Source organism: Streptomyces sp. BA2, assembly GCF_009769735.1.
GTDB lineage: Bacteria > Actinomycetota > Actinomycetes > Streptomycetales > Streptomycetaceae > Streptomyces.
This window is the reverse complement of the sequence record NZ_WSRO01000002.1, coordinates 2,654,654-3,112,970: the sequence shown is the minus strand read 5'-3', so window position 1 is coordinate 3,112,970 and position 458,317 is coordinate 2,654,654. Positions and strand designations below refer to the sequence as shown.

At 70.4% G+C, this 458,317-nt stretch carries 424 protein-coding genes, 1 tRNA gene, 1 other RNA gene, 1 pseudogene and 3 riboswitches (2 of these 430 cut by a window edge); of the genes and pseudogenes, 246 read left to right on the top strand and 181 right to left on the bottom strand.

Going from position 1 to position 458,317, the window contains the following annotated elements; translation table 11 throughout:
• The 3 genes in view from E5671_RS16780 to E5671_RS16770 are tightly spaced (each overlapping or abutting the next) and all read left to right on the top strand, a layout consistent with a single transcriptional unit that may run on beyond the window.
• Positions 1-639, top strand: partial view of a glycosyltransferase family 4 protein gene (locus tag E5671_RS16780; protein ID WP_336605771.1) — the 3' end only. The gene continues 735 nt to the left of window position 1, outside the view; the window shows 639 of its 1,374 coding nt (coding positions 736-1,374); its start codon lies off the left edge, out of view; the stop codon is at positions 637-639.
• Entirely contained in the window at positions 639-1,382 is a 744-nt protein-coding gene (locus tag E5671_RS16775) for a class I SAM-dependent methyltransferase (protein ID WP_160504786.1), read from the top strand. Before E5671_RS16780 ends, E5671_RS16775 begins: the two co-directional genes overlap by 1 nt.
• Positions 1,379-2,470 (top strand): prenyltransferase, encoded by a 1,092-nt coding sequence (locus tag E5671_RS16770; RefSeq protein ID WP_160504785.1) that lies wholly within the window; start codon positions 1,379-1,381, stop codon positions 2,468-2,470. The genes E5671_RS16775 and E5671_RS16770 overlap by 4 nt, the downstream gene beginning before the upstream one ends.
• 33 nt (positions 2,471-2,503) lie before the next feature.
• Here E5671_RS16770 and E5671_RS16765 read toward each other — a convergent pair whose 3' ends face one another.
• The gene (locus E5671_RS16765) at positions 2,504-2,794 is read right to left on the bottom strand and encodes a hypothetical protein (RefSeq protein WP_160504784.1); all 291 of its coding nucleotides are present in this window, start codon (positions 2,792-2,794) and stop codon (positions 2,504-2,506) included.
• A gap of 124 nt (positions 2,795-2,918) precedes the next feature.
• Here E5671_RS16765 and E5671_RS16760 point away from each other — a divergent pair, with 124 nt between their 5' ends.
• Positions 2,919-3,470 carry a hypothetical protein gene (locus tag E5671_RS16760; protein ID WP_336605770.1) on the top strand — a complete coding sequence of 184 codons (552 nt, stop codon included), beginning with the start codon at positions 2,919-2,921 and terminating at the stop codon, positions 3,468-3,470.
• A 78-nt stretch (positions 3,471-3,548) separates the two neighbouring features.
• Here E5671_RS16760 and E5671_RS16755 read toward each other — a convergent pair whose 3' ends face one another.
• The 5 genes from E5671_RS16755 to E5671_RS16735 all read right to left on the bottom strand — a co-directional run bounded on the left by E5671_RS16755 (position 3,549) and on the right by E5671_RS16735 (position 9,330).
• Positions 3,549-4,559 (bottom strand): LLM class F420-dependent oxidoreductase, encoded by a 1,011-nt coding sequence (locus tag E5671_RS16755; protein WP_160504783.1) that lies wholly within the window; start codon positions 4,557-4,559, stop codon positions 3,549-3,551.
• A gap of 115 nt (positions 4,560-4,674) precedes the next feature.
• A complete protein-coding gene (locus E5671_RS16750; RefSeq protein ID WP_160504782.1) occupies positions 4,675-5,541 on the bottom strand; it encodes a DUF5336 domain-containing protein in 867 nt (288 codons plus the stop codon).
• Between the two features lie 168 nt (positions 5,542-5,709).
• On the bottom strand, positions 5,710-6,720 hold the full coding sequence (locus E5671_RS16745) for an N-acetylmuramoyl-L-alanine amidase (protein WP_160504781.1): 1,011 nt from the start codon (positions 6,718-6,720) through the stop codon (positions 5,710-5,712).
• A 22-nt stretch (positions 6,721-6,742) separates the two neighbouring features.
• Positions 6,743-7,396 carry a class I SAM-dependent methyltransferase gene (locus E5671_RS16740; RefSeq protein ID WP_160504780.1) on the bottom strand — a complete coding sequence of 218 codons (654 nt, stop codon included), beginning with the start codon at positions 7,394-7,396 and terminating at the stop codon, positions 6,743-6,745.
• Positions 7,397-7,596: 200 nt separating this feature from the next.
• Positions 7,597-9,330 (bottom strand): MFS transporter, encoded by a 1,734-nt coding sequence (locus E5671_RS16735; protein ID WP_160504779.1) that lies wholly within the window; start codon positions 9,328-9,330, stop codon positions 7,597-7,599.
• Between the two features lie 283 nt (positions 9,331-9,613).
• Between E5671_RS16735 and E5671_RS16730 the strand changes: the two genes are divergently transcribed.
• From E5671_RS16730 to E5671_RS16720, 3 genes are all read left to right on the top strand, one after another.
• A complete protein-coding gene (locus tag E5671_RS16730; RefSeq protein WP_160504778.1) occupies positions 9,614-11,803 on the top strand; it encodes an acyl-CoA dehydrogenase in 2,190 nt (729 codons plus the stop codon).
• Between the two features lie 20 nt (positions 11,804-11,823).
• Positions 11,824-13,014: a thiolase C-terminal domain-containing protein gene (locus E5671_RS16725; protein ID WP_160504777.1), complete on the top strand. Its 1,191-nt coding sequence runs from the start codon at positions 11,824-11,826 to the stop codon at positions 13,012-13,014.
• A gap of 105 nt (positions 13,015-13,119) precedes the next feature.
• Positions 13,120-14,544, top strand: coding sequence for an MFS transporter (locus E5671_RS16720; RefSeq protein WP_160504776.1), 1,425 nt, complete (start codon positions 13,120-13,122; stop codon positions 14,542-14,544).
• A gap of 120 nt (positions 14,545-14,664) precedes the next feature.
• On the opposite strand, the gene E5671_RS16715 is transcribed toward E5671_RS16720, so the two are convergent.
• Both E5671_RS16715 and E5671_RS16710 read right to left on the bottom strand, forming a co-directional pair.
• On the bottom strand, positions 14,665-15,270 hold the full coding sequence (locus tag E5671_RS16715; RefSeq protein ID WP_160504775.1) for a response regulator transcription factor: 606 nt from the start codon (positions 15,268-15,270) through the stop codon (positions 14,665-14,667).
• Positions 15,267-16,442, bottom strand: coding sequence for a sensor histidine kinase (locus tag E5671_RS16710; RefSeq protein ID WP_160510229.1), 1,176 nt, complete (start codon positions 16,440-16,442; stop codon positions 15,267-15,269). The genes E5671_RS16715 and E5671_RS16710 overlap by 4 nt, the downstream gene beginning before the upstream one ends.
• A gap of 367 nt (positions 16,443-16,809) precedes the next feature.
• Here E5671_RS16710 and E5671_RS16705 point away from each other — a divergent pair, with 367 nt between their 5' ends.
• Genes E5671_RS16705 through E5671_RS16695 form a run of 3 tightly spaced genes read left to right on the top strand, consistent with a single transcriptional unit; the run spans position 16,810 to position 19,766 of the window.
• The gene (locus tag E5671_RS16705; RefSeq protein WP_160504774.1) at positions 16,810-17,664 is read left to right on the top strand and encodes a MaoC/PaaZ C-terminal domain-containing protein; all 855 of its coding nucleotides are present in this window, start codon (positions 16,810-16,812) and stop codon (positions 17,662-17,664) included.
• Between the two features lie 43 nt (positions 17,665-17,707).
• Entirely contained in the window at positions 17,708-18,784 is a 1,077-nt protein-coding gene (locus tag E5671_RS16700) for a Zn-dependent alcohol dehydrogenase (RefSeq protein ID WP_160504773.1), read from the top strand.
• Positions 18,785-18,812: 28 nt separating this feature from the next.
• Entirely contained in the window at positions 18,813-19,766 is a 954-nt protein-coding gene (locus E5671_RS16695; RefSeq protein ID WP_160504772.1) for a 3-oxoacyl-ACP reductase, read from the top strand.
• A gap of 420 nt (positions 19,767-20,186) precedes the next feature.
• Here the strand turns inward: E5671_RS16695 and E5671_RS16690 are convergent, their stop codons facing one another.
• Positions 20,187-21,287, bottom strand: coding sequence for a hypothetical protein (locus E5671_RS16690; protein ID WP_160504771.1), 1,101 nt, complete (start codon positions 21,285-21,287; stop codon positions 20,187-20,189).
• Positions 21,288-21,506: 219 nt separating this feature from the next.
• Here E5671_RS16690 and E5671_RS16685 point away from each other — a divergent pair, with 219 nt between their 5' ends.
• The 4 genes from E5671_RS16685 to E5671_RS16670 all read left to right on the top strand — a co-directional run bounded on the left by E5671_RS16685 (position 21,507) and on the right by E5671_RS16670 (position 25,532).
• Positions 21,507-22,574 (top strand): ABC transporter substrate-binding protein, encoded by a 1,068-nt coding sequence (locus E5671_RS16685; protein ID WP_160504770.1) that lies wholly within the window; start codon positions 21,507-21,509, stop codon positions 22,572-22,574.
• A gap of 85 nt (positions 22,575-22,659) precedes the next feature.
• The gene (locus E5671_RS16680) at positions 22,660-23,511 is read left to right on the top strand and encodes a Nif3-like dinuclear metal center hexameric protein (RefSeq protein WP_160504769.1); all 852 of its coding nucleotides are present in this window, start codon (positions 22,660-22,662) and stop codon (positions 23,509-23,511) included.
• Positions 23,508-24,251 (top strand): zinc ribbon domain-containing protein, encoded by a 744-nt coding sequence (locus tag E5671_RS16675; RefSeq protein WP_202121992.1) that lies wholly within the window; start codon positions 23,508-23,510, stop codon positions 24,249-24,251. Before E5671_RS16680 ends, E5671_RS16675 begins: the two co-directional genes overlap by 4 nt.
• Before the next feature lie 12 nt (positions 24,252-24,263).
• Positions 24,264-25,532, top strand: coding sequence for a bifunctional RNase H/acid phosphatase (locus tag E5671_RS16670; protein ID WP_160504767.1), 1,269 nt, complete (start codon positions 24,264-24,266; stop codon positions 25,530-25,532).
• A gap of 195 nt (positions 25,533-25,727) precedes the next feature.
• Here E5671_RS16670 and eda read toward each other — a convergent pair whose 3' ends face one another.
• The gene (gene eda / locus E5671_RS16665; protein WP_160504766.1) at positions 25,728-26,390 is read right to left on the bottom strand and encodes a bifunctional 4-hydroxy-2-oxoglutarate aldolase/2-dehydro-3-deoxy-phosphogluconate aldolase; all 663 of its coding nucleotides are present in this window, start codon (positions 26,388-26,390) and stop codon (positions 25,728-25,730) included.
• A 74-nt stretch (positions 26,391-26,464) separates the two neighbouring features.
• Positions 26,465-27,265, bottom strand: a complete 801-nt coding sequence (gene yaaA, locus E5671_RS16660; protein ID WP_160504765.1) for a peroxide stress protein YaaA — start codon at positions 27,263-27,265, stop codon at positions 26,465-26,467.
• 125 nt (positions 27,266-27,390) lie between these two features.
• Here yaaA and E5671_RS16655 point away from each other — a divergent pair, with 125 nt between their 5' ends.
• Entirely contained in the window at positions 27,391-28,836 is a 1,446-nt protein-coding gene (locus tag E5671_RS16655) for an RNB domain-containing ribonuclease (RefSeq protein ID WP_160504764.1), read from the top strand.
• On the opposite strand, the gene E5671_RS16650 is transcribed toward E5671_RS16655, so the two are convergent.
• A complete protein-coding gene (locus tag E5671_RS16650) occupies positions 28,787-29,623 on the bottom strand; it encodes a hypothetical protein (RefSeq protein ID WP_336605769.1) in 837 nt (278 codons plus the stop codon). The two genes, E5671_RS16655 and E5671_RS16650, sit on opposite strands and share 50 nt — an antisense overlap.
• Positions 29,620-30,444 (bottom strand): MerR family transcriptional regulator, encoded by an 825-nt coding sequence (locus E5671_RS16645; RefSeq protein WP_160510227.1) that lies wholly within the window; start codon positions 30,442-30,444, stop codon positions 29,620-29,622. The genes E5671_RS16650 and E5671_RS16645 overlap by 4 nt, the downstream gene beginning before the upstream one ends.
• Positions 30,445-30,668: 224 nt before the next feature.
• Here E5671_RS16645 and E5671_RS16640 point away from each other — a divergent pair, with 224 nt between their 5' ends.
• The 5 genes and pseudogenes from E5671_RS16640 to E5671_RS16620 all read left to right on the top strand — a co-directional run bounded on the left by E5671_RS16640 (position 30,669) and on the right by E5671_RS16620 (position 34,625).
• On the top strand, positions 30,669-31,238 hold the full coding sequence (locus E5671_RS16640) for a Uma2 family endonuclease (protein WP_160510226.1): 570 nt from the start codon (positions 30,669-30,671) through the stop codon (positions 31,236-31,238).
• A gap of 63 nt (positions 31,239-31,301) precedes the next feature.
• On the top strand, positions 31,302-32,201 hold the full coding sequence (locus tag E5671_RS16635; RefSeq protein WP_237330176.1) for a helix-turn-helix transcriptional regulator: 900 nt from the start codon (positions 31,302-31,304) through the stop codon (positions 32,199-32,201).
• Between the two features lie 19 nt (positions 32,202-32,220).
• Positions 32,221-33,000, top strand: a pseudogene (locus E5671_RS47770) (DMT family transporter); the annotation flags it as partial.
• A gap of 124 nt (positions 33,001-33,124) precedes the next feature.
• An RNA gene (gene rnpB, locus E5671_RS16625) (RNase P RNA component class A) lies at positions 33,125-33,534 on the top strand.
• A 239-nt stretch (positions 33,535-33,773) separates the two neighbouring features.
• Positions 33,774-34,625, top strand: a complete 852-nt coding sequence (locus E5671_RS16620) for a hypothetical protein (RefSeq protein ID WP_160504763.1) — start codon at positions 33,774-33,776, stop codon at positions 34,623-34,625.
• 257 nt (positions 34,626-34,882) lie between these two features.
• Here the strand turns inward: E5671_RS16620 and E5671_RS16615 are convergent, their stop codons facing one another.
• A complete protein-coding gene (locus E5671_RS16615; RefSeq protein ID WP_160504762.1) occupies positions 34,883-35,842 on the bottom strand; it encodes a glutaminase in 960 nt (319 codons plus the stop codon).
• 216 nt (positions 35,843-36,058) lie between these two features.
• On the opposite strand from E5671_RS16615, the gene E5671_RS16610 reads away from it, so the two are divergent.
• Positions 36,059-36,553 (top strand): hypothetical protein, encoded by a 495-nt coding sequence (locus tag E5671_RS16610; RefSeq protein ID WP_160504761.1) that lies wholly within the window; start codon positions 36,059-36,061, stop codon positions 36,551-36,553.
• Between the two features lie 61 nt (positions 36,554-36,614).
• On the opposite strand, the gene E5671_RS16605 is transcribed toward E5671_RS16610, so the two are convergent.
• Positions 36,615-37,364, bottom strand: coding sequence for a YqeB family protein (locus E5671_RS16605; protein ID WP_160504760.1), 750 nt, complete (start codon positions 37,362-37,364; stop codon positions 36,615-36,617).
• A 153-nt stretch (positions 37,365-37,517) separates the two neighbouring features.
• Between E5671_RS16605 and E5671_RS16600 the strand changes: the two genes are divergently transcribed.
• Entirely contained in the window at positions 37,518-38,567 is a 1,050-nt protein-coding gene (locus E5671_RS16600) for an aminoglycoside phosphotransferase family protein (RefSeq protein ID WP_160504759.1), read from the top strand.
• Here E5671_RS16600 and E5671_RS16595 read toward each other — a convergent pair.
• Genes E5671_RS16595 through E5671_RS16585 form a run of 3 tightly spaced genes read right to left on the bottom strand, consistent with a single transcriptional unit; the run spans position 38,540 to position 40,445 of the window.
• The gene (locus E5671_RS16595) at positions 38,540-39,310 is read right to left on the bottom strand and encodes an SAM-dependent methyltransferase (RefSeq protein ID WP_160504758.1); all 771 of its coding nucleotides are present in this window, start codon (positions 39,308-39,310) and stop codon (positions 38,540-38,542) included. The two genes, E5671_RS16600 and E5671_RS16595, sit on opposite strands and share 28 nt — an antisense overlap.
• Positions 39,311-39,329: 19 nt before the next feature.
• Entirely contained in the window at positions 39,330-39,857 is a 528-nt protein-coding gene (locus tag E5671_RS16590) for an AAA family ATPase (protein WP_160504757.1), read from the bottom strand.
• Between the two features lie 36 nt (positions 39,858-39,893).
• Positions 39,894-40,445 (bottom strand): DoxX family protein, encoded by a 552-nt coding sequence (locus E5671_RS16585; protein WP_160504756.1) that lies wholly within the window; start codon positions 40,443-40,445, stop codon positions 39,894-39,896.
• Positions 40,446-40,612: 167 nt separating this feature from the next.
• Between E5671_RS16585 and E5671_RS16580 the strand changes: the two genes are divergently transcribed.
• Positions 40,613-40,936 carry a nuclear transport factor 2 family protein gene (locus E5671_RS16580; RefSeq protein WP_160504755.1) on the top strand — a complete coding sequence of 108 codons (324 nt, stop codon included), beginning with the start codon at positions 40,613-40,615 and terminating at the stop codon, positions 40,934-40,936.
• Positions 40,937-41,071: 135 nt separating this feature from the next.
• On the opposite strand, the gene E5671_RS16575 is transcribed toward E5671_RS16580, so the two are convergent.
• The 3 genes from E5671_RS16575 to E5671_RS16565 form a co-directional block, all read right to left on the bottom strand.
• Positions 41,072-41,971 (bottom strand): PhzF family phenazine biosynthesis protein, encoded by a 900-nt coding sequence (locus E5671_RS16575; RefSeq protein WP_160504754.1) that lies wholly within the window; start codon positions 41,969-41,971, stop codon positions 41,072-41,074.
• Positions 41,972-42,089: 118 nt separating this feature from the next.
• A complete protein-coding gene (locus E5671_RS16570) occupies positions 42,090-42,560 on the bottom strand; it encodes a lamin tail domain-containing protein (protein WP_160504753.1) in 471 nt (156 codons plus the stop codon).
• A 163-nt stretch (positions 42,561-42,723) separates the two neighbouring features.
• A complete protein-coding gene (locus E5671_RS16565; protein ID WP_160504752.1) occupies positions 42,724-43,575 on the bottom strand; it encodes an SDR family oxidoreductase in 852 nt (283 codons plus the stop codon).
• 134 nt (positions 43,576-43,709) lie between these two features.
• Here E5671_RS16565 and E5671_RS16560 point away from each other — a divergent pair, with 134 nt between their 5' ends.
• Positions 43,710-45,344 (top strand): alkaline phosphatase D family protein, encoded by a 1,635-nt coding sequence (locus E5671_RS16560; RefSeq protein ID WP_160504751.1) that lies wholly within the window; start codon positions 43,710-43,712, stop codon positions 45,342-45,344.
• Positions 45,345-45,365: 21 nt separating this feature from the next.
• Here the strand turns inward: E5671_RS16560 and E5671_RS16555 are convergent, their stop codons facing one another.
• The gene (locus E5671_RS16555; RefSeq protein WP_336605768.1) at positions 45,366-46,367 is read right to left on the bottom strand and encodes a Gfo/Idh/MocA family protein; all 1,002 of its coding nucleotides are present in this window, start codon (positions 46,365-46,367) and stop codon (positions 45,366-45,368) included.
• A gap of 127 nt (positions 46,368-46,494) precedes the next feature.
• Between E5671_RS16555 and E5671_RS16550 the strand changes: the two genes are divergently transcribed.
• From E5671_RS16550 to E5671_RS16540, 3 genes are all read left to right on the top strand, one after another.
• Complete coding sequence (locus tag E5671_RS16550) at positions 46,495-47,844, top strand: Bcr/CflA family multidrug efflux MFS transporter (RefSeq protein WP_160504750.1); 1,350 nt, start codon at positions 46,495-46,497, stop codon at positions 47,842-47,844.
• Positions 47,845-47,903: 59 nt separating this feature from the next.
• Entirely contained in the window at positions 47,904-48,968 is a 1,065-nt protein-coding gene (locus E5671_RS16545; protein WP_443032788.1) for a serine hydrolase domain-containing protein, read from the top strand.
• Positions 48,969-49,095: 127 nt separating this feature from the next.
• The gene (locus tag E5671_RS16540; protein WP_160504749.1) at positions 49,096-50,115 is read left to right on the top strand and encodes a small ribosomal subunit Rsm22 family protein; all 1,020 of its coding nucleotides are present in this window, start codon (positions 49,096-49,098) and stop codon (positions 50,113-50,115) included.
• Here the strand turns inward: E5671_RS16540 and ddaH are convergent.
• Together ddaH and E5671_RS16530 are read right to left on the bottom strand one after the other, a co-directional pair.
• Entirely contained in the window at positions 50,104-50,928 is an 825-nt protein-coding gene (gene ddaH / locus E5671_RS16535) for a dimethylargininase (RefSeq protein ID WP_336605767.1), read from the bottom strand. The genes E5671_RS16540 and ddaH overlap by 12 nt on opposite strands.
• Before the next feature lie 175 nt (positions 50,929-51,103).
• Positions 51,104-51,286: a DUF6243 family protein gene (locus E5671_RS16530; RefSeq protein ID WP_160504748.1), complete on the bottom strand. Its 183-nt coding sequence runs from the start codon at positions 51,284-51,286 to the stop codon at positions 51,104-51,106.
• Positions 51,287-51,442: 156 nt separating this feature from the next.
• On the opposite strand from E5671_RS16530, the gene E5671_RS16525 reads away from it, so the two are divergent.
• Complete coding sequence (locus tag E5671_RS16525; RefSeq protein WP_160504747.1) at positions 51,443-52,075, top strand: TetR/AcrR family transcriptional regulator; 633 nt, start codon at positions 51,443-51,445, stop codon at positions 52,073-52,075.
• Here the strand turns inward: E5671_RS16525 and E5671_RS16520 are convergent.
• Complete coding sequence (locus E5671_RS16520; RefSeq protein WP_160504746.1) at positions 52,054-52,941, bottom strand: glycerophosphodiester phosphodiesterase; 888 nt, start codon at positions 52,939-52,941, stop codon at positions 52,054-52,056. The two genes, E5671_RS16525 and E5671_RS16520, sit on opposite strands and share 22 nt — an antisense overlap.
• A gap of 170 nt (positions 52,942-53,111) precedes the next feature.
• On the opposite strand from E5671_RS16520, the gene E5671_RS16515 reads away from it, so the two are divergent.
• The gene (locus E5671_RS16515) at positions 53,112-53,855 is read left to right on the top strand and encodes a bifunctional DNA primase/polymerase (RefSeq protein WP_160504745.1); all 744 of its coding nucleotides are present in this window, start codon (positions 53,112-53,114) and stop codon (positions 53,853-53,855) included.
• Positions 53,856-53,870: 15 nt separating this feature from the next.
• Here E5671_RS16515 and E5671_RS16510 read toward each other — a convergent pair whose 3' ends face one another.
• The 7 genes from E5671_RS16510 to E5671_RS16480 form a co-directional block, all read right to left on the bottom strand.
• Positions 53,871-54,809 carry a hypothetical protein gene (locus tag E5671_RS16510; protein WP_160510221.1) on the bottom strand — a complete coding sequence of 313 codons (939 nt, stop codon included), beginning with the start codon at positions 54,807-54,809 and terminating at the stop codon, positions 53,871-53,873.
• Positions 54,712-55,710, bottom strand: coding sequence for an iron uptake transporter permease EfeU (gene efeU / locus E5671_RS16505; RefSeq protein ID WP_160504744.1), 999 nt, complete (start codon positions 55,708-55,710; stop codon positions 54,712-54,714). The genes E5671_RS16510 and efeU overlap by 98 nt, the downstream gene beginning before the upstream one ends.
• A 15-nt stretch (positions 55,711-55,725) precedes the next feature.
• Positions 55,726-57,057, bottom strand: a complete 1,332-nt coding sequence (gene efeB / locus E5671_RS16500) for an iron uptake transporter deferrochelatase/peroxidase subunit (RefSeq protein WP_443032787.1) — start codon at positions 57,055-57,057, stop codon at positions 55,726-55,728.
• Between the two features lie 39 nt (positions 57,058-57,096).
• Positions 57,097-58,260 carry an iron uptake system protein EfeO gene (gene efeO, locus E5671_RS16495; protein WP_160504742.1) on the bottom strand — a complete coding sequence of 388 codons (1,164 nt, stop codon included), beginning with the start codon at positions 58,258-58,260 and terminating at the stop codon, positions 57,097-57,099.
• Positions 58,261-58,565: 305 nt separating this feature from the next.
• Positions 58,566-59,411 carry a heme ABC transporter ATP-binding protein gene (locus E5671_RS16490; RefSeq protein WP_160504741.1) on the bottom strand — a complete coding sequence of 282 codons (846 nt, stop codon included), beginning with the start codon at positions 59,409-59,411 and terminating at the stop codon, positions 58,566-58,568.
• Positions 59,408-60,496 (bottom strand): FecCD family ABC transporter permease, encoded by a 1,089-nt coding sequence (locus E5671_RS16485; protein WP_202121986.1) that lies wholly within the window; start codon positions 60,494-60,496, stop codon positions 59,408-59,410. The genes E5671_RS16490 and E5671_RS16485 overlap by 4 nt, the downstream gene beginning before the upstream one ends.
• Before the next feature lie 5 nt (positions 60,497-60,501).
• Positions 60,502-61,524, bottom strand: coding sequence for an ABC transporter substrate-binding protein (locus E5671_RS16480; protein ID WP_160504739.1), 1,023 nt, complete (start codon positions 61,522-61,524; stop codon positions 60,502-60,504).
• Positions 61,525-61,674: 150 nt separating this feature from the next.
• On the opposite strand from E5671_RS16480, the gene E5671_RS16475 reads away from it, so the two are divergent.
• The 3 genes from E5671_RS16475 to E5671_RS16465 all read left to right on the top strand — a co-directional run bounded on the left by E5671_RS16475 (position 61,675) and on the right by E5671_RS16465 (position 65,401).
• Positions 61,675-63,144, top strand: a complete 1,470-nt coding sequence (locus tag E5671_RS16475) for an HtaA domain-containing protein (protein WP_160504738.1) — start codon at positions 61,675-61,677, stop codon at positions 63,142-63,144.
• Between the two features lie 93 nt (positions 63,145-63,237).
• A complete protein-coding gene (locus E5671_RS16470) occupies positions 63,238-64,716 on the top strand; it encodes an HtaA domain-containing protein (RefSeq protein ID WP_160504737.1) in 1,479 nt (492 codons plus the stop codon).
• Between the two features lie 25 nt (positions 64,717-64,741).
• Positions 64,742-65,401 carry a PhzF family phenazine biosynthesis protein gene (locus E5671_RS16465; protein WP_160504736.1) on the top strand — a complete coding sequence of 220 codons (660 nt, stop codon included), beginning with the start codon at positions 64,742-64,744 and terminating at the stop codon, positions 65,399-65,401.
• A 234-nt stretch (positions 65,402-65,635) separates the two neighbouring features.
• Here the strand turns inward: E5671_RS16465 and E5671_RS16460 are convergent, their stop codons facing one another.
• A complete protein-coding gene (locus tag E5671_RS16460) occupies positions 65,636-66,292 on the bottom strand; it encodes a biliverdin-producing heme oxygenase (RefSeq protein WP_160504735.1) in 657 nt (218 codons plus the stop codon).
• Between the two features lie 150 nt (positions 66,293-66,442).
• The gene (map, locus tag E5671_RS16455; protein ID WP_160504734.1) at positions 66,443-67,300 is read right to left on the bottom strand and encodes a type I methionyl aminopeptidase; all 858 of its coding nucleotides are present in this window, start codon (positions 67,298-67,300) and stop codon (positions 66,443-66,445) included.
• A 57-nt stretch (positions 67,301-67,357) separates the two neighbouring features.
• Between map and E5671_RS16450 the strand changes: the two genes are divergently transcribed.
• The gene (locus E5671_RS16450; protein ID WP_160504733.1) at positions 67,358-67,591 is read left to right on the top strand and encodes a hypothetical protein; all 234 of its coding nucleotides are present in this window, start codon (positions 67,358-67,360) and stop codon (positions 67,589-67,591) included.
• Between the two features lie 262 nt (positions 67,592-67,853).
• Here the strand turns inward: E5671_RS16450 and E5671_RS16445 are convergent, their stop codons facing one another.
• Entirely contained in the window at positions 67,854-68,468 is a 615-nt protein-coding gene (locus E5671_RS16445) for a hypothetical protein (RefSeq protein WP_160504732.1), read from the bottom strand.
• 78 nt (positions 68,469-68,546) lie between these two features.
• Between E5671_RS16445 and E5671_RS16440 the strand changes: the two genes are divergently transcribed.
• From E5671_RS16440 to E5671_RS16430, 3 genes are all read left to right on the top strand, one after another.
• Positions 68,547-69,623 (top strand): sialidase family protein, encoded by a 1,077-nt coding sequence (locus E5671_RS16440; RefSeq protein WP_160504731.1) that lies wholly within the window; start codon positions 68,547-68,549, stop codon positions 69,621-69,623.
• A gap of 37 nt (positions 69,624-69,660) precedes the next feature.
• Entirely contained in the window at positions 69,661-70,365 is a 705-nt protein-coding gene (npdG, locus tag E5671_RS16435; RefSeq protein ID WP_160504730.1) for an NADPH-dependent F420 reductase, read from the top strand.
• A 115-nt stretch (positions 70,366-70,480) separates the two neighbouring features.
• A complete protein-coding gene (locus E5671_RS16430; RefSeq protein ID WP_160504729.1) occupies positions 70,481-70,672 on the top strand; it encodes a hypothetical protein in 192 nt (63 codons plus the stop codon).
• On the opposite strand, the gene E5671_RS16425 is transcribed toward E5671_RS16430, so the two are convergent.
• Positions 70,662-71,465 (bottom strand): site-2 protease family protein, encoded by an 804-nt coding sequence (locus E5671_RS16425; RefSeq protein WP_160504728.1) that lies wholly within the window; start codon positions 71,463-71,465, stop codon positions 70,662-70,664. The genes E5671_RS16430 and E5671_RS16425 overlap by 11 nt on opposite strands.
• Positions 71,466-71,572: 107 nt before the next feature.
• Between E5671_RS16425 and E5671_RS16420 the strand changes: the two genes are divergently transcribed.
• Together E5671_RS16420 and E5671_RS16415 are read left to right on the top strand one after the other, a co-directional pair.
• Positions 71,573-71,938: a DUF6578 domain-containing protein gene (locus E5671_RS16420; RefSeq protein WP_160504727.1), complete on the top strand. Its 366-nt coding sequence runs from the start codon at positions 71,573-71,575 to the stop codon at positions 71,936-71,938.
• A 205-nt stretch (positions 71,939-72,143) separates the two neighbouring features.
• Positions 72,144-75,458 (top strand): AfsR/SARP family transcriptional regulator, encoded by a 3,315-nt coding sequence (locus tag E5671_RS16415; RefSeq protein WP_160504726.1) that lies wholly within the window; start codon positions 72,144-72,146, stop codon positions 75,456-75,458.
• Between the two features lie 41 nt (positions 75,459-75,499).
• Here E5671_RS16415 and E5671_RS16410 read toward each other — a convergent pair whose 3' ends face one another.
• From E5671_RS16410 to panB, 3 genes are all read right to left on the bottom strand, one after another.
• Positions 75,500-76,327 (bottom strand): ABC transporter permease, encoded by an 828-nt coding sequence (locus tag E5671_RS16410; RefSeq protein ID WP_160504725.1) that lies wholly within the window; start codon positions 76,325-76,327, stop codon positions 75,500-75,502.
• Positions 76,324-77,343, bottom strand: a complete 1,020-nt coding sequence (locus E5671_RS16405; RefSeq protein ID WP_160504724.1) for an ATP-binding cassette domain-containing protein — start codon at positions 77,341-77,343, stop codon at positions 76,324-76,326. The genes E5671_RS16410 and E5671_RS16405 overlap by 4 nt, the downstream gene beginning before the upstream one ends.
• 215 nt (positions 77,344-77,558) lie before the next feature.
• Positions 77,559-78,449, bottom strand: coding sequence for a 3-methyl-2-oxobutanoate hydroxymethyltransferase (panB, locus tag E5671_RS16400; protein ID WP_160504723.1), 891 nt, complete (start codon positions 78,447-78,449; stop codon positions 77,559-77,561).
• Positions 78,450-78,605: 156 nt separating this feature from the next.
• On the opposite strand from panB, the gene E5671_RS16395 reads away from it, so the two are divergent.
• The 4 genes from E5671_RS16395 to E5671_RS16380 all read left to right on the top strand — a co-directional run bounded on the left by E5671_RS16395 (position 78,606) and on the right by E5671_RS16380 (position 83,497).
• Positions 78,606-80,198, top strand: coding sequence for an MFS transporter (locus E5671_RS16395; protein WP_160504722.1), 1,593 nt, complete (start codon positions 78,606-78,608; stop codon positions 80,196-80,198).
• Between the two features lie 88 nt (positions 80,199-80,286).
• Positions 80,287-80,898 (top strand): TetR/AcrR family transcriptional regulator, encoded by a 612-nt coding sequence (locus E5671_RS16390; protein WP_443032631.1) that lies wholly within the window; start codon positions 80,287-80,289, stop codon positions 80,896-80,898.
• A gap of 172 nt (positions 80,899-81,070) precedes the next feature.
• Positions 81,071-82,093 (top strand): endonuclease/exonuclease/phosphatase family protein, encoded by a 1,023-nt coding sequence (locus E5671_RS16385; protein ID WP_160504721.1) that lies wholly within the window; start codon positions 81,071-81,073, stop codon positions 82,091-82,093.
• 189 nt (positions 82,094-82,282) lie between these two features.
• Entirely contained in the window at positions 82,283-83,497 is a 1,215-nt protein-coding gene (locus tag E5671_RS16380) for an MFS transporter (protein ID WP_160504720.1), read from the top strand.
• 68 nt (positions 83,498-83,565) lie between these two features.
• Here the strand turns inward: E5671_RS16380 and E5671_RS16375 are convergent, their stop codons facing one another.
• The 3 genes from E5671_RS16375 to E5671_RS16365 form a co-directional block, all read right to left on the bottom strand.
• Positions 83,566-85,320, bottom strand: coding sequence for an NAD+ synthase (locus E5671_RS16375; protein WP_160504719.1), 1,755 nt, complete (start codon positions 85,318-85,320; stop codon positions 83,566-83,568).
• A gap of 112 nt (positions 85,321-85,432) precedes the next feature.
• On the bottom strand, positions 85,433-87,076 hold the full coding sequence (locus E5671_RS16370) for a multicopper oxidase family protein (protein WP_237330174.1): 1,644 nt from the start codon (positions 87,074-87,076) through the stop codon (positions 85,433-85,435).
• Positions 87,077-87,210: 134 nt separating this feature from the next.
• Entirely contained in the window at positions 87,211-87,690 is a 480-nt protein-coding gene (locus E5671_RS16365; RefSeq protein ID WP_160504718.1) for a DUF6153 family protein, read from the bottom strand.
• Between the two features lie 188 nt (positions 87,691-87,878).
• Between E5671_RS16365 and E5671_RS16360 the strand changes: the two genes are divergently transcribed.
• Together E5671_RS16360 and E5671_RS16355 are read left to right on the top strand one after the other, a co-directional pair.
• The gene (locus tag E5671_RS16360; RefSeq protein ID WP_160504717.1) at positions 87,879-88,568 is read left to right on the top strand and encodes a DUF998 domain-containing protein; all 690 of its coding nucleotides are present in this window, start codon (positions 87,879-87,881) and stop codon (positions 88,566-88,568) included.
• A complete protein-coding gene (locus E5671_RS16355; RefSeq protein ID WP_160504716.1) occupies positions 88,565-89,386 on the top strand; it encodes an alpha/beta fold hydrolase in 822 nt (273 codons plus the stop codon). The genes E5671_RS16360 and E5671_RS16355 overlap by 4 nt, the downstream gene beginning before the upstream one ends.
• Positions 89,387-89,762: 376 nt before the next feature.
• Here E5671_RS16355 and E5671_RS16350 read toward each other — a convergent pair whose 3' ends face one another.
• The 4 genes from E5671_RS16350 to E5671_RS16335 form a co-directional block, all read right to left on the bottom strand.
• Complete coding sequence (locus E5671_RS16350; RefSeq protein ID WP_160504715.1) at positions 89,763-90,827, bottom strand: substrate-binding domain-containing protein; 1,065 nt, start codon at positions 90,825-90,827, stop codon at positions 89,763-89,765.
• Between the two features lie 117 nt (positions 90,828-90,944).
• Positions 90,945-92,582 (bottom strand): extracellular solute-binding protein, encoded by a 1,638-nt coding sequence (locus tag E5671_RS16345; RefSeq protein WP_160504714.1) that lies wholly within the window; start codon positions 92,580-92,582, stop codon positions 90,945-90,947.
• Between the two features lie 49 nt (positions 92,583-92,631).
• Positions 92,632-93,495 (bottom strand): carbohydrate ABC transporter permease, encoded by an 864-nt coding sequence (locus E5671_RS16340; RefSeq protein WP_160510218.1) that lies wholly within the window; start codon positions 93,493-93,495, stop codon positions 92,632-92,634.
• 83 nt (positions 93,496-93,578) lie between these two features.
• Positions 93,579-94,433, bottom strand: a complete 855-nt coding sequence (locus E5671_RS16335; RefSeq protein ID WP_160504713.1) for an ABC transporter permease — start codon at positions 94,431-94,433, stop codon at positions 93,579-93,581.
• A gap of 347 nt (positions 94,434-94,780) precedes the next feature.
• On the opposite strand from E5671_RS16335, the gene E5671_RS16330 reads away from it, so the two are divergent.
• Positions 94,781-95,752 carry a hydroxyacid dehydrogenase gene (locus tag E5671_RS16330; RefSeq protein WP_160510217.1) on the top strand — a complete coding sequence of 324 codons (972 nt, stop codon included), beginning with the start codon at positions 94,781-94,783 and terminating at the stop codon, positions 95,750-95,752.
• A 135-nt stretch (positions 95,753-95,887) separates the two neighbouring features.
• On the opposite strand, the gene E5671_RS16325 is transcribed toward E5671_RS16330, so the two are convergent.
• Together E5671_RS16325 and E5671_RS16320 are read right to left on the bottom strand one after the other, a co-directional pair.
• Positions 95,888-96,511, bottom strand: a complete 624-nt coding sequence (locus E5671_RS16325) for a DUF305 domain-containing protein (protein WP_160504712.1) — start codon at positions 96,509-96,511, stop codon at positions 95,888-95,890.
• Entirely contained in the window at positions 96,508-97,173 is a 666-nt protein-coding gene (locus tag E5671_RS16320) for a DUF3105 domain-containing protein (protein ID WP_160504711.1), read from the bottom strand. The genes E5671_RS16325 and E5671_RS16320 overlap by 4 nt, the downstream gene beginning before the upstream one ends.
• Positions 97,174-97,478: 305 nt before the next feature.
• Here E5671_RS16320 and E5671_RS16315 point away from each other — a divergent pair, with 305 nt between their 5' ends.
• Positions 97,479-98,840, top strand: coding sequence for a glutamine synthetase family protein (locus E5671_RS16315; RefSeq protein ID WP_160504710.1), 1,362 nt, complete (start codon positions 97,479-97,481; stop codon positions 98,838-98,840).
• Between the two features lie 126 nt (positions 98,841-98,966).
• On the opposite strand, the gene E5671_RS16310 is transcribed toward E5671_RS16315, so the two are convergent.
• From E5671_RS16310 to E5671_RS16300, 3 genes are all read right to left on the bottom strand, one after another.
• A complete protein-coding gene (locus tag E5671_RS16310) occupies positions 98,967-99,401 on the bottom strand; it encodes a VOC family protein (RefSeq protein WP_160504709.1) in 435 nt (144 codons plus the stop codon).
• A gap of 54 nt (positions 99,402-99,455) precedes the next feature.
• Complete coding sequence (locus E5671_RS16305; RefSeq protein ID WP_160504708.1) at positions 99,456-99,887, bottom strand: VOC family protein; 432 nt, start codon at positions 99,885-99,887, stop codon at positions 99,456-99,458.
• A 78-nt stretch (positions 99,888-99,965) separates the two neighbouring features.
• Positions 99,966-100,478 (bottom strand): pyridoxamine 5'-phosphate oxidase family protein, encoded by a 513-nt coding sequence (locus E5671_RS16300; protein WP_160504707.1) that lies wholly within the window; start codon positions 100,476-100,478, stop codon positions 99,966-99,968.
• Positions 100,479-100,597: 119 nt separating this feature from the next.
• Here E5671_RS16300 and E5671_RS16295 point away from each other — a divergent pair, with 119 nt between their 5' ends.
• Complete coding sequence (locus tag E5671_RS16295) at positions 100,598-103,600, top strand: bifunctional [glutamine synthetase] adenylyltransferase/[glutamine synthetase]-adenylyl-L-tyrosine phosphorylase (RefSeq protein WP_160504706.1); 3,003 nt, start codon at positions 100,598-100,600, stop codon at positions 103,598-103,600.
• A 15-nt stretch (positions 103,601-103,615) separates the two neighbouring features.
• Here E5671_RS16295 and E5671_RS16290 read toward each other — a convergent pair whose 3' ends face one another.
• Positions 103,616-104,218: a TetR/AcrR family transcriptional regulator gene (locus E5671_RS16290; RefSeq protein ID WP_160504705.1), complete on the bottom strand. Its 603-nt coding sequence runs from the start codon at positions 104,216-104,218 to the stop codon at positions 103,616-103,618.
• A 209-nt stretch (positions 104,219-104,427) separates the two neighbouring features.
• Between E5671_RS16290 and E5671_RS16285 the strand changes: the two genes are divergently transcribed.
• On the top strand, positions 104,428-105,876 hold the full coding sequence (locus tag E5671_RS16285) for an APC family permease (RefSeq protein WP_160504704.1): 1,449 nt from the start codon (positions 104,428-104,430) through the stop codon (positions 105,874-105,876).
• A 270-nt stretch (positions 105,877-106,146) separates the two neighbouring features.
• Positions 106,147-107,727, top strand: coding sequence for an amidohydrolase family protein (locus E5671_RS16280; RefSeq protein ID WP_160504703.1), 1,581 nt, complete (start codon positions 106,147-106,149; stop codon positions 107,725-107,727).
• Positions 107,728-107,748: 21 nt separating this feature from the next.
• On the opposite strand, the gene E5671_RS16275 is transcribed toward E5671_RS16280, so the two are convergent.
• The 3 genes from E5671_RS16275 to E5671_RS16265 all read right to left on the bottom strand — a co-directional run bounded on the left by E5671_RS16275 (position 107,749) and on the right by E5671_RS16265 (position 111,448).
• Positions 107,749-108,639, bottom strand: a complete 891-nt coding sequence (locus E5671_RS16275) for a phosphatase PAP2 family protein (protein ID WP_160504702.1) — start codon at positions 108,637-108,639, stop codon at positions 107,749-107,751.
• Positions 108,640-108,714: 75 nt separating this feature from the next.
• Positions 108,715-109,773 carry a substrate-binding domain-containing protein gene (locus E5671_RS16270; RefSeq protein ID WP_160504701.1) on the bottom strand — a complete coding sequence of 353 codons (1,059 nt, stop codon included), beginning with the start codon at positions 109,771-109,773 and terminating at the stop codon, positions 108,715-108,717.
• A 25-nt stretch (positions 109,774-109,798) separates the two neighbouring features.
• On the bottom strand, positions 109,799-111,448 hold the full coding sequence (locus tag E5671_RS16265) for a glycoside hydrolase family 13 protein (RefSeq protein ID WP_160510216.1): 1,650 nt from the start codon (positions 111,446-111,448) through the stop codon (positions 109,799-109,801).
• Positions 111,449-111,740: 292 nt separating this feature from the next.
• On the opposite strand from E5671_RS16265, the gene E5671_RS16260 reads away from it, so the two are divergent.
• The 5 genes from E5671_RS16260 to E5671_RS16240 all read left to right on the top strand — a co-directional run bounded on the left by E5671_RS16260 (position 111,741) and on the right by E5671_RS16240 (position 116,638).
• The gene (locus E5671_RS16260; RefSeq protein ID WP_336605765.1) at positions 111,741-113,366 is read left to right on the top strand and encodes a fused response regulator/phosphatase; all 1,626 of its coding nucleotides are present in this window, start codon (positions 111,741-111,743) and stop codon (positions 113,364-113,366) included.
• 93 nt (positions 113,367-113,459) lie between these two features.
• Positions 113,460-114,386 carry a metal-dependent hydrolase gene (locus E5671_RS16255; RefSeq protein ID WP_160504699.1) on the top strand — a complete coding sequence of 309 codons (927 nt, stop codon included), beginning with the start codon at positions 113,460-113,462 and terminating at the stop codon, positions 114,384-114,386.
• Position 114,387: 1 nt separating this feature from the next.
• Entirely contained in the window at positions 114,388-115,458 is a 1,071-nt protein-coding gene (locus E5671_RS16250) for a PDR/VanB family oxidoreductase (RefSeq protein ID WP_160504698.1), read from the top strand.
• A gap of 77 nt (positions 115,459-115,535) precedes the next feature.
• Positions 115,536-116,240 carry a TetR/AcrR family transcriptional regulator gene (locus E5671_RS16245; protein WP_160504697.1) on the top strand — a complete coding sequence of 235 codons (705 nt, stop codon included), beginning with the start codon at positions 115,536-115,538 and terminating at the stop codon, positions 116,238-116,240.
• The gene (locus tag E5671_RS16240; RefSeq protein WP_160504696.1) at positions 116,237-116,638 is read left to right on the top strand and encodes a GNAT family N-acetyltransferase; all 402 of its coding nucleotides are present in this window, start codon (positions 116,237-116,239) and stop codon (positions 116,636-116,638) included. The genes E5671_RS16245 and E5671_RS16240 overlap by 4 nt, the downstream gene beginning before the upstream one ends.
• Before the next feature lie 4 nt (positions 116,639-116,642).
• Here the strand turns inward: E5671_RS16240 and E5671_RS16235 are convergent, their stop codons facing one another.
• The 3 genes from E5671_RS16235 to E5671_RS16225 form a co-directional block, all read right to left on the bottom strand.
• Complete coding sequence (locus E5671_RS16235) at positions 116,643-118,559, bottom strand: hypothetical protein (RefSeq protein ID WP_443032630.1); 1,917 nt, start codon at positions 118,557-118,559, stop codon at positions 116,643-116,645.
• 21 nt (positions 118,560-118,580) lie between these two features.
• Positions 118,581-119,075 carry a tetratricopeptide repeat protein gene (locus tag E5671_RS16230; protein ID WP_160504695.1) on the bottom strand — a complete coding sequence of 165 codons (495 nt, stop codon included), beginning with the start codon at positions 119,073-119,075 and terminating at the stop codon, positions 118,581-118,583.
• Between the two features lie 184 nt (positions 119,076-119,259).
• Positions 119,260-122,385 (bottom strand): alpha-N-acetylglucosaminidase, encoded by a 3,126-nt coding sequence (locus E5671_RS16225; RefSeq protein ID WP_160504694.1) that lies wholly within the window; start codon positions 122,383-122,385, stop codon positions 119,260-119,262.
• Between the two features lie 111 nt (positions 122,386-122,496).
• Between E5671_RS16225 and E5671_RS16220 the strand changes: the two genes are divergently transcribed.
• Entirely contained in the window at positions 122,497-122,991 is a 495-nt protein-coding gene (locus E5671_RS16220; RefSeq protein ID WP_443032629.1) for a hypothetical protein, read from the top strand.
• A gap of 30 nt (positions 122,992-123,021) precedes the next feature.
• Here E5671_RS16220 and E5671_RS16215 read toward each other — a convergent pair whose 3' ends face one another.
• From E5671_RS16215 to E5671_RS16205, 3 genes are all read right to left on the bottom strand, one after another.
• Entirely contained in the window at positions 123,022-124,533 is a 1,512-nt protein-coding gene (locus E5671_RS16215; protein ID WP_160504693.1) for a DUF1996 domain-containing protein, read from the bottom strand.
• Positions 124,534-124,619: 86 nt separating this feature from the next.
• On the bottom strand, positions 124,620-125,270 hold the full coding sequence (locus E5671_RS16210) for a LuxR C-terminal-related transcriptional regulator (RefSeq protein WP_160504692.1): 651 nt from the start codon (positions 125,268-125,270) through the stop codon (positions 124,620-124,622).
• Positions 125,255-126,526, bottom strand: a complete 1,272-nt coding sequence (locus E5671_RS16205) for a sensor histidine kinase (protein WP_160504691.1) — start codon at positions 126,524-126,526, stop codon at positions 125,255-125,257. The genes E5671_RS16210 and E5671_RS16205 overlap by 16 nt, the downstream gene beginning before the upstream one ends.
• 230 nt (positions 126,527-126,756) lie before the next feature.
• Here E5671_RS16205 and E5671_RS16200 point away from each other — a divergent pair, with 230 nt between their 5' ends.
• Complete coding sequence (locus E5671_RS16200) at positions 126,757-128,946, top strand: MMPL family transporter (protein WP_202121141.1); 2,190 nt, start codon at positions 126,757-126,759, stop codon at positions 128,944-128,946.
• A 143-nt stretch (positions 128,947-129,089) separates the two neighbouring features.
• Here the strand turns inward: E5671_RS16200 and E5671_RS16195 are convergent, their stop codons facing one another.
• The 5 genes from E5671_RS16195 to E5671_RS16175 all read right to left on the bottom strand — a co-directional run bounded on the left by E5671_RS16195 (position 129,090) and on the right by E5671_RS16175 (position 133,292).
• Complete coding sequence (locus E5671_RS16195; protein WP_160504690.1) at positions 129,090-130,085, bottom strand: NAD-dependent epimerase/dehydratase family protein; 996 nt, start codon at positions 130,083-130,085, stop codon at positions 129,090-129,092.
• A gap of 102 nt (positions 130,086-130,187) precedes the next feature.
• Complete coding sequence (locus tag E5671_RS16190; RefSeq protein ID WP_160504689.1) at positions 130,188-130,766, bottom strand: winged helix-turn-helix domain-containing protein; 579 nt, start codon at positions 130,764-130,766, stop codon at positions 130,188-130,190.
• A gap of 330 nt (positions 130,767-131,096) precedes the next feature.
• On the bottom strand, positions 131,097-132,116 hold the full coding sequence (glnII, locus tag E5671_RS16185) for a glutamine synthetase (RefSeq protein ID WP_160504688.1): 1,020 nt from the start codon (positions 132,114-132,116) through the stop codon (positions 131,097-131,099).
• Between the two features lie 181 nt (positions 132,117-132,297).
• Entirely contained in the window at positions 132,298-132,768 is a 471-nt protein-coding gene (locus E5671_RS16180) for a hypothetical protein (RefSeq protein WP_160504687.1), read from the bottom strand.
• Positions 132,769-132,923: 155 nt separating this feature from the next.
• On the bottom strand, positions 132,924-133,292 hold the full coding sequence (locus tag E5671_RS16175) for an arsenate reductase family protein (protein ID WP_202121140.1): 369 nt from the start codon (positions 133,290-133,292) through the stop codon (positions 132,924-132,926).
• A gap of 250 nt (positions 133,293-133,542) precedes the next feature.
• On the opposite strand from E5671_RS16175, the gene E5671_RS16170 reads away from it, so the two are divergent.
• The 3 genes from E5671_RS16170 (at position 133,543) to E5671_RS16160 (ending at position 136,339) form a co-directional block, all read left to right on the top strand.
• On the top strand, positions 133,543-133,848 hold the full coding sequence (locus tag E5671_RS16170) for a hypothetical protein (protein WP_160504685.1): 306 nt from the start codon (positions 133,543-133,545) through the stop codon (positions 133,846-133,848).
• A 69-nt stretch (positions 133,849-133,917) separates the two neighbouring features.
• Positions 133,918-134,838: an alpha/beta hydrolase family protein gene (locus tag E5671_RS16165; protein WP_160504684.1), complete on the top strand. Its 921-nt coding sequence runs from the start codon at positions 133,918-133,920 to the stop codon at positions 134,836-134,838.
• Positions 134,839-134,995: 157 nt separating this feature from the next.
• Positions 134,996-136,339, top strand: a complete 1,344-nt coding sequence (locus tag E5671_RS16160) for a DUF2252 domain-containing protein (RefSeq protein WP_160504683.1) — start codon at positions 134,996-134,998, stop codon at positions 136,337-136,339.
• 7 nt (positions 136,340-136,346) lie between these two features.
• On the opposite strand, the gene E5671_RS16155 is transcribed toward E5671_RS16160, so the two are convergent.
• On the bottom strand, positions 136,347-137,486 hold the full coding sequence (locus E5671_RS16155; protein ID WP_160504682.1) for a haloacid dehalogenase-like hydrolase: 1,140 nt from the start codon (positions 137,484-137,486) through the stop codon (positions 136,347-136,349).
• 183 nt (positions 137,487-137,669) lie between these two features.
• Between E5671_RS16155 and E5671_RS16150 the strand changes: the two genes are divergently transcribed.
• The 7 genes from E5671_RS16150 (at position 137,670) to E5671_RS16120 (ending at position 143,724) form a co-directional block, all read left to right on the top strand.
• On the top strand, positions 137,670-138,536 hold the full coding sequence (locus E5671_RS16150; RefSeq protein ID WP_160504681.1) for a helix-turn-helix transcriptional regulator: 867 nt from the start codon (positions 137,670-137,672) through the stop codon (positions 138,534-138,536).
• A gap of 5 nt (positions 138,537-138,541) precedes the next feature.
• A complete protein-coding gene (locus tag E5671_RS16145) occupies positions 138,542-138,994 on the top strand; it encodes a VOC family protein (protein WP_160504680.1) in 453 nt (150 codons plus the stop codon).
• Positions 138,995-139,026: 32 nt separating this feature from the next.
• A riboswitch (cobalamin riboswitch) is annotated at positions 139,027-139,212 on the top strand.
• A gap of 99 nt (positions 139,213-139,311) precedes the next feature.
• Positions 139,312-140,331 (top strand): ABC transporter substrate-binding protein, encoded by a 1,020-nt coding sequence (locus tag E5671_RS16140; RefSeq protein ID WP_160504679.1) that lies wholly within the window; start codon positions 139,312-139,314, stop codon positions 140,329-140,331.
• Positions 140,328-141,359 (top strand): iron chelate uptake ABC transporter family permease subunit, encoded by a 1,032-nt coding sequence (locus tag E5671_RS16135; RefSeq protein ID WP_160504678.1) that lies wholly within the window; start codon positions 140,328-140,330, stop codon positions 141,357-141,359. The genes E5671_RS16140 and E5671_RS16135 overlap by 4 nt, the downstream gene beginning before the upstream one ends.
• Complete coding sequence (locus E5671_RS16130; RefSeq protein WP_160504677.1) at positions 141,356-142,150, top strand: ABC transporter ATP-binding protein; 795 nt, start codon at positions 141,356-141,358, stop codon at positions 142,148-142,150. The genes E5671_RS16135 and E5671_RS16130 overlap by 4 nt, the downstream gene beginning before the upstream one ends.
• A 411-nt stretch (positions 142,151-142,561) precedes the next feature.
• The gene (locus tag E5671_RS16125) at positions 142,562-143,488 is read left to right on the top strand and encodes a hypothetical protein (protein ID WP_160504676.1); all 927 of its coding nucleotides are present in this window, start codon (positions 142,562-142,564) and stop codon (positions 143,486-143,488) included.
• A gap of 89 nt (positions 143,489-143,577) precedes the next feature.
• Positions 143,578-143,724, top strand: coding sequence for a hypothetical protein (locus tag E5671_RS16120; protein WP_160504675.1), 147 nt, complete (start codon positions 143,578-143,580; stop codon positions 143,722-143,724).
• 189 nt (positions 143,725-143,913) lie between these two features.
• Here the strand turns inward: E5671_RS16120 and E5671_RS16115 are convergent, their stop codons facing one another.
• Positions 143,914-144,732, bottom strand: coding sequence for a DUF4231 domain-containing protein (locus E5671_RS16115; protein WP_160504674.1), 819 nt, complete (start codon positions 144,730-144,732; stop codon positions 143,914-143,916).
• A gap of 511 nt (positions 144,733-145,243) precedes the next feature.
• On the opposite strand from E5671_RS16115, the gene E5671_RS16110 reads away from it, so the two are divergent.
• The gene (locus tag E5671_RS16110; protein WP_160504673.1) at positions 145,244-146,479 is read left to right on the top strand and encodes a helix-turn-helix domain-containing protein; all 1,236 of its coding nucleotides are present in this window, start codon (positions 145,244-145,246) and stop codon (positions 146,477-146,479) included.
• The gene (locus E5671_RS16105; RefSeq protein ID WP_336605763.1) at positions 146,476-147,039 is read left to right on the top strand and encodes a flavoprotein; all 564 of its coding nucleotides are present in this window, start codon (positions 146,476-146,478) and stop codon (positions 147,037-147,039) included. Before E5671_RS16110 ends, E5671_RS16105 begins: the two co-directional genes overlap by 4 nt.
• 216 nt (positions 147,040-147,255) lie before the next feature.
• Here E5671_RS16105 and E5671_RS16100 read toward each other — a convergent pair whose 3' ends face one another.
• Positions 147,256-147,648 (bottom strand): GntR family transcriptional regulator, encoded by a 393-nt coding sequence (locus E5671_RS16100; RefSeq protein WP_160504671.1) that lies wholly within the window; start codon positions 147,646-147,648, stop codon positions 147,256-147,258.
• Positions 147,649-148,087: 439 nt separating this feature from the next.
• On the opposite strand from E5671_RS16100, the gene E5671_RS47025 reads away from it, so the two are divergent.
• The 20 genes from E5671_RS47025 (at position 148,088) to E5671_RS16005 (ending at position 160,748) form a co-directional block, all read left to right on the top strand.
• Positions 148,088-148,210, top strand: coding sequence for a hypothetical protein (locus E5671_RS47025; RefSeq protein WP_272902829.1), 123 nt, complete (start codon positions 148,088-148,090; stop codon positions 148,208-148,210).
• Positions 148,211-148,293: 83 nt separating this feature from the next.
• The gene (locus E5671_RS16095; protein WP_160504670.1) at positions 148,294-148,524 is read left to right on the top strand and encodes a hypothetical protein; all 231 of its coding nucleotides are present in this window, start codon (positions 148,294-148,296) and stop codon (positions 148,522-148,524) included.
• A 41-nt stretch (positions 148,525-148,565) separates the two neighbouring features.
• Entirely contained in the window at positions 148,566-149,012 is a 447-nt protein-coding gene (locus E5671_RS16090; RefSeq protein ID WP_160504669.1) for a DUF3307 domain-containing protein, read from the top strand.
• An 88-nt stretch (positions 149,013-149,100) separates the two neighbouring features.
• Positions 149,101-149,394 (top strand): hypothetical protein, encoded by a 294-nt coding sequence (locus tag E5671_RS16085; protein ID WP_160504668.1) that lies wholly within the window; start codon positions 149,101-149,103, stop codon positions 149,392-149,394.
• Entirely contained in the window at positions 149,391-149,990 is a 600-nt protein-coding gene (locus E5671_RS16080) for a hypothetical protein (protein ID WP_160504667.1), read from the top strand. Before E5671_RS16085 ends, E5671_RS16080 begins: the two co-directional genes overlap by 4 nt.
• Entirely contained in the window at positions 149,987-150,991 is a 1,005-nt protein-coding gene (locus tag E5671_RS16075; protein WP_160504666.1) for a DUF2637 domain-containing protein, read from the top strand. The genes E5671_RS16080 and E5671_RS16075 overlap by 4 nt, the downstream gene beginning before the upstream one ends.
• Positions 150,988-151,329, top strand: coding sequence for a hypothetical protein (locus E5671_RS16070; RefSeq protein WP_160504665.1), 342 nt, complete (start codon positions 150,988-150,990; stop codon positions 151,327-151,329). Before E5671_RS16075 ends, E5671_RS16070 begins: the two co-directional genes overlap by 4 nt.
• Positions 151,330-151,478: 149 nt before the next feature.
• The gene (locus E5671_RS16065) at positions 151,479-153,749 is read left to right on the top strand and encodes a cell division protein FtsK (RefSeq protein WP_160504664.1); all 2,271 of its coding nucleotides are present in this window, start codon (positions 151,479-151,481) and stop codon (positions 153,747-153,749) included.
• Between the two features lie 141 nt (positions 153,750-153,890).
• A complete protein-coding gene (locus E5671_RS16060; protein ID WP_160504663.1) occupies positions 153,891-154,142 on the top strand; it encodes a hypothetical protein in 252 nt (83 codons plus the stop codon).
• 161 nt (positions 154,143-154,303) lie between these two features.
• Positions 154,304-154,492, top strand: coding sequence for a hypothetical protein (locus tag E5671_RS16055; protein ID WP_160504662.1), 189 nt, complete (start codon positions 154,304-154,306; stop codon positions 154,490-154,492).
• A 14-nt stretch (positions 154,493-154,506) separates the two neighbouring features.
• Complete coding sequence (locus E5671_RS16050; RefSeq protein ID WP_160504661.1) at positions 154,507-154,710, top strand: hypothetical protein; 204 nt, start codon at positions 154,507-154,509, stop codon at positions 154,708-154,710.
• Positions 154,707-154,997, top strand: coding sequence for a hypothetical protein (locus tag E5671_RS16045; RefSeq protein ID WP_160504660.1), 291 nt, complete (start codon positions 154,707-154,709; stop codon positions 154,995-154,997). Before E5671_RS16050 ends, E5671_RS16045 begins: the two co-directional genes overlap by 4 nt.
• Positions 154,994-155,341: a MazG-like family protein gene (locus E5671_RS16040; protein ID WP_160504659.1), complete on the top strand. Its 348-nt coding sequence runs from the start codon at positions 154,994-154,996 to the stop codon at positions 155,339-155,341. Before E5671_RS16045 ends, E5671_RS16040 begins: the two co-directional genes overlap by 4 nt.
• Positions 155,338-155,538, top strand: a complete 201-nt coding sequence (locus E5671_RS16035; RefSeq protein WP_160504658.1) for a hypothetical protein — start codon at positions 155,338-155,340, stop codon at positions 155,536-155,538. The genes E5671_RS16040 and E5671_RS16035 overlap by 4 nt, the downstream gene beginning before the upstream one ends.
• Positions 155,539-155,552: 14 nt before the next feature.
• Entirely contained in the window at positions 155,553-155,966 is a 414-nt protein-coding gene (locus E5671_RS16030; RefSeq protein WP_160504657.1) for a hypothetical protein, read from the top strand.
• 3 nt (positions 155,967-155,969) lie between these two features.
• Positions 155,970-156,467, top strand: a complete 498-nt coding sequence (locus E5671_RS16025) for a single-stranded DNA-binding protein (RefSeq protein WP_160504656.1) — start codon at positions 155,970-155,972, stop codon at positions 156,465-156,467.
• 88 nt (positions 156,468-156,555) lie between these two features.
• On the top strand, positions 156,556-157,470 hold the full coding sequence (locus E5671_RS16020; RefSeq protein WP_160504655.1) for a DNA primase: 915 nt from the start codon (positions 156,556-156,558) through the stop codon (positions 157,468-157,470).
• Positions 157,471-157,510: 40 nt separating this feature from the next.
• Positions 157,511-158,905, top strand: a complete 1,395-nt coding sequence (locus E5671_RS16015; RefSeq protein ID WP_237330173.1) for a DNA primase family protein — start codon at positions 157,511-157,513, stop codon at positions 158,903-158,905.
• Positions 158,906-159,149: 244 nt separating this feature from the next.
• Positions 159,150-159,416 carry a helix-turn-helix transcriptional regulator gene (locus tag E5671_RS16010; protein ID WP_160504654.1) on the top strand — a complete coding sequence of 89 codons (267 nt, stop codon included), beginning with the start codon at positions 159,150-159,152 and terminating at the stop codon, positions 159,414-159,416.
• Positions 159,417-159,497: 81 nt separating this feature from the next.
• On the top strand, positions 159,498-160,748 hold the full coding sequence (locus E5671_RS16005; protein ID WP_160504653.1) for a tyrosine-type recombinase/integrase: 1,251 nt from the start codon (positions 159,498-159,500) through the stop codon (positions 160,746-160,748).
• A 378-nt stretch (positions 160,749-161,126) separates the two neighbouring features.
• Here the strand turns inward: E5671_RS16005 and E5671_RS16000 are convergent, their stop codons facing one another.
• On the bottom strand, positions 161,127-162,041 hold the full coding sequence (locus E5671_RS16000; protein WP_160504652.1) for a restriction endonuclease: 915 nt from the start codon (positions 162,039-162,041) through the stop codon (positions 161,127-161,129).
• A gap of 214 nt (positions 162,042-162,255) precedes the next feature.
• Positions 162,256-163,665: a type I glutamate--ammonia ligase gene (gene glnA / locus E5671_RS15995; RefSeq protein WP_160504651.1), complete on the bottom strand. Its 1,410-nt coding sequence runs from the start codon at positions 163,663-163,665 to the stop codon at positions 162,256-162,258.
• 218 nt (positions 163,666-163,883) lie between these two features.
• On the opposite strand from glnA, the gene E5671_RS15990 reads away from it, so the two are divergent.
• A complete protein-coding gene (locus E5671_RS15990; RefSeq protein ID WP_160504650.1) occupies positions 163,884-164,351 on the top strand; it encodes an RDD family protein in 468 nt (155 codons plus the stop codon).
• A gap of 123 nt (positions 164,352-164,474) precedes the next feature.
• On the opposite strand, the gene E5671_RS15985 is transcribed toward E5671_RS15990, so the two are convergent.
• The 4 genes from E5671_RS15985 to lipB all read right to left on the bottom strand — a co-directional run bounded on the left by E5671_RS15985 (position 164,475) and on the right by lipB (position 167,594).
• Positions 164,475-165,179, bottom strand: coding sequence for a DUF4191 domain-containing protein (locus E5671_RS15985; protein ID WP_160504649.1), 705 nt, complete (start codon positions 165,177-165,179; stop codon positions 164,475-164,477).
• 30 nt (positions 165,180-165,209) lie between these two features.
• Positions 165,210-165,413, bottom strand: a complete 204-nt coding sequence (locus tag E5671_RS15980; RefSeq protein ID WP_160504648.1) for an SCO2195 family GlnR-regulated protein — start codon at positions 165,411-165,413, stop codon at positions 165,210-165,212.
• A gap of 261 nt (positions 165,414-165,674) precedes the next feature.
• A complete protein-coding gene (locus E5671_RS15975; protein ID WP_160504647.1) occupies positions 165,675-166,640 on the bottom strand; it encodes a lipoyl synthase in 966 nt (321 codons plus the stop codon).
• A gap of 117 nt (positions 166,641-166,757) precedes the next feature.
• Positions 166,758-167,594 (bottom strand): lipoyl(octanoyl) transferase LipB, encoded by an 837-nt coding sequence (gene lipB / locus E5671_RS15970; protein WP_160504646.1) that lies wholly within the window; start codon positions 167,592-167,594, stop codon positions 166,758-166,760.
• Positions 167,595-167,825: 231 nt separating this feature from the next.
• Between lipB and E5671_RS15965 the strand changes: the two genes are divergently transcribed.
• Positions 167,826-169,271, top strand: coding sequence for a regulator (locus E5671_RS15965; RefSeq protein ID WP_160504645.1), 1,446 nt, complete (start codon positions 167,826-167,828; stop codon positions 169,269-169,271).
• 103 nt (positions 169,272-169,374) lie between these two features.
• On the opposite strand, the gene E5671_RS15960 is transcribed toward E5671_RS15965, so the two are convergent.
• The 3 genes from E5671_RS15960 to E5671_RS15950 all read right to left on the bottom strand — a co-directional run bounded on the left by E5671_RS15960 (position 169,375) and on the right by E5671_RS15950 (position 174,273).
• Complete coding sequence (locus E5671_RS15960; RefSeq protein ID WP_237330172.1) at positions 169,375-171,501, bottom strand: family 20 glycosylhydrolase; 2,127 nt, start codon at positions 171,499-171,501, stop codon at positions 169,375-169,377.
• 278 nt (positions 171,502-171,779) lie between these two features.
• Positions 171,780-173,120: an FAD-dependent oxidoreductase gene (locus E5671_RS15955; RefSeq protein ID WP_160504643.1), complete on the bottom strand. Its 1,341-nt coding sequence runs from the start codon at positions 173,118-173,120 to the stop codon at positions 171,780-171,782.
• 217 nt (positions 173,121-173,337) lie between these two features.
• Complete coding sequence (locus E5671_RS15950; RefSeq protein WP_160504642.1) at positions 173,338-174,273, bottom strand: TIGR01777 family oxidoreductase; 936 nt, start codon at positions 174,271-174,273, stop codon at positions 173,338-173,340.
• A gap of 62 nt (positions 174,274-174,335) precedes the next feature.
• On the opposite strand from E5671_RS15950, the gene E5671_RS15945 reads away from it, so the two are divergent.
• Positions 174,336-174,824, top strand: coding sequence for a GNAT family N-acetyltransferase (locus tag E5671_RS15945; RefSeq protein ID WP_202121137.1), 489 nt, complete (start codon positions 174,336-174,338; stop codon positions 174,822-174,824).
• 117 nt (positions 174,825-174,941) lie between these two features.
• Positions 174,942-176,075: a PP2C family protein-serine/threonine phosphatase gene (locus E5671_RS15940; protein ID WP_160504640.1), complete on the top strand. Its 1,134-nt coding sequence runs from the start codon at positions 174,942-174,944 to the stop codon at positions 176,073-176,075.
• Between the two features lie 27 nt (positions 176,076-176,102).
• Here E5671_RS15940 and E5671_RS15935 read toward each other — a convergent pair whose 3' ends face one another.
• The gene (locus tag E5671_RS15935; protein ID WP_160510211.1) at positions 176,103-176,762 is read right to left on the bottom strand and encodes a TetR family transcriptional regulator; all 660 of its coding nucleotides are present in this window, start codon (positions 176,760-176,762) and stop codon (positions 176,103-176,105) included.
• A gap of 172 nt (positions 176,763-176,934) precedes the next feature.
• On the opposite strand from E5671_RS15935, the gene E5671_RS15930 reads away from it, so the two are divergent.
• From E5671_RS15930 to E5671_RS15920, 3 genes are all read left to right on the top strand, one after another.
• A complete protein-coding gene (locus tag E5671_RS15930) occupies positions 176,935-177,720 on the top strand; it encodes an SDR family NAD(P)-dependent oxidoreductase (protein ID WP_160504639.1) in 786 nt (261 codons plus the stop codon).
• A gap of 14 nt (positions 177,721-177,734) precedes the next feature.
• Positions 177,735-178,667, top strand: a complete 933-nt coding sequence (locus E5671_RS15925) for an SDR family NAD(P)-dependent oxidoreductase (RefSeq protein WP_160504638.1) — start codon at positions 177,735-177,737, stop codon at positions 178,665-178,667.
• Between the two features lie 115 nt (positions 178,668-178,782).
• Positions 178,783-179,649, top strand: coding sequence for a peptidoglycan recognition protein family protein (locus tag E5671_RS15920; RefSeq protein ID WP_160504637.1), 867 nt, complete (start codon positions 178,783-178,785; stop codon positions 179,647-179,649).
• Between the two features lie 38 nt (positions 179,650-179,687).
• On the opposite strand, the gene E5671_RS15915 is transcribed toward E5671_RS15920, so the two are convergent.
• On the bottom strand, positions 179,688-180,212 hold the full coding sequence (locus E5671_RS15915; RefSeq protein ID WP_160510210.1) for a DUF4240 domain-containing protein: 525 nt from the start codon (positions 180,210-180,212) through the stop codon (positions 179,688-179,690).
• Positions 180,213-180,345: 133 nt separating this feature from the next.
• On the opposite strand from E5671_RS15915, the gene E5671_RS15910 reads away from it, so the two are divergent.
• Complete coding sequence (locus E5671_RS15910; RefSeq protein ID WP_160504636.1) at positions 180,346-181,290, top strand: SDR family oxidoreductase; 945 nt, start codon at positions 180,346-180,348, stop codon at positions 181,288-181,290.
• A gap of 48 nt (positions 181,291-181,338) precedes the next feature.
• Complete coding sequence (locus E5671_RS15905) at positions 181,339-182,310, top strand: helix-turn-helix transcriptional regulator (RefSeq protein WP_160504635.1); 972 nt, start codon at positions 181,339-181,341, stop codon at positions 182,308-182,310.
• Between the two features lie 116 nt (positions 182,311-182,426).
• Here the strand turns inward: E5671_RS15905 and aceE are convergent, their stop codons facing one another.
• From aceE to E5671_RS15875, 6 genes are all read right to left on the bottom strand, one after another.
• On the bottom strand, positions 182,427-185,132 hold the full coding sequence (aceE, locus tag E5671_RS15900) for a pyruvate dehydrogenase (acetyl-transferring), homodimeric type (RefSeq protein WP_160504634.1): 2,706 nt from the start codon (positions 185,130-185,132) through the stop codon (positions 182,427-182,429).
• Between the two features lie 268 nt (positions 185,133-185,400).
• On the bottom strand, positions 185,401-186,024 hold the full coding sequence (locus E5671_RS15895; RefSeq protein ID WP_160504633.1) for a GntR family transcriptional regulator: 624 nt from the start codon (positions 186,022-186,024) through the stop codon (positions 185,401-185,403).
• 148 nt (positions 186,025-186,172) lie between these two features.
• On the bottom strand, positions 186,173-187,945 hold the full coding sequence (gene sucB, locus E5671_RS15890) for a 2-oxoglutarate dehydrogenase, E2 component, dihydrolipoamide succinyltransferase (protein WP_160504632.1): 1,773 nt from the start codon (positions 187,943-187,945) through the stop codon (positions 186,173-186,175).
• Between the two features lie 63 nt (positions 187,946-188,008).
• Positions 188,009-189,397 carry a dihydrolipoyl dehydrogenase gene (gene lpdA, locus E5671_RS15885; RefSeq protein WP_160504631.1) on the bottom strand — a complete coding sequence of 463 codons (1,389 nt, stop codon included), beginning with the start codon at positions 189,395-189,397 and terminating at the stop codon, positions 188,009-188,011.
• A gap of 301 nt (positions 189,398-189,698) precedes the next feature.
• Positions 189,699-191,240: a leucyl aminopeptidase gene (locus E5671_RS15880; RefSeq protein ID WP_160504630.1), complete on the bottom strand. Its 1,542-nt coding sequence runs from the start codon at positions 191,238-191,240 to the stop codon at positions 189,699-189,701.
• A 188-nt stretch (positions 191,241-191,428) separates the two neighbouring features.
• Positions 191,429-192,211, bottom strand: coding sequence for an adenosylcobinamide-GDP ribazoletransferase (locus E5671_RS15875; protein ID WP_160504629.1), 783 nt, complete (start codon positions 192,209-192,211; stop codon positions 191,429-191,431).
• Between the two features lie 67 nt (positions 192,212-192,278).
• Here E5671_RS15875 and E5671_RS15870 point away from each other — a divergent pair, with 67 nt between their 5' ends.
• Positions 192,279-193,043 (top strand): hypothetical protein, encoded by a 765-nt coding sequence (locus E5671_RS15870; protein WP_160504628.1) that lies wholly within the window; start codon positions 192,279-192,281, stop codon positions 193,041-193,043.
• On the opposite strand, the gene E5671_RS15865 is transcribed toward E5671_RS15870, so the two are convergent.
• From E5671_RS15865 to cobT, 3 genes are all read right to left on the bottom strand, one after another.
• The gene (locus tag E5671_RS15865) at positions 192,983-193,732 is read right to left on the bottom strand and encodes a hypothetical protein (protein ID WP_160504627.1); all 750 of its coding nucleotides are present in this window, start codon (positions 193,730-193,732) and stop codon (positions 192,983-192,985) included. The genes E5671_RS15870 and E5671_RS15865 overlap by 61 nt on opposite strands.
• Positions 193,729-195,492, bottom strand: a complete 1,764-nt coding sequence (locus tag E5671_RS15860; protein WP_160504626.1) for a phosphatidylglycerol lysyltransferase domain-containing protein — start codon at positions 195,490-195,492, stop codon at positions 193,729-193,731. Before E5671_RS15860 ends, E5671_RS15865 begins: the two co-directional genes overlap by 4 nt.
• Positions 195,493-195,559: 67 nt before the next feature.
• A complete protein-coding gene (gene cobT / locus E5671_RS15855) occupies positions 195,560-196,699 on the bottom strand; it encodes a nicotinate-nucleotide--dimethylbenzimidazole phosphoribosyltransferase (RefSeq protein WP_160504625.1) in 1,140 nt (379 codons plus the stop codon).
• A 183-nt stretch (positions 196,700-196,882) separates the two neighbouring features.
• On the opposite strand from cobT, the gene E5671_RS15850 reads away from it, so the two are divergent.
• Positions 196,883-197,620 carry a class I SAM-dependent methyltransferase gene (locus tag E5671_RS15850; protein ID WP_237330171.1) on the top strand — a complete coding sequence of 246 codons (738 nt, stop codon included), beginning with the start codon at positions 196,883-196,885 and terminating at the stop codon, positions 197,618-197,620.
• 9 nt (positions 197,621-197,629) lie between these two features.
• On the opposite strand, the gene E5671_RS15845 is transcribed toward E5671_RS15850, so the two are convergent.
• On the bottom strand, positions 197,630-198,829 hold the full coding sequence (locus E5671_RS15845; RefSeq protein WP_160504623.1) for a bifunctional adenosylcobinamide kinase/adenosylcobinamide-phosphate guanylyltransferase: 1,200 nt from the start codon (positions 198,827-198,829) through the stop codon (positions 197,630-197,632).
• A 90-nt stretch (positions 198,830-198,919) separates the two neighbouring features.
• Between E5671_RS15845 and E5671_RS15840 the strand changes: the two genes are divergently transcribed.
• Positions 198,920-199,141, top strand: a complete 222-nt coding sequence (locus E5671_RS15840; protein WP_160504622.1) for a hypothetical protein — start codon at positions 198,920-198,922, stop codon at positions 199,139-199,141.
• Positions 199,142-199,206: 65 nt separating this feature from the next.
• On the opposite strand, the gene E5671_RS15835 is transcribed toward E5671_RS15840, so the two are convergent.
• From E5671_RS15835 to E5671_RS15825, 3 genes are all read right to left on the bottom strand, one after another.
• Entirely contained in the window at positions 199,207-200,259 is a 1,053-nt protein-coding gene (locus E5671_RS15835) for a S1C family serine protease (RefSeq protein ID WP_160504621.1), read from the bottom strand.
• 124 nt (positions 200,260-200,383) lie between these two features.
• Positions 200,384-201,091 (bottom strand): methyltransferase domain-containing protein, encoded by a 708-nt coding sequence (locus E5671_RS15830; RefSeq protein ID WP_160504620.1) that lies wholly within the window; start codon positions 201,089-201,091, stop codon positions 200,384-200,386.
• A 74-nt stretch (positions 201,092-201,165) separates the two neighbouring features.
• A complete protein-coding gene (locus E5671_RS15825; protein WP_160504619.1) occupies positions 201,166-201,792 on the bottom strand; it encodes a DUF3043 domain-containing protein in 627 nt (208 codons plus the stop codon).
• 267 nt (positions 201,793-202,059) lie between these two features.
• Here E5671_RS15825 and E5671_RS15820 point away from each other — a divergent pair, with 267 nt between their 5' ends.
• From E5671_RS15820 to E5671_RS15800, 5 genes are all read left to right on the top strand, one after another.
• Entirely contained in the window at positions 202,060-202,860 is an 801-nt protein-coding gene (locus E5671_RS15820; protein ID WP_160504618.1) for a PspA/IM30 family protein, read from the top strand.
• Positions 202,861-202,900: 40 nt separating this feature from the next.
• Positions 202,901-203,179, top strand: a complete 279-nt coding sequence (pspAA, locus tag E5671_RS15815) for a PspA-associated protein PspAA (protein WP_160504617.1) — start codon at positions 202,901-202,903, stop codon at positions 203,177-203,179.
• A 335-nt stretch (positions 203,180-203,514) separates the two neighbouring features.
• Positions 203,515-204,756, top strand: a complete 1,242-nt coding sequence (locus E5671_RS15810) for a histidine kinase (protein ID WP_160504616.1) — start codon at positions 203,515-203,517, stop codon at positions 204,754-204,756.
• On the top strand, positions 204,753-205,433 hold the full coding sequence (locus tag E5671_RS15805) for a response regulator (RefSeq protein ID WP_160504615.1): 681 nt from the start codon (positions 204,753-204,755) through the stop codon (positions 205,431-205,433). Before E5671_RS15810 ends, E5671_RS15805 begins: the two co-directional genes overlap by 4 nt.
• Positions 205,434-205,584: 151 nt before the next feature.
• Positions 205,585-208,719, top strand: a complete 3,135-nt coding sequence (locus E5671_RS15800; protein WP_160504614.1) for an efflux RND transporter permease subunit — start codon at positions 205,585-205,587, stop codon at positions 208,717-208,719.
• An 80-nt stretch (positions 208,720-208,799) separates the two neighbouring features.
• Here E5671_RS15800 and E5671_RS15795 read toward each other — a convergent pair whose 3' ends face one another.
• Complete coding sequence (locus E5671_RS15795) at positions 208,800-210,020, bottom strand: multidrug effflux MFS transporter (protein ID WP_160504613.1); 1,221 nt, start codon at positions 210,018-210,020, stop codon at positions 208,800-208,802.
• A 76-nt stretch (positions 210,021-210,096) separates the two neighbouring features.
• Here E5671_RS15795 and E5671_RS15790 point away from each other — a divergent pair, with 76 nt between their 5' ends.
• Positions 210,097-210,603, top strand: coding sequence for a MarR family transcriptional regulator (locus E5671_RS15790; RefSeq protein WP_160504612.1), 507 nt, complete (start codon positions 210,097-210,099; stop codon positions 210,601-210,603).
• A gap of 59 nt (positions 210,604-210,662) precedes the next feature.
• Here the strand turns inward: E5671_RS15790 and nadA are convergent, their stop codons facing one another.
• A complete protein-coding gene (gene nadA, locus E5671_RS15785; RefSeq protein ID WP_443032625.1) occupies positions 210,663-211,880 on the bottom strand; it encodes a quinolinate synthase NadA in 1,218 nt (405 codons plus the stop codon).
• Between the two features lie 265 nt (positions 211,881-212,145).
• Between nadA and E5671_RS15780 the strand changes: the two genes are divergently transcribed.
• Positions 212,146-212,502 carry a HesB/IscA family protein gene (locus tag E5671_RS15780; RefSeq protein ID WP_030933606.1) on the top strand — a complete coding sequence of 119 codons (357 nt, stop codon included), beginning with the start codon at positions 212,146-212,148 and terminating at the stop codon, positions 212,500-212,502.
• A 92-nt stretch (positions 212,503-212,594) separates the two neighbouring features.
• Here E5671_RS15780 and E5671_RS15775 read toward each other — a convergent pair whose 3' ends face one another.
• Together E5671_RS15775 and E5671_RS15770 are read right to left on the bottom strand one after the other, a co-directional pair.
• Entirely contained in the window at positions 212,595-214,115 is a 1,521-nt protein-coding gene (locus E5671_RS15775; RefSeq protein ID WP_160504610.1) for a hypothetical protein, read from the bottom strand.
• 144 nt (positions 214,116-214,259) lie between these two features.
• Positions 214,260-214,478 (bottom strand): hypothetical protein, encoded by a 219-nt coding sequence (locus tag E5671_RS15770; RefSeq protein WP_160504609.1) that lies wholly within the window; start codon positions 214,476-214,478, stop codon positions 214,260-214,262.
• Between the two features lie 135 nt (positions 214,479-214,613).
• Between E5671_RS15770 and E5671_RS15765 the strand changes: the two genes are divergently transcribed.
• Entirely contained in the window at positions 214,614-215,588 is a 975-nt protein-coding gene (locus E5671_RS15765; RefSeq protein WP_160504608.1) for a PfkB family carbohydrate kinase, read from the top strand.
• Here E5671_RS15765 and E5671_RS15760 read toward each other — a convergent pair whose 3' ends face one another.
• Positions 215,589-216,968, bottom strand: a complete 1,380-nt coding sequence (locus E5671_RS15760; RefSeq protein ID WP_160504607.1) for an aminotransferase class V-fold PLP-dependent enzyme — start codon at positions 216,966-216,968, stop codon at positions 215,589-215,591.
• Positions 216,969-217,314: 346 nt separating this feature from the next.
• Here E5671_RS15760 and ctaC point away from each other — a divergent pair, with 346 nt between their 5' ends.
• The 4 genes from ctaC (at position 217,315) to E5671_RS15740 (ending at position 221,785) form a co-directional block, all read left to right on the top strand.
• Entirely contained in the window at positions 217,315-218,277 is a 963-nt protein-coding gene (gene ctaC / locus E5671_RS15755) for an aa3-type cytochrome oxidase subunit II (protein WP_160504606.1), read from the top strand.
• Complete coding sequence (ctaD, locus tag E5671_RS15750) at positions 218,274-220,010, top strand: aa3-type cytochrome oxidase subunit I (RefSeq protein ID WP_160504605.1); 1,737 nt, start codon at positions 218,274-218,276, stop codon at positions 220,008-220,010. The genes ctaC and ctaD overlap by 4 nt, the downstream gene beginning before the upstream one ends.
• Positions 220,007-220,405 carry an aa3-type cytochrome oxidase subunit IV gene (locus E5671_RS15745; RefSeq protein ID WP_160504604.1) on the top strand — a complete coding sequence of 133 codons (399 nt, stop codon included), beginning with the start codon at positions 220,007-220,009 and terminating at the stop codon, positions 220,403-220,405. Before ctaD ends, E5671_RS15745 begins: the two co-directional genes overlap by 4 nt.
• 132 nt (positions 220,406-220,537) lie before the next feature.
• On the top strand, positions 220,538-221,785 hold the full coding sequence (locus E5671_RS15740; RefSeq protein ID WP_160504603.1) for a L,D-transpeptidase: 1,248 nt from the start codon (positions 220,538-220,540) through the stop codon (positions 221,783-221,785).
• A gap of 70 nt (positions 221,786-221,855) precedes the next feature.
• Here the strand turns inward: E5671_RS15740 and E5671_RS15735 are convergent, their stop codons facing one another.
• Positions 221,856-222,257, bottom strand: a complete 402-nt coding sequence (locus tag E5671_RS15735; RefSeq protein ID WP_160504602.1) for a hypothetical protein — start codon at positions 222,255-222,257, stop codon at positions 221,856-221,858.
• Positions 222,258-222,436: 179 nt separating this feature from the next.
• Here E5671_RS15735 and ctaE point away from each other — a divergent pair, with 179 nt between their 5' ends.
• The 6 genes from ctaE (at position 222,437) to E5671_RS15705 (ending at position 229,569) form a co-directional block, all read left to right on the top strand.
• On the top strand, positions 222,437-223,057 hold the full coding sequence (gene ctaE / locus E5671_RS15730; RefSeq protein ID WP_160504601.1) for an aa3-type cytochrome oxidase subunit III: 621 nt from the start codon (positions 222,437-222,439) through the stop codon (positions 223,055-223,057).
• Between the two features lie 83 nt (positions 223,058-223,140).
• The gene (qcrC, locus tag E5671_RS15725) at positions 223,141-223,950 is read left to right on the top strand and encodes a cytochrome bc1 complex diheme cytochrome c subunit (protein ID WP_160504600.1); all 810 of its coding nucleotides are present in this window, start codon (positions 223,141-223,143) and stop codon (positions 223,948-223,950) included.
• The gene (gene qcrA / locus E5671_RS15720; RefSeq protein WP_160504599.1) at positions 223,947-225,005 is read left to right on the top strand and encodes a cytochrome bc1 complex Rieske iron-sulfur subunit; all 1,059 of its coding nucleotides are present in this window, start codon (positions 223,947-223,949) and stop codon (positions 225,003-225,005) included. The genes qcrC and qcrA overlap by 4 nt, the downstream gene beginning before the upstream one ends.
• Positions 225,002-226,633: a cytochrome bc1 complex cytochrome b subunit gene (gene qcrB, locus E5671_RS15715; RefSeq protein ID WP_160504598.1), complete on the top strand. Its 1,632-nt coding sequence runs from the start codon at positions 225,002-225,004 to the stop codon at positions 226,631-226,633. Before qcrA ends, qcrB begins: the two co-directional genes overlap by 4 nt.
• A 139-nt stretch (positions 226,634-226,772) precedes the next feature.
• Positions 226,773-227,837, top strand: coding sequence for an anthranilate phosphoribosyltransferase (gene trpD, locus E5671_RS15710; protein ID WP_160504597.1), 1,065 nt, complete (start codon positions 226,773-226,775; stop codon positions 227,835-227,837).
• A 74-nt stretch (positions 227,838-227,911) separates the two neighbouring features.
• A riboswitch (SAM riboswitch) is annotated at positions 227,912-228,028 on the top strand.
• Between the two features lie 167 nt (positions 228,029-228,195).
• Positions 228,196-229,569 (top strand): aminotransferase class V-fold PLP-dependent enzyme, encoded by a 1,374-nt coding sequence (locus E5671_RS15705; RefSeq protein WP_160504596.1) that lies wholly within the window; start codon positions 228,196-228,198, stop codon positions 229,567-229,569.
• Here the strand turns inward: E5671_RS15705 and E5671_RS15700 are convergent.
• The 7 genes from E5671_RS15700 to E5671_RS15670 all read right to left on the bottom strand — a co-directional run bounded on the left by E5671_RS15700 (position 229,521) and on the right by E5671_RS15670 (position 235,807).
• Complete coding sequence (locus E5671_RS15700) at positions 229,521-230,729, bottom strand: glycerate kinase (RefSeq protein ID WP_160504595.1); 1,209 nt, start codon at positions 230,727-230,729, stop codon at positions 229,521-229,523. The genes E5671_RS15705 and E5671_RS15700 overlap by 49 nt on opposite strands.
• 43 nt (positions 230,730-230,772) lie before the next feature.
• Positions 230,773-232,185: an SLC13 family permease gene (locus E5671_RS15695; protein ID WP_160504594.1), complete on the bottom strand. Its 1,413-nt coding sequence runs from the start codon at positions 232,183-232,185 to the stop codon at positions 230,773-230,775.
• A 75-nt stretch (positions 232,186-232,260) separates the two neighbouring features.
• The gene (locus E5671_RS15690) at positions 232,261-232,926 is read right to left on the bottom strand and encodes a response regulator transcription factor (protein WP_160504593.1); all 666 of its coding nucleotides are present in this window, start codon (positions 232,924-232,926) and stop codon (positions 232,261-232,263) included.
• A complete protein-coding gene (locus E5671_RS15685; protein ID WP_237330593.1) occupies positions 232,923-234,302 on the bottom strand; it encodes a sensor histidine kinase in 1,380 nt (459 codons plus the stop codon). Before E5671_RS15685 ends, E5671_RS15690 begins: the two co-directional genes overlap by 4 nt.
• A 58-nt stretch (positions 234,303-234,360) precedes the next feature.
• Positions 234,361-234,708, bottom strand: a complete 348-nt coding sequence (locus tag E5671_RS15680; protein ID WP_160504591.1) for a small secreted hydrophilic protein — start codon at positions 234,706-234,708, stop codon at positions 234,361-234,363.
• Between the two features lie 83 nt (positions 234,709-234,791).
• Positions 234,792-235,073, bottom strand: coding sequence for an Lrp/AsnC ligand binding domain-containing protein (locus tag E5671_RS15675; RefSeq protein ID WP_160504590.1), 282 nt, complete (start codon positions 235,071-235,073; stop codon positions 234,792-234,794).
• Positions 235,070-235,807 (bottom strand): rhomboid family intramembrane serine protease, encoded by a 738-nt coding sequence (locus E5671_RS15670; RefSeq protein WP_160504589.1) that lies wholly within the window; start codon positions 235,805-235,807, stop codon positions 235,070-235,072. The genes E5671_RS15675 and E5671_RS15670 overlap by 4 nt, the downstream gene beginning before the upstream one ends.
• A gap of 138 nt (positions 235,808-235,945) precedes the next feature.
• On the opposite strand from E5671_RS15670, the gene E5671_RS15665 reads away from it, so the two are divergent.
• The 5 genes from E5671_RS15665 to E5671_RS15645 all read left to right on the top strand — a co-directional run bounded on the left by E5671_RS15665 (position 235,946) and on the right by E5671_RS15645 (position 241,418).
• Entirely contained in the window at positions 235,946-236,185 is a 240-nt protein-coding gene (locus tag E5671_RS15665) for a hypothetical protein (protein ID WP_160504588.1), read from the top strand.
• A gap of 34 nt (positions 236,186-236,219) precedes the next feature.
• Positions 236,220-237,569: an NYN domain-containing protein gene (locus E5671_RS15660; protein WP_160504587.1), complete on the top strand. Its 1,350-nt coding sequence runs from the start codon at positions 236,220-236,222 to the stop codon at positions 237,567-237,569.
• 293 nt (positions 237,570-237,862) lie between these two features.
• Positions 237,863-238,894, top strand: a complete 1,032-nt coding sequence (locus E5671_RS15655) for an NlpC/P60 family protein (RefSeq protein ID WP_160504586.1) — start codon at positions 237,863-237,865, stop codon at positions 238,892-238,894.
• A 260-nt stretch (positions 238,895-239,154) separates the two neighbouring features.
• Positions 239,155-240,183: an NlpC/P60 family protein gene (locus E5671_RS15650; protein ID WP_160504585.1), complete on the top strand. Its 1,029-nt coding sequence runs from the start codon at positions 239,155-239,157 to the stop codon at positions 240,181-240,183.
• A gap of 38 nt (positions 240,184-240,221) precedes the next feature.
• On the top strand, positions 240,222-241,418 hold the full coding sequence (locus tag E5671_RS15645) for a hypothetical protein (protein ID WP_160504584.1): 1,197 nt from the start codon (positions 240,222-240,224) through the stop codon (positions 241,416-241,418).
• Here the strand turns inward: E5671_RS15645 and E5671_RS15640 are convergent.
• On the bottom strand, positions 241,375-242,643 hold the full coding sequence (locus E5671_RS15640; RefSeq protein ID WP_160504583.1) for a glycosyltransferase family 87 protein: 1,269 nt from the start codon (positions 242,641-242,643) through the stop codon (positions 241,375-241,377). The two genes, E5671_RS15645 and E5671_RS15640, sit on opposite strands and share 44 nt — an antisense overlap.
• Positions 242,644-242,757: 114 nt before the next feature.
• Here E5671_RS15640 and E5671_RS15635 point away from each other — a divergent pair, with 114 nt between their 5' ends.
• Complete coding sequence (locus tag E5671_RS15635) at positions 242,758-243,900, top strand: glycosyltransferase family 4 protein (RefSeq protein WP_160504582.1); 1,143 nt, start codon at positions 242,758-242,760, stop codon at positions 243,898-243,900.
• A 126-nt stretch (positions 243,901-244,026) separates the two neighbouring features.
• Here the strand turns inward: E5671_RS15635 and E5671_RS15630 are convergent, their stop codons facing one another.
• Positions 244,027-245,823: an AMP-dependent synthetase/ligase gene (locus E5671_RS15630; RefSeq protein WP_160504581.1), complete on the bottom strand. Its 1,797-nt coding sequence runs from the start codon at positions 245,821-245,823 to the stop codon at positions 244,027-244,029.
• Positions 245,824-246,153: 330 nt separating this feature from the next.
• On the opposite strand from E5671_RS15630, the gene E5671_RS15625 reads away from it, so the two are divergent.
• The 6 genes from E5671_RS15625 (at position 246,154) to E5671_RS15600 (ending at position 250,989) form a co-directional block, all read left to right on the top strand.
• Positions 246,154-246,903: a metallophosphoesterase gene (locus E5671_RS15625; protein ID WP_160510209.1), complete on the top strand. Its 750-nt coding sequence runs from the start codon at positions 246,154-246,156 to the stop codon at positions 246,901-246,903.
• Between the two features lie 90 nt (positions 246,904-246,993).
• Complete coding sequence (locus E5671_RS15620; RefSeq protein WP_160504580.1) at positions 246,994-247,437, top strand: SRPBCC family protein; 444 nt, start codon at positions 246,994-246,996, stop codon at positions 247,435-247,437.
• A gap of 27 nt (positions 247,438-247,464) precedes the next feature.
• A complete protein-coding gene (locus E5671_RS15615; RefSeq protein WP_160504579.1) occupies positions 247,465-248,595 on the top strand; it encodes an ArsA family ATPase in 1,131 nt (376 codons plus the stop codon).
• A 72-nt stretch (positions 248,596-248,667) separates the two neighbouring features.
• A complete protein-coding gene (locus tag E5671_RS15610) occupies positions 248,668-249,138 on the top strand; it encodes a DUF5304 domain-containing protein (protein WP_160504578.1) in 471 nt (156 codons plus the stop codon).
• A gap of 54 nt (positions 249,139-249,192) precedes the next feature.
• The gene (locus E5671_RS15605; RefSeq protein WP_160504577.1) at positions 249,193-250,134 is read left to right on the top strand and encodes an ROK family glucokinase; all 942 of its coding nucleotides are present in this window, start codon (positions 249,193-249,195) and stop codon (positions 250,132-250,134) included.
• Between the two features lie 99 nt (positions 250,135-250,233).
• On the top strand, positions 250,234-250,989 hold the full coding sequence (locus tag E5671_RS15600) for an endonuclease/exonuclease/phosphatase family protein (protein ID WP_160504576.1): 756 nt from the start codon (positions 250,234-250,236) through the stop codon (positions 250,987-250,989).
• A gap of 5 nt (positions 250,990-250,994) precedes the next feature.
• Here E5671_RS15600 and E5671_RS15595 read toward each other — a convergent pair whose 3' ends face one another.
• Entirely contained in the window at positions 250,995-251,633 is a 639-nt protein-coding gene (locus tag E5671_RS15595; protein WP_160504575.1) for a hypothetical protein, read from the bottom strand.
• Positions 251,626-252,405, bottom strand: coding sequence for an alpha/beta fold hydrolase (locus E5671_RS15590; RefSeq protein ID WP_160504574.1), 780 nt, complete (start codon positions 252,403-252,405; stop codon positions 251,626-251,628). Before E5671_RS15590 ends, E5671_RS15595 begins: the two co-directional genes overlap by 8 nt.
• Positions 252,406-252,561: 156 nt before the next feature.
• On the opposite strand from E5671_RS15590, the gene E5671_RS15585 reads away from it, so the two are divergent.
• The 5 genes from E5671_RS15585 to E5671_RS15565 all read left to right on the top strand — a co-directional run bounded on the left by E5671_RS15585 (position 252,562) and on the right by E5671_RS15565 (position 257,650).
• Complete coding sequence (locus tag E5671_RS15585; RefSeq protein WP_160510208.1) at positions 252,562-253,308, top strand: lysophospholipid acyltransferase family protein; 747 nt, start codon at positions 252,562-252,564, stop codon at positions 253,306-253,308.
• A 66-nt stretch (positions 253,309-253,374) separates the two neighbouring features.
• Positions 253,375-254,595 carry a MacS family sensor histidine kinase gene (macS, locus tag E5671_RS15580; protein WP_160504573.1) on the top strand — a complete coding sequence of 407 codons (1,221 nt, stop codon included), beginning with the start codon at positions 253,375-253,377 and terminating at the stop codon, positions 254,593-254,595.
• Positions 254,592-255,290 carry a response regulator gene (locus tag E5671_RS15575; protein WP_160504572.1) on the top strand — a complete coding sequence of 233 codons (699 nt, stop codon included), beginning with the start codon at positions 254,592-254,594 and terminating at the stop codon, positions 255,288-255,290. Before macS ends, E5671_RS15575 begins: the two co-directional genes overlap by 4 nt.
• A 159-nt stretch (positions 255,291-255,449) precedes the next feature.
• On the top strand, positions 255,450-256,487 hold the full coding sequence (locus E5671_RS15570) for a 6-phosphofructokinase (protein WP_160504571.1): 1,038 nt from the start codon (positions 255,450-255,452) through the stop codon (positions 256,485-256,487).
• Between the two features lie 158 nt (positions 256,488-256,645).
• The gene (locus E5671_RS15565) at positions 256,646-257,650 is read left to right on the top strand and encodes a 2-hydroxyacid dehydrogenase (RefSeq protein ID WP_160504570.1); all 1,005 of its coding nucleotides are present in this window, start codon (positions 256,646-256,648) and stop codon (positions 257,648-257,650) included.
• 7 nt (positions 257,651-257,657) lie between these two features.
• Here the strand turns inward: E5671_RS15565 and E5671_RS15560 are convergent, their stop codons facing one another.
• The 3 genes from E5671_RS15560 to E5671_RS15550 all read right to left on the bottom strand — a co-directional run bounded on the left by E5671_RS15560 (position 257,658) and on the right by E5671_RS15550 (position 260,294).
• Positions 257,658-259,520, bottom strand: a complete 1,863-nt coding sequence (locus tag E5671_RS15560) for an anthranilate synthase family protein (RefSeq protein ID WP_160504569.1) — start codon at positions 259,518-259,520, stop codon at positions 257,658-257,660.
• Positions 259,521-259,633: 113 nt separating this feature from the next.
• Entirely contained in the window at positions 259,634-259,690 is a 57-nt protein-coding gene (locus E5671_RS47765; protein ID WP_160510207.1) for a trp operon leader peptide, read from the bottom strand.
• Between the two features lie 10 nt (positions 259,691-259,700).
• Positions 259,701-260,294, bottom strand: coding sequence for a TetR/AcrR family transcriptional regulator (locus E5671_RS15550; RefSeq protein WP_202121131.1), 594 nt, complete (start codon positions 260,292-260,294; stop codon positions 259,701-259,703).
• A gap of 45 nt (positions 260,295-260,339) precedes the next feature.
• Here E5671_RS15550 and E5671_RS15545 point away from each other — a divergent pair, with 45 nt between their 5' ends.
• The 3 genes from E5671_RS15545 (at position 260,340) to E5671_RS46265 (ending at position 263,080) form a co-directional block, all read left to right on the top strand.
• Entirely contained in the window at positions 260,340-261,269 is a 930-nt protein-coding gene (locus E5671_RS15545; RefSeq protein WP_160504567.1) for a DUF2867 domain-containing protein, read from the top strand.
• Positions 261,270-261,304: 35 nt separating this feature from the next.
• Complete coding sequence (locus tag E5671_RS15540; protein WP_160504566.1) at positions 261,305-262,657, top strand: class II 3-deoxy-7-phosphoheptulonate synthase; 1,353 nt, start codon at positions 261,305-261,307, stop codon at positions 262,655-262,657.
• 162 nt (positions 262,658-262,819) lie between these two features.
• The gene (locus tag E5671_RS46265; protein WP_443032624.1) at positions 262,820-263,080 is read left to right on the top strand and encodes a (2Fe-2S)-binding protein; all 261 of its coding nucleotides are present in this window, start codon (positions 262,820-262,822) and stop codon (positions 263,078-263,080) included.
• Between the two features lie 15 nt (positions 263,081-263,095).
• On the opposite strand, the gene bfr is transcribed toward E5671_RS46265, so the two are convergent.
• Positions 263,096-263,575 (bottom strand): bacterioferritin, encoded by a 480-nt coding sequence (gene bfr / locus E5671_RS15530; RefSeq protein ID WP_160504564.1) that lies wholly within the window; start codon positions 263,573-263,575, stop codon positions 263,096-263,098.
• A gap of 174 nt (positions 263,576-263,749) precedes the next feature.
• On the opposite strand from bfr, the gene E5671_RS15525 reads away from it, so the two are divergent.
• Positions 263,750-264,382, top strand: coding sequence for a sulfite oxidase-like oxidoreductase (locus tag E5671_RS15525; RefSeq protein ID WP_160504563.1), 633 nt, complete (start codon positions 263,750-263,752; stop codon positions 264,380-264,382).
• Between the two features lie 36 nt (positions 264,383-264,418).
• Here E5671_RS15525 and E5671_RS15520 read toward each other — a convergent pair whose 3' ends face one another.
• From E5671_RS15520 to thiO, 6 genes are all read right to left on the bottom strand, one after another.
• Positions 264,419-264,943: a DUF4396 domain-containing protein gene (locus E5671_RS15520; protein WP_160504562.1), complete on the bottom strand. Its 525-nt coding sequence runs from the start codon at positions 264,941-264,943 to the stop codon at positions 264,419-264,421.
• 89 nt (positions 264,944-265,032) lie between these two features.
• Positions 265,033-265,932: a deoxyribonuclease IV gene (locus tag E5671_RS15515; RefSeq protein WP_160504561.1), complete on the bottom strand. Its 900-nt coding sequence runs from the start codon at positions 265,930-265,932 to the stop codon at positions 265,033-265,035.
• A 189-nt stretch (positions 265,933-266,121) separates the two neighbouring features.
• Positions 266,122-268,086, bottom strand: a complete 1,965-nt coding sequence (gene pknB / locus E5671_RS15510) for a Stk1 family PASTA domain-containing Ser/Thr kinase (protein ID WP_160504560.1) — start codon at positions 268,084-268,086, stop codon at positions 266,122-266,124.
• A gap of 91 nt (positions 268,087-268,177) precedes the next feature.
• Positions 268,178-268,972 carry a thiazole synthase gene (locus tag E5671_RS15505; protein WP_160504559.1) on the bottom strand — a complete coding sequence of 265 codons (795 nt, stop codon included), beginning with the start codon at positions 268,970-268,972 and terminating at the stop codon, positions 268,178-268,180.
• Between the two features lie 6 nt (positions 268,973-268,978).
• Complete coding sequence (gene thiS, locus E5671_RS15500) at positions 268,979-269,197, bottom strand: sulfur carrier protein ThiS (protein WP_160504558.1); 219 nt, start codon at positions 269,195-269,197, stop codon at positions 268,979-268,981.
• Positions 269,194-270,393 (bottom strand): glycine oxidase ThiO, encoded by a 1,200-nt coding sequence (thiO, locus tag E5671_RS15495; RefSeq protein WP_160504557.1) that lies wholly within the window; start codon positions 270,391-270,393, stop codon positions 269,194-269,196. The genes thiS and thiO overlap by 4 nt, the downstream gene beginning before the upstream one ends.
• Positions 270,391-270,503: riboswitch (TPP riboswitch) on the bottom strand. Its footprint overlaps the gene before it by 3 nt.
• Positions 270,504-270,687: 184 nt before the next feature.
• Between thiO and E5671_RS15490 the strand changes: the two genes are divergently transcribed.
• The 5 genes from E5671_RS15490 to E5671_RS15470 all read left to right on the top strand — a co-directional run bounded on the left by E5671_RS15490 (position 270,688) and on the right by E5671_RS15470 (position 274,971).
• Positions 270,688-271,854 carry an NAD(P)/FAD-dependent oxidoreductase gene (locus tag E5671_RS15490; protein WP_202121953.1) on the top strand — a complete coding sequence of 389 codons (1,167 nt, stop codon included), beginning with the start codon at positions 270,688-270,690 and terminating at the stop codon, positions 271,852-271,854.
• A gap of 51 nt (positions 271,855-271,905) precedes the next feature.
• A complete protein-coding gene (locus E5671_RS15485) occupies positions 271,906-272,271 on the top strand; it encodes an Rv2175c family DNA-binding protein (RefSeq protein WP_160504555.1) in 366 nt (121 codons plus the stop codon).
• Positions 272,272-272,387: 116 nt separating this feature from the next.
• A complete protein-coding gene (thiE, locus tag E5671_RS15480; protein ID WP_160504554.1) occupies positions 272,388-273,044 on the top strand; it encodes a thiamine phosphate synthase in 657 nt (218 codons plus the stop codon).
• Positions 273,045-273,133: 89 nt separating this feature from the next.
• Positions 273,134-274,054 (top strand): methylenetetrahydrofolate reductase [NAD(P)H], encoded by a 921-nt coding sequence (gene metF / locus E5671_RS15475; protein ID WP_160504553.1) that lies wholly within the window; start codon positions 273,134-273,136, stop codon positions 274,052-274,054.
• A 44-nt stretch (positions 274,055-274,098) separates the two neighbouring features.
• The gene (locus E5671_RS15470) at positions 274,099-274,971 is read left to right on the top strand and encodes a hypothetical protein (RefSeq protein ID WP_160504552.1); all 873 of its coding nucleotides are present in this window, start codon (positions 274,099-274,101) and stop codon (positions 274,969-274,971) included.
• Between the two features lie 43 nt (positions 274,972-275,014).
• Here the strand turns inward: E5671_RS15470 and E5671_RS15465 are convergent, their stop codons facing one another.
• From E5671_RS15465 to E5671_RS15445, 5 genes are all read right to left on the bottom strand, one after another.
• The gene (locus tag E5671_RS15465) at positions 275,015-276,541 is read right to left on the bottom strand and encodes a phytoene desaturase family protein (RefSeq protein WP_160504551.1); all 1,527 of its coding nucleotides are present in this window, start codon (positions 276,539-276,541) and stop codon (positions 275,015-275,017) included.
• Positions 276,542-276,586: 45 nt separating this feature from the next.
• Complete coding sequence (locus tag E5671_RS15460; protein ID WP_160504550.1) at positions 276,587-277,201, bottom strand: DUF4126 family protein; 615 nt, start codon at positions 277,199-277,201, stop codon at positions 276,587-276,589.
• 380 nt (positions 277,202-277,581) lie between these two features.
• Entirely contained in the window at positions 277,582-278,199 is a 618-nt protein-coding gene (locus E5671_RS15455; RefSeq protein WP_160504549.1) for a TetR/AcrR family transcriptional regulator, read from the bottom strand.
• Between the two features lie 50 nt (positions 278,200-278,249).
• On the bottom strand, positions 278,250-280,334 hold the full coding sequence (locus E5671_RS15450; protein WP_160504548.1) for a YhgE/Pip domain-containing protein: 2,085 nt from the start codon (positions 280,332-280,334) through the stop codon (positions 278,250-278,252).
• Complete coding sequence (locus E5671_RS15445; protein WP_336605762.1) at positions 280,306-281,067, bottom strand: ATP-binding cassette domain-containing protein; 762 nt, start codon at positions 281,065-281,067, stop codon at positions 280,306-280,308. Before E5671_RS15445 ends, E5671_RS15450 begins: the two co-directional genes overlap by 29 nt.
• 163 nt (positions 281,068-281,230) lie before the next feature.
• On the opposite strand from E5671_RS15445, the gene E5671_RS15440 reads away from it, so the two are divergent.
• From E5671_RS15440 to E5671_RS15430, 3 genes are all read left to right on the top strand, one after another.
• Positions 281,231-281,767 (top strand): SAV_6107 family HEPN domain-containing protein, encoded by a 537-nt coding sequence (locus tag E5671_RS15440; RefSeq protein ID WP_160504546.1) that lies wholly within the window; start codon positions 281,231-281,233, stop codon positions 281,765-281,767.
• 127 nt (positions 281,768-281,894) lie between these two features.
• Complete coding sequence (locus E5671_RS15435; protein WP_160504545.1) at positions 281,895-282,671, top strand: methyltransferase; 777 nt, start codon at positions 281,895-281,897, stop codon at positions 282,669-282,671.
• A 273-nt stretch (positions 282,672-282,944) separates the two neighbouring features.
• Entirely contained in the window at positions 282,945-283,355 is a 411-nt protein-coding gene (locus E5671_RS15430) for a DUF3040 domain-containing protein (RefSeq protein WP_160504544.1), read from the top strand.
• An 81-nt stretch (positions 283,356-283,436) separates the two neighbouring features.
• Here E5671_RS15430 and E5671_RS15425 read toward each other — a convergent pair whose 3' ends face one another.
• The 4 genes from E5671_RS15425 to E5671_RS15410 form a co-directional block, all read right to left on the bottom strand.
• Positions 283,437-285,878 (bottom strand): transglutaminase TgpA family protein, encoded by a 2,442-nt coding sequence (locus E5671_RS15425; protein ID WP_160504543.1) that lies wholly within the window; start codon positions 285,876-285,878, stop codon positions 283,437-283,439.
• Positions 285,879-285,927: 49 nt separating this feature from the next.
• On the bottom strand, positions 285,928-287,295 hold the full coding sequence (locus E5671_RS15420) for a DUF58 domain-containing protein (RefSeq protein WP_160504542.1): 1,368 nt from the start codon (positions 287,293-287,295) through the stop codon (positions 285,928-285,930).
• Positions 287,295-288,314, bottom strand: a complete 1,020-nt coding sequence (locus E5671_RS15415; RefSeq protein ID WP_160504541.1) for an AAA family ATPase — start codon at positions 288,312-288,314, stop codon at positions 287,295-287,297. Before E5671_RS15415 ends, E5671_RS15420 begins: the two co-directional genes overlap by 1 nt.
• Positions 288,315-288,540: 226 nt before the next feature.
• On the bottom strand, positions 288,541-289,164 hold the full coding sequence (locus E5671_RS15410) for a beta-class carbonic anhydrase (protein ID WP_160504540.1): 624 nt from the start codon (positions 289,162-289,164) through the stop codon (positions 288,541-288,543).
• Positions 289,165-289,521: 357 nt separating this feature from the next.
• Between E5671_RS15410 and rsmH the strand changes: the two genes are divergently transcribed.
• The 16 genes from rsmH to E5671_RS15330 all read left to right on the top strand — a co-directional run bounded on the left by rsmH (position 289,522) and on the right by E5671_RS15330 (position 307,165).
• Positions 289,522-290,478, top strand: coding sequence for a 16S rRNA (cytosine(1402)-N(4))-methyltransferase RsmH (gene rsmH / locus E5671_RS15405; RefSeq protein ID WP_160504539.1), 957 nt, complete (start codon positions 289,522-289,524; stop codon positions 290,476-290,478).
• A gap of 48 nt (positions 290,479-290,526) precedes the next feature.
• Positions 290,527-291,078 (top strand): cell division protein FtsL, encoded by a 552-nt coding sequence (locus E5671_RS15400; protein ID WP_160504538.1) that lies wholly within the window; start codon positions 290,527-290,529, stop codon positions 291,076-291,078.
• A gap of 5 nt (positions 291,079-291,083) precedes the next feature.
• Positions 291,084-293,042: a penicillin-binding transpeptidase domain-containing protein gene (locus E5671_RS15395; RefSeq protein ID WP_160504537.1), complete on the top strand. Its 1,959-nt coding sequence runs from the start codon at positions 291,084-291,086 to the stop codon at positions 293,040-293,042.
• 19 nt (positions 293,043-293,061) lie between these two features.
• Entirely contained in the window at positions 293,062-294,714 is a 1,653-nt protein-coding gene (locus E5671_RS15390; RefSeq protein ID WP_160504536.1) for a UDP-N-acetylmuramoyl-L-alanyl-D-glutamate--2,6-diaminopimelate ligase, read from the top strand.
• 4 nt (positions 294,715-294,718) lie between these two features.
• Positions 294,719-296,131: a UDP-N-acetylmuramoyl-tripeptide--D-alanyl-D-alanine ligase gene (locus E5671_RS15385; protein WP_160504535.1), complete on the top strand. Its 1,413-nt coding sequence runs from the start codon at positions 294,719-294,721 to the stop codon at positions 296,129-296,131.
• A complete protein-coding gene (mraY, locus tag E5671_RS15380) occupies positions 296,128-297,198 on the top strand; it encodes a phospho-N-acetylmuramoyl-pentapeptide-transferase (RefSeq protein ID WP_160504534.1) in 1,071 nt (356 codons plus the stop codon). Before E5671_RS15385 ends, mraY begins: the two co-directional genes overlap by 4 nt.
• The gene (gene murD, locus E5671_RS15375; protein ID WP_160504533.1) at positions 297,180-298,604 is read left to right on the top strand and encodes a UDP-N-acetylmuramoyl-L-alanine--D-glutamate ligase; all 1,425 of its coding nucleotides are present in this window, start codon (positions 297,180-297,182) and stop codon (positions 298,602-298,604) included. The genes mraY and murD overlap by 19 nt, the downstream gene beginning before the upstream one ends.
• Before the next feature lie 81 nt (positions 298,605-298,685).
• On the top strand, positions 298,686-300,008 hold the full coding sequence (ftsW, locus tag E5671_RS15370; protein WP_160504532.1) for a putative lipid II flippase FtsW: 1,323 nt from the start codon (positions 298,686-298,688) through the stop codon (positions 300,006-300,008).
• Between the two features lie 6 nt (positions 300,009-300,014).
• Positions 300,015-301,109 carry an undecaprenyldiphospho-muramoylpentapeptide beta-N-acetylglucosaminyltransferase gene (gene murG / locus E5671_RS15365; protein ID WP_160504531.1) on the top strand — a complete coding sequence of 365 codons (1,095 nt, stop codon included), beginning with the start codon at positions 300,015-300,017 and terminating at the stop codon, positions 301,107-301,109.
• 32 nt (positions 301,110-301,141) lie between these two features.
• On the top strand, positions 301,142-301,930 hold the full coding sequence (locus E5671_RS15360) for an FtsQ-type POTRA domain-containing protein (protein ID WP_160504530.1): 789 nt from the start codon (positions 301,142-301,144) through the stop codon (positions 301,928-301,930).
• Positions 301,931-302,204: 274 nt separating this feature from the next.
• A complete protein-coding gene (gene ftsZ, locus E5671_RS15355) occupies positions 302,205-303,431 on the top strand; it encodes a cell division protein FtsZ (protein WP_160504529.1) in 1,227 nt (408 codons plus the stop codon).
• Positions 303,428-304,159, top strand: coding sequence for a peptidoglycan editing factor PgeF (gene pgeF, locus E5671_RS15350; protein ID WP_160504528.1), 732 nt, complete (start codon positions 303,428-303,430; stop codon positions 304,157-304,159). The genes ftsZ and pgeF overlap by 4 nt, the downstream gene beginning before the upstream one ends.
• A 6-nt stretch (positions 304,160-304,165) precedes the next feature.
• Complete coding sequence (locus tag E5671_RS15345) at positions 304,166-304,885, top strand: YggS family pyridoxal phosphate-dependent enzyme (RefSeq protein WP_160504527.1); 720 nt, start codon at positions 304,166-304,168, stop codon at positions 304,883-304,885.
• Between the two features lie 124 nt (positions 304,886-305,009).
• Positions 305,010-305,654: a cell division protein SepF gene (locus E5671_RS15340; protein ID WP_160504526.1), complete on the top strand. Its 645-nt coding sequence runs from the start codon at positions 305,010-305,012 to the stop codon at positions 305,652-305,654.
• 70 nt (positions 305,655-305,724) lie between these two features.
• Positions 305,725-306,015: a YggT family protein gene (locus tag E5671_RS15335; RefSeq protein WP_160504525.1), complete on the top strand. Its 291-nt coding sequence runs from the start codon at positions 305,725-305,727 to the stop codon at positions 306,013-306,015.
• Positions 306,016-306,061: 46 nt separating this feature from the next.
• Entirely contained in the window at positions 306,062-307,165 is a 1,104-nt protein-coding gene (locus tag E5671_RS15330) for a DivIVA domain-containing protein (RefSeq protein ID WP_160504524.1), read from the top strand.
• 221 nt (positions 307,166-307,386) lie between these two features.
• On the opposite strand, the gene ileS is transcribed toward E5671_RS15330, so the two are convergent.
• Positions 307,387-310,527, bottom strand: a complete 3,141-nt coding sequence (ileS, locus tag E5671_RS15325; protein WP_160504523.1) for an isoleucine--tRNA ligase — start codon at positions 310,525-310,527, stop codon at positions 307,387-307,389.
• 353 nt (positions 310,528-310,880) lie between these two features.
• Entirely contained in the window at positions 310,881-311,072 is a 192-nt protein-coding gene (locus E5671_RS15320; RefSeq protein ID WP_160504522.1) for a DUF1059 domain-containing protein, read from the bottom strand.
• A 306-nt stretch (positions 311,073-311,378) separates the two neighbouring features.
• Here E5671_RS15320 and E5671_RS15310 point away from each other — a divergent pair, with 306 nt between their 5' ends.
• The 5 genes from E5671_RS15310 (at position 311,379) to E5671_RS15290 (ending at position 316,085) form a co-directional block, all read left to right on the top strand.
• Positions 311,379-312,239 carry a TraR/DksA family transcriptional regulator gene (locus tag E5671_RS15310; RefSeq protein ID WP_160504521.1) on the top strand — a complete coding sequence of 287 codons (861 nt, stop codon included), beginning with the start codon at positions 311,379-311,381 and terminating at the stop codon, positions 312,237-312,239.
• Positions 312,240-312,317: 78 nt separating this feature from the next.
• Positions 312,318-312,908, top strand: a complete 591-nt coding sequence (gene lspA, locus E5671_RS15305) for a signal peptidase II (RefSeq protein WP_160504520.1) — start codon at positions 312,318-312,320, stop codon at positions 312,906-312,908.
• A 76-nt stretch (positions 312,909-312,984) separates the two neighbouring features.
• Complete coding sequence (locus tag E5671_RS15300) at positions 312,985-313,926, top strand: RluA family pseudouridine synthase (protein ID WP_160504519.1); 942 nt, start codon at positions 312,985-312,987, stop codon at positions 313,924-313,926.
• Entirely contained in the window at positions 313,923-314,393 is a 471-nt protein-coding gene (locus E5671_RS15295) for a GNAT family N-acetyltransferase (RefSeq protein ID WP_160504518.1), read from the top strand. Before E5671_RS15300 ends, E5671_RS15295 begins: the two co-directional genes overlap by 4 nt.
• Positions 314,394-314,495: 102 nt before the next feature.
• A complete protein-coding gene (locus tag E5671_RS15290; RefSeq protein ID WP_160510206.1) occupies positions 314,496-316,085 on the top strand; it encodes a Na+/H+ antiporter in 1,590 nt (529 codons plus the stop codon).
• A 15-nt stretch (positions 316,086-316,100) separates the two neighbouring features.
• Here E5671_RS15290 and E5671_RS15285 read toward each other — a convergent pair whose 3' ends face one another.
• Positions 316,101-317,192 (bottom strand): mechanosensitive ion channel family protein, encoded by a 1,092-nt coding sequence (locus tag E5671_RS15285; RefSeq protein ID WP_160504517.1) that lies wholly within the window; start codon positions 317,190-317,192, stop codon positions 316,101-316,103.
• 30 nt (positions 317,193-317,222) lie between these two features.
• Here E5671_RS15285 and E5671_RS15280 point away from each other — a divergent pair, with 30 nt between their 5' ends.
• Entirely contained in the window at positions 317,223-317,798 is a 576-nt protein-coding gene (locus E5671_RS15280; protein ID WP_160504516.1) for a dienelactone hydrolase family protein, read from the top strand.
• Between the two features lie 3 nt (positions 317,799-317,801).
• Here the strand turns inward: E5671_RS15280 and E5671_RS15275 are convergent, their stop codons facing one another.
• From E5671_RS15275 to E5671_RS15255, 5 genes are all read right to left on the bottom strand, one after another.
• Positions 317,802-319,337, bottom strand: coding sequence for a serine/threonine-protein kinase (locus E5671_RS15275; protein WP_160504515.1), 1,536 nt, complete (start codon positions 319,335-319,337; stop codon positions 317,802-317,804).
• A gap of 40 nt (positions 319,338-319,377) precedes the next feature.
• On the bottom strand, positions 319,378-321,036 hold the full coding sequence (locus E5671_RS15270; RefSeq protein WP_160504514.1) for an alkaline phosphatase D family protein: 1,659 nt from the start codon (positions 321,034-321,036) through the stop codon (positions 319,378-319,380).
• 104 nt (positions 321,037-321,140) lie between these two features.
• Positions 321,141-321,959 carry a thioredoxin domain-containing protein gene (locus E5671_RS15265; protein WP_160504513.1) on the bottom strand — a complete coding sequence of 273 codons (819 nt, stop codon included), beginning with the start codon at positions 321,957-321,959 and terminating at the stop codon, positions 321,141-321,143.
• A 43-nt stretch (positions 321,960-322,002) separates the two neighbouring features.
• On the bottom strand, positions 322,003-322,686 hold the full coding sequence (locus E5671_RS15260) for a hypothetical protein (RefSeq protein ID WP_160504512.1): 684 nt from the start codon (positions 322,684-322,686) through the stop codon (positions 322,003-322,005).
• 79 nt (positions 322,687-322,765) lie between these two features.
• The gene (locus tag E5671_RS15255) at positions 322,766-324,094 is read right to left on the bottom strand and encodes a DUF2252 domain-containing protein (protein WP_160504511.1); all 1,329 of its coding nucleotides are present in this window, start codon (positions 324,092-324,094) and stop codon (positions 322,766-322,768) included.
• A gap of 190 nt (positions 324,095-324,284) precedes the next feature.
• On the opposite strand from E5671_RS15255, the gene dnaE reads away from it, so the two are divergent.
• Positions 324,285-327,827 (top strand): DNA polymerase III subunit alpha, encoded by a 3,543-nt coding sequence (gene dnaE, locus E5671_RS15250; protein WP_160504510.1) that lies wholly within the window; start codon positions 324,285-324,287, stop codon positions 327,825-327,827.
• A 79-nt stretch (positions 327,828-327,906) separates the two neighbouring features.
• On the opposite strand, the gene E5671_RS15245 is transcribed toward dnaE, so the two are convergent.
• Positions 327,907-328,092, bottom strand: a complete 186-nt coding sequence (locus tag E5671_RS15245; protein ID WP_160504509.1) for a hypothetical protein — start codon at positions 328,090-328,092, stop codon at positions 327,907-327,909.
• Positions 328,093-328,328: 236 nt separating this feature from the next.
• On the opposite strand from E5671_RS15245, the gene E5671_RS15240 reads away from it, so the two are divergent.
• The 4 genes from E5671_RS15240 to E5671_RS15225 all read left to right on the top strand — a co-directional run bounded on the left by E5671_RS15240 (position 328,329) and on the right by E5671_RS15225 (position 332,328).
• Positions 328,329-329,615 (top strand): NYN domain-containing protein, encoded by a 1,287-nt coding sequence (locus E5671_RS15240; protein ID WP_160504508.1) that lies wholly within the window; start codon positions 328,329-328,331, stop codon positions 329,613-329,615.
• 75 nt (positions 329,616-329,690) lie between these two features.
• Positions 329,691-330,725 carry an ABC transporter ATP-binding protein gene (locus tag E5671_RS15235; RefSeq protein ID WP_443032621.1) on the top strand — a complete coding sequence of 345 codons (1,035 nt, stop codon included), beginning with the start codon at positions 329,691-329,693 and terminating at the stop codon, positions 330,723-330,725.
• Positions 330,726-330,765: 40 nt separating this feature from the next.
• Positions 330,766-331,584 (top strand): ABC transporter permease, encoded by an 819-nt coding sequence (locus E5671_RS15230; protein ID WP_160504506.1) that lies wholly within the window; start codon positions 330,766-330,768, stop codon positions 331,582-331,584.
• A gap of 78 nt (positions 331,585-331,662) precedes the next feature.
• The gene (locus tag E5671_RS15225) at positions 331,663-332,328 is read left to right on the top strand and encodes a DUF2567 domain-containing protein (protein WP_160504505.1); all 666 of its coding nucleotides are present in this window, start codon (positions 331,663-331,665) and stop codon (positions 332,326-332,328) included.
• Positions 332,329-332,449: 121 nt separating this feature from the next.
• On the opposite strand, the gene ybaK is transcribed toward E5671_RS15225, so the two are convergent.
• From ybaK to E5671_RS15205, 4 genes are all read right to left on the bottom strand, one after another.
• A complete protein-coding gene (gene ybaK / locus E5671_RS15220) occupies positions 332,450-332,956 on the bottom strand; it encodes a Cys-tRNA(Pro) deacylase (protein ID WP_160504504.1) in 507 nt (168 codons plus the stop codon).
• 17 nt (positions 332,957-332,973) lie between these two features.
• Positions 332,974-333,714 carry an LON peptidase substrate-binding domain-containing protein gene (locus E5671_RS15215; RefSeq protein ID WP_160504503.1) on the bottom strand — a complete coding sequence of 247 codons (741 nt, stop codon included), beginning with the start codon at positions 333,712-333,714 and terminating at the stop codon, positions 332,974-332,976.
• An 11-nt stretch (positions 333,715-333,725) separates the two neighbouring features.
• The gene (locus E5671_RS15210; RefSeq protein ID WP_160504502.1) at positions 333,726-334,733 is read right to left on the bottom strand and encodes a hypothetical protein; all 1,008 of its coding nucleotides are present in this window, start codon (positions 334,731-334,733) and stop codon (positions 333,726-333,728) included.
• Between the two features lie 137 nt (positions 334,734-334,870).
• Entirely contained in the window at positions 334,871-336,385 is a 1,515-nt protein-coding gene (locus tag E5671_RS15205; RefSeq protein ID WP_237330590.1) for an oxidoreductase, read from the bottom strand.
• A 225-nt stretch (positions 336,386-336,610) separates the two neighbouring features.
• Here E5671_RS15205 and hisD point away from each other — a divergent pair, with 225 nt between their 5' ends.
• From hisD to E5671_RS15160, 10 genes are all read left to right on the top strand, one after another.
• The gene (gene hisD / locus E5671_RS15200; RefSeq protein WP_160504500.1) at positions 336,611-337,936 is read left to right on the top strand and encodes a histidinol dehydrogenase; all 1,326 of its coding nucleotides are present in this window, start codon (positions 336,611-336,613) and stop codon (positions 337,934-337,936) included.
• The gene (locus E5671_RS15195) at positions 337,933-339,048 is read left to right on the top strand and encodes a histidinol-phosphate transaminase (protein WP_160504499.1); all 1,116 of its coding nucleotides are present in this window, start codon (positions 337,933-337,935) and stop codon (positions 339,046-339,048) included. The genes hisD and E5671_RS15195 overlap by 4 nt, the downstream gene beginning before the upstream one ends.
• Positions 339,045-339,638, top strand: coding sequence for an imidazoleglycerol-phosphate dehydratase HisB (gene hisB, locus E5671_RS15190; RefSeq protein ID WP_135330188.1), 594 nt, complete (start codon positions 339,045-339,047; stop codon positions 339,636-339,638). Before E5671_RS15195 ends, hisB begins: the two co-directional genes overlap by 4 nt.
• Before the next feature lie 4 nt (positions 339,639-339,642).
• The gene (locus E5671_RS45405; RefSeq protein WP_202121127.1) at positions 339,643-339,807 is read left to right on the top strand and encodes a hypothetical protein; all 165 of its coding nucleotides are present in this window, start codon (positions 339,643-339,645) and stop codon (positions 339,805-339,807) included.
• Between the two features lie 16 nt (positions 339,808-339,823).
• Complete coding sequence (hisH, locus tag E5671_RS15185; protein ID WP_160504498.1) at positions 339,824-340,465, top strand: imidazole glycerol phosphate synthase subunit HisH; 642 nt, start codon at positions 339,824-339,826, stop codon at positions 340,463-340,465.
• A 17-nt stretch (positions 340,466-340,482) separates the two neighbouring features.
• Positions 340,483-341,211: a bifunctional 1-(5-phosphoribosyl)-5-((5-phosphoribosylamino)methylideneamino)imidazole-4-carboxamide isomerase/phosphoribosylanthranilate isomerase PriA gene (gene priA, locus E5671_RS15180; protein WP_160510205.1), complete on the top strand. Its 729-nt coding sequence runs from the start codon at positions 340,483-340,485 to the stop codon at positions 341,209-341,211.
• On the top strand, positions 341,208-341,615 hold the full coding sequence (locus E5671_RS15175) for a RidA family protein (RefSeq protein ID WP_160504497.1): 408 nt from the start codon (positions 341,208-341,210) through the stop codon (positions 341,613-341,615). The genes priA and E5671_RS15175 overlap by 4 nt, the downstream gene beginning before the upstream one ends.
• Positions 341,612-342,367, top strand: a complete 756-nt coding sequence (hisF, locus tag E5671_RS15170) for an imidazole glycerol phosphate synthase subunit HisF (RefSeq protein WP_160504496.1) — start codon at positions 341,612-341,614, stop codon at positions 342,365-342,367. The genes E5671_RS15175 and hisF overlap by 4 nt, the downstream gene beginning before the upstream one ends.
• A gap of 128 nt (positions 342,368-342,495) precedes the next feature.
• A complete protein-coding gene (locus E5671_RS15165) occupies positions 342,496-343,101 on the top strand; it encodes an ArsR/SmtB family transcription factor (RefSeq protein WP_160504495.1) in 606 nt (201 codons plus the stop codon).
• A gap of 14 nt (positions 343,102-343,115) precedes the next feature.
• Positions 343,116-344,363 (top strand): MFS transporter, encoded by a 1,248-nt coding sequence (locus E5671_RS15160; RefSeq protein WP_336605761.1) that lies wholly within the window; start codon positions 343,116-343,118, stop codon positions 344,361-344,363.
• Positions 344,364-344,368: 5 nt separating this feature from the next.
• Here the strand turns inward: E5671_RS15160 and E5671_RS15155 are convergent, their stop codons facing one another.
• Together E5671_RS15155 and E5671_RS15150 are read right to left on the bottom strand one after the other, a co-directional pair.
• Positions 344,369-344,773, bottom strand: coding sequence for a VOC family protein (locus E5671_RS15155; protein WP_160504494.1), 405 nt, complete (start codon positions 344,771-344,773; stop codon positions 344,369-344,371).
• A complete protein-coding gene (locus E5671_RS15150) occupies positions 344,773-345,408 on the bottom strand; it encodes a TIGR03085 family metal-binding protein (RefSeq protein ID WP_160504493.1) in 636 nt (211 codons plus the stop codon). Before E5671_RS15150 ends, E5671_RS15155 begins: the two co-directional genes overlap by 1 nt.
• Before the next feature lie 81 nt (positions 345,409-345,489).
• Here E5671_RS15150 and hisI point away from each other — a divergent pair, with 81 nt between their 5' ends.
• On the top strand, positions 345,490-345,870 hold the full coding sequence (hisI, locus tag E5671_RS15145; protein ID WP_160504492.1) for a phosphoribosyl-AMP cyclohydrolase: 381 nt from the start codon (positions 345,490-345,492) through the stop codon (positions 345,868-345,870).
• Here hisI and E5671_RS15140 read toward each other — a convergent pair.
• Positions 345,851-346,318, bottom strand: a complete 468-nt coding sequence (locus E5671_RS15140) for a hypothetical protein (protein WP_160504491.1) — start codon at positions 346,316-346,318, stop codon at positions 345,851-345,853. The two genes, hisI and E5671_RS15140, sit on opposite strands and share 20 nt — an antisense overlap.
• A gap of 78 nt (positions 346,319-346,396) precedes the next feature.
• On the opposite strand from E5671_RS15140, the gene E5671_RS15135 reads away from it, so the two are divergent.
• The 10 genes from E5671_RS15135 (at position 346,397) to lgt (ending at position 354,768) form a co-directional block, all read left to right on the top strand.
• A complete protein-coding gene (locus tag E5671_RS15135; RefSeq protein WP_160504490.1) occupies positions 346,397-347,899 on the top strand; it encodes an anthranilate synthase component I in 1,503 nt (500 codons plus the stop codon).
• A gap of 7 nt (positions 347,900-347,906) precedes the next feature.
• Positions 347,907-348,578 carry a TIGR02234 family membrane protein gene (locus E5671_RS15130; RefSeq protein WP_336605760.1) on the top strand — a complete coding sequence of 224 codons (672 nt, stop codon included), beginning with the start codon at positions 347,907-347,909 and terminating at the stop codon, positions 348,576-348,578.
• Between the two features lie 104 nt (positions 348,579-348,682).
• Complete coding sequence (locus E5671_RS15125) at positions 348,683-348,922, top strand: HGxxPAAW family protein (RefSeq protein ID WP_160504488.1); 240 nt, start codon at positions 348,683-348,685, stop codon at positions 348,920-348,922.
• 96 nt (positions 348,923-349,018) lie between these two features.
• Entirely contained in the window at positions 349,019-349,462 is a 444-nt protein-coding gene (locus E5671_RS15120; protein WP_160504487.1) for a DUF2752 domain-containing protein, read from the top strand.
• Positions 349,463-349,646: 184 nt separating this feature from the next.
• Complete coding sequence (trpC, locus tag E5671_RS15115; protein WP_160504486.1) at positions 349,647-350,456, top strand: indole-3-glycerol phosphate synthase TrpC; 810 nt, start codon at positions 349,647-349,649, stop codon at positions 350,454-350,456.
• Positions 350,457-350,465: 9 nt separating this feature from the next.
• Positions 350,466-350,612: a tryptophan biosynthesis modulator TrpM gene (gene trpM / locus E5671_RS47760; protein WP_199843006.1), complete on the top strand. Its 147-nt coding sequence runs from the start codon at positions 350,466-350,468 to the stop codon at positions 350,610-350,612.
• Between the two features lie 152 nt (positions 350,613-350,764).
• Positions 350,765-352,051, top strand: a complete 1,287-nt coding sequence (gene trpB / locus E5671_RS15110; RefSeq protein WP_160504485.1) for a tryptophan synthase subunit beta — start codon at positions 350,765-350,767, stop codon at positions 352,049-352,051.
• Positions 352,048-352,863 carry a tryptophan synthase subunit alpha gene (trpA, locus tag E5671_RS15105; protein ID WP_160504484.1) on the top strand — a complete coding sequence of 272 codons (816 nt, stop codon included), beginning with the start codon at positions 352,048-352,050 and terminating at the stop codon, positions 352,861-352,863. The genes trpB and trpA overlap by 4 nt, the downstream gene beginning before the upstream one ends.
• Positions 352,864-352,926: 63 nt before the next feature.
• Positions 352,927-353,703 (top strand): thioredoxin domain-containing protein, encoded by a 777-nt coding sequence (locus E5671_RS15100; protein WP_160504483.1) that lies wholly within the window; start codon positions 352,927-352,929, stop codon positions 353,701-353,703.
• 111 nt (positions 353,704-353,814) lie between these two features.
• A complete protein-coding gene (lgt, locus tag E5671_RS15095) occupies positions 353,815-354,768 on the top strand; it encodes a prolipoprotein diacylglyceryl transferase (protein ID WP_160504482.1) in 954 nt (317 codons plus the stop codon).
• A 91-nt stretch (positions 354,769-354,859) separates the two neighbouring features.
• On the opposite strand, the gene E5671_RS15090 is transcribed toward lgt, so the two are convergent.
• The 7 genes from E5671_RS15090 to E5671_RS15060 all read right to left on the bottom strand — a co-directional run bounded on the left by E5671_RS15090 (position 354,860) and on the right by E5671_RS15060 (position 362,643).
• Positions 354,860-355,693 carry an aldolase/citrate lyase family protein gene (locus E5671_RS15090; protein ID WP_160504481.1) on the bottom strand — a complete coding sequence of 278 codons (834 nt, stop codon included), beginning with the start codon at positions 355,691-355,693 and terminating at the stop codon, positions 354,860-354,862.
• Positions 355,690-356,877, bottom strand: a complete 1,188-nt coding sequence (locus E5671_RS15085) for a CaiB/BaiF CoA transferase family protein (RefSeq protein WP_160504480.1) — start codon at positions 356,875-356,877, stop codon at positions 355,690-355,692. Before E5671_RS15085 ends, E5671_RS15090 begins: the two co-directional genes overlap by 4 nt.
• Positions 356,874-357,797, bottom strand: coding sequence for a ribokinase (gene rbsK / locus E5671_RS15080; RefSeq protein ID WP_160504479.1), 924 nt, complete (start codon positions 357,795-357,797; stop codon positions 356,874-356,876). The genes E5671_RS15085 and rbsK overlap by 4 nt, the downstream gene beginning before the upstream one ends.
• Positions 357,794-359,197, bottom strand: a complete 1,404-nt coding sequence (locus E5671_RS15075) for an ADP-ribosylglycohydrolase family protein (RefSeq protein WP_160504478.1) — start codon at positions 359,195-359,197, stop codon at positions 357,794-357,796. Before E5671_RS15075 ends, rbsK begins: the two co-directional genes overlap by 4 nt.
• Positions 359,194-360,357, bottom strand: coding sequence for an ADP-ribosylglycohydrolase family protein (locus E5671_RS15070; protein WP_160504477.1), 1,164 nt, complete (start codon positions 360,355-360,357; stop codon positions 359,194-359,196). Before E5671_RS15070 ends, E5671_RS15075 begins: the two co-directional genes overlap by 4 nt.
• The gene (locus tag E5671_RS15065) at positions 360,317-361,534 is read right to left on the bottom strand and encodes an ADP-ribosylglycohydrolase family protein (RefSeq protein WP_160504476.1); all 1,218 of its coding nucleotides are present in this window, start codon (positions 361,532-361,534) and stop codon (positions 360,317-360,319) included. Before E5671_RS15065 ends, E5671_RS15070 begins: the two co-directional genes overlap by 41 nt.
• Positions 361,535-361,653: 119 nt before the next feature.
• Positions 361,654-362,643, bottom strand: coding sequence for an ADP-ribosylglycohydrolase family protein (locus tag E5671_RS15060; protein ID WP_160504475.1), 990 nt, complete (start codon positions 362,641-362,643; stop codon positions 361,654-361,656).
• A 212-nt stretch (positions 362,644-362,855) separates the two neighbouring features.
• Here E5671_RS15060 and E5671_RS15055 point away from each other — a divergent pair, with 212 nt between their 5' ends.
• The 6 genes from E5671_RS15055 to E5671_RS15030 all read left to right on the top strand — a co-directional run bounded on the left by E5671_RS15055 (position 362,856) and on the right by E5671_RS15030 (position 373,501).
• Positions 362,856-363,587, top strand: coding sequence for a VIT1/CCC1 transporter family protein (locus E5671_RS15055; protein ID WP_160504474.1), 732 nt, complete (start codon positions 362,856-362,858; stop codon positions 363,585-363,587).
• 305 nt (positions 363,588-363,892) lie between these two features.
• Positions 363,893-368,470, top strand: coding sequence for a glutamate synthase large subunit (gltB, locus tag E5671_RS15050; protein WP_160504473.1), 4,578 nt, complete (start codon positions 363,893-363,895; stop codon positions 368,468-368,470).
• Positions 368,463-369,923 carry a glutamate synthase subunit beta gene (locus tag E5671_RS15045; RefSeq protein ID WP_160504472.1) on the top strand — a complete coding sequence of 487 codons (1,461 nt, stop codon included), beginning with the start codon at positions 368,463-368,465 and terminating at the stop codon, positions 369,921-369,923. Before gltB ends, E5671_RS15045 begins: the two co-directional genes overlap by 8 nt.
• A 431-nt stretch (positions 369,924-370,354) precedes the next feature.
• Positions 370,355-371,656, top strand: coding sequence for a sugar ABC transporter substrate-binding protein (locus E5671_RS15040; RefSeq protein WP_160504471.1), 1,302 nt, complete (start codon positions 370,355-370,357; stop codon positions 371,654-371,656).
• A 19-nt stretch (positions 371,657-371,675) separates the two neighbouring features.
• Positions 371,676-372,671: an ABC transporter permease subunit gene (locus E5671_RS15035; protein WP_160504470.1), complete on the top strand. Its 996-nt coding sequence runs from the start codon at positions 371,676-371,678 to the stop codon at positions 372,669-372,671.
• Complete coding sequence (locus E5671_RS15030) at positions 372,668-373,501, top strand: ABC transporter permease subunit (protein ID WP_160504469.1); 834 nt, start codon at positions 372,668-372,670, stop codon at positions 373,499-373,501. Before E5671_RS15035 ends, E5671_RS15030 begins: the two co-directional genes overlap by 4 nt.
• Positions 373,502-373,522: 21 nt before the next feature.
• On the opposite strand, the gene E5671_RS15025 is transcribed toward E5671_RS15030, so the two are convergent.
• Positions 373,523-374,422, bottom strand: coding sequence for a chitosanase (locus tag E5671_RS15025; RefSeq protein ID WP_160504468.1), 900 nt, complete (start codon positions 374,420-374,422; stop codon positions 373,523-373,525).
• 123 nt (positions 374,423-374,545) lie between these two features.
• Here E5671_RS15025 and E5671_RS15020 point away from each other — a divergent pair, with 123 nt between their 5' ends.
• Both E5671_RS15020 and E5671_RS15015 read left to right on the top strand, forming a co-directional pair.
• Positions 374,546-374,764 (top strand): hypothetical protein, encoded by a 219-nt coding sequence (locus E5671_RS15020; RefSeq protein WP_160504467.1) that lies wholly within the window; start codon positions 374,546-374,548, stop codon positions 374,762-374,764.
• Between the two features lie 57 nt (positions 374,765-374,821).
• Positions 374,822-375,922, top strand: a complete 1,101-nt coding sequence (locus tag E5671_RS15015) for a hypothetical protein (protein ID WP_160504466.1) — start codon at positions 374,822-374,824, stop codon at positions 375,920-375,922.
• Positions 375,923-376,156: 234 nt separating this feature from the next.
• On the opposite strand, the gene E5671_RS15010 is transcribed toward E5671_RS15015, so the two are convergent.
• Positions 376,157-376,888: a glucose 1-dehydrogenase gene (locus E5671_RS15010; protein WP_160510203.1), complete on the bottom strand. Its 732-nt coding sequence runs from the start codon at positions 376,886-376,888 to the stop codon at positions 376,157-376,159.
• 35 nt (positions 376,889-376,923) lie between these two features.
• Here E5671_RS15010 and E5671_RS15005 point away from each other — a divergent pair, with 35 nt between their 5' ends.
• The gene (locus tag E5671_RS15005) at positions 376,924-377,661 is read left to right on the top strand and encodes a vWA domain-containing protein (protein WP_160504465.1); all 738 of its coding nucleotides are present in this window, start codon (positions 376,924-376,926) and stop codon (positions 377,659-377,661) included.
• A gap of 1 nt (position 377,662) precedes the next feature.
• Here the strand turns inward: E5671_RS15005 and E5671_RS15000 are convergent, their stop codons facing one another.
• Complete coding sequence (locus E5671_RS15000; protein WP_160504464.1) at positions 377,663-378,613, bottom strand: tyrosine-protein phosphatase; 951 nt, start codon at positions 378,611-378,613, stop codon at positions 377,663-377,665.
• Positions 378,614-379,049: 436 nt separating this feature from the next.
• On the opposite strand from E5671_RS15000, the gene E5671_RS14995 reads away from it, so the two are divergent.
• From E5671_RS14995 to E5671_RS14985, 3 genes are all read left to right on the top strand, one after another.
• On the top strand, positions 379,050-379,253 hold the full coding sequence (locus E5671_RS14995; protein WP_160504463.1) for a cold-shock protein: 204 nt from the start codon (positions 379,050-379,052) through the stop codon (positions 379,251-379,253).
• Between the two features lie 94 nt (positions 379,254-379,347).
• On the top strand, positions 379,348-380,964 hold the full coding sequence (locus E5671_RS14990) for a DEAD/DEAH box helicase (protein WP_160504462.1): 1,617 nt from the start codon (positions 379,348-379,350) through the stop codon (positions 380,962-380,964).
• 110 nt (positions 380,965-381,074) lie between these two features.
• The gene (locus E5671_RS14985; protein WP_160504461.1) at positions 381,075-381,923 is read left to right on the top strand and encodes a pentapeptide repeat-containing protein; all 849 of its coding nucleotides are present in this window, start codon (positions 381,075-381,077) and stop codon (positions 381,921-381,923) included.
• Positions 381,924-381,949: 26 nt separating this feature from the next.
• On the opposite strand, the gene E5671_RS14980 is transcribed toward E5671_RS14985, so the two are convergent.
• On the bottom strand, positions 381,950-382,894 hold the full coding sequence (locus E5671_RS14980) for a hypothetical protein (protein WP_160504460.1): 945 nt from the start codon (positions 382,892-382,894) through the stop codon (positions 381,950-381,952).
• Between the two features lie 260 nt (positions 382,895-383,154).
• On the opposite strand from E5671_RS14980, the gene E5671_RS14975 reads away from it, so the two are divergent.
• Both E5671_RS14975 and E5671_RS14970 read left to right on the top strand, forming a co-directional pair.
• Positions 383,155-383,952 carry a S1 family peptidase gene (locus tag E5671_RS14975; protein WP_160504459.1) on the top strand — a complete coding sequence of 266 codons (798 nt, stop codon included), beginning with the start codon at positions 383,155-383,157 and terminating at the stop codon, positions 383,950-383,952.
• 217 nt (positions 383,953-384,169) lie between these two features.
• Positions 384,170-387,253, top strand: a complete 3,084-nt coding sequence (locus E5671_RS14970; protein ID WP_160504458.1) for an endo-alpha-N-acetylgalactosaminidase family protein — start codon at positions 384,170-384,172, stop codon at positions 387,251-387,253.
• Between the two features lie 42 nt (positions 387,254-387,295).
• Here the strand turns inward: E5671_RS14970 and E5671_RS14965 are convergent, their stop codons facing one another.
• Positions 387,296-389,062: a glycoside hydrolase family 35 protein gene (locus E5671_RS14965; RefSeq protein ID WP_160504457.1), complete on the bottom strand. Its 1,767-nt coding sequence runs from the start codon at positions 389,060-389,062 to the stop codon at positions 387,296-387,298.
• A gap of 138 nt (positions 389,063-389,200) precedes the next feature.
• Here E5671_RS14965 and E5671_RS14960 point away from each other — a divergent pair, with 138 nt between their 5' ends.
• From E5671_RS14960 to E5671_RS14935, 6 genes are all read left to right on the top strand, one after another.
• On the top strand, positions 389,201-390,109 hold the full coding sequence (locus E5671_RS14960) for a helix-turn-helix domain-containing protein (protein ID WP_160504456.1): 909 nt from the start codon (positions 389,201-389,203) through the stop codon (positions 390,107-390,109).
• A gap of 11 nt (positions 390,110-390,120) precedes the next feature.
• Positions 390,121-390,456: a chorismate mutase gene (locus tag E5671_RS14955; RefSeq protein WP_160504455.1), complete on the top strand. Its 336-nt coding sequence runs from the start codon at positions 390,121-390,123 to the stop codon at positions 390,454-390,456.
• Between the two features lie 48 nt (positions 390,457-390,504).
• Entirely contained in the window at positions 390,505-393,069 is a 2,565-nt protein-coding gene (pepN, locus tag E5671_RS14950) for an aminopeptidase N (RefSeq protein ID WP_160504454.1), read from the top strand.
• Positions 393,070-393,201: 132 nt separating this feature from the next.
• Positions 393,202-394,047, top strand: coding sequence for an NAD(P)H-binding protein (locus E5671_RS14945; RefSeq protein WP_160504453.1), 846 nt, complete (start codon positions 393,202-393,204; stop codon positions 394,045-394,047).
• 239 nt (positions 394,048-394,286) lie between these two features.
• The gene (locus tag E5671_RS14940) at positions 394,287-395,678 is read left to right on the top strand and encodes a pyridoxal phosphate-dependent decarboxylase family protein (RefSeq protein ID WP_160504452.1); all 1,392 of its coding nucleotides are present in this window, start codon (positions 394,287-394,289) and stop codon (positions 395,676-395,678) included.
• A complete protein-coding gene (locus E5671_RS14935; RefSeq protein ID WP_160504451.1) occupies positions 395,675-397,120 on the top strand; it encodes a lysine N(6)-hydroxylase/L-ornithine N(5)-oxygenase family protein in 1,446 nt (481 codons plus the stop codon). Before E5671_RS14940 ends, E5671_RS14935 begins: the two co-directional genes overlap by 4 nt.
• Before the next feature lie 16 nt (positions 397,121-397,136).
• Here the strand turns inward: E5671_RS14935 and E5671_RS14930 are convergent, their stop codons facing one another.
• A complete protein-coding gene (locus tag E5671_RS14930) occupies positions 397,137-397,523 on the bottom strand; it encodes a hypothetical protein (RefSeq protein WP_160504450.1) in 387 nt (128 codons plus the stop codon).
• Positions 397,524-397,627: 104 nt separating this feature from the next.
• On the opposite strand from E5671_RS14930, the gene E5671_RS14925 reads away from it, so the two are divergent.
• Positions 397,628-398,809 carry a GDSL-type esterase/lipase family protein gene (locus tag E5671_RS14925; RefSeq protein WP_160504449.1) on the top strand — a complete coding sequence of 394 codons (1,182 nt, stop codon included), beginning with the start codon at positions 397,628-397,630 and terminating at the stop codon, positions 398,807-398,809.
• A gap of 9 nt (positions 398,810-398,818) precedes the next feature.
• Here E5671_RS14925 and E5671_RS14920 read toward each other — a convergent pair whose 3' ends face one another.
• The gene (locus E5671_RS14920) at positions 398,819-400,624 is read right to left on the bottom strand and encodes a bifunctional metallophosphatase/5'-nucleotidase (RefSeq protein WP_160504448.1); all 1,806 of its coding nucleotides are present in this window, start codon (positions 400,622-400,624) and stop codon (positions 398,819-398,821) included.
• Positions 400,625-400,797: 173 nt separating this feature from the next.
• On the opposite strand from E5671_RS14920, the gene E5671_RS14915 reads away from it, so the two are divergent.
• Both E5671_RS14915 and pyk read left to right on the top strand, forming a co-directional pair.
• On the top strand, positions 400,798-401,523 hold the full coding sequence (locus E5671_RS14915) for an SIMPL domain-containing protein (protein ID WP_160504447.1): 726 nt from the start codon (positions 400,798-400,800) through the stop codon (positions 401,521-401,523).
• Between the two features lie 165 nt (positions 401,524-401,688).
• Positions 401,689-403,125: a pyruvate kinase gene (gene pyk / locus E5671_RS14910; RefSeq protein WP_160504446.1), complete on the top strand. Its 1,437-nt coding sequence runs from the start codon at positions 401,689-401,691 to the stop codon at positions 403,123-403,125.
• A 3-nt stretch (positions 403,126-403,128) separates the two neighbouring features.
• Here the strand turns inward: pyk and E5671_RS14905 are convergent, their stop codons facing one another.
• The 3 genes from E5671_RS14905 to E5671_RS14895 all read right to left on the bottom strand — a co-directional run bounded on the left by E5671_RS14905 (position 403,129) and on the right by E5671_RS14895 (position 406,122).
• On the bottom strand, positions 403,129-405,033 hold the full coding sequence (locus tag E5671_RS14905) for an alkyl/aryl-sulfatase (protein WP_160504445.1): 1,905 nt from the start codon (positions 405,031-405,033) through the stop codon (positions 403,129-403,131).
• A 119-nt stretch (positions 405,034-405,152) separates the two neighbouring features.
• Positions 405,153-405,941, bottom strand: coding sequence for a helix-turn-helix domain-containing protein (locus tag E5671_RS14900; protein ID WP_160504444.1), 789 nt, complete (start codon positions 405,939-405,941; stop codon positions 405,153-405,155).
• 106 nt (positions 405,942-406,047) lie between these two features.
• A tRNA-Leu gene (locus tag E5671_RS14895) sits at positions 406,048-406,122 on the bottom strand.
• Positions 406,123-406,222: 100 nt separating this feature from the next.
• Here E5671_RS14895 and E5671_RS14890 point away from each other — a divergent pair.
• On the top strand, positions 406,223-406,879 hold the full coding sequence (locus E5671_RS14890; RefSeq protein ID WP_160504443.1) for a response regulator: 657 nt from the start codon (positions 406,223-406,225) through the stop codon (positions 406,877-406,879).
• An 87-nt stretch (positions 406,880-406,966) separates the two neighbouring features.
• Here E5671_RS14890 and E5671_RS14885 read toward each other — a convergent pair whose 3' ends face one another.
• From E5671_RS14885 to E5671_RS14845, 9 genes are all read right to left on the bottom strand, one after another.
• Positions 406,967-407,683: an ABC transporter ATP-binding protein gene (locus E5671_RS14885; protein WP_160504442.1), complete on the bottom strand. Its 717-nt coding sequence runs from the start codon at positions 407,681-407,683 to the stop codon at positions 406,967-406,969.
• Positions 407,680-408,549 carry an ABC transporter ATP-binding protein gene (locus tag E5671_RS14880; protein ID WP_160504441.1) on the bottom strand — a complete coding sequence of 290 codons (870 nt, stop codon included), beginning with the start codon at positions 408,547-408,549 and terminating at the stop codon, positions 407,680-407,682. Before E5671_RS14880 ends, E5671_RS14885 begins: the two co-directional genes overlap by 4 nt.
• A 3-nt stretch (positions 408,550-408,552) precedes the next feature.
• Complete coding sequence (locus tag E5671_RS14875) at positions 408,553-410,397, bottom strand: branched-chain amino acid ABC transporter permease (RefSeq protein WP_160504440.1); 1,845 nt, start codon at positions 410,395-410,397, stop codon at positions 408,553-408,555.
• A gap of 5 nt (positions 410,398-410,402) precedes the next feature.
• A complete protein-coding gene (locus tag E5671_RS14870) occupies positions 410,403-411,332 on the bottom strand; it encodes an ABC transporter permease subunit (RefSeq protein ID WP_160504439.1) in 930 nt (309 codons plus the stop codon).
• A 149-nt stretch (positions 411,333-411,481) separates the two neighbouring features.
• A complete protein-coding gene (locus E5671_RS14865; RefSeq protein WP_160504438.1) occupies positions 411,482-412,729 on the bottom strand; it encodes an ABC transporter substrate-binding protein in 1,248 nt (415 codons plus the stop codon).
• A gap of 255 nt (positions 412,730-412,984) precedes the next feature.
• The gene (locus tag E5671_RS14860) at positions 412,985-413,623 is read right to left on the bottom strand and encodes a Tat pathway signal sequence domain protein (protein ID WP_202121125.1); all 639 of its coding nucleotides are present in this window, start codon (positions 413,621-413,623) and stop codon (positions 412,985-412,987) included.
• Positions 413,614-414,015 carry a hypothetical protein gene (locus E5671_RS14855; RefSeq protein ID WP_160504437.1) on the bottom strand — a complete coding sequence of 134 codons (402 nt, stop codon included), beginning with the start codon at positions 414,013-414,015 and terminating at the stop codon, positions 413,614-413,616. The genes E5671_RS14860 and E5671_RS14855 overlap by 10 nt, the downstream gene beginning before the upstream one ends.
• 83 nt (positions 414,016-414,098) lie before the next feature.
• Positions 414,099-414,572: a PaaI family thioesterase gene (locus tag E5671_RS14850; RefSeq protein ID WP_160504436.1), complete on the bottom strand. Its 474-nt coding sequence runs from the start codon at positions 414,570-414,572 to the stop codon at positions 414,099-414,101.
• Between the two features lie 45 nt (positions 414,573-414,617).
• Entirely contained in the window at positions 414,618-416,897 is a 2,280-nt protein-coding gene (locus E5671_RS14845; protein ID WP_160504435.1) for an FdhF/YdeP family oxidoreductase, read from the bottom strand.
• Between the two features lie 122 nt (positions 416,898-417,019).
• On the opposite strand from E5671_RS14845, the gene polA reads away from it, so the two are divergent.
• The 5 genes from polA to E5671_RS14820 all read left to right on the top strand — a co-directional run bounded on the left by polA (position 417,020) and on the right by E5671_RS14820 (position 423,645).
• Positions 417,020-419,761 (top strand): DNA polymerase I, encoded by a 2,742-nt coding sequence (gene polA / locus E5671_RS14840; RefSeq protein WP_160504434.1) that lies wholly within the window; start codon positions 417,020-417,022, stop codon positions 419,759-419,761.
• 196 nt (positions 419,762-419,957) lie between these two features.
• Positions 419,958-420,470, top strand: a complete 513-nt coding sequence (locus E5671_RS14835) for a hypothetical protein (RefSeq protein ID WP_160504433.1) — start codon at positions 419,958-419,960, stop codon at positions 420,468-420,470.
• 93 nt (positions 420,471-420,563) lie between these two features.
• Positions 420,564-422,276, top strand: coding sequence for a lytic transglycosylase domain-containing protein (locus E5671_RS14830; protein WP_160504432.1), 1,713 nt, complete (start codon positions 420,564-420,566; stop codon positions 422,274-422,276).
• 184 nt (positions 422,277-422,460) lie between these two features.
• Positions 422,461-422,595 (top strand): SPW_0924 family protein, encoded by a 135-nt coding sequence (locus E5671_RS14825; protein WP_160504431.1) that lies wholly within the window; start codon positions 422,461-422,463, stop codon positions 422,593-422,595.
• A 57-nt stretch (positions 422,596-422,652) separates the two neighbouring features.
• A complete protein-coding gene (locus E5671_RS14820; protein WP_160504430.1) occupies positions 422,653-423,645 on the top strand; it encodes a DUF3068 domain-containing protein in 993 nt (330 codons plus the stop codon).
• Here the strand turns inward: E5671_RS14820 and hrpB are convergent.
• Both hrpB and E5671_RS14810 read right to left on the bottom strand, forming a co-directional pair.
• Positions 423,635-426,154: an ATP-dependent helicase HrpB gene (hrpB, locus tag E5671_RS14815; protein WP_160504429.1), complete on the bottom strand. Its 2,520-nt coding sequence runs from the start codon at positions 426,152-426,154 to the stop codon at positions 423,635-423,637. The genes E5671_RS14820 and hrpB overlap by 11 nt on opposite strands.
• 4 nt (positions 426,155-426,158) lie before the next feature.
• Positions 426,159-426,989 carry a class I SAM-dependent methyltransferase gene (locus tag E5671_RS14810; protein ID WP_160504428.1) on the bottom strand — a complete coding sequence of 277 codons (831 nt, stop codon included), beginning with the start codon at positions 426,987-426,989 and terminating at the stop codon, positions 426,159-426,161.
• Positions 426,990-427,385: 396 nt separating this feature from the next.
• Between E5671_RS14810 and rpsA the strand changes: the two genes are divergently transcribed.
• The 5 genes from rpsA to E5671_RS14785 all read left to right on the top strand — a co-directional run bounded on the left by rpsA (position 427,386) and on the right by E5671_RS14785 (position 431,634).
• Positions 427,386-428,909: a 30S ribosomal protein S1 gene (gene rpsA, locus E5671_RS14805; RefSeq protein WP_160504427.1), complete on the top strand. Its 1,524-nt coding sequence runs from the start codon at positions 427,386-427,388 to the stop codon at positions 428,907-428,909.
• Positions 428,910-429,186: 277 nt separating this feature from the next.
• Complete coding sequence (locus tag E5671_RS14800; RefSeq protein WP_160504426.1) at positions 429,187-430,125, top strand: PAC2 family protein; 939 nt, start codon at positions 429,187-429,189, stop codon at positions 430,123-430,125.
• 53 nt (positions 430,126-430,178) lie between these two features.
• Positions 430,179-430,781 carry a dephospho-CoA kinase gene (gene coaE, locus E5671_RS14795; protein ID WP_160504425.1) on the top strand — a complete coding sequence of 201 codons (603 nt, stop codon included), beginning with the start codon at positions 430,179-430,181 and terminating at the stop codon, positions 430,779-430,781.
• Positions 430,782-430,794: 13 nt separating this feature from the next.
• On the top strand, positions 430,795-431,178 hold the full coding sequence (locus tag E5671_RS14790) for a DUF3592 domain-containing protein (protein ID WP_160504424.1): 384 nt from the start codon (positions 430,795-430,797) through the stop codon (positions 431,176-431,178).
• Positions 431,179-431,262: 84 nt separating this feature from the next.
• Positions 431,263-431,634 (top strand): tetratricopeptide repeat protein, encoded by a 372-nt coding sequence (locus E5671_RS14785; protein ID WP_160504423.1) that lies wholly within the window; start codon positions 431,263-431,265, stop codon positions 431,632-431,634.
• Between the two features lie 18 nt (positions 431,635-431,652).
• On the opposite strand, the gene E5671_RS14780 is transcribed toward E5671_RS14785, so the two are convergent.
• Entirely contained in the window at positions 431,653-431,913 is a 261-nt protein-coding gene (locus E5671_RS14780) for a DUF6343 family protein (RefSeq protein ID WP_160510201.1), read from the bottom strand.
• A 250-nt stretch (positions 431,914-432,163) separates the two neighbouring features.
• Between E5671_RS14780 and E5671_RS14775 the strand changes: the two genes are divergently transcribed.
• Together E5671_RS14775 and E5671_RS14770 are read left to right on the top strand one after the other, a co-directional pair.
• On the top strand, positions 432,164-433,066 hold the full coding sequence (locus tag E5671_RS14775) for an acyltransferase domain-containing protein (RefSeq protein WP_160510200.1): 903 nt from the start codon (positions 432,164-432,166) through the stop codon (positions 433,064-433,066).
• A gap of 58 nt (positions 433,067-433,124) precedes the next feature.
• Positions 433,125-433,829: a class I SAM-dependent methyltransferase gene (locus E5671_RS14770; protein ID WP_160504422.1), complete on the top strand. Its 705-nt coding sequence runs from the start codon at positions 433,125-433,127 to the stop codon at positions 433,827-433,829.
• Positions 433,830-433,840: 11 nt separating this feature from the next.
• Here E5671_RS14770 and E5671_RS14765 read toward each other — a convergent pair whose 3' ends face one another.
• The gene (locus E5671_RS14765; protein ID WP_160504421.1) at positions 433,841-434,275 is read right to left on the bottom strand and encodes an RNA-binding S4 domain-containing protein; all 435 of its coding nucleotides are present in this window, start codon (positions 434,273-434,275) and stop codon (positions 433,841-433,843) included.
• Between the two features lie 184 nt (positions 434,276-434,459).
• Here E5671_RS14765 and E5671_RS14760 point away from each other — a divergent pair, with 184 nt between their 5' ends.
• The 4 genes from E5671_RS14760 (at position 434,460) to pip (ending at position 439,599) form a co-directional block, all read left to right on the top strand.
• On the top strand, positions 434,460-435,845 hold the full coding sequence (locus tag E5671_RS14760) for a M20/M25/M40 family metallo-hydrolase (protein ID WP_160504420.1): 1,386 nt from the start codon (positions 434,460-434,462) through the stop codon (positions 435,843-435,845).
• Positions 435,842-437,368, top strand: a complete 1,527-nt coding sequence (locus tag E5671_RS14755) for a YfcC family protein (RefSeq protein WP_160504419.1) — start codon at positions 435,842-435,844, stop codon at positions 437,366-437,368. The genes E5671_RS14760 and E5671_RS14755 overlap by 4 nt, the downstream gene beginning before the upstream one ends.
• Positions 437,365-438,576, top strand: a complete 1,212-nt coding sequence (locus tag E5671_RS14750; protein ID WP_160504418.1) for an MFS transporter — start codon at positions 437,365-437,367, stop codon at positions 438,574-438,576. Before E5671_RS14755 ends, E5671_RS14750 begins: the two co-directional genes overlap by 4 nt.
• A 69-nt stretch (positions 438,577-438,645) precedes the next feature.
• The gene (pip, locus tag E5671_RS14745) at positions 438,646-439,599 is read left to right on the top strand and encodes a prolyl aminopeptidase (protein ID WP_160504417.1); all 954 of its coding nucleotides are present in this window, start codon (positions 438,646-438,648) and stop codon (positions 439,597-439,599) included.
• Between the two features lie 227 nt (positions 439,600-439,826).
• Here pip and E5671_RS14740 read toward each other — a convergent pair whose 3' ends face one another.
• On the bottom strand, positions 439,827-440,483 hold the full coding sequence (locus E5671_RS14740; RefSeq protein WP_160504416.1) for a GntR family transcriptional regulator: 657 nt from the start codon (positions 440,481-440,483) through the stop codon (positions 439,827-439,829).
• A 171-nt stretch (positions 440,484-440,654) separates the two neighbouring features.
• On the opposite strand from E5671_RS14740, the gene E5671_RS14735 reads away from it, so the two are divergent.
• From E5671_RS14735 to E5671_RS14725, 3 genes are all read left to right on the top strand, one after another.
• Entirely contained in the window at positions 440,655-442,124 is a 1,470-nt protein-coding gene (locus E5671_RS14735; protein ID WP_160504415.1) for a cytosine permease, read from the top strand.
• Entirely contained in the window at positions 442,124-442,840 is a 717-nt protein-coding gene (locus tag E5671_RS14730) for an aspartate/glutamate racemase family protein (RefSeq protein WP_160504414.1), read from the top strand. The genes E5671_RS14735 and E5671_RS14730 overlap by 1 nt, the downstream gene beginning before the upstream one ends.
• A 211-nt stretch (positions 442,841-443,051) precedes the next feature.
• Positions 443,052-444,104, top strand: coding sequence for a glycoside hydrolase family 6 protein (locus E5671_RS14725; protein WP_336605759.1), 1,053 nt, complete (start codon positions 443,052-443,054; stop codon positions 444,102-444,104).
• Between the two features lie 31 nt (positions 444,105-444,135).
• On the opposite strand, the gene E5671_RS14720 is transcribed toward E5671_RS14725, so the two are convergent.
• Together E5671_RS14720 and E5671_RS14715 are read right to left on the bottom strand one after the other, a co-directional pair.
• Positions 444,136-444,555, bottom strand: coding sequence for a RidA family protein (locus tag E5671_RS14720; RefSeq protein ID WP_160504413.1), 420 nt, complete (start codon positions 444,553-444,555; stop codon positions 444,136-444,138).
• Between the two features lie 71 nt (positions 444,556-444,626).
• Positions 444,627-444,833: a hypothetical protein gene (locus E5671_RS14715; protein ID WP_237330169.1), complete on the bottom strand. Its 207-nt coding sequence runs from the start codon at positions 444,831-444,833 to the stop codon at positions 444,627-444,629.
• A 344-nt stretch (positions 444,834-445,177) separates the two neighbouring features.
• Here E5671_RS14715 and E5671_RS14710 point away from each other — a divergent pair, with 344 nt between their 5' ends.
• The 5 genes from E5671_RS14710 (at position 445,178) to E5671_RS14695 (ending at position 452,263) form a co-directional block, all read left to right on the top strand.
• Entirely contained in the window at positions 445,178-448,249 is a 3,072-nt protein-coding gene (locus E5671_RS14710) for a DEAD/DEAH box helicase (RefSeq protein WP_160510198.1), read from the top strand.
• Between the two features lie 78 nt (positions 448,250-448,327).
• The gene (locus E5671_RS46260) at positions 448,328-448,483 is read left to right on the top strand and encodes a hypothetical protein (protein ID WP_237330168.1); all 156 of its coding nucleotides are present in this window, start codon (positions 448,328-448,330) and stop codon (positions 448,481-448,483) included.
• 107 nt (positions 448,484-448,590) lie between these two features.
• Entirely contained in the window at positions 448,591-450,108 is a 1,518-nt protein-coding gene (locus tag E5671_RS14705; RefSeq protein ID WP_237330167.1) for an SWIM zinc finger family protein, read from the top strand.
• Positions 450,109-450,476: 368 nt separating this feature from the next.
• Positions 450,477-451,307 (top strand): hypothetical protein, encoded by an 831-nt coding sequence (locus E5671_RS14700; protein ID WP_160504412.1) that lies wholly within the window; start codon positions 450,477-450,479, stop codon positions 451,305-451,307.
• Between the two features lie 140 nt (positions 451,308-451,447).
• Positions 451,448-452,263 (top strand): nucleotidyltransferase domain-containing protein, encoded by an 816-nt coding sequence (locus tag E5671_RS14695; RefSeq protein WP_160510196.1) that lies wholly within the window; start codon positions 451,448-451,450, stop codon positions 452,261-452,263.
• Positions 452,264-452,275: 12 nt separating this feature from the next.
• On the opposite strand, the gene E5671_RS14690 is transcribed toward E5671_RS14695, so the two are convergent.
• On the bottom strand, positions 452,276-452,611 hold the full coding sequence (locus E5671_RS14690) for a winged helix-turn-helix transcriptional regulator (protein WP_160504411.1): 336 nt from the start codon (positions 452,609-452,611) through the stop codon (positions 452,276-452,278).
• A gap of 154 nt (positions 452,612-452,765) precedes the next feature.
• Here E5671_RS14690 and E5671_RS14685 point away from each other — a divergent pair, with 154 nt between their 5' ends.
• A complete protein-coding gene (locus E5671_RS14685) occupies positions 452,766-453,695 on the top strand; it encodes an NAD(P)-dependent oxidoreductase (RefSeq protein ID WP_160504410.1) in 930 nt (309 codons plus the stop codon).
• 27 nt (positions 453,696-453,722) lie between these two features.
• On the opposite strand, the gene E5671_RS14680 is transcribed toward E5671_RS14685, so the two are convergent.
• Positions 453,723-455,042 (bottom strand): hypothetical protein, encoded by a 1,320-nt coding sequence (locus tag E5671_RS14680; protein WP_160504409.1) that lies wholly within the window; start codon positions 455,040-455,042, stop codon positions 453,723-453,725.
• 334 nt (positions 455,043-455,376) lie between these two features.
• Between E5671_RS14680 and E5671_RS14675 the strand changes: the two genes are divergently transcribed.
• Positions 455,377-457,287 (top strand): FUSC family protein, encoded by a 1,911-nt coding sequence (locus tag E5671_RS14675; RefSeq protein ID WP_443032619.1) that lies wholly within the window; start codon positions 455,377-455,379, stop codon positions 457,285-457,287.
• Between the two features lie 24 nt (positions 457,288-457,311).
• Here the strand turns inward: E5671_RS14675 and E5671_RS14670 are convergent, their stop codons facing one another.
• Positions 457,312-457,797, bottom strand: a complete 486-nt coding sequence (locus E5671_RS14670) for a DUF3574 domain-containing protein (RefSeq protein WP_160504408.1) — start codon at positions 457,795-457,797, stop codon at positions 457,312-457,314.
• A gap of 222 nt (positions 457,798-458,019) precedes the next feature.
• On the opposite strand from E5671_RS14670, the gene E5671_RS14665 reads away from it, so the two are divergent.
• Positions 458,020-458,317, top strand: the beginning of a protein-coding gene (locus E5671_RS14665) for a phosphatidylinositol-specific phospholipase C domain-containing protein (protein WP_237330166.1). It continues 773 nt past the right edge of the window; 298 of the gene's 1,071 nt are visible here — the first part of the coding sequence; its start codon is at positions 458,020-458,022; its stop codon lies beyond the right edge, outside the window.

Genomic DNA, 458,317 nt, shown 5'->3' with positions numbered 1-458,317 from the left:
CCGGACCCCTCGGTCCCCGAGGTGCCGGGCCGGATCGTCACGACATCCAGCGCGGACGTCCCGCTCAAGGGCCTCATCTACCTCGTCGAGGCGCTGGCCAAGGTCCGCGCCGAGAACCCCGCCGCCCACCTCGTCGTCGTCGGCAAGCGTGCCGAGGACGGCCCTGTCGCGCAGGCGATCGAGAAGTACGGCCTCGAAGGCGCCATCGAGTTCGTCAAGGGCATCACCGACGCGGAGCTGGTGGACCTCGTCCGCTCGGCCGAGGTCGCCTGCGTCCCTTCGCTGTACGAGGGCTTCTCGCTCCCCGCGGCGGAGGCGATGGCGACCGGGACGCCGCTCCTCGCCACGACCGGCGGCGCGATCCCGGAGGTCGCGGGGCCGGACGGCGAGACGTGCATCGCGGTGCGGCCCGCCGACCCCGGCGCCCTCGCCGCGGGCCTGATCCGGCTCCTCGGCGACCGCGAACTGCGGGCCCGCCTCGGCGCGGCAGGCCGCGAGCGGGTTCTCGCCAAATTCACCTGGGCCCGCGCCGCCCAGGGCACCGCAGAGCTGTACCGCGCGGCGATCGCCGGAACCGCGGGTTCGCAATCCGGCCGCCCCGCGGCCACCACCCCGACGTACTCCGGGAGCCATCGCTGATGCTGACCGTCGACTTCACCCGCTTCCCGCTCGCCGCGGGCGACCGCGTCCTGGACCTGGGCTGCGGCGCGGGCCGGCACGCCTTCGAGTGTTACCGGCGGGGGGCCCAGGTGGTGGCCCTCGACCAGAACGGCGAGGAGATCCGCGAGGTCGCCAAGTGGTTCGCCGCGATGAAGGAGGCGGGCGAGGCGCCCGCGGGCGCGACCGCCACCGCGATGGAGGGCGACGCGCTCAACCTCCCCTTCCCCGACGCCTCGTTCGACGTCGTGATCATCTCCGAGGTGATGGAGCACATCCCCGACGACAAGGGCGTACTCGCGGAGATGGTCCGCGTGTTGAAGCCGGGCGGCCGCATCGCGGTGACGGTCCCGCGCTACGGCCCGGAGAAGATCTGCTGGGCCCTGTCGGACGCCTACCACGAGGTCGAGGGCGGTCACATCCGCATCTACAAGGCCGACGAGCTGCTCGGCAGGATGCGGGAGGCGGGCCTGAAGCCGTACGGCACGCATCACGCGCACGCGCTGCACGCGCCGTACTGGTGGCTGAAGTGCGCGTTCGGCGTCGACAACGACAAGGCACTGCCGGTGCGGGCGTACCACAAGCTCCTGGTCTGGGACATCATGAAGAAACCGCTGGCCACGAAGGTGGCGGAGCAGCTGCTCAACCCGGTCGTGGGCAAGAGTTTCGTGGCGTACGCGACGAAGCCGCACCTGCCGAAGGCCGACGCGAAGACCGACGCGTGACGAGCCCGGAGCGGACGGAACACCTGGTCCTGCCGGGCGTCCTGACGGCGGATCAGGCCACGCGAACAGTCCGCGGGATTCTGGCGGTCCAGCGCGAGGACGGCGCGATCCCGTGGTTCCGCGGCCACCACCTCGACCCCTGGGACCACACCGAGGCCGCCATGGCCCTGGACGCGGCGGGCGAGCACGCGGCCGCGGCCCGTGCCTACGACTGGCTGGCACGGCACCAGAATCCGGACGGTTCCTGGTACGCGGCGTACGCCGACGGGGATCCGCACGACGTGACGGACCGGGGCCGCGAGACGAACTTCTGCGCGTACATCGCCGTGGGTGTCTGGCACCACTACCTCTCGACCGGCGACGACACGTTCCTGGACCGCCTGTGGCCGACGGTGGTGGGCGCGGTGGAGTTCGTCCTGGCGCTGCAGCAGCAGGGCGGCCAGATCGGCTGGAAGCGGGAGCAGGACGGGACGCCGGTCAACGACGCGCTGCTGACCGGCAGTTCGTCCATCCACCAGGCGCTGCGCTGCGCCCTGGCGATCGCCGAGCAGCGCGAGGAACCGCAGCCGGACTGGGAGTTGGCGACGGGCGCCCTTGCCCACGCGATACGCAGCCACCCCGAGCGCTTCCTGGACAAGGACCGCTACTCGATGGACTGGTACTACCCGGTCCTCGGCGGCGCGCTGACGGGCGCGGAGGCCAAGTCCCGCATGGAGGAGGGCTGGGACCGCTTCGTGGTGCCGGACCTGGGCGTGCGCTGCGTCATCCCCAACAACTGGGTGACGGGCGGCGAGAGTGCCGAACTCGCCCTGTCCCTCTGGGTGTTGGGCGAATCGGACCGCGCCCTGGAGATCCTCCAGTCGATCCAGCACCTGCGCGACCCGGAGACCGGCCTCTACTGGACGGGCTACGTCTTCGACGACAAGGCGATCTGGCCTGAGGAACTGACGACGTGGACGGCGGGCTCCCTGCTGCTGGCGGTGGCGGCACTCGGCGGCGACGAGGCCACCTGCGCGGTGTTCTCGGGAGAACGCCTGCCGATGGGCCTCGCGCCGGAGTGCTGCGGGGCGGCCGCGGGGGGCCAGTAGCGCCAGGTCGGGGGGCGTGGTGGCTCCGGTTGCTCAGTAGCGGCGGAGCCGTCCCGCGATGGCGTGGCCGACGAAGACGTAGACGAGGGCCGCCAGGCCGTAGCCGCAGACGACTCGGGCCCATGCCTCGTCGAACGTGAACAGGTCATGGGACCAGCCGGCCAGCCAGCGGGCCACGTCATGGATGAACTGGACGAGGTCGTTGGCGCGGTTCGCGTCCAACAGATACATGAGGATCCACAGGCCGAGGATGATGGCCATCACGTCCGCGACGATGACGACGACCCTCGCTGCGCTGCTGCCACGTGCTTGTCGGGTGGACATGGGAGGACGGGTACCAGGCTCGGCCTGGCCGAAACCCGTACGGGCTCGCCCGAGTGGCGGCTCCCGCCGGGCGGGGTGAGGCTGCCGGGAGAGCTGTCCGCCCCTGGAGGCCCTGGAGGTCCCCGTGTCGCTGTCCGCCGCGGCCGTACGCCGGTCTTTCGTCGCCCCTGTGCTGTGCGGAACCCTGCTCGCGGGGACGACCGCGTGCGGCGGTGACGATACCGCTGACGCTTCGTCCACGCCGTCGGGCACCAGCTCCGCCCAGAAGCAGAAGTTCGCGAAGACCCGGTTCGTGGCGAACGCGGGGATCGCCGCGGGGGCGACGTACCAGTGGATCGTGAAGCCCTTTCGCGCGGGGAAGTTCAAGAAGGGCGCGGACGGGCGGAAGTTCGCCCTGATCAAGGCGGGGCTCGCCGGAACCCTCGCCTACAACCGTCTGAAGGCGGCGACGAAGAACGCCAAGGGCGACCCGACGCTGGCGAAGGCGGTGGCTCCCCTGACCGCGGGGATCGACGCCCTCAAGGACCTCCCCTCGAAGCTCCGCAAGGGGGAGTCGACGGACTCGGTCGTGAACTCCTTCGACGACGTCATCAAGTCGGTCAAGGATGCGGGGAAGGGGGCGGGGGCGGAGGTGAAGGATCGGGTGCCGTCGGCCGGGGAGCTTGCGAAGGGCTGAGTCCGGCTCCGGAGCCTTGGGCGCCGTCGATCACCGGCTTCGCCGAGTTCGTCCTCAAACGCCGGACGGGCTGATTTCTCAGCCGTTCAGCTCCGCCAGCACCCGCAGCGTATGAGCGTCCGGCGCCAGCACCAGCAGATCCGTGACCGGACCCTTGCGCCACAGCTCCAACCGTTCCGCGATCCGTTCCCGAGGCCCCACCAGCGAGATCTCATCGGCGAAGGCATCAGGAACGGCAAGGACCGCCTCCTCCCGGCGCCCCGCCAGAAACAGCTCCTGGATCCTCCGCGCCTCCGCCTCGAACCCCATCCGCGCCATCAGATCCGCATGAAAGTTTCGCGCGGAGTGCCCCATTCCGCCGATATAGAACCCCAGCATCGCCTTGACCGGAAGCAAGCCCTCCGCAACGTCGTCGCAGACCTTCGCCCGCGCCATGGGGGCGACCACGAAGCCGTCCCGCGCGCCCTCCAGCGACGCCTCGTACACGTCGGCCCGCATCGGCGACCAGTAGAGCGGCAGCCAGCCGTCCGCGATCCGCACCGTCTGCGCGATGTTCTTCGGGCCCTCCGCGCCGAGCAGCACCGGCAGATCGGCCCGCAGCGGATGCGTGATCGGCTTCAGGGGCTTGCCGAGCCCGCTCCCGTCCTGCCCTCGGTAGGGGTGCGAGTGGAAGCGCCCCTCCAGAGCCACCGGCCCGTCCCGCCGCAGCACCTGGCGGATCACGTCGACGTACTCCCGCGTGGCGGTCAGGGGCGACTTGGGGAACGGTCGCCCGTACCACCCCTCCACCACCTGTGGCCCGGAGAGCCCGAGCCCGAGCATCATCCGCCCGCCGGACAGGTGGTCCAGGGTCAGCGCGTGCATCGCGGTCGTCACCGGCGAGCGCGCCGCCATCTGTGCGACCGCCGTGCCCAGCTTGATCCTTGAGGTCTGTGCCGCGATCCAGGTCAGGGGAGTGAAGGCGTCGGAGCCCCACGCCTCCGCCGTCCACACGGAGTCGTATCCGAGCCGCTCGGCCTCCTGGGCGAGTGCCACGTGCCCGGGGTCGGGGCCGCGCCCCCAGTAGCCGAGTGCGAGTCCCAGGCGCATACGCGATCCCCGATCCTTTCTGACGGCCCGTCAGTTCAGTGCAGGGTGGCGACTGTACGACAACGGCCCCCCGCCCGGAAGGGCGAGGGGCCGCGGTGCTGCCTGTGGCAGGGACTCAGCCGCGCTGGATCCCCGTGGTGTCCTGCAGCACGCCACGACGGCCGTCCTGCGTCTGGGCCACCAGGCCGGGACCGCGCTGCTCGACGGCCAAGTACCAGGTGCCGGGCGCCAGTTCGGCGATCGGCGTCGGCGAACCGTCCTCCGCGTACAGCGGACGCGGCACCGGCACGGCGAACCAGAACGGCGAGAAGTCGCCGGTGGCCTGCGCCTGTCCGGGAGGCGGCGTCTGCTGCCCCGGCTGCGGCTGACCCGGCTGGGCGCCGTAGGGCTGACCCTGCTGCGGCTGACCGGGCTGGGCGCCGTAGGGCTGACCCTGCTGCGGCTGGCCCTGCGCACCGGGGTAGCCGTACCCACCCTGCGGCTGACCGCCGTAGGGCTGGGGGGCGGCGGGGCGCGGGGCACCGACGAGGGGGGCCTTGAAGGCGGGGACCGTCAGGGCGAGGATCGCACCGGCGGCCAGGATGAGCGTGGCGATCAGGGAGAGGATGATGCCGATGCCGGCGTCGACACCGGTATCGCCCCCGCCCGAGCCCACGTTGTCGTAGCCGCTGGAGGGGTCGAAGACCTGCCCGAGGGCGCTCCAGGCGGCGGCGATGGCGAAGGCGACACCGAAGTGTCCGAGGTCGAGGCCGAGTACCTTCGGAGGCGTCGGCAGACCGCGGGAGACGACGATGCAGACGGCACCGATGATCCCGGCCAGGGTGACGCCCATGAGGATCGGGCCACTGCTCCAGGAGTTCGGCATGTCCAGCGAGTCCGAGGCGCCTTCGACATCGAAGATGTCCAGGAACGAGGCGATGAACAGCAAAACCGCTGCCCCGATCACCACGCCGTCGCCTCGAGTGAGAGAGCGGATATTCACTTCAGGTCCTTCGTAAGTCGTCTCGTCGGTGGAGGCGTCGCTCGCCCCAAGGTCGTGGTGCGGAGCGCGGGGATGGCCCCCCATCGTACGGAGGACATTATCGTTCACGCGGGTGGGGTGTCTGCTCGGGATAAAGACCTGAAGCCCTACCGACCCGCTACCGACCCGTTATCCCCGCAGGAAGCTCACGATTCCGTCGGAGATCCCCTGAGCCGCCTTCTGCCGCCAGGTGCCGCTGGTGAGCAACGCCTCGTCCTTCGCGTCCCGCATGTTGCCGCACTCGATGAACACCTTGGGGACGGTGGACAGGTTGAGGCCACCCAGGTCCTTGCGTACGTCGAGTCCGGTGCCGTCGCCGACGTAGTTGGAGGGGGCGCTGCCCGTCGCGCGCAGGAACGTGCCCGCGACGCGCTCGCCCAAGTCGCGCGAAGGGGCGACGATCTTGGAGGTGTCCGCGGCGCCGGACTTCACGGATGCGGGCAGGATCACGTGGAAGCCGCGGTTGCCGGCCGCGGAGCCGTCGGCGTGGACGGAGACGACGGCGTCCGCGCGGGCGTTGTTGCCGATGCGGGCACGCTCGTCGACGCAGGGGCCCCAGGGGCGGTCGCCGTCCTGGGTGAACTTGACCGTGGCGCCCTGCTTCTCCAGGAGAGTGCGCAGGCGGCGCGAGACGTCGAGGGTGAATTGGGCCTCGGTGTAACCGTTGTTCGTGGAGGTGCCCGTGGTGTCGCACTCCTTGCGGTGCGTGCCGACGTTCACCAGCTTGTTGATCTCGGCCGTGTGCCTGCCGTTGCCCGTGTTGTGACCGGGGTCGACCACGACGACCTTGCCCTTGAGGGGGCCGGAGGCGGCGGGGCGGCTCGAAGACTTCGGGGGCTTGGTCGTGCTCGGCTCATCACTCGCTTTGCCGTCGCCCTCGTCACCCTCGTCGCCCTTGCCGTCGTCCTTCTCGGAGGCCGACGGGGAGGGTTTCGCGGAGGACGCCGAACCCTGCGCGGACTGGCTTGTGGAGGGGAGCGTTCTGGATGGCTCGTTGCCACCGGGGCCGCTCGTCGCCTCGTAGATGAGCCACCCCGCGAGGCACGTCGGCACCAGCGCGGCGAGCGTCACCGTGAGGGGGCCGCCGCTGAAACGGCGGGGCGGGCGTGGGGGCTGGCTGTCCGGACCTACGTACGACACGAGAGCGACTCTAACCGCGAGGTCAGATCCCCGCTCCCGTTCGCCGCAGGACGCGCAGGGAGTCGGTTGCCGAGACCTCGGTGAACGCGCCGGACTCCAGGGCCCTGAGGTAGACGCGGTACGGGGCCTGGCCCGTCATGATGTCGGTGGGGTTCGGGAAGACGTCGTGGATCAGGAGCAGGCCGCCCTCCGCGATGTGCGGGGCCCAGCCCTCGTAGTCGCCCGTCGCGTGCTCGTCCGTGTGGCCGCCGTCGATGAAGACCAGGCCCAGCGGTCCGCCCCACGCCTTCGCCACCTGCGGCGAGCGCCCGACGATCGCGATCACGTGGTCCTCAAGGCCCGCGTGGTGCAGCGTGCGGCGGAAGGTGGGGAGGGTGTCCATCTGCCCCACCTCCGGGTCGACCGTCGCCGGATCGTGATACTCCCAGCCCGGCTGCTGCTCCTCGCTGCCGCGGTGGTGGTCCACGGTGATGGCCGTGACGCCGGCCTCGCGGGCGGCGTCCGCGAGCAGGATCGTGGAGCGGCCGCAGTACGTCCCGACCTCCAGGAGCGGAAGCCCGAGCGCTGCGGCTTCCGCCGCCGCGGCGTACAGGGCGAGGCCTTCACCGGCGGGCATGAAGCCCTTGGCCGCTTCGAAGGCGGCGAGAATCTCCGGCTTGGGCTGGGGGGCGGCCATGGGGTCCTCACGGTCGTCAATGCGATGGGTGCGTCTCGGGCCGACCTATGCTGCCGCATGGCCTGGGCAGTCCGGGAGGCGGGGCCTTGGTTGCCCTTATCACCGGCTTCGCCGAGTTCGTCCTCAAACGCCGGACGGGCTGAAACCAATCAGCCCGGCCGGCGTTCGAGGCCATCTTGTTGTGCCCCGCAGGCCCCGCCCTACGCCCGCACATCACTCCCGCCCGGCAGCAGCAGATCCAGCTCCACCGCCCGGTCGTCCCCACGATGCGCCGCCGCCGAGGCAAGCGGCGCATGCCCCGCGGCCGTCGCGGCGAGGACGTACGAGCCGTCGCCCGGGACGGAGAGCGAGTAGCGCCCGCCCTCATCCGTGAGCGCCGCCCCCGCCTGCCGTCCACGCCGGTCGATCAGCGTCACCTTGGCGCGCGCGACCGGCGCCCCGGAGGGGCTCAGTACCCGGCCGTGGAAACCGGCGAGCGCCTCCGTCGCGGCCCGCAGGTTCGCGTCCTCCTCGCTGCTGGCCCGCAGTTGAGTCCTGGCCGAGCGGCGGGCGGAGGGCAGGAACAGGGCGAAGACCAGGCCCAGGGCCACCGCGCCCGTGGCGATCAGGAACGACGTGCGGAAGCCCGTCATGGTGGGGATCGCGACGCCGCCCACGTGGTCCGCCGTGTTGGCGAGGACCATGCCGATCACGGCGCTCGACACCGACGTACCGATCGAGCGCATCAGGGTGTTCAAGCCGTTCGCCGCGCCCGTCTCCGACGGGTCCACCGCGCCGATGATCAGCGCCGGGAGCGAGGAGTAGGCGAGGCCGATGCCCGCGCCGACGACCACCGCGATGATGATCGTCTGCCAGGCGGCGCTCATCAGGCCGAGGCCCGCTCCGTAGCCGATCGCGATGATCAGCATGCCGAGGATGAGGGTGACCTTCGGGCCGTACTTCGCCGAGAGGCGGGCGTAGACCGGGGCCGTGAACATCATCGTCAGGCCCAGCGGCGCCACGCACAGACCCGCGACGACCATGGACTGGCCGAGGCCGTAGCCGGTGGCGGTCGGCAGCTGGAGCAGTTGCGGGAGGACGAGCGAGATCGCGTAGAACGCCACGCCGACCATGATCGAGGCCAGGTTGGTGAACAGGACCGCGGGGCGTGCCGTGGTGCGCAGGTCCACCAGCGGTGCCTTGAGGCGCAGCTCCATCACGCCCCACAGGACCAGGACGACCGCCGCCGCGCCGAACAGGCCGAGCGTCATGCCCGAGGTCCAGCCCCAGTCGCTGCCCTTGGTGATGGGCAGGAGGAAGAGGACCAGGCCCGCGGAGAGGCCGAGCGCGCCGGCCACGTCGAACGTGCCCTGCGCCTTCACCGTGCTCTCGGGTACGAAGAGGACGGTCAGGAGCATCGAGATGACGCCGAGGCCCGCCGCGCCGAAGAACAGGGCGTGCCAGTCGGCGTTCTGCGCGGTCAGTGCCGCGAGCGGCAGCGCGAGGCCGCCGCCGACGCCGATGGACGAGCTCATCAGGGCCATCGCGGAGCCGAGCTTCTCGCGGGGCAGCCCGTCGCGCATCAGGCCGATGCCGAGCGGGATGGCGCCCATCGCGAAGCCCTGGAGTGCGCGGCCGACGATCATCACGACGAGGTCGTCGGTGAAACCGCAGATCAGGGAGCCCACGACCATCACGGCCAGGCTCATCAGAAGCATGCGGCGCTTGCCGTAGAGGTCCCCGAGGCGGCCCATGATCGGGGTCGAGACGGCGCCGGCGAGCAGCGTCGCCGTCATGACCCAGGTGGCGTTCGACGGCGTGGTGCTCAGAAGCGCCGGCAGGTCCTTGATGACCGGCACCAGGAGCGTCTGCATCACCGCGACGACGATGCCGGCGAAGGCGAGTACGGGGACGACTCCGCGGGTGCCGCGTTGGTGGGTCGTCGACTGCGTCATTACGTGGGGCCTCCGGGGGCGGTGCAAAAGGTGGCAGGGGTACGTGCAGTGCGAACCTGTTTCCCCGGGCGACTATTCCGACGGACGTCGTACGAGGGGAATTCTTGACCTGTTGTTAACCGGGCAGCCAGGTGAGGCCCGCGGCCACCGCTGAAGCGGACCCGAAGGAGAGTCGAAGCGGACCCGAAGCGGACCCGTATCTGACCTTCCGTCAGACTTCCATCGAACTGAAACGTGTTCTAGCCTGTCGCCGTCCCGGAAGCTGCTACCGGCGAGGACGCGCATGGGCATCGGAATCACGCAGGAACAGCGGGAGTTGGCGGCGGCCGTGCGCGGCTGGGCCGCCCGCGCCGTACCGCCCGAGGAGATACGCAAGCTGCTCGACGACGCGCCACCCGGAGAGGGCGCCAGGCCCGCCTACTGGGACGGGCTCGCCGAGCAGGGGCTGCTCGCGGTGCACCTGCCCGAGGAGTGCGGCGGCGGGGGCGGTGACCTCGTGGACCTCGCCGTCGTCCTGGAGGAGGCCGGGCGGGCCGCGCTCCCGGGGCCGTACCTGGCGAGCTCCCTCGCCTCGGCCGTGCTGCACCGGGCGGGCGCCCGCGAGCTCGCCGCAGGCCTGGCGTCCGGGGCGCGCATCGGTGCCGTCGCGCTCGGTGCGGGCACGCTGACCGCGGTGTCCGTGGCGGACGGCTACATCCTCGACGGCACCGCGCCGCCCGTGCTCTCCGGAGCCGACGCCGACCTGCTGATCCTGGCCGCGGAGTCCGCGCGCGGAACCGAGTGGCTGGCCGTCGACGCCGCCGAGCTGACCGTACGTACGCAGGAGAGCGCCGATCCGACGCGGCCCACCGCCGAGGTGACGGCGGACGGGGTGGAGGTCCCGGCCGGGCGGGTGCTCGGCGTCGACGCCGCGCTCGTACGGGATCTCGCGTGTGCCGTGTACGCCGCCGACGCGTGCGGCGTCGCGGGATGGGCGCTGGAGACCGCCACCGAGTACGCGAAGGTGCGGGAGCAGTTCGGGCGGCCGATCGGGCAGTTCCAGGCGGTCAAGCACCTCTGCGCGGACATGCTGGTGCGGCTCGAACAGGCACGGGCCCTCGCGTGGGACGCGGCGCGGGCGGCGGACGAGCCGTCGCAGGAGGTGCGGGGCCTGGTCTGCGCGCTCGCCGCCGGGGCCGCACTCGACGCCGCGTACTCCTGCGCCAAGGACTCCATCCAGATCCTCGGCGGCATCGGCTTCACCTGGGAGCACGACGCGCACCTGTATCTGCGCAGATCACTGGTTGCCCGGCAGCTGCTCGGCACCGGTGACGGGCATCGGCTGCGGGCGGTGCGGCTCGCGGAGAGCGGGGCGCGCCGCGAGCTGCGGATGGAGCTGCCCGAGGAGGCGGACGCGTACCGGGAGCAGGCGCGCGAGGCCGTCGAAGCGGCCCGGGGGCTCGACCCGGCGGCCGCGCGCAAGGCACTCGCACCCACCGGCTACGCCGCGCCGCACCTGCCCGAGCCGTACGGCCTGGGCGCGGGCCCCGTCCAACAGCTCGTCGTACAGGAGGAGTTGGCGGCCGCCGGGGTGCGCGTCAGCGATCTCGGGATCGCCACCTGGGTGGTGCCCTCGCTCATCGCGTACGGGACGGGTGAGCAGCAGGAGCGGTTTCTGGCGCCGACGCTCAGGGGCGAGGTGCTGTGGTGCCAGTTGTTCAGCGAGCCCGGGGCCGGTTCGGATCTGGCCGCGCTGCGGACGCGGGCGGAGCGGGTCGACGGCGGCTGGCTCATCAACGGCCAGAAGGTGTGGACGAGCGCGGCGCAATGGGCCGACCACGGGATCCTGCTGGCCCGTACGGACCCCGACGCCCCCAAGCACAAGGGGCTCACGTACTTCGTCATCGACATGAAGCGGGCTTCGGGCATCGACATCCGCCCGCTGAAGGAGATCACCGGAGACTCCCTCTTCAACGAGGTCTACTTCGACGACGTCCTGCTGCCCGCCGACGCGGTCGTCGGCGAGGTGAACGACGGCTGGCGGGTCGCACGCCACACGCTCGGCAACGAACGCGTCCACATGGCCGACCAGCTGACCTTCGACACCGGCCTGGAGGCGCTCATCGGACGCGCCGGTGAGCTCGACGGCGCCGGCCGCGCGCGGATCGGCACGCTCGCCGCCGAGGCGCACGCGCTCGCCTGCATCGGCCTGCGGACGACGATGCGGCAGGTGGCGGGCGCGGAGCCGGGGGCCGGGGCCTCCGTCCGCAAGCTCGTGCAGACCCCGCATCAGCAGAAGGTCGCCGAGCTCGCCCTCGAACTGCTCGGGCCTGCGGGCGCGGTGCGCGAGGGCGCCGGGGAGCGGGCGCTGCACGGCTTCCTGATGTCGCGCTGCCTGACCATCGCGGGCGGGACCACGCAGGTGCAGCTGAACGTCGTCGCGGAGCGGCTCCTCGGCCTGCCGAGGGACCCCGAGCCGCGCCCCATCATCTGATCCATCGAAGGAGACGGGTTGTGAAGGCGTACATAGTCGGCGTCGGAATGACGAAGTTCGAGAAGCCAGAGACGCGGGACTGGCAGTACTGGGACATGGCGAAGGAGGCGGGCACCAAGGCGCTCGACGACGCCGGAATCTCGTACGAGCAGGTGGAGCAGGTCCCGGTCGGCTACTGCTTCCAGGCCTCGACGGCGGGCCAGCGGGCCGTGTACGAACTGGGCCTGACCGGCGTCCCCGTCTACAACGTGAACAACAACTGCGCGACGGCGTCGACCGCGCTGATGATGGCCCGGCAGTTCGTCGAGGGCGGCATCAACGACTGCGTGCTCGCGCTGGGCTTCGAGAAGATGGCGCGGGGCGCGCTGGGCGGCGGGTCCGACGGAGGTGACTTCAAGACGTCCCCCGTGGCCCGGCACTACGGCGTGATGGCGGCCCGGCACGGCTTCGAGATGACCCCGCCCACCGCCCAGATCTTCGGCGACGCGGCACGCGAGCACATGGAGATGTACGGCACGACGGAGGCGCAGCTGGCGGCCGTGGGCGCCAAGAACCACCGGCACTCGGTGAACAATCCGTACGCCCAGTTCCAGGACGAGTACACCGTCGACGAGATCCTCGCCGCCAAGACCATCCACCGTCCGCTCACCAAACTGCAGTGCTCGCCGACGTCGGACGGGTCGGCCGCCGCGGTGGTGGTGTCGGAGCGGTTCGTGGAGCGGCACGGCCTCCAGGAGCGCGCCGTGGAGATCGCCGCGCAGGCGATGACCACGGACACCGGGGAGTCCTTCGACTCGGGCTCGTGCATCGACGTCGTGGGGCAGCCCATGTCGAGGGCTGCGGCGCGGCAGGTGTACGAGAGGTCGGGACTCGGCATCGAGGACGTCGACGTCGTCGAGCTGCACGACTGCTTCTCCATCAACGAGCTCCTCACCTACGAGGCCCTCGGCATGTGCGCGGCGGGGGAGTCCGGAAAGCTCGTCGAGAGCGGGGCGACCACCTACGGCGGGCGGTGGGTGGTGAACCCGTCGGGCGGCCTGATCTCCAAGGGGCACCCGCTCGGCGCGACGGGCATCGCCCAAGTTGCCGAGCTCACCTGGCAGTTGAGGGGCCAGGCGGACGCGCGGCAGGTGGCCGGGGCCCGAGTGGGGCTCGCGCACAACATCGGCCTCGGGGGAGCGGCGGTGGTGACGCTGCTGCGCAAGGGCTGAACGGCGGGAAACGGAGAGGACCTCGGGTCCTAGGACCCGAGGCCGAGGTCCTCTGCGTCGATACCCCGATGCATGCGGAGCCCGGACCCTGGCACCATTCCTGTCATGGTCCAAACGCCCCCCGACACTTACATAGCCGCACCGTCGCGGAAGTCCGCGCCCGTGTGGGCGGTGCTGCTCGCCGCCTGCGCAGGTCAGTTCCTGGTCGTCCTCGACGTGTCGGTGGTGAACACCGCCCTGCCCTCGATGCGCTCCGACCTGGGCATGAGCGCCGTAGGACTGCAATGGGTGGTCAACGCGTACTCGATCGCCTTCGCGGGCTTCATGCTGCTCGGCGGTCGGGCCGGGGACCTCTTCGGGCGCAAGCGGATGTTCCTGGTGGGTCTCGGGCTCTTCACGGTGGCCTCGCTCGCGGGCGGGCTCGCGCAGGCCGAGTGGCAGCTGCTCCTGGCGCGGGCCGTGCAGGGGCTCGGCGCGGCGGTCCTCGCCCCTTCGACCCTGACGATCCTCACCTCGGCGGTGCCCGAGGGTCCTGCCCGGATACGGGCGATCGGGACCTGGGCGGCGGTGGGCGCGGGAGGAGGCGCCGCGGGCGGCCTCGTCGGCGGGGTCCTCACCGACCTGCTCTCCTGGCGCTGGGTGCTCCTCATCAACGTGCCGATCGGCGCGCTCGTCGTCGTCGCGGGCGTGGCCTGGCTCACCGAGAGCAAGGCCGGCCAGGCGCGCCGCCTCGACGTGCCGGGCGCGGTGCTGGTGACGGCGGGGCTCGCCACGCTCGCGTACGGGATCGTGCAGACGGAGGAGAAGGGCTGGACGGCGACGGCGACCCTGGTGCCGCTGGCCGCCGGGCTCCTGCTGCTCGGCCTCTTCCTCCTGGTCGAGGCGCGTACGAAGGTCCCGCTGATGCCGCTGAAGCTGTTCCGGGTGCGGTCGGTGTCGGCGGCGAACGCGGCGATGTTCGTGTGCGGCGGCGGCATGTTCGCCATGTGGTTCTTCATGACGCTGTACGCGCAGAACGTCCTCGGCTACTCGGCGCTCAAGGCGGGCCTCGCCCTGATCCCCTCTTCGCTGACGATCGTCTTCGGCTCCAAGCTGGCGCCGCGCCTGATGCGGGTGCTCGGCGCGAAGAACGTGTCCGTGCTGGGGATCCTGGTGGCGGCGGCGGGCTTCGGCTGGCAGTCCCTGATGACCGCCGACGGCGGCTACGTCACCTCGATCATGCTGCCCGGCATCGTGATGATGCTCGGCGCGGGTCTCGCCACGACGCCGCTGGCTTCGCTCGGCACTTCGGGGGCGGACCCGGAGGACGCGGGCCTTGTCTCCGGGCTCATCAACACGTCGCGGACGATGGGCGGGGCGCTGGGGCTCGCGGTGCTCTCGACGGTTTCGGCGTCGCGGATGGGCGGTTCCACGACGCCGGAGGCGCTTACCGCGGGGTACGCGATGGCGTTCCGGACCAGTGGGTGCATCTTGCTGGCCGGGGTCCTTGTGCTGCTGCTTTGGATGCCGCGGGACGGGGCCAAGCACTGACTCTTCCCCTGGCGCGGGGGCCTTGGTTGCCGTCATCACCGGCTTCGCCGAGTTCGTCCTCAATCGCCGGACGGGCTGAGAAATCGCAGCCCGTCCGGCGATCGAGGACCCCTGAGTCGGCTAAAGCCAGCCCCGCTGTCTCGCTTCCCGTACCGCCTCCATGCGATTCCGCGTCCCCGTTTTCCCGATCGCCCCCGAGAGATAGTTCCGCACCGTCGACTCCGAGAGGTGCAGCTTCGACGCGATGTCGGCGACCGTCGCTCCGTCCACGGAGGCCCGCAGGACATCCGCCTCCCGCGAGGTGAGGGGACTGGGCCCCGCGCTCAGGGCGGCCGCCGCGAGCGCGGGGTCGATCACCGTCTCGCCCCGCAGCGCCTGCCGGATCGCCTCCGCCAGGTCCTCCACCGGGCCGTCCTTGACGAGGAAGCCCACCGCGCCCGCCTCCATGGCCCGGCGCAGATAGCCGGGCCTGCCGAAGGTCGTGAGGATGAGGACCCGGCACTCGGGGCACTCGTCGCGCAGGTCCGCCGCCGCGTCGAGCCCGCTGCGGCCCGGCAGTTCGATGTCGAGGAGCGCCACGTCGGGGCGGGCGTTCAGCGCCGCGTCCACGATCTGGTCGCCCGCGCCGACCTGTGCGACGACCTCGATGTCCTGCTCCATGCCGAGCAGCAGCGCGAGCGCGCTCCGCATCATGCCCTGATCCTCGGCGAGCAGGACTCTGATCATGGGGTGCGCTCCTCCGCGACGGGGCCGGAACCGGAAGCGGGACCGGGTCCGGGGCTTGGCTCGGTGACCGGCAGCTCCGCTGTGACCCAGAATCCGCCGCGCGGCGCGGGGCCGGACTCCAGGGAGCCGCCCGCCGCCGCGAGGCGCTCGGCCAGGCCCTTCAGCCCGCTGCCGGGCTTTCCCGAGCCTACGCCGCGGCCGTCGTCGGTGATCAGCAGCCGAGTCCGTTCGGCGGTGCCCGCCACCTCGATCTCGCAGCGGGTCGCCCTTGAATGGCGTACGACATTCGTGGCGGACTCCCGGACGACCCAGCCGAGCAGCGCCGCCGTCTGCGGAGCCAGCGGCGGCCCCGACTGGCGTACGACCGCCTCGATGCCCGCCGCGTCCAGGAGATCCCGGGCCCGGTCGAGCTCCGTGGCCAGGCTGCCCTCGCGGTAGCCGGTGACCGCCTCGCGGATCTCGGTCAGGGCCTGGCGGCCGACGGACTCGATGTCGGAGACCTGGCCGAGCGCGGCGTCCAGGTCACGGGGCGCAAGCCGGCGCGTCGCCTCCGCCTTCACGACGATCACCGAGAGCGTGTGGCCGAGCAGATCGTGCAGGTCCCGGGAGAAGCGCAGCCGCTCCTTCTCGACCGCGCCGCGGGCCAGCTCCTCACGTGTGGCGCGTAGTTCCTTCACCGTCTCGGAGAGGGCGAGGATCGCCGCCGTCACCATGACGGAGATGAACGTGCCGTACGCGATGCCCGCCGCGTCCCAGCCGTCCTTCAGCCCGCCGACCACCGCCGCCGCGATGCTCAGGGCGAACCCCGCGGGAGCGAGCTGCCTGCCCCGCAGCGCCGCGCCCGTGGCGAGGCCCAGGAGCGGGAAGAACATCAGCCAGCTGTCGCCGTAGCCGATGGTGAGGGCCAAGGTGACCGCGGTCAGCGCAAGGAGCAGCTGCTTGGTGACGCGCGCCTCCCGCGCCCTCTTGTCGAAGGCGCGGAACACCACGGCGATGTAGAGGGAGTTGAAAGCCAGCAGGCCGAGGCCGCCGAGCCAGGGGTTCCCCGTCTTTCCCTGGAGGAGGTTGGAGAAGGAGCCCATGCCCATCAGGAGCCAGGGCAGCATCGCGAAGCCGTTGGGCGGGCCCAGGTCCTCGGGCCTGCTCCGGCCGGACTTCTCCCGCTCCCGCATCTCGGCGAGCTGCGCCCTGCTGCCGTGTTTCCAGGCCGCGAGGCGGGTGTGCCTCTGCCAGAAGCCCTTCACCGCGGTCCCTCGTAGAGCTCGTTCGTCATGGCGGTGACGCTACGGACCCGAGGCGGCCGTGCGGCAGATGTGGGTGTACGGACATGGCCGGTACAAATGTCACACGCCTGATCAGGGGTGAATCTGACGTGACGTCAGGAGTCTTCACAACTGCCGGACGCTCGGCTATACATGGGTTCGCCGGACTGGAACGCGTTCTAGAACGGGCTCGTCCGGCCCTGTTGCGACCTCGGTGCGACCGACGGTGCGGACGGCCGCACCGAGGTCTTCAGACCGGCCAAGGAGCTGCCACCACATGCCCATCGATGCCGCGAAAGCACTGGCCGCGGAGCCCAGGTCGGCCGAGATCACCTGGGATCACAAGGACATCCAGCTCTACCACCTGGGCCTCGGCGCGGGCGTCCCCGCCACCGACCCCGACGAACTGCGCTACACCCTGGAGTCCAAGCTGCACGTCCTGCCCAGCTTCGCGACCGTCGCGGGCGCAGGGATGGGCATGCTCGGCGGGCTCTCGTCCCCCGGCATCGAGGTGAACCTGGCCGCGGTCCTGCACGGCGGCCAGAGCATCACGCTGCACCGCCCGATCCCGGTCAAGGGCAAGGCCGTCACCACCTCCAAGGTGGCTGCCGTGTACGACAAGACCAAGGCCGCGATCCTCGTCCTGCGCACCGAAGTGGCCGACGCCGAGGGCCCGTTGTGGACGAGCGACGCCCAGATCTTCGTACGCGGCGAAGGCGGATTCGGCGGTGAACGCGGCCCCTCCACCCGCCTCCCGGCCCCCGAGGGCGAGCCGCACACGACCGTCGAGCGCCCCGTCCGCGAGGAGCAGGCGCTGCTCTACCGCCTCTCCGGGGACTGGAACCCGCTGCACGCCGACCCCGAGTTCGCCAAGCTCGCCGGCTTCGACCGCCCCATCCTGCACGGCCTGTGCACCTACGGGATGACGCTCAAGGCCGTCGTCGACACGCTGCTCGGCGGCGACGTGTCGCGGGTGCGGAGCTACAGCACGCGCTTCACCGGGACCGTCTTCCCCGGAGAGACCCTGCGGATCCGGATGTGGCGCTCCGAGGGCCGGGTCCAAGTGGCGGTGACGGCGGTCGAACGGGACGACGCGCCGGTCCTCGCCGACACGATCGTCGAACACGTCTGAAGCTTCGGACACGCCTGCATCTTCGTACGAGGGGAGCCGCACCATGCGCGCAGCCGTACTGCACGAGATAGGCCAGGACAAGCTCGAGGTCCTCGACGACGTCGAGGCGATGGGCTTCGGTCCTGGCAAGGTCAAGATCCGGGTGCGGGCCACCGGCCTGTGCCACTCCGACGTCTCCGCGATGAACGGCGTACTGCCGCAGCCCGCGCCGTTCATCCCCGGCCACGAGGGCGCGGGCGAGATCGCCGACGTCGGCGACGGCGTGAGCGGGATCAGCCAGGGCGACAGGGTCCTGGTGTGCTGGCTGCCCGCCTGCGGCACGTGTCCGGCGTGCAAGCGCGGGCAGAGCCAGCTCTGCCTGGCCGGATTCATGAACGCGGGCACCCCCAACTTCAAGCGCCCCAGCGGCGATGTCTTCGGCTTCGCGGGTACGGGCACCTTCACCGAGGAGGTCGTGGTCGACGCCGGCTGCGCCGTGCCGATCCCGGACGACGTGCCCTTCGACATCGCGGCGCTGATCGGCTGCGGAGTGACGACGGGGCTCGGCGCGGCCATCAACACCGCGAAGGTCGAAGCCGGTTCGTCGGTCGCCGTCATCGGCTGCGGTGGCGTCGGCATCTCCGCGATCCAGGGCGCCCGGCTCAAAGGCGCGGCGCAGATCATCGCCGTCGACCCGGTGGCATCGCGGCGCGAGGCCGCGCTGCGGTTCGGCGCGACGGAGGCGGTCGCACCGGATGCGCTGGGGGACGCCAAGCAACGGGTGACCGCGGGCGAGGGCTTCGACTACGTCTTCGAGGTCGTCGGGAAGTCCGCCACCGCCCGCACCGCGTACGAGACGACGCGGCGCGGCGGCACGCTCGTCATCGTCGGCGCGGGCGCCATGGACGACAACCTCCAGCTGAACATGTTCGAGCTGTTCTTCGACGAGAAGAAGATCCTGCCGTCCATGTACGGCGGCGGCGACGTCCTGCAGTCCTACGAGCGGGCCATAGCGCTGTGGCGCGCGGGCCGGATCGACCTGGAGAGCATGATCACCCACCGGGTGCCGCTCTCCGAGATCAACGAAGCGCTTGACCAGATGCGTACGGGCGTCGCGCTGCGTACGTGCATCGAGATCTGAGAGGACTTCGATCCTGATGTCACAGCCAATGCCATCGCCATCGCCACGGCCACTCGAAGGTCTGGCCGCGATCGTGACAGGAGCGGGCCGGGGCCTGGGGCGTGCGGAAGCTCTCGAACTCGCCCGGCTCGGCGCGAGCGTCGTCGTCAACGACTTCGGACAGCCGGGCCGTGACGGCTCGGGCGAGGCGTCGGCGACGCCCGCCGAGGAGGTCGCGGCGGAGATCCGGGCGGCGGGCGGGCAGGCGGTCGCGCACCTGGGTGACGTCGCGGACCACGAACAGGCGCGCGGGCTCGTCCAGTTGGTGATCGACACGTACGGCAAGCTCGACATCCTGGTCAACAACGCGGGGATCCTGCGGGACCGGATGATCTTCTCGATGAGCGAGGGCGAATGGGACTCGGTCATCCACGTCCATCTCAAGGGCCACTTCAACACGACGCACTTCGCGTCCGTGCACTGGCGTGAGCGGTCCAAGGCGGCGGGCGAGCCGGTGTACGGCCGGATCGTCAACACGTCCTCGGAGGCGTTCCTCGCGGGCTCCGCGGGTCAGCCGAACTACGCGGCGGCGAAGGGCGGCATCGTCGGCCTGACGACGTCGAGCGCGCTGGCCCTCGGCAAGTACGGCGTGACGTCGAACGTCATCTGCCCCCGGGCGCGGACCCGGATGACGGAGGACGTCTTCACGGGGTTCCAGGAGCCGGGCGCGGGCGAACTGGACGCGCTCGCTCCCGAGCATGTGGCGCCCCTGGTCGGCTACTTGGCGTCGCCTGCGGCTGCCGGGGTCAACGGTCAGCTGCTGGTGGTGCACGGCGGCATGGTCGCCGTGGTCGAACGCCCCAAGGTGGCGGCGAAGTTCGACACGGCGAAGGAGGCCTTCACGTACGAGGAGCTGGACGGGGTCCTGTCGCCTTATTACGCGGGGCGGCCTGCGAATGAGACCTTCGCGGCGTCCGAGGTGCTGGGGCTGAAGCGGGGTTGATTTTCCCCAACCCCGCCCCTTCCCGAAAACCGTGCCTGCGCCCCGGGCCTACCTGGGGCTCCGCCCCAGACCCCGCTCCTCAAACGCCGGAGGGGCTGATTCTCAGCCCGTCCGGCGTTTGAGGACGAACTCGGCGAAGCCGGTGATCAGCGGCAACCAAGGCCCCCGCGCCGAGCGGGTTTTCGGGAAGGGGCGGGGTTGGGGACAAGTCAGTTCTTGTCGCCCTGCCGACGATGCCGGCCCCGCGGCGCCGCAGGGCCATCATGCTCAGCCACAGGCCCCCGATGCCTACCGGCGCCGGAACTGCCCGCCGCCTCCCGCGGCTCGGGATTCCGCTCGGATTCCGTACTGATCTCGGTCGTCATCAACACACTCACCCCGTAAACCGGTAAAGAAGATCGTTCGTACAGCCGGGCGAGTCTAACCAACCCCCGCACGCCCGGTGAGAGGCGCCTGCTGCAACGGAACGGGCCGCGCGGCGACCGGCGCGGGAGCCGCCGCCGGAGGGGGCGGTTCCACCTCCGCGACCCCGCACGGAACCGCCGCCGTCACGTACGGCAGACGCAGCGCACCCTCCCGCGTCCACCACCCCGCTCCCGCCAACCACCCTTCCGGAGCAGCCAGTTGATGCAGGCGCCGCTCGGCGGGACGCCATACGCCGAGCCAGCTCCCTGCCGCCCCGTCGATCCGCAGCGCCACCGCACAGCTCTCCGGCGTCAGCGTCTGACCGGGCTGGATGGCGAACGGCGTCACCGCGAGGTCGGGCAGGCGCAGGCACTCGGGGAAGCGCACCGGGCGCGTACCCCCGAGGACCCCCCAGCCGAGCCTGTCGTGGCCCGGCGCGTCCGAGCGGATCAGGAGCAGCCCGCTGTCCGGGTCCGCGAGCAGCAGCCGGTCGTCGCTCTCGTCGGCGATCTGGAGGAGCGGCGACACCTCGCCACCCCGCTCCAGATCCACCGCCACCGCCTTGACCTGGCCGTCCAACTCCCGGTCCAGGGCCAGCATCCGCCCTTCCCCGTCCAGCCAGACCCCGCCCGAGCAGTGCCCGGGGATCTCCGCGACGTGCTCGGGCCCGAAGGCGCCGCCCGCCACCAGCCACAGGGCCGTCGACCCCGCGCCCACCGCGAGCGCGTACGCATGGCTGCCGACCGGCGACGGCGGCAGCAGCGTAAGACGGGACGCGCCGCACTCCACCGCGCCGAGGGGCACCTCGCCGGTCCCGGGGCCCGTCGGGTACAGGAGCGCGAACGCGTGGCGTCCGTCGACGACGCGGTGGATCAGGACCCGTCCGTCGGCCATCGGGAGCACCTCCGTGCCGGGCTCCTCGGGCTGGTTGCCGGGCAGCGGCACCGCGTACGGCTCGGGGGAGTCGAGGGTCCAGCGCTCGGGGAACCAGGAACCGCCTTCGTGGGCGAGACGAGCGGCGTACGCGCCGTCGGCGGTTATCACTGGGGGTGTCGCGGGCGCCGGGGGAGACGTCGGCGCGGTCATGGGCTCGGGCTCAAGCGTGGGCGCTGTCATGGGGGAACCTCCGGGCCACGAAGCTAGTTTTCGCACGCACTGCCGTGGCACCTGTGGCCGCCCGCTTCACACAGAAGGGTGGCGATGTACCGATTCGCCTGAGGGGGCGGGGGTGGTTGTGCTGGGTGGGGAGGGCGCGCTTAAAGTAAGGCGAACCTAAGTGGCTGCGGGCCCGCGGAAGCGGCAGCCCCGGCACACCCCCTGGAGCCTGGAGCACCGATGGCACCGCTTTCCCCGTCCCCACGGTCCGTACGACCCCGCCGCCACCGGGCCACCGCCGCGGTCGCCATCGCCGTGGCCGGCGCGCTCTCCCTCGCGGCCTGCGGCTCCGGTGACGGCGAAGGCTCCGGCAAGTCCGACAACGGCAGCGGCAGCAAGGCCGTCGCCCAGGGCGGCGAGGACTTCACGAAGGCCGCCGAGCAGACCGCGAAGATGGGCACCACGGCGAAGCCGGGCGAGTTCCCGCGCACCATCACGCACGCCCGCGGCAAGACGAAGCTCAAGGCGCAGCCCAAGCGGGTCGTGGTCCTGGACGTCGGCGAGCTCGACAACGTCGTCTCGCTCGGCATCAAGCCCGTCGGCTACGCCCCCACCGAGGGCGACGACGGCGTCCCCGGCTACCTCAAGAAGGACGCGGGCAGCCCCAAGGACGTGGGCACGATCAACGCCCTCAACCTGGAGGCGATCGCGAACCTCAAGCCGGACCTGATCCTCGGCAGCGAGCTGCGCGCCGCCAAGCTCTACCCGCAGCTCTCCAAGATCGCCCCGACGGTCTTCTCCATCCGCCCCGGCTTCACGTGGAAGGAGAACTACCTCCTGAACGCGGCCGCGCTCGACAAGACAGCCAAGGCGAAGACGGAGCTCGCCGCGTACGAGGAGAAGGCGAGGTCCCTGGGCCGGGACCTCGGCGACGACAAGCCGACGATCACGATGCTCCGCTACATGCCGGACCGCGTCCGCCTCTACGCGAAGGCGTCCTTCATCGGCACGATCCTCGCCGACACCGGCCTGCCCCGCCCCAAGAACCAGCAGGTCAACGACCTCGCCACGGAGATCAGTACCGAGAAGATCGACGAGGCCGACGCCGACTGGATCTTCACCGGCGTCTACGGCGACGCGAAGAAGACGGGCCGCTCCGAGGCCGAGAAGAACCCCCTGTGGAAGAAGCTCGACGCGGTCAAGGACGGGCAGGCCAAGAACGTCCCGGACGAGACGTGGTACCTGGGGCTTGGCGTGACGGCGGCGAACGAGGTCCTGGGCGACCTCAGGGGCTTCCTCGTCAAGTAGCGCCCCTTGCGGGGCGCTCTGTAGCAGCCCGTAGCCGTGCGTAACGTACGACATGCCGGGCGCACCGGGAAGGTAGCCTTTCCCCGTGCCCCGTCTGTCTGAAGTCATCGCCGCCCTCGACGTCCTGTGGCCCGCCGAACTGGCCGAGAGCTGGGATGCGGTCGGCACCGTCTGCGGCGACCCCGACGCGGAGATCTCCCGGGTCCTCTTCGCCGTCGACCCCGTACAGGAAATCGTCGACGAAGCGGTGAAGCTGGGCGCGCAGCTCCTGGTCACGCACCACCCGCTCTATCTGCGCGGCACGACGACGGTCGCGGCGTCCACCTTCAAGGGCCGCGTCGTCCACGACCTCATCAAGAACGACGTCGCGCTGCACGTCGCGCACACGAACGCGGACCGCGCCGACCCGGGCGTCTCCGACGCCCTCGCCGGTGCGCTCGACATCCGGATCGTCCGCCCCCTCGTACCGGACCCGGCAGACGCCCACGGCCGCCGCGGCCTCGGCCGGATCTGCGAACTCGAACACCCCCTGAAACTCCGCGAACTCGCCGCCCGCGCGGCCGAGCGTCTTCCCGCCACCGCGCAGGGCATCCGGGTCGCGGGCGACCCCGAGCAGCTGATCCGCACCCTCGCGGTCAGCGGCGGCTCCGGCGACAGCCTCTTCGACGACGTACGCGCGTCGGGCGTGGACGCCTTCCTCACCGCGGACCTGCGTCACCACCCGGTGTCCGAGGCCCGCGCACAGACTCCGCTCGCGCTGCTCGACGCCGCGCACTGGGCCACCGAGTGGCCGTGGTGCGAGCTGGCCGCCGCGCAGCTCGATCAGATCTCCGACCGTCACGGATGGGGACTCCGCGTCCACGTCTCCAAGACGGTCACCGACCCCTGGACCGCCCACGCGGCCTCGAATACCGACACAACAGGAGCCCCCAACTGAACGCCGCGCCCGCCGACCAGATCCGACTCCTCGACGTCCAGGCACTCGACGTACGCCTCCAGCAGCTGGCGCACCGGAAGAAGTCCCTGCCCGAGCACGCCGAGATCGAGTCGCTGAACAAGGACATCGCGCAGCTGCGCGACCTGCACGTCGCATCGACCACCGAGGAGAGCGACTGCGCCCGCGAGCAGATCAAGGCGGAGCAGGACGTCGACCAGGTGCGCCAGCGCGCCAATCGCGACCAGCAGCGCCTGGACTCGGGCGCCGTGACGTCCCCCAAGGACCTGGAGAACCTCCAGCGCGAGATCGTGTCCCTCGCCAAGCGCCAGGGTGACCTGGAGGACGTCGTCCTTGAGGTCATGGAGCGCCGCGAGTCCGCCCAGGAGCGGGTGTCCGAGCTGGCGGAACGTGTCTCCTCGGTCCAGTCGAAGATCGACGACGCGACGGCCCGCCGTGACGCGGCCTTCGAGGAGATCGACGGCGAGGCCGCCACGGTCACCAAGGAGCGCGAGGTCGTGGCGGGTTCGGTCCCCGCCGACCTGCTCAAGCTCTACGACAAGCTCCGCGTCAAGGAGGGCGGTGTCGGCGCGGCCAGGCTCTACCAGCGGCGCTGCGAGGGCTGCCGCATCGAGCTGGACATCACCGGGGTCAACGAGGTGAAGGCGGCGTCCCCCGACACGGTCGTGCGGTGCGAGAACTGCAGCCGCATCCTGGTCCGCACGTCCGAGTCGGGTCTGTAAGGGGCCGTGTCCGTGCGGGAGTTCATCGTCGAGGCGGACGGCGGGTCGCGCGGCAACCCGGGGCCCGCGGGCTACGGCTCGGTCGTCATCGACGCGGCCACCGGGGAGACCCTGCGGGAGGCCGCGGAGTACATCGGCGTCGCGACGAACAACGTCGCCGAGTACAAGGGGCTCGTGGCCGGTCTGAAGGCGGCGCACGAACTCGACCCGGCCGCCTCGGTCCACGTCCGCATGGACTCCAAGCTGGTCGTCGAGCAGATGTCGGGCCGCTGGAAGATCAAGCACCCGGACATGAAGCCGCTCGCCGCCGAGGCGGCGCGGATCTTCCCGCCTGCCCAGGTGACGTACGAGTGGATCCCGCGCGAGAAGAACAAGCACGCGGACCGTCTCGCCAACGAGGCGATGGACGCGGGCAAGCGGGGCGAGCGGTGGGAGCCGGCGGACTCGACGGCGGAACTGGACGCGGGCGCCTCGCGGGCGGGCGCGGACGTGCGCTCGGGCCCGCCGGGTGACGCGGCCGCGGGCGCGGCCAAGTCGCGCGCGGCGCTCGCCGAACGCCGGGAGTCCGACCCGCTGGCCGACGCGGGCGCCGATGTACGCGCCGCGGGGAACGTGGCGGCGCAGGCCCCGCTCGTCGGCTGGGCGGCACCGGCCGACCTGGGCACCCCCGCCACCTTCGTACTGCTGCGGCACGGCGAGACCGCGCTGACGCCCCAGAAGCGGTTCTCCGGCAGCGGCGGGACGGACCCGTCCCTCTCCGACGTGGGCCGTGAGCAGGCCGAGCGCGCGGCGACCGCTTTCGCCGCTCGCGGCACGATCCAGGCGATCGTCTCCTCGCCGCTGAAGCGCTGCCAGGAGACCGCGCAGGCCGTGGCCGCCCGCCTCGGCCTCGACGTACGCATCGACGAGGGGCTGCGCGAGACGGACTTCGGGGCCTGGGAGGGCCTCACCTTCGGCGAGGTGCGTTCGCGCCAGCCCGAGGAGCTGAACGCGTGGCTCGCCTCGCCCGATGCCGCGCCGCCGGGCGGCGAGTCCTTCGCCGCGGTGGCCGACAGGGTGTCGGCGGCGCGGGACCGTCTCGCCGCCGAGTACGCGGGCCGCACGGTCCTCCTGGTCACGCACGTCACGCCGATCAAGACCCTGGTCCGCCTGGCACTGGGCGCGCCCCCGGAGTCCCTGTTCCGCATGGAACTCTCGGCGGCGTCGGTGTCGGCGGTGGCGTACTACGGGGACGGCAACGCATCGGTACGCCTACTGAACGACACGTCGCACTTGCGGTAGAGGCTCGACCTCAGGCCGGTGGTGGCTGGCCGCGCAGTTCCCCGCGCCCCTTCGGGCGCTGGGGCCCCGTAAGGGGCGCGGGGAACTGCGCGCTCAGCCACGACGCACCGGCAGGTAAGAACGCAGGGGGGCAGCCCCGTAAGGGGCGCGGGGAACGGCGCGAGCAACCACGACGCACCCGCAGAGAAGTACGAGTCAGGCCCAGGGGCCCGTCAACGCCGCCGCCTCGCGGGCCAAAGCCTCAATGCGGGGCCAGTCCTTCGCCGCCACCGCGTCAGCAGGAAGCATCCAACTGCCGCCCACGCAACCGACGTTCTTCAGAGCGAGGTACGACGGCGCCGACGCGAGGCCGATGCCGCCCGTCGGGCAGAAGCGGGCCTGCGGCAGCGGTCCCCCGAGCGACTTGAGGTAGGCGGTGCCGCCGGCGGCCTCCGCCGGGAAGAACTTCATCTCGTGCACCCCGCGCTCCAGGAGCGCCACGACCTCGGACGTCGTCGAGACCCCCGGCAGGAACGGCACCCCGGACGCCTTCATCGCGGCCAGCAGCGTGTCGGTCCACCCCGGGCTGACCAGGAAGCGGGCCCCGGCGTCCACGGAGTCCGCTACGCCCTGGGGCGAGATGACAGTGCCGGCCCCGACCACCGCGTCCGGCACCTGGTCCGCGATGGCCCGGATCGCGTCGAGCGCGGCGGGTGTCCGCAGCGTCACCTCGATCGCGGGCAGCCCGCCCGCGACCAGCGCACGCGCCAGCGGCACGGCGTCGGCGAGGTCCTCCACGACGACTACGGGTACGACGGGGGCGAGATCGAGCACGGAGGCGGAGTCGGAGGTGGGGGCCGCGGCGGAGGGGGGAGTCATGGGAGCATCCTGCCCCGGCGTACGCAGCATGCGCAAAGGGTGTTGCGCATGCTGCAACCGCAGGTGGGGCGGGATCAGTGGATCTCCCGCACCACCACATCCAACGCCCACGCCTTGCCCGCCTTCACGGGCGCCTGCGCCTCCACCACATGCCCGAGGTCCCGCAGCGCCTCGACCAGCTCGGCGGGCTTCTTCGGCTGGGCGCCGGTCTCGAGCAGAGACCGTACGATCCGCCCCTTCGTCGCCTTGTTGAAGTGCGAGACGACGGACCGCTTCTCGACCCCGTCGACCATCTGCGCGTGCAGCACCCGCACCGTCGCCGTCCTGTCCGCGACCTCGCCCTTCGGCTTCCACGCGGCCGTGTACGCGGAGGACCGCAGGTCGAGCACGAGCCCGTCACCCGCGGCCTCGGGCATGGCCGAGGCCATCGGGGCGCGCCAGTAGGCGCCGAGTGCGCCGAGGCCCGGCAGCTTCACGCCCATCGAGCAGCGGTAGGAGGGGATGCGGTCGGTGACGCCGACGGCGCCCCACAGTCCGGAGAAGACCAGGAGCGAGCGGGCCGCGCGGCGCTTGGCGGCGGCGTCCAGCGTGGCGAGGCCAAGGGCGTCGTACAGAACGCCCGTGTAGATCTCGCCCGCGGGGCGCGCGCCCGCCGTCCGGAGCTCGGCGTTCTTCGCGACCTCGCCGCGCAGGCCCTCGCTCAGACCGAGTACGTCACGGGCCTTCTCCTCGTCCGCCACGCAGAGGTCGACCAGCTCGTCGAGCACAGCCTGCCGCGCGTTCGCGAGCGCCGGCAGGGAGAGCGACTCCGGCTTCAGGGGGGTGCCACGGCCGGAGGGCGCCTTGCCTTCGGAGGGCGGCAGCAGGACGAGCATGGGTCTCCTTCGGAGGGTTACGGGAGGGGGTGCGGCCCCGCGCCAGGGTAATCGCCTCCGGGGGCGGGGGTCGGTACGTCTGCTTCCGCCGTGCCGCCCCGCCCCCGGCGGCCTACGCTCGTCCCATGCCCCGTCGCCATCTCCGCGTGACCGGCGCAGCCGAAGCTCCGTTGCGGGGCGTGCTGCGTGAGCTGCGTACGAAGTTGGAGGTTCCTGAGGGCTTCCCCCGGGACGTCCTCGCCGATGCGGAGCGGGCCGTCGCCGCCCCCCGGCTGCCCGCGTACGACGCGACCGGCATTCCCCTCTTCACCATCGATCCGCCCGCCTCCGTCGACCTCGACCAGGCGATGCACCTGTCCCGGCGTGACGGCGGCGGATTCCGGGTGCGGTACGCCATCGCCGACGTCGCCGCGTACGTCACGCCGGGCGCGCCGCTCGACACCGAAGCTCATCGGCGCGTCACCACCCTCTACTTCCCGGACGAGAAGGTGCCGCTGCACCCCACCTCGCTGAGCGAGGGCGCGGCCAGTCTGCTGCCGGGCCAGGACTGCCCGGCGGTGCTCTGGACGATCGACCTCGACGGGGAGGGACGGACCGTTTCCACCGACGTGCGCCGTGCCCTCGTACGCAGCCGCGCGAAGCTCGACTACGACGGCGTGCAGCAGGCCATCGACGCCGGCACCGCCGAGGAGGCCCTCGCGCTGCTCGCCGACATCGGGCGGCTGCGTGAGCAGCTGGAGGTCGAGCGGGGAGGCATCTCCCTCAACGTGCCCGAGCAGGAGATCGTCCAGCGGAACGGCGCGTACGAACTCGACTTCCGCGCCCCGCTGCCCGCGGACGGGTGGAACGCCCAGATCTCCCTCCTCACCGGCATGGCCGCCGCCGAGCTCATGATCCAGTCGGGGGCGGGGATCCTGCGGACCCTCCCCACGGCCCCCGACGGCGCCGTCGGCCGGCTCCGCCGCACCGCGAAAGCCCTGCGGGTCGACTGGCCGCACCACGTCCCGTACGCCGAGCTCGTCCGCTCCCTCGACCCCCGCCGGCCCCACCACGCGGCGTTCCTCCAGGAGTGCACCACGCTGCTTCGCGGCGCCGGATACACCGCGTTCAGCGGCGGCGACGTCCCTGACCTCACCACGCACGCCGCCGTCGCCGCCCCCTACGCCCACTGCACCGCCCCGCTCCGCCGCCTCGTCGACCGCTACGCCTCCGAGCTCTGCCTCGCGGCGGTCGCCGGGGCCGAGCCGCCTCAGTGGGTGCTCGCCGCGCTGCCCGAGCTGCCCAAGGAGATGGCGGACGGGACGCGGCGCGGCAACACCGTGGAGCGCGAGTGCGTGGACCTCGTCGAGGCCGCGCTGCTCAAGGACCGGGTCGGCGAGGTCTTCGACGGGGTGGTGGTGGACGTCCAGGAGCGTGAACCGGCCGTCGGCACCGTCCAGTTGACCGACCCCGCGATCGTCGCCCGCATCGAGGGCGGCGGCACGGGCGGTCTTCCGCTGGGGGAGCGGCTGCGGGTGAGGCTCACGCAGGCAGACCCTGGTGCGGCGAAGGTGCGGTTCGCGCCTGCGTGAGGGCGCTCAGCAGCCGCTCCGGCTCGTCCGCGTGCAGCCGTACGGTCGTCACCGGGCGCTGCCCGCCGAGGAAGCCGACCGCCGTGACGGGCTCCGTCAGCTCCAGCGTGAGGGAGGTCTGCGCGCCGACGGGCAGGTCGAGCACACCCTCGGCGGCCTCGTGCGTGAAGCGCCGCTCGCCGCGTACGGCGGCGATCCGCTCCAGCGGTATCAGCAGGTCCCGGTGGGCGCCTTGGCGCACGCGGAACGCGTCGGCGGACAGCACGTGCGGCCGGGTCACGGAAGCCGCGTGAATGCCGAGCATCAGGATGACGCCGTAGACGTCGATGAACAGGGTGATCGCGTGGAGCGTGGGCCAGTTGCGCAGCAGCACGGCCACCCCGATGGTCTCCACGACGCTGACGAAGACGAAGCCGTAGAGCATCGCGGCCTGATCGCGGGCGTGTCCGAACGCGAGATCCCCCTCCCGCACGCCGTGCCGCCGCCGTGCCACCCACAGCACCAGGCTGGAGAACGCCCGCACCTCATGCCCGACGATCCGCCACACCGGCACCGGCACGACTTCCCTGACCGCCGCGCGCCCGCCCCGCCGGTACACGAGCGCGAACCCCACGCCCCCGACGGCGAGCAGCGCCGCGGCGGCGGTCTCCGCGCCGAGGAGTACGCCGGCGGGGAGCGAGGCCCCCGCCGACAGGCAGACGACAAGGACGAGTTCGAGGGGTACGACGATCCAGGCGACGCACCGGAGCAGTGCGGCCGGACGGAAGCCCCGCGCGGGCCCCTTCACCGCGCGCCCCGCTCGATGAGCAGCCGCATGGCGCGGCGCACGGCCTCCGCCTGGGCGGGGGCGAAGTCGGAGAAGAACGCTTCGAGGAACCGGTCGTCGCCGCTGCCGATCCCGTCGGCCACAGCCCGTACGCCCTCGGTGCCCAGCTCCTCCAGGAGGGAGTCGGGCAGCGCTCCGGCGAGCGCCCCGGCGGCCTCGTCCACGGCCGCCTCCGTACGCGGATCGGCGAGGTCGGCGTCCGCGAGCGCGTCGAGCAGGGCGTACACCTCGTGCGCGCGCTCCACCGCCCCCGGAGTGGTCAGGGCCGGGCGCATCGCGGCAAGGAGCCTGTCCCGGTCCTCCGGGGTCGCTGTCGTGTCGATCAGGGCGAGCAGCTCCCGGTCCTTCGCGGCCATCGCGGACTCCGGCCCCTCGCGGTCCGCGGTGGAGCGGGCCATCTCGGCGAAGAACGCGCCCAGTTCGGGCGAGACGGGCCCCTCGGCGGACAGCTGCCCGCGCTCCGCGTCCCCCAGCAGGACCCGCAGCCGCTCCCGCCGTTCGCGGATCGCGTCCTCCTGGCGTGCGAGGTCCGCGTCCAGCTCGGCGAGCACCTCGGCGAGCTCGCGCCCCGCGTCGTCCGCGAGGACGTCCCGCACCTCGGCGAGGCCGAGCCCCAGCTCGGTGAGCCGCCGGATCCGCGCGAGCACGACGGCGTGCCGCAGCCCGTACTCCCGGTAGCCGTTGGCCCGCCGCTCGGGCTCGGGCAGCAGCCCGAGGTGGTGATAGTGCCTGATGGCCCGAGTGGTGACACCGACGATCCCGGCGAGCTCGCCGATCCGCATCCCGTTCATGAGGCCGTACGCATCCCGTTCATGAGGCCAGTAGAAACGTTGACGCTGCGGCAAGGTCAAGCGACGACGGGCGGGGACCCGCCGGGCGGGCGAAGCCTGACGGCCACCCGTGATCCTGTGCCACGATCGAGGGAACAACTCCCGATCTCTGGACGGCGGATCAAGCGATGTCCCAGTCTGGCGAGCGACCGAGGAAGGGGCGTGACATGGCCGCCATGGCACACGAGTCGCTCACCCAGGCAGAGGTCCTCCTGGAGGGCTTCCTGGCCCTGGACACCCCGGAGGGTTTCCGGGCGGAACTGATCGAGGGGGAGATCGTCGTGACGCCGCCGCCGGACGGGGACCACGAGGACTGCCTCAGCCTGATCCTGAGCCAGGTGATCAGGCGTTCCAGGACCGACATGCAGTTCTCGGGGAACAAGGGCCTGAAGCTGAAGGGCGGGGGCAGCTGCCCGGAGAACCACGCCATCCCGGACTGTACGTTCGCTCCCAGGGAGCTGCAGCTCTTCCGAGGAGCCGATCCCTGGATGCCCTGCGAGGGTGTCGCTCTGGTCGTCGAGGTCACCTCCACCAAGCCGCAGAGGGACCGCGAGGCCAAGCGGCGCTGCTACGCACGCGGCGGTATCCCCCTCTACCTGCTCATCGACCGTGAGGGCTCCTCGATGACGCTGTTCCGCGACCCGGAAGGCGACGACTACCGCGAGCACTGCACGCTCCCCTTCGGCAAGGCGGTGGCTCTCCCCGAACCGTTCGGCTTCGAGCTGGAGACCGCGGAGTTCGACTGACCACGGAAGGTTCCCGGGCGTCCCCGGCGTTGCACCCCTGAGAGGCGACGACGGGGGAGCGGCATGAGCGCGGGAACGATGCACGGCAGCGGTGGCGGTGGCGGTGGCGGGGAGCACGCCGTGTGGACCCGCGCCTCCCTCGGCCCGGGGGGCGGCCCGCCCCTGGACCTCCTCACTGCCCGCTTCGACCGCCACCGCTACGCCCCGCACTACCACGAGGAGTTCACCGTGGGCGTCTGCGTCGGCGGCTCCGAGGTCATCGACTACCGGGGCGGACGGCTCGACGTGGGACCGGGGAGCATCGTCGTGCTCGCCCCGGGCGAGGTGCACACCGGCGGCCCGGGGCGCCAGGGCGGATACGCGTACCGGGCGATGTACCCGGCGCCGCACCTCCTGGCCGACGGCACCCTGACCGCACCGAACTTCCGTGACCCGGTCCTGAACGACCCCGAGCTGGCCGCAGCCCTGCGCAGGGCGCACACCGAACTCAGCGGCGGCCCCGGCCCGTTGGACTCGTTGAACCCCTTGAACCCCTTGGACCCGTTGGAGACAGAGTCGCGTCTGCCCTGGCTGCTCACCGCCCTCGCCCGCAGACACGGCGGCGCCCGGCTCCTGTGCGACACGGTGCCCGGCGCCGACCGCATCGCCCGCGCCGTACGCGACCGGCTGGCCGACGAACTCCTCGCCCCGCCGTCCCTCGCCGAACTGGCGGCGCCCCTCGGCCTCTCCCGCTACCAACTCCTGCGCGCCTTCCGTACGTCGACGGGGATGCCGCCGTACGCCTGGCTCGCCCAGCACCGCGTGACCCGGGCGCGCGGACTCCTCGACGCGGGGCTGCGGCCCGCGGAGGCGGCTTCCCTGGTGGGCTTCGCCGATCAGGCGCACCTGACCCGGTGGTTCCGCCGCGTCCTAGGGGTGACCCCGGCCGCGTACCGCAACAGCGTTCAAGACGGCGGGCGCTGAACGGCCGGAAACTGCCCGCATGACTGCACGCGGCTGGTTCCTCTTCTCCCTGATGGGCGTCCTCTGGGGCATCCCGTACCTGATGATCAAAGTGGCGGTCGAAGACCTCTCACCCTCGATGGTGGTCTTCACCCGCTGCGCGCTCGGCGCCGCGCTGCTGCTGCCGTTCGCCCTGCGGCAAGGGGGCCTCACCCGCGTCCTGCGCACCCACTGGAAGCCGATGCTGGCCTTCGCCTGCATCGAGATCCTGGGCCCCTGGTGGACCCTGACGGATGCGGAGCGCCGCCTCTCCAGCTCCACGGCGGGCCTGCTGATCGCGGCCGTACCGATCATCGGCGCCGTCCTGGCCCGCTTCTTCGGCGACGCGGAGCGGCTCGGCGCGCGCCGCCTGGCGGGTCTCGGCCTCGGTCTCGGCGGAGTCGCGGTCCTGACCATCCCGCACCTCACCGGCGGGGACGCCTGGTCCCTCACGGAGGTCCTGCTCACGGCGCTCGGCTACGCGATCGCGCCCCTGATCGTGGCCCGCCACCTCAAGGCGGTCCCCACGCTCCAACTGATCGCACCCTGCCTGACCCTGGCGGCCGTGGTGTACGCCGTACCGGCGGCGCTGACCTGGCCCACCGCCGTCCCGGACGCCCCGACGCTGGCCTCCCTCGCGGGCCTCGGCGTCATCTGCACGGCCCTGGCCTTCGTGGTCTTCCTGGAACTCATCCGCGAGGCGGGCCCGACGCGAGCGGTGGTCTTCACCTACGTGAACCCGGCGGTGGCGGTGGCGGCAGGCGTCGCTTTCCTCTCCGAACCCCTGACGGCGGGCATCGCGGCGGCCTTCACGCTCATCCTGGCGGGCTCGTTCCTGGCGACGTCGTCCTCCGCTCCGGGCCGGAGGTCGGGCACACGCCGGGTAGCATGGTCGACACGGCAGACGAGCCGGGCGGACGGCCGCGTGAAGCTCCCCTCACCAGGGGCTCTTCCCGAGGAACGTCCGGGCTCCACAGGGCAAGGTGGTGGCTAACGGCCACCCGGGGTGACCCGCGGGACAGTGCCACAGAAAACAGACCGCCGGAGGCTTCGGTCTCCGGTAAGGGTGAAACGGTGGTGTAAGAGACCACCAGCGCCTGAGGTGACTCAGGCGGCTAGGTAAACCCCACCTGGAGCAAGGTCAAGAGGGGCCCTGGAGACAGGACCCTGCGCGGACGATCGAGGGCTGCCCGCCCGAGTCCGCGGGTAGACCGCACGAGGCCCGCAGCAATGCGGACCCTAGATGGATGGCCGTCTCCCCGGCCGCCGCGAGGCGACCGGGCGACAGAACCCGGCGTACAGCCCGACTCGTCTGCCGCTTCCCTTCCCTCCCCCTTCGGGGCTTCTCGCGCCTGGCCGCAAATTTTGCGGTTAAACGTTTCCAGAAGTGCGTATTTTGCGATCGATGCGCCTGGTGTCCGTTACATCACCTATGGGGTTCTTTGATGTGAGATCCGTAACTTCGTAGATGTCGCCGCGAGCGATCCCACCGGGACCGAGCGGACGACGCGCATCTCGACACACATCCTGGAATCGACCCGAGAGGGCCCCATCATGCGTACCGCCCGCACCCTGCGCACCACCGCCATCGCCGTCGTCGCCACCGCAGGCATCAGCCTCGGAGCCGCCTCCGGGGCGATGGCCGCCACCGGGCCGCAGGCGCCGGCCGGCGTGAGTGTCAGTGCCGAGTCCGTCGCGTTCTCCAAGGCCAAGAAGCCGAAGAAGGCCAAGACGGTCAAGCTGCGCGACGGCTCCACCGCCAAGGTGTACAAGCTCGGCAAGAACAAGGCCAAGGCCGTCGTCCTCGGCCCCAAGGGCGGCACCCTCATCGCCAACGGCAAGAACGCCTACGCCAACCACAACGGTCTGCACATCAAGCTCACCCCGGGCGGCTCGCTCACCTCCTGGATGGACAAGGCCAAGCCGAAGCCCAACCCGAAGCCGACCCCGAACAAGCGGGTCCTCATCGCATCGCCGACCCTCGCCGACGGTTCCACCGCGAAGATCTACAAGCTGTCCGCCAGCCACTACCAGGCCGACTTCTTCGGCGCCGGCGCCAAGCTCGGCTCCCTCGACGCGAACGGGCGCGCCGCCTACGGGCAGAACAACGGCCTGCACGTCGCCCTCCAGCCCGACGGCCAGCTCAAGTCCTGGCTCGACGACGCCGGACAGGGCGCACCGGACCCGCAGCCCCAGCCGGACGACGACGTGCGGCCCGACCCCGAGCCCACCCCGGACACCGACGACATCAAGCCGGACCCGCAGCCCCGGCCCGACGAGGACACCGGCACCGACACGGTGAAGCCCGACGAGCAGAAGCCCAAGCCCAAGCCGGATGTCGACCCGGTCAAGCCCGGTAGTGATGCCGTCCCGGCCCCCGTCCCCGCTCCCCTCCCGGCCGCCTGACCCAGGGCCGAGCACGCCGAGGAAAAGATCATGCCCACCCGCGTCCGCCTGAGGGCCCTCGCGATCGTGGTCGCAGCGCTTGCCGCCGTCGCTCTGCCGACGGCGGCGGCGTTCGCCGACACGGCCGAACTCCCTCCCCGGCCCCCCGACGCCCCGCACCTCACCCCGCGCGAGTCGATCCAGCCCGCCGCCCACATCGTCGGCGAGATCGCCCTGAAGGGCGTCGAGCGCACGTCGGGGCAGTCGGGGCAGTCGTTTCAGAACACCGATAGGCCCGTCAGTGTCGTGAAGCGGTCGAGCGCCACCACCCCCGACACCGAGTTGCCCCGTTCGTCCAGACCCGGGCTCCAGACGCAGAGCGTGCAGTGGCCGGGTACGACGGCGATGATGCCGCCGCCCACGCCGCTCTTGCCGGGCAGCCCCACGCGGTAGGCGAAGTCGCCCGCCGCGTCGTACGTCCCGCAGGTCAGCATGATCGCGTTGACCTGCTTGGCCTGGCTGCGGCTGAGCAGGCGGGTGCCGTCGGCTCGGATGCCGTGGCGGGCGAGGAAGCCGGTGGCCAGGGCGAGGTCGGCGCACGAGGCTTCTACGGAGCACTGGCGGAAGTACTGGTTCAGGAGTACCGGCACCGGGTTGCCGATGTTTCCGTACGACGCCATGAAGTGCCCGAGCGCGGCGTTGCGGTCCCCGTGCGCGGACTCGGAGGCGGCGACGGCTTCGTTGATGGCGAGCCGGTCGTTGCCGCTCTCCGCGCGCAGGAAGCCGAGGAGTGCCCCCGCCGCGTCTCCCGTCTGGGTCTGGAGGCGGTCGGTGACGACGAGCGCGCCCGCGTTGATGAAGGGATTGCGCGGGATGCCGTTCTCGTACTCCAGCTGCACGAGCGAGTTGAAGGGGTTGCCGGACGGCTCGCGGCCCACGTGGTCCCACAGGGCGTCGCCCTCGCGTGCCAGGTCGAGCGCGAGGGTGAACACCTTGGTGATGGACTGCGCGGAGAACGGCTGCCGCCAGTCGCCCACTCCGTAGACCGTGCCGTCCGGCTCCGCGACGGCCATGCCGAACCTGCGCGGGTCGCACGCGGCGAGCGCCGGAATGTAGTCGGCGGGCCTGCCGCGCTCCGGCGTCTCCTCGATCTCGGCCGCGATGCGGTCGAGGACCGGCTGATAGGTCTGCGGCGAGGTCGGTTGGGTCGGCGGGGTCGGTTGGGTCGGCGGGGTCATGATCGCCATTTTGCACCCGGGTGTCCGTGAGCGCGGGCGGCCACGGCCGGAATTGGCCGTAGCATGTCAACAATCATGGGGGTGGCTCTTGTCGTCTCCAGGGGGTCATGCCTCAATGCGGTACAGGGCGCTGACTGGCCGTCAGGTCGCGCGATCTGGTTGTCGGTTCGCCCGACTCCCCCCCCCGCAATCCCCCCACTCGAAGGCAGGACCCCCATGAGGCATGGCATTCGCTCAATAGGCAGGCAGCAGCGCAGACTTGGCGCCGGGTCGGCGATGGGCGTCGGACTGGTCGCCGTGGGCGCCATGGTGATGGCACCCGCCGCCACCGCGGTCACCCCGGACACCGCGACCATCTCGTTCGACTGCGGGTCGTACGGCTCGGGCACGGCGACACTCAAGGCCACTCAGGACGGCACCGCCGCGACGATCAGCGTCTCCACGTCGGCGATCACCGCCCCCATCGACATCGCCGCCAACTCCGTCGACTCGACGCTCACGCTCACCAAGAACGGATCGGGCACCACCACCTTCACCGGCAGCTCCAACCCGGCCATTCCGGCCGGCGGCGAGGTGTCCACCGGACCGCTCGACGGGACCGTCGCCATCGGCGACAGCCTGGAGGGCAAGTCGCTGCAGGTCGTGGTCCTCGGGATCAGCGTGACCTGCAACGCCACATCGGCGCAGGCACCCGGGCCGTTCGTCTTCTGACGGGCGGGCAGGCCCCGGGCGGCGGGCAGGCCCCGGGCCGGACCTTCGGGGGCGGTGGCGCTCAGTCCCGGGCGGCGCCGCCCCTCTCGTCCGTCCCCACCGCAAGCGGGCGCCAGTACTGGTCCTTGCCCTCGTCCCGTACGACGTACCCCAGACCCTGCATCGTCTCGGCGAGGTCCCGGACGTCATCCGCTGCCTTGTTCTTCAGGGCGGCCTTCCGCGCCACGAGGACCGCGTGCGCCTCGGCGGGCAGACCGGGAGCCCCGGGGATCCAGCGGTGGAACAGGGCCGCGTGCGGGTCGGCCTCCTGCCACGGGTAGCCGTGCGAGCGAAGTGCCCTGGCCAGGGCCCGAGCCGCCGTCTTGTGGACGCCGCGGGTGAACTCGCGTGACGACTCGTCCAGGACCACCAGTTCCTTGCCGTCCAGGAACACCGCCGAGACGCGGGCGCGTTCGATGCTCCGCTTCCGTTCGTGCAGGTCGGCCACCAACTCCTGGTCGGTCAGCGTCACCTTGAGGGTCTCGTCGTAGTCCGTGCCCGCGATGAGCAGCCCGACGACCAGGCCGAGGCCCACCGCGATCGCCGTATGCCACGGCCTGTCCAGTGAGCCGACGAGCGCGATGCCGTCCCGCCAGGGCAGCACCGGCAGATCACCCAGCCACCGGGCAAGGGGCGGCAGGGCGATGCCGAGCAGGAGACCGAGGATCGGCATGCCGATGAGTACGGTCAGCAGGTCACCGCGCGGGTAACCGAGGACCGTTGTCCTGTCCTTGCGGAGCGGGACGGGGCCGAGGCTCTCTTCGCTGGTCATGGCCTCGACGCTAGGCGAGCGGGTACCCGCGGGGGAGCGGCCGAAAGTCGATGGGCGGCAGACTTCGGTCGGTATCGCGGGCGCCGCGGGCCGGCCGCCGGGCCCGTATAAATGCGTTGCCGTCGCCCGTGTCCCCCTCCTACTGTGCCGATCATGCTGCCCCCTGTGGACACCGACGAACAATGGGACGTCGTCGTCCCCGACGAGGCCGTCATGCGGCCCGGAGTCGAGGACCTCTGCGGCAGGCTGGGCCTCGCGGGGGCGCCGCTCCACCGGTTCACGGAGGGGTCGCAGCCCGTCTACGCAGTCGGGGACGATCTCGTGCTCAAGCTCTTCCCCGGCGCCGCGGCCGACGACGCCCTGGCCGAGGCGCGGGTGTTGAGCCATCTTCAGGGTCGGCTGCCCGTCCCCACACCGCGGGTGCGGGCGTCCGGGTCGTACGAGAACGGCTGGCGGTACGTACTGATGTCCCGGCTGCCCGGCGAAGACCTCGCCTCCGCCTGGCCGCGCATTCCGCGTGCCGACCGGGAGCGCCTGGTCACCGAGGCCGGTGAGGCGCTCGCCGCGCTGCATGCCCTGGATCCCGGGCCGCTCGCCGATGTGCTCGGGCCCGGTGACTGGGGAGCCTTCCTCGGCAGGCAGCGCGCCGGGGTCGTCGCGCGGCAGCGGAAATGCGGGCTGCCGGAGAGCTGGTTGGAGCAGATCCCCGACTTCCTGGACGCGGTGCCGCTGCCGCTGCGGGCCGACGCGCCGCCTGTCCTCCTGCACACCGAGTTCATGCGCCAGCATCTGCTGGTCGGCTCTGTCGGTCCCGGAGGCTCTGTCGGTCCCGGAGGCTCTGTCGGTCCCGGCGGTTCCGGCGGTTCCGGCGGCTCCGGCGGCGGGGCGGGGCGGCTCGGGCTCACCGGGCTCTTCGACTTCGAGCCCGCCATGATCGGGGACAGGGCGTACGACTTCGTGGGCGTCGGCCTCTTCGTCACGCGCGCGGAGCCGGGCCTCCTCGGCCGCTTCATGCGGGCCTACGGCCGCACCTTCGAGCCGCGCGAACTCCTCGCCCACACCCTGCTCCACGTCTACAGCAACCTGCCCTGGTATCTGCGGGAGCTGCCGGCCCCGCCGGAGCCGACGCTCGACGCGCTGGCCCAGGCGTGGTTCGACACCGGGTACGACCGCCCTCAGGCCACCGGCATCAAGGTCAGATAGGCCAGACCGAGCACCTGGCGGTAGCCCCGCAGCCAGGTGTCGCGCTGGCGGTCCGTCTTCTCGCGGGTCTCGGCGGCCAGCGGATGGCCGGGGTGCGTGGCAAGCCATTCCTCCACGTCGGTGCGGTAGCCGGACTCGAACTCCTCCCACTCCTCCGCGCTCGCCGTCTCCACCCACACGGGGCGGAAGCCCGCGGCGATCGCCGCGTCCACGAGGTCGCCCAGGAAGAGGTGTTCGCCGGTGTGGGCGCCCGGCCACATCGCGGCGAGCTCGTCGGAGGTGGGGGTGCGCTGCCAGAAACCCTCGCCGAGCACGACGCGGCCGCCGGGATTCACCAGGCGGCGCAGTTCGCGCAGGGCCGCTTCGGTGTGGCCGGGCGGTTCGGCGGAGCTGAGCGCCTGACTCGCGCCCAGGCACAGGACGAGGTCGGCGGGGCCGCGGGCGGTGTCCGTCGCCGACTCCTCGACGAAGGAGACGCGCTCGGCCAGACCGCGCTCCTTGGCGGCGGCGCGGCCCCTGGCCAGGTCCTCGGCCGACAGATCGACGCCCACGCCGGTTGCGTCCGGGGCGGCTTCGAGGACGCGGAGCAGCAACTCGCCCCAGCCGCAGCCGAGATCGAGGACGGAGCCGGTGCCCGGCGCGACGCGCTCGACGAGGCGGGTGGCCCGCGCCTCGGAGAGCGGGCCGTGGAAGGTGAGGCGGGTGAGGCGGGGCGGCAGGCTCTGCACGGTGGTCTCGGTCATGAGCGAGGACGTTATCCGGTCAACTCTCCTCCCTACCAGCCACTTTCGCCGCGATGCGCCGTGCGACCTCGTCCGGCGGAGTGTCCGTCGTATCGATCACCTCGCCCGCCCGCCGCAGCCATGGCAGTGCCTCCTGGTAGGGGACGACGTGGTCGAGGCGCCAGGGGATGATCGCCGGGATGTCGGCCTCGATGCGCCGGGTCAGCGTCCCGGGATCGGCGTGCAGCACGAAATGGCGTACGGGAACGCCGAGTTGGCCGAGGCCCTCGCGCAGCTCCGTCCAGTACTCCTCCACGAGCACCGTCTGCGGGATGACCAACGTTCCGCCCGTGTACGCGAGCAGCTGGCGCGCCGTCTCGACGACGAGGGCTCGCCACGGCGGCCAGTGCTGGAAGTCGGCCTCCTCCTGGAGGGGGCCGAGGACGTGATGCAGCATGTAGCCGACCTCTTCGGCGTCGAAGAGCCGGGCGGCCGGGAGCAGACCGACCAGTTCCTCGGACGTGGTGGTCTTGCCCGCGCCGTAACTTCCGTTGATCCAGACAATCACGGGGATCAGGCAACCACGTACGCCGTCAAGCGGCCGTCAGGCGCCGTCGTCCTCCGACTCCGACGCGCTCTCCTGCGCCCGTACGTTCTTTGTCCGCGAGCCCACCGAGACGAGCACCCCGAGCGCCGTGCCCGCCAGCGCCGCGGGCACCATCCAGTTGCGGTTGAAGGAGTGGCCGAGCGCGTCGTCGACGGAGTAGGCGCCGGGGCCCGCGACGGCCAGGGTGGCGGCGACCATGCCGAGGAACGCCGGGTACTCGTAGCCGCCTCCCTGGCTGAAGAAGCCGTTGGGGGCGTGCACCGCGGTCGCCCCGGCCATGGCGCCGGCCGCCGCGGAACCGGCGGCGGGGGTCGCGAGGCCGAGCGCGAGCAGCGTGCCGCCGCCCGCCTCGGCGAGCCCGGCGACGACGGCGTTCGCCTTGCCGGGCGCGAAGCCGATGGACTCCATGAAGGCGCCGGTGCCCTCGATGCCGTGGCCGCCGAACCAGCCGAAGAGCTTCTGGGTGCCGTGGGCGACGAGGACGCCGCCGGTGGTGACACGGAGCAGCAGAAGGCCCAGGTCATGTCGGTCGAAGCAGGAACTGGTCATGGCGCTGTCTCCTGGAGTGGGGGCCGGTGGGGGGCGGTGAGGGTCGGCGGGGCCTGTGGGTGTCACCCCCACCGTCCGTCAGAGGCTCGCCGCGCACCCCGCTCAATCGGCCGTACGAGTGACCGCGCCCGGTGGCGGGACGCGGCTGCCGGTGTGACCGTGGGCGCATGAGCATTCAGGTAAATCGGCTCGCCGACCCGACGGTCCGGGCCTTCGTCATCGCCGTGAACTCCAACGACCGGGCCGCCTTCCAGGCCGTCCTGACGCCCGACGCGACCATGTCCGACGACGGTTCCGACCGGAACGTCGCCGAATGGGCGGACCGCGAGATCTTCTCCTCGAACGGCCACATGGACGTGGAGAACGAGTCGGACGGCGGGCGCGCGCTGATCGTCAATTACCGCAACGACACGTGGGGGGAGATGCGGACGAAGTGGCGGTTCACCGTCGAGGACGGGAAGGTCTCCCGGTTCGAGACGGGCCAGGCCTGACGGGCCAGGGTTTACGGGTCAGGCCTGACGGGCCAGGGTTTACGGGTCAGGCCTGACGGGCCAGGGTTTACGGGTCAGGCCTGACGGGCCAGGCATCACAGCCCTGCCCCCGGATCCGTCGCAGGGCAGCGGAACCTACCCCTCGATCCGCACCGCCGCCCCACTCACCCGCACCCTCTCGTCCCCTTCCTGCAGGCTCACCGTGAGCAGCCCGGGGCGCCCCATGTCCGCGCCCTGGTGAAGGGTGAGCTCCGACTCCGCGGGGACCAGGGCCAGTTCGCGTGCGTACGCGCCGAACGCGGCGGCCGCCGCGCCCGTCGCGGGGTCCTCCACGACGCCGCCCACCGGGAACGGGTCGCGCACGTGGAAGGTCAAGTCCGACTCCCGCCACACCAGTTGGACCGTGGTCAGATCCAGGCGGCGCATCAGGGTCGCGAGGCGTTCGAAGTCGTACGACAGGTCGGCGAGGCGTTCGCGGGTCGCGGCGGCCAGGATCAGGTGGCGGGCGCCCGCGTAGGCGATGCGGGGCGGCAGGGATGGGTCCAGGTCGTCCGCGGGCCAGTCGAGCGCGGCCAGGGCCTCGGTCAGGTCGGCCGCCGCGACCTCGTCGACGTGCGGCTCGACGCTGGTGAGCGTGGCCCGCAGGGTGCCGTCCACGTCGGTCACGGTCACCGGCACCGTGCCCGCCCGCGTGGAGAAGACGAAGTCGCCCGCGCCCTCGCCCCGTTCGGCCAGCGCGACCGCCGCCGCCACCGTCGCGTGCCCGCAGAAGGGCACCTCGGCCCGCGGGCTGAAGTAGCGCACGTCGAAGGCGCGGCCAGGGGAGCCGGAGCCGGAGGCGGAGTCCGGGGCGCCGGGGACCAGGAACGCCGATTCGCTGTAGCCCACCTCCGCCGCGATCCCCAGCATCGCCGCATCGTCGAGACCGGCGGCGTCGAGCACGATCCCGGCGGGGTTGCCGCCCGCCGGGTCGGTCGCGAAGGCGGTGTAGCGCAGCACGTCGGGAGAGGCGGCGTCCGCTGAGTTCGTCGTCATGTCGCAGGGCAACCGTTCCGCGGCCCCGGCCATTCCCGCGGCCCCCCGGCGCGGGTCCCCGCCGGCCGCCACGGAGCGGCTGCCCTGCCCCCTCCCCTTCACGGTGGCGTGTGGGCCGTCAGTGGCAGTTCTTGTAGCCGGGGTTGCTGTTCGTCCAGGAGCAGGAGTCCTTGAGCGAGCCGCTCGGCTTGATGAGGCGGGCCTTGTCGCTGGTGTTGTTCCAGACGTACGAGCCGCGGCCCCAGTAGCGGACGCCGGAGGCGTTGGTGCCCTTGCCGGTGCGGACCTTGACGGTCTTGCCGGCGCCGATCTTGTAGCTGCCGAAGGTGTACGTGTAGCCGGTGTTGTCCTTCAGCTTGTAGCCCTTGAGCTGGATCGCCGAGCCGGAGTTGTTGTGGATGTTCACCCACTCCGCGTTCAGCGATGAGTTGGAACGGCTGTCCCGGCCCGGGCTGTCGAACTGGATGTACCCGAGGTGCAGCCCGCCCTGGTGAGCGGCCGCGGCCGCGGTAGCGGGGGACGCGGCGAGCAGCGGTGCCGCGAGTGCGGCGGCGGCGAGGACGGCCGGGGCCGCGGAACGTATGCGCAAGGTGTGCTCCGAGTGTGCTCTGAATGTGGAGTTCTCGTGGAGGGCACGCTGAGCATACGGGGTGTGATGCGCGTAATTGACGCAGTGTCTTCCATTCCGCTTGTGAAGATATAGGCCGACCGTGAGGGCGGGGTCACGGTCGGCCACGAGTGGGTGTCTGTGGCTAACCCCGCCCGATGAAGGGCATGTTCGTCGCGAGCACCGTCGCGAACTGCACGTTCGCCTCCAGCGGCAGCTCCGCCATATGGCGCACCGTCCGCGCCACGTCCGACACGTCCATCACCGGCTCGGGTGCCAGTTCCCCGTTGGCCTGGAGGATTCCGGTCTGCATCCGCTCCGTCATGTCCGTCGCCGCGTTGCCGATGTCGATCTGGCCGCAGGCGATCCGGTAGGGGCGGCCGTCCAGGGAGAGGGACTTCGTCAGGCCGGTCAGCGCGTGCTTCGTCGCCGTGTACGCGATGGAGAGCGGGCGCGGGACGTGCGCGGAGATGGAGCCGTTGTTGATGATGCGGCCGCCCTGCGGGTCCTGCTCCTTCATCTGCCGGAAGGCAGCCTGCGCGCACAGGAACGCGCCGTTGAGGTTCGTGTCGACGACGTGCCGCCACGCGTCGTACTCCAGTTCGTCGACCGGCACACCGCCGGGGCCGAACGTACCGGCGTTGTTGAAGAGGAGGTCGAGCCGGCCGAAGCGGTCGCGCACGGCCGAGAAGAGCGCGGCCACGTCCTCGGGCCGCGAGACGTCGGTGCGCACGCACAGGGCGTCGGTCTCGGCCGGGGCGTTCACCTCGGTGGATTCCTCGGCGTGCGGGACGGGCCGCACCGCGGCGCCCTCCGACACCCCCGCCGCGATCGCCGCCGTCTCCTCCAGCGTCTCCTTCCGGCGCCCCGCGAGCGCCACGGACCATCCGGCCCGCAGCAGTTCCACCGCCACGGACCTGCCGATTCCGGAGCCCGCGCCGGTCACCACGGCGGTCCTAGCTTGCCCGGTTGGATGCCCAGTTAGCTCTGCGTTCATGGCCCCGCAGCGTACGGGAGTGGCGTCCATATGGTCATCATCAGCCCGCCATGCGGGTGTTGTGTACGCGACAGTCGCGCGTCGTCCCCCACCACTTGCATGCCCGTGACACCAAATCGTCAGGGGAGGGCCACATGACACCCGCAGGCCAGCAGGACACAGCCGAAATCCGAGCCGCCGCGAGCCGCTTGGGCCGCCGTCGTTTCCTCAGCGTCACCGGCGCCGCCGCCGCGCTCGCCTTCGCCACCAACCTGCCGGCGGCGGGCGCGGCGAGCGCCGCCGAGCTGGACGCACGGAAGATCGCCGACGATCCCTTCACGCTCGGCGTGGCATCCGGCGACCCGCAGCCCGGCTCCATCCTGCTCTGGACCCGCCTCGCCCCGGCCCCGTACGAACCGGGCAACGGTCTGCCGAACATGCGGGTCGTCGTCCAGTGGGAGGTCGCCCACGACGCCGCGTTCCGGCGCGTCGCCAGAAGCGGCGTGGCCATCGCCCACCCCGAGTTCAACCACACCGTGCACGTCGAGGTGGACTTCCTTGAGGCAGGGCGTGCCTACTACTTCCGCTTCAAGACCGGGACATGGATCAGCGAGACGGGCCGCACCCGCACCGCCCCCGCGGCGGGCAGCAAGGTGAGCTCCCTGACGCTGGCCGCGGTGTCCTGCCAGGCCTACCACGACGGTTACTACAACGCGTACAAACACCTGGCCAAGGACGACGTCGACGTCGTCTTCCACCTCGGCGACTACCTCTACGAGTACGCGGTGAACTCGGCCGGCGGCGCCCGCAACTACACCGACCGCACGCTGCCCGCCCTCTACAACCGTGAGACGCAGACGCTGGAGGACTACCGCCTGCGGTACGCCCTCTACAAGACCGACCCGGATCTGCGCGCCGCGCACGCCGCGCACCCCTTCGTCGTCACCTGGGACGACCACGAGACCGAGAACAACTACGCGGACGACCTCGACGAGAACGGCAACCCGCCCGCCGAGTTCCTGGTGCGCCGCGCCGCCGCCTACCGCGCGTACTGGGAGAACCTGCCGCTGCGCAGCCCCCAGCAGCCCGTGGGTCCGGACCTGCAGCTCTACCGCCGCTTGCAGTGGGGCAACCTCGCGCAGTTCGACATCCTGGACACCCGGCAGTACCGCTCCAACCAGGCCTACGGCGACGGCCAGGACATCCCGGGACCTGAGTCCACGGACCCCAAGCGCACCATCACCGGGGCCACCCAGGAGCGCTGGCTCATCGACGGCTGGCGGAGCTCGTCGGCGGTGTGGAACGTCATGCCGCAGCAGGTCAACTTCTCCCAGCGCAAGCTGGACCTCAACGCGGTGGCGAAGGTCAGCATGGACGCCTGGGACGGCTATCCGGCCTCCCGCGACCGTGTCCTCGCGGGCGCGGCGTCGGCCGGGATCGAGAACCTGATGGTGCTCACGGGCGACGTGCACGTCGGGTACGCCTACGACATCAAGGCCGACTTCGACAACCAGGCGTCCAAGACGGTCGGCACGGAGATCGTCGCCACGTCCATCGCGAGCGGTAGGGACGGCGCCGACAAGCCCGTGAACTGGGACACCTACACCAAGGCCAACCCGCACATGAAGTTCTACAACGGGCGGCGCGGGTACGTGACCGTCGCACTTGGGCAGGAATCCGCGCGCGCCGACTTCAAGACGGTGTCGGCGGTGACGACGCCGGGGGCGCCGATCACGACGGCTGCGTCCTTCGTGACGGAGGCGGGGAACCCGGGGCTGAAGCCCGCGTGACCCCGGTGGGCCGGGGTGCGCTCACTCGCCCGGGTAGCGCACCCCGATCCGCTCCCGCACCGCGTCCAGGGTCCGCATCACCGCGAGGGTGCCGTCCAGGGGGACGAGGGGGGACTCGGTGTCGCCCGCGCGCAGGCGGTGCATGACCTCGGCGGCCTCGTGCTTGAGGCTGTCGCGGGGGCCGTACTCGGGGGAGGCGGCGAACTCCTCGGGGTCGCGGCCTTCGCGGTGCAGCACGAAGCGGTCCGGGAAGAAGAACCCGTTCGAGACGTCTATGCGGCCCCGCGAACCGGTGACCGAGGCGGTGACGGGGGTGCCCGCGTTGATGGAGCAGTGCAACACAGCGTGAGCACCGCTCTCGTACGAGAGCAGCATTCCCGTCTGGAGATCAACGCCCTCATCCGAGAGCGTTGCTCTCGCGCTCACCCCCGAAGGCTCCCCGAGCAGCAACTGCGCGAACGACACCGGGTACACGCCGAGATCGAGCAGCGAGCCGCCGCCCTGCGCCGGGTCACGGAGCCGGTGCGCCGGAGGGAAGGGCCCGGCGAGGCCGAAGTCCGCCTGCACGGTCCGCACCTCACCGATCGCCCCGTCGTCGACCAGCGCCTTCATCCGCCTGATCAGCGGATGGCAGTACATCCACATGGCCTCCATCAGGAAGAGGCCCCGCCGCCGGGCGAGCGTCACCAGCTCCCGCGCCTCGCGCGCGTTCAGCGTGAACGCCTTCTCGCACAGCACCGCGCGCCCCGCGTCCAGGCACAGCCCCGCCGCCGCCCGGTGCGAGGCGTGCGGCGTCGCCACGTACACGACGTCTATATCCTCGTCCTCGGCGAGCGCGCCCCACTCCCCGTACGCGCGCGGTATCCCGAACCGCTCCGCGAACGCCTTCGCCGACGCGTCGGTTCGCGAGGCCACGGCGACCACTTCCGCGTCCGGCATGTCGAGGAGGTTCGCCGTGAACGACGCGGCGATCCCGCCCGTCGCGAGGATGCCCCAGCGCACGGGTTCACGGTTGTCTTCCACCACTGGGGCCCCTGTTCGTACAGCCGGAGTACCGCGGAGTCCCGCGGACTACCGGGGAAATGGTCTCAACCAGCACAGCTGAGCTGAGAGCATAGGTAATCGCACGCCTAATCGGGAGGGAATCCGCATGCCGGAGCACGGCAGCCGCACCACGAGTGGGCCCGAAGGCCCCCTCGTACGGCAGTCCCGGACGGTGGAGAAGGCACCGGCCCCCGCGGCCCCCGCTTCCGCGGCCCCCGCCCTCACCGCCCAGCGCCGCACCGGCCTCCTCGTCACCCTCGTGCTCGGCGGCCTCACCGCGGTGCCGCCGCTCTCCATGGACATGTACCTCCCGGCGCTCCCGGAGGTCACCCGCTCGCTGCACACGTCCGCCGCGACCGCGCAGCTGACCCTCACCGCCTGCCTCACCGGCATGGCGCTCGGGCAGCTCGTCGTCGGGCCGATGAGCGACAAGTGGGGGCGGCGCAGGCCGCTGCTCATCGGGCTCTTCATCTACATCCTCGCCACCGCGATCTGCGCGTTCGCGCCCACCGCCGAACTCCTCATCGCCTTCCGCCTGTTGCAGGGCCTCGCGGGCGCCGCGGGCATCGTCATCGCCCGCGCCGTCGTCCGTGACCTCTACGACGGCGTGGAGATGGCCCGCTTCTTCTCCACCCTCATGCTGATCTCCGGGGTCGCCCCGGTCATCGCGCCCCTCATCGGCGGCCAGGTCCTGCGCTTCACCGACTGGCGCGGCATCTTCGCCGTCCTCACGGTCGTCGGCATCGCCCTGACGGCGGTGGTCTGGCGGCGCCTGCCCGAGACGCTCGCCCCCGAGAACCGGCACAGCGGCGGCACCGCCGAGGCGCTGCGCACCATGAGGTCGCTCCTCGCCGACCGCGTCTTCACCGGGTACATGCTCGCGGGCGGCTTCGCGTTCGCCGCGCTGTTCGCGTACGTCTCCGCGTCGCCGTTCGTCGTCCAGGAGATCTACGGGGCGTCCCCGCAGACCTTCAGCCTGCTCTTCGGCGTGAACTCCATCGGCCTGATCACCGTCGGCCAGATCAACGGCAAGATCCTCGTCGGCCGGGTCAGCCTCGACAAGGTGCTCGCCTTCGGCCTGAGCGTCATCGTCCTCGCCGCGGGCGCGCTGCTCCTCATGACGTCGGGCGTCTTCGGTGACGTCGGTCTGTTCCCCGTCGCGGCCGGGCTCTTCGTCCTGATGTCGGCGATGGGCCTCGGTACGCCCAACACCAACGCCCTCGCCCTGATGCGCACCCCGCACGCCGCGGGCTCAGCGTCGGCGCTGCTCGGCACGTCCTCGTTCCTCGTCGGCGCGATCGCATCCCCGCTCGTGGGCATCGCGGGCGAGGCCACGGCCGTGCCGATGGCCCTCGTCCAGCTCGTCTGCGGTCTTGCGGCCATCGGCTGCTTCTTGGGACTGTGCCGCCCCTGGCAGCACTCGGCCAGGCCGAATCGGGAGGGGAAGGACCACTGACCGCGCCACGCCTCCTGCGCGCCGGGACGCCGGACCGTGCGGGGCTCGACACGGATGAGATGGCCCACCTCGTACGCGAGGTGCGCGCGCTGACGCGCGGCGAGCGGCCCTGGTGCGCGGGCGCCGTCGTGCTCGCCGGACGCGGCCCGGTGATCGCCGTCCATGAGGCGGTGGGCCGTGCGGTGCGCTATGCCGCGTACGACCCGGAGAAGGACGCGGGCGTCGAACTGCCGCCCGCGGAACAGGTGTTGACCCGCACGGGGACTCCCTTCGACCTGGCCTCGCTCACCAAATTGTTCACCACGGTCGCCGCGATGCAGCAGCTTGAGCGCGGCACGCTCGGCATCGACGCGCTGGTCTCCGCGTACGTCCCCGAGTTCACGGCGGCCGCCGAGCACGGCATCACGGTGCGCCAGCTGCTCACGCACACCTCGGGTCTGCGCCCCGAACTCCCGCTGTACGACTGCCCGGACGGCGCCGCTCGTCTCGCCGCCCTGCGTGCGGAGGCCCCGTCGAGCCTGCCGGGCGACTATGTCTACTCCGACCTGAACATGCTGCTCCTCCAGCACGTCCTGGAGCGCCTCACGCGCCGCCCGCTCGACGCCCTCATCCGTGAGGGCATCACGCGGCCGCTGGGCATGGCGGCCACCGGCTTCGGGCCGCGTCCCGACGCCGCCGCCACCGAGGACCAGCGCGGGCCCTGGGCGAAGGCCGACCGGGGGATGCTGCGGGGCGAGGTGCACGACGAGAACGCCTGGGCGCTCGGCGGCGTCGCGGGCCACGCCGGGCTCTTCTCCACCGCGCGCGACCTCGCGGTGTTCTGCCGTGCGCTGCTCTGCGGCGGCTCGTACGGTACGGCGCGCATCCTCGGCCCGGATTTCGTGGAGCTGATGCTGACGCCGCCGGGGCTCGGCTTCGGCCTTGACCAGGCGTGGTTCATGGGGGAGCTCGCGGGGCGCGGTGCGGCGGGGCATACGGGGTTCACGGGGACGTCCTTGGTCATCGACCCGGCCACGGACACGTTCCTGATCCTTCTGGCGAACACGGTCCACCCGCGGCGGGGGCGCGCCGACAGCGGGCCCCGGGCCCGGGCGGCTACACGGCTGGCCCGCGCGGCGCGCTGAGGCTTTGCTGAGGGGGGAATTTACCTGCGGGCCGGTGGGGGCTTGTCGCGCAGTTCCCCGCGCCCCTTGCGGGGCCCGGTCCCGCGCCCCTTACGGGGCGCTCCTCGGCGCACCCTAGAATCACCGGGTGAACGCCCCGACCTCCCCCGTCTCTCCGGCCGAGACCCTGCGCACCGCCCTCGCCGGGCTTCTCGACGGGCTTCCGGCCAAGCAGGCCGCGCAAGCTGTTGACCGGCTGATCGCCAACTACCGGGGGCGTACCCCGACCGACGCCCCGATTCTGCGTGACCGTGCCGATGTCGCCGCGTACGCCGCTTACCGCATGCCCGCGACCTTCGAGGCGGTGCGTGCCGCGCTCGGCGCCCTCGCGGACGCGGCGCCCGCAGGGTGGGCGCCCGGCAGTCATGTGGACGTCGGCGGTGGGACCGGCGCCGCGACCTGGGCGGTGAGCGCGACCTGGGAGGGCGAGCGGCCCGTCACGGTTCTCGACTGGGCCGAGCCCGCCCTCGCCCTGGGCCGTGAACTGGCCGCGGCGAACCCGTGGTTGAAGGCCGCGCAGTGGCAGCGCTCTCGTATCGGATCGGCGCTCAGCATCGAGAGCACCGATCTCGTCACGGTGTCGTACGTCCTCAAGGAGCTGACGGAGGACGACCGCCGGTCCCTGGTGGACGTGGCGGCGGCAGCCGCACAGCAGGCCGTCGTCATCGTCGAACCCGGCACCCCCGACGGCTACGCCCGCGTCATCGAGGCCCGCGACCGGCTGATCGCCGCCGGCTTCCGCGTCGCCGCGCCCTGTCCGCACAGCGCCGCCTGCCCGATCGTGCCCGGCGACGACTGGTGCCACTTCTCCGCCCGCGTCAGCCGCTCCTCCCTGCACCGGAAGGTCAAGGGCGGCTCCCTGGCGTACGAGGACGAGAAGTTCAGTTACGTGGCCGCGGTCCGCTTCGACGCCGGCCCCGCGCCCAAGCGTGTCGTACGCAAGCCGCAGATCCGCAAGGGCCAGGTCCTGCTCGACCTGTGCGCGGCGGACGAGACACTGCACCGCGAGACCGTGACCAAGCGCCACGGTCCGCTGTACCGCGCGGCCCGCGACGCGGAGTGGGGCGACGCCTGGCCGCCCCATGACGGCGACGCGCTAGACGCGTAGCTCCTGCGTGCAGCACTTCACGCTGCCGCCGCCCTTGAGCAGCTCGCCCAGATCCATGCCGACGGGTTCGTAGCCACGCTCCCGCAGCGGCGCGAAGAGGCCCACCGCGGCCTGCGGGAGCAGCACGTGCAGACCGTCCGACACCGCGTTGAGCCCAAGGGCCACCGCGTCCGGCTCCTCGGCGATCAGCGCGTCGGGGAAGAGCCGCCGCAGGACCGCCTGACTGCCCGGCGAGAACGCGGGCGGGTAGTACATGACGTCGTCCGTCGCGTCGTCGAGCACCGCGAGCGCCGTGTCCAGGTGGTAGTAGCGGGGATCGACGAGATCGAGCCCGAGCACCGGGCGGCCGAAGAACTCCTGCGCCTCCCCGTGCGACAGGGGGCTGGCCCGGAAGCCGCGCCCGGCAAGGACGTACGAGGACGTGACGGCGAAGTCGCCCTCGCCCTCGTTGATGTGCGTGGGTTCGTGGAGGTCAGTGAAGCCGTGCTCCCGGAACCACTCCAGGTGGGCGACGGCTTCGGCACCGCGCTCCGGATAGGCGAACCGCGCGCCGAGCACACGGCCCCCGATGACGGTCGCGCCGTTCGCGGCGAAGACCATGTCCGGCAGGCCCGGACGCGGCGTGAGCTCCTCGACGGTGTGGCCGAGCGAGCGGTAGCGGTCGCGCAGATCCTCCCATTGGGCGATGGCCAGGGGGACGTCGACCGGTTTCGAGGGATCCATCCAGGGGTTGATGGAGTACGTGACCTTGAAGTGTGCCGGTGAGCACATCAGATAGCGCCGGGGTGTGGCGCGACGAGGAAAACGACTCAACGAGGGCTCCTCACGTACCGCGGAGGTCAGTTACTGCCCAGAATGGGGCAGTTGCTGCCCATGGTGCGGTCTGAGGAGCCCTCGCGCTGTGATCTGAACGGGTGGTTCAGCGAGTGGTCCACTCGGGGAGGTGGATGGTCAAGACGCCGTCCACCTCCCCGTCTCCTGCCCCGTTTCACGACTGGCCGCGCGCCGAGCGGCCTTCCTGCAGCTTGCGCAGCAGCTCGCGCTTCTGCGCCTGCGGGCTGAGCCCGCCGCCGACCTGGCCGCCGCGGCCCCCGCCGCGCAGCGCCTTGCGGGAGAGGTTGGTGCGCGTACCGCCCACGCCCAGCATGTTTCCTGCTCCACCTCGCGACATGTGCGTACCTCCGGTTGATGACTTTGTGATGGCTTTCGACGAGCTTCCGCGAGACGTACCGTCTCGCTTCTTCGGTTACTTTGAACGAGACGGTTCGTCTTGTCAAGCGTTTACGAGACGGTACGTCTCGGCTCGTCCGCTGCTACATTCGACGGCATGGCCACGAAATCCGCCCCTGACTCCAAGCGCCGCAGCGAACGCTCGCGCCGCGCGATCTATGACGCCGCCCTCGACCTGGTCTCCGAGGTCGGGTACGGCAAGCTCACGATCGAGGCGATCGCCGCCCGCGCGGGCGTGGGCAAGCAGACGATCTACCGCTGGTGGCCGTCGAAGGGCGCCGTCCTGCTCGACGCCTTCCTGGACCTCGGCGAGCAGGCCCACCAGGAGGCGAGCGACAACGCGGGCGGCGACCTGCCCCCGACCGAGATCCCGGACTCCGGAGACCTGGAGGCGGACCTCAAACTCGTCATGAGGGCCACCATCGACGAGTTCAACAACCCCAAGTACGACGCCCCTTGGCGGGCGCTCGCCGCCGAGGGCATCCTCAACACGGAGCTCGGCGCCGAGTACGTGGAGAAGCTCCTTGAGCCCGGACTCCGGATGTACGTGAGGCGCATCGAGATCGCCCAGGAAGCCGGCCAGGTCGCGCCCCACGTGGACCCCCGCATCGCCCTGGAACTGTGGACGGGTCCGCTCGCCCAGCGCTGGATGCAGCGGACAGGACCGCTCACGCACGAGTACGCCGACAAGCTCGTCGAGTACGCCCTCTACGGCATCGCGCCGCGCTGACCCCGCCAGAAGGTCTTCGCTCCCTTCACCGGCGTCCGCGCGAGCAGCCCCGGCGTGTCCGTGATCACTCCGTTGCAGCCGAGCCGCAGTGCACGGTCGCGCTGGCGCGGTGTGGTCACCGTGTGCGCCCACACCCGGGGGACCCCGGAGCCGACCGCGCGCAGGAGATCCACGTCCCGCGCCTTGTGATCCACGTCCAGGACGTCCACGAACCCCGCCCACCGCTCGGGCCGGTCCGTGCGCATCTGCGCCTTGGAGCGCCACAGCTGCGCGAGCAGGCCCATCCGGTGGGCGCGCGCGGCGACGCGGGGCTCGTTGGAGTTCACGAACACCGAGCGCGTCAGGCCGCGGGAGCGGATCAGCGAGCCGAGCCTGCGCAGGCTGCGCGGATCCTTCGCCTCCAGCATCAGCACGATCCGCCCGCCGAAGCGGTCCAGGACCTCGGCGACCGTCGGCGGCCGCTCGGAGCGCCAGTTGCCGGGCAGGCCGGGGCCCGGCCGCAGCCTCACCTTCCGCCACTCGCGCAGGGTCAGCGAGCGCACCGGGCCCTTCGACGTCGTCGTACGGTCCAGGGTCGCGTCGTGCATGGCCACGAGGGTGCCGTCGCGCAGTATCCGCGTATCGACGTCGATGACCTGGGACGTGCCGCGTTTGTACGCCGCCACCAGGCCGGACATGCTGTTCTCCGGTACTTCCAGGGCACCCCCGCGGTGCGCGGTGTAGGTGATGCGGGGGAGGGCCTCCACCGTCAGAGGGCCGCCGCGGCCCCATTCGATCGGGGCGAGCGGTCCCGTGGGCGCCGCGAGGGTCAGTGTGGTGAGGCTCATGAGCCCCGAGAGTCCCGTGAGCACAGTCCTGGTGACCATGGCGAATACGGTAGGGGGGTAAATCCCCTGTTAGTACGCAATGACGCGCGATGTCACCCTGCGCCTTGCATCACCCCAGCTACCCCGGATGTGGGCTCTGGCCCCCCGAGGAGCAGGATGGTGCGACCATGGGAGATGCTTCTCGGCACACATGCGAGGTGAGGGGATTGATGGGCGCGGAGTTCGGCCGCCGGTCCGGCGGACAGAGCAGGATTTCCCAGTGGCTTCGCCGGCGTCCCCGACCGGAGGACACGGCAGGTGAAGAGGCGAGCCGCGAGGCCCTGCTCGTCGCCGCGGCGGCAGCGGGTCTGCCGCTCTCACCGGCGGCGCACCCCTCCGCGTACCGATGTTCCTGTGACCGCATCGGCTGTCCCACCCCCGCCAGGCACCCCATCTCCTTCGCCTGGCAGACGCAGTCCACCACCGACCGCGGGCAGATCGAGCGCTGGGCAAGGCATCAGCCGCAGGCCAACTTCATCACCGCGACCGGCATGGTCCACGACGTCCTTGACGTGCCGCTTGCCGCCGGGCGCGAGGCACTCGCCAGGCTGCTCGCCGACGGCATCGACGTGGGCCCCGTCGCCGAGTCCGAGGGCATCATGGACGAGGGGCGGATGCTCTTCTTCACGCTCACCCGCGGCACCCCCGAGGACGAGGACGAGTGGTGGCCCTGCGAGCTCGACTGCCACCCCGAGACCACGAACGAACACCCCGGCCTGCGCTGGCACTGCCGCGGCTCGTACGTCCTCGTGCCGCCCGCGCGGCTGCCCGGTGACCTGACCGTCCACTGGATCCGCGGCCCCGAGCACGCGCTCCCGGACCCGCTGACGCTCCTCGAGACGCTCACCGACGAATGCGCTCGCGTCGCGGGCGAGCCCCAGCACGACGTCGCAGCCTGGCCGTTGAGAGGCTGACGCCCTGCCGCGGGGCTACTCGCCCTTCGCGCCCGTCAGCCCCTGGATGCGGCTCAGGAACGTCACCTTGCCCGACCCCGCCGGGTCGAGAACGACCTGGTTGGAGACGCGCTCCAGCATCACCGACTGCCTGACCTCGCCCTTCAGGAGAGGCTTCACCTCGGGCTCGACGGTGAGGTTCACGCCCTTCGCGGCGGTCTGCTTCTCGTAGTGGTGCGTCGAGAAGAAGACCATCGCCCCGCCGTCCTGGGTGCGCAGGCCCACCGGCGCGAACGTCCCCTCGTTCTGCGGCTCGTCGATGTACTGGACGGCGATGCCGCGGCGCTTGGTGTTCTTGTCGCGGAACGACTTCCACGTGGACGTGTGGTCGCCCGGCGCGAACGTGTCGCCGCCCGACTTCAGATACGTCGTGTACTCCTTGCCGAGGTTCTTCGGCGCCACCGCGAGGGACGGGGAGTTCAGCTCGACCGGCTCCGCCCAGCCGTCCTTGTCCTTCTTCAGCTCGGGCATCTTGTCGGGCGACACCAGGTTCAGGTAGGACGCCTCCCACAGCTGGTCCTTGCTGCCCTTGGTGAAGACCAGGACCCAGCGCAGGTCGCCCCGCCGGTTGGACTTCGTGTCGGCCACGAACCACCGGGGCCAGCCGGCCTTCTTCGGGATCGAGAACTTCGCGTCCGTCAGCTCAAGCGGCACATGCTTGGGGTTGCCGCCCGGATTCTGCGCGCCCCGCACCTTCAGGCCCGCCTGGTTGATGGCGCTCAGCGGGCCCGTGACCCTGGCCGCGTCCAGGGCCGGGTCATAGGCCTTCTCGGCCTTGTTGTACGCGGTGAGGAAGTCCCGCAGCGCGCGGTCGGCCTCAGCCTTCGTCGCCGACGGGACGACTTCCCGCTCCCCGTGCACCGTCACGCAGCCGCTCGCCGTCACCGTCAGTACGGTCACCGTCGACGCCACCATCGCGTACCGGACCGGCCGTCGCGACCGGCCGTCCCGCATCGGAGTGCGCTGCCTTGGAAGCCTGCTCATGCGTTGCGTTCACCTTCCCCTTCCCGGGCCCGAACCCTACCGGGGCGAAGAAGAACGCGAGCGTCGGGATCAGGTACAGCAGCCACACCGTGACCTGGACAACCGTCGGATCGGGCTGGAAGTTGAAGATGCCCTTCAGAAGGGTGCCGTACCAGCTGTCCGGCGGGATCGTCGCGCTGATGTCGAACGCCTTGTTCCGCAGCCCGCCGAGGAACTCCGCCTCCTGCAGGTCATGGACGCCGTACGCGAGCACGCCCGCCGCCACGACCACCAGCATGGCGCCGGTCCAGGTGAAGAACTTCGCCAGGTTGATGCGGACCGTGCCCTTGTAGAACAGCCAGCCCAGCGCGATCGCGGTGAGCAGCCCCAGGAGCACGCCGATCAGCGGTCCCGGCGTCCCGTCGTTCGAGGCCCGCACCGACGCCCACACGAACAGCGCGGTCTCCAGGCCCTCCCGGCCCACGGCGAGGAACGCGGTGGCGACCAGGGCGCCCGTGCCCATCTGCAGCGCCGCGTCCAGCCTGCCGTGCAGCTCCGCCTTGAGATGACGGGCCGTACGCCGCATCCAGAAGACCATCCACGTCACGAGCGCCACGGCGACGATCGACAGCGAACCGCCCAGCGCCTCCTGCGCCTTGAACGTCAGCTCCTGAGAACCGAAGGTGAGCACGCAGCCGAAGCCGAGCGCGAGCGCGCACGCGACGCCGATGCCGAGCCAGATGGGTTTGAGGGCATCGCGCCGCTCCGTCTTCACCAGATAGGCGATGAGGATGCAGACGACCAGGCTGGCCTCAAGGCCCTCGCGCAAGCCGATCAGATAGTTACCGAACATGTCTGTCAGATCCCCTCAGCTGAACAGTGCCCGGCCCCACCAGTCGTCCTTGTCGCGGACGCCCGGCGGGATCGCGAAGACCGCGGAACCCACGTGCTGGATGTACTCGTTGAGAACGTCGGCGCGCGCCAGGCTGCGCTGCACCGGAATGAAGCCTGTGCGGACGTCCCGCTGGTAGGCGAGGAAGAAGAGCCCCGCGTCCAGGCGGCCCAGGCCGTCGGTGCCGTCCGTGAAGGAGTAGCCGCGGCGCAGGATCGTCGCACCGTCGTTGGTGTCCGGGTGCGCGAGCCGGACGTGCGAGTCGGGCTTCATCGCCTTCAGGAACGGCTCGTCGTGCTCCTTGGCCTTGCCGACCGGGGCGCCCTCGCCCTTGTCGCGCCCGAAGATGTCCTCCTGCTCACCGAGCGGAGTCCGGTCCCAGGTCTCGACGTTCATACGGATGCGACGCGCGACGAGATACGAACCGCCCGCCATCCAGTCCGGCCCGTCCTTCTCACCCACCCACACATGCTTGGCGAGCGCGGAGTTGTCCTCGCCCGAGATGTTGCGGGTGCCGTCCTTGAACCCGAAGAGGTTACGAGGCGTCTGCGCCCCCGGCGTGGTCGACGAGGTCTTCCCGAAGCCGAGCTGCGACCAGCGCACCGCGACCTTGCCGAAGCCGATGCGGGCGAGGTTGCGGATGGCGTGCACGGCGACCTGCGGGTCGTCCGCGCAAGCCTGCACGCAGAGGCCGCCGCCGCCGCGGGTCTTGTCGAGATTGTCGCCGGGAAACCTGGGCAGATCGACGAGGGCTTCGGGCCGGTCGTCCTTGAGCCCGAACTTCTCGAAGAGGCTGGGCCCGAAGCCGATCGTGAGGGTGAGCCGCGACGGCTTGAGGCCGAGCGCCTCGCCGGTGTCGTCCGGCGGCGCCTCCACGAGCCCGCCGAAGGCACCCTCACCGACCTCGTGCCCCGCGGTCATCCGCGCGGCGGCCTTCGTCCAGTCCTTCAGGAGCTGCACGAACTGCTCGCGGTCGTCCGTCTTCACGTCGAACGCGGCGAAGTGCAGCCGGTCCTGGACGGGCGTCGTGATGCCCGCCTGGTGCTTGCCGAGGAAGGCGACGGCACCGCCCGCCGACGAGGCGGGCACGGCCTCTTCCCCTTCCCCGGACCGGGCCACCGCGACCGCGCCCCCGGTGACGGCGGCGCCGAGCGCGAGCCCGGCACCGCCCCAGCCGAGGAGCGAACGCCGGGAAGGGGAAGCGGAGTTGCCTTTGCCGGAGCCCGCTTCCTCCGGTTCGGTCCCGGAGGTCCCGGAGGTCCCGGAGGTCCCGGTAGCCCCGGCGGTCCCGGCGGTGTCGTGCGTGATCTCAGCCATGGTTGTGGCCCCCTTACCGCTACTTGCCCGCTACTTGCTGCTCACGACAGCTGCGGCCAGCTTCGACAGCGGCTCGGCGAGCGCGTTGACGCCGTCCTGGAGTCCCTTGCGGTCCGCCTTGCCGACCTTGTCGTACGACGTGAACTCGTACGAGTCCTTGCCGCCGCCCTCGCGGTACTTGCCGAGCAGCTTGTCCAGGGCCGCGAACTGCTTGTCGAGCTCCTTGGTGAGCGCCGGGTCGTTCTCCGACGCGACCGACTTCAGCAGGCCGTACGCCTTCTCGGCGCCCTCGACGTTCGCCTTGAAGTCGACGAGGTCGGTGTGCGAGTAGCGCTCCTCCTCGCCGGTGACCTTGCCGGTGGCGACCTCGTCGAGGAGCTCCTTGGCGCCGTTGGCCATCGAGGTCGGGGTGATCTCGGCCTTGCCGACGCGCTTCTGCCAGTCCTTGAGGTCCTTGTCCAGCAGAGTGGCGAGCTCCTTGTCACGCTCACCGAGCTTCTTGTCCTGCCACAGGGAGCGCTCCAGGCGGTGCCAGCCCGTCCAGTCCTTCTCCAGGTCCTGGTCCTCCTCCAGGCCGTCCTCGCGCAGGTCGACCTTCGGGTCGATGTCACCGAAGGACTCGGCGACCGGCTCGGTGCGCTCCCAGCCGATGCGGGAGTTGGCGTACGTCTTCTTGGCGGCCTCGATGTCGCCCTTGCGGACGGCGTCGGTGAAGAGCTTCACCTTGGGGAGCGTCGCGTCGGCCTGCTCCTGCGCGTAGGCGCGGTAGTCGGCGACGGCCTTGTCCAGGCGCGGGTCGCGCTTGACGGCCTTGCCGCCGCTGACGCTGATCTTCTGGCGGATGCCGTCGCCCTTCATGCCGGGCTTGCAGGCGATCTGGTACGAACCGGACTTCACCTCGGCGGTGAGCTTCTGCTTCGTGCCGGGGCCGATGTTCTCGCGCTCGCTGACGATGCGGTCGTCGGGGAAGAGGAGGTAGACCTCGGTGACCTTGGAGCCCTTGTTCTCGATGGCCAGCTCGACGTGCCCCGAGCTGAGCTTCGTCTTCGAGACCTCGCACTTGTCGTCGGTGGCGGTCACCTCGACGGTGTTGCCGCCGCCCTTGGCGTCGCTCTTCTCGGTGCAGCCCGTGACGGCGGTGAGAGCTGCCACTGCGGCTATGGCGGTGGCGGCGGGGAGGCGGGCGGGGCGCATAGGGGCTCCAAGAGGGGTCACGGACGATTCCGGCATGCTGGTGACGATTCCGGCACGCCGGTGAGGCGGACCTAACTTAACCGACCCTTACCTGGTCGATACCCGGCCGTTCCGTGATTCACCTCTCAACGGTCGGGGGGCGGATTCTTTCCCCAACCCCGCCCCTTCCCGAAAACCCGCTCTGGCGCGGGGGCCTTGGTGACCGTCATCACCGGCTCCGCCGAGTTCGTCCTCAAACGCCGGACGGGCTGAAATACCTGCGGACGGGGTGGGTGGGCGGGAAAGATCCGCCGCGAAGCGGCGGTTCAGGCACGGACCGGCGTGACCAGCGGAGCCCCCGTGCGGGGATGCGGAAACACCTCCACCGGTTGCCGGTAGACCTCGCTGAGGAGAGGGCCCGTGAAGACCCCGGCCGGAGCCCCCTCCGCGGCCACACCCCCGCCCCGCAACACCGCCACCCGATCCGCATACGCCGCCGCCAACCCCAGGTCATGCAGCACCACCACCACCGCGTCCCCCGCAGCGGCCCGCTCCCGGCAGATCCGCAGGACCAGCTCCTGGTGGCGGAGGTCGAGCGCCGCGGTCGGCTCGTCGAGCAGCAGAAGCGGCGTCCGCTGAGCCAGCACCCGCGCCAGCGCGACCCGCGCCCGCTCACCCCCGCTCAGCGCCGAGAAGGACCGGGCGGCGAACTCGCCGACCTCCGTCGCGGCCATCGCCTCCCGCACGACACGGTCGTCGTCCTCCTCCAGCGCCGTCCCGGCCCAGGGCGCACGCCCCATCCGTACGACATCCTCGACCGCGAAGGGGAAGGAGAGCGCCGCGGACTGGGGCAACACCGCCCGCCGCAGGGCGAGTTCACGGGCGGGCCACTCCGCGGCAGGGCGCCCGCAGACCCGCACGGCCCCCGCCTCCAACGGAACATCGGCGGCCAGCGCAGCCAGCAACGTCGACTTCCCCGCCCCGTTGGGCCCCACAAGAGCGAGCACCTCACCCGCCCGCGCGGTGAGGGACACCCCCGCAAGCACCTCGCGCCCACCCAGCCGCACCCGCAGCCCCGACGCCTCGGCGAGCACCTCGCCGGGAGAGACGGGACCCGGCAGGACGCGCCCGCCCCCGGAGGAGAACAGCCGCTCCGCAATCCGCCCGATCATGCCCAACCCCCTTGCTTACGACGAGTCCTGCGCAGCAGCCAGAAGAAGAACGGGCTCCCGAAGAGCGCGGTGAGCACCCCCAGCGGCAGCTCCGCGGGAGCCGCCACCGTCCGCGCCGCGAGATCCGCGCCGACAAGCACGACCGCCCCGCCCAGCGCACTGCCCGGCACGAGGAAGCGGTGGCCGGGGCCCGCCGCCATCCGCAGCAGGTGAGGGACGAGCAGGCCGACGAACGTGATGATCCCGGCGACGGCCACGGCGGCGGCGGTCAGCAGCGCCACCACAAGGACAAGCACGAGCCGCAGCCGCTCGACGTCGACCCCGAGGTGCCGCGCGGGCCGCTCGCCGAGCGCGAGCAGGTCCAACTTGCGTGCGTACAGCGGCGCCACGGCAAGACCGGCCACCGCGCATGGCACCACGGCGAGCACCTTCGGCCATGTCGCCCCCGCGAGCGAGCCGAGCTGCCAGAACGTGATCTGGGTGATCTGCGCGTTGTCCGCGAAGAAGATGCAGAGCCCGATCAGCGCCCCCGCGAACGCGTTCACGGCGATCCCGGTGAGGATGAGCGTGACGACCTCCGTACGCCCGCCGTTGCGCGAAAGGACGTACACGAGAAGGACGGTGGCGAGCCCTGCGACGAACGCGCAGACCGTCACGGTCCAGTTCCCGAAGAAGCTGAGACCGAGCGCGATCGACGCCACCGCGCCGACGGCCGCGCCCGCGGAGATCCCGATGACGCCGGGCTCGGCGAGCGGATTGCCGAACACCCCCTGCATGAGCGCCCCCGCGCAGCCGAGCGACCCGCCGACGAGCAGCGCGAGCGTCACGCGCGGCAGCCGCACGTTCCACAGGACGCTCTCGCCGACGCGGTCGAGCGCGCTCCCGCCGAGCCCGATCCGGTGCCGCACGGAACTGAGGACGTCCCCGAGCGGGATGTCGTACGCGCCGACGCCCGCGGAGAGGAGACACAGGAGGACGAGGGCGGCGGTGAGCCCGATGGTCAGGGTGGCGGCCGTGCCCCGCCTGCGTCTCCGGGAGGCCGGCGGCTCTGAGGCGGCTGGTCCGGCGTCCGCCGCCTTGGTCAGGACGGTCACTTCTGAGCGCCCCCGTACAACTGCTCCACCAGGGACTTCAGGACCTGGTCCGTACGCGGCCCGTAGTTCAGGAGCACTCCGTCGTCGATCGAGACGATGCGGCGGTCGAGCCCGGCCGGGGTCTCGGCGACCCCCGGGATCTTGAGAAGACCGTCCACGCCGTCCACGGATTCGAGCCCCTTGGACATGACCAGGATCGCGTCGGGCGCCGCCTTGGCGAGCGCCTCGCTGGTGATCGCCGTGAAGTCCTTCTTCAGCCCCGATGCCTTGCCCGCGTCGACCGCGCCCGCCGCCTCCAGGAGCGAACCGGCGCCGGACTCGCGACCGCCGAGCAGATAGACGGACGCGGAGCCGCGCAGGTAGAGGAAGGCGACACGGGGCTTCTCGGCGCGGGCGGCCGCCGGGAGGGACCCCCGCACCTTCGCGATGCGTTCCCGCGTACGGGACTTGAGCTCGTCGCCCGACTTCTCGACCCCCAGCGTCCTGGCCACCGCGTCGATCCGGGGGCCCACGTCGTCGAGGCCCTTCGCCGGGTCGAACACGACCAGCGGGATGCCCGCGTCACGTATCTGATCGATGGCCTCCGCGGGCCCCGTCGTGGTGTCCGCGAGGACGACCGTCGGCTTCAGGGAGAGGACGCTCTCCGCCGAGACGTCGTGCGCACGTGTCACCACCGGCAGCTTCTTCGCCTGCTCGAAGGTGGCGGTGATGTCGCGGGCCACGACGTTCTTGCCGAGGCCGAGCGTGAAGACGATCTCGTTCAGGCTGCCGGTGAGCGGCATGATCCGGCTGGTGTCCTCGACGGTGACCTTCTTGCCGTCGGCCGATGTGACGGTGGCGGGGAGCGCGGGGGAGGGGCGGGACTTCAGCGGTTCGACCCGGTCGGGCGCTGAGGCTGCTGCCTTCGTCTTCGGCGATGTGTCGCCACCGCCGTCCGACGATGATCCACAGCCCGTGAGGGCCAGGGCGAGGACGGCGGTCCACGCGCCGGCGATACGGAGTGAGCGCGGCCTATGCACCGAAGTCCACCGTCCTGTCGTGCTGTTGAAGGTCTGCTGTCGAAGGTGCTGTGAGGTACCTGGTGCCCGGGTGGCCGGGATGGGGGTTCCAGCCCGAGTGATCGTAGTTTAGGTTAGCCTTACCTCATTAGCCACACCCGGAGGGGTCCCATGTCGTCGTCAAGACAGGCGCGAGCCATCGCCCGCGCCGGAGCCGTGGCCGTGCTCACCGCACTCGTCGGAGCACTGCTTCCCGCGGCCGCCGCGCACGCCGATGACCGCACGGTCCAGGGCGGACGGCTCGACTGGGGCATCAAATCCTCCTTCCAGAGCTACGTCACCGGGCCCATCGCCCAGGGGAGTTCGACGCTGCGGGGCGGCGCCGCCACGGTCGGCGGCAGCCAGTTCCGCTTCCACTCGGCGAAGGGCTCGTACGACCCGGACAGCGGGGCCTTCAGCGCCGGGTTCTCCGGCGGGGTGCACTTCCTCGGCCACAAGAAGGGCGGCTCGTACGAGCTCGACCTCACCATCAGCCGCCCCACCGTCAAGATCTCCGGCGGCTCCGGCACGCTCTACGCCGACATGGTCAGCAAGGAGAAGGGCACGGGCAAGGTCACATCCACCGCCCAGGTGCCGCTCGCGACCCTCGGCATGTCCGGCATCGACATGAAGGGCGGCTCAGGACCGATCGCCCTCAACAACCTCCCCGCCACGCTCACTTCCCAGGGAGCGAAGGCCTTCGCCGGGTACTACACGGCGGGCACCGAGCTCGACCGGGTGAGCCTGTCCACGGACCTCGCGGCGAAGCCCGGCTCCGGCAAGCCGTCGAAGAAGCCCTCGCCGAAGCCCTCGGAGTCCGGGAAGAAGGCGGAGGTGAAGACCGGCCGGATCGAGGACGCCGCCGTCGACTGGGGCGTGCGCCGCACCTTCCGCGAGTACGTCACCGGCTCCATCGCCAAGGGTGAATGGAAACTGTCCGCCGGGGCCCAGGACGGCGGCGCGCTCTTCCGCTTCCCGCAGGGCGAGGGGACGTACGACAAGAAGAAGCAGACCCTCGACGCGGACTTCGCGGGCACGGTGCGCTTCACCGGCGAGCACGGCCTCGACCTCGCCCTGAGCAAGGTCGCCGTCGAGGTGAAGGAGGACGGCAAGGGCACGCTCTTCGCCGACGTCGACAGCAAGGGCTCGAAAAGCAAGGGCTCGAAAAGCAAGGGCTCGAAAAGCAAGGGCGACAAGGGCGTCACGCTGAAGAAGGCCCCGCTGATCACCTTCGCGGCCAAGGAGCTGAAGCCGAAGGACGGGCTCGTCTCCCTCACCGAAGTGCCGTCGAAGCTCACCGCTGACGGTGCCAAGGCGTTCGGCGGCATGTACAAGGCGGGCTCCGAGATGGACCCGCTCTCTCTCGCCGTCGCCCTCGACGCCGAGGCGAAGCTGCCCGCCCTGCCGGACCTCGGCTCGTCCGCGAGCCCGACACCGCAGGCGAAGAAGCCCGCCGAGCCGAAGACCGAGAACGCCGCCGACTCGTCCGACTCCTCGTCGCCCGCCGTGCCGATCGGTGTCGGGGCGGGCGTGGCGGTGCTGCTCGCAGCGGCGGTCACGTTCGGAGTCGTACGCAAACGGCGCGGCGCCGACCAGACCTGACGTCGCCGCACAGCACTACTGCACTGCACAGCACAGCATCGCACTGCTCTGCACAGCACTTCACTTCGCCTCAGTTCAAGGAGACCACTGACCATGGCAGCCATTCGCCGCCCGATAGCCCTCGCCGCAGCAGCCGCCACCGCTGTGGCGCTCGGTGCCACCGTCCTGGCGGCCGTCCCCGCGTCCGCGGCCGAAGTGCCGCTGAAGGACTACCGGCTGACGTGGGGCGTCAAGGAGAGCTACCGCAGCTACGTGACCGGTATGGCGGCAGGGAAGATCACTGTCGCTGACGGTGCCGAACAGGCCGCGGACAACGGCCCGTTGAGCTTCGTCGATGGTGCGGGGACCTACGATTCCGAGAAGCACACCGTAGACCTGGCCTTCAAGGGGAGCGTGAACTTCACCTCCAAGCTGCACGGCTTCGACGTCAAGCTCGCGGACGTCCGCTTCGACAGCGCGAAGGCGAAGATCACCGCCGACGTCACCAGAGACGGCGGTACGCCCAAGGACGACGTGCCCCTCGCCGATGTCACCGTCACACGCACCATGACCGACATGAAGACCAAACTGACGAAGGAGGCGGACGAGGCGCTCGGCGGCGGTGGCCGCTATACCGGCGCGGACGGCGACCCGCTGACGGTCGCGCAGAAGACGCCTCCGACGGGCACCCCGTCGCCGACGCCCACCCCGACGCCCACGGGTAAGCCGACCTCGACCCCGACGCCGAAGCCGACGGCGACTCCCACGCCGTCCGGTTCGACGACGGCCTCGCCCACTCCCGCTCCCACGTCGTCCACCTCGAAGCCCGCGCCTTCGGAGGAGGCGGGCAAGGTCCACGACGGCTCGCTCGCCTGGGGCGTGAAGGAGAGCTTCCGCCGCTACATCGAGTCCGGCGGCGGCGCCACGCTCTCCGGCGGCGCCGAGAAGAACGACAACGGCTACGACTTCCCGTACGCCAAGGGCGACGTGGACAGCGACGCGAAGAAGCTGAACGCGTCCTTCGGCGGCGCCGTCCGCTTCCAGTACAAGGCGCACGGCATCGACATGAAGTTCAGCGACATCAAGGTGGCGGCTGACGGCACCAAGGGCACGCTGACCGTGGACGTCACCACGCCCAAGGGCACCAACAGCGACGTGAAGTTCGCGACGCTCGACCTCTCCAAGGCGTCGTACGCGGCGAAGGACGACGTCGTCGTCCTCGACAAGGTGCCGGCGGCGTTCACCGCGGCGGGCGCGAAGCAGTTCGAGAGCGAGGACGCGCCGTCCGGCTACAAGGAGGGCGACGCGATCGACCCCGTGACGGTGGCGCTCTCCGTCGCCGAAGGCGCGGAACTGCCGGGTGGCAGCGGCGGATCGACGGGCGGCTCGACGGGCGGCTCGACCGACTCCGGTTCCACCGGCGGGGGTTCTTCCGACCTCGGCGGAGGCGGCTCGGTCGGCGGCGGTACGGGGGGCTCGCTGGCGTCCACCGGTTCGTCGGTGCCGACGGGTGCGCTGCTCGGGGCCGCGGGGGCGATCGCCGCAGCGGGCGCCGGGGCGGTGTACGTGGCTCGCCGCCGGGCCTCCTCCTGAAACCCCGGGGTGCTTGAATGCCGGGATGACGCAACTGCCTGACGGTCTCGATGTACTCCGGGTGTTCTGCGGGCCCGACGGTCGGCACGGCAATGAGCTGGGTGTCGTGCGGGACGGGGCCCGCGTCCCTGGGCGTGGTGAGCGGCAGGAGGTCGCGGCGAAGCTCGGCTTCAGCGAGACGGTGTTCGTGGATGACCCCGAGCGCGGGGTCATCGACATCTACACCCCTACGCTGCGGCTGCCCTTCGCCGGGCACCCCTGCGTAGGTACGTCCTGGCTCCTCGACGTCCCTGAACTGGTCACGCCCGCGGGGGTCGTGGAGGCCCGCCAGGACGGGGAGTTCAGCTGGATCGCTGCGCGGGCGGATTGGGCGCCGGGTCGCGTCCTTCGTCCGTACGGAACCCCGGCCGAGGTGGACGCCCTCGCGGTGCCCCCGCCAGGGGAGTGGGTGTACGCGTGGGCGTGGGAGGACGAGGCGGCGGGGCGGGTCCGTGCGCGGGGCTTTCCTGGGCGGGACGACGGCATCCGGGAGGACGAGGCCACGGGGGCGGCGGCGCTGCTCCTGACGGAGCGTCTTGGCCGTGCGCTCAACATCACGCAGGGGCGTGGCTCGCAGATCCTTACGGCGCCGGCGCCGGGTGGGGTGATTGAGGTGGGGGGACGGGTGCGGCTCGCGAGGGGCTGAGGTTGCCTCCGGCGGTCTTTTCCCCAACCCCGCCCCTTCCCGAAAACTCGCTGGCGCGAGGGCCTTGGTTGCCGTCATCACCGGCTCCGCCGAGTTCGTCCTCAAACGCCGGACGGGCTGGAAAATCAGCTGCGGGGCAATCGGGTGGGTGGGCGGGAAAAATAGCCCCTCCGGCGTTTGAGGAGCGGGGGTCTGGGGGCGGAGCCCCCAGTTTCGGGGGCCCGCAGGGACGCCCTACGCCGACAGCGGGAACTCCTCCCCCAGCTCACGGAAAACCCCCGTATTCAAAGCGAAAGCGCGCTTGCACTCGTCCACGATCCGCTGCCTCTCCAGCTCATCCGGGACCACTTCCCCCAGCCCGTCCAGCAGCTCCCGATAGCCCCGCTTGAACGCGGCCGGGTTGGCGATGCCCTCGAAGACGTAGAACCGGACACCGTCGCCCTTCCGGGCGAACCCCCACGTCTGCTCCGCCTTGCCGCGGATGATCTGGCCGCCGGAGAGATCGCCGAGGTAGCGGGTGTAGTGGTGGGCGACATAACCGCCGGGCCACTCCCGCGCGCACTCCGCGACCCGCGCCGCGTACGCCGCCGTGGCCGGCAGGGGAGCGGCGGAAGACTTCCAGCCCGCGCCCCGCAGATGCGTGAGGTCCCGCTCCAGCTCCGCGACGCGCAGCAGCTCGGGCTGTATGAACGGTCCCGCGACCGGATCGCCCTTCAGGGCCTCCGCGCCCTCCTCCAGGGCGCGGTACACGAACCACAGCTGTTCCGTGTAGCGCGCGTACGCGTCGACGCCGAGCCTGCCGCCGAGCAGGTCGCTCATGAACGTCGAGGTCTCCGCCTCCGTGTGCTGCTCGTGCGACGCGGTGCGGATGACCGTGGAGAACGGATCCATGAGGGACCTCCGAAGCCGAAGAAAGCGAGGAACGCGAAGAGCCGACGAAAGGCGGGAACCAGTGCGACCGCTACCGATCATCCAAGTTAGGCTTACCTAAGTCAACTGGTTCCCGACGTCCTGTCGGTAAAAACGCTACCCGCTCAGAGCTCAGGGAAGCGTAAGGATCTCCGCCCCGCTGTCCGTCACCACGAGCGTGTGCTCGAACTGCGCGGTCCGCTTGCGGTCCTTCGTCACCACGGTCCAGCCGTCCTCCCACATGTCGTACTCGTACGTGCCGAGGGTCAGCATCGGCTCGATCGTGAACGTCATGCCGGGCTGGATGGTGGTCGTCGCGTGCGGGCTGTCGTAGTGCGGGACGATCAGGCCGGAGTGGAAGGACGTGTTGATGCCGTGGCCGGTGAAGTCGCGGACGACGCCGTAGCCGAAGCGCTTGGCGTACGACTCGATGACGCGGCCGATGATGTTGATCTGGCGGCCGGGCTTGACCGCCTTGATGGCGCGGTCGAGGGACTCGCGGGTCCGCTCCACGAGCAGGGTGGACTCCTCGTCGACGTCCCCGACCAGGTACGTGGCGTTGTTGTCGCCGTGCACCCCGCCGATGTACGCGGTCACGTCGAGGTTGATGATGTCGCCGTCGCCCAGGACGGTGGAGTCCGGGATGCCGTGGCAGATGACCTCGTTGACGGAGGTGCACAGCGACTTCTTGAAGCCGCGGTAGCCGAGCGTGGAGGGGTAGGCGCCGTGGTCGCACATGTACTCGTGGGCGACGCGGTCCAGCTCGTCGGTGGTCACCCCGGGCGCGATGTGCTTGGCGGCCTCGGCCATCGCGCGGGCAGCGATACGGCCCGCGGTGCGCATCAGCTCGATGGTCTCGGGGGTCTGCACCTCGGGCCCGGTGTACGGGGTGGGCGCGGGTTTCCCCACGTACTCCGGGCGCCTGATGTTTCCCGGAACGGGGCGGATGGGAGAGAGCTCCCCTGGTACGAGCAGTGACTGGCCAGACATGCAAGCGAGTCTAACCAGCGGTGGTGGGGCAGCATGGCGGAGAGAGAGGAGCAGACCATGCCACTGTTCAAGAAGCGGACCGTCGGTAAACCGGGCGAGTGGTTCTACTGCCTGGAGCACAAGAAGGTCGAGGAGGGCCCCGACTGTCCGGGCAAGGACCGCTTCGGGCCGTACGCCTCCCGGGAGGAGGCCCAGCGGGCGATGGAGACCGCCGCCGAGCGGAACCTGGAGTGGGAGACCGACCCGAAGTGGCATGACAAGGACGCCCGGGGCGAGGGGGGCAAGGCCTGACCCCGCCGCCGGGACGGCCCGTCACCCCGCGGTGGACAGCAGCTTCGGCAGTACCGCCGTCAGAGCGGCGACCGAGGCCACGCGCGCGAGGCCGCCCGACGCCCGCCGCCAGCACCGTGGGAACTGAGCCGCCGCTGCGCGGCGGATCTTTCCCGCCCACCCACCCGATTACCCCGCAGGGCAAACGGGTGGGTGGGCGGGAGACATCCGCCGCGCAGCGGCGGCTCAGGGTTCACCGCAGAAGGCGCCCCCGCCAGAAGCCTCACCACCGCGCCGGTGGCGGCGCCGTCAGCTGGTCGGCCAGGCGGGACAACCGGTCACGAAGCCGTCGGCGACCTCGCGCCGCCGGGAGCGAGTTCTCGCCCGCCGCCGCGCTCACCAGGTGCTGGACCATGTCCAGGTCGATGTCGGGCGACTCCGGCACCGGCAGGGCTTCGTGGGCCATGGCCCGCAGATCACCGTGCCCCGGACCCAGGGACAGTACCGTCGCGCCCGCCGCGCGGGCGTCGTGGACCCGCTCAAGGAGGTCCGCCCCCGGCGGCGGAGCGGGCGTGTCCGGCGCCACCACCAGCAGGGTCTCTCCCCGCCTCGCCGCCTCGATCCGGCCGAGCCCGGTCGAAAGGTGCACGGGATCGCCGTCCCGCACCCGGTGGCGTACGAGCGTCGGCGTCAGTTCCGGCGTCCCGGACCACGCCGCCTCGTCCACGAGATGCGCGGCCAGATGCCACGGCTCGTACTCCTGAGTGCCCACGAGGAGGAGACCCCCGCCGTGCGGCACGACCGAGGAACGCAGCGTCCCCGCGAAGCGGCGCGTCGCGCCCACCCACTCGGTTCCCGCGAGCACTTCGCGCAGCAGCGCTACCCGTACGGCGTCCATGGGGTCGCATCCTGCCTCAACGGGCGAGTCGTCAGGCGGAGTTCACCGGGAATTCGCCCGGGGTGGGACTGACCGGGGATGGCTGATGAGACAACTGTTCCCTTCCGCGCCGGACGCGAGGGCTACGCGAGCTTCCGGATCCCCGCCGTCGTCCGCACCGCCTCCGGCACCCTGCTGGCCTTCTGCGAGGGGAGGGTCGGCTCGCAGGAGGACTTCGGCAACATCGACGTCGTACTGAAGCGGTCCAGCGACGGCGGCCGCACCTGGGGCCCGCTCCAGGTCGTCGTCCAGAACGGCGCCGACCTCGCGGGCAACCCCGCCCCCGTCGTCCTCACCACCGGACGGATCCTCCTCGTCCACGTCCGCAACGCCGCCGCCGCGACCGAGGACGCCATCCGCCGCGGCAAGGTGTCCGCCGCGAACGGGCGGCGGATCTGGGTGCGGCACAGCGACGACGACGGGCTGACCTGGTCGGCCGCCAGGGAGATCACCTCGCAGGTGAAGAAGACGAGTTGGCGGTGGTACGCCACCACCCCCGGGCACGCCGTGCAGACCGCATCGGGCCGGGTCGTCGTACCCGCCAACCACTCCCTGCCGCCCACCGGGACGGACAACGGCACCGAGGGCAAGTACAACGGCGGCCACTGCCTGCTCAGCGACGACCTCGGCCAGACCTGGCGCATCGGCTACGTCGACGACAACACCAACGGCTACGTGAACGTGAACGAGACCACCGCGGCCGAACTCCCCGACGGGCGGCTCTACTTCAACACCCGCAACGACTCCCCGGCCCCCGGCACCCGCGCCGACGCCCACTCCCTCGACGGCGGCCGGAGTCTCGTCAAGCCCTTCCGGCCGCAGGCCGGTCTCGTCGGTCCCGTCGTCGAGTGCAGCGTGCTGCAGCTGCGTACGCCGGACGTGCTGCTGTTCTCCGGGCCCGCCGACCCCGGCTTCCGCGCCCTGATGACGGTGCGCCGCAGCCGGGACTCAGGCACCACGTGGCAGGACGCGTACACCGTGGACGGGCTGCCCGCCGCGTACTCCGACCTCGTCCGCGTCGACGACGAGACCGTCGGACTCCTCTACGAGACGGGAGACTTCAGCGCGTACGAGACCATCACGTTCCGGCGGATACCGGTGGCCGCGCTGGCCTGACTCGGGCGCGGGACGGGCGGTGAGTAAGGTCGGCCGCATGACCTCTAACGACAGTGTGCAGAAGGCTCCCGCCAAGGATCCCTGGGAGCTGCCCGACGTCTCCGGGCTCGTCGTCGGCGTGCTCGGCGGCACCGGTGACCAGGGCCGCGGCCTCGCCTACCGCCTGGCCCGCGCCGGCCAGAAGGTGATCATCGGCTCCCGTGCCGCCGAGCGCGCGCGGACCGCCGCCGACGAGCTCGGCCTCGGCGTCGAGGGCGCCGAGAACGCGGAGTGCGCGCGGCGCAGCGACATCGTGATCGTCGCCGTGCCGTGGGACGGGCACGGCAAGACTCTGGAGGCGCTGCGTGAGGAACTGAGCGGCAAGCTCGTCATCGACTGCGTGAACCCGCTCGGCTTCGACAAGAAGGGCGCCTACGCCCTGAAGCCCGAGGAGGGCAGCGCCGCCGAGCAGGCCGCCGCCCTCCTTCCGGACTCCCGGGTCACGGCCGCCTTCCACCACCTGTCGGCGGTCCTGCTCCAGGACCCGGCCGTCGAGGAGATCGACACCGACGTGATGGTGCTCGGCGAGGTCCGCGCCGACACGGACCTCGTCCAGGCGCTCGCCGCGCGGATCCCCGGCATGCGGGGCGTCTTCGCCGGACGGCTGCGCAACGCGCACCAGGTCGAGTCCCTCGTGGCCAACCTGATCTCCGTGAACCGGCGCTACAAGGCGCACGCGGGACTGCGCGTGACCGACGTCTAGGGCGTAGCGGGCATGGGGGACACTGGGTGCGGGCGCCGTTTCGTACGGAGGCCCGCTCAGCATCCGGACCGACAGCCGAACCACCCGGACCGACCCCCGACAGGAGCCGACCCCCATGCCCCGCCTCGCTCTCTACGCCCTCACGGTCTGCGCCCTCGCCGTCGTCGCGGCCGTGGTCTCCTTCGTCCAGGGCTACTGGATCGGCGCCATCTGGGTGCTGCTGGCCGGACTCTCCTCGAACATGGCGTGGTACTACCTGCGTCGCGCGAAGGCCGAGCGGGACGCCGCGCGCACCGCTACGGGTTGAGCGTGCAGTACTGGCTCGTGTCGCCGTCCCAGAAGCGGTAGAAGTCCTGGCCGCAGTACGTCTCCAGATCGGTGACTCCGAGGCCGCGCAGGATCGCGTCGATCGCGTCGAAGAAGGCGCCGTTGACCTCGGGGATCCACAGGATGCCGAAGACGGCGATCAGGCCGAACGGCGCGAACGGCTCCACCTGGCGGCGGATCTTGTGCGACAGCCAGGGCTCGATGACGCCGTACCCGTCCAGGCCCGGGATGGGCAACGAGTTCAGGATCGCGGCCGTCACCTGGAGCAGGGCAAGGAACGCGAGCGCGAACCGGAAGGTGTCCGGGACGCCGGAGAGCGAGTCGAGCCAGAAAGGCGCGGTGCAGACGACCGCGAAGAGCACGTTCGTGAGCGGCCCCGCAGCCGAGATCAGACTGTGCTTCCACTTGCCCCTGATGCGGCCCCGCTCGATGAAGACGGCGCCGCCGGGCAGGCCGATGCCGCCCAGGATCACGAAGAGCACCGGAAGCACGATGCTGAGCAGCGCGTGCGTGTACTTCAGCGGGTTGAGGGTCAGATAGCCCTTCGCGCCGACGGAGATGTCGCCGCTGTGCAGGGCGGTGCGCGCGTGCGCGTACTCGTGCAGACAGAGCGAGACGATCCAGGCCGCCGTCACGAAGAGGAAGACCGCCAGCCCCGGATTGTCCGCGAATCCGGTCCATGCGGCCCAGCCGGAGACCGCGGTGACGGCGGCGATCCCGAGGAAGACGGGGCTGATCCGCCGGTCGCTGCGTCGGGTGGGAGCGGTGGTCATGGGGCGGGGCTCCTGGAGGTGGCGGGCCGGTTGTCGTACGGGACCGTACCCCGGCGTACGGAGAAAACGTCTCGCACTCCGTGGGGAGTTCCGGGGAGGGTGGGGGCATGGCGCTGTGGAACGTGATGTACGAGGACTGGCAGATGGAGTGCTGCGGGACACCGTTCTCCGTGGGGGACGAGGTGGCGTGGCAGCTGGGCGGCGGGCCGCAGCTGTACTCCGTGGAGCGGCACGGGGAGGAAGGGCCGGACACCGTGGGGCGGGTGCGGTCGGTCCAGATGGTGACGTGGGGCTTCGCGCGGGCGGCCGGCACGGACACCTTCGAGCCGGTGAAGGGCGAGGAGTGGCTCCGCCCGGTGGAGAGCTGCCCGAAGTGGTTCGTGGACCCGGTGGAGGGGAGCCGGGAGCAGGGGTACTTCCGGCGGGAGGTGGGGGTGCTGGTTTCGCTCGACGTACCGGATGATGCCGAGTGACCGGCGTCTTTCCTGATCCGCGGACCGGGAGGACAGCGGCCTGCCCAGCGATCGAAGCCGGGACCGGCAGTTTCCTTCTTCGTGGGCACAGGCACACCGGAACGCAGCCCGATGACGCCGAAGAGCGCCCCCGGCACCGGACGGTGATCGAGGTGCGCCTGCCCAGGGCAGCGCCCTGCACCGCTCCTCACCGCCACCAGAGACAATGGACCCCGTGCGCTACCGCATTCTCGGCACCACCCAGGCAGTCCACGCCGACGGCACCCTCATCGCCGTCGGCGGCCCGAGGCTGCGCGCCCTCCTGACGATCCTCGCCCTCCGCGTCCCCCGGACCGTCCCGGCCCAGGCGCTCGTCGACGAGGTGTGGCACGGCGATCCGCCCGCCGACGCGACCGGCGCGCTGCAGGCCCTGGTGGGCCGCCTGCGCCGGGCCATCGGCGCCGGGGCGATCACCTCCACCGACGGCGGCTACCAGCTGTGCGCCGCGCCGGACGACATCGACCTCTACCGCTTCGACCGCCTCGCCACCGAGGGGACGAACGCCCTCGCCGACAGCGACGCCGCCAAGGCGGCGGCCATCCTGGACGACGCGCTGGCCCTCTGGCAGGGCCCCGCGCTCGCCGACCTCCCGGACCGCACGGCGGAGGCGGCCCGGTGGGAGTCCCGCCGCCTCGAAGCCCGCCGCGCCAGGCTGGCCGCGGCCCTCGCCCTCGGCCGGGCCGAGCAGGTGCTGCCCGAGCTCGCCGCCCTGTGCGAAAGCCACCCCCTCGACGAGCCGCTCCAGGCCCTGCGGCTGCGGGCGCTGCGCGACGCGGGCCGCCCGGCGCAGGCGCTCGCCGCGTACGACGGAGTACGCCGCCTCATCGCGGACCGCATCGGCGCCGACCCAGGACCCGAACTCCGCGCCCTCCACGAGGAGTTGCTGCACGCCGACGCCCCGAAGGCGCCTCCCGCAAGGACCCGCACGGCACAGAGACCGCAGGGCAACCTGCGGGCCAGGCTCACCTCCTTCGTCGGCCGCGAGGACGACATCGACGCCATCCGGGGCGACCTGGCGCGGGCCCGCCTCGTCACGCTGCTCGGGCCCGGCGGCGCCGGGAAGACGCGGCTCTCGCAGGAGGCCGCCGAGGCCCACGCCGGTGGCGTGCCCGACGGCGTATGGCTGGCCGAGCTCGCGCCGGTCGAGGACCCGGACGCCGTGCCCGAGGCGGTCCTCACCGCGCTCGGCGCCCGCGAGACGGTGCTGCGCGGCGCGGGCGCCGAAGAGCTGCGGGCGGTGTCGGAATGGCACGGCGACGACCCCGTCGTCCGCCTCACCGAGCACTGCGCGCCACGCCGCATGCTCCTGATCCTCGACAACTGCGAGCATGTCATCGACGCCGCGGCCCGCCTCGCGGACCGGCTGCTCGCCCACTGCCCCGGCCTCACGGTCCTCGCCACGAGCCGTGAACCCCTCGGCGTACCGGGGGAGTTGCTGCACCCCGTGGAGCCGTTGCCGGAGCCGATCGCGCTGCGCCTGCTCGCGGACCGCGGCGCGGCGGCGCGGCCTGACTTCCGTATCGAGGACGACCGGGCGGCTGCAGCGGAGATTTGCCGGCGCCTCGACGGCCTGCCGCTGGCCATCGAACTGGCCGCGGCCCGCCTGCGCATGCTCACCCCCCGTCAGATCGCCGACCGCCTCGACGACCGCTTCCGCCTCCTGACGAACGGCGCCCGCACGGTCCTGCCCCGCCAGCAGACGCTGCGCGCGGTCGTCGACTGGTCCTGGGACCTCCTCGACACCCCCGAACGCACCGTCCTGCGCCGCCTCTCCGTCTTCGCGGGCGGCTGCGACCTGGCCGCCGCCGAAGCGGTGTGCGGGGCGCCTGCCGAGTCGCCCGACGTCGCCGACGTGCTCGGCTCCCTCGTCGACAAGTCCCTTGTCGTCGCCGCCCCTTCGCCGCAAGGCGTCATGCGCTACCGACAGCTCGAAACCGTCGGCGAGTACGCGAGGGAGCGGCTCGACGAGGCCGGTGACCGCGCCGCCGCCGAACGGGCCCACCTGGTGTACTTCCGTGAGCTGGCCCGGCTGACCGAACCACGGCTGCGGGGCGGCGGACAGCGGGAGGCCGTCGAACGGCTCGAGGTCGAGTACGAGAATCTGCGCACCGCCCTGCGGCACGCCGTCGCCGCCGGGGAGGAGCAGGAGGCGCTCTGCCTCGTCCTCTCGCTCTCCTGGTTCTGGACGATCCGTGACCTGCGCATCGAGATCCGCAACTGGTCGCGCGATGTCGTCGCCCTCGGCCCCGACCCCTTCGTGCGCCCCGTCACCCCGGTGGAACCGCTCTACGAACGCTGCACGGACAACCCGCCGCCCATGCGCCCCGAGGTGCTTGAAGAGGCGCGGCGCGGTGTCCACCTCATCCAGCTCTCCTGCATGGACATGAACCTGGAGGTCTGGCAGACACCCGAGGCCGCCGAGAAACTCGCGGGCATCAGGGAGGCCTACCGGCCGGGTCTTCCGCAGACCTGCTGGTCGCCGGGGAGCCTGTGGTTCTTCGCTGTGCTGCTCGACGGGGACATCGACCAGCTGCACGTCATCATCGACGCGACCATCGCCACCTGCCGCGAGCGGGGGTACGACTGGGAGCTCGCCGCGTCCTTGCAGCAGCGCGCCAACATCCTCGCCAACCGCGCCGACCGGGCGGGCGACGCCCGCCGTGACGCCGACGAGTCCCTGGAGATCTTCACCCGGCTCGGCGATGTGTGGGGCATGGCCGAGGCGCTCTCCTCGCGCGGCGAGGCCCATGAGCGGCGCGGCCGGTTCACCCTGGCCGCCGAGGACTTCGGCGCCGCCATCGAGCACGCGGAGCGGCTCGGCGCCCCCGCGCAGGTGAGCGTGCTCACGGCGCGGCTCGGCGCGGTGCTCGCCGAGGCGGGCGAACTGGCCCGGGGCGAGGAACTGCTCTGGTCGGTCATGGAGCGCGACGGCAAGGCCGCCGCGAACTCCAGCGAGTCCCTGCCCGCCGCCCGCTTCTTCCTCGTCGACCTGCTCACCCGCACCGGCCGCACCGTCGAGGCGCGGGAACAACTCCGGCTGCTCCGGGAAGAGTTCAAGGCCGTCGACTTCGTCATCTTCGAGGGCTTCATGCTGGGCGCGGAGGCCTGGATCAGCGCCGTGGAGGGCCGTCATGCCGAGGCCCTCGCCACGTCGCGCGCCGCGCTCGACAAGTCCCTCGACCCGCTCAGCAAGATGATGGCCCCGCAGATGACCTCGGTCCACCTCACCACAGCCGCCCGCGCCCTGGCCGCCCTCGACGGTGGCCGGTACGCCCATGACGCGGCGCGGCTGATCGCGGTCGCCGACCGTGAGCTGCCGCCCGGCCACTTCGCGCCCGCCGCTGAGCGCGAAATCCGCACGGCCGCCGAGGAGTCGGCACGCGGGGCACTGGGCGACACCGCGTACGAGGCCGCGTACGCGGAAGGCGGCAGCCTCTCCGTGGAGGAGGCCGCCGCCCTCTGTGACACGTACATCGGCTAGCCCGCTGTCCGTTGGATCCGCGCTCAGCACTCCGTGCGGAATCAGCTCTTCGTGCGGAACTTGTGAATCGCGATCGGCGCCATCACCAGGGTGAGCACCGCCGACCAGCCGACCGTCACCCAGATGTCGTGGGCGACCGGGCCGCCCACCATCAGGCCACGCGCGGAGTCCGCGAGCGACGACAGCGGGTTGTAGTCGGTGAAGGCCTGCAGCCAGCCCGGCATCGACTGCGTCGGCGCGAAGATCGACGAACCGAACTGCAGCGGCATCAGGACCAGGAAGCCCATCGCCTGCACGGACTGGGCGCTCTTCATCGCGACGCCGAGGACCAGGAAGATCCACATGATGGACGTGCCGAAGAGCGCGGACAGGCCCACGGCGGCAAGCAGGCCGCCCCAGTTGGTGATGTCGAATCCCACCAGGACACCGACGATCATCATGACCGTCGTCGCGAGGAGCAGCCGCATCAGCTCCACCACGATCTTGGCGAAGAGCACCGAGCCCTGGCCGATCGGCAGGGTGCGGAAGCGGTCCATGATGCCGTTCTGGAAGTCCTGGTTGAAGCCGGTGCCGACGGCCATGGCGATGTTCATGCTCATCATCGCCATCATGCCCGGCACCACGTACTGCACGTACGCGTCCTGACCGCCGCCGAGCGCCTGCCCGATGGAGCCGCCGAAGACGTACACGAACAGGAGCGTGAAGATGATCGGCATCAGGATCGCGTCGAGCATCGACTCCGGGTCCTGGCGGATCCAGAGCAGATTGCGGCGGACCAGGGCGCTGGTGTGGCGCACGTGGTCGCGAAGGCCTATGCGGGCGTCGGCCTCTCCCTCGTGGAGGGGCGGCGTGAGAGTGGTGCTGCTCATACGGCAACCTCCTCGAGTTCGGGGCGGGCGTCCTGCGGGGCGCTGGCCTTCTGGCCGGTGATGGAGAGGAACACCTCGTCCAGGCTGGGCAGTTCGGTGGCTATCGAGCCGATCGTGATGCCGCGCGCGGTGACCGCGCCGACCACGGCGGTGAGCTGCTCGTCGCTGAGGATCGGCACGAGGACCGTGCCGGACTCGGCGTCCACCGTCGAACTCGCGAGGCCGGTCAGGCCCATGTCGTCGAGCGCGCCGGCCAGCGGGCGCAGCTCCAGCGGGTCGGCCGGGCGGATGCGCAGGGTGCGGCCGCCGACCTTCGCCTTCAGCTCGTCGATGCCGCCGTTGGCGATGACCTTGCCGCGGTCGATGACGGTCAGCTCGGATGCGAGCTGCTCGGCCTCCTCCATGTACTGCGTGGTGAGCAGCACGGTGACGCCGTCGGTGACCATCCGCTTGACCTCGGCCCACACCTCGTTGCGGGTGCGGGGGTCGAGGCCGGTGGTCGGCTCGTCCAGGTAGAGGACCGAGGGGCTGCCGATCATCGACGCCGCGAGGTCGAGGCGGCGGCGCATGCCGCCGGAGTACGTCTTGGCGGGCCGGCCCGCCGCGTCGGTGAGGGAGAACCGCTCAAGGAGGGCGTCGGCCCTCGACCTGGCCTCCTTGCGGGAGAGGTCGAGGAGCCGCCCGATCATGTAGAGGTTCTCGCGCCCGGAGAGCTTCTCGTCCACGGAGGCGTACTGGCCGGTGAGGCCTATGACCCGGCGGAGCTGGCGGGGCTGCTTCACGACGTCGTACCCGGCCACGAAGGCCGAGCCCGAGTCCGGGACGACGAGGGTGGAGAGGCAGCGTACGAGGGTGGTCTTGCCGGCGCCGTTCGGGCCGAGCACGCCGAGGACGGTGCCCTCGCGTACGTCGACGTCCACGCCGTCCAGTGCTTTGGTCTCGCCGTAGTGCTTGACCAGTCCCCTCACGGTGACGGCGCTTCCGGCGCCGCCGGGGGTGTTGTTGATTCGCGTCATGCCGCAAGAGTGTCAGCCCCCACCGACAAACCACCGACAGCCTTCCTACACGCGGGGTAACGGGTGGGTGGGCGAGAGACATCGCCGCGAAGCGGCGGACAAAAAAGCCCGCGCCGGCCCGCAGGGAAACGGACAGCCCGTCGACGGGGGAAGTTCGACGGGCTGCCGGTGGTGCCGCTATGGCTCATACGGCGGTGAGGAACCGCCTCGCGGTACTAGTGGACCGCATGCTCCCCGGAGGGAAACGCGCCGCCCACCACATCCTCCGCGAACGCCTTGGCCGCGCCACTCATCACGCCCCGCAGGTCCGCGTACTGCTTCACGAAGCGCGGCATCTTGCCGCCGGTCAGGCCCAGCATGTCCGTCCAGACAAGGACCTGCGCGTCGCACGCCGCGCCCGCTCCGATCCCGACCGTCGGGATGTGCAGGGAGCGGGTGACCTCGGCCGCCAGCTCCGCGGGAACCAGTTCGAGGACCACCGCGAACGCGCCCGCGTCCTGCGCGGCCTTGGCATCGCTCAGAAGGCGGTGCGCCGCCTCGTCGCCGCGGCCCTGGACGCGGTAGCCCATGGTGTTCACGGACTGCGGCGTGAGGCCGAGGTGGGACATGACGGGGATGCCGGAGGAGACGAGCAGCTCGGTCTGGGGGAGCGAGCGTTCGCCGCCCTCCAGCTTCACCGCGCCGACCCCGGCCTCCTTCACCAGGCGCGTCGCCGAGCGAAGGGCCTGGACCGGGCCTTCCTGGTACGACCCGAAGGGCAGGTCGCCGACGATCAGGGCACGCGACGTGCCCCGTACGACGGCCGCGGAGAGCATGGTCATCTCGTCGAGGGTGACGGGCACGGTCGTCTCGTACCCGAGGTGGCAGTTGCCCGCCGAGTCGCCGACCAGCATCACGGGGATGCCGGCCTCGTCGAAGACGGACGCGGTCATCGCGTCGTACGCGGTGAGCATGGGCCACTTCTCGCCCCGCTCCTTGGCGGCGGCGATGTCCCGCACGGTGATGCGGCGGGTGCTCTTGCCTCCGTACAGCGCCTTGCTGCTGTCGGTGGACTGGCTCGCGGCGGGACCCGCAGGCTGGTTCTGGGCAGCCGAAAGTTGCGTCATCGCAACGGCTCCTTCTCTTATCTCGAGGCGCCCTGACGGCGTCCCCGGATCACTTCCATGGTGGCACCGCGCGCCGCCCGTCGGCTAGTGGGCTCTTCGGTAAAGTCTTTACAATACGAGACGGTGTCGTATCGAAATGCCTTTAGTGTGGGAGCCATGTCTACTCCCGCCGTCACCACCCCACGCATACCGGAAGCCGTCCACCGGCGCCGGTGGGCGATCCTCGGCGTCCTGATGCTGAGCCTGCTGATCGTGGTGCTCGACAACTCGATCCTGAACGTCGCCATCAAGACGATCTCGACCCCGGAGCCCACGGGCCTCGGCGCCACCCAGGGCGACCTGGAGTGGGCCATCAACTCCTACACCCTGGTCTTCGCCGGGCTGCTCTTCACGGCGGGCCTGCTCGGCGACCGGCTCGGCCGCAAGAAGATACTGATCGCGGGCCTCGCCGTCTTCGGCATCGGCTCCGCCCTCGCCGCCGAATCCGGCTCACCCGTCCAACTCATCCTGTTCCGCGCGGTGATGGGCCTCGGCGCCGCCTTCGTGATGCCCGCCACCCTCGCCGTCCTGATGAACGTCTTCGAGCGCGACGAACAGCCCAAGGCCATCGGCATCTGGGCGGGCGGCGTCGGCCTCGCCATCGCGATCGGGCCCATCACCGGCGGCGTACTCCTCGACCACTTCTGGTGGGGCTCGGTCTTCCTGGTGAACGTGCCGATCGTGATCGTCGCGATCGGCCTGATGATCTGGCTCGTGCCCGAATCCCGCGACCCGAAGCCGGGCCGGATCGACCTGGTCGGCGTGGCCCTGTCCGTCGTCGGCCTCGTCCTGCTCGTCTACGGCATCATCAAGGGCGGCCAGCTGGCCGACTTCACCGACCCCGCCGTCCTCGGGACCGTCGCCCTGGGCCTCGCCGTACTCGTCGGCTTCGTGCTGTACGAGAAGCGCAGCGACCATCCGTCCATCGACATCTCGTACTTCAAGAACCGCGTCTTCTCGGCGGCTATCAGCTCCCTCGCGCTCGTCTTCTTCGCGCTGATGGGCGTGACGTTCTTCGCGGTCTTCTACACGCAGAGCGTGCGCGGCTACTCACCGCTGCAGACCGGCCTGTTGATGCTGCCGCTCGCCGCGGCGCAGCTCATCTTCGCGCCGCGCGCCCGTCTCGTCGTGGACCGTTTCGGTGTACGCGCCGTGTGCACGGGCGGGCTGCTGCTCCTGGCCGCGATGCTCGCCGCCTTCACGACCCTGGAGGCCGATACGCCGATCTGGATCCTGGAGGTCATCTTCTTCCTGATGGGCACCGGCATGGCGCACATCATGACGCCCGCCAGCGTCGTCATCATGCAGGCGCTGCCCCGCGAGAAGGCGGGCTCCGCCTCCGCCCTGAGCAACACCTTCCGGCAGGTCGGCGGCGCCCTGGGCATCGCGGTGCTCGGCTCCGTGCTCTCCGCGGCCTACCGCAGCGGCGTCGAGGACAAGCTCACGGTGCTGCCCGCCGACGTACGGCACACCGCGGGCGAGTCCATCGAGGCCACCCTCGGCGTCGCCGCCGAGCTCGGCCCGCGCGGCGAACCGCTGGTGACCGCGGCCCACGACTCCTTCCTGCACGCCATGCACATCACCGCGCTCTGCGGCGCGGGCGTAGCCCTGATCGGCGTCGTGGTCGTCGCCCTGTTCCTGCCGGGCCGCGCGCCCCAGGAGCCGGAGGCACAGCGGCCGGAGGTCGACCCCGTGGGCGCGGGGCACTGACCGGGGCGTGGGGTGTCGGCCGCGCCGCGAGTCCCGGCAGGGACAATCGGGCCTGGCAGAGCGCCGGACGACGAGAGACGGAGTTGATGTGGCCAGCATCGCCAAAGGCGTCCGGGGGCGCCCCCGCAGCGAGGCCGTGGAGCGGTCGATCGTCGAGGGCGTCCTGAAGATGATCGAGGACGGTGTGCCCCTCACCGATCTCTCCATCGAGCGGATCGCCCGCACGGCGGGCGTGGGCAAGGCCACCATCTACCGCCGCTGGAGCGGCAAGGAGGAACTCTTCGTCGACGTCATGCGCAGCCTGGACGACCCACCGCCCGAGCTGGCCGGGGAATCCATGCGCGGCGATCTCACCACTCTCCTCGACCACGTGCGCAGACGCGGCGTGAACCTGCGGTCATCCGCGCTGCTGCACAACGTCTTCGCGCAGGCGAAGAGCCTGCCGAAGCTGTGGGACGCCTACCAGCAGATCGTCATCGAGCCGCAGCGCCGCGTCATGCTCGACGTGCTGCGCCGGGGCGTCGAGAACGGCGAACTGCGCGCGGACGTCGACCTGCTGCTGGCCAACGACCTCATCGTCGGACCCATGCTCGCGCGTACCGTCCTGCGCTCCGACGCGCCGCTCGACGACGACCTCGCCGAGCGGATCGTGGACACCGTGCTCGCGGGGCTGCGGCCCCCGCTGCGGCCCACGGGGTGAATGTGCGCGTTTCGTCACAGCGGCCCGTTGTGCGGGGAGATGCGGAACCCGCCGCGTCGCCCCGCTCGTCCTCGTCCCGTACGGCCGTCACGGACGGCGGGGAGACACCGGATCATCGCCTAGGGTTTCAGGGGCGAGGACGGTTGCACGGCACCAGTGAGGCGACGAGCGTATGGCGCAGGCGTATGTGACGGAGACGGGCAGCGGCGGCTCGGAACCTGACCGCCAGGGGTCTCGGTTCCGGCGCCTGGCCGACGGATGGCGGGGCGACCGGGGCATCTGGAGGCGTGGGCTCGTCACGGCCGGTGTCGCGGTGCTGCTCGCCCTGGTGATGCTCTTCCACGCGCAGATCCCGAACGGCGTCGGCAACCTCGGCAGCCTCATCGAGACGTTCCTGCCCTGGCTCGGCGTCCTGATCCCGGTGCTGCTCGTCATCGGCTTCGTCCGCAAGTCCGCCACGGCGCTGATCGCCGTGCTGCTGCCCGCGGTCATCTGGGTCAGCTCCTTCGGCGGTCTGATCACCGGCAAGTCCGCCGCCGGCGGCGATCTGACGGTCGCCACCCACAACGTGAACGCGGAGAACGCCGACCCGGCGGGCACCGCCCGTGACGTCGCCGCTTCCGGCGCCGACGTCGTGGCGCTCGAGGAGCTCACGGCGGACGCCGTGCCGACGTACGAGAAGGCGCTTGCCGGCACGTACAAGTACCACTCGGTGCAGGGCACGGTCGGTCTGTGGAGCAAGTACCCCCTGACCGGCACCAAGCCCGTCGACATCAAGCTGGGCTGGACGCGCGCGATGCGGACGACGGTCAACAGCCCCAAGGGCGAGGTCGCCGTCTACGTCGCCCACCTGCCGTCGGTGCGGGTCAAGCTGGACGCGGGCTTCACCGCCAACCAGCGTGACGACAGCGCGGACGCGCTGGGCGAGGCGATCGCCGACGAGCAGGTCTCCAAGGTCGTGCTGCTCGGGGATCTGAACGGCACGATGAACGACCGGGCCCTGAACGCGGTCACCTCGCAGATGCGCTCCACGCAGGGCGCGGCGGGCGACGGCTTCGGCTTCAGCTGGCCCGCGTCGTTCCCGATGGCGCGGATCGACCAGATCATGGTGAAGGGCGTCGAGCCGCTGTCGTCGTGGACGCTCCCGGAGACGGGCAGCGATCACTTGCCGATCGCGGCGCGCGTCGAGCTCTAGGGAGTTTGACGACAGGGCCAGCCCCGGGCCGGATGTGACCGCTGGGCTGGATGTGGCCGCTGGGGCGGCTGTTCTTGGCGCGCGGCACATCCGCTCGTAACCTCACGGAATACTGGGCCTGAGAGACTTTGTTCCGTACGTAAACTTACGGAACTCCACTCCCTCATGCGCTCCCCCGGAAGGTTCTTCATGCCCCTGGCCCTGCTCGCCCTCGCCGTGGGCGCCTTCGGCATCGGCACGACCGAGTTCGTGATGATGGGCCTGCTGCCCAACGTCGCGGACGACCTGCACATATCCATCCCCACCGCAGGACACCTGGTCTCGGCGTACGCCCTGGGTGTCGTCATCGGCGCCCCGCTGCTCGCCGCGGTCACCGCGCGCATGCCGCGCCGCCGGGTCCTCATCGGCCTGATGGTGCTCTTCGTCACGGGCAACGCGCTGTCGGCCGCGGCGCCCGACTACCACTGGCTGATGGCCGCCCGCTTCCTGAGCGGCCTCCCGCACGGCGCGTTCTTCGGCGTCGGCGCCGTGGTCGCGACCGGCCTCGTGGCCCCCGAGCGCAAGGCACGCTCGGTCTCGCTCATGTTCCTCGGCCTGACCGTCGCCAACATCGTGGGCGTGCCCGTCGCCACGGCGATGGGACAGCAGCTCGGCTGGCGCGCGACGTTCCTCGCGGTCAGCGCGATCGGCCTCGCGGCGATCGCCGCGCTTGCCCTCCTCGTCCCCGCCGACCACGGCCACGGCGAGAGCGGCGGTCTGCGCGGGGAGCTCCGGGCCCTGCGCAGCGTTCCGGTCTGGCTCGCACTCGGCACGACCGTGGCGGGCTTCGGAGCGCTGTTCTCCGCGTACAGCTATGTGACGCCGATGCTGACCGACGCCGCGGGCTACGCCGAATCCAGCGTTACGTTGCTGCTCGCGCTGTTCGGTGTCGGCGCGACCGCGGGCAACCTTCTCGGCGGCCGCCTCGCCGACCACTCCCTGCGGGGCACGCTCTTCGGCGGGCTCACGGCCCTCGTCGTGGTCCTCGCCCTGTTCCCGGTCCTGATGGGGACGGCGTGGAGCGCGGCGCTCGCGGTGACGCTGCTCGGCATGGCCGCGTTCACGACGGGGTCGCCCCTGCAGCTGATGGTCATGGAGAAGGCGTCGGCGGCCCCGTCCCTGGCCTCCTCCGCCAACCAGGCCGCGTTCAACCTCGCCAACGCGGGAGGCGCGTGGGTCGGCGGTCTCGCGCTCGCCGCGGGCTTCGGGGTCACCTCTCCGGCGGTGGTGGGCGCGGGTCTTGCCGTGCTCGGCCTCGGGGTGGCCGCGGTGGCGTATCTGGTGGACCTGCGGTCGCCCGCGGTTGGCAGTGAGCGGCTCGTGGCTTCGGGCGAGCCCCTTCGAGAGACGTCTCACGCCGGGTAATCGGGTGGGTGGGCGGGAAAGATCCGCCGCGAAGCGGCGGTACAGGATCAGCCCGCCCACCCCGGGGGTCAGACAGACTCCCGCCAACGATTGGTGATCGGAAGGCGCCGGTCCTTGCCGAACCCCTTCGCGGAGATCTTCGTGCCCGGCGGGTACTGCCGCCGCTTGTACTCGGCGGTGTCGACCATCCGCAGCGTCTTCACGACGAGCTCCCGGTCGTACCCGGCGGCGACGATCGCGTCCGCGCCCTGGTCGCGGTCGACGTAGAGCGCCAGGATCCCGTCGAGCACCGGATAGTCCGGCAGCGAGTCCGTGTCCACCTGGTCGGGGCGCAGCTCCGCGCTCGGCGGCTTGCTGATGGAGTTCTCGGGGATCGGCGGCGTCTGGCCGCGGTCGACGGCCGCGCGGTTGCGCCACTCGGCGAGCCGGAAGATCAGGGACTTGTAGACGTCCTTGATCGGCCCGTACGCCCCGACCGAGTCGCCGTAGAGCGTCGAATACCCCACCGCGAGCTCGGACTTGTTGCCCGGCGCGAGGACGATGTGGCCCTCCTGGTTGGAGATGGCCATCAGCATCGTGCCGCGCAGCCGCGACTGGAGGTTCTCCTCGGCGAGCCCGGTGAGGCCGAGCGACCCCATGTACGCGTCGAACATCGGGGCGATCGGCACGGTACGGAAGTTCAGCCCCGTACGCCGGGCAAGCTCCTCCGCGTCACTGATGGAGTGGTCCGAGGAGTAGCGCGACGGCATGGCGACGCCGTACACGTTCTGCGCGCCGAGCGCGTCGCAGGCGATCGCGGCGGTGATGGCGGAGTCGATGCCTCCGGAGAGGCCGATCAGGACGCTGCTGAAGCCGTTCTTCGCGGCGTACGCACGCAGCCCCACGACCAGCGCCGAGTACACCTCTTCGTCGTCGTCGAGCCGCTCGGCGTACCCGCCGGTGAGTTCCGGCTCGTACGCGGCCAGGGGCTCCTCGGAGACGGTGACGTGCTCGATGCGCAGCCCGTCGTCCACGATGCCCGACGGCGGCTGGGGGGCGGCGGCCGGCAGATCCAGGTCGAGGACCACGCAGCCCTCGGCGAACTGCGGGGCCCGCGCGATGACTTCGCCGTCCCGGTCCACGACGACCGAGTCACCGTCGAAGACGATCTCGTCCTGGCCGCCGATCATGGCGAGGTAGGCGGTGGTGCAGCCGGCCTCCTGCGCACGCTTGCGCACCAGCTCGAGCCGTACGTCGTCCTTGTTCTGCTCGTACGGCGAGGCGTTGATGGAGAGCAGAAGACCCGCGCCCGCGGTGCGCGTCGCGGGGACGCGGCCGCCGTCCTGCCAGAGGTCCTCGCAGATGGCGAGCGCGACGTCGACGCCGTGCACGCGCAGGATCGGCAGGGTCTCGCCCGGCACGAAGTAGCGGAACTCGTCGAAGACGCCGTAGTTCGGCAGGTGGTGCTTGGAGTACGTCAGGATGGCCTCGCCGCGGTGCAGCACGGCGGCGGCGTCACGCGGGGCGCCCGCGGGCTGGCCGTACTTCGGCTTGGCCTCCTCCGTGCGGTCGAGATAGCCGACGACGACCGGCAGCTCGCCGTACCCCTCGTCGTCAAGACGCACGGCGAGCGCGCGCAGCGCCTCCCGTGAGGCGTCGACGAAGGACGACCGCAGGGCCAGGTCCTCGACGGGATAGCCGGTCAGCGCCATCTCGGGGAACGCGACGAGGTGCGCTCCCTGCTCGGCGGAGTGCCGGGTCCAATGGACGATCGCCTCGACGTTCCCGGCGAGATCGCCGACGGTCGAGTCGATCTGATTCAGGGCGAGGCGTAGTTGAGGCACGGAGCCCAGTGTAATCGTCAGAGCGACGCGATGCCCTGCAGGGAGGGTGTGGGGCGCCCCACTGGGACGCCCCACGGGCCGGCCGCCGGTCAGCTGCGACAGCTGGGGGTGGTCAGCTGCGGTAGCCCAGGACCGTCATCATTCCTGCCTCCGAGTGGTACACGTTGTGGCAGTGGATCATCCACAGGCCCGGGTTGTCGGCTTCGAAGTCCACCGTCAGGGTGCCGTTCGGCAAGATGATCGCGGTGTCCTTGCGGGGGCCGTTCGGTGTGTTCGCCAGGGTGAAGGTGTGGCCGTGCAGGTGGATCGGGTGCCACATCGTCGTCGAGTTGGCGAAGACCAGGCGGACCCGTTCGCCCGCGCGGATCGGGTGGCGGCGGTCGGGGGAGTACGGCTTCTTGTCGAAGGCCCAGTCGTACTTCGCCATTCCGCCGGTCAGCCGGAGCCTGATCGTGCGGTCCGGCTCACGGGACGGGAGTGCCACCGACCGTGCCGCCCGCAGCTTGTCCGCCGTCAGGAGGCGGCCCTTCAGCTCCTTGGGGCGGGTCGAGGGAGCGGGGGTCGCGCCGCCGCCCGTGCGGAGGACTGCCAGGGCTGCTGCCTTCTTGCCCTCGGCCGCCGCCGTCAGCGGGAACGCGCCGTCCTTGGCGGTGACCAGGACGTCATAGCGCTCGCCCATGCCGAGCAGCAGCGCGTCCGTCTTCGCGTGCTCCACCGGGAAGCCGTCCGTGTGCGTCACCGTCATCTCGTGGCCGCCGAGCGCCACCCGGAAGGCCGTGTCACCGCCCGCGTTGATGATGCGCAGGCGGATGCGGTCGCCGGGGCGGGCCTTGAAGGAGGAAGGGGCGTCCGGTGTGCGGCCGTTGATCAAGTAGTGCGGGTAGGCGACGTCGCCCGCGTCGCCGCCCAGCAGGTCGCTCTTGGCGCCCATCATCATGCGGGAGGGGCCGGAGGAGCCCGGGGTGGGCTTCGGCTTGGGGGACGCGTCGGTGCGCAGCGACATGTTCGACATGGAGTGGCCGCTGTGGTCCATGCCGCCGCCCATGTCGTGGCCGCTCATGCCCTTGCCGAGCTCCGCGAGCACGGCGTCCGGTGTCGAGCCGTCCACGCCGTCGACCCAGTCGTCCAGGACGACGACCCACTCCTTGTCGTACTTCAAGGGCTCCTTGGGGTCCTCGACGATCAGTGGTGCGTACAGACCGCGGTCCTGCTGTGTGCCCGAGTGGGGATGGAACCAGTACGTCCCCGGGTGCGGCACCGCGAACCGGTAGGTGAAGTCGGCGCCCGGCTTGATGCTCTTCTGGGTGAGGCCGGGGACGCCGTCCATGTCGTTGCGCAGGGCCAGGCCGTGCCAGTGCAGGGACGTGGCCTGGGGGAGGTGGTTGGCGAGCGTGAGGGCGAGGGTGTCGCCCGCGGTGACGCGGACTTCCTTGCCGGGCAGCCGGTCGCCGTACGCCCAGGTGTTGACCGTGCGGCCGCCGAGGTCGAGCTTGGCCTTCATGGCCATGAGCTTCACCTCACGGACCGTGCCGCCGCCGGCTCGCTTCTTCTCCGAGGTGGCTACTTCCTCGCCTGCGGGGTCGACATAGCCCTCGGGCTTGTCCTTGGGTGCGGAGCCGCTGCCGTGTCCGGCGTGGCCGGAGTCCGAACCGGAGCCGGAGCCGGAACAGGCCGTCAGGATTCCCGAACCGGCGACTGCGGTCGCGGCGCCGAGCAGGGCGCGGCGCGAAGGGGTGCGCAGGGGTTGATTGCGCATGGCTGAGTACACCTCGTCGTAGTGGTGCGTGCAGATGGGCGCATCTGCTGCTTCTGGTACACCGCTCGACGCCCGGAGGTTCCCATCAAGGGCCCACCAGGACGCGGGCAGCGTGAAGCAGCCGGTGCGTCGGCCTAAATGCGCAGCACTGAGAGGTGGGAGAGGAGTATGCGAGGCGGCGGCGGATTGGGCCGCAGCCCGTCGAGCAGCCGGGCGAGCGCACGCGCGGGGACGGCGAAGCCGCCGGGCCGCAGCAGGCCCGCCTTCAGCAGCAGGACGAGGGTGAGTGCGGCGAGGACGGCCAGGCAGACGGACAGCGGGTCCATCCCGTCCATGCCGAGCCCTTCGCCCACGGCTGTCGCCACGCGCGCGTGGCCGGTGACTTCGGGCATCTCCGGTGGCGCCGATTCGCCCGAGCTCATCTCATGCCGGGCGGCGGCCTGTTCGGGCCCGCTCGGGTGGCTCGGCACGTGGCTCGACGAGTGGCCTGGCGTGGGGCTCGACGAGTGGCTGGTCGGATGGCCCAGCGTATGCATCGTCACGATGCCGAAGAGCAGCGCCGCGAGCAGCACGAGCTGCCTGCCGCCGTTCGCTGATCTCTTCAGGGCCGCCATGGGCGAAAGCTTACCCCCGGCGGGTATCCCGCGACATGCGGGCCCCCGGCACTCCACTGATCATGAGCCCATGACGACTACGTACAAACCGGCGCAGACCACATCACCTGTTGAGGGCCTGCGTCCCTCGCCGGGGACCACGCGTGCTGCCGCCGACTAGCGCCGTCCTCCCAGCCGAGTCCACTGCCGTGCCCCCCACACCGACGGAGCCCCGCCCCGCCCGCGCCATCGCCGTCTCGGCGCTCCTGGCACTCGGCGCGGTCGCTTACAGCACGTGGATCCTCGAAGCCTTCCTCGGCACGGGGCTCTCGCCGCTGAGTTCGTACGTCAGTGAACTCGCCGCCCAGGACCAGCCGTACGGCACGCTGTTCCGCACGGCCGACCTGACCGCCGGGCTGCTGATCCTCGCGGGCGCGGTGGGCGCGCTGCTGTGGCTGCCGCGACGGTGGAGCACGGTCGTGGGGTGGGCGGGGCTCGGCCTGTTCGGGGCGGCCACCGCCGTGGACTCCCGGCTGCCGCTGAGCTGCGCGCCGACCGCCGACGCGGCCTGCGTGGCCAGGGAGGGCGCGGGGCTCGTGCCCGCGGCGCACGAGGCGCACGCGGTGAGCAGCAGTGTCGCGGTGACGGGGGCGCTGGTGGGGATGGTGGCGCTGACGCTCACGGCCCGGAGGTACGGATTCCCGCCCTCCCTCGCGGGCTCCCTCGCCCTCCTCCTCGTACTCCTCGAACTGGCCGCCACCGCCTGGACGTTGGCCGCTGTCGCCGCCTTCGACGCGGGGCACGGCACGTGGGGTCTTGGGGTGGGGCAGCGGCTCCAGGTGCTGCTGATCGCGGTCTGGCTGGGCCTGCTCGCGCGTGCGGTGGTGCGGCGCGGGTGAGTTTCGTACGGATCGGGGGAGTGCCGCACCACGTACGGGTGACGGGGAGCGGGCCGGTGTGCGTGCTGAGTTCGGGGCTCGGTCTCGCGTGGTTCGACTGGGACCCGGTGGTGGAACTGCTCGCCCCGTGGCGGACGATCGTCCGCTTCGACCGGCCGGGGGCGGGGCTGAGCGGGCACGCGCGCGTGGCGCCCACGTTGGTGGGCGAGGCCGAGCGGATTGCGCGGGTCCTGGGCGCGGTGGGCTTCGGCGGCTGTCCCGCCACGGTGGTCGGCCACTCGCTCGCGGGCTTCCACTGCGAGGCCTTCGCCCGCCTCTTCCCGGAGCGGACGTCGGGCCTGGTCCTGGTCGACTCCAGCGTCGAGGAACGACCGCGGGTGCGGGTGCCGCGTGGGGTGCGGGTGGGGGCGGCGCGGATGGTGGGGGCGGTGCTGAGCGGGGCGGGGCTGCCGCGGGCGGTGGGTCCGCTCCTTCGGAGGGTGGCGGTGCGGGGTGACGTGGCGTCGGCGGCTGCGGTGGGGCAGGTCTACGGGTCGAGCCGTGTGCTGCGGGGGTCGCTTCTGGAGTACGCCACCTACGGCGACGCCGCGCTGCAACTCACAGCTCTGCGGCGGGAGTTCCCTCTCCGGGGGCTGCCCGTGACGGTGCTTGCTGCGTACTCCGGGGGTGCGGGGGTGAGGTGGCTGGCCCGGCAGCGGGCCCTGGCCGCCTCCCTGGACGCGACCTTCCGCGTCGCGGAACCTTCGGGCCATCTGGTGATGCGGGACGCCCCGGGGGGCGTGGCGGAGGCGGTCCTTGCCCCCGGCGACGCCCCCTGACCCAGCGCTCCGCGCCGGTTTTTCCCACCCACCTACCCGTTACCCGGCAGCGCACATTGGCCACGTGGGTGCGGGTGCGGTGCGTGCTGTTCGTGCGGCTCCCGGCCCTGGGTCGCCGCTTCGCGGCGTTCTTCCCACCCACCCACCTGATCACCCGGCAGTGGAAACGGGCTGCCAGGCGCCGTGGCCCACGACCCGCGACCGGGCAATCGGGTGGGTGGGCGGGAAAGGCTTGTTCGGGCGGAGGCGGCTGCGGGGGGTCGGGCGGGTGGGTGGGAGACACCCGCCGCGCAGCGGCGGTTCAGGGGATACCGCCGGGCCACCCAGACAAGCGCCCCCCGAAGCCCCCGCCCCCGGAAGAGATACCGCAGGGCCACTAGGAAGTGGCCCCCCGGCTCCCCCGGAGCCCCCGCACACTCTCCCGGATCACAATGTGCGTCCCCAGCAGATGCCTCTCCTGGCCCGCCCGAGGCGCCCCCGCCAGAGCGAGGCGGACCGCCGTTCTGCCCATCTCCTCCGCGGGGATGTGCACCGTCGTCAGGCCGGGGGTGATGTCCGCCGCCACGGGGTCGTCGTTGTAGCCGACCACCGAGATGTCCTCCGGCACCCGCAGCCCGTGCTCCCGCAGCGCGATCACCGTGGCCGCCGCCACCCTGTCGTCGCCCGCGAACACCGCCGTGAAGTCCGGCCTGCCGTCCGCCTTCTTGAGGAGGTCCATGATCGCCTCGTACCCGTGGTTCTGTCCGAAGCCGATGCCGTGCAGGATCGCCTCATCGCGCGGCACCCCGTGGTCGGCCAGCGCCCGCAGGTAGCCGGCGACACGGTCCTCGCCCGTGGTGTGGCCTGGCTGGTAGCCGATCAGGGCTATCTTGCGGTGGCCCGCGCCCAGCAGGTGGCTCGTGATCGCGTACGCGCCCGCCTCGTTGTCGTACTCGACGACCAGCGCGGGGACATCCGGCGCCGGCGCCGGACGCCCGCACAGCACAAGCCGGGAGCCCGCCGCGGCGAGGGCCTCCGCGTACCGCGCCATCCGCTCGCGGTACTCGTCGTCCTCGATGACGCCGCCGACCAACACCACGGCCTCTGCGGCCTGTTCGCGCATCATCTGCACCAGAGCGAGCTCGCGGGCCGGATCGCTGCCCGTCGACGCGACCAGGGTGAGCCTGCCCCGCTGGGCGGCCTCCATCTCGACCCCGTGTGCGACATGCGCGTAGAAGGAGCTCACCAACTCGAACATGAGCACCGCGATCGTCTTGCGGCCCGCGCCCGCCAAAGCGCGCGCATGCGCGTTGGCGACGTAGTCGAGGTCCTTGACGGCCCTCAACACCTTCGCCCGCGACGCCGTCGACGTCGGGTAGTTGCCCGCGAGGACCCGCGAGACGGTCGCGACCGAGACGCCCGCCCGCGCCGCCACATCGCGGATGGTGACTCGCTCACCCACACTGTCTCCTCAAGTAGCAGTATCCGGGGCGGTGTTGCCCCCATCGGGGTTGTCCTCACAGCAGCTGCCCCCACGGCGGCCTCCCGCCCCGGACCATCATCCCGCGCCCCCGCCGGATCAGTGCGCGGCTTCGTACTCCTTCGCGAACTCCTCGCGCGCCTTCTCGCCGCCCTGCGTCTGCCACTTCTTGTAGACGGCGTCCCAGTCGGACAGCTTCTTGCGGCCGGAGACGATCGCCGTGACACCGTCCTCGACGACCTGCTGCATGGACGCGCCCTGCCGGTTGTACGTGTCCGACATCAGGCCCCAGTGGTCGTCACGGACGAGGTTCGGCACGACTGCCTTCTCCCACGTGTGCAGCCGCTTGGTGAGATCGGCGAACCCGGGGAAGTACAGCGGCTGCGGCGCGTCCATGAGGTAGGCGAAGGGGAGGTTCGTCCGGTTCTCCACCAGGCCGAGCGAGGTGGGGATCGGGTCACCGCTCTTGTCGTACTCGAAGTGTGTGCCCTCGACGCCCGAGTGCATCAGCTCGTACTCCTTGGAGCCGAACGGCGACGCCAGCCAGTCGAGGACCCGCAGCATCAGCTTGACGCGGTCCTTGGAGGCCTTCTTGATGACGGTGTAGCCGAAACAGCCGCGGTTCTGCTGGTAGACGGGCGTCACGCCGTCGACCACGTACGGCACGGCGGCGTCCAGCGTGAACTCGTCCTTGATGCCTTGCGCGTTGGAGATCGCCGCGCCCCAGCCGTCCGTCATCGAGCGGACCGTGCCGTTGTAGAACTGCGTCTTGAGGTCGACCTGGGAGATCGAGGTGGCGTCGGAGTTGTACGAGCCCGCCTTGCGCAGCTTGGACATGTACTCCAGGGCGGCCCTGAACTCGTCGGTCCCGTACATGTCGGTGACCTTGCCGTTCTTGATCTGCCACTGGTTCGGCGCGCCGTGCCACATCGCGTGGTAGAGGTAGCCGAAGAAGCCGACCGACGAGGCGCCGAGCGCGGACTTCTTGTTCCGCGAGGCCTCGCGAGCCATCGCCTGGAAGTCGGCCGCCGCCATGCCCGGCTTGTAACCCGCCCTGTCGAAGGCCTCGCGGTTGATGAACATCGCGCCCTGCACCTTGGCACGCTCGACGGGGAGGCCGTAGATGCGCCCGGCGACGCGGCCCATGCCCTCCCAGGCGTACGTGGGGATGTTGGCGAGGTTCGGGTAGTCCTTGACCGCGTCCCCGGACAGGTGCTCCGAGAGGTCCGCGCACCGCGACTTCACGAACTGCGACTCGCGCGGCAGGACGTAGCCGCCACCGAAGTTGATCATGTCGGGCAGGTCGTCACCGGACATCAGGGTGGACATCTTGGAGCGGAAGTCCGCGTCGGGCACCACGGAGAACTCGACCTCGACGCCGAGGGCCTCGTTCATCGCCTGCCAGTACTTGTTCGATCCGACCGGCTTCGGCGGGGTGCCGTAGGTGATGGTCATGACCTTGATCTTCTGCTTGCCGGTGCCCGGCTTCTCGGCCGTCGCGGCGACCAGCTTCTGGGGGTACTTGGTGAACCCGGGCTGTACGCCATCGGCGCTGGGCGCGAGGTCGGGCGTCGGGCCCTTGGCCGGCGTGTACGTCGGCCAGGGCGCCGCCTTCTTGTTGGCGTTACTGACCGAACCGCCGCCGCCCGAGTCGGTGGAGCAGGCGGTGAGCAGGGAGGGGGCCGCGACCGCGGCGCCGCCGACGGCTATGGAGCGCAGCAGCGTACGGCGCGACATCGAGGAACCGGACACAGTGTCAACCTTTCGGAGATGCGGGGGAGTTGGCTCAGCTCTTGATGGCGCCTGTGAGCACGCCCTTGGTGAAGTACTTCTGCAGGAAGGGGTAGACGATCAGGATCGGCACGGTGGCGATCACCAGAACGGCCATCTGCATCGTCTGCGGGGCCGAGACGTTCGCCGCGTCGCTCAGCCCGGTGTCCGCGATCTGCGATCCGCCCATGACGTACGTACGCAGGACCTGCTGGAGCGGCCAGTGGTCGGACTCCAGGTAGATCGAGGCATGGAACCAGGCGTTCCAGTAGCTCACCGCGTAGAAGAGGCCGACGACGGCGAGAGCCGCCTTGGAGAGCGGCAGCACGACCCGCCACAGGATCTGCCAGTCGTTCGCGCCGTCGAGCCGCGCCGCCTCGTACAGCTCCTCGGGCACGCCCTGGAAGAAGCCGCGCAGGACGACCAGATTGAAGACGTTGATGAGGACGGGGACGATCAGGGCGCTGTAACTCTCCAGCATCCCCATGCCCTTGACCAGCAGGAACGCGGGGATCATGCCGGGCGGGAAGAGGAAGGTGAACAGGACGATCAGCAGGATCGGCTTGCCGCCGTACACCTTGGGGCGGCTCAGCGCGTACGCGAGGAACGTCGTGCACGCGAGCGAGGCGAGGGTCCCGATGACGGTGATGCCGGCGCTGACGCCGAGCGCCTTGGTGACGATGCCGCCCGCGAAGACCTGCTCGTAGGCGCGCAGGGTCGGGTGCGTCGGCCACAGGACCCAGCCGCCGTTGGCGATGACCTCGCGGTTGGAGGCGAACGACGTCGAGACGATGACCAGGAACGGCACGAAGACCATGACCAGGATGGTGACGATGGCGAGGGCCTTGGCCACCTGGGTGACGGGCTTCGGCTTCTCCATCCAGGAGGGGCGCGGGGGGCGTGCGGGGCGTGCGCGACGCGCAGGACGTCCGGGGCGTATCGCGGCGGTTTTCGTGCTCGTGCTCACTTGTAGACCCCCTGCTCGCCGAGGCGATGGGCGACCTTGTTGGCCGCGAAGACGAGAATCGCGCCGACCACGCCCTTGAACAGGCCCGCCGCCGCGGCGTATCCGGTGTCGCCGCCGACGATGCCCTGCCAGAAGACGAAGGTGTCGAGCACCTCACCGGCCTCGGGCCCGACCGACTGCCGTTGCAGCAGCATCTGTTCGAAGCCGACGGAGAGGATGTCGCCGAGCCGCATGATCAGGAGCAGGATGACGACCGGCCGGATCGACGGCAGCGTCACGTGCCAGAAGCGGCGCAAGGGGCCGGCCCCGTCGATCGCGGCGGCCTCGTACTGCTGCTCGTCCACCTGCATCAGCGCGGCGAGGAAGATGATCGTGCCCCAGCCGGCGTCCTTCCAGACGACTTGCGCGACGACGAGCGCCGGGTACGCGTCAGGGTTGCCGATGATGTCGACGGAAGTCAGACCCGCCTGCCCCAGGACGGAGTTGAGCAGCCCGGTGTCGGCGAGCACCTGCTGGAACAGGGCGACGACGATGACCCACGACAGGAAGTGCGGCAGGTAGACCACCGACTGCACGAAGCGCCGCGTCAGGTCCGAGGTCAGGCTGTGCAGGAGCAGGGCCAGGCCGAGCGGGACCGGGAAGAAGAAGACCAGCTGGAGTACCGCGAGGAAGAGCGTGTTCCAGGTCGCGTGCCAGAAGTCCGGGTCGCCGAACATCCGGTCGAAGTTCTCGAAGCCGACCCAGGGGCTGGCCCAGAGGCCGTCGAAGGGGACGTACTCCTTGAAGGCGACGGCGTTCCCGATGAACGCGCCGTAGTGGAACACCAGGAAGTACGCGACCCCCGGCACCATGAGCAGCAGCAGGACTCGCGAGGAGCGAAACCGTTTCCATCGCTCATCACGCTTGATTTTGTTGCCATTTGGCCTGTTACTGCGCTTGCCGGGCGGCTTCACCGCCTCGGTTTCCGTCCGTTCCTTCGTCACCGCTGACACGGCAGCCCCTCCGTTGTCGGAACAAGGTGACCGGAATCTAAAGCGGTTACTAACCCCGGTCAACCCCCTTGGCCCGGCGATCTCTTGACCGCTGTCCCGACTTCGGCCTAGCCTCCAGGCGCTGTTGGGTAACCGGTTACTACGAGGGATGGTCACGCGTGGCAGACCAGGCAGAGTTGAAAGGCCGACTGAACGCGGTGCTCGCCATGAGCGCGGACGTGGCGGACCGGGTGTTCGCGCCCGACATCCGCGAACGCCTCGCGCGCAGCGTGGAGTTGGCGCCCGCCCTGCTCACCGGGTCGCTCACCGGGACCGGGGCGCTCGCGGTGCTCGCCGACGCGGAGATCCTGGTCACCGGCTGGAACTGCCCGCCCATCACGGCGGATGTCCTCGCAGGCGCCCCTCGGCTCCGGGCCCTCGTGCACGCCGCCGGATCCGTGAAACCCGTGGTGACGGACGCGCTGTGGGACCGGGGCGTGGTCGTCTCATCGGCGGCCGACGCCAACGCGGGGCCCGTCGTGGCCTACACGCTCGCCGCGATCACCTTCGCGGCGAAGGGCGCGCTGCCGACCGCGGCGGGCTACGCCGCCGGGTGGCCATCGTTCACCGAGCGGACGGGCGCCGACGCCCGCACCATCGGCATCATCGGCGCGTCCCGCATCGGGAGGGGTGTGATCGCGGCGCTGCGCGCGTCCGACGTGGGCTGGCGCGTACTGCTGACCGACCCCTACGTCACGGGGGAGGAGGCCGCCGGACTCGGCGTGGAACTGGTCGACCTCTCGGAGCTGTGCAGGCGCAGCTCGATCGTCAGCGTCCACGCGCCCCAACTGCCCGAGACGCGGGGCATGGTGAGCGAGGAGATGCTCAAGCTGATCCCCGACGGGGGCACCGTCATCAACACGGCGCGCGGCTCACTTCTCGACACGGAGGCACTGGCCAGGGAGTGCGGGGCGGGGCGCCTGGACGCGTTCCTGGACGTGACGGACCCCGAGCCGCTGCCCGTGGGGCATCCCTTGCTGGTGCTGCCGAATGTGCTGGTCACTCCGCATGTCGCGGGGGCGCAGGGGAGTGAGGTGCGGCGGCTCGGGGAGTTCGCGGTGGGGGAGGTGGAGAGGTTCGTGCGGGGGGAGGAGCTGCGGGGGCGGTTGTTGCGGGAGGAGTTGCCGCGGATGGCGTGAGCGGTTTCTTTTCCCCAACCCCGCCCCTTCCCGACAGTGACATTTGCGGCTCCGCCGCGTGGCGTGCCTGCACCCCGGGCCTACCTGGGGCTCCGCGCCAAGCAGGTTTTCGGGAAGGGGCGGGGTTGGGGAGAATTACGGCTTTGCTCCCCGCGCCTTCAGCAAGTCCGCCATCAGCTCCATCTCCGACTCCTGCGACTCCACCATCCCCCGAGCAAGCCGCACCTCCGCCCCCACCTCGCACCGCTCCACACACCCCTGGGCCATATGGACCCCGCCCTTGTGGTGCTCGGTCATCAGCTGGAGGTACCGCACCTCAGCAGCCCGCCCCCGCAGCTTCCCGAGCTCCTTGAGCTCGGTGTTCGTCGCCATCCCCGGCATCAGCGCGCCGTCCTTGCCCGGCGGCATGTCCCCCATCCCCATCCACTCCATCGGCGCCCGCTCGGGCACCTTCGGCAGCTCCCACAGGTCGAGCCAGCCGAGCAGCATGCCCCGCTGGTTCGCCTGCGTCTGGGCGATGTCGTACGCGAGGCGACGGATCTCCTCGTCCTTCGTGCGGTCGCGCACGATGTACGACATCTCCACGGCCTGCTGGTGATGCGTCGCCATGTCCCGGGCGAAGCCCGCGTCGGCCGACTCCGTGGCGGGGGACGACGTGCCGGACGAGCCGTCCGACGAGGCGACCGCGACGGTGATCCCGCCGCCGGCCACGGCCACCGCCGCGAGGGCCCCGACCACCCAGCAGGTGCGCCGCCTCACTGGGACTTGCCACCCGTGCAGGCGGCCCCCGGCTCAGGGGTCTGCTTGCCCTGCACGTACGTGGAGAAGAAGGAGGCGACCTTCGGGTCGGACGCGCCGGTCACCGTGCGCTGGTGGCCCCAGGCCGTCAGCGTGACCGGGTCCTTCTGGTCCTTGACGGGACTCATCAGCGAGTACGGCGTCTGCTTGACCTTCTGCTCCAGCTTCTTCAGGTCCGCGGCCTTCGCCTTGTCGTTGTACGTCACCCAGACGGCCCCGTGCTCCAGGGAGTGCACGGCGTGGCGCTCCGGGATCTCGTCCTTGTAGACGTCGCCGTTGCAGTTCATCCACGCCTGGTCGTGGTCGCCGCCCACCGGCGGGGTCATCGAGTAGCTGACGTCCTTGGTGACGTGCGTACGGCCCAGCTTCTTCGCGTCCCAGACCTTCTCGCCGTCCGCGGTCGTCTTGAACTTCGGCGCGGCGTTCCCGTCGGCGACCGTGCCGGAGTCGTCGTCGGCCTGCTGGAAGAGGACCACACCGCCCACGGCGAGCGCGGCGACCACCACCGCGCTGAGAGTGATCGTGATGGCGCGGCCACGGCGATCGCGTGCGCGCTCTGCCCGGCGCATCTCCTCTATCCGGGCCTTGCGGGAAGCGGCGCTCGTGTTCTTGGCGGAACCCATGATGTGTCCTTCGGCGATACGGCGATACGACGGAAAGGGCGGGACGCGCTGGCGGAACATGGTGGTGCGGTTCGCTGATCGTAATGGGCGAGCGTCGCGGGCTGTAGGGGCAGTCTGAGCCGCCCGCTGTTACGGGCGCGCCGATCAGCAGGCACTATGGGCACAGGGCGGCACATGGCCCGCAACGCGCCCGAAACGGTGTGGTGGGATGCTCATGTGCCCCGATGCGTCCCCAGACGAGGAGACAGCTCGAACACGGCGCGGACGCAGGCGGCCTGACCAGCAATGATGGGTGGAAGCGGAAGATGGACAAGCAGCAGGAATTCGTGCTCCGGACACTGGAGGAGCGCGACATCCGGTTCGTACGCCTGTGGTTCACGGATGTCCTCGGCTTCCTGAAATCGGTCGCGGTGGCTCCCGCCGAGCTGGAGCAGGCCTTCGACGAGGGCATCGGCTTCGACGGCTCGGCAATCGAGGGATTCGCCCGGGTGTACGAGTCGGACATGATCGCCAAGCCGGACCCGTCGACGTTCCAGGTCCTGCCCTGGCGCGCGGAGGCCCCCGGCACCGCCCGCATGTTCTGCGACATCCTCATGCCGGACGGCTCCCCGTCCTTCGCCGACCCGCGTTACGTCCTGAAGCGGGCCCTGGCGAAGACCTCCGACCTCGGGTTCACCTTTTACACCCACCCCGAGATCGAGTTCTTCCTCCTGAAGGACAAGCCGCTGGACGGCTCGCGGCCCACCCCCGCCGACAACTCCGGCTACTTCGACCACACCCCGCAGAACGTCGGGATGGACTTCCGCCGCCAGGCCATCACGATGCTCGAATCCATGGGCATCTCGGTCGAGTTCAGCCACCACGAGGGCGCGCCAGGCCAGCAGGAGATCGACCTCCGTTACGCGGACGCGCTCTCCACGGCCGACAACATCATGACGTTCCGCCTGGTCATGAAGCAGGTCGCGCTGGAGCAGGGCGTGAACGCGACGTTCATGCCGAAACCGTTCTCCGAGCACCCCGGCTCGGGCATGCACACGCACCTCTCCCTCTTCGAGGGCGACCGCAACGCCTTCTACGAGTCCGGCTCCGAGTACCAGCTCTCCAAGGTCGGCCGCTCCTTCATCGCGGGCCTCCTGAAGCACGCGGCCGAGATCTCCGCGGTCACCAACCAGTGGGTGAACTCCTACAAGCGCATCTGGGGCGGCTCGGAGCGCACGGCGGGCGCGGGCGGCGAGGCACCCTCGTACATCTGCTGGGGCCACAACAACCGCTCGGCGCTGATCCGCGTCCCGATGTACAAGCCCGGCAAGACCGGCTCGGCACGGGTGGAGGTCCGCTCGATCGACTCGGGCGCGAACCCGTACCTGACGTACGCGGTGCTGCTCGCCGCGGGCCTCAAGGGCATCGAGGAGGGCTACGAGCTCCCGCCGGGCGCCGACGACGACGTCTGGGCCCTCTCGGACGCCGAACGCCGCGCGATGGGCATCGAGCCGCTGCCGCAGAACCTGGGCGAGGCGATTGCTCTGATGGAGCGGTCGGAACTGGTCGCCGAGACGCTCGGCGAGCACGTGTACGACTTTTTCCTCCGGAACAAGAAGCAGGAGTGGGAGGAGTACAGGTCAGAGGTGACGGCCTTCGAGCTGAGGAAGAACCTCCCGGTGCTGTAAAGCCCCTGGAAGGGGCGCGGGGAACTGCGCGAGCAACCACAGAAAAGCCGCAGTCGCATCTGCTCGGTGTCCCGGCAGACGCGACTGCGGCTTTTCGTTGGCTGAGCGCGCAGTTCCCCGCGCCCCTTACGGGGCGCTGACGATCGCCTCCCGCAGTGGCGTAGTCCCGCGGACCCGGTACTCCTGGATCGCCCAGCCATTGCCGTCCGGGTCCTTGAAGTACATGAACGTGCCGCCGTCCTGCGGCGCGTGAGCCACCGGCTCCGTGACGTCCAGGCCGCGCGCCGTCAGCTCGGCGTGCGCCGCCTTCGCGTCGGCGACGCACAGTTGAAGGCCCTGGTAGGAACCGGGGGCCGGGGTCGGTCCGTCCATCGTGTCCCAGAGGGTGTCGGCGAGGGCGATGGAACAGCCGGACCCCGGCGGGGTCAGCTGGACGATGCGCATGCCCGGCATGACCTCCTGGTCGATGTCCACGTGGAAGCCGAGCTTGTCGCGGTAGAACTCCATGGCCCGGTCGACGTCACTGACAGGGAGCGGGATCACCTCGAGTGTGTATTCCATGCGCCGAGTACATCAGGGCGCGATGGCCCTGTCAGCGCGACGCCGCACCCCATGTCACCGCTCCGAAAGCGGACTCGGAGCCTCCTGCACCGCCCAGCCGTTTCCGTCCGGATCCTTGAAGAAACAGAAGCCGTTCCACGTCCCGCCCGTCCCCTCGGCCCAGCCTTCGGCGCCCACGTGCAGGACGGGCGTGACGTCCACGCCGCGCTCCGCGAGCTCGGCCCGCGCGGCCACGATGTCCGTGACGCACAGCTGCAGGCCGTGCAGCGAGCCCGGCGTCATCTCCGAGACGCCGGGAGCGGGCGGCATGCCGGTCATCATGGCGAACGAGCAGCGCGAGCCGGGCGGGGTGAACTGCATGACGCGCACGCCCGGGGCGATCGCCGTGTCCAGGTCCGCCTTGAAGCCGCACTTGTGCTCGTAGAAGTCCTTGGCGCGGTCCATGTCGGCGACAGGGACCATCACCACTTCGAGTGTCCAGTCCATCAGGTGGTTCTCCTCGGCTGTCTTCTCGGGTCGGCTGTTTTCTCGGGTCGGCTGTCTTCTCAGGTCTCTTCTCGTGCGTCACGTGAAGCGCCAGCGCGTCTGGCTGAACGGCTCCCCCTTGCCGAAGCCGAACGCGGTGCGGGGGGCCACCTCGAAGACGTACGCGTGGCCGGCCCCGTGGTGGAAGCAGCCGTCCCGCACCTCGTAGTGCCAGAAGCTGCCGTACTTCTCCTCCCATGCCGCCGCGAGGCGCCGCAGCCTGTCCTCGTCGGTGATCCGGACCGCGGAGCCCTCGACGACCAGATCGTGGCCCTTGTCCCAGAGGTTGACGCCCGTGGTCAGCACGACCTCGGGGTTGGCCGCCACGTTCCGCGCCTTGCGCTCATCGGGGCCCGTGCAGAAGTGCAGCGCCCCGTCCAGCCAGACCGCGGGCAGCGGTGTGACGTGCGGGCGCCCGTCGGGGCGTACGGACGAGATCCAGAAGAGCTCGGCGGCCTTCAGCTGCCGCACGGCGTCGGCCCACGGGGTCGCTACCGCTCCCGTGCTGCTGTACCGGGAATCCAGTTCCGTACGGGGTTCCTTGCTCGGCATGGTCCGCCTCCTGAACGCCGACACCAATGCTCCTGTCCAAGGACGGACTCCGCACGCGGGCAGAACTCATCGGTCAGGCCGTAGGCTCGGGCCAGGAATGATCGAACGGAGGCGCGAGGATGACGGTGCCGCAAGGGCGCAGAAGCAGTACGTTCACGCGGCTGCTGCGGCACGGCTTCACCGATCCGTCCGCGGCCGAGCGGCTGCTCGGCGCTCCCGAGCTGTCCGCGGTGCGCACTGACCCGGTGCTCCTCGACGCCCTCGGCGCCGCCGCCGACCCGGACCTGGCGCTCCTGGGCCTCGTACGCCTGGTCGAGGGGCAGCCCGACGACACCAGCCGCCGGGAGCTGCTCGACACCCTGGTCAGCGCCAAGCCGCTGCGTGACCGGCTGCTCGGCGTGCTCGGCGCGTCCGAGGCCCTCGCCGACCACCTGGCCCGGCATCCCCGCGACTGGCGCGCCCTGGTCACGTACGAACTCGCCGACCTGCACCCCGGCGTCGAGGAGTTCGAGCGCGGCCTGGCCGACGCCACCGACCCGGTCTCGCTGCGCGTCTCCTACCGGCGCTGCCTCCTTGCCATTGCGGCCCGTGACGTCTGCGGCACGACGGACCTGGCCGAGGCGGCCGCCGAGCTCGCGGACCTCGCGACGGCGACCCTGCGCGCCGCGCTCACCATGGCCGAGCAGGCGGCCCCCGCGGACGCCGCGCAGTGCAGGCTCGCCGTCATCGCGATGGGCAAGTGCGGTGGCCACGAGCTGAATTACGTGTCGGACGTCGACGTCATCTTCGTCGGCGAGGCGGCGGACGGCACGGACCCCGCCGACGAGGGCAAGGCGCTGCAGGCCGCCACCCGGCTCGCCTCGCACATGATGCGGATCTGCTCGGAGACCACGGTCGAGGGCACGATCTGGCCGGTCGACGCCAACCTCCGCCCCGAGGGCCGCAACGGCCCCCTGGTGCGCACCCTCAGCAGCCATCTCGCCTACTACCAGCGCTGGGCCAAGACCTGGGAGTTCCAGGCGCTGCTCAAGGCCCGCCCGGTGGCCGGTGACCTGGAGCTCGGCAAGGAGTACGTCGACACCCTCGCGCCCCTCGTCTGGCACGCGGCCGAGCGCGACAACTTCGTGCCCGACGTGCAGAAGATGCGCCGCCGGGTCGTGGAGAACATCCCGGCGGGCGAGGTCGACCGCGAGCTGAAGCTGGGTCCCGGCGGCCTGCGGGACGTCGAATTCGCCGTACAGCTCCTCCAGTTGGTGCACGGCCGCGGCGACACCTCGATCCGCAGCGGCTCGACCCTGGCGGCCCTGGAGGCGCTCGCGGCCGGCGGCTACGTGGGGCGCGTGGACGCGGTCCAGCTCGACGACGCCTACCGCTTCCTTCGCTCCCTGGAGCACCGCATCCAGCTGTTCAAGATGCGGCGCACCCACCTGGTCCCCGAGGACGACGCGGACCTGCGGCGCATCGGCCGCTCCCTGGGCATGCGCACGGAGCCGATCACCGAGCTGAACCGCGCGCTGAAGCGGCACACCTCGGTCGTGCGCCGCCTGCACGAGAAGCTCTTCTACCGCCCGCTCCTGGACGCCGTGGCCCAACTCGCCCCCGTAGAGACCCGGTTGAGCACCGAAGCCGCCCGCGAACGCCTGGTCGCCCTCGGCTATCACGACCCCGCGGCCGCCCTGCGCCACCTGGAGGCCCTCGCGTCCGGCGTCACCCGCAAGGCGGCGATCCAGCGCACCCTGCTCCCCGTGCTCCTCGGCTGGTTCGCCGACTCGGCGGACCCCGACGCGGGCCTCTTCAACTTCCGCAAGGTGTCGGACGCGCTGGGCAAGACCCCCTGGTATCTGAGGCTCCTGCGCGACGAGGGCGCCGCGGCCGAGAACCTCGCCCGCGTCCTGTCCGCCGGGCGCCTGGCCCCCGACCTCCTCCTGCGAGCCCCCGAAGCGGTGGCCCTGCTCGGCGACCAGCGCGGCCTCGAACCGCGCGACCACGCCCACCTGGAGCAGGAGGTCCTGGCCGCGGTGGGCCGCGCGGACGGCGCCGAACAGGCGGTGACGGCGGCGCGAGGCGTCCGCCGCCGCGAGCTGTTCCGCACGACGGCCGCGGACATCATCGGCTCGTACGGCACGGAGGAGAGCCCCGCGGCGGCCGACCCCGGGGCGCTGCTCGACCGGGTGGGCGACGCGGTCTCCGACCTCACGGCGGCCACGATCGCGGGGACGCTGCGCGCGGTGGTCCGCGAAGGCTGGGGCGACACGCTGCCGGTGCGGTTCGCGGTGATCGGCATGGGCCGCTTCGGCGGCCACGAACTGGGCTACGGCTCGGACGCGGACGTCCTCTTCGTCCACGAGCCGCGCGAGGGCGTCGGCGACCACGAGGCGGCGAAGGCGGCCTCGCAGGTGGTCTCCGAGATGCGCAGACTCCTCCAACTCCCCAGCTCCGACCCGCCGTTGCTGATCGACACGGACCTGCGCCCGGAGGGCAAGAGCGGCCCGCTGGTGCGCACTCTCGGCTCGTACGAGGCCTACTACCGCCGCTGGTCACTCGTCTGGGAGTCCCAGGCGCTGCTGAGGGCCGAACCGGTCGCGGGTGACGTCGAGTTGGGCCGCGCCTTCATCGACCTCATCGACCCACTGCGTTACCCGGCGGAGGGCCTCGGCGACGACGCCGTCCGCGAGATCCGCCGCCTGAAGGCCCGCATGGAGGCGGAACGCATGCCGCGCGGCGCCGACCCCACCCTGCACGCCAAGCTGGGCCGCGGCGGTCTCTCGGACGTCGAATGGACCGTGCAGCTCATGCAGTTGACCCATGGATGGGTCGAACCGGGCCTGCGCACGACCCGCACCCGTGAAGCGCTCGCCGCGGCCTGCGCGGCCGAGCTGATCCCGACCGAGGAGGCGGCGATCCTGGACGAGGCGTGGGTCCTTGCCGCCCGGGTGCGCAACGCGGTGATGCTGGTACGCGGCAGGGCCGGGGACACCTTCCCCTCGGACGGGCGTGAACTCGCCGCGGTGGGACGGTACTTGGGCTACGACCCCGGGCACGTGGGGGACATGCTGGACGACTACCGGCGGACCACGCGCAGGGCGCGGGCCGTGATGGAGGAGAGGTTCTACGGGGCGTAAGGGCTCTCCTGGGTCCTACAGCAGGGTCCGCGCGTGCGCGAGGAACCCGGTGAGGGCCAGCTCGAAGGCGCGGTCGGCCCGCCCCCGGGGTGCCGCGTCAAGAGCCCGCGCGAGGGCGGGCGTCGACGTCTCGTCCGGCAGCTCCCACATGGCCTCCGGCGCCGCCAGGTCGAGCGCCGAGCCGAGCACCAGGTTCTCCAGGGCGATGATCACCGGCATGACGTCGGCGAGGGCGAACCCGGCGTCGATCAGCAGCGTCACCGCGCACTCGTACTGATCGAGTACGCGCGGCGCACGCACCGGTGAGGTCATGAGGAGCGGGATGACCCGGGGGTGGGCGGCGAAGGCGGCGCGGTAGGAGCGGGCCCAGGCGGACAGGGACGCGTCCCAGGGGCGGCGCGGATCGAGGGTGCCGGTGTCGATCGCCTCGCACACCCGCTCGCGCAGCAGCTCCACGATGCCGTCGCGGCCGTCCACGTGGTGGTAGACCGACCCGGTCTGCGCGCCGAGGCGCTTGGCGATCTGCGGGACGCTGAAGTCGCCCTTCTCGTCGATGAGGGCGAGCGCGGTCGTCGTGATGCGGTCCCTGTCGAGCAGGGGTGTGCGCGGCCGTCCCATGAATCCGATCTCCTCACCAAGTCTCCCCGGAGCCAGGGCCTCCCCGGAGCCAGGCCCTTCCCGAAGCCAGAGTCTTCCCGTACGCCCATGCCGGAGGCTACATTGCGCCAACCGAAAGCCTTTAGGTTTCGGGGCCCGGCGGCCACTCCCCCCCTCCGCGGCCCCTGCCCCCGCCTGCCCAGTCCGCCGCAGAAGGGCTTCTCCTCCGCATGTCCGTGACCACCCCGACCCCACCCGCCGAACCCGAGCCCACGCTCCGCAGCGGCTCCCTCGGCACCTCCGACATCGCCTTCTTCGTCGTCTCCGCCGCCGCACCGCTCACCGTCATGGCGGGCGTCGCCCCCATCGCCATCTCCCTGGGCGGCATCGGCGCGCCCGTCGGCTACCTCCTCGCCGGGATCACGCTCGCCGTGTTCGCCGTCGGGTTCACCGCGATGAGCCGCCACGTCCGCAGCGGCGGCGCCTTCTACGCGTACATCACGCGCGGCCTCGGCCGCCCCGCCGGCATCGCCGCGGCCCTGCTCGCCATGCTGGGCTACAACGGCATGGAGATAGGCGTCTACGGACTCCTGGGCACCGCCACGCAGGACACCGCCCTCGCCCTGTTCGGCGTGGACATCCCCTGGCTCCCGGTGTCCCTCGCCGGGCTGCTCCTGATCTGGTACGCCGGATACCGCTCGATCGACTTCGGCGCGAAGCTGCTCGGTGTGCTCCTCGTCGCCGAGACCGGAATCCTGGTGCTGCTCGCGGGCGGCGTCCTCATCAAGGGAGGCGGCACGGAGGGACTCAGCCTGGACGGCTTCGCCCCGGGGAACGTCTTCGTCCCCGGCACGGCCGCCGTACTCGCCTTCGCCTTCGCGGCGTTCACCGGATTCGAGTCGACCGTCATCTACCGCCGCGAGGCGCGCGATCCCGACCGGACGGTGCCGCGCGCGACGTACATCGCGGTGGCGTTCCTCGGGCTCTTCTACGCCTTCGTCGTCTGGACGGTGATCCAGGCCTTCGGCGACGAAGCGGTGGTGAAGGCCGCGGGATCGGACCCGGCGGGCCTCTTCTTCTCGGCCATCACGACCTATGTGGGCGGCTGGGCCGCCGACTTGATGCACGTGCTGATCGTGACGAGCGTGCTGGCGTCGTTGCTGGCCTTCCACAACGCGATCAACCGGTACGGGCTCGGGCTCGCGGAGGAAGGGGTGCTGCCGAAGTCTCTCGGGCGGGTGCATGGGCGGCATCGGTCGCCGTATCTGGCGGGGGCGGCGCAGACGGTGCTTGGAGCGGTGGTGGTGATCGCCTTCGCGGTGGCGGGCGCGGATCCTTACGATCAGCTGCTGCTGTGGGTCAACACCCCCGGGATGATCGGCCTGTTGGCGCTCCAGCTGATCGCGGCGGTCGCGGTTCCCTTCTACTTCCGTCGGATACGTCACCAGGAGGGTGTGCTGCGGACGGTGGTGGCGCCTGTGATGGCGGCGGTGCTGTTGAGCGCGGCCCTCGTGCTGGTCGCCACGCACATAGACGTCTTCACCGGGGCGAGCCCCTTCGTGAACGCCGTCCTGGTGGGGGTTGCTCCTGCCGTGTTCGTCCTCGGTCTTGCTCTTGCTGCGCGACTGCGCCGCCGCAGACCAGAGGTGTACGAGGGCTTCGCCAGCGAGCCGAACTGACTTGTCCCCAACCCCGCCCCTTCCCGAAAACCCGCTCTGGCGCGGGGGCCCTGGTGGCCGTCATCACCGGCTTCGCCGAGTTCGTCCTCAAACGCCGGACGGGCTGAGATTTCCCGCCGGTCCGGACATGCCTTTCAGCCCCTCCGGCGTTTGAGGAGCGGGGTCTGGGGCGGAGCCCCAGTTTCGGGAAGGGGCGGGATTGGGGAGAGCCCCGCAGGGCCGCTTTGACCGCAACCAAGCAACAACCCACCCCCCCGAACGGAGTCCCCCGTGCCCCCCGCCGACCTCATCCTCACCGGCGCCAACATCCGCACCCTCGACCCCACCAGCCCCCACGCCACCGCCCTCGCCGTCCACGAAGGACACATCGCGGCAGTGGGCCACGAGGCAGACGTACGCGACTGGCGCGGCCCCCGGACCGAAACCGTTCACCTCGGCGGAGCCACCCTCACCCCAGGCCTCGTCGACTCCCACAGTCACCCCGTCTGGGGCCTGGAGATGGCCACCGGGCTCGACCTCTCCGCCGTGGCCGACCTGGACCAGCTCCGCGCCGCCCTGCGCACAGCGGCCCGCGTCGAAGGGTGGGTCATCGCCTGGGGGCTCGACCACAACGCCTTCGGCGGGCGGCCGGTCCACCGCGAGCTCATCGATGACGTACTCGACGGCGCCCCCGCCTTCATCCGCCTCTACGACGGCCACTCCGCCCTGGCCAGCGGCGCCGCCCTCCGCGCGGCGGGCGTCGAGGGGCCCCGTACCTTCGCCCAGCGCGCCACCGTCGTCTGCGACGACGAAGGGCGCCCCACCGGCCACCTCGTCGAGCACGCCGCCATGGATCTCCTCACCCCCGTCCTGCCCCGCCCCTCCCACGCCCAGCGCCGCACCCGCCTGGTCGAGCTGCTCTCCGCGATGGCGGCCACCGGCCTCACCGGCGCCCATGTCATGGACCTCGGCGGCGATGACGTACCCGGACTGCTCGCCGGGGTCGAGAGCGAGGCGCACCTTCCCCTCCGCCTGCGGCTCGCACCCTGGTGCATGCCGGGCGTCGACGAGGAAGGCCTGGCCGAGCTGATCGCCCTGCAGTCGCGCGCGGGCAGGCACTGGCGCGTCGGCGGGGCCAAGTTCTTCATGGACGGCACCGTCGAGGGCGGCACCGCCTGGCTGGAGCACGCGGACTGCCACGGGCAGGGCACCGACGCCTTCTGGCCGGACCCGGAGGCCTACACCGCCGCCGTACGGCACCTGCACGCGGCCGGAGTGCGCACGGCGACCCACGCCATCGGGGACGCCGCCGTGCGCCACGTGCTCGACACCGTCGCGTCGCTGGGCCCCGGCGGGCGCCTCGCACACCGCATCGAGCACATCGAGACCGTCCCGGACGACACGGTCCCGCGCTTCGCGGAGCTTGGGGTGATCGCCTCGATGCAGCCGCCGCACACCGCGTACACGCGCGCCGACCACACCGACGAGTGGTCCAGGCGTCTTGGTGACGAGCGGGCCGCACGGGCCTGGCGCATCCGGGATCTGCGGGACGCGGGGGCCGTCGTGGCCCTGGGTTCGGACTGGCCCATCGCGCACTACGACGCGCGCGAGGTCCTGGCCACCGCGCGAGCGCCTCGTGGAGCCGCGGGGCGCGCTCAAGGGCTCACCGGGCTCCAGGCGCTGGAGGGCTGCACCTCGCACGCCGCGATCGCCGCCGGAGACGCGGACGTCGCGGGGCGGATCGCACCGGGGTTCAGGGCGGACCTCACGGCCTTCGGTATCGACCCGGTGGAGGCGCCCGCCGACGAGGTGGCGCAGGCCCCGGTCCGGCTCACCGTGTCCGGCGGCCACATCACCCACCGTCACCCGTGACAGCGGGGGGCGGGGCTCCGCTCAGGCCTTGAACCTGGCCCTGACCTTGGCCGGCAGGAGCGGAGCCCGGTCCTCACGCAGCGCCACCTCGCGCGGCAGCGCGTAAGGCATCGCCCCGTACCACGCCCAGGCCACCGCGAAGCCGAACGCCAGGCAGATCATGCCGCCCACCGCGTCGAGCCAGAAGTGGTTGGCCGTGGCCACGATGACGATCAGGGTCGCCGTGGGGTAGAGCAGGCCGAGCACCTTCGCCCACGGCACCGAGGCCAGAGCGAAGATCGTCAGGCCGCACCACAGGGACCAGCCGATGTGCATCGACGGCATCGCCGCGTACTGGTTCGACATGTGCTTGAGGTCGCCGGAGGCCATGGAACCCCAGGTCTGGTGGACCAGGACCGTGTCGATGAAGTCGTGGCCGTTCATCAGGCGCGGGGGAGCCAGCGGATACAGGTAGTAGCCGAGCAGGGCCACCGCCGTCGTCGCGAAGAGAACCATGCGCGTGGCCGCATAACGTCCCGGATGCCACCGGAACAGCCAGACCAGGACACCGAGCGTCACCACGAAGTGCAGCGTCGCGTAGTAGTAGTTCATGCCGACGATGAGCCATGTCACCGAGTTCACCGCGTGGTTGACGCTCTGTTCCACGGCGATCCCCAGGTGCTGCTCCGCCTGCCAGATCCAGTCGGCGTTGCGCAGGGCCTGGGACTTCTGTTCCGGTACGGCGTTGCGGATCAGGGAGTACGTCCAGTAACTCACCGCGATCAGCAGGATCTCGAACCAGAGCCGAGGGCGGCGGGGCGTGCGGAGGCGGCGCAGGAATGTCCGCCCATTGCGGTCTTCTCGCTCGCCCGCGATGGGTGATGTGGTGGGCCGCTGCTGGCCTTCCAGTGTCGTCACAGTCATCTCACCCATAGGCACAGAGTCTGCCAGATACCGACCCTCCGACCGATCATCCCAAGGTCTGGTTCAGGTCGCATTCTCTACGCCCTATGGACGAGTGCTTCCCTGAGTGCTTCCCCGGGTGTTTCCCCGAGGGGCAGAAGCGGTTGAACCCCGAACGACCAGCTCCGGCATGAAGACGAACTCGCTGTGCGGGGCGGGAGTGCCGCCGATCTCCTCGAGGAGTGTACGCACCGCCGCCTGCCCCATCGACGGCACGGGCTTACGCACCGTGGTCAGGGGCGGATCGGTGAACGCGATCAGCGGGGAATCGTCGAATCCCACCACCGAGATGTCGTCCGGGACCTCGAATCCGCGCTGCCGCGCCGTCCGTATCGCCCCGAGGGCCATCATGTCGCTCGCACACACCACGGCCGTGCAGCCGCGGTCAAGCAGTGCGGACGCCGCGGCCTGACCGCCCTCCAGCGTGTACAGCGAGTGCTGGACCAGCTCCGACTCGATCTCCTCCGGGGACAGTGCGAGCTGGTCCTGCACCGTGCGTACGAAGCCCTCGATCTTCCGCTGTACGGGCACGAACCGCTTGGGGCCCAGGGCGAGTCCGATCCGTGTATGACCCAGGGAGACGAGGTGGGTGACCGCGAGGCGCATCGCGGCCCGGTCGTCCGGCGAGATGAAGGGTGCCTGCACCTTGGGGGAGAAGCCGTCGACGAGCACGAACGGCACGCCCTGCGCGCGCAGCTGGTCGTAGCGCTGCATGTCGGCGGAGGTGTCCGCGTGCAGGCCCGAGACGAAGATGATGCCGCAGACGCCGCGGTCCACGAGCATCTCCGTCAGCTCGTCCTCCGTGGAGCCGCCCGGCGTCTGGGTGGCGAGGACCGGCGTATAACCCTGCCGGGTCAGGGCCTGCCCGATGACCTGGGCGAGCGCGGGGAATATCGGGTTCTCCAGCTCCGGCGTGATCAGCCCGATCAGGCCCGCGCTGCGTTGGCGCAGCCGCACCGGGCGTTCGTAGCCGAGCACGTCGAGTGCGGCAAGCACTGACTGACGGGTGGCCCCGGCGACGCCGGGCTTGCCGTTGAGCACCCGGCTGACCGTCGCCTCGCTGACCCCCGCCTGCGCTGCGATGTCGGCCAGTCGCGCGGTCACAGGATTGGACTGTACCGGTCACATCTCAGGCTGCCCACCAGACCGTTGAATCCGCGGGGACGACCGTCCCGTCCGCGCCGGGCGTCGTCCCGGCGCTCGACAGGAGCACGGCGCCGGGGGTGGGGACCGTGACAGGACCGGCGGTGAGGTTCACCGTGCAGACCATCGAACCGCGCGGCGTCGTGCGGCGGAAGGACAGGACGCCCTCGGGGGCGTCGAGCCACTCCACGTCGCGGCCGGCGCCGAGCGCCGGGTGTTCGCGGCGCACGGCGAGCGCCCCGCGGTAGAACTCCAGGGTCGACGCGGGGTCGCCCTCCTGCGCCTGGACCGTGAGGTCCTTCCAGCCGGCGGGCTGCGGCAGCCAGCTCGGGCCGCCCTCGACAGGGCCGAAGCCGAACGGCGCCCGCTCCCCGGACCACGGCAGCGGAACCCGGCACCCGTCCCGCGTCCCGTCCTGCCCCGTGCTGCGGAAGAACGCCGGGTCCTGGCGCACCTCGTCCGGCAGTTCGGTCACCTCGGGCAGGCCGAGCTCCTCGCCCTGGTAGATGTACGCCGAGCCGGGCAGCGCCAGCATCAGCAGCGTGGCGGCCTTCGCCCGGCGCAGGCCGCGTGCCGCGTCGCCGTCGGCGAAGCGGGTGGAGTGGCGCACGACGTCGTGGTTGGAGAGCACCCAGGTGGCGGGCGCCCCCACGGCGTTCATCGCGTCGAGGGAGCGGTCGATGACGGCGCGCAGCGCGGGCGCGTCCCAATCGGTCGTCAGATACTCGAAGTTGAAGGCCTGGTGCAGCTCGCCCGGGCGCAGATACCGCGCGCTGCGTTCCACCGTCGGTGTCCACGCCTCGGCGACGGCGATGCGGTCGCCCGCGTACTCGTCGAGGATCCGCCGCCAGTCGCGGTAGATCTCGTGCACGCCGTCCTGGTCGAAGTAGGGGACGGCCTGCTTGCCGAGCAGCTTCACCTGCTCCTCGTGGCCGATGTCGGGCAGGCCCGCCGCCTTGACCAGGCCGTGGGCCACGTCGATGCGGAAACCGTCGATGCCGAGGTCGAGCCAGTAGCGCAGGATGGAGCGGAACTCGTCGTGCACCGCCGGGTGGTCCCAGTTGAAGTCGGGCTGCTCGGGCGCGAAGAGGTGGAGGTACCACTCGCCGTCCGCGACGCGCGTCCAGGCGGGCCCGCCGAAGACGGACTCCCAGTCGTTGGGCGGCAGTTGGCCTTCCTCGCCCTTGCCGGGCCGGAAGTGGAAGCGTTCGCGCGCCGACGAACCCCTGCCCTCGCGCAGCGCCTGCCTGAACCACTCGTGCTGGTCCGAGCAGTGGTTGGGCACCACGTCGACGATCACACGAAGGCCGAGCGCGTGCGCTTCCCGTACGAGGTCGTCGGCGTCCGGCAGGGTGCCGAACATGGGGTCGACCGCGCGGTAGTCGGCCACGTCGTACCCGGCGTCGGCCTGCGGGGACGCGTAGAAGGGGGAGAGCCAGACGGCGTCCACGCCGAGCCGCTTCAGATGGGGGAGGCGGGCCGTGACGCCCGGCAGATCGCCCATGCCGTCGCCGTTTCCGTCGGCGAAGCTGCGCGGATACACCTGGTAGATGACGGCGTCGCGCCACCACTCGCGGGGCGCCGAGCCGTCGTCCGGTGCGTCTGCGGGAAGGGCGGCGGTCACGTGCTGGGTCATGAAGTCCCTCAGGAGTACGGGGGCGGGCGGCACTCCGTTGAACGTCCCGCGGAAGGCGAAGGTCACGAGGGTGTCCTCCTCGCCCGTTCCCCAAACAGGCCGAAGTCGAAAATTCTACTGTCAGGCACGTCGCACGTGAGGCGAGTTCGATGGCCTCCACCGATCCGGGTCGTGCTGACGCCGTCTTTCCCCGAGGTGGGCGGCGGCACGCTAACTTGATGAGGCAGGCACGAGTCGGCCTGCCCCGTCCCGCGCTGAGGGGCTGTCCCGCGTGAGCGTCAAGGACAAGGCAGTGAGCACGGCCAGTACGGTCCTGGTGGTCGACGACGCGCCCGCCAGCAGGTACGCGCTGAGCGCCGTCCTGCGCAGGGACGGCCATCGCGTCCTGCTCGCCGCGAGCGCGAGCGAGGCCCTGATCGAACTCGACGTGCGGATGCGGGCAGGGGACCTGCCGGACGTGGCGCTGGTCGACGTCGGCCTGCCGGACATGAGCGGCTATGAACTCTGCCGCCGCATGAAGCAGTTGCCGCCCATCGCCAGCCTGCCCGTCGTCCACTTCTCGGCGGCGGCACGCCCGCCCGCCGACCGGTGCCGTGGCCTCGACGCGGGCGGCGAGTCCTATCTGACGGTGCCCGCCGAACCCGAGGAGATCCAGGCGGTCGTGCGGGCCGCCGCGCGCGGGGCCCGCACCCGCTGCGACGCCCAACTACGGGCGGGGCGCCTCGCGTTGCTCGCCGGGACGATCCTGTCCGTGCAGTCCGCGCGCTGCCTCGGCGAGCTCGCGGACGCGGCGGCCACCGGCACGGAGCGGCTGACCGACTGCCCCGCGACGGTGTTCGTGCTCGGTGCGGACGGGGAGATCCACCGGGGTCTCTCCCGGCGCAGAGCCGCCGCTTCGCTGCCGGACCCCGGGGCGCACGAGGCGGTGGCCCGGCTGATGCGGCGCGTCATGTCGGGGCGTACGGGCGTGCGCCATACGGTCGTGCCCGCTCCGCTGTGGCCCGCGGGGTTCTTCCGCTCGGTGGGGGGCGCCGGGCAGTGGTGCGACGGGACGCCTGAGGAGGCCGACCTCGTCCTGGCCCGCCTGCGCGATGGGCGCACACTCGTATGCCTCGCGACCCCCGCGTACCGGGAGGGGCTCTCCGACGAGACGGGCCACCTCGTCGAGCGGCTCGCCCACGCGACCGCGCTGGCCGCGGAACCGCTGCTGATGTACGAGGAGGAGCGCCACGTCGCGCTGACCCTGCAACGCAGCTTCCTGCCGTCGAAGCTGCCGGAACTGCCCGGCACGGACGTCGTCGTCCGCTACGAACCCGCGTCGCGCCAGACGGAGATCGGCGGCGACTTCTACGCGGCGCTTCCGGTGCCCGGCGGCGTCCTGACCGGCATCGGTGACGTCGTCGGGCACTCGCTGGAGGCGGCCACCGTGATGGTCGAGATCCGGCACGCACTGCGCGCGTACTGCGTCGAGGACCCCGACCCCGGCGCGCTCGCCCGGCGCCTCGACCGGATGCTGCAGCACTACCACCCGGGCGTGACGGCCACGATGTGCCTGAGCCTGGTCGATCCGGCCACCGGACGCACCCGGATCGCCAACGCGGGCCACATCCCGCCGCTCGTGGTGCGGGACGAGGGCACGGCCACGTACGCCGACGTGCGGGGGCCGCTCCTCGGCCTTGGCCTCGACCGGCCGCAGCCGAGCGAGCTGACCCTGGAACGGACCGAGCGCCTGCTGATGGTCACGGACGGCCTCATCGAGACGCGGGGCATGGACCTCGCGGTGTCGATGGAGCAGTTGCGGATCGCGGCGGCGGGCGCGCCGCGAGGCGTCGCCGACCTGTGCGACACGCTCCTCGCGTGCTTCGGGCACGAACGCGAGGACGACATCGCGCTCCTCGCGCTGCGCAGGACCAACTGACCTCGCGCGGCGCGGGTCGGCTTGCGGTGAACCGCCGAATTAACCGCCGCACGGGCCTGTACCCACACGCTTACCCGTCAGTACATTGACGCCATGTCTAATACGCAGAGCCGGGAGCCGAAGCCCGTCGCGTCCGAGCACATACCGCTCAAGGCACGCAAAGTCTCCTTCTCCTGGGAGGACACCCCGCTGCACTGGGTGCCTGGCGACCCCTTCGCCACGCACACGATCAACGTGCTGCATCTGCTTCTCCCGGCGGGCGAACGCTGGTTCGTCCACGTCTACAAGCAGGTCCTGCCGTACATCCGTGACGACAGGCTCCGCGAGGACGTGATCGGCTTCATCGGCCAGGAAGCCATGCACGCGCAGGCCCACGACGAGGTCCTGCCGCACCTCAAGGAGCAGGGCCTTGACCCCACGCCCTACACCGCCCAGGTCGACTGGCTCTTCGAGAAGATGCTCGGCGACAGGACGCTGCCGCCCGGCAAGGCCCGCAAGTGGTGGCTGATGGAGCGCGTCGCGATGATCGCGGCCATCGAGCACTACACCGCCTTCCTCGGCAACTGGGTCCTGAACGCGGACGAGCTGGACCGCAGGGGCGCCGACCCGACGATGCTGGACCTGCTGCGCTGGCACGGCGCGGAAGAGGTCGAGCACCGCTCCGTCGCCTTCGAGCTCTTCATGCACGTCGACGGCAGCTACCGCCGCCGCGCGCGCACCTGGGCCACCGCCTTCACCGCCCTGGTCTTCCTCTGGCAGCGCGGCGCACGCTTCTTCATGGAGAACGACCCGACACTCATCGGCGGCAAGGCGTCGTTCAAGGACTTCTACCAGGGCGGAAAGAAGGGCACGCTGCCCACGACGCAGGACATGATCCGCTCCATCCCCCGCTATCTCAGCCGCGCCTACCACCCCTCCCACGAGGGCAGCACCGCGCAGGCCGTCGCCTATCTGGCCTCGTCCCCGGCGGCCACCGCAGCCGGGACCGCGACGGAATCGCTGCCGAAGGGAGCCCGCTGACATGCCCCGCATCCGCACTGTCCTGCTCGTCACGGGCGCCGCCCTGCTCGCCAAGCGGGCCATGCGGCGGCGCATCGACGCCTCCCCGCTGTGGCCGCTGCCCGCCCTTCAGGAGCCGGTCTCGGGGCGGCCGCGCTCCCGAGCGCTGCGCCTGACCGTCACCCGGCACGAGACGATCGCCGACGGAGTCGTACAACTGCGGCTGGAGGGCGACCACTTGCCCGCCTGGAAGCCGGGCGCCCACCTGGACCTGGTCCTCCCCTCCGGCCTCGTCCGCCAGTACTCGCTGTGCGGGGACCCGGAGGACACCTCCTCGTACACCGTCGCGACCCGCCTCATCGGCGAGGAGCAGGGCGGCCGCGGCGGCTCGCGCGAGGTGCACGAGCAGCTCCAGGAGGGGACGGAGGTCGAGGTGCGCGGCCCGCGCAACCGTTTCCCGCTGGCCGACGCCGAGACGTACGTCTTCGTGGCGGGCGGCATCGGCATCACCCCGATCCTCCCCATGCTGAGGGAAGTCGAGGCCGCGGGCCGTGCGTGGCGGCTGCTGTACGGGGGGCGCTCCCGGGCCTCGATGCCGTTCCTGGAGGACGTGGAGAAACTGGCGGGCACGACGGCGGGCCGGCTCACGGTCGTCGCGGATGACGAGGGCGGCCGCCCCGACCTCGCCGCATTCCTCGCGGACCTCGCGCCCTCCACCGCGGTCCACGTCTGCGGCCCCGAGGGCCTGATGGAGGCGGTGGCGGCGACGCTGCCCGAGGGCGCCGAGCTGCACCTGGAGCGCTTCACGCCCCACACCTCCACGGAGGGCAACGCCACCTTCGAGGTGGAACTGCGCCGCAGCGGACGGACTCTCTCCGTGGCCGCGGACACCACGGTGTTGACCGCGGTGCGCGCGGAGCTGCCCAACACCGCGTACTCCTGCGAGCAGGGCTTCTGCGGAACCTGCCAACAGCGGGTCCTGGAAGGGGAGATCGACCACAGGGACGAACTGCTCACGGACGCCGAGCGCGCCGACTCGATGCTGATCTGTGTGTCGAGGGCGAGCGGTGGCCGAATCGTCCTGGACATGTGAGACATCGCCGCCGAGATGTGAACGGTTGGGGCGCACCGGCCCCTTGGACGGCCGGATCTGCTCGGTAAGGTGTTCGCATGACTACCGGGGTGCGCCGCAGAATGGGTGTCGAGGAGCGGCGGCAGCAGTTGATCGGGGTCGCGCTCGACCTGTTCAGCCACCGCTCGCCCGACGATGTGTCCATCGACGAGATAGCAGCGGCCGCGGGCATATCGCGACCGCTGGTCTACCACTACTTCCCGGGCAAACTCAGCCTGTACGAAGCGGCGTTGCAGCGCGCGGCCGACGATCTCGCCGAGCGCTTCGTGGAACCGAGGGAAGGCCCGCTCGGCGCGCGCCTGCTGCGCGTGATGGGACGCTTCCTGGACTTCGTGGACGGCCACGGCCCCGGCTTCTCCGCGCTGATGCGCGGCGGCCCCGCCGTCGGCTCTTCCACCACCAACGCGCTGATCGATTCGGTGCGGCAGGCGGCGTACGTCCAGATCCTCACGCACCTGGGCATCACGGACCCGTCCGCCAGGCTCGAACTGGTGGTCCGCTCCTGGATCTCGCTCGCCGAGTCCACGGCACTCATCTGGCTCGACGGACGCCGCATCCCGCGCGCCGAGCTGGAGCTGCAGCTGGTGCACGACTTCGCGGCGCTCGCCGCGGTGAGCGCCGCCTACGACGACGGGATGGCCGCGATCCTGCGCCGCATCCTCGTCGAGGAGCCCCCGGACGGACCGTTCGCCGAGCTCATCACCCGCCTGGTCGGCCTCGCCCCGCAGGAGCAGAGCAGTTGACCCACCGCCTGGCCGGCGAAGAGGACATCCCCACCCTCGTCGCCCTCTACGACGGCGAGATGGTCACCGGTGCGTACGAGGTGTGGTGGGCGGACGAGCCCGCCTGGGGCGAACAGCCGCCCGTCGCGGGCTACGTGCACCGCCTGATGACCCGGCGCGGTGCCCCGGCGGGAACGGGCCGCGCGATGCTGGCGCGCGCGGAACGGCGGATCGCGGAGGCGGGCAGGGAGCGCTGCCGCCTGGACTGCGTGTCGGCCAACCCGCGGTTGCGGGAGTACTACGAGGCGGCGGGTTATGCCGTGCTGGGGGAGCTGCCGGGGAAGGTGGCGGCGGACGGGAGCACGTACGGCGTGATGCTCCTGGAGAAGGATCTGCGGGGCCCGGTCCCGTCCGCCTGACGGCTCAACGCAGCGTCGACACCTTCGTGCCGTCCGCGAGCCGCCCGGTGAGCCCGGCGCGAGCGCCCTGCTTCAGGGGCGCGGCCACGGTGTTGCCGGGGGTCTGCGAACCGCCGGACGCCCTGAGCGAGACGACGTCCTTGCTGCCGCCTCCCAGCAGGTACCAGTTCCCGCCCCGGGACTTCCACCGCACTCCCGCGAGCACCGAAGGCTCCCGCGCACCGCACGCCGCGGAGTCCTCCGCCTTCGCCGCGACCGCGGCCGCGCCCGCCGCCTGGAACTGCGCGAGTGCCCGGCCTCCGTCGCCCCGCCACGTGTCGGCCCGGGTGCAGAGCCAGGCCGCGGAGCCGTTCGCCTCGGGCAGTGCCTGACGCGCGTACTGCCAGGAGTTCACGGACCGCACGCCGTTCGAGCGTGCGTCGGCGAGCGAGCAGGCGGCCGACGACCAGTTCGCGGCCGTGGCCTCGCGCGGAGCCTGCGGGCGGCCCGCGGTGAGATGGGCGGGGACGAGTTCGCCGAGGTCGGTGGAGAGACGGTTCACCCCGCTCTCGTCCCGCAGCTGCAGGGCGTTCCACGAGGTGCACGCGCGGGCCTGCGCCGGACTGGCGAGGGGCTCCGTGACACCGTCGCCGTCCCGCTTCAGGGCGTCGGCTTTCCCCTCGGGTTTCAGCAGGTCGCGTACGGCGACTCCGCCGACCCAAGGCGCGGTCAGGTACCGGACGTTGCCGTCGACGCGGCTGACGATCAGGGCTCCCGCCTCGGCGCTGGTCGCACCGTCCACACGCGCGAAGTCGAGCGCGGCTCCGCCGGTGCCCTCCTTGGGCTCGGCGTACCGCACGATGCGCAGTCCGTCGTACAGCAGCACGACCCGTGCCGCGTCGACCTCGCCGGCGAAGAGCAGTTGCGCGGGCCCGGGAGGCGCGCCCGCCGCTGTGCCCGGCGTCGCGGAGACCTGGACCGATCCGCCGGGGCGTGCCCAGACGGCCAGGGCCCGCCGCAGCAGGGCGTCGTCGTCGATGAGCGCGCCCCTTGCGGGCCACACGGAGAAGTCGGCGCGGGCGGACTTCTTCCACGTACTGGCCGCGACCTTCGTCAACTGGTCTGGATCCAGGGCGGCTTGGCCCGCGGGATTCATCGCGTACGCGGGCGCGGCGGCCCCGTCGGGACCCCACCCGTCGCCGGGCAGGCCGAGCAGCGCCCCGCAGACCAGGGCCGCGGCGAGCGCGACGCCCGCGGCCTTCATGTGCTGCCTGCGGCGCATCAGATCGGTGGGCCGCGCCTGGAGCGAGCAGGGGTCGAACTCGGGGGACCTGAGCAGTTCGTACGCCGCGTCCACGCCGTCGGCCTCGGCCAGCGCTGCCGCGGGCTCGTCGACTCCGGCGGCGGCGAGCACCTTGCGTACGTCGCCGTCGGGGAGGCGTTCGAGGCCGCGCAGCACGAAGGCGGCCCGAGCGGCGCCCGAGAGCGCGGACAGCTCCTGGTCGAGGGCGAGTTCGTCGGCGCCTCCCGACCGCGGGAAGAGCCTCAGGCCCCAGACCTGCGGCAGCAGCGGCGGCAGCTGCGCGCGCTTGGGCCAGGCCTTCCGCCGGAGCGGAAGCCCCGCGTCGAGCGCCGTGCCGACGACGCGCAGCCGTACGTACGCGTACCCGGGGTCGCTGCCCCGCCCGTTCCCCGAGCGCTGCTCCGGGACGACCTCCGCATCGCCCGACCTGCGACTGCGGGGCAGCGCGCGCTGGGTCAGGGCGTGGGCGGTCAGGACTCGCCGGTTGCGCCCGAGGCTGGGCGGCAACACCAGGTAGGCGAGCCGCACCAGGCGGGGGTAGTGCTCGACGAGGGCGGCCTCGGCCTGCTCGACATCGACGACGCCGGAGAGATCATGGGGCGGGGAGGGGGACTTCACATTCGACGACACGTTCAGCAAAACGAGCGAATCGTCGGATGGTCACCCGTCTGTGAGCTCTCGAGCATAGTTGCCCATCGACCGCTGGTACCGCGGGAGATGGGGCGCGAGGGCGCCGAGAACGAGGGCGAGACCTTCACGCTCGCGGCCGAGGCCGGCGAGGCAGAGGGCGAGGACGGCGCGTACGGCATCGTCCAACTCGTCGCTCGGGCCGTCGAGTTCGGCTTCGAGTAGTGCTACGCCTTCCTCCGGGTGCCCGGTGTTCCGCAGCGAACTGGAGAGTTGGATCACGGTGCGGCGCCGCCGGTATCCGTCGAGACCCCGCTCCAGCGCCTCGCGGTACAGGGGAACGGCGCGGTCGGAGTGCCCCGTGGAGTCGAAGGCGCAGGCGCGCTCGAAGGGGGCGACGGGACTGCCGTCCGGCAACTCCTCGACCAACGCGTCGATGACCTTCCGGAACTCCTCGCCCCGGTCGTCGTCGTACTCCTCGACCGTGGCCCACGCCTCGGCCAACCGCTGCTCCCACGCAATATCCATGGCCACACTTTCGCACGGGGTTACCGTGCCGGGCGGTGACTCCACCGAACAGGCCTTTCCCGCCCACCCACTCGATTGCCCCGCAGCGACCAGCGAACAGCCGCAGCCGGCAGCGCGCGCGAGGGGGCGGGTGCCGGTATGTCTGCCCGGCACCCGCCCCTCGCCAAAGCCCCGCAGGGGACCCTCAGGCAACCCTCCACCCGCTGAACTCCACCGTCCCCCGCTCCCCGTCGCCGCCATTGGTCGCGCTCATGAACAGGCCCACGTCCTGCGCCGCCGCAACCCCCGGCACCGGCACACTCGCCACCACCCGCCAGCCGGCCCCGTCGTCCGTCGAGCACGAGCCCGTCACCGCGTTGCCCGCGCGCTCCAGGCGCAGCAGCATCGGTGCCTTGATCCCCGTGATGCGCTTGTACGTGTCCAGGGTTCCGTCGCCGTTCGTGTCGTACGACATGACCACCCCGTTCGCCGGAGTGACCGCGAGGTTGAGGAAGCCCGGGGAGCCCGGCACCTCCATCGCGTTGCGTGCGATCAGGCCCGCTCTGGCCCAGGGGCCCGTGACCGCCTGGGCGTCGACCCGGACCGTCACCGAGACGCCGCCGCGCAGCGCGCCCTCCCGGTACAGCGTGCCGAACTCCGTCGTGCCCTTCCACAGGTCCGCGCCCGCTCCGTTGATGGCGTAGCGGCCGTTCAACTCCCCGAAGACCGCCGCGTTGTTGGAGTACTTCTTCCAGCCCGCGCCCACCGGCCCCGCCTCGAACAGCACGCCCTCGTGGACGGCCTCGACCCGCCGCTCGCCCGCAGGCCCGTACCGCACCTCGATCTCGTACGGATGCGGCCGCAACGGACGGTCCAGTGGCGTTCCCGGCGCGTTCGCCCGCCACGCCACCTTGCCCGTGCCCCCGGGGGCGACCCGGGGCAGCGACACCGGGCCGGAGGGCTCCGCGTCGATGCCGGTCAGCCGGAAGTCGACGCGGCCCGTGGCCCGCAGCCCGTTGACGTTGCGGAAGACCGCCTCCAGGCGTGCGTGCCCGCCGGGCGGCAGCGACGGCGGGTCGGCGACGACCTCCAGGGACCCCTGGTAGGGCGCTCGGGCCAGCACGTCATGTACGCGTGAAGCGGTCCGGTACGGGTCGCCGATTCCCCGCAGGGGATAGTCCTTGCGCTCCCGGGTCCACGGCTCCTCCACCGCGAACCAGTCCACCGCCCGCGGCTCACGCCCCGCGGCCAACGCGTCGGCCAGCTCGTCGAGCCACCTCTGCCAGCGGGGCACGTAGAAGTCGGCCATCAGTCCTGACCACTCACGGTTCCCGTACTCGTGCAGCTTCCCGCCGTCGGACGTCGCCCGGTCGCCCCACACCGTGATCAGCACCTTGGCGGTCCGCTCGAACTCCGCCCGCTCGGCGTCGTTCGTCCCCATCCTCCGCGCCGATTCCACCCAAGGGCCGAGCAGGAAAGCCGAGTTGGTTCCCGTCAGCTCGTCGGACAGCCGCATCAGCCGCAGCCACAGCGTCGACAGCGCACGGAAGGTGTCCGCGTCCTTGCGGCGGTACGCGGTCCGAAGCTGCGGCAGCAACTGCCGGCTCCGGTGTGCGAGCGCCTGCCGGGCCACGTCCACCAGGTCGTACCGGTACGCGGCACTGCCCCGCAGCCCTCCACGTACCCCGAGGAGCCCGGCGAACGCCGCGTCGAACCGGGCCGGGTCGTACGTCAGCGCACTCGGCGCGTACTCGGCGGCGCGGTTCGCCGCCAGGTCGGGACGGGCTGCGAACAGTGAGTCGTGCGGGTCGCTCCGCTCGATGGCGGTGTGCCGGTAGGCGGTGTCGTGCAACGCCCGCCAGGCGCGCAGCGCGTCGGAGTCACGGCCGCCGTAGCGGAACCCCGCGTATCCGTCGAACCACGACTTCAGGTCCAACTTGTCCTTGGACCAGGCGAGTTCGGAGAAGAGCTCGAAGGCGGCCGGGTCCCGGTCCGTCGCCTCCGGCATGAACGCCGTGCCCACGAGCGCGCTGCCGCCCTTGTCCCGCCACGCGAAGAACTTCTCGTTCCAGATGTGGGCGCGGGCGCCGATCGTCGTACGGCCCCCGAAGTTCGGGATGGTCCCGAACGCGTAGGGCGTGCCGCCCCAGTCCTTCTCGCGGTCGGTGACGCTAGTGAACCGGTCGGAGACCCCGTCCACGATCAGCATCCGCCGCCGGTCGATCGCGTCGAGCAGCTCGGGCAGCGGATTGGCCTGCCAGCCGAGGATCACCCAGGTCGCACCGGGGCGCGCCTTGCGCAGGGCCGCTTCCACGCCGCGCGCCGCGTCCGGCACCGGCACGTCCCCCGCGGTGCCGCCCTCGTGCAGCAGGTCCATCTTGAAGTTCTCGGCGGCCCCGAAGAGCTGCTCCTGGTGCCGGTAGAAGGAAGCGGCGACCTTCGCGAAGGACGAGGTCCTCGGGTCGAGCCAGTCGGGCCGCTTGAACCCGTGCCAGGTGCCCTGCGGCACCACCCGCGCGTCCCCGCCGTTGCGTGCCGCGAACCCGTCGGGGACGTGCCCGTAGTAGCCGGGAAGCACCGGCGCCATCCCCAGCGAGCGCAGCCGGTCCACGATCTTGCGACCGAGCTCGGCCCGGTCCGCGATGACTTCGGGCGACAGCGGCCCTCCGTACCCCGAAAGGTTCTGCAGCAGCCACCACGCCTGGTGCGAAGGCGCGGGCAGCCACGCGCGCGCCTCCGCGTCGCTGTAGCCGAAGTCCTGGAGAACCCGGTGGTAGACGGCCTCCGCCCCCGCGATCACCAGGACCTCGTTGCAGCCGTGCAGCGCGAGCACGTCGATCATCCGCTCCCAGTACGCCCAGTCGGCGTGCGGCGCGGTGTACCCGTCGTTCGTGTCGTTGAGGGCGAACCGGTGCGGCAGCGATGTGGACCGCTCCAGCGGGCGCGAGGGCGCGGGCAGCCCGCGCGGCAGGTCAAGCTGGCTGCCGTTCCACGCGACATGGGCTCCGCAGACGTACTTCAGATACCAGTGGACCCCGGTGAGCAGCACGGCGGGCGTCGTACCGGACACATCGATGCGCCCGGTCGTGCCCGAAACCCGGAAACGGTCCGCGCCGCCCTTCGCGGGGACGAGTCTGAGACGGAACTGTTCCGCGTGATGCGGCAGGAGTCTGTTGAGCGCTGAGCGCGCGGAATCCGTATCGAGGGCGAGGACGGGGCCCTGGACGGGCCCGTCGGCGGCGTGGGATGGAACCGCCACCCCGCCGATGGCGGCACCGAGGCCGATGGCCCCGGCTGTGCCGAGCACGGAACGTCGGGATGGAACGGACATGTGTACCCCCTGGGTCGAATGGTGCGGCGCACGGTATCCGCGTGGCGTCGTGCGCTCAACGGTGCATACGGAGATGGCGAGTTCACCTCGCCTGAAGGGACTGGTGGGACGATGAAGGCAGCGCGAAAGCCGCTTGCGGGCGCAGGCAGGGGCATGCGGGGGCGCATGCGTACGGGCATGGGTGTGGGACTGCTGATGATCCTTGTGGCATGCGGCTCCGACGGCGACGACGCGCCGCCGGACACGGCGAGCGGAAGCCTGGAGCAGCTGGCGGCCAAGGCGCGATGCAAGCCGGACATCCAGACGGACGCGGCCGAACTGCGGCAGGCCACCTGTGACAAAGGTGCCCGCCGCTACGTCCTAGTAACCTTTACAAATGCCCGTGGCCAGGCCGAATGGTTCGACGAGGCGGCAGATTACGGCGGCACGTACCTCGTCGGCGAGAAGTGGATCGCGGTCGGCGACGAGAAGGTGGTCATGCGGCTGCGCGGCCGGCTCGGTGGGACGGTGGAGAAGTCCTCGCACCACTCGGGGAGTAGCGGTGGTGGGGATCACGAGGACTCGGGCCCGGGGCACTCGGGCCACTCCGGTCACCAGTCGAGCTGACCGCGCAGCGGTACGGGGGGTCAGCGCGGCTCAGTTGCAGCGCTGACCGCTGTTGATGCATTTGGCCATGCGGTTCATCAGTCCCTCGTCGAAGACGTTGATGAAGTCACCGTGATCGGTGATCGGCTTGTGCAGCTGCTCGGGGAACGAGTCGACGGCGAATCCCGGCCCTGGCGGCACGTCGTACACGATGCGCTGCACCAGCTGCGGAATGGCCTTGAACCCCTGCGGGCACGCGCCGCTCTCCGCGTCGGCGAAGGCCACATGCGTACGGTGGTTGGCGCTGTCGGTGTTCTGGCCGTCCCAGCAGCTCTGGAAATTGAACGTCCGGACGACCTGGCTGCCCTCGGGGCAGATCGGATACTTGTCCTTCAGCTGACGGTTCTCGAAGCCGGTGCAGCTCCAGGACGCGTTGGCGTTCGCGTCACCGTTGGTCAGCGCCTTGGCGTCACCGGTGATGATGCGCAGGAAGCGCGGCATCGCGACGACCTTGCCCGTCGGATTACCGGCGAATTTCAGCGTGACCGAGGTCGGTGTCTGGATCTGGCCGACATTCTGGTCCTTGCCGCCGCCGTCCGCGTCGGCGTCGTTCTCGTCCTCTCCGTTCTGCAGCCTCAGGACCGGCCAGTAATAGGTGGACTTGTCCCCCTGGTTCCGGCACGTGGTGTCGCCGTTCGCGAGATCGTCGTCACCGGAGAAAGCGTCCGTGGCCTGATTTCCGACGTAATCGTGCATATGGTGAGCGCCATTGCTCACACCGGGCGCGGCGATGACATTGTCCGGATTGAACTTGCCGTTCTCGTTCGTCCCGCATTTCGTGGTGAAGGTGCCGCGCGACGCGCCGCGCTGTTTGTCGGGGCGGTTGACGTTGGGCTGGATGGATTCGATGTCGACGAAGTCGCCGGCCTCGGGGCCGTTGCCGTTCTGCTGGCCCGGAGGCTGCTGGGCACCGTCGCCGGGCGGCTGCTCGCCCCCGTCGCCGTCACCGGGCGGCTGTTCGCCGTCCTGCCCAGGCTGCTGCCCGCCGTCCCCGTCCTGCCCAGGCTGCTGCCCGGCCGAGTCGTCGGCCCGCATGGTGCACGGCGCCATGCCGTCGATCCCCTGGGGCGGCTGTCCGCCCGCCTGGTCGATGGAGGAGCCGATGCCCTCGATGGTCGGCCGCCGCTGCTCCTCGAGCGGCCCGAGCACTGCCTCGGCCTGCTCGGTGTTCTCCGCGTCGGCGAACTTCTCGTAGGCGGCGGTGATCTGGGTGTCCAGCTCCGCGAGCCGCCGGTCCACGTCCTCGCGGGCGCCGTCCGGCACGTCCGACAGCTGGGTGCCCACGTCCGGGCAGCTGATGGTGGCCATCCCCACCCCCGGACCGCCGCCCTGCTCGCCGGCCTGGGTTCTGGCGGACGGCGAACCGGAGCTTTCCCCGGCGTTCGCGTAGACATTCACCGCGACCATTCCGCCGCCGCCCAGGATGAGAGCCACCGAGGCGGCGATCGCGCGCCCGGCGAGTTTTGATCGTTTTCGTGATGTGCGTCGTGGTGTGCGTCCCATGGGACTACGTACGCAACAGGCGTCCGCCCCGTTCAATCACGCGCGGAATTCCCCGCCAATTCCTCCGCCGGTCCTCTGTGCTGCGCTCAGCGCCCTTGATCCAGATAGGCGAGTACGGCGAGAACGCGCCGGTTGTCGTCGTCCGAGACCGAAAGGTCCAGTTTCCCGAAGATATTCGACGTGTGCTTGGCGATCGCCCGCTCCGTCACGACGAGCTCGCCCGCGATCGCCGCGTTCGACCGTCCCTGCGCCATGAGTTCGAGCACCTCGCGCTCGCGCGGCGTCAGCTTGCCGAGCGGCTGGTCCGCCGAACGCCGCGACAGGAGCTGCTGGATCACCTGCGGGTCCATCGCGGTGCCGCCGGCCGCGACCCGGCGTACGGCGTCGATGAACTGTTCGGCGTCGAAGACCCGGTCCTTCAGGAGATAGCCGACCCCGCCGTTCCCGTCGGCGAGCAGCTCGCGCGCGTACAGCTGCTCCACGTGCTGGGAGAGCACGAGCACGGGCAGTCCAGGCCGTGCCCGCCGCGCGGCGAGCGCGCACTGCAGTCCCTCGTCCGTGTGGGACGGCGGAAGCCGGACGTCGACGACAGCGACGTCCGGCTCCAACTCGGCCAGGGCCTTGGTGAGTTCGGGCCCGGTCTCGACCGCGGCGGCGATCTCGAAGTCGAATGCCTCCAGCATCCGGACCAGGCCGTCACGCAGCAGGAAGAGATCTTCGGCTAGGACAACTCGCAAGGGATCTCCATGGTCACCATGGTCGGGCCGCCCGCGGGACTGCTGACGGCCAGTACGCCGTCGAATGTACCGAGCCGGCGTTCGATCCCGCTCAGCCCGGACCCCGCCCCGATGGCCGCGCCGCCCTTGCCGTTGTCGGTGACCGCGATGCGCAGCATGCCCTCCGCGTGGTGGATGTCCACCCAGACGCGGTCCGCGCCCGCGTGCTTGATGGTGTTGGTCAGGGCCTCGCTCACCGCGAAGTACGCCGCCGACTCCACCGGTTCGTCGGCCCGGCCGAACAACTCCACGTCCACATCGGTCGGTACCGGAAGCCGCAGCGCGAGGGCCTTCACCGCGTCGCCGAGGCCGCGCTCGGCGAGCACCGGCGGGTGGATGCCGCGGACCAGGTCGCGCAGCTCGGTCAGCGCCTCGCCGGAGTTCTGCCGGGCCTTGGCGATCATTTCCTTGGCCTTCGCCGGATCCTTCTCGATCATCGCCTCGATGGTGCCGAGGTCCATACCCATCGCGACCAGGCGGGCCTGCGCCCCGTCGTGCAGGTCGCGCTCGATGCGGCGCAGTTCGGCGGCGGATGAGTCCACGGCGTCGTGCCGGGTCTCGGTCAACCGGTCGACGCGCCGGGCCAGTTCACGCTCCCGCATGGACGTCGTGGGCGCGAGCAGCGTCCGGGCGAGGAGGAAGTGGCCGCGCACGATCGAAGGGTTGGCGAAGATGCCGGTGATGCCGAGCGCGGTGCCGAGCAGGGCCGCCATGTTGGCGGTGGACTGCGAGGTGACGTGGATGAAGCCGTACCACTCGCCGCCGCCCGCGTTGTAGATCGGCTCCCAGACGCCGAGGGCGAGGACGTAGCCGTACACCATGTAGAGCAGCAGCGCGGGCGCGAAGATCACCGTGACGAAACCGGCGGTCATGTCGACGAGCAGCCACTGGAGATCCCGCCAGGTCGCCGGGTCCTTGAGCATCAGCGAGGTGCGCTCCACCTGCCCGGTGACTCCCCTGCGCAGGTCAGCGGGGAAGGGGCGGTACGGGGACGGGATGCGTACGTCCGACCAGGCGCCGGCCTGGGCGCGGCGCAGGTCCGCCCACTTGCGTACGGCGGTCAGGACCACCGGAGTCGTGAAGACGCCGATGCCGAGCAGGATGAAGGCGATCGAAAGGACCGACAGCACGAAGAGAGTGATCGAACCGGCGAGCGTGACGACCGCCAGGTAGAGCCCACGGGCTCCCGCGATCACGGATTCACGGACCCTCGTCATTTTCTGATCCCCATCTCTTCAAGCGTCATGAACACATTCTCGCCGCCGGGATCGGCGCGGGTCATTGGGCCCGGCACCCGAGCGGGGGTGTACCTGACGACACCCCCGTACCTCGCCCTGTGCTTCGGGCAGTGGGGGCTTCGGCGGCTGGGTGGGCGGGCCCCGGATTTCTAGCGTTGTCCACGTCATCAACCGGCTTATCCAATGCTTACTTATGGGGGCGAAACGCCATGAGGCCAAACCTCGCGGCACGACTCGGTGTGTGGAGCGCACACCACCGAAAGACGGCCATCCTCGGCTGGCTGCTCTTCGTCGTGCTCGCCACGACCATCGGCGGGGCCTCGGGCATGGTCACCGCGTCCGACGACGAAATGGGGGTCGGCGACTCGGGCCGGGCCGCGACGATCCTTCAGGACGCGGGCGTCGAGGAGCCCGCGGGTGAGCTCGTCATGGTCAGTTCCAAGTCGGCGGACGGCTGGCGGGACGCGGCGAGTGACCTCTCCAAGGCGCTGACCGCGACCGGCGAGACTCGCGAGATGCAGGCGCCGCTGCCCTCCGAGAACGGCAAGGACGCGCTGCTCCGATTCGAGATGAAGGGCGCGTCCGACGACGCGGCCGACCGCGTGCAGCCGGTGCTCGACGCGGTGCAGAAGGCGAAGGACGAGGGTGCGGGGAAGGGCATCTCCGTCTACCAGTTCGGGGACGCCAGCTCCGAGAAGCACCTCAGCGACCTGCTCTCGGACGACCTCACCAGGGCCGAGTTCACCGCTGTGCCGCTGGCCCTCGGCATTCTCCTGGTCGCCTTCGGCGCCGTGGTCGCGGCGCTCCTTCCGGTCGGGCTCGCGCTGACCGCGTGCGTGGCGGCCTTCGGCCTGCTCTCGCTCGCCAGCCACCAGCTGCACCTCTTCGAGACGACGTACTCGGTGATGTTCCTGATGGGGCTCGCGGTCGGCGTCGACTACTGCCTGTTCTACCTGCGGCGCGAACGGGACGAGCGGGCGGCGGGACGCGACGCCGAGACCGCGCTGCGGATCGCGGCCGCCACCAGCGGGCGGGCGGTCCTCGTCTCCGGCCTGACGGTGATGGTCGCCATGGCGGGCATGTTCCTGTCCGGGCTTCTGCTCTTCAAGGGCTTCGCGGTCGCCACGATCCTGGTGGTGTGCGTGGCGATGCTGGGCTCGGTGACGGTGCTTCCCGCGCTGCTCTCCGCGCTCGGCGACCGGATCGACGCGGGGCGCATCCCGTTCCTGAACCGCAAGGGCAAGAAGGGCGCGCACGCGAGCGGCGGCATCGCGGGCAAGCTCCTTCGCCCCGTCCTCGCCAAGCCGAAGCTCTTCGCCGTCGGCTCGGCGGTCCTGCTCCTCGCGCTCGCGGCGCCCGCGCTCGGCATGAAGACCGAACAGCTGGGCCTGGAGAAGCAGTTCGGCTCGGACGCCCCGCTGTCGGTCTCGTTCCGCGAGATCACCGAGGAGTTCCCGGGCGGCCCCGCCCCTGCCCAGGTGGTCGTCAAGACGGACGACGCGGACGGCATCGAGTCGAAGCAGATGCGCGACGCGCTGGCCGCGGTGGTGCGGGACGCGGGCAAGGGCGCCGAACTCACCGTCCACAAGAGCGCGGGCGTGGCCCAGATCGACGTACCGCTGCCCGGTGACGGCAGTGACGCGAAGTCCAAGGAGGCGCTGGGCGAGCTGCGGGACGAGGTGGTCCCCGCGGCCTTCGACGGCCTGGCCGCGGATGCGTACGTCGGCGGCGACCTCGCATCGTCCGAGGACTTCAGCGACCAGCTCAGCAAGGGCATCGTGCCGGTGTTCGCCTTCATCGCCGCGGTGACCTTCCTGCTGATGCTCTTCAGCTTCCGCTCGGTGGTCATCGCCGTGACCTCCATCGCCCTCAACCTCCTTTCGGTGGGCGCTGCCTACGGCGTGATGACCGCGGTCTTCCAGCACGGCTGGGGCGCGGAGCTGATCGGCTCGGAGCAGGTGGGGGCGATCGAGAACTGGATGCCGCTGTTCGTCCTCGTGGTCCTCTTCGGCCTGTCGATGGACTACCACGTGTTCGTGGTCTCGCGGATCAGTGAGGCGCGGGACCGCGGCCTGGACAACCGCGCGGCGATCCGCGAGGGCATCACGCGGACCGCGGGTGCGGTGACGGGTGCGGCCGTGATCATGGTGGCGGTCTTCGCGGTCTTCGGCACCCTGTCCATGCAGGACATGCAGCAGATGGGCGTGGGCCTCGGCGTGGCGGTCCTGCTGGACGCGACGGTCGTACGGATGGTGCTGCTGCCGTCCCTGATGACGCTCTTGGGCGAGCGGAACTGGCGTACGCCGGGCTGGCTTTCCTGGCTGCCGGAGATCTCGCACGGGGAGCCGGTGGCACCTGAGCAGTCGGCCCCCCGGCCGGTTCCGTCGGCCACGATGTAGGTGCTGCGTTGGGAGGTGGGGTCGCCTGCGGGCAGGTGGGGGCTGGTCGCGCCCGCGCGGCGGAGCCGCATATGTAACAGCCCCGCGCCCCTTGCGGGGCGGCCGGGCTGGAGATACCCAGCCCGGCCGCCTCGCATTTCCCGCTACAGGCCCAGCGCCTTCGCCTCCACCTCGGGGTCGAGCCCCTGCGCCCCCCGCTCGGGCCGCTGCGGGAGCACCCCGCCCAGTGACTGGATCCAGGCCCACGTGTCCGCGACCGTCTCCGCGACGGGCCGCGCCCTGAGCCCCGCGGCCACCGCCTTCTCCGTCGACGTGCGGTGCATGGTGTCGTGCAGTTCGCCCGGCGGGAGCCATACGGGGAGCTGCGACCACGGCTCGATGCCGTGCTCGGCGATCACCGAGGGATCGGTCCACCGCAGCTCCGCGTCGGGCGCGCCCGCCACGGCCACGCATGCCTTGAGGAACTCCTCCATCGTGGTGTGCGCGATGGGGGAGATGATGTTGTACGGGCCGTGGAGACCCGCGAAGGCGGCGTCTAGGACCCACTCCGCGAGGTCCCGCACGTCGATGTACTGAAGGTCCAACTCCTTCGGCCCCGGGGCCAGTACGGGACCACCCCGCGCGACCCGGTTCAGCCACCACGGCAGCCGCCCGACGTTCTCGTACGGGCCGAGGATCAGCCCCGCGCGGGCGAGCACCGTGCGCTCGGCCCCGAACTCCGCCACGGCCGCGAGCTCCCCGCCACGCTTGTTCTCCGCGTACGCCACCGAATCCGCGTCGGGGTCCCCCTCGACCAGGGGGTAGTCCTCGTCCGAACCCGCCACCCCCGGATACCGGTAGACGGACCCGCTCGACACATACACAAAGCGCCCGGCCCGCCCCGCGAGCAGCCGCGCCGACTCGCGCACGACGTGCGGCGCCCCCGACCAGGTGTCGACGACGACGTCCCACTCGCCGTCGAAGGAGGCGAGCGCGTCGAGGCCGCCCTCCGCCGTACGGTCACCGAGCAGCGACACCGTGCCCGCGGGTGCCTCGCGGTTCCCGCGATGGAAGACCGTCACCTCCCAGCCACGCGCGAGCGCCGCCTCGACGACACCCCGTCCCACGAACTGCGTACCACCCAGCATCAGAAGTCTCATGCCCAAGACTCTGCACGCCATGAGCCGCCGGGGGAACCGGGTTCTGCTACCGGCAGACGCCGGCCCCGCCCGGGAACCCTCAGGTCAGCGGGGCGTCATGGGTCAACGGGACGCCGGCGGTGCGTACTTGTAGCCCACGCGTCGCACCGTCTGGATCGTCTGGCGGTGCTCGGCCCCCAGCTTGCGCCTGAGCCGCGCGATGTGGACGTCCACGGTGCGCCCGTCGCCCACGTGCCCGTACCCCCACACCGTCGTCACCAACTGGTCGCGCGTGTGCACCCGGTGGGGATGGGCGACGAGATGCGCGAGCAGCTCGAACTCCAGGTACGTGAGGTCGAGCGGGCGGCCGTCGACCTGCGCCGCGCGCTGCACCGGGTCGATCCACACGGGCCCGCCGGAGGCCCGCACAGGCTCGGGCTCGGGTGCGGCGGCGGCCACCGGCTCCTGCCCGGCCGGTACGAGGACGAGGTAGCCGATCATCGGCGGCTGGCCCGGCAGCGTGGGCAGCGTGTGCTGGGGCGCGGGCAGCCAGGTCGCGCCCGGCGGCAGGAAGTCGGTGATCTGCGCCACCTCGTCCGGGGCGACGGCTCGCAGCCGCCCCCGGCCGGGGCTGGTCAGCGGCGCGGCGGTGGCGGTTGCAGTGGAAGCGGTGGAGGCCGAGAAGGAACGGGAGTTCGCCATGAAAGTCAGCTCTTTCGCGCGGAGGAGTCGTCAGTCGTCTCAGTCGTCGAGGACGTACGTACGTCGTGCGCGTCAGGCGAAGGCCGGGTGAACGGCTTTAGAGGGCCTGCGCGTTCATCGCGCGGCAACACACCCGGTCGAAATCATGGTGCTGACGGGAAGGCCAGAACGGCTCGAGGTCGTGGTGACGACCTGTCGCGGTGTTCTCGTAGCTGCCCATGACCATGACCCCATTGAAGCAGATGGAAGGGCCCTCCGGGCTCCCAAGCCGAAGGGGGCGCCCACCGGTTCGGCGGGCGCCCCCTCCGGGGACGTCATGGATGCGCGGGATCAGACCTGGCCGGCCTTCTCCAGGGCGGTGCAGCACGTGTCGACGAGCAGCCGCGTCACGACGTACGGGTCGACGTTCGCGTTCGGGCGGCGGTCCTCGATGTAGCCCTTCTGCTCCACCTCGACCTGCCACGGGATGCGGACCGAGGCGCCGCGGTCGGAGACGCCGTAGCTGTACTCGTTCCACGGGGCGGTCTCGTGCAGGCCGGTGAGGCGGTCGTCGATGCCCGCGCCGTAGTTCTTGACGTGGTCCATCGGCTTCGAGCCCTCACCGAGGGACTCGGCGGCGGTGATGATCGCGTCGTAGCCCTCGCGCATCGCCTTGGTGGAGAAGTTCGTGTGCGCGCCGGCGCCGTTCCAGTCGCCCTTGACCGGCTTCGGGTCGAGGGTCGCGGAGACGTTGAAGTCCTCGGCGGTGCGGTAGAGCAGCCAGCGGGCGATCCACAGCTGGTCGGAGACCTCGAGCGGCGCGAGCGGGCCGACCTGGAACTCCCACTGGCCGGGCATGACCTCGGCGTTGATGCCGGAGATCCCGAGGCCCGCCTTGAGGCAGTTCTCCAGGTGCGCCTCGACGACGTCACGGCCGAAGATCTCGTCCGCGCCGACGCCGCAGTAGTAGCCGCCCTGCGCGGCGGGGAAGCCGCCGACGGGGAAGCCGAGCGGGCGGTCGCCCTCGAAGAAGGTGTACTCCTGCTCGATGCCGAAGATCGGCTCCTGCGAGCCGAAGCGCTCCTCGATCTCGGCGAGCGCGGCACGCGTGTTGGACTCGTGCGGCGTCATGTCCGTGTTGAGGACCTCGCACAGGACGAGTACGTCGTCGCCGCCGCGGATCGGGTCCGGGCAGGTGAAGACCGGCTTGAGCACGCGGTCGGATGCGTGACCCTTGGCCTGGTTGGTGCTGGATCCGTCGAAGCCCCAGTTCGGGAGCTCGGCGCCGTCCGTCATGATCTTCGTCTTCGAACGGAGCTTGGCGGTCGGCTCGGTGCCGTCGATCCAGATGTACTCAGCCTTGAAGGTCACGGGGCCATCCTTTAAATGCTCGGTACGGCGCAGAACGTGCGGGTGCTGCGGTGCCGTGGTGATGCCGCGCAGCTTGCCAACACGCGATTTCCCGTCCATTGCTCGAATGTGAACCCCGTGTTACCTGGGATGGATGTGGCTCACTTCACGCCCCTTCGCGTCCCTTCGCGCCCAGGGGACCTCACTTGATGACGGCGTTGGCCGCCGCGATCAGCAGCCCGATCGTCGCGTCCGCCGCGCCGAGCAGCACGGCTGAGCGCCGCCGGTAGCCCGCCCGGAGCGCGGCGAAGGTGCCCCAGCCGAGGAGGAGGGCCGCGTTCAGGAGGAGCGCGGAGTAGGTGACGGGGGCCTCGGGCCAGCCGAAGGCCCCGGCGAGCACGAGCAGCCCCACGGTGGGCCAGCAGGCGACGACCACCGGCCACTCGTCCATGAGCTCCCATGCCAGCTGCCGCCAACGGTGCAGGCCCGATCCTGGCCGGTGCGTGGACATGTGGTGCGCGTATCCGTGCGCGAGGGCGGCCGTGCCCGCGGTCACCATGATCCAGGCCGCGTCGTAGTAGGGCGTGTAGGCCTGCTTCCCCGAGTGCAGCGCCGCGACCAGCGCGCTCGCCAGGATGGTGCCGTATACACCTCCGAACATCAGGTTCCGCAAGGGAGCACTCCTTGTCCGTTCCCGGATCCGCCGTCCGGCCGGCGGCGTGTGGAGTGCCCAACGCTATGGAGGCATATGTAACGGTTCGCCGGAGATGACTCATCGTTCGGCAGTCATCTCCGGTCGTCCGCGGCCAGCTGCGCCGCGCCCGGCGGCTACCGGGACAGCGCGTCCCGTACCGCCTCCTCCGTGCGCGCCACCACCGCAGTGCCGTCGTCGGCGGTGATGATCGGCCGCTGGATGAGCTTGGGATGCTCGGCGAGCGCGGTGATCCAGCGGTCGCGTCCTGAGGCATCGCGCGGCCAGGCCTCGCGATCCTTGAGACCCAGCTCCTTGGCGGCGTCCTCCTGGGTCCGCGTGATGTCCCACGGCTCAAGCCCGAGCCGCTCCAGGACGGCCCGGATCTCGTCCTCGGAGGGGACGTCGTCGAGGTAGCGACGAACGGTGTAGTCGGCGCCCTCCGCATCGAGCAGCGTGAGCGCGCTACGACACTTCGAACAGGCGGGATTGATCCAGATCTCCATACCGCACACGCTACCCGCGACCCACCGGTGAACGCGTCTGGTCGTCCCCGCTCCCGGGGAGCGGCTGTTCGAATATGTCGGCGCCCCACACGCACCTCGCGGACCTGGCGTGTCACGGCAGTAAATCCCCTGCTCACCTGGCCATTTGGCCAGGGTTGTGGACTCCCTGGATGTCAGTGCCGGGCAGTAAACTAGAAGCAGTGTTCGAGGGTTCCCGACGGGGGTTCCTGACCGCGACAGGAGGATGCCTGTGCCCGCTGCCGCACTCACATCGAAGTCGAAGCGCAACGCTTCCCGGCCCGTGTTCATCGACGCGACGTACGCACCACTGGAGAAGCGACCGCTCCCGGCCGGACGGCCGCGCGAGTGGTACATCACGCACAACCGGCGCCTGAAGGCCATGCGCCTGGCGATAGCCCTGCTCGACTCGGGCGTCTATCTGCCGAACCAAGCCAACAACACCAGGATCCGGAGCATGGCGGAGGACGTGGGAATCCATCCGCCGTCGGACATCACCTGCCATATGGTGCGCGCCCTGATGAGGTACAGCCGCTGAGCTGCCGCGCGGACGCGTGCGGGTGGGGGCCCAACGCCCCTGCCCGTACGCGTGGTTCATGCTGGGCGCATGACTCAGCCGGAATCCGCCCCCGCCCAGCAGGAGCCCGCGGACGAGCTGCCGCTGCTCGTCACCGCCCAACTCCCGGACGGGGCGAGGTTTCCCGTTCGCGGGATGAGAGGCAGCGACGCCTCGCCCCGCCCCGCGCCAACCGTCCTGATCCTCCCCGCCATGGGTACCCCCGCCCGCTACTACCGCGCGTTCGCACGCCAGTTGCACGCCGAAGGGCTCACCGCCCTGACCGTGGACATGCGGGGCCAGGGGGAGAGCACCCCGCGGGTGACGGACGCGGACGCCGTCGACCACGGCTACCGCACCATCGTGGAGCAGGACCTCGCCGCGGTCATCGAGGCGATACGCGCCGAACTGGGCCCGGAGCCCCCGCTGTACCTCCTCGGTCACAGCATGGGCGGCCAACTCGGTCTCGTGCACGCCTCGTTGGGCGTCGGGCCCGGCGTCGACGGAGTAGTCCTCGTCGCCTCGGGCTCCGTCTGGTTCCGGGCGTACGGCCCCCTGCGCGGGCCCCTGCTGCTCATCGGCGAGCTGTTCGCCGCGGCCACGTCGACGCTGCTCGGCCGGTGGCCCGGGACCCGGCTCGGCTTCGGCGGCAACCAGCCCAAGGGAGTCATGCGGGACTGGGCACGGCAGGGGCGGACGGGCCGCTACTCGTCCCCCGGCTCCCCGCACGACTACGAGGCGGCCCTGCGCACCCTCACCCTGCCCGTCCTCGCGGTCTCCGTCGAGGGCGACACCTGGGCCCCGGCAGCCGCCCTCGACCACCTCGTCGGCAAGGTGCCGGCGGCCCGCGTCACCCGCCTGCGGTACTCCGTGCGGGAAGCGGGCGCACGCCTCGACCACTTCGTGTGGACGCGGGCGGGCGGAGCGCTGGCCAAGAGGGTGGCGGCGTGGGCGGTGGCGGGCGGAAGCTGAGATCCCGGCACAACCGGCACCACCGGTACGCCTCGTGCCGGGTCACCAAGAGTCACCCGTTCGGCGTACCCGGCATGCGTACGCGCCAGTGGCGGCATTGGCTGCTCCTGAGGGGGAGGCTGTTGCCGGGAGCCGCCGACGGAGAGGGGCGAGGGCGATGACCACTCCGGACGAGCGCGCCCGCCAGGGCAAGGCCGCCCGCAAGCGTGCCTCCCGCTCCTCGCACGGGGCGTGGATACCCTCCGCGGACCGCGCCGACCCGGTGGCCGTCCTGGAGCGGCAGGGCGAGGGACGCGTCCAGGAGTTGCTGCCCATCCGGTACGCCCGTATGGCAGCCTCACCCTTCGCCTTCCTGCGGGGCGCCGCCGCCGTCATGGCGGGAGACCTCGCCGTCCAGTGGCCCACCGGCCTCACCGTCCAACTCTGCGGCGACGCCCACCTGTTGAACTTCGGCCTGTTCGCCTCCCCGGAACGCGCCCTGCTCTTCGACCTGAACGACTTCGACGAGACCTGCCCCGGGCCCTTCGAATGGGACGTCAAACGCCTGGCCGCGAGCATCGCCGTGGCGTCCCGCGACAACGGCCACCCGGAGCGCGGGACACGCGAGGCGTGCCTCGCGGCGGTGGCGGCGTACCGCGCGTCGATGAGACGTCTTGCCGGACTCGGCGAACTGGCGGTCTGGTACGAACGGACCGACGCACACGACCTGTTGCCCCTCATCCGCTCCACCCGCCACCGCGAGCGCGCGTCGACCACCCTCGACCGGGCCCGCCGCCGCACGAGCCTCCAGGCGCTCGGCAAGCTGACCGAAGAGGTGAACGGCGTCCGCCGCATCATCCACGACCCCCCGCTCCTCGAACCCGTCGGCGCCCCGGACCTCGCGGCGGTGCGCAAGATCTTCGGCGACTACCGCTCCACGCTCTCCGAGGAACGCCGGCTCCTCCTGGACCGCTACCACTTCGTGGACGCGGCGCGGAAGGTGGTGGGAGTGGGCAGCGTCGGCACCCGCTGCTTCATCGTGCTCCTCGCCGGGCGCGACGCCGGGGACCCGCTCTTCCTCCAGATCAAGGAGGCGGTCCGCTCGGTCGTCGAGGAGCACCTCCCGGCAGGGCCGTACGTCCACCCCGGCCACCGCGTGGTCGCGGGCCAGCGCCTCCTCCAGGCGGCGAGCGACATCTTCCTCGGCTGGATGACGGGCCCCCAGGGCCGCGCCTTCTACTGGCGTCAGCTGCGCGACATGAAGGGCTCCGCGGACGTGGAGGCCATGTCCCCCGCGGAACTGCGCTCCTACGCCCGCCTCTGCGGCACGGCCCTGGCCCGCGCCCACGCCCGCTCCGGCGACCGCATAGCCATCGCCGCCTACCTGGGCGGCTCCGACACGTTCGACCGGGCGGTCGCGGACTTCGCCCTGCGTTACACCGCGCAGAACGCCGAGGACCACGCGGCGCTGACCGAGGCGATCGCCTCCGGCCTGGTCAACGCCGCCACCGGGACCGACTAGCGACCGACTAGCGGATCTCGTCCGGGACCACCGTCAGCCACTGCTTGTCCGCGGTCACCTGCTGGCCGAGCTCCCGCTGCCGGTCGGCGTTCTTGCGCTTCATCCCGTCCAGTTCCTTCATGTAGTCGTCCTTGCGGTTGACCCAGACCCGCGCCCCGCCGTGCTTCACGTCCGCCGAGTGGAACAGCATCGGGCCGTCGCTCTTCGGGGTGTCGCCCGCCACCAGGACGGGCTTCTTCCACTCGTCGATGTACGTGCTGATGGCCGCGGGCTTGCCCTGGTACCAGGTCAGCGGCGCCCACAGGTTCGGCGTCAGCTCACGCCCCGCGAGCTTCTTCTCGTCGAAGCGGCCCTCCGCGATCTCCTTGCGGGAGCTGGTGACCTCGCCCGTCTTGCGGTCCTTGAGCTGCAGGCCGACACCGATGACGTTCTCGGGCTTCACGTCGTAGCCGTACTTGGGGTCGGAGAGGACCATGCGTACGAGGTCCTCGCTGGCCGCGCTGACGACGTAGACCTCGATGCCGTGGCTCCGCAGCGACTTGTAGAGCTCCTGCATGCCGGTGAAGAACTCGGGCGTCTTGACCTCGGTCTTCGTCAGCTTCCCGTCCTCGTAGTACTCGGCGGGAATCGGCTTGTCGTGGGCGAGGAGCTCGTCGACGTACCCCTTGAGCTCCTTCAGCGTGAAGCCGGAGAAGATCTGCGCGGCCCACGGGTAGCAGACCTGGTCGTCGACCTCGCAGAGCCGGTTGTAGTAGCTGTAGAGGCTCTCCTTGTGCTTCGCCGTGTCCTTGAAGGGGATGATCTTCAGCGACGGGTCCATCGACTTGCGGGTCAGCACCCCCTTCATCTCCAGGAAGGGCAGGAGGGACTCCTCCAGATCGTTGCGGTACGTCGTGTTGTCCGCGTCGAAGACGGCGTACGCGCCCTTGTCCTCGTTCTTCGCGATGACCTTGCCCAGCTTCTTCGCGACCGGCTTCGGCCAGTGCTTCAGCTCGGCCGAGGCCTTGGCGGCGTGCGCCGTCTTCGCGGAGGCGTCCGCCGCCGTCGCGTCCGTGCTCGGCCAGAGCGCCGTCCCCGCGAGTACGGCCGCGGTGAGCGCGCCCGCCGTGCCGATGACGGCCAGCTTGCCCTTTGCCTTTACTGCCATGGTTCTGTGCCCCCTGAGAGCGGTCTGCGCCCCGTCCGGAGCGGCGGGTCATCGTATGAGGTCAGGCGGCAGATTCCCATGATCGACATCACCGGACGGAACGGGCATGGGACCTCTGCGCGCGGGTAGCAGAGACGGACGCCCACCACGCCTCGGAGCCCCGCCCATCGCATACTGGAAGGCATGGAGACCGTCTCCCGGGAGTTCGTGCGGGCCGCCCCGCGGCTCGACGGCATGGTGGTGTCCGCGGTCGGCTACCGCACGGAGGGTGAGCGGCCCGGCCTGCACCGCGGCCTGCCGTCCCCGTACCTGACGCTGATCTTCTCGCTCGACGGCCCCGTCGTCAGCGGCCTCACCCCCGAGCAGGCGGGCGGCCGCGACGCCACCCGCACGGACATCGTCCTCGGCGGCCTGCACCAGTCCCCGGCGTACGTCGTCCGGCCCGAGCACGAGGCGGGCATCCAGCTCGCCGTGCACCCGCTCGCCGCCCGCGCCCTGTTCGGCGTACCGGCCGCGGAACTGGCCGGTGAGCTGGTGACGCCCGGCGCGGAGGTGATGGGGCGCCGCGCCGCCGACGTACGGGAGATGCTGTGCGAGCAGGGCTGCTGGGCGGAGCGGTTCGCCTCCGTGTCCGCCTACTTGAGGCAGCGCGCGGCCGACGACGCCTCCGGCGGATCCGTACGGCCAGAGGTCGCCGAGGCCTGGGCCTGGCTCGCCCGGCACCGGGGCGTCGGCACCCTGCGCGGCCTCTCCCGGCACGTCGCCCTCAGCGAACGCCGCCTCACCACGCTCTTCCGCGCCGAGACGGGCCTGAGCCCCAAGCAGGCAGGACGCCTGATGCGCTTCCAGCGCGCACGGAACGCCCTCGTACGCCCGGTCGCGACGGGCGGCGCCCCCGACCTGGCCCGCGTCGCCGCCGACTGCGGCTACTACGACCACTCCCACCTGGTACGGGACTTCCAGCAGTACACCGGGGTGAGCCCCAGCGGCTGGCTGGCCGAAGAGTGCCGGAATATCCAAGCCGGGAGCCATGGCGGGGGCGAAGAGTAGGAGCCATGAACACCACCGAGAAGCAGCAGCCCCAGTCCACCTCCGCCTCAGCCGGACGCGCCCCCGACGTCTGGCCGACCCTCCAGGCGCACGACGCCCCCGCCCTGATCGACTTCCTGGTCGGCACGGTCGGCTTCCTGCGCACCGCCGTCTACGAGGACGGCGACCGCGTGGCCCACGCCGAGCTCGACTGGCCCGAAGGCGGGGCCATCATGCTCGGCTCGTACGACGAGAAGTCCCAGGAGTGGTGCCTGAAGCCGGGCACCTTCGGCGCGTACGTCGTCACCGACCACGTGGACGACCTCTACGAGCGGCTCACCGCCGCGGGGGTCGAGATCATCCGGGAGATCGAGGACCAGCCGTACGGCAGCCGGGAGTTCGGGATCGCCGACCCCGAGGGCAACAAGTGGTCCTTCGGTACCTACCGCGGAGCTCCAAGGCCCGAGCAGCCGGCCTGACCTCGCGTGAGGGCAGGCGTCCTGACCCCGCGTGATAGCTTGCGCACGCCAGTCAACCCACACCAGGGCCAGGGAATCCGGTGCGAATCCGGAACTGACGCGCAGCGGTGAGGGGGAACGGGCGGGGCCACGGCCACTGGGCGTCCACGGACGCCTGGGAAGGCGCCCCGCCCGGCCGATCCCCGAGTCCGAAGACCTGCTGGCACCTTCGCCCCCGCACCGGGCGGCGGAGGTGACGAAGCAGGCCAGGCTCCGCGTATGAGCCGTGAGACTCAAGGGATCGTGTGTCCTCCACAGCCCGTCGTGTACGTGTCCCCATGCTCCTCAGCACGGCCCTCGCCGTCACGCTGACCTCGTGCGGAGGCGGCTCGTCGGCCACCTCCAGCGGGGGCGGGAAGGCAGCGGGATACCCACTGACCCTCACCTCCTGCGGCAAGAAGGCGGAGATCAAGGCGCCGCCGCAGCGGGCGGTCTCCCTCGATCAGGGCTCCACGGAGATCCTGCTCTCCCTCGGCCTCGCGGACCGCATGGCAGGCACCGGCACCTGGACGGATCCGGTGCTCAAGGGTCTGGAGAAGGACAACGCCAAGGTCGACCGGCTCGCCGACAGCTACCCCTCCTTCGAGAAGGTCCTCGCCCAGGAGCCGGACTTCGTCACCGCCTCCTTCCTGGCGACGGTCAGCAAGGGCGGCGTCGCCGACCGCTCCAAGTTCGCCGAACTCGGCGTACCCGCCTATGTCTCGCCCTCCGACTGCGCGGGCAAGGACAACAGCGGCGACGGCGACGGCCGCCGCGACAAGACGCTGACGATGGACACGGTGTACGGCGAAGTGCGGGACCTGGCCAAGGCGTTCGGGGTCGAGAAGCGCGGCGAGCGGCTGATCGCCGACCTCAAGGGCCGGGTGGCGAAGGCCACGAAGACGATCAAGAAGGCCGACGCGTCCGGCACGACGCTCCTCTACTGGTTCGCCAACTCCGACGCGCCCTACATCGCGGGCTGCTGCGGAGCACCGGGCATCATCACGCGCGAACTGGGCGTGAAGAACGTCTTCGACGACACCCGTGAGGAGTGGCCCCAGATCAACTGGGAGACGGTGGCGGACCGCGACCCGGACGTGCTGGTCATCGGCGACCTCACGCGCAAGTCACAGACGGCCGAGAGCGCGAAGAAGAAGATCGAGTTCCTGGAGTCCAACCCGGTCACCAAGAACCTGACCGCCGTGAAGAAGAAGCGGTACGTGCTGCTGAGCGGCCAGGCCATGAACCCGACGATCCGCACGGTGGACGGCGTGGAACAAGTCGCCGACGCGTTGCGCGAGTTCGGGCTCGCCAAGTGAGGAAGGCCGCCCCGGGCGGCATACGTTCCGCCCTGCTCTGGACGACGGGCCTGGCCGCCCTCGCCCTCTCCGTGGCGGTGGCCGTCACCATCGGGCCAGCGGACATCTCCGTACCGGACGTGTGGTCCGCGGTGGCGTCCCACCTCGGCTGGGGAGAGGCGACGCTGACGCCGATCAGGGACGGCATCGTCTGGAACCTGCGCATGCCGCGCACGCTCCTCGCGGCCGTCTGCGGCGCCGGCCTCGCGGTCTGCGGAACGGTCCTCCAGTCCCTCCTGCGCAACCCGCTCGCCGACCCCTTCGTGCTCGGCGTCTCTTCGGGGGCGTCCACGGGCGCGGTCGCGATCGTCGTCCTGGGGGTCGGCGGGGGAGTGGTGTCGGTCTCGGCGGGAGCCTTCGTAGGGGCCGTCACCTCCTTCGCACTGGTCCTCTTCCTGAGCCACACCCTGGGCGGAAGCGCCGACAGGGTGGTGCTGTCAGGCGTGGCGGCGATGCAACTGTTCTCCGCCCTCACCTCGTTCGTGATCCTGACGTCGGGCGACGCGGAGACGACGCGGAGTGTCCTGTTCTGGCTGCTCGGCTCGTTGAGCGGGGTGGGCTGGACGGACGTCTGGCTGTGCGCGGCGGTGCTCTTCGTGGCCCTCGCGATCTGCCTGACGCAGGCCCGCACGCTGGACGCGTTCGTGTTCGGCCAGGACGCGGCGGCGACGCTGGGCGTACACGTGGCCCGCACCCGCCTGCTGCTGCTCTCCATCACGGCCCTCCTCACGGCAGCCCTGGTCAGCAGCGCGGGCGCCATCGGCTTCGTGGGCCTGGTCCTGCCGCACGCGGCCCGTGCGTTTGTCGGCGCCGGGCACGCACGTCTGCTCCCGGTCACGGCGCTCGCGGGCGCGGTGTTCCTGGTGTGGGTGGACACGCTGGCCCGCACGGTCCTGGACCCCCAGGAGGTGCCCGTGGGGGTGGTGACGTCCCTGATCGGCGTCCCGGCGTTCGTCCTGGTCCTCTACCGCACGAGGAAGACGACATGACCCCGCACACCGAATCCGGCCTACGGGCGGACCGGGTCACCAGAACAACCGCGGGCCACCTCATCATCGACGGGGTGACCCTGGCGCCACCCCCAGGAGCCACGGTCGGCCTGCTGGGCCCGAACGGCTCGGGCAAGTCAACTCTCCTGCGCATCCTGGCGGGCGTCCTGGCTCCGACATCCGGGGTGGTCACCCTGGATGGCGACCCGCTGCGGGATGTGGGCCGCCGCACGGTGGCGCGAAGGCTGGCGATGGTGGACCAGGAGGCCACGACGCAGGTCGAGCTGTCGGTCGAGGAGGTCGTACGCCTGGGCCGCATCCCGCACCGCAGGCCTTGGTCGCCGCCTTCGCCCGAGGACGAGGAGGCGGTAAGGGAGGCCCTGACCCGCACAGGCCTGACGGACCGAGCCACCCAGTCCTGGCACACCCTTTCGGGGGGCGAACGCCAACGGGTCCAGATAGCAAGGGCGTTGGCCCAAACCCCTCAAGAGCTCCTCCTGGACGAACCGACCAACCACCTGGACATCCACCACCAACTGGACCTCCTGTCCCTGGTGGCGGACCTCCCCCTGACCAGCGTGATAGCCCTGCACGACCTGAACCTGGCGGCCATGTTCTGCGACCAGATCCTGGTCCTACGAGAGGGAGCGGCCCACGCATCGGGCACACCGACCGAGGTGATCACGGAGGAACTGATCGCGAAGGTGTACGGGGTGCGGGCGGTGGTGACGACGACGGAAGACACCCAGAACGCACGCCGCCACCCGTCGATCCGGTTCCTGCGCCGATGAGCCGGACATCGAAGGGACGACGAAACGGCGAGGGCCGCTGCTTCCCACGGGAAGCAGCGGCCCTCGCCGCTGTGTCAGGCCTGGTGGCCTAGATGTCGAAGAACTGATGCGCCGGATCTGCCATCTCGAAGGAGAGAATCGATTGCTGCCCTGACCAGCGGGGGAGCGGTCGTCAACGGTCGTTGTGGGTCGCCGTGGGGTGCCGTCCGACGGCCCAGATACGGCCCAAGGGCGTACCGACCGGGGGACCGATGAGGGACCGCGGTCGATGAGTCGAGCGATGGATCATTCGACAGAGCGCCAGCCATGTTCGCGGTACACGGTGTTGCCCTATCCGCTAGAAGTGGGTGAAGTCGACAAGCAGCGTCAAATCAGTATGTTTCGTTGGCGCGTTACCCGTACGGTGCTCCCATGTCATCCGACCCATGGGGCGACCTGGCCGCCTCGCTTGACGCAGTGCGCGAGCCGTTCGTGCGAGATCGCGATACTCATTCAGGCTTCCTCCCGGGGTCGCCGGCGGCTCTAGAAGGTGCCAACGAGCCCTTCGCTGATGACTGGGCTCCGGCGCCATCGCGCAACGCGAACATTGCTGGATTGCACCTAGCGACTGTGGCTATGGATCATTTCGCTGGCCTCGCCACCTTGCTGCGTACTCACGAGCCCGTATGTATTTACGGGCTCTCATCATTGGCGCGCAGCGCGATCGAAGTTGCGGCTCGCTGCTACTACCTTATGGAACCTGAAATCTCGCCACTGGAACGTATTCGGCGGCAGCAAAGTGAGCGTCTGGCGGGGTTGTGGGAGCAGGAAAAGCTGGCAGCAATAATCTCACAAGGAAAGCAGTCTGTCGAATTTCAAGAAGCCACTGCCAGTCTAGACCTTCGCATGAAGACAATTACTGACTCGGCTCGGCGCCACGGATTGTTTCCCCGAGTTAAGGACAAAAAGCGCCCTCCCTTCCTTGCTGGGCCCGGAGTGCCGAGAGCATTCAGCTCAACTGACCTAGTGGAGGCATTGGTCGGCCAAGGGAACGGACTGGGAGTAGTTTCCTACCAAACCCTGTCTGCTGTTGGCCACGGCCGAGAGCAAGGCGTGATCCAGTATTTCACCCGTCAAGGCGTGCTCCTCGACCGCACTCATGGCGATCTCTTTGGCACTATCGAGGCCAGTGCCCAGCAGGTGGCGGTAAATCTTGCCGGTACGCCCATTGCAATGGTCGGGATGCTGGATCGTTTTTATGGCCATTTCGGGTGGCCAAGCGGTGGCGTGCGGCCTTCCATAAACCGCCTACTTGAGGTCTGGGGGCGAATCGCAGAAATCCCAATTCAGCGCGGGTGATAGGGGGTACCGGAATTTCACGTAGCGTCTTGACCTTTTGGGGGCAAGCCCCAATCTGTAACTTGGAGACCTGCGCGCACGATGAACTGATGGCTGATCCCGAGCAACTGGAACGGAGACTGGCCATGCTGCTTGATCCAAGAGAGGCGTCGGGTCTTCTCGTCATCCGGCAGCGTGGTCCAGTCATCGAAATGAACGCCTGGAGCATCGCTCGCACGGGCCCGACCTTCCGTTAGGGCGTATTCGGCCTCCGCCGGGTTTCGCCTCAACCGCACCAGTATCCAAGCCGTTTCGACGGACATTCCCGCCCTCTGGTTGGTAGCGAACCTGTGCGCGCGCCATTGCGTGGTAGGGGAGAGAAGCCAGCGCTTTGTGCTCAGCTGCATCAGATCGTGCCCCGATCGTAGCGATCTTTCTGCAAATCGTTAAACCGTTCCTTCGCGACCTTCATGAGGTTGGTCGAGTTGCTGCTCCCGCTTTCGCTGTTCGATGCGGAGTGCTTCAACTTCCTTGGTTAGCTTGGAAAGGTTTTCATTCTCTTCGCCTACGTAGGGCGGAATGCCTAACTCAAAAGCGGTGGCGTGCTGTTCGATTGCATCTGCGGTCTGCTGAAGGTAGAAGCTGCGCTCGCGGTACTTGAAGTAGCCGGTGAACCCGGCAGAAACGCCTACGGCGAAACTGAGGCCGACCGTTACCCACTTAAGGTATGAGGGCGTATCGGCCAAGCTGGCAGCCGTAGTTGTACCGAGCGAGCCAATTATGATGATGGACTGAAAGGTGTTGTGAATCCGGCGGTAGTGCTGACCCTCCTCGCGCAGCTGGTCGAGCTCTCTGGGTAGGGAGTCCTTGTAGGTGAACTGCCGTTGCTCAACGGGGAAGTCGAGCTGCGCTGCTTGGAGCAGCCTCCTTTCCTCTGCGATCTCAAGTTCTAGTTCAAGCTGCCGTACGGATTTTGGGTCGGCGCGCTCAGACTCTGTATAGGCAAGGCTCCAGAATATGCCCCCGCAAATAAGTGTCAGGGGGATTGCGATTCCGTTGACTTTTCCTATATCCACGGTTCGCCATGTGGCTATTGTTGCCACGAAGATGGCGATAAGTGCGAGCGCGGTGATTAATCCGGTGCCGTAGAGGGTTCGAAGTTGAATCTTCCTTGTTCGGATCTCAACTTGCAGCTTAAGGATTGCGGTCTTATGAGCAAGGAGTTGTTCCGTGGGGCCGCTTACGGAATGAACGGGACGTGCCATACCCCACTCCCCCTAGTGGTCGGCGATCGACTCAGTGAAGCGTACAAGTCAGTTTCCGAGCCTGGATCTCCATTTCAGGGAATTCGGGGCGCTCTCGCAAAGTATGGCCAGATGTGATCTCTGTTGACATTTGATCCGGCCGGTGTATGTCGAGGCTCCGCTCCGGCGGGTGATGCTGGAATCAGCCAACATGTGCAATAGCCTTGGTGTTCGATTTGGGTGCTGGTGGTTATCTAACCTCGATTAACTCGGAGTGCTCTGGGGCAGAGCTATCGAATTGATCACTAAGGCAATGGCTGATTCTCTCCGCGATGAGGGGCGACTCTTGCAGCCTCTGAGCAAACGAAGCCGCCATAGGGAAGAGCGCTACCCGGACAGTCTGTCCGGCATGACCTGTTGTCCCTGCCCCACTCTTACAAGTGGCGGCCGGACCTCGTAGGCCATATGCCCGCGGAGCCCGCACGTCGGTACGGTGAAGTCCGCCCCTACCACCAGCAGGAGGCATCACCCCATGCGTGGTCTTGGAGATCACCTCAGCATCGGCGAACGCATCGCGTTCTATCGGAAGCGTCGCGGCTACACGCAGGAGGTGCTGGCCGGACTGGTCGGCCGCAGTACTGACTGGCTCGCGAAGGCGGAGACTGGCCGCAGGAAGCCGCCGCGAATCGACATGCTCGCGGAACTGGCGCGCATCCTGCGCGTGCCGCTTGGTGACTTGCTCGGTCAGAGTCTTCTGGTGGAGGACGAGAAACACCAGGACGACGTACCGGCCGTGCGAGACGCGCTCATGAGTCCCCGGCGGCTGTCGCGCCTACTCTTCGGACCAGAGGTAGACGTTCAACTCCCCACCCCCGCGCCCGTGGCCGTGCGTGTGGAGCACGCCTGGAACGACTACCAGGGCGGGCGGCTCGGCAGCGTGATCGCAGCCCTTCCCGCGCTTCTTCAGACCGCGCAGGAGCTGGAGGATCGCGCGTCACGCCGCGGCGAGGACCGGCGCGACTGCTGGGCAGTCTCTGCTCGCACGCATCACCTGGCGGCTACGACGCTCGCCAAGGTTGGCGAGTCCGACGTCTCATGGCTGGCCGCAGAGCGCGCGATGCGCGCTGCAGACGAGTCCGACGATCCCCTGGTGCTCGCTTCGGCCGCGCGGTCCGGCACACACGCACTGCTCGCCAACGGCCGATATGAAGCTGCGATGGAGCTGGGTGACACCACGGCGACGTGGCTGGCCTCCCACGTAGCGGAGAGCGACCCATCCGCGCTGAGCTTGCTCGGCATGATCCATCTCCGGGCCGCTGTCGCAGCGGCTCGGCATCAGGACCGCCCGACCGCGACCCGACTGTTGAACCGTGCCGAGGAACTTGCCGACGATCTCGGTTCAGACGAGAACTACTGGCAGACCGGCTTCGGTCCCACGAACGTCGTCCTCCACCGGCTGTCTATTGAGCTGGACCTGGACAACGTGTCGTACGTGGTGGAGAACGGCCGGATCGACGTGGACCACATGCCGCAGGAGCGCAGCGTCTCGCACCGCATCGACTACGGCCGCGCCCTCTCGCTCGCCGGACATGGCGATGAGGCATTTGCCGCGCTGCGTACCGCCGAACGCACGGCTCCGCAGCTCGTGCGGAACAATCCCAGGGTGCGCGAGACGCTGCGGGACCTGATCAAGCAGTCACCCGTGAGTGGCGGCTCGCGCTCATCCGAGGTGTTCGTGATGGCCCAACGGTGCAGGGCGGTGCAGTGAGTTCGAGCAAGCGCGGGGTACTGGGAGTCGTTGGTTCAGCGGCCGGCGGTGTGGAGTCACTCCGCACCGGCCTGGTAGAGCCCGCGATGGAACGTGGGTGGCAGACGGCCGTGACGCTGACGCCGACTGCGGGAATCTGGCTCCGGATGAGTGGCGAGGTCGAACGGCTGGAGAAGCTGACCGGCCTGCCCGTCCGTGATGAGCCGCGCCTCCCCGGCGACGCACGACCTCACCCGGCAGTTGACTGCTACGTCGTGGCTCCAGCGTCGGCCAACATGGTCGCGAAGCTCGCAAGCGGCCTCATGGACAATCAAGCCTTGACGCAGGTGTGCGAGGCTATCGGGACCATCGGCTTGCCAGTCGTCGTCTTCCCGCGCGTAAACGCGGCACATGCTCGCCACCCTGCGTGGCAGCGCCACATCGACGCACTGCGGGAGGCCGGGGTCAGGCTGGTCTACGGCCCGGACGTATGGCCGCTGTACGAGCCCCGTGACGCGCCGCCAGGGCGGGCGCTTCCATGGACTGCGGTGCTGGATGCTGTGGATGAAGTATCCCGATGACGGATCGTCAACACCCCTGACCTGCAAGGAAAGAGGACCCGGACACTCTGTCCGGGTCCTCTGTCGTTCGCGGTCTCATGCTCATTTGCATGCCAGGGATCAATGAGCGAAAGAACGAGCTAGCGGGCCTCACTTCCGCCGAACTCGCGCTGATCAAAGCGAGTTTGCGCGAGGCGCGCGCCACGGCCGAAGGGCTGCTGAGGCGCGCCGATGCGGTCACTGCGAAGGTGGCCTCTCGCTACTCACGATCTCCTCAAGCCGGTCCAGACGCTCGCCGAGAAGTCGGAGAGCGTCATGGATCGAGCTGAGCTCTCCCGCCAGGGCGGTAAAGGCGGGACTACTACCCGGCTCGGTGCCGAGAGGCGCCGATGGGTCGCGTACGAACGTCCCGCGCCCCTGCTGGGTGAGTACCAAGCCCTCATTACGGAGTTGGTTGTACGCGCTCTGCACAGTCATGAGCTGCACGCCAAGTTTCTTGGCGAGTGGGCGGGCGGCTGGCAGCTGCTTCCCCGGCGAGTAGTCCTCGTTGTCTGGGTCCGTGATCTTCGCGCGGTACTCAGCAGCGATCTCCTTGGCCGTTTGCTTGGGCGCTTCGGGGCTCAGATCCATGGCTCCGAGGGTAGCCGGACCTAGGTCAATCTCTGATTCTTCGGCGAACCTTCTTGAGCCAGATTGACCTAGGTCAATCTGAAGTCAGCCCAGAGAGCTTCGGCTCGAAGGGAGTGAACAGCAGTACCCGCACCAGCCGGAAGAACCGGGAAGGCGACGCAGTCGCACGCCGACGGGCTGGGAGCGGAACCGCCTTGAGAACTCAACAGCGTGCCGACCCAGCCACCTGCACACGGGTGGTCGATGGGTTGCGGAGGTCAGTCCGCCCCACCTCGCCAAGCAAGAGGGCGGATGCGCACGGGTCCTGTCTCCGTGCGTGGAACAGCGCACTTCAACTTCCTCGCGGCCTGCTGGCCGCGCCGGTTGCCTCCCTTGCTCGTCTCGTACGAGTGGGGCTGAGGGGAGCCGGGAGAGTCCCGAGTCCACCAAGGAGCCCGCTATGTCGAAGGACATCTACCACTGCCCGGAGTGTGAGCAGCACGCCCAACTGCACCGCGGAGGCGCGCAACTGCCCTGTGAGTGGTGCGAGCAGCACGCCAAAACGGTCCCCTTCTGGCGCTGACCGGCTGTCTGTGGTCCCGGACTCGGTGCCGGGGCCGCGGAGAGCCGGGAAAGCCCCGAGCCCGTTTCGAGAGGACGCTCACAGTGGATCAGAACCAGGTTGATGAGATCGGCCGCCGTATCGGTGCCGCCGCGGCGCAGTTCGCCCCGGACTACCGGCCGACCCCCTTCCAGACGGCGGATGCAGCGGCGGTCCTGCACGGGATGCTCCAAGCGATCGAGACCTACGGCGTAACGTTCGCCGATTTCGACGCCGTGGCCGACTTCCCCCGCATGGCCATTCAGCTGGTGCAGCACCGCGACGCCCAGAACTGACGCCCGCACCGCCCCCCTTCTTCCCTTCGAGGAGTTCCCCGATGGCTGCTGTCTTCGCTGCTGTGTTCGTCGCCCTGTACGTCGCTCACAGCGTGGGCGACCACTGGGTGCAAACCTCCTGCCAGTCCGCCCACAAGGGCCGTCCCGGCTGGGTCGGCCGCCTCGCCGGCGCCCGCCACGTCGCCACCCTGACCGCCACCAAGCTCGTGCTGCTGCTGCCGGTCCTGTGGCTGATGAACCTCTCCGTGAGCGTGTTGGGCCTGCTCCTGGGCCTGGGCATCGACGCCGTCACCCACTGGTGGGCCGACCGCCGCAGCACCCTCGCATGGCTGGCCAGGGTGACCGGCAAGGCCGAGTTCTACCGACTCGGTGCCCCGCGCCAAGGCCGCGACGACAACCCGCACATCGGGACCGGCGCCTACGCCCTTGACCAGTCCTTCCACCGCCTGTGGCTATTGGTCGCCGCGCTCATCATCGCCGCCCTCTGACCTTCCCGCCCTGCCCGGGGCGTGCGCCGTCTCGCCAAAGCCTGCGCCCGCCCCGGCTTCCTCCCGTCCCTCCACTTCAGGAGTCATCATGCGTAGCTTCATCGGCGGCCATGAGGCCGTCAGTGACACCGATTTCGTCGAACTCGCCCTGGGGACCCCGCTCGAGCTGTGGCTCGGGGAGGACGGCGAGAGCGCGACGGACCGCGCGGCCCGGCTGGACGCGGCCCGCGACATCCTCGCCGACAACCCGACCATGCCTGACGACGCGATCCGTATCGCCGCTCAGGCGATCGAGGCGCACGCGCCGGAGCTGTTCAACATCGTCCCGATGACCCGGCTGACCGCCCGCCGCGAGCGGGCCCGCGGGGCGGTGGCGGCGTGAACACCACCGCTCCCGCGCCCGAACTGCTCGCGGACCACACCGGCCGCCCCAAGCCGCTCCAGCCCATGTCGCTCGCCTATGAGCAGGCCCGCTTGGGCATGGCCTTCCACGAGGCAGGGCACGCCGTGCTCAGCCTGGCCTATGGCATGCGGGTGGTGACCAGCGAGGTCATCGCCTGGACGCCGGAGGAAGGCGGCTGGTGCCTGACCGGCGGCACCGCGTTCGAGACGCACAACGTGCACGCCTGGCGCTTCGCTGCACAGGCTGCCGCCGGGACTATCGCGCAGGTCAACTACCTGATGACGAACGGGTTGTGGACGCCGGAACGAGCGCTGGCCTGCGCGGCCCTGCATGACCGTGAGCAGGCCATCGACATCCTCGCGCAGCACGGCTTCCGGATCGGCCGTGGCCACGTCCCGGCCGGCGGCAAGTCGTGGGCCATGGTGCAGGGCATGGCCCGCCGCAAGGTCGGTCACCTGTGGGGCGAGATCCGCACCGTGGCGCACGCCATGGACGAGAACACGGTGCTGACCGGCGACGAGATCGCCGACCTGACCGGCCTGCCCAACCCGCAGTTCCAGCAGGGGGCGGCATGACGGCCATCGAGAATGCGGAGCGTGCGGTGGTGCCGCCGCTGACGCGCCCGGAGTTGGGGCTTGCCGGGATCGGTGCCGCGGCTGCGGCAGGGGTCGGCTCGCTGGGGTTCATCGCCTCGTTCGACGCTGTGTCTGCCGCCGCGCTGCGTTGGGGTTTCGCCACGCCGTGGATGCTGCCGGTCGGTATCGACGTGGCGATCCCGGTGTTCACCGTCGCTAACCTGCTGCTGATCCGGATGGACATGGCCCTCGCCTGGGTGCGGTTCGTGCCTTGGGCCCTCACCCTGATCACGTGCGGGCTAAACGTCGCCGCGGGCGACAGCCTGTGGGCCAAGCTCGCGCATGGCACGATGCCGCTGCTTTGGGTGGTGTTCTCCGAGATCGGCGCGCACATCTACGCCGTGCGCATCGGCGCGGTGACCGGACGCCGGATGGACAAGATCCGCTTCAGTCGGTGGCTGCTCGCCCCGTTGACCACGTTCGCACTGTGGCGGCGCATGACGCTGTGGGAGATCACCTCCTACGCCGACGCACTCACCCGAGAGCGGGAGCGACTGTTGGCCCGCGCGGACCTGCGCGAGGAGCACGGCCGGCGCTGGCGCTCGAAGACACCACGCCGCGCCCGCGTACTGCTCAAGCTCGGAGAGCGCGCTCCCGCCGGGGAGTGGGACGTGCAGGACGAGCAGCCGGACCCGCACCAGGACAACAAGCCCGCCCCCAAGCCGCGACGGAAGCCGCCGGCCAACCCGCGCCGCCGTACGGGCAAGACGACACGGCGGGGCCTGGATGAACTGCTCGCTGAAGCCCGCGAGTTGACCGCCACCTGGTCAGATGCGGAAGTCGACAACGGTGAAGCGCTGCGCAAGGCGCTGCACTGCGGTGCCAAGCCCGCGAGGCACATCCGGGACGTGCTGACCGCCGAGCGCGCCAAGAAGCCACTGCACGCCGTCGACACCCCCGAGACCACATCGGGCGCGGGTGATGAGGGGGCGGCGGCATGAAGTCACAGCCCATCGTCGGCGCCGCGGTCTTCGCCACCGTGATGCAGGCCAGCGGCCACCGCTGCCAGTGCACCGGAGCCTGCGGCAACCCCCACGCCAAGGGCGGCGGGCGCTGTCCGCACGAGCACGACGGCTACACCAGCAAGCACGGCCGACGGGTCCGCCTCATCGCGGCCCCTGCCGACCCGCTCGCCTCCACCGTGACGGCGGCCAGCCTCCCGCCCGCCGAACTGCGGGCCTGGTGCCCGGACTGTCACACCGCCGCCGCCCGCGCGGCCAAGCGGCAACTCCCCGACCCCCTTGCGGATCAGTGCGGCTTGTTCGACCTGGAGCACTGAAGACGGCCTGCGTGATGGGGCCGGGCTGTCACTGAGGAGTGACAGTTACGGCCTTTTCACGAGGCCACGATGCATCGACGGGGCCCGGTCTCAACCGACCAAAGCAGCGACCGGGCCCCGCCACCCTCCATCCCTGGAAGGAAGCCCAAGTGAAGCACCCCGACGACGAGAACGAACTGTTCAACCGACTCGAAGCCGAGATGGCCGATGGCCCCGACGCCGACCCGGTCGGCAAGGTGGTCGACCTGAAGTCGGCCCGCGCCGCGCGCACCGGATCGACCGACCCGGCACCCGACTCGGATGCCGACCGGTCGCCCGACTCGGCAACGCCTAAGTCGGGCGACTCCACACGCGACCCCGGCGACGATGAGTCGGGGGGCGAGTCGGTCGTGATGGTCGACAGCCCGGCCCCTGCCGGTCCCGGCCTGATGGATAAGATCCGGGCCGCGAAGCGTCAGGACGTTATCCCGGCGTGGGCGCGCTCCAAGCCGGAGTTCGTCACCGCCGCCGGATGGCTGGGCGGCTACGTGGGTCACTCGGCCGCCTACCACGCGGTGCGTCTGCCCTGGTACAGCCTGCGCCTGGCCTGCCAAGCCCCCGCCGGAGCCGCGAAGTTCATCGGCAGCGCACTGCGCTGGGTCTCCGATGCTGAGGGCGACCCGCTGCGGCGGGCGGCGGCCAGCCGCGAGAACGTCATGGAGTACATGACCCTCTCGCGTCAGCGCGACCGGCGGGTCAAGCTCCGCATGACCCTGATGACGGCCGGGCTCATCCTGGGCCCGATCCTCGCCCTCGTCCTGTACGTGCTCGCCCCCGCCTGGCTCACCGTCCTTTCGGTGGCCGCGCTGACAGCCGGGCTCGGCTTCCTCGGTGCCCCCTCCGACAAGCCGGTCATCTCCCGCGCGGTCGTGACCACCGAAGTCGAGAAGCTCACCTCCGGGATCGTCGAACGGGCCCTGGGGGCGCTTGGCATCTCCGAGATCAACAAGGCGCTCGCCAAGGGCGGCGAGGGCATCAAGTTCCCCGCCCCGATCACCCGCGACGGCCCCGGATGGCGCGCGGACGTCGACCTGCCGTACGGCGTGACGGTGCCGGACATCCTGGACCGCCGCGAGAAGCTCGCCTCCGGCCTGCGCCGCCCGCTGGGGTGTGTATGGCCCGAGCCGGTCGCCGACGAGCACGCCGGCCGGATGATGCTGTGGGTGGGCGACCGGGCGCTGAACAAGGTGCCCAAGCCCGCCTGGCCGCTGGCTAGGTCCGGTGCGGCGTCGCTGTTCAAGGCGCTGCCGTTCGGCACGGACCAGCGCGGGCGGCGCGTCGACCTGACGCTGATGTACGACAACGTGCTGATCGGCGCCATGCCCGGCATGGGCAAGACCTTCGCCCTGCGCACCCTGCTGCTCGCCGCGGCCCTCGACCCCGGCACGGAGCTGCTGACCTGGGAGCTGAAGGGCACCGGCGACCTGGACCCGCTCAAGACGGTCTCGGCCGACTACGGCTCCGGCGCGGACGACGAGACCGCCGCGGCGGCGCTGGACTCGATCCGCTACGTCTACAAGGACTTGGAGCGGCGGGCCAAGGTCATCAGCTCCCTGCCCAAGGACAAGTGCCCGGAGAACAAGGTCACCCCGTCCCTGGCCGCCAACCGCTCCCTGGGCCTGCACCCCCTGGTGCTCGCCATCGACGAGTGCCAGGAACTGTTCTCCCACGAGAAGTACGGCAAGGAAGCCGGGTCCCTGTGCACCGGCATCATCAAGCGCGGCCGGGCCCTTGGGGTGATCCTGCTGCTCGCCACGCAGCGTCCCGACAAGGACTCGCTGCCCACCGCCATCAGCGCGAACGTGGGCACCCGCTTCTGCCTGCGGGTCATGGGCCAGATGGAGAATGACATGGTCCTGGGCACCTCGCTGTACAAGAACGGCATCCGCGCCACCTCGTTCACCAAGTCCGACAAGGGCATCGGTTACCTGGTGGGCGCCGCCGATGACCCGCAGATCGTGCGGGGCTACTACCTCGACAACACCGAGGCGGAAGCCATCTGTGCCCGCGCCCGCCAGGCACGCATCGACGCGGGCACGCTGCGCGGCATCGCCGCGGGCCAGGCGCCGGAGCGCCGCGAGGTGGCGGAGCCGCTGCTGGAAGACATCCTCGCCGTGGTCCCGGCCGATGAGGACAAGCCGTGGAACGACGCCACCGTCGACCGGCTCGCCGAACTGCGGCCGGAGAAGTACGGCGTCTGGGCGGCGCTGAAGGACTCAGACAAGGCCCGCCAGCTCACCACGGCGCTCAAGCCGTACGGCGTCGCTACCGGACAGGTCGCCCGACGGGTCAACGGCAAGCAGATCAACCGGACCGGGTTCGAGCGCGCCCACATCATCACCGCGATTGCGGAGCGTGACCGAAACCGGGACGCGGGCTGACCGTCAGGGGCCTCTACCGGTAGGGGCCCGACCCTCTACCGGTAGAGGTCTCGCTAGCGCCCCATATGGGGTGTGATCAGGCCGCTAGACGATAGCGGCCCACCTGCGCAAACCCCTGAAACCCGCCTGTGGAGGCCTCTGATGCCCTCGATCACGCTCGCTATCGCCTGCCTGCTCATCGTCACACTCGGTTACGCGTCGGTGTGTGCGGTGTCGCCGTTCGGCAACTGCCGCAGGTGCTCCGGCGTGGGCTTCGCGACCAAGACCGACCGCCAGGGCCGCATCAAGCGCGGCAAGCGCTGCCGCCGCTGCAAGGGCTACGGCAAGCGCATACGGGTGGGCCGCCATCTCTACAACCTCTGCGCCCGCACGCACCGCGAAGGCACCCGCTGACCCCGAATACGTGAAGTGGCCGACGGTGCCCGTCATGAGACGTACCCCGCTCCGTGCAAGAGCTAGGCGGGCGCACCGTCGGCCGCGCCCCGAGCTTGCCAGCACCCGGGCGCATGCCCGCATCCAACCGGCCTCCCGGCCCGACGTCAAAGGAGTTTCCCGTGGCCGTGACCGTCTCCATGGTCGCCCTGTTCGGCCTGGTCCTGTTCTTCCTGCTGCGCTCCAAGTCTCTTGGATATGGCGCCGCGTTCATCGCCGTGATGTTCGGGTTCTTCCTCGCCTCCACCGGCGCTTCGGGACCCATCACCGACCTGACCCGCGCCGTCATCGGCGCCATCCCCGACCTGTAATCGGAGGCCACGCCGTGACCGATTCCATCTCCCTGATGGCCGCGGGCGAGATCCGCGACGCCCTCGCGGCCGTCGCCCGCGGTGACCTGCCCACCGTCGCCCACGCGTTGATGAGCATCGACCCCGACTCCTGGCGGGCCGTCGAACGCCGCCTCGCCACGCTCGGCAGCTCCCTGCCCGACCTCGTCCGCGCCGCACAAGGAGAGCAGGCGGAATGAACGCCGAACTCATCGCGATCGCAGCACTCATGGCCCCGGGCGCGTTCTTCGGCGCGGTGACCCTCACCGGCCACGCCCTCGCCCGCCGCCGGGATGCCGCGCTCGCCGCCGCCCTGGCGGCCGGCCGCGCGGGTGGTCCGAAGCCACCCGGCGACCCGCAGCCCGCCCCCGAAGACGTCGAGACGAAAGAGTCCCTGGCCGCCGTCGTCGACCTTGACCGGCACCGCCGCCCACCGCCACCCACCGCCCACAACATCCCGAACCTTCCCCAGGAGGAAGCCTCATGAGCGCAGCCCTGTGGCCCGTCACCGCCCGCATCGTGGAACACCTGGACGTCGCCAACGGCACGGACGCGCACGAGATCACCACGCGCCTGCTGAAGGTCGTTGAGGAGGCTGGCGAAGCGTCCGCCGCGTACATCGGCGCGATGGGCCAGAACCCCCGCAAGGGCACCACCCACACCTACCGCGACGTGGCCGACGAACTGTGCGACGTCATCATCGCCGCCACCGTCGCCCTGCACTCCTTCACCACCGCACCGCCCGCCGTCCTGGAAGCCAAGCTGCACGCCGCCGCCCGCCGCCCGGACCCCGCCGCAGTGCAGGGCCGATCGGACGGAGGCGCGCCGTGACCTGCCGGGAGTGCACCGGCCACCACCCGGTGCGCCTGGACGCCTTCCCCGCCGGAAACCCCCGCTCCTCCCTGCGCGCCGCACACCGCGCTACCGAAGCCCGCGCGGAAGCCCCCGCACCCGTCCACATCCACTACGACGCCATCCATGACGCCTTCGCCGTCGTCCGCACCGACACCATCCCCGCCACCACCTGAGGAGGCCAACTCCCATGCCCCGCCAGCACGTCGACCCGGTCGACCTCCCGCGTGATGCCGCTGAGGCCATCCGGGAGTTCAACCACCTGACCTTCCCCACCCGCGAGAACCCCAGCGGCCTGGCCTACCCGCCGGAGGCCTACCGCGCCATCGGCGCGCTCAAGGCGCTCTCCCAGCGCCTCCCGCAGGCCTTCGAGCAGTTCGACCGTGCCCTGTCCGTCCTCAACGGGCGCGGACACGTCAGCGCCGACTACGGCACCCCCCAGAACCACATCGTCACAGCGAGCGCCGCACTACAGGACGCGCAAGACCACGCGCACGCCCTCGCCGCCGCCCTGGAACGCGCCCACACCGCGACAAGCCCGCTGGGCTACAGCGGTCCGATCACCCACACCGACACCGGCATCGACGACCCGGAAGGCGAGTAACCCATGTCCGCAGGAGAGACCCCACTGACCGTCGTCGGCAACCTCACCGATGACCCCGAGATCCGCTTCACCCCCAGCGGCGCGGCGATGGCGAAGTTCACCGTCGCCTCGACCCCGCGCACCTACGACAAGACCACCAACCAGTGGCGCGACGGAACCGCGATGTTCCTGCGTTGCACCGCCTGGCGCGACCTGGCCGAGCACGTCGGGGACAGCCTCACCAAGGGCACGCGCGTGATCGTGACCGGCCGCCTGCGTCAGCACGACTGGCAGACCCCCGAGAACGAGAACCGCTCCATGCTCGGCCTGGAAGTCGACGAGGTCGGTCCCTCGCTGCGCTTCGCCACCGCCAAGGTCACCCGCATCCGGAGCGGCGCCCCCGCGTCGTCCCCGGGCGCCGACGCCTGGAACACGAGCGCCCCGGCCAACGGCGGATGGGGCACCCACGCCGCGACCCCTCCGGCGACCGACTCGAAGTACAGCGACGAGCCGCCCTTCTAGATACGCCCGGGGCGGGGTGCCGTCTCGCCAAAGCCTGCACCCCGCCCCGGTACTCCCGTCCCTCCAAGAGAGCAGGAGAACTCCCAGCATGACCCATTCCACCCCGCCCCGACGAGACCAGCTCAGGACACAGCCGACCACCCCCCTGGCCACCGCGCTGGCGCTCGCGTCCAGGGGCGTGCCCGTGCTGCCGCTGCGTGTGGGCAAAGCCCCCTTGGGGAACTGCCCGTCCTGCACCAAGAACGCGTGCGGCGGCCGACCGAACATGAAGCAGGCCGGTCCCTGCACCTGCCCGCGCCCCTGCCACGCATGGGCTGCGGCGACCACCGACCCCCACACGCTCACCTCGAAAGCCTGGGCCACCGCTTGGAAGCAGGCCACCGCCGTCGCCTACCATCCCGCCGGCGTCCGCCTCACCGTCGTCGACATCGACCACGCCGACGCCATCGCCTGGGCCCACGCGCACCTGCCGCCCACCCGCACCGTGCCCACGACCCGCGGCCAGCACTGGATCTACGTGGGCACCATGCCCTCCGCACACGGCGTACGGCCCGGCGTGGACATCAAGTCCCGCATGGCCTACGCCCGCTGGCTCGGCCCCGGCACCGGCCGCATGGCACCTCTGCCCGACGCGGTGCGCGCACTGGCCGTACGACAAGAGGCCACCCCGCCCCCCGGGGCGGTGGCCTCTTCTCCCCATGCCCGAGCAGCCTGGGATCGGTCTGTGGCCACGGGATGCCGCCACACCGAGCGCTACGTGCGCACCGGCCTGGAACGAGGCCTCGCCCTGGTGGCTGCGCATCCCGAGTCCGGCGCCGGATCACAGGCCTTTCAGGTCGCCCGCTTCCTCGCCAAGCAGCACCGCCAATGTCCCGGCCCCTGTGGCGTGGACGCCCTCGCCGAGGACATCGTGGCCGCCGCCGTCGCGGTCGGCGTGCCCGAAACCTACGCACGCCGCGCCGTCACCAACGGCATGAACCTCACTGCCCACACGGCCGCATGAACCACCTGCCCAGCACCCCCACGGAAGGGAGGGGCCTTGCATGAACACCGAGGAACTGCCCGCGCCCTCCAACCCCATGGCCGTCGCCCGCCGCATCCTGCCCGCCTGGCAAGACGCGGACGGAGCCCTGGTGTGCCGCCGCTGGCGCGGCTCTTGGATGCGCTGGAACGGCACCCACTGGCGCGAGATCGACGAAGCCCAGATCCGCAAAGGCATGTACGAGCGGCTGGAACACGCCGTCTTCCCAGTACCGGGAAGGGATGGCCAGGCGGAGGAGCGGGACTGGGCCCCGACGAAACAGAAGATCAGCAACCTGTTGGACGCGCTCGGCTCGATCGCGCTGCTTCCCTCCGACGTGGACGCCCCCGCCTGGCTCGACAGCGGCGGCGCCGACACCAGCGGATGGGGGCCGATCGTGGCCTGCGTGAACGGACTGCTCCGTATCCGCGACCGCGAACTCCTGCCGCACACCCCCGGGTTCTTCAACCACGTCTCCGTCCCCTTCTCCTACGATCCGGACGCCACCGCGCCGGAATGGGAATGCTTCCTGGCGCAGGTCTGGCCCGACGCTCCCGACGCCGTCATCGCGCTCCAGGAGTGGTTCGGCTATGTCCTGTCCGGCCGCACGGACCAGCAGAAGATCCTGCTCATGGTTGGTCCGTCCCGCTCCGGAAAGGGCACCATCGCCCGCGTCATGAAGGAGCTGGTCGGCAAGAACAACCTCGCCGGCCCCACCCTCGCCGGACTCGGCACCAACTTCGGACTGGCCACGCTCATCGGTAAGCCGCTCGCGGTCATCTCCGATGCCCGCCTGTCCGGCAACGACAGCAGTCAGGTCGTTGAACGGCTGCTGACCATCTCCGGCGAGGACACCATCGACATCGACCGCAAGTACCGCGAGCAGTGGACCGGCAAGCTGCCCACCCGGCTGATGATGCTGTCCAACGAACTGCCGCACTTCGGCGACTCCTCCGGTGTCATCGCCCGTCGGTTCATCGTCCTCAACTTCACGGTCTCCTGGCTCGGCAGGGAAGACACCACTCTTCTCGACCGGCTCGTTGCCGAGATGCCCGGCATCCTCAACTGGGCCCTGGACGGGCTCGCCCGCCTCCAGCGCACCGGCCGGATCGCCGAACCGGCCGCCAGCCGCGAGGCCGTCACCACCATGCAGGACACCGCGTCCCCCACCTCAGCGTTCATCCGCGAACGCTGCGCCACCGGACCGGCCTGCACGATCCCCGTCGACAACCTGTGGGCCATCTGGCGTGAGTGGGCCGAAGACAACGGCGTCCGCCCCGGCACCAAACAGGTCTTCGGCCGCAACCTCCAGTCCGCGATCCCCCAACTCACCCTCACCCGCCCCCGCGACGGAGAAGGCCGCGTACGGACCTACACCGGCATCACCGTGCGGCCCGCACCCGACGCCGCCGACTGAAGTTGCGCCCACAATCCGCTGGGTCGCGGACCATCGCGGACCACCCCCGCTGACCTGCACGTTCACCACACCCCGATCGCGGACCATTGCGGACCGCCCACCACCACGGGTGGTCCGCGATGGTCCGCACAACACTCCCCACAAAACCGCAGGTCAAACAGGGTGGTCCGCGATGGTCCGCGACCCACAGGAATGTAGCTCTAACCTCCCCGCCAATCCCGACGCTTCCCCGAGGAGCCACGGAATGTCTCGCCAACACATGCTCAAGGGCTCGGAAGCCGCCCCTCAGACGGACCCGCGAGCCACGCTCCGCGGTGGTCTGCCCGACCGGTATCTGACCCCCACCGACATCGCCGCCATGTTCGGCGTCCCCCTCGAAACCGTCTACCAGTGGCGCAAGAAGCGCACCGGCCCGCCCGGCTTCCGCATCGGCAAACACGTGCGTTACGACCCCGCCGACGTACGCGCCTACGTCACGGAACGCCAGCACGCCGACGCCGGCGCTGCCTGACGTTCGCGCGCAACCACTCAACTCCGCAGGGAGGGCCACGCCGTGGCTCTCCCTGCGTGCGTCAGAAGGGACCACCGCCGCATGGCAGGCCACATCCAAGACCGCTGGTACAAGACCGAAGCGGACGACAACGGCAGGAATCGACGGGTCAAGACTGATCGTTTCGGCAGCGGGATGCGCTACCGCGCCCGCTACGTGGCACCTGACGGAACGGAGCGCAGCCGCTCGTTTCCTGACAAGCAAAAGCGTCTTGCCGAAGCGTGGCTGAACGAGATCGCGGCCGACATGAACCGAGGTCAGTACGTTGACCCATCGGCGGGGAAGGTGACGTTCCAGCAGTACGCCACACAATGGCTCGCGTCGCAGACGACGGACCCGGCCACCATCGTGGCGATGGAGCTGCGGTTTCGCCTGCATGCCTTTCCGCACATCGGCTCGCGCTCCCTCAGCGCTTTCCAACCGGGGCACATTCGCACGCTGGCCCGAGCTCTGAAGGACTCCGGGATCGCGTCGTCGTACCAACGCGTCATCTTCGCCAACGTCTCCGCCGTATTCACCGCGGCTGTTGATGACGGCATCATCGCCCGGAATCCCTGCCGGGCTGGCTCCGTGAAAGCGCCCAAGCTGGACGCCCGGAAGCTCAAGCCGTGGACTCATGAGCGTGTTCTCACGGTCCGGGCCGGCCTCCCCGCTCAGTACGCCACACTCGTGGACGCCGGCGCCGGATGTGGCCTGCGGCAGGGTGAGATCTTTGGGCTCGCGGTCGACGAAGTCGATTTCCTCGGGGGCACCGTCCACATCGTGCGGCAGGTCAAGATGATCGGCTCACACCTCGTGTTCGCTCCGCCCAAGGGCGGCAAGCTCCGAGACGTGCCGCTGCCTGATGCTGTTTCTTACGCACTTGCTGCGCACATCACCGAGCGTCCGCCCATCGAGGTCACGTTGCCGTGGAAGGCACCGGACGGACCGCCCGTTACGGCAACGCTGATGTTCTACTCGCGAGAGCACAAGGCGCTGAACCGCAACTACTTCAACATGTACCTGTGGAAGCCGGCGCTGGTCTCTGCTGGCGTCATCCCTGAGCGTCTGCCGGGGGAGCGGTTCAAGCAGTCCCGCGAGCACGGCATGCATGCGCTGCGGCACTACTACGCGTCTGTTCTCCTGGACGCGGGAGAGAACATTAAGGCCCTCGCTGAGTACCTCGGTCACGCGGACCCGGGCTTCACCCTCCGGACATACACGCATCTGATGCCCAACAGTCAGGACCGTGCCCGACAAGCCATCGATAACGCCTTCAAGGTGTCAGCAGGCTCCAGACAGGAAGCAGCCTAGGGGGCCGCCCGACGTCGGGCGGCCCCCTAGGGATGAGCTCAGCTACTTCCGAGCCGCCCTGCGACTCGTCGATGCAGCCTTGCGCCTCTCAAGAGGCAAAACTGCATTGCCCCGCGGGAGGAACATCAGGAAAGGGGAAACGTACGCGGTGGCCTCGTAGGGCGTGGCTTTGCCGAACAGCACGAGGACCACGCCTGCTGTAAGTGCACAGGCGTATATCACCGCTCGCGCGAGCAGAGGTTCTCGCCCCTCCGGGGTTTCGGACATACTTGATTTGCTCCTGTCTCTTCGAGGGGCTGTGAGTAGGGGCCACCCGCTTCGTTTCCAGGCGCGCGGGTGGCCTGCTCCATGTTTGGAGGCATCGGGTGATGCCCGCGGTCAGGCCGCGTCAGTGAACGCGTAGTCGTCTCCTTCCGGCCAGACTGCAACGATCTGTAGCTGCCTGCACAGATCGAGTAGGTCGTCCTCGGGCCGTGAAGGAACGAGCAGCGCGAGCTCAGGCTGAGGAAGGAATCGGGCGTAGTCGAGGAGCTGGCCGATGGCCATGCGAATCGAGGTCCGTGCCACGGACCCCTTGGCCTCGTAGAGCCGGTTCTGGGTGACGTCGTAGAGGTCAGTAAGGAGAAACTTCGCGACGCCGGACGGTGCGATCCGTTGCCGATGTACAGCGTGGCCCTTCAAGCGCAGGTACTCAGCGAACGCCAGCAACAGCTTGGCTTCGGCTCGTTCTGCCTCGTACGGCTCCCGAGAGGGTTCAACGAGCATGCGCTCCGTGTACTGAGCCTCGACATCCAGCTCCGAGACCGTTGTCTCGGAGGCCGGCGTATGCGGGAGCTGTGACCGCATGTCGGGCACGGCGGTCACGGGCCGCAGCCGGAACATGATGACGCTGCGAACCGGGCCTCCGTTGGTCTCTGGAGCCTCGGTCAGGTAGTAGGGGTGCTCCTCGGGGAGGGTGAACTCTCCGACGTACTCGCACATGCCTGAGGACACGCCGCGGAACAGTCTGAGAGCGCGGCCATCTTCCTGGTGTCGAAGGATCGACAGGTTGCCCTGTGTCATCTTCTGATCGCCGATCTGGCCCTCACCGGCGTAGTGGAAGCAGCCGTCCTCACCCCATCCGTCGAAGTAGCCGTGACGGTGGCCCTTGGCCGGGTCAGTGAACGCGAACACATTGCTCGACACCCGTGAGGGTCCGATGCCGCCTTGTCGGCGCCCCCCGTACCGCTGGTGAAGGTCGACGCGCTTGATGACGTCGCCAACCTTGATGTCCCACTCATCGTTCGCTGCCACGAGGCTCGTCGACTCCCAGGTCTGTTTAGGTCTGATTCACTACCTAAAACTCTACCCTAGATGCGCGCGGGCGGGAACCGAGATCCCAATTGCCGTCGAAAGCTGCCGAGCCAAATTGAAAAGGCCGTCGACCGTGTTCCCCGAGGGGGAAAACACGGCCGACGGCCCAGAGACGGCCCAGGCGAGCGGAAACCCGCTCTGACCTGCGGCGTTCTTAAATGTCGAAGTACAGCTCGAACTCGTGCGGGTGCGGCCGCAGCTGGATCGGGGCGATTTCGTTCGTGCGCTTGTAGTCGATCCACGTCTCGATCAGGTCGGACGTGAAGACGCCGCCCGCCTGGAGGTACTCGTTGTCCGCCTCGAGGGCGTCGAGGACCGCCGGGAGGGAGGTCGGGACCTGGGCGACGCCCGCGTGCTCCTCGGGGGCCAGCTCGTAGAGGTCCTTGTCGATCGGCTCCGGCGGCTCGATCTTGTTCTTGACGCCGTCCAGGCCGGCCATCAGGAGCGCCGAGAACGCCAGGTACGGGTTCGAGGACGGGTCCGGCGCGCGGAACTCGACGCGCTTGGCCTTCGGGTTCGAGCCGGTGATCGGGATACGCATCGCCGCCGAGCGGTTGCGCTGCGAGTACACCATGTTGACCGGAGCCTCGAAGCCCGGGACCAGGCGGTGGTAGGAGTTCACCGTCGGGTTCGTGAAGGCGAGCAGCGACGGGGCGTGCTTGAGGATGCCGCCGATGTAGTAGCGGGCGGTGTCCGAGAGGCCCGCGTAGCCCTGCTCGTCGTAGAAGAGCGGGTCGCCGTTGGCCCACAGCGACTGGTGGACGTGCATGCCCGAGCCGTTGTCACCGAAGATCGGCTTCGGCATGAAGGTCGCGGTCTTCCCGTTGCGCCAGGCGACGTTCTTCACGATGTACTTGAAGAGCATCAGGTCGTCGGCCGCGGCGAGCAGCGTGTTGAACTTGTAGTTGATCTCCGCCTGGCCGGCCGTGCCGACCTCGTGGTGCTGGCGCTCGACCTGGAGGCCGTTCTTGTCCAGCTCCAGGGAGATCTCCGCGCGGAGGTCCGCGAAGTGGTCGACCGGCGGGGCGGGGAAGTAGCCGCCCTTGTAGCGGACCTTGTAGCCACGGTTGTTCTCGACCGCACCGGTGTTCCAGGCGCCGGCCTCGGAGTCGATGTGGTAGAAGCTCTCGTTCGCCGACGTCTGGAAGCGGACGTTGTCGAAGACGTAGAACTCCGCCTCGGGACCGAAGTACGCGGTGTCCGCGATGCCGGTGGACGCGAGGTAGGCCTCGGCCTTCTTGGCGATGTTCCGCGGGTCACGGCTGTACTGCTCGCCCGTGATCGGGTCGTGGATGAAGAAGTTGATGTTGACGGTCTTGTCGCGGCGGAAGGGGTCGACCCGGGCGGTCGACAGGTCCGCGCGCAGCGCCATGTCGGACTCGTGGATGGCCTGGAAGCCGCGGATCGACGAACCGTCGAAGGCGAGCTCCTCGTTCGGGTCGAACGCCGCTGCCGGGATCGTGAAGTGCTGCATCACTCCGGGCAGGTCGCAGAACCGGACATCTACGAACTTCACGTCCTCGTCCGCGATGAACTTCTTTGCGTCGTCGGCGTTCTGGAACATCCAACTCCTCCTACTCCCGACTCCCAGGCGGGGACGGGGTTGCAGCTCGTTGTGCGGCCAGTGCGGTGGCACACGCTGGGACCCGACCATAGGGACGGGGGATTTCTCAAGCATGACCCATTTGTTTCGCCGAAGTTAACCGAGCCGGGTTCGAGTCAGGTGTCATTCGCCCTACCCCGCCCGTCCTCGTACGAAATCGGGCGCAGTACCGTGGACGGGTGGACAACAGGCAAGCAATCGGATCGTGGCTCTCCGGCCCTCGTGCGGCGGCAGAGGAAGCGGGCGTCGACTTCGGGTACCGGGGCGAGCAGCTCGGGCTGCCCGAGGAGGGGCCGGGTTCGATCGCACGGCCCGGGCGGCGCATGGGCGCCATCGCCGTCGACTGGGCCCTGTGCATGCTCATCGCATACGGCCTGTTCGCTCGCGGTGACCAGCAGGCGATGGGCAACTGGGCCCTCGGCATCTTCTTCGTCATGACCGTCCTGACGGTCGGCACGGTCGGCTGCACCCCCGGCAAGGCCCTCTTCAGGCTCCGCGTCGTCGCCGAGGGCGGCGGGCGGCTCGGCATCGGCCGTGTCCTCATCCGCAGCGTGCTGCTCTGCGTCGCCGTCCCGGCCCTGATCTGGGACCGCGACGGCCGCGGCCTCCACGACCGCCTCGGCCGCGCCGTCCAGGTGCGGATCTGAATCCTGCACGACGACGAAGTCCGACGGTGAAGTACGACGACGAAGGCCCCGGAACCGATCGGTTCCGGGGCCTTCATCCACGTAGAAAAGTTCGCTCGGCGTAGGAACGCTCGGCGTAGGAACTCAGCCCCGCGGCATGCGCGGCGTGCGACCGCGTCCCGCACCCTTCGGCATCGGGCCCTTCGGCAGCGGCATGTTGCTCATCAGGTCGCCCATCGCGCGCAGCCGGTCGTTCGTCGTCGTGACCTGCGGGCCCTGGAGGACGCGGGGCAGCTTCAGAAGCGTCGTACGCAGCTTCTTCAGCGGGACCTGGCCCTCGCCGGTGCCGACGATGACGTCATGCACGGGGACGTCCGAGACGACGCGCGCCATCCGCCTCTTCTCGGCGGCCAGCAGGCTCTTCACCCGGTTCGGGTTGCCCTCGGCCACGAGCACGATGCCGGCCTTGCCGACCGTGCGGTGCACGACGTCCTGGCTGCGGTTCATCGCCACCGCCGGAGTCGTCGTCCAGCCGCGGCCGATCTTGTCGAGCACCGCGGCCGCCGCACCGGGCTGGCCCTCCATCTGCCCGAAGGCGGCACGCTCGGCCCTGCGCCCGAAGACGATCGCCATCGCGAGGAAGGCGAGCACGAAGCCGAGAATGCCGAGATAGATCGGGTGACCGATCAAGAAGCCGATCGCGAGGAAGACACCAAAGGTGACGATTCCCACAGCCGCGATGATGAGACCGATCCGCGGATCGGCCCTGCGGGTCATCTTGTAGGTCTGAGCGATCTGCTTGAGTCGCCCGGGGTTCGCGGCGTCCGCCGCGGTTTCCTTCCTCGCCATGTCGTGAAGTCTACGTGTCCCTGGAGGTGACTACGACGTGCGGGTTGTCATCGCCTCTTCGAGCACGCGCAGCGCCTCGGCCCGGTCCTTGGCGCGACGCCGGTCGTCGAGCACGGACGTCCAGGCGTTGCGGCGAGCGGTGCGCTGGCCGCTGCTCATGAGAAGCGACTCGACGGCGCGCAGTGCGTCGGTGACGGACGGGATGGCGGTGGCGCGTACGGGCGCGGCCTGCATGGTGGGGCCCTCCTGAGCGGCTATGGGTAGGGCTGTACGTGGGGTAATTCCAGGGTCACTGATTGGTGTTACCAGGGCGTGACCGACCGGTCAAACACGGATGAAGCCTTGACGCCGGCCCGCAAAACATTGACGCGGCCTCTACGGTCCCCCTCACCTGCGGGGACCGTAGAGGCCGCGTCATCTCGGCCACTACTCGTCAGTAGTCGCTTGTGCGCCGATTCACACAGTCGGCTCCCGGTCGGGCTCTCCGGGGAGGGATCAGACCGCCTGCGAGGCGACGTACGCCCCGCGCTTCTCGATCGCCATCTGGTAGAGACGCCCGGCACGGTACGAGGAGCGGACCAGCGGACCGGACATGACGCCGGAGAAGCCGATCTCCTCGGCCTCCTCCTTCAGCTCCACGAACTCCTGCGGCTTGGCCCAGCGCTCCACGGGGTGGTGGCGCGGCGTCGGGCGCAGGTACTGCGTGATCGTGATGAGCTCGCAGCCCGCGTCGTGCAGCGCGTGCAGCGCCTCGCTGATCTCCTCGCGCTCCTCGCCCATGCCGAGGATGAGGTTCGACTTGGTGACAAGACCGGCCTCGCGGGCGCGGGTGATGACCTCGAGCGAGCGCTCGAAACGGAAGCCGGGGCGGATCCGCTTGAAGATGCGCGGCACCGTCTCCACGTTGTGCCCGAGGACCTCGGGGCGCGAGGAGAAGACCTCGGCCAGCTGGTCGGGGTCGGCGTTGAAATCGGGGATGAGCAGCTCGACCTTGGTCTTGCCCTCCGCGCGCTCCGCCGTCATCGCGTGGATCTGGCGCACGGTCTCCGCGTACAGCCAGGCGCCGCCGTCGTCCAGGTCGTCGCGGGCGACGCCGGTGATCGTGGCGTAGTTCAGGTCCATCGTGACGACGGACTCACCGACGCGCCGCGGCTCGTCGCGGTCGAGTGCCTGCGGCTTGCCCGTGTCGATCTGGCAGAAGTCGCAGCGCCGGGTGCACTGGTCACCGCCGATGAGGAAGGTGGCCTCGCGGTCTTCCCAGCACTCGTAGATGTTGGGACAGCCCGCCTCCTGGCAGACCGTGTGCAGGCCCTCGCTCTTCACGAGGTTCTGCATCTTCGTGTACTCGGGGCCCATTTTCGCCCGGGTCTTGATCCACTCGGGCTTGCGCTCGATCGGGGTCTGGGCGTTCCGGACCTCAAGGCGCAGCATCTTGCGTCCGTCGGGTGCGACTGCGGACACATCGGCTCCCTGTAGCTTCGATTCTTCGGCGCACACCAGGGTACGCCCGTGATGTCGTGGGGCTTACGTTCGGCCAACCTCTGGCCCGTGGGGTGCATTCCCCCAAGCCCCGGATCTCTAGGCGGTCGCCTTCTCCGCCTGCGGCTGCTCAACCGTCTCCGCGGCCGTCTTCTCCACGGCCCGCGGCTTGAGTTCCGCGTTCTCCAGGACGTCCCGCAGGTGCTTCTCGGCGACGGGCAGGACGTCGGCGATCGTGACCTCGCGGCCCAGTTCGTACGAGAGCGACGTCACGCCCGCGTCGCGGATGCCGCACGGGATGATCTTGTCGAACCAGGTGTTGTCCGGGTTCACGTTCAGCGCGAAGCCGTGCATCGTCACGCCCTTGGCGACGCGGATGCCGATGGCCGCGATCTTGCGGTCCTCGCGGCGCTGGCCCGCGTTGGACGGGGCGTACTCCGGGCCGTTGAACCGGGCGTCGAACTCGTCGTCCTGCGTCCGGGGATCGAAGTCCAGGGTCAGGCCACCGAGCGCCGGACGCCGCTCCACCGGGTCACCCAGGACCCATACGCCACTGCGGCCCTCGACGCGGGACGTCTCCAGGCCGAATTCCGCACACGTACGGATAAGCGCCTCTTCCAGACGGCGCACATGTGCTACGACGTCCACCGGGCGCGGCAGCTTCTGGATCGGGTAGCCCACGAGCTGTCCGGGGCCGTGCCAGGTGATCTTGCCGCCGCGGTCCACGTCGACGACGGGGGTGCCGTCCAGCGGGCGCTCACTGTCCTCGGTGCGGCGGCCCGCGGTGTAGACCGGCAGGTGCTCAAGCAGCAGACACGTGTCCGGGAGTTCGTCGGCGAAGCGGGCGGCGTGCACGCGGCGCTGCTCGTCCCAGGCCTCCTGGTACTCGACCGAATCCGGGCCGAAGCCAAGTCGGACGAACTGAAACTCACTCACGGCAAGTGCCTCCCTAGAACCTGCACCAGAACCTGCACCGTGCACATATCGCGCCCCAGCCACTGTACGGGCAGCGGATCCTCGTCAGTCGTCCGGTCAATCCTCACACGATCGGATGAATGCGGGTCGAAGGCCGCTGGGAGGGCGGTGCGGGCCGCTACATTCACGCCGTTCACAGAGCCATAAGGGCTGCTCAAGGCAACGCCCGAAAGGCAGGAGACCGCACAGCTGATGACGGAACGACCTCCGCAGCGCACGCCCAACCGCCAGCTAGCCGCGCTCATCTCAGAAGCCGGGTTCTCCAATGCGGGGCTCGCGCGCCGCGTCGATCAGCTGGGCCTCGAGCACGGTCTCGATCTGCGGTACGACAAGACATCGGTGACCCGCTGGCTGCGCGGGCAGCAGCCGCGCGGCACCACCCCCGCCCTCATCGCCGAGGTCTTCACCCGGCGGTTAGGCCGCCGCCTCTCCGCGCAGGATCTCGGGCTCGACGCGTGCGCTCCGGTGTACGCCGGGCTCGAGTTCGCGGCGAGCCCGGAGGAGGCGATCGACATCGTCGGCGGGCTCTGGCGCAAGGACTCCGGGAGCCACGCCGAGCTTCGGAAGATCGCGTTCACCCCGGCGGGCCTCGTCGTCCCCAGCAGAGACTGGCTGATCGGCCGCGCCGACGACAGGGTGAGCCGCGGCGACTACGCGTCGAGCGGCGCCCGCGTACCCACGCAGGGCCGGCCCGCCATACCGCGCCAGCGCAAGGAGCCCGAGCGCGGCGTCGGGGCGAAGGTGACCAGCGGCGACATCTCGGCCCTGCGCTCCGTCGGCGAACTCTTCCGGGCGCTCGACCACGCGTACGGCGGCGGGCACGCCCGGCAGGCACTCGTGCGCTACCTGGAGCACGAGGCCGAGCCGATGCTGCGGGGGTCGTACGGCGAACAGGCCGGGCGGCGGCTCTTCGCGGCCGCCGCCGACCTGACCCGGCTCGCGGGCTGGACCTCGTACGACATCGCGGCGCACGGCCTCGCCCAGCGCTACTACGTCCAGGCGCTGCGGCTCTCGCAGGCGGCGGGCGACCGCGCGTACGGCTCGTACGTCCTGGTCACCATGAGCCGCCAGGCCGTGTACCTCGGGCACGGCAGAGAGGCCGTACAGCTCGCGCGGGTGGCCCAGCAGGGCGTCGGGTCATCGGCGCCGCCCGTCGTACAGGCCCTGCTGCACTCGGTCGAGGCGCGCGGGCACGGTGTGCTCGGCGAGGTGCGGGCGTGCACGGCGTCGATGGTGCGGGCCGAGCGCGCCCTGGAGACGGCGCGGCCGGGGGACGAAGTCCCTTACTGGGCACGGTTCTTCGACGAGGCGCAGCTCGCGGACGAGTTCGGGCACTGCCACCGGGACCTCCAGCAGTACCGCGTCGCCGCCCAGCACGCGGAGCGCTCGCTCCAGCTGCGCGCCCCCGGGTACGCCCGCAGCCGGCTGTTCTGCCGGATCGTGCTCGCCACGTCGCGCCTGGGCCTCGGCGAGCTGGAGCAGGCCTGCCAGCTGGGCGCCGAGGCGGCGCAGGCGGCGGGTGAGATGCGGTCGGTGCGGGCGGTTGAGTACGTACGCGACTTCGAGCGGCGGCTCGAGCCGTACCGCGACGCGGCGGCGGTGCGGGGGTATCGCGACCGGGTGGCGGCGTTGGGCTGACCTCCGAGGCGGTGGGCTGACCTCCGAGGCGGTGTGTAAGGGGCGGGGCTGCGCAGCCCCGCCCCTTACACACCCACCCCTTACACATGCGCTCGACCGGGGCTCAGCGCAGCCGTGCGACCTTCTCGGGGGACAACGCCTCGTCCCACGTGGTGAGTTCGTCGAGGTCGCCCCGCAGGCTCGCCTTCTCCGTCCCGATGGACCGCAGCGGCAGCGGGATCGACGCCGCGACGGACCCGACCCACTGACCGTCGGCGTACAGGGTGGTGTGCCCCGGAGCCGTCACCCACGTCAGTCGCGTCCAGCGGTCGAGCGGCACCGTGTAGTCGAAGCTGAAGTCGGCCGTGCCGTACCGCGTGAAGCCGACCTTCCCGGTGCCGTGCTGCATCAGCTTCAGGGCGCCCGCCTTGGAACTGAGAAGCACCTGGTCCCCGGTTCGGGCCGTCGGGCGGACCTGCACCGACACGGTCCACGGCTCGGTGACGTCGAGACCGCCGAAGCCCACGCCGTCCCGGTCGGAGTCGAAGCGCCATGCCTGGCCACTCACGCCCTCCACCGGCGTGGGGTTGTTGATGATGTACGAGGTGCCGGGGAGGCCGCCCGCCACGTCCTCGGCGAAGATCGTGTTGCCGGGACTGCCCGCGTACGTCCAGCCGCTGGGGTAGGAGGCGTCGTCGAACGTCCAGTGGTGGCTCGGCCGCCCCTCCACGCGGGGCGGCACCGGCGCGGGCGTCGTGCCGGGAGGATCGCCGATGCGGGCGGTGCGGGCCTTGAAGTCTGCGAGGGCATCCGGGGTCGCGGACTTGTTCCAGGCGCGGTCGGCGAGGATCGCGCGGGGGGCCGCCATGTGCTGTTCGAAGTAGCCGTCGTCGGCCCAGAAGTTGTAGTCGGCCCAGTTGGTGACCCCGGAGCCGAGCATGTCGGGGTCGGTGTTCGGCGTCCAGCTGTCGTACATCCAGGGCTCGTCCGGATACAGGTGGTGGTAGTTGTTCGGGGTGTCGTAGAACGGGCCGATGGCGATCTCGTCGTGGCCGGGGATCTCGGGCTCGGCGCCCGTGCCTTCCCAGGTGAGGAAGACGACCGGGGCGTGGACCTTCTGTTGCGGCGCGTCGAGGTGCTCGGAGCCGTTGTATACGGCCGTGCGCTTGCCGTGCGAAGTGACCACGTCGTCAAGGGTGTTGATGTAGCGGTTGAGAAGGTCGCCGAGCGTGGCCACGTCGGGCTCGCTCGCCAGGTGGTTCTTCACGCGCGGGCACCGGGCGAGCTGTCCGGGGACCTCCTCCGCGCCGATCGAGAACAGGGGCGCGTCGAACCAGCCCGCGAACTCGTCCACGATCTCCTTCGACTTCGCGACCGCCTTCTCGCTGGTCATGTCGATGATCCAGTCGGGCGTGAGGTGCGAGTGCGTGTGCTCGCCCGTGCACGCGCCGGCGCCGGACCCGAAGCCGATGCCGAAGGTCTCGCTGATCACGGTGGCGTGGCCGGGGAGTTCGAGGCCGGGCATCAGCTGGACGTGATGGCGGGCCGCGAAGGCCTTCAGACGCTCGATGTCGGCTCGGCTGTAGCTGTGGTCCGGGTCGGCGAGGCCCGGGAACTTCGGGCTGTTCAGGCGGAAGCCCTCGGATTCGGAGAGGTGCAGGAAGAGGGTGTTGAGCTTCTGGTCGCCCATCCTGCGGATCAGGTTCTCCAGGTAGGAGATCTTCCAGTACTTGCGTCCCGCGTCGAGGTGGACCATGCGGATCGCCTGAGCGGGGCGGTCGGTGGAGCGGGCGCGGGGGACGGCGCGGTGGTCGTCGGCCGTGGAGCGCAGGAGCTGGAGGAGCGTGCGAGTGCCGTAGTAGAGGCCGTGGGTGGACGCGGCTTCGATGCGGATCGGCCCCGCGCTGTCGAAGGCGTAGCCCTCGGCGCCGAGGTTCCCCTTGGCGGTGAGGCCGAGCGTGATGTCGCCGTCGGCGGGACGGCCGCTGCCGATCCGGGGCGTGATGCCGGTGACTTGCTTGATCTCCGTACGCAGCTGGTGGGCGAGCTTGCGTACGGACTGGTGTGCGGGGCCCGGGAATTCACTGCGGCCCGAGGGCAGCGCGGTGGTGGATCCGGCGCGCGGGTCGATGAGGATGCGGGTGCGCTCGGTGAGCTTCGTGCGGCCGTCGAGTGCGGTCCAGTCGGTGGGGCGAGGGACGACGGAGGGTACTTCGACTTCGACTTCTGTGCTTGCTGCGGCGGTCGGCAACGATAGACCTCCCATGAATAGGCCGAGGATGAGCGATATCACCGGGATGGTGCGACGCACGTGAGCCTCCCGCGACTTGGCGATCCGGTGGGGACCGTAGCCGTGGGGTACCTGTGTGGCAAGGGGAGTTGCGGGGGCGTGTGAGGTTCGGTGGGTCGTACGAAGAGGGGGCGCGGGAAGGGGGAAGCCCTCGCGTGGGGGCGCGAGGGCTTCCAGGGGGTGTGGCTGATAGGTCGGATGGATCGGCCCCGGGGTGGGCGATCGGTGCCGGTAGGGATTCAGGCCGCCACCGGCAGCTGCCCCGTCCCGTACGCGGGGTCCACGCCGAAGTCCGCGAGTGCGGCCCGCGCCGCGCGGCGGCCCGAGTGCAGGGCGCCCTGCACCGTGCTGGTGTCCCGGTGGTCCCCGCACACGTAGAGCCCCGAGAGCAGCCGCACCGGGCGGCGCAGATCGTGCGGCGGCGGCATCGCGGGCACCGCCTGGCGGGTGTGGTGGACGGCGAGGGATTCCCAGCGGGCGGTCGATGTGCCGTACAGATCGGCGAGATGGGCGAGGACGGCCCGCTCGTCAGGCGGCGGCCCGAGGACCGTCGACGAGACGAGCGCCCGGCCCGCGGGCGCGCGCGACGGGTCGACGCGGCTGATCACGGCCGTGTGCGCGACCGGGCCCGAACGGTCGGCGTCGAGCAGCAGCGCGGGCTCGGCGAGCGGCGCCTCGGGCGCCGCGTGGTGCAGCACCGTCACCTGGTGGAAGGACGGCACGCGCAAGCCGGGCAGCAGTTCGGCGGCGGCGCGTGCGTCGGTGGCCAACAGGGCGGCGCGGCAGCTCATTTCGCCGTGTTCAGCGGTCGTGACGGAGGTCGTGGATACGGCGGTGACGCGTACGCCGGTGCGGACCGTCCCCGGGGGCAGCGCGGCCGACAGGAGCTCGGGCAGTACTTCGGCGCCGCCCTCGGGCAGGCACAGGCGGCCGCGCGCGAAGGAGTGCAGGGCGAGGTCGGCGCACCGGCTCGATGTCGTCAGGTCCGGGTCGCACAGGAGCGCCGAGAGCAGCGGGCGCAGGAAGCCGGTGACGGTGCGTGCGGGCAGGCCGCGGGCGAAGAGGGCTTCCGACGCGGGGAGTTCGGGGCGCGAGAGGAGGCGCTTCGGGTCCGTCGCCGCGAGCCTGGCGAGTGCCGTGCCGAGGCGGGCCTGGTCGAGTGCGCCGCCGATGGGGGCGGTGCGGGGCGCGGTCCGTGCCGTTCGTGAACCCCTGGGGGCGCTTGCGAGGGCGCGCGCGGCGGTGAGTGCGCCCCTTGCGCGCCGGGCGCTCGTGGGCTCGACGGCTCGGTGGTGCCGGCCGTCGCTGTGTACCAGGACGCCGGGTACGAAGGGCCGCAGTACGAGTGCGTCGAGGCCGGGTGTGTGGCGCAACTCGGGGTACGACGTGGTGAGCAGCTGCCCGATCCTGTCGAGCCGGAACCCGTCGACCTTCTCCGTCGACATGCGCCCGCCGACGTAAGGGGCGGCTTCCAGGACGACGGTCGTTACACCGGCCCTGGTCAGCTGGTGGGCGGCCGACAGTCCCGCGACCCCGGCTCCCACGATGACGACATCCGCATGGTGCGCAGGCTCTAGCACGTGCCCCTCCCCGAGGTTGCGCGGCTGCTGGGGACGTCATGCCCTCAACAGGGCTCCGGAATCACCGAGTTCCGCATGAGGGTAGGAGCACGAACGGTCAGGGGCAGTCGCGCATCGACCGAGCACGGTCGCACGCCGGTCGCACGCGATCGCAGAAGCGAAGAACACGATCCCGAGGCGTGCCGCCCCCACCGGAGTGCCGTCTGCCGCAGACCTACTACCGCAACGCCGCGCGGATCGTCTCCTCGATGCCCGGGAACGCGAACGAGAAGCCCGACTCCAGGAGCCGGGTCGGCAGGACCCGCTGGCTGCCGAGCACGTCACCTGCCATCTCTCCGAGCACGACGCGCAGCGCGGGCTTGGGCGCCGTGAAGAGCGTGGGACGGTGCAGCACCCGGCCCATCGCGGCCGTGATCTCGCGGTTGGTCAGGGGGTCGGGCGCCGTCAGATTGACCGGGCCCGCAAGCGACTCCGTGTCGAGCAGGTGCCGCAGCGCGGCCACAGCGTCGTGCAGCGAGATGTAGCTCCAGTACTGCCGGCCATCGCCGAGGCGCCCGCCGAGCCCCGCCTTGAAGAGCGGGAACATCCGCTGCCAGGCCCCGCCTTCGCGCGCCACCACGAGGCCGTTGCGCGAGAAGACCGTGCGGATGCCCGCCGCGTGCGCCGCGGCGGCCGCGCCCTCCCACTCCACGCACAGGGACGGCAGGAAGCCCTCTCCGGAGGGCGCGCTTTCGTCCACCGCGCGCTGACCGGTGTCTCCGTAGTAGCCGATCGCACTCGCGCACAGGAACACCCGGGGCGGCTCGTCCAGCGAGGCCGCCGCCTCGGCGAGCGTCGCGGTGCCGAGCACCCTGCTGTCGCGGATCTCCTGCTTGTAGGCGGCCGTCCAGCGGCGGTCGCCGATCCCGGCTCCCGCCAGGTTGACCAGCGCGTCGCAGCCCGCGAGCCCCGCCGTGTCGACGTACCCCCCTTTGGGATCCCATCGCACCTCGTACTTCGTACGAGGTGCCCGACGCACCAGCCGCACCACCTCGCGACCGTCGTCGGTGAGGGCGCGTGTCAGCGCTGTTCCGATGAGGCCGGACGCACCGGCCACTGCGATACGCGACAGCCGTGACGAGGGGGCGGGCTGCTCGGACTCGGTGGGCTCCATGAAGCCATCCTGCCCCGGAAAGGCGGCGAGAGGCGTCAGGCGGCCGTCGTACAGTGACGCCCATGCCGGACACGCACATACGTACCGCCCTGCCGGACGACGAAGAAGCCCTCGGCCGCATCGACCGCGCCACCTGGTCCACCCTGCACGCGGTGCAACCGGCTCCGCAGCCTCCGTACCCGCCGTTCTTCAGTGAACGCTTCGGGCCTCACGACCACTTGGTCGCCGAGCTGCGCGGCGTGGTCGTCGGCTACATACGGCTCGGTTATCCCACCTCCCTGCTCGCCAACGCCCACGTGCGCCAGATCCTGGGCTTCGCCGTCGCCGACGAGGTGCGCGGCAGGGGAGTGGGCCGGGGTCTCGTCAGGGCCGCGGTGGAGGAGGCCCGCCGCCAGGGCGCGCGGCGCATCACGCTGCGGGTGCTCGGCCACAACACTCCGGCCCGGACGCTCTACGCGTCCGAGGGCTTCGTGGTCGAGGGGGTGCTGCCGGGCGAGTTCTTCCTCGACGGGTCGTACGTGGACGACGTGCTGATGGGGCGCGTGCTCTGACACTCCGGGGGCCTCACATCACCCCCGCCCGGGGTTCGCCACCCGACGGACCGGCCCGGCGTGCGGCGGGCACGCGCGCGTAGGAGCGTGGGGAGGCCGACCGGAAGGAGCGAACCGATGTTCAGGGTCGCTGCTGCCAGCCGGCGTGACAGGGAGGAACCCGGCTGGCTGCGCGGCGCGCCGCCACCCCCCTGGGTGCGCTGGCCTCCGCCCGTGCTCCTGGTCGTCATCTGCGTCATCCAACTGGCCACTCCGGAGGCGGTCGACCTCAGCTTCCTGCTCGCCGCCGTGCCACCGCTGGCCGCCCTGTCGTACGGCGCCTCGATCACGGCGCTCTTCGGCGGCACCGTGGTGCTGTTGCTCTATGTGCCCGGCTTCGGGCTCGGCCGCCCCGGGGACAGCGATGTGCTGACGGTCGCCTTCGTGGCGCTCCTGAGCATCATGTTCGCCTGGGTACGCAGCCGGCGCGACGCCCAGCTCGTCACCGTCCGCACCGTCGCGGAGGCCGCCCAGTTCGCCGTCCTGCCGCCACTGCCGGAGCGCGTGGGCCCGGTGCGCTGCGCGGGCCTCTACCGCGCGGCACAGGGCGGAACGCTGGTCGGCGGTGATCTCTTCGACGTGCGCAAGGTCCCCAGTGGCGTACGGGCGCTGGTCGGCGACGTGCAAGGGCACGGCCTGGCTGCCGTCGGCACGGTCGCCGCGCTGCTCGGCGCCTTCCGGGAGGCGGTGCTCGACAAGCCCGACCTGGAGGGGGTCGCCGCCCGGCTCGACCGGCGCCTGGTGGTCGACTCCGAAGAGGCCGAACACGCCGAACTCTTCGCCACCGCCGTGCTCCTCGAATTCCGGGTCGACGCCCCAGAGCTGCGGATCGTCTCCTGCGGCCATCCGCCCCCGCTGCTGCTGCGCGGCGGGGCCGTCGAGGAGCTCGCCGTGGCACCGGGGGCTCCGCTCGGCCTGGGAATCGCGGGTGTCGCACCGCCCGAAGAGGTGACCGTGGGCCTGAAGCCCGGCGACCGGCTGCTCGTGGTGACCGACGGGGTGACCGAGGCGCGGGACGGGTCCGGCGCCTTCTACCCGCTGGCCGAGCGTCTTGCGGTGCTCAGCGCCGACCTGCGCGACGATCCGGCGGCGCTGACGTCCGCGGTCTGGAGGGACCTGGTGCGGTTCTCCGGCGGGGTCGGGGACGACGTGGCCCTGCTGGCGTTCTCGCTGGAGCTGGGGCCGGACGCGCCGCTGGATCCGGAGCCGTAGCCCGGGCGCCGCTCGGGGCGCCCGGCCTCAGGCATCGCCCTGCCTGGCGGCCAGGAGCCGCAGCCCACCCGTCAGTTCGCGCAGGCAGCGCACCGCGAGGACGGCGGGGGAGCCGGGCCCCTCGGTGGGCGCGTCCGTGGCGGCCCAGGACTCCAGGGCCAGGCGGATGGCGTCCGTGGCGGCCGCGGCCGCGAGGCGTACGTCCAGTTCGTCGGCGTCGTCCCCGGCCAGGCGGGCGAGCACGGGCACGAGCTGCTCCTCGGACTCCTGGTTCACGCGGTACCAGACGGCGCGCAGCGCCGGGTCGCCCTGCGCGGCGCGCAGCAGGCCGCGGGTCCACTCCAAGGACTCGGCCGCGCGGTCGTCCGCCGCGGTCAGCGCGTCTGCGATGGACCGCTCCAGGGCAGTGGGCATCCCGGCGGCCGGGTCGAGATCCGCCAGGTGGGCCCGCCACTCGGCGGCGCCTCCCGCGAGCAGCGGGGCGACCGCGTCCTGCTTGTTGCGGAAGTACCGGTAGAAGGTGCGCAGCGCCACTCCGGCCCGGCCCGCGATCTCCTCGGCCGTGGTGCCGTCCGGGCCGCGCTCGGCGAAGAGCTCGGCCGCGGCGCGGGCGATGTCGAGCTGCGTGGCCGCTTTGCGGCGCTCGGTCAGCGACGGGTGCGGTGACTGCGGTGACTGCGAGGGCATCGATGGCTGCGACGGGTGTGTGCTCACCCTCGCAGCCTACGCGCGATTCTCACCCTGATACATGAATTGTCGGCATGGCAAAACGTGCCAGAGGGGCGTACATTGAAATCAGATCGGGAAAGGCCGGGTCCATGGACGGATCCGGGAGCCCGGAGTTGATCGGAGGCATTTCATGAACCGCTACGCAGGCCGTCGCGCACTCGTCACCGGCGGTGGCTCGGGCATCGGGCAGGCCACCGTCCTGCGGATCCTCGACGAGGGCGGCAGCGTCGTGGCCGCCGACGTCAGCGAGGCGGGCCTGACGGACACCTCCGAGAAGGCGGGCGCCGCGGCCGACCGCCTCACCACCCTCGTGGTGGACATCGCGGACGAGACTTCGGTGCGCGAGGGCGTCGCCGCCGCCGTCACCGCACTCGGCGGCCTTGACGTGCTGGTGAACGCGGCGGGCGTGCTCCGCTCCTCGCACACGCACAAGACCAGCCTGGATTCCTTCAACCGCGTCATCCAGATCAACCTGGTGGGCACGTTCCTGGTGACCCGCGAAGCGATCCCGGCGCTGCTCGACGGCGAGGACGCGGCCGTCATCAACTTCAGCTCCACATCAGCGATGTTCGCCCACCCGTACATGGCGGCGTACGCGGCGAGCAAGGGCGGCGTCCAGTCCATGACGCACGCGCTGGCCAGTGAGTACGGCAAGCAGGGAATCCGCTTCAACTCCGTTCAGCCCGGCTCCATATCCAGCGGCATGACCGACGGCAGCGGCGCCAGCAAGCAGAGCGTGGGCCCCGGGCTGCCCGAGGACGCCGACATGAGCCTGTTCATGAAGCTGGCCCCGGCCATCGGCCAGGGCTTCGCGGGACCGGAATCCGTGGCCTCGGTCGTCGCCCTGCTCGGCTCGGAGGACGGCAAGTTCATCACCGGCACCGAGGTCCGGGTCGACGGCGGCACCCACTTCTGACGGAGGAGAGAAACATGAGCGACGCAGGCGGGCCGTACGCAGGCGGGCCCTACGCAGGCGAGCCGTACGCAGGCCTGCCCTATGCGGGCCAGCCCTTCGTGGGCCAGCCCCTCGCGTGCGAGACCTTCGCGGGCAAGGTCGTCGTCATCACCGGTGCGTCCGCCGGTATCGGGTCCGGCCTCGCCCGGCATGCGGCGGACCTCGGCATGCGGCTCGTCCTGGCCGACATAGCCGCCGAGCGCCTCGCGGGCCTGGCCGAAGAGCTGCGCGCCTCCGGAGCCGAGGTCGAGTCGGTCGTGACGGACGTGTCGGAGCCGGCCTCCGTCGACGCCCTCGCGGACCGCGCGTACGACCGCTTCGGCGCGGTCGACATGCTGATCAACAACGCGGGGATCATGGCGATGGGCTACTCCTGGGAGATCCCCGCCGAGCGCTGGGACGCCGCCCTGCGGATCAACATCGGCGGCTGTGTGAACGGCATACGCTCCTTCGTGCCGCGCCTGCTCGAGCAGTCCACGCAGAGCTGGGTGCTCAATGTGTCCTCGGTCGGCGGACTGCTGCCGAGCCCGCTGATGGCGCCGTACAGCGTCACCAAGTTCGGGACGCTCGCGCTCACCGAATCCCTCGCCTACGAAATGCAGATGAAGCAGGCGCCGGTGCGGGTCTCCGTCGTGCTGCCGGACTCGGTCAAGAGCGAGATATTCAAGGCCGCGCGGCCGGGGGGCGGCACACCGCCCGAGATAGCGGGGTTCGACGAACAGCTCCAGGAGCGCGCCGACACCCAGGGCATCACGCCTGCGGAGCACGCCCGCCGTGTCTTCGAGCAGGCCGCCGAGGGCCGTTACTGGATCACTCCGCAGCCCGAGATGATCGACGCGGCACTCCAGCCGCGCACGGACATGATCCTTTCCCGGACGAATCCGGGACTTGACCTGGGCGGGGTCTGAGCGCGGCGCGAGACCGGGCCGAGGTCGGCGCGAGATCGGGCCGGGGCAGGGGCAGGTTCATTCGGATGGCGGAGCGTGGATCGCGGGGGGAGCGGGTGGGCCGGAGAGTCGGACCATGCGTGTCTTCCGTGGGGTGTCCGCGGCGCGCGTGCCGCCGGTGGTGCGCGCGGTGCTGGGTTGCGTGCCGGGGGCCGCTGCCGTGGGGCTTCTGCTGTTGTGTGCGTTGTTCGTGGGGCCAGGGGTGTCGGGGGCGTCGGGGCAGGCGAGTGACGGTCCGGTGGCGTTCGCCGGGCTCGGGGAGCGGGCAGGCGTGACCGGGCGGCACTCCGTGATGCCGGCGGCCGCGGCGCCGGTGCGCAGGGCGGTGGAGCATCCGGCGGCGCAGCCTCACGTGGTGCCGCGCGCCGAGTGGCTGGCAGGTGCGGTGCGGGAGCCGCCGCCCGCCCGGTACGCCGACCGGGTCCAGGCGGTGTTCGTGCACCACACGGACACACCGAACAGCTACGACTGCGCCGACGCCCCGCGCACCATCCGCTATCTGTACGCCGGTCAGACCGGGGGGAGGCAGTGGGACGACATCGGTTACAACTTCCTCGTCGACCGGTGCGGGACCGTCTACGAGGGGCGTGCAGGCGGCATCGAGAGGGCCGTCGTCGGGGCGCACACACAGGGCTTCAACCAGGGGTCGGTGGGGATCGCGGCGATCGGGACGTTCACGGCGGGGAGTCCTGTTCCCCGGGCGATGACCGATGCCGTGGCGGCGCTGGTCGCGTGGAAGCTCGGCCTTTCGGACGTGGACCCGCGTTCCACGGTGCGGCTGGTCTCCTCGAACAGCCTCAGCAAGTACCCGGCGGGGGCGAGGGTGCTGTTCAGCTCGGTGTCCGGGCACAACGACGGTTACTCCACGTCCTGCCCGGGAGCGGCGCTGACGGCCGCTCTCCCCGCGATCAGGGAGACGGCCGCACGGTTGCAGAACCGGTGAGCAGGCAGGACCCCCGGGAGCCCTCGGGCCCTCGCACCTCAGTCGACCTCGCCGAAGCGTTCCCACAGTTTCGGATAGCGCTGGGCCATCGCCGCTTCGTTCTCGAAGTCGAGCGGCGTCCCCTGTGGCTCCGTAGGGGCGGGAGCGATGCCGAGGTCGGGGGTGACGACGCCGGTGAGCTGCTCGTACGCCTCGTCCGCGGCGTAGCCGAGCTCCTCGCCGTCACCGTCGATGTCCTCGTCGAAGTCGTCGAGGAGATCCGCGAGGGAGTCCGGGTCGTGCAGGGCTCCCTCGAAGACCTCGCGCCCCTGGCCGATCAGCCAGCAGCGGAAGTAGTCGAAGGCGTCGTCACTGGCGCCGCCGAGGAGGACCCAGGAAGCTCCCCACAGATCCCAGCGGTACGCGCGGTTGTAGCGCGCCTCGAAGTGACGGGCGAAGTCGAGCACCATGTCCGGCTCAAGCTCAAGGAGCTTCTCGGTGAGCAGGTCGGCGTGGTCCTCGGGGTCGCCCTCGGCGGCCACGCGGGTGCGGTCCACGATCTCCCAGAACTCCGTCTCGTCCATCACGGGACAAGCATCGGTCCTGGGGAGTGGGTACGCACGTGGAGTGCGGCGGATGCGACTGTGTCGTTATGCGTGCACATGCCCGTGGAAAACCCGACAGCAGGTGTCGGCATTGGGTGACAGCCTCGAAGACATGGACAACACGCAGTCACTGACCGGAAAGATCGCTCTCGTCGCCGGTGCCACCCGCGGCGCGGGCCGGGCCATGGCCGTGGAGCTCGGCCGCGCCGGAGCCACCGTGTACGCGACGGGGCGCACGACCCGCGAGCACACCAGCGAGGTCGGCCGCACCGCGGAGACCATCGAGGAGACCGCGGAGCTGATCACCGCCGCGGGCCGGGAGGCGGACGGACCCGGCACCGGGATCGCCGTACCCACCGATCATCTGGAGCCCGAGCAGGTCGAGGCACTCGTCGACCGGATCGACCGTGAGCAGGGCCGTCTGGACATCCTGGTGAACGACATCTGGGGCGGCGACGTCCACGTCGAGTGGGACAAGAAGATGTGGGAGCACGATCTCGGCAAGGGGCTGCGCCTGATGCGCCTCGGCATCGAGACCCACGTCGTCACCAGCCGGTACGCGCTGCCGCTGCTCGTCAGGAACCCCGGCGGCCTGGTCGTCGAGGTCACCGACGGGACAGAGGAGTACAACGGCCCCAACTACCGCAAGCCCTTCTACTACGACCTCGCCAAGGCGGCCCCGCTGCGGATGGCGTTCGGCCTCGCCGAGGAACTCGAGGAGTACGGCTGCACGGCCCTCTGCCTGACCCCCGGCTGGCTGCGCTCCGAGGCGATGCTCGACACCCACTTCAAGGTGACCGAGGAGAACTGGCTCGACGGCCGCAAGCAGAACCCGCACTTCGCGATCTCCGAGACCCCGACCTTCGTCGGCCGGGCCCTGGTCGCGCTCGCCGCCGACCCCGAAGTGGCCCGCTGGAACGGCACGTCGCTCTCCAGCGGAGGTCTCGCCAAGGAATACGGCTTCACGGACGTCGACGGCTCGGCGCCCGACGCCTGGCGCTACATCACAGAGGTCGACCAGGAGAGCAAGGAGGCGGACGTCACCGGTTACCGCTAGTCGCCCGGGATCGCGTGGATGCCCTCCGGCTGACGGCATCATGGGGGCATGCGCGCTGCACGCCTCATCAAGATGGTGCTTCTGCTCCAGGCCCGCCCCTCCATGACCGCCGCCGAGCTCGCGGGTGAGCTCGAAGTGTCCGAGCGGACCATCACGCGGGACGCCCAGGCCCTTTCGGAGGCGGGCGTCCCGGTGTACGCGGACCGGGGGCGGGCCGGCGGCTACCGCCTCATCGGCGGCTACCGCACCCGTCTCACCGGCCTCGGACGCAGCGAGGCGGAGGCCCTGTTCCTCTCCGGAGTGCCGGGCGCGCTGCGGGAGATGGGCCTGGAGGACGCGGCATCGGCGGCCCGCCTGAAGGTGTCGGCGGCGCTGATGCCTTCCCTCCGGGACGCTTCGCAGAACGCCTCGCAGCGGTTCCATCTGGACGCGCCGGGCTGGTTCAAGGAGACACCGGCGCCCGAACTGCTGCCCCCGCTGGCGGACGCGGTGTGGGACGACCGGCGCGTCACCGCCCGCTACCGGCGCCAGGACGCCGAGGTGGAACGGGAGTTGGAGCCCTACGGCCTCGTGCTCAAGGCCGGGGTCTGGTATCTGTGCGCGCGGGTGCCCGACACGGGTTCGTTCCGGGTCTACCGCATCGACCGGTTCACCGCGATCGCTGCCGGTGAGGACCGCTTCGTACGCGACGAGGAATTCGACCTGCCGGGCTTCTGGGAGGAACGGGCCGAGCAGTTCGCGCGGGCGATCCTGCGCTCCGAGGTCGTGCTCCGGCTCTCCGAGGCGGGCGTACGACAGCTTCCGTACGCCACGGATTCCGCGTCCACGCGGGAAGCACTGGAAACAGCGAGCGCCCCGGACGAGGAGGGCTGGGTGACGCTGACCCTCCCCGTGGAGAACGAGATGGTGGCGTACACCCAGCTCATGTCCCTGGGGCCGGAGGTGGAGGTCCTAGCCCCGGCGGCTCTGAGGAAACGCTTCGCGGAAGCGGCCCAACAAATGGCGAACCGCTACGGGTAATCGGGTGGGCGGGCGGGAAAGAATCCGCCGCGAAGCGGCGGGCCCACAAACGCACCCGCACACGGGAACGGGCCCCCGCCACCCAGGCAGGGACCCGCACCGCATCAGGCCGAAGGCTACAGACCGTACTTGGCCCGAGCCTCCTTCACCGCGGAGGCCGGCACCTCGCCACGACGGGCAAGCTGCGCGAGCGAGGCCACGACGATCGACTCCGCGTCGATGCCGAAGTGGCGACGAGCCGCGTCACGCGTGTCGGAGAGGCCGAAGCCGTCCGCGCCGAGCGACGAGTAGTCCTGCTCGACCCACTGCGCGATCTGGTCGGGAACCTGCCGCATGTAGTCCGAGACGGCGAGCACGGGACCCTGCGCACCCTCAAGTGCCGTACGCACGTACGGAGTCCGCTCCTCGCCGCGCAGGATCGCCTCGTCCGCCTCCAGGGCGTCGCGGCGCAGCTCGGTCCAGGAGGTCGCGGACCACACGTCGGCGGCCACACCCCACTCCTCGGCGAGCATCTTCTGCGCGGAGAGAGTCCAGTGGATGGCGGTACCCGAACCGATCAGCTGGATGCGCGCCGCGTTGGCGGCCGCCGAAAGACCGGCCGTCTCGGCGGTGTTGAAGCGGTACAGACCGCGCACGATGCCCTCGTCGACACCCGCGGGCTTCGCGGGCTGCGGCATCGGCTCGTTGTAGACGGTGAGGTAGTAGAAGACGTTCTGGTCCTCACCGGGGGCGGCCTCGCCGTACATCCGGCGCAGACCGTCCTTGACGATCGCCGCGACCTCGTAGGCGAACGCCGGGTCGTACGACATGGCGGCGGGGTTCGTCGCGGCGATCACCGGCGAGTGGCCGTCCGCGTGCTGCAGACCCTCACCCGTCAGCGTCGTACGACCGGCGGTGGCGCCGACGAGGAAGCCGCGGCCGAGCTGGTCGCCGAGCTGCCACATCTGGTCGGCGGTCCGCTGCCAGCCGAACATCGAGTAGAAGATGTAGAACGGGATCATGGCTTCGCCGTGCGTCGCGTACGACGACGACGCGGCGATGAAGTCCGCCATCGAACCGGCCTCGGTGATCCCCTCGTTGAGGATCTGCCCGTCCTTGGCCTCGCGGTAGTACATCAGCTGGTCGCGGTCGACCGGCTCGTAGTTCTGGCCCTTCGGCGAGTAGATGCCGAGCGAGGGGAAGAGCGACTCCATGCCGAAGGTGCGCGCCTCGTCGGGGACGATCGGCACCCAGCGCTTGCCGGTCTCCTTGTCACGGATCAGGTCCTTGACGAGGCGTACGAAGGCCATGGTCGTCGCCATCGACTGCGAGCCCGAGCCCTTGTCGAACGACGCGAACGACTTGTCGGCCGGGGCGGGCAGCGGCGCGAGCGGCTGCGTGCGGCGGGCCGGGGCAGGACCGCCGAGCGCGGCACGGCGCTCCTGGAGGTAACGGACCTCGGGGGAGTCGGCGCCGGGGTGGCCGTAGGGCACCACGCCGTCGACGAAGTCACTGTCCGAGATCGGCAGCTCAAGGAGGTCACGCATGTCCTTGAACTCGTCCACCGTGAGCTTCTTCATCTGGTGGTTGGCGTTCTTGGACTCGAAGCCCTTGCCGAGCGTGAAGCCCTTGACCGTCTGCGCGAGGATCACGGTCGGCGCGCCCTTGTGGGTGAGCGCCGCGCGGTAGGCCGCGTAGACCTTGCGGGCCTCGTGGCCGCCGCGCGAGAGGTGGAAGCACTCGCTGATCTTGTCGTCGCTGAGCAGTTTGCCGAGCTCGACGAGCGCGGGCTCGGAGCCGAAGAAGTGCTCGCGGATGTAGGCGGCGTCGCGCGTCGCGTACGTCTGGAACTGCGCGTCCGGCACCTCGCGGAGGCGGCGGACCAGGGCGCCCGTGGTGTCGAGCTGGAACAGCTCGTCCCAGGCGTTGCCCCACAGGACCTTGATGACGTTCCAGCCGGCGCCGCGGAACTGGGCCTCCAGCTCCTGGACCACGCGGAAGTTGGCGCGGACCGGGCCGTCGAGGCGCTGCAGGTTGCAGTTGATGACGTACGTGAGGTTGTCGAGCTCCTCACGCGCGGCGAGCGCGAGGGCCGCCGTCGACTCGGGCTCGTCCATCTCGCCGTCACCGAGGAACGCCCACACGTGCGAGGCGGAGACGTCCTTGATGCCGCGGTTGGAGAGGTACCGGTTGAAGCGCGCCTGGTAGATCGCGGAGAGCGGACCCAGACCCATCGATACGGTCGGGAACTCCCACAGCCAGGGCAGCCGGCGCGGGTGCGGGTAGGACGGCAGGCCGTCGCCGCCCGACTCGCGGCGGAAGTTGTCGAGCTGCGCCTCGTTCAGACGGCCGTCGAGGAAGGCGCGGGCGTAGATGCCGGGGGAGGCGTGGCCCTGGATGTAGAGCTGGTCGCCGGAGCCGGGAGACTCCTGGGATTCCTTGCCCTTGAAGAAGTGGTTGAAGCCGGTCTCGTACAGCCAGGCGGCGGAGGCGAAGGTGGCGATGTGGCCGCCGACGCCGTATTTGCTGCCCCGGGTCACCATCGCGGCCGCGTTCCAGCGGTTCCACGCGGCGATCCGCTGCTCCATCGCCTCGTCGCCCTCGATCGCCGGCTCGGCGGAGGTGGGGATGGTGTTGACGTAGTCGGTCTCAAGGAGCTTGGGCAGCGCCAGGCCCGCGCCCTCGGCGCGCTCCAGCGTGCGCCGCATCAGGTATGCGGCTCGGTGCGGCCCGGCCGCCTGGGTAACGGCGTCCAGGGAGGCCTGCCATTCGGCGGTCTCCTCGGGGTCGCGGTCCGGGAGCTGGTCGAGCTCGCTCGGCTGGATTGCGGAGGGGTCGGTCATGTCGCCGCCTTCCTGAGTCGGAGGGGGTCCCCTGTTCGGTAAGGGGTGGGGGTGCCCTAGGTCTTTGGCAGGACAGGGCGTGAGGCTCTGGTGTGAGCCCGTCGGAGACTGTAACTCCGTGATCGATGATCGATCAAAGGGTTGAAGGCGAAAACTCCTTCATATTCAGAAAGTAGGCATCCGGTGCCATTAATGAGGGCACGCGGTGCCTTCGATTTGAAGGATCACCGCAGGTGAGAGCACGTATGAGCGCTCCCGTGCTCCTACGTCAGGGACGCGGCGCACAGCCCAGGACGTGGGCCTTCACCAGCTCCGCGATCGCGGGATCCCGCCGCTGGAACGCCGAGACGAGGGCCTCGTGCTCCTCCGCGTACGACTGCTGCACCGTCCCGAGCCACCGGATCGACAGCGCCGTGAAGACCTCGATGCCGAGACCCTCCCAGGTGTGCAGCAGAACGGAGTTGTCCGCGGCCCGCACCAACTCCCGGTGGAAACCGACCGTGTGGCGCACCTGAGCCGTGCCGTCGGAGGCCCGGTCCGCCTCGTAGAGGGCGGCGACATGGGGTTCGAGGGCCGAGCAGTCCTCCGCCAGGCTCTCCGCCGCGAGTTCGGCCGCGATGGCCTCAAGGCCAGCACGGACGGGGTAGCTCTCCTCCAGGTCCGCCGCGGTCAAGTTCCGTACGCGTACGCCCTTGTTGGGCGCCGACTCGATGAGCCGCAGTGTCTCAAGCTCCCGCAGCGCCTCCCGTACGGGGGTCTGCGAGACCTCCAGCTCCACGGCGATGCGCCGCTCCACGATCCGCTCGCCCGGCTGCCAGCGCCCGCTGACGATCCCCTCCACGATGTGCTCGCGGATCTGTTCGCGCAGCGAGTGAACGACGGGCGCGGTCATGTGGGCTCCTCCGGCGGGGGCAGCGCCCCAGGGCGTGGTGACCCCTAGACAATACGGCGACGCCCCCGCTCGGAAACCTCCGAACGGGGGCGTACGCGCTGATGAGACGAGTGTTACAGCCCTGGGGGCCGCAGCACCAGCGGCGGAACTACAGGCCGAGCTCGACCTCGAACTCGCCGGCCTCAAGGATCGCCTTGACCGTGGTCAGGTAGCGGGCGGCGTCCGCGCCGTCCACCAGACGGTGGTCGTAGGAGAGCGAGAGGTACGTCATGTCACGGACGGCGATGGTCTCGCCGAGATCCGGGTGGTTGATGACGACCGGACGCTTCACCGTGGCACCGATGCCGAGGATCGCGGCCTGGTTCGGCGGCACGATGACCGTGTCGAACAGGGCACCGCGCGAACCGGTGTTGGAGACCGTGAAGGTGGCACCGGACATGTCGTCCGGGGTGAGGCCACCGCCACGGGCCTTGCCGGCGAGCTCGGCGGTCTTCTTGGAGATACCGGCGATGTTCAGGTCGCCCGCCCCCTTGATGACCGGCGTCATCAGACCCTTCTCGGCGTCCACGGCGATGCCGATGTTCTCCGAGTCGAAGTACGTGATGGTGCCTTCGTCGTCGTTGATCCGGGCGTTGACGACCGGGTGGGCCTTCAGCGCCTGGGCGGCGGCCTTGACGAAGAACGGCATCGGGGAGAGCTTGACGCCCTCACGAGCCGCGAACGCGTCCTTCGCCTTGGCGCGCAGCTTCATCAGCTTCGTGATGTCGACCTCGACGACCGAGGTCAGCTGGGCCTGCGAGTGCAGCGCCTTCATCATGTTGTCGCCGATGACCTTGCGCATGCGGGTCATCTTGACCGTCTGACCGCGCAGCGGGGACGCCTCGAGGGCCGGGGCCTTCGAAGCTGCCGGAGCGGCGGCGGCCGGAGCCGGGGCCGACTTCTTGGCCTCGGCGGCCGCGACGACGTCCTGCTTGCGGATGCGGCCACCGACGCCGGTGCCCTTGACGTCCGACAGGCTCACGCCGTGCTCGTTCGCGAGCTTGCGGACCAGCGGCGTGACGTACGCGCCGTCGTCGGACGGGGAGGCCGGGGCGGCAGGCGCGGACGGAGCCGGAGCGGCGGGCTGAGCCGGGGCGGGCGCGGCCGGAGCGGCCGGAGCCGCGGGCTGTGCCGGAGCCGGAGCGGCAGCGGCGGGCGCGGCCGGGGCTGCGGGAGCCGCGGGGGCGGCCGGGGCAGCAGGCGCCGCCGGAGCAGCGGCCGGAGCGGCCGGGGCAGCCGGAGCGGCAGCGGCGGGCGCGGCACCGGGAGCGCCGATGACGGCGAGCTTGGCGCCGACCTCAGCGGTCTCGTCCTCGCCCACGACGATCTCGAGCAGCACGCCCGCGGCCGGGGAGGGGATCTCGGTGTCGACCTTGTCCGTGGAGACCTCGAGCAGGGGCTCGTCCTCCGCGACCTCCTCGCCGACCTCCTTCAGCCAACGGGTGACGGTGCCTTCGGTGACCGACTCGCCCAGGGCGGGCAGCGTGACGTCGGTGCCGGAGGCGCCACCGGCCGGGGCGGCCGGAGCGGCAGGGGCCTCGGCGGCGGGAGCCGGAGCCGCGGGGGCCTCGGCGGCAGGGGCCGGAGCCTCGGCCTGAGCGGGCTGCTCGGCGGCCGGAGCGGACTCGGCAGCGGGCGCACCGCTGCCGTCGTCGATGACGGCCAGCTCGGCGCCGACCTCGACGGTCTCGTCCTCGGCGACCTTGATGGAGGCCAGGATGCCTGCGGCCGGGGAGGGGATCTCGGTGTCGACCTTGTCGGTCGAGACCTCGAGCAGCGGCTCGTCGGCCTCGACGCGCTCGCCCTCGGCCTTCAGCCAACGGGTGACAGTGCCCTCGGTGACGCTCTCGCCGAGCGCCGGAAGGGATACGGAAACCGCCATGGTTTCAGTTGCTCCTTATGAATTGCGGAAGTCTGTGGTCGTCGCGCCCGTGTGACTGAGAGATCAGTCGTGGGAGTGCAGCGGCTTGCCCGCGAGGGCCAAGTGGGCCTCGCCCATCGCCTCGTTCTGCGTCGGGTGGGCGTGGATGAGCTGGGCGACCTCGGCGGGCAGCGCCTCCCAGTTGTAGATCAGCTGGGCTTCGCCGACCTGCTCGCCCATGCGGTCGCCGACCATGTGGACGCCGACCACGGCACCGTCCTTGACCTGGACGAGCTTGATCTCGCCCGCGGTCTTGAGGATCTTGCTCTTGCCGTTGCCCGCCAGGCTGTACTTGAGGGCGACGACCTTGTCCGCGCCGTAGATCTCCTTGGCCTTGGCCTCGGTGATGCCCACGGAGGCGACCTCGGGGTGGCAGTACGTCACCTTCGGCACGCCGTCGTAGTCGATCGGGACGGTCTTGAGACCGGCCAGGCGCTCCGCGACCAGGATGCCCTCGGCGAAGCCGACGTGCGCGAGCTGGAGCGTCGGCACCAGGTCGCCCACGGCCGAGATGGTCGGGACGTTGGTCTGCATGTACTCGTCGACCAGGACGTACCCGCGGTCCATCGCGACGCCCTGCTCCTCGTAGCCGAGGCCCTGGGAGACCGGGCCGCGGCCGATGGCGACCAGGAGAACCTCGGCCTCGAAGGTCTTGCCGTCGGCGAGGGTCACGCGGACGCCGTCCTGCGTGTACTCGGCCTTCTCGAAGAAGGTGCCGAGGTTGAACTTGATGCCGCGCTTGCGGAACGCGCGCTCAAGAAGCTTCGAGGAGTTCTCGTCCTCGACGGGCACGAGGTGCTTGAGGCCCTCGACCACGGTGACCTCGGAACCGAAGGACTTCCACGCCGAGGCGAACTCGACGCCGATGACGCCGCCGCCCAGGATGATCGCGGACTTCGGTACTCGGTCCATGACCAGGGCGTGGTCCGAGGAGATGATGCGGTTGCCGTCGATCTCGAGGCCCGGCAGCGACTTCGGCACGGAGCCGGTCGCGAGAAGCACGTGGCGGCCCTGGACGGTCTGGCCGTTCACGTCCACGGAGGTCGGGGAGGAAAGCTTGCCCTCGCCCTCGATGTACGTCACCTTGCGCGAGGCGATGAGTCCCTGCAGGCCCTTGTAGAGGCCGGAGATCACGTCGTCCTTGTACTTGTGGACGGCCGCCATGTCGATGCCCTCGAAGGTGGCCTTCACGCCGAACTGGTCGGCTTCGCGTGCCTGGTCGGCGATCTCGCCGGCGTGCAGCAGCGCCTTCGTCGGGATGCAGCCGTTGTGCAGGCAGGTGCCGCCGACCTTGCCCTTCTCGATCAGGGCGACGTCCAGGCCCAGCTGCGACGCGCGCAGTGCCGCGGCGTAACCGCCGCTACCGCCGCCGAGGATCACTAGGTCGAAAACGGTGCTGGCGTCGTTCGCCACGTCACGTCCTCCATGCATGTGCGCCGTACGCCGGACCCCTTTTCTCGGGGGACGACCGGTCTGTCGGCTGGTATCGGCCGCTCTTGTTTCGGCCCTGTGGTGGGGGCCCTGTCCTGCCGAGAACCCATCTTCGCACTTGTCGGCGAGAGGTGGGACGGCGGGCCGGGCTGTGAGACGTCTGATTCGCCACGTCCAGGCGTTACCGAGGTGTATGAACGTACGGATTTCGTTGAGGGCGAAATCGGGCAGGGCCCGGACATCTGGACGTCCGGGCCCTGCCCGCGTACGACAGATCAGCCGGTCAGCCGAGGTCGCCCGCGGCCGTGCGCTCGGCGAGGCGGACCAGGGTGCGGACCGCGGTGCCGGTGCCGCCCTTGGGCGTGTAGCCGAACGGGCCGCCCTCGTTGAAGGCCGGGCCCGCGATGTCCAGGTGCGCCCAGGTGATGCCCTCGCCGACGAACTCCTGGAGGAAGAGACCGGCCACCAGGCCGCCGCCCATGCGCTCGCCCATGTTGGCGATGTCGGCGGTGGGGGAGTCCATGCCCTTCTTCAGGTGCTCGGGCAGCGGCATCGGCCAGGAGGGCTCGCCCGCCTCCTCGGAGGCGTCGTGGATCGCGGCGCGGAACGCGTCGTCGTTGGCCATGATGCCGAAGGTGCGGCTGCCGAGCGCCATCATCATCGCGCCGGTCAGCGTGGCCACGTCGACGATCGCGTCGGGGTTGTCCTCGGAGGCCTTGGCGATCGCGTCGGCCAGGACCAGACGGCCCTCGGCGTCGGTGTTGAGCACCTCGACGGTCTTGCCGCTGTACATCCGCAGGACGTCGCCGGGGCGGGTCGCGGAGCCGGACGGCATGTTCTCGGCGAGCGCCAGCCAGCCGGTGATGTTCACTTCGAGGCCCAGGCGCGCGGCGGAGACGACGGCCGCGAAGACGGCGGCGGCGCCGGCCATGTCGCACTTCATGGTTTCGTTGTGACCGGCGGGCTTCAGCGAGATGCCGCCCGAGTCGTACGTGATGCCCTTGCCGACGAAGGCGAGGTGCTTCTTCGCCTTCGACGACGTGTACGAGAGCTTGACCAGGCGCGGCGGGGCGTCCGAGCCGACGCCGACACCGAGGATGCCGCCGAAGCCGCCCTTGCTGAGCGCCTTCTCGTCCAGGACCTGGACCTTGATGCCGTGCTCCTTCGCGGCCGCGGTGGCGACCGCGGCGAAGGCCTCGGGGTTCAGGTCGTTCGGCGGGGTGTTGATGAGGTCGCGGGCGCGGTTGAGCTCCTCGGACAGGGCGGTGGCGCGCTCGACGGCCGCCTTGTACGCCTTGTCGCGGGGCTTGGCGCCGAGCAGGGCGATCTCGGCGAGCGGACCCTTGGCGTCCTTGCCGTTCTTGCCCTCCTTCGCCTTGGCGGAACCGTTCTCCTTGTACGCGTCGAAGGAGTACGCGCCGAGCAGCGCGCCCTCGGCGATCGCACCGGTGTCCTCGGCATCCTCGGCGGGCAGCGCGAACGCGGCCTTCTTCGAGCCGGACAGGGCGCGCGCCGCGGTACCCGCGGCGCGGCGAAGGGCGTCGGTGCCGTACGTCTCGTCCTTCTCCGGCACCGTGCCGAGGCCGACCGCGAGGACGACCGGAGCCTTGAAGCCGGAGGGCGCGGGCAGCTTGGTCACCTCGCCCTCGGCGCCCGAGGCGCCGAGGGTCTCAAGGACGGACGCGAGCTTGCCGTCGTACGCCTTGTCCACGGCCTCGGCGCCCGGCGCGACGACCGGACCCTTGGCGCCCTTCGCGACGCCGACGACGATCGCGTCGGCACGGAGGCCGGACGCGGCGGCAGTGCTGAGAGTCAGAGCAGTCACGGTGGTGAATTCTCGCTTCCGTTGAGTTCCTTGGCCGATGGGGTGGGTCGACCCGCCCGGCGCCAGCCTAGAACGGGCCGGAAAGGCACCGAACATGAGCCTACGCGCGTCGCGCCCATTCGATCGTGTCGGCGCAGATTCATCCGTACGTGGCGCCGCATTTATGTTTCGGCGGAAGCATCCGCGAATCAGCCAAGGGCCAGGACGACCAGGGCCGTCGTGGCCGCGGTCTCGGCGAGCGCGCCGAAGACGTCGCCGGTGATGCCGCCGAAACGGCGGACGCAATGCCGCAGGAGGAGTTCGGCGGCGCACACCGCGAGGAGGACGGCTGCCGCGTACCGCACTGTCTCGTACGTCCCGAAGGGCACGGCGGCGAGCGCGGCCAGGGCGGTGACGAGTGCCGTCGCGAGCAGGGCCGCACCCCGGGGAACCGTTCCTGCCACCGCCGCCCCGAGCCCTTCGGGGCGAGCCGGCGGGACGCCCTCGCGGGCGGCCAGGGTCAGGGCGAGGCGGGCCGTGGCCGCCGAGACGACCGCGGCGAGTGCGCCCCGGGTCCACGAGGCCTCGTAGAGCTGGAAGAGGACGGCCACTTGGGCGAGCAGGACGAAGAGCAGCGTGATGACGCCGAAGGGACCGACGTCGGACTGCTTCATGATGCGCAGCGCCTCGTCGGCAGGCTTCGCGCTGCCGAGACCGTCGGCGGTGTCGGCGAGGCCGTCGAGGTGGAGGCCGCGGGTGAGCGTCGCCGGGACGGCGGCGGTGGCTACGGCCGCCAGCAGTGGCCCCGAGCCGAGCGCCATGAGCACGCCGCCGAGCGCGGCGGCGCAGAGGCCGACCACGAGCCCGGCGAGCGGGGCGCAGAGCATCCCGGCGCGGGCGGCTTCGCGGTCCCACTTGGTGACGGCGACCGGAAGCGCGGTGAGGGTGCCGAAGGCGAAGCGGAGACCGTCGGCGGGGGAGGTTCGGGGCACCGCGGAAGGGTACCCCCCAGGCTCTTCTCGCCCTGCGGAACGCAGGGCGGCCCCTCAAGATGGCCCCATGGCCGACTGGTGGTACCGGAACATCACGGAGCCGGGAAAGCTCCCGCTCCTCCTGGCCCTGCTCTCCTTCGTGGCCACGTTCCTGATCACCCGAACCATCACCCGCCTGATCCGCGCGGGCAAAGGCCCCTTCCGGAACATCAGCTCGGGCGACGTCCACATCCACCACGTCGTACCGGGCATCTTCCTCATGCTCGTAGGAGGGTTCTGGGCGGTCGCGGCCGGCAGGCACAGCCTCGCCTCGATGTTCGCGGCCGTCATCTTCGGCATCGGCGCCGGTCTCGTACTCGACGAGTTCGCGCTGATCCTCTACCTCGACGACGTCTACTGGAGCGAACAGGGCCGCAAGAGCGTCGAGGTCGTGATGCTGACCGCGGCCCTGGTGGTGCTCATCCTCACCGGCTTCACCCCGTTCGGCGTGAACGACCTGACGCCCGAGGAGCGGAGCAACCGGGCGGGCCTCGCCCTGAACGTCGCCGTCAACTGCTGCTTCGCCCTGATCGCCCTGGCCAAGGGCAAACTGCAGACGGCCGTGATCGGCATGGTGGTCCCGCTGGTCGCGCTGGTGGGCGCGATCCGCCTCGCCCGCCCGGGATCGGCATGGGCCAGGCGCTTCTACCGCAACCGGCACCGCGCCCGTGCCCGAGCGGGCCTGCGTGCCTACCACCACGACCGCCGCTGGGCGGGCCCGCGCCGCAAGGTTCAGGACTGGATCGGCGGCAAACCCGACCCGGAACTGGCACGTCCACGCCCCCGCCGCTGACGCCGTCGAAGCGCCTCCGAGCAAACGCACAGCACCAACACCGCCGCGATCGCCGCCAGATGCTCCTTGCCCGCGAGGTTGTTCTTGACGAACACCTCGGCGACCATCACGGCGGTCACGAGCCCCGCCGTGAACCACGCCCGGTAGCGCCAGCACACGTAGACCGCGAGCCCGACCACCGCGGCGGAAGGGCCCGTGTCGATGACCTGGGCGTCGGACGCGGGCAGCCCCAGCGGGTTGCCGGGACCCCACTCGATGCCCACGCGCGCGTAGAGCGTGCCCGCGAGGGTGGCCGCGTAGCCGATGAGGAGCGTGCGCCACCAGCCGATGCAGATCTCCGCGATGCCGAACACCAGCAGGATCTGCGCGAGCGCGCCCCAGACGGGCAGGTCGAGCGCGGGCACGAAGAGCGAGAGCGGGGTGCGCAGCAGGGCGAGCCACAGCGGGTCATCGGCCCGTACGGAGCCGATGTTCTGCACGAACTGGTAGCCCCAGGGCTGGTTCTGCACGAACTGGAACAGGGCGGTGAGGCACACGGCGGCCAGCGTCATGGGCGCCGCCCGCCACCGCCGCTCGGCGATGCCGAATCGCACGGCGGCGTACAGCGGCCCCCACTCGGCTCGGGCCAGGCGGGCCAAGCGGCCGGGCAGGGCCGGCGGCCGGGCGGGGGCCGGGGCGGGGGCGCTCATCGTCGGGACTCCAGATGCTTGCGGTGCAGCCACTTCGGCAGGCCCGGCGCTTCCAGGAAGCCCTCCGCGCGGGCCGACGCGATGCCGATGCGGGGCAGGTCCCCGCTCTTCTCGAAGAGAAGGAAGCGGGGCTCCCAGATCGGGCGGTACTTCGCGTTGGCGCGGTACAGCGACTCGATCTGCCACCACCGTGAGAAGAAGGTGAGCAGCGAGCGCCACAACCGCAGGACCGGGCCCGCGCCGAGCCGCGAGCCACGTTCGAAGACCGACCTGAACATCGCGAAGTTCAGCGAGACCTGAGTGATCTTGATCTCGGCGGCGCGCTGGAGCAGCTCGATGACCATGAACTCCATCAGGCCGTTCTCGGAGTCGCGGTCGCGCCGCATCAGGTCGAGGGAGAGCCCGCGCGGCCCCCACGGCACGAAGGAGAGCAGTGCTCTCAACTCCCCGTCACGGTCGGCGCATTCGAGCATCACGCACCGCCCGTCCTCGGGGTCGCCGAGCCTGCCGAGCGCCATCGAGAAGCCGCGCTCGGTGGCCCCGTCACGCCAGTCGTCGGCGCGCTCGAGCAGATACGCCATCTCGTCGGCCGGGATGTCCTCGTGACGCCGGATCCGCACCTCGTAACCGGCCCGCTCGACCCGGTTGTACGCCTGACGGACCGTCCGCATGGCCCGCCCCTCCAGAGTGAACTCTCCGGTCTCGACGATGGCTTCGTCGCCCAGCTCAAGCGCGTCGAGGCCGTGCCGGGCGTAGATCGTCCCCGCCTCCTCGCTCGCGCCCATGACGGCGGGGATCCAGCCGTGCTCGCGGGCGTCGGCGAGCCAGGGCTCGATGGCGCCGGGCCAGGCTTCCGGATCTCCGATCGGATCCCCGGAAGCCAGCGACACACCCCCGATGACCCGGTAGGCGACCGCCGCCTTGGCGCTGGGCGACCACACGACGCTCTTCTCGCGGCGCAGCGCGAAGTAGCCGAGCGAGTCGCGCTCGCCGTACTTGTCGAGCAGCTCGTGCAGCCCCCGCTCGTCGTCCACGGTGAGCGGGTCGACCGCCTTGCGCGAGCGGAACGCGGCGTACAGGACGGCCAGGAGGAGAAGCGTGCTGAGCACGTTGATGCTGACGTTGACCCAGCCGGGCGTGGTGACGCCCTCGAACCGCCGGTCGTCGGCGGCCAGCGAGACCAGGCGCATCGTGCCGTAGCGCCAGCGGTCGAGGAACGTCGAACGGCTTTCGTCGTGCGCTTGGTTGGTGACCGTGACCAGGAGCGCGGCGACCAGCGAGGCCGCGAGAAGCCCGCCGACGGCGACGGCCGCGGCGAGCTTCGGATTGGAGCGGTCCCCCTTGGCGTAGAACTCCCGCCGCCCGACGATCAGCGAGGCGACGAAGGCGGCGGTCAGGACGAGGGAGATCCAGTTCTGCGCGTACCGGCGGATCTCCGGGAAGACCATCGCGAACGCGAAGAGCAGCAGAAAGAGCCCGCTGAGTACGAGGTTGAGAATCCAGGCGGCGCGTTTGCGGCGGCGCATCGTGATGGCCAGGAACAGCGTGAACGCGCCGGAGGCGAAGCCTGCGGTGAGCAGATACGGCGTGAAGTAGTTCTCGGTGTTGTGCCGCCGCAGATCCTGCCCGAGGGAGACCCAGACCGCGCTCAGGAAGTTGATGAAGGTGACGGCGCGGAGGTACCAGACGCTGAAGGCCGCGGCGAGCCGCCGCCTACGCAGATCGCGACGGCGCCCGGCAGCAGATTGCTCATCTCCCATGAAAAGGGATCATATGGGGCACGCCGGGCCGCCTTCGGCTGTGACCAGCCGCGCCTTCGGGTGCGGTCTACTCCGTTTCCGGGGCCCCGGCCTCGGTACTGGGCTTGGGGTCGGCCTCGGACTCCGTCTCGGGCTCAGGCTTCCGCTCGGGCTCGGGCTCAGGCTTCCGCTCAGGCAGCTCCGCGGAGAGCGCCGCCGCGGCCCGCACCAGCGGCAGCGCGAGCAGCGCCCCCACGCCCTCGCCGACCTGCACGCCCTGTTCGAGCACGGGGTCGAGCGCCATCCGGTCAAGGGCCTTGGCCTGCGCGGGCTCCCCGCTGTTGTGCCCCGCGAGCCACCAGTCCGGCGCCCGGAAGGCGACCCGCTGGGCCACGAGTGCCGCGGCCGATGCCACCACGCCGTCCAGAATGACCGGCGTACGCCGCACCGCGCACTGCAACAGGAACCCGGTCATGGCGGCGATGTCGGCCCCGCCCACCGTCGCGAGCAGCTCCAGCTGATCCCCGAGGACGGGCCGCGCCCGCCGCAGCGCGTCCCGGACCGCCGCGCACTTGCGCATCCACGCGAGGTCGTCGATCGGCGCGCCGCCCCGCCCGGTCACCACGGACGCGTCGGTCCCGCACAGCGCGGCGACCAGCGTCGCCGCGGGCGTCGTCCCGCCGACGCTCACATCGCCGAGCACGACCAGGTCGGTCCCGGAGTCCGCCTCCTCGTCGGCGACGGCCATCCCGGCCCGCACCGCGGCCTCGGCCTCCTCCGCCGTCAGCGCGTCCTCGATGTCGACGCGCCCCGAGCCGCGCCGCACCCGGTGCCCCGCCACCTCCGCGGGCAGCTCGGCCGGGTCGCAGTCCAGGGCCAGGTCGACGACCCGTACGGGCACGTCGAGGCGGCGCGCGAGGACGGACACCGGGCTCGCGCCGGAGAGCACGGCGCGGACGAGTTCGGCCGCACCGCCCGCGGGCCTCGCGGACACATCGAGGCCCGCGACCCCGTGGTCACCGGCGAAGAGGATCACGCGCGGTCGCTCGATCGGCTTGACCGGCACCGAGGACTGGGCCGCGGACAGCCACTCGCCGAGTTCGTCCAGGCGGCCGAGCGCCCCGGGCGGCACGCTCTGCCGTTCCCTGCGCTCCTCGGCGTCGCGGCGGACCCCGCCGTCGGGCCGCTCGATCAGGTCGGTGAAGTCGTCGAGATTCAGCGAGCTCATTCGCCGAACAGTACCGGCAGGGCCTGGCGTCGGGTCAGACGGCCCGGCGGCCGGCATGCGCGCGCGGGCGCCGCTGCCGGACGCGCCACCTCCACGGTGTCGCTGCGCCGGTGTCGATCATCCCTTACGTACCGTTTGATGAGATTTGTCGTGCACCGCCCGACAGAGGAGCCTGCCACGCCCATGGACGCCGCCCAGGCCGCCGCCGCCCAGGCGGAGAAGATCTTCGCCGTCCCGCACTCCACCCGCCGCCATCAGGCACGGGCCCGCGCGATGGGCCGGTTCATCGAGCCCGAGAGCTGGCTGGACATCGAAACCGGGCACGGGCACTTCCCCGCCGTCGCCCAACAGGTGCACCCGTACACCGCCTTCGACGGACTCGACCTCACCGGACGCGTGGAGGAGGGCCGCAGGGCCGGCCGCGTGGAGGAGGCCCACCGCGGGCTGCTCGCCGACCTGGCGCCGAAGCTCGCGGGGCGCTACGACGCGCTGAGCATGTTCCACTACCTGGAGCGCAGCGCCGACCCGCGCATCGAACTCATCGCCGCCCGCACGGTGTTGCGGCCCGGCGGCCATCTGATGATCGAGGTCCCCGTCCCGCAGAGCCGGTACGCCAGGGTCCTCGACAAGGGGTGGATCAGGCCCGAGCCCTACCACCGCATCCCGCTCGCCGCCCTCCGCCGCGAGCTCGAAAGCCTCGGCTACACCGTCGTGGCCACCGACCGGCGCGAGCCGCACATCCCCTTCGACCTGACCGCGCGCCTGGCCATCACCCTCGGCCGCATCCGTGCCGCCGCCCGCCTCGCCGTCCCGCTGCTCGCCGCCGCGGCCCTGCTCGACCGGATCCTCGCCCCCCTGGTCAGCCGCACCCGGTTCTCCAACGCCTACCGGGTCATCGCCCGCCGCGACCCCGCCGCCTGAACGGCCGTCTCAGCCGCGCAGCGTGAGCGCCTGGCCCGCCACGACAAGCAGCACGTGCTCGCACTCGGACGCGAACGCCGCGTTCAGACGGCCCAGTTCATCGCGGTAGCGGCGGCCCGACGCGGTCGCGGGGACGATGCCGGAGCCGACCTCGTTCGACACGGCGACAACCGTGCGCCGGGTCGCGCGCACCGCCCCCGTGAGCTCCGAGACCCGCTTGCGCAGCGCCCGCTCGCCACCGCCCGCCCATTCGTCGTCGTCCCACGCGTTCACCTCGTCCATGGCGTACGTCAGCCACAGCGACAGGCAGTCGATGAGCAGGGGAGGGCCGTTCTCGGCGAGCAGCGGCACGAGGTCGCAGGTCTCGGCGGTGCTCCACGACCCGGGCCGCCGCTCCCGGTGGGCGCTCACCCGGTCCGCCCACTCGGAGTCGCCGTTCCTGGTCCCGCCCGTGGCCACGTACAGCACCTCGGGGAAGGCTTCGAGGCGGCGCTCCGCCTCCACCGACTTCCCGGACCGGGCGCCGCCGAGGACGAGGGTGCGGCGCGGCACGTCCGGTACGTCCTCATAGGCGCCGACCACCAGCGTCGTCCCGTCCGGCACGGCCCGCGCACCGGCGGCGGCCAGCCTGCGGGTCAGCTCCGTGCCCGGCGGCACCTCGTGACCCAGATGGACGGCGACGACGTCCGTGGTCGGCCCGATCGCCCCCGCGGCCCGCAGCCGCGCGAGCCCGTCGGGACGCCCGACGACATCGGCGACGACCATCTCGTACGGAGCCTGCTCGTCCGGCAGCCCCGCGGGCGCGCCGCCCGGCGGCAGATACAGCAGCCGCTCCCCGTCCGGGCCCGCGACCTCGTACCCCGTGCCCGGGTGGTCCATCGCCACCGCGCGCACCCGGTGCCCGGTGAGCAGCGCGAGCTCCCGCCCGTCGGGCACCCGGCCCGGCTGCGGCAGTCCCGCAGGCACCTCCACCGAGGGGCCGTCGTGCGGATGGGAGAGCAGAATCTGGCGTACACCGCCGAGCGAGTGCCCGGAGCGGGCGGCCGCGAAGGCGGCGCCAGGGGTGAGGTCGAGCAGCAGGACGCCGTCCACCAGGAGTGCGGTGGCGCCGCGCGCCGAGCCGCCGAGCGCGGTCGCGCAGGCCGCACAGGGGCAGCCGGGTCGGGGCAGGCCTTCGGGGGCGCCGGTGCCGAGCAGAGTCAGTTCCACAGGAAGATCCTCCCGCGTCACCGCGAGCGCCGCTCGCCCGGCTAGGCTTCAAGCGGCTTCACACAGCTGTCGGACCATCGGGAGGCTGGCATGGCGGCATGGACGTGGCGGTTCGAGAAGGCGGACGGGACGGAGGTCCAGCCCGCTCTGACGCCCGAGGAGTTCACGACTCAGGGGGACGCGGAGTCGTGGGTCGGCGAGTACTGGAAAGAGCTCGCCGAAGGCGGCGCCGACCAGGTGTCGCTCTTCGAGGACGCGAACAAGATCTATGGGCCGATGAGCCTGCACGCGCAGGACGCGACGCAGGAGTGAGTGACGCCTGAACGTGAGGGGGTGACCGCGGGTGCGGCCACCCCCTCACGTGTCCCGTCCCTTCCCTACATCTCGCCCAGCGTGACCTCGGCGGTCTTCTCGGAGCCGTCTCGTACGTACGTCACCTGCGTCTTGTCACCCGGCTTCTCCCCGGCGAGCGCCTCGGAGAGCGAGGTGATCGTGGTGATGTCGGAGTTGCCGAGCTTGGTGATGATGTCGCCGTCCTCCAGACCGGCCTTGGCCGCGCCGCCGTCCTTCTGCGCGTCGACGATGGCGACGCCCGCGGGCCTGTAGTTGTCGCCGAGGACCGTGCGTCCCGTGATGCCGAGGGCGGCCCGGCCCGAGTCGGTGACCCTGCCGTCCTTGATGATCTGGTCGGCGATGGTCTTCACCATCGAGGACGGGATCGCGAACCCGATCCCCGGCGCCGCGCTGTCGCCCATCTGCGGGTCCGTCGCGGCGAGCGTCGGAATGCCGATGACCTGGCCGTCCAGGTTGACCAGGGCGCCGCCGCTGTTGCCCGGGTTGATCGCGGCGGACGTCTGGAGCATGTTCGCGATGGTGGCCCCGGGGGCGCCCTCCGTGCGGGGCTCGCTGACGGTCCGGCCGGTCGCCGAGACGATGCCCTGCGTGACGCTGGACGAGAGACCGAGCGGCGAACCCATGGCGAGCACGATCTGCCCGACCTCGGCCTTCGTGGAGTCCCCGAACTTCGCGGCCTTGAGCCCGCTCGGCGGGTTGTCGAGCTTGATGACGGCGAGATCCTGCTCGGGGTAGGAGGCGACGAGCTTCGCGGTGAGAGCCTGCTCCCCGGTGGCCGTCGTGACCTTGAAGGTCTGCTCCTTGCCCACGACGTGGGCGTTGGTGACGACGTGGCCCTTGTCGTCGTAGACGACACCGGAGCCGAGGCTGTCGGAGGCGTCGATCTGGACGACCGACGGCAGGACGTCCTCGATCACCTGCTGGTAGGCGCCCTCCAGATCGCTCTCCGCCATGGGCGCGGCCTGGGTGGTGGACTCACCGGAGTCCCCGGAACCGGAGCTTGAGCAGCCGGCGACGAGGAGCGCTGAGGCAAGGGAGGCGGTCACGGTGATGGCACGGATACGCGAGGCATTCATGCCCCGAGTGTCGCGTTGGCCCCGATATGCCGCCCTGAAATAGACCGCCGATCAGGGGGTGCGGTTCGCTGCGGGGTGCTCGGGTGGGTGGGCGGGAAACATCCGCCGCGAAGCGGCGGTTCAGTCAGTCCCGCACACCGCAGACGTGCAACAGAGCCGCGACCCGGCGATACGGGTCAGTACGCCCGGCCCGCTCCTCGGCGGCGAGCAGCGCCGCCAACTCCGCGTCCTCCGGCGGAACAGTGTCGTCCGAGGCCTGATCGGTGAAGACCCGCACGCCATACCAGGCGTGCAACGGCGCAGCGATCCCCGAGAGCGAAGCGGAAACGGCATCGAGCCGATCGGCCCGCGCCTCAAGGCCGAGCCGATTGCGGTACACGGTGGAGTCGAACGCGGCCATCGCCCCCGCCCAGTCCCCGGCGAGCCCCGGCCGCATGGCCAGCGCGTCAGCGTTCCGTACGAGAAGGGAGAGCAGCCCGCCGGGGGCAAGCATCCGGGCCAGACCCGCGAGCAGCGCGTCCGGCTCCTCGACGTACATCAGGACGCCGTGGCACAGCACGACGTCGAAGCTGCCCGGCAGGAAATGCACCCCGGTCTCGCGCCCGTCGCCCTCGACGATCCGCACCCGCCCCTGGATACCCTCCGGCTCGGCGCCGAGCGCGGCACGCGCCGCGGCCACCATCGCCGGATCCTGCTCGACGCCCGTCACCTTGTGCCCGGCGCGGGCGAGCCGCAGCGCCTGCGTGCCCTGGCCCATGCCCACGTCGAGCACGCGCAGCCGCTGCCCCACGGGGAAGCGCCCGGCTATCTGCTCGTCGAGCTGCCGGGTCACCAGCTCCTGGCGTACGGCGTTACGAAGGCCGCCCAGCTTCTGAAGCCACGCGGCGGCCCCGCCGGCGAATCCGCTCAGGGCCGTTCTCCGCGCTTGACCTGCGGCTTCGGCAGCCGCAGACGGCGCATCTGGAGCGTACGCATCAGGGCGTACGCGACGGCGCCCTTCTTGCTCTCGCTCGGGAAGCGCTCGTTCAGGCGCTTCTTCAGGCGGACCGCCGTCGTCACCGAGTCCACGATGATCAGGACGATCACGAAGAGCCAGAGCAGCAGCGCGATGTTCTGCAGCTGCGGGATACGGACCATGCTCAGTACGAGGATGATCACGGCCAGCGGCAGGAAGAACTCGGCGATGCAGAACCGCGAGTCGACGAAGTCGCGCGCGAACTTGCGCACGGGGCCCTTGTCGCGGGCGGGCAGATAGCGCTCGTCACCGCTGGCGAGCGCCTGGCGCTGCTTGTCCATCTGGACGCGGCGTGCGTCGCGCTGCCGCTTCGCCGCCTCCTTGCGCGTCACAGGCGTGTTGGCCACGCTGCGGCGCTGGGTCTGGGCCTCACTGCGCTTGGGCGTGGGGCGGCCCTTCGGGGCCTCGGGGTCACGGGGCTGCTGGGAGTCGGTCACCGGGGCCTTGCTCGCCGGGGCCTTCTCGTCCTTGGATCGGCTACGGAACACAAAACCCAAGGGTACGGGGTGCCGACGCATGGACCCCCGCCCGACGGGGAACGATCCGGCAACACCGGGCGTCTTGATTGTGTGGCTAAGGGGACGTTCCGTGTGGTTTACAAGCGGTTTTCGGGCGGTTCCCGGGGGTGCACCTACTCCCTACGCCTGAGCCCGGCCGGACACAGTCGTCCTTGGGGATGAGCGCATCCGCACGCGAACAGTGCGGTAATGGATGCAGGGCCCGTACTGTGGGTTCTGAGCAGTACCTGGAGCTGGAAGTCCGTCAGAAGGGGGCGCGCGAAGCCCATGAGCGGTGTCATGAAGCGTATGGGGATGATCTTCCGCGCGAAGGCGAACAAGGCCCTTGACCGGGCCGAGGACCCGCGCGAAACCCTCGATTACTCGTACCAGAAGCAGCTCGAGCTGCTGCAGAAGGTGCGTCGCGGTGTCGCCGATGTGGCGACCTCGCGCAAGCGCCTGGAGCTGCAGCTGAGCCAGCTCCAGAAGCAGTCCTCCACCCTTGAGGACCAGGGCCGCAAGGCCCTCGCCCTCGGCCGTGAGGACCTGGCCCGCGAGGCGCTCTCGCGCCGTGCGGCCCTGCAGCAGCAGGTGACCGACCTGGAGACGCAGCACCAGACGCTCCAGGGCGAGGAGGAGAAGCTCACCCTCGCGGCGCAGCGCCTCCAGGCCAAGGTCGACGCCTTCCGTACGAAGAAGGAGACGATCAAGGCCACGTACACCGCCGCCCAGGCGCAGACCCGGATCGGCGAGGCCTTCTCGGGCATCTCCGAGGAGATGGGCGACGTCGGCATGGCGATCCAGCGCGCCGAGGACAAGACCGCGCAGCTCCAGGCGCGGGCGGGCGCGATCGACGAACTCCTCGCTTCCGGTGCTCTCGACGACTCCTCCGGCCTCGCCAAGGACGACATCCAGTCCGAGCTGGATCGCCTCTCCGGTGGTACTGATGTAGAGCTGGAACTGCAGCGGATGAAGGCGGAACTGGCGGGTGGCTCGTCGGCGTCGCCGAAGCAGGCCATCGAGCCGGGTCAGGGCCAGCCCCAGACCCAGCAGCAGCCGCAGGACACCCCGCGCTTCGACAAGCAGTAGAGCCTTTCGCAGCACACCGCTCACGTCCGAGGAGGGCGACATGATCGTACGGATCATGGGGGAGGGGCAGGTGAAGCTGGCCGACAGCCACTTCACCGAACTGAACAAGCTGGACGACGAGTTGCTGGAAGAGATGGAGAGCGGCGACGAGTCCGGCTTCCGCAGGACGCTGGGCGCGCTCCTCGACAAGGTCCGGGAGCTGGGCACCCCCCTCCCGGACGACGCCCTGGAACCCTCCGAGCTGATCCTCCCGGGCCCGGACGCGACCCTGGACGAGGTCCGCGAAATGCTGAGCGACGACGGCTTGATCCCGGGCTAGTCCTGGCCGGGGGCCCCAGCTGACCTGGCCCGGCGCTTCGCGCCGGATGTCTCCCACCCACCCGCCCATTACCCAGCGGTGCCGGGCGAGAAGGAGAACTCGACGCGGGGCAATCGGGTGGGTGGGCGGGAAAGATCCGGCGCGAAGCGCCGGGACAGGTCGGCCAGGCAGACGGAGCTCAGCCAGGACCGACCCCGGGGCGTCGCCAGCCGCAGGCCAAGCGGTCAGACGGTCCCAGCAGCCCGCAGGCCAAGCGGTCAGACGGTCCCAGCAGCCCGCAGGCCAAGCGGTCAGACCGGTCCCAGCAGCCCGCAGGGCCCCGTACCGTTTAAGGCGTGACCACTCTCGTGCGAGGCCGCTGTTGGGCCAAGGCGCACCCCCTGGCTGTGGACGCCGCCCTCGCGGCAGCCGTCCTCATATGCATGGTCATCGGCTCCTTCGTCGAGCCGTACGGCCACGACGGCGGCCCCACGTGGGGCACCCGCACCCCGGGCGCGCTCAGCCTGGTCCTGATGCTGCTCGGCGCCACCGCCCTGGTCTTCCGCCGCCGCGCCCCCTGGGTGGTGCTCGCGGCGACCTGCACCGTCTCCGTCGTCGACCTGATCACCGGAGAGTTCCGCGGCGCCGTCGTCATGAGCGCGGTCGTCGCCCTCTACACCGTCGCCGCCACCACCAACCGCCCCACCACCTGGCGCGTCGGCGTCGTCACCATCACCGGCCTCACCGGCGTCGCGATGCTGGCGGGACCGCTGCCCTGGTACGCCCAGGAGAACCTCGGCATCTTCGCCTGGACCGGCATGGCCGCGGCCGCCGGTGACGCAGTCCGCAGCCGCCGCGCCTTCGTGGACGCCATACGCGAGCGTGCCGAACGCGCGGAACGCACCCGCGAAGAGGAGGCCCGGCGCCGCGTCGCCGAGGAGCGGCTGCGCATCGCCCGCGATCTGCACGACGTGGTCGCCCACCACATCGCCCTGGTCAATGTGCAGGCAGGCGTGGCCGCGCACGTCATGGACAAGCGGCCCGACCAGGCCAAGGAAGCCCTCTCCCACGTACGCGACGCAAGCCGCTCCGCGCTCAACGAACTGCGCGCCACTGTCGGCCTGTTGCGGCAGACCGGCGACCCCGAGGCCCCCACCGAGCCCGCCCCCGGCCTGGCCCGCCTCCACGACCTCGTCGAGACCTTCCGCCATGCGGGCCTCCCCGTGGAGGTCGCCCTCGGCGACGCGGTGGCCGGTCTGCCCGCCGGAGTCGACCTGGCCGCCTACCGGATCATCCAGGAGGCCCTCACGAACGTGCAGAAGCACGCGGGAGTGGGCGCCAAGGCCGAGGTCAGCGTCGTCCGCGTAGGACCGAACGTCGAGGTCACGATCCTGGACGACGGAGGCGGCGAGAGGAGGGAACACAGCGGCGAGAACGATGGCGGCGGGCACGGCCTCATCGGCATGCGCGAGCGCGTCAGCGCCCTGGGCGGCCGCTGCACGGCAGGACCCCGCTACGGCGGCGGCTTCCGCGTCCATGCGATCCTGCCCGTCACGGCAAAGCCGGTCAGTCCGGCAGAGGGAGGGACCACCGCGTGACGATCCGGGTGCTGCTCGCCGACGATCAGGCCTTGCTGCGCAGCGCGTTCAAGGTGCTCGTCGACTCCGAGCCCGACATGGAGGTCGTCGCAGAGGCGTCGGACGGCGCGGAGGCCGTCGAGCTGGCGAAGTCGCAGGCTGTCGACGTCGTCCTGATGGACATCCGCATGCCCGGTACGGACGGTCTCGCCGCCACCCGTCTGATCAGCTCCGACCCCACCCTGTCCCACGTACGCGTGGTCATGCTGACGACTTTCGAGGTCGACGAGTACGTGGTGCAGTCGCTGCGCGCCGGTGCCTCCGGCTTCCTCGGCAAGGGCGCGGAGCCGGACGAACTGCTCGGCGCGATCCGGATCGCGGCCGCGGGCGACGCCCTGCTCTCCCCGGTGGCGACGAAGGGCCTGATCGCCAAGTTCCTCGCGCAGGGCGACAGTTCGGACGGTGACGGCGGGGCGCGCGGCGAGCGGCTCGACGCGCTCACCGGGCGTGAGCGCGAGGTCCTCGTCCAGGTCGCGGGCGGGCACTCGAACGACGAGATCGCCGAGCGTCTCGAGGTCAGCCCGCTCACCGTGAAGACCCACGTGAACCGTGCGATGGCGAAGCTGGGCGCCCGTGACCGGGCGCAACTCGTCGTCATTGCCTACGAATCGGGCCTGGTACGTCCAAGGGTGGAGTGATTGCGGACGCGACGTACTGCACCCGCAGTATGCGCCGCATAAGAACGGGTCCTCGGAGTGACGAATCCTGCCCTGGACATGGCAGATCGTGTAGGGGGCACCGGCCTGCCGGTGCCTGTTCCTGCGCAGTACGCCACAGAGAGAGACCACCATGTCCTGGCTGTCCCGCTTCAGCCTCGCCCAACGGGCCCTAGTCGGGCTGATATCCATCATCGCGCTGGTCTTCGGCGCGATCGCGATCCCTCAGCTCAAGCAGCAGCTGCTGCCCTCCATCGAACTCCCGATGGTGTCCGTCCTGGCCCCGTACCAGGGCGCGTCCCCCGATGTGGTCGAAAAGCAGGTCGTCGAACCTCTCGAGTCCTCGATCGACGCGGTCGACGGCATCACCGGCATCACCTCCACGGCGAGCGAGGGCAACGCCGTGATCATGGCCCAGTTCGACTACGGCAGCGGCTCCAAGCAGCTCGTCGCCGATGTCCAGCAGGCCGTGAACCGCGCCGGGGCCGAGCTCCCCGACGATGTCGACCCGCAGGTCATCGCGGGCTCCACGGACGACATCCCGACCGTGGTCCTCTCCGTCACCTCCGACAAGGACCAGCAGGCGCTCTCCGACCGGCTCGACCGCACCGTCGTCCCCGCCCTGGAGGACATCGACGGCGTCGGCCAGGTCACCGTCGACGGCGTGCGGGACCTCCAGGTCGACGTCACCCCCGACGACAAGAAGCTGGCGAAGGCGGGCCTGACCCCGGCCGCGCTCGGCCAGGCGCTCCAGGCCGGCGGCGCCACGCTCCCCGCGGGCTCCTTCGACGAGGACGGCAAGAACCGCACGGTCCAGGTCGGCGGCGGCTACAGCTCCCTGAAGCAGATCCAGGACCTGATGGTCACCCCCGAGGCGAAGCCGGGGGAGCGCCCGGGCAAGCCGGTGCGCCTCGGTGACCTCGCCACGGTGAAGCAGCAGCCGTCGGACGCCACGTCCATCACGCGCACGAACGGCAGGCCCAGCCTCGCCGTCGCGATCACGATGGACCAGGACGGCAGCGCCGTCGCCATCTCCGACGCGGTCAAGGACAAGCTGCCCGACCTGCGCAAGGACCTGGGCAAGGGCTCCGACCTGACGGTCGCGAGCGACCAGGGCCCCGCGGTCTCCAAGTCCATCGACGGCCTCACCACCGAGGGCGCACTCGGCCTGGTCTTCGCGGTCCTGGTCATCCTGGTCTTCCTGGCGTCGATCCGCTCGACGCTGGTCACCGCGGTCTCCATCCCGCTCTCGGTCGTCCTCGCCCTGATCGTGCTGTGGACGCGGGACCTCTCCCTCAACATGCTCACGCTCGGCGCCCTGACCATCGCCATCGGCCGCGTCGTCGACGACTCGATCGTGGTCCTGGAGAACATCAAGCGCCACCTCGGATACGGCGAGGAGCGCGAGGCCGCGATCATCACCGCCGTCAAGGAGGTCGCGGGCGCGGTCACGTCCTCGACCCTGACCACGGTCGCGGTGTTCCTGCCGATCGGCCTGGTCGGCGGCATGGTGGGCGAGCTCTTCGGCTCCTTCTCGCTGACGGTCACGGCGGCGCTTCTCGCCTCCCTGCTCGTCTCGCTGACGGTCGTGCCGGTCCTCTCGTACTGGTTCCTGCGTCCCCCCAAGGACGTCCGCGGCGCCGACCCGGACGAGGCCCGCCGCAAGGCCGAGGAGAAGGAGGCGAAGAGCAGGCTCCAGCGCTTCTACGTCCCCGTCCTGCGCTTCGCGACGCGTCGCCGCTTCACCAGCCTCGTCATCGCGATCGTGGTCCTCGTGGGCACGTTCGGCATGGCACCGCTCCTGAAGACCAACTTCTTCGACCAGGGTGAGCAGGAAGTCCTGACCATCAAGCAGGAGTTGAAGCCGGGCACCAGCCTGGCGGCGTCCAACGCCTCGGCCAAGAAGGTCGAGAAGATGCTGGACGGCCTGGACGAGATCAAGGACTACCAGGTCACGGTCGGCTCTTCCGGCTTCATGGCGGCCTTCGGCGGCAGCACGGACACCAACCAGGCGTCCTACACCCTGACGCTCAAGGACAAGGCGGCGTACGACACGACGCAGGACAAGGTCGAGGAGGAGCTCGGCAAGCTCTCCGGCATCGGCCAGACGTCCATCGCGGCCGGTGACGGCTTCGGCAGCCAGGACCTGAGCGTGGTCGTCAAGGCCGCCGACGGCGACGTGCTGCGCAAGGCGTCCGACGAGGTGCGCGACGAGGTCGCGAAGATCGACGACGTCACGGACGTCCAGAGCGACCTGTCGCAGAGCATCCCGCGCATCTCGGTCAAGGCCAACGCCAAGGCCGCGGCGGCCGGTTTCAACGACACCGCCCTCGGTCAGGCCGTCGCCCAGGCGGTGCGCGGCACCCAGAGCGGCAAGGCGATCCTGGACGACACCGAGCGCGACGTGGTGGTGAAGTCGGCGCAGCCCGCGAAGACGCTCGCCGAACTGCGCAAGCTGAACCTGGGCTCGGTGCAGCTCGGCGACATCGCCGACGTGAAGCTGGTCGACGGCCCGGTCTCGATGACCCGCATCGACGGCGCCCGCGCCGCGACGATCACCGCGAAGCCGACCGGTGAGAACACGGGCGCGGTCAGCGCCGACCTCACCAAGAAGCTCGACGCGCTGAAGCTGCCGGACGGCGCCACGGCGTCCATCGGCGGTGTCTCCGAGGACCAGGACGAGGCGTTCGCCTCGCTCGGCCTCGCGATGCTCGCGGCGATCGCGATCGTCTTCATGCTGCTCGTGGCGACGTTCCGCTCGCTGGTGCAGCCGCTGATCCTGCTGGTCTCGATCCCGTTCGCGGCCACGGGCGCGATCGGCCTCCTCATCGCGACGGACACCCCGATGGGCGTCCCGGCGATGATCGGCATGCTGATGCTGATCGGCATCGTGGTGACGAACGCGATCGTCCTGATCGACCTGATCAACCAGTACCGCAGGCAGGGCCACGGCGTGGTCGAGGCGGTCATCGAGGGCGGCCGCCACCGCCTCCGCCCGATCCTCATGACGGCACTCGCGACCATCTTCGCCCTGCTCCCGATGGCCCTCGGCATCACGGGCGAGGGCGGCTTCATCGCCCAGCCGCTCGCGGTGGTGGTCATCGGCGGCCTGATCACGTCGACGCTCCTCACCCTCCTCCTCGTCCCGACGCTGTACGCGATGGTGGAACTCCGCAAGGAGAAGAGGCGCACGAAGCGCGAGACAAAGCGGGCGAAGAAGGCGCAGCCTGAGCAAGCGTCCGACGTCACGGAGCCCGCCAAGGTCTAAGAGCGGCAGCCGCCCCGTTGTGGGCAATCGTTCCGCAGGGCGGAACGGCTGGGCACAACGCCGAAGCTGCCGGGTAAGCGTCAACCAAGGCGCCCAGCACCACCACCGACGGGGTGCCCCTCACTCAGAGGGGCACCCCGTCCGCGTACGCCCACCGCAAGTGCAAGCACCGCAGCCCCGCTGCAAAGCGTCATCCCCACAAACAGCGGCACGGCAGTGGAGCCCCCGCCGAGCCCCACCAGCGGCGCCACCACCGCGCCCAGCGCGCTCTGGGCGGTACCGAGCAAGGCGGACCCCACCCCGGAGGCGTAAGGGACCCGCGCGAGAGCCAGCGCCGCCGAGTTCGCCACCACCAGGCCGAGCCCGCCGCACACCACGGCCAGGAGCACCAGGCAGAGCACCGTCGTGAGCAGCCCCGCCGTCGTGGCGGCCAGCAGCACCGCCGACCCGGAGAGCATCGCCAACAGCCCACCCCGCAGCAACGCTTCGGGAGCGACCCGCCCGACAAGGCGGGCCCCTACCGCACTGGAGAGCGTCGCGACCACGGCCCCGCCCGAGAACGCGACGGACGACGCCCCCACCCCCATGCCCAGCACGTTCTGCAGCAGGAACGGCGACCCGGCGATGTAGCAGAACAGCATCCCGAACCCGAAGGTGAAGGCGAGCGTGTAGCCCACGTACGCCCGGTCGCCCACGACCTCGCGGGCCGAGGCCACCACCTGCCGCACCCCGCCCTCGTGCCGCCGCTCCTTCGGCAGGCTCTCCGGTACGCCGACCACCACCGCCAGGGTCACGAGGAACGACACCCCGGCGAGCACCCAGAACACGCCTCGCCACCCCGCGCCCCCGATCACCGCGCCGCCGGCCAGCGGGGCGATGATCGGCGCGATCCCGGCCAGCGTCATGAGCACCCCGAACAGCCGTGCTGCCGCGGCCCCTTGGACCCGGTCCGCGACCACGGCCCGGCTGATCACGACCCCCGCGGCCCCGCTGAACCCGGTCACGAACCGCAGCGCGACCAGCCATCCCAGTGACGGCGCCACGGCACACAGCGCGGTCCCCGCGGTGCACACGGCCGCGCCCGCGAGCAGAGGTGCCCGTCTGCCGTACCGGTCGGAGAGCGGCCCGAAGACGAGATGCCCGAGCGTCATCCCGACCAGGAACGCGGTCAGCGTGAGCTGCACCCCGGAGGCGTCGGCGTGCAGTTCGTCGGCCATCCGCGGAAAGGCAGGGAGGTACATGTCGGTCGAGAGCGGACCGATGAACGAGAGCAGCGCGAGCGCGGCGGTGAGCAAGGGCATGGCAGAGGAACCCCCGGATGCGTGAAGTGGAAAATGCAGATACTTATATAACTATCTAGAACGCTAGCATGGGAGCGTGACCGAGCAGAGGAACGTGAAGAACGACGAGGCCGACCGCAGGCTCTTCCAGCACGCCAGGGAGCTGACCCCCGCGCTGTACGCGCTCTCGCGGGTCCTGCGCTTCCAGGGCATGGAGGAGGCGGGGCTGTGGCGACTGCCGCCGTCGGAGCTGGAGTTGATGCGCTACGTCCACGCGGAACCGGGCGTGACCGTGAGCGTCCTGGCCCGCGAGCTCGGCCTGCACGCCAGCAATGTGAGCGCCACGGTCCGCGGCCTGGTCAACGCGGGACACCTGGAGCGCGAGAAGGACCCGAACGACGGCCGGGTGGTGCGCCTGAAGCCGACCCTCAAGGCGGAGCAGGGAATGGCCCTGATCGAGAACGCCTGGGCGGAGATCTTCGCCGACGCGCTCGCCACGCTCTCCGACGAGCAGCTCGCGGCGCTTGTCGCGTCCGTGCCGGCGCTGGAGGCGCTGGGGGGCGCGCTCAGGGAGCGTAGAACGAACGCGGCAGGAAGAGCGTAGAACGCGGTAAGGGGCACCCGCAATGGCGGGTGCCCCTTACCTATGAGATCAGGACAGGACTACGGCAGCGCGAGCATCCGCTCAAGCGCCAGCTTCGCGAACTGCTCGGTCTCGCGGTCGACCTCGATCTGGTTGACCAGCTTGCCCTCGGCCAGGGACTCCAGCGCCCAGACCAGGTGCGGCAGGTCGATCCGGTTCATGGTCGAGCAGAAGCAGACCGTCTTGTCGAGGAAGACGATCTCCTTGTCCTCGGCGGCGAAACGGTTCGCCAGGCGGCGTACGAGGTTCAGCTCGGTGCCGATCGCCCACTTGGAACCGGCGGGAGCCGCCTCCAGGGTCTTGATGATGTGCTCGGTCGAGCCCACGTAGTCCGCGGCGGCCACGACCTCGTGCTTGCACTCGGGGTGCACCAGGACGTTCACGCCGGGTATCCGCGCGCGCACGTCCTCCACGGACTCCAGCGAGAAGCGCCCGTGCACCGAGCAGTGCCCGCGCCACAGGATCATCTTCGCGTCACGCAGCTGCTCGACGGTCAGGCCGCCGTTCGGCTTGTGCGGGTTGTAGAGGACGCAGTCGTCGAGCGAGAGGCCCATGTCGCGGACGGCGGTGTTGCGCCCGAGGTGCTGGTCGGGCAGGAACAGCACCTTTGTTGAATTGGGCTCCCCCTGCCCATAGGCCCACTCCAGGGCCCGCTTGGCGTTGGACGAGGTGCAGATCGTCCCGCCGTGCTTGCCGGTGAAGGCCTTGATGTCCGCCGAGGAGTTCATGTACGAGACGGGCACGACCTGCTCGGCTATCCCGGCCTCGGTCAGCACGTCCCAGCACTCCGCGACCTGCTCGGCGGTGGCCATGTCGGCCATCGAGCAGCCGGCGGCCAGGTCGGGCAGGACGACCTTCTGGTCATCGGTGGTCAGGATGTCCGCGGACTCGGCCATGAAGTGCACGCCGCAGAAGACGATGTACTCAGCCTCCGGCTTGGCGGCCGCGTCCTTGGCCAGCTTGAAGGAGTCGCCGGTGACATCCGCGAACTGGATGACCTCGTCGCGCTGGTAGTGGTGGCCGAGCACGAAGACCTTGTCGCCGAGCTTCTCCTTGGCGGCGCGTGCGCGCTCCACCAGGTCGGGGTCGGAGGGCGACGGCAGATCGCCGGGGCACTCCACACCGCGCTCGCTCTTGGGGTCGGCCTCGCGGCCGAGCAGCAGGAGGGCGAGCGGTGTGGGCTGAACATCGAGGTCCACGAGGTCCGCGGGGGACTGGGCGGTGGTCACGACACGCACCCTTTCTGTTCTGCAGACGAGCCTTTTCGTCTAATTGACGTTATCTATCATAACCGCTTCACGTCAGTTTGACGATGGCCATAGTGTCGATGTGACGCGTTCGCCTTCGACGGGCCGCTGCTCCTCGCGGCGGCATGTGCGAGCATGAAGGGGAAGACAGTCGCAAGACAGCCGAAAGACAGAGCACTCGGCCCGGAATGAATCCGCGGCCCCGCCGGTTGCAACCGTCGGCAAGCAGTCTCCGTACAACCCGGGAGAGAAGCAGATGTCCGTATCGGACGAGACCACCACCGTGAGCGACGGCATCCTCCTGTCCGACGCCGCCGCGGCCAAGGTCAAGGGCCTTCTTGAGCAGGAGGGCCGTGACGACCTTGCCCTGCGCGTCGCCGTTCAGCCCGGCGGCTGCTCGGGCCTTCGCTACCAGCTGTTCTTCGACGAGCGCTCGCTCGACGGCGACGTGGTCAAGGACTTCGACGGCGTGAAGGTCGTCACCGACCGGATGAGCGCTCCTTACCTGGGCGGCGCCTCCATCGACTTCGTCGACACCATCGAGAAGCAGGGCTTCACGATCGACAACCCGAACGCCACGGGCTCCTGCGCCTGCGGCGACTCGTTCAGCTAAATCTCAGACGTACGAATAAATCTGAGACGTACGAAGGCGGCGGCCCCGAAGCACTCCGGGGCCGCCGCCTTCGTATGTCCTGGCGCGGACCGCTACTTCCGCGGCACCGTCTCGCCGCCCGCCGCGTCCACGACCTTGCGCTCGCCCAGCGGCTGGTCGAGCGTCACGGTCTTGGTGAACTCCTTGGCCATCATCACGCAGACCTCGCCCTTCTTGTGGGTCTCGGTCACCTTCACGCGCACGCTGTCCTTGCTCTCGTCGGCCGATGCCGAGTAGTCACTGCAGACGCCGCCCCAGAAGTGCAGCGTCAGGGACCTGCCGTCCGCGCGGTAGGACTCGACGCGCGTGGTCGGGTCCTGTTGACCCGTGCCCGTGCCCGGCTTCTCGGTGGGCGTCGGGGTGGGCGACGGCGTGCTCGGCGAGGTGAGGAACTTCGGCTCCACGGCCGGATGCGTCACCGTGAAGCTGTCCTTCGCGCCCTGCGGCTTCACGTCGAACAGCCAGGAGGGTACGAGCGTCTGGCGCCCGTCCACGAAGTGCGTCGCGAGCCCGAACGTGGCGCCCTTCACCGTGATCGGCTGCGGCTTCGGAGGCGCGGACGAGGGCTCCTCGCACGGCGCCTTCGTCCCCGCCTCCACCGCGGGGCCGCCGCCGTCCGAGCTGTCCGCCGTGTCGCCCTTGGCGTTCGGCACCGCCGACGCGCAGCCGCCGATGCCGACGCGGCCGTCGCCGCCGCCCGACTTGTTGAGCTGGGCCAGGGTCTCATCGGCGCTGATCACCGGGTACGTCGCGCCCTTCTCCGGCGTCTTCAACTGGCCGCTGCCGCCGACCACTTGGCCGTCCGAGCCGACCTGGATGCCGGTCGACCAGCCGTACGTCGGGAGGCCGCCCACCTTCGGGTCGGCGTTCACCACCCGTACGCCGCCCATGAGTTGGCGGGCGTCCAGCTTCGCGTCGTCCTGGCCCACCGCCTTCAGGACCGGCGCCGCGGCCTTCTTCGCCGCGCTCTCGCCGACCGCTTCGCCCTCGCCGTTCGGCGCGGTGGACGTCTCCGAACAGGGCTTGCCCTTCTGGCAGTTGTCGCCACCGCCGGTGGCGTACCGCGTGAACGTCCAGGTGCCCGGCGCCTGCTTGCTCACCTGGAGCGAGGGACCGGAACCGTCCTTGGCGGGGCCGATCTTCCAGGCGCCGTCCTGCGAGGTGGGCTTGCCCGTGACGCCGAGGGCCTTGGCGAGTTCGGCGACCTGGCCCTGGCTGACCGTGCCCCGTGCGTGGTGCACGGCCGCCGCGTCGGGGCCGCCGGGCAGCTTGCCATCGGCGCGGTAGGCGGCGCCGTTCGGGTCGGGCTCTCCCGGGGCGATGCCGTCGGTGCCGTCGGTGCCGCCTTCCTGCCGGTGGCCGTCCGTGTGGCCGTCGAGGGCGAGGGGCGGGGGCGTGCCGCCGTCGGCGGCGGGAGAACTGCCGTTGCCGTCGCTGCCGCCTGACGCGGTCGCGGCGAAGTAGGCGCCGCCGCCACCGACGAGCAGCACCGTGGCCGCCACCGACGCGACGGCAAGGCGGGAACGCCGCCCGTGCTGCTCGGCCCCGTCATGAACGGATCGCTCGGTGCTCACCGCATCGCTCCTTCGACTGCACTGCTGTCCCTGGAGGCCCGTGTGCGGGCCTCGTTCGTATGCCGCGTCCCCTTTACGGGGGACAGCGGTGGGACGCAGCGGGGGAGCGCGCGGTTCCCTCGGCGCGCTCCGGTGCCTCTGTGCTCAGTCGCCGTACTCGGACATGCCGTCGATCAGCCGCGCGGAGGCGGGCGGGACGTCGATGCCGTGGATCAGCGCGGGTGACACCGGGGCGGTCGCGGCGGCCGCGGGGGACACCCAGTGCGGGGCCATGCGGGCGCAGTCGCCGCGCAACGTCTCCAGGGTCTCGGAGGGCAGCTCGACGGGACGCGCGGTGACGACATGCTTCGAGATAACGGCCATAACCGCACCGTACGCATCGCACACCTCGCGAAAAAAGACCTACTAACGGGTAGTTTGGCCTCTTCAGTGTCACTGTCCCCACCCGGTAGCGTGAGGTGTCAACCCCTTGCCTCTCCTCCACAGGAGCATGCCGTCGTGCGTATCGCAGTCACCGGCTCCATCGCCACCGACCACCTGATGACCTTCCCCGGCCGCTTCGCCGACCAACTGGTCGCGGATCAGCTGCACACGGTTTCTCTCTCTTTCCTGGTCGACGCCCTAGACGTACGCAGGGGAGGCGTCGCCGCCAACATCAGCTACGGCATGGGCCAGCTCGGCACCAAGCCGATCCTGGTCGGCGCCGCGGGCTCGGACTTCGGCGAGTACCGCGCCTGGCTCGACCGGCACGGCGTGGACACGGCGTCGGTCCGCATCTCCGAGACGCTGCACACGGCCCGCTTCGTGTGCACCACGGACGCCGACCACAACCAGATCGGCTCGTTCTACACGGGCGCGATGAGCGAGGCCCGCCTCATCGAACTGAAGACCGTCGCCGACCGCGTGGGCGGTCTCGACCTGGTCCTCATCGGTGCGGACGACCCCGAGGCGATGATGCGCCACACCGAGGAGTGCCGGACGCGCGAGATCCCCTTCGCCGCCGACTTCTCCCAGCAGATCGCGCGCATGGAGGGCGGCGAGATCCGTAACCTCCTCGACGGCGCCACGTACCTCTTCTCGAACGAGTACGAGAAGGGGCTCATCGAGTCCAAGACCGGCTGGAGCGACGCCGAGATCCTCTCCAAGGTCGGCCACCGCGTGACGACCCTCGGCTCGCGCGGCGTGCGCATCGAGTCCACCGGCCAGGACCCGATCGAGGTCGGCGTCCCCGAGGAGGAGGCGAAGGTCGAGCCGACCGGCGTCGGCGACGCCTTCCGCGCGGGCTTCCTGTCGGGCCTCGCCTGGGGCGTCTCCCACGAGCGCGCGGCACAGGTCGGCTGCATGCTCGCCACCCTGGTCATCGAGACCGTCGGCACGCAGGAGTACGAGCTGCAGCGCAGCAACTTCATGGACCGCTTCACCAAGGCGTACGGCCATGAGGCGGCGTCCGACGTCCAGACCCACCTGGCCTAGTCAGGAGCTCCGGCGGACCACATAGGCAGAGCCGTGGTCCGCCGGCTCCTCGCCCACGTACTCCTGCCCCCGCATCTCGCACCACGCCGGGATGTCGAGCCGCGCCGCCTCGTCGTCGGCCAGGACCGTGACGGTGCCGCCCACCGGGACGTCCCCGATGACCTTCGCGAGCTCGATGACGGGGAGCGGGCAGCGCTTGCCGAGCGCGTCCACGACCAGGGACGCCGATTCCGCACGCGACGCGGGCGCCACCGGAGCACCCAGCTGTTCGCGTACGCCGGCCACCACGCCCGGCAGCACCTCCAGAAAACGCTCGACGTCCGCCTCCTGGGTCCCCCGTGGGAGTGACACCCTGACGTTGCCCTCGCTCAGGACGCCCATCGCCTTCAGGACATGGCTCGGGGTCAGCGTCGAGCTGGTGCAGGACGAGCCGGAGGAGACCGAGAAGCCCGCCCGGTCCAGCTCGTGCAGCACGGTCTCTCCGTCGACATAGAGACACGAGAAGGTCACCAGATGGGGGAGGCGCCGCTCCGGATCGCCCACCACCTCCACGTCCGGCACAAGACCCGGCACCCGCGCCCTGATCCGCTCCGTCAACTCCCGCAGCCGGGCGCCCTCATCGGCGGCCTCGGCCTGCACGGCACGGAGCGAGGCGGCGGCCGCGACCACCGCCGGGATGTTCTCGAAGCCAGGGGCGCGCCCCGACTCCCGCTCGTCGGCGGGGCCTTGCGCGGCGAACCGCACCCCCTTGCGCACCACGAGCAGCCCCACGCCCGCGGGCCCGCCCCACTTGTGGGCACTGGCGGCGAGCAGCGACCACTCCCCGCCCACCGGGCCCCAGGGCAGCGACTGGGCGGCGTCCACCAGGAGCGGCACCCCGGCGGCACGACACGCCGACGCGACATCGGCCACCGGCTGCTCGGTGCCCACCTCGTGGTTGGCGGACTGGAGGCAGGCAAGCGCCGTGTCGGGGCGCAGACCGGCGGCGTACGCGGCCGTGGAGACAGCCCCGGCCCGGTCCACCGGGATCTCCGTGACCGTCCCCCCGTCGGCCGCGAGGGCCCCGGCCGTGTGCAACACCGAAGAGTGTTCGACCGCCGACACCACCAGGTGCCGCCCGACACGCCGACGCCCGGCGAGGGCTCCGGCAATCCCGGAGTGCACGGCCTGGGTGCCGGACGGGGTGAAGACGAGCTCGTCCGGGCGGCAGCCCACCGCGTCGGCGGCGGCCTCACGGGCGGCATCGAGCAGCAGCCTGGCCCGCCGCCCCTCGCGATAGAGCCGAGCCGGATCGGCCCACCCTTCATCCAGCGAGGCTTGCAGAGCCTGCCGGGCCACGGGGTGCAGGGGAGCGGAGGAAGCGGCATCGAAGTAGGACACACAGCAACGCTAAGGCTTGCCCCAGGGACGGGCCCCGGGGGAGCGCCCCGAAGGGGCGCGGGGAACTGCGCGACAAGCCACGACGGACTCGCGGCCGCAAACCAAGAGACCCCGCCGAGTCATCGGGCGCCCCGACCCCCCGTCAGAAAGCCCCCGCCGGGAGGGGCATCCCACCCTCCCGAGTGACCCGCGGCGCGTTAGGCACCCTCCCCGCGCGACCCCAAATAGCGTCCAGTAAGGTTTGGCCCGCATAAACATCCAAACCCCTGCCCGCCGCAGGGCGGCGACCGACGTCCGAGAAGGCCGCACCCGACCGCGCGGGCCGAGACTCTCGGGAAGGCGCTACGTGAGTCCCAACGGCTCCGACCGCTCGTCGCGGCGCCCGATGCGGCGGAAGCTGCCGCAGGTGCTGACTGCGGGCCTGATCTTGGCAACCGCCACCGGTTGCACATACAAGGACTTTCCCCGCCTTGGTATGCCCACCCCCGTAACGGAAGAGGCTCCCCGGATCCTCTCCCTCTGGCAGGGCTCGTGGGCGGCAGCGCTCGCCACGGGCGTGCTGGTCTGGGGTCTGATCCTGTGGAGTGTGATCTTCCACCGGCGCAGCCGCACCAAGGTCGAGGTTCCTCCGCAGACGCGTTACAACATGCCCATCGAGGCGCTTTACACGGTGGTGCCTCTCATCATCGTCTCGGTGCTCTTCTACTTCACGGCACGTGATGAGACGAAGCTCCTCCACCTCGACGACAAGCCCGCCCACACGGTCAACGTGGTCGGCTATCAGTGGAGCTGGGGCTTCAACTACATCGAGGACGTGCCGGGTTCCAACAAGGGAGACGCGAAGTCGGCCAAGGAGCTGGAGGCCATCCCGGACAAGTTCCGCGATGCGTTCCCGTCCAACGCCGGCGGCGTCTACGACGTCGGTACGCCCGGCCAGCGGAACCCGCAGAACGGCAACCCCGGTCCGACCCTCTGGCTCCCCAAGGGCGAGAAGGTCCGGTTCGTACTGACTTCGCGTGACGTCATCCACTCCTTCTGGGTGGTGCCGTTCCTCATGAAGCAGGACGTCATCCCGGGCCACACGAACGCCTTCGAGGTGACTCCCAACAAGGAGGGCACCTTCATGGGCAAGTGCGCCGAGCTCTGCGGTGTCGACCACTCCCGGATGCTCTTCAACGTCAAGGTCGTTTCCCCCGAGCGCTACCAGAAGCACCTCGAGGACCTGGCGAAGAAGAACCAGACCGGTTACATCCCGGCCGGCATCGAGCAGACGAAGCACGAGAAGAACCGGGAGACGAACAACCTGTGAGCATCCTCAACGAACCTCAGGGTGCCGCGGCAGCAGAAGACTCGTACGAGAACGAGCTGCCGGTACGGCGCAAGCAGCCGGGCAATGTGGTGATCAAGTGGTTGACGACCACCGACCACAAGACCATCGGCACGCTCTACCTGGTCACGTCGTTCGCGTTCTTCTGCATCGGCGGCGTGATGGCGCTCTTCATGCGCGCCGAACTCGCTCGTCCCGGCTCGCAGCTCATGTCGAACGAGCAGTTCAACCAGGCGTTCACGATGCACGGCACGATCATGCTGCTGATGTTCGCGACGCCGCTGTTCGCCGGATTCGCCAACTGGATCATGCCGCTGCAGATCGGCGCGCCCGACGTGGCGTTCCCGCGGCTGAACATGTTCGCGTACTGGCTGTACCTCTTCGGCTCGCTCATCGCGGTGGCCGGCTTCCTCACCCCGCAGGGTGCGGCCGACTTCGGCTGGTTCGCCTACTCCCCGCTGTCGGACGCCGTCCGCTCGCCGGGCATCGGCGCCGACATGTGGATCATGGGTCTGGCCTTCTCCGGCTTCGGCACGATCCTCGGCTCGGTCAACTTCATCACCACGATCATCTGCATGCGCGCACCCGGCATGACGATGTTCCGGATGCCGATCTTCGTGTGGAACGTCCTGCTGACCGCGGTCCTGGTCCTGCTGGCCTTCCCGGTTCTGGCCGCCGCGCTGTTCGCCCTGGAGGCGGACCGTAAGTTCGGTGCCCATATCTTCGACGCGTCCAACGGCGGCGCGCTGCTGTGGCAACACCTCTTCTGGTTCTTCGGCCATCCAGAGGTGTACATCATCGCGTTGCCATTCTTCGGAATCATTTCCGAAGTCATCCCGGTCTTCTCCCGCAAGCCGATGTTCGGCTACATGGGCCTGATCGGCGCGACGATCGCCATCGCGGGTCTCTCCGTGACCGTGTGGGCGCATCACATGTACGTCACCGGTGGCGTGCTCCTACCGTTCTTCTCCTTCATGACGTTCTTGATCGCCGTGCCAACAGGCGTGAAGTTCTTCAACTGGATCGGAACGATGTGGAAGGGCTCACTGAGTTTCGAGACACCGATGCTCTGGGCCGTCGGCTTCCTGATCACCTTCACCTTCGGTGGTCTGACCGGCGTCATCCTGGCCTCGCCGCCGATGGACTTCCACGTCTCCGACTCGTACTTCGTGGTCGCGCACTTCCACTACGTCGTCTTCGGCACCGTGGTCTTCGCGATGTTCTCCGGATTCCACTTCTGGTGGCCGAAGTTCACCGGCAAGATGCTGGACGAGCGGCTCGGAAAGATCACCTTCTGGACGCTGTTCATCGGCTTCCACGGCACGTTCCTGGTGCAGCACTGGCTGGGCGCCGAGGGCATGCCGCGTCGTTACGCGGACTACCTCGCGGCCGACGGTTTCACCGCTCTGAACACGATCTCGACGATCGCCTCGTTCCTGCTCGGTCTGTCGATACTGCCGTTCTTCTACAACGTCTGGAAGACCGCCAAGTACGGCAAGAAGATCGAGGTCGACGACCCGTGGGGCTACGGCCGTTCGCTCGAGTGGGCGACGTCCTGCCCGCCGCCGCGGCACAACTTCCTCACCCTGCCGCGGATCCGTTCCGAATCCCCGGCGTTCGACCTGCATCACCCTGAGATCGCGGCTCTCGACCAGCTCGAGAACACCGGCCACGGTGACAAGGCGCTCGCGGGCGGCAAGGAGGCCGGCAAGTGAAGGTCCAAGGCAAGATGTTCATCTGGCTGAGCGTCTTCGTGCTCGCCATGGCGATCGTCTACGGCTGGTGGTCGAAGGAGCCGGCCGGTACGACCGCGCTGTTCCTGGCTTTCGGCCTGTGCATCATGATCGGCTACTACCTGGCCTTCACGGCCCGGCGTGTCGACGCGGCCGCACAGGACAACAAGGAGGCCGACGTAGCGGACGAGGCCGGCGAGGTGGGCTTCTTCAGCCCGCACAGCTGGCAGCCGCTGTCGCTGGCCATCGGTGGCGCGCTCGCCTTCATGGGCGTCGTCTTCGGCTGGTGGCTGCTGTACTTCTCGATGCCGATCATCATGATCGGCCTGTTCGGCTGGGTCTTCGAGTACTACCGGGGCGAGAACCAGACCCAGTGAGTCTGTGATTCCCGCTTCACCGAGGGGCCCGGACACTCCGTCAGGAGAGTCCGGGCCCCTCGGCGTGTTGCCTTGACACTCGTACGGGTCACTCGACGCGCCGGAGCCGATGAACCTTCATACCGTGTGTTCATGAGCCACTCACCGCGAATCCGCACGGTACTGAGCTGCACCTTGCTGGTGGCCGCCCTCGGGGTGGGAACCACGGCGTGCGGCAGCTCCGACGGCCATCCGCTCTCGGCGAAGCCGTACGACGCGGCAGGCCAGATCGCCTTCAACGGCCCGGTGGGCAGTCAGAAGGCGGATCCCGACAAGCCCTTGGAAGTCACCGCACAGGGCGAGGACGGGCGCATCACCGATGTGACGGCCACCGACGCGATGGGGCGGTATCTGGCGGGCGAACTCGCCGCCGACGGCGCCCGTTGGCACAGCACGGCGCCCCTCGCGGCGGGCACGCACTACACGGTGCGGGTCAGCACGGAGGATGAGGAAGGCTCGCCGGGCCGCAAGGTCATGACGTTCGACACGAACGCGGCGGCCAAGAAGAAACGCCTCGACGTCACCTTCGGCCCCGAATCGGGCAAGTACGGCGTGGGCCAGCCGGTCACGGCCAAGCTCAGCGCCAAGGTGAAGGACAAGAAGGCCAGGGCCATCGTGGAGCGCTCGCTGAAGGTCGAGACGCAGCCCGCCACGGAGGGCGTGTGGCACTGGGTGGACAGCAAGACGCTGCACTACCGCCCCAAGGAGTACTGGCCCACGGGCGCGACCATCAACGTCCGGAGCAACCTCGAGGGCATCAAGGTCCGCGACAGGCTCTGGGGCGGCAATGCCAAGCCGCTGAGGTTGACCATCGGCGACCGCATCGAGGCCGTGACGGACGCCGGTTCGCACTGGATGACGGTCTACCGCAACGGCGAGGAGATCAACTCCATGCCGGTGACGACGGGCAAGCCCGGCTACTCCACGCGCAACGGCGTCAAGGTGGTGCTCGGCAAGGAGTACGCCGTACGTATGACCAGTGCCAGCATCGGCGCATCGGACTTCTACGACAAGATGGTCTATTACGCGACGCGGGTCACCGACTCCGGTGAGTACGTGCACGCCGCCCCCTGGTCGGTCGGTTCGCAGGGGAACGCGAACACCAGCCACGGCTGCACGGGCATGAGCACCGGCAACGCCGCCTGGTTCTACGAGACCGTGCGCCAGGGCGACATCGTGAGGGTCGTCAACAGCGCCGGGGCGGACATGGATCCGTTCGGCAACGGCTTCGGCGACTGGAACGTCGGCTGGAAGAACTGGCGTGACGGCAGCGCCCTGTTGGGCGGGGTCAAGAAGGGCCCCACGGCGCTCGACGCGGCCCGGCTGCGGCCGCAGGTCTAGCGAGGTCCAGCGGGGCCGCAGAACAGCGCAGAAGGCCCCGTGCCGAGGCGCGGGGCCTTCTGCCGTGGCGTCAGGCCTGTACGGCCAGCTTCTCGCGCAGGAGGGCGGCCAGGGAGTCCGCGAACTCGACCGGATCGACCGGAAGGGTCACCGCGGCCTCCGCGCGGCTCCAGGTGGCCAGCCAGGCGTCCTGCGGGCGTCCCATGAGCAGGAGCACGGGCGGGCACCGGAAGATCTCGTCCTTGAGCTGACGGCAGACCCCCATGCCGCCGATGGGCGTGGCCTCGCCGTCCAGGACGCAGACGTCGATGCCGCCCCGGTCGAGTTCCTTCAGGACGGCGGGCAGCGTCGCGCACTCGATGAACTCGACCGCGGGAACGTCCGCCGCCGGCCTGCGTCCGGTGGCCAACCGGACCTGCTCGCGGGTGCTCGCGTTGTCGCTGTAGACCAGCACCGTGGCGGTCGGCTGCATTGTTCCTCCGCTTCGTTGAGGGGCTCTCGGCCGGGGACCGATGCGCGGATGCTACCCCTCCGGACACCCCGTCAACAGCGGTTCGGACAGCCCTTCGATGGGCCATACGGGCAGGACACACCCCGCAGACACTCCGAACGGCACCCCCCGGGGTGAGGGCGGGATAAGCGACCGACATAATGTCGGTCGTGGCGACAGCAACGACAGTAGATACCGGGCACGCGCACCCGCCGGTCAATCGGCCGAACCTCACCAGCGTCGGAACCATCATTTGGCTCAGTTCCGAGCTGATGTTCTTCGCGGCCCTCTTCGCGATGTACTTCACCCTGCGATCGGTGACAGGACCTGAGCACTGGAAGGAAATGGCGTCCGCGCTGAACTTCCCGTTCTCGGCGACGAACACCACGATCCTGGTGCTCTCCTCCCTCACCTGCCAGCTAGGCGTGTTCGCCGCTGAGCGTGGTGACGTGAAGAAGCTCCGGATGTGGTTCATCGTCACCTTCATCATGGGTGCGGTCTTTATCGGTGGTCAGGTGTACGAGTACACCGAGCTGGTCAAGCACGAGGGCCTCTCGCTCTCGTCGGACCCGTACGGCTCGGTCTTCTACCTGACGACCGGCTTCCATGGCATGCATGTGACAGGCGGTCTCATCGCCTTCCTGCTGGTCCTCGGCAGGACGTACGCGGCCAAGAGGTTCACCCATGAGCAGGCGACCGCAGCCATCGTCGTGTCCTACTACTGGCACTTCGTCGATGTTGTCTGGATCGGTCTCTTTGCCACGATCTACATGATCAAGTAAACGGGGGCCGGGCTCAGACGGGCCCGACGTACCGACTCATTCCAGAAGCATCGACGCAGAAGATCCTGACACCGGGGTAATCCGTGAAAAAGCTCTCCGCACGACGACGCCACCCGCTGGCGGCGGTCGTCGTCCTACTCCTCGCGCTGGCGGCCACCGGGGGGCTGTACGCCGCGTTCGCACCCGCGGACAAGGCGCAGGCCGACGACACCGCCCAGTCCCTCGCCATCGACGAGGGCAAGAAGTTGTACTCCGTGGGCTGCTCCAGCTGCCACGGAACCGGCGGTCAGGGGTCCTCCGACGGTCCTAGCCTGGTGGGCGTCGGCGCAGCCGCCGTCGACTTCCAGGTCAGCACCGGCCGTATGCCGCTCCAGCAGCCGGGCGCCCAGGCGCCGAAGAAGAAGGCCATCTACAACCAGGCCCAGATCGACCAGCTCGCGGCGTACATCGCCTCGCTGGGCGCGGGCCCGACCATCCCCACCGAGAAGCAGTACAGCCCGGAGGGTGCGGACATCGCCAAGGGTGGCGAGCTGTTCCGCACCAACTGCGCGCAGTGCCACAACTTCACCGGTGAGGGTGGCGCGTTGACGAAGGGCAAGTTCGCTCCTTCGTTGGAGGATGTGTCCCCGAAGCACATCTACGAGGCCATGCAGACCGGCCCGCAGAACATGCCGTCCTTCCCCGACACGATCATGCCGGAGAAGAACAAAAAGGACATCATCGCGTACCTCGACGCGGTCAACGGCGAACAGACCGAGAGCCCTGGCGGTCTCAAGCTGGGTGGCCTGGGTCCGGTCAGTGAAGGCCTGTTCGGCTGGATCTTCGGTCTCGGCTCGCTGATCGCGGTCGCCGTGTGGGTCGCCGCTCGGACCGCAAAGGCCAAGAAGTCATGAGTAGCCAAGAGAATCCAGAAGAGAAGACCCTGCCCAGCGTGCAGGAGACCGAGCACAGCTCGGTGGCAGTCGCGGACGAGAACCCGTTCGCCGACCCGGGGCTGCCGCCCCACGAGCACCGTGTCCAGGACATCGACGAGCGGGCCGCCAGGCGTTCCGAGCGTGCGGTTGCCTTCCTGTTCACGTTGTCGATGCTCGCCACGGTCGGCTTCATCGCCTCGTTCGTGTCGTTCCCGGTCGACAAGAGCATCTACATCTGGCCGATCGGCCACATCAGCGCGCTGAACTTCTCCCTGGGCATGACCCTGGGCATCGCGCTCTTCTGCATCGGCGCGGGCGCGGTCCACTGGGCCCGCACCCTGATGTCCGATGTGGAGGTCGCCGACGAGCGGCACCCCATCGCGGCCGAGCCCGAGGTCAGGGCCAAGGTCATGGCCGACTTCAAGGCCGGTGCCGCGGAGTCGCAGTTCGGCCGGCGCAAGCTGATCCGCAACACGATGTTCGGCGCGCTCGCCATGGTGCCGCTCTCCGGCGTCGTCCTGCTGCGCGACCTCGGGCCGCTGCCCGAGGACAAGCTGCGGCACACGCTGTGGGCCAAGGGCAAGCTGCTCGTGAACATGAACACGAACGAGCCGCTGCGTCCGTCGGACGTCCAGGTCGGTTCGCTGACCTTCGCCAAGCCCGAGGGCCTGGAGGAGCACGACCACGACTTCCAGAAGGAGATCGCCAAGGCGGCCCTGATGATCGTCCGGATCCAGCCGGACAACATCAAGGACAAGCAGGAGCTCGAGTGGTCGCACGACGGTGTCGTCGCGTACTCCAAGATCTGCACCCACGTCGGCTGCCCGATCTCCCTGTACGAGCAGCAGACGCACCACGTCCTCTGCCCGTGCCACCAGTCCACCTTCGACCTCTCCGACGGTGCCCGAGTGATCTTCGGCCCGGCCGGTCACGCGCTGCCGCAGCTGCGCATCGGCGTGAACGAAGAGGGCTACCTCGAGGCGCTCGGCGACTTCGCTGAGCCCGTCGGTCCTGCATTCTGGGAGCGCGGATGAGCACTACGGCGAACGACAACCGCAAGAAGGAGGCGCCCGCCGGTGAGCGGGTCGCCGACTGGGCCGACGGCCGCTTGGGGATCTACTCCCTGGCCAAGGCCAACATGCGCAAGATCTTCCCGGACCACTGGTCCTTCATGCTCGGTGAGATCGCGCTCTACAGCTTCATCATCATCATCCTCACGGGTGTGTATCTGACGCTGTTCTTCCACCCGTCGATGAACGAGGTGGAGTACCACGGCAGTTACGTCCCGCTGCAGGGTCAGCTGATGTCCGAGGCGTTCAACTCGACCATGCACATCAGCTTCGATGTGCGTGGTGGTCTGCTGATCCGGCAGATCCACCACTGGGCGGCGCTGATCTTCCTCGCGGCGATGTTCGTGCACATGATGCGCGTCTTCTTCACGGGTGCCTTCCGCAAGCCCCGCGAGGTCAACTGGATCTTCGGCTTCCTGCTGTTCGTCCTGGGCATGTTCACCGGCTTCACCGGTTACTCGCTCCCGGACGACCTGCTCTCCGGCACCGGTGTGCGCTTCATGCAGGGCGCGATCCTGTCCGTGCCGCTCGTGGGCACGTACCTGTCGATGTTCCTGTTCGGCGGGGAGTTCCCCGGCGGGGACTTCGTGGGCCGGTTCTACTCGGTCCACATCCTGCTGCTGCCCGGCATCATGATGGGCCTCCTGGTGGCCCACCTGATCCTGGTGTTCTTCCACAAGCACACGCAGTTCGCGGGCCCCGGCAAGACGAACAAGAACGTCGTCGGCATGCCGCTGCTCCCGGTCTACATGGCCAAGGCCGGAGGCTTCTTCTTCCTGGTCTTCGGCATCATCGCGGCCATCTCGGCGATCGCCACGATCAACCCGATCTGGGCCCTTGGCCCCTATCGGCCGGACCAGGTGTCGACCGGCGCCCAGCCCGACTGGTACATGGGCTTCTCCGAAGGCCTGATCCGTTTCATGCCGGGCTGGGAGATCAATGCCTGGGGTCACACGCTCGTCCTGGGCGTGTTCATCCCGCTGATCATCTTCCCGCTGGTCCTGGTCGCGATCGCGGTCTACCCGTTCATCGAGTCGTGGGTCACCGGCGACAAGCGCGAGCACCACATCCTGGACCGCCCGCGCAACGTCCCGACCCGGACGGCGTTCGGTGTCGCCTGGATCACCTGGTACATGGTGCTGCTGATCGGTGGTGGAAACGACCTCTGGGCCACGCACTTCCATCTGTCGATCAACGCGATCACCTGGTTCGTGCGCATCGCCTTCTTCGTGGCACCGGTCCTCGCCTTCGTCATCACCAAGCGGATCTGCCTGGGTCTGCAGCGGCGTGACAAGGAGAAGGTCCTGCACGGCCGCGAGTCGGGCATCATCAAGCGCCTGCCGCACGGTGAGTTCATCGAGGTCCACGAGCCGCTCAACCAGGAGCAGCTGCACACGCTCACCGCGCACGAGCAGTACGCGCCGCTCGAGATCGGCCCCTCGGTCGACGAGAACGGCGTCGAGCGCAAGGTGTCCGGTTCGCAGAAGCTCCGGGCCAAGCTCAGCAAGGGCTACTACGGGGAGGACAACCAGATCCCCAAGCCCACCACCGAGGAGTACAAGGAGATCACGAGCGGCCACGGCCACCACTGATCCTCTGAAGCTCTGACCACAAGGTCGCCACGGCGAGAGCCCCGTCCCATGCGTTCCAGTGCATGGACGGGGCTCTTTGCCGTCCCCGGAGCTGGATAAGGTGTTCCTGACCCTGCCTAGACGAACCCAGGAGCGGCATATGAGCGCTGTGACCCCCGCAGGAGGCAACACCGCGGCGGCCCGTTCCTGGCCCGGTGTACTGAACGGGCTGCTCGAGGGGCGCGACCAGAGCGCAGAGGACACCGCCTGGGCCATGGACCGCATCATGCGCGGCGAGGCGACCGACGCGCAGATCGCGGGCTTCATGGTCGCGCTGCGGGCCAAGGGCGAGACCGTGGAGGAGATCTCCGGCCTCGTACGCACGATGTACGAGCACGCCAATGTGATCGAGGTGCCGGGGCAGACCGTCGACATCGTCGGCACCGGCGGTGACGGTGCCAAGACCGTCAACATCTCCACGATGTCCGCGATCGTGGCCGCGGGCGCGGGCGCGAAGGTCGTCAAGCACGGCAACCGCGCGGCCTCCAGCGCATCGGGCGCCTCCGACGTCCTGGAGAAGCTCGGGGTGAACCTCGAGCTGCCGCTGAATCGGGTCGTGGAGGTGGCCGAGGAAGCCGGGATCACCTTCTGCTTCGCCGTGAAGTTCCACCCGGCGCTGCGGCATGCCGGAGCGGCGCGCAGCCAGTTGGGCATCCGGACCGTCTTCAACGCCCTCGGTCCGCTCACCAACCCGGCCAAGGTGCGCGCCCAGGCGGTCGGGGTCGCCGACCCGCGGATGGCGCCGATCGTGGCCGGGGTCTTCGCCGAGCGCGGGAACTCCTCCCTCGTCTTCCGCGGCGACGACGGCCTCGATGAGCTGACGACCACCTCGACGTCCCGGGTCTGGGTCGTACGGGACGGCGCCGTGCGCGAGGAGGCCTTCGACCCGCGGGACGTCGGCATCGACCTCGTCCCCGTCGAGGCGCTGCGGGGCGCCGACGCCTCGTACAACGCCGAGGTGGCGCTGCGCCTCCTGGACGGCGAGAAGGGCCCTGTGCGGGACGCCGTGCTGCTCAACACGGCGGCGGCCCTGGTGGCCCTCTCGCCGGGCGAGGGGACCCTCGTGGAGCAGATCGGCGCCGGCATCGCGAAGGCGGCGCAGGCGATCGACTCCGGGGCCGCGAAGAAGGCCCTTGAGCTGTGGGTGGCGGCCAGCAACAGGTGAGTGTGGTGCCCACCGCAGTCCGGATGCCGGACTGCGGTGGGCACCGAGAAGATCGTGTGGCAAGATGCTGCGCAGGTCATGAGTGACAGCGATTAGGCCCCGGCTCGCTGTCCGGCAACCCTCCGTCCGTGGCGGGGTGCCCCGGGTGAAGACCAGGCCGTGGACAGCAAGGTCCATGGCAAGCGCGGACCCCTGCGAACAACCCTGGGGTCCTGGTCCTCAAGGGAGCAGTCTCGTGAGCAAGCGAATGCGATAGGGCTTTCCGGCCCCTTTTCCGCACCTCCTTTTCTCTTCATCACTGCGGCGCCGTACGAGCGCTCTCGCAGTGAACTCGCCTGCCTTCCCACGGGAGTTCGCCATGTCTGTCACCACCGCTGCCGCCGACCGATCCGTCTGTGCCGCTCCGCTGCCCGTCCTCGGCCGTGACGTCACCGTGCCGCTCGTCACCGGCGGCGAGGTGACCTACGCGGCGCTCGACTACGCCGCGAGCGCCCCGGCCCTGCAGCGGGTGTGGGACGACGTGGCCGCGTACGCGCCGTACTACGGCAGCGTGCACCGTGGTGCCGGGTACCTCTCGCAGCTCTCCACCGACCTCTTCGAGAACAGCCGGGTCACCGTCGCCGAGTTCCTCGGCTGCCGCGAGGACGACCAGGTCGTCTTCACCCGTTCGACCACCGATTCGCTGGGCCTGCTGGCCGCCGTGCTCCCCGCCGACTGCCAGGTCTTCGTCTTCGAGACCGAGCACCACGCATCGCTGCTGCCCTGGCGCGACGCCCGCGTGACGTACCTGAACGCCCCGCGCACCCCCGACCAGGCCGTCGCCACCCTGGAGCGCGCCCTCGCCGACCGCGATCCCTACGGGCCCGCCCTGGTCTGCGTGACCGGAGCGTCGAACGTCACCGGTGAGCTGTGGCCGGTCAAGGAGCTGGCCGCCGCCGCCCACGCGCACGGCGCCCGCATCGTCCTGGACGCCGCGCAGCTCGCGCCCCACCACCCGGTCTCCATCAGCGAGTTGGACGTCGACTGGGTCGCCTTCTCCGGTCACAAGCTGTACGCGCCCTTCGGCTCGGGCGTCCTCGCGGGCCGCTCCGACTGGCTGAAGGAGGCCGAGCCCTACCTCGCGGGCGGCGGCGCGTCGCGGAAGGTCGCGCGGCGCACCGATGGCGGCGTGGACGTCGAGTGGCACGACACCGCCGCGCGGCACGAGGCGGGTTCGCCGAACGTCATCGGCGTGTACTCGATCGCCTCCGCCTGCAAGGCGCTGACCGAGGCGGGCTTCGACGAGCTCGTCGCCCGTGAGCGCCACCTCATCGCGAAGGTGCGCGACGGACTCGCCGAGGTGCCCGCGGTGAAGGTGCTCTCGCTCTTCGGCGACGACGCGCCGCGCGTCGGCGTCATCTCCTTCGTCGTCGACGGCTGGAACAGCTCGCACTTCGCCGCCGCGCTCTCCGCCGAGTACGGCATCGGCGTACGCGACGGTCTCTTCTGCGCCCACCCGCTGGTGCGCACCCTGCTCGGCAGCGACCCGCAGTCCCAGGGCGAGTGCGGCGCCCCCGAGGCCGCGCCCGGCGAGAAGTCCCTGAACGCCATCCGCGTCAGCTTCGGCGCGGGCACCCCCGACGAGCACGTGGAGCGTTTCGTGCGCGCCGTCAAGGAGCTCGTGGCGGACGGCGCGCGCTGGAACTACCGCACGGAGGACGGGCGTTGCGTGCCGGACACCACGGCGGCCTGAGCCTTGGGCCGTCCCCTCAGACGTGACCCCAGGACGATCATCCGCAGGGCGCGCTCGGTCGCGTCGGTGAGGAACTCAGCCCCCCTCCCTAGTGCCTCGGTCAGCGAGACCGGAGCGGGCAGGATCGCGCTGTAGGCGTCCACGCCCTCCTCCCGTACGTGGTGCGCGCCCTGGCCGATCGTGCCCGCGAGGACCAGGACAGGGCGGCCGGAGAGCTTGGCGCGCCGAGCCACTTCGGCGGGGACCTTGCCGCGCGGCGTCTGGTGGTCCAGGGCTCCCTCGGCGGTGACGACGAGGTCGGCGCGGGCCAGGCGGGCGTCCAGGTCCAGGTGGTCGAGCAGGACGTCGAAGCGGGGGAGGAGCTGGGCGCCGAGCGCCGCGAGACCGGCTCCCAGGCCGCCGGAGGCGCCCGTTCCGGGGCCGAGGGAGAGGTCCGCGGTGACGTGCAGGTCGCGGGTCAGGACGTGCGCCCAGTGCTCCAGGCCCGCCGCCAGCTGTTCCACCTGCGTGGGGGTGGCGCCCTTCTGCGGGCCGAAGACGCGGGCGACGCCGCGCTCGCCGGTCAGGACGTTGAAGGGGTTGCAGGCGACGCGGATCTCGGTGACCTTCAGGCGGGGGTCGAGGCCCGAGGGGTCGATGCGGCTCAGCCGGGTCAACTCGCTGCCGCCGCACGGCAGTTCCCAGCCGTCCGCGTCCAGGAGCCGGGCGCCGAGCGCCTGGAGCGCCCCCGCGCCCCCGTCCGACGTGCCGGAGTCGCCGCAGCCCACCAGGATGCGGCGGGCACCCGCGTCGAGCGCGGCGCGGATCAGCTCGCCCACGCCGTACGTCGTCGTGGCGCCCGGGTCGCGCAGATCGCGCGGGACCAGCGAGAGCCCGGCGACCGCGGCCATCTCCACCACGGCGGTGCCGGACGGAAGCAGCGCGAAGTGCGTGCCGATCCGCTGGCCGACCGGGCCGGTGGCGGGCAGCGCGACCAGGCGGCCGCCGCCCGTGGTGGCCAGGGCGCGCGCGGTGCCCTCGCCGCCGTCCACCAGGGGGATCAGATCGGTCTCGGCGTGCGGCACGACACGGCGTACTCCTTCGGCGATGGCCTCGGCCGCGGACTGCGCGGACAGGGACTCCTTGAAGCCGCTGGGGGCGATGGCGAAGTGGGTCAGCACGTGGGTCTCCAGAGTGGATTCAAGGGCGGGTTCAAGGGCGGGTTCAGCGGACGGGTACGCCGAGCAGCGGCCAGAGCGCCACGGCGAAGAGCAGGACGAGGGCGGCGGAAAGCGGTGCCAGGACCGCGGAGAGGCGCAGCAGGTCGCGCGGGGTGTAGGTGGGGGTGCCGGGGATGTCGGCGAAGAGCGTGACGGGCTTCGCGGATGCGGGCAGGGTGTGGCAGAAGCCGGCGGCCGCCGTGGAGGCGAGGGCGGCCGCGACCGGGTTGACGCCCGCGCCGACGGCCGCCGCGACGACCAGCGGGACCAGGACGGACGAGCGGGCCGAGCGGGACTGCAGGACCAGGTGCGCGGCCGTGCTGACCGCCACGACGACGGCAAGGAAGAGCCAGGGCGACACGTCGAGCGGAACCCCGCCGACCAGCCACTTCGCCGCCCCCGACTCGGCGAGCGCGACGCCCATCGCCATGGTCGCGGCCATGAAGAGCAGCAGTGACCACGGCACCGTCTTCAGCGCGTCCTTCAGGCGTACGGTGCCAAGAGCGGGGGACGAGGCGACGACCGCGCCGATCAACGCGACCACGGCGGGCGGCACTTGGTGCAACGGCTCGCTGCACCACAGCGCGACGACCGTGGCGAGCAGGAGGGCGCAGCGCGTCTCGGCGGGCTCCCAGGGCCCGGAGACCGGCTGCTCGCTGTGCTCCTGGAGCTGCTCGACGGTGATGAGGACCGGGCCCTCGCGATCGGCCCGCCGGGTCGTCGTCAACAGGACGGCCTCCGCCGCCAGATGGGACGAGGCGACGGCGAGCGGCAGGCCGAGCAGCAGCCACTGCGTGAAGCCGATCCGCTCCCCGGTGGCCTCCCACAGCACGGACACCGTGATCAGATGCGCGCCCGCGCCGATCAAGGTCGCGACCGCGGAGAGCAGGATGACGGTCGGGAACAGCAGCGCCAGCATCACCACCAGGCGCTTCCGGTCGGCGAGGACCTTGGCGAGCGCGAGGAAGACCGGCAGCGCGAGCGCGGCGCGGCCCGACGTGGCGGGCACCGCGAAGGCCGTCACGACCAGGGCGGCCGTCGTCAGATGCGTCAACTGCCGTACGCCGCGCGCCCCGCTGACGAGAAAGGCCGCGGCCCGGCCCGCGAGACCGCTGCGGGCCACCGCGGCCGCGAGCACGAAGGCGCAGATCAGCAGCCAGACCGTCTCGTCACCGAGGGTGCCGAAGAGCGTGTCGCTGCTGATCACGCCGGTCGCGGTGAGCGCGAGCCCGGCGCCGAGCGCGATGTACGTGTCGTCGATCGGCGTACCGATCCACGCACAGGTCGCCAGGGCGAACACGGCGAGGGTGACCCGCGCGTCGCCGCTCAGGCCGGGGAAGTTGCCGGGCACCACGAGCAGCGCGCACAGGCTCAGCGCTATGCAGAGGGTGATGGCTTGGCGGGGATTCAGGGTCACGCATCGAGACTCGGCCTCGGCCGTGAGCCCTCAATGAGCCGCGGATGAAAGGAATTTCACCCGCTGCCCCGGATGTCACCCCGGAAGGCGGTACCCCATCCCGCGCACCGTCTCCACGCGCTCGGCGCCCAGCTTCTTGCGCAGCGCCCGTACGTACACGTCCACGATGTTGGACCCGGGGTCGAAGTCGTATCCCCACACGTGCGAGAGGATCTGCTCCCGGGAGAGCACCTGCCCCGGGTGGCGCAGGAACAGTTCGAGCAGCACGAACTCACGTGCCGTCAGATCCACGGTCCGCTCGCCCGAACGCGCCCTGCGCGTACGCAGATCCAGCGTCAGATCCCCGCCGCGCAGCACCGTCACCTCCGGTGCGCCCGCCGCCGTACGCAGCCTCAGGCGCACCCGCGCGAGCAGCTCCTCGAAGCGGAACGGCTTGGTCATCCAGTCGTCGGCTCCGCCTTCGAGGCCCGCCACCGTGTCCCGGACCGAGTCGCGCGCCGTCAGCACGATGACCGGTGTGGTCACGCGGGCCTCGCGCAGCTGCCGCAGAACCGTGAAGCCGTCCTTGCCGGGCAGGCCGATGTCCAGGACGACCAGGTCGAAGCCGCCGGTCAGGGCGTAGTCGTAGGCCGCTTCTCCGTCGCCGACGACGCTGGTGGTGAAGCCGTTCGAGCGCAGGCCCTTCTCGACGAAGGAGGCGATGCGCTCCTCGTCCTCGACGATGAGAATCCGGTTGTTCATGGCTGTCCTGGTTCCTGTTCTCGCAAGCCGAGTACGAAGGTGGCGCCGCCGGAGCCCGGCATCGTGGGCCGCAGCTCGACCCGGCCGCCGTGCCCCTCGGCGATGGCCCGCACGATGGCGAGGCCGAGTCCGGCGCCGGTGGCGCGGGAGCCGCGGCGTGCGGTGCCGCGCCGGAAGCGCTCGAAGATCACCGAGGCGTCCTGCGCCTGGACGCCGGGCCCGCTGTCGGCGACGTACAGCTCGATCAGGCCCGCCGAACTGCGCGAGCCGATGCCGATGCGCTGGCCGGGGACGGTGTGCTGGACGGCGTTCTGGGCGAGTTGCACCATCGCCTGGGTGATGCGCTGCGGGTCGAGAGCCGCTTCGCCCTCGGCCACTTCGGCCAGCTGCCAGTCGCGGTCGCCGAGCGCCCGCGCCTTGACGAAGACGTCCGCGGTCAGCTCGGCGAGCTGTACCGGCTCGGGGGTGACGAAGTCGGGGCGCTCGGCCTTGGCGAGGAGGAGGAGGTCCTCGACGATGCGGCTCATCCGGTCGAGCTCCTCCATGACGATCCGGATCGTCTCCTCGCGCTCGCCCGGGTCGTCGCCCATCAGCTCCAGATGGCCGCGGACGATGGTGATGGGCGTACGCAGCTCGTGGCCCGCGTCGTCCACGAACTCGCGCTGCGCGGCGAAGGCCCGCTCCAGGCGGTCGAGCATGCCGTTGAACGTCTCGGCGAGGGCCGCGATGTCGTCCCTGCCCTGCACCGGGATGCGCTGGGTCAGATCCTGTTCGGTGAGCTGTGCGGCGGTCGTGCGCACCAGGCGTACGGGCTTGAGGATGCGGCCGGCGACGGCCCAGCCGATGCCGGTCGTCATCAGGAGCGCGACCCCGGAGATGGCGAGCAGCATCGTGAACACGTCACCCGCCTTGGCCTGTTCGCCCGCCGGGTGGAAGGCGACGACGAACGCCGCCGCCGGATGGCCTCCGCTCGCCGCGATCTCCACCTTCGCCCAGCGGACCTCGCCCCGGTCACGGTGCAGCGTGCCGGTCGCGTCCGGGGACTCGAAGACCGCTCGCAGTGCCGCGGTGTCCTCGGCGAGCGGATGGTCGATCCGCGCCTCGCGTGACTGTTCCTTCTTCGCGGGTGCCTTGCCGGGGCGGCCGACCAGGCCGAGGAGCTCTTCGTCGGGGTCGGCGTACTGCCGGGAGAGGAAGAGCCGCAGGAGTGGGTCGGGAGCGCTGAACTTCTCGCCCGTCTGGGGATCGACCCCTTCGCGGGCGAGGTTGGTGAACTCCGCGGTCTCCTGGGCGAGCAGCCGGTCGATGCGGTGGTCGACGTCGCGCAGCAGGACGGAGCGGGTGGTGGCCGCGACCGCGGTGAGCGCGACGGTCATCACCACGAGCAGCCAGAGCAGGATCCGGACACGGGCGGATATCCAGCGGTGCGGGCGCTCAGCCGTCGTCACCGGGGCCGTCGTCGTCGTTGTCGCCCTGGCCGCCGCCGCTTCCTTCGTTGCCGTCGTCGTCGTTGTCATCGCCCGAGGAATTCTCGCTCACCGGCGGCGGGGACACCGTCTCGTCGCTCGGAGTCGGCCGGGGGGTGGTGGGCTTGGCGGAGGGCGAGGACGGTGATGGCGCCGACGGGGCTGACGGGGCTGACGGCGAGCCGCTCTCCAGCTCCACCTTGGGCGGGGCCTTGGGTGGCTCGGGGCTGTCGGTCAGGGCGTAGCTGGTCGCGGCGATGCCGAGGGGGATCGCCACGACGGCCGCCAGGGCGGCCATGCGGTGGGTGAAGACCATGACGGTGAGCGTGCCGGGCGCGGTGCGTCAGAAGCATGAGCGGCGGATGAAGAAACCCTCATCCGGCGCCCGGGAGGGGCGACTCAGGAGTCGAGGCCGATCGCGAACGCCGCTTCGAGGTCGTGCTGCGAGTACGTACGGAACGCGACATGCGTGTCCGTCGCCTCCACTCCCGGGATCTTGCTGATCTTGCCGGGGATGACGTCGGCCAGGTCGTCGTGGCGCGCGACGCGCACCATGGCGATCAGGTCGTACGTGCCGGTCACGGAGAAGACCTCGCTGACACAGTCGAGGGCGGCGATCGACTCGGCGATCTCCGGGATCCGGTCCACGCTGGTCTTGATGAGCACGATCGCGGTGATCACGGCTGACTGTCTCCCTCGGTAGCCGGTGCTGGCTTCTGCTTCTTCACTCTAGCTGTCCCCCTGTAGCGCCCCCACGCGTACAGAAAGCCCAGGGAGAACCCGACCAGGTGGGCCAGATACGCCACTCCGGGCCCAGCCGCGCCCTGCCAGGCCGCAAGCCACTGCAGCACCACCCAGAACGGCAGCACCACCCATGCAGGAAACCGCAGCGGCAGGAAGAAGAGGAACGGGAAGAGGCTGGTGACCCGCGCCTTGGGGAAGAGACGGAGAAAGGCCCCGAGCACCGCGGAGATCGCCCCCGACGCGCCCACCAGGGTCTGGTCGGAGCCCGCGTGCGCGACCGCGTAGGCGAACAGGGCGAGATAGCCGCAGCCGACATAGAAGAGCGCGAACTGGAGGTGCCCCATCCGTTCCTCGGCCATCGCCCCGAAGACGAAGAGGAACAGCATGTTGCCCAGGAGATGCAGCCAGCTGCCGTGCACGAAGAGCGCGGTGGCCGGGGCGAGCAGCGGCCGCATCGCCCCGCTGAACAACTCCGTGGGGACCACGCCCCAGCGCTCGAAGTAGGCCTGCTGGGCGGCGAGCAGCTCATCGCCGGTGCCGTGCACGGGATTGAGCCCGGACACCGGCGAGATCACGAAGACCAGACAGCAGACGGCGATCAGGCCATACGTCACCGGGGCGGACTGCCCCCTGAGCATCCGGCCCGCCGTCGTACCCCACGTCGTGATCATGAACAGAGCATGACGTAAGGGCGGCAAACCGTACAGACCGCCCCGCCGCGTGGAGGGCCGCCGCATGGAGACCCTTACAGGCCTTAGGGTTACGGGCACCACGCACCATGGAATTCCGAAGGAAAGCGAACAGCCACGATGACGGTTCCTCTGCCGACCGACACCACCAGGTGGCGCTGCCAGCTCTGCGGCAACCTCACGCGTTTCGACGTGACCCGCAGTTCGAAGGTCGTCGAATACGTGCACCTCGACCTGGCCGGTGAGTCGAACGTCGAGGAACGCGAGGTGGTCAGTGAGACCATCGAGTCGGTGCGCTGCCGCTGGTGCAACGCGGTGGACCAGGTGGAACTCGTGGACAGGCCGGGCGCCGGCTCCTGAGGGAGCGGGCCCCGCACAGCTAGTGGGGTGACGGATGGTGGAGAGCGCAAGCGGGGAGCCGGACGACGGCGCCGCTGAGGTGCTCGACCGCCCGCTGCCCGACGGAGTACGCCGACGGGTCGTCCAGATCGTCTCGGACGGCTTCGGCGGCCTCACAGTCAGCGAACTGCCCGCACAGCTGCGGCAGTACGCCCGCTTCACGCCGAACCGTCGCACGAAGTTCGCGGGCAACGCGATGGCGGCGGCCCTGGAGGGCGACGCGCTCTTCCGTCAGCGCATCGGCGAACGTCTCAGAGAGGCGGAGCCCGAGCTCACCGGCGCCCTGGACGCGGGCTCACCACCCCCGGCCGCGGACCCCCTCGATGTGGCGGCCGCGGCCTATGTGCTGCGTCCCACCGGCTGGGTGAAGCTGGTGACCGCCGCCGGCGAGGAGGCCCTGCGGGCCGACGCCGAGCGTGTGGACGACGAGACCCGCGCCGAGCTCGAACGGCTGCGCGGGGAACTCTCCGCAGCCCGCGGTCAGACGAAGGCCGAGACCGAACGGCTGCGCGCGGAGCTCGAGTCGGCGAAGAAGGAAGCCGAATCGATGCATCGCAAGCTGCGCGGCGCCCTCAGCGACGTCAAACGCGGCGAGGCGGCCCTGCGCAAGGCCGCGGCCGAGTCCGACGCCGCGCGGGCCGAGGGCCAGGCACAGCTGTCCGCCGCCGAGAGCGAGACCAGGCGGCTCAAGGCGCGGCTCAGCGAGACCGAGGCCGCCCTGGAGGCCAGCCGCAGGGCGGCGCGCGAGGGGCGCAGCGTCGAGGACATGCGGGTGCGGCTGCTGCTCGACACGGTCCTGGAGTCCGCCCAGGGACTGCGCCGCGAACTGGCCCTGCCGCCCGTCTCCGTGCGGCCCGCCGAGACCGTGGACGCCGTCGAGCCGGGGCGGATGACACCCAAGGACATCGCGGCCCGCGCGCTCTCCGAGAACGACCCGGCGATCCTCGACCAGCTGCTCGCGCTGCCGCAGGCGCACATGGTCGTGGACGGCTACAACGTCACCAAGACCGGCTATCCGACGATGCCCCTGGAGAAACAGCGGCTGCGCCTTCTCGGCTCGCTCTCGCAGCTCGCCGCGCAGACGGGCGCCGAGATGACCTGTGTCTTCGACGGTGCCGAACTCGCCGCGCCCGTGCTGCTCGCGCCGCCGCGCGGCGTGCGGGTGCTGTTCTCCAAGCCGGGCGTCACCGCGGACGAAGTGATCCGCCAGCTGGTGCGTGCCGAGCCTCCCGGGCGCCCCGTGGTCGTCGTCTCGACCGACCGCGAAGTGGCCGACGGGATCGCGAAGGCGGGCGCGCGGCCCGTCGCTTCGGCCGTGCTTCTGAAGCGGCTTTCGCGCGGCTGACGTACGCCGCTTCCGCGGGGATAAGGGTGCGCAAGTAACTCCTGTTCTCTATGCCCGAATTGGGGCGCCGCCTGCGCGACGCAGCGTCAACCGATCATCACCGCCTGTGCGTTATCGGTAAAATATGCGTCCCGCACCCCTCTTTTTGCCGGTCAGGATTTGAACTGATCACAAGAAGGTCACTAGGGTCTCGCCTCGAACCTCCGCTCGGTTGATCACCCATCCGGGGTGACAGCGGTGGTACCCGCCGACCGGGTCTCGGTAGGCGGCTGGAGGAAGAAGGAGCCGCCTTCGTGGCGTCCCACCGTCGACCCAAGCAGCCGAGCCGCGCGCGCGTGACCGTGCTCACCGCCACCGCCGCCGCTGCCGTCGCACTCACCTCCCAGGCGGCCAACGCGACGCCGAGCGAGAAGCCGAGCAAGGACGAGGTCAAGTCCAAGGTCGACAAGCTCTACGAGGACGCGGGCCGGGCCACCGACCGGTACAACGGCGCCAAGGAGAAGCAGGAGAAGCTCGAGAAGGAGATCGGCGAGCTTCAGGACAAGGTCGCCCGCGGCCAGGAGGACCTCAACGACCTGCGCGGCGGCCTCGGTTCGATGGCCAGCGCGCAGTACCGCTCCGGCGGCCTCGACCCCTCCGTCCAGCTCTTCCTCTCGGCCGACCCGGACGACTACCTCGACAAGGCGTCCACCATGGACCAGTTGAGCGGCCAGCAGGTCGAGGCGCTCAAGAAGGTCCAGGAGAAGCAGCGGACCCTCGCGCAGGAGCGCAAGGAGGCTTCCGACAAGCTCAAGGACCTCGCCGACACGCGCAAGGAACTGGGCAAGAAGAAGAAGGAAGTCCAGAGCAAGCTCGGCGCCGCCCAGAAGCTGCTCAACACGCTCACCGCCAAGGAGAAGCAGGAGCTCGCCGCCAAGGAGACCCGCGCGAGCCGCGACGCCGGCGACCGCGTGGACCTCGGCAAGGAGGCCCCGGCGTCGCAGCGCGGCCAGGCCGCCCTGAGCGCCGCCGCCACGCAGCTCGGCAAGCCCTATGTCTCCGGCGGCAGCGGCCCCAACTCCTACGACTGCTCCGGTCTCACGCAGTGGGGTTACAACCAGGCCGGCGTCCAGATCACCCGGACCACGTACACCCAGCAGAACGACGGCACGAAGATCGGCCGCAGCGAGCTGAAGCCCGGCGACCTGGTGTTCTTCAACAGCCTCGCGCACGTCGGCTTCTACGCGGGCAACGGCCAGGTGCTCCACGCCCCGAAGCCGGGCGCCGTCGTGCGCTACGAGTCGATGTCCACAATCGGCTCCTTCCAGTTCGGCGTCCGCATCTGAGGGGTTCGACCTCAGGCGTCCGCATCTGAAACGACCGGCGTGCCGTCCGAACGGGCGAATTCCGGCAACTCCAGCTGACCCCGCGCCCCGTCGGTGACCTGCGTCTCCGGCGGGGCGTCACGTTGTGTGCACGGCAGGGTCTTTGGCCGTGACGTGATCCCACGGCTACTGTCGCGCGCATCCCCCGACGGATCGGGGGGACTTTCCCCCGGTTCGTCCTTCTGTCCGGGGGTCCGTCAGCGAAGGGAGAGCGGCTTCCCGTGGGGTCCCATCGTCGTCTCGCGCAGTCCGGCCCGGACCGGAGCACGCGCGTAACCGTCCTGTCAGCCGCCGCGGCAACCGCCGCGGCCGCCCTCGCCGCCACACCGGCGGGCGCCGCACCGCAGGACACCCCGGCGACCACCAAGGCCAAGGTGGACCGCCTCTTCGAGCAGGCCGAGAAGGCCACCGAGGCGTACAACAAGGCCGACGAGCGCGCGGACACGCTGCGCGGGCAGGTCGAGCGGGCCAAGGACAGCGTCGCCCGCGGCCAGGAGCGCATCAACACGATGCGGGGCGCGCTCGGTTCGCTCGCCGGGGCGCAGTACCGCTCGGGCGGCATCGACCCCTCCCTCGCCCTGATGCTCTCCTCCGACCCGGACGGCTACCTGGACACGGCGGCGGCGCTCGACCGCATCAGCGCCCGGCAGGCCGGTGAACTGACCGATCTGCAAAGGGCCCAGCGCAGCCTCGCCCAGGAGCGCACGGAGGCGGGGCGCAAGCTCTCCGAGCTGGAGAAGAGCCGCACCGCCGTGGCCCGCCACAAGCGCAGCGTCGAGCACAAGCTCGCCAAGGCACGCAAGCTGCTCAACTCGCTGTCCTCGCAGGACCGGGAGGAGTACGACAGGACATCGCGCGCGGGACGCGACGGGATGCCGGACCTCGGGAGCGCCGGGCCGTCCTCGGCGCGGGCCGCCGCCGCCATCGCGGCAGCACGGTCGGCGATCGGCAAGCCCTACGTGTGGGGCGCCAACGGCCCGTCCGGCTTCGACTGTTCGGGCCTCATGCAGTGGTCGTACGCACAGGCGGGCGTCGGCCTGCCGCGCACCTCGCAGGCCCAGCGGCACGCGGGGCGCCAGGTGCCGCTGGCCCAGGCGCAGCCCGGTGACCTCGTCGCCTACCGCGACGACGCGAGCCACATCGGGATGTACATGGGCAACGGCCAGGTCGTGCACGCGCCCTACCCCGGCGCCCCCGTGCGCTACGACCCGGTCGGCATGATGCCGGTGTCGTCCGTGACGCGGATCTGACCGGCGGCCCGCGGCCCGCTGCCCGTACGATCTGAAACGTGGCTGGTCGCGGGCGTGGGTCGTGGGTCCTTGTAATCTGTTTCGCCCTGCTCGTCGGGTGCGGTGGTCCATCGGCGCCCGACGCCGCGCCCGGCGACGTGCGCAGACTGCTCGACCGGCGCGCGGAGGCGCTGCTCGACCGGGACGCGAAGGCGTACCGCGCGACGGGCCGCGATGCCGGGGCCGCCGAGGCCTACGACAACCTCCGCGAGGTCCCGCTCCAGTCCTGGCAGTACCGCCTGACCACCTTCGAGCGGACCGGCACGCGGGCCACGGCGACCGCCGACCTCCGCTACCGGATCAAGGGCTACGACAGCGAGCCGCTCACCACGTCGCGCGCGCTCACGCTTCAGGAGCGCGACGGACAGTGGTACGTCGCCGCTGAACGGCCCGCGAAGAAGGCCACGCAGCAACTCTGGGACCAGGGGCCCGTCACGTCCGTACGGGGCGCTCACAGCCTCGTGCTCGGCGTCGGGCGCGGCGAGCGGAACGAGACGACGCTGCGCGAGTACGCGCACCTCGCCGACCGGGCGGTCCCCCTCGTACGGGACGCCTGGCGGGAGAAGTGGCCGCAGCGGGTCGTCGTCATGGTGCCCAAGTCCCTGGACGGCATGGCCGGTCTTCTCGGGGCACCCGCTTCCGGGTACCAGGGGATCGCGGCGGTGACCACGGGGGAGACGGGTGGCTCCGGGGCGGCGCCCGCGGACCGGATCATCGTCAACCCCGAGGCGTACGGCGTGCTCGGCGACTTCGGCAAGCAGGTCGTGCTCACCCACGAGACGACCCATGTCGCGACCCGCGCGCACACCTCACCTGCGACCCCCCTGTGGCTCTCCGAAGGCTTCGCCGACTGGGTGGGCTACCGCGGCACGGGCCGCACCGCCGCCCAGGCCGCCCCCGAACTGCGCCGCGCGGTCCAGCGGGAGCAACTGCCCGGCGCGCTCCCCGAGGACGAAGCCTTCGGCTTCAGCGGCGACGCGGGGAAGCTGGCCCAGGCGTACGAAGGGTCGTGGCTGGCCTGCCGGATGATCGCGGACCAGTGGGGCGAGGAGCGCCTGACGCGCTTCTACGAAGCGGTCGGCGAGCACAAGAAGAGGCCGGGCGCGGTGGAGGACGCGCTGCGGGACGTCCTGGACATCACTCCGCAGGAGTTCACGGCGCGGTGGCGTACGTATCTTCGCGCGGAGCTCGGCTGACCTCTGCGGGCGCCGACGCGCGTTCACGTGCCCGTGGTTCGGACACCGTCTGCCGCCACAGGTTCCGGCAGGCGAGCAGTGCCGCCGCGACGAGCAGACCATTGCGTACGAAGAGCAGGGCGATGCCCAGCGGGTCGCTCGCCACCACGTGCGAGAACCAGATGGGGAACTCCAGGAACGTGACGAACGTGGCCGCGAGCACCAGGCGCGCGGGCAGCGCCATGCGGCTCGCGCGGAACGCCAGGCACACGGCGGCGACCCCGACCAGCCACAGGAGGTACTGCGGGCTGATCACCCGGCTCGTCGTCGTGAACAGCAGTACGGCGACGAAGGCCGCGTCCGCCACCGTGCTGGCGGACCAGACGCGCGCGCGAAGCCGCCACACCAGGAGCCAGCAGAAGGCCGCCACGGAGAGCCCCTGCGCCAGGGTGCTGACCAGCGGGACGTACGGGCCGAGGAACTCCACCGAGCCGTAGTTGAGCTGCACCTCGCCCTGCCAGCCGAGGTGGCGTGCGACATGGAAGACGAGCGCGCCAAGGGACTCGACCTCGGTGCCGCGGTCGCGCTGGAAGGTCAGGAAGGCGAGCGCTCCGGGCATCGTCACCAGGAAGGCGAGGGTCAGACCGGCGGCGGTGGCGACCGCCGCGCCCCAGGAACTCCGGGTGGCACGCGCGCGTGGCATGCCGATGAGCAGCAGGGCGGGCCACACCTTGAGCAGCGCGCCGCACCCCGCGAGCGCCCCCATCGTGCGGGGATGGCGCGCCCCGGCGAGCAGCGCGGCGACCGCGACGGCCGTCACCATCACGTCGTAACGGGCGTACACGGTCGGCCCGAGCAGCGCCACGCCCACGACCCACACCCAGGCCCCCCGGAGGGACTTGCCGGGCCGGCGGCCCGCATACAGGAGCAGTCCGCAGACGAGCGCGTCGGAGAGTAGGGCGAGCACGAAGAACGCCGACGTGTAGTCCACGAAGGGCAGCAGGGCGGGGGAGAGGACCGCGAGGGCGGCGGCGGGCGGGTACTGCCAGGTGACGTCGTCGAGGGGGAAGGTGCCGGTGCGCAGGACCTCGTACCAGCCCTGGTAGATGACGGCGACGTCACTGGTCACGTCGGGGCCGGGGGCGGTGAGCACCTTGAAGACGCAGAGCAGCAGCACGGTCCTGGTCAGGACCCACACGGTCAGGATCCGCGCCACGCGCACCACGCCCCTTTTCGGATACTTCATTGTGGTTCGGGGAGCCATGATGCCGGGCGCGGTCGTGCGGGGGCCAAGAGGCGGGGCCGTCCGGGAGGCGAGGCCGTCCCACGCCCTGCCGGGCTTTCGGTACTGTCGGCGACGATGCACAAGACCCTGATCGTCACGAACGACTTCCCGCCCAGGCCCGGTGGCATCCAGGCGTTCCTGCACAACATGGCGCTGCGCCTGGACCCCGAACAGCTCGTCGTCTACGCCTCCACGTGGAAGCGGGGACGCGAGGGCGCCGAGGCCACGGCCGCCTTCGACGCGGAGCAACCCTTCAAGGTCGTACGCGACCCCACGACGATGCTGCTCCCGACCCCGCGCGTCACGCGGCGCGCGGTCTCGCTCCTGCGGGAACACGGCTGCGAGTCGGTGTGGTTCGGGGCCGCGGCGCCGCTGGGGCTCATGTCACCGGCGCTGCGCAAGGCGGGCGCGCGGCGTCTCGTCGCCACGACGCACGGGCACGAGGCGGGGTGGGCGCAGCTGCCCGCTTCACGCCAACTGCTCCGCCGCATCGGCGACTCGACGGACACGATCACCTATCTGGGCGAGTACACGCGCTCCCGCATCGCCGCGGCGCTGTCGCCCGCGGCGGCCGGGCGGATGGTCCAACTGCCGCCGGGCGTCGACGAGAAGACGTTCCACCCCGGCTCGGGCGGGGACGCCGTGCGGGCCCGCCTCGGCCTGACGGACCGCCCTGTCGTGGTGTGCGTCTCGCGTCTCGTGCCGCGCAAGGGGCAGGACACGCTGATTCTTGCAATGCCCCGGATTTTGGCGGCGGAGCCGGAGGCCGTGCTTCTCGTGGTGGGCGGCGGGCCCTACGAGAAGGAGCTGCGGAAGCTGGCCGCCGAGACCCGAGTCTCGGACTCCGTGCGGTTCACGGGGGCGGTGCCGTGGGAGGAACTTCCCGCGCATTACGGCGCGGGTGACGTCTTTGCCATGCCGTGCAGGACCCGGCGGGGCGGATTGGACGTGGAGGGCCTCGGCATCGTCTACCTGGAGGCTTCGGCCACGGGGCTCCCGGTGGTGGCCGGTGACTCCGGCGGGGCGCCGGACGCGGTGCTTGACGGTGAGACCGGCTGGGTCGTCCGGGGCGGCTCCCCGGAAGCCGCCGCCGACCGGATCGTCACCCTGCTGGGTGACGCGGAGCTGCGGGCGCGGATGGGGGAGCGGGGCCGGGAGTGGGTGGAGGAGCGGTGGCGCTGGGATCTCCTGGCGGAGAGGCTGCGGGAGTTGCTGTAGCGCCTTACGGGTAGCCGCCGTGGCTTGTTGCGCGACTGACTGCCGTCATGGGCTGAGCGCGCAGTTCCCCGCGCCCCTGACGGGGCGCCCCGTCAGGGGCGCGGGGAACTGCGCGAGCAACCAACGCTACCCGCGGTAAATCGCCTCGATCTCGTCCGCGTAGTCCTTGGCCACAACATTCCGCTTCAGCTTCAGCGAAGGCGTCAGGTGACCCGACTCCTCCGTGAACTGAGACGAGAGGACACGGAACTTACGCACCGACTCCGCCTTGGAGACAGCCGCGTTGCCGTCGTCCACCGCGGTCTGGATCGCGGCAAGAAGATCCGGGTCGTCCCGGAGCGACGCCGCCGTGGAACCGGCGGGCTTCCCGTGGTCCGAGGCCCACCGGCCGAGAAACTCGTCGTCCACCGTGACCAGCGCGCCCACGAAGGGCCGCCCGTCGCCCACGACCATGCACTCCGCGACAAGCGCGTGCGCGCGGATGCGGTCCTCGATCACCGCGGGAGCGACGTTCTTGCCGCCCGCCGTCACGATGATCTCCTTCTTGCGGCCGGTGATCCGGAGGTAGCCGTCCTCGTCGAGGGTGCCGATGTCGCCCGTGTGGAACCAGCCGTCGGCCAGCGCCTCTTCGGTCGCGCCCTCGTTGTTCCAGTACTCCGTGAACAGGTGCTCGCCGTGCAGGAGCACCTCGCCGTCGTCGGCGATCCGGACGACCGAGCCGGGCAGCGGCTGGCCGACCGTGCCGATCTTCTGGCGGTCCCAGGGGTTGAAGGCGGTGGCCGCGCACGACTCCGTCAGGCCGTACCCCTCAAGGACGGTGAAGCCGATGCCGCGGAAGAAGTGGCCAAGGCGCTCGCCGAGCGGTGCGCCGCCCGAGATCGCGTACTCGCCGCGCCCGCCGAGGACGGCCCGCAGCTTGCTGTAGACCAGCTTGTCGAACGTCTTGTACTTGATCTTGAGGCCGAGCGAAGGACCGCTCGGGGTGTCGAGCGCGCGGCTGTACGCGATCGCCGTGTCCGCAGCCTTGTCGAAGATCTTGCCCTTGCCGTCGGCCTGCGCCTTGGCGCGCGCCGAGTTGTAGACCTTCTCGAAGACGCGCGGGACGCCCAGGATCATCGTCGGCCGGAACGACGCCAGCTCGTCCGTGAGGTTCTTGACGTCGGGCGCGTGGCCCAGCTTGATCGGCGCCATCAGCGCGGCGACCTCGACCAGGCGCCCGAAGACGTGCGCGACGGGGAGGAAGAGGAGGACGGAGCACTCGCCGGTGCGGAAGAGCGGTTTCAGGCGCTCCACCACGTTGCCGCACTCCGCGAAGAAGCTGCGGTGGGTGAGCACACAGCCCTTGGGGCGGCCGGTGGTGCCCGAGGTGTAGACGATGGTGGCCGGGTCGTCGGCGCCCGCGACCGCGCCGCGCTCGTCGACGGTCTCCTCCGGGACGTCGGCGCCCGCGCGGTTCAGCTCGTCGACGCCGCCGCGGTCGATCTGCCAGACGTTGACCAGGTCGGGGAGCCGGTCGCGCACCGATTCGACGGCCGCGCTGTGCGTGTCCAGCTCGACGATGATGCCCACGGCGCCGGAGTCGCCCAGGATCCACTGGATCTGCTCGGCCGAACTCGTCTCGTACACCGGCACGGTGACCGCGCCCGCGCTCCAGATCGCGAAGTCGAGGAGCGTCCACTCGTAGCGGGTGCGGGACATCAGGGCTACGCGGTCGCCGGGGCGCACCCCGGAGGCGATGAGCCCCTTGGCCGCGGCGCGCACCTCGGCGAGGAAGGTCTTGGCGTTGACGTCCTGCCAGGTGCCGTTCACCTTGCGGCCGATGACGGCGACATCCGGGTGCTGCGCGGCATTTCTGCGGACGATGTCGGTCAGATTGCCGTCCGCAGGGACCTCGTACAGGGCCGGAAGGCTGAACTCGCGCAAGACTGCTGCTCCTACATAGGGCGCCGGCGCCACGACGTTGTGCGATGCGACGGTGCGGTCCAAGATCGGGCAGGTGCTCCGTGGAAACTGGGGGGAAAGAGGGCTGGAGCACTACTGGACTGCCCGGACGTTACCCATGGGTATGGCTTGTTCGGTAGGGGGTCCGGGCCAGATGTTCGGTGCGTCACACGTCGTTGTGGTCTGAACCGCACAGTACGCCACGCCATTCCCGACTCGGAAGTAACCGCAGGTCCGCCCCCTTCTCAGTGCCTCTACCCACGTTTGCCCGCTCGTTCTAGGGTGATCGGCATGCCAGGTTTCCGGGTCAATGTGGTCAGTGACGTGCACGGCAACACAAAGGATCTCGCCCGCGCGGGCGAGGGAGCCGACGCGCTCGTCTGTCTCGGTGACCTGGTCCTCTTCCTCGACTACGCCGACCACTCGCGCGGCATCTTCCCCGACCTCTTCGGCGAGGAGAACGCCGACCGCCTCGTCGAGCTGCGCACCGCCCGCCGCTTCGACGAGGCCAGGGAGCTGGGCGCGCGGCTGTGGGCAGGCATAGACCGCGGGCCCGCCATCGAGAGCGCGGTACGCAAGCAGTACGCCGAGATGTTCGCCGCCTTCCCCACGCCGACGTACGCCACGTACGGCAATGTCGACATGCCGACCCTCTGGGCCGAGTACGCGGGCCCCGGCACCACCGTCCTCGACGGCGCGCGGGCCGAGATCGGCGGCCGGGTCTTCGGGTTCGTCGGCGGCGGCCTCCGCACGCCCATGCGGACGCCCTACGAGATCAGCGACGAGGAGTACGCGGCCAAGATCGAGGCCGTCGGCGAGGTCGACGTGCTCTGCACGCACATCCCGCCGGACGTGCCCGAGCTCGTGTACGACACCGTCGCGCGCCGCTTCGAACGCGGCAGCCGTGCCTTGCTCGCGGCCATTCACAAGACCCGCCCGCGATACGCACTTTTCGGCCACGTCCACCAGCCCCTGACGCGGCGGATGCGGATCGGGGCGACGGAGTGTGTGAACGTGGGGCACTTCGCGAGCTCGGGCAGGCCGTGGGCCCTGGAGTGGTGACGGGGGCCCACTTCGTGCGCGGTAGCCTTCACGCGTCACACACGTAGACACCACCCCCCGTACCTGACCGCATCTGGAGGAGCCACAGCGATGGCGGAACACACCAGCTCGAGCATCACGATCGAGGCGGCACCGGCCGAGGTGATGGGAGTGATCGCCGACTTCGCGCGCTACCCGGACTGGACGGGTGAGGTGAAGGAGGCGGAGGTCCTCGACACCGACGACCAGGGCCGCGCCAAGCAGGTCCGCCTCGTCATGGACGCGGGCGCGATCAAGGACGACCAGACCCTCGGGTACACGTGGACCGGCGAGAACGAGGTCAGCTGGACCCTCGTCAAGTCGCAGATGCTGCGGTCGCTGGACGGCTCGTACCTCCTGAGGCCCGCGGGTACCGGCACCGAGGTCACGTACAAGCTGACCGTCGACGTCAAGATCCCCATGCTCGGGATGATCAAGCGCAAGGCGGAGAAGGTCATCATCGACCGGGCGTTGGCGGGCCTGAAGAAGCGGGTGGAGTCGGGCCCCAAGGCCTGAGACCACGGGGGGTTAACGTTCACCCTTATGCGCACACTCCTCGTCACCGGCCCCGGCGGCTCCGGCCGAACCACTGTCGCCGCGGCCACGGCGCTGTCCGCCGCCCGCGAGGGACGCCGGGCCCTGCTGATCACGGCCGACCGGGTCGACACCGGCGAAGAGCAAGGCCTCACCGTCCAGCGGCTCACCCCCGGCGAGGAGTTCCGGGACGACCTCCTGGCCCTGCAGAACCGTGCCGCCTCCGCGCTGGACCTGCTCGGCGCCGGACGCCTCGAAGGCGAGGAGCTCACGCCCCTGCCCGGCAGCGACGAACTGGCCCTGCTGCGCGCCCTGCGCGACGCGGGTCAGGCCGCGTACGACACCGTGGTGGTGGACCTGCCCCCGGCGCCCCGCGCCCTCTCGCTCCTCGCGCTCCCCGAGCAGCTGCGCCGCTACCTCCGCAGGCTGCTGCCCCCCGAGCGGCAGGCGGCCCGCGCCCTGCGGCCCATGCTCGGCCGCATCGCGGGCGTCCCGATGCCCGCCTCCTGGCTGTACGAGACCGCGGACCGCTGGGACACCGAACTCGCCGCCGCGCAGGCCGTGATCGAGGACCCGCGAACGACGGTCCGCCTGGTCGCCGAGCCAGGACCCGCCGGCGCCGACGCCGTGCGCGCCGCCGCCACCGGCCTCGCGCTGCAGGGCCTGCGCACCGACGCCGTGCACGCCAACCGCGTCCTGCCCGACGACACCCCCGACACCTGGCTCGCCGAGCTCATCGCCCAGCAGCGCAAGACGCTGGCCGAGTGGGAAGAGACGTACGGCGACGGCCTTCTCCCGCTCCCGCACCTGGGCCGCGATGCCCGCGGCGCCGACGACCTGGCCGCCCTCGGCGTGCCCGCTCCCGCCGCGGCCCCGGAGGCCGTGCGGTGGCCCGTCGTCGACGCCCTCGCCGACGACGGCGTACTGATCTGGCACATCCCTCTCCCCGGCGCCGTACGCGAGGAGCTCGGTCTGATCCGGCGCGGGGACGAACTCGTCGTCACCGCGGGACCCTTCCGGCGCATGGTGACCCTGCCGTCCGCCCTGCGCCGCTGCACCGTCGAGGGGGCCGGGCTGCGCGAGGGCGAGCTGCGGGTGCGGTTCGCGCCGGACCCCGATCTGTGGCCGCGGACACGGTGAACGGGCTACCGCCGTTCGGGTAACGTCGAGAGTACGAATCCATAGACCGTCCTCCGCGGGAGTCTGTCCGTCATGAGCGATGCCAGCGAGCGCGAAGTGCCCGAACCCGAAGCGGCCAGCGCCGACGCCGACGCGTGGGCGAAGGCGTGCGCCGAGGACCTCGCGGCGGAGAAGGCCCGGCGCCGTGCCCAGTACGGGCCGCCGCCCGGCTCGGCCGGCGAGGAGCTGCGCAAGCTCGTCGACGCCGTGTCGGAGAAGCTGTCCGGACTTCAGACGCCGTTGCTCGGCGCGGTCGCCCAGGGCGCCGTCGAGCAGACCGTCCGGCAGGTCGTCCAGCAGGCGAAGGCCGCCGTCGAACCGGTCATCGAGCGCAACCCCGACGTCTTCGACCACCTCGCCGCCGCCGGGGGCGAACTGCTCGCCGCGTACCGCTCCGCGGTCGAGGGCCAGGAGGGCCGCTGGACCCGCGGGAGCGACGCGGCGAAGGGTCCCGACCCGCGGGACGAGGGCCCTGGTCCCGCGGAACACATCGACCTGGACTGACTACCCCTCGGGTACGGTTGCCCATAGCGGGGCTCGACCGAAACTGAGGGACACATGGGACTCACCATCGGCGTCGATATCGGCGGCACGAAGATCGCGGCCGGAGTGGTCGACGAAGAGGGCACCATTCTCGACACCCACAAGGTGCCCACGCCGCCGACCGCCGAAGGCATCGTGGACGCGATCTGTGCCGCCGTGTCCGGGGCCGGCAAGGGGAACGACGTGGAGGCCGTCGGCATCGGCGCCGCCGGTTACGTGGACGACAAGCGCGCCACCGTTCTCTTCGCACCGAACATCGACTGGCGCCACGAGCCGCTCAAGGACAAGGTCGAGCAGCGGGTCGGCCTTCCGGTCGTCGTGGAGAACGACGCGAACGCCGCGGCCTGGGGCGAGTACCGCTTCGGCGCGGGCGCGGGCCACGAGGACGTCATCGTCATCACGCTGGGCACGGGCCTCGGCGGCGGCATCATCATCGGCAACAAGCTGCGGCGCGGACGCTTCGGCGTGGCCGCCGAGTTCGGGCACATCCGGGTCGTGCCGGACGGGCTCCTGTGCGGCTGCGGAAGCCAGGGCTGCTGGGAGCAGTACGCGTCGGGGCGCGCCCTCGTCCGGTACGGACGACAGCGGGCCAATGCCACGCCGGAGGCCGCGGAGCTGCTCCTCGGCCTGGGCGACGGCACCGTCGAGGGCATCGAGGGCAAGCACATCAGCGAGGCGGCCCGGCAGGGTGACCCCGTCGCCGTCGACTCCTACCGCGAGCTGGCCCGCTGGGTCGGCGCGGGCCTGGCCGACCTGGCCTCGCTCTTCGACCCCTCCGCGTTCATCGTGGGCGGCGGCCTCTCCGACGAGGGCGAACTGGTGCTCGACCCGATCCGCAAGTCTTTCCGCCGGTGGCTCATCGGCGGGCAGTGGCGTCCGCATGCGCAAGTGCTTGCAGCTCAGCTGGGTAATAAGGCGGGGCTCGTGGGCGCCGCTGACCTGGCTCGGCAGGGCTGAGTCGCTGCTGATCCCGCGTTTCGTACGAGGCCCGCTGTCCCCTTCCGGGGGCGGCGGGTTTCGTCGTGACGGCACCCCGCAGCGCGTATCTTGATCTCCATGGTGACGCTGCCCAACTCCCGGACCGAAGACGACGGTTCAGCCGTGGTCCGGGTGCTCAGTTACAACATCCGGTCCATGCGGGACGACACCGACGCGCTGGCGCGGGTCATCGCCGCCTGCGCGCCCGACCTCGTACTCGTCCAGGAAGCGCCCCGGTTCTTCCGGTGGCGCAAGAAGCTGGCGCGGCTCGCCCGCGCCGCCGATCTGGTGATGCTCTCGGGCGGCGCCACCGCGTCCGGGCCCGCGCTGCTCTGCTCGCTGCGGGCCACCGTCGAGCGGACCGAGGACGTGCTCCTTCCGCTGACGCCGGGACTGCACCGGCGCGGCTTCGCCACCGCCGTCGTGCGGTTCGGCGGCGCCCGGCTCGGCGTCCTGAGCTGCCATCTGAGCCTGCAGACCGACGAGCGGTACGAACAGGGCGGGATGCTGCTCGACCGTCTTGCCGGGATGGGCGTGGAGCACGCCGTCGCGGGCGGTGACCTCAACGAAAGGCCCAAGGGCCGTACGTTCCGCAGGATCGCCTCGGAGCTGCGGGACTGCTGGGCGACCGCGCCCTGGGGCGGCGAGAACACCTCGACGCCGGGCGACCCGCATCAGCGCATCGACGCCGTCTTCACCACGCCGGGGGTCGAAGTGCTCGGCTGCGGCGTGCCGTTGGAGCTCGACGGGGTCAGCGAGGCGGATCTGCGGGCGGCCACCGACCACCTGCCGGTGCTCGCCGCCCTCAGGATTCCCGCCACCCAGGGCGCCTAGCCCCTTCAGACCACCGCGCCGCGGCCCGGGTCGTCCTCCTCGTCGTCGTCACCCTTCATCCGCGCCACCAGCGTGCCGAAGCCGCCGAGGAAGCCGCCGATGCTGAGCGTCGTCAGCCACCACGTCATCTGCCAGCCGAGCAGCACCGCGAGCAGGAGCAGCAGCGGGCCGCCGAGCACGGCGAGCCAGGCGAACTTCGCCGTGACGTCCGCGGCGGGCAGCGGCGGCGGCTCCGGCGGGACGAAGTGGCCCTCGTCGTCCGCGCCCAGGTCGTCGTCCGACGCCTCGGGGGCGTCGTAGTCACGCGGGCCGCTGCCGACGCCGGGGGCGAAGGAGACGGAGCCGCCGAGCGGCTTCTTGGACCCGGAGTCGTCCGGGTTCTCGGGGGCCGTGGGGTTCTTCACGCTCGTGTCGCCCGAGCCGGGCTTCTCGTTCGTCTCCGGTTCGAGCAGCGCCAGGTCCTCGATGGACTTGAACGGCTTGGCACCCGGCGGGTCCGCCGGCTCCTGGCCGTACCCCGCGACGATCGCCTGCCAGGCCGCGTCCTCGTCGAGCGGCAGGCCCTGGCCCTCGGAGGGCTCCTGGCGCTTCTCGGGCTCGCGGCTCTCGTCGCCGTCGGGTTCGATTCGGTCCTGCTCAGCCACCGGTGGCCGTCCCTTCCTTACCGACACTGGGGGCGAGCCGGCCGATGAACGCGTAGCTCTCCTCGAAGATCCGGTCCGCATCGTGGTCCAACGTCGCGACGTGGTAGCTCTGTTCCAGGATGGTCTCGGTGACGTCCGCGGACGACACCCGGCTGAGGATCCTGGCCGAGTCGGCCGGCGGCACCACATGGTCCTGAGGGCTGTGCAGCACCAGCAACGGCTGTGTCACCTGCGGCAGTTCACGGTCGAGCCGCTGGAAGAACCGGCGCAACGAGTGGGCGGCGTGCAGCGGCACCCGGTCGTACGCGAGTTCCTTCGAGCCCTCCAGGGCGATGTCGCTGGCGATGCCCGGCGTCGTGGGCACCAGATGCCGGGCGAACGGCAGGGCGTACGCGGCCAGGCCGTGCACCTTGTTCGCCGGGTTCACCAGGACCAGGCCACGCACCTCGTCGCCGTGCTTCGAGGCGAGCCGCAGGGCCAGCGCGCCGCCCATGGAGAGGCCGAAGACGAAGACATCCGTGCACCGCTCGAGGAGCCCGCGCAGCTCGCGCTCCACCTCCGCGTACCAGTCCTGCCAGCCGGTGACCTGGAGGTCCTCCCAGCGCGTGCCGTGCCCGGGAAGCAGCGGGAGCGAGACGGTCAGGCCCTGCCCCGCGAGGTACTCCGCCCAGGGGCGCAGGGACTGCGGGGATCCGGTGAAGCCGTGACAGAGGAGGACGCCGACCTCGCCGCCCTCGTGGCGGTACGGCTCGGCTCCGGGGAGGACCGGCACTTCGGTCTCCTTCGTGAGATGTGGCTGCGGGGTGGGAGTACTTCACCGTACGCGACCGGACTGACACCGACCAGGGCCGTCGGGCCCTTTGGGCCTACTGCGGGTTAAGGTCTGATCCACACATAACAGGAGGCACACGGTTTGATCTACGGCGCAATGAAGGTCGCCATCGGAGGGCCGCTGAAGCTCGGCTTCAGGCCCTGGGTGGAAGGCCTTGAGAACGTACCCGCCGATGGACCGGCCATCCTGGCGAGCAACCATCTCTCCTTCTCGGACTCCTTCTTCCTGCCCGCGGTCATCGACCGCAAGGTCACCTTCATCGCGAAGGCGGAGTACTTCACGTCTCCGGGCGTGAAGGGCAAGCTCACGGCCGCCTTCTTCAAGGGCGTGGGCCAGCTGCCCGTGGACCGCTCCGGCGGCCGCGGCGCGGGCGAGGCGGCCATCAAGAGCGGCATCGAGGTCCTGGAGCGCGGCGAGCTCTTCGGCATCTACCCGGAAGGCACGCGTTCGCCCGACGGGAGGCTCTACCGTGGCAAGCCCGGCGGCCTCGCGCGCGTGGCCCTCGCCACCGGGGCGCCCGTGCTCCCCGTGGCGATGATCGACACGGAGAAGATCCAGCCGCCGGGCAAGGTGGTGCCGAAGCTGATGCGGCCCGGCATCAAGATCGGCAAGCCGCTCGACTTCAGCCGGTACCACGGCATGGAGCACGACCGGTTCGTCCTGCGGGCGGTCACCGACGAGGTCATGTACGAGATCATGAAGCTGTCCGGCCAGGAGTACGTCGACGAGTACGCGACGGCCGCCAAGCGCCGGCTCTCGGACGCGGCGAAGGCCGAGAAGGAAGCGGAGAAGAAGGCGGAGAAGGCGGCCGCGGCGGCCGAGAAGGAACGGTCCGGCGCGTAATCGCGTCGCTGTGAAGGGGAGCCGGGTGCGGGGGGAACGGCCGGGCGACCCAAGGGGGTGGGGGACATGACCAAGCGCGTTCGCGTCATGAGGATGTCGGTGGAGCAGCCGCTGTGGCGTGCCCTGACCGGCTACCGCGTACTGACGATGCTGTACGCGATCGGCCTCTTCGTGGCGGCGCACCAGAAGTTCGACCGCCCCTGGGTGGCCATCGGGTACTACGTGGTGCTCGCGGGATGGACCATCGGCACGCTGCCGAAGGTCGCGAACGCGGCCAGCTGCACCAAGCGGTTCCTGATCGCCGACCTGACCATCGCGCTGGTCGGCATCCTGCTCACGCCGGTCGCCGACTCGCACCAGCGGATCGTCCACGACGGCCCGACGCTGCCGTCGATATGGACGGCGGGCGCGGTGCTCGCCTTCGCGATCAAGGGTGGTTGGCGGTGGGCGGCGTTCGCCTCGGCGCTCGTCGGCGCCGCCAACATCGCGCAGCGCGGCAGGCCCACCCAGGACACGCTCCACAACGTCCTGCTCGTGTGCATCGCCTCCATCGCCATCGGATACGTCGTCGAGGTGGCCCGCGCCTCCGAGCGCACCCTCGCCCGCGCCCTGGAGATCGAGGCCGCGACCCGCGAGCGGGAGCGCCTGGCGCGCGACATCCACGACAGCGTGCTCCAGGTCCTCGCGATGGTGCAGCGGCGCGGCAGCGCGATCGGCGGCGAGGCGGCGGAGCTCGGCAGGATGGCGGGCGAGCAGGAGGTCGCACTGCGCACGCTGGTGGCGGGCGGCCTGGTCAGGACGTCGCACGAGTCGGAGGACGCCTCGATGGGGGCCGTCGTCCGCGCGGTGGAGGAGCCGGACGGCGACGCCGACGACGGAGACATCTGTGACCTGAGGTCCCTGCTCTTCCCGTACGCGGGCGCCCGGGTGACCGTCTCGGAGCCGGGCGCTCCGGTCACCCTCGAGTCGAAGGCCGCGCGGGAACTGGCCGCCGCGGTCGGCGCCGCCCTGGACAACGTCCACCGGCACGCGGGCCCGGACGCCGCGGCCTGGATCCTGGTCGAGGACGAGCCGGACGCCGTGATCGTGACGGTGCGGGACGACGGCCCCGGCATCCCCGAGGGCCGTCTCGCCGAGGCCGAGGGCGAGGGGCGGCTCGGTGTCGCCCTGTCGATCAGGGGCCGGCTGCGGGACATCGGCGGCACGGCGGAGCTGATCTCGGTGCCGGGCCAGGGCACGGAAGTAGAACTGAGAGTCCCACGGGGGAAGGCAGGAAAGGAACGATGAACGAGCAGCGACTGCGGGGTGCCGACGGCGGCACGGACCCGGTCAAGGTCATGGTCGTCGACGACCACCCGATGTGGCGGGACGCGGTCGCCCGCGACCTCGCCGAGGCAGGGTTCGACGTGGTCGCCACGGCGGGCGACGGCGACCAGGCCGTGCGCCGCGCACAGGCCGCCGCACCCGACGTCCTCGTACTCGACCTGAACCTGCCCCTGAAGCCGGGCGTCCAGGTCTGCAAGGAACTCGTCGGCGCCAACCCCGCCCTGCGCGTCCTCGTCCTCTCGGCGAGCGGCGAGCACGCGGATGTCCTGGAGGCGGTCAAGTCCGGCGCCACCGGCTATCTCCTGAAGTCGGCCTCCACCGCCGAGCTGACCGACGCGGTGCGCCGCACGGCCGTCGGCGACACGGTCTTCACCCCGGGCCTCGCGGGCCTCGTCCTCGGCGAGTACCGCCGTCTGGCGTCCGATCCGGCGCCCGGCGCCCCGGACGAGCCGAAGGCACCGCAGCTGACCGACCGCGAGACCGAGGTGCTGCGTCTTGTCGCCAAGGGGCTGAGCTACAAGCAGATCGCCGAGCGCCTGGTCATCTCGCACCGCACCGTGCAGAACCACGTGCAGAACACCCTGGGCAAGCTCCAGCTCCACAACCGCGTGGAGCTCGTGCGGTACGCGATCGAGCGGGGTCTCGACGACGCGTGAGCCCTCGGGCAGCCCCTCGGCCGACCCCTCATAAGGGTGAACTCGCGTGATCAACTCCCCTGTACCGGCCAGGAATTGACCATACGGACCGTCCCTGAGTGACCTGTATCACCATTAGCGTGGCTCGCATACAGGTCACTGAGGCGAAGGGACGTTTCCATGGCGGCCAAGAAAATCGGAGTACTGACCGGAGGCGGCGACTGCCCCGGGCTCAACGCCGTCATCCGGGGCATCGTCCGCAAGGGCGTGCAGGAGTACGGCTATGACTTCGTCGGCTTCCGGGACGGCTGGCGCGGTCCGCTTGAGGGCGACACCGTCCCGCTCGACATCCCGGCCGTGCGGGGCATCCTGCCCCGGGGCGGCACCATCCTCGGCTCCTCGCGCACCAACCCGCTCAAGGCGGAGAACGGCATCCGCCGGATCAAGGAGAACCTCGCCAAGTACGAGGTCGAGTCCCTCATCGCCATCGGTGGCGAGGACACCCTCGGCGTCGCCGCGCGGCTCACCGACGAGTACGGCATCAATGTCGTCGGCGTACCCAAGACCATCGACAACGACCTCTCCGCCACGGACTACACCTTCGGCTTCGACACCGCGGTGGGCATCGCTACCGAGGCGATCGACCGGCTGCACACGACCGCCGAGTCGCACATGCGGGTCCTGGTGGTCGAGGTCATGGGGCGGCACGCGGGCTGGATCGCGCTGCACTCCGGGCTCGCCGGGGGCGCGAACGTCATCCTCATCCCCGAGCAGCGCTTCGACGTGGAGCAGGTGTGTGCCTGGGTGACCTCGCGGTTCAAGGCGTCGTACGCGCCGATCGTCGTCGTCGCTGAAGGGGCCATGCCCAAGGACGGCGAGATGGTCCTCAAGGACGGGACGCAGGACTCCTTCGGGCATGTGCGGCTCTCGGGTGTGGGGGAGTGGCTGGCCAAGGAGATCGAGGGGCGGACCGGCAAGGAGGCAAGGACCACCGTCCTCGGGCACGTCCAGCGCGGCGGGACGCCCAGCGCCTTCGACCGCTGGCTGGCCACGCGCTTCGGGCTGCACGCGATCGAGGCCGTGCGGGACGGCGACTTCGGGAAGATGGTCGCGCTGCAGGGGACGGACATCGTGCGGGTTCCTATCGCGGAGGCGACGGCCCGTCTGAAGACGGTGGACCCGGCGCTGTACCAGGAGGTCGGGGTCTTCTTCGGCTGAGCTGAGCGCCCCGAAGGGGCGCGGGGCTGTGACATTTGCGGCTCCGCCGCGTGGGCGCGACCAGCCCCCACAACCCGCAGAAGAACCACGACAGGACGGCTCCCGGCCGGCTCACGCTCCCGGGTGCCGTCCCACCGGGCGGTACATACACTCGGCGCATGGAGATCCTGGCGTTCGGCGTGCAGGCCGATGAGAAGCCGCTGATCGAGAAGGCCTTCGAGGCGCACCACGACGTCCGCTGTCTGGACGTCTTCCTCACCGAGGACACCGCCCCCATCGCCGCCGGCTACGAGATCGTCTCCACCAGCGTCAACGCCGATCTCGGCAACCGTGTCCTGCAGACCCTCGCGGCGGGCGGGACGCAGATGATCGCCCAGCGTTCCACCGGGTTCAACAACATCGATCTCCTGGTCGCCGAGCGCCTCGGCTTCACCATCGCCCGCGTCTCGTACTACTCGCCGTACTCCGTCGCGGAGTTCGCCTGGACCCTCGCGATGGCCGTCAACCGCCGCATCGTCCGCGCCAGCAACCGAACCCGCGACTTCGACTTCAGGCTCGACGGACTCATGGGCCGGGATCTGCGGGGCCGCACGGTCGGCGTGCTCGGCACCGGGAAGATCGGCGAGGCGTTCACCCGCATCGCGCACGGCTTCGGGATGAAGCTGCTCGGCTGGGACGTCGCCCAGAACCCCGCGTGCGTCGAACTCGGCATGAAGTACGTCCCGAAGGACGAGCTCTTCGCGGAGGCCGACCTGATCAGCCTGCACGTCCCGCTGCTCCCCGCGACGCAGCACATCATCGGCGCCGACGCGCTGCGGATGATGAAGGACGACGCGATCCTGGTGAACTCCAGCCGCGGCGGCCTGATCGACACCGATGCCCTGGTCTCGGAGCTGCGGATGGGGCGCTTCGCGGGCGTCGGGCTCGACGTGTACGAGGCGGAGGCCGGACTCTTCTTCCTCGACAAGTCGCTGGAAGCCATCGAGGACGACACCCTGGCCCGCCTGGTGACGTTCCCGAACGTCGTGGTCACCTCGCACCAGGCGTACTACACCGTGGACGCGGTCGGCCAGATCATCGACACCACGGTGCAGAACGTCCTGGACTACAAGGAGGGCCGCCGCAGCGAGAACGTGCTGGTCCCGGCGGCCCCCGCCTCCTAGCCCGGTCCTAGACCAGTACGCCGGACAGCAGCTCCCGCACGATCGCCGTCCCACGCAGCGAGAGCACCGACTCCGGGTGGAACTGGACGCCCGCGAAACCGGGACCCCGCAGCGCGTGCACCTCTCCCGTGGCCGTGTCCCTGCTGACCTCGATACCGTGCGCGGCCAGTTCCAGCGCCGTCTCCTCGTCGCAGTGGGCCACGAAGCTGTTGTAGAAGCCGACCGTCTCCGGCCGCCCGAACAGGTCGATGCGCGTCTGGGCGCCCTGGTACGGGACCTCCTTGCGGACGATCTCCAGGCCCAGTTCGGCGGCCAGGAGCTCATGGCCGAGGCAGACACCGAGGACGCCGTGGCGGTGGCCGCTGATCACCTCGGCGGTCAGCGAGCGCAGGAAGGTCATCTTCGGGTCGGCGGGGTCCGACGGGTCGCCGGGGCCGGGCCCCAGGACCAGTGGGCCCTCGTGGGCGAGCGCCGCTTCCCGCAGGCCCGGCTCGTCGTAGCGGCGTACGGAGACGGTGAGGCCCGATGAGCGCAGCAGATGCGCCAGCATCGCCGTGAACGTGTCCTCGCCGTCGATCACCAGCGCGTGCCCGGTCAGTTCAGCCATCTGTTCCTGCATCCGCAGCCAGAACGGCGCGAGCCCGGCCCGTCGGCTGTCCAGGGCTGCCCGCACCCGCGGATCGTCGGCCAGAGCAGGGCGTACGTGTTCGTCGCGGGGGCGCCCTGGCCGCACCCCGAGGGCGGCGAGGACGCCCGCCGCCTTCGCGTGCGTCTCGGCCACCTCGCCCGCCGGGTCCGAGCCCCGCACCAGCGTCGCGCCGACCGGGACCCGCAGCTTTCCGTCGGCGGAGATGTCGGCGGTGCGGATCAGGATGGGGGAGTCGAGGGTCTGGGCGCCGCCCGCGTCGCGGCCGATGAGGGCCAGGGCGCCCGCGTAGTAGCCGCGCCCGCCCGCCTCGTGGCGCTCGATGACGCGGCAGGCGTTCTGCACGGGCGAGCCCGTGACGGTCGCCGCGAACATCGTCTCCTTCAGGACCTCCCGCACGTCCAGCGAGGACTTGCCCCGCAACTCGTACTCGGTGTGCGCGAGATGGGCCATCTCCTTGAGCCTCGGCCCGACGACGACACCGCCCATGTCGCCGACGGTGCACATCATCTTGAGCTCCTCGTCGACGACCATCGACAGCTCCTCGGTCTCCTTGCCGTCGGCGAGGAAGCCGAGCAGATCGTCCGCCGTGGGCCCTTCGGCCGGGTAGCGGTAGGTCCCGCTGATCGGGTTCATCACGACCGTCCCGCCGGACATCCGCACATGCACCTCGGGGCTCGCCCCGACGAGCGTCCGGTCGCCGGTGTGCACGACGTACGTCCAGTAGGCGCCACGCTCGCCCACGAGCAGCCTGCGGAAGAGGGCCAGGGCGTCCGCCCTGGAGAAGCCGGGGATCTCGCCCTCGTACGTACGCCGGATGACGAAGTTCGCGCCCTCGCCGCGCCCGATCTCCTCGCGCAGCACCCGTCCGACGATCTCTCCGTACGCGGTGTCGTCGACGTCGAAGGCCCCGCCCTCGACGCGCACGTCATGGGTGGGCAGCGTCGACAGGGCTTCGGCGAGCGGGAGTTCGTACGTCTCGTCGGGGGTCAGGACCGCGAGCGGCGTGCCGTCGTCGCGTACGTCGAATCCGCGCTCTCTGATCTGCCGGAAGGGGATCAGGGCGAGGCCCTGGTCGGGGATGTCGGCGAGCCGGTCGTACGTGCCGACGGCGCCGATCAGGACCTCGACCGTGTCGTGGTCGTGGCCGGGCGTGCGGCGGCGGAGCACGGCGAACGGACGGTCGTCCGTCAGCAGTCCCGCGAGCTGGTTCGGGATGTCCATCGGGTCTTGTTCCTTCTCACTCGGAGAGGAACGGCCCGGCCCGGAGAACCTGCTCCGGAAAACACTGAAGGCCGCCCCTCGGGCGGCCTTCGCGAGTCTCGATACGCGCAGAATCAGTGGGCCGCCGGATGAGCGGGCCACCACCAGTTACGAATCGTCTGCGCGTGCATGTTCCGCACCCTAGCGCATCATCAGGACGTCCAGGGCCTCGTCCAGATACGCGTCGAACTCGTCGGATGCGGGCAGCGCCGACGGCGCCGCGTGCCCGAGCTGCGCGTGCCCCAGATAGACCGTGTACGCGAGCAGCCCGCGGCGCCGTGCCTCAGGTTCGGGGAAGCCGAGCCCGGCGAAGAGCCCGGCGACGTACGCCACCCGGCGCTCGGTCACGCGGCGCAGGACCTCGGCGACCTGGGGGTGTGACGCGGTCGCGAGGAGGGCGACCTCCAGGGGGTCGGAGGTGGCCGACGCGATGGCCTCGCCGAAGAGGAGGCGGATGCGCCGCCGGGGGTCGGGCTCGGCCTCGACCTCCTCGATCATCTCCTCGGTGTTGGTCTCCGCCCAGCGGTTCAGGGCGGCCTCGATGAGCGCGGCACGGTTGGCGAAGTGCCAGTAGAAGCTCCCCTTGGTGGTGCCGAGGCGGACGGCCAGGGGTTCCACGGCGACGGCGGCGATACCGCCCTCGCCGATCGCGGTGAGGGCGGCGTCCGCCCAGTCCTGAGCGGTGAGGCGGGGCTTCGCCGCGGGCTTCTTCTGCTGCCGTTGCACCATGGCCATACGGTACCGTATGGTCGACCATACGCCAGCGTATGGAGGTGCGCGATGAGCACGGTACTCAACGAACACGAGCGCGTGATCGAGGCTCCGGCGGAGGTCGTCGGCGCCCTGCTGGACCGGCTCTCCGCCGATGACGACCCGATCTTCCCGACACCGGCCTGGGCGGCGATGACCTTCGACCGCCCGCTCGGCGTGGGCGCGACCGGCGGCCACGGCCCGGTCCACTACAGCGTCACGGAGTACGAGCCGGGGCGCCGCGTGCGCTTCGCCTTCACGCCGCCGGACAACGGCTTCCACGAGCTGACCGTCGAGCCGATGGGGGAGGGGCGCTGCCGCGTCCGCCACGTCCTGGAGACCGAACTGCTCGGCAGGAACCGGCTGTTGTGGCCCGTCGTCGTCCGGCCCCTGCACGACACGATCATCGAAGAGGTCTTCGACAACATCGAGCGCGCAGCCGCGGGCGGCTGCGCACGCCCCGTCCGGTGGTCGCCCAGGGTGCGGCTCTGCAACCGGCTCATGTGGAGCCGCCCCGAGACCGTCGGCACTCCGGAGGCCGCCCGCCTGATCCGCACCGCCGTCGACCGCCCGGACTACGAGGACGCGTACCGCATGGAACTGCTCCCCGGGCAGCCGCGCGACCCGGAGGCCTGGACCGGCATCCTGCGCGACGCCTTCCCCGTGATCGCCCGTGAGGGCGGGGAACTGCTCCTGGAGGTGGAGGCCGCGGGCCTGACCGCCCGTGCCTCGATCCTGGTCGACGGCCGCCACGTCACGCTCAGCACCGCGGTGCGGGCCGACGCCCTGCGCAGCCGGGCCTACTGGAGCGTGGTCAAGCGCGTCCACCCCTTCATGGCCCGCATGATGATGCGCCGCACGCACCGCGAGCTCGCCCTGGCGACGCCGCACGCGGGCGAGCGGGATCTGGAGCGCCGGCGCTCGGCTGTGTCGGGTCCGTCTCACTTGGTGAGCGGGTGAATGGACGGCGGACATCACCCCGTAATGTTGTGGGGGTGACCGTGAACGCTAAGACCACCACTACCGGTGGCAACACCTGGCGAGACCTTCCCGCGGCGCAGCAGCCCGAGTACCCCGATGCCGAGGCTCTGCGCGATGTGATCGCGGACCTCGAGTCGTATCCGCCGCTCGTCTTCGCGGGCGAGTGCGACCAGCTGCGCGCCCGACTGGCCTCCGTCGCCAAGGGAGAGGCGTTCCTGCTTCAGGGCGGCGACTGCGCCGAGGCCTTCGACGCGGTGTCGGCCGACCACATCCGCAACAAGCTGAAGACGCTGCTCCAGATGGGCGCCGTCCTGACGTACGCGGCCTCCGTGCCCGTCGTGAAGGTCGGCCGCATCGCCGGCCAGTACTCGAAGCCACGCTCCAAGGGCACCGAGACCCGCGACGGCGTGACCCTGCCGACGTACCGCGGCGACTCGGTCAACGGCTTCGACTTCGACGAGAAGTCCCGCGTCCCGGACCCCGAGCGCCTGAAGCGGATGTACAACGCGTCCGCGTCGACGCTCAACCTCGTGCGCGCCTTCACGACCGGCGGTTACGCCGACCTGCGCCAGGTGCACGCCTGGAACCAGGACTTCGTGAAGTCGTCCCCGTCCGGCCAGCGGTACGAGCAACTGGCGCGCGAGATCGACAACGCGCTCAATTTCATGCGCGCCTGCGGGACGGACCCGGAGGAGTTCAAGACCGTCGAGTTCTACGCCTCGCACGAGGCGCTGCTCCTCGACTACGAGTCGGCCCTCACCCGCGTGGACTCGCGCACCGGGCGGCTCTACGACACCTCGGCCCACATGGTCTGGATCGGTGAGCGCACCCGTCAACTGGACGGCGCACACATCGAGTTCGCCTCCAAGGTGCGCAACCCCATCGGCATCAAGCTCGGCCCGACGACGACCCCGGAGGAGGCGCTGCAGTACATCGAGCGCCTCGACCCGGACCGCGAGCCCGGCCGGCTGACCTTCATCGTCCGCATGGGCGCCGACAAGGTCAGGGACAAGCTCCCGGACCTCGTCGAGAAGGTCACCGCCTCCGGCGCGACCGTCGCCTGGGTCACCGACCCGATGCACGGCAACACCTTCGAGGCGGCTTCCGGTCACAAGACCCGCCGCTTCGACGACGTGCTCGACGAGGTCAAGGGCTTCTTCGAGGTCCACAAGAGCCTGGGTACGCACCCGGGCGGCATCCACGTCGAGCTCACCGGTGACGACGTCACCGAGTGCGTGGGCGGCGGCGACGAGATCTTCGTCGACGACCTGCACCAGCGCTACGAGACGGCCTGCGACCCGCGCCTGAACCGCAGCCAGTCCCTGGACCTGGCGTTCCTGGTGGCGGAGATGTACCGCGACCAGTAGGTATTCCCGTAGGACGCGGCGGTGGGGCACGGATCCATGTGATCCGTGCCCCACCGGCGTATCGGGGCTTTTGTGGACCCGGGGGCGTGGGTAAGGTTAGGTTAGCCTCACCGATTAATCGGGACGGCGCCGCCGATAAATCCTGTCCGGGAGGTGAACCGCGTGTACGTCTGCAACTGCTTCGGGGTCACCGAGGCGCAGGTGAAGCAGCACGCGGCCGACGGTGCCTGCACACCCCGCCAGATAGCGTCCGCCAGCAAGGCGGGCACCGACTGCGGTTCGTGCGTACGGAGCATTCAGGCGCTCCTGGGCCGGGGCGCGTGCCCCCGCAGGGAGCTGGCCGACCAGGGCCAGCCCGTCCTCACCGGCTTGGACGCAGGCCCGGATACCGGCCTGGACACAGGCCTGGACGAGGCCGCCTAGCCCGCCTGGCCCGCGTCAGCTCTCCGGCTGCTCGATGAGCTGCGAGATGTACAGCGGCTCGCCCAGCTTCTCGACCAGTTCGAGCTGAGTGTCGAGGTAGTCGATGTGGTGCTCCTCGTCCTCCAGGATCGACTCGAAGATGTTCGCGGAAGTGATGTCTCCCTTGCCGCGCATCACCTCGATCCCGCGCTTGAGGCGGTCGATCGCCTCAGCCTCGATCTGCCGGTCGGCCTGGAACATCTCCGTGACGGTCTGACCCACGCGTACGTGGAAGAGCCGCTGGTAATTGGGCAGGCCGTCGAGGAAGAGAATCCGGTCGGTCAGGATCTCCGCGTGCTTCATCTCGTCGATCGACTCGGACCGGGTGTATTTGGCGAGCTTGGGCCAGCCGAAGTTCTCCTGCATCTTGGCGTGGAGAAAGTACTGGTTGATCGCCGTGAGCTCGGCGGTCAGCTGCTCGTTGAGAAACTCGATGACCTCGGGGTCGCCCTGCATCGCAGAGGCTCCTTCCACGTGGTAACTGGGCAGGTTCCGCGCATCCTTGCACCGGTGCGAGAGACCGTCCAGTAAGTGCACGCTTAGTAGGAGTTGCCCCAATCGGCGTCCGGGCGGCCTCTGTCGGCGGCCTCCTGGTCACGTCCACCTACCCGGGTCTGTCAGGATGGACACATGGGTCAGTCGGCGGATCGCGCATCTCGGGAAGCAGTGGAGCCGGAGCTCCCACCGGGGCAGCGACTGCAGAGGGGCTGGCCGGTCACCCACTACGGCCCGGTGCCGAAGTTCCGCCCGGAGCGCTGGGAGTTCAGGGTCTTCGGGGCCACCGCCGACGGGGCCAAGCACTGCTGGACGCACGAGGAGTTCTCGGCTCTTCCGTACGCCACCGTGGTCGGCGATCTGCACTGCGTCACGAAGTTCAGCATGCTCGGCGCCGAATGGGGCGGTGTGCCCGCGCGAGCGCTGCTCGAGATCGCCCCGCCCGCGCCCGACGCCACCCATGTGATGGTCTGGGCCGAGTACGGCTTCAGCTCCAATCTGCGCATGGCCGACTTCATGGACGAGCGCACGCTTTTCGCCACCCACAAAGGGGGCGAGCTGCTGACCGCGGAGCACGGATTCCCGCTGCGGCTCGTGGTGCCCCACCTGTACGCCTGGAAGGGCCCCAAGTGGGTCCGCGGCGTCGAGTACATGACCGCCGACCGCCGCGGCTTCTGGGAGGAGCGCGGCTATCACAACGTCGGCGACCCCTGGACCGAGCAGCGCTACTCGTACCAGGAAGAGCCCGGGGACGGCCCCGAGCTCTGATCTCCTGGCGGCTGTGGTCAGTGGTGGTAGCTGTGCTCAGTGGTGGTACTGGTGCACCACGGCGTGGCCCTTGCCGCGGCCGATCATCCACTTGTTGACCGGGACCGTGATCACGAACGCGGCGGCCAGCGCGATGGCGAGGATCCACCAGAACATCGGGTCCGAGAGGTGGGCGTCCATGGCTCCCGGCCAGAACGCGATCACGCCGTTGTCGATCAGCTCCATCACCGCGATGGACAGGGTGTCCGCGGCGAGCGCGACCCGGAACGCCGTCCTGAAATCGACGCCCGCCTTGAGGATGCCGCGCAGGGTCAGGGCGTATCCGAAGAAGAAGGCCAGGGTGATCGCGAGGATCATCGTCTGCACGTTGCCCCAGCCGAGTGCGGTACCGATGATCATGCCGAGGACCTCGCCGATGGCACAGCCGGTGAGGCAGTGCAGGGTCGCCTGGGCCGCCGTGCGCCAGCTGACCTTGCCCATGCCGTGATGCCCTTCGTGGCCGTGGTGCGCGTGCTCGGCGTGCGTCCCGTGGCCTTCATGAGTGTCGTGACCGTGCTGCATGAGAAGCCCCCAACGTCGGATGACGGTTTCTGTCGCTCGACAAGAACCGTATACCCCTAGGGGGTATTCCTCAAGGGATCTCTGGGTCTCTAGCTGCTCCTGAGCTCCTTCAGCCGCGCCACGTCCGCCGCGTGCCCCTCCTTGCCGCCGGGCGTCTCGATGATCAGGGGTACGTTCTCGGTCGCGGCGTGGGCCATCAGCTCGCGGAAGGGCTCCTCGCCGATGTGGCCGGTGCCGATGTTCTCGTGGCGGTCCTTGTGGGCGCCGACCACGTCCTTGGAGTCGTTGGCGTGCACCAGCTTCAGGCGCCCCTCGCCGACGGTGTCGACAAGGAGGTCCAGCGTCTGCTTCATGCCGCCGGGACCGGCAAGATCGTGGCCCGCCGCGAAGATGTGGCAGGTGTCCAGGCAGACGCCCAGCTTCGGGTGGGCGTCGAGTGCGTCGAAGTACGGCCCGAAGTCCCACGTGCGGGAGCAGAGCGAGAAGCCCTGGCCTGCGGTCGACTCCAGGAGGAGGAACGGGTCGTCGTCGTGCGTCAGCTCGTCGAGCAGCGGCAGCATCCGGTCGCGCACCTGCTTCAGCGCGACGGCGCGGTCCCGGCCGCCGGTCGCGGAGCCGGTGTGCACGACGACCCCGAGCGCGCCGATCTCACGGCCCCGGCGCAGCGAGTGGCGCAGGGACTCCACGGACTTCTCGACGGTCGCCTCGGTGTGCGAGCCGAAGTTGATGAGGTAGGGCGCGTGGACGTACGCGGGAATCCCCTCGGCGGCACAGGCCGCGCGGAACTCCTCGTCCTGCTTCGGGTTGCCGGGCGGCGTGGCCCAGCCCCGCGGATTGGCCACGAAGACCTGGACGGCCTCGGCGCCCAGGTCGCGGGCGTACGAGAGTCCGACGGAGGCGAGGCCGCCGGCCACGGGGACGTGGCCGCCGACGGGGTTGCGGGACGAGGCGACGCGGGGCGGGGTGCTGGGGGACTTGTTGCTGCTCACGCGCTCAAGGGTGGCACGTGAGCGCGAAGGGTTCGCCGGCGGATCCCGGTCGGCCGGGCCCCGCAGGGGCGCGGGGAACTGCGCGACCAGCCACAGACGTCCCGCAGATCGGAACATGCAGGCCGCCCCCGCACGTCCGCGGGCCCGCGCCGGAGGCCCGGGACGTATGCCACAGGCCCCCGGCCAAGATCAGCGGATCTCGATGGTGATGCTGGACCCCTTGGCGGCCTCTTCGCCGCCCTCCACCGACTGGCCCTTCACCGTGTCCCCGAAGATGCCGAGCAGGCCGCGGTCCTCGTCCACCTCGAACCCGGCGTCCTCGAGCTTCTGCGTGGCGTCGTCGACGCTCATGCCCTCCACGTCCGGGACCTCGATCATCTCCGGGCCCTTGGACAGCGTCAGCGTGACCGTGTCGCCCTCGGCGAGCCGCTTCGCGTCCTCCCTCGGGGACTGGTCGACGACCGTGCCCTTGTCCTCCTCGGAGTGGACCCGCTTCGTGGCGATCTTCACCTTGAGGCCCAGGTCCTCGAGCTCGGCGGTCGCGTCGGCCTGGGAATCGCCCGTCACGTCCGGGACGTCGACCTCGGGGCCCTTGCTGACGACCATCGTGATGGCGGAGCCCGCCTTGCGCTTGGTGCCCGTCCTGGGGTCCGTGCTGATCACGGAGCCCTTGCGCACCTCGTCGCTGAAGGCCTTCGTCGTCATCCCGGGAGCGAGCCCGGCGTCCTTGAGCTTGTTCTTCGCCTCGGCCAGCGGGCTGCCCTTGAGGCTCGGGACCTTCACGATCTCGGGGCCCATCGAGACGGTCAGCGTCACCCGGCCGTTGTCGCGGATGCGCTCGCCCGCCTTGGGACGGGTGGCCATGACCGTGCCGCGCTTGTCGGTGTCGCTGTACGCGCGCTTGACGTCTTCGACCTCGAGCCCGGCTTCACCGAGGCGCTTCTTGGCCGCCGACTCGGTCTTCGCAAGGAGCGGCGGGACCTTCGTGAACTGGCCTGAGTTGATGTACCAGACACCGGCACCGAGGCCAAGGGCGAGGAGGACGGCGGCGACCACCGCGAGCACGCGGCCGCGCGGGTTGGCGCGCCTGCGGTCGGGGGCGGCCGGTGGAGCGGGCGGCGGCGTCGCCAGGACGCTCGTGCGGTTGAGCTGGTCCTGCCGGTGCTGCTGGTCCTCGTCGCCGTCCGTGGGGAGCGGCAGCTGCACGGACCGCCCCGCGCGCGGGATCACGCTCGTACGGTCGTCCGAGTTGTCGTGGTGTCCGTGCTCCGTCGTGTGCGCCTGCGGCGGCACCGCGTCCAGCTGCTCCACGGAGAGCGCGGCGCGCGCCGCCCTGGCCTGCCCGAGGAGCGCCACCGCGTCGTGCGGGCGGACGTCGGGCGTGCGGGCGGTGGCGGAGGCCACCAGGTCGTCGAGCTCGACGGCGAGCCCCGGGACGGCCGCCGAAGGGGGCGGCACGTCCTCGTGGAGGTGTTGGTAGAGCACCTGGGCGGGCGACTCGCCGGAGTGCGGCTTGGCGCCGGTCAGCATTTCGTAGAGCACGACGCCGCACGCGTACACGTCCACGCGCGTGTCGGCCGTGCCGTGCTCTATCTGCTCGGGAGCGAGATAGGAGACGGTGCCGAGGACCGTGCCGGTCGTGTTCGTGACGGTGTCCACCGCGCGCACGAGCCCGAAGTCGGCGACCTTGACCCGGCCGTCGTCCCCTATGAGGACGTTCTCCGGCTTCATGTCGCGGTGCACGAAGCCGGCGCGGTGCGCGGCGCCGAGCGCGGCGAGGACCGGCTCCAGGATGTCGAGGGCCGCGCGCGGCTGCAGGGCGCCGCGCTCGCGGAGCACGTCACGCAGGGTGCAGCCCGCGATGTACTCCATCGCGAGATAGACGTACGCACCGTCGGCGCCCTGGTCGTACACCCCCACCACGTTCGGGTGCGCGAGCCGGGCGACCGACTTCGCCTCGCGGATGAAGCGGTCGACGAAGGAGACGTCGGCGGCCAGCGTCGGGTGCATCACCTTGAGCGCGAGCACGCGGTCGAGGCGGGTGTCCACGGCCCGGTAGACCGTGGCCATCCCGCCGACCGCGATCCGCTCGTCCACGCGATAGCGGCCGTCGAGCACCTGCCCGACGAGCGGGTCCTGAAGGGTCGTGTCCACGCAGGGAGTCTACGAGCCACCGCTGACACGGTCGCCCGCCCGGGTTGGCTCGGGCCCCGACTGCAGCCGAGCTGTAACAGGCGTGCGACGCTCAGAACGCGGGCCGCTCCGGATCGAGCCGGGCCATGCCCTCCGCAGGCGACGACGCCTCGGCGAAGTGCCGCCGGGGAATGCGCCCGGCCCGGTACGCGAGCCGCCCCGCCTCGACCCCGTGCCGCATGCCCTCGGCCATCAGGACCGGCTCCTGCGCCCGCGTCACGGCGGAGGCGAGCATCACACCCGCGCACCCCAGCTCCATGGCGAGCGCCGCGTCGGACGCCGTCCCCGCCCCCGCGTCCAGGATCACCGGCACGCCCGCGCGTTCGACGATCAGCTGGAAGTTGTGCGGGTTGCGGATGCCGAGCCCGGAGCCGATGGGGGAGCCGAGCGGCATGATCGCCGCGCAGCCCACGTCCTCCAGCTTCCGGGCGAGGACCGGGTCGTCGTTCGTGTACGGGAGGACCGTGAAACCGTCGTCGACCAGGGTCTCGGCGGCGTCGATCAGCTCGATCGGGTCGGGCAGCAGCGTGCGCTCGTCCGCGATGACCTCCAGCTTGACCAGGTCGGTGCCGAGCGCCTCCCGCGCGAGCCGGGCGGTCAGGACGGCCTCGCCCGCGGTGAAGCAGCCCGCCGTGTTCGGCAGGACGCGGATGCCGAGCCGGTCGAGGACGGAGAGCACCGAGCCCTGCACTCCGGGGTCCAGGCGGCGCATCGCGACCGTCGTCAGCTCCGTACCGGAGGCGACTAGGGAACGTTCGAGGACGTCCAGGCTCGGCGCACCGCCCGTACCCATGATCAGGCGCGAGGAGAGGGTGAGCCCGCCGATGACGAAGGGGTCGTCTGCCATGTCGGATCAGCCTCCCTGGACTGCGGTGAGGACCTCGACGCGGTCCCCGTCGGTCAGCGGTGTGGTGGACCACCGCGCGCGCGGGACCACGGTTTCGTTGAGTGCGGCGGCGACTCCGGAAGGGGCCGCGGTGAGGGTGGCGACGAGGGCTTCGAGCGTGGTGCCCGCGGCCACGTCGCGTGCTTCTCCGTTCACGGAGACGGCGGTAACGGCTGGGAGAGTCATGCGGGCTGCTCCATGAAGCGCTGCGTAAGGGGGGTGCGGGCGAAGCGCAGAGGGGTGAACCCCCGCGCCTCGTCGGGCAGTTCACCGGTGGTCAGGGCGTGCGCCATCACGTCACCGGTGACCGGCGTCAGGAGAACGCCGTTGCGGAAGTGCCCGGTGGCCAGCTGGAGGCCGGGGAGCGCGGTCGGGCCGAGCATCGGCGCGTTGTCGGGGGAGCCGGGGCGCAGGCCCGCGCGGGTCTCCGTCAGCGGCAGTTCCGTGATGCCCGGTACGAGCTCGTGGGCGTCCCGAAGGAGCTCGTACACGCCGCCGGCCGTGACCGTCGTGTCCCAGCCGAGCTCCTCACTGGTCGCGCCGACGACGAGCTCGCCGTTCTCGCGCGGCACCAGGTAGACGTCGCTGCCGCGCACGACGGCGCGCACGGTGCGGCTCAGGAACGGCGCGTACCGCTCCGGCACCGTGAGCCGAAGGACCTGCCCCTTCACGGGGCGCACGGGCGGCAGAACGCCCTCCGGGACCCCGGCGATGCGCCCGCTGAGGCTGCCCGCGGCGAGCACGGTCTGACCGGCCTCCAGCGCGGTGCCGTCGGCGAGGACGACCCCGGTGGCCCGGTTGCCCGCGGCCGAGAGGCGCTCCGCCCACGCGTGGTGGAAGATCACGCCCGCGCGCTCGCAGGCCACGAGGAGTGCCGCGGAGAGCCTGCGCGGGTCGATCTGGTGATCGCCGTCGACCCGAAGGCCGCCCCGGACGCCCGGCGCGAGCATCGGCTCCAGGCGGCGGCACTCGCGCCCGCTCAGCCACTCCGACGCGAGTCCCGACTGCTGCTGAAGGGTGTGCAGCTCCCGCAGGTGGGCGCGGTCGTCGGAGTCGAGCGCGACGGCGAGCGTGCCGCACGCGCGGTAGCCGAGATCGCGGCCGCTCGCCTCCGTCAGCTCGGCCGCGAAGTCGGGATAGCGCTGTGCGGAGGCCACATTCAGGGCGAGCAGCGTCTGCTCCCCGTAGTGCAGCTCGGTGACGGCGGCCAGCATGCCCGCGGCGACCTGCGCCGCGCCGCCGCCGGGCTCGGGGTCCACGACCGCCACGGACAGGCCGCGCTGGGCCGCCCGCCAGGCCGTGACCAGGCCGATGATGCCGCCCCCGACGACAAGGACGTCGGTCGTCCGCGTCGTCTCGTGGGGTGGTGTATGTGGATGCATGGGTGTCCAGCCCCTCCCTTCGCCGGCATGACCCGGATCAGGTTCGTACGGTCGGAGGCCGTCCAGCCTCCCTCTCAGCCCGGTGCGTCCGGGCTCCCGCGAGTGCTCTGCACGGCAACCCTAGCCGTTGGCGCCCCGGGATAGGTAGGGCAGCTGTGCGGTCATGGGCAGTGACGGTGTGTCAGAGATCTCCTCGCCGCGCCCTCAGGCGCGCATCACCCGCCGCCCTACAGTGATCGGGTGAGTGAGCAGCGGAGGCAGGAAGAGCGCAGGGTCGTCATCGCGGGCGCCGGGATGGCCGGGGTGCAGACCGCCGTGGCCCTGCGCGAGCAGGGGTTCGCCGGTGCGGTCACCCTGATCGGCGCGGAGCCCCACCAGCCGTACGACAGGCCGCCGTTGTCCAAGGCCGTCCTGCTCGGCAAGGCGGAGGGCTCCGCCTTCGACATCGACTTCGAGGCGCTCGGCATCGAGCTGAGCCTGGGCCACGAGGTCACGGGCGTCCGCCCCGCGGACCACGAACTGGACACGGAGCGGGGCCCGGTTCCGTACGACGCCCTCGTCATCGCCACCGGCGCCGAGCCGATCCGGCTGCCCGGCGCGGCCGGAGTCCCCGGCGTCCATCTGCTGCGCACCCTCGACGACGCCGAGCGGCTGCGGCCCGTGCTCGCCGAGCAGCACCGCATCGTGGTCGTCGGCGCGGGCTGGATCGGCGCCGAGTTCGCGACCGCCGCGCGCGAGGCGGGCTGCTCGGTCACCGTCGTCGAGGCCGCCGAGCGGCCGCTCGCCGGTGCGCTGCCCGCGGAGGTCGCGGCGCCCATGACGGGCTGGTACGCCGACTCCGGAGCCGAACTGCGCACCCACGCGCGCGTGGACCGCGTCGAGCCCGGCAGCGTCCTCCTTGCCGACGGCACCCGGCTGGCCGCGGACGCGGTCGTCGTCGGCATCGGAGCCCGCCCCGCCACGGGCTGGCTCGCGGACTCCGGCATCACCCTGGGCGCCCACCGGGAGATCGTCGCCGACGACCACCTGCGGACGTCGGAACCCGATGTGTACGCGGTCGGAGACTGCTCCTCCTTCCCTTCGGGAAGGTATGGCGAGCGCCTTCTCGTCCACCACTGGGACAACGCCCTCCAGGGCCCGCGCACGGTGGCGGCCAACATCATCGGCGAGGCCCCCGCCGCGTACGACCCCGTCCCGTACTTCTGGTCCGAGCAGTTCGGCCGCTTCGTCCAGTACGCGGGACACCACGCCTCCGCCGACGAGCTGGTGTGGCGCGGCGACCCCGCGGGCGCTGCCTGGACCGTGTGCTGGCTGCGCCGGGGCGCCCTGGTGGCCGTCCTCGCGGTGGGCCGCCCCAGGGACCTGGCGCAGGGCCGCAAGCTGATCGTGGCGGGCGCCCACCTGTCGGCCGAGCTGGCGTCGGACCCCGCAGTGCCCCTGAAGAAGGCCGTACTGCCCTGACCGAGGGCCGCTGCCCGGCCGCTGTCGGTGCCCGGGGATACGCTTGACCCCGTGACCGAGATTGACGCAAAGACTGATGCTCTCGTCCCCGAGTGGCTCCACCTCCCCGACATCGCAGAAATGCTCGACGTCGAGGTGACGCGTGTGCGCCAGCTGGTCAAGGAGGGCCAGCTGATCGCCGTACGCCGTGGTGAGAACCGCGCGCTTCAGGTGCCGGCCGCCTTCATCGACGGCGACAAGATCGTCAAGGGCCTCACCGGCACCTTGACGCTCCTGAGGGACGACGGCTTCAACGACGAAGAGATGCTGGAGTGGCTCTTCACTCCTGACCCGACCCTGCCCGGCACCCCCGCGCAGGCCCTGAGCGAGAATCGCGGCACGGAGGTGAAGCGCCGCGCCCAGGCGCTCGCCGTCTGACCGGAACGCGTCCGACGGAATCACGTCTGACCGAAACGGAAAACCGTTGCGTACGGACCGCGTGTCCCCGGGGACACGCGGTCCGTAGGCCACCGACGACCCGGGGGGACCTCTTCATGGCCACCAAGCCTGCCCGCGAGCAGCTCGCCGACGCCCGTCTCTACCTGTGTGTGGACGCCCGCAAGCGCCAGGGAGACCTCCCCGAGTTCCTCGACGCGGTCCTCGGCGGCGGCGTCGACATCGTGCAGCTGCGGGACAAGGGCATGGAGGCGGCCGAGGAGCTCGAACACCTCCAGGTCTTCGCCGACGCCGCCCGCCGACACGGCAAGCTCCTCGCGGTGAACGACCGCGCGGACATCGCGCACGCCATCGGCGCCGACGTGCTGCACCTCGGCCAGGGCGACCTGCCCGTCCCCGCGGCCCGCGCGATCCTCGGCGGCCGTGACGACGTCCTCATCGGCCGGTCCACCCACGCCGACACCGAGGCCGCGGCTGCGGCGACGCAGGACGGCGTGGACTACTTCTGCACGGGCCCCTGCTGGCCGACCCCCACCAAGCCGGGCCGCCACGCCCCCGGGCTCGACCTCGTCCGGTACACGGCCTCGCTCGGCACGGACCGCCCGTGGTTCGCCATCGGCGGCATCGACGCGGGCAACCTCGACGAGGTGCTCGAAGCGGGCGCCCGCCGCGTCGTCGTCGTACGGGCGATCACGGAGGCGGACGACCCGGGGGCCGCGGCGGCCGACTTCGCGAAGCGGCTGCGTACGGCCTGATCGGCGATCTTCGGCCAACCTTCGGGGAGGCTGTCCGCAGGGTGGACGGGGATTAGCCGGTATCGGTGCCCCGTGGCTAACCTGCCCGTATGGCCCTAGGCACTGCTTCCACCAGAACTGATCGCGCACGCACCGTGCGCGACATGCTCGCGACCGGCAAGACGACGTACTCGTTCGAGTTCTCGGCGCCGAAGACCCCGAAGGGCGAGCGGAACCTGTGGAACGCCCTGCGCCGGGTCGAGGCGGTGGCCCCCAGCTTCGTCTCCGTGACGTACGGAGCGGGCGGCTCGACGCGTGCGGGCACGGTCAAGGAGACGCAGCAGATCGTCGCCGACTCGACGCTCACGCCGGTCGCCCACCTGACCGCGGTCGACCACTCCGTGGCCGAACTGCGCAACATCATCGGGCAGTACGCGGACGCGGGCATCAGGAACATGCTCGCGGTCCGCGGCGACCCGCCCGGCGACCCCCTCGCCGACTGGGTCAAGCACCCCGAGGGCCTCACCTACGCCGCCGAACTGGTCCAGCTGATCAAGGAGTCGGGTGACTTCTGCGTGGGCGTCGCGGCCTTCCCCGCGATGCATCCGCGCTCGGAGGAATGGGACACCGACGTCCGGCACTTCGTCGACAAGTGCCGGGCCGGCGCCGACTACGCGATCACACAGATGTTCTTCTACCCGGAGGAGTATCTGCGCCTGCGCGACCGGGTCGAGGCCGCGGGCTGTTCGACGCCGATCATCCCGGAGATCATGCCGGTGACGAACGTGCGCATGCTGGAGCGGCTGCCCCAGCTCAGCAACGCTTCCTTCCCGCCGGCGCTCAAAGAGCGCATCCTCACAGCCAAAGACGATCCGGCGGCTGTACGCTCCATTGGCATCGAGTTCGCGACGGAGTTCTGCGCGCGGCTCCTTGACGAGGGTGTGCCGGGGCTGCACTTCATCACGCTGAACAACTCCACGGCGACGCTGGAAATTTACGAGAATCTGGGTCTGCATCACCCGCAGGCCTGACCGGCCGTACCCCTGGGGCGGCGGCCGTGGGGAGAGGGGCGTACATGGGCTGGACGGTCCTCTACATCGCGTTCGGATGCGTCGCGCTGTGGCTGCTCGGCGAGGTACTGCTGCAGTACAAGGCACGGCTGCGCTGGCGGCTGCTCGCCTTCGGCGGCTTCCTCGGCGTCGTGATCGGCGTGCTGCTGCCGTCGGTGATCGTCATCGGGGCGGGCGCGATCGCCTTCGCCACGGGGCAGACGTACGTGACGCTGTCGTTCCGCCGCGGCTTCTCGACCGGCTGGGCGCTCGGCGGCCAGCCCGGCCTGAGCAAGCGCCGCAAGACGAATCCGCGCGGCACCGAAGCCTCGCAGGACCCGACGCTCCAGGTCTCCGACCTGGAGTACGAGGCGGCGGGCCCGGCAGGGCCGCCGCCCGAGACGCCGCCCGGCGCCGGGGTCTACGCGCCGGAGCCGCTGCCCGACGACACCGGGCAGTACGGCATCTACAGCGACACGGCGTACGCACAGCAGGAGCCGGCCTCCGCGGACAGCGGCTACGGCTACGACACGTACGCCACCGCGGGCTATGACCCCCAGCAGCCGTACGCGTACGGCGAGACGGGGCAGCAGCAGTACGCCGCGTACTCCGACCCGTACATCGGGACGCAGACGTACGGCGGCCAGCAGAGCTACGACACGTACGGCGACCAGCAGCAGTACGCGCCCTATCCCGCCGCCGATCCCTACGGCAGCGGAGCCGGGACGTACAACGAGACGCCGCCCGGCGGGGTCTGGGTGCCCCAGCAGCGCAGCGTCGAGGACCCCTACGGCCAGTACGGCGGCGAACTACCGCCGGAGCAGCCCTACCCCTACCAGGGCGAGCAGGCCCCGGGGAACGGTTACGACCCGGGGTACAACGAGCAGTACCGGTACTGATCCGGGGCCTGCGGTGCCGGTCGGCGCCGCAGGCCGCTGCCGCTCACTGCGAGCCCCGGAACTCCGGTCCCTCCACGATCAGTCCGGCGACCAGCGTGCCGGACATGCCCGCGTGCGGAAGACCGCCGCCGGGATGCGCCCAGCCGCCGACCGCGAAGAGCCCCGGCAGGCGTGTGCTGTTGGCCGGGTGGAGCAGCCGGCCCCCTCCCGCGGCGAGGGACGGGGGCGGGACCGCGCCGCCGTCGGCGCCGGTGGCCTCCGCGATGTCGGCGGGGGTGCGGACCTCGTGCCACAGCAGGCGGCCACGGAGTCCGGGCACCACCGCCTCGGCACGGCCGAGCAACCGCTGCACGTCCGCTTCGGTGACCTCCGTGTGCGCGGGCACCGTGACCGTGAGCGTGACCGCCTCGTGCCCGGCGTCGGGCGTGAGGGCCGGGTCGGCCGGGCGCAGCACCGTCAGGGTGGGGGCGGCGGGCAGTCCGGGGCGGTCCCCGAAGAGCCGGTCGAGCTCGTCCCCGCGGTCGGGTGTGTGCAGCACCGTGCGGTGGGGTGTGCCCTCGGGCCTCGCGCCGGTCAGCGCCAGGAAGACCATGAGGCGGCTGGGCAGTCCGGAACGGGGCTGCACCTCACCCTCCGGCCGTATGTTCACACCGGATCCGCCGGGCAAGGCGGATACACCGGACAGCAAGCCGTCCAGTGCGCCGGGCGTGACACCGGCGACCACGAAGTCCGCCTCGTGCGCCGTGCCGTCCGCGAGCTCGACGCCCGCCGCGCGGCCGTCCTTCTCGATGATCCGGGTGACGTGGGAGTCGAACGCGAACTCGACCCGCCGGGCCAGGCATCGCTCGTACACGGCCCGGGCGAGCGCGCGCATCCCGCCGCGCACGGACCAGGCGCCGAAGGTGTGCTCCATGTACGGCAGGACGGCCGCGCTCGCCGGGGTCGCCCGGGGGTCCAGGCCGCACACGAGGGCGTACTGCTCCAGGAGCGCCAGGAGGCGTGCGTCGCCGCCCAGTTCGAGTTCAGCGACTTCGGTGAGGGTTCTCGCGCGCCGCTCGCGCCGCAGGAGGCGCTTGTGCGGCACCGAGGGGTAGGGCTCGCGCTCGGCCAGGACCTGCCAGTTCGGCCAGAGCGGCTCTTCCAGGAGGGGGCGCCGGGTGCGGTCCCACGCCTCACGGGCGCGGTTCATGTACGCCGACCAGCGGGCGCCCGCGCCGCTGCCGAGCGCCGCGTCGAGGGCATCGCCGACGCCCGCGCGAGAGGCGTTCGGCAGATCGGCCGTCGTGCCGTCCGCGAAGACGTGCCGCACGGCGGGCTCCACCTGGGAGAGATCGACGCACTTCTCCAGCGGCTCCTTGCCCGTCTTGACGAACAAGTCGCGATAGACGGCCGGGAGCTGGAGGAGACCCGGACCCGTGTCGAAGGCGAAGCCGTCCCGCTCGACGCTGCCGAGCGCGCCGCCGTACGTCCCCGACCGCTCGTGGACCACCACCCGGTGGCCCGCGACGGCCAGCCGGGCCGCGGCCGCCATCGCGCCCATCCCGGCGCCGATCACCACAATCCGTGCCATGCGAGGGACTTTATCGGCCACCACTGACAGTCACGCCGGGAGCCCTCAGTCCGGCGGCCGACCCGAGTGCGCAGCCAGCCGTTTCTCCTCGCGCCGTTGCGCCCTGCGCCGCAGGAACCGCCGGATCCGCGAGATCAGGAAGTACAGCAGGATCAGACCGAGCACCAGCAGCACGGCCGCGATGATCGCCGCCGCCTCCGGATAGAACATCGCGAAGCTGACGATCCCGCCGACCCCGAGATCCTCCGCCGTGCTCACGATGACGTTGCTGAACGGCTCCGGCGAGGTGTTGATCGCCATCCGCGTCCCGGCCTTCACGAAGTGGCTCGCCAGCGCCGTCGAACCGCCCACCGCGCCCGCGGCCAGGTCGGACAGCGAACCGCTCTGCCCGGCGAGCAGCGCGCCCACCACGGCGCCGGACACCGGCCGGATCACGGTGTGCGCCGTGTCCCACACCGAGTCGACGTAAGGGATCTTGTCGGCGACGGCCTCGCAGGCGAAGAGGACACCGGCGACGATCAGCACATCAGGACGTTGCAGCGCCTCGGGCACCTCGTCGGAGATCCCGGTCGCGCCGAAGACACCGAGCAGCAGGACCACGGCGTACGCGTTGATCCCGCTTGCCCAGCCGCTGGTGAAGACCAGGGGGAGTACGGACACGGACGCGATCGTAACCAGTCGGGAACGGCTCGGCCTGGGGATGAGCACCCAGGCCTGAGTATCCGTACCTAGTGATGGAGATGAGTATCAGCGCGGATGGGTCCCGACCTGCGAAGACGGAAGAGTGAGGGACACGGAGAAGGGCGCAGCGCCCGTACCGCCGACACGGGGCGGCGGAACGGCGCGGCGCCCTTGGCCGCTCCTCCCACCCCGCCGAAGGTGGGAGCGAGACACGGGGAGACGGGCGGCCGCTCGGGAGATGACCACCCGAGGGGCCGAACGGGGGACTGCGGGGGAACGCAAGAAGCGCCGGGCCGGTGCCACCTGGAGATCAGGTGACACCGGCCCGGCGCCTTTGTGTGTGCGGGTCGGGGGGCGGCTCAGCGCCCGCCGCTCACCCGGCCCTGCAGCAGCCGCGAGAGCGCCGAGTGCACGTCGTCGAGGGAACGCTCCGGCTGGAAGGCCTGCCAGTCGAGCGCCGCCACCAGGACCATCCCGACGAGCGCGGCGGCTGTCAGGGGGATGTCGATCTCCTCGCTGAGCTCGCCGTTCTCGACGCCCGCGCGCAGGACGTCCTCCACGACGGCGACCGCCTGCTGCCTGACCACCATCAGGGTGGACTGCCAGGCGCGGTTGGTGCGCCACAGTTCGGCGACGTACAGCTGGGTGAAGGCCGGATAGCGGTCGATGAAGACCAGACCCGCCCGGATCATCGCGTCCAGCGCGTCGACCTGGCTGCCGCCGCCCCCCGCCACCTTCTCGGACGCCTCCTTCAGGGAGGCGGTGAGCAGGCCGACGCCGTGCCGAAGGAGCTCTTCGAAGAGGACCGACTTGCTCGCGAAGTTGTAGTAGACCGTGCCCTTCGCGACCCCGGCCCGCTCGGCGATCTCGTCGACCGTCGTGGCCGAGAAGCCCTGCTCCGCGATGAGGGTGACGGCCGCTTCGTAGAGCTTCTGCCGGGTGGCCTCACGCCGGGTGCTGGTTGCGCTGCTGTCCATGGGCCCGATTCTCACAGGTCTTGGCGCCCGCACAGGCGCGGTCGCGGGTCTCACAGGGTCAGCTCCGGGTGCAGACGGTCCAGGGTCCACACCTGCTTCTGGCGCGCGGAGAGCGCGGTGAGCGCCAGGGCGCCCGCCGTGAAGGCCGTCAGGACCACGCACGCCTGCCATACGGGGCCGAGCCCGCCGCCCGTGATGAGCCTCCTCAGGGCGTCGACGACGTAACTCATCGGCAAGAAGGGGTGGATCCAGCTGAAGAAGGACGGACTCGTCTGGACGGGGTACGTGCCGCCGGCCGAGGTCAGCTGGAGCATCAAGGCCGCGAGGACGAGGATCCGGCCCGCCGCTCCGAAGCGCGCGTTCAGCCACTGCACGATCGCCGCGAAGCAGCCCGTCACCAGGCAGAGGAAGCCCACCGTCCCGGCGGCCCGCGCCATCTGCAGGCCAAGTCCCCAGTGCAGGACCGACATCAGGGCGGCCGTCTGGAGCACACCGAGGGCGGCGACCGGCAGCCAGCCCGCGAACGCGATCCGCCAGGCGGAAGCGCCCGCGGCGAGTGCGCGCCGGTTGAGCGGCTGGATCAGCATGTACGCCACCATCGCGCCGACCCACAGGGACAGCGGGATGAAGTACGGGGCGAAGCCCGTGCCGTAGTTGGGCGCCTTGTGCATCGACTGGGAGGCGAGTTGCACCGGGTCGGCCATGACGTCGGTGCGCTGGTCGCGGTCCTTCTTGTCGTAGTCGGGGATCTTCTTGACGCCGTCGTGCAGCCCGCCGGACAGCTTCTCGGAGCCGTCGGCCAGCTTGAACATGCCGCCCTTCAGGTCGGTCGCGCCCGTCTCCAGCTTGCCGATACCCGTGTCGAGGTCCGTGGCGCCGGTCTTGGCGGTGCCGAGGCCCGTGTGCAGCTTCTTGGCGCCGTCGGCGACCTTCCCCGCGCCCGTGTTGAGGTCGTTGATCTGGGTGACGGCCTTGTTCAGGTCCTCGTCGAGGTGCGGTGCGCGTTCGGCGAGTGCCTGGGACTTCTTCTGCAGCGTGGCGAGGTGCTTGTCGAGCTTCTTGACGTCGCTGTTCTGGTCCTCGACCACGGTGTTCATGTCGTCCGCGATGGTCGACACGTTCTCCGCGGCCGTCTTGGCCTTCTTGAGCTGCGGGCAGGCCGGGTCGGGCACGGGGAGGTCCACGCAGCGCTCCGTGTAGAGGCCGCTGATGGTCTCGGAGCCCTTCTTGGCACCGTCGGCCGCCACGGGTGCGAGCTTGACCCAGGTGTCCAGGTTGCCCCGCAGAGCCTTGGAGGAGTCGGCGACGAGCCGGGCCGTGTCCCCGATGGTCTTGCCGTTGTCCTTCAGGAAGGGCCGCACCTGGTCCGCGGTGCCGTTGACCTTGTCGGCCAGCTTCTGGGTGCCGTCCGAGACCTTCTTCGAGCCGGTCTCCAGCTTGCCGGCGCCCTTGTCGAGCTTCTTGATGCCCCCGGCCAGGTCACTGCTGCCGTTCTTGGCGTCCTTGAGGCCGGTCGCGAGCTTCTTCGAGCCCTTCTTGGCCTCGCCGATGCCGCTGTCGAGCTTGTCCGCCCCCTTGGCGGCCTTCTCGGTCGCCCCGTGGATGTCGGAGAACGAGATGAAGATCTTGTCGAGGAAGGAGCGCGAGGCCTTGGTCGAGGCCGCGGTGCGCACTTCGGAGAAGACCGTCCGGGAGATCTGCCCGACGATGTAGTTGTTGGCGTCGTTCGTCCGGACCTGGAGAGCGCCCGTCTCCGGAGAGTCGCCGGAACTCGACGCGACGCGCTCGCTGAAGTCGGACGGCATCCTCAGGGACAGGTAGTACGTCCCGTCCTCGACACCCTTGCGCGCCTCGGCGGAACTCACCTCGTGCCAGTCGAAGGTCTTGCTGTCCTCGAGCCCGTCGACGATGCCGTCGCCCACCGCGAGCTTCTTGCCCGCGGCCGTGGCTCCCTTGTCGTCGTTGACGAGCGCCACGGGTATGCGATCGAGACGGCCGTACGGGTCCCAGAACGAGCAGAGGTACAGCGCGCCGTACAGCAGGGGCAGCAGCAGGAGCGCGACGAGCGCCATGCGCGGGAGCTTCCCCCTGCCGAACCGCTTGAGCTCAAGCGCGGCCAGCTTCGGCGAGCGCATCTGCCGTCTCCTTGTCGTCGTCGTTGCTGCGGTCGGTGGACACGGCGATCGCACCCGTGGGGGCTTCGTTGCACACGGCCACGACGGTGATGCCGCTCTCCGTGAGAGACCTCAACAGGGCCCAGGCCTCGCCCCGTTCGGCGTCCGACAGCTTGAGGTCGACGTCGTCCACGGCAAGGAGCCGGGGCCGCCCGATCAGGGCCAGGGCCACGGAGAGCCGCAGCGCCTCCAGGCGCTCCAGATCGCGTACGGAGGTCCGCCGCCCCTTGGGCAGCGACTCCATGTCGAGCCCGGCGGCGGACAGCGCCGTGTCGATCCGCAGCCGGGCCTCGGCGGCCCGCTCGGCGCGCGGCCTCAGCAGACCCCGCAGCGAGCCGCCGAACCGCCGCTCCAGAAGCGCCCGTTCGTGCAGATGCTCGGCGACGGTCAGCGCCGGATCGAGATCCGTCACGCCGGGCACGGGCCCGAGCGCGCTGATCCGGCGGACCGCCGCGAGCTGCTTGGGCAGCCGGAAGCCCCCCACGGAGGCCTCGCCATCCGTGGGGCGCATCCGCCCGGTGAGCGCGAGCAGCAGACAGGTCCGGCCCGACCCCGAAGCCCCCTCGATCGCGATCAGCGACCCCGGCTCGGCTTCGACCCCGACCCCGCGGAACGCCCAGCCCCGCGGTCCCTTGAGCCCCAACTCCCGCGCTGTGACGGCGGCTCCCCGCGCGCCGTCGTTCGGCCCGTCCACAGTTCCCCCTCGCACCCACTCTTTTGAACTGACTGGTCAGTGCAAAAACTAACGCGAACCGGCGATCGAGGCAAAAGAGCAGGTCAGAGCCGATTGTCAGTGGCGTACTACACGATGTGCACATACGGCCACATAGCCGTTACGCGACGACAGGAGGTTCGTCATGGCCAGCACTTCCGCAGCAGCCGCACGTCGCCACCGCCCCGTCGGCCCTACCCCCGTAACGACCGGTCCCGCGAGCGACGTCCATCCCGTCCTCCGCCGGGCCACGGCCCCGCCCGCCGCACTCGAACTGCTCGCCCAGGCCCGCGCCGGCATCGACGAGGCCGCGCACCTGGAGACTCCGAACGAGCGCTACGCCACGGCCCACCTCGCGGCCCTGCGCACCGCGGCCGCCGTCCTCGCCGCCCGCGGCAGGCCCGAGACGTCCCCGCGACGCAGGCAGCGGATCCGCAGCGCCTGGGAAGTGCTCCCCGAGATAGCACCCGAACTGACCGAGTGGAGCGCCCTGTTCGCCTCCGGCGCGCCGCGCAGGGCCCGCGCGGAGGCGGGCATACAGGGCGCGGCCACCGTCCGGGACGCGGACGACCTGCTGCGTGACGTGGCGATGTTCTTACGCCTCGTCGAGCGGATGCTGGTGCTCCAGCCCGTGCTGCCCCAGCCCAGGCAGGAGCCGCCGGACGCAGGCCGAGACGGATGACGGGGCAGTCGGCCGAAGGCAATAGGGTGGGAGCGCCCGCACCCTCCCGGCTGCCGCAAGAGCAGGGGGAGGGAACCCCCTAGCTCCGCCGCGGACATGCGGTGGACGCGCCGAGGAGTCAACTGCCGTGTCGGACCCGATGCGCCCCCGCGCTTCTCTCCGTACCGCCGTGGTCTGGGAGGTCCTCAAGGACGCTCTCGACCGCCGGGTCAAGGCCACGGGCCGGGAGTCACACTCCCTCGACGTGCTCGACACCGGAGGCGGCAGCGGCAACTTCGCCGTGCCCGTCGCCCGCCTCGGCCACCGCGTCACCGTCGTCGACCCCAGCCCGAACGCCCTCTTCGCCCTCGAGCGCCGGGCCGCCGAGGCGGGCGTCGCCGACCGGGTGCGCGGCGTCCAGGGCGACGTACACGGCCTCTTCGACGTCGTGGAGCGCGCCGGGTTCGACGCCGTCCTGTGCCACGGCGTCCTGGAGTACGTGGACGACCCCGCCGAGGGCGTGCGCAACGCGGTCAGCGCGCTGCGCCCCTCCGGCACCCTCAGCCTGCTCGCCGCGGGACTCGGCGGAGCCGTGCTCGCCAGGGCGCTCGCCGGGCACTTCACCGAGGCCAGGCAGGCCCTCGGCGACCCGGCCGGACGCTGGGGCGACGGCGACCCCGTGCCCCGGCGCTTCACCGCCGAGCAGCTCACCGAGCTGGTCGAGGGCGCGGGCGTCAGGGTCGACGCGGTGCACGGGGTGCGGGTCTTCGCCGACCTGGTTCCCGGGGTTCTGGTGGACACGGAGCCCGGCGCCCTGGAGGCCCTGCTCAAGCTGGAGGCGGCCGCCGCCGAGCTCGCCGCCTTCCACTCCGTGGCCACCCAGCTGCATGTGCTCGGTGAGACCCGGGATGCCGACGAGACCTGATGTCCGGCCCCGCCGCCCGCTGATCAGCGACGCAGCCGCACATGGAGTACGGCACATACCCCCCGAACGGGCTATGGGCGCCGTATGATCGAGGCAGACCGTCCGGCATGCCGGGCCGGCTGCTGGGGAATGCACGCTTCAGCGAGCCGGAGCGGCAGGGTGGTCCGGTTTGGCGAAGTTGGCGCAGAGGGGCGGGTTTCACGGGGGCGATTCCCTGCCTATCCTGAAGGGGACCCCCGGTCGCCCCGGCGACTGCACGATGAGGAGGACTCCGTGCCGCTCTCGGAGCACGAGCAGCGCATGCTCGAGCAGATGGAGCGAGCGCTGTACGCCGAAGATCCCAAGTTCGCGACAGCGCTCGAGGGAAGCGGGCTGCGTACGTACACCCGGCGACGGGTCTACCAAGCGGTCGCGGGCTTCCTTGTGGGTATCGCCCTTCTCATGGCCGGAATGGTCGCCCAGCAGATCTGGGTGAGCGTGGTGGGATTCCTCGTCATGCTGGGATGTGCGGTGCTCGCCGTCACCGGATGGCGCAAAGCGCCCAAGCCAGGTGAACAGCCGGCCGCCGGCACGCCCACGACACAGGGCGGCACCCCGGCCCGTCGGCAGACCCGGCAGCGAAAGTCGATGATGGACCGGATCGAGCAGCGTTGGCAGCGCCGCCGCGACGAACAGGGCCAATGAGTTCTCAGCTTTTCAGCAGTGCTTGACTTTTCAGCAGTGTGTAAGGGGTGACCGCCCAGGCGGTCACCCCTTACGTGCTCTCTAGCCCTCCTGCTGCGAGGGCTGCGACGGCTGCGACGGTCCCGAAGGCCCCCGCAGTGCCGCCCACCGCTTGGCGATCCGCTCGGACCACCGCTGCTTGACCGCCGTCCAGCGGTCCGAGACCGCCCACACCACTCGTGCGGCCGAACGCGGGGCGAACGTCGCCCGCAGCCGGGCCGAACGGTTCGACGTGGCCCACAGCCCCTCGGACACGCGGTGCACGTCGTCGGCCAGGCCCGCCGTCGGCTGGGGCCGTGGCGCGTAGAGCACCTGTTCGACCGCGGCCGCCAGGCGATGGACGGACTCCGCGGGCGCCGCGGCGAGCTGCCCGATGCGTACGATTCGGGCCGCCGCCTTGCGCGGGGTCTGCGACTCGTCCGGCGTGATCCCGTGGTCCCAGGCCGTATCGGTCACCTCCAGCCAGGCGGCGAGAGTCCGCGCGGCCGCGTCCGCCTCCGTACGGCCCGGCGAGCCCAGGCGCACCGCCCGGACCCGCTTGCGCCACAGCATCGGCAGCAGGGGCAGGCCCAGGGCCACCAGGGCTCCGAGAGTCACGGACACGATCATGCCGATCGGCGGTCCATCACCGCCCGAGCCGCCCGCGATCGCCGGGGCCGTGCTCGCGCAGCCGCCCTGCTTCTGCTGGTCGGGCGGGCAGCTCGCGGAGGCCGATGGCTCGTCGGACGGCGCCGCCGACGAGCTCGACTCGGGCGCCGCCGGGTCGCTCGCGCCGTCGGACGGGGTGTCCGGGCGCGTGTAGTCCGGCACCGTGCCGCGGTTCGGGGTCGGCTCGAAGCGGGTCCAGCCCACGCCCTCGAAGTACAGCTCGGGCCAGGCGTGCGCGTCCCGCAGACCGACCGACATCGAACCGTCCGCCTGCGCGGCGCCCGGTGTGAAGCCCACCGCGACGCGCGCCGGGATGTCCAGCGTCCGCGCCATCGAGGCCATCGCGAACGAGAAGTGGACGCAGAAGCCTTCCTTCTGCTCCAGGAAGCGGGCGATCGCCGCCGGGCCGCTGCCCGCCCGTACCTGCGTGTTGTACGTGAAGCCGCCCTCCGAGGCGAACCAGTCCTGGAGCTTGACCGCCTTCTCGTAGTCGTTCGAGGCGCCCTTGGTGATCTTCCGGGCCTCGGAGGCCACCACGGGCGGCAGAGAGCCGGGCACCTTGGTGAACTCCTCCGCGATCTGCCTGGGCGGCTCGGACGCGTTCGCGAGCTGCTCGGCCGTGGGCTCCACGATGAGGCTCTTGACCTCGTACTGCGCGCCGCGCGTCGTCTGCCCGCGGTCACCCACCAGGGCGCGCCCCACCGGCTCGTACCGCCAGCGGCCGTTGATCTTCACCTCGCTCGCCGGATAGGGCATCGGCAGCCAGTTCTGGGCGTAGCTGTCGGCGGCCGAGATGTTCGTCTGGATCTCGCTCCTGCGGACGTCCGGATAGAGCCCCGGCGGGTCCTCCAGGCGCGGCGGTACGTCCTCGATGCTGCGGACCGTGGTCTTCCAGGTCGTGCCGTCGAACTGGTCGAGGGAGACGATCCGCAGGTAGAGGTTCTCGGTCTCCTTGGCGTTCGTCTTGTACGAGATGACCTCGCGGTCGTCCGGTTCGTTCAGGCTGTCCTGGAGCGCGACCAGCGGATTCACCGCGGAGATCGTGCCGCCACCGCCGGAACCCGAACCTCCGGCGCCACCGGAACCGTCCAGGAGCCCGCCGTCCAGGGCGGGCAGCGCGAGCGGCACCACCAGGGCGATGCCCAGGGCCACCGCGCCGATGCGCCGCCCTGTGCGGACCGGCGCGATCGCGCCGCTGTCGGTCTCCAGGCCCCCTGAGATCCGGCCGGGCGCACGCGCGGCGCCCCCGAAGACCCGCCCCCACTGGGAGAGCCGGTCCCGTCCCTCCGCCAGGAGCAGCAGCAGATACCCGGCGGCCGCGAGCAGGAACCACAGCCACCCGGCCCCGTCCCCGGAGAGCCCCGCGGCGACCGAGTACAGCGCGAGCAGCGGAAGACCCGCTGGCGCCGCCGTACGGAACGTCACCGCGAGGGCGTCCACCGCGAGGCCGATCACCAGGACGCCGCCGACCAGCATCAGCCGGATGCCCTCACTGAGCGGCGCCGGGATCGCGTACCGCCCGACGTCGTTGCCGCCCGCCTCGAGGAGCAGCCCGAACTCCCGGAACACGTCGGGGCCCGGAAGCACCCCGCCGATCGCCTGCTCACGGGCGAACACCAGCGTCAGGAGCAGCAGCGTCACCAGGGCCTGCACGGCGACCGTGACCGGCCGGGCCAGCGGGACCCGCCGGGTCAGCGCGCCCACGCCGCTCTGCAGCGCGAGCAGGATCGCCGCCTGGATGAACCACGTCGCCGGATCGACGAGCGGCAGCAGCGCCCCGGATGCCATCAGCGTGGCCGCCGTGGCACAGAGCGCGAGTCGCGCGCGCCCACTCATGAACGTCCCCCTGTTGTCGTGGCTGTCGTCCTGCCGGACCGGCAGCCGCTCATCCCCAGCCCCCGGTCGTCGTCCCCGCCGCCGGAGCCGGGCCCGTGCCGGCCCGCAGATGGTCCGCCTGGCGCCACAGGTCCACCAGAGGGACCCCAGGAGGCACCGCCACGGCCGTCCAGCCCGCCTCGCGCAGCATCCGGACCCGCTCGTCGCCGGGGCCCGGCAGAGCGCCGCCGGGGCCCTGGGCCCAGGCCGTGCTGTCCAGGACGAAGGCGACCGCGGCGCCGCTGCGCTGCCGCATCTTGGCGGCCACCGTCGCCTGCTCCTCGTCGAGGTCGCCGAGGAAGGCGATCAGCAGGCCTTCGTTGCCCCCGCGCAGCACGTCGTACGCGGGTGAGAGCCCCGCGCCGTCCGAGTGGTCGATCACCGCGAGGGTGTCCATCATCAGTCCCGCCGCGTCCGCCGACTCCTGGCTCGCGCCCGCGAAACCGTCCGAGCCCTCCCCGGGCACGGAGTTGCCGGTGTCGGTCAACAGCCGTACCGAAAAGCCCCGTTCGAGCATGTGCACCAGGGCGGACGCCGTGCCCGACACCGCCCACTCGAAGGCCGAGTCGGGCCCTGCGCCCCGGAAGGCGTGCGCCCGGGTGTCCAGGAGCACCGTGCAGCGGGCCCGCTGCGGCTGCTCCTCGCGGCGCACCATCAGCTCTCCATAGCGGGCCGTGGAGCGCCAGTGGACGCGGCGCAGGTCGTCGCCGTGGCGGTAGCCCCGCGGGATCACGTCGTCCTCGCCGGCGAGGGCCAGCGAGCGGTGCCGCCCGTCGCCGTACCCCTTGGCCTCGCCGGTGAGCCGCACCGGAGGCAGCGCCTCCACCCGCGGGATGACCGTCAAGGTGTCGTACGTCGAGAAGGAGCGGGTCAGTTCGCACATCCCGAACGGGTCCGTCAGGCGCAGTTGCAGCGGCCCCAGCGGATAGCGCCCCCGCAGATCCGAGCGGACGCGGTAGGACACCTCACGGCGGCCCCCCGCCTCCACCCGGTCGAGCACGAACCGGGGCCGCGGCCCCAGGACGTAAGGCACCCGGTCCTGGAGCATGAGCAACCCCGTGGGCAGCCGCGAGACGTTGTCCATCCGCAGATGGACACGCGCCTCCGAACTGGCGGGCACGCGCGCGGGGGAGAGCCTGCGGCTGCCCGCGACGCGGTAGCGGGTGCGGTAGAGCACCGTCGCGCACACCAGCGGAAGGACGGCGAGCAGCAGCCCGACCCGGAGCAGATCACTCTGCCCCAGGACGTACGCGCAGATGGCGGCGGCGACCCCGGCCGCGAGGAACGAACGCCCGCGTGTGGTGAGACCCGCGAGCGCGGTCCGCAGTCCGCCCTTGCCCTCCTCGGCCTGCGCCGGCTGCGGCCCCCCGGCCGCCATCACAGCCTCCGTGCGCCGGGCGGCTGCTGGTTGAAGTAGCCGCTGTTCGGCTGGGCGGCGGCGGGGACGGGCGTGCGCTGGAGGATCTCCAGGACGACCGACTCAGCCGTACGCCGGTTCAACTGGGCCTGGGCCGTGGGCAGCAGCCGGTGCGCGAGCACCGCCACGGCGAGGGCCTGGACGTCGTCCGGCAGGGCGAACTCCCGGCCGCTGAGCGCCGCGGAGGCCTTGGCCGCACGGAGCAGGTGCAGCGTCGCGCGCGGCGACGCCCCGAGTCTCAGGTCCGGGTGGTTGCGGGTCGCCCCCACCAGGTCCACGGCGTACCGCCGCACGGAGTCGGCGACGTGGACCGTGCGGACCGCGTCGATGAGCTTCACGATGTCGTGTGCGTGCGCCACCGGCTGGAGGTCGTCCAGCGGCGAGACACCGCCGTGCACGTCCAGCATCTGCAGCTCGGCCTCCGCGTTCGGATAGCCGATCGAGACGCGCGCCATGAAGCGGTCGCGCTGCGCCTCGGGCAGGGGATAGGTCCCCTCCATCTCGACGGGGTTCTGCGTCGCCACCACCATGAAGGGGCTCGGCAGTTCGTAGGTCTGCCCGTCGATGGTGACCTGGCGCTCCTCCATGGACTCCAGGAGCGCGGACTGCGTCTTGGGAGACGCGCGGTTGATCTCGTCGCCGATCACGATCTGCGCGAAGATCGCGCCGGGCTTGAACTCGAAGTCCCGGCGCTGCTGGTCGAAAATGGACACACCAGTGATGTCCGACGGCAGCAGGTCGGGCGTGAACTGGATGCGCCGCACGGAGCAGTCGATGGACCGCGCGAGCGCCTTGGCGAGCATGGTCTTGCCCACGCCCGGTACATCCTCGATCAGCAAATGCCCCTCGGCGAGGAGCACGGTCAGCGAAAGCCGTACGACCTCTGGCTTGCCCTCGATCACACCCTCGACCGACCTGCGGACACGTTCCGCTGTGGCGGTCAGATCTGTGAGGCTCGCTCGATCGTCATAGGTCGTCACCCGGCCCTCCTCGGACACGTTCTCCGGGCCGACGCATTTGTGTGCGGCCCGGCCCACCCCGAATCACGGACACCACGCGTGAATGGTTCAACGTGATGCCCCACCCCGCATTCTTGTTGGGCATACCGGGTTGTGTCACTCGCCCGCGGATAACTGGCGGCGATATGTCGGGTCTTACGGCCTTTTGGCAGCCGAGCCGGTCCGGAAAGGTCCGGTCCGGACCCCGTCACGCAGGGTCGATCTCCCGCAGCAGACCTGTGGTGACATCGAAGACGAATCCCCGCACATCGTCGGTGTGCAGAAGGAACGGCGAGGTCCGTACCCGCTGCATCGACTGCCGTACGTCCTGGTCGACGTCGCGGAAGGCCTCCACCGCCCAGGCGGGCCGCTGGCCGACCTCGAGCTCCAGCTCGTGCCGGAACTCCTCGGTGAGGCTCTCCAGGCCGCAGCTGGTGTGGTGGATCAGTACGACGCTGCGGGTGCCGAGGGCGCGCTGGCTGATCGTCAGAGAACGCATGACGTCGTCGGTGACTACGCCGCCCGCGTTGCGGATGGTGTGGCAGTCGCCCAGTTCGAGGCCGAGCGCGTCGTGGAGATCGATGCGGGCGTCCATGCAGGCGACGACGGCGACCCCGAGGACGGGGCGTGCGTCCATACCAGGATCCGTGAATGCCTTTGCGTACCGCTTGTTCGCCTCGACGAGGCGATCGGTGACGGTGCCGTCGGCGGTTATCCCACCGTTCGGCTCTGCGGGGGAGCTGCCCGTGGAGGATGCGGAAGTCGACATGGCTATGACGGTAGTCGGCACTGATCGCCCGGGCCCGCTGTGAGAAGGGACAAAGAACGTCAATGAGGCTTGTTGTGAGCTAACCCACAGGGGTGCGGCGCCTACCCCCGAACGGGTGACGAGGCGTCTTTCGCGGCCCGCCGACGACCCGTACGCGACGCGCAGGCCAGTTGATTGACCGGGCGACACGGTGGACTAAAGTGACGCGAAGTGGGAGCCGTGACCCTGCTCCCAGCTGGACTGTTCACCCGGAGATTCCCTGAATCCCCCCACGTGCGCGGCGCGTACGTACGGCTCGGCCTCCTCCCGCTCCCGGTCGGCTGACGCCACTTCCCCGGCGCCAGCAGGCCATTCCCCTTCTCGAGCGGGCGGGGACCCGGCCGTGCGCACAGCGCTCCGCGCCGGACCTGAGAGGGCCCTTTGAGCCAGACCCGACACGTCCCGGTGATGCTCCAGCGATGCCTGGACCTGTTGGCCCCCGCGCTCGCCCAGCCGGGCGCGGTCGTCGTCGACTGCACCCTCGGACTCGGCGGCCACAGCGAGGCGCTCCTGTCGACCTTCCCGTCGGCCCGCCTCATCGGCCTCGACCGCGACAAGGAAGCGCTGCGGCTCTCCGGAGAGCGGCTCGCCCCCTTCGGCGACCGCGCCGAACTGGTGCACGCGGTCTACGACGAACTGCCCGACGTGCTCGACCGGCTCGGCATCGCGAAGGTCCAGGGCGTGCTCTTCGACCTCGGCGTCTCCTCGATGCAACTCGACGAGGCGGACCGGGGCTTCGCCTACGCCCAGGACGCGCCCCTGGACATGCGCATGGACCAGACGACCGGCATGAGCGCCGCCGAGGTCCTCAACACGTACGCACCGGGCGAACTGGTGCGCATCCTGCGCCAGTACGGCGAGGAGAAGCAGGCCAAGCGGATCGTGAGCGCCGTCGTCCGCGAGCGCGAGAAGGAGCCGTTCAGCAACAGCGCCCGGCTCGTCGAGCTGATCCGTGACTCGCTGCCGCAGGCCGCCAAGCGCACCGGCGGCAACCCCGCCAAGCGCACCTTCCAGGCCCTGCGCATCGAGGTCAACGGCGAGCTGAGCGTCCTGGAGGCGGCCATCCCGGCCGCCGTGAAGGCCCTCGCCGTCGGCGGCCGCATCGCCGTCCTGTCGTACCACTCCCTTGAGGACCGGCTGGTCAAGCAGGTCTTCGCGGCCGGCGCCGCGACGACCGCGCCGCCCGGCCTGCCCGTCGTCCCCGAGCGCTACCAGCCCCGGCTCAAGCTGCTCACGCGCGGCGCGGAGCTCCCCACCGAGGAAGAGGTCGCCGAGAACCGCCGGGCGGCCCCGGCACGGCTGCGGGGTGCGCAGCGCATCCGCGAGGAGACGCTGTGAAGCGCGCCCGCCGGGAGGACCCGTGAACGGCGTCCCTGAGGAGGCCCCATGAGCAAGAAGCCCGAGCTGCGGGGGAGGGCGGCCCGGCTCGCGCGGCTGCTGCCGTCGGGGCCGAGCCAGGCGGCGCGCACGCCGTTCGTGCTCCTCGTCGTGCTGCTGCTCGGCGGCGGTCTGATCACGCTGCTCATCCTGAACTCCTCGCTCAACGAAGGCTCGTTCCAGCTGAGCGAGCTCAAGAAGGAGACGACGGAGCTCACCGACCAGGAGCAGGAGCTCCAGCGGGACGTGGACGCCTACGCCGCTCCTGACGCCCTCCAGCGCCGCGCCCGTGAGCTCGGCATGGTGCCGGGCGGCGACCCGGCCTTCCTGAACCCTGACGGCACCGTGCGCGGCGTTCCCGGAGCCGCCGAGCAGTCCTCCGCGCTGGAGCCCGACCCGCGCCCCCAGGAGGTGGCGTCCCCGGCGCCCTCCGTCTCGATCCCGGTGCTGCCCGCGCCCTCGGAGCCCCAGGCGTCCCCGGCGCCCTCCGCCCCGGCCGCGGACGGCCCGCCCGCGCCCGGCCTCTCCGCGACGCCCGGCCCCACGACCTCCGGCAGGTGACGTAAGTGACGGACCGCCAACCCCCGCGACGCAGGGTCCCGGGTCCCGCGCGGCCCTCGCGCCCCGCCCGCCCCGGCCAGCAGCGCCGCCCGGGAGCGGGATCCCGCCCCGCCGCCCGCCGCCCGCGCACCACGACCAAGGCCCGCACCATCCGGCTCGGCAGCCCGCGGCCACGGCTTCGCATGGTGAGCCTCGGTCTGACCCTGGTGATGCTGGCCTTCGTCGTACGCCTCCTCCAGGTGCAGGCGGTCGACGCCAGTGTTTACACCAGCAAGGCCGAGAAGAACCGCTACTTCAGCCATGTCCTGACCGCCGAGCGCGGCGGCATCACCGACCGGCGCGGCGTCGAACTGGCCGCCAGCGTGGACGCGTACGACATCACGGCCGACCCCACGTTGTTCACCGCGAAGGAGATGGGCATCAAGGACGCGCCCGAGCAGGCCGCCGCGCTCCTCGCCCCGATCCTCGACAAGGACGTCGACCGGCTCACCGAGCAGCTGAAGACCCCCAAGACGCGTTACGTCCTGCTGGCCCGCCGGCAGACCCCGCAGGTCTGGAAGCAGATCAAGGACCTGCGCGGCGCGCTCGAGGACAAGGCGAGCACCGACAAGAAGAGCGCCAACGTCCTGGCGGGCGTCTTCCAGGACCCCAGCAGCAAGCGCGTGTACCCGAACGACAGCCTGGCCGCCGGGATACTGGGCTGGGTCAACGCCGAGGGCAAGGGCGCGGGCGGCCTTGAGCAGCAGCTCAACAAGGAGCTCGCGGGCAAGGACGGCAAGATCAGGTACGCCCAGTCCGGCGGCCACCAGGTGCCCACCGCGGGGAGCACGGAGACGCCCGCCGTGCCCGGCTCCGACGTCGAGCTCACCATCGACCGCGACATCCAGTGGGCCGCGCAGAACGCCATCACCGAGCAGGTGGAGAAGTCCGAGGCGGACCGCGGCTACGTGATAGTGCAGGACAACAAGACCGGCGAGATCCTCGCGATGGCCAACTCCCCGGGCTTCGACCCGAACGACCTCTCGCAGGCCGACGGCACGGCACTGGGCAACGCCTCGCTCCAGGACGCCTTCGAGCCGGGTTCGACCGCCAAGGTCATGTCGATGGCCGCCGTCCTGGAGGAGAACGCGGCCACGCCCGCGACGCGGGTGACGGTCCCCAACCGGCTGCACCGCGGCGACCGGCTCTTCCAGGACGACATCGACCACCCGACCTGGCATCTCACGCTCAACGGCGTGCTCGCCAAGTCCAGCAACATCGGCACGATCCTGGCCACCGGCGAGCTGGGCAAGACCCAGAAGGAAGCCAACCGGTCGCTCTACTCGTACCTGCGGAAGTTCGGCATCGGCAGAGAGACCGGGCTCGGCTTCCCCGGCGAGACGTCCGGGATCTTCGCGCCCGCCGACAAGTGGTCCACCTCGCAGCAGTACACGATCCCCTTCGGCCAGGGCTTCTCGATCAACGCGATGCAGGCGACCTCCGTCTACTCGACCATCGCCAACGACGGCGTACGCGTCGAGCCCACGCTGGTGCGCGGCACCAAGGGCCCCGACGGCCGCTTCACGCCCGCTCCCAAGCCCAAGAAGACCCGCGTGGTGAGCGCGAAGACCGCCAAGACGCTGTCGCGGATGCTGGAGTCCGTCGTCGACGACGAAGAGGGCACCGGTACCAAGGCCCGCATCGCCGGCTACCGGGTCGCGGGCAAGACGGGTACGGCCAACCGGGTCGACCCTCAGACCGGCAAGTACAAGGGCTACACCTCGTCGTTCGCCGGGTTCGCGCCCGCCGACAAGCCGCGCGTCACCGTCTACTGCGCCATCCAGAACGCCACCAAGGGCAGCTACTTCGGCGGCCAGATCTGCGGTCCCATCTACAAGGAAGTCATGCAGTTCGCCCTCAAGACGCTCCAGGTCCCGCCCACCGGCAAGGGCGCGGCCAGGCTCCCCGTCACCTTCGAACCCTGAGCCCCACCAGGACAAGCCCGTGACAACGATCACCCCGAAGCCGGGGAACCAGCCCCCGCCACACCGCCCGCTTCGCCCTGAGCCCGGTGCGCCCGGTACGCTCACCGCCGTGCCACACGCTGATCAGTCCCAAACCACCCAGAAGGGCGTTCCCGTGACATATCCGGGACCGCCGAGGCCGGTCCAGGTCTCCGCGACGCCGCTCGCCAGGATCGCCGATCAGCTGGGCGTCGCCGCCCCGGGCACGGGGGAGGTCAGCGGCATCACGCACGACTCCCGCGCGGTCCGCCCCGGCGACATCTACGCCGCCCTGCCCGGCGCCCGGCTGCACGGCGCCGACTTCGTCGCCCAGGCCGCCGACCTCGGCGCCGCCGCGATCCTCACCGACCCGACGGGCGCCGAGCGCGCGGCCGTCACGGGCCTGCCGGTCCTGGTCGTCGACGAACCGCGCGGCTCCATGGGGGAGCTCGCGGCCACGGTCTACGGCCACCCGGGGCGCGATCTGCTCCAGATCGGCATCACCGGTACGTCCGGCAAGACCACCACGGCGTATCTCGTCGAGGGCGGCCTCAAGGGCGTCAAGTCGACCGGCCTCATCGGCACGGTCGAGATGCGTATCGGCGAGGAGCGGATCAAGTCCGAACGTACGACCCCCGAGGCGACCGACCTCCAGGCGCTGTTCGCGGTGATGCGCGAGCGCGGCGTCGAGGCCGTCGCCATGGAGGTCTCCTCCCACGCCCTCGTGCTCGGCCGGGTGGACGGCTGCGTCTTCGACGTTGCCGTCTTCAACAACCTCAGCCCCGAGCACATGGAATTCCACTCCGACATGGAGGACTACTTCCAGGCCAAGGCGCAGCTGTTCACCAAGCTGCGATCCAAGGTCGGAGTGGTCAACTTCGACGACGAGTACGGGCGCCGGCTCATCGACGAGTCCGAGGTGCCCGTCACCACGTTCTCCGCCGAGGGCCACCCCGACGCCGACTGGCGCGCGGAAGGCGTCGAAGTCACGCCCTTCGACTCCACGTTCGTCGTGGTCGGCCCGCAGGGGGAGCGGATCACCGCGAAGTCCCCGCTGGCCGGGCCGTTCAACGTCGCCAACACGCTCTCCGCGATCGTCTCGCTCGCCGTCGCAGGGATCGACCCGCAGCAGGCCGCCGACGGCGTCGCGGCCGTGCCGGGCGTCCCCGGCCGCCTGGAGCGCATCGACGAGGGCCAGCCCTACCTCGCGGTCGTCGACTACGCCCACAAGACGGACGCCGTCGAATCGGTCCTGCGCGCCCTGCGCAAGGTCACCGACAACAAGCTGCACATCGTCCTCGGCTGCGGCGGCGACCGGGACAAGACCAAGCGGATGGCGATGGGCGCCGCGGCGGCCAGGCTCGCCGACTCCGCCGTACTGACCTCTGACAACCCCCGTGGCGAGGACCCCCTCGCGATCCTCGCCACGATGCTCGCCGGTGCCGCCGACGTGCCGGCCCACGAGCGCGGCGAGGTCGCCGTGTTCGAGGACCGCGCCGCCGCCATCCGCGCGGCCGTCGCACGGGCCGAGCCGGGCGACACGGTGCTCGTCGCGGGCAAGGGCCACGAGCAGGGACAGGACATCGCCGGGGTGGTGCGTCCCTTCGACGACCGCCAGGTACTTCGCGAAGCAATCCAGCAAACCCAGGGATGAATCTGTGATCGCCCTCTCCCTCGCCGAGATCGCCACTGTCGTCGGCGGGCAGACGTACGACATACCGGATCCGTCCGTCCAGGTCACCGGACCGGTCGTCAGGGACTCCCGTGAAGTGGAGCCCGGCAGCCTCTTCGTCGCCTTCGCCGGCGAGCGCGTCGACGGCCACGACTACGCGTCCGCCGTGGTCGAAGCGGGCGCCGCCGCCGTCCTCGCCTCGCGCCCCGTCGGCGTGCCCGCCATCGTCGTCGACGACGTGCAGGCGGCGCTCGGAGCCCTTGCGCGGCACGTCGTGGAGCGGCTCGGCGCGACGCTCGTGGCGCTCACCGGCTCCGTCGGCAAGACAAGCTCCAAGGACCTGCTCGCCCAGGTCCTGCGGAGCAAGGCGCCCACGGTCTTCACGCCGGGCTCGCTCAACAACGAGATCGGCCTGCCGCTCACCGCCCTCAGCGCCACCGACGAGACGCGCTTCCTCGTCCTGGAGATGGGCGCGCGCGGCATCGGCCACATCCGCTACCTCACCGGCCTCACCCCGCCGAAGATCGGCCTCGTGCTCAACGTAGGGACCGCCCACATCGGCGAGTTCGGCGGACGCGAGCAGATCGCAGTGGCGAAGGGTGAACTCGTCGAGAGCCTCCCCGCCGACGGCACCGCCGTCCTCAACGCCGACGACCCCCTCGTCCGCGCCATGGCTTCGCGCACGAAGGCGCGCGTCCTGCTCTTCGGAGAGGCCGCCGACGCCGACGTACGTGCCGAGAATGTCCGGCTCACGGAGATCGGACAGCCCGCCTTTACGCTGCACACACCCTCCGGGTGCAGCGACGTGACCTTGCGGCTGTACGGTGAGCACCACGTGTCGAACGCGCTTGCCGCGGCCGCCGTCGCCCATGAGCTGGGCATGTCCGCAGACGAGATCGCCCGCGCGCTCTCCGAGGCGGGCACGCTGTCCCGCTGGCGGATGGAGGTCACCGAGCGCCCGGACGGCGTGACGGTCGTCAACGACGCCTACAACGCGAACCCCGAGTCCATGCGAGCCGCCCTGCGCGCGCTCGCGGCCATGGCCAAGGGACGTCGTACGTGGGCGGTGCTCGGTCACATGGCCGAGCTCGGTGACGACGGGCTCGCCGAACACGACGCGGTCGGACGGCTCGCTGTCCGGCTGAACGTGAGCAAGCTCGTGGCAGTCGGGGGCAGGGAAGCGTCCTGGCTCCAACTGGGCGCATACAACGAGGGTTCGTGGGGTGAGGAGTCGGTGCACGTGTCCGACGCACAGGCGGCGATCGACCTGCTGCGCAGCGAGCTGCGCCCGGGAGACGTCGTGCTGGTGAAGGCTTCCAGATCGGTCGGTCTCGAGCGGGTCGCCACGGCGCTGCTCGATGACTCCGCGTCGTCCGAGGGGCAGGTCGCCGGCCGATGAGGCAGATCCTCTTCGCGGGTGTGATCGGGCTCTTCCTGACCCTGGTCGGAACCCCGCTCCTTATCAAGTTCCTTGCCCGCAAGGGCTATGGGCAGTTCATCCGGGACGACGGCCCGCGCGAGCACCACAGCAAGCGCGGTACGCCGACCATGGGTGGCATCGCCTTCATCCTCGCCACGCTCATCGCGTACTTCCTCACGAAGATCATCACGGGCACGGAGACCACGCTCTCCGGTCTCCTCGTGCTCTTCCTGATGGCGGGCATGGGCCTCGTCGGCTTCCTCGACGACTACATCAAGATCGTGAAGCAGCGCTCGCTCGGTCTGCGCGCCAAGGCGAAGATGGCCGGACAGCTGATCGTCGGCATCGGCTTCGCCGTGCTCGCGCTGAACTGGCCGGACAACCGCAACCAGACCCCGGCCTCCACCAAGCTGTCGTTCGTCACGGACTTCGGCTGGTCGATCGGCCCGGTGCTCTTCGTGGTCTGGGCGCTGTTCATGATCCTCGCGATGTCGAACGGCGTGAACCTCACCGACGGCCTCGACGGCCTCGCCACGGGCGCCTCCGTGATGGTCTTCGGCGCGTACACCTTCATCGGTGTCTGGCAGTACCAGGAGTCCTGCGCCAACGCGGTCACGCTGACCAACCCACAGGCGTGTTTCGAGGTCAGAGACCCACTCGACCTCGCGGTGGTGGCCTCCGCGCTGATGGGCGCCTGCTTCGGCTTCCTGTGGTGGAACACCTCGCCCGCCAAGATCTTCATGGGTGACACCGGCTCGCTCGCCCTCGGCGGCGCGCTCGCCGGACTCGCGATCTGCTCGCGCACCGAGATGCTGCTCGCCCTGCTCGGCGGTCTCTTCGTCCTGATCACGATGTCCGTCGTCATCCAGGTCGGCTCGTTCCGCATGACCGGCAAGCGCGTCTTCCGCATGGCGCCACTGCAGCACCACTTCGAACTCAAGGGGTGGTCCGAAGTCCTTGTGGTGGTCCGCTTCTGGATCATCCAGGGCATGTGCGTGATCGTCGGACTCGGCCTCTTCTACGCAGGATGGGCAGCCAAGAAGTGACCAGCTGGCAGGGGAAGAACGTCACCGTCGCCGGGCTCGGCGTCTCCGGAATCCCGGCGGCCCGCGTGCTGAACGGCCTGGGCGCCGTCGTCACGGTCGTCAACGACGGCGACGACGAGCGCTCCCGTACGCAGGCCGATGAGCTGAGGTCCGAGGGCATCAGCGTCCGCCTCGGCGACGGGGCCACCCTGCCCGAAGGCACCGAACTCATCGTCACCACGCCCGGCTGGCAGCCGGACAAGCCGCTCTTCGCGGCGGCCGCGGCTGCCGGTGTCGAGGTGTGGGGCGACGTCGAGCTGGCCTGGCGTCTGCGCGGCCCCGACGCCGCGCCATGGCTCGCGGTCACCGGCACGAACGGCAAGACCACGACCGTGCGCATGCTGGCCTCGATCCTGGAGGCGGCCGGTCTGCGGACCGCCGCCGTCGGCAACATCGGGGTATCGCTGCTCGACGTCGTCACCGGCGACGAGCCGTACGACGTCCTCGCCGTCGAGCTCTCCAGCTACCAGCTGCACTGGGCGCCCTCGCTGCGCGCCCACTCCGCGACCGTCCTGAACCTCGCGCCCGACCACCTGGACTGGCACGGCTCCATGGAGGCGTACGCCGCCGACAAGGGCCGGATCTACGAGGGCAATCAGATCGCCTGCGTCTACAACGTCGCCGACAAGGCGACGGAAGACCTCGTCCGCGAGGCCGACGTCGAAGAGGGCTGCCGGGCCGTCGGTTTCACGCTGAATGCGCCCGCGCCCTCGCAACTGGGCGTCGTGGACGGCATTCTGGTCGACCGTGCCTTCGTGCCGGACCGTCAGAAGCAGGCGCAGGAGCTCGCCGAGATCTCCGACGTGCAGCCGCCCGCGCCGCACAACATCGCCAACGCCCTGGCCGCGGCAGCTCTCGCGCGCGCCTACGGCGTCCCGGCGACGGCCGTACGCGACGGTCTGCGCGCGTTCCGTCCCGACGCCCACCGCATCGAGCACGTCGCCGACGTGGCCGGTGTGGCGTACGTCGACGACTCCAAGGCCACCAACACCCACGCCGCGGAAGCGTCGTTGGCGGCGTACGAATCCATCGTCTGGATCGCGGGCGGGCTCGCCAAGGGCGCCACCTTCGACGAGCTGGTCACCAAGTCGGCCAAGCGGCTGCGGGGTGTTGTCCTGATCGGCGCCGACCGCGCGCTGATCCGCGAAGCCCTCGCGCGACACGCCCCCGAGGTCCCGGTCGTCGACCTCGACCGGACCGACACTGGGGCGATGTCCGAGGCGGTACGGCAGGCGGCACGGCTCGCCGAGCCGGGGGACACCGTACTGATGGCTCCGGCCTGTGCGTCGATGGACATGTTCACCAACTACAACAAGCGTGGTGACGCGTTCGCGGACGCGGTCCGCGAACTCGGCGCGAGCGCCTGACGCGGACCCCGGTGGTCCGGGGGCGCCCGGCACCCTTAGGAGGGCACGTGGCAGCGTCGTGGTGGCCGTTCGGGGGTCCTGATGGCCGGCAGTAGTGGGCGCGCGCCCACGCGCCTCGCCAAGCGGCCCGCGCCGATCCGTTCCGCGGGCGCACCCCGCCCGCCGCGGGAGAACCCGGTACGGCGGTCCTACACCCGCGCCAAGCGCGCCTGGGACCGGCCGCTGACCGCGTACTACCTCATCTTCGGCAGCAGCCTGCTGATCACCGTGCTCGGCCTGGTGATGGTCTACTCGGCGTCGATGATCCAGGCGCTGCAGCTCGACCTGCCCGCCGCGTACTTCTTCCGCAAGCAGTTCGTCGCGGCCGTCCTGGGCTCGGTCCTGCTGCTCGTGGCCATGCGGATGCCCATCAAGCTGCACCGGGCGCTCGCCTATCCCATCCTCGCGGTGACCGTCTTCCTGATGGTCCTCGTGCAGATCCCGGGGATAGGGCGCAGCGTCAACGGAAACCAGAACTGGATCTATCTGGGCGGCCCCTTCCAGCTCCAGCCCAGTGAGTTCGCCAAGCTCGCCCTCGTCCTGTGGGGCGCGGACCTGCTCGCCCGTAAACAGGACAAGCGCCTCCTGACCCAGTGGAAACACATGCTGGTGCCGCTCGTCCCCGTCGCCTTCATGCTGCTCGGCCTGATCATGCTGGGCGGCGACATGGGCACGGCGATCATCCTCACGGCGATCCTTTTCGGCCTGCTCTGGCTCGCGGGGGCGCCCACGCGGCTCTTCGCGGGGGTGCTCTCGATCGCGACCCTGCTCGGCGTGATCCTCATCAAGACCAGCCCCAACCGCATGGCGAGGCTCGCCTGCATCGGCGCGACGGATCCCGGCCCCGGCGACCAGTGCTGGCAGGCCGTGCACGGGATCTACGCCCTGGCGTCCGGCGGATTCTTCGGTTCCGGCCTCGGCGCCAGTGTGGAAAAATGGGGTCAACTGCCGGAACCGCACACCGACTTCATCTTCGCCATCACCGGGGAGGAACTCGGCCTGGCGGGGACACTGTCGGTGCTCGCTCTGTTCGCGGCTCTAGGCTATGCGGGTATCCGCGTGGCCGGACGCACGGAGGACCCCTTCGTACGGTATGCCGCGGGAGGCGTGACCACCTGGATCACGGCGCAGGCCGTGATCAACGTCGGTGCGGTGCTCGGTCTGCTGCCGATCGCCGGTGTCCCGCTCCCGCTGTTCTCCTACGGTGGGTCAGCCCTGCTGCCGACCATGTTCGCCATCGGACTCCTCATCGCCTTCGCGCGGGACGAGCCGGCGGCAAAGGCGGCCCTGGCCATGCGGCAACCTCGGGTGAGATGGAACACGATGAGACGGCGCGTCAAGGCGCGTTCGTCCGGAGAGCGGTGAATTTCGGTGCATGTCGTACTCGCCGGTGGGGGGACCGCCGGCCACATCGAGCCCGCGCTCGCCCTCGCGGACGCCCTGCGGAGGCAGGACCCGACCGTGGGCATCACGGCCCTGGGCACGGAGCGTGGACTCGAGACCCGGCTCGTACCGGAGCGGGGCTACGAACTCGCGCTGATCCCGGCCGTACCGCTGCCGCGCAAGCCAACCCCTGAGCTGATCACCGTCCCGGGGCGGCTGCGCGGCACGATCAAGGCGGCCGAGCAGATCCTGGAGCGTACGAAGGCGGACTGCGTGGTCGGCTTCGGCGGCTATGTCGCGCTGCCGGGGTACCTCGCGGCCAAGCGGACCGGTACGCCGATCGTCGTGCACGAGGCCAACGCGCGTCCGGGCCTCGCCAACAAGATCGGGTCGCGGTACGCCCACGGGGTGGCCGTTGCCACCCCCGACAGCAAGCTGCGCAACTCCCGCTACATCGGCATTCCGCTGCGCCACACCATCGCCACGCTCGACAGGGCCCGGGTCCGCCCGGAGGCGCGCGCCGCCTTCGGCCTCGACCCGAACCTGCCGACGCTCCTTGTCTCCGGCGGTTCGCAGGGCGCCCGGCGGCTCAACGAGGTCGTCCAGCAGGTCGCTCCGGTGCTCCAGCGCGCCGGGATCCAGATCCTGCACGCGGTCGGCCCGAAGAACGAAATGCCGTACGTCGAGAACATGCCCGGTATGCCGCCCTACATCCCGGTACCGTACGTGGACCGGATGGACCTCGCGTACGCCGCGGCGGACATGATGCTCTGCCGTGCGGGCGCGATGACCGTCGCCGAACTCTCCGCCGTCGGGCTTCCGGCCGCGTACGTACCGCTGCCCATCGGCAACGGCGAACAGCGGCTGAACGCCCAGCCGGTGGTCAAGGCGGGCGGTGGACTCCTCGTGGACGACGCCGAACTGACGCCCGAGTGGGTGCAGGGCAACGTACTCCCGGTGCTCGCCGATCCGCACCGGCTGTACGAGATGTCCCGCGCCGCATCGGAGTTCGGCCGCAGGGATGCCGACGACCTCCTCGTCGGCATGGTGTACGAGGCGATCGCGTCCCGCCGCAACGGGTGAGACGGCACTAGAAGGCAAAGAAGGCAGGGACCGTGGCCGGACCGACCACCGCCGAACGGCAGAAGCTCGACTCCGGCCCGCCCCGCCCCCCGCGCTCCCGCGTACGCATGCCGCGGCCGCGCACCCTGGTCCTCTCGCTGATCGCGCTCGTGCTGCTCGGCGCGGGTGGAGTCTGGCTGCTCTACGGCTCGCAGTATCTGCGCCTGGAGCGCGTGACGACGTCCGGGACGCGGATTCTGACGCCCGGCGAGGTACGCGAAGCCGCCGCGGCCCCGGTCGGGGCGCCCCTGATCTCGGTCGACACCGACGCGATCGAGGACCGGCTGCGGAAGAGACTTCCGCGTATCGATTCGGTCGACGTCGTCCGTTCCTGGCCGCACGGAATCGGTCTGAAAGTGACCGAACGCAAGCCGGTTCTCCTTATCGAAAAGGGCGGAAAGTTCGTCGAAGTGGACGCCAAGGGCGTGCGATTCGCCACGGTCGGACATGCGCCGAAGGGTGTTCCGCTGCTGGAATTGAGGCCGGATCAGGAGAACGCGGCGGCGAGTCTGCGCCGTTTCGACTCCCACCGACTGCGGCGTGAGGCGGTACAGGTCGCGGGTGCGCTGCCCGCAGTGGTGGCCCGCGATACACGTGTCGTCAAGGCCCGTTCGTACGACTCGATCTCGCTGGAGTTGAGGGGCGGACGCACCGTAGCGTGGGGCAGCAGTGAGAAGGGCCGGACGAAGGCAAGCACACTCACCGCCCTGATGAAAGCCGCCCCCAAGGCACGGCACTTCGATGTGAGTGTCCCCACCGCCCCTGCGTCATCGGCGAGTTGACGCATATCGTCGCAGGCCAGCACCCTGGTTCGGCAGCGCTACGGCTGATCACATAGGGTGAAAAGAAAAACGGGAGGTTCGGCGTGTTCGTTGAACGTGCGCCACTTGTCGACTTAGTGTCCTGTTCGGAGAGTCCAAGGAACAGACACACTGGTAACCCTAAACTTCAGCGTTAGGGTTCGGGTCGGCGTTCGGACCGTCCCATTCGGCATCAGTCGTCGCGGCGCTTGACCGCGAGGCGGCGACACGTAACTCGAGGCGAGAGGCCTTCGACGTGGCAGCACCGCAGAACTACCTCGCAGTCATCAAAGTCATCGGTGTCGGCGGCGGTGGTGTCAATGCCATCAACCGGATGATCGAGGTCGGTCTCAAGGGCGTCGAGTTCATCGCCATCAACACCGACGCGCAAGCCCTGTTGATGAGCGACGCCGACGTCAAGCTCGACGTCGGCCGTGAACTCACCCGCGGCCTCGGCGCCGGAGCCAACCCGGCAGTCGGCCGCAAGGCGGCCGAGGACCACCGCGAGGAGATCGAGGAGGTCCTCAAGGGGGCCGACATGGTCTTCGTCACCGCCGGCGAAGGCGGCGGCACCGGCACCGGCGGCGCACCTGTCGTCGCCAACATCGCCCGCTCCCTGGGCGCCCTGACCATCGGCGTCGTGACCCGGCCGTTCACCTTCGAGGGCCGTCGTCGCGCCAACCAGGCCGAGGACGGGATCGCGGAGCTGCGCGAAGAGGTCGACACCCTCATCGTCATCCCCAACGACCGGCTCCTGTCCATCTCGGACCGCCAGGTCAGCGTTCTGGACGCCTTCAAGTCGGCGGACCAGGTCCTGCTCTCCGGTGTCCAGGGCATCACCGACCTCATCACGACCCCGGGTCTGATCAACCTCGACTTCGCCGACGTCAAGTCGGTCATGTCCGAGGCCGGTTCGGCCCTGATGGGCATCGGTTCGGCGCGCGGCGACGACCGCGCGGTGGCCGCCGCCGAGATGGCGATCTCCTCGCCACTCCTGGAGGCGTCCATCGACGGAGCGCGGGGCGTCCTGCTCTCCATCTCCGGCGGCTCCGACCTCGGCCTCTTCGAGATCAACGAAGCGGCCCAACTGGTCAGCGAGGCGGCCCACCCCGAGGCCAACATCATCTTCGGCGCCGTCATCGACGACGCCCTGGGCGACGAGGTCCGGGTCACCGTCATCGCGGCGGGCTTCGACGGGGGACAGCCGCCGTCCAAGCGCGACACCGTCCTCGGTTCGGCTTCGCCTACCAAGCAGCGTGACGAGCAGCCGTCGGCCACGAGCCGTCCGGCCGAGTCCCGTTCGACGTACGGCGGTCTCGGCAGCGTCACGCCGCACGAGGAGAAGCCGGCTCCGGAGCCGGTCGAGGCGACTCCGGTCAACGAGACCCCGTCCGCGCCCGTGGCCCCGCCGCAGGTTCCGCCGGCCCGTCCGTACTCGGACAGCCAGGCCGAAGAGCTGGACGTGCCGGACTTCCTGAAGTGATAAGCCAGCACAGCACCGTGAGCGGCGCGCACTTCGCCTTCACCGACAGGTGGGGCGGGGTGAGCGCCGTTCCGTACGAAGAGCTCAATCTCGGCGGCGCGGTCGGCGACGACCCACAGGCCGTGCGGGCCAACCGCGCGCTGGCCGCCAAGTCGCTGGGCATCAAACCGGAGCGGGTCGTCTGGATGAACCAGGTGCACGGCCCCGATGTCGCGGTGGTCGATGGACCCTGGGGTTCCGAGGCCGAGATCCCGGCGGTCGACGCCGTGGTGACCGCCCGCCGTGGCCTCGCCCTGGTGGTCCTCACCGCGGACTGCACGCCCGTCCTGCTCGCCGACCCGGTCGCCAAGGTCGCGGCGGCGGCTCACGCGGGGCGGCCCGGCATGCTGGCGGGGGTCGTCCCCGCCGCCGTCGAGGCGATGGTGAAGCTGGGCGCCGACCCGGCCCGCGTCGTCGCCCGCACCGGGCCCGCCGTCTGCGGCCGCTGCTACGAAGTGCCGGAGGCGATGCGCGCCGATGCCGCCGCGATCGAGCCGGCGGCGTACGCCGAGACGAGCTGGGGCACTCCGGCGGTCGACGTGACCGCGGGGGCGCACGCCCAGCTGGAGCGGCTCGGGGTGCGCGACCGGGAGCAGTCGCCGGTGTGCACCCTGGAATCCGGTGACCACTTCTCGTACCGCCGCGACCGGACCACCGGTCGTCTCGCGGGCTATGTCTGGCTGGACTGATAGGGCATGACGGACCGTAAGTCTCAACTCGCCGCGAATCTGGCGAAGGTCGAAGAGCGCATCGCCGCGGCGTGCGCGGCGGCCGGGCGCAAGCGGGAGGAGGTGACCCTGATCGTGGTCACCAAGACCTACCCCGCGAGCGATGTGCGGATCCTCTCGGAGCTCGGTGTGCGCCATGTCGCCGAGAACCGTGACCAGGACGCGGCCCCCAAGGCCGCCGACTGCTCGGATCTTCCCCTTGCTTGGCACTTTGTCGGTCAATTGCAGACCAACAAGGTCCGTTCTGTGGTCAGTTATGCCGATGTGGTCCAGTCCGTGGACCGCCCCAAGCTCGTCACGGCCCTGTCGAACGGTGCCGTGCGGGCCGAGCGGGAACTCGGCTGCCTGATCCAGGTCGCCCTCGACGCCGAGGAGAACGGCAGGGGCGAGCGCGGGGGCGTGGGCCCCGGCGGCATCGAAGAGTTGGCCGGACTCGTGGCGCAGGCTCCGGGGCTGCGGCTCGACGGTCTGATGACCGTGGCGCCGCTCACCGGTCCGTACGCGGGGCGGCAACAGGCGGCGTTCGAGCGGCTGATGGAATTCTCAACCCTCATGCGCGCGACTCATCCGGCTGCGAACATGGTGTCGGCAGGGATGAGTGCGGACCTCGAACAGGCCGTGGCGGCCGGAGCGACACATGTGCGCGTCGGTACGGCGGTACTCGGAGTCCGACCCGGGCTCGGGTAACGTCGCCAAGAAGTCGGACCACAGCAGAAAATATGGTCATTCTCGCTGTTGGGCGGGGAGACCTCGTGGATCGCGGGCAGTTGGTGACGACAGCCGATCCACCACAGAGCGGAGGACTCAGAGCATGGCCGGCGCGATGCGCAAGATGGCGGTCTACCTCGGCCTCGTGGAGGACGACGGGTACGACGGTCCGGGGTTCGACCCCGATGACGAATTCGAACCCGAGCCGGAGCCCGAGCGGGACCGCAGGCGGCACGATCCGCCACACCAGTCGCACCAGTCCCGTCAGGCACACGCGTCTGATCGGGACGAATCGGTACGAGTGGTACAGCCCCCCGCACAGCGTGAGCCGGTCGCCCATTCCGCTTCGCTAGCCGCGGAATCCGGACGTCCGGCACGAATCGCCCCCGTGGCATCCATCACACCTGAACGCCAGAGCCTGGAGAAGAACGCACCGGTGATCATGCCCAAGGTCGTGTCCGAGCGGGAGCCCTACCGCATCACCACGCTGCACCCGCGGACGTACAACGAGGCCCGTACCATCGGGGAACACTTCCGCGAAGGCACCCCGGTGATCATGAATCTGACCGAGATGGATGACACGGATGCGAAGCGACTTGTCGACTTTGCCGCCGGTCTGGTGTTCGGTCTCCATGGCAGCATTGAGCGAGTGACGCAGAAGGTGTTCCTGTTGTCGCCTGCTAACGTCGATGTAACGGCGGAGGACAAGGCTCGCATCGCAGAGGGCGGGTTCTTCAACCAGAGCTGAGACGTAAGTGAAGCAGTAACGCAGAACCGGCAAACGCAGCACGAGTAACAGGGGAGAGGGAACCGCGAACATGAGCGTGGTCTGGCAGGTGCTTTACATCGCGCTGATGTGCTTCCTCATCGTGCTGATCTTCCGGTTGGTCATGGACTACGTCTTCCAGTTCGCCCGCTCATGGCAACCCGGCAAGGCGATGGTGGTCATTTTGGAGGCCACCTACACTGTCACTGATCCACCGCTCAAGCTTCTGCGGCGGTTCATCCCGCCGCTGCGTCTCGGGGGCGTGGCGCTCGACCTGTCCTTCTTCGTACTGATGATCATCGTCTACATCCTGATCACCGTCGTCAGGTCGGTGTCTGTGTGAACGATACGGTCTTGCCGAATGCCGACGACTACGTTGAGGTGAAGAGATGCCGTTGACCCCCGAGGACGTGCGGAACAAGCAGTTCACGACCGTCCGCCTCCGAGAAGGCTATGACGAGGACGAGGTCGATGCCTTCCTCGATGAGGTCGAAGCCGAACTGACTCGCTTGCTCCGCGAGAACGAGGACCTGCGCGCCAAACTGGCCGCAGCCACCCGCGCCGCTGCGCAGAACCAGCAGCAGGGCGGCATGCGCAAGCCTCCGGAACCGCAGGACCAGCGCGGTCCCGGCGCCCCGGTGCCCGCCGCAATATCAGGTCCGCAGCCGGTGCCGCCGCAGCAGCACCCGCAGCACCAGCAGATGGGCGGTCCGCCGCAGCTGCCCGGTGGTGCGCCGCAGCTGCCCGCGGGCCCCAGCGGCCACGGCCAGCAGCACCAGCAGGGTGGCCCGCAGGGTCCCGGCCCGATGGGTCAGGGTGGCCCGATGGGCGGCCCCATGGGTGGTCCCATGGGCGGCCACGGTCCGCAGATGCCCCAGCCCGGTCAGGGCCCCGGTGGCGACAGCGCCGCGCGCGTGCTCTCCCTCGCCCAGCAGACCGCGGACCAGGCGATCGCGGAGGCCCGTTCCGAGGCCAACAAGATCGTCGGCGAGGCCCGTTCGCGCGCCGAGGGCCTCGAGCGTGACGCCCGTGCCAAGGCCGACGCCCTGGAGCGGGACGCGCAGGAGAAGCACCGCGTCGCGATGGGCTCCCTGGAGTCCGCACGCGCCACGCTGGAGCGCAAGGTCGAGGACCTGCGCGGCTTCGAGCGCGAGTACCGCACGCGTCTGAAGTCCTACCTGGAGTCGCAGCTCCGTCAGCTGGAGACCCAGGCCGACGACTCGCTGGCCCCGCCGCGGACCCCGGCGACTGCTTCCCTTCCGCCGTCCCCGGCGCCTTCCATGGCACCGGCCGGCGCGGGCGCCCCGTCGTACGGCGGTCAGCAGTCGATGGGCGGCAACCAGCAGAACGCCGGTCCGTCCTACGGCGGCCAGCAGCAGATGTCGCCGGCGATGACCCAGCCGATGGCGCCCGTGCGGCCGCAGGCCCCGCAGCCCATGCAGCAGGCTCCGTCGCCGATGCGTGGCTTCCTCATCGACGAGGACGACAACTGACGGCCGTTTCCACGCCTTAGGCGTCGGCAGCGTTCAGGGCGAGGCCCCCGGATCTTCTGGGGGCCTCGCCCTTTTGTGTGCCTGCTTGCGGGTGCTTGCCGGCGGGTACACGCCGGCGGGTGCTTGCAGAAACGTTCATCTGTGCGTGGGCACACAACGCCGAAGGCCCGGTCCCGCCAAGATCTTTGGCGGGACCGGGCCTTCGTGGCTACCCGGTTCGGCTATGCCTTGCGGAGGCGGAACGTCAGGGACAGGGACTCGTCCGTGAACGTCTCGCCGTACGCGTCGTCGGCCTCGCCCTGCTGGAAGTCCGTGGCGAGGACCTCGTCCGCGATGAGGCCGTCGTGGTCGGACAGGGCCGTGATCACGGCCGGGTCCGTGGAGGTCCAGCGCAGGGCGATCCGGTCCGCGACGTCCAGGCCGCTGTTCTTGCGGGCCTCCTGGATCAGGCGGATCGCGTCACGGGCAAGGCCTGCCCGGCGCAGCTCCTCCGTGATCTCCAGGTCGAGGGCGACCGTGGCACCGGAGTCGGACGCCACCGACCAGCCCTCGCGCGGGGTCTCCGTGATGATGACCTCGTCCGGGGCCAGCGTCACCGTCTCGCCGTCGACCTCGACCGAAGCCGTGCCCTCGCGCAGGGCCAGGGACAGCGCGGCCGCGTCGGCGTCGGCGACGGCCTTGGCGACCGCCTGGACGCCCTTGCCGAACCGCTTGCCCAGCGCGCGGAAGTTGGCCTTCGCGGTCGTGTCGACCAGTGAGCCGCCGACCTCGGAGAGCGACGCGAGCGAGGAGACATTGAGCTCCTCGGTGATCTGGGCGTGCAGTTCGGGGTTGAGCGACTCGAAGCCCGTGGCCGCGATCAGCGCGCGCGACAGCGGCTGACGGGTCTTGACGCCCGACTCCGCGCGCGTGGCGCGGCCCAGCTCCACCAGGCGGCGCACGAGGACCATCTGCTTCGACAGGTCCGGGTCGATCGCCGACAGATCGGCCTCGGGCCAGGACGTCAGGTGGACCGACTCCGGGGCGTCCGGAGCGACCGGCACCACCAGGTCCTGCCAGACGCGCTCCGTGATGAACGGCGTCAGCGGGGCCATCAGGCGGGTGACCGTCTCCAGGACCTCGTGCAGGGTGCGCAGCGCCGCCTTGTCGCCCTGCCAGAAGCGGCGGCGCGAACGGCGTACGTACCAGTTGGAGAGGTTGTCGACGAACGTGGACAGGAGCTTGCCCGCGCGCTGGGTGTCGTAGCCCTCCAGGGCCTGGGTGACCTGGTCGGTGAGCGCGTGCAGCTCGCTGAGCAGCCAGCGGTCCAGGAGCGGGCGGTCGGCGGGCGCCGGGTCGGCGTCGCTGGGGGCCCACTTCGACGTACGGGCGTACAGGGCCTGGAAGGCGACCGTGTTCCAGTACGTGAGGAGCGTCTTGCGGACGACCTCCTGGATGGTGCCGTGACCCACGCGGCGCGCCGCCCACGGGGAGCCGCCGGCCGCCATGAACCAGCGCACCGCGTCGGCGCCGTGCTGGTCCATGAGCGGGATCGGCTGGAGGATGTTGCCCAGGTGCTTGGACATCTTGCGGCCGTCCTCGGCGAGGATGTGGCCGAGGCACACGACGTTCTCGTACGAGGACTTGTCGAAGACCAGGGTGCCCACCGCCATGAGCGTGTAGAACCAGCCGCGGGTCTGGTCGATGGCCTCCGAGATGAACTGCGCCGGGTACCGGCTCTCGAAGAGCTCCTTGTTCTTGTACGGGTATCCCCACTGCGCGAACGGCATCGAACCGGAGTCGTACCAGGCGTCGATGACCTCGGGGACGCGCGTCGCGGTCTCCTGGCAGGTCGGGCAGGGGAAGGTGACCGCGTCGATGTACGGGCGGTGCGGGTCGAGTTCCGACTGGTCGGTGCCCGTCAGGTCGGAGAGCTCGGCGCGCGAGCCCACGCACGTCAAGTGGCCTTCCTCGCAGCGCCAGATGGGCAGCGGGGTGCCCCAGTAGCGGTTGCGGGACAGCGCCCAGTCGACGTTGTTGTTCAGCCAGTCGCCGAAGCGGCCGTGCTTGACCGAGTCGGGGAACCAGTTGGTCTTCTCGTTCTCCTGGAGGAGACGGTCCTTGATGGCCGTGGTGCGGATGTACCAGGACGGCTGCGCGTAGTACAGGAGCGCCGTGTGGCAGCGCCAGCAGTGCGGGTAGCTGTGCTCGTACGGGATGTGCTTGAAGAGCAGACCGCGGTCCTGGAGGTCCTCGGTGAGCTTTTCGTCGGCCTTCTTGAAGAAGACACCGCCTACGAGCGGGACGTCCTCCTCGAAGGTGCCGTCGGGGCGCACCGGGTTCACGACCGGGAGGCCGTACGAGCGGCAGACCTTGAGGTCGTCCTCACCGAAGGCGGGGGACTGGTGGACCAGACCGGTGCCGTCCTCGGTGGTCACGTAGTCGGCGTTGACCACGAAGTGGGCCGGAGCCGGGAACTCGACCAGCTCGAAGGGGCGTTGGTAGTTCCAGCGCTCCATCTCGGCGCCGGTGAACTTCTGCCCGGTGACCTCCCAGCCCTCGCCGAGTGCCTTCTCGACGAGCGGCTCGGCGACCACGAGCTTCTCTTCACCGTTCGACGCGACGACGTACGTGACGTCCGGGTGCGCGGCGACCGCCGTGTTGGAGACGAGGGTCCACGGAGTGGTCGTCCACACCAGGAGGGCCGCCTCGCCCGCCAGCGGGCCGCCGGTGAGCGGGAAGCGGACGAAGACGGACGGGTCGACGACCGTCTCGTACCCCTGCGCAAGCTCGTGGTCGGAGAGGCCGGTGCCGCAGCGCGGGCACCAAGGGGCGACGCGGTGGTCCTGGACCAGGAGGTCCTTGTTGAAGATCTCCTTCAGGGACCACCAGACCGACTCGATGTACTCGGGGTTCATCGTGCGGTATGCGCCGTCGAGGTCGGTCCAGTAGCCCATGCGGGTCGTGAGGTCGGCGAAGGCGTCGGTGTGCCGGGTCACGGACTCGCGGCACTTGGCGTTGAACTCGGCGATGCCGTACGCCTCGATGTCCTTCTTGCCGTTGAACCCGAGCTCCTTCTCGACCGCGAGCTCGACCGGGAGGCCGTGGCAGTCCCAGCCGGCCTTGCGGGCGACGTGGTAGCCCCGCATGGTGCGGAAGCGCGGGAAGACGTCCTTGAAGACGCGGGCCTCGATGTGGTGGGCGCCCGGCATGCCGTTGGCGGTGGGCGGGCCCTCGTAGAAGACCCACTCGGGGCGGCCCTCGGACTGTTCGAGGCTCTTGGCGAAGATCTTCTGCTCGCGCCAGAAGTCGAGCACGGCGTGCTCAAGGGCGGGCAGGTCGACCTGGGCGGGCACCTGGCGGTACTGCGGCTGCGTGTTCAACGCGCTTCCTCCGGCGGACGATTCCGTTCCGTCGGAGGGACGAGAGCCGCTTGTCGCGCTCCCGCGGTACCACCCTCCTTGGCCTTCCCCACGCGTGTGGCGCTCGGGAAAGCCCCCTCATTGGGGTCGCGATGCCGGGTCTACTGGCCTCTGCCTGGGCTTCGGCTTTCTTCCGGCGGCTCCGGGGTGATCTTCGCGTCGTGCCTGCCCCCGGGCTCACACCGTCCCCGGGTCGCTCATGGCCGCGTACGCCGCTACTCGTCCCCATCCACGCTTCTCGCTCCGCCCAGTGTACGGGGCCGGGGCGGACCCGGCCGACCGGTTATCGCGGGCCTCCGGGCGGGCCGGGGGCTTCAGGCGTGCTGGGGGATCTCGTCGCGGAGGGAGTCGCGGACCATCTTCCGCAGCTCCGGGCTGTCGGTGTGCCCGTGGACGGACACGGCGTGCTCGCTGGCGGCGCGGACCACTTCTTCCTCTTCGCCGGAGATGGCGAGGGTGCAGTTGGTCTCGCTCGGGAATTCTCGGCAGTCGGCTGTCTTGCGCATGGCGCACCTTCTTCTGTCATGCACCAGTTTATGCCTGTTTCCGGCCTCGGAACGGGCTCGGGCGCGGTGCGCTCGAGGCCGCCGGGACTGACCCGAATGGCGACATGCGGAGCGTCCGCGTCCTGGCCCGTCGTACCGGGCGGATTACCCGGCTGCGAGCTGGGCACAACGCATGCATGCTCGCAGCGCGGCACCCGTGGGGCGGGCGCATCAGGCGGCGTGCCCCGTTGCCGCGGACCCTGAGTCGATTTATCGTCCCAGCACGATTGCGCGAGCAAGATCACAAAATGTGAAGGGGCCGCGGCCATGGTGGCGAAGAAGACCGCCGTACAGCATTCGGCGTCGGGCAGATCCACGGGCGCGGCCACGAAGAAGACCGCCGCCAAGAAGGCCGTGGTGAAGAAGGCAGCCGCGAAGAAGGCCGTCGCCAAGAAGGCGGTCGCCAAGGTCGCCGACATCGGTAAGAAGACAGCGGCCGGGACCGGGGAGGGCGCGGCCAAGGAGCCCTCCCCGGCGAAGAAGAAGGCTCCCGCGGCGAAGAAAGCCCCCGCGGCGAAGAAGGCCCCCGCGGCCAAGAAGACAGCTGCCAAGAAGAGCACGGCCAGGAAGAGCACGGCCAAGAAGACGGCTGCGACAGCGGCCGAGGGTGCGGCTCAGGCCGCGGAGACGACGGGAGCCACGACAGTGGTCACGAAGAAGACTCCGGGCACGGCGACGGCAGCCAAGAAGCCGACGGCGGTGCCCAAGGCGCGTATCGCGGCGGCGGAACCCGGTGAGCTCGCGGTCCGCCCCGGTGAGGACCCCTGGACCCCGGAGGAGGTCGAGGAGGCCCGCGCGGACCTCCAGAGCGAGGCACTGCGGCTGGGCAGCGAGATCACCTCCTCCGAGGACGCCCTTGCGGGTCTGATGCGCGACTCCGGTGACGGTGCCGGCGACGACGACGCGGACACCGGCACGAAGAACATCACGCGGGAACATGAGATGTCGCTGGCCGCCAACGCGCGCGAAATGCTCATCCAGACCGAGCGCGCCCTGGAGCGGCTGGACGCCGGGACGTACGGCGTCTGCGAGAACTGCGGCAATCCCATCGGCAAGGCGCGGATGCAGGCCTTCCCCCGCGCGACCCTGTGCATGGACTGCAAGCAGAAGCAGGAACGGCGCTACTGAACACGGCCTGACCACCTGGTGCCGTACGTGTGTGCCGTACCCTCGTCCCCAGTCAGGTACCTAGGTTGAGGGACTCACGTGGCAGAGGCGGAGCGCATCATCGGTACGCCGGATATCCCTGAGGCTGCTGGGCAGGACGAGGCCGGGGGCGAGACGGCCTCGCCGGACGAGAAGCCGGGCAAGGGCAAGCGCAAGATCCTCGTCCTGTTCGCGGTGGCCGTGCTGGCGTATGCCCTGGACCTCGTCAGCAAGATGATCGTTGTCGCGAAGCTCGAGCACCACGAGCCGATCGAGATCATCGGGGACTGGCTCCAGTTCAACGCCATCCGGAACGCGGGCGCCGCCTTCGGGATCGGCGAGGCCTTCACCGTGATCTTCACCTGCATCGCGGCGGCCGTGATCGTGGTGATCGCCCGCCTCGCCCGCAAGCTCTACAGCATGCCGTGGGCCATCGCCCTCGGCATGCTGCTCGGCGGCGCCCTGGGGAACCTCACCGACCGGATCTTCCGCGCCCCCGGCGTGTTCGAGGGAGCGGTGGTCGACTTCATCGCACCGAAGGGCTTCGCGGTGTTCAACCTCGCGGACTCGGCCATCGTGTGCGGTGGCTTCCTGATCGTGATCCTGTCCTTCCGCGGCCTGGACCCGGACGGGACCGTCCACAAGGACTGAGGTCCTGAGGGGTCCTGCGGGGTCCGGCGGGGTCCTGCGGTGCGGGAGTGTCAGTGCGCTCCTGCATACTCAATGGGTGAGCACGATTCCCGAGATCCGTACCCTGCCCGTGCCGGACGGCCTGGAGGGCGAGCGCGTCGACGCCGCCATCTCTCGCATGTTCGGTTTTTCCCGCACGAAGGCCGCCGAGCTGGCGGCGGCAGGCAAGGTGATGGTCGACGGCAGCGTGGTCGGCAAGTCCGAGCGTGTGCACGGCGGCGCCTGGCTGGAGGTGGAGATGCCGCAGGCGCCCGCTCCGGTGCAGATCGTCGCCGAGCCCGTCGAGGGCATGGAGATCATCCATGACGACGACGACATCCTCGTGATCGTCAAGCCGGTGGGCGTGGCCGCGCATCCGAGCCCCGGCTGGAGCGGCACCACGGTGATCGGCGGCCTCGCGGCGGCCGGGTATCGCATCTCGACCTCCGGCGCCGCCGAGCGTCAGGGCATCGTGCACCGCCTCGACGTGGGCACCTCCGGCCTGATGGTGGTCGCCAAGTCGGAGCGCGCGTACACCTCCCTGAAGCGGCAGTTCAAGGAGCGCACGGTCGACAAGCGCTACAACGCCCTTGTGCAGGGTCACCCCGACCCGATGAGCGGCACGATCGACGCCCCCATCGGCCGCCACCCGAATCACGACTACAAGTGGGCGGTCACGGCCGAGGGCAAGCCCTCCGTCACGCACTACGACCTCATCGAGGCGTTCCGGGCGGCCTCGCTGCTCGACATCAAGCTGGAGACGGGGCGCACGCACCAGATCCGCGTGCACATGGCGGCCCACCGCCACCCGTGCGTGGGCGACCTGACGTACGGCGCGGACCCGACGTTCGCCAAGCGGCTCGGCCTCACGCGCCAGTGGCTGCACGCGGTGCGGCTCGGCTTCGAGCACCCCGGTGACGGGCAGTGGGTGGAGTTCGAGAGCACCTATCCGGACGACCTCCAGCAGGCTCTCGACCGGGTGCGGGCAGAGAGCGAATGAGCGCCGGGGTCATCTGCCGGGTCGCGGTCGAGACCGACGACCTGGAGGCCTGCTTCGCGGTCCGCAAGGAAGTCTTCGTCGTGGAGCAGCAGGTCCCCGAGGACCTTGAGTACGACGCGTACGACGCCGAAGCGGTGCATGTCCTCGCGGTCCGCGAGGACGGGCTTCCGCTGGGCACGGGCCGTCTGCTCACCGGCGCGGCGGCCGCGGCCAAGAACGGCGGCGACGCCGAGGTGGGCGCGCTCGGCCGCCTCGCGGTGACCCAGGCCGCGCGCGGACTCGGTGTGGGCGCGGCCCTGGTGCGGGCGATCGAGGACACGGCACGCGCGCGTGGCCTCACCGCGGTCGACCTGCACGCGCAGACGCATGCCCTGGGGTTCTACGAACGGCTGGGATACGAGGTCTACGGCCCCGAGTTCCCGGACGCGGGGATTCCGCACCGGGCGATGCGGAAGGCGCTGGACTAGCGGCGCCACCGGCATTGGCCCGGTTCGGGGGGAACGCGTGGCAGGGTTGAGGTCTTGATCGTCCGAGACTCGAACCGCCTCGAAACCGCCGGAGGGCGCACCGTGGACCAGCTGGCGCTGCTGCTCATTCTGTTGCTCGGTGCCGTGGTGACGGTGCCGCTGGGGGAGCGGCTCGGGCTGCCCGCGCCCGTGCTCATGACACTGGCCGGGATCGTGCTCGCCTTCGTCAGCTGGGTACCGAACGTCGAGATCCCGCCCGACTACATCCTTCCGCTGGTCCTTCCGCCCTTGCTGTACGCGGCCGTCCAGCGCACCTCCTGGCGGCAGTTCACGGCCAACAGACGCCCCATCTTCCTGCTCGCCGTGGCCCTCGTCTTCGTGACGACCGCCGCGGTCGCCGCCATCGCGAACTCGGTCGTTCCCGGCCTTCCGATCGCCGCGGCCGTGGCGCTCGGCGCCCTCGTGGCGCCGCCCGACCCGGTCGCGGCGACCGCCGTCGCCGGGTCGCTCGGGCTGCCGCGGCGGCTCGTGTCGATCCTGGAGGGGGAGGGGCTCTTCAACGACGTCACGGCGATCGTGCTCTACCACGTGGCGATCGCGGCGGCGATCAGCGGAACGTTCTCATGGCCGTCGGCGGTGGGGCAGCTGGTGCTCTCCGGGGTGGTCGCCGTCGCCGTGGGGTTCGCGCTCGGCTGGCTCACCAACAAGCTCATGGGGGTGCTCGGCGAGGCCACCCTGCAGACCGGCCTGACGCTGCTCGTGCCCTTCGTGAGCTACGTGCTCGCCGAGGAGCTGCTTGGCTCCGGCGTGCTCGCCGTACTGACCACCGCGCTCTATCTGGCGGAGCACGGCGCCGACGCCGACGACGTGCTCGGCCGGATCACCGGGCAGACGTTCTGGCAGATCGTCGACACCCTGGTCACCGGTGTCGCCTTCGGGCTCATCGGGCTCGAACTGCACAACGTCTTCGGCACGGCGAACGGCCGCGAGCTGCAGATGATCGGCTGGGGCGCGGCGGTCGTCGCGGTCGTCGTCGGCGTACGACTGCTGTGGCTGCTGCCCGCGACCTGGCTCGCCAAGCGGCTGCACAAGCTGCGGGACTACGACGAGGACATCCCGACGACCTGGCGCGAGACCGTCGTCATGTGGTGGTCCGGGATGCGCGGTGTGGCATCGGTCGCCCTCGCCCTCGCCATTCCGCTCAAGACGGAGAACGGCGATCCCTTCCCGGCCCGCGACGAGATCATCTTCATCGCCTTCTGCGTGATCATGGCCACCCTCGTCGTCCAGGGGCTCACCCTGCCCTGGCTGGTGAAGAAGCTCGGGGTGCGGGCGGACACCGACGCCGAGCGGGCCGTCGAGCGTGACCTCGCCATCCGGGCGGCCAAGGCGGCCAAGCGCCGCCTCAAGGAGATCGAAGAGGTCGAGGAGCTGCCGGAGGACCTCTCGGAGCGGCTGCTGCGCGGGGCCTTCGACATCGGGGCCAGGATCAGCCCCGACATCGTCGACGACGAACGGCGCGAGCGGTACTCCAAGCGCGCCGACCGTCTCAAGGCGGTCCAGCGCATCCAGCGCGACATGATGTCGGCCGCCCGCCACGAGATCCTCGCCGCGCGCAGCGAACCCGGCGCCGATCCGGAGATCGTCGACCGGGTCCTGCACCAACTCGACGTACGCAGCCTGCGGTCCTGAGGGAGGCCCGAGGGCTCAGCCCCGGCCCGTGCGGGGCACTATCGGCGGGGGCGGATGCGGGCCGTCGTCGTCGGGCGGCAGTTCGGCCCAGGCCGTGCTGACCTTCGGCAGCGCGTACGCGTGGTGCTCGGTCAGCCAGCGGACCAGGTGCTCGCGCACCGTGACCCGCACCGTCCAGATGTCGTCGGCGTCCTTGGCGGTGACCAGGGCGCGGACCTGGATCGTGTTCGGTGTCGTGTCCGTGACCGCGAGGCCCCAGTCCCTGCCGTCCCAGGCGGCGCACTCGCGCAGGATGTCCTGGAGCTTCTCGCGCATCTCGGTGATGGGCGCCGAGTGGTCCAGCTGGAAGAAGACCGTGCCGGTCATCTGGGCGCCGCCGCGCGACCAGTTCTCGAAGGGCTTCGACACGAAGTACGACACCGGCATCGTGATCCGGCGCTCGTCCCAGGTCCGTACGGCCAGGAAGGTCAGAGTGATCTCGTCGATCGTGCCCCACTCGCCGTCCACGACGACCGTGTCGCCGATCCGCACCATGTCACCGAAGGCGATCTGCAGCCCGGCGAAGAGATTCGCCAGCGTGGACTGGGCGGCGACGCCCGCGACGATGCCGAGTACACCGGCCGACGCGAGCAGCGACGTCCCGGCCGCCTGCATGGCGGGGAAGGTGAGCAGCATCGCTCCGACGGCCACGACACCGACGATCGCGGTGACCACCCGCTGGATGAGGGTGACCTGCGTACGCACCCTTCGGACGCGTGCCGGATCGCGATGGGCGTTTGCGTACTGGGCGTAGGTGGCCTCGACGACGGCGGTCGCGATGCGGACGAGGAGCCAGGCCACCGACCCGATGAGCACCAGGGTCAGGGTCTGCGCGATTCCCGCCGCATGGTCCTTGCCGATCTCCGCTTGTTCGAAGGAGCCGCGCAACAAGGCGGCGCACAGGGAAAGTTGCAGGGGCAGTCGGCAGCGGCGCAGCAGACCCCACAGCGGGGTGTCGGGGTGGCGGTCATCGGCCCGGCGCAGCAGCACATCGGCCAGCCAAACCACGGCCAGCGTGAGCACGACCGAGCCGCCGACCACGATCAACGGACGCAGTACGTTCTCCATGCCCCCGAGGGTAGGTGGCACGATGGCCTCATGAACATCATGCTTTTCCACTCGACGTACGGGCTGCGGCCCGCGGTGCACGCGGCGGCCGACCGGCTGCGCGCGGAGGGACACGAGGTGTGGACGCCCGACCTCTTCGACGGGCGCACCTTCGACACCGTCGAGGAAGGCATGGCCTTCAAGGACGAGCTCGGCAAGGACGAGCTCCTGAAGCGGGCGATTCTGGCCTCCGCGCCCTACTCCGAGCGGGGTCTTGTCTACGCCGGCTTCTCGCTCGGCGCCGCCACCGCGCAGACCCTCGCCCTCGGCGACGACAAGGCGCGCGGGCTGCTGCTCCTGCACGGCACGTCCGACATCGCGGAGAACACGACGGTGGACGAGCTGCCGGTGCAGCTGCACGTCGCCGAGCCCGACCCGTTCGAGACGGACGACTGGCTGAGCGCGTGGTACCTGCAGATGGGGCGCGCGGGCGCCGACGTCGAGGTCTACCGCTACGCCGGAGCCGGCCACCTCTACACCGACCCCGACCTGGACGACTACGACGCCGAGGCGGCGGAGGCGACGTGGCGGACGGCGATCGGCTTCCTGGAGACGCTCGGCGAGTAGGGCTCACGCGCGCGTGCAGCGGCCCACCGGGGCGCTCGCGGGCGGCTTGCACTGCAGGCCGTAGTCGCCGCCGCTGGAGCTGAGATACCGCCCGACGCATTCGTTGCCGGTGGTCCTGCCGCGCTCCTCGCAGAACCGCAGGGCGGCCCGGCCGTCCGCGAAGGGTCCGGGAGCGTAGATCACCCAGAAGCCCGGCCGCAGCGAGGCGTAGTCGTCGCTGCGCAGGTACTGCGCCTCCGGCACGTCCTTGCGCACGGCCGCGAGCCGGCGGTCGCGGGCACCGGCTCCTGTGCCGACGGGCTCGGAGAACAGCTGGGCGATCCAGCTGCCCGACGCGGGTGGCGTCGCCGATGCCGATGCCGATGCCGACGTTGACGCCGACGGCGATGCCGACGGCGTGGTCGGATCGGGGCTTTCGCTCCGGGTGGGGCTCTTGCTCTGGGTGGGGCTCTTGCGCTGAGTGGGGCTCTTGCTCCGGGTGGGGCTTTCGGACTGGGTGGGGTTTTTGGACTCCTCCCCGTCCGTACCGCCCCCGCCCCGCAGCGCGAGCACCAGCGCGGCACCGGCCACCATGGCGAGCGCCACGGCAATCACCGCGACCATCACCGGCGTACGTCTTCGGGGCTCGGCGGAGGGCGATCCCACCGTGACGGGCGGGCCCACCGTGACCGCCGGGCGCTCCGACGTCTCCGTCGGCTGCCACGCGATGCCGTTCGCCACCGCGGCGAGCATCGCGTCCAGGCGCTCCGCGTCCGGGCGCAGTGCCGGGTCCCGCACCAGGAGGGCGCTCAGGACCGGGGCGAGCGGCCCGGAGCGCACAGGCGGCGGCACAGGGTCGTCGAGCACGGCGGCGAGCGTGGCCAGCGTCGAGGAGCGGCGCAGCGGGCTCACGCCCTCCACGGCGACGTAGAGGACGAGGCCGAGCGACCAGAGGTCGGCCGCCGGGCCCTCATCCGTGCCGCGGATGCGCTCGGGCGCGATGAACTCCGGCGAGCCGATCAGGTCGCCGGTCGCGGTGAGCTGCGTGGAGCCCCGCAGCGAGGCGATGCCGAAGTCGGTGAGGACCACGGAGACGCCTGTGCCGGGGGCCTCGTCCCGCAGCAGTACGTTCGCGGGCTTCACATCCCGGTGCAGGATGCCCGCCGCGTGGGCGACGCGCAGCGCCGAGAGCAGCTCACGGCCGATGCGCGCGGCCTCGTGCGGCGGCAACGTGCCCTGCTCCAGGAGATCCTGGAGCGTGCGCCCCGGCAGCAGCTCCATCACCAGCCAGGGGTGCGGGTCCGTGTCCACGATGTGATGGATCGTCACCACATGCGGGTGGTTGAGCCGGGCGAGCGCCCTGGCCTCGCGCAGCACCCGCTCCCGCAGGACGCGCGACTCCTCGTCCGTCAGCTCCCGCCCCGCGGGCCGCACTTCCTTGACGGCCACCTCGCGGTGCAGCACGGTGTCGCGTGCCCGCCACACCGTGCCCATGCCGCCGCTGCCGAGCCGCTCCAAGAGCTCGAAGCGTCCGTCCACCACGTCCCCCTGGCCGCTCATGTCCCCAGCGTAGAGGGCGCCACCGACACGCGTGACCCGGTCAGCGCACCGGCGAGTACGCCCGCTCGACCCTCTGGGTGCCGGTGAGGGTGCGGTACGAACGGGCCCACTTGGACGTCGCCTTGGGATCCTTGCGGTCGGACAGGACGTAGTAGTCCATCTGCGAGCGCTCGGCGGTGACGTCGAGGACGCCGTACCCGTGCGAGTCCATGTCCAGCCACTTCACATGGCGGTTGGCCGCCTTCACCGCGCCCACCGCGACCAGCGAGAGGGTGTGCGGGGCGACGTGCAGCATGTCGTCCACGTTGTCGGAGGTCACGGACGTGACCACGAACTCCGTGGCCGCGGAGGGTGATCCGGGGTACGTGGCGGCCCTGACCGGTACGTCGTTCGCCCACGCCATGTGGATGTCCCCGGTGAGGAAGACCGTGTTCCGGATGGCCTTGTCGACCAGGTGGGAGATGAGCTCCTTGCGGTCGTCGGTGTAACCGTCCCACTGGTCGCCGTTGACGGCGAGGCCTTCCTTGGGCAGGCCGAGCAACTCCGCGATGGGTTCGAGCAGATGGGCCGGCACGGAACCGAAGGCGACCGGCGAGATCATCACCGAGGTGCCGACCAGCTTCCAGGACGCGTCGGACGAGGCGAGGCCCGCCTTCAGCCAGTCGAGCTGGGCGCGGCCCGTGATCGTACGGTCCGGATCGTCCACGTCACCGCTGCCGAATCCCGCCTGCTCGGAGCGGAAGGAGCGCAGGTCGAGCAGATGCAGATCGGCCAGCTTGCCGAAGCGCAGGCGGCGGTAGACGGTCCCTTCAGTAGAAGGGCGTACGGGCATCCACTCGAAGTACGCCTGTTTGGCGGCCGCCATGCGCCGCGCCCAGTCGCCCTCGGTCTCGGGGGAGTGGTTCACCGCGCCGCCCGACCAGGTGTTGTCGGCGAACTCGTGGTCGTCCCAGATCGCGATGAGGGGGTGCGCCGCGTGCATCGCCTGGGCGTCCGGGTCGGTCTTGTGGGCGCCGTGCCGGGTGCGGTAGTCGGCGAGGCTGACGATCTCATGCCGCGGCTCGTGCTGACGCACCGCGTACTTGGCGGCGGGGTACTCGCCGCTCGGGTACTCGTAGACGTAATCGCCGAGATGGAGCACCGCGTCGAGTTCGGTACGGGCCGCGAGATGGCGGTACGCGGAGAAGTAGCCGGCCTCCCAGTTGGCGCAGGACACCACGCCGAACCGGACGCCGGGGGCCGCCGCTTCGTGTGCGGGGGTGGTGCGCGTGCGGCCCACGGGGGAGTGCGTGTCGCCCGCGGAGAAGCGGAAGTAATAGGTGGTGGCAGGGCTCAAGCCCCTTACGTCGGCCTTGACCGTGTGGTCGGTTGCGGCCCGCGCGGTCAGGCTGCCTTGGCCGACGATCTGGGTGAAGCCCTTGTCCTTGGCTATCTCCCAACTCACCTCGGTGTCGGGCCCCTTGCCTGAGCCGGGCGAGGCCTCGGGTATCGGGGTCACGCGGGTCCACAGGAGGACACCGTCGGGCAGCGGGTCGCCCGAGGCGACTCCGTGGTGGAACGCGGGCCCTTCGGCGGCGTGGGCGAGGGGAGCCGCGGCGAGCGGCGCGAGGGCCGTGGTGGCGGCAGCGGCCTTGACGACCGTACGGCGGCTCGGGGCCGGGGAGTTGAGCGGTCTGTGTGCGCTGTTTCGACTGGTCACGAGCGATTACCTTACTGATCAGTAATCGCCAAGAGCGGGCGAATTGTGAAACGTTCGCCCGCTCTTCCGCCAAGTGCCGCTCAGCGCACGGCTCTAGCGCCGATTCAGCCCTTCAGCGCCGCGTCGACGGCCTTCTTGTAGTCCTCGACCGTCGAGGGAGCGTTCTTCTTGTCGGGCCCGGTCAGCTTCTTGCCGTCCATGACGAAGGAGGGCGTGCCGTCGACGCCGTCCTTGTTGTCGTCGAACTTCTTCGACATCTCCAGGGCCCAGCGGTCGTACGTGCCGTTCTTGACGTCCTTCGCGAAGGTCTTGCTCTTCTTGAGCTCAGGGACCTGGTTCGCGATCTTGGTGAGGTACGCGTCGTCCTTGAACTTGTCCTCCGTCTCGGAGGGGTGGTTCTCCTTGGAGAACATGGCCTTCTTGAAGTCGAGGAAGGCCTGGTCGCTCACGTTCAGGGCGGCGCCCATCGCGCTGAGCGCGTTCTTGGATCCCTCGCCCGTGAGGTTGCGGTCCAGGAACGAGGCGCCGATGAACTGGATCTTGTACTTGCCGTCCTTCAGGTCCTTCTCGACCGTCGGGCCCACGGTCTGCTCGAAGCTGGCGCAGACCGGGCAGCGCGGGTCCTCGTAGACCTTGAGGGTCTTCTTGGCGCTGTCCTTGCCGATGACGACGGTCGTGCCGTCCGTGCCCGCGGAGTTCGCCGGCTTGACCAGCTTCTCGTCCTTGGCGGCTTCCCAGTGGCCGGGCTTGTTGGCCTGCATGACGGCGTAGCCGACGCCGCCCGCGATTGCCAGGACCGCGACGACGGAGACGCCGACGACCATGGTCCGCTTCCGCTTCTGCCGCTTGCGCTCGGCTTCCTGCTGGGCGCGGATCCGCTCGCGGGCCGCCGACTTGGCCGCCTGGCTGTTGCGCTTGCTCATGATGATGTTCTCCGTAGGGGTGACTGCGTGGGGACGGTGGTGCTCAGGCGAAGACGGCCGAGCACGGCGGTCCACGCCGTCCCACGAAATGCACGAGAAGCCGCGTACGCGCGGTCCGCACCCGGTGCGCGGGGCGCGGGGCGCGCCGGACGGGCCGGAGGCGGATGCTCACCGCGGCGACCGCGATGAGCAGCGGCCGGAAGGTGGAGGCGGCCACCGCGCGCAGGACCTGGGCCAGGGCGCGTTCGCCGCGCCGCAGCCAGGCCGCCGCGATCAGGCCGACCGCGATGTGCGCGCCGAGCAGCAGCCAGGCGGCGCCCGGATCGGCGTCGGCGAGCAGCACGGCACGGTGTCCGTCACCGCCGGTCATCTGGGCCAGCGGGGTGCCGACGCTCGCGCCGCCGCACAGCACGTCGAAGCCGACGGAGCGCAGCGGGCCCGCGACGGGACCGCCCGCCTGGCCGTAACAGACGTGCTGCCCCGTGGTGAACACCGTGTCGGCGGCCAGCTCAAGGGGGATCAGCAGGGCGGCGATGCGGCCGTAGCCACGCTCGCGCCCCGCCAGTGCGTACGCGATGACGAAGACCGCGGCGGCGATCACGGCGACGGTGGTCAGCGGCAGCGGGGCGCGGGACAGCAGCACGTGCGACGCGGCGGAGAGTGTCACGACGAGCGTCGTGAAGAGCGCCGCGCGCACGGCTCTGAGCTGAGTCCCTGATATGTCCATCGCGCAGCCGAGTGTGCCATGTGCTCCCGTAAGGCAGCCCTAAAGGGTGCCTATGAGTTGCACGGCGTCGTCTTCGTGCCTACAGACCCGGAATCCGACCGTTACGGAACAGGTCGACGAAGATCTGGTGGTCCCTGCGGGCGCGCGCGCCGTACTCGTGCGCGAAGTCCACGAGCAGGTCCCCGAAGCTCTCTTCGTCCGCCGCGATGGCGGCGTCGATCGCCCGCTCCGTGGAGAACGGCACCAGGTCCGAGTGGCCGCTCTCGTCGTCCGCTGCGGAGTGCATCGTGGCGGTGGCGCGGCCCAGGTCGGCGATGACCGCGGCGATCTCGTCCCAGTCGTCGATGTCCGACCAGTCCAGGTCCACGGCGTACGGAGAGACCTCGGCGACCAGCTGGCCGGCGCCGTCCAGCTCGGTCCAGCCGAGCCACGGGTCGGCGTGCGCCTGGAGCGCGCGCTGCGAGATGACCGTGCGGTGGCCCTCGTGCTGGAAGTAGCCACGGACCGCGCCGTCGGTGATGTGCCGCGAGACGGCCGGGGTCTGCGCCTGCTTGAGGTAGATCACGACGTCGTTCTCCAGGGCGTCGCTGTTGCCCTCCAGAAGGATGTTGTACGAGGGCAGGCCCGCGGAGCCGATACCGATGCCGCGGCGTCCGACGACGTCCTTCACCCGATACGAGTCGGGGCGGGTGAGGGAGGACTCGGGCAGCGTCTCCAGATATCCGTCGAAGGCGGCAAGGACCTTGTACCGGGTGGCCGCGTCGAGCTCGATGGAGCCGCCGCCCGGGGCGAAGCGGCGCTCGAAGTCGCGGATCTCCGTCATGGAGTCCAGGAGGCCGAAGCGGGTCAGCGAGCGCGCGTCGCGCAGCGCGTCCAGGAGCGGGCCCTGGGCGGTGTCCAGGGTGAAGGGCGGCACCTCGTCGCTCTTGGCGCCGGTCGCCAGGTCGTGGATCCGCTCGCGGTACGCGGCCGCGTACACCCGCACCAGGTCGGTGATCTGCTCGTCGCTGAGCGCCTTCGTGTACCCGATCAGGGCCACGGAGGCGGCGAAGCGCTTCAGGTCCCAGGTGAAGGGGCCCACATACGCCTCGTCGAAGTCGTTCACGTTGAAGATCAGGCGGCCCTGGGAGTCCATGTACGTGCCGAAGTTCTCCGCGTGCAGGTCGCCGTGGATCCACACCCGGCCCGTGCGCTCGTCCAGGTACGGACCGCCGTGCTGCTCGCGCTCCAGGTCCCCGTAGAAGAGGCAGGCCGTGCCGCGGTAGAACGCGAACGCGGAGCCTGCCATCTTCCGGAACTTGACCCGGAACGCGGCGGGGTCCGCGGCGAGCAGCTCGCCGAACGCGGTGTCGAAGACGGAGAGGATCTGCTCGCCGCGCTGCTCAGCGGTGGGCTGCGGGTCCGACATCGCGGGGTGCCTCCAGGTAACGGGTGGTGCCAGGTGGTGCATGACATTTTGGACAGGTGCTCCGACCAGTCCAACGCACGACGGTACCCCCGAGTGCCCGTCGCTTGTCAGTGCCGCGGATTAGACTTCCACGCTGTCCCCCCAGACTGCCCGCAGCCTGTTGCCGAACGTTCTCCGGAGGCCTCCCGCCGTGACCAAGCCGCCCTTTACGCACCTCCACGTCCACACCCAGTACTCGCTGCTGGACGGTGCCGCGCGGCTCAAGGACATGTTCAACGCCTGTAATGAGATGGGCATGACGCATGTCGCCATGTCCGACCACGGCAACCTCCACGGGGCGTACGACTTCTTCCACTCGGCGCAGAAGGCGGGCGTGACGCCGATCATCGGCATCGAGGCGTACGTCGCCCCGGAGTCCCGCCGCAACAAGCGGAAGATCAAGTGGGGTCAGCCGCACCAGAAGCGGGACGACGTATCCGGTTCGGGTGGTTACACCCACAAGACGATCTGGGCGGCGAACAGCACCGGCCTGCACAATCTCTTCCGGCTGTCCTCGGACGCGTACGCCGAGGGCTGGCTGCAGAAGTGGCCGCGCATGGACAAGGAGACGATCTCCCAGTGGTCGGAGGGCCTGATCGCCTCCACCGGCTGCCCCTCCGGAGAGCTCCAGACCCGCCTGCGCCTGGGCCAGTTCGACGAGGCGGTGAAGGCTGCCGCCGAGTACCAGGACATCTTCGGCAAGGACCGGTACTTCCTGGAGCTGATGGACCACGGCATCGACATCGAGCGCCGGGTCCGTGACGACCTGCTCCGGGTCGGCAAGAAGCTCGGCATCCCGCCCCTGGTGACGAACGACTCGCATTACACGTACGCGCACGAGTCCGTCGCCCACGACGCCCTGCTCTGCATCCAGACGGGCAAGAACCTCTCGGACCCGGACCGCTTCCGCTTCGACGGCACCGGCTACTACCTGAAGTCCACGGACGAGATGTACGCCATCGACTCCTCGGAGGCCTGGCAGGAGGGGTGCCGGAACACGCTCCTGGTCGCGGAGCAGATCGACACCACCGGGATGTTCGAGAAGCGCGACCTCATGCCGAAGTTTGAGATCCCGGAGGGCTTCACCGAAGTCACCTGGTTCCAGGAAGAGGTCCGGGTCGGCATGGCCCGCCGCTACCCGGGCGGTGTCCCCGAGGACCGGCAGCAGCAGGCCGAGTACGAGATGGACATCATCATCCAGATGGGGTTCCCGGGGTACTTCCTCGTGGTCGCCGACTTCATCATGTGGGCCAAGAACAACGGCATCGCGGTGGGCCCAGGCCGTGGCTCCGCGGCAGGATCGATCGTCGCGTACGCGATGGGCATCACCGACCTCGACCCCATCACGCACGGCCTGATCTTCGAGCGGTTCCTCAACCCCGAGCGCGTGTCCATGCCCGATGTCGACATCGACTTCGACGAGCGCAGGCGCGTCGAAGTGATCCGGTACGTGACCGAGAAGTACGGCGCCGACAAGGTCGCCATGATCGGCACGTACGGAAAGATCAAGGCGAAGAACGCCATCAAGGACTCCGCGCGCGTGCTCGGATATCCGTACGCGATGGGCGACCGCCTCACCAAGGCGATGCCCGCCGACGTCCTCGGCAAGGGCATCGACCTCTCCGGGATCACGGACCCCAAGCACCCGCGCTACAGCGAGGCGGGCGAGATCCGGGGGATGTACGAGAACGAACCGGACGTGAAGAAGGTCATCGACACCGCGAAGGGTGTGGAAGGCCTGGTCCGGCAGATGGGCGTGCACGCGGCCGGCGTCATCATGTCCAGCGAGCCGATCGTGGACCACGCGCCGATCTGGGTGCGGCACACGGACGGCGTGACGATCACGCAGTGGGACTACCCCCAGTGCGAGTCGCTCGGCCTGCTCAAGATGGACTTCCTGGGCCTTCGAAACCTCACCATCATGGACGACGCCGTCAAGATGGTGCGCAACGACAAGGGCATCGACCTGGAGATGCTCTCGCTCCCGCTGGACGACCCGAAGACCTTCGAACTGCTCTGCCGCGGTGACACGCTCGGTGTCTTCCAGTTCGACGGCGGCCCGATGCGTTCGCTGCTCCGCCAGATGCAGCCCGACAACTTCGAGGACATTTCCGCCGTCTCGGCCCTCTACCGGCCGGGCCCGATGGGCATGAACTCGCACATCAACTACGCGGAGCGCAAGAACGGCCGCCAGGAGATCACGCCGATCCACCCGGAGCTCGAAGAGCCCCTGAAGGAGACGCTCGGCCTGACCTACGGCCTCATCGTGTACCAGGAGCAGGTGCAGAAGGCCGCGCAGATCATCGCCGGGTACTCCCTCGGTGAAGCCGACATCCTGCGCCGCGTGATGGGCAAGAAGAAGCCCGAGGAGCTGGAGAAGAACTTCGTCCTCTTCCAGGCGGGCGCCCGGAAGAACGGCTACTCGGACGCGGCGATCCAGGCCCTGTGGGACGTCCTGGTCCCCTTCGCCGGATACGCCTTCAACAAGGCGCACTCCTCCGCGTACGGCCTCGTCACGTACTGGACCGCCTACCTCAAGGCGAACTACCCCGCCGAGTACATGGCCGCGCTGCTCACCTCGGTGAAGGACGACAAGGACAAGTCGGCCATCTACCTCAACGAGTGCCGGCGCATGGGCATCAAGGTCCTTCCGCCCAACGTGAACGAGTCCGTGCACAACTTCGCCGCGCAGGGCGACGACGTGATCCTCTTCGGCCTTGAGGCGGTCCGGAACGTCGGTACGAACGTGGTCGAGTCGATCGTCCGGTCGCGCAAGGCCAAGGGGAAGTTCGCCTCCTTCCCCGACTACCTCGACAAGGTCGAGGCCGCCGCCTGCAACAAGCGCACCACGGAGTCGCTGATCAAGGCGGGCGCCTTCGACACCATGGGGCACACCCGCAAGGGCCTCACCGCGCAGTACGAACCCATGATCGACAACGTGGTGCAGGTCAAGCGCAAGGAAGCGGAAGGGCAGTTCGACCTCTTCGGGGGGATGGGCGACGAGTCCGGCGGGGACGAGCCGGGCTTCGGGCTCGACGTGGAGTTCTCCACCGACGAGTGGGAGAAGACGTATCTCCTCGCCCAGGAGCGGGAGATGCTCGGTCTGTACGTCTCCGACCACCCTCTGTTCGGCCTGGAGCACGTGCTGTCCGACAAGGCCGACGCGGGCATCGGACAGCTCACCGGCGGTGACTACTCGGACGGCTCGATCGTCACCATCGGCGGCATCATCTCCGGCCTCCAGCGCAAGATGACCAAGCAGGGCAACGCCTGGGCGATCGCGACCGTCGAGGACCTCGCGGGTTCCATCGAGTGCATGTTCTTCCCGGCGACGTATCAGCTCGTCTCGACCCAACTCGTCGAGGACGCCGTGGTGTTCGTCAAGGGCCGCCTCGACAAGCGCGAGGACGTGCCGCGCCTGGTCGCGATGGAGCTCCAGGTCCCCGACCTGTCGAACGCGGGGACCAACGCGCCCGTCCTGATCACCATCCCGACGGTGAAGGTGACCCCGCCGATGGTCAGCCGCCTCGGCGAGATCCTCAGCCACCACCGCGGCAACAGCGAGGTGCGGATCAAGCTCCAGGGCGCGCAGAAGACGACGGTGCTGCGGCTCGACCGCCATCGGGTACAGCCGGATCCCGCCCTTTTCGGTGACCTGAAGGTGCTGCTCGGCCCGTCCTGCCTCGCCGGGTAGGTCACACCGTCCAGCACATGGAAGGGGCGCACCCGGAAGTCCGGGTGCGCCCCTTCACGCATATACGCCTGCGTGGGCGTCAGTTGTGGCCGAAACGGCGCTGGTGCTTGCGGGCGACCTCGGCCGGGCTGCCCTGCGACTGCACGGCGTCCTTCATCCTCGACTCGGCCTGCTCCGCGGACGACTTGGCCTGCTCCTGCGCCTGCTCCGCGGCCGAAGCGCGGTTCTGATCGCCGCCCTGCTTGCGGTTCTTGTTCTTGGCCATGGTGATCTTCCTCCTGAGGGGGATCTGGGGGCCAGGACGCGACCAGATTCACATATGCCGACAAGGTGCGCATTTCAGAGAATTACCGTGCGTAATAAGCCCTGTCGGAGAGTGAAGTCGAGATACGCCACGCCGAAGATCGAGTTCCGGCCGTTAACCTCCGCCGGGTCGGGCAGACTCGAAGGAAACCCGAACCATTACTTCCAGGGAATCTCCAGGGAAAGAGGGTGGATCGCGTGGACCGCTGCATCGTCCTGGTGGACGCCGGGTATCTGCTGGGTGCCGCCGCGAGTCTCCTCGCGGGCGAGCCGTCCCGGTCCCGGATCACCGTCGATCACACCGCCCTGATCCAGGGCATCCGTGAGCGCGCCGAATCCGACACCGAGCGCCCCCTCCTGCGGATCTACTGGTTCGACGGAGCCCCCGACCGCGTACCGCAGCCCGAGCACCGCAGGCTGCGCGTCATGCCGCGCGTGACGGTCCGGCTCGGCGCGCTGACCCGCAGCGACGGCCGGTGGGCCCAGAAGGGCGTCGACGCCGCCATGCACGCCGAGCTGACGGAGCTGGCCCGCAACCGCGCCTGCTCGGACATCGTGCTCGTCACCGGCGACGGCGACCTGCTGCCCGGCATGATGGCCGCCAAGGAGCACGGCGTCGCCGTCCACCTGTGGGCGGTCCAGGCCGCCGACGGGGACTACAACCAGTCCGAGGACCTCGTGGCCGAAGCCGACGAGCGCCGCGTCCTGGACCGGGCCTGGATCACCAAGGCCGTACGCCCGAAGGAGCTCACCGGCGTCTGCGCGCCCCCTCCCGTCCCGCGCCCCGAGATCGCCGCGATCCTCTCCGCGCCGCTGCCGGAGTCCGCGCTCGCGGCAAGCGCCCAGCGGGCCGCCGACGAGGCCGCCGGGGTCCAGCACGCACAGCACGGCCAGCACGCCGAAGCAGGGGCAGGGGCAGGAGCCGGAGCCGGGGCCAACGGCGACAGCGGCGGCGCCCACCACATCCCGCCGGGCAAGGGCGTGCCCACCCCCAAGGACCTGGCCGCCCTGCGCGGTCCCGGCACCACCCAGGCCGCGCAGCATCCCACCAACGCCACCCTGCGCTGGTCCTCCGACAAGGGCTGGGTCGAGCGCCCCGGCGGCGCCGCGGAGAGCCCGGAGGCCGCCGCCCTGCCGACGCTCGCCCAGCTGACGACGGCCGAGCAGCGCTGGGCCGACCGCGAGGAGGACATCACCACGGTCGGCGGTGACCCCTTCGAGGTCGGGCAGGTATTCGCGCGCCGCTGGATGGCCCGCCTGCCGGAACAGCACAACCTGCAGAAGCTCTCGACGATGTACCCGCGCATCCCGCACCGCGTCGACGGCGAGCTCCTGCGGTACGCGGCCCGCTTCGGCCTGCTCGCCCACAAGGACGACCAGATCGACGAACACGACCGGTACGCGATCCGGGCGGGCTTCTGGCGCGAGATCGACGTCCACACCGCGGTGGAGCACGCGCCGGTGGGCGACCGCTCCGGCGAGTGAACACATGACCGATACGGGGCGTACGGGGCGCCCCGGGCGTCGTACCGGGCACGGGACCCCGTACCCTCGTCCTTCGTGAGTACGCGCTCGGCACAGGCAGTCCGACAGGGGCTCCGACAGGGTCACGGCAGTGATGCCGTCTGCGCGGTGCGCGACCTCGTCAAGACGTATCCCGCCGCCCGTGGCAGGCGCGGCACGCCCGCGACGCCGGAGGTTCGCGCCACCGACGGCATCAGCCTGGAGGTCAGACGCGGCGAGATCTTCGGCCTTCTCGGGCCCAACGGCGCCGGCAAGTCCACCCTCGTACGTCAGTTGACCGGTCTGATGCGGCCCGACAGCGGGAGCGTCGAGATCCTCGGGCACGACATCCTGCGCCACCCCGAGCGGGCCGCGCGGATCCTCGCGTACCTGGGGCAGGAGTCCACCGCGCTCGACGATCTGACCGTCTCGCTCGCCGTCGAGACGACCGCGCGGCTGCGCGGACTCGACGTGCGCGCGGCGCGGGCCGAGCGGGACGGCGTACTCGAAGAACTCGCGCTCACCGGGCTCGCCTCGCGGCCCCTGAAGAAGCTTTCCGGCGGGCAGCGCAGGCTCGCCTGCTTCGCCACCGCCCTGGTGGGGGAGCGGCCGCTGCTTGTCCTCGACGAGCCGACGACCGGCATGGACCCCATCGCGCGGCGCGCCGTCTGGGGCGCGGTCGACCGGCGCAGGGCCGAGCGCGGCACGACGGTGCTGCTCGTCACCCACAACGTCATCGAGGCCGAGACGGTCCTCGACCGCGTCGCCGTGCTCGACCACGGCAGGGTCATCGCCTGCGACAGCCCCCTGGGTCTCAAGGAGCAGGTCGCGGGCGAGGTGCGGGTGGAGCTCGTCTGGCGGGAGCGGGCGCCACTGGATGTCCCCGAAGTCCTGGCGCTTCGCTCGTCCGCGGTGGAATCCGGGCGGCGGTGGTCGCTGCGGCTTGCGCCTGATGAGGCTCGGGCCGCGGTCGCTGCGGTTACCGGCGGGGACGCCTTCGCCTCCCTGGACGACTTCACCCTGGCTACGCCCAGCCTGGAGGACGTGTATCTCGCCCTCGGCGGGAACGGGGAGGGGCTGGTCAAGGCATGACCTTCGCCGGGCGGATGAACAGCGACAGGAAGGTTGTTCGGTGAGTGCCGTTCCCCTGGAAGCGGCCGTACGGGCCGACGACCGTGAGTGGCAGGGCGATGCCGCCGAGCCGCTGGGGCCCCGTGCGCGGCTGTTTCCCGCGCTTGCCGCCGTCTACCGGGCGCAGCTGTCCCGGGCCCGGGTCGCCCGCATTCCGCTGCTCTTCGTGGCGACCTTCCAGTCCGTCGGGATCATGATCCTGATGCGGGGCGTCGTGGACGGGGGAGGCGAGGCGCGTGCCGTCGTCGCCGGGTCCTCCGTACTCGTCGTCGCGTTCGTCGCGCTCAACCTGCTCGCGCAGTACTTCGGGCAGCTACGGGCCGACGGCGGCCTCGACCACTACGCCACGCTGCCCGTGCCGCCCGCCTCGGTGGTCCTCGGCGCCGCGGCCGCCTACGCCTCGTTCACCGTGCCGGGCACGCTCGTCACCGCGGTCGTCGGATGCGGCCTCTTCGGGCTCCCGCTGGCCCACCTGTGGGTGCTCGCCGCGGTGATCCCGCTGGCCGGTGCCGCCCTCGCCGGGCTCGGTGCCGCCCTCGGGCTGCTCGCGCCCCGGCCCGAACTCGCCACGCTGCTCGGGCAGTTGGGCATGTCCGCGGCCCTGCTTCTCGGTGTGCTCCCGGCCGAGCGGATGCCCGGCTTCCTGCAGTACGCCCGTGACCTGCTGCCTTCCACGTACGGAGTCGAGGCGTTCGCCCGTACCTTCGGGCCGCATCCGGACTGGGCCGCCGTCGCCCTCGATCTCGCGGTCTGCGCGGGGGTCGGCGTCGCCTCGCTGGCGATCGCCACCTGGGCGTACCGCCGTGCGGCCGTGCGCTGAAGCGGACTTCGCCGTGGTCCTGCGCGGTCCTGACTGTGCGGTGAAGCGGTACTCAGGCAGTACTGGCACCATGTGTGGGTGACTGCACCGCTGACGCCCTCCCAGCCGCCCCACGACCAGCCCCCGCACGACCCCTGGCAGCAAGCCGCTCAGCCGTCCGGAGCCGTTCCCCCGTCGGCGGACGAGGAGGACGGTCCCGATATGAAGACCGAAGTGCGGCAGGCCGCTGTGATCGCGCTCGCGGTGGCCGTCAGCGGACTCCTGCTCGGGCTGCTGTGGCTGTGGCTCGCGCCGCGCGTGCCGTTGATCGCGGACAACGAGGCGGTGTTCCTCAAGGACACCGAGGGCGAGCAGGCGATCGGGGTCGACGGAACGTTCACTCTCCTCGCGCTCGCGTTCGGCGCGGTGAGCGGCGCCGTGGTGTTCCTGCTGCGCAGGCGGGGCGGGATTCCACTGGTCATCGGGCTGACGGCAGGGGGCCTCCTCGGGGCAGTGATCGCCTGGCGTCTTGGGATCTTCCTCGGGCCCGAGACGGATGTCATCGCCCATGCGAAGTCCGTGGGCAAGGGCGTCGCGTTCGACGCCCCTCTGGAGCTCAAGGCCAAGGGCGCGCTGCTTGCCTGGCCCGTGGCCGCGCTGCTCGTGCATCTGGGCCTTACCGGCCTCTTCGGGCCGCGGGACCCTGAGCCGTACCCCATGGCGTACGGGGACGACCCAGGGCGGACCGAGGGCAGCGCGGGCTGAGAGATCTCAGGCGGGCCGCCTTCCGTGGTTCGCCTTGCCCTTGCGTACCCGCCACTTCCTCTTGCGCGTCTTCTTCGACATGAGGGTGGTACTAGTCGAGCCCGCGGCCCTCGTCGAGGGCCTATTCACGCCCGATCGGGGCCAGCACCGCGCCCGTGAGACGCGCCAGGTCGCCGGGGGCCAGTTCCACTTCCAGGCCCCTGCGGCCCGCCGAGACGCAGATCGTGGCGTGCGCCGACGCCGAGTCGTCCAGGACCGTGCGGAGCTTCTTGCGCTGGCCCAGGGGCGAGATGCCGCCCCGTACGTACCCCGTGGTGCGTTCGGCGGCCGAGGGGTCCGCCATCACCGCGCGCTTGCCGGAGACGGCCGTGGCCAGGGCCTTGAGGTTCAGGGTGCCCGCCACGGGGACGACGGCCACCGTCAGCTCGCCGTCGACCTCCGCGACCAGGGTCTTGAAGACCCGGTCGGGGGAGACGCCCATGGCCTGCGCCGCCTCTTCGCCGTACGAGGGGTGCGCGGGGTCGTGTTCGTAGGCGTGGACGGTGTAGCCGGCGCCCGCCGCGGTGAGGGCCACCGTCGCCGGGGTGCCGCCGGCGCCCGACTGCTGTTTCTTCTGCTTCTTCGCCAAAGCGCTCGCGCCTTACGTCAGTTGAGGCTTGTGGTGCCGCGCGTCAGGTCCGTCGCGGGCAACGACGGCAGATTACGGATGATGGCGGTCTCGGCGCGAAGGACTTTCAGCTCGTCGTGCAGGCGCGACGCCGTGTCCGGCGCCTCGAGGAGCCGCTGCTTGGTGGGGGTGTCGAGGACGGCGGCGGCCGCGACGAGATACGACACCACGGACGGGTCGTCCGGCAGTTCGGCGCCCGTGGAGAGGGACCGCTCGCGCGCCCCGGCGAGCCGCTTCTGGTAGGAGCGAAAGGCCCGCAGGACGCCCTCGGCGAGGGTGCCCGCCTCCTCGCCCGGTTCCTCGGGCAGCTCCTCGACCTCCGCGGTCAGGAAGGCGCCCGACGCGTCCACGGAGTGCAGGCGCACGCGTGAGGTGCCGGTGGCGAGCACCTCGAAGCCGCCGTCGGCGCGCTCCCTGATCGTCGCCGCGTCCGCCACGCAGCCCACCGTGTGGAAGGCCTTGAGCGGGTCGTCCCCGAAGCCGGCGGCCGGCCCCTGCTCGGGCTGCGAGGTGGGGTCAGGGAGACCCGGGGCGCTCGGCGCCACCTCCAGGCCGTCGCGGATCGCGACGACCGCGAAGAGGCGCTGCTCCTCGTCGGGAGTCTTGAGCAGGTCGCGCATCATGGCGCGATAACGCTCCTCGAACACGTTCAGCGGGAGCACGAGCCCCGGGAACAGCACCGAGTTGAGCGGGAAGAGCGGAAGCCGGACGGTGGTCACGAGCCTCAAGCCTAATGGTCGCCGGCGGCCGGACGTCCGCCACCGGTGCGCAGCGGGGTCCCGGAGGCCACCTCGATGCGTATGCCGTCACGCAGTTCCAGGAACTGGCCGAGCGGATCGTCGGACATGCGGTCCCAGGGGAAGGACGTCGCATAGGGCCCGATGAGGCGCAGCTGTTCGAGGGCGTCGCTCCACCGCTCCAGGCGTACGAGGACGAACGTGAGGACGTTGCGGACCTCCGCCGGCCAGGGATCCCCGGCCTCGTACTCCTGCGACAGGGCGATCCCGAGGTCGGCCGCGGCGTCCAGGCGCTCGCGCGGCACGCTCCCCGAAGCGCTGGTGAGGTAGGCGAACGCGGCCCGCGCGGGCAGCGCCTGGATCAGCGATCCCGGCAGCGCGTCGCGTGCGGCGCGCTCGGCGAAGTCGAAGCACTGGCGGTGCGAGCCGTACCAGGCGGCGGACAGGTACTGGAGCGCCGAGGCGTGGCAGCCGTAGTGGTGCGAGGAGCGGTGCACCGCCTCGGCCCGGAGCGCGTCGAAGACCGAGTGCGGGGCATGGGTGCCGCGCGCGTGGTCCAGGGCGATCCGCCACGGCACGGGGTCGCGCGGGTCGGCCTCGGCGGCCGCGGTGATCAGGGGCGCCGTCTCGCGAAGCAGCTCGGCGCGGGCGGGTGACTCCCAGCCGCGGACGACCGCGAGCTCGGCCTTGACGAGCAGCGCGTCCGGGTCGTGCGGCGCGGCGGCCTGCCAGTCGTCGAACCATTCGGAGCGGGAGCGGGCGAAGGCGGCCAGACGCGTCGTGTAGCGGTCGCGGTTCTCCCATTCGTTGCCCTCGCGCGTCATGGCGAGGAGCTTGGCGGCGGGGCCGTGGTCGCCCCGGCCCGCGGCGACGAGCGCGGGGCCGAGACGGTCGTCGGGCGCGTCGAGGAGCACCTCGTCGTCGGGGGTCAGACCGGCGGCGAGGAGCGGGGTGTTCCTGACCATTCGAGCGGTGCGGATAAGGGCGCGCAGCAGTGCCATCGTGTGGGTATTGAAAGCCGCAGGTCGGGGCAGTGCCAGGGGGTGGCCGGTGAAGCTTTCGCATCGGTCGTTCGGTTGCCTGACACATGGTCAAGGAAAAGCAAAATATCTGTCCCCGGTGGCCACGGAAGGCCCGCTCAGTTCCTCCGCAGCAGCCTCGTCGCCCCCGCGGCGACCGTCGTCGCGAGCACCCAGCCGAGCAGGATCAGGATCGCCGCGAACCACTGCCAGCCGCCGCGCAGCTGCCAGTAGCTGTCCTGGCCGAGGTTGATGACCGGGAGCAGCAGATCGAGGGCGAAGAGGGCGGGGTTCCAGTTCGGGTGCTCGCCCGGTTTGATCGCCGGGTGGTCGGCGCGCGAGAAGGCCACCGCGCTCACCGCCCAGAGCACCGCCATCCAGAGGGCGGCGCGGCCCGGCCGGTAGCCGTAGGCCACCGTCCAGTCCTGGGCGAAGCCCCAGAGCTTCGCCGCGAGCGGCAGGGTCTCGCGGCGTCTGCGCTGCTTGGCGAGCAGGACCTCGCGGGCGTCGGCGTCCTCGCCGCTGTCGCGCAGGACGGTCGCCAGCTTCTCGTACGGCTCGGGGCTGTACTCGGCGGTCGCGGCCGCCACCCAGCTCAGCCGCCGGGAGAGCGGGAAGCTGCCCTGCGGGACGAGGTTCTCGTAACTGAAGCCGCCCATCTGGAGACCGCCGGGACCCGGCCAGCTGATCGACTTGTCGATGAGCGTGACGACCTTGGCGCCGGACAGAATGATCTTGCCGCGCTGCGGGGCCTCGCCGAGGAAGCGCAGCTCGGGGGTCTGGACGCGGCGCAGCGACACCTCCTGGTCGTTCTCCAGGGTGAAGCGCGCCTGGGCCAGGTCGACGGCGTCCCCGAAGCGCCCGTCGTCGAGCCTGATGCCGCCCTGGCACTCGAAGCGCTGGACGCGGGTGCCGCGCGGGGGAGTGGTGCCGCTGGTCATGGGGGGATCGCCGAGCGCGGCGGGCGTCATGTACAGCGTGCGTTCCACGGTCATCTGCGGGGCGTTGAGCGCCCGCTGGCCGTACGGATTGGCGAGCTTGCTGCCGCGCAGGCTGAAGGAGACGCCGACCTTCGCGCCGCGCAGGCTCAGCTGGCCGTGCGACTCCATCATCTCGGCCTGGAGGTCCTGCCCGACCGAGAGCCCGTCGCCCATGATCGAGTTGCCGCGCCGGTCGCGGTAGATCACGGCCTGGTTGATAAGGAGGTCGGTGCCGATCTGGGCGTCCGTGAGCCGCATGCCGTTGTGGATCCGGCAGCGCGGCAGGTGCAGATCGCCCTCCGTGTGCACGCGGGCCGCCTCCACGCGCGGGATCGAGCAGTTGACGAGACGCAACGTGGTGAACTTGGCCTCGGGGACGAGCACTTCCTTCTCGAAGCGGCAGTGCTTCAGCTCGGCGTAGGGAAGGACCTCGCCGCCCGCAAGATCGAGTACGTCCGTGATCTGGAGGCCCGAGAGCTTCAGCGACGAGACCCGGCCCGAGAGGGCGGGCGGCCCGTCGAGGAGCAGCCAGCACACGATGCGCGCGCGCACGCTGCGTTCCGGACCCCAGGGGTGGCCGCCGTGCGGGTCGTCCGCCATCGCGTCCCCGGAGCGGAGGTCATAGACGCTGCCGTTGCGGAAGGCCTGCCACATGCCGATCTCGGCGGCGGTCAGTCCGTCCGGCGGGTCCCCGGTGCCGGTGTCGTCGACCACTGCTGTTGTCCTCCCCGTGCTCCTGCGATGCGCTGGCTCTCGTACACCTGTTCATGCCCGCTCAGTGACGGGCTGAACGCTAGTGGTGAACGTGGTCTTCCGGGATTCATATCAGCCAGTGATACGGCGTCCGGCCCGGAATCAGGGTCTGAGAGAATTGGCCATGTGATCTCCCGAATCGATCTGCGCGGCGACGCCCTCCCCGAGGGTCCCGCCCTGCGCGCCCTGCTGCCCCGTGCCGACTTCGACGTCGCGGCCGCCCTGGAGAAGGTGCGGCCCATCTGCGAGGACGTACATCATCGGGGCGACGCGGCGCTGATCGAATACGCGGAGAAGTTCGACGGAGTACGCCTTGCGCAGGTCCGCGTCCCCGCGACCGCCATCGCCGAAGCCCTGGCCGGTCTCGACCCGCTCGTGCGCGAGGCGCTCGAGGAGTCGATCCGCCGCGCCCGCATCGTCCACCGCGAGCAGCGCCGCGCCCCGCACACCACCCAGGTCGTCCCCGGCGGCACGGTCACCGAGAAGTGGGTGCCGGTCGAGCGCGTCGGGCTCTACGCCCCGGGCGGCCGCTCCGTCTACCCGTCCTCCGTGATCATGAACGCGGTCCCGGCACAAGAGGCGGGCGTCGAGTCGATGGCGCTCGCGTCCCCGCCGCAGAAGGACTTCAGCGGACTCCCGCACCCGACGATCCTCGCCGCCTGCGCCCTCCTCGGCATCGACGAGGTGTACGCGGTCGGCGGCGCCCAGGCCGTCGCCATGTTCGCGTACGGCACCGAGACCTGCGCCCCGGCCAACATGGTCACCGGGCCCGGCAACATCTGGGTCGCGGCCGCCAAGCGCTACTTCACCGGACGCATCGGCATCGACACCGAGGCGGGCCCGACCGAGATCGCGGTCCTCGCCGACGACACCGCCGACCCGGCGCACGTCGCGTCCGACCTGATCAGCCAGGCCGAGCACGACCCGCTCGCGGCCGCCGTCCTCGTCACCGACTCCGTGGCGCTTGCCGACGCCGTCGCCAAGGAGCTGGAGCCGCAGGTCGCCGCGACCAAGCACGTCGAGGACCGGATCGTCCCCGCCCTGGCGGGCAGGCAGTCCGCGATCGTCCTGGTCGACGGCCTGAAGGAGGGCCTGCGCGTCGTCGACGCGTACGGCGCCGAGCACCTGGAGATCCAGACCGCGGACGCCGCCGCCGTCGCGGACCGCGTCAAGAACGCGGGCGCGATCTTCGTCGGCCCCTGGGCGCCCGTCTCCCTCGGTGACTACTGCGCAGGGTCCAATCACGTCCTGCCGACGGGCGGCTGCGCCTGCCACTCCTCGGGGCTCAGCGTCCAGTCGTTCCTGCGCGGCATCCACATCGTCGACTACACCCGCGACGCGCTCGCCGACGTGGCCCAGCACGTGGTGACGCTCGCCGAGGCCGAGGACCTGCCCGCGCACGGTGCGGCCATCAAGGCGAGGTTCGGATGGAAGGTGCCGGAGAACAAGTGACCAACATCGACGACCTTCCCGTACGCGACGAACTGCGCGGCAAATCCCCTTATGGGGCGCCCCAGCTCGACGTACCCGTACGCCTGAACACGAACGAGAACCCCTACCCGCTCCCCGAGCCGCTCGTCGAGCGCATCGCCGAGCGGGTCCGCGAGGCGGCACGCGACCTCAACCGCTACCCCGACCGCGACGCGGTCGAGCTGCGCACCGAGCTCGCGCGCTACCTCACGAACACCGGCGGCCACGAGGTCACCCTCGCCAACGTCTGGGCGGCCAACGGCTCGAACGAAGTCATCCAGCAGCTCCTGCAGACCTTCGGCGGGCCCGGACGCACCGCCATCGGTTTCGAGCCCTCGTACTCGATGCACGGCCTCATCGCGCGCGGCACCGGCACGGGCTGGATCTCGGGCCCCCGCGGCGACGACTTCACGATCGACGTCGAAGCGGCGACGAAGACCATCGCCGAGAACCAGCCCGACGTCGTCTTCGTCACCACGCCCAACAACCCCACGGGCAACGCCGTCTCCGGCGACACGGTCCTCGCGCTCTACGAAGCCGCACAGGCCGCCAAGCCGTCGATGGTGGTCGTGGACGAGGCGTACGTCGAGTTCAGCCACGGCGACTCGCTGCTGCCGCTGCTCGCGGGACGGCCGAACCTCGTCATCTCGCGGACCATGTCGAAGGCCTTCGGAGCGGCCGGGCTGCGCCTCGGCTACCTCGCCGCCGACCCGGCGGTCGTCGACGCCGTGCAGCTCGTACGCCTGCCGTACCACCTGTCGGCCGTCACGCAGGCCACCGCGCTCGCCGCCCTGGAGCACACCGACACGCTCCTGAAGTACGTCGAGCAGCTGAAGCAGGAGCGCGACCGCCTTGTGAGCGAGCTGCGTGCGATCGGCTATGAAGTGACCGACTCCGACGCCAACTTCGTCCAGTTCGGGCGGTTCGAGGGCGAAGGGGCCGCCCACGCGGTCTGGCAGCGGATCCTCGACCGGGGCGTCCTGGTCCGGGACAACGGAGTGCCGGGATGGCTGCGGGTCTCCGCAGGAACCCCGGAAGAGAACGACGCGTTCCTCGATGCGGTACGCGAACTGAAGAAGGAGCAGCTGGCATGAGCCGCGTTGGACGGGTCGAACGGACCACGAAGGAGACGTCGGTCCTCGTCGAGATCGATCTCGACGGCACCGGCAAGGTCGAGGTCTCGACGGGTGTCGGTTTCTACGACCACATGCTCGACCAGCTCGGCCGCCACGGCCTCTTCGACCTCACGGTCAAGACCGAGGGCGACCTGCACATCGACACCCACCACACCATCGAGGACACCGCCCTCGCCCTGGGCGCCGCCTTCAAGCAGGCGCTCGGCGACAAGGTCGGCATCTACCGCTTCGGCAACTGCACGGTCCCGCTGGACGAGTCGCTCGCCCAGGTGACCGTCGACCTGAGCGGCCGCCCGTACCTCGTGCACACCGAGCCCGAGACCATGGCGCCGATGATCGGCACGTACGACACGACGATGACCCGGCACATCCTGGAGTCCTTCGTCGCGCAGGCCCAGATCGCCCTGCACGTGCACGTGCCCTACGGCCGCAACGCCCACCACATCGTGGAGTGCCAGTTCAAGGCCCTCGCCCGCGCGCTGCGCTACGCGTCCGAGCGTGACCCCCGCGCCGCCGGGATCCTCCCCTCCACGAAGGGCGCGCTGTAAAGCCATGACCGGTCTCAACACCATCCTGATCGTCGTCGGTCTCTTCCTGATCGGCGGCATCATCTCCTTCGTCAAGCAGGGGATGCCCAAGAGCCTGATCACGCTGCTCTCCATCGGCGCGGCCATGTGCATCGTCGCGGGCGTCATGCGGCTCGACTACTGGAACTGAGGGGGCTGATCCACATATGACCGCTCCCAAGAAGGTCGTCGTCTTCGACTACGGCTTCGGGAACGTCCGTTCCGCCGAGCGCGCCCTCGCGCGCGCGGGCGCGGACGTCGAGATCACCCGTGACTACGACACGGCCATGAACGCCGACGGCCTCCTCGTCCCCGGTGTGGGCGCCTTCGCCGCCTGCATGCAGGGGCTCAAGGAGGCCCGCGGCGACTGGATCGTGGGCCGCAGGCTCGCGGGCGGCCGACCCGTGATGGGCATCTGCGTCGGCATGCAGATCCTCTTCGCGCGCGGCATCGAGCACGACGTGGAGGCCGATGGCCTCGACGAGTGGCCCGGCACCGTCGAGCCGCTGAAGGCCGACATCGTCCCGCACATGGGCTGGAACACGGTCCAGGCCGCGGACGACTCCCAGCTCTTCGCGGGCCTCGACGCCGAAGCCCGCTTCTACTTCGTGCACTCGTACGCGGTGCACCACTGGGACTTCGAGGTCGGCAACCCCGCCTTCCGGGCGCCCAAGGTCGCCTGGACCACGCACGGCGAGCCCTTCGTGGCCGCCGTCGAGAACGGCGCGCTGTGGGCCACGCAGTTCCACCCCGAGAAGTCCGGCGACGCCGGCGCCCAGCTCCTCACCAACTGGATCGGAACCCTCTAGGGATGTCAGGGATTTCTGTGAGCAAGCTCGAACTCCTCCCCGCCGTCGACGTCCGCGACGGCCAGGCCGTACGCCTCGTCCACGGCGAGTCCGGATCGGAGACCTCCTACGGCTCCCCCCTTGAGGCCGCCCTCTCCTGGCAGCGGTCGGGCGCCGAGTGGCTGCACCTGGTGGACCTGGACGCCGCGTTCGGCACCGGCGACAACCGCGCGCTCATCGCCGAGGTCGCGGGCGCCATGGACATCAAGGTCGAGCTGTCCGGCGGCATCCGCGACGACGCGTCCCTGGAGGCCGCGCTCGCCACCGGCTGCACGCGCGTGAACCTCGGCACCGCCGCCCTGGAGACCCCGGACTGGGTCGCCAAGGTCATCGCGTCGCACGGCGACAAGATCGCGGTCGGCCTCGACGTACGCGGCACGACCCTGCGCGGCCGCGGCTGGACCCGCGACGGCGGCGACCTCTACGAGACCCTGGAGCGCCTCAACTCCGAGGGCTGCGCCCGCTATGTCGTCACCGACATCGCCAAGGACGGCACGCTGCAGGGCCCGAACCTGGAGCTCCTGCGGGGCGTCTGCGCGGCGACGGACCGTCCCGTGGTCGCCTCGGGCGGCGTCTCGTCCCTGGACGACCTGCGCGCGATCGCCGAGCTCGTCCCGCAGGGCGTCGAGGGCGCCATCGTCGGCAAGGCGCTGTACGCCAAGGCGTTCACGCTCGAAGAGGCACTCGCCGCGGTGGCGACGTCATGAGTGACATCGTCCGCAGGGTGAGCTCGGGCGGCCCGTGGGAAGAGGCCATCGGCTACTCCCGCGCGGTCGAGCTGCCCAACGGCCTCGTCCTGGTGTCGGGCTGCACGTCGGTGGTGAACGGCGTCATAGACGCCGGGACCCCCTACGAGCAGGCGGCCAACGCCTTCCACGTCGCCGTCGAGGCCTTGAAGAAGCTGGGCCTCGGCCGGGAGCACGTCGTACGCACCCGCATGTATCTGACCCACGCGCGGGACGTGGAGGAGGTCGGCCGGGCCCACAAGGAGCTCTTCGACGACGTCCGTCCCGCCGCTTCGATGATCATCGTCTCCGGCTTCATCGACCCGAGTCTGGTCGTCGAGGTCGAGGTGGAGGCCTACGGCCCGCGGGCAGGTGTCGCGGAATGACCCTCTCCGTACGAGTCATCCCTTGCCTGGACGTGGACAACGGCCGGGTCGTCAAGGGCGTCAACTTCCAGAACCTGCGCGACGCGGGCGACCCCGTCGAGATGGCCAAGGTGTACGACGCCGAAGGCGCCGACGAACTCACCTTCCTGGACATCACGGCGTCGTCGGGCAACCGTGAGACGACGTACGACGTGGTCCGGCGCACCGCCGAGCAGGTCTTCATCCCGCTCACGGTGGGCGGCGGCGTCCGCACGGCGGAGGACGTCGACAAGCTCCTGCGGGCCGGTGCGGACAAGGTGGGCGTGAACACGGCCGCCATCGCACGGCCGGAGCTGATCCGCGAGATCGCGGAGCGTTTCGGCCGCCAGGTGCTCGTCCTGTCGGTGGACGCGAGGCGGACCGCCTCCGGGAGCTTCGAGGTGACGACCCACGGCGGTCGCAAGTCCGCCGGGATCGACGCGGTCGAGTGGGCGCACCAGGCCGCCGAGCTGGGCGCGGGGGAGATCCTCCTCAACTCGATGGACGCGGACGGCACCAAGGACGGCTACGACATCGAGATGATCGCGGCGGTACGACGCCACGTCACCGTCCCTGTCATCGCGTCCGGCGGCGCGGGCCGCCTCGACCACTTCCCGCCGGCGATCGCGGCCGGCGCGGACGCGGTGCTCGCCGCGTCGGTCTTCCACTTCGGGGATCTGCGGATCGGCGAGGTGAAGGAAACCCTTCGGGAGGCGGGTCACCCCGTCCGCTGAGCCGCGTTCTTCGCGTCTTCGCGTAAGCCCTGGTCACTGGGTGGCCAGGGCTTTCTGCTCGCGAGATGCGAAGGGAAAGTTGCGCAATTTATATTGCGCAAGTTTTCTTTCGTATCTACGGTGAAGGCATGAACGACAAGCAGCCCAAGCCCGGCGTCGAGTCCCGCCGCATCACCGACCTCGGCACGCTCAAGGCATTGGGGCATCCGTTGCGTCTGAAGGTCTACGGCACGCTGCGGGTGGCGGGCCCTTCGACGGCGTCGCAGCTCGCCTCGCAGGTCGACGAGGCGGTCTCACTGGTCAGCTACCACCTGCGCAAGCTCGCGGAGCACGGCCTCATCGAGGAGGCCGAGGTGCAGAGCGAAGACGCGCGGGAGCGGTGGTGGCAGGCCGCGCAGGAGACCGTGAGCTTCCGGCACGAGGACTTCAAGGACACCCCTGAGGGGGCAGCCACGCACACGGCCGTCGTCCGCAGCCTCATCGCGCACCGCCAGGAGCAGTACGAGACCTACCTCGCCCAGCAGGAGGCATGGGGCGCCGAATGGCGCATGGCGGCCGACCAGTCGGACTTCCTCGCCCGCCTGAACCCCGCCGAACTCACCCGGCTCAACGCCGAGATCCACGCCCTGATCAAGACGTACGAGGAGCAGGGCAAGGCCGCCGAGGCGGCGGGCGACACCGAGGGGCGCGAGAACGTCGCCGTGCACCTGGCCAGCTTCCCCTTCCGGATCTGAGAGGGCTGCCCCACGTGACCACCACCGGCATACGCACGGCCCCCGCCACCCGGAAGCCCGCGCACCGGGACGGCAACGTCCTGCGCTGGCTCAGCGCCTACACCGCGTCGATGGTCGGCGACAGCATCTACTTCGTGGCGCTCTCCTGGGCCGCCACCCGCAGCGGCAGCCCCGCGCAGGCAGGGCTCGTCCTGGCCGTCGGCTCCGTGCCGCGCGCCGTGCTCATGCTCGGCGGCGGAGTGATCGCCGACCGCTTCGGGCCACGCCGGGTGGTCATCGGGAGCGACGCGGTGCGCTGCGTGATCATCCTCGCCGTGGCCGTGCTGCTCCTGCTCGCGACCCCCGGCATCTGGCTCCTTGTCCTCGTCGCCCTGGTCTTCGGTGCCGTGGACGCGCTGTTCCTGCCGAGCGTCGGCGCCCTGCCGGCCCGCATCACGTCGCCGGGAGAGCTCGGCAGAGTGCAGGGGATGCGGGGGTTCGCGCAGCGCGTCGCCACGGTCGTCGCGGCGCCGCTCGGCGGTCTCGCGGTGGCGGTGGGCGGACCCGCGGCCGGGTTCGGCGTGGCGGGGGTGCTCTTCGCGGTCTCGCTGGTGCTGCTGATGGCGGTACGCGTGCGGGAGTTGGCGCCCGACGAGGAAGCGGGGACGAGTGAGACCGCCCGGCGCCAGCTCGTGGGCGGGCTGCGGTACATCCGGGGACACCGGGTGCTGGCCCCGCTGCTCCTGGTCGCCGCCGTGATGGAGCTGGGCTTCTCGGGGCCCGCCAACATCGGCATCGTGCTGCTCGCCGACGAGCGCGGCTGGGGCGCCGCGGGCATGGCCTGGACCGTGGGCGGCTTCGGCGTCGGCGCAGGTGCGGCGGCGCTGCTGCTTGCCGTGCGCGGGCGGATAGCCAGGGCCGGAGCCGTGCAGTCCTGGGGAGTGGTGGCGGGCTCCGTCGCGCTGGGTGCGATCGGCTTCGCCCCCTCGGTCGCCGTCGCGGCGGTGGCCGGGCTCTGCGTCGGCCTGTGCACGGGCCTCGGCGGCGCGCTGATCGGCGCCCTCGTCCAGACCGTCACCGAGCCCGCCTACCTGGGGCGCGTCACCTCGGTGGCGACGCTCTTCACGGTCGGCTTCGCGCCCATGACGTACCCCGTGGTCGGCGCGGCGATCGGCGCCTGGGGCGTCGAGCCGGTGTTCGCCGTGAGCGCGGCGGTGAGCGCGGCGGGAGGGGTGCTTGGCCTCTGCTCCGGCGCCCTGCGCCACGCGGAGCTGCCCCGCTGAGACCCCTACCCGGCGGACGCGACCTGCATCAGCTGCACCAGATTCCCCACCGTGTCGTCGAGCACCGCAGTGATCACAGGCCCCTGCTCCTCGGGCCCCTGAGTGAACCGGACCCCGAGGCCGACGAGCCGTTCGTGCTCGGCCCGTACGTCATCGACGCCGAAGACGATGGCCGGGATCCCGGCCTCGTGCAGCGCCTTGCGGTACGGCTCCGCGATCGGCCCCTCGCCCGGTTCCAGCAGCAGCTCCAAGTCGGGCTGCGCCCCCGCCGCCGCCCCCACGGTGACGAAGACCTGCCCGGCCACCATGTCCACGTGATGCCGGGTCTCGAAGCCCAGGACGTCCGTGTAGAAGGCGTGGGCCTTGGCCACGTCGTCCACGTACACCCCGGTCATCGCGACCCGGATCATCAGATGCCCAGCTGCTTCGTCTCGTGCAGTCGGGCGATCGCGTCCTTGTCGCCGTCCAGTTCGACGTTGGCCGCGTCCTGGCGTCCGTGCACGAACATCACAAGCTCGGACGGCTCTCCGGTCACCGTCACCACGGGAGTGCCGCGGTGCGCCACCGCCGTCTGGCCGTCCGGGCGGCGCAGGACCAGGCCCACCGGAGCCTTGCGGCCCATGAGGCGGGCCATCCGTTCGAGCCGGGACCACAGGACGTCGGAGAAGACCGGGTCGAGCTCGCGCGGCGTCCAGTCGGGCCGGGCGCGGCGCACGTCCTCCGTGTGGACGTAGAACTCCACGGCGTTCGACGCCTCGTCGATCTGTTTGAGGGAGAAGGGGGAGAAGCGCGGCGGGCCCGTCCTGATCAGCTGGATCAGTTCCTCGTACGGCTTCGCGGCGAACTCGGCCTGCACACGCTCCAGGCGCGCGGCCAGCTGCTTGATCAGCAGCCCGCCCGCGGCGTCCGCCCGCCGCTCGCGGACCACCACGTGGGCCGCGAGATCACGGGTGTTCCAGCCCTCGCAGAGGGTGGGGGCGTCAGGGCCCTCCGCCTCCAACAGATCGGCGAGGAGAAGTCGTTCACGCTTGGCATGGGTCGACATGCCATCCAGCCTACGACTCGGAAAGAGGTCCGCCCAGTGGACGCGGCCCGGCGAGGCTCCAGGGCGCGGCACAATGGCCCCATGACCGCCACGCCCCCGCCCAGCAGCCTGGACCCAGAGATCGCCGCCCGCCTCAAGCGCGGCACGGACGGCCTCGTCCCCGCCATCGCCCAGCAGTACGACACCGGCGAGGTGCTGATGCTGGGCTGGATGGACGACGAGGCGCTGCACCGCACGCTCACCACGGGACGCTGCACGTACTGGTCGCGCAGCCGTCAGGAGTACTGGGTCAAGGGCGACACGTCAGGCCACTTCCAGTACGTGAAGTCCGTGGCTCTCGACTGCGACGCGGACACCGTCCTCGTCCAGGTCGACCAGATCGGCGCCGCCTGTCACACGGGCACCCGCACGTGCTTCGACTCCGACTCCCTCACGGTCACCTTCACCGGCACCGAAGCGTGATCGTCTCGCCGTCCCGCAGCACGATGCGGGACGGATCGCCCGCCCAGGAGCGCCCACCGACATCGGCGCGGCACTTCTCCCGTACACCGCTCACGCCCCACTGGGTCATGAACTGACCCAGGGTGAAGTCCCGCCACTCCTCCGACTCCACGTGCAGGGTGCCGGTGGTGTCGTGCGTGTGCAGCGGGCTGTAGCGGGGCTCGGGGCCCGAGCGGTCGATGCCGATGTCCGCGGGAACCGTGACGGGGCTGGCCCCGGAGTACACCTTCAGGGTGGTGTGGATGTGCATGTCCATCCCTTCGGAGTCGAGCATCTCCAGGCCCGCGGCCCGGACCCTCTCGGGTACGTCCTTGGGGGCGGGCCACACCACGGGGTCGGGCGCGGAGGCCGCGAACGCGGTCGAGGCGAGGAGGAGGGCGAGGGCGGGCAGCGTACGGCGGTTGGTCATCGTCCCGTTCTAGCGGCCGGTGTTCCACCTGTCGGCCAGAAACACCGTCCGCCACCCGCACGGCCGTAAGCTCCTCCCATGGATCTCGAGACCTTCCGCAAGCTCGCGAGCGACCGCCGAGTGATCCCCGTCAGCCGCAGGCTCCTCGCGGACGGCGACACTCCCGTCGGCCTCTACCGCAAGCTCGCCGCAGAGCGGCCCGGCACGTTCCTCCTGGAGTCCGCGGAGAACGGCCGTTCCTGGTCTCGCTACTCCTTCGTCGGCGTCCGCAGCGCCGGCACCCTCACCACCCGCGACGGCGAGGCCCACTGGCTGGGCACCCCGCCCGTCGGCGTCCCCACGTCGGGCGACCCGCTCGACGCCCTGCGCGCCACCGTCGAGGCCCTGCACACCCCGCGCGACCTGGCGTCCGGGATGCCGCCCTTCACCGGCGGGATGGTCGGGTACCTCGGCTACGACATCGTGCGGCGCCTGGAGAAGATCGGCCCCGGCGAGCGCGACGACCTCCAGCTGCCCGAGCTGACCATGCTGCTCACCAGCGACCTCGCCGTACTCGACCACTGGGACGGCTCCGTGCTCCTGATCGCCAACGCGATCAACCACAACGACCTGGAGACAGGCGTCGACGAGGCCTACGCCGACGCCGTGGCCCGCCTCGACACCATGGAGGCCGACCTGTCGCGGGCCGTCTCCCAGCCCCCGGCCGCCCTGCCGCCCTCCGAGCTCCCGCCGTACACCGCGCTGTGGGGCGGCGAGCAGTACCAAGAAGCCGTCGAGGACATCAAGGAGCGCATCCGCGCGGGCGAGGCCTTCCAGGTCGTCCCCTCGCAGCGCTTCGAAACCCCTTGTGACGCGAGCGCGTTGGACGTCTACCGCGTGCTGCGGGCCACCAACCCGTCGCCGTACATGTACCTCTTCCGCTTCGACGGCTTCGACGTGGTCGGCTCGTCCCCCGAAGCCCTCGTCAAGGTCGAGGACGGCCGCGCCATGGTGCACCCCATCGCGGGCACCCGGCCGCGCGGCGCGACGCCGCAGGAGGACCAGGCCCTCGCCGACGAGCTGCTCGCCGACCCCAAGGAGCGCGCCGAGCACCTGATGCTCGTCGACCTGGGCCGCAACGACCTGGGGCGCGTCTGCGAGCCCGGCTCGGTCGAGGTCGTCGACTTCATGTCCATCGAGAAGTACTCCCACGTCATGCACATCGTGTCGACGGTCACCGGACAGGTCGCCGAAGGCCGCACCGCCTTCGACGTCCTCACCGCCTGCTTCCCCGCGGGCACCCTCTCCGGCGCCCCCAAGCCCCGCGCGATGCAGATCATCGACGAGCTCGAACCCTCCCGGCGCGGCCTGTACGGCGGCTGTGTCGGATATCTCGATTTCGCGGGCGACTCCGACACCGCCATCGCCATCCGCACCGCGCTCCTGCGCGAGGGCACGGCATACGTCCAGGCCGGAGCCGGGGTCGTCGCCGACTCCGACCCGGTCGCCGAGGACACCGAGTGCCGCAACAAGGCGGCGGCCGTCCTGCGGGCCATCCACACGGCGAACCGGCTGCGGCGCCCCGATGGACGTGAGGGATAGTGGAGGGGTGACTTCTGCCGTACCTCCGCCCCGCACCCAGGCCGCCGATGCCGCCGAGGCCGACGCCGAGCCCGAGACCCGGGCCCAGCGCAGCGGTCGGCGCAGCATCGCCTTCGCCCTGCTGTCCGGCGCGGTCGGCGCGGCCCTCGCGCTGCTCGCGTCCCGCCAGACCTGGGCGAAGGGCACCGCTTCGGTCGCGGGGGGCGAACTGCCGCTGAGCGCCACGGGCAGCGACGTCACGGGCGTACCCGCGGCCCTGGCGATAGTGGGGCTCGCCGCGCTCGTCGCCGTCTTCGCCGTCCGCAAGGCCGGACGGATGCTCGTCTCGCTGCTGCTCGCGCTGAGCGGCGCGGGCACCGTGGCCGCGGCCCTCCTCGCCGCGAACGACAGCGGCGCGCTCGACGAGAAGGCCGCCGAGGCCTCCGGCGACACCGCCGCCACGATCGGTGACCTCAGCCACACCGCCTGGCCGTACGCCGCGGCCGCCGCCGGCGCGCTGATCCTGATCGCCGGTCTTCTCGCCCTGACGTACGGCAGGTCCTGGCCCGCGATGTCGGGACGCTACGAACGCGACGGCGCCCCGCGCCCCCGCAAGGCGCCGCCCAAGGTCGACCCGGACCGCCCCGAAGACCTGTGGAAGGCCCTGGACCGCGGCGAGGACCCGACGCGCGAGGCATGAGACCCCGCGCTCAAGGCACCCGCGCGCGTACGGGACAATGGAACGGTGAGCGTTCGGCTCACCCCACGCATCACCACCACGCATACAGCAACGAGGAGCAAGTCATGGCGGGCAGCAGCCACGGACACACCCCGGCCGCCTGGACCGGTGTCATCATCGCCTTCATCGGTTTCTGCGTATCGGGTGCCTTCATGGTGTTGGCCAACCCGCTGGGCTTCTGGGCCGGCATGGTCATCATCGCCGCCGGTGGCGTCGTGGGCATGGTCATGCGTGCCGCCGGCCTCGGCCAGGCGAAGCGCAGCCCGCAGCCGCAGACGGGTCAGCTCGCGCACTCCGAGGGCTGAGCTCCACCGACGTACGCGGGAGGCGGACCCGGCAGGTGCCGGGACCGCCTCCTTTCGCGTTTCCCTGCCGGGCGGACGCGGCCGCCGAAGGGCACAATGCATCGGGTGAACGCTGAACCCGAGAGCGCGGCACCACCCGCCGGCACCGCACTGCGGCGCCTCGCCGTGCCCCTCGGAGTACTCGGCTCGGTGATCGCCGCCTTCGCCTACGTCGGGACGGTCGACCCGAACGAGCCCGGCCACTACCCCGCCTGCCCGCTGCTCCAGCTCACCGGCGTGTTCTGCCCCGGCTGCGGCGGCCTGCGCAGCGCCCACGCCGTCGTCCACGGCGACCTCACCACGGCACTCGGCGCCAACGCCCTCGCCGTCGTCGGATACGGCGTCTTCGCGGTCCTGTGGACCCTCTGGGCGACCCGCGCGGCGCGCGGACGACGGCTGCGGATCGAGTTGGGGCCCGCACAGCTGTACGGGATCGGGGTGCTGATCGCGGTTTTCACCCTCGTACGCAATCTGCCGTTCGGGGCATGGCTGCATCCTTGAATGGCGAGAAAGCCCAGGCCGCGGGGCCATCGGGTGTCCAGGACGTGGGACTGGCGTCAACCGGATGCGGGGCCTTCGCCCTCCTGCGGATACCATCGCAGTGACCATCGGAATGCCTGATGAGGCAGCCGAACAGCTTGAGGTGCAAACAGCAGCTTCACCGTCAGGGAAGGGGGCCGCTCGCGTGAGTGTGCTCGACGAGATCATCGACGGAGTCCGTGCCGACCTCGCGGAACGGCAGGCGCGCGTCAGCCTCGACGAGCTCAAGGAGCGCGCGGCGAAGGCTCCTGCGGCCAAGGACGGGGTCGCCGCGCTGCGTGGCGACGGCGTCAAGGTCATCTGCGAGGTCAAGCGCTCAAGCCCCTCCAAGGGCGCGCTCGCCGCGATCGCCGACCCCGCCGGGCTCGCCGCGGACTACGAGGCGGGCGGCGCGGCCGTCATCTCCGTGCTCACCGAGCAGCGCCGCTTCGGCGGTTCGCTCGCCGACCTGGAGGCCGTCCGGGCCAGGGTCGACATCCCGGTGCTCCGCAAGGACTTCATCGTCACGTCGTACCAGCTCTGGGAGGCCAGGGCCTACGGCGCCGACCTCGCCCTGCTCATCGTGGCCGCCCTGGAGCAGCCCGCCCTGGAGTCGCTCATCGAGCGCGCCCATTCGATCGGCCTCACGCCGATCGTCGAGGTGCACGACGAGGACGAGGCCGAGCGGGCCGTGGACGCGGGCGCGCGGGTCGTCGGCGTCAACAACCGCGACCTCAAGACCCTCAAGGTCGACCGCTCCACCTTCGAGCGCGTGGCTCCCGAGCTGCCGGACAGCGTCGTCAAGATCGCCGAGTCCGGTGTGCGCGGGCCGCACGACCTCATCGCCTTCGCCAACGCGGGCGCCGACGCGGTGCTCGTGGGCGAGTCCCTGGTGACCGGCCGCGACCCGAAGGGCGCGGTCTCCGACCTGGTCGCCGCGGGCGCGCACCCGGCTCTCCGCCACGGGCGGAGCTGACACCTCCCGATGACCGCCTTCGCCCGCCTCGCACCCGGCTGCCGCCCCCGCGGCTGCCGGGCGCCGGCGCGGCGTGTGCGGGGTCGCCGGGTGCGATACCACATCGGCGCGGAACCGGGCCAGATCCCCGGGATGCGATGGCAGGGCGGCGCCTGAGCGCCGCAGAGCTGCGAAGCGCCCCGTAAGGGGCGCGGGGAACTGCGCGATCAGCCCACGACGGGCCGCAGTCGCGCAAGAAACCCCACCAGCAACGGCGCCATGGCGTATTCATGCCGAAACGTCAACGCCATCCCTAGCGAGGTATCGCCATGCCCAGCCAGTTCTTCATTCCCGACCCGGAGGGTCAAGTCCCCACCGTCGAGGGCTACTTCGGCGCCTTCGGAGGAAAGTTCATCCCGGAGGCCCTCGTCGCCGCCGTGGACGAGGTCGCCGTCGAGTACGAGAAGGCCAAGAGCGACCCAGCCTTCGCCGCCGAGCTCGACGACCTCCTCGTCAACTACACGGGAAGGCCCAGCAGCCTCACAGAGGTGCCCCGGTTCGCCGAACACGCCGGTGGCGCCCGCGTCTTCCTCAAGCGCGAGGACCTGAACCACACCGGCTCGCACAAGATCAACAACGTGCTCGGCCAGGCCCTGCTCACCAAGCGCATGGGCAAGACCCGCGTCATCGCGGAGACCGGCGCCGGACAGCACGGCGTCGCCACCGCCACCGCCTGCGCCCTCTTCGGCCTCGAATGCACCATCTACATGGGCGAGATCGACACCGAGCGCCAGGCCCTGAACGTGGCCCGCATGCGCATGCTCGGCGCCGAGGTCATCGCCGTGAAGTCCGGCAGCCGCACCCTGAAGGACGCCATCAACGAGGCGTTCCGCGACTGGGTCGCCAACGTCGACCGCACGCACTACCTCTTCGGGACCGTGGCGGGCCCGCACCCCTTCCCCGCCATGGTGCGCGACTTCCACCGCGTCATCGGGGTGGAGGCACGGCGCCAGATCATCGAGCGCGCGGGACGGCTGCCCGACGCCGCCGTCGCCTGCGTGGGCGGCGGCTCGAACGCCATCGGCCTCTTCCACGCCTTCATCCCGGACGCCGGAGTCCGGCTCATCGGGTGCGAGCCCGCGGGCCACGGCGTCGAGACCGGTGAGCACGCGGCCACGCTGACCGCCGGAGAGCCGGGCATCCTGCACGGCTCGCGGTCGTACGTCCTCCAGGACGAGGAAGGGCAGATCACCGAGCCCTACTCGATCTCCGCCGGACTCGACTACCCGGGCATCGGCCCCGAGCACGCCTACCTCAAGGACAGCGGCCGCGGCGAGTACCGCGCCGTCACCGACGACGCCGCCATGCAGGCCCTGCGCCTCCTGTCGCGCACCGAGGGCATCATCCCGGCCATCGAGAGCGCCCACGCGCTCGCCGGGGCCATCGAGGTCGGCAAGGAGCTCGGCAAGGACGGGCTGCTGATCATCAACCTGTCCGGGCGCGGCGACAAGGACATGGACACGGCCGCCCGCTACTTCGGCCTGTACGACACGGACGCCGCCGTCGAGGCGGACGCGGGCAACGGCGCCGCGGAGATCGAGGGGGACGCCAAGTGAGCGGCAACATCCAGCTGTTGGACGAGACTCTCGCCGCGGCCAAGTCCGAGGGCCGGTCCGCCCTCATCGCCTACCTGCCGGCCGGGTTCCCGACCGTCGACGGCGGCATCGCTGCCATCAAGGCCGTCTTCGACGGTGGCGCCGACGTCGTGGAGGTCGGCCTTCCGCACAGTGACCCGGTCCTCGACGGCCCCGTCATCCAGACCGCCGACGACATCGCGCTCAAGGCGGGCCTGAAGATCGCCGACGTGATGCGCACGGTCCGCGAGGCCCACGAGGCGACCGGCAAGCCGGTGCTGGTCATGACGTACTGGAACCCCATCGACCGCTACGGCATCGAGCGCTTCACCGCCGAGCTCGCCGACGCGGGCGGCGCCGGGTGCATCCTGCCCGACCTGCCCGTCCAGGAGTCGGCGACCTGGAGGGAGCACGCCGAGAAGCACGGCCTCGCGACGGTCTTCGTCGTCGCGCCGAGCAGCAAGGACGAGCGCCTCGCCACCATCACGGCGGCAGGTTCCGGCTTCGTGTACGCGGCGTCGCTGATGGGCGTCACGGGCACCCGTGAGTCCGTCGGGGAACAGGCGCAGGAACTGGTGCGGCGCACCAAGGCCACCACCGACCTGCCGGTCTGCGTCGGCCTCGGCGTCTCGGACGCCAAGCAGGCCGCCGAGGTCGCGGGCTTCGCCGACGGCGTGATCGTCGGCTCGGCCTTCGTGCAGCGCCTGCTGGACGCCGAGGACGAGGCTTCGGGCCTGGCCGCCGTCCGCGCGCTCGCGGGTGATCTCGCCCAGGGAGTTCGCGGCAACGCGTAACTCGTACGGGTGGACCTGGGACCGGGGAGGCATGCTCGTGCCTCCCCGGTTCGTTGGCGGGGTGTGAGTGAGAAGAACCGTGAGGGAAAGCGCGCGGCCCGCGACCGGCTGGCGGAAGAGCGAGAGCGGCAGAAGTCGCGGGACAAGCAGCGCAGGGTGTTGATCGTGAGTGCCGCCGTCGTGGGCGTGCTCGCGCTCGCCGCCGTGGCCGGTCTGCTCGCTGCCAACTCGGGTGACGACAAGGACACTTCGGGTCCCTTGTCCGTCCCCAAGGGGGCGACCGGCGAGGATCAGCTCGCCATCCCCGTCGGCAAGGACAGCGCCAAGTCCACCCTCACCATCTGGGAGGACTTCCGCTGCCCCGCCTGCAAGCAGTTCGAGGACCTGTATCGAAAGACGATCCACGAGCTCACCGGCAAGGGCCAGCTCAAGGTCGAGTATCACCTGGCGACGATCATCGACGGGAACATGGGCGGCAGCGGCTCCTTGCGCGCGGCCAACGCCGCGGCGTGCGCCCAGGACGCCGGGAAGTTCACCCCGTACCACGACGTGCTGTTCATGAACCAGCCCGCGGAGGCGGACGACGCGTTCAGCAAGAACAGCAAGCTGATCGAGCTGGCGGACAAGGTGGACGGGCTCGTCAACGACACCTTCAAGAAGTGCGTGGACGACCGCAAGCACGACAGCTGGGCCCAGAAGTCGAACAAGGCCTTCCAGGAAGCGGGCCTCCAGGGCACGCCGAGCGTGCTGCTCGACGGCAAGAACATCTTCGGCGACCAGAAGAACCCGCTGACCCCGGCGAAGCTGAAGGCGAAGGTCGAGGAGGCCAACAGGGGCTAGCCGTCTCCCGGAGCGGGGCTCCTCTCGGTCCCCGTCCGGAGGCCCTGTTATGGAGACGTAGCCGGGCTGGTTGCCCTGGGCACCACCCGGCACGGTAGCGTCGGACCTGCCATGGACCTTGCCTTCATTCCCAGCCCGTCGCGCGGTGTGGTCGAACTCGGACCCATTCCGCTGCGCGGCTACGCGTTCTGCATCATCATCGGCGTCTTCGTCGCCGTCTGGCTCGGCAACAAGCGGTGGATCGCTCGCGGGGGCCGCCCAGGCACCGTGGCCGACATCTCCGTCTGGGCCGTGCCGTTCGGCCTCGTCGGCGGGCGTCTCTACCACGTGATCACGGACTACCAGCTGTACTTCAGCGATGGCCGTGACTGGGTGGACGCCTTCAAGATCTGGGAGGGCGGCCTCGGTATCTGGGGCGCGATCGCGTTCGGCGCGGTCGGTGCCTGGATCGGCTGTCGCCGGCGCGGCATTCCGCTGCCGGCCTGGGCCGACGCCCTCGCCCCCGGCGTCGCCTTCGCCCAGGCGATCGGCCGCTGGGGCAACTGGTTCAACCAGGAGCTGTACGGCAAGGCCACGGATCTGCCGTGGGCGCTGAAGATCACGTCGGCGGAGGACGGCCGGGTGCCCGGCACGTACCACCCGACGTTCCTCTACGAGTCCCTCTGGTGCATCGGCGTCGGCTTCCTCGTCATCTGGGCCGACCGCCGCTTCAAGCTGGGACACGGCCGTGCGTTCGCCCTGTACGTCGCGTCGTACTGCGCCGGTCGCGGCTGGATCGAGTACATGCGGGTCGACGACGCGCACCACGTGCTCGGGCTGCGCCTCAACGTCTGGACCGCCATCGCGGTGTTCGTGCTCGCCGTCGTCTACTTCGTGCTCTCCGCGAAGAAGCGCCCCGGGCGCGAGGAGATCGTCGAGCCCGTGCCTGACGGCGAGGGGGCCACGGACGCTTCGGAGCCTTCGGAGGGCGAGGACGCGAAGCCGTCCAAGGACGACGACACCGAGAGCACGGCGGACACAGGGGACAAGGGCAAGGACGGAGCCGAGTCCGCCAAGAAGGGCTGAGGGCTGACGCTCTCCTCTGCTTCGTATGTCTGCTTCGTACGTCGATGGGGCCGCCGGATCACCGATCCGGCGGCCCCATCGCCATGAATAGCTAGGGGCGCCGCCGCGCCAGGTCGAGGACGCGCCGCGCGCCGTCCACCACGGCCTTGTCCACGAACGTGCCGTCCGGGAGCGCCAAGGCGCCCGCCTCCGTCGTGGACGCCTTGACGATCTGCTCGGCGTGGTCGATCTCCTCCGGGGTGGGGAGGTAGGCACGTTCGATGGCCGGGAGCTGGCGTGGATGGATCGCGGCGCGGCCCAGGAACCCCAGGGAACGGCCGTGCGCGCAGGACGCCGTCAGGCCCTGGACGTCACGGATGTCGGCGTACACCGACTGCGCGGGCGGTACCAGGCCCGCGGCCCGGGCTGCCACCACCACGCGGGCGCGGGACCAGTCGAGGCCCGCGTCGTCACGTACGCCCAGGTCCGCGCGGAGGTCCGCCTCGCCGAGGGAGAGCCCGTGCAGGGCCGGGTGCGCGGTGGCGATGGCGAAGGCGTGCTCCAGGCCGACGGCCGATTCGATCAGGGCGTGCAGGGCGGGGGCGCCGCCGTCCGCGGGAGCCGACCGCTCCGCGACGCGCACGACGTCGGCGGGGCAGGTCACCTTCGGCAGGCGAAGACCGGAGACCCCGGGGAGGTGCGCGATCGCTCCGAGGTCGGCCTCGGCCAGGGGGCTGTCCAGGGCGTTCACTCGGACGTGGACCGGGACGGCGGGAGGTTCGGAGAGCAGCTCGGCCGTCGCCGCTCGCGCGTACTCCTTGCGGTCAGGGCCGACCGCGTCCTCCAGGTCGACGATGACGACGTCGGCGCCCGCGAGCAGCGCCTTCGCCACGACGGACGGCCGGTCCCCGGGCGCGTACAGCCAGGTCAGAGGAGTGTCCTTCACAGGGCGCCCTCCTTGCGCAGCCTCGCGATCTCCCCTTCCGTCAGGCCGAGTTCGGTCAGGACCTCCGCCGTGTCCGCTCCATGCGGGCGGCCCGCCCAGCCGATCGAGCCCGGCGTCTCGGAGAGGCGGAAGAGGACGTTCTGCATGCGCAGCGGGCCGAGCTCCGGGTCATCGACCGTGGTGACGGTGTCCAGGGCCGCGTACTGGGGATCGGTCATCACGTCGCGTACGTCCTGGATGGGAGCGACCGCCGCCTCCGCCTTCTCGAAGGCCTCGATCACCTCGGCGCGGGTGTGCAGGGCGATCCAGCCGCCGACCGCACCGTCGAGCTCGTCCGTGTGGGCCGCGCGGTCCGCGCCCGTCGCGAACCAGGGCTCGGAGATCAGCTCCGGGCGGCCCACCAGGCGCATCACGCGCTCCGCGATCGACTGGGCAGAGGTGGAGACGGCGACCCAACTGCCGTCCGCCGTACGGTAGGTGTTGCGGGGCGCGTTGTTGGTGGAGCGGTTGCCGGTGCGGGGCTGCACATGGCCCAGCTGGTCGTACCAGGTCGGCTGCGGGCCGAGGACCGTGAGGATCGGCTCGATGATCGCCATGTCCACCACCTGGCCCTTGCCCGTCCGGTCACGGGCCGCGAGCGCCGTCATCACCGCGTACGCCGTCGCGAGCCCCGCGATCGAGTCGGCGAGGCCGAAGGGCGGCAGGGTCGGCGGTCCGTCCGGTTCGCCGGTGATCGCGGCGAAACCGCTCATCGCCTCCGCGAGGGTGCCGAAGCCGGGGCGGCGGGAGTACGGGCCGAACTGGCCGAAGCCCGTGACGCGGGTCAGGACGAGACGGGGGTTCGCCCCGCTCAGCTCCTCCCAGCCGAGGTCCCACTTCTCCAGGGTTCCCGGGCGGAAGTTCTCGACGATCACGTCTGCCGTGGCGGCCAGGCGCAGCAGGGTCTCGCGGCCGCCGGGTGTGGAGAGATCGAGCGTCATCGTGCGCTTGTTGCGGCCCAGGATCTTCCACCAGAGGCCGACGCCGTCCTTGGACGGGCCGTGCCCACGGGACGGGTCCGGCTTCCGTGGATGCTCGACCTTGATGACCTCCGCGCCGAAGTCGCCGAGCATCGTGGCGGCGAGCGGGCCCGCGAAGAGCGTCGCCAGGTCGAGGACGCGGAGGCCGGTGAGGGGCGCCGTCATGACGCGGCGCCGTCCGTCCGGGATCCGTTCGCCTGGGTGTCGATCTCGGAGCGGAACGGCATGGACGCCGACGCCCCCGGGCGCTGGACGGAGAGCGCGGCGGCCGACGACGCCCACGTGAGCGCGTCCGGCACGGAGCCGCCCTCGGCCAGGGCCACCGCGAGGGTGCCGACGAACGTGTCGCCCGCACCGGTCGTGTCCACGGCGGTGACGTGCGGGGCCTCCACCATGACCGGCTCGGCGCCTCTGGTCGCGTACAGGCTGCCGCGCGAGCCGAGCGTGACGACGACTTCGGGGACCTGGGAGAGGAGTGACCTGGCGGCGGCGTGCGGTTCGGTCAGGCCGGTGAGGGTGGCCGCCTCGTGCTCGTTCGGCACCAACAGGTCGATGGCGTCGAGGAGTTCGGGAGGCAGGGGTTGGGCGGGCGCCGGTGTGAGGATGGTGCGCACGCCGTGCCTGCGGGCGGCCTGCGCGGCGGCGAGCACCCCCTCGACGGGGATCTCCAGCTGGAGCAGGAGGGTGTCGGCGGAGGTGATCAGGCCCTCGTCGCCGGGGGCGAGCGCGGTGAGCGTGGCGTTGGCGCCGGGGATGACGACGATCGCGTTGCCGCCGTCGTCGTCGACCACGATGTGCGCGGTGCCGGTGGCCGCGGTGTCGACGGTGCGCAGCAGGTCGGTGTCGACACCGGAGTGTTCGAGCGCGGAGCGCAGCTGTGTGCCGAAGGCGTCGGCGCCGACCGCGCCGATCATCGACACGGCGTCGGCGCCCGCGCGGGCCGCGGCGACGGCCTGGTTGGCGCCCTTGCCGCCGGGGAGCGTACGGAACTCGCGCCCGGTGACGGTCTCCCCGCGCTGCGGTGCCTTGGCGACGTACGCGACGAGGTCCATGTTCGTGCTGCCGAGCACGGCGATGTGGGTCATGGGTGGGGTCTCTCCTGGGCGAGTTTGGTGGTGAGGTCGGCGAGAGTGTCGAAGCCGATGCCGTCGAAGCCGGTGATCGAGCTGGTGAGGCGGTTTTTGAGCGGGGCGGTCCAGCGGTCCGGGAGCGCGTCGGGGCGCCCGGCGAGCAGGCCCGCGATCGACCCCGCGGTCGCGCCGTTCGAGTCGGTGTCCCAGCCGCCGGAGACCGCGCGCGTGATGGAGCCGGTGAAGTCGCCGTCGGCGTGGGTGAGGGCGGCGGACAGGAGGGCGGCGTTGGGGATGACGTGGACCCAGTGGTGGTGACCGTAGGCGGCGTGGAGGTCGTCCACGATGTGGTCGAAGTCCGTTGCTGTGCAGGCAAGTTGGATGCCGTGGTGGATCGCGCGGGACAGGCGCGAGTCCTGCGGTACAACGGTGAGGCCCGTGCGAAGGCAGTGGTGGACGTCTCCGGTGCCTGCCGCCGCCTCGGCGATGGTGGCCGCCGCGAACATCGCGCCGTACACGCCGTTGGCGGTGTGGCTGAGGCTCGCGTCGCGGCGGGCCTGGTCGGCGGCGGCCGTGGGTGCGCCCGGGTTCGTCCAGCCGTGGACGTCGGCGCGGATCAGGGCGCCGATCCATTCGCGGAAGGGGTTGTGGTGGGTGGCGGTGTGCGGGGGCTCGATGCCGCACAGGAGGTTGCGGTAGGCGATGCGTTCGGCGGTGAAGGTGCGGGCCGCGGGGAGCTCGTCCAGCCAGAGCTTTGCCACGTCCGTGGTGGTGAAGGTCCTGCCGTGGCGTTGGAGGAGGCGGAGGTTGAGGAGGGGGTAGTTGAGGTCGTCGTCCTCCGGCATGCCGTCGATGTTCTCGGCGAGGGAGGTTTGCGCGGAGCGCTTGTTCCAGGGGTGGGCTTCCCTTAGCTCCGGGGGGAGGCCCTTTTCTGTGAACCAGGTGGTGAGGGGCCAGTTCCCTGTTGCTTGGGCGAGGCTTCTGATGGCGGTCAGGGGGAGTTTCTCCACTGGCTTGCCCAGTAGGCAGCCTGCCGCTCTGCCTAGCCAGGCCGCGTGTAGGCGGTGACGTAGGGCTTCTTTTTCCCCAAGCCCGCCCCTTCCCGAAACCGCCTGCCGCGGGGCCTCGCTTTTCGGTGCGGCCCGGTGGGTGGCGTTGTGCCCACCCGTTCCGCCCTGCGGAACGCCTGCCCACAACGCGGGCGGCTGCGACAGTTCGGTCAGTAGCTCCTCCGCCAAAGCCCGTAGCTGGGGAGCGGGGGGTGTTGGGGACGCGCCTGCTCTGGTGGGAGCCAAGTGGCCGCCCGCTGTCAGCCAGCGGGACTTGATGGCCTCGACGTCCTTGCCCTCCTCCTCCGCCTGGCGCAGTTCGTGGCCCACCAAGTCCTCCGGCTGGACCCAGGTGAGGCGGATCATGGGGTGGCCGTCAGGGCCGCGTACGCCGACTCGTGGGCGCGGCGGCGGCGTACGTCACGGGTGAAGATCTCCTGGGTGACCTCCGTGAGCGTCGCCGCGGGGGCGTGCAGGTCGAGGCGGCTCGCCTCCTCGACCGTCTTCGACCACTCAGGCGGGGCGCCCGAGCCGAGCGCGCCGGCGATCGCGCCGCTCATGGTCGCGATGGAGTCGCAGTCGCGGCCGTAGTTGACCGAGCCGAGCACCGTGTGGCGGTAGTCGCCGTCGCCCACCAGGAGCATGCCGAGCGCGATCGGCAGTTCCTCGATGGAGTGCAGGCGGGAGGGGCGGCGGGCCCCGAGTGACGGGGCGCGGTAGTCCTGGCCGACCGTGTCGAAGGGGGTGACAGCGGTGCGCAGGGGGACGAGCGCGGACTCGAAGTCCCGGTGGTGGGAGGCGACTTCGGCCGCCGAATCGATCGCGGCCCGCGTTCCGTCCTTCGCGAGGGAGAGGGCGGTGTCGATCACCGAGGTCGGCGTCGCACCCGGCGCGCAGGCCGCCGCCACCGCCGCCGCGAAGACCGCGGCCGCCTCACGTCCGTACGAGGACTGGTGCGCGCCCGCGATGTCGAGGGCCTCGGCGTACGCGCCCTCCGGGTTCGCCGCGTTGACCAGACCGACCGGTGCCATGTACATCGCGGCACCGCAGTTGACGATGTTTCCCGTGCCGGCCTCGCGCGGGTCGACGTGGCCGTAGTGGATGCGGGCGACGATCCACTTCTCGGCGAGGAAGAGCCGGTGGAGCGGGATGGCCTCCGTCTCCAGTTCCGGGATCCAGCGGGGGTGGGTCATGAGGTCGGGGACCAGGTGGTCGGCGACCGCGTAGGCGTCCAAGTGATCGCGGACGGCGGCGTACACGCGGATGAGCGCGTGCGTCATCAAGGTGTCGTCGGTGACGTGCCCGTCACCCTTGTGGTACGGCGCGATGGGACGGGCGGTGCGCCAGTGGTCGCCGTTCCAGGGGCCGACGATGCCGTGTACGCGACCGCCGTGCCGTTCGACGATCTGCTCGGGGGAGTAGCCCTCGACGGGGCCGCCCATGGCGTCGCCGACGGCTGCTCCGACCAGGCAGGCGGTGATGCGGTCAGGGAGATCCGGGCCCGTTGGTTCCATTGATGGCGTCATGCCGGAATTGTCCTCCCGGAGCGGTCAGTTCCGTGGCTGCCAGGTGCCCGGCGAGTTCCACCAGGTCGGTGCCCGCGAGGCGGGGCAGCGCGCAGCCGGAGAGGGTGCGGCAGGCGTCGCGCCAGGCTTCGGGGATGGCGGTGGCCGTGCCGAGCGCGCCGGTCAGCGCGCCGGTCAGGGCGGGGGCGGAGTCGGCGACGCGGGAGAGGCAGGCGGCGGAGGGCACCGCGTCACGGATGCGGCCGCGGGCCGCGGTGGTCAGGGCGAGGGCGACCGGGACGGTCTCGGCGGCGGCGATGCCGTAGCTGTAGACGTGGTCGACGATCTGGTGCTCCAGGAGCGGGACGAGACCGAAGGCGCCGTCACCCTCTGTTGTCTGGGTGCGGGCGAGCTTGACGGCGTGCCAGGCGTTGCGGCCGATCTCGGTGTGCTCGGGGAGCTGGGCCAGGGCGGCGTCCACGCTCGCGTCGACGTCCGCGCCGCCGAGCGCCGCCGCGATCGCCGCGGCCATGGCGCGGGCACCGTGCACGCCGTCCCCGTCCTGGGTGTAGCGGGCGTCGAACTCGGCCAGGGCGGCGGCCTGTTCGGGGTCGCCCGGGTGGACCAGGGCCAGGACGCAGGCGCGTACGCAGGCGGCGTCGTCGAAGAAGTGGGGGTTGTCGTGGCCGGTGGCGGGCGGGCGCAGGCCGGTGGCGAGGTTGCCGAGGCCCGCGCGTACGGAGATGCGGGCGCGGAGGGGGAGTACGGCGGACTCGACCTCGGGGGCGCGGGCCGCTGCGGCGGCGATTTCGCTGGCGAGGGCGCCCCAGGCAATGTCCAGGGTCGCGCGGACCCGGCGGTTCGGGGGCAGCTGGGGGTCGAGCGTCCCGTCCGCAGCGCGGAGCAGTGATTCGGCGGTGAAGGCCGCCCATTCGGCGTCGTCGGAGGGGCCCAGGCGGAGGGGCTCTGGGGGTTGATTGAGGGCGATGGGGACGGGGAGGGTGGTGGTGGCATTCTGCTCGGCGAAGGTGTCCAGTTCGCGGGTGAGTCTTCGGGTCCACTCCGGCATGCGGCTTGCCCTGTGGCGGGCGGCAGGCCACCCGGCGGCGTCGCCTGCGGCGAGGCCCAGAAGGAGCCCCTCGATGTACGCCCTGGGCGCCTCGCTTCGGTGGACGCCGCTTCCATCCGCACCCCGCATCGTGGGCTGTGCCCACCCGTTCCGCCCTGCGGAACGCCTGCCCACAGCAGGAGCTGCTGCGGGGTAAACGGGTGGGTGGGTGGGAGAGATCCGGCGCGAAGCGCCGGGCTTGTCGGCGGTCACGAGACCCCCCGGTCAGAAACGAGCAACTCCGCGATGTCCAGCACGTGATGCCCCCGCATGGAAGGCAGACAACTCCCCCGCGCGGGAGCGATGGCCGCCGCCCACGGCGGGGGAATCGCCGAAACCCCGCAGGACGCGCCGGACAGCGCTCCAGCCACAGCGGCAGTCGTATCCGCGTCCCGCCCCATGTTGACCGCGGTCAACACCGCCTCCGGGAAACGGCCGCAGGCCACCCCGTACGCCCCGAAGGCGAGCCCCACCGCCTCGGGGGCGAGGTCGGTCCACGGATAGCCGCCGATCACCACGGCGGAGCGCACCGCCCGTTCCCCCCGATGCGCCACCGCCACCGCACGCCGCAGCGAACGGGACGTCCAGCAGTCCTCCGGGATGACGGACAGCGCCGCGGCCACCACGGAATCCACCGGCGCCCCGCCCATCGCCGCCGCGACCCCCGCGGCCACCGCCTGCCCGCCGTAGATGCCCTCACCGTCATGGCTGACGGAGCCGTCGATCGCGACGAGCCGGGCCGCTTCGGCGGGCCGCCCCGCGGCGAAGACCCCGAACGGGGCGGCCCGCATCGCGAGGCCGTCGCTCCACGCGTGCCGGTGCTGCGCCGAGATGGGCGCCGCGAGGCCGCGGCGCAGGTTCTCCAGCGTGCCGCGTTCGCTGAAGCCCGCGCCCCGGAAAGGGCCTTCGTCGAGGTCCGCGATCCACTCGTGCCAGGCCGCCTCGACGTGCGCGACGGTGAGCGCCGAGCCGTGCCGGGCCAGGAGGAGCCCGGAGAAGATCGCGTACTCGGTGTCGTCCGTGCCCGACGGGTGCTCGGCGACGTACCCGGTGATGCGTCCCCAGCGGCGGCGGATCTCCGACGGCTTCATGTTCTCGGCGGGCGCGCCCAGCGCGTCCCCTACCGCGAGGCCGAGAAGCGCGCCGCGCGCCCGCTCTCTCAGGCCGGTCGCTCCTGTCACACCGGTCGAGCCCGTCATGCCGTGCCTCCATGGTGCCGAGACGTTGCGGGTATCTCTGCCACGCGGCGCCCCGGAGGCGAGCATCCGCACCGCCGACGTCACCCCTCCGACGCATGCGCTCACCGGTTCGACAGACGCTTGTTCATGCAGGTAAGTACGGCCTTCCTTGCTGGCGAGAGCGATTTTTCGCGCGTACTTTCGAGATCGTCCAAGCATTGAGGGGGCCCACCATGGCGATCATCGAGACCGAAGCGGCACTGCACGAGGCGCACCGCGACAACCACACCCACCGCGACGTCAACGGCGGCTGGCTGCGCCCCGCCGTCTTCGGCGCGATGGACGGCCTGGTGTCCAACCTGGCCCTGATGACCGGTGTCGCCGGCGGAGCCGTCTCGCAGCAGACCATCGTCGTCACGGGTCTGGTCGGCCTCGCCGCGGGCGCCTTCTCCATGGCGGCCGGTGAGTACACCTCCGTCGCCTCGCAGCGTGAGCTCGTGCAGGCCGAACTCGACGTGGAGCGGCGGGAGTTGCGCAAGCACCCGGCGGACGAGGAGCGGGAGCTCGCCGCGCTGTACGTGTCGCGCGGCGTCGAGCCGGGGCTCGCCCGCGAGGTCGCCAAGCAGCTGTCCAAGGACCCCGAGCAGGCCCTGGAGATCCACGCGCGCGAGGAGCTGGGCATCGATCCCGGCGATCTGCCGTCCCCGGCCGTCGCCGCGGTCTCCTCCTTCGGCGCCTTCGCGCTCGGCGCCCTGCTTCCCGTACTGCCGTATCTGCTCGGCGCCGACACGTTCTGGCCCGCGCTGCTGCTCGCGCTGGTCGGGCTCTTCGCCTGCGGCGCCGTTGTGGCGAAGGTGACCGCGCGTTCCTGGTGGTTCAGCGGACTTCGGCAGCTCGCGCTCGGCGGGGCGGCGGCGGGTGTGACGTACGCCCTGGGCAGCTTGTTCGGTACCGCCGTAGGATGAACCCTTGCAGTCCTATGCGGGACTCTGCATAACTAGCCGTTACTCGGCGGTTTCGAATCCTTAACCACCGGGCATGAGCCGTAAGCGCTGCGGGCAATGAGGCCTGTGCCGCTCTCGGGCCTACGGTCATCGATCTGTCCGCAGAGGTCCCCCACCGCTCCCCACGCCTACGGGCGGTGTCCACATGGTGGAATGAGCTATCCGCTTTTCGAGAAGCGTTCCATCATGTAACCTGCACGAAATTTTGCCTGGGCCAACGTCGTCCCTCGCTTTTTGCCTATGCCACGACGACGACGGGAGAGCCAATGCGTACGCACGCCTGGTCGCCCATGGACGGTCGCCCCGCCCCCCAGGGCATGTACGACCCCCGTAACGAACACGACGCCTGTGGTGTCGGGTTCGTGGCCACCCTCACCGGTGTAGCCAGCCATGAGCTGGTCGAACAGGCGCTGACCGTACTGCGCAATCTCGAACACCGTGGTGCCACCGGCTCCGAGCCGGACTCCGGCGACGGCGCCGGCATCCTGCTCCAGGTCCCGGACGCCTTCCTGCGCGAGGTCTCCGGCTTCGCGCTCCCCGAGGCCGGTGCGTACGCCGTCGGCATCGCCTTCCTGCCGGTCGACACCGCGGGCACGACCGACGCCGCCGTCTCACAGATCGAGACGATCGCTTCCGAGGAAGGCCTGACGGTCCTCGGCTGGCGCGACGTGCCCGTCGCCCCCGAGCTGCTCGGGTCCACCGCCCGCTCGACGATGCCGGTCTTCCGGCAGATCTTCGTGGCCGACGGCGAGAGCTCCGGCGTCGCGCTCGACCGCAAGGCCTTTGTCCTGCGCAAGCGCGCCGAGCGTGAGGCCGGGACGTACTTCCCCTCGCTCTCCGCCCGGACCATCGTCTACAAGGGCATGCTGACCACCGGCCAGCTGGAGCCGTTCTTCCCCGACCTGTCCGACCGCCGTTTCGCCACGGCCGTCGCGCTCGTCCACTCGCGCTTCTCCACGAACACGTTCCCGAGCTGGCCGCTCGCGCACCCGTACCGCTTCGTCGCGCACAACGGCGAGATCAACACGGTCAAGGGCAACCGGAACTGGATGCGGGCGCGTGAGTCGCAGCTCGCCTCCGACCTCTTCGGCAGCGAGAAGCTCGACCGCGTCTTCCCCGTCTGTACGCCGGACGCGTCCGACTCGGCGTCCTTCGACGAGGTGCTCGAACTCCTCCACCTCGGTGGACGTTCGCTTCCGCACTCCGTCCTGATGATGATCCCCGAGGCGTGGGAGAACCACGGCTCGATGGACCCGGCCCGCCGCGCCTTCTACCAGTACCACTCCACGATGATGGAGCCCTGGGACGGCCCGGCCTGTGTCACCTTCACCGACGGCACCCAGGTCGGCGCCGTTCTCGACCGCAACGGCCTGCGTCCAGGGCGCTACTGGGTCACCGACGACGGCCTCGTCGTCCTCGGCTCCGAGGTCGGCGTCCTCGACATCGACCCCGCGAAGGTCGTCCGCAAGGGCCGCCTCCAGCCCGGCAAGATGTTCCTCGTCGACACCGCCGAGCACCGCATCGTCGAGGACGACGAGATCAAGGCCGCCCTCGCCGAGGAGAACCCGTACCAGGAGTGGCTGGAAGCCGGCGAGATCGAGCTCTCCGACCTGCCCGAGCGCGAGCACATCGTGCACACGCACGCCTCCGTCACGCGCCGCCAGCAGACCTTCGGCTACACCGAGGAAGAGCTGCGCATCATCCTCGCGCCGATGGCCAAGACCGGCGGCGAGCCGCTCGGCTCCATGGGCACGGACACCCCGATCGCGGCACTCTCCGAGCGCCCGCGGCTGATCTTCGACTACTTCACGCAGCTGTTCGCGCAGGTCACCAACCCGCCGCTGGACGCCATCCGTGAAGAGCTCGTCACCTCGCTGCACTCCTCGCTCGGCCCGCAGGGCAACATCCTGGAGCCGACCGCCGCGACCTGTCGTAGCGTCACGCTGCCCTTCCCGGTGATCGACAACGACGAGCTCGCCAAGCTCATCCACATCAACGCCGACGGCGACATGCCCGGCATGACGGCCGCGACCCTCTCCGGTCTCTACCGCGTCAGCGGCGGCGGCGACGCCCTCGCCGCCCGCATCGAGGAGATCTGCTCCGAGGCCGACGCCGCCATAGAGGCCGGCGCCCGCCTGATCGTGCTCTCCGACCGGCACTCCGACGCCGAGCACGCGCCGATCCCCTCGCTGCTGCTCACCGCGGCGGTCCACCACCACCTCATCCGCACGAAGCAGCGCACCCAGGTGGGCCTGCTCGTCGAGGCGGGCGACGTCCGCGAGGTCCACCACGTGGCCCTCCTCATCGGCTACGGCGCCGCGGCCGTCAACCCGTACCTCGCCATGGAGTCGGTGGAGGACCTGGTCCGCGCCGGGACCTTCCTGCCGGCCGATGAGAATGGTGGGGCCGAGCAGGCCATCCGGAACCTGATCTACGCGCTCGGCAAGGGCGTCCTGAAGGTCATGTCCAAGATGGGCATCTCGACCGTCGCGTCGTACCGCGGCGCGCAGGTCTTCGAGGCCGTCGGTCTCCAGGAGAGCTTCGTCGCGAAGTACTTCGTCGGTACGACGTCCAAGATCGGCGGAGTCGGCATCGACGTCGTCGCGCAGGAGGTCGCCGCCCGGCACGCCAAGGCGTACCCGGCATCCGGCGTCCCCTCGGCGCACCGCGCGCTCGACATAGGCGGTGAGTACCAGTGGCGCCGCGAGGGCGAGCCGCACCTCTTCGATCCGGAGACGGTCTTCCGCCTGCAGCACTCCACGCGCAACCGCCGCTACGACATCTTCAAGAAGTACACGGACCGCGTGAACGAGCAGTCCGAGCGCCTCATGACGCTGCGCGGCCTGTTCAACCTGAAGTCGGACCGCCCCTCGATCTCCATCGACGAGGTCGAGTCGGCCGCGGACATCGTCAAGCGGTTCTCGACCGGCGCCATGTCGTACGGCTCGATCTCCCGCGAGGCGCACGAGACCCTCGCCATCGCCATGAACCAGCTGGGCGGCAAGTCCAACACCGGTGAGGGCGGCGAGGACGCGGACCGCCTGTACGACCCGGCCCGCCGCTCGTCCATCAAGCAGGTCGCCTCCGGCCGCTTCGGTGTGACCTCCGAGTACCTGGTCAACGCGGACGACATCCAGATCAAGATGGCCCAGGGCGCCAAGCCCGGCGAGGGCGGCCAGCTGCCCGGCCACAAGGTTTACCCGTGGGTCGCCAAGACGCGTCACTCGACGCCGGGCGTGGGCCTCATCTCCCCGCCGCCGCACCACGACATCTACTCGATCGAGGACCTGGCCCAGCTGATCCACGACCTGAAGAACGCGAACCCGCAGGCGCGGATTCACGTGAAGCTGGTCTCCGAGGTCGGGGTCGGCACGGTCGCGGCCGGTGTCTCCAAGGCGCATGCCGATGTCGTACTCATCTCCGGCCACGACGGCGGTACGGGTGCTTCGCCGCTCACCTCCCTCAAGCACGCGGGCGGTCCCTGGGAGCTGGGTCTCGCCGAGACTCAGCAGACCCTCCTCCTCAACGGCCTGCGCGACCGCATCGTGGTCCAGACGGACGGCCAGCTCAAGACCGGCCGTGACGTCGTCATCGCCGCGCTGCTCGGCGCCGAGGAGTTCGGTTTCGCGACCGCGCCGCTCGTCGTCTCCGGTTGCGTCATGATGCGCGTCTGCCACCTGGACACCTGCCCGGTCGGCATCGCCACGCAGAACCCGGCGCTGCGCGAGCGCTTCACCGGCAAGGCCGAGTACATCGTCAACTTCTTCGAGTTCATCGCCGAAGAGGTCCGCGAGATCCTCGCCGAGCTCGGCTTCCGCACCATCGAGGAGGCCGTCGGCCACGCCGAACTCCTCGACACCGAGCGCGCCGTGAAGCACTGGAAGGCGCAGGGCCTCGACCTGGAGCCCCTCTTCCACGTGCCGTCGCTGCCCGGCGGCGCCGTGCGCCACCAGATCGCAGCCCAGGACCACGGCCTGGAGAAGGCGCTCGACAACGAGCTGATCAAGCTCGCCGCCGACGCGCTCTCCGCCGCCGGCGCGAGTGACGCCCAGCCGGTCCGCGCGCAGGTCGCGATCCGCAACATCAACCGCACGGTCGGCACCATGCTCGGCCACGAGGTGACGAAGAAGTTCGGCGGCGCGGGTCTGCCCGACGACACCATCGACATCACCTTCACCGGCTCGGCGGGCCAGTCGTTCGGCGCGTTCGTGCCGCGCGGCGTGACCCTCCGTCTGGAGGGCGACGCCAACGACTACGTCGGCAAGGGCCTCTCCGGCGGCCGGATCATCGTCCGCCCGGACCGCGGCGCCGACCACCTCGCCGAGTACTCGACGATCGCGGGCAACACCATCGCGTACGGCGCGACGGGCGGCGAGCTGTTCCTCCGTGGCCGCACGGGTGAGCGGTTCTGCGTCCGCAACTCCGGCGCGACGGTCGTGTCCGAGGGCGTGGGCGACCACGGCTGCGAGTACATGACCGGTGGCCACGCGGTGGTCCTCGGCGAGACGGGCCGTAACTTCGCGGCCGGCATGTCGGGCGGCATCGCGTACGTCATCGACCTCGACCGGGACAACGTCAACCCCGGCAACCTGGGCGCCGTCGAGGCCCTGGACGACTCCGACAAGCAGTGGCTGCACGACGTCGTGCGCCGCCACCAGGAGGAGACCGGGTCGACCGTCGCCGGGAAGCTGCTCGCCGAGTGGGACACCGCCGTGGAGCGCTTCAGCAGGATCATCCCCAGCACGTACAAGGCAGTGCTCGCCGCCAAGGACGCCGCCGAGCGAGCCGGTCTCTCCGAGACCGAGATCACCGAGAAGATGATGGAGGCGGCGACCAATGGCTGATCCCAAGGGCTTTTTGAACCATGGCCGTGAGGTCGCGCAGACCCGCCCGGTCGGCGAGCGCGTCCAGGACTGGAACGAGGTCTACGTTCCGGGCTCCCTCCTCCCGATCATCTCCAAGCAGGCGTCGCGCTGCATGGACTGCGGCATCCCGTTCTGCCACCAGGGCTGTCCGCTGGGCAACCTGATCCCCGAGTGGAACGACTTCGCGTACCGCGAGGACTGGTCGGCCGCTTCCGAGCGGCTGCACGCCACGAACAACTTCCCGGAGTTCACCGGGCGCCTGTGCCCGGCGCCCTGCGAGTCGGCGTGCGTGCTCGGCATCAACCAGCCCGCCGTCACCATCAAGAACGTCGAAGTCTCCATCATCGACAAGGCGTGGGACGCGAACGACGTCAAGCCGCAGGCGCCCGAGCGTCTCTCCGGCAAGACGGTCGCGGTCATCGGTTCGGGCCCGGCGGGCCTGGCCGCCGCCCAGCAGCTGACGCGGGCGGGCCACACGGTCGCCGTGTACGAGCGCGCGGACCGCATCGGCGGCCTCCTGCGCTACGGCATCCCCGAGTTCAAGATGGAGAAGCGCCACATCAACCGCCGCATCGAGCAGATGCGCGCGGAGGGCACCAAGTTCCGTACGGGTGTGGAGATCGGCCGCGACATCGACGCGGCGAAGCTGCGCAAGCGGTACGACGCGGTGGTCATCGCCGCGGGCGCCACGATGGCACGCGACCTCCCGGTCCCCGGCCGTGAGCTCAAGGGTGTCTACCAGGCGATGGAGTACCTGCCCCTGGCCAACAAGGTCCAGGAGGGCGACTACGTCACCACGCCGGTCTCGGCCGAGGGCAAGCACGTGGTCGTGATCGGCGGCGGCGACACCGGCGCGGACTGCGTGGGCACGGCGCACCGCCAGGGCGCGGCTTCCGTGACGCAGCTGGAGATCATGCCGCGTCCGGGCGAGGAGCGGAACCCGAACCAGCCGTGGCCGACCTTCCCCATGCTCTACAAGGTGACCTCCGCGCACGAGGAGGGCGGCGAGCGGGTCTACTCCGTCTCGACCACGCACTTCGAGGGCGACGAGGACGGGAACGTGCAGTTCCTGCACCTCATCGAGGTCGAGTTCATCGACGGCAAACTGACCCAGAAGCCGGGTACGGAGCGCAAGATCCCCGCCCAGCTGGTGACGCTCGCGATGGGCTTCACGGGCACGGACCGCGAGAACGGCCTCGTGGACCAGTTCTCCCTGGACCTCGACGAGCGCGGGAACGTCGCCCGCGACGCCGAGTTCCAGACGAACGTGCCCGGCGTCTTCGTCGCCGGTGACGCGGGCCGCGGTCAGTCGCTCATCGTCTGGGCGATCGCCGAGGGCCGTTCCGCTGCGCGGGGCGTGGACCGATTCCTGACCGGTGCGAGTGACTTGCCGTCCCCGATCCGCCCGACGGACCGTTCCCTGATGGTCTAGTACGCCCCCCAGTACGTCCCGTACAACGGCGTACGGAACTGATGCGGCGCCCGCCTTGTCCCCGACCGGACTGGGGCGGGCGCCGTGGCGTTTCCAGACCGTTTCAAGGCCGCCGCTTCGCGGCGATCTCTCCCGCCCACCCACCCATTACCCCGCAGGGCAATCGGGTGGGTGGGCGGGAAAGATCGCCGCGAAGCGGCGCATTACCCGTGGCCGAACGGACGGCAGAGCACGGCAGAGCACGGCAGAGGACAGCCCACCGCGCAGGCAAGGCGCGGGCCCCCGGGACCCGCTCCAGCGCAGGACGCAACGCAAATCACGTTTCGGCCCCGCTAGCCGAATGGGTCTAGACCGCGCCCTGAGCCTGTGACCACAATCGCTCCCACAAACGGATCGGCGCAGTTACAGCACGTACCCATGAGGGGGCCGGTATGAAGCGACGGGTCATCGCGGCAGGTATCGCCATGACGCTCGGACTGACCGCGACGGCATGCGGCAGCGATGACGGGAGCGACAGCGGCGACAAGGCGACCGACGGCAAGGGCAAGACCCTCACCGTATGGATCATGGAGGGGACCAACCCCGACGCCAGGCCCTTCTTCAAGGAGGCCGAGAAGGCGTTCCAGAAGAAGACCGGCGCCAAGATCCACGTCGAGTACCAGCAGTGGGCCACCGCGCAGAAGAAGTTCACCACCGCCATCGAGGGCGGCGAGGACCAGGTCCCGGACGTGGCCGAGGTCGGCACGACCTGGGTGCCGCAGTTCGCCGAGACCGGCGCCCTCGTCGACGTCACCGATGACGTCAAGAAGTCGGGCCTGAACGACGACCTCGTCGAGGGCCTCAAGGATGCGGGCACGCTCGACGGCAAGCAGTACGGCATGCCCTGGTACGCGGGCGTACGCAGCATCGTCTACCGCAAGGACATCTTCGAGAAGCACAAGCTGAAGGCGCCGACCACCTGGAAGGAGCTTCAGTCCGCGGCCAAGACGCTGAAGGACAAGGAGCCGGGGATGATCCCCTTCCCGGTCGCCGGCGGCGCCGAGATGTTCGCGGCCCCCTTCATCTGGGGCGCCGGAGGCGAACTCGCCACCGAGCAGGGCGGCAAGTGGAAGTCCGCCATCAACTCCCCCGAGGCGGTCAAGGGGATCGAGTACTACACCGGTCTCGCCACCAAGGACAAGGTCTCCCCGGCCAAGGTCAACACCTGGACGGAGAAGGAGGTCGGCGACGCCTGGAACAAGGGCCAGATCTCCATGGCGGTCGGCGGCAACTGGACCCCGAAGGCCATCGTCGACGCCAACCCCGACCTCAAGGGCAAGCTCGCCGCCGTGCCGATCCCCGGCCAGGACGGCGGCATGAGCAAGTCCTTCCTCGGCGGCTCCTACCTGTCCACGTTCAACACGGACAAGAAGGATCTCGCCTGGGAGTTCGTGAAGATGCTGACCACGGGTGACTTCGCGGCCAAGTGGGCCGCCGAGACCAACTACTTCCCGGGGCAGAACTCCGAGCTGAAGAAGATCGAGGCCAAGAAGGACCCGCTGGTCGAGCCGTTCGCCAAGCAGATGCTGGAGGCCGGCGCGACCGTCCCCAAAACCAAGGCGTACGGCGAGATCCAGGCATCGAAGGTCATCCCCGGCATGGTGCAGTCCATCCTGACCGGGAAGTCCTCCGTCCAGGAAGCGGCGGACAAGGCCGCCAAGGACATGGACGCGATCTTCGCCAAGGACAAGTAGGCGAGGGCGAGTCGGCACTGTGAAAGACACGTTCGTCAGCGACGGGCCGAAGGAAGGCGCCGAGGCCCGTCGCCCCGCAGCCCCCCGCCCCGAACACGAAGCGGCCCTGCGCAAGAAGAAGCTGGTCGGCCTCACCCGGCCGTGGCTCCTCCTCGCACCGTCCCTCCTGGTCCTCGCGGGCCTGCTGCTCTGGCCGCTGATCCAGGTCGGCAAGCTCTCGATGCAGGACTACGCCGTCAAATTCGGCGGCGGAGTGGGCACGTACACCGGATTCGACCACTACACCGACCTGCTCGGCAGCGGACTCCTGTGGAAGACGGTCCTGCCCAACACGGCGTTCTTCGCGATCGCCTGCGTCGGCCTCACCGTCGCGCTCGGCACCCTCGTCGCACTGCTGCTCAACCGCCTCGGCCCGACGTGGCGGCTCATCTGCTCCATCGCGATCCTCGCGGCCTGGGCGATGCCCGCCGTCACCGGGACGTACGTCTGGATCTGGCTCTTCCAGCCGCAGGACGGCATGGTCAGCCAGATCGCGGGCTCGATGGGGCTCATCGACCCCGAGACCACCAACTGGTTCACCGAGCGCGGGCCGTTCTACGCGATCGCGACCCTGAACGTCGTCCACCACGGCTTCCCGTTCGTCGCCATCACCGTCCTCGCGGGCCTGATGACGATCCCCAAGGAGCTCTACGAAGCGGGGGAGCTGGACGGCGCCAACGCCTGGCAGCGGTTCTGGAAGATCACGCTGCCGACGATCAAGCCGGTCTTCCTCGTGGTGACCATCCTCTCCACCATCTGGGACTTCAAGGTCTTCACCCAGATCTATCTGATGCCGGGCGGCGACGGCGCCAACGAAGAGGTCTACAACCTCGGCGTCTTCTCCTACATCCAGGCGTTCGCCAAGAACGACTACGGCACGGGCGCGGCGGCAGCGGTCCTGCTGACCCTGCTGCTCCTCGCCATCACGGTCGTCTACATCCGTACGTTGTTCCGACAGGGGGAGGAGGACCTGTGAGTGTCCGTCGCGCCACACTCGCCGCACGCATCGGGCTGCCCGTCGCGGTCGCCGCGCTGCTGCTCTTCACGCTCTTCCCCGTGTACTGGATGATCTCCACGGCACTCGACCCGAAAGCCGTCACGCGCGGTTCGGACGTGCTGCCGAGCGGCTTCAGCTTCGAGCACTTCACCTACGTGTTCGAGAAGGGCAACTTCGGCACGTACCTGCTGAACTCCGCGCTCGTCGGCTTCGGCACGATCCTTGCCGCCGGGGTGCTCTCGCTCTTCGCGGCCATCGCGGTGGCCCGCTTCAAGTTCCGGTTCCGCACCTCCGTACTGATCATGGTCCTGATAGTGCAGATGGTGCCGCTCGAGGCGCTCGTCATCCCGCTCTTCATCCAGATGCGGGACTACGACATGCTCAACTCGCTGCTCGGCCTGACGATCGTCTACGTCGCGCTCTCGCTGCCCTTCGCGATCTGGACCCTGCGCGGCTTCGTCCAGACCGTGCCCAAGGAGGTCGAGGAGGCGGCGTACATCGACGGGGCGTCGTGGTTCCGGATGTTCCGTTCGGTACTGCTTCCGCTGGTGGCGCCGGGACTCGTCGCGACCTCGATCTTCGCCTTCATCACGGCGTGGAACGAGTTCGTCTTCGCGTACACCTTCATGAAGGGCAGCGACAAGTACACGGCGGCCGTGGGCATTTACCAGTTCTTCGGTGAGAACTCCACGGCCTGGGGCCCGGTCATGGCCAGCTCCACGCTGGTCACCGTGCCGGTGATGATCTTCTTCGTGATCGTGCACCGGAAGCTGGGCTCGGGCCTGGCGGCGGGAGCGGTGAAGGGCTGAGCGACGGGGAGACGTTCAGGGTTACGGGACCTTGAACGTCTCCCCGTACACCTTCCACGTCAGCGGGGTCTTCAGGCCCAGATTGCCGTCGTAGAGGAACTGGCGCTGGGCCGTCTCGACGCGGGACGTGTCGCGGTGGGCCTTCTTCTCCTTCATCACCTTGGTGCGGATATCGAGGAAGATGTCGAGGTACGCCTTCTCCTTGCCGCCCTGCGCGGGCGTGTTCGCCTCGTTCAGTGCGGCCTCGCGCAGGCCGTAGAAACCGCGCGGGCCCGTGCCGGGGCCGTGCAGGACCATCGCGTCGTAGTAGATGAACTGGCCGAGCGTGCCGAGCCCGTCGAGCTTGGCCAGGCGCACCGCCGGGTCGAAGTAGACGCCGTCGCGCGTCCTGTCCTGCGCCTTCCGGAACGCGGGCTTCGCGGCCTCCGCCTTCCAGGCCTTGGTGAAGCCGGGGTCCAGACCCTCGTGCGAGTCGCTGCCGTCGACCTTGCGCAGGGCGGGCAGATAGCGCGCGAGGCCGTTGTCCGGGTGGTCCTTCGTGTAGCGCTCGACGAGGGTCAGCAGGTCGTGGGTGCCGGTGCAGAAGCCGATGATGCCCGCGGTGTAGCCGTTCCCGTCGCCGATGTCCTCGATGTAGCCGTACTGACCGCGCCAGTCCAGCGTGGAGTTCTCCGCGCTGGTCACGAGCTTCTGGGCCAGCTCCTTCTTGGCGGGCGCCGCGAGGCCCGGGGGAAGGTCCGCGATCAGCTCGTCGTCGGCCTTGATCTCGGCCGCCGACTTGTCCTCGTCGTACGGACGCTGGGTGCCGGGCACCTTCTGACCGGCTCCGGAGACATCGCTGTCGGAGTCCCCGCCCAGGAGGTAGACGGCGACCGTGGCGACCGGGGCGACGGCGAGAAGGAGGAGGCCTGCACGTTTCATTCGCACAAGATTACGTGCGGTTTCGCGGTAGCGCGCCTTCCGGATCCCGCTCTATTGACTAATAGTCAATTTCACACCAGTCTCGGGAGCCGTACGGAGCCGTACCCGGCCATGGGAGGCCCTATGAGCACCGAAGCGCGGGAGCAGCTGAGCAAGGAGCTGCGGGACGAACCACCGGAATCCTTCGGGCAGTTGACGCCCGAGCAGTCGGCTCTGCTGGCCGACGCGCTGAAGCGGGAACGCGAGAGCCGCGCTTCGGGCCTGAACGAAGCCGCCGAGGAGGCGCTGAAACTGGTGCCCGCGTTGGCCAGGGGCCCCGTACGCCGGATTCTCTTCCGATAGATCCGATAGATCCGCTAGATCCGCTCGATCCGATAGACCCATAGGGAGGGGCAGGCCATGGACAAACTGCGGAGCAGGGCGGAGACCCTGAAGATCGCGCGATTGCTGGACGCGGAGCCGGATCAGCTCGCCTTCCTCGCGGCACTCCCCGTCGAGGACGTACGCCGCTTCCGCGAGCAATGCGTCGCGGCGCTCTTCGACCGTACGCCCGAGATGCTGGACCGGATCGCGTCCGCGACGAAGCTGGTGCCGGCCGGGGTCGCGGCCGCGATCTCGCAGAAGGCACTCGGACCGCGGCTCGCCGCCGGGGTCGCCGGGCGCCTCGAACCGGCGCGGGCCGCGGACATCATCGAGAAGCTGCCGGTGTCGTTCACGGCGGAGTCGTGCGGGCATCTCGACCCGCGAAGGATCAAGGGCATCGTCGAACGGCTCGACGAGGGCCTGGTGGTGCGGATCGCGGTGGCACTGGCCGAGCGGGGCGACTACCTGACGATGGGCCGCTTCGTCGGCTACCTGCCGGACTCGGCGTTGCGGCGGATCCTGCCGCAGGTGGACGACGCGGCTGTCCTGCGGACGGGGTTCGCGATCGACCTGCCGGAGCGGCTGGGCCAGATCATCGATCTGATGGGTGCGGAGCGGCTGGCGTCGGTCATCGCGTCGGCGTCGGGGGAGGGGCTGTGGCCCGAGGCGCTTGCCGTGGCCGGGATGGTGACTGGGGAGCAGCGGGGCCGTATCGCGTCGCTCGCCGCGGCGCGGCCGCAGGAGGAGCTGGACTCCCTGGTCGTGACGGTGAGCGAGCAGGACCTCTGGGAGTCGCTGCTGCCGCTGGTCGCGCTGCTGGGGGAGGAGGAGCGGCGGGCGGTCGCGGTGCTTCCTTCCCTGCGGGATGCGGGGGTGTTGGGTGGGGTGGTTCGGGCGGTGGTCGCGACTGGGCTCTGGGCGGAGTTCCTGCCGCTCGTGGACGCGCTGCCGGGCGAGTCCCGCAAGGTCGTCGCCGACGCGGCGGGGGCGTTGCCCGCGCTCGACCTCGATGCGCTCGCCCTGGAGGTGGACAAGCGGGACCTGTGGGAGCTGGTGATGCCGCTGGTCGAGCTGATGGACGATGAGGCGAAGACGCGGATCTTTGAGTTGCCGGCGTTTCAGGAGCGGGCGGAGTAGGGGCGTTTCTTTCCCCAACCCCGCCCCTTCCCGGCTGTGACATTTGCGGCCCCGCCGCGGGCCGCTCTGGCGCGGGGGCCTTGGTGGCCGTCATCACCGGCTTCGCCGAGTTCGTCCTCAAACGCCGGACGGGCTGAGTGGTTTCAGCCCCTCCGGCGTTTGAGGAGCGGGGTCTGGGGCGGAGCCCCAGTTTCGGGAAGGGGCGGGATTGGGGAAAGCCCCGCAGGGACCGCCCTACCCCGCCGTCGACCCGCCGTCCACCGCGAACTCCGCCCCGGTGATGTACGACGACGCCTCCGACGCAAGGAAGAGGACCAGCTCCCCGACCTCCTCGGGGCGGCCCATCCGGCCGAGCGGCAGATGCGACCAGTCCCGCCCGGCGGAGGCCGCGGAGATCATCGGGGTGTCGATCGCCCCGGGGTGAACGGAGTTGACCCGCACCCCGTACCCCGCGAGGTCCAGCGCCGAGGAACGAGTCAGCCCCCGCAGCCCGAACTTCGTCGAGCCGTACGCCGCGTGCCCCCGTATCCCCACGAGCCCCGCCGTCGACGACACGTTCACGATCGAGCCGCCCCCGGCACCCCGCAGCGCGGGCAGCACCGCCTGGATGCCCAGGAACGGGCCGAGGAGATTGACCCGGATCAGCGCCTCGAAGTTCTCGTACGTCTCCTCCTCCACGGACGCCGTCCGCCACAGCGCGGCGTTGTTCACGAGCGCGTCCAGACGGCCGAAGGCCTCCACCCCGGCCGCCACGGCCGACGCCCAGCTCTCCGCGTCCGTGACGTCATGACGTACGAAAAGACCTTGCTCGCCAAGGGACTTGGCGACCTCCCGTCCCTCCTCCTCCCGGACATCCGTCACCACGACCCGCGCCCCCGCCTCCGCGAAGAGCCGCGCCTCGGCGGCCCCCTGCCCACGGCCCGCGCCGGTAATCAGTACCGTCTTGCCCTCAAGCCCGTAAGAGATTACGTCACCGCCAGGAATGGACAGGAGCCAGCAGAATGGGGCCGCACATGGGACCGGCGATCAGCCTGAGCAAGGTGGAAGAGGCGGCGCCCGCCCTCGTCAGCCTCTACAAGACCGCGGGCGCCAGCCTCCGCAAGCACGGCCTGGACGGCCAACGAGCCGCGGTCTACCTCGTCGTCGACTACTCCGGCTCCATGAAGCCGTACTACAAGGACGGCACCGTCCAGGCCCTCGCCGACCGGGTCCTCGGCCTGTCCGCGCACTTCGACGACGACGGCACCGTGCCCACGGTCTTCTTCTCCACGGACGTCGACGCCGTCACGGAGATCGCCATCGACCGTCACCACGGGCGGATCGACGAGATCGTCGCCGGGCTCGGCCACATGGGCAGGACCAGCTACCACCTGGCGATGGACGCCGTGATCGACCACTACGTGGACAGCGGTTCCACCGCCCCCGCTCTGGTCGTCTTCCAGACCGACGGCGGCCCCATCAACAAGCTCGCCGCCGAGCGGTATCTGTGCAAGGCGTCGAAGCTGCCGCTGTTCTGGCAGTTCATCGGCTTCGGCGACGCGAAGAGCAAGCAGTTCGACTACCTCCGCAAGCTCGACGAACTGGCCGTCCCGGCCAAGCGCGCCGTCGACAACGCGGGTTTCTTCCACGCGGGCCACGACCCCCGGGCCGTCCCGGACGACCGCCTGTACGACCAGCTGGTGGGCGAGTTCCCGACCTGGCTGGCGGCGGCGAGGGCGCAGGGGATCGTGGCTGTCTGAACTAGTCGACCATCCGCTCCCGCAGCGCGAGAATCGTCCGCGTATCAAGCCCGAGTCCCTTCCTCAGATAGTCGTTGAGGCTCCCGTACTCCTTCTTCACCTCGGTCAGCGCCGCCTCCAGATAGCCGGTGCGGACCTCTTGGAGCGGGATCAGGAGATCGGGGTTCTGCATCAGGCCGCCCTGCTTCAAGCCCTCGCGCACCTTCGCGTCGTACGCGGCCCGGTAGGTGTTGGACGCCAGGAAGTCCCGTACGGCGGTCTGCTCGGGGACGCCGACCGCACGCAGCAGCAGATAGCTGGTCCAGCCGGTGCGGTCCTTGCCGGCCGTGCAGTGGTAGAGCAGCGGTGATGCCTTGCTGCCCTGGGCGATGTCGCGCAGGGTGGCCGCGAACTGCGCGCGGTTGGGGCCGTTGGTGACGAAGGTGCGGTAGACGTCGCGCATGAAGGCGTCCGCCTTGCCGTTGCCCAGCATCTCCTCCTGCTTGACCGGGTCCCTGGAGCCGATCACGGTCATCAGCGTCGTGAAGAGGCCGTTGTCGCTGACCGGCCGGGACGTCGGGACGAGCCCTGCGGGCAGCCGGTCGGGCCCGTCGTACTGGACCTCGGCCGCCACCCGGAAGTCGACGACCTTCTTCAGGCGGAGCCCGGCGAGGGTGGCGACATCGGCGTCGGTGAGCTTCGAGAGGGCGTCGGCGCGGAAGACCTGGCCGTAGCGGACCCGTTCGCCGTCGTAGGTGCGGTAGCCGCCCAGGTCTCTTACGTTGACGGCGCCTTGGAGAGGTATCTGGCGTACGTCGTCGGACGCGGGCCGGGAGGGGTGGTGCGGCGCGTGCTGTGCCGTGCCGCGCTCGGGTGCGGTGGGTTCGGCGTGGGCCGCCCAGGCGGGCAGGGTGCCCAGGGCCAGCGCGGAGACCGCGACTCCGACTGCTGTACGTGTTCGGGTGATGCGCATTGGGCCGCCTTCCTCGGTAGCGGTCGCCATGGCCACTCGTCGCTCAACCAAGCGAATGTTTGGTTGAAGGTAGCGGGGTGCCCTGACAGGAGGAAGGTGCGTGCGGCAGGTATCTCACCCGGCGTCCCGGCTGGGCGGTGCGGCGACGTACCAGCCGGGCGTGCGGCGACGTGCCGGCCCGGCGTGCGGCGAGTGGAGTAGCGGGGTCCGCGGCGTCCCGTGCGGCTGGTGGGGACCCGGAAACGGGGGGTCCCTCGTCCGTGTTAGGCTTATGCGTCGCAGTTTTGGTACCCATGAACTTTATGTGCGCCTGACGGGAATGCTCCGAGGGCGCATTATTGTTTTTTTCCGGTCTCTCCGGGATGGGGGTCATTGCAGCGCTTGGAATCCACAATTCCGTGGTTTTCCTTACTCTGCCCCTGTTGAGGAGATTGACATGGCAACTGGCACCGTTAAGTGGTTCAACGCTGAAAAGGGCTTCGGCTTCATCGAGCAGGACGGCGGCGGCCCCGACGTCTTCGCCCACTACTCGAACATCGCGTCCTCGGGCTTCCGTGAGCTCCTCGAGGGCCAGAAGGTCTCCTTCGACGTCACGCAGGGCCAGAAGGGCCTGCAGGCCGAGAACATCGTTCCGGCCTGATCGTCGTAGCACGCGAACCTCATAGCCGGGGCCCGCACCAGGAAGGTGCGGGTCCCGGCTTGTGCTGTCACCAGGTCCAGGAAGGCATTTCCGTATGAATCGCTCCGAACGCCCCGCACGTCCTGCCCGTGGGCGCTCCACGAACGCACGCGGAAAGGCCCCGGTGGCCGGCGGCGGCCAGGCGAAGGGCGCCGCGAAGAAGCAGGGCCGCGCCAAGCCGAGGCCCGTCGGCGGCGAATTCGCGCTGCCCGAGAGCATTGAGCCCGCGCTGCCCGCGGTCGAGGCGTTCGCCGACCTCGACATGCCCGAGGCCCTCCTGAAGACGCTGGCCGCGCAGGGCGTCACCGAGCCCTTCCCGATCCAGGCAGCCACGCTTCCCAACTCCCTCGCGGGCCGCGACATCCTCGGCCGTGGCCGCACCGGCTCCGGCAAGACCCTCGCCTTCGGCCTCGCGCTCCTCGCCCGCACCGCGGGGCGCCGCGCCGAGCCGCGCTCTCCTCTCGCCCTGGTCCTGGTCCCCACGCGTGAGCTCGCGCAGCAGGTGACGGACGCCCTTACGCCGTACGCGACGTCCGTGAACCTCCGTATGTCGACGGTCGTCGGCGGCCTCTCCATCACCAAGCAGGCGGGGACGCTCCGCCGCGGCGCCGAGATCATGGTGGCGACCCCCGGGCGTCTCAAGGACCTCATCGAGCGCGGCGACGCCGACCTCTCGCAGGTGCGGACGACGGTCCTCGACGAGGCCGACCAGATGGCCGACATGGGCTTCATGCCGCAGGTCACCGCGCTTCTGAAGCAGGTGGAGCAGGGCGGCCAGACGATGCTCTTCTCCGCGACGCTCGACAAGAACATCGACCGCCTGGTCCGGATGTTCCTCACCGACCCGGTGGTGCACTCGGTCGACCCCTCCGCGGGCGCGGTCACGACGATGGAACACCACGTTCTGTACGTCGCCGACGAGACCGACAAGAAGGCCGTGGCCCTCCGTATCGCCGCCCGAGACGGCCGCGTGATCATGTTCCTGGACACCAAGCGCGCGGTGGACCGCTTCACCAAGCGGCTGCTCGCCAACGGTGTACGGGCCTCCGGTCTGCACGGCGGCCGTTCGCAGCCGCAGCGCAACCGGACCCTGGACCAGTTCAAGACCGGGCAGGTCACCGCGCTCGTCGCCACGAACGTGGCGGCCCGCGGAATCCACGTCGACGACCTCGACCTGGTCGTGAACGTCGACCCGCCCACCGACCACAAGGACTACCTCCACCGCGGCGGGCGTACGGCGCGTGCCGGTGAGTCCGGCAGTGTCGTCACGCTCGTCCTGCCGGACGAGAAGCGGGAGATGACGCGTCTGATGTCCGACGCGGAGATCAGCCCGCAGACGGCGCGAGTGAAGTCCACGGACGAGGAACTGGCGCGGATCACCGGGGCTCGGGAGCCGTCCGGGGTGCCGGTGGTGATCGAGGTTCCGCAGCAGCAGCAGGCTTCGCCGCAGCGGGGGCGGCGGGGGCGTCCCGCCGGGCAGGGCGGGCAGGGTGGCGGCCAGCGCCGGGCTCGCCCTCAGGGGCAGTCGCAGTCGCAGGGCGGTAAGCCCTCCGCCGGTGGCGGTCGGCCCGCTGCCGGTGGCGGTCGGCCCTCCGCCGGTGGCGGGGCTGGTGGGGGTCGCGCCCGGCGCGGCGGTCGCCCCTCCGGGGGCGCTGGGCGTAACGCGGCGTAGTACTTGTGCCCGGCGGCGGGGTTTGCGCCCCGCTGCCGGGGGCGCCGAACAGGCTTTCCCGCCCACCCACCCGATCGCCCCGCGGCGCAAGAGGCCCGAAGGAGGATCCGATGTCCGAGAAGCGTGAGCGTCAGTTGTTGCCCCTCGTCGAGGGCGATGACCGGCAGCATCTGCGGGCCGACTGCGGGAGTTGTTTCGGGCTCTGCTGCGTGGCCCTCACCTTCTCCAAGTCCTCGGACTTCCCCGTCGACAAGGCCGCCGGCACCCCCTGCACCAACCTCCAGCAGGACTTCCGCTGCGGCATCCACCAGAAGCTGCGCCAGAAGGGCTTCTCGGGCTGCACGGTCTACGACTGCTTCGGCGCGGGGCAGAAGGTGTCGCAGGCCACCTACGGCGGCGCCGACTGGCGCCAGGACCCCGACACCGCCCGCCAGATGTTCGACGTCTTCCCCGTGATGCGCCAACTCCATGAGCTGCTCTGGTACTTGACCGAGGCGCTCACCCTGCCCCAGACCCGCCCGATCAGAGCAGAGCTCCAGCAGGCGCTGGACAAGACCGAGCACCTCACCCAGGGCACCCCCGCCGCCGTGGCCGGGACGGACGTCGCCGCACACCGTGAGGACGTCAACGTCCTCCTGCTGCGCACCAGCGACCTCGTGCGCGCGGACATCCGCCGGAAGAAGAAGGACCGCCGAGGAGCCGACCTCTTCGGGGCCCGCCTCCGCGGCGCCGACCTCCGGGGCGTCACCCTCCGCGGTGCCTACCTCATCGCCGCCGACCTCCGCGGCGCCGACCTCCGCCAGACCGACCTGATCGGCGCGGACTTCCGGGACGCGGATCTGCGGGGCGCCGACCTCACCGGCAGCATCTTCCTGACGCAGTCGCAGGTGAACGCGGCACAGGGAGACGACGGGACGAAACTCCCGCCGTCCCTGACACGCCCGGCGCACTGGGCCTAGGACAAACCCGGCCCAAGCTCAGGGCTTCACGTATCGCACTCCAGCACCGTCCGGCACAACGTGCACCGCGCCCGCATCCGCCCCCGGGCAGGCAACCGGATCCGCTGCCGGCACGTGGGGCAGGGGAACGAGACCCGCAGCGGCTCGGCGGCCCCGCCCGACCCGCGGGAGAACGAGTACGCCCCGCCCGACCCGCGGGAGAACGAGTACGCCCCGCCCGGCGGCGACGCCCCCGCTCCACCGGAGCCACGCTCCAGAGCATGCCGCCGGTCCTTCGCGTACCGCCGCCGCCCCGCCCAGCCCGCGGCCGTCAGCGGAGGCTGCTGTTCGTCGCGGCGGGCCTGGGCGAGCCCCTTCGTATAGGCGGTGTACGCCTGCGCGCTGGTGAACCACGTCTCCGGCGCCTCACCGAAGGCGATGGCCCGCTTGGCCAGGACGTACCCGAACTCCTCCGGCGTGAGATACCCCAGCTTCTGGGACGAGGCGCCGTCCTCGCGGTAGGCGTCCAGGAGGAGCCAGCCCGCACCCAGGTACGTGGTGGCGGTGTCCGTGAGGATCTCGTTGTCGCGCGTGCCGGGGAACACCAGATCAAGCCGGTGCAGATAGACGTGCATGACCTCGTGGGCGAGCGCCGCGCCGATGTCCCTGCGATGCGTACGGAACCGGTCGTTGAGCTCGATGAAGTACTCGGGCCCCGCGGCGAGTTCGACGTTCGCCGCGTGCTCCATCTCGCGGAAGCTGACGATCACGCGGGCGTCGGGAAGGCGGAGGTGCCGCACCATCTCACGGGCCACGCGCTGGACGCCCAGGTGCAGGTCGTCCTGGTCGGAGAAGGCGACGTCGGCGGGGAGGATGCTGGTGTCGAAGGTGTGGACGGTGTCGTACGAGAGGCGCTTGTAGAGCGCGGTGATCGCGGAGCGCACCGTCTCCAGGTGGGGATAGCCGTGCACCACCGGCCCGCCGTCCGCCATGCCGGCACCCCCTGGAGATGTTCCTGACCCTCCTCCACTGTAAGGCGGTGCCCGTCGGCAGAACCGGGCCACGCGGCGGGTGTTGGCCGAAAACCGCCCCTTGCTCTATGCGGACACCGATCTCCATAATCCGATCCAACGCTTTGGCGGGCTCATGCCATTCTCGCGTTCGTCGTGGGGAAGGTGGGGGTCCGCCGTCGCGTGCAACCCCCACGAACCCCCCACGAACCCCCCACGAACCCCCCACGAAGGGAAGCCCGTTGAACACCAAGCTGCGTGGAGTCAAGAGAGCCGCCACCCTCGGTGCCATCGCCCTCGCCGCCGTCAGTCTCCAGCCCGTCGCCGCGTCCGCGGCCCCGCACCCCGGCCCCACGCCGGGGGAGCGCGTGGTCGGCGGCACCCCCGCCGAGCAGGGTGAATTCCCGTTCATGGTCCGTCTGTCGATGGGCTGCGGCGGTGCGCTGTACGCCAAGGACATCGTGCTGACCGCCGCCCACTGTGTGGACGGCTCGGGCGACAACACGAGCATCACCGCCACCGGTGGTGTCGTGGACCTGGAGAGCCCGGACGCGATCAAGGTGAAGTCCACGAAGGTCCTTCAGGCCCCCGGCTACAACGGCAAGGGCAAGGACTGGGCGCTCATCAAGCTCGAGAAGCCGATCGACCAGCCCACGCTGAAGATCGCCAAGGACACCAAGTACAACGAGGGCGAGTTCGACATCGCCGGCTGGGGTGCCGACAAGGAGGGTGGCCAGCAGCAGCGCCACCTCCTCAAGGCGAAGGTTCCCTTCGTGAGCGACGCGGACTGCGAGGCCGCGTACGGCGCCGACCTCACGCCCGGTGAGGAGCTCTGCGCCGGGAAGCTGGCGGAGGGCGGCGTGGACACCTGCCAGGGTGACTCCGGCGGCCCCATGTTCCGCAAGGACGAGGCCGGTGAGTACATCCAGGTGGGCATCGTCAGCTGGGGCAACGGGTGCGCGCAGCCCAAGTTCCCCGGGGTCTACACCGAGGTGTCGACGTTCGCCGGTGACATAGAGAAGGCGGCTTCGGAACTCTGAGGTTCCGCTGGACGCGGGGTCTGACCAGTGCGGTCGGACCCCGCGTTCGCTTGTGCGGGCCGCGGGGCAATCGGGTGGGTGGGTGGGAAGGCTTGTTCGTTCAGGGGCGGATGCGGGGTGCCGTTAGTCCAAGTCCTGGGGTCCCTTTGTCCATGGGCCCGCACGCCCCTTCCGGCGCAGGGTGACCGCACCGAGATCCGTCCCACGGAGGGGTGCCATGCAGCAGCCGTCAGACACGTCCGGCCCGAGCCGCAGAGCCGTAGTCGCCACGGGCGCGCTGGCCGGGGTCAGCGCCGCCATCGGCCTCGGGGGAGCCGCAACCGCCGCGGCAGGCGAAGCCGTCCTTCGCTCGGCCGAGCTGGAGGTGCGCGTAGCCACCGACTTCCCCCGCGTCATCTCGTACACGGACCGCTCATCCAAAGCGGTCCTGCACGCACAGTCGGAAGCCGTCACCACGCTCCTGGTGGACGACGTCACGCACACCCCGACGGTGACCACCAAGAGGGTCGGGGGTGATCGGGTCGAGTACGTCCTCGGTCTCGGCGATGGCGCCACCACCCTCACCGTCGAGATCGCCGTCGAAGGACGCCAAGTGCGTTGGAGGGTGCGCGAGATCGATGACTCCGATGCCCTGCGCGTCGGCACGCTCCGCATCCCAGGCCTCGCCCTCCTCGCCGTACGCAGCGATCAGCCCGGCGCCACCCTCCTCGCCGCCAAGGTCCAGCTCGACAAGGCCAAGAGCGGCGACACCGAGGTCAAGCCGGCCCCGGACACCGCCGCGGAAGCCGCCACCGGATGCGCCTACGCCGTCGTCGCGCATGACACGCTGGGCGGCGCCGTCGAGACCAACACCGTCTACGACAAGCCCACCTCCGAGGCGGGGACGACCTGGGACAACGGCCGGCTCTGGCGCGAGACGGTCAGGAGGAGCGGCTACGTGGAGGCCCGGCTGACCCCCGGCCAGTGGACGCACCGCGCCGCCACCGCCGCCGTCGGCGACACCGAGCCCCTGCCGTACGCCACCGTCGTCATCACCGGTGACCGCAACGGCGACGGCAAGGTCGACTGGCAGGACGCCGCCATCGCGTTCCGCGACATCATGGTGAAGCCGCTGGGCGCGGACGAGCAGCATCTGCGCGTCGTCCCGCACATCCCGTTCAACTTCGCCTCGCAGGCGACGAATCCGTTCCTCGCGACCCTCGACAACGTCAAGCGGATCCACCTGGCCACGGATGGCCTGCGGCAGTACACGCTGCTCAAGGGCTATCAGTCCGAGGGACACGACTCCGCGCACCCCGACTACGCGGGCAACTACAACACGCGTGCGGGCGGCCTCGACGACCTCAACACCCTGGTCAGGGAAGGCAAGAACTGGAACAGCGACTTCAGTGTGCATGTGAATGCCACGGAGTCCTATCCCGTCGCGAACGCATTCTCCGAAAAGCTTGTCGACAAGGCCAACGAGCAGTGGGACTGGCTCGATCAGAGTTACCGCATTGATCAGCGGCGTGACCTGGTGTCGGGCGACATCGTCAAGCGGTTCGCCGATCTGCGGGGCGAGGCCGACGGAGCGCTCAACGCTCTCTACATCGACGTGTTCCGTGAGTCCGGGTGGACTTCCGACCGGCTGCAGCGCGCCCTGCGCGAGCAGGGCTGGATCGTCACCAGCGAGTGGGGGCACGGCTTCGAGCGCTCGTCCGTCTGGTCGCACTGGGCGACGGAACCGGATTACGGTCCTGATTCGTCCCGGGGTATCAATTCGCGGCTGATCCGCTTTATCCGGAATCACCAGAAGGACGTTTTCGCCGACAAGTGGCCGACGCTGCTCGGTATTGCCCGCATGGGCAATTTCGAGGGGTGGGTCGGGAAGACCGACTGGTCGTACTTCTACGATCTGATCTGGACCGACTCACTGCCCGCCAAGTATCTCCAGGCCTATCCCATCAAGTCCTGGGGCGAGCACGAGATCAGTTTCTTCGGGGGGACTGAGACGACGGTCTCCGATGCCGACGGCAGCCGTCGGATCGTGACCGATGGTCGTGTCGTCTACGAAAAGGGTAGCTATCTGCTTCCCTGGGAGCCACGCAAGGCCACCGATCCCGCCAAGCTCTATCACTACAACCCCGAGGGCGGTAAGGGGAGTTGGGCGCTGCCCCGTGGCTGGTCCGGGCTCTCCAAGGTCGCGTTGTACCGGCTCACCGACCAAGGGCGGGTCTTCGTCGCCGACGTTCCGGTGCGCGGCGGCAAGGTGACCCTCGACGCCAAGGCCAAGCAGCCCTACGTCCTCTACCGGCAGCGCGCCGCCGCACTGCCCGACCCCGGCTGGGGGCAGGCCACCCCGCTGCACGACCCCGGATTCAACTCCGGGTCCCTGCGCGGGTGGAAGGTCTCCGGGCCCGCCTCCGTCGAGCTCAGCAAGCTCGGCGACCACGAACTCGTCATCGGCTCGGGCGGCAAGGCCGCCGTCGGCCAGCGGCTGCGCCGCCTGAAGGCAGGAGCGTACGTCGCCTCCGTGCAGGTCGAGGTCGGGGAGAAGGCCGGCGACGCCCGCAAGGCCACCCTCGAAGTGCGCACCGCCGACGGTGTCACCGCCGCCAACTGGACGCGGACCTCCACGGCGGGCAACTACGTCGCGGCCGACCGCAAGCACGGCACCCGTTTCCAGCGGATGTTCGTGCCCTTCACCGTCCCCGAGGGTGGCGGTTCGGCCGAGCTGACACTGCGGGCCGACGCGGGCCACGCGCGCGTGCGCTTCGACAACGTACGCATCGTCTCCACGACGCGTGGCAACGCCCCCGGAGAGGGCAGGCTCGTGTCCGAGGACTTCGAGCATGTGCCGCAGGGCTGGGGGCCGTTCGTGAAGGGCGACGCGGGGAAGGTCACCGACCCGCGCACGCACATCGCGCAACGCCACGCGCCGTACACGCAGCGAGGCTGGAACAGCAAGGCCATCGACGACGTCATCGACGGCTCGCAGTCCCTCAAGTCCCGCGGCGAGAACGCCGGGCTCGTCTACCGCACCGTCCCGCACACCGCCCGCTTCGAGGCGGGCAAGCGCTACCGCGTCACCTTCCGCTACGAGAACGAGAAGGCGGGGCAGTACGCGTGGATCACCGCCGTCGATGAGCCCGCGGCCCGTGAGATCGACCGCAAGGAGCTGCCCGTCGTGACCGAACCCACGGTCCTGACCTACGAGTTCACCGCCCCGGACAAGGGAGAGGCGTGGGTGGGGCTGCGCAAGAGCGGGGACGACGGGACCGCCGAGTTCGCCCTGGACGCCTTCGAGGTGCGAGAGGTCTGACGTCCCGCCGGACGGGCTGATCTCTCAGCCCGTCCGGCAACCTCAGCGGGGCGGGACCGGGGAGAGGGAAACCGCTCCCGCCTCGGCCGCCCCTTCCAGCTCAAGCACCCACACCTCGTTCTCCCCCTCCCGGAGCACCGCCCCGGGAACGTACAGGGAGGACTGCGGCCCCACCTCCCAGTACCGCCCCAGATTGAACCCGTTCACCCACACGAACCCCCGCACCCAGCCAGGCAGTTCGAGCACCGCGTCACCGGCCCCACGGACAACCACCGAGCCCCGGTACAGCCCCCGGCGCCCACCCTCGACCCCAGTGGCAGGCACCTTCCTGACAGCCTCCGCCGAGGAGAACGCGTCGAGCCGCAGCCCCCTGGCCTCCACCCCGTGCAGATACTGCCGCTCATGCAGCACCCCGCCGGTGATGCCCTTCCCCTCGCCGGTCCGCGGCCCGTAGTTGACCCTCCCCAGGGACTCCACCCAGAGCTCCACGCGCGCGTGCCCCGCGACGGGCTCCGCAAGAGCCGGCTCCTCCTCGGTGAGGACCCCGGCCCGTACCCCGTCCACGTACACGACGGCCAAGTCCCGCAACCCCCGCACACTCAGCACGTACGGCTGCCGCGGACCCGGCACGGTCAGCGTGTACTGAACCAGGCCGCGGTCGACATCGAGATCTTCGAAAGTGGGCGGTACGGCGTACGCCGCCACGGGACCGCCGAGCGACTCCATGACGGCGGACAGCGGCGCCCACTCCGGGAGGCCGACCGAAGCGCGCTCCCCGAGCGAGGGCAGCGGCGCGGGCGGCTCCGGCAGCGGGCCCTTCGCGTACGGGGCGAGCACCTCGCGGAAGAGCCAGAACTTCTCCGTGGGGCGCCCGAACTCGTCGACGGGCGCGTCATAGTCGTACGAGGTGACATCCGGCTCCAGGGCGCCGTCGTGCAGCGCGCCGCCACCCCGGTTCGCCCCCGCCCACCCGGCGAAGTTCGTGCCGCCGTGCGCCATGTAGAGGTTGACCGAGGCCCCGCACTCCAGGATCTCGCGCAACGCGTCCGCGGCGTCGGCAGCGTCCCGCACGACGTGCTCCGCGCCCCAGTGGTCGAACCAGCCGCACCAGAACTCCATGCACATCAACGGCCCCTTGGGGCGGTGCCCCCGCAGCGTCTCGAAGCCCGCGCGGGCCCGTGAGCCGAAGTTGGCCGTCGCCAGGACACCGGGGACGGACCCGCCGGTGAGCATGTGGTCCTCGGGCCCGTCGGACGTGAACAGCGGCACGCTCACACCCTCGGCGCGCAGCAGATCGACGAGATGACGCAGGTAGACCTGGTCCGAGCCGTAGCTGCCGTACTCGTTCTCCACCTGCACCATGATCACGGGACCGCCCCGGTCGTGCTGGCGCGGGACGACCTCCGCCAGGAGACGGCCGAACCAGCGGTCCACGTGCCCCAGATACTCCCCGTCACGGGTACGCGCGCGCGGACCCACCGCGCCCGTCAGCCAGTGCGGAAGACCGCCGTTCTCCCACTCGGCGCAGATGTACGGCCCTGGCCGGACGATCGCCCACAGGCCCGCATCGTGGGCGGCGTCCAGGAAACGGCCGAGCGCCTCCACATCGCTGAACTCCCCGGGGTGCGGCTCGTGCAGGTTCCACGGGACGTACGTCTCCACACAGTTGAGCCCCATCGCGCGCAGCATCGCGAGGCGGTGGCCCCACTGCGCCTCGTGCACCCGGAAGTAGTGCAGCGCACCGGAGAGCAGCCGTACGGGCCGCCCGTCCAGTTCGAAATCGTCCTCGCCCACCCTGAAGCCGTTCATCGTGTCCTCTCGCTCACATGACGCTTCACCACGATCACCTCTGGCGGGCGGCAGGGTCCATGGACAAAGATCTAGGCGGGTTGGACGCAGCGAGCGGGCCGCGGCCCGGATGAGGCCGGACGAGAGGGGCACCAGCGGATGTACCACACGTGGATGCGGTATTTCACGCCCAGCCCGGCCCACCACCGCCTCGGCCTCGCCTGCCTAGGCGTCGGCCTGCAGCACGGCCTCCTGCCGACCGTGGGCCCGCGCACCCTCGACCACCACGTCGCCGTCGTCGTGAGCGCGGGCGGCGGCTGGTTCCAGGGACCCGACGGCCGGCGTACGACGGTGACGGCGCCCGCGCTGATCTGGCTCACCCCCGGAGTGCGCCACCACTACGGGCCCGACCCGGAGAGCGGCTGGGACGAGTGCTTCGTCGACTTCACCGGGCCCGCCACGACGACGTACACCGAACTCGGCTACATAGAACCCACCCGGCCCGTCGTGCCGCTCTCCGACGCGACCGGGGCGCGTGCCGCCGTCGGGCGCATCGCGCGCGCCGCACGGCGCGGCAACCCGCTCCTGGAGGTCGAGACGGGCGCCGCCGTCCACGAACTCCTCGTCGCGCTGCGCAGGGCCCGCGCCGACATCGCCCCCGACGGCGACCCGGTCCTCCAGGCACTGGCCCGCGACGCCTTTCAGCCGCTCTCCGTCGCGGGGCACGCGGCACGGCACGGCATGACACCCGCGGAACTGCGCACGGCGGTGCGCAGGGGCGCGGGATGCAGCCCCAAGGACTACCTCCTCGGTATCCGCCTGGGGCGCGCCAAGGAACTGCTCGCCGCCACGGAGCTGCCGGTCGCGGCCGTCGCGCGCCGCGTCGGCTACGACGACCCCGCGTACTTCTCGCGGCTTTTCACGCGCCGCGTGGGCATGGCACCCGTCCGCTTCCGTGAGCAGCAGGGACGCGCGGTCCCGGGCGGCTGGTCGCAGCAGATCCCCGACCCGGACCACCCGCCGATTCTGCGCTCTTCCGCCGTCGGCGGCGAAGGACCGGCAACGTAGGCTCGTGGACCATGACCACCAGCCACACAAGTGACGCGAACGGAGCCGGTGCCGCGGACGAGGCCGTGCGCGCCGAGCTGTCCCGCCTGCGCGACAGCATCGACAACATCGACGCCGCCGTCGTCCACATGCTCGCCGAACGCTTCAAATGCACCCAGCAGGTCGGCCATCTCAAGGCCAACCACCACCTCCCGCCCGCCGACCCGGCCCGCGAGGCCCGCCAGATCGCCCGGCTCCGCGAGCTCGCGGAGAGCGCGAAGCTGGATCCGGCGTTCGCCGAGAAGCTCCTCAACTTCATCATCGCGGAGGTCATCCGCCACCACGAGACGATCGCCAAGTCGTCCTGACGCGGACCACCGGGGCCGCCTGTCAGTGACATCAGGCAGCATGGACGCATGCCCGTACTGACGCGCGACGAAGCGCAGACCCGAGCCCGGCTCATCGACGTCCAGCGGTACACGGTCGAGCTCGACCTGACCCGGGGAGCCGAGACCTTCGACTCCCGTACCGTCATCCGGTTCACGGTGCTCGGGGAGCCCACGGACGGTCCCGCCGCCACGGCGGACACCTTCGTCGAGCTCAAGCCTGCCGAGCTGCGCTCCGTCACCCTCGACGGGCTGCCGCTCGACCCGGAGGGCCTCGTCGAGAACCGGCTCGCGCTCACCGGGCTCACCGCGGGCGAGCACGAACTGCGCGTCGACGCGGCCATGCGCTACTCGCACACCGGCGAGGGCATGCACCGCTTCACCGACCCCACGGACGGCGAGACGTACACGTACACGCAGCTGTTCATGGAAGACGTGCAGCGTGTCTTCGCCGCCTTCGACCAGCCCGACCTGAAGTCCGTCTTCGAGCTGACCGTCACCGCCCCCGAAGGCTGGACGGTCCTCGCGAACGGCGTCACCGAGCACATCGGAGGCGGGACGTGGCGGGCCGCGGCCACCCCGCTGATCTCCACGTACCTCGTCGCCGTCGCCGCGGGCCCCTGGCACTCGGTCCGCACCGAACACCGCGGCCTTCCCTTCGGCATCCACTGCCGCCGCTCGCTCGCACCCTTCCTGGACGCCGACGCCGACGAGATCCTCGACGTCACGCGCGCGTGCTACGACCGGTACCACGAGAAGTTCGACGAGCCCTACCCCTTCGACTCCTACGACCAGGCGTTCGTCCCGGAGTTCAACGCCGGCGCGATGGAGAACCCCGGACTCGTCACCTTCCGCGACGAGTTCATCTACCGCTCAGCCGTCACCGACACCGAGCGGCAGACCCGCGCCATGGTCATCGCCCACGAGATGGCCCACATGTGGTTCGGCGACCTCGTCACCCTGCGTTGGTGGGACGACATCTGGCTGAACGAGTCCTTCGCCGAGTACATGGGCTTCCAGACGACCGCCGAAGCCACCCTTCCCCAAGCTCTCAACTCCGTTCGAGCAGGGGAGACCCCATCCACCGACCCCTGGACGGACTTCGGCATCGCCCGCAAGGCCTGGGGCTACGACGCCGACCAGCGCCCCTCCACCCACCCCGTCGCCCCCGACCCCGACGCCGTGCCCGACACCGCGTCCGCGATGCTCAACTTCGACGGCATCTCGTACGCCAAAGGCGCCTCCGCCCTGCGCCAACTCGTCGCCTGGCTCGGCGAGAAGGACTTCCTCGCCGGCATCAACACCCACATCGCCCGGCACAAGTTCGCCAACGCCACCCTCGCCGACTTCATCGAATCCCTCGCCCAGGCCACCGACCGCGACGTGCACGGATGGGCCGACACCTGGCTGCGCACCACCGGCGTCGACACACTCACTTCGACGGTCACGCACGACGCCCGCGAGTGGACGCTCGACGTCGAACGGGACGGCAGCCGCCCCCACCGCGTCGCCGTCGGGGTGTACGACCGCGACCTCACCGACCCCCAGGGCCTTGTCCTGCGCGAGCGCCACGAGAGGGACGTCCCCCGCTCCGGGGCCTCCGCGCCGCGCGACGGCGGCCGCCCCGCCCTGATCGTCCCGAACGACCAGGACCTCACATACGCCAAGATCCGCCTCGACGAGGTCTCCATGGAGACGGCCCTGCGCAGCCTCTCCCGCGTCCCGGACGCGCTCACCCGCGCCGTCCTGTGGAACAGCCTGCGCGACATGGTCCGCGACGGCGAGCTCGACGGCATGACCTACCTGGAGACGGCCCGCGCGCACCTGCCCGACGAGACCGACCTCGCCCTCGTCCAGGGCGTCCTCGCCTTCGCCACCACCCACGTCGCGGGCCGCTTCCTCCCCCCGGAGCTGCGGGCCGTCGCCCTCGCCACCCTCACCGAGCTGTGCCGCGACCTGATCCGGCGCACGGAGGACGGCTCACACGCGGGCCTGCGGCTCACCGCCGTGCGCGGCTTCATCGACGTGGCGACGCGCCCCGACCCGCTCCAGGAGTGGCTCACCGAGGGCACCGTCCCCGGCGGCCCCGAACTCGACCCCGAGCTGCGCTGGCGCGTCCTGACCCGTCTCGCAGTCCTCGGCGCCGCCGGCGAGTCCGCGATCGCCGCCGAGCTGGAGCGCGACCCCAGCGCCACCGGGCAGGAGGGCGCGGCCCGCTGCCGTGCCGCACTGCCCGACCCGGAGGCCAAGCGCCGCGCCTGGGAGGCGATGTTCGCCTCGGACGACCTCTCCAACTACCTCCTCACCGCCACCGCCCAGGGCTTCTGGCAGCCCGAACAGGCCGATCTCGTACGGGAGTACGTCCCCCGCTACTACCAGGACGCGGTCGCCGTCGCCGCCCGGCGCGGCCCCGCCATCGCGGACGTCGCAGGACGGTGGGCCTTCCCGGTCTCCGCGGTGGACGCCGAGACGCTCCGCCTGGGCGAGGAGTGCCTGCGCGACGCCGACCCCATCCCCGCGCTGCGCCGCAAGCTGGCCGACCAACTGGACGACCTGGCGCGGGCGTTGCGGGTACGGGAGGCGACGCGGGCCTAGGCCGTGCCGACGGAGTTCAACGACAGGGCCTAGGTCCGTGGACCGACCCGGACCTGGTCCCAGCCGACGATTCCGTGGCCCGCGCGGCCGCCTAGGGTCGAAGATCCAGCACAAGATCCTTAGGAGCCCGCTGTGATCGTCGCCACCGGTGCCACCGGAAACGTGGGCCGCGCCCTCGTCACCCAGCTCACCGCCGCGCACGTCCCCGTCCGCGCGCTGACCCGCGATCCGCTGCGGGCGGGGCTGCCGTCGGGCGCCGAGGTGGCGCGCTTCGACCCCGCCGCCGAACCGGCCGACCTCGCCCCCCTCTTCGAAGGCGCGACCGCGCTCTTCCTGCACCTGGCGGCCGTCGGCGACCACGCCGACGCGGTCCTCGCGGCGGCCCGCAAGGGCGGCGTCCAGCACGTCGTCGCGCTGTCGTCGGGCATCATCCAGGAGGGAGCCGACGAGACGCACCCCATCCACGTCGCGCACGCGGACCTGGAGGAGCGGGTGCGCCGCAGCGGCCTCGACTGGACCTTCCTGCGGCCCAACGCCTTCGCCGCCAACTCCTTCCAGTGGGCGGACCAGATCCGCGCCGGCGACACCGTACGCGGCCCCTTCGCCGGAGCCCTCACAGCACCCATCCACGAGGCCGACATCGCCGCCGTGGCCGCTCGCGCGTTCCTCGACGACGGCCACCGAGGAGTCGCCCACCGCCTCACGGGCCCCACCGCGGTGTCGACCGAGGAGCAGATCCACACCATCGGCCAGGCACTGGCCCGCGACCTGCGGTTCGTAGAGGTGCCCCCGGAGGAAGTCACCGAGGACATGTTCCCCCACATCCCCGCGGCAATGCTGCCGACCGTCCTGGAGTCCTTCGCCGAACTCGTCGGCACAGCACCGGAGATCACCTCCACCGTGAAGTCGGTAACGGGCACCCCGGCACGAACATTCACGGAGTGGACACGGGACCACGCAAACGATTTCCAAGCCTGAGACGGCCCCCGGGCCGGCCCCGTAAGGGGCGCGGGGAACGGCGCGAGCAACCAAGACGCACCCGCAGTCGAATCCCGTCCCCCCACGCGGGAGCGACTAGCACCCGGGCCCACCCCCGCACCCCCTCTCCCCGCACCAGTACCACTTTCGGGTTCGGATCGTTGAGCTCTCCGGGCGTGCCGTCCGCTCGGCGGACAGGCTGGTTGTCCCCGCCCGCGCGCACCCGAAGGACATCGCCCATGAGCACTCCGCCGCCCCTCGCCGGAGGAGCCCAAGGCCCGGACGCGCTGCGGCCGTTGCTCACCACCACCCTGGAAGCCCTGCGCACCGGGGCGACCGCCCGCGGAGGACCGCTCCCCGCGGGCGGCCCCACCGCGGTGGCCGCCCGAGTGCGCGAGGCCACCGGCCAGATCCTGCCCGCCCGGGGCGAAGGCGCCGAAGCAGCCCTCCGCACGCTGGTCCACGCACTGGCGGAAGGCGCCGCCGACCCCGCCGACGCCCTCTGCGCCGCCCACCTGCACTGCCCACCGCTCGCCCTGGCCGTCGCCGCCGACCTGGCCGCGTCCGCGCTCAACCCCTCGATGGACTCCTGGGACCAGGCCCCCGCCGCATCGGAGATCGAGACCCTGGTCACCCGCGCCCTCACGGCGGAGACCTACGGCCCCGGAAGCTCAGACGCCCTCGTCACCACCGGCGGCACCGAGTCCAACCAGCTAGCCCTGCTCCTGGCCCGCGAGCGCACCGCCGCGCACGGCCCCCTCCAGCTCGTCGTCGGCGAGAACGCCCACCACTCGCTCGGCCGCGCCGCCTGGCTGCTCGGCATGCCGGAACCGGTCACCGTCCCGGCACCCGCAGGTGTCCTCGACCCGGCCGCGCTCGACGAAGCGCTCTCCGAACTCACGGGCCCACCCGGCACGTTCCTCGTCACCGCCACCGCCGGCACCACCGACGCGGGGCTCATCGACCCCCTCGACCAGATCGCCGACCTCTGCGCGGCCCACGGCGCCCGACTGCACATCGACGCCGCGTACGGCGGCCCGCTCCTCTTCAGCAACGTACGAAGAGCGCTGCTGCACGGCATGGAGCGCGCCGACAGCGTCACGTTCGACCTGCACAAGCTCGGCTGGCAGCCCGTCGCCGCCGGGCTGATCCTGGTCCGCGACGGCCGCGACCTCGCCGCGCTCGGCCACCACGCCGACTACCTCAACGCGGGCGACGACACCGAAGCAGGCCTCCCCGACCTCCTCGGCCGCTCCCTGCGCACCACGCGCAGACCCGACGTACTCAAGATCGCCGTCACCCTCAAGGCCCTCGGGCGCGAGGGCATCGGCGCACTCGTCGACCAAGTCTGCGCCCAGGCGCAGGAGTTCGCCGGGCTTGTCACCGCGCACCCCGGCTTCGAGCTCTACGACCAGCCCGTCATCAGCACCGTCCTGTTCCGTCCCGTCGGCGCCGACGACGACCACATCGCGTACGTCAGGCGAGAACTCCTCACCCAAGGACGCGCCGTCCTCGGGCGGGCCAGGATCGACGGACGCCGCTGGCTCAAAGCCACCCTGCTCAACCCGCACACCCGGCCCGGCGACCTCGCCGAGCTCCTGAAGCTCGTGGAAGGAACCACCCCCCGATGACCGGCCAGAACGACAAGCCCGCCCCGCCGCTCACCACCCCCGAAGAACCCCGGGACCTGGTCGGCATCGGCATCGGCCCCTTCAACCTCTCCCTCGCCGCCCTCGCCCAGCCCCTGGCCGCACTCGACGCCGCCTTCTACGAACAGCGGCCCGCCTTCCACTGGCACCCCGGGCTCCTCATCGACGGCGCAAGCCTCCAAGTACCGTTCCTCGCCGACCTGGTGACCCTCGCCGACCCGGCGAGCCCCTGGTCCTTCCTCAGCTACCTCAAGACCCGCGAGCGCCTCTTCCCCTTCTACTTCGCCGAGCGGTTCCACATCCAGCGCGCCGAGTACGACGCGTACTGCCGCTGGGTCAGCGAGAACCTCCCCGCGCTGCACTTCGGGCACCAGGTCGACGCCGTGCGCTGGAATCCCGAACGGGACCTCTTCGAAGTCGACTTCACACAGCTCGACGCCGACGGAGAGGCCGAGGCGCTCGGCCGGACGTACACGAAGAACATCGCCGTCGGCGTCGGCACCGCGCCCCACATCCCCGAACCCCTCAAGCCCCTCGCGGACGCCCCCACCGTCCCCGTGATCCACTCCGCGGACTATCTCCTGCACCGCGACCGGCTGCTCGCCGCCGACCACATCACCGTCATCGGCTCGGGCCAGTCCGGCGCCGAGGTCTTCCTCGACCTGCTCAAGCACCGCCCGATCGGCGCCGAGAAGATCCACTGGCTCGCCCGCACCGAGGCCTTCGCGCCCATGGAGTACTCCAAGCTCGGCCTGGAACACTTCACCCCCGACTACACCCGCTACTTCCACTCCCTGCCCGAATCGGTGCGCGACGGCCTCGTCCCCCACCAGTGGCAGCTCCACAAGGGCATCGACGCCGACACCATCGCCGCCATCCACGACGAGCTCTACCAACGCACCCTCCACGGCGGCTGGCCCGACGCCGTCCTCACCCCCGGCGTCTCGGTGCGCACCGCGGGCCGCGTCGCCACCACCCGCGTGGAACTCCACCTGGAACACCTCCAGCAGGGCACCCGCTCCCGCCTCACCACGGACGCGGTCGTGCTCGCCACCGGCTACCGCGAACGCCCCCTCGGCCAGCTCCTCGCGGGCCTCGACCCCTACATGCGCCGCGACTCCTCGGAGCGCCCCCGCATCGACGAGCAGTACCGCCTCGTCCTCGACCCCTCCGTCACCGCCACCGGCAGCAACGTCTACGTACAGAACGCCGAACGCCACACCCACGGCGTCGGCGCCCCCGACCTCGGCCTCGCCGCCTGGCGCAGCGCCACCATCCTCAACTCCCTGACGGGACAGTCCCCTTACCCGCTCCCGCAGCGCACCGCGTTCACCAGCTTCGGCCTCCAGACACCGGAGGGACACACCACCGCGGCCGGCCGCATCGGCGAGCAGCGCGGCAACCTCGTACGCCTCAAGAACTGACACCCAAGGCCCCGCCTCAGGTGGCCAGCTCCCCGATGGGCGCGACGACCCGCAGCGTCCTCGGACACGACCACACCGCGGCCCCCTCCACCACCCCGGCCCGCAGCGGATGCGTGTCGGGGTGCGCGGGACACTCCGGCCACACCGCGGGCTTCAACTGGGCGCACAGCTCCTCGACCGCCCACCCCTGCACCTGATCCGCGACGTCCGCGACCCGCTCCGCCGCGCTCTGGTGGGCCGCGACCGAGACGCCCTGCCCCGAGCCGTCGGACGCGTACACCATGACCACGTCCTCGCCCTGGCCGAGGAAATCCGCCTCCTCGACCACGGTGGCCCGCACGGCGCACGTGGCCGAAAGGTCGCGGAGTACGGGGTCGAGCGCTGTCCCAAGTGCGTCATCCATGGACGGAATTGTCCGCCCCCAAGCGCTGTCGCGCCGCCGAATATTCCTGCGCGAAAGACACCGCAGGACGAAATACCGACGCCATCCGCCCTGTTCAGCCGAGCATGACAACAGACTCCAAGGCCTCCTGGACCGCAGCGTTCCGCTCCGCCGTCGTCAGCCCCCACGAGAGCATCGACCTCTTCGAACTCCGCGCCTTCTCCCGCCAGACCCTCCGTCAGATCATCCGCCTCGACGGCGGCGGCAGCGCCGTCCGCGTCCGCCTCAGCAACCGCTACGGCAAGGAACCCCTCCACATCGGCGGCGCCCGCCTCGCCAGACGCACCGAAGGCAGCGGCATCGAGTCCGGCAGCGACACGCCCCTGCGCGTCGGCGGCGCCGAGGACTTCACCGTCCAGGCCGGGGAAGAGATCATCAGCGATGCCGTCGAGGGCACCTTCACCGCCGGTGACGAACTGGCCCTCAGCCTCTGGCTGCCCGAGGACACCGGCCTCTCCACCTACTCGGCGGTGCCGCTGCGCACCGGCTACGCGGTACCCGGCAACGCCCTCTTGGCGCCCACCCTCGACGGCGCCGAAGGCCTTGAGGAACTCGCCACCCGCCACTTCATCAGCGGGGCCGACGTCCTCGCCCCCGCCGGCACGGCCGTCACGGTCGCCTTCGGGGACTCGTGGTTCGAGGGCACGGGCACCACGCCCGACACCGACCGCCGCTTCCCCGACCTGCTCAACGACCGGCTGCGGGAGGCCGGAAGCGACGGCTGGGTGGTCAACCAAGGGCTTTCCGCCAACCGCCTGCTCACCGACGAGATCGGCGAACACGCCCTGGCCCGCCTCGAACGCGACGCCCTGGACGTGCCCGGAGCCACCCACGTCCTGGTCCACTTCGGCCTCAACGACCTCGGCATCCCCGGCCAGGAGGCGTTCCCGGAGACCGCGCCCATACCCACCGCCGATGACCTCATCGCGGGCTTGACCGCCCTCGCCGACCGGATCCACGCAGCCGGGCTGACCGCGATCGCCACCACCATCGGCCCCTACAAGGACACCGTCTTCGAGGGCTACTCCACCCCCGAGGGCGTGGCCGTGGCCCGCGAGGTCAACGACTGGATCCGGGGCGCCGAAAGCCCCTACGACGCCTACGCCGACTTCGCCGCGGCCGTCGCGGACCCGGCCGACCCCGACCGGATCCACGACGACTACGACAGCGGCGACGGCCTGCACGTCAACGACGCCGGCGCGAAGGCCCTCGCCGACGCCATCGACCTGACAGCCCTGAAGGCCTAGCAGGCAGGCCTAGAAGACGGGCGTACCGTCCCGGGTCAGCTTCCAGTCCACCGACGCGAACTGGCCCGGGTCCACCGTCCCCTTCGCCCGCACCCACTGGATGATCGTGTTGCGGATCTCGTCCGAGTTCGCCCACAGCTGCTTGGCACCCGCCACGTGCGGGAAATTCCCGCCGCCGCTCGCACGGTAGTTGTTGACCGCCAGCACGAACTCGGCCTTCGGGTCGATGTCCTTGCCGTCGAAGCTCAGCTTCGCGATGCGCGAACCCGCGGGCTTGGCGATGTCGATCTCGTACGTCACGCCGTACAGCGCGTCGTAGTTGTAGTCCGGGATCTTGTCCGCGTTCGTCAGCTTCGCCGGGTCCACCGGGGCACCGGCCGCCGTCTGCACGTAGTAGCGCGCCGAGAACTCCAGGTACTCCTTGAGCTGCGCGCCCGTGACGAGCCGCGCCTCAAGCGTGTTCTCGAACGGGTAGAGCCCCGCCGCGTCCTTGATCGTCACCTCGCCCGCCGGGACGCCCGCCGTACGCGAGAAACACGAAGCCTGCGAGAGCACGGGAAGCGCCGCGTACTGACCGCCCTTCAGCGCCTCCTTGACCGTCTCCGCCTGGACATGGCTGATCAGATCGATGATCGCGACATCCTTGTACGGGCCTTCGGCCGCGCTCATCGCCTGCGTCGACGTACCGATGACCTGGTTGACGTACGCGACGACCTTCTTGTGCTCATCGGCGAGGAGCCGGGTGACCTTCCTGTCCTCCGCCGCCGTATTGGAGTTGAGGACCTTCGCACCGACCTTCTCCACCGTCCAGCGGCCCTTGGCCCACACCAGGTCGAAGTCGAAAAGCGTCAGGCGCTGGCCCCACTTCAGCGGCTCGGAAAGGACGACCTTCTTTCCGGTCTCCTTGTTCTCCACGAAGTACTCGGCGATCTCCGTGTGCGCGTGCCCGACCAGGATCGCGTCGATGCCGGGCACCTGCTCGGCCACCAGACCCGCCGCGTTCTCGATGTACGGGAGCTGATCACCGTACGAGGACGTGCCGCTGGAGCCGGAGTGCGCCGAGACGATCACGACGTCCGCGCCCATGGAACGCAGCTTCGGCACCCACTTCGCCGCCTGCTCCTCAAGGCCCGGAAACGTCATCTTGCCCTGGACGTTCGCCTTGTCCCAGATCGCGATACCGGGATTCGTCAGGCCCAGAACCGCCACCTTCACGTCACGGCCGTGCGGGGTGCGCAGACGCTTCATGAAGTACGGCGGGAAAGCGGGCCTCTGCGTCTTCGCGTCGAGGGCGTTGGCGCCGAGCAGCGGAAAATCGCACTGCTCCTCGAACTTCCGCAGCACGGGAATGCCGTAATTGAACTCGTGATTTCCGAGCGCCGCGGCGTCGTAGCCGATGCTGTTCATCGCCTGCGCCATCGGATGGACCGGGCCGTGCGCGGCGGTGATCGGGTCGATCTTGGCGTAGTAATAAGAGAGTTGGGTGCCCTGAATGGTGTCGCCCGCATCGATGAGAAGCGTGTTGCGGCGGCCTCTCTCCTCGCGGATCTCGTTCACGAGCGTGGAGATCTTCGCCAGACCCACGTCGTTGTGGTCCTTGTCGTCGAACTCCTTGTCCGTGAAGTAGTCCCAGTTGAAGACATTGCCGTGCAGGTCCGTCGTGCCCATGACGGTGAACGAGTACCGCTTCTTCCGCTTGGCGGGCTCCCCGGGCGCCTGCGCCGACACGGAGGGCGCGGCAGCCACGCCTCCCGCGAGCGCCACGCCCGTGGCGACGGCGGACTTGCCCAGGAACTTCCGGCGGTTCAGCGGCATTTCATACTCCCCTTGGACCTCTGGTCGACCGATGTAACGCGCGTAGATAACGCGCGTAGATTCTGACCCCGACCACCCCACCGGCAACAGACCCCGCAGGTTTCGATCCGATGACTGTCCGGTGCCGCGTCCGATGGCTGTCCGCTGCCGCCCCCCAGTGCGAGAGTGGCCGCATGGACGAGACCACCCCCGAGACCACCCCCACCCCGCCCCCCTACGGCACCCCCGACGCCCCGCGCCTGGCCGTCAAAGGCGAAGCACACCTCGAAGTCGACCCCGAGATCGCCCGCATCGGCATCACCGTCAGCGCACGCGGCACCGACCGGCGCGACGCCCTCAACGACCTGACACACCGCAACGCCACCGTCATCGACCTCGTGAAGACCTACGGCGAATCCGTCGAAACACTGGAGACCGGCGCCTTCTCCATCAGCCCCGAACTCACCAAACACGGCCGCGGCGAACGCGTCCGCGCCTACCACGGCCGGGTCCACATCACAGCCGAACTCACCGACTTCACCGCCCTCGGCGAACTCACCACACGCCTCGCCGACCTCGAACTGACCCGCGTCGACGGCCCCTACTGGGCCCTGCGCCCCGACTCGCCCACCCACCGCGAAGCCCGACAGCAGGCGGTCAGGGAAGCCGTGCAGCGAGGCAGGGAATACGCGGACGCACTGGGTACCTCGCTCGCCGCCCTCGTCGAGCTCGCCGACATCGGCGCCGAGAACGCCCAGCCCTACGGCTACGGCGGCCCGACACCCGCCATGCGCACCGTCGCGTACGGCGGCGCGGCCGACATGGCCCAGGAAGCCGCCCCCCTCGACCTCGAACCCCAGCGACAACACGTCTACGCACAGGTCAACGCGCGCTTCACGATGACACCGCCGCAGCTGTAGTCACACAAGGGCTTTACGTGCTTTACGCCGCGGGGCGCCCGTAAATCGCTCATCAGAGCAGCGCCCCGCACAATTCAACACTTGTCAATAACCCTTCACGCAAAGGTTGTTGAGTAGTCATGCCCAGCCAATTCTCTACCCGTCGGTAAGGCCTAGGCTCGAAGCATGCGCCGAGCAAAAATCGTCTGCACCCTGGGCCCCGCCACCGACTCGTACGACCAGATCAAGGCACTGGTCGAAGCCGGAATGGACGTAGCCCGCTTCAACCTCAGCCACGGCACCTACGCCGAACACGAGGAGCGCTACCAGCGCGTACGGAAGGCATCCGACGAGACAGGCCGCAGCGTCGGCGTCCTCGCCGACCTTCAAGGCCCGAAGATCCGCCTCGGCCGCTTCAGCGAAGGACCCGTACTCCTTGAACGGGGCGACGAGTTCACCATCACCGTCGAAGAAGGCGTCGAGGGCGACCGCCAGACCTGCGGCACCACCTACGACGGCCTCGCCCAGGACGTCACCCCCGGCGAACGCATCCTCGTCGACGACGGCAAAGTGACCCTGGAGGTCACAGCGGTCGACGGGCCCCGCGTCACCACCACCGTCGTCGAAGGCGGCATGGTCTCCGACCACAAGGGACTCAACCTCCCCGGCGTCGCCGTATCCGTCCCCGCCCTCTCCGAGAAGGACCAGGCCGACCTGCGCTGGGCCCTGCGTTCAGGATTCGACGTCATCGCCCTGTCCTTCGTCCGCAGCGGCCGCGACATCGAAGACGTCCACCGCATCATGGACGAGGAAGGCCGCCGCCTCCCCGTCATCGCCAAGGTCGAAAAGCCGCAGGCCGTCGAGAACATCGACGACATCGTCGCCGCCTTCGACGCGATCATGGTCGCCCGCGGCGACCTCGGCGTCGAGATGCCCCTCGAACAAGTGCCGATCGTCCAGAAGCGCGCCATCAAACTCGCCAAGCGGAACGCGAAGCCGGTCATCGTCGCCACCCAGATGCTCGACTCGATGATCGACAACTCCCGCCCCACGCGCGCCGAGGCCTCCGACGTCGCCAACGCCGTCATCGACGGCACGGACGCGGTGATGCTCTCCGGCGAAACCAGCGTCGGTAAATACCCCATCGAGACCGTCCGCACGATGGCCCGCATCGTCGAAGCCGCCGAGGAAGACATCCTCGCCAAGGGCCTCCCGCCCCTGACCGAGCGCAACAAGCCCCGCACCCAGGCCGGCGCCGTCGCCCGCGCCGCCGCCGAAATGGGCGACTTCCTCGGCGCGAAATTCCTCGTCGCCTTCACCCAGTCCGGCGACACCGTCCGCCGCCTCTCCCGCTACCGCTCACCCATCCCGCTCCTCGCCTTCACCCCCGACCGAGCGACGCGCTCCCAGCTGAACCTCACCTGGGGCGTGGAGACCTTCCTCGGCCCGCACGTCGAATCCACCGACGCCATGGTCCGCCAGGTCGACGAGCTGCTCCTCAAGTACGGACGCTGCGAGAAGGGCGACGTCGTGGTCATCACCGCGGGCTCCCCACCCGGAGTCGCCGGCTCCACCAACCTCGTACGCATCCACCACATCGGCGAGGACGACAGCACCCAGTAGCACCTACGGCGTCACGATCGCGAAATCCGGATCCGGCTTGTCCACGACGCCGAGCAGCCGGGCCAGGAGCGACGCGTCGCCCTCCACCTCGATGTCACCAAGCCCCTTGCCGCCCAGCAACGCGAGCAACTGGGGCTTGGTCATCGTCAGCGTGACACCCGCGTCCGGGTCCCTCTTCGCGTCGCTGCGGTAGGTCAACACGCCGTTGCGCAAGGTCAGATGCCACACCTTGCCCAGCGCCGGAAGACTCCAGTCCATCCGCAGCTTCAGATCCCACGCCTTCGGGCCGTTCACGCGGATCGCCACGGAATCGATCAACTGATCCACGGAGAGGGCCATCAACATGTCGGCACTCGCGACGGAGGTGGGGGTGCCCCGCACGCCTTCGCGAAGTTCCTGGGCGCCCATCAGATAGAAGTTCCGCCACACGGCATTCTCCGAGGCCTGCCCCAACTTCGTGTAGAGCTTGGCGAGTTCGAACTTGGCGGCCTTGTGCCCGGGGTCCGCGAACACGACATGATTGAGCAACGTCACCGCGAACCGCAGATCACCGCCCTTCGCGAACGCCTTGGCCTTGGCAACCGTCGCCGTACGCCCACCCATGGCCTTGACGTACCGCTTGGCCTCCGCGACGGGAGGGTGCTCCCACAGATGCGCCGGGTTGCCGTCGAACCACCCCATGTACCGCTGATAAATGCCCTTCACGTTATGGCTGAGCGACCCGTAGTAACCACGATTCGCCCATACGCCGGCAAGCGCGGGAGGCAACTCGATCTCCTCGGCGATCTCCCGCCCGGTCATCCCTGAATTGATCATCCGCAGCGTCTGATCATGCATGTACGCGTACAGGTCCCGCTGCTGCTCAAGCAGCTCGACGATGGTGTCGCCACCCCACGTAGGCCAGTGATGCGAGGCGAAGGCGACATCGACCCGCCCGCCGAACAACACCACGGACTCGTTGAGGTAGCGCGCCCACTGCCGGGCATCCCGCACCTGCGCACCACGCAACGTGATGATGTTGTGCATCGTGTGCGTCGCGTTCTCCGCCATGCAGACGGCACGCAGCTCGGGAAGAACGAAGTTCATCTCAGCGGGCGCCTCGGTCCCCGGCGTCATCTGAAACTCGAACCGCACCCCGTCCACGGTCTCGACCTGACCGGTCTCGGTGATGTCCTTGGTAGGCGGAATCAACCCGATCGACCCCACCGAAACGGTCTGCCCGAGACCGCAACCGATTTGCCCCGCAGGGGACTTCGGGAGCAGCGCCCCGTACATGTACCCGGAGCGCCGCTGCATCGCAGTCCCGGCGTAGACGTTCTCGGATACGGCGTGCTCCATGAAACCGTCGGGAGCGAGGATCGGCACGTCACCCGCGCCATCAGGCAGCACCCCACGGCAGCCGCCGAAGTGATCGACGTGCGGATGCGTGTAGATGAGCCCGGTGACCTTCTTGGGACCGCGGTGCTCGCGGTAGAGCTTGAGCGCGGCGGCAGCGGTCTCCGCCGAGATCAGCGGATCGATGACGACGACACCGGTGTCACCCTCGACGAGCGTCATGTTCGACAGATCGAGGCCACGCACCTGGTAAACACGGTCCGTGACCTTGTAGAGCCCCTGCTTCGCCACGAGCTGCGACTGGCGCCACAGGCTCTTGTGCGCGGTCTTGGGGGCGTCTTGGTTCAGGAAGCCGTACGCGTCGCTGTCCCAGACGACCTGGCCCTTGGCGTTCTTCACCACTCCCGGAGTGAGGGCGGCGATGAACCCCTTGTCGGCGTCGGCGAAGTCGTCACCACCACTGCGGGTGCCTTCGCGGTCGATCGCGGACGCGGTCTGGGGATTCATGGCCACGGCCGCCGCGGCGGCACCCGCGGCAGCGGCGACGAAGCTGCGCCTGTTCAGGGGAGTCATGGGGCCGAAGATCGCAGCGGGGTACTGGGCGGGGCAAGGGTTCGCCGTGGATTTGGGGCAACTCCCAGGGAGGCCGGGGGAGGGGTGTGACGTGTCCTATTGCGTGGGCGTGGGGTGGGTCAGTATTTGGGGCCTACGTGGGTGTCCATGAGGGCTACTGAGGCTCTGCGGGCGACGGAGATGTTGTAGGGGTTGCCGTGGCGGGTGCAGTGCTTCCATTCGACGCCGAGCTTGTCGAGAGTGTCGGTGTAGAGCTTGCGGATGTCGTCCGAGACATTGGTGAACCAGTACCTGGGGTATTCGTAGCGCTTGCGCTCCCCGCCGACCATTCGGGTCGTCCAGTTGAGGTTCCGGCAGCCGTCGGAGTGGATGAGGCCGCGGACGAACTCCCAGGGGTGGGCGTCGACGATCTCCTGTTGCCAGGGCTCGAGGGCGATCCGACGCTCGTGCTTCTTGCCCGCTCCGTGTTGCGGGAACATGCACCACAAGTGGTTCGAGTAGACCTTGACGTTGCTGCACCCCTTTCTGCGCACTCGGCAGACGGAGTTGTCCGGGAAGACGGTGCGCATGGCTCGCTCGCAGTCGTCCATGAGCCCGGGCCACGACTCGGTGCAGGTGATCATGAGGCTGGGCGTGCGGTGCCCCGAGTACTGAATGATGTGCCCGTCTCCTAGGTAGAGCCCCAGAAGGTAGGAGTACGCCGTCCTATCGAGATCGCAGCCGTCGCACTGCGGGCACTTGGGGTCGTGTTTTCCCGGACACTCTCCGCGTTTGGCGCGGTCCATATGTCGCCAGTACGAGATGGTGCCGCTCGGGACATTCAGCTGGCGGGCAACGTCCGCGTTTTTCGTGCCGCCTCGCAGCAGCGTGAGGGCTTTCTGCCGTACCTCTGTGCCGTGGAAGTTCATGGCACAACTGTGTGCGCCTGATCATGGCGGCGAGCAGCAAAAAGCGGATGTTCACGGGAACGAGAACATCCGCTTGCGGGTGGTGACCTTGGAATCCAAGGAAAAGTGCCCCGGGTGGGACTCGAACCCACACTGTAAGGTGTTTGAGACCTTCGTCTGCTGCCAATTGGACTACCGGGGCCTAACGAATCGAAGGTTCTCCCCGACCCGCTGCCCAACCACCATACCGCAGCTAGGTAGGCTCTTGGGAGCTGCACCCCAGCCCTGATCGAGGAGCCCCCGTGACTTCCCCCGAGTCGCCCCAGCCCGTAGCCGATGACGACGACAAGTCGCACGTGCCTCCGCTGACGACCCGTGTCGTCATCGCCGAGGACGAGGCTCTTATCCGGCTCGACCTCAAGGAGATGCTCGAGGAAGAGGGTTACACCGTCGTCGGTGAGGCCGGTGACGGTGAGAAAGCCGTCGAGCTGGCCCGCGAGCACCAGCCGGACCTGGTGATCCTTGACGTGAAGATGCCCGTCATGGACGGCATCTCCGCGGCCGAGAAGATCGCCGAGGAGTCCATCGCCCCGGTGCTCATGCTGACCGCGTTCTCGCAGCGTGACCTGGTCGAGCGGGCCAGGGACGCGGGCGCGATGGCGTACCTCGTGAAGCCCTTCAGCAAGACCGACGTTGTCCCGGCGATCGAGATGGCCGTCTCGCGTTTCACGGAGCTGAAGACGCTGGAGAAGGAGGTCGCGGACCTCACCCTGCGTCTGGAGACGCGGAAGCTGGTGGACCGCGCGAAGTCGATCCTGCAGACGGAGTACGGCCTGACGGAGCCCGCCGCGTTCCGTTGGATCCAGAAGACGTCGATGGACCGGCGTCTTTCGATGCAGCAGGTCGCGGAGGCGGTCATCGAGGACGCCGACGAGAAGAAGGCGGCCAAGGGGCAGTAGTCCCCGCTCGCTCACACACGCATACGAGAAGGCCCGCACCCCGAAGCCGGGGTGCGGGCCTTTCTCGTACACGTACCGCGAAGTGCTTCAGTCCTCGCCGAGGTACGCCTTCCGTACGGACTCGTCGTGCAGCAGGTCGTTCCCCGTTCCGGAGAGGACGATCTTGCCGACTTCCATGACGTGACCGTGGTCGGCGAGTGAGAGCGCCGCCTGGGCGTTCTGCTCGACGAGGAGAATGGTCGTGCCCTGGGACTTGAGCTCGGAGATGGTCGCCATGATCTTCTGCATCATGATCGGCGATAGGCCCATGGAGGGTTCGTCGAGCATGAGCAGTTTCGGCTGGGACATGAGGGCGCGGCCCATGGCGAGCATTTGCTGTTCGCCGCCGGAGAGCGTGCCGGCTGCCTGCTTTCTGCGTTCCCCGAGAATGGGGAAGAGTTCGTAGGCGCGCGCGATGTCCTTTTCGATGGCGGCCTTGTCGTTGCGCAGGTATGCGCCGAGGCGCAGATTGTTCTCGATCGTCATGCGCGGGAAGATGTGGCGGCCCTCGGGGGAGTGGGCGAGGCCGAGTGCGACGATCTGGTCTGCGCGGTATTTGCGTAGTGCTTTTCCGTTGAATTTGATGGAGCCGCCGACCGGCTTGAGGAGTCCGGAGAGTGTGCGCAGTGTGGTGGTCTTGCCTGCGCCGTTGGTGCCGATCAGTGTGACGACCTCGCCGGCTTCGACCTTGAAGGAGATGCCTTTGACGGCTTCGATCTTGCCGTAGGCGACTTTGAGGTCTTCGACTTCGAGCAGTGCGGTCATCGGCTGGTCTCCTCGTTGCCCGTCGTGTCGGCTTCGGTGCTGCCGGGGGCTCCTTCGAAGGGCTCGCCCAGGTAGGCGGCGATGACGCGGTCGTCCTGTTGGACGGTTTCACTGTCGCCTTCGACGAGTTTTTCGCCTTGGACGAGTACGGCGACGCGGTCGCAGAGGTTGAAGATGAAGCGCATGTCGTGCTCGATGACGAGGACGGCGATGCCCATGTCCCGGATGGCGAGGACGAGTTCTTCGGTGGCGCGGGTTTCCTGCGGGTTCATGCCTGCGGTCGGCTCGTCGAGGAGGAGCAGGCCGGGCTCGCTCGCCAGCGCGCGGGCGATCTCCAGCTTGCGTTGTTCGCCGTAGGGGAGGTTGCGGGAGAGGTGTTCCGCTTTCTCGGCGAGGCCGACGAACTCGAGGAGTTCCAGGGCGCGGGCCTTGGACTTGGCCTCCGCCTTGTGGAAGCCGGGGCCTCGCAGCAGGGCGGACCAGAGGCCTTCCTTCGTACGCGTGTGGCGGCCGACGAGGACGTTCTCCAGGACGGTCATGTTGGCGAAGAGGCGGATGTTCTGGAAGGTGCGGGCCACGCCGGCCGCTGTGACCTTGAAGGATTTGCTGGGCAGGACCGTGCCTTTGTACCGGACTTCGCCCTCGGTGGGGATGTAGAGGCCGGTGAGGCAGTTGAAGAAGGTGGTCTTGCCGGCGCCGTTGGGGCCGATGAGGCCGACGATTTCGCCGCTGTTGACGGTGAGGTCGACGGAGCGTACGGCGGTGAGGCCGCCGAACCGCATGGTGACGCCTCGGGCGTCGAGGACGGTTTCTCCGGGCGGCGTCGCGGCGGAGCTGTCCTTGTTTGTGGTGGTGTCGGTGGTCATGGCTCAGGCCCCTGTCTTGCTGAGGACTGTGGGTGGCGGCGTGTCGCCGGGGGCCAGTTCGGCTTCGTGGAATTCGAGCTGGCGGCGGCGGTTGGGGATGAGGCCCTCGGGGCGGAAGCGCATGAGCAGTACGAGCGCGAGGCCGAAGGCGAAGAGCTGGTAGTCGCCGAGGAAGGAGAGCTTGCTGGGGATGAGGTAGAGCAGCGCCGCGCCGACGAGGGGTCCGCTGATGGTGCCCATGCCGCCGAGGACGACCGCGGCGAGCAGGAACGCCGAGTTGGGCGGGACCGTGTTGGCGAACTGGTACTGCTCGGGCGTCACGGTGTAGGTGACGTGCGCCTGCACTGTGCCCGCGAGTCCGGCGAGCGTGGCGCCGAGCGCGAAGGCGATGAGCTTCACGCGGAAGCCGTTGATGCCCATGGCGAGCGCGGCGGTTTCGTCCTCGCGGATGGCGACCCAGGCGCGTCCGATGCGGGAGTCGCCGCTGCGCCTGAAGACGAGGACGACGACGAGGGTGATGAGCAGCATCAGGAAGAAGTAGTTCGCGAAGCGGCCGATGGTGACGCCGAGGATGCTGTGCTCGATGCCCAGGTCGAAGCCCAGGATCTTGAGGTTCGGGATCGAGGAGATGCCGTTCGAGCCGTTGGTGATGTCCGGGCCCGATGTGCCGTCGGAGTTCATGGCGACGAGGCGGAAGATCTCTCCGAAGCCGAGGGTGACGATGGCGAGGTAGTCGCCGCGCAGTCGCAGTGTCGGGGCGCCGATGAGGACGCCGAAGATGAGTGATGCGCCCGCGCCGACCAGGATGGCGCCCCAGAACGGCAGGTGGACGTCGAAGGGTGAGGACGGCGATCCGGAGACCATGGATGCCGCGTAGGCGCCGACGCCGAGGAAGGCGACGTATCCGAGGTCGAGGAGTCCGGCGAGGCCGACGACGATGTTCAGGCCGAGTGCGACGGTGGCGAAGATGAGGATGTAGACGCCGATGGTGGCGTACTGGTCGTCGCTCTGGGTGAACGGGAAGGCGGCGGCGGCGATGAAGGCGCCGATGAGTGTGATGTTGCGGTGCCGCCCGGTGTAGGTGGAGACCTGGGCGACGAGTCCGGCCTTGGACAGCGCGGCGAAGCCGAATGCCACGGTGATCAGGAAGCCGATGAAGAGTTCGTCGTATTCGGTGCCGATGCCGTAGGTGAAGACCAGGAGGCCCACCGAGAGCGCGGCGATGATGATGAGGATCTCGACGTAGCTGGGGAGCTTGCGCGGCGTGGGTGGTGCTTCGGCGGCGAAGGCGCCCTTGAAGATGATCATCGCGTTGCGCGCGCGGTGCTTGAGCTGTTCCCCGCTGGTGTCTTCGGGGTCGATCGCGTAGGTGTGCGGTCGTACGAAGGGCAGGGCGAGGGCGCCGATGAAGGAGGCGAGGGTGGCGATGGCGGCGACCCAGCCGCCGGGGTCGAGGTTGGCGAGGCCGCCGAGCTGGTAGCTGATCGAGATGATCGTGTACCAGGTGGTGGCGAAGGCGGCGAGCGCCGCGTACTTGAGCGCGGCGTCGGCGCCGCCGGGAGTCAGCGCCCGTACGCCTTTGATGCCGTACGAGGCGAGGCCGAAGAGCGTGGTGAGGAGGCCGGCGATCAGGGCGAGCACCTGGAGGCCGCCGGGGTAGCCGTAGACGGTGAGGTCGCCGGGGAATGCCGCGGTCCAGGTCCAGGCCATGAACGTGGAGATGACGGTGAGGATGCCGCCGCCGGTGGCGAGTGCGCGGGCGGGGCCCTCGGGGATGGCGATGAGACCGGTGGGGGTGTGGTCCTGCTTGGGGCTTGGCGCGTCGGCCGCAGTGGTCTGTGTGGTCATGGTTCTCACGCCCTGTCCGCGACGCGCTCGCCAAGGAGACCTTGTGGCCTGACGAGGAGTACGACGATGAGGAGTACGAAGGCCCAGACGTCGGCCCAGGACTGCCCGCCGAGCTGGCTCATGCCGGGGATGTCGTTCATGTAGGCGGTGGCCATGGCTTCGGCGATGCCGAGGACGAGGCCGCCGATCATCGCGCCGTAGATGTTGCCGATGCCTCCGAGTACGGCGGCGGTGAAGGCTTTGAGGCCCCAGAGGAAGCCCATGCGGAACTGGACTTCTCCGTAGCGGAAGCCGTAGGCGACGGCGGCGATGCCGGCGAAGGCGGCGCCGATCGCGAAGGCCACGACGATGACGCGGTCGGTGTTGACACCCATGAGCTTGGCGGTGTCGGGGTCTTGGGCGGTGGCTTGCATGCCGCGTCCGACGCGGGTCTTCATCACGAAGTAGCCGAGGGCGAACATGCAGATCGGTGCGGTGATCAGCAGGAAGATGTCGCCGGGCTGGATGGTGATGGAGCCCATGTGGATGGAGTCGCCGGGCATTTCGGGGAAGGTGCGGGACGACTTGGCGTTGGGGTACCAGGCCCAGACGGCTTGCTGGAGTGCGAGGGAGAGGCCGATGGCGGTGATGAGGGGTGCGAGGCGGGGTGCGCCGCGCAGGGGGCGGTAGGCGAAGCGTTCGGCTCCGACCGCTATGAGGGTGGAGACGATGACGGCGCCTATGAGCATGAGCGGCAGGGCGAGCCACATGCTGGTGCCGCCCGGGAGCCACAGCCAGACGGTGAGGGCGCCGAAGCCGCCGACCATGAAGATCTCGCCATGGGCGAAGTTGATGAGCTGGACGATGCCGTAGACCATTGTGTAGCCGATGGCGATCAGGCCGTACATGGATCCCAGTAGCAGGCCGTTGACCAGCTGTTGCGGCAGTTCGTGCACCGCAGGTCCTCCGAGTCTTTCGGTGTCGTTCGGCCTGCGGGCGGTGGCGGTTGGCCTCGCAGGACGGACGGCTTAGGTGACGGATGCGACGCCGCGCGGGGCGCTGCTGAGGCAGCGCCCCGCGCGGTGGTGTCGTGCTGCGGGGTGGATCAGCCGGTGAAGGTGCCGGACTTGACCGGCTTCCAGCCCTTGGTCGGGTCCTCGGTGGACTTGACCTCGTACACGGTGAGTTGCTTGTTGGTCGCGTCGCCGTACTCGTCGAAGGAGACCTTGCCGGTCACGCCGTCGAAGGAGACGTCCTGCATGGCGTCGACGATCTTGGCGCGGGCGTCGTCGGGCAGCTTGCCGTCGTTGTCCTCGACGACCTTCTTGACTGCTTCGATGACGGCCCAGGCCGAGTCGTAGGAGTAGCCGCCGTAGGCCTCGTAGGCCTCCTTGTAGCCGGCCTTCTTGTAGTTCGCGATGAACTCCTTGGCGGACGGCAGTTCCTCGACGGGCTGGCCGATGGAGGTGGCCATGTCGCCCTTGCCCTCTTTGCCGGCGAGCTTGACGAAGTCGGCGCTGTAGATGCCGTCGCCGCCGACGAGCGGGATCTTGGCTCCGGCCTTCTTCATCTGCTTGCTGAGCGGTCCTGCGGCGGGGTACTCGCCGCCGTAGTAGACGACGTCCGCGTCAGAGTTCTTGATCTTGGTGGCGACGGCGCCGAAGTCCTTGGTGTCCGGGTTCACGTGCTCGGTGCCCGCGACCTTGCCGCCGAGCTTGGTGAACTCGTCCTTGAAGGTGGCGGCGAGGCCTGCGCCGTAGGTCTTCTTGTCGTCGACGACGAAGACCTTCTTCTTCTTGGCCTCGTTGAAGAGGTACTGCGCGGCGAACGGGCCCTGGACGGCGTCCGTGGTGGCCGTACGGAAGTAGGCCTTGTAGGGGCGCACCTTCTTGCCGCCGTTCCAGTCCTGGCCCTGGGTCATGGCCGGGTTGGTGTTGGCGGGGGAGACCTGGACGAGTTTCGCGTCGTCGAAGACCTTCTGCATCGACTCGCCGACGGAGGAGTTCAGGGGGCCGACGGCGCCGAGGATTTCCTTGTTGGCGACGAACTTGGTGGCGTTGGTCTGGCCCGACGCGGGCTGCCCCTGGTCGTCGGCGGCTTCGATCTTGAAGGTGATGCCGTCGACGTACTTCTTCTCGTTGGCCTGCTTGGCGGCGAGGTCCGCGGAGTTGCGGATGCCGAGGCCCAGCGCGGACAAGTCGCCGGTCAGTGGCGCGTCGACGCCGATGACAACGGTGGTTCCGCCGCCCGCGGAGTCTTCCTTGTCCTTGTCGTCGCGTGAGCCACAGGCGGTGAGGGTGAGTGCCCCCGCGGTGAGTGCAGCGGTGATGGCTATGAGCGAACGTTGACGCACGATCAGTCCTTTCCCCTGGCACGGCCGTCCCCTGTTGGGTGGCCGAGTCGAGCGCGGAACCGAACTGACAGGAATCCGGTGGGCGCGGTGACTGGCCGTGACTCTAAGGGCCGCTTTGTTCTTGGTGGAGTGGTCAGGCCAAAGGTGTGACGCTCTTGTTATGACACGGGGTATTCCGGGCTGGAACTCAGGGGGCGGTTGGGGCGGAATAAGCCACCTTCGGCGCATCCCGCATGCTGAGAACTTGCAGGACTGTCAGGGTGTTTTACTCATGACATCAGTGTTCGGGGGGCATGCGGCTGTCAGGGCCCCTGAAAGATCTTTTGCGTACCTCTCGCCGAGGATGAAGCTCTGCAACTGCATTGCGCGAATATTACGCAGTGTTACCACCAGGAAAGGGAGTCCGGCATTCCGTTGCACATTTCCACATTCGCGAATGTGCATCGTGATGCGTGCCGTACGAGGGGTTCCTGTTTTCACGGTGAATGGGGTATGGGGGACGACCGTGACCGACAGCGCCTCCGTCGTCTGCGTGATCCGTCTGATGGACACCGGGGGCCCCGAGTCCTGGCTGAGGGCGACGGTGAAGCTGAACGTGCGGTCGCCGGCCAGCGGGTGCGTCATGCCGCCCCGGTAGGTCACGGACACGGTCTGCGACGGATAGAGCGGTGGTGGTGGTGCCGGGGGCCGGGGGCGGGTCAGGTAGAGGCTGAGCCCGGCGGCCCCGACGATCACGGCCGTGGTGACGGCCAGGGCGGTGCGGCGGTGCCGGGTGAGCAGCGGGTGGGGCCGGGCGGGACGCACGGCGACCTGGTCCGTGGCGGCGGCGCGGGTGGGCCGGGTCTCGTAGGTGTCGTCGCCGGGCTCGACGGGGCCGATGGCGTTCACACCCACGGCCCGCCGCTCGGCTCTCCGTGGCGGTAGCGCTCCTCGCACCGCTCACGGGCCTCACGGGTCATCAACTTCCGTCCCGCGTCGGCTCCGTGGCGCTTTCGCTCGGTGCGGGCGAGGTCGAGGGTGTCCCGCAGGATCATGTACTGCCCGTTGGAGAGGCCCATCGACTGGTAGTCGCCGTAGGTCTCCTTGCCCGAGTCGTAAATCTGCCGCCCCCACTTGGTGATCAGGGCCGTGCAGAGGTCCTCGGGGGACGTGGTGGTGGGGGAGGGGGCGTGCTCGGGGGCGTCGGCGGAAGGCGAACTCCCGCAACCGGCGGCGAGGAGAGCGGCGAGAAGGGCGGCGAGCGGGGCGGCGAAGGCGAGCGCACAGAGCGGTTTCCGGTGCCTCATGCACAGACGCTAGACCGGCGCCCCACGCTCCGACAATGCGTAGGGCGCTCGCCTTCGGCCGCCTTCAACCGCCGTCAACCGCCTTACGCGGCGGCGCCGTTGGGCTGCGCGTCGCGCAGCATGCAGGTCAGCCGCGCGGTGCACACCCGCTTGTCCTGCTCGTCGGTGATCACGATCTCGTACGTCGCCGTGGAGCGGCCCCGGTGCACGGGTGTCGCCACGCCGGTGACCAGGCCCGAACGCGCGCCGCGGTGGTGCGTGCAGTTCAGGTCGACACCGACGGCGAGCTTCTGGCTCCCGCCGTGCAGCATCGAGCCGACCGAGCCGAGCGTCTCGGCGAGTACGGCGGAGGCGCCGCCGTGCAGCAGGCCGTACGGCTGGGTGTTGCCCTCGACCGGCATCGTGCCGACGACGCGGTCGGCGGAGGCCTCGACGATCTGGACGCCCATCCGGACGCCCAGATCGCCCGCGGAGAACAGGGCGGGCAGGTCGATGCCGAGCGCGGCGTACTCGTCGATGACCTCTTGCGGGAACTTCACGCTGTGCTGCTCGCCCATGGGGCCCGGCTCCGTTCGTCGTCCTCACTGTCGCTGAGCGAACGCTCAGTCGGTCCCTGATTGTTCCAGGCGCACGACGACGGACTTGCTGGCGGGGGTGTTGCTGGTGTCGGCGGTCGCGTCCAGCGGGACCAGGACGTTCGTCTCCGGGTAGTACGCCGCCGCGCAGCCCCGGGCCGTCGGATAGTGCACGATCCGGAAGCCCGGCGCGCGCCGCTCGACGCCGTCCTTCCACTCGCTCACCAGGTCGGCGTACGACCCGTCGGCGAGGCTCAGCTCACGGGCGTCCTCGGGGTTGACCAGGACGACACGGCGGCCGTTCTTGATGCCCCTGTAGCGGTCGTCGAGGCCGTAGATCGTGGTGTTGTACTGGTCGTGCGAGCGCAGCGTCTGGAGCAGGAGCCGGCCCTTCGGCAGGGCGGGGAACTCGACCGGCGCCGCGGTGAAGTTGGCCTTGCCGGTGGCCGTGGGGAAGCGGCGCTCGTCGCGCGGCGCGTGCGGCAGGGTGAAGCCCGCGGGGTCGGCGACGCGCGCGTTGAAGTCCTCGAAGCCGGGGATCACGCGCGCGATGCGGTCGCGCACCGTGGCGTAGTCCTTCTCGAACTCCTCCCAGGGGGTGGCCGATTCGGGACCGAGGACGCGGCGGGCGAGGCGGCACACGATGGCCGGCTCGGAGAGCAGATGCGGGCTCGCGGGCTCCAGACGGCCGCGGGAGGCGTGCACCATGCCCATGGAGTCCTCGACGGTCACGAACTGCTCACCGCCGCCCTGGAGATCCCGCTCGGTGCGGCCGAGCGTCGGCAGGATCAGGGCACGCGCGCCCGTGACGGCGTGCGAGCGGTTCAGCTTCGTCGACACGTGGACGGTCAGGCGGGCCTTGCGCATCGCCGCCTCCGTCACCTCCGTGTCGGGCGACGCCGCCACGAAATTGCCGCCCATCGCGAAGAACACCTTCGCCTCGCCGTCCCGCAGTGCCTTGATCGCGCGGACGACGTCCAGGCCGTGCTCGCGCGGCGGCGCGAAGCCGAACTCCTTCTCCAGGGCGTCGAGGAAGGCCGGAGCGGGCCGCTCGAAGATGCCCATCGTGCGGTCGCCCTGCACGTTCGAGTGCCCGCGCACCGGGCACACGCCCGCGCCCGGACGGCCGATGTTGCCGCGCAGCAGAAGGAAGTTGACGACCTCGCGGATGGTCGGCACGGCGTGCTTGTGCTGGGTGAGGCCCATCGCCCAGCACACGACGGTGCGCTTCGAGGCGAGGACCATGGCGAGGGCCTCCTCGATGCGCTCGCGGGTGAGGCCGGTCGCGGCGAGGGTCTCGTCCCAGTCGGCGCCGCGCGCGGCCTCGGTGAACTCCTCGTACCCATGAGTGTGTTCGCGGACGAACTCCTCGTCGACCGCTCCCTCGGTGCCGAGGATGAGCTTGTTGAGGAGGCGGAACAGGGCCTGGTCGCCGCCGAGGCGGATCTGCAGGAAGAGGTCGGTGAGGGCGGTGCCCTTGAGCATGCCCTGCGGGGTCTGCGGGTTCTTGAAGCGCTCCAGGCCCGCCTCGGGCAGCGGATTGACCGTGATGATCTTCGCGCCGTTGTTCTTCGCCTTCTCCAGGGCGGAGAGCATGCGCGGATGGTTCGTGCCCGGGTTCTGCCCGGCGACGATGATCAGATCCGACTTGTAGAGGTCCTCCAGGAGGACGCTGCCCTTGCCGACGCCGATGGTCTCCGTGAGCGCGGAGCCGGACGACTCATGGCACATGTTCGAACAGTCGGGCAGGTTGTTCGTGCCCAGCTCGCGGGCGAACAGCTGGTACAGGAACGCCGCTTCGTTGCTGGTGCGGCCCGAGGTGTAGTAGACGGACTCGTCCGGGCTGTCCAGCGCGGCCAGTTCCTCGCCGATGATGTCGAAGGCCCGCTCCCAGGAAACGGGTTCGTAGCGCTCGGCGCCCTCCGCCAGATACATCGGGTGGGTGAGGCGGCCCTGCTGCCCCAGCCAGTACCCACTGCGCGTGGCGAGGTCGGCCACGGGGTGCGCGGCGAAGAAGTCGGGGGTGACGCGGCGCAGCGTGGCCTCCTCGGCGACCGCCTTCGCGCCGTTCTCGCAGAACTCCGCCGTGTGCCGGTGCTCCGGCTCGGGCCAGGCGCAGCCGGGGCAGTCGAAGCCGTCCTTCTGATTGACCCGCAGCAGCGTCAGCGCCGTGCGGCGCACACCCATCTGCTGCTGGGCCATGCGCAGTGAGTGACCGATGGCGGGAAGGCCCGCCGCGGCGTGCTGCGCCTGCGCGACCTGCGGCGCGTCCTGGACCGGATCACCCTTGGGCGACTTCCTTGCCATGGTCGGCTCCCCTTCGAGCACGTACGTGAGCTACGTCTCCGATCCTCCCACGCGCAGCTGACAGCGCGGTCGCGGGTGAGGGTTGGGGCCGACTGTCAGTGGGGCGTGGCAGGATCGGGGACGTGGCAGAAAAAGCAGCGAAGAAGAAGTCCGAGACCGCGACGAAGCCGAGTGGCGAGCAGCGTCCGCGCCTGCTCCTCATGGACGGGCACTCCCTGGCCTACCGGGCGTTCTTCGCGCTGCCCGCGGAGAACTTCACGACCGCGACGGGCCAGCCGACGAACGCGATCTACGGCTTCGCGTCGATGCTGGCGAACACCCTGCGCGACGAGGCGCCCACGCACTTCGCGGTCGCCTTCGACGTGTCGCGCAAGACGTGGCGCTCCTCGGAGTTCCCTGAGTACAAGGCGAACCGCTCCAAGACCCCGGACGAGTTCAAGGGCCAGGTCGAGCTGATCGGCGAGATCCTCGACGCGATGCACGCGGTGCGGTTCGCGGTGGACGGCTTCGAGGCGGACGACGTCATCGCCACGCTCGCCACCCAGGCCGAGGCGGCGGGCTTCGAGGTCCTGATCGTCACCGGCGACCGCGACTCCTTCCAGCTGATCAGCGACCACGTGACGGTGCTGTATCCCACGAAGGGAGTCTCCGAGCTGACGCGCTTCACCCCGGAGAAGGTCGAGGAGAAGTACGGCCTCACGCCCAGCCAGTACCCCGACTTCGCGGCCCTGCGCGGCGACCCCTCGGACAACCTCCCCGGCATCCCCGGGGTGGGCGAGAAGACCGCCGCGAAGTGGATCAACCAGTTCGGTTCCTTCGCGGACCTCGTCGAGCGCGCCGAAGAGGTCAAGGGCAAGGCCGGACAGAACTTCCGCGATCACCTGGACGCGGTGAAGCTGAACCGCAGGCTCACGGAGATGGTGCGCGACGTCGAGCTCCCCAAGGCCGTCGCCGACCTGGAGCGTCTTCCGTACGACCGCACGGCCCTCGCCCTGGTCCTCGACACCCTGGAGATCCGCAACCCCTCGCTGCGCGAGCGGCTCCTCGCCGTCGACCCCGGCGCGGAGGAGGCCGACCAGACCCCGGCCGAGCCGGGCGTGGAGCTGGACGGCTCGGTGCTCGGCGCGGGTGAGCTCGCGCCGTGGCTCGCCGAGCACGGCAAGGCGGTCCTCGGCATGGCCACGGTCGACACCTGGCAGCTCGGCACGGGCTCGGTGACCGAGGTCGCCCTCGCGGCGGCCGGCGGAGCGGCGGCCTGGTTCGACCCGACCCGCCTGGACGAGTCCGACGAGAACGCCTTCGCGGCCTGGGCCGCCGACCCGAAGAAGCCCAAGGTCCTGCACAACGCCAAGGCCACGATGCGGGTCTTCCCCGAGCACGGCTGGACGGTGGACGGCGTCACCATGGACACGGCGCTCGCCGCGTACCTGGTCAAGCCCGGCCGCCGCTCCTTCGCCCTGGACGCCCTGTCTCTGGAGTACCTGGGCCGAGAGCTGGCGCCCGCGTCTGCCGCGGACGGACAGCTCGCCTTCGGTACGGAAGAGGACGACCAGGCCGAGGCCGACGCGCTGATGTCGCAGGCCCGCACGATCCTCGACCTGGGCACGGCCTTCGGCGAGAAGCTGCCGGAGGTAGGTGCGGGCAATCTCCTGACGGACATCGAACTGCCGACGTCCATTCTCCTGGCCCGCCTGGAGCGGCACGGCATCGCGGCGGACCGCGCCCATCTGGAGGCGATGGAGCAGCAGTTCGCGGGCGCGGTGCAGCAGGCGGTGAAGGAGGCGCACGCGGCGGCGGGCCACGAGTTCAACCTCGGCTCGCCAAAGCAGCTCCAGGAAGTCCTCTTCGGCGAGCTGAATCTCCCCAAGACGAAGAAGACCAAGACCGGGTACACCACGGACGCGGACGCCCTGGCCTGGCTCGCGGCCCAGACCGAGAACGAACTGCCGGTCATCATGCTCCGCCACCGTGAGCAGGCGAAGCTCCGCGTGACGGTCGAGGGCCTGATCAAGTCGATCGCCGCGGACACCCGCATCCACACGACCTTCAACCAGACGGTCGCGGCGACGGGCCGCCTCTCCTCCACCGACCCGAACCTCCAGAACATCCCCGTCCGCACGGACGAGGGCCGGGCGATCCGCCGCGGCTTCGTGGTCGGCGAGGGCTTCGAGTCCCTGATGACCGCGGACTACAGCCAGATCGAACTGCGCGTGATGGCCCACCTCTCCGAGGACGAGGGCCTCCTGGAGGCGTTCAGCTCGGGCGAGGACCTGCACACCACGGTCGCCTCGCAGGTCTTCTCCGTCGAGGGCTCAGCCGTCGACGCCGAGATGCGCCGCAAGATCAAGGCGATGTCGTACGGCTTGGCGTACGGCCTCTCCGCGTTCGGCCTCTCCCAGCAGCTGAACATCGAGGCGGGCGAGGCCCGCGCGCTCATGGACACGTACTTCGAGCGGTTCGGTGGCGTACGGGACTATCTGCGCCGAGCCGTCGACGAGGCCCGCGCGACGGGCTACACGGAGACGATGCTTGGCCGCCGCCGGTATCTCCCCGACCTCAACAGCGACAACCGCCAGCGCCGCGAGATGGCCGAGCGGATGGCCCTGAACGCCCCGATCCAGGGCACGGCCGCGGACATCGTCAAGATCGCCATGCTGAACGTGCACCGCGCGTTGACGGAGGCGAAGCTCGACTCCCGCATGCTGCTCCAGGTCCACGACGAAATCGTCCTGGAGATCGCTCCGGGTGAGCGCGCCAAGGTGGAGAAGCTCGTCCGGCGCGAAATGGCGGGCGCGGTGTCGCTGCGGGCTCCGCTGGACGTGTCGGTGGGCGTGGGCGCGGACTGGGAGTCCGCCGCGCACTGACGGCCGCGCCGGGCTTGAGCGGGGTTCTCCTGGAGCGCCGCGCATCACCGGCTTCGCCGAGTCCGTCCGCAATCGCCGGGCGGGCCGGAATTTCCGGCCCGCCCGGCGATTGCGGACATTTTGTACAGAAATCCGACCTCACCCTAGTGGCCCTCGCCCCCGAGCCCCGCCCAGGCCCCCCGGCCACGATGACCGCATGGCCCCACACCTGCGAAACTGCCGGGCGGTCATAGCCACGGCCATAGCCACCGCTCTCCTCACCCCGATACCCGCTACCGCCGCTCGAGCCAGCGCGGTGCAACGCGCGCCCTTCCGTACGGCCCGCGGCGACCCGGCCCTCGCCGCCCAGCTCTCCCGCGACATCCGCGCCGCTCTGGTCGCCCGGCGGGGCACCGTGTCCGTGGCCCTCCACGACCCCGCCACGGGCCTCAGCTGCGCCCTCGGCAGCAGCCGCCGTTACGACACCGCGAGCGTCGCCAAGGTCATGATCATGGAGGCGGCCCTCCGCCGTGCCCAGGACTGGGGCCGCGGCCTCTCGCACGACCACCCCACGACGCAGTACGTAGCCCGTACCATCGAACGCGTCTCTCAGGCCGTGCACCGCGCCCTCAACAAAGGGCGTGCGGCAGTGCACCCCGCCCGAACAGGACGCGGCCAACCGGTGAAAATCGGGCACGAACGGGTGTCTGGGCGCCGGAAGTTGTCGTAGTGTCGCCTGAGTCGGCCCGCTGGGGAGCGCAACGGGGAGCATGGTAGAGCGGGCGGCGACACGCACAGTCGTCAAGGGGAGGGATTCACGGTCATGGCGGCGGTATTCGGCAGGCGGTTGCGCAGGGGAGCGGTGACCACCGCGGTGGCCGCGGCGGCGGTGGCCGCACTCGCGGCATCCCAGGCCCCGGGCGTGACGGACGTGCCTCGCGACGAGCGGGCGGGGGCATCCGGCGCCACGCCGCCACCAGAGGATTCCGCGACCGGCAACTCCCCCTATTACACCGACCTGCCGCCCCTCAACACCCCGGTCCCGCCGACCGGAGCGCCCAACGGCGGCGACGACAAGACCGAGGCTGGGCTCCCGGCCACCGTCCTGGACGCGTACAAGAAGGCCGAGGCCTCCCTGGCCACCTCCCAGCCCGGCTGCAAGCTGCCCTGGGAACTGCTCGCCGCGATAGGCAAGGTCGAGTCGGGCCAGGCGCGCGGCGGCCAGGTGGACGCGAACGGCACGACGCTCGCCTCGATCCGCGGCCCGGTCCTCGACGGCAACGGCTTCGCGAAGATCACCGACACCGACAACGGCGCGTACGACGGCGACGAGACGCACGACCGCGCGGTCGGCCCCATGCAGTTCATCCCCTCGACGTGGGCGACATGGGCGCAGGACGGCAACGCGGACGGCAAGAAGGACCCGAACAACATCTACGACGCCGCGCTCGCCGCGGGACGCTATCTCTGCGCCAACGACCGCGACTTGTCCGTCGAGGCCGATCTGCACAAGGCGATCCTCAGCTACAACCGTTCGACGGACTACCTGAACACGGTCCTGTCGTGGCTGGAGTACTACCGCAAGGGCACCCACGAGGTCCCCGACGGCACGGGCGTCCTGCCGAACGACCGCAGCGACGGCAACGGCATCGGCAACGGCCCGAGCGCGAGCCCGAGCCCCACGCCCACGCCCCCGGCGTCCGGTTCGCCCTCACCGAAGCCGCCCAAGCCCGGCGACGACAAGCCGTCCGAGCCCGGTAACAACGGCGGCGGCAGCGGCGGCCCGACCACTCCGCCCACGGGCGGCGGCGGCTCCGAGACCCCGAAGCCCAACCCCACGCCCACCGACCGGGTCGCGAGCCTGGAGGACGCCGGCACCGGCAAGCTCGCCGCGACGGCGGGCGACGCCTTCGCCGAGCGCGTCGAGGTGCGCACGGAGTCCGCGTCGGGCTCGGCCGTGGCCAAGGCCAAGGTGAAGTTCGCGATCGTCGGCGACACCGACGCGCGCTTCCCCGGCGGCGCCACCAGCGCGACCGTCACCACGAGTGCTTCGGGCAAGGCCACCGCCCCGGTGGTCAAGGCGGGCGAGAAGGCCGGTGAGTTCACGGTCCGCGCCACGGTCGTCGGCCGCTCGCTCCCCGGCCTCGACTACACGGCGACGGTCACCGCGCGCCAGGCCGACGCCCTGGCCAGGACCAGCGACAAGGCGCTGACCTGTGAGCCGGGCAAGGAGTTCGCCGACCAGGTCGAGGTCAAGGCGACGTACAAGGGAGTGGCCGCCGACCGCGTGGCGGCCACCGCCACCATGATCAAGTCGGCGGCGGACGCCACGGCCAACGACAAGGGTCCGTACTTCAAGGGTGCGGACGGCAAGCCGGCCCGCACCCTCAAGGCCCTGAAGACGGACGCGAACGGCGTGCTCAAGCTCCCCAAGATGTACGCCGACGACGCCGCGGGCACGTATCTCCTGCGCGTCACCACCGTGGGCGGCGCGACGCTCACGGTCGAACTGAAGGTGGCGGCCCCCGCGGCCTAGCCGCACAGGACACCTGCCGCACACACGAACGCCCCTGCGCCCGCCCGGCGCAGGGGCGTCTCTGTGTGTGCAACGTGTTCTCATCTGGCCGTCGCGTTGCTACGGTGCCCCAGCCCTGACGCCCTGTCAGTTCATGGTCGGCGTCCTCGACGCCGTCAGGTTTCCCCGCCTCGGGAGGATCCGCATGCGCGCTCTCATCGCCGCCGCGACCGGTCTTGCCGTCGCCCTCGCCCTGGTCCTGACCATCACCGCGATGGGGGCCCCGCCCGGCGAGACCTCGCCGGAGCCGCTGCTCACCACCGTCCCCAAGCACCCGTGACCGTCAAGAAGCACCCCTGACCGTCAACCGCCCGTCTCCGTAGGGAGGGCCGCCGCGATGCGCCGCAAGGCCAGCCTGATCCTGCTCGCCTTCGCCGTGTTCTTCACGGCGATGTCCCCGCTCATGCGCTGGTACGCCTTCCCGCGCCTCGCCAAGATCCCGCCGAGCCAGTACCAGGAGGCGGTGCTCGAGGCGAAGAACCCGATCCTCGTCGACTACGGCACCATGCGGGCCAAGAAGGTCTCCAAGGTCACCGTCGTCCAGACACTCAAGGGCAACGTGGAGGCCTCGGAGAAGATCGAGAAGAGTGCGGACCGCGACGTCGTCGTCTGGGACGCCCTCTCCTACGTCCAGGGGCCCGACGGCAAGATGGTCTCCAAGGTCCCCGAGCGCTACATCTTCGACGCGCACAGCCAGGAACCGGTGCACGCCACGGGCGAGATGGTCGACGGCGACGCGGTCAAGCGCGAGGGCATCGAGTTCAAGTGGCCCTTCCTGACCGAGAAGCGGGACTACGAGTACTTCGACGCCCAGGCCCGCGTCACCAAACCCATCCACTACAAGGGCACGCAGACCTTCCGCGGCGTGAAGGTCTACTACTTCGAGCAGACCATCCCCTGGACCAAGGTCCCCATGCCCAAGACGATGCCGATCAAGGGCATCACCCCGGAGTCCCTCGACAAGACGGGCACGACGCGCTGGTACACGACCGTCCGCAAGTTCTGGGTCGAGCCGACCACCGGGGCGCCCGTCTACGGCGAGGAGATCCAGAAGAACGAGCTGCGCGGCGGCACACTCCTCGGCGACCGCGACAAGGTCACGGTCTTCGCAGGGCACGTGAAGATGCGCGAGGACTACATCAAGAACACGGTCGACCTGGTGAAGTCCCAGCGCGTCCTGGTCCTCCTCATGACGTCCTATCTCCCCTGGGGCTTCCTGGGCCTCGGCCTCCTCCTGCTCGCCCTCTCCCTCTGGCTGGAGGCCCGCAGCCGCAGGCCCGGCGAACCGGAGGCCACGGCGGCGCCCGAGCCGGAACCGGTCAACGCCTGAGCCGGGCGTTGGTGAACCGCGTCGCCTCGGCGGCCGCCGGATCCTCCGGCCACGGATGCTTCGGATACCGCCCGCGAAGCTCGGCCCGCACCGCCCGGTAGCCGTCCCGCCAGAAGGAGGCGAGATCGGCGGTGACGGCGGCGGGGCGTCCCGCGGGGGAGAGCAGATGCACGAGGACGGGTACGCCGCCGTCCGCGATACGAGGGGTCTCGGCGAGCCCGAACATCTCCTGCAACTTCACCGCGAGGACGGGCTGTTCGGGGTCGGAGTAGTCGATGCGGATCCTGGAACCACTGGGCACCGCCACCCGCTCCGGAGCGAGCGCGTCTAGGCGGGTGGCCTCGCCGGTCGCCCAGGGCAGCAGGCGGTTGAGCGCCTGGCCTGCGTCGATGCGCCGCAGGTCGGCCCGGCGCCGCGCCTTGGACAGCTCGGGCTCCAACCACTCGTCCACGCGCGCGTGCAGGGCGCTTTCGGACACGTCGGGCCAGGGCGCCCCCAGATGCCGGTGCAGAAACGCGAGCCGCTCCCGCAGCTCCCGAGCCCCCTGGGACCAGTTCAGGAGCGAGGTCCCTTCTTCCTGGAGCCCCGCGAGCAGCCCTTCTCGTACGAGGCCGGGGGCGGGCTTCTTGAGGGGCCGCACCGCCAGTTCCACGGCGCCGAGACGCTCGACGTGCCGCGCGACGAGATCCCCGTCGGTCCAGGCGACCTCGTCCCCCTCGCGGTAGAGGGGCGCGGCGGCGCTCCGGGCGACGCCCTCGTCGATGTGCCCGCCGAGCAGCACGCGCGCGTGCCCGGCGCCCACGGGCCGGTCGGCCACGGCCACGGCGATCCACTCCGCACCGGTCAGCGCGGACCCGGCCCGTACCTCGCCCCGGGTCCCGTTCACCATGAGGTACGTCCCGTCGCCTCGCCCTTGGGCCACCCGCTCGGGAAAGGCGAGGGCGGCAACGAGCCCGGCGACGTGCTCATCGCTTCCGGCGTCCCGCGGCTCCGAAGGCGCGGGCACCGCCGCGGTCAGCCTCCGCACCTCCGTGCGCCACCGCGCCGCGTACCCGTCGCCGCCCCGCCGGGCCACGCGCCAGGCCGCCGCGAGGTCGTCCCCGTACTCACGCGGCGGCTCCTCGCTCAGGAGGGCCACCACCTCGGCCGCGCGGCGCGCCCCCACGAGGGGTGCCGCGTCCAGCAGGGCCCGCGCCAAGCGGGGGTGAAGCCCGACCCGCGCCATCCGCGCGCCCCGCTCCGTGACCCGCCCCGACCCGGGGTCCACCGCCCCGACCGCCGTCAGGACGGCACGCGCAGCCGCCATCGCGCCACCCGGCGGCGGATCGAGCAGGGCCAGACCGGAGGCGTCAGGATCCCCCCAGCAAGCCGCCTGCAAGGCGAACGCGGAAAGGTCCGCCAGCTTGATCTCCGGCGCCGGAAAGCGCGGCAGACGGGCGTCCTCGGCCTCCGCCCAGCACCGGTACACGGCCCCCGGCGCCTCACGCCCCGCGCGACCGGCCCGCTGCCGGCCCGACGCCTGCGAAGCCCGTACCGTCGTCAGCGCGCTCAGCCCGCGCGCATGGTCGACGCGGGGCTCACGCGCGAGCCCTGAGTCGACGACGACCCGCACACCAGGCACCGTCAGCGAGGACTCGGCCACCGACGTCGCGAGGACCACCCGCCGGGCGCCTCCCGACGAGCCCGCAAGCACCGCGTCCTGCACGTCGGCGGACGCCCGCCCGTGCACCTGAAGCACCTCCGCGGGGACGTCACCCAGCTGCCCCGCCACCCGCGCGATCTCACCGACCCCGGGCAGGAAGCACAGGACGTCCCCGTCCCGCTCGGCCAGCGCCCGCCGCACCACCGACGCCACATGCGTGAGCTGCGCCGGATCCACCCGCATCCCGTGCGGCGGCCGCACCGGACGCGCGGGCGGCGCCCAGACGACCTCGACCGGATGCGAGGTGCCCCGCGCCTCCACCACGGGGGCGTCCCCGAGGATCCGCGCCCACCCCTCCGCGTCCGTCGTCGCGGACGCCGCCACGAGCCGCAGCTCGGGCCGCAGCGCCGCCCGCACATCGACCAGGAACGCCGCCACGGTGTCCGCGTCGAGATGCCGTTCGTGGCACTCGTCGATGATCACCACGTCGACACCGGTCAACTCCTGGTCCCGCTGCAGCCGCTGCAACAGGACACCTGTCGTGACGACCTCCACGCGCGCGTGGCGGCCCACCACACGCTCACCGCGCACCGTGTACCCGACGCTCTCCCCGACCTTCTCGCCGAGCAGCCACGCCATCCGCCGCGCGGCGGCCCGAGCGGCGATGCGCCGTGGCTCGGCGACGACCACACGACGTACAGGACCGTCCCCGAGAAGCCCCGCGAGGGCCAGCGGCACCAGCGTCGTCTTGCCCGTACCGGGCGGTGCGCACAGCACGGCGCTGCCGGGCCCGTCCAGGGCGGCGCCCAGCGCGGGCAGCGCGCCGCGTACGGGCAGGTCCAGGGCTTCGTTACGGAGACGGGTCACGCACTCAGTCTCGTACGCATACGTAGATCGCCGTCCCCGGGATCAGGTTTCCGCGCAACGGGGACCAGCCGCCCCACTCCTGGGTGTTCCACGCCGGCCACTCCGGCTCCACCACGTCCACGAGCCGCAGACCGGCGGCCACGATGTCCCGCACCCGGTCGCCGAGCGTCCGGTGGTGCTCCACGTAGACGGCGTTCCCGTTCTCGTCCTGCTCCACATAAGGAGTGCGGTCGAAGTACGAGGCCGCCACGGAGAGGCCCTCGGGACCCGGCTTGTCGGGAAAGGCCCAGCGCATCGGGTGCGTCGCCGAGAACACGAAGCGGCCGCCGGGCCGCAGCACGCGGTGCACGTCCTTGAGGACCCGCACCGGATCGGCGACGAACGGCAGCGCGCCGTACGCGGAACACGCGAGGTCGAAGCTGCCGTCGGCGAACGGCAGCGCCCCCGCGTCCGCCTCCACCAGCGGCACCCCGCCGCCGATCCGCAGCGCGTGCTGCAACTGGCGGTGGGAGAGATCGAGGGCGACCGGACGCGCGCCCTGCGCGGCGAGCCAGCGCGAGCACTGTGCGGCGCCCGCGCCGATCTCCAGGATGTCCTTGCCCTTCAGCTCCTCGGGCGGACCGAGCAGCTCGGCCTCCACCTCGTCGAGCCCCTCGGGACCCCACACGAACCGGTCGTCACCCAGGAAGGTGCCGTGCTCGATCTGGTAGTCGTCCGCGTTCCTGTCCCACCAGCCGCGATTGGCGCGGCTGCTCTCCGTGACGTCGGCGTCGCGGCGGGTGGCTTCCGGTTCGGGCGTCTCGGGCAGCTCGGACTCTTGGATGATCGGCTCCATCGTCGTACTCTTCCGTCTGGCTTCGTCGAGGCTCGTCGCGGTGAGGCGGTCGCGGGACGCCGTGAAAGCGTCGCGACAGGGCGCGGTGCGGCCCGTGTGGCCTCACGCGACAGCATTTGTGCCGGGTATGCGGCGTTCCGCCCCGGGTGTGCGCCTTCGCGCATTGACCCTGTCCGGCTGCCCCCGTATGCTACAAGTTGCGCTGCGAGCCTGCCGTCCTCAGACCTAGCAGGGTGCGCTCGCATCTGTTGCATGTCCCCTCGGTTGTCGAGGCGCCTTCCGTTTCTTCGGAAACAGAATCGGCGCTTCCCAGGCTGTCCGGCTTCTTCAGAGCGAAATCGGCTCCGGCGCTAGCAGTACCTACGACTCACTGTCCGTACCGGAGCCCTTACCCACATGACGAGCAGCACCGAGACCACCGCCACCACCCCGCAGGTAGCGGTCAACGACATCGGTAACGAGGAAGCCTTCCTCGCCGCGATCGACGAGACGATCAAGTACTTCAACGACGGCGACATCGTCGACGGCGTCATCGTGAAGGTCGACCGGGACGAGGTCCTGCTCGACATCGGTTACAAGACCGAAGGCGTCATCCCGAGCCGCGAGCTCTCCATCAAGCACGACGTCGACCCGAACGAGGTCGTCGCGGTTGGTGACGAGATCGAGGCCCTGGTTCTCCAGAAGGAGGACAAGGAAGGCCGTCTGATCCTGTCCAAGAAGCGCGCTCAGTACGAGCGTGCCTGGGGCACGATCGAGAAGATCAAGGAAGAAGACGGCATCGTCACCGGTACCGTCATCGAGGTCGTCAAGGGTGGTCTCATCCTCGACATCGGCCTCCGTGGCTTCCTGCCGGCCTCCCTCGTCGAGATGCGCCGCGTCCGCGACCTCCAGCCCTACGTGGGCAAGGAGCTCGAGGCCAAGATCATCGAGCTGGACAAGAACCGCAACAACGTGGTCCTGTCCCGCCGTGCCTGGCTCGAGCAGACCCAGAGCGAGGTCCGTCAGACCTTCCTCACGACCCTGCAGAAGGGTCAGGTCCGCTCCGGCGTCGTTTCCTCGATCGTCAACTTCGGTGCGTTCGTGGACCTCGGCGGCGTCGACGGTCTCGTGCACGTCTCCGAGCTCTCCTGGAAGCACATCGACCACCCCTCCGAGGTTGTCGAGGTCGGCCAGGAAGTCACCGTCGAGGTTCTCGACGTGGACATGGACCGCGAGCGCGTGTCCCTGTCGCTCAAGGCGACGCAGGAAGACCCGTGGCAGCAGTTCGCCCGCACGCACCAGATCGGGCAGGTTGTTCCCGGTAAGGTCACCAAGCTCGTTCCGTTCGGTGCGTTCGTGCGCGTCGACGAGGGCATCGAGGGCCTGGTCCACATCTCCGAGCTGGCCGAGCGCCACGTGGAGATCCCGGAGCAGGTCGTCCAGGTCAACGACGAGATCTTCGTCAAGGTCATCGACATCGACCTCGAGCGTCGCCGGATCTCGCTGAGCCTCAAGCAGGCCAACGAGTCCTTCGGTGCCGACCCGTCGGCCGTCGAGTTCGACCCGACCCTGTACGGCATGGCCGCGTCCTACGACGACCAGGGCAACTACATCTACCCCGAGGGCTTCGACCCCGAGACGAACGACTGGCTCGAGGGCTTCGAGACCCAGCGTGAGGCTTGGGAGGGCCAGTACGCCGAGGCGCAGCAGCGCTTCGAGCAGCACCAGGCTCAGGTCATCAAGTCCCGCGAGGCGGACGCCCAGGCCGAGGCCGAGGGCGCTGCGGCTCCCGCTTCCTCGACCGGCGCCCCGGCTGCCGGCGGCAGCGGTGGTGGCGGCGGCGGTTCGTACTCCTCGGAGTCGGACGACAACTCCGGCGCCCTGGCGTCGGACGAGGCGCTTGCCGCGCTGCGCGAGAAGCTCGCCGGCGGTCAGAGCTGACCTCGCGTCGCTCTCTCTAGGCGGTAGCTGAACACTGCGGGCCCGCATCTCTTCGGAGGTGCGGGCCCGTTGTTCTGTTTCGGGTGCGGGTCCGGTGGGGGCTGGTCGCGCAGTTCCCCGCGCCCCTAAGGGCTCGTCCCTTCGGGACGTTGCCCGGTCAACTCGGCGTCCCCCAGGGCGTAAGAAGCCGCTGTGACGAGACGGAGGAGGGAATGCCCGCGCTCTTGTGGGCGTTCTCCTGTACGAGTCACGACGAAGAGGGCGAGGAGCGGTCACAGTGCTTGATCCGCAGGGTTTGTACGCATGGGAGCCGAAGGGCCTCGCGGTCGTCGACATGGCGCTGGCCCAGGAATCGGCCGGACTGGTCATGCTCTACCACTTCGACGGCTACATCGACGCGGGCGAGACCGGCGACCAGATCGTCGAACGCCTCACGGACAGCCTGCCGGGCCAGGTGGTGGCGAGCTTCGACCACGACCGGCTCGTCGACTACCGTGCGCGGCGTCCGCTGCTCACGTTCCGGCGCGACCGCTGGAGCGACTACGAGGTGCCCACGCTCGACGTGCGGCTGCTCCAGGACGCCACGGGCGCGCCCTTCCTGTTGCTCTCCGGGCCCGAGCCCGACATCGAGTGGGAACGCTTCGCCTCGGCGATCGAGCAGATCGTGGAGCGGCTCGGCGTACGCCTCTCGGTGAACTTCCACGGCATCCCCATGGGCGTGCCGCACACCCGCCCCGTGGGCCTCACCCCGCACGGCAACCGCACCGACCTGGTGCCGGGGCACCGCAGCCCCTTCGACGAGGCGCAGGTGCCCGGCAGCGCGGCATCGCTCGTCGAGTACCGCCTCCTGGAGGCGGGCCACGACGTGCTCGGTGTCGCCGCGCACGTCCCGCACTACATCGCGCGCTCCGCGTACCCGGACGCCGCCCTCACGGTCCTCGAGGCGATCACCGCCGCGACGGGCCTCGTGCTGCCGAGCGTCGCGCACGGCCTGCGCACCGAGGCGCACCGCACCCAGACCGAGATCGACCGGCAGATCCAGGAGGGCGACGAGGAACTGGTCTCCCTCGTACAGGGACTTGAGCACCAGTACGACGCCGCGGCCGGCGCCGACGCGCGCGGCAACATGCTCGCGGAGCCCATGGACATCCCGTCCGCCGACGAGATCGGCCAGGAATTCGAGCGCTTCCTCGCCGAGCGCGAGGGCGACGCGTAAACGATGTCCGGCCGAGGGGGCGGAGAGTGAAGCCACCCCCTAAGCTGCCGGTCATGCTGAAGGTGGGCCTGACCGGCGGTATCGGAGCCGGCAAGAGTGAAGTATCGCGTCTCCTCGTCGCGTCCGGAGCCGTGCTGATCGACGCCGACAAGATCGCGCGGGAGGTTGTGGAGCCCGGAACTCCGGGGCTTGCGCAGGTCGTTGAAGCCTTCGGTCAGGAGATCCTCGCTCCGGACGGCACCCTCGACCGGCCGAAGCTCGGCTCGATCGTCTTCGCCGACCCGCAGAAGCTGGCCTTGCTGAACTCGATCGTCCACCCCCTGGTCGGCGCCCGCTCCGCCGAACTGGAGGAGGCTGCCTCCGAGGACGCCGTGGTCATCCATGACGTGCCGCTGCTCGCGGAGAACGGCCTTGCGCCTCTGTACGACCTCGTGGTCGTTGTCGACGCGCGCCCCGAGACCCAGCTCGATCGTCTCGTGCGGCTGCGCGGCATGAGCGAGGAGGACGCCCGCGCGCGGATGGCCGCACAGGCGACGCGCGAGAAGCGTCTGGAGATCGCCCACATCGTGATCGACAACGACGGCCCGCTTGAGGGCCTCGGCCAGCGAGTCGACGCCGTATGGGCGGACCTCGCGCGGCGGGCACGGGCGGCCTAGAAGGAGGCGGGGAGTGGTCGTACTGGCGGTGTTCACCGCCTTGGGCGGCCTGGTCGCGCTGCTGGCCGGCGCGTACGGCCTGCGGCAGACCCGGCGCATCACGGCCGCGGGCGAGGTGGCGCAGGCCCTGGTCAAGGCGGTGCCGCCGGGGGCCGAGCGGCCGACGCTGCAGTTCGAGACGGGGGACGGGCGGGTCGTCGAGGTGGTGTCGCCGGTGCCGCGGAGCGACAGGCGTCCGCTCGCCGCGGGGGACCGGGTGCGCATCGCGTACGACAGTGATGATCCCCGGGAGACCGTCGTCCTCGGCCACGAGCGCAGGGGCCTCGACCGGGGATTCGTGGCGGCGGGGGCGGCGGTTCTGGTGCTCGGCCTGGTGCTGACGGTCCTGGCGTGGTGAGGTTCCGTGCGCCCGGTGAGAACTGACGGAATAGGCGTCGGCGTGACGGGCGTTGAGACAGTGCAGCGAGGGAAGGAGTCACGCGTGCCCGAAATAACCCCGGAGACCCATGTCATCGACTTCCGTGCGGCGGAGCAGCTCCTTGCCGCGCGGGATCCCAGAGGCGCCGTGAAGCTGCTCGACACGGTCATCGCGGCCCACCCCGAGAACACGGCGGCGCGGCTGCTGCGGGCCCGTGCCTTCTTCGCCGCCGCCCAACTGCGCGCTGCCGAGCTGGAGTTCAGCATCATCCTGGAGCGCGAGCCGGACAACGCCTTCGCCCACTTCGCCCTCGCCCGCACCTACGAACGTGCGGCGCGGCCCGACCAGGCCCGGCGCCACTTCCGTCTCGCCGCGGCACTCGACCCGCAGCCGGAGTACGTGGCGGCGGCACGCTTCGACGACGCCGAGGGCTGAGGGGGCCACCCCTGAGGGCTAGCCGGCCTTCGGGGGCTCGTACGGCGGGATGTCGCGGCCCGGCTGGAAGTGCGGGCCCTGGTGGATGTGGCGCAGGATCATCGCCATGTCGGCGGTCACGATCAGCCACAGCACGCCGCAGGCCACGGCCCATTCGGGGCGTCCCGCGAGGGCGAAGGCGACGGTGCCGAACGTGGCCCAGACCAGTCCCCACACGCTGAACCAGAAGCGCATGCGCAGGGGACTGCGCGCGGTCACCGGTTCACTGCCTGTGCGCATCATGAGAGGTCATCTCCTCCCTCTCCACCCTGCTGCCGAGGGCTCTCCACCTTCCAGGATCCACCCGTGGGTGGTGGACCGGAAGGGGCGGAGGCTTCAAGATCGTAGATGTGTCGATCGGGGGTAAGGCTGTGCTGGACGTGGGGGTAAGGCTGTGCTGGACGTACTGAGGGACCGGGCGAGGACGGACGGGTGGCTCGCCGCGTGGCTGAAGGATCTTGAGGGCGCTCGGGAGCCACGGGCCGAGGCGGTGCTGCCCTCCGCGGACGAGCTGCCGGACGTGCTGCTCGACCTGGCGGTGCCGCACGAGGACATCAATGAACTGGTGGCCCTGCGCGGGCGGCTGATGGCGGACCCGGAGGCGCGGTGGCTGCTTGACCGCAGCGTCGACGGGATGGTGCGGGACATGGGGAAGGCCGGCGACGACCCTCAGTACCCGCCCTTGCCCGCGGAGTTGGGTGCGCTCGGGACCTTCTTCCATGTGTATGTGTTCGTGGCGACCCTGCCGTACGTACGCGCCTATCACCGCAGCCGCGGCATCCCGGACGACACCTCCCGGCGTACGCTCGCGGACCTCGGGCGGCACATGGCGGTGCACCGCCGGGCGCGCGGCGGCCCCGGGCTGCTGCATCCGGGCTGGAACGCCCTGCATTTCCGGGGTGAGCTCTACCAACTGGGCAGGCTGCAGTTCCAGCGCGCCGTCCTGGGGGAGCGGATGGGCGGGGCGGTGGCAGCGGCGGGGCATTCCGCGGGCCGGGGCGACCTCTGTCTGAACCTCCACATCACCGACTTCCGGGGGCCGCTGTCCCCGGAATCCTGTGACCGGTCGATGGTGCTGGCGCGGGAGTTCTTCGCGCGGCACTTCCCGGAGGAGCGATATGAGACAGCCGTGTGCCACTCCTGGCTGCTCGATCCTCAGCTGAAGCGGTACCTGCCGGGGGATTCGAACATCGTCCGCTTCCAGGAGCGCTTCCACCCGGCGGCCGGATATGAGCGGGTGCCGGACGACACCACACCCGTCGCCTTCGTCTTCGGCGACGGGCGCCTCCCCGTGGCCGAACTGCCAAGGCGCACAAGGGTGGAGCGGGCCGTGGGCGACCACTTGAGGGCGGGCGGGCACTGGTACGGAGGGCATGGCTGGTTCCCGCTATAGACCGCGGGGCCGCGGGGAGAGGTGGGAACGGGCCCTCGGAGCACTTCGTTGAGGGGGCATGAATGTTGAGATGCGTGAGGGATACGAGGGGACGGGCCCCGGAGCGATCACGCCGGACGGCTGCGCGGTGGAGCTCTACACGCGCCTGTCCGTCGGCGACGAGCCCGATGTCATCGCCGGTGCGGTGCCGGCCGGGGCGCACATTCTGGAGCTGGGAAGCGGCGCGGGACGGGTGACGCGTCCGCTGCTGGAGCGGGGGTTCCGGGTCACGGCGGTGGACGAGTCCGCCGAGATGCTGGAGAAGGTCGCCGCGCTCGAAGGGCGGGTGCGCACGATCCTGAGCCCGATCGAGAAGCTCGACCTGGGGGAGCGGTTCGAGGTGGTGATGCTCGCGTCGTTCCTCGTGCACAACGGCGATCCGGCGGTCCGGCGCGGCATGCTGCGGGCCTGCCGGAGCCATGTGACGGACGACGGCTGTGTGCTGATCCAGCGGGAGGGCGCGGACTACCACACGAACCTGCCGAGGGAGCGGGTCGACCCGGGCGGGTACACGGTGCGGATCGTGTCGGCGGAGCCCGTCGGGGACGGGGTGAACGAGGTGCACGCGGAGTACGTCTTCCCTGACGCCGTATGGACCCAGACGTTCCGCGCCCGGCCGCTCACGAAGGAGCAGTTCGAGCAGGCGCTGGGGGAGGCGGGGCTCAGGGTCGACAAGTACCTGACGGAGGACGGGACTTGGGTGCGGGTCGTGCCGGTCCGCTGACTCGGCCGTCGTCAGCCCTCGAAGCCGCGCAGTCGTTCCATCTCCCGGCGGTCGCGCTTGGTGGGGCGGCCCGTTCCGCGGTCCCGTACGCCCGCGGGGGCCACGGCCTCGCGGGGCGGCGGGGGCGGGCTGTTGTCGACGTAGCACTCGACGGCCGCCGGCGGGCCGACTCGCTTGCGGATGACGCGTTTGACGACGACGACGCGTTCACGGCCGTCCGCGTGACGCAGGCGCACCTCGTCGCCGACGTGCACGGCGTAAGCGGGCTTCACGCGCTCGCCGTTGACCCGGACATGGCCGCCCTTGCAGGCCGCCGCGCCCATGGGGCGGGTCTTCACCAGACGTACGGCCCAGATCCAGGCGTCGACCCGCGCGGAACCCCCGCCTGCGGCACCGCCCGCAACACCGCCCGCACCCGCGCCACCGCCTGAAGTCTCCGAAGCCATGCCCCGACTTTAATGCCTGCCCGGCGGTTCAGGGCGAGGGCCGGGCAAGCGCTGTGCGGCGGTTGGGCGGCAGCAGTGCGGCATCCCCGCCCGCCCGGCGAGCCGTGCGGGAACCGCTCCCCTCGGAGTCCGATAATTCGGTCTATTCGCCGCAAAGCGGGACGCAGACCGAGGGGTGCCGCCCATGAAGCTCGAAGCCACCGTCGATGACCTGATGGACACGTTGCGCGCCGACCTCGAACGGCTCGCCGCGATCCCGTCGATCGCCTTCCCCGGCTTCCCGGCCGCACCGGTGCAGGAGGCGCACGATCTGCTGGTCGAGCTGTTGCGGGGGGCGGGGGTGCCAAGCGTCGAGCGGCTCGACCTGCCGGACACCGCGCCCGTGATCTACGGGGAGATCCCGCCGCCGGCCCCCGACGCACCGACGGTCCTGCTCTACGGTCACTACGACGTCCAGCCGCCCGGCGACGAGAGCCTGTGGCAGTCGCCGCCCTTCGAGCCGACGCCCATCGACGAGGCGGGGGGCGGCCTGCGCGCCCGCGGCATCGCCGACGACAAGTCCAACGTCATCGCGCACCTGGGGATGCTGCGGGCCTACGGCGGCAGGCCGCCCGTCGGGATCAAGATCGTCATCGAGGGGCAGGAGGAGTACGGCAGCGCCTTCGACGACTATCCGCCCACCGACCCGGAGCGGTTCGCCTGCGACGCCATGGTGGTCGCCGACCTCGGCAACCTCCGGCCCGGCACCCCCACCCTCACCACCGCCCTGCGCGGCGCGTCCGAAGTGGTCGTGGAGGTGCGCACCCTCGACGAGCCGCGCCACAGCGGGGAGTTCGGGGGAGCGGCGCCCGACGCGCTGCTCGTGCTCCTCAAGGCCCTGGCCACCCTCCACGACGTACACGGAGACGTGGCCATGGAGGGGCTTCGGCGCGAGGACTGGAGCGGCACGAGCTACACCGAGGACGAGTTCCGCTCGCTCGCCGGAGTGGTGGACGGGGTGCCGCTCATCGGCAGCGGCAGCCTCGGCGAGCGCCTGTGGAGCGGCCCCGCCATCACGGTGATCGGCCTTGACGCGCCCACGGTCGAGCACGCGGCGTCGGCTGTCGTGCCGTACGCACGCGCCAAGTTGAACCTCCGCTTCCACCCCCGCCAGGACCCGAAGGAGGCGCGGGGAAAGCTGGTCGATCACCTGCGCTCGCTCAGGCCCTTCGGCGTTCCTCTCACCGTCACGCCCGGCGACACCGGCCCCGGCTACGAGGCCGCCACCGGCGGGCCCGCCTACCGCGCAGCGCGCGCAGCGCTCAAGGAGGCCTGGGGCGAGGAGGCCTCGTTCGTGGCGACCGGCGGCTCCATCCCGCTGGTCAACGGCCTCGCGAAGGCGGCACCCGGGGCCGAGGTCCTGCTCTTCGGCGCCCAGGACAGCATGTGCAATCTGCACGCCCCGAACGAACGCGTCCTCTTCTCCGAACTGCGCAACACGGTCGTCGCCATGGCGGCCTTCGTACGTGAGTACGCCGCTGACTTCAACGGATCCGACGGATCCGACGGCGCCGCGGAGAGCCGCGCATGAGCACCACCGCCACCGATCCCGGCACCGAAGAGCCGCAGCACAAACGGAAGTTCACCTTCCCCAGCGCCCTGACCATCCTCGCGATCGTCACCGTAGCCGTCTGGCTGCTCGCCTTCCTCATCCCGTCCGGCGCCTACGACCGCAACGACGAGGGCGCCCCCGTCGAGGGCAGCTACCACCGCGTCGACTCCGGCCAGACCTTCATCGACCGCCTCAACGACCTCTTCCTCGCCCCGGTCAACGGCCTGTACGGCATCCAGGACGAGAAGTCGGGCGTCGTCGGGCCCGACATGGCCGGTGAGCTGTACGGCAGCGCGGGCGTGTTCCTGTTCGTGCTCGCCATCGGCGCGTTCATCACCGTCGTCTTCGCCACCGGCGCACTCGACCGCGGCATCGGCCGCCTCGCGCACCGCCTTCGCGAGCGCGGGGCGATGCTGATCGCCGGGGTGATGCTCGTCTTTTCCGTCCTCGGCACGGTCGAGGGGTTCGCGGAGGAGACGCTCGGCTTCTACGGCCTGATCGTGCCGCTGATGCTCGCCCTCGGCTACGACCGGATGGTCGCGGTCGGCGCGATCATCCTGGGCGCGGGGATCGGCGTGCTCTGCTCGACGGTCAACCCGTTCGCGACCGGAGTCGCCTCCTCCGCCGCGGACATCTCGCTCGGCGACGGCATCGTGCTGCGGTTCGCGATGTGGATCGTCCTGACGGCGGTCACCATCGCCTACGTCATCCGGTACGCGAGGCGCGTACAGAAGAACCCGGAACGCTCCCTCTCCGGCTTCCTGCCCGGCGACCGCGAGCAGACCGCCGCCGACGCGGGCGAGGTGCCGGAGCTGACGCGTCTGCACAAGGCCGTGCTCGTCCTGGTGGCCCTTGTCTTCGCCTTCATGATCTTCTCCGTGGTGCCCTGGGCGAGCGCGCTCACGGGCGACGCGGACGCGAAGCCGTACGGCTTCGAACTCGGCTGGTCCTTCCCGCAGTTGGCTGCGCTCTTCCTCTGTGCGGCCGTGCTCGTCGGGGTCGTGGCGCGGATGGGCGAGCAGCGGCTCAGCTCGACGATCACTCAGGGCGCGGCCGACTTCATCTCGCCCGCGCTCGTCATCGTGCTCGCGCGCGGCGTCACGGTGATCATGAACAACTCGAAGGTCACGGACACCGTCCTGCACTCCATCGAGGGAGTGGTGAAGGGCACGTCCTCCGGCCTCTTCGCGATCATCGTCTTCGTGGTGAACCTGCCGCTGGCCTTCCTGATCCCGTCCACCTCCGGCCACGCGACCCTCGCCATGCCGATCCTCGCCCCGCTCGCCGACTTCGCCGGGGTCTCGCGCTCGGTCGTCGTCACGGCCTGGCAGGCGGCGAGCGGCTGGATGAACCTGTGGGTCCCGACGACGGCCGTGACCATCGGCGGCGTCGCGCTCGCGAAGGTCGGCTACGACAAATACCTGCGGTTCGTCTGGCCGCTGCTTGCCATCCTGTTCGTCCTGATCTGCGCCTTCGTGGCGCTTGGAGCGGCGCTCACATGACACCGAACCCGTCCGCACACACCTCAGCCGTCACGGCCCGTCCATCGGCCGCCGCCTACCGCAACCTCGCGGTCGCCACGGTCGGCTTCACGCTCACCTTCTGGGCGTGGGACCTGATCGCGCCCCTCGGCAGCGACTTCGGGGAGCGGCTCGGGCTCTCCTCCTTCGCGCAGTCCCTGCTGGTCGCCGTGCCGGTCATCGTCGGCTCGCTCGGCCGCGTCCCGGTCGGCGCACTCACCGACCGCTACGGCGCCAAGCGGATGTTCCCGCTGGTCTCGGCGCTCACGATCGTGCCGGTACTGCTGATCATTCCGGCCAAGGACAACTACGTCGCGATGCTCGCGGTCGGTTTCCTGCTCGGCCTCGGCGGAACGACGTTCGCGATCGGCATCCCGCTGGTCAACTCCTGGTTCCCGCCCGCCCACCGGGGCTTCGCACTCGGGGTCTTCGGGATGGGCATGGGCGGTGTGGCGCTCTCCGGGTACTTCACGCCGCGCATCGCCAAGCACGGCGAGAACCTGCCGTTCCTGGTCGTGGCGATCGCGTTGGCAGCCTTCGCGGTGCTCGCGGCGCTCCTGATCACCGACCGCCCCGACCGGCCGGTTCCGACGAGCCCGCTCACGACCCGGCTCGGGGAAGCCGGGCGGCTGCGGGTGACGTGGGAGCTGTCGGCGCTGTACGCGATCGGGTTCGGCGGCATCGTGGCCTTCGGGGTCTATCTGCCCACGTATCTGAAGACCTGGTACGACCTCTCGCCCACGGACGCGGGCACCAAGGCGGCCGGGTTCGCACTGGTCACGGTCGTCTTCCGGCCCATCGGCGGCTGGCTCTCGGACCGGATCCACCCGGCGACGGTCACCTCGTTCGCGCTGGCCGTCGTCGCGGTCTTCGCCATCGCGCAGGCTTTCGAACCGTCACTGAATCCGGGCGGCACGATCTGCTTCCTGGTCATGGCGGCGGGGCTCGGCACGGCGAGCGGCAGCGTCTTCGCGCTCGTCTCGCAGGTGACGCCACAGGCGCAGGTCGGGTCCGTGACGGGCATCGTGGGAGCGGTGGGCGGCCTCGGCGGCTTCGTCCCGCCGCTGGTCATGGGAGCGATCTACAGCGCCAAGGACTCGTACTCGATCGGGTTCATGCTGCTCTCGGATCTGGCGCTCGCGGGGTGTGTGTACGCGTACGGGCGGATGCGGGGGCTGCGGGCCGGGTAGCCGGTGGGGCTCGTGGGGTGTGCTGCCGGTGGCCGGTGATGCGTGTGGTGCGCGGGTTATCGTCGGCCGATGGGCCTTTATCCGGAGATCGAGCCGTACGACCACGGCATGCTCGAAGTCGGCGACGGCAACCGCGTGTACTGGGAGGTCTGCGGCAATCCGCTGGGGAAGCCGGCGGTGGTGCTGCACGGAGGGCCGGGGTCGGGGTGCACGCCGTTCTTCCGGCGGTACTTCGACCCCGACGCGTACCGGGTGGTGCTCCTGGACCAGCGAGGGTGCGGCCGTTCGACGCCGCCCGCGAGTGATCCCCGTACCGACATGAGCGTCAACACGACTGCGCATCTGCTGGCCGACCTGGAGCTGTTGCGGCGTCATCTGCGGATCGAGCGGTGGTTGGTGTGGGGCGGGTCGTGGGGATCCGTGCTGGGGCTCCGGTATGCGCAGACGTATCCCGACCGGGTGTCCGAGCTGGTGCTCACGGGGCTCGCCACGGGGAGCCGGGCCGAGGTCGAGCTGCTGACCCGGGGCCTCGGGCAGATCTTTCCCGAGGCGTGGGAGGCGTTCCGGGACGGGGTCCCGGAGGGGGAGCGGGACGGGGACCTCGCCGCCGCCTACAACCGGCTCCTCGAATCCCCCGAGGCGGAGGTCAGGGCTGCCGCCGCGCGGGCGTGGACCGACTGGGAGACGGCCTTCGCGTCGCAGCCGCCCCGGTCTGTTCCCCGGTACGAGGATCCCGCTTTCCGGGCGGGGTTCGCCCGGACCGTCACGCACTACTTCGCCCACGACCATTGGCTCGGCGGGGACGAGGTCGTCCTCCGGGACGCGGGGGCGCTGGCCGGGATTCCGGGGACGCTGGTGCAGGGCGTCCTTGACTTCGGGAATCTGGTGGGGGTGCCCTGGCGGCTTCAAGCGGCTTGGCCGGGGAGCGAGTTGATCCTGGTCGGGGAAGCGGGGCATGACGCCGGGGCGCGGGGGATCGCGGAGGAGTTGGTGGGGGCGACGGATCGGTATCGGTTGGGCTGAGGTCCGCCTCCGGCGGTTATTTTCCCCAACCCCGCCCCTTCCCGAAAACCCGCTCTGGCGCGGGGGCCGTGGTGACCGTCATCACCGGCTCCGCCGAGTTCGTCCTCAAACGCCGGACGGGCTGGAAATTCAGCCCCTCCGGCGTTTGAGGAGCGGGGGTCTGGGGGCGGAGCCCCCAGGTAGGCCCCCGCGCCGAGCGGGTTTTCGGGAAGGGGCGGGGTTGGGGACTAATCCTCTTCCTCGCCGAAGAGCTGCCGCACCGTAGACCGGTAGTTGGTCCGCACATGCGCCAGCGCCACGTCCCGCGCAAGCCCCGCATCCCCCGAAGCCACCGCCTCGTACAACTCCCGGTGTTCCACGAGCAGATGCCCCCACTCCTCGTTACGCCGCGTCATCCACCGCAGCCTCCCGTCCACCGGCTCCATGACCGAGGTCAGCAAACCGTTCCCCGCCATCGCCAGAAGGCGGTCGTGGAAGCGCGTGTTGATGTCCGTGATCGCCTCCGCGTCAGCCGTGCGCGTCGCCTTCGCCGCGCTGTCGAGCAGAGCGGAGAGCTCCGCGAGCCCCTCCTCCGTGGCCCGTTCCGCCGCCCGCCCTGCCGCGAACACCTCCAACGCCTCGCGCAGTTCGAAGAGTTCGGTCACGTCGGTGCGGGTCAGGCGGCGGACCACGGTCCTGCGCGGCGTCTCGAAGGTGACGAAGCCCTCCGCGACCAGGGCCCGGATCGCCTCGCGGACCGGAACCCTGGACACCCCCAGGCGCTCGGCGAGCTCCCGTTCGACCAGGCGGTCGCCCGGGCCGAGGTGTCCGGCGATGATCTCCTGCCGCAGCTCGGTGAGCACGCGTTCGCGTACGGCGGCCAGCGGCTGCTCCACGGTCGTCATGGGGTCCATCATCGCCGAACGCCGCATCGATTTACCGATTCGTAACCGTGCGGACATTGCCGGACGCCTCTCCGGGCGGGAGCATGACGGAATCTTTGGTATACCAAACTTTGGTATACCAAATGCCGCCGCACCTCCGTCCCCTTCGCAGGAACTCTCGCAGGAGGCCCCGTGTCCCTCGCCCAGCGCGCCGACTCCCCAGGCGCCGCGACCGACTTCGTGCCCGATCCCCGCCTCACCAACGAAGACCTCGCACCCTCCGCCGAACGCAAGTGGAAGGTGTTCGACCTCTTCGCCCTGTGGATGTCCGACGTCCACAACCTCGGCAACTACACCTTCGCCGCCGGTCTCCTGGTCCTCGGACTGAACGTCTGGCAGATCTTCACCTCGCTCCTCGTCGGCTTCGTGCTCATCTACCTCGGGATGAACATGATGGGGCGCATCGGCCAGCGCCACGGCGTGCCGTTCCCCGTCGTCAGCCGCATCAGCTTCGGCGTCTGGGGCGCCAACATCCCCGCCCTGATCCGGGCCGTGATCGCCATCATGTGGTACGGAATCCAGACCTATCTGGCCTCGATCGCGGTCAACGTCATGCTGATCGCCGCCTTCCCGAGCCTGGAGTCGTGGACCGAGCACTCCTTCCTCGGTCTGCACGCCCTCGGCTGGTGCTCGTTCGTCGCCCTCTGGCTGGCGCAGGGGCTGATCATGACCCAAGGCATGGAATCCGTACGGAAGTTCCAGGACTTCTGCGGGCCCGCCATCTGGGTCGTGATGATCGCCCTCGCCGTGTGGATCCTCTGGAAGGCGGGCTGGACCATCTCGCTCACCAGTACGCCGAACCCGGTCTCCACCGGGGAGCAGGTGCGGCAGTGGTTCGGCGCCATCGGGCTCATCCTCGCCACCTACGGCACGCTGATGCTCAACTTCTGCGACTTCTCGCGCTTCGCCCCCGACTACCGCACCGTCAAGCGCGGCAACTTCTGGGGCCTTCCCATCAACTCCACGGCCTTCGTGATCCTCTCCGTCATCGTCACCGCGGGCAGCCTGGAGGTCTTCGGCAAGGCCATCACCGACCCCGCCGAACTGGTCGCCGAGATCGGCAACACCTGGGTGCTGATCTTCGGGGCGCTCACCTTCGCCGTCGCCACGATGGGCGTGAACATCGTGGCCAACTTCGTCTCACCCGCGTACGACCTGGCCAATGTCTGGCCGCAGAAGATCACCTTCAAGATCGGCGGGATCATCTCCACGGTCGCCGCGCTGCTCGTCACGCCGTGGAACCTCTACTCCAACCCCACCGTCGTCAACTACTTCCTCGGCGGCCTCGGAGCCTTCCTCGGACCGCTGTTCGGGATCATCGCGGTCGACTACTTCTGGGTGAAGCGCGGGCGTATCGACGCCGAAGCGCTCTTCAAGGCCGAACCGGGATCGCCGTACTACTACAAGAGGGGCGTCAACCCGAAGGCGCTCGGGGCCTTCGTGCCCACCGCCGGGGTCGCCGCGGTGTGCGCGCTCGTGCCGTTCTTCGACTACGTCGCGCCGTACTCCTGGTTCATCGGGACGGCCACGGCCGCGCTGCTGTACGCGGCGCTGTGCCGCGCGGAGCGGACCGCTGCGCTCGCGGATGCGGTGGAGGGCTAGTGCGCATCGTGGTCACGAACTGCAACACGACCCGGGCGATGACCGAGGAGATCGTGGCGGGGGCTCGGGACGCCGCCGCCCCCGGCACCACGATCACCGGGCTCACCCCCGCCTGGGGGCCGGAGTCCGCCGAGGGGTGGCTCGACAGCTACCTCTCGGCGGCCGCCGTCCTGGACACCCTGCGCGGGTACGAGGACTCGTACGACGCCGTGGTCATGGCCGGGTTCGGCGAGCACGGACGCGAGGGCGCCCGGGAGCTCCTCGACGTGCCCGTCGTCGACATCACCGAGGCGGCAGCGCACCTCGCCTGCCTGCTCGGGCGACGGTACGGCGTCGTCACCACCCTCGACCGGACGCGCGGCCAGATCGAGGACAGCCTGCACGCGGCGGGCGTCGCACAGAACTGCGCCGCAGTGGTCGGGACCGGCCTCGGCGTCCTGGACCTCGGGGATTCCGAGGTCACCGCCCACGCCTTCCTCACCGCAGCGGAGCGGGCCCGCGAGGCGGGCGCGGAGGTCCTGGTGCTGGGCTGTGCGGGCATGACAGGACTGCAGGAAAAGGTAGGCGCCGCACTCGACATGCCGGTGGTCGACGGAGTGGCCGCCGCGGTAAAACTCGCCGAGTCACTGGTAGACCTCGGCCTGACGACAAGCCGCACGGACAGCTACGCCAAACCCTTGCCGAAGGTGCGGACTTGGGGGCGGCCGGCGGGGTGATCGCTCGTTGGGCTTGGGGTGACCATGAGACGGGCTGGGTGGCTGAGCCAAACCCCGGCTGACGGGCCGTACTTGGGCGCCGCCGTCGGGGTGATTCTTCGGGTGAACTGTCCCCCGACCGGCGGTGTACGAGGCATGGCGGGGGCCGGGCGACCGCAGACTCCGGGGAACGCGCCGGGCCGGTCCGGCGTCGAGCAGCTGGAGGTGCCCGGTGTCGCAGCCGCCCTTCCGATCACCCGGCCGAGCCCGCCCCCGCCTCGCCCGGCTGCTGGCCGCCGCGCTCCTCGTGAGCGCGGCGGTGTCCGGCGGCGTGGAGGCGGTCGGCGCCGGCCCGCGTGGCGGCGACGGGTCCGCGCCCGCCTCCGCCCCGACGGCCCCCGCCCCCGGCACCGCCTTCTGGGTCGATCCGAACAGTGCCGCCGCCCGGCAGGTCGTCGCATGGCGGAGTCAGGGGCGGGCCGCCGATGCTCAGGTCATTCAGCGCATCGCGGGGCAGCCCCAAGCCGTCTGGTTGCACAGCTCGGGGCCGGGGTCTGTGGTCCGTGCGGTCACGGAGGCGGCTGCCGCGCAGGGGCGTACCCCGGTGCTCGTCGCGTACTTCATCCCGCACCGCGACTGCGGTGACTACTCCGGGGGCGGGGCGGGGACCGCGGCGGAGTACCGGCGGTGGGTCGACGAGTTCGCCGCCGGCATCGGGGAGCGCGCCGCGTACGTCATCGTCGAACCGGACGCCGTCGCGCAGAAGATCGCGGGCTGTGAGAAGGCCGACGCCGACGAGCGGTACGGCCTGCTCGCCTACGCCGTCGACCGCCTCAAGGCGCGCCCGCACACCAGGGTCTACCTGGACGCGGGCAACTCCAGCTGGCTCCCCGACGATCAGCGCCTGCTCGCCCCGCTGCGACAGGCGGGGATCACCAAGGCCGACGGCTTCGCCATCAATGTGTCCAACTACCAGACAAATGAGGCGAGTTCGGAGTACGGGCACCGCCTCGCCGCGGCGCTCGGCGGCGCCAAGCACTTCGTCGTGGACAGCAGCCGCAACGGCAACGGCCCCTACACCGGCGACGACGAGCCCTGGTGCAACCCGCCGGGCCGCGCCCTCGGCACCCCGCCCACCACCGCCACCGGCGCCCCTGCCCTCGACGCGTACCTGTGGATCAAGCGGCCCGGCGAGTCCGACGGAACCTGCCGGGGCGGGCCGAGGGCGGGGCAGTGGTGGCCGGAGTACGCGCTGGGGCTCGCGAGCCGAGCCCGGTCCTCATAGGGATCCTGGGGGTCCCTAGGGGTCCTAGAGGTCAGGTGGTCTCTGGTACGACCGCCGTTGCCGTGATCTCGACCAGCTGGCCGCTGTAGCCCAGGCACGTCGTGCCGAGCAGCGTCGACGTGTGCGGGCCCTTCGCCAGCAGGTCGGAGGCGCGGATGACCTCCCACGCCTCGCTCAGCGGCCCCGGCTCGTCGCTCACGACGTACACCGTGCTGGCCACCACCTGCGTCAGGTCGCTGCCGATCGCCCGCAGGGCCTCGTCGAGATTGGCGATGACCTGTTCCGTCTGGCGCGCCACGTCGCCCTCTCCGACGAGGTTCCCCTCGGGATCGAGCGGCACCGACCCCGCCATGAAGGCGAGCTTGGTGCCGGCCTCGACGAGAGCGGCGTGGGCGTATCCGGGCGGCGGGAAGAGGGTGGGCACGACGGTGCGGTGAGTGGTGGTGGTCATGGGGTCGATCCTGCGGGAGACGGACGCGGGTTCGCACCCGAATTCCGCCCCAGAGAGCGGTTGTAGGCCTCTCAGTGCACCGCCGCCGGTGAAGTACCTCCCCGTACCAGCAAGTTCGGCGAACCCATGCCGTCCGCCCGCGTCGTCCAGATGTCCTGCTTCCTGCCCTCGGCTCCCTCCGCTCCCGGCAGGGCGTACGCCAAGGTGTCGTCGTCCAGCCATGCCGCCTGGTCGTCGACGCTGCGGGATTCTGCCGCTCGGCGCGGCGTCGGCCTCACCGGCCGGGGACCAGAGGAGGACTCCGCCGACGAGCGCGAGCGAGGCGCCTGCTGCCAGAGGGGCGACCCAACGGGCCTTGGTCGTACGGGAACGGGCCTTGTTCGTAAGGGAGTTCATGGCGCGGGGGATGGGCGGCATGTCCGTCTCCTAGATCGGCGTGGGGGGCCGTGAGCGGCGCGGAGGCCATTCGCAGGCATCTTGTCGAGGCGTCATGTGCGCGTCAATTACTTCGGCGGATTATTGTTAGGAAAGTTTCCTACCAGCGCTCACTCCGGGACGTCTGGCCTAGGCTGGCGTGCGGGAATGACGTACGAGTGCCGAGGTGAGCGAGGTGGTGAACGTGATGGCGGCGGTTTCCGCGACCACGGGTGTCGACACCGCCGCGCCTTCCGCCGAGCGGCGGCTCGCGCAGCTCGTGCGGTCCTGTGCTGCCGTGTTCCTTCCGGCCGAGGTGCCCAGGGAGGGCCGGGTCGCGTTCTGGGTGCCGGAGGGACGGCTGCCTGTGGGGCTTGTGGGGGGTGCGCTTTCCGGTACGGGTGAGCTGCACGGTGAGGGTAGTGCGCTTTCCGGTAGGGGCGAGCTGCCCGGTGAGGGTGGGGTGCCCGGCGCCACCGAGGGTGAGCTGCCCGGCGCCACCGAGGGTGAGATCGCCGTCGTACGCCCCCACGGCAAAGGCGTCCGCACGCGTACCGTCCCCGCGCTGATCCTGCCCGTGGCCGAAGCACTCCCGCTCCTGCTGCGCGCCGCGCCCCCGCACCCCGCGGTGGCCTGCTGGGCTGCCGCAGCCCGTCACGCCCTGCACCTCGCCGCGCGGGGCAGGCTGCTGCCCGGCCTGACCGGCGGTGACCTCGACGCGTGGCGGGCCGGGCCGCTGGACGCCGCCGATGTCACGCAGCTGCGGGCGATCGCCGCCGCGATGCCGGCCGAGGCGCACGCCGTACCGCTGCCCGGCAGCAAGCCCCTCCTGCTCCCCGAGCCGCTCGCCCTCGTCAGGGCCTTCGTCGACGCCGTGGTGGACACCCTGCCGCGTACGCCCGCCGCGGCGCACGCGGTCGGCGCCCCCTTCGCGGCGCGGGAGCCGCAGCGACTGCCGGGTGCGCGGGAGTGGGCCGCGGAGGTGGCGGCCGGGATGGACGCCGGGGTGCGGGTGTCGCTGCGGCTCGATCTGCGGGCGCATGAGGTGTTCGACGGGGAGACGGGTGAGGTGTTCGACGGGGCGTCGGCCGACGTACCCGATGCGGAGCCCGCAGCCGAGACGGGTGGCTCCCGTGAGAGCGTGGCCAGCCCCGCGGCGGCCGTCGTGCAGGTGCACAGCCTCGCCGACCCGACCCTCGTCGTGGACGCGGCCCAGCTCTGGTCCGGGGCTGCCGACCACTTCGGCCCGCGCGCCCGCGTGGACACGCTGCTCGCGGTGCGGCGCGCGGCCCGCGTATGGCCGCCGCTGACCCGGCTTCTGGAACGCCCGCGCCCCGACGTACTGCCCCTGAGCGAGGGGGAGTTGTACGAACTGCTCGGCGTGGCGGCGACCAGGCTCGGTGCGGCGGGGGTGGCCGTGCACTGGCCCCGTGAGCTGACGCGTGCCCTGACGGCAACGGCTGTCGTACGCCCCGCACCCGGCACCGCGGCCGACAACTTCGACTTCTTCAAGACCGAGCAACTGCTGGAATTCCGCTGGCAGTTGGCGCTTGGACCCGGCGACGGGCAGAGTGATGGCGACGGAGGGCCGCTCACCGAGGCGGAGATGGACATGCTCGCGGAGGCGCACCGCCCGGTCGTACGCCTCCGTGACCAGTGGGTCCTGGTCGACCCCGAACTCGTACGCAAGGCGCGCAAGAGGGATCTGGGCCTGCTCGACCCGGTGGACGCGCTGTCTGTCGCGCTGACGGGAGCGGCGGAGGTGGAGGGTGAGCGCGTCGAGGCGGTCCCGATCGGCGCCCTGGCCCGGCTGCGGGAACGCCTGACCGACGACCTGCGCCCCATCACTCCGCCCCCCGCCCTCGCCGCCACCCTCCGCGACTACCAGCTCCGCGGCCTTGCCTGGCTGGACCGGATGACGTCGCTCGGCCTCGGCGGCTGCCTCGCCGACGACATGGGCCTCGGCAAGACGGTCACGCTGATCGCCCTCCATCTGCACCGCGCCCGGCAGGAGCCGACTCTGGTGGTCTGTCCGGCGTCGCTCCTTGGCAACTGGCAGCGGGAGATCGAGAGGTTCGCGCCGGGGGTTCCGGTGCGCCGCTTCCACGGGGCGGGCCGCAGTCTGGCCGGTGACCTGGAGGGCGGCTTCGTTCTCACGACGTACGGGACGATGCGTACGAGCGCGCCCGAACTGGCCACCCACGCCTGGGGGTTGGTGGTGGCGGACGAGGCGCAGCACGTCAAGAATCCGCACGCGGCGACGGCGAAGGCGCTGCGCACGATCCCGTCGGCGGCGCGGGTCGCTCTCACCGGCACGCCGGTGGAGAACAACCTCTCCGAACTCTGGGCGCTGCTCGACTGGACGACACCGGGCCTCCTCGGCCCGCTCAAGTCGTTCCGCGCGCGCCACGCCCGCCTGGTGGAGGGCGGCGAGTTCGCAGAGAACGACGAGGCGATGGAGCGCCTCGCCCGCCTGGTCCGCCCCTTCCTCCTGCGCCGCAAGAAGTCCGATCCGGGCATCGCCCCGGAACTGCCTCCCAAGACGGAGACGGACCACCCGGTGACGCTCACCCGCGAACAGGCGTCGCTCTACGAGGCGGTCGTACGCGAGACCCTGGCCCGCATCGAGGCGTCAGAGGGCATCGCGCGGCGGGGCCTGGTCATGAAACTGCTGATGGCGCTGAAGCAGATCTGCAACCACCCGGCGCAGTATCTGAAGGACGGCGAGATCGCGACACCCGGGGGCCGCCCCCGCTCAGGGAAACTGGAACTGCTCGACGAACTCCTGGACACGATCCTGTCGGAGGACGGCGCGGTCCTTGTCTTCACGCAGTACGTGGAGATGGCGCGGCTGCTGGAATCGCACCTGTCGCGGCGCGGTATCGGCTCGCAACTGCTGCACGGGGGTACGCCGGTCGCGCGGCGGCAGGAGATGGTGGACCGCTTTCAGTCGGGCGAGGCGCCAGTGTTCCTCCTCTCCCTCAAGGCAGCGGGCACGGGCCTGAACCTCACCCGGGCGGGCCACGTCATCCACTACGACCGCTGGTGGAACCCGGCGGTGGAGGAACAGGCCACGGACCGCGCCTACCGCATCGGCCAGACCCAGCCGGTCCAGGTCCACCGCCTGATCACGGAGGGCACGGTGGAGGACCGCATCGCCGAACTCCTGGCAGCAAAACAGGCGTTGGCGGACGCGGTCCTCGGCGGCGGCGAGGCGGCCCTGACGGAACTGTCGGATGCGGACCTCGCGGATCTGGTGTCGTTGCGGAGGGTGTCGTGAGGGGCGGGAGCGGTTTCGGTCGCGCTGGCGCCGAGGACTTGAGCGGCGCCGGTCGCGCCGGCGAGGGCGGCGTGTGGGGTGCTGTCGTTCGTCCGGGTGGCGGAGGTTTCGCCGGTGGCTCGGGTGGCAGCGGTCGTGCGGGCGGTGCCGATGGCGGGGCCGGTGGCGGTGGCGGTGGTCGAGCCGACCGCGCCGAAGCAAGCGGCGCCGGTCGCGCCGGCTGGTCCGGTCTGAACCCGACCGGCGGTGGTGAGCGATCCGGTATGGACCCTGCCGACCGCCCTGCAGGCCGGGCCGGAAGGCCCGGTGTGGACGCCGCTGGCTATGGCGAGGGAGCGGGAATGGGGCCCGAGGGCCGTGCCGAGCGGTCCGGCAGCGACCCCGCCGACCACCCTGTCGGTCGCGCCGGACGGTCCGGTGTGAACCCGGCCAGCCGTGGCGAGCGAACTGGTACGGACCCCGTCGGCCATGCCGAGCGAGCGGGTGCGGACCCCGTCGGCCGTGCCGAGCGGACCGGCAGCGACCCCGCCGACCGCCCCGCCAGTCGCCTCGTCGGCCGCTCCGCCAGTCGCCCCGGGATGACCCCGGCCAGTCGCGGCACCGGCGCCGGTCGCGTCTTCCCTCCGCTTCCGCAGCACCCCGATCCCCAGGCCCCGTTCGCCACCTCCTGGTGGGGTAACGCCTGGATCGGCGCGCTGGAGGGGACGTCGCTCGACGCCGGACGCCTCGCACGGGGGCGGGCCTATGCCCGTGAGGGGCACGTCGACACGATCACCGTCGCGCCGGGCCGCATCGTGGCGTACGTACACGGCAGTCGTCCCCGCCCCTACCGCGCCGAGATCCGCATGCGGACCCTCACGCCGGAGGACTGGGACAGGTTCCTGGACGCGGTGGCCACGGAACCCGCGCACATCGCGGCGCTCCTGGACAAGGACATGCCGCACGCGCTGGTGGACGCGGCGGAGCGATCAGGGGTCCAACTCCTCCCAGGCCCAGGTGACTTGGTCCCCTCCTGTACCTGCCCGGACCACGGCCGCCCCTGCAAGCACGCGGCAGCCCTGACCTACCAGACGGCCAGACTGCTGGACGCCGACCCCTTCGTACTCCTGCTCCTGCGAGGCGGAGACGAGCAGGCGCTGCTCGACGAGCTGGCCCAGCGCAGCGCGCAGCAGGCAGCGCGCGAACAATCCGCCACTGCCAAGCCGGGCGCGACCGGCGGGAACCTGCCCGGAACCCTGGCCCGCGACGTCCTGGCCACGGAGTACCGCCCACCGCTCCCACCTCCGCTCGCAGCGCCCGCCCACCCGGGCGAGCCCCCGCTCCTCCCCTCCCTCCCCGGCGCCCCCAACCCCACATCCCTGGAGTTCCTGGCCACGGACACGGCGACCCGGGCCCACGCGTACTTGACCACCGGCGCGAACCCTTTCCCCACCGCCGACCCCTGGCACGACGCGGTCCGCCTGGCAGCCTCCCACCCCGGTCTGACGGGCCGCCGCAGCTTCAGCCGCCAATTCGCGGAGCTGGCCCAGTCGGTGGACCACACCCCCGCGGACCTCGCCCGCGCGGCGGCGGCCTGGCGCCAGGGCGGTGAGGAGGGCCTGGCCATCCTGGAATCCCCGTGGGACCCCCCGGCGGGCCCCTTCGACAGAGCCCGAGGCGCCCTCATCACGGCAGACCTCCCCCGCATGACGATCCACCACAACCACCTCACGAACGCCTCCGGCACCCTCCAACTCCGCTACGGCCGAGACGGCCGCTGGTACCCGTACCGAAGCGAGCCGGGCCGGGACGACTGGTGGCCGGAGGGCGAGGCGGACGAGGACCCGGTGGGCGCGTTGACCGGAATGCTCGACTCGTAGCTCCGCACCGGCACCCACCGGGGACAGAGCAGCGGTGGCGCACAAATGCCGCACCAGTCACGAGAGTTGATGCTGCTTGACGGAACAGCGCACAGTGCACCCGCCTCATCTGCAGTAACGTTCAGTGAAGTTGAGGTGGCAGACTCTCAAGTGAGGTGCGGACAATCGTGGTGCGCGTTCTAGTCTCTCCGTCATATGGGAGCCCGGAGGCTCGTCGGCACTGGCGGGACACTCTCGACACAGAGGTTCCGTTCACGGATGTGCGCTACCGCGGTCTGCTGTCCGACGACGAGACGCGTGCCCTACTCGTGGCCCACCCTGGGGGCGCCGCGCGATTCTGGGGCGCTCGCAGAGCCCATGACAAGAAGATGGCTGGAGTCGCAGGCGGCGACATAGTTCTCTTCACCGGCGGAAACCAAGTGCGAGCCATTGGAGAGATAGGGGCCGTCTTCCGCAGCACGGCCTTCGCGGACGCGCTGTGGCCCCCGAAGGCGGGTGGCGAGAGCTGGCACACCGTCTACAGCCTGGGCGCGTTCGAACTCACCGACATCCCGTACGCGGAACTCAGCTCTCTGCTCGGGTACAGCCATGCGTTCCAGTACCCGGGGCAGCTTGTGCTGGACGGCGAAAGAGCGGCGGCGGTGATGGACGGCTTCCTCATCACCACTGAGCACGCCGTCCACCAGTCGGTCATCGGCCCGGCGGCGTCCGGTCTGGACGAGGCGGAGCGGTACGCGGTTCGGGTGGCAGCGGCTGAAGAGTCGCGAGCCTCGCAGACCTCGTACGAGAGAAGATCCGGTACGCAACTGGTCAGGCGACGGGAGGGGGCACTGGTCTCCGCCTATCGCGAGACGTTGACCGGTGTCGACGCACGCCGCTTCTTCTACCCCGGAGTGGTCTGCGATCTGTACATCAACGCGAAGGACGGGACCGGCGCGGAGGTGATTGAGGCGAAGAGCAGGACGTCACGGGATTACGTCCGGCAGGCGCTGGCTCAGCTCCTGGACTACGCCCGCTTCAGTCCGGAGCCGGTCGAGCGCCTCAGCGCACTGTTCCCCGCCGAGCCTGCGTTTCCTGAGATCTCCCTCCTCCACCACTACGGCATCGATTGCGTATACCAAGTGGGGCCGGGGGCTTTCGAGCGGAAGCCGGCGTCGGACGAAGCGAGAGACCGGATGCGATCGTTCTGGGTGGCCTGACCCGATCGTTCTCGGCGCGGCGCGACGCAGCTCAGCTCAGCTCAGCTCAGCTCAGCTCAGCTCGGATCTCCTCGCGGCCGATATCGGGTGGCCCGGCTCTGGGCGCGGGTGGTGAGATGGTGGGGATGAGTGCCAGTGCCATGAACCTCACCGATGAAGCCTTCCTCGCCCACGTCGCCGAGCGGCTCGCCGGCCTCAGTGGGGTGCGGGCCGTTACCCTCGGCGGTTCCCGTGCTCAGGGCACGCACACGGCCGAGAGTGACTGGGACATGGCCGTCTATTACCGGGGTGCCTTCGATCCCGAGGAGCTTCGCGCACTCGGGTGGGAGGGTGAGGTCTTCGGGCTGGGTGAATGGGGCGGGGGCGTCTTCAACGGCGGTGCCTGGCTGACGATCGACGGGCGCCGCGTCGACATCCACTACCGCGATCTCGACGCCGTGGAGCACGAGCTGGCCCAGGCGCGGGCGGGGCGGTTCCGCTGGGAGCCGCTGATGTTCCATCTGGCGGGGATCCCCAGCTACTTGGTCGTCGCCGAACTGGCCATCAATCGGGTGCTCAAGGGTGAACTGCCGCGCCCCGCCTACCCGGAGGCTCTGCGCAAGGCCGCCCCGGAGGCGTGGCTGGGGCGAGCGCGGGCCACGCTCCAGTACGCCCTCTCCAACAACGCCCCACGTGCCCAGTACACCGAGGTCGCGGGAGTCGTCGCCGGAGCGGCAATGCAGGCCGCCCACGCTGTGCTCGCGGCGCGCGGCGAGTGGGTCACGAACGAGAAGCGGCTGCTCGAGCGGGCCGGGCTGCGGGGGGTCGACGGCATCCTGGCGGGGATGGGGCGGAGCCCGGAATCCCTGGAGGCAGCCGTCGTCGAGGCGCAGACGTTGTTGCTGCCGCCTGTGCCTCCGCCCCTGTCTCCGCCCGCGTCCCTGTCTCCGCCCGCGTCCCCGCCCGCGTCTGCGTAGGGGCGACAGGGCTCAGGGGATCGCCTCGATCCGCTCCATGTGCTCCTCGCCCCACTCCCCGAGCGGCATCATCGCCGTGCTGAGCGACTGGCCGAACTCCGTCAAGGAGTACTCCACCTTCGGCGGGACCTGGTGGAAGACCTCGCGGTGCACCAGGCCGCTGTTCTCCATCTCCCGTAGCTGGAGGATCAGCATCCGTTCGCTGATCCCGGGCACAGCTCTCCTCAACTCGCCGAAACGTAGAGGGCCTTCGTCGAGGGCGAAGAGGATCAGGCCCTTCCATTTGCCGCCCATGATGTCGATGGCGGCGTCGAGGCCGCACGTGTAGGTCCGCTTCTTCGTCGGCATTCCCATCCCCTTTCCGGAAGCCTCTTCCCGGAGGCCTTCCTCGTTACTTACATAACTGTGAGTACCTAACAGAATTGTAGGTACTTGTTGAAATGTCTGTGTAGGGCCAGCATGGATCGCATCCCGACGAACCCACTTCGGACTGGAGTCCCCCATGCCCGCGCACACCCCAACCCCCGTCACCGTCATAGGACTTGGCTCGATGGGGCGAGCGCTCGCCTCGGCCTTCATCGATGCCGGGCACCCGACCACCGTGTGGAACCGCAGCCCCGAGAGAGCCGCGCCGCTTGTCGCCAAGGGGGCCTTTCATGCGGCGTCGATCGCGGAGGCCGTGGCCCGTAGCCCCTTGGTCATTGCCTGCCTCTCCACCTACGAGGCCACCCTCCAGAGCCTGGAGTCCGCCTCCGCCTCCGCTTCCGCCGTGCTGGGCGGACGTACTCTCGTCACCCTGAACAGCGGAACCCCCGCCGGCGCCCGTGAGATGGCCGCGTGGGCTGCCGCGCGCGGTGCTCAGTTCCTCGACGGGGCCGTGAAGAACGTACCCGCGGCCGTGGGGAAGCCGGACACGCTGCTCTACTACAGCGGCGACAAGGCCGTCTTCGACGAGCATGCGGCGACCCTGCGCGTGCTGGGCGGGGACACCGTCCACCTCGGCACCGACGTGGACCTCGCCGCTCTGTACGAGTCAGCCGTCGGTGCCAGCCTGCTGCCCGCCCTCCTCGGGTTCTTCGAGGGCGCCGCTCTCATCACCGCTCGCGGCCTGGAAGCGGGCACGATGGTGCGGTACAGCGTGAAGTGGCTTGAGATGATCGCCGCCATCCTGCCGGGGCTGGCCGGCGAGATCGACTCCGGCGACTACACCGAACCCGCCTCCTCGGTCGGTCTCTTCCACGACGCGATCGGCTACGAGCAGCAGACGGGCGCCGAGGCGGGCATCGACCTCTCCTGGCACGAGCCCATGAACGAACTGCTCCGGCGAGCAGTCGCCGACGGCCACCGTGACCACAGCATCTCCGCCCTGGTGGAAGTGCTCAGGAAGCAGCCGCAGCAGCCGCCGCAGCCGCAGGGGCCGGCCGCCGCGTAGCCGGAGCCCTGCCGGGCCCTGCCCTCCTCACCGCCGGGCCGGCAACGCACGGATTTCGTCGCCGAGTTCAGGTACGGGGATTTCGTGTCCCCGGCTGAAGCTCTTGACCGTCGCCTGACTCTCGCGCTTCAGGACGCGCGAGGCGTAGCAGGTCTCCGTCTGCCTGCATTGCGGGCAGAACGTATACGTGGCGAAGGGGGACAGCGGAACGCGGCCTTCCGGCGCCAGTAAGTAGAACGCGTCAGCGGCGACCGGCTGGTCCCATTCATACGTCTGGCGTTCGAAAACCGGGTGGTCGCCCGTGGCATTCCGCGCCACGACCTGGAAGGTCCGCGTTCGCTGCCGGTAGTCGCATGTCGCGACGCACAGCCACGGAAGTTCCTCCAGGAACTGGGCCGCGCCGAGAGCGCGTTCGAGGAATTCCCGGCACTCCGCCACCCGCAGGGCCGCCTCGGGCTGGCTGAGCGGTTTGTCGCCGTGAGCGGTGCGATTGCGTTCGCCTTTGAGGGCCTTGAGGTCCTCCACCATGCCGGCCACGCCCGAGGAGAATTCTGCGGGCAGCAGCCGTGGATGCCCCGCGGTGGTGACAGTGGCGCAGACCTGGTCGAGCCCGACCGTCCAGGTGCCGAACGTGGTGCCCGCTCCGAGGTAGGCGCTCCTCAGCGTGGACAGGACACCCAGCCCCGAGTCCGTCCCCGGCTTGTGCAGCAGCGCTGCCGCCGTGACGCAGGCGGTGAGCGCGAGGCTTTCGGCGGCGTCGAGCATCGCTTCGTACTGGTCTCTGGGGGTGTCCGCCTGCTGGAGCGCGCGGATGGCGCGGGCAACCGGGTGCGGCACGGTCTGCCGTGCGTGCGTCATGACCTGGGACACAGCAGCCACGCGGTCGGATCCGGCCGCCGGGGGCTCGGCCTTCCGCGGCTGGGGCTCGGCCCTCCGCGGCCGCGGCCGCGGCTCGGCCTCCCGAGCCGGAGACTGCATCTCCTGTACTGGGGCCAGCACCTCCTGAACCGGCGGCAGTGACGCACGGCCAACCGGGCGTTGGCCCCCATCTCGCGTACGCCACCTTCGCCGCCTGATCCAGAGGCGAACCCACGTCGGCAGCACGCCGAACAGCACGGTGAACGTGATCGTCGCCAGCGAGGTGTCCAGCCATGCGGGCATGCCGCGCGGATCCTCGCTCGTGCCGATGGCGAAAGCCGTCATCACCGCCATGAACGCGGTCGTCCAGGCTGCCCAGTCCCGGTACAGGGGAGCGTCATAGAGCCTGAGTACCGTGTTGCACCGCTTTGCCGGCGGCAACGGTGGAGGCGATGGTGGCGAGGGAATCCTTCCGGCGCCGCTGTTCATGTATGCATGGTGCCGGGGGATATGACGGACAACTAGGCTTCGGCGCATATCAGTTGAGATTGCGTGCGGGTGCTGTCCTCGTCCGGCAGCCGCCGTATTCGCCTCGCGCCCGTATTCGCCTCGTGGCCGCCGGATACCCCCGCCACCCACCGCCCCTCCCGCTGCCCACAGGCCGTTCACAAACCGCCCGCCAAGCGTCACATCATCGAAATAGGCCCGTCCCTTTCCCTCCAAGAAGGCCGTTTACGGTTGATCACATGCCCAGGCCGATGTCGTCCGGCGGCACGTACCCGTCGATGCACGTCCCGATGACGACAGGAACACGGTGAGCACGGTGATCCCGCGCGTAACTTCCCTTCCGCCTTGGCTCGGCCATGCCCTGCGTACGCAGCGTGGGCCCGTGCCGTGGCACGCCGTTCTGCGGGGTGCGCTGGCCGCGGGGCCGCTGCTGTGCGCGGGCGTGGTCGTCGGGCGGGTCTCCGTGGGGGTGGTGGCCGCGCTCGGGGCCATGCTGGCCGGGATCAACGACCGGCCGGGGAGCCGGCGCGCCGCCGTGCGGCGGCTCGGGGTTCCCGCACTCGCGGGGGCGGGTGGGCTCGTCTTCGGAGCGTACGTCGGCTCCCTCGGGGCGGACATTGGTGTCCTCGAGGCGGCCATTGGCGAACGCGAACCGGTCGGCGGGCCGTTCCTGCTGCCGCTCCTCTTCGCCGTGCTCGGGCTTTTCGCCGGTGCGTTCAGCGCTCTCGGACCCGTCGCCTCAGCCGGTGGCACGCAGCTGCTCGTCGCCGCCGCCATCGGGGCGGGGATGCCGTCGCCCGAGCCCGGGTGGCAGCGGGCGCTGTACTTTCTCGCCGGTGCCGCGTGGCTGATCGTGCTGCGGGTCGTGCTCCCCTCGCCCTCACCGTCGCCCGGCCGGTCCCCACGGCCCTACCGCCTCGACGGCGAACGCACCGCCGTATCCGCCGTCTACGAAGCCGTCGCCGCGCTCCTCGACGCAGTCGGAACCCCCCACTCCACCGCCCGCCGCGCCGCACTCACCGCCGCCCTCGACCAAGCCCAGGACGCCCTCACGGGGCCGCGCCTGCGCCGACACGCCAGCTCGGCCGCCGAGCGGCGGCTGCATGCGCAGTACCTCGCCGCGCTGCCCCTCGGCGAGGCGGCGACCGCGCTCGCCTGGGCCGGTGAGCCGCTCCCGGCGCGCACGGGGGAGGGGCCGCGCCGCCTTGCCGCCGCCATCCGTGACGGTGCTCCCTGCGGGCCGCTGCCCGCGCCCGCCCGCTCCGGCGCCGGGCTCCGCGCCCTCGACGACGCCCTGCTGAACGCCGCCGAAGCCTTCGACAGCGGTAGCGCCCGGCCTCCGCGCGGCCACAAGCGCGGCCCCCTCGACGTGCTGCGCACCGCGGCCGGTCCCGGCGGGCGCGAGTACGGCGTGCGGGTCGCGCTCTGCTTCGGGGCGAGCGCCGCGGTCGCGCAGGCCCTGCACCACCCGCACTGGTACTGGCTGCCGGCCACGGCCGTCTTCCTGGTCAAGCCCGACCTCGGACCGCTGGCGTCGCGCGTCCTGTGTCGCGCCCTCGGCACCGTCCTAGGCGCCGTCCTCTTCGCGGCACTCGCCGCCCTGCTGCCACGGCCCGCCGGACTCGTCGCCGTCGTCGCCGTGTGCGGCGCGCTGATCCCCGTGGCCACCCGGCACTTCGCCGCCCAGACGGCCGTCGTCACCGTCCTCGTCCTCGCCCTCGTCATGGTGGGCGGGGAGCCGCAGGCCTCCTGGGGGCGGATCGGGGAGACCCTGCTCGCCTGCGGGATCGTCCTGCTCGTCGGGCACCTGCCCTGGCCGGTGCAGCGCGGCGGCCGCGTACAGGACCGCCTATCGGCCGCCCGCGCGTCCGCGCACGCCTACCTGCGCCACGTCCTGAGCGGGGCCGGTGGCGCAGGTGACGGAAACGGTCACGGCGGGCCCGCGGGCGCCGACCACCGTGCCGACCACCGCGCCGCCCGCTGGGCCCTGCGGCGCGAGGCCTACCGGACCCTGGCCGAGGCCCGCGCCGCGATCGACCTGGCGGCCGCCGAACTCCCCACCCTGGCCCGGCACTCCGAGGGTTCGGAGCAGGTGGCGGCCACCCTCGAACGCCTCGTCGACACCACGACCGCCTGCGCGGTGCACGTCGACGACACGGGACGCCTGCCGCGGCGGCACGCGGAGCGCATCGACGCGCTGCTCGCGGAGCTCACCGCGGTGGCGTGACCAGCGGCATCGACGCGGAGTGCCTCAGAAGTCCACCCGCACCCGGTCGTCGAGCCGCGCCACCGAATCCTGCTCGTACTTCTTCACGTAGTCCTCGCGGATGTCCTCGATCAGGGCGTCGCGCCTGTGCGCCTGCGACGTCGGATACAGCAGGATCAGCTCGTACGAACGCTCACGCTCGATCTTGCCGTTCGAGTCCCGCCACTGGCCGCGGCCGTCCTGCACCGTGAGCCCGTCGGGGAACGACGGTGTCACCTCCTTGTCGATGAACCTCATGAACTGCTTGTCGGTCACATCGGGCCCGCCGTCCGGGCGTTCGGTCCCGAAGAGGAGACGGGTCTCGGTGTACGCCTGGCCACGGGACACCTGCGACGTGGTGGTCGTGCCGGGTGTGCGCGTGTCGGAGTCGAGCGAGGCGTACGCGGCGGGCGCACCGACCGCGAGGACCGTGGCGGCGGCCGCGGTCACGGCGATGCGGGTGCGGGAGACGCGGGAGAGGGCGAGAGGCATGGGGCTGATCCCTTTCTCTGCGGAGCTTGATCCATAACTTGGTCCATAACTTGATCCATAACGGGCGCAGACGGTAGCCGACACGCCACACCCCGCGCCCCCTCCCGTACGGCCCTGCGGCTGGATATCTCTCCTCTGCCGTAAACCGCCGTCTTCCCATGCGACACACAACTCCCTTACGTTGCGCAGGACTTGACCGAAGCGATGGAGGGGACGGCGGGCATGAGGGCACGTACTGGGGCAGGCCTTGCCATGGCGGTCGCGGCGGCGGGCGCACTGGCGTTCGGGACCGCGGGGCCCGCGAGCGGCACCGCCGTCGCCGCCTCGGCCGCCGCCGATCCGGCACCGCGGTCGCCGTACGCGTCCACCACCGGCGTCGGCGTCCACAACGCCTACGAGAAGGCGAAGTACCCGTACTTCGCCGACGCGCTCGACTCCGGCGCCGGGATGCTCGAACTCGACGTGTGGACCAACGCGTTCGGCAGCGGCTGGCGGGTCTCGCACAGCAACCCGGTCGGGA

Coding starts and splice junctions, on each gene's coding strand:
- E5671_RS15120 (WP_160504487.1), top strand. CDS start 349,019: ATGCATCGGGTGAACGCTGAACCCGAGAGCGCGGCACCACCCGCCGGC.
- E5671_RS15125 (WP_160504488.1), top strand. CDS start 348,683: ATGGCGGGCAGCAGCCACGGACACACCCCGGCCGCCTGGACCGGTGTC.
- E5671_RS15940 (WP_160504640.1), top strand. CDS start 174,942: ATGTTCAGGGTCGCTGCTGCCAGCCGGCGTGACAGGGAGGAACCCGGC.
- pip (WP_160504417.1), top strand. CDS start 438,646: ATGGGCCTTTATCCGGAGATCGAGCCGTACGACCACGGCATGCTCGAA.
- E5671_RS15905 (WP_160504635.1), top strand. CDS start 181,339: ATGCGCGCTGCACGCCTCATCAAGATGGTGCTTCTGCTCCAGGCCCGC.
- E5671_RS15205 (WP_237330590.1), bottom strand. CDS start 336,385: ATGTGGCAGGCCTTCCGCAACGGCAGCGTCTATGACCTCCGCTCCGGG.
- hisH (WP_160504498.1), top strand. CDS start 339,824: ATGACCGCTCCCAAGAAGGTCGTCGTCTTCGACTACGGCTTCGGGAAC.
- E5671_RS15310 (WP_160504521.1), top strand. CDS start 311,379: ATGGTGGCGAAGAAGACCGCCGTACAGCATTCGGCGTCGGGCAGATCC.
- E5671_RS15910 (WP_160504636.1), top strand. CDS start 180,346: ATGGACAACACGCAGTCACTGACCGGAAAGATCGCTCTCGTCGCCGGT.
- mraY (WP_160504534.1), top strand. CDS start 296,128: ATGAGGCAGATCCTCTTCGCGGGTGTGATCGGGCTCTTCCTGACCCTG.
- pepN (WP_160504454.1), top strand. CDS start 390,505: ATGCCCGTACTGACGCGCGACGAAGCGCAGACCCGAGCCCGGCTCATC.
- E5671_RS15770 (WP_160504609.1), bottom strand. CDS start 214,478: ATGGCCGTTATCTCGAAGCATGTCGTCACCGCGCGTCCCGTCGAGCTG.
- E5671_RS16330 (WP_160510217.1), top strand. CDS start 94,781: ATGAGCGCGGACGTGGCGGACCGGGTGTTCGCGCCCGACATCCGCGAA.
- E5671_RS15045 (WP_160504472.1), top strand. CDS start 368,463: ATGGCTGATCCCAAGGGCTTTTTGAACCATGGCCGTGAGGTCGCGCAG.
- qcrB (WP_160504598.1), top strand. CDS start 225,002: ATGAGCACTACGGCGAACGACAACCGCAAGAAGGAGGCGCCCGCCGGT.
- E5671_RS16580 (WP_160504755.1), top strand. CDS start 40,613: ATGAGCATTCAGGTAAATCGGCTCGCCGACCCGACGGTCCGGGCCTTC.
- E5671_RS16200 (WP_202121141.1), top strand. CDS start 126,757: ATGAGGCCAAACCTCGCGGCACGACTCGGTGTGTGGAGCGCACACCAC.
- E5671_RS14690 (WP_160504411.1), bottom strand. CDS start 452,611: ATGCCGACGAAGAAGCGGACCTACACGTGCGGCCTCGACGCCGCCATC.
- hisI (WP_160504492.1), top strand. CDS start 345,490: ATGACCGCCACGCCCCCGCCCAGCAGCCTGGACCCAGAGATCGCCGCC.
- E5671_RS16640 (WP_160510226.1), top strand. CDS start 30,669: ATGGCACACGAGTCGCTCACCCAGGCAGAGGTCCTCCTGGAGGGCTTC.
- E5671_RS14825 (WP_160504431.1), top strand. CDS start 422,461: ATGCGCGCTCTCATCGCCGCCGCGACCGGTCTTGCCGTCGCCCTCGCC.
- E5671_RS16305 (WP_160504708.1), bottom strand. CDS start 99,887: ATGGACTGGACACTCGAAGTGGTGATGGTCCCTGTCGCCGACATGGAC.
- pspAA (WP_160504617.1), top strand. CDS start 202,901: ATGATCGTACGGATCATGGGGGAGGGGCAGGTGAAGCTGGCCGACAGC.
- E5671_RS15585 (WP_160510208.1), top strand. CDS start 252,562: ATGAAGGTCGCCATCGGAGGGCCGCTGAAGCTCGGCTTCAGGCCCTGG.
- E5671_RS15275 (WP_160504515.1), bottom strand. CDS start 319,337: ATGAGCGGCCAGGGGGACGTGGTGGACGGACGCTTCGAGCTCTTGGAG.
- E5671_RS16380 (WP_160504720.1), top strand. CDS start 82,283: ATGCCCCTGGCCCTGCTCGCCCTCGCCGTGGGCGCCTTCGGCATCGGC.
- E5671_RS15335 (WP_160504525.1), top strand. CDS start 305,725: ATGAGCGTGGTCTGGCAGGTGCTTTACATCGCGCTGATGTGCTTCCTC.
- E5671_RS16290 (WP_160504705.1), bottom strand. CDS start 104,218: ATGGGACGGCCGCGCACACCCCTGCTCGACAGGGACCGCATCACGACG.
- E5671_RS16560 (WP_160504751.1), top strand. CDS start 43,710: ATGACACCCGCAGGCCAGCAGGACACAGCCGAAATCCGAGCCGCCGCG.
- E5671_RS15075 (WP_160504478.1), bottom strand. CDS start 359,197: ATGATCCGCCTCACCTGGGTCCAGCCGGAGGACTTGGTGGGCCACGAA.
- E5671_RS14765 (WP_160504421.1), bottom strand. CDS start 434,275: ATGGCTTCGGAGACTTCAGGCGGTGGCGCGGGTGCGGGCGGTGTTGCG.
- E5671_RS15015 (WP_160504466.1), top strand. CDS start 374,822: ATGGACAAACTGCGGAGCAGGGCGGAGACCCTGAAGATCGCGCGATTG.
- aceE (WP_160504634.1), bottom strand. CDS start 185,132: ATGACCGACCCCTCCGCAATCCAGCCGAGCGAGCTCGACCAGCTCCCG.
- E5671_RS15420 (WP_160504542.1), bottom strand. CDS start 287,295: ATGGCGGCCGGGGGGCCGCAGCCGGCGCAGGCCGAGGAGGGCAAGGGC.
- gltB (WP_160504473.1), top strand. CDS start 363,893: ATGCGTACGCACGCCTGGTCGCCCATGGACGGTCGCCCCGCCCCCCAG.
- E5671_RS15570 (WP_160504571.1), top strand. CDS start 255,450: ATGGCGGCCAAGAAAATCGGAGTACTGACCGGAGGCGGCGACTGCCCC.
- yaaA (WP_160504765.1), bottom strand. CDS start 27,265: ATGCTCGTCCTGCTGCCGCCCTCCGAAGGCAAGGCGCCCTCCGGCCGT.
- E5671_RS15340 (WP_160504526.1), top strand. CDS start 305,010: ATGGCCGGCGCGATGCGCAAGATGGCGGTCTACCTCGGCCTCGTGGAG.
- E5671_RS15455 (WP_160504549.1), bottom strand. CDS start 278,199: ATGGACAGCAGCGCAACCAGCACCCGGCGTGAGGCCACCCGGCAGAAG.
- E5671_RS14720 (WP_160504413.1), bottom strand. CDS start 444,555: ATGACCACCACCACTCACCGCACCGTCGTGCCCACCCTCTTCCCGCCG.
- E5671_RS15175 (WP_160504497.1), top strand. CDS start 341,208: ATGAGTGACATCGTCCGCAGGGTGAGCTCGGGCGGCCCGTGGGAAGAG.
- E5671_RS16395 (WP_160504722.1), top strand. CDS start 78,606: ATGTCTACTCCCGCCGTCACCACCCCACGCATACCGGAAGCCGTCCAC.
- E5671_RS16045 (WP_160504660.1), top strand. CDS start 154,707: ATGAACGCCGAACTCATCGCGATCGCAGCACTCATGGCCCCGGGCGCG.
- E5671_RS14780 (WP_160510201.1), bottom strand. CDS start 431,913: ATGCGCACAGGCAGTGAACCGGTGACCGCGCGCAGTCCCCTGCGCATG.
- E5671_RS15265 (WP_160504513.1), bottom strand. CDS start 321,959: ATGAGCAAGCGCAACAGCCAGGCGGCCAAGTCGGCGGCCCGCGAGCGG.
- E5671_RS14990 (WP_160504462.1), top strand. CDS start 379,348: ATGAATCGCTCCGAACGCCCCGCACGTCCTGCCCGTGGGCGCTCCACG.
- E5671_RS16730 (WP_160504778.1), top strand. CDS start 9,614: ATGGGCATCGGAATCACGCAGGAACAGCGGGAGTTGGCGGCGGCCGTG.
- E5671_RS15920 (WP_160504637.1), top strand. CDS start 178,783: ATGCGTGTCTTCCGTGGGGTGTCCGCGGCGCGCGTGCCGCCGGTGGTG.
- pyk (WP_160504446.1), top strand. CDS start 401,689: ATGCGCCGAGCAAAAATCGTCTGCACCCTGGGCCCCGCCACCGACTCG.
- E5671_RS14965 (WP_160504457.1), bottom strand. CDS start 389,062: ATGAACGGCTTCAGGGTGGGCGAGGACGATTTCGAACTGGACGGGCGG.
- E5671_RS16430 (WP_160504729.1), top strand. CDS start 70,481: ATGCCCCGCCTCGCTCTCTACGCCCTCACGGTCTGCGCCCTCGCCGTC.
- E5671_RS15085 (WP_160504480.1), bottom strand. CDS start 356,877: ATGACGGCGCCCCTCACCGGCCTCCGCGTCCTCGACCTGGCGACGCTC.
- E5671_RS14855 (WP_160504437.1), bottom strand. CDS start 414,015: ATGAGGCACCGGAAACCGCTCTGTGCGCTCGCCTTCGCCGCCCCGCTC.
- E5671_RS14755 (WP_160504419.1), top strand. CDS start 435,842: ATGAGCACCACCGCCACCGATCCCGGCACCGAAGAGCCGCAGCACAAA.
- E5671_RS16720 (WP_160504776.1), top strand. CDS start 13,120: ATGGTCCAAACGCCCCCCGACACTTACATAGCCGCACCGTCGCGGAAG.
- E5671_RS15575 (WP_160504572.1), top strand. CDS start 254,592: ATGAACGAGCAGCGACTGCGGGGTGCCGACGGCGGCACGGACCCGGTC.
- E5671_RS16550 (WP_160504750.1), top strand. CDS start 46,495: ATGCCGGAGCACGGCAGCCGCACCACGAGTGGGCCCGAAGGCCCCCTC.
- E5671_RS16715 (WP_160504775.1), bottom strand. CDS start 15,270: ATGATCAGAGTCCTGCTCGCCGAGGATCAGGGCATGATGCGGAGCGCG.
- E5671_RS14880 (WP_160504441.1), bottom strand. CDS start 408,549: ATGACCACCGACACCACCACAAACAAGGACAGCTCCGCCGCGACGCCG.
- E5671_RS15985 (WP_160504649.1), bottom strand. CDS start 165,179: ATGGCGAGGAAGGAAACCGCGGCGGACGCCGCGAACCCCGGGCGACTC.
- E5671_RS16420 (WP_160504727.1), top strand. CDS start 71,573: ATGGCGCTGTGGAACGTGATGTACGAGGACTGGCAGATGGAGTGCTGC.
- E5671_RS14850 (WP_160504436.1), bottom strand. CDS start 414,572: ATGGGCGAGCAGCACAGCGTGAAGTTCCCGCAAGAGGTCATCGACGAG.
- E5671_RS16340 (WP_160510218.1), bottom strand. CDS start 93,495: ATGGAGAAGCCGAAGCCCGTCACCCAGGTGGCCAAGGCCCTCGCCATC.
- E5671_RS14770 (WP_160504422.1), top strand. CDS start 433,125: ATGAATGTTGAGATGCGTGAGGGATACGAGGGGACGGGCCCCGGAGCG.
- macS (WP_160504573.1), top strand. CDS start 253,375: ATGACCAAGCGCGTTCGCGTCATGAGGATGTCGGTGGAGCAGCCGCTG.
- E5671_RS15400 (WP_160504538.1), top strand. CDS start 290,527: ATGAGCAAGAAGCCCGAGCTGCGGGGGAGGGCGGCCCGGCTCGCGCGG.
- E5671_RS16710 (WP_160510229.1), bottom strand. CDS start 16,442: ATGCGGGAGCGGGAGAAGTCCGGCCGGAGCAGGCCCGAGGACCTGGGC.
- E5671_RS16165 (WP_160504684.1), top strand. CDS start 133,918: ATGACTCAGCCGGAATCCGCCCCCGCCCAGCAGGAGCCCGCGGACGAG.
- E5671_RS15605 (WP_160504577.1), top strand. CDS start 249,193: ATGGGACTCACCATCGGCGTCGATATCGGCGGCACGAAGATCGCGGCC.
- E5671_RS16010 (WP_160504654.1), top strand. CDS start 159,150: ATGTCTCGCCAACACATGCTCAAGGGCTCGGAAGCCGCCCCTCAGACG.
- E5671_RS16755 (WP_160504783.1), bottom strand. CDS start 4,559: ATGCGCCTGGGACTCGCACTCGGCTACTGGGGGCGCGGCCCCGACCCC.
- E5671_RS16085 (WP_160504668.1), top strand. CDS start 149,101: ATGCGTAGCTTCATCGGCGGCCATGAGGCCGTCAGTGACACCGATTTC.
- E5671_RS14835 (WP_160504433.1), top strand. CDS start 419,958: ATGGCCCCACACCTGCGAAACTGCCGGGCGGTCATAGCCACGGCCATA.
- E5671_RS15795 (WP_160504613.1), bottom strand. CDS start 210,020: ATGCCCTTGCTCACCGCCGCGCTCGCGCTGCTCTCGTTCATCGGTCCG.
- E5671_RS15440 (WP_160504546.1), top strand. CDS start 281,231: ATGGCCAGCACTTCCGCAGCAGCCGCACGTCGCCACCGCCCCGTCGGC.
- E5671_RS16515 (WP_160504745.1), top strand. CDS start 53,112: ATGGGCGCGGAGTTCGGCCGCCGGTCCGGCGGACAGAGCAGGATTTCC.
- E5671_RS15285 (WP_160504517.1), bottom strand. CDS start 317,192: ATGGAGAACGTACTGCGTCCGTTGATCGTGGTCGGCGGCTCGGTCGTG.
- E5671_RS16020 (WP_160504655.1), top strand. CDS start 156,556: ATGACCCATTCCACCCCGCCCCGACGAGACCAGCTCAGGACACAGCCG.
- E5671_RS15825 (WP_160504619.1), bottom strand. CDS start 201,792: ATGCGTCGGCACCCCGTACCCTTGGGTTTTGTGTTCCGTAGCCGATCC.
- E5671_RS16115 (WP_160504674.1), bottom strand. CDS start 144,732: ATGGCACGTCCCGTTCATTCCGTAAGCGGCCCCACGGAACAACTCCTT.
- E5671_RS16645 (WP_160510227.1), bottom strand. CDS start 30,444: ATGCGGATCGGCGAGCTCGCCGGGATCGTCGGTGTCACCACTCGGGCC.
- E5671_RS15490 (WP_202121953.1), top strand. CDS start 270,688: ATGGCCGGGGTGCAGACCGCCGTGGCCCTGCGCGAGCAGGGGTTCGCC.
- E5671_RS16030 (WP_160504657.1), top strand. CDS start 155,553: ATGCCCCGCCAGCACGTCGACCCGGTCGACCTCCCGCGTGATGCCGCT.
- E5671_RS16005 (WP_160504653.1), top strand. CDS start 159,498: ATGGCAGGCCACATCCAAGACCGCTGGTACAAGACCGAAGCGGACGAC.
- eda (WP_160504766.1), bottom strand. CDS start 26,390: ATGACTCCCCCCTCCGCCGCGGCCCCCACCTCCGACTCCGCCTCCGTG.
- E5671_RS16475 (WP_160504738.1), top strand. CDS start 61,675: ATGTCGTCGTCAAGACAGGCGCGAGCCATCGCCCGCGCCGGAGCCGTG.
- E5671_RS15835 (WP_160504621.1), bottom strand. CDS start 200,259: ATGAATGCCTCGCGTATCCGTGCCATCACCGTGACCGCCTCCCTTGCC.
- E5671_RS16600 (WP_160504759.1), top strand. CDS start 37,518: ATGCTGCCCCCTGTGGACACCGACGAACAATGGGACGTCGTCGTCCCC.
- E5671_RS15505 (WP_160504559.1), bottom strand. CDS start 268,972: ATGGCAGACGACCCCTTCGTCATCGGCGGGCTCACCCTCTCCTCGCGC.
- coaE (WP_160504425.1), top strand. CDS start 430,179: ATGCTGAAGGTGGGCCTGACCGGCGGTATCGGAGCCGGCAAGAGTGAA.
- E5671_RS16610 (WP_160504761.1), top strand. CDS start 36,059: ATGAGGCATGGCATTCGCTCAATAGGCAGGCAGCAGCGCAGACTTGGC.
- E5671_RS14820 (WP_160504430.1), top strand. CDS start 422,653: ATGCGCCGCAAGGCCAGCCTGATCCTGCTCGCCTTCGCCGTGTTCTTC.
- E5671_RS14810 (WP_160504428.1), bottom strand. CDS start 426,989: ATGGAGCCGATCATCCAAGAGTCCGAGCTGCCCGAGACGCCCGAACCG.
- E5671_RS16525 (WP_160504747.1), top strand. CDS start 51,443: ATGGCCACGAAATCCGCCCCTGACTCCAAGCGCCGCAGCGAACGCTCG.
- metF (WP_160504553.1), top strand. CDS start 273,134: ATGGCCCTAGGCACTGCTTCCACCAGAACTGATCGCGCACGCACCGTG.
- E5671_RS16510 (WP_160510221.1), bottom strand. CDS start 54,809: ATGGTGGCGTCGACGGTGACCGTACTGACGGTGACGGCGAGCGGCTGC.
- E5671_RS15705 (WP_160504596.1), top strand. CDS start 228,196: ATGTCTGTCACCACCGCTGCCGCCGACCGATCCGTCTGTGCCGCTCCG.
- E5671_RS16110 (WP_160504673.1), top strand. CDS start 145,244: ATGCGTGGTCTTGGAGATCACCTCAGCATCGGCGAACGCATCGCGTTC.
- E5671_RS14900 (WP_160504444.1), bottom strand. CDS start 405,941: ATGAACTTCCACGGCACAGAGGTACGGCAGAAAGCCCTCACGCTGCTG.
- E5671_RS16215 (WP_160504693.1), bottom strand. CDS start 124,533: ATGGGACGCACACCACGACGCACATCACGAAAACGATCAAAACTCGCC.
- E5671_RS14955 (WP_160504455.1), top strand. CDS start 390,121: ATGACCACCAGCCACACAAGTGACGCGAACGGAGCCGGTGCCGCGGAC.
- E5671_RS16520 (WP_160504746.1), bottom strand. CDS start 52,941: ATGGTCACCAGGACTGTGCTCACGGGACTCTCGGGGCTCATGAGCCTC.
- E5671_RS16620 (WP_160504763.1), top strand. CDS start 33,774: ATGCGTACCGCCCGCACCCTGCGCACCACCGCCATCGCCGTCGTCGCC.
- E5671_RS15640 (WP_160504583.1), bottom strand. CDS start 242,643: ATGAAGTATCCGAAAAGGGGCGTGGTGCGCGTGGCGCGGATCCTGACC.
- E5671_RS15740 (WP_160504603.1), top strand. CDS start 220,538: ATGAGCCACTCACCGCGAATCCGCACGGTACTGAGCTGCACCTTGCTG.
- E5671_RS14985 (WP_160504461.1), top strand. CDS start 381,075: ATGTCCGAGAAGCGTGAGCGTCAGTTGTTGCCCCTCGTCGAGGGCGAT.
- E5671_RS16415 (WP_160504726.1), top strand. CDS start 72,144: ATGGACCCCGTGCGCTACCGCATTCTCGGCACCACCCAGGCAGTCCAC.
- E5671_RS15140 (WP_160504491.1), bottom strand. CDS start 346,318: ATGACCAACCGCCGTACGCTGCCCGCCCTCGCCCTCCTCCTCGCCTCG.
- E5671_RS15060 (WP_160504475.1), bottom strand. CDS start 362,643: ATGACGGGCTCGACCGGTGTGACAGGAGCGACCGGCCTGAGAGAGCGG.
- E5671_RS14915 (WP_160504447.1), top strand. CDS start 400,798: ATGGACGAGACCACCCCCGAGACCACCCCCACCCCGCCCCCCTACGGC.
- E5671_RS15690 (WP_160504593.1), bottom strand. CDS start 232,926: ATGAACAACCGGATTCTCATCGTCGAGGACGAGGAGCGCATCGCCTCC.
- E5671_RS16405 (WP_160504724.1), bottom strand. CDS start 77,343: ATGACGCGAATCAACAACACCCCCGGCGGCGCCGGAAGCGCCGTCACC.
- E5671_RS16460 (WP_160504735.1), bottom strand. CDS start 66,292: ATGGATCCGTTCTCCACGGTCATCCGCACCGCGTCGCACGAGCAGCAC.
- trpD (WP_160504597.1), top strand. CDS start 226,773: ATGAGCGCTGTGACCCCCGCAGGAGGCAACACCGCGGCGGCCCGTTCC.
- E5671_RS16700 (WP_160504773.1), top strand. CDS start 17,708: ATGCGCGCAGCCGTACTGCACGAGATAGGCCAGGACAAGCTCGAGGTC.
- E5671_RS15065 (WP_160504476.1), bottom strand. CDS start 361,534: ATGCGGGGTGCGGATGGAAGCGGCGTCCACCGAAGCGAGGCGCCCAGG.
- E5671_RS15865 (WP_160504627.1), bottom strand. CDS start 193,732: ATGAGCGCCCCCGCCCCGGCCCCCGCCCGGCCGCCGGCCCTGCCCGGC.
- E5671_RS15860 (WP_160504626.1), bottom strand. CDS start 195,492: ATGGGAGATGAGCAATCTGCTGCCGGGCGCCGTCGCGATCTGCGTAGG.
- E5671_RS15135 (WP_160504490.1), top strand. CDS start 346,397: ATGGATCTCGAGACCTTCCGCAAGCTCGCGAGCGACCGCCGAGTGATC.
- E5671_RS14695 (WP_160510196.1), top strand. CDS start 451,448: ATGAACCTCACCGATGAAGCCTTCCTCGCCCACGTCGCCGAGCGGCTC.
- E5671_RS16695 (WP_160504772.1), top strand. CDS start 18,813: ATGCCATCGCCATCGCCACGGCCACTCGAAGGTCTGGCCGCGATCGTG.
- E5671_RS14995 (WP_160504463.1), top strand. CDS start 379,050: ATGGCAACTGGCACCGTTAAGTGGTTCAACGCTGAAAAGGGCTTCGGC.
- E5671_RS16735 (WP_160504779.1), bottom strand. CDS start 9,330: ATGACGCAGTCGACGACCCACCAACGCGGCACCCGCGGAGTCGTCCCC.
- E5671_RS15560 (WP_160504569.1), bottom strand. CDS start 259,520: ATGGACATCCCGAACCAGCTCGCGGGACTGCTGACGGACGACCGTCCG.
- E5671_RS15280 (WP_160504516.1), top strand. CDS start 317,223: ATGAACATCATGCTTTTCCACTCGACGTACGGGCTGCGGCCCGCGGTG.
- E5671_RS15525 (WP_160504563.1), top strand. CDS start 263,750: ATGGGTCAGTCGGCGGATCGCGCATCTCGGGAAGCAGTGGAGCCGGAG.
- E5671_RS16775 (WP_160504786.1), top strand. CDS start 639: ATGCTGACCGTCGACTTCACCCGCTTCCCGCTCGCCGCGGGCGACCGC.
- E5671_RS16565 (WP_160504752.1), bottom strand. CDS start 43,575: ATGAACGCAGAGCTAACTGGGCATCCAACCGGGCAAGCTAGGACCGCC.
- E5671_RS16575 (WP_160504754.1), bottom strand. CDS start 41,971: ATGACGACGAACTCAGCGGACGCCGCCTCTCCCGACGTGCTGCGCTAC.
- E5671_RS14760 (WP_160504420.1), top strand. CDS start 434,460: ATGAAGCTCGAAGCCACCGTCGATGACCTGATGGACACGTTGCGCGCC.
- E5671_RS16205 (WP_160504691.1), bottom strand. CDS start 126,526: ATGACGAGGGTCCGTGAATCCGTGATCGCGGGAGCCCGTGGGCTCTAC.
- hisB (WP_135330188.1), top strand. CDS start 339,045: ATGAGCCGCGTTGGACGGGTCGAACGGACCACGAAGGAGACGTCGGTC.
- E5671_RS14930 (WP_160504450.1), bottom strand. CDS start 397,523: ATGGATGACGCACTTGGGACAGCGCTCGACCCCGTACTCCGCGACCTT.
- E5671_RS15150 (WP_160504493.1), bottom strand. CDS start 345,408: ATGTCGACCCATGCCAAGCGTGAACGACTTCTCCTCGCCGATCTGTTG.
- E5671_RS16130 (WP_160504677.1), top strand. CDS start 141,356: ATGACCCCGCACACCGAATCCGGCCTACGGGCGGACCGGGTCACCAGA.
- E5671_RS16220 (WP_443032629.1), top strand. CDS start 122,497: ATGAAGGCAGCGCGAAAGCCGCTTGCGGGCGCAGGCAGGGGCATGCGG.
- E5671_RS16530 (WP_160504748.1), bottom strand. CDS start 51,286: ATGTCGCGAGGTGGAGCAGGAAACATGCTGGGCGTGGGCGGTACGCGC.
- E5671_RS16225 (WP_160504694.1), bottom strand. CDS start 122,385: ATGTCCGTTCCATCCCGACGTTCCGTGCTCGGCACAGCCGGGGCCATC.
- thiO (WP_160504557.1), bottom strand. CDS start 270,393: ATGCATCCACATACACCACCCCACGAGACGACGCGGACGACCGACGTC.
- E5671_RS15165 (WP_160504495.1), top strand. CDS start 342,496: ATGAACGACAAGCAGCCCAAGCCCGGCGTCGAGTCCCGCCGCATCACC.
- E5671_RS15070 (WP_160504477.1), bottom strand. CDS start 360,357: ATGACGCCATCAATGGAACCAACGGGCCCGGATCTCCCTGACCGCATC.
- E5671_RS15635 (WP_160504582.1), top strand. CDS start 242,758: ATGCACAAGACCCTGATCGTCACGAACGACTTCCCGCCCAGGCCCGGT.
- E5671_RS15550 (WP_202121131.1), bottom strand. CDS start 260,294: ATGGCCATGGTGCAACGGCAGCAGAAGAAGCCCGCGGCGAAGCCCCGC.
- E5671_RS15465 (WP_160504551.1), bottom strand. CDS start 276,541: ATGGCACGGATTGTGGTGATCGGCGCCGGGATGGGCGCGATGGCGGCC.
- E5671_RS14700 (WP_160504412.1), top strand. CDS start 450,477: ATGGCTGGAGTCGCAGGCGGCGACATAGTTCTCTTCACCGGCGGAAAC.
- E5671_RS16190 (WP_160504689.1), bottom strand. CDS start 130,766: ATGGCGAACTCCCGTTCCTTCTCGGCCTCCACCGCTTCCACTGCAACC.
- E5671_RS16295 (WP_160504706.1), top strand. CDS start 100,598: ATGACGGTGCCGCAAGGGCGCAGAAGCAGTACGTTCACGCGGCTGCTG.
- E5671_RS15260 (WP_160504512.1), bottom strand. CDS start 322,686: ATGGACATATCAGGGACTCAGCTCAGAGCCGTGCGCGCGGCGCTCTTC.
- E5671_RS16150 (WP_160504681.1), top strand. CDS start 137,670: ATGGAGACCGTCTCCCGGGAGTTCGTGCGGGCCGCCCCGCGGCTCGAC.
- E5671_RS47025 (WP_272902829.1), top strand. CDS start 148,088: ATGTCGAAGGACATCTACCACTGCCCGGAGTGTGAGCAGCACGCCCAA.
- E5671_RS15945 (WP_202121137.1), top strand. CDS start 174,336: ATGCCGGACACGCACATACGTACCGCCCTGCCGGACGACGAAGAAGCC.
- E5671_RS15345 (WP_160504527.1), top strand. CDS start 304,166: ATGACGGACCGTAAGTCTCAACTCGCCGCGAATCTGGCGAAGGTCGAA.
- E5671_RS14740 (WP_160504416.1), bottom strand. CDS start 440,483: ATGACGACCGTGGAGCAGCCGCTGGCCGCCGTACGCGAACGCGTGCTC.
- E5671_RS14830 (WP_160504432.1), top strand. CDS start 420,564: ATGGCGGCGGTATTCGGCAGGCGGTTGCGCAGGGGAGCGGTGACCACC.
- E5671_RS16120 (WP_160504675.1), top strand. CDS start 143,578: ATGGCTGATCCCGAGCAACTGGAACGGAGACTGGCCATGCTGCTTGAT.
- murD (WP_160504533.1), top strand. CDS start 297,180: ATGGGCAGCCAAGAAGTGACCAGCTGGCAGGGGAAGAACGTCACCGTC.
- E5671_RS14845 (WP_160504435.1), bottom strand. CDS start 416,897: ATGGCAAGGAAGTCGCCCAAGGGTGATCCGGTCCAGGACGCGCCGCAG.
- E5671_RS15000 (WP_160504464.1), bottom strand. CDS start 378,613: ATGCGCATCACCCGAACACGTACAGCAGTCGGAGTCGCGGTCTCCGCG.
- E5671_RS16140 (WP_160504679.1), top strand. CDS start 139,312: ATGCTCCTCAGCACGGCCCTCGCCGTCACGCTGACCTCGTGCGGAGGC.
- E5671_RS16275 (WP_160504702.1), bottom strand. CDS start 108,639: ATGGGTGAGATGACTGTGACGACACTGGAAGGCCAGCAGCGGCCCACC.
- E5671_RS15780 (WP_030933606.1), top strand. CDS start 212,146: ATGTCCGTATCGGACGAGACCACCACCGTGAGCGACGGCATCCTCCTG.
- E5671_RS15615 (WP_160504579.1), top strand. CDS start 247,465: ATGCGCACACTCCTCGTCACCGGCCCCGGCGGCTCCGGCCGAACCACT.
- trpM (WP_199843006.1), top strand. CDS start 350,466: ATGACCGCCTTCGCCCGCCTCGCACCCGGCTGCCGCCCCCGCGGCTGC.
- E5671_RS15040 (WP_160504471.1), top strand. CDS start 370,355: ATGAAGCGACGGGTCATCGCGGCAGGTATCGCCATGACGCTCGGACTG.
- E5671_RS16365 (WP_160504718.1), bottom strand. CDS start 87,690: ATGGCGGCCCTGAAGAGATCAGCGAACGGCGGCAGGCAGCTCGTGCTG.
- thiE (WP_160504554.1), top strand. CDS start 272,388: ATGGCCACCAAGCCTGCCCGCGAGCAGCTCGCCGACGCCCGTCTCTAC.
- rbsK (WP_160504479.1), bottom strand. CDS start 357,797: ATGACCCACATCGCCGTGCTCGGCAGCACGAACATGGACCTCGTCGCG.
- E5671_RS16385 (WP_160504721.1), top strand. CDS start 81,071: ATGGCGCAGGCGTATGTGACGGAGACGGGCAGCGGCGGCTCGGAACCT.
- E5671_RS15915 (WP_160510210.1), bottom strand. CDS start 180,212: ATGGACGAGACGGAGTTCTGGGAGATCGTGGACCGCACCCGCGTGGCC.
- E5671_RS16345 (WP_160504714.1), bottom strand. CDS start 92,582: ATGTCGCGCCGTACGCTGCTGCGCTCCATAGCCGTCGGCGGCGCCGCG.
- E5671_RS16445 (WP_160504732.1), bottom strand. CDS start 68,468: ATGGACGCCGTACGGGTAGCGCTGCTGCGCGAAGTGCTCGCGGGAACC.
- E5671_RS16125 (WP_160504676.1), top strand. CDS start 142,562: ATGTCATCCGACCCATGGGGCGACCTGGCCGCCTCGCTTGACGCAGTG.
- cobT (WP_160504625.1), bottom strand. CDS start 196,699: ATGAGCTCGCTGAATCTCGACGACTTCACCGACCTGATCGAGCGGCCC.
- E5671_RS16100 (WP_160504671.1), bottom strand. CDS start 147,648: ATGGATCTGAGCCCCGAAGCGCCCAAGCAAACGGCCAAGGAGATCGCT.
- E5671_RS15680 (WP_160504591.1), bottom strand. CDS start 234,708: ATGGTCTTCACCCACCGCATGGCCGCCCTGGCGGCCGTCGTGGCGATC.
- E5671_RS16320 (WP_160504711.1), bottom strand. CDS start 97,173: ATGGGTTCCGCCAAGAACACGAGCGCCGCTTCCCGCAAGGCCCGGATA.
- E5671_RS16250 (WP_160504698.1), top strand. CDS start 114,388: ATGCCCCGCATCCGCACTGTCCTGCTCGTCACGGGCGCCGCCCTGCTC.
- E5671_RS16705 (WP_160504774.1), top strand. CDS start 16,810: ATGCCCATCGATGCCGCGAAAGCACTGGCCGCGGAGCCCAGGTCGGCC.
- E5671_RS15950 (WP_160504642.1), bottom strand. CDS start 174,273: ATGGAGCCCACCGAGTCCGAGCAGCCCGCCCCCTCGTCACGGCTGTCG.
- E5671_RS16090 (WP_160504669.1), top strand. CDS start 148,566: ATGGCTGCTGTCTTCGCTGCTGTGTTCGTCGCCCTGTACGTCGCTCAC.
- glnA (WP_160504651.1), bottom strand. CDS start 163,665: ATGTTCCAGAACGCCGACGACGCAAAGAAGTTCATCGCGGACGAGGAC.
- thiS (WP_160504558.1), bottom strand. CDS start 269,197: ATGACTCTCCCAGCCGTTACCGCCGTCTCCGTGAACGGAGAAGCACGC.
- E5671_RS16075 (WP_160504666.1), top strand. CDS start 149,987: ATGACGGCCATCGAGAATGCGGAGCGTGCGGTGGTGCCGCCGCTGACG.
- E5671_RS16195 (WP_160504690.1), bottom strand. CDS start 130,085: ATGAGACTTCTGATGCTGGGTGGTACGCAGTTCGTGGGACGGGGTGTC.
- E5671_RS16545 (WP_443032788.1), top strand. CDS start 47,904: ATGGCCCACCTCGTACGCGAGGTGCGCGCGCTGACGCGCGGCGAGCGG.
- E5671_RS14925 (WP_160504449.1), top strand. CDS start 397,628: ATGACAACAGACTCCAAGGCCTCCTGGACCGCAGCGTTCCGCTCCGCC.
- E5671_RS16310 (WP_160504709.1), bottom strand. CDS start 99,401: ATGGAATACACACTCGAGGTGATCCCGCTCCCTGTCAGTGACGTCGAC.
- rpsA (WP_160504427.1), top strand. CDS start 427,386: ATGACGAGCAGCACCGAGACCACCGCCACCACCCCGCAGGTAGCGGTC.
- qcrA (WP_160504599.1), top strand. CDS start 223,947: ATGAGTAGCCAAGAGAATCCAGAAGAGAAGACCCTGCCCAGCGTGCAG.
- lgt (WP_160504482.1), top strand. CDS start 353,815: ATGGACCTTGCCTTCATTCCCAGCCCGTCGCGCGGTGTGGTCGAACTC.
- E5671_RS16025 (WP_160504656.1), top strand. CDS start 155,970: ATGTCCGCAGGAGAGACCCCACTGACCGTCGTCGGCAACCTCACCGAT.
- E5671_RS14905 (WP_160504445.1), bottom strand. CDS start 405,033: ATGACTCCCCTGAACAGGCGCAGCTTCGTCGCCGCTGCCGCGGGTGCC.
- E5671_RS16255 (WP_160504699.1), top strand. CDS start 113,460: ATGTCTAATACGCAGAGCCGGGAGCCGAAGCCCGTCGCGTCCGAGCAC.
- E5671_RS15565 (WP_160504570.1), top strand. CDS start 256,646: ATGGAGATCCTGGCGTTCGGCGTGCAGGCCGATGAGAAGCCGCTGATC.
- E5671_RS15965 (WP_160504645.1), top strand. CDS start 167,826: ATGACGGAACGACCTCCGCAGCGCACGCCCAACCGCCAGCTAGCCGCG.
- E5671_RS16040 (WP_160504659.1), top strand. CDS start 154,994: ATGAGCGCAGCCCTGTGGCCCGTCACCGCCCGCATCGTGGAACACCTG.
- E5671_RS15245 (WP_160504509.1), bottom strand. CDS start 328,092: ATGGCCAAGAACAAGAACCGCAAGCAGGGCGGCGATCAGAACCGCGCT.
- E5671_RS16370 (WP_237330174.1), bottom strand. CDS start 87,076: ATGCGCAATCAACCCCTGCGCACCCCTTCGCGCCGCGCCCTGCTCGGC.
- E5671_RS14980 (WP_160504460.1), bottom strand. CDS start 382,894: ATGGCGGACGGCGGGCCGGTGGTGCACGGCTATCCCCACCTGGAGACG.
- E5671_RS16230 (WP_160504695.1), bottom strand. CDS start 119,075: ATGGATATTGCGTGGGAGCAGCGGTTGGCCGAGGCGTGGGCCACGGTC.
- E5671_RS15155 (WP_160504494.1), bottom strand. CDS start 344,773: ATGATCCGGGTCGCGATGACCGGGGTGTACGTGGACGACGTGGCCAAG.
- E5671_RS15025 (WP_160504468.1), bottom strand. CDS start 374,422: ATGAAACGTGCAGGCCTCCTCCTTCTCGCCGTCGCCCCGGTCGCCACG.
- E5671_RS15685 (WP_237330593.1), bottom strand. CDS start 234,302: ATGACCGTCGCGCTCACCGCGGTCGCGGCCACCACCCGCTCCGTCCTG.
- E5671_RS16060 (WP_160504663.1), top strand. CDS start 153,891: ATGCCCTCGATCACGCTCGCTATCGCCTGCCTGCTCATCGTCACACTC.
- E5671_RS16265 (WP_160510216.1), bottom strand. CDS start 111,448: ATGACCCAGCACGTGACCGCCGCCCTTCCCGCAGACGCACCGGACGAC.
- E5671_RS16300 (WP_160504707.1), bottom strand. CDS start 100,478: ATGCCGAGCAAGGAACCCCGTACGGAACTGGATTCCCGGTACAGCAGC.
- ftsW (WP_160504532.1), top strand. CDS start 298,686: ATGGCCGGCAGTAGTGGGCGCGCGCCCACGCGCCTCGCCAAGCGGCCC.
- efeO (WP_160504742.1), bottom strand. CDS start 58,260: ATGCGCCCCGCCCGCCTCCCCGCCGCCACCGCCATAGCCGCAGTGGCA.
- E5671_RS16155 (WP_160504682.1), bottom strand. CDS start 137,486: ATGGCAGTAAAGGCAAAGGGCAAGCTGGCCGTCATCGGCACGGCGGGC.
- ctaE (WP_160504601.1), top strand. CDS start 222,437: ATGTCGGTCGTGGCGACAGCAACGACAGTAGATACCGGGCACGCGCAC.
- E5671_RS15820 (WP_160504618.1), top strand. CDS start 202,060: ATGAGCGGTGTCATGAAGCGTATGGGGATGATCTTCCGCGCGAAGGCG.
- E5671_RS14875 (WP_160504440.1), bottom strand. CDS start 410,397: ATGACCACACAGACCACTGCGGCCGACGCGCCAAGCCCCAAGCAGGAC.
- E5671_RS14670 (WP_160504408.1), bottom strand. CDS start 457,797: ATGCCTCTCGCCCTCTCCCGCGTCTCCCGCACCCGCATCGCCGTGACC.
- E5671_RS15255 (WP_160504511.1), bottom strand. CDS start 324,094: ATGTCGGACCCGCAGCCCACCGCTGAGCAGCGCGGCGAGCAGATCCTC.
- E5671_RS14705 (WP_237330167.1), top strand. CDS start 448,591: ATGGGGCCCGAGGGCCGTGCCGAGCGGTCCGGCAGCGACCCCGCCGAC.
- E5671_RS15665 (WP_160504588.1), top strand. CDS start 235,946: ATGACGGTTCCTCTGCCGACCGACACCACCAGGTGGCGCTGCCAGCTC.
- E5671_RS15520 (WP_160504562.1), bottom strand. CDS start 264,943: ATGCAGCACGGTCACGACACTCATGAAGGCCACGGGACGCACGCCGAG.
- trpB (WP_160504485.1), top strand. CDS start 350,765: ATGCCCAGCCAGTTCTTCATTCCCGACCCGGAGGGTCAAGTCCCCACC.
- E5671_RS15545 (WP_160504567.1), top strand. CDS start 260,340: ATGAGCACGGTACTCAACGAACACGAGCGCGTGATCGAGGCTCCGGCG.
- E5671_RS15670 (WP_160504589.1), bottom strand. CDS start 235,807: ATGATCACGACGTGGGGTACGACGGCGGGCCGGATGCTCAGGGGGCAG.
- E5671_RS16015 (WP_237330173.1), top strand. CDS start 157,511: ATGAACACCGAGGAACTGCCCGCGCCCTCCAACCCCATGGCCGTCGCC.
- E5671_RS45405 (WP_202121127.1), top strand. CDS start 339,643: ATGACCGGTCTCAACACCATCCTGATCGTCGTCGGTCTCTTCCTGATC.
- E5671_RS16160 (WP_160504683.1), top strand. CDS start 134,996: ATGACCACTCCGGACGAGCGCGCCCGCCAGGGCAAGGCCGCCCGCAAG.
- E5671_RS15055 (WP_160504474.1), top strand. CDS start 362,856: ATGGCGATCATCGAGACCGAAGCGGCACTGCACGAGGCGCACCGCGAC.
- E5671_RS16070 (WP_160504665.1), top strand. CDS start 150,988: ATGAAGTCACAGCCCATCGTCGGCGCCGCGGTCTTCGCCACCGTGATG.
- E5671_RS15980 (WP_160504648.1), bottom strand. CDS start 165,413: ATGCAGGCCGCGCCCGTACGCGCCACCGCCATCCCGTCCGTCACCGAC.
- E5671_RS16440 (WP_160504731.1), top strand. CDS start 68,547: ATGGCTGATGAGACAACTGTTCCCTTCCGCGCCGGACGCGAGGGCTAC.
- E5671_RS15930 (WP_160504639.1), top strand. CDS start 176,935: ATGAACCGCTACGCAGGCCGTCGCGCACTCGTCACCGGCGGTGGCTCG.
- E5671_RS16245 (WP_160504697.1), top strand. CDS start 115,536: ATGACTACCGGGGTGCGCCGCAGAATGGGTGTCGAGGAGCGGCGGCAG.
- E5671_RS14960 (WP_160504456.1), top strand. CDS start 389,201: ATGTACCACACGTGGATGCGGTATTTCACGCCCAGCCCGGCCCACCAC.
- E5671_RS14935 (WP_160504451.1), top strand. CDS start 395,675: ATGACCGGCCAGAACGACAAGCCCGCCCCGCCGCTCACCACCCCCGAA.
- E5671_RS16145 (WP_160504680.1), top strand. CDS start 138,542: ATGAACACCACCGAGAAGCAGCAGCCCCAGTCCACCTCCGCCTCAGCC.
- E5671_RS16315 (WP_160504710.1), top strand. CDS start 97,479: ATGGACAAGCAGCAGGAATTCGTGCTCCGGACACTGGAGGAGCGCGAC.
- E5671_RS15330 (WP_160504524.1), top strand. CDS start 306,062: ATGCCGTTGACCCCCGAGGACGTGCGGAACAAGCAGTTCACGACCGTC.
- E5671_RS15800 (WP_160504614.1), top strand. CDS start 205,585: ATGTCCTGGCTGTCCCGCTTCAGCCTCGCCCAACGGGCCCTAGTCGGG.
- E5671_RS14750 (WP_160504418.1), top strand. CDS start 437,365: ATGACACCGAACCCGTCCGCACACACCTCAGCCGTCACGGCCCGTCCA.
- E5671_RS16635 (WP_237330176.1), top strand. CDS start 31,302: ATGAGCGCGGGAACGATGCACGGCAGCGGTGGCGGTGGCGGTGGCGGG.
- E5671_RS15850 (WP_237330171.1), top strand. CDS start 196,883: ATGGACGCCGCCCAGGCCGCCGCCGCCCAGGCGGAGAAGATCTTCGCC.
- E5671_RS16585 (WP_160504756.1), bottom strand. CDS start 40,445: ATGACCAGTTCCTGCTTCGACCGACATGACCTGGGCCTTCTGCTGCTC.
- hisF (WP_160504496.1), top strand. CDS start 341,612: ATGACCCTCTCCGTACGAGTCATCCCTTGCCTGGACGTGGACAACGGC.
- E5671_RS16410 (WP_160504725.1), bottom strand. CDS start 76,327: ATGAGCAGCACCACTCTCACGCCGCCCCTCCACGAGGGAGAGGCCGAC.
- npdG (WP_160504730.1), top strand. CDS start 69,661: ATGACCTCTAACGACAGTGTGCAGAAGGCTCCCGCCAAGGATCCCTGG.
- E5671_RS15425 (WP_160504543.1), bottom strand. CDS start 285,878: ATGAGTGGGCGCGCGCGACTCGCGCTCTGTGCCACGGCGGCCACGCTG.
- E5671_RS15895 (WP_160504633.1), bottom strand. CDS start 186,024: ATGACCGCGCCCGTCGTTCACTCGCTGCGCGAACAGATCCGCGAGCAC.
- E5671_RS14710 (WP_160510198.1), top strand. CDS start 445,178: ATGGCGGCGGTTTCCGCGACCACGGGTGTCGACACCGCCGCGCCTTCC.
- E5671_RS16450 (WP_160504733.1), top strand. CDS start 67,358: ATGCCACTGTTCAAGAAGCGGACCGTCGGTAAACCGGGCGAGTGGTTC.
- sucB (WP_160504632.1), bottom strand. CDS start 187,945: ATGGCGGTTTCCGTATCCCTTCCGGCGCTCGGCGAGAGCGTCACCGAG.
- E5671_RS15450 (WP_160504548.1), bottom strand. CDS start 280,334: ATGCGCTCGCCGAAGCTGGCCGCGCTTGAGCTCAAGCGGTTCGGCAGG.
- efeU (WP_160504744.1), bottom strand. CDS start 55,710: ATGTTCGGTAACTATCTGATCGGCTTGCGCGAGGGCCTTGAGGCCAGC.
- E5671_RS16605 (WP_160504760.1), bottom strand. CDS start 37,364: ATGACCAGCGAAGAGAGCCTCGGCCCCGTCCCGCTCCGCAAGGACAGG.
- E5671_RS16335 (WP_160504713.1), bottom strand. CDS start 94,433: ATGGTGCCGGGGGTCGCGTACTTCCTGGTGTTCCACTACGGCGCGTTC.
- E5671_RS16595 (WP_160504758.1), bottom strand. CDS start 39,310: ATGACCGAGACCACCGTGCAGAGCCTGCCGCCCCGCCTCACCCGCCTC.
- E5671_RS15020 (WP_160504467.1), top strand. CDS start 374,546: ATGAGCACCGAAGCGCGGGAGCAGCTGAGCAAGGAGCTGCGGGACGAA.
- E5671_RS16615 (WP_160504762.1), bottom strand. CDS start 35,842: ATGACCCCGCCGACCCAACCGACCCCGCCGACCCAACCGACCTCGCCG.
- E5671_RS16470 (WP_160504737.1), top strand. CDS start 63,238: ATGGCAGCCATTCGCCGCCCGATAGCCCTCGCCGCAGCAGCCGCCACC.
- E5671_RS14920 (WP_160504448.1), bottom strand. CDS start 400,624: ATGCCGCTGAACCGCCGGAAGTTCCTGGGCAAGTCCGCCGTCGCCACG.
- E5671_RS15620 (WP_160504580.1), top strand. CDS start 246,994: ATGGCGGAACACACCAGCTCGAGCATCACGATCGAGGCGGCACCGGCC.
- E5671_RS15005 (WP_160504465.1), top strand. CDS start 376,924: ATGGGGCCGCACATGGGACCGGCGATCAGCCTGAGCAAGGTGGAAGAG.
- E5671_RS15935 (WP_160510211.1), bottom strand. CDS start 176,762: ATGCCCTCGCAGTCACCGCAGTCACCGCACCCGTCGCTGACCGAGCGC.
- E5671_RS16175 (WP_202121140.1), bottom strand. CDS start 133,292: ATGGAGATCTGGATCAATCCCGCCTGTTCGAAGTGTCGTAGCGCGCTC.
- E5671_RS15610 (WP_160504578.1), top strand. CDS start 248,668: ATGAGCGATGCCAGCGAGCGCGAAGTGCCCGAACCCGAAGCGGCCAGC.
- E5671_RS15600 (WP_160504576.1), top strand. CDS start 250,234: ATGGTGACGCTGCCCAACTCCCGGACCGAAGACGACGGTTCAGCCGTG.
- E5671_RS16285 (WP_160504704.1), top strand. CDS start 104,428: ATGTCCGTGACCACCCCGACCCCACCCGCCGAACCCGAGCCCACGCTC.
- E5671_RS16490 (WP_160504741.1), bottom strand. CDS start 59,411: ATGATCGGGCGGATTGCGGAGCGGCTGTTCTCCTCCGGGGGCGGGCGC.
- E5671_RS15470 (WP_160504552.1), top strand. CDS start 274,099: ATGGGCTGGACGGTCCTCTACATCGCGTTCGGATGCGTCGCGCTGTGG.
- E5671_RS16690 (WP_160504771.1), bottom strand. CDS start 21,287: ATGACAGCGCCCACGCTTGAGCCCGAGCCCATGACCGCGCCGACGTCT.
- E5671_RS16765 (WP_160504784.1), bottom strand. CDS start 2,794: ATGTCCACCCGACAAGCACGTGGCAGCAGCGCAGCGAGGGTCGTCGTC.
- E5671_RS15870 (WP_160504628.1), top strand. CDS start 192,279: ATGGCCGACTGGTGGTACCGGAACATCACGGAGCCGGGAAAGCTCCCG.
- E5671_RS14970 (WP_160504458.1), top strand. CDS start 384,170: ATGCAGCAGCCGTCAGACACGTCCGGCCCGAGCCGCAGAGCCGTAGTC.
- E5671_RS16685 (WP_160504770.1), top strand. CDS start 21,507: ATGGCACCGCTTTCCCCGTCCCCACGGTCCGTACGACCCCGCCGCCAC.
- E5671_RS16740 (WP_160504780.1), bottom strand. CDS start 7,396: ATGGCCGCCCCCCAGCCCAAGCCGGAGATTCTCGCCGCCTTCGAAGCG.
- E5671_RS16655 (WP_160504764.1), top strand. CDS start 27,391: ATGCCCCGTCGCCATCTCCGCGTGACCGGCGCAGCCGAAGCTCCGTTG.
- bfr (WP_160504564.1), bottom strand. CDS start 263,575: ATGCAGGGCGACCCCGAGGTCATCGAGTTTCTCAACGAGCAGCTGACC.
- E5671_RS15925 (WP_160504638.1), top strand. CDS start 177,735: ATGAGCGACGCAGGCGGGCCGTACGCAGGCGGGCCCTACGCAGGCGAG.
- E5671_RS15320 (WP_160504522.1), bottom strand. CDS start 311,072: ATGCGCAAGACAGCCGACTGCCGAGAATTCCCGAGCGAGACCAACTGC.
- map (WP_160504734.1), bottom strand. CDS start 67,300: ATGTCTGGCCAGTCACTGCTCGTACCAGGGGAGCTCTCTCCCATCCGC.
- E5671_RS14940 (WP_160504452.1), top strand. CDS start 394,287: ATGAGCACTCCGCCGCCCCTCGCCGGAGGAGCCCAAGGCCCGGACGCG.
- E5671_RS15210 (WP_160504502.1), bottom strand. CDS start 334,733: ATGGCACTGCTGCGCGCCCTTATCCGCACCGCTCGAATGGTCAGGAAC.
- E5671_RS15840 (WP_160504622.1), top strand. CDS start 198,920: ATGGCGGCATGGACGTGGCGGTTCGAGAAGGCGGACGGGACGGAGGTC.
- E5671_RS15660 (WP_160504587.1), top strand. CDS start 236,220: ATGGTGGAGAGCGCAAGCGGGGAGCCGGACGACGGCGCCGCTGAGGTG.
- E5671_RS16425 (WP_160504728.1), bottom strand. CDS start 71,465: ATGACCACCGCTCCCACCCGACGCAGCGACCGGCGGATCAGCCCCGTC.
- E5671_RS14885 (WP_160504442.1), bottom strand. CDS start 407,683: ATGACCGCACTGCTCGAAGTCGAAGACCTCAAAGTCGCCTACGGCAAG.
- E5671_RS15295 (WP_160504518.1), top strand. CDS start 313,923: ATGAGCGCCGGGGTCATCTGCCGGGTCGCGGTCGAGACCGACGACCTG.
- E5671_RS14685 (WP_160504410.1), top strand. CDS start 452,766: ATGCCCGCGCACACCCCAACCCCCGTCACCGTCATAGGACTTGGCTCG.
- panB (WP_160504723.1), bottom strand. CDS start 78,449: ATGACGCAACTTTCGGCTGCCCAGAACCAGCCTGCGGGTCCCGCCGCG.
- E5671_RS15735 (WP_160504602.1), bottom strand. CDS start 222,257: ATGCAGCCGACCGCCACGGTGCTGGTCTACAGCGACAACGCGAGCACC.
- E5671_RS16465 (WP_160504736.1), top strand. CDS start 64,742: ATGACGCAACTGCCTGACGGTCTCGATGTACTCCGGGTGTTCTGCGGG.
- E5671_RS14680 (WP_160504409.1), bottom strand. CDS start 455,042: ATGAACAGCGGCGCCGGAAGGATTCCCTCGCCACCATCGCCTCCACCG.